This is a genomic window from Streptomyces sp. TN58, from assembly GCF_001941845.1.
Taxonomy (GTDB): domain Bacteria; phylum Actinomycetota; class Actinomycetes; order Streptomycetales; family Streptomycetaceae; genus Streptomyces.
The window spans coordinates 3442501-3900121 of sequence record NZ_CP018870.1; the positions used below are offsets into that span (position 1 = coordinate 3442501).

Below are 457621 nucleotides of genomic sequence, written 5' to 3' on the forward strand. Positions count from 1 at the left end.
CGTGGCCGCACCTGCGCCGTCCAGGCCCGGTGCACGGGGTGATCGTGCCCCGACCTGAGCAGTCGCATGCTGGGCCCGACCTCCCACATCGGGGAGACGGCGAACCGCATCCGCGCCAGATCGCCCACCGAAAACGCCAGTTCCGCCCGCACGGCCACCCCGAGGATTCACACATGCCTTAACCAATGGCCCGGCAGCCTACCCACCACCGAACATGCCCTGCATGACCTCACAGACGATCACGGCAGCAGGCACCTGGAAGCTCGGCGACCGCACGGTCAACCGGATCGGCTTCGGCGCGATGCGCCTGGCCCAGAACGGCGAGGCCCTCGTCAGTGGAGCCGTCCCACGCGACCGGGACCAGGCGGTCGACGTACTGCGCCGCGCCGTGGACCTCGGGGTGAACCACATCGACACCGCGGCGTTCTACTTCTCCCCGCTGCGCTCCGCCAACGAACTGATCAACCGCGCCCTGGCCCCGTACCCGGAGGACCTGGTGATCGCCACCAAGGTCGGCCCCGGCCGCGACCCCTCGGGGGAATGGATGCCCCACGCCCGGCCGGAACAGCTGCGCGGCCAGGTGGAGGAGAACCTCCGCCAGCTGGGCCGCGATCACCTCGACGTGGTGAACCTCCGGATCGTCGGCACCGACTCGATCGCCGAACGCTTCGGAGCGCTGGCCGAGCTCCGGCAGGCCGGCCTCGTACGCCACCTGGGGCTGTCGAACGTCCGGCCCCACCACCTGGACGAGGCCCTGGCCATCGCGCCGGTGGTGTGCGTGCAGAACATGTACGGCATCGGCGTACAGCCCGAGCAGGACGAGTTCCTGCGCACCTGCGGCGAACAGGGCATCGCGTTCGTGCCGTTCTACTCGATCGCCGGCACCGGACGGCAGGCCGGCGCCGTCGGAGAAGACAGCGCCGGGGTGCTGCAGGTCGCGCGTGCGCACGGGGCGAGCGCGGCCCAGGTCCGGCTGGCCTGGACGCTGCAGCGGGGACCGCACGTACTGGCGATCCCCGGCACGGGGGACCCAGAACACCTCGCGGCCAACGTGGCCGCCGGCGCCCTGCGTCTCACGCCGGCCGACCTGGCCGTTCTGGACTCCCTGCACCGAGGCCCGGGGGCGTCCTGAGTCCCGCGCCGGACGCGCCGCTCGCCCTCGCCGCCGGTGCCCACCCGGTCGGCCGGTCCGAGCCCTTCACCAACTGCTACATCGACTGCCTCCGGGCCGTCCAGCAGCAGCCCCCGCAGGTACGAGGCGCCCCTGCCCGCTGATCCCGGCCGCGGCCCTCATACAGCCAGCGAACCACCCACACCCACCGCGACAGAACACCTGAGGAAGCACTGCCAGAGGGCGTGTGTCGGAAGCGCCCTATGGTGGCGGACGTGAGTGGACTGGAACGGAGCTACCGATATGTCGGACCGGCCGAGCTGAAGGCCGCGGTCCGTCCAGATGACGGCGGGCGTCGGATCGGCTCGGCAGCCGACTTCGACGGCTGGATCGTGGAGCAGTCGGCGGCGGAACTGGCCGAACCGTTCACCTTCGTGGTCGATCCGGCGGGTGTGCTCCGCCTGGCGCCGCGGCGAAGCGAGCACGTGGCCTGTGCCGGCGGCGACATGGTTCTGAGCGCTGGTGAGATCGGCTTCGTGCGCGAGGCACACCAGTGGACCGTGAACGAGGTCAGCAACCTGTCCACCGGGTACTGCCCGGACATCGCCTCATGGGTAGCGGTCGCCCGCGCCCTGGACGCCGTACGGCTCCGGCGGCCCTGCGGGTTCACTCATGAGGTGGTGTTCCGGCGGTGCCCCGGCTGCCACGAGTGCAACATCGTCCGCGAGGATGAGTTCGTCTGCGTCTTCTGCGGTTGCGATCTGCCCGCGGCATGGAACGTGGATCCCGCCGCGTGTGGCGCATGGCGACAGCCCGGTGCCCCTAAAGGCGCTTGAATCGGCGCTCGGCCGCATGGCGCTTGCGGTAGTCGACCTGGGCAGAGCGTGGCCGTCGGCGCTACGGGAGCCGCGGGCGCCGGCAGCGTCGGCGTCGCGCTCCGTGCCTGGCAGCCGGTCTTGGGGCGGTAGCCGGAGCTGTCGTTGCCCGCCGGGCCGAGCAAGGCCCTGTGCCGGCAGCGCATCGGCAGTCACCGCAGGCGTTCCCCCTGCGCCTCGCCAGTATCCGAGCCCGAACCGAACGAGCTACAGCGGACTGATCCCCTGAAAGCGCTGGACTGCTGGTCAGAGCACCTGTCAGGCTCCGCCTCGTGGCGATCCTCGATGTCCTGACCGGCATGGCGAAGACAGGTCGGCTGGGCCCGGTGTACAGCGGAGCCGGCTGGAACGACGTGACCGCCGCACTCGGCGAGCCATGGGACATCGGAACCATGAGCCGGAGGAGAAGGTGGCCGCGGCTCTTCGCCTACGGAGACCTTGAGATGAGTGTCTGCCGCTGCCGGAAGGTTTCGCTCATCTGCGTCCAGACCTGGCGTGACGTCGTCGAGCTCCCTCCCTCGGTTGCCGGGGGGACCGGCATCTTTCCGACAGGGCTCAAGCACTCGGATGTCGTTTCCGCCTTGGACAGGGCCGGCTGTTCCTGGGAACCACGTGCTGCGCTGACCTTCGGGAACCAGTGCTCGCTCACGGCGATCGCATCAGGCGCGAACTTCGTCTTCGAGACCCACGAGGGCGAGGAACCCGTGCTGAGCGTCATGGGCCTGCCCGGCGACGGACACGACTGCTCCGCACAGACCACCGCCCAAGATCACTGACGTGGAGCGCGCCAAAACCCGTAAACGCCGACTTGGCCCTGGGAACCCCGGGGGCCTCCCCCTCGCCCAGGAGGTCCGGCCCGGCTGGGAACACACCAGGTTCTGGCCGCGGATTGCCGGCCGCGCCGGCTCCGGGCAGGATCTCGTGCATGGGTTCGGTGGTGCAGAACGTGGCGGTTGACTGTGTGGATGCCTATGAGCTGGCTCGGTTCTGGAGCGAGGCCCTCGGTGGTCCGCTGCATCCGGAGAGCAGGCCGGGTGACGCGGAGACTGCGGTGATCCTGCCGGAGGGCCCGCAGCTGTACTTCAACCAGGTGCCGGAGCCGAAGACGGTCAAAAACCGGATTCACCTGTGCCTGCGCCCCGAGACGTCGCGTGAGGAGGAGGTCCAGCGACTGCTGGGCCTCGGTGCCACCCTCGTCGCCGATCGCCGGGAACCCGATGGGGCCGGCTGGGCCGTCCTTGCCGACCCTGAAGGCAATGAATTCTGCGTTCTGCGCAGCGCGGCCGAGCGCGCGGCGATGTCTTCCTGAGCAGAGCAGGGGAGACTGAGCTCTTTCCACCATCGGCGACGGCCCTGCACGACCCGGGCCCGGATCGGGAGATCGGTTGACGGCCTTCTGAGCGTCGGAGAGCGTCTCCCAGGGACCCCAGTACGGAACGTGGACTGTGCCTCCGGCACCGCGGTATCCCTTGTCCGCCCAGCACGTGATGCCGGCGTCCGTGAGCATGTCGACGATGTCGTACGGGCAGCCTCCTCAAGGGTCAGGGGGAGTGCGGCCAGGAGGTCGACAGCCTCGGCGACGTATCGGTCGGCGGTGGTGGCGGCACCGAACCCGGCCGCGAGCTGGGCGTAGGGGTGGCCGTTGCGGCGGTGGGCGAGTGTGAGCAGAGCCTGCCGGAGCTTGGCGGACAGGAGGCGCAGGGCAGAGCTGGACGCGTCGACGCCGGAGGGGTACACCAGCACACGAAGCCTATGAAGGCCCAACTGGCCCACGAATCTGTCGGGTTGGAGTCAACTCAGTTCCTCAAGACCCGGGTCGGCGGCCTGATCGCCGGACTTTGTCCACCTCGACACCATCGGCCTGCACCGCTTGTACGCCCAGCTCGTCAAAGGCATCGTGGGAGCCATGCCGACGGCCGCCCTTCGGCAGCGGAGTCCGCCGATCATTCCGGGTGACAGTCCGGACCAGCGGGTGGCACCATGCGGCCATGTGCGAAGACTGCCTGGCCGGCTACTCACGCTGTGTCCACGTCACCGCTGACGCCGCCGACGCGTACCGCCAGGCCATGCGACTGTGCGCGCTGATGGAACACCACGGCGAGGAGGCGGAACTGCTGACGCACCTGGAGAGCGTCGACGAGGTCCGCCGAATGGCGGCGGCGCTGCCGAACTCCCGCTTTGTGCACCACCCTTGCCCTGGTGCCCGACCCTCTTGCGGCGCTGGCGGCTGCGAACCGGACGTGTCGGTCATGGACGACCGTGAACTGGAGGCACACCTGCCGCTCGCGATGTCGGCACGGTTCGCACCGGGGACGGCCGAGGACCGGGTTGTCGCGGCACTGGGCGACAACGGCAGCGCGGTCTTCCTCGTATGGCCGGGCCGGTGGCCGGACAGACCCGAGCACGGCCTGCACGGCTCGCGCCACGATGCGGTACAGGTCGCCTTCCGCGGCGACCACTCCGACCCTGCACTGCTGTCCGGCCGGCACGCGGTCCACGTCCACGTGTCCAAGGAGTCCGGCCACCGCGGCGTCGAGTATCTGGCTGCCCAGGCGGGCGTCCACCCGTGACCGACTCGGTGCTCGTGCACGCCGCTGTCAGGTCCGCATCACCGCACTCGCCCAAGCCGTCCTCGCCCTACACCTGACCAGCTCAGCGTGAGGTTGGAAAGAGCTCACTGGCAGACGTCACGCGGCCGGCGGGCGGGGTCAGAGGTTGACGCGCTTGAGGTAGACCCGGCTGCGGTGGGGGATGGTCTGGTACCAGACCATGAGGTGTTCGTCCTCGTACGTACGAAGCCGCATGGGGTGGGTGTCCTCGTAGAGGCTGCCGTCCTTGGGGTCGATGGCCATCGCGGCGAGGTCGACCAGGCCGTCCATGACAGCACCGACCAGCTCCTGCTGTCCGGCGGGCATGTCGCCGAGGACCCACAGCCGGCTCGGATCGCACTCCCACGCCCAGCCGCTGTCGTTCTCCACTCCTTCGCCCCGCGGCGCGGTCACTGGCCGATCTCGCGCTGGGCCTCGGCGAGGATGCGGCTGCTCGTTTCCATGGCAGCGCGGAACTGTTCCTCGGTGGCGTCCGGGTCGCCCGCGATGCGCTCCGCCTCGTGCAGTGCCGCGGCGCGGGCGGGCCAGCGGTGGATCGCCACGTGAGTGGCCCACTTGATCAGGAAGAACCGCAGCGGGTTGATGGCACCCGTCTCGGCGGCCCGGTCGAAGGCCTCGTTGCATTCCTTGTCGAGTACGGGCAGGTTGGCCATGTCGATCCGTCGCACGGCGTCCCGCAGGGCTTCCCGCGTCATCGCCGGCTGGGGGATGAGGGGCCCGCCGTCTTCCAGCTGCTGTGCTGTCATCGTGTCCTCCAGGGGAACGCCGGGCCAGGATACCCAGCCGAGCCCGCGAAACCACCGCTGAACGCAGAAAAGCCCCGCACCAGAAGGTGCGGGGCTTTCCCACAATGATTGTTCGGCGGCGTCCTACTCTCCCACAGGGTCCCCCCTGCAGTACCATCGGCGCTGAAAGGCTTAGCTTCCGGGTTCGGAATGTAACCGGGCGTTTCCCTAACGCTATGACCACCGAAACACTATGAAATTCTGAACATGCTGGTGTTCTCACAGCCGTTCGTTATTTCAGAACTAACACAGTGGACGCGAGCAACTGAGGACAAGCCCTCGGCCTATTAGTACCAGTCAGCTCCACCCGTTACCGGGCTTCCACATCTGGCCTATCAACCCAGTCGTCTACTGGGAGCCTTACCCTCTCAAGGAGGTGGGAATACTCATCTTGAAGCAGGCTTCCCGCTTAGATGCTTTCAGCGGTTATCCCTCCCGAACGTAGCCAACCAGCCATGCCCTTGGCAGGACAACTGGCACACCAGAGGTTCGTCCGTCCCGGTCCTCTCGTACTAGGGACAGCCCTTCTCAATATTCCTACGCGCACAGCGGATAGGGACCGAACTGTCTCACGACGTTCTAAACCCAGCTCGCGTACCGCTTTAATGGGCGAACAGCCCAACCCTTGGGACCGACTCCAGCCCCAGGATGCGACGAGCCGACATCGAGGTGCCAAACCATCCCGTCGATATGGACTCTTGGGGAAGATCAGCCTGTTATCCCCGGGGTACCTTTTATCCGTTGAGCGACGGCGCTTCCACAAGCCACCGCCGGATCACTAGTCCCGACTTTCGTCCCTGCTCGACCCGTCGGTCTCACAGTCAAGCTCCCTTGTGCACTTACACTCAACACCTGATTGCCAACCAGGCTGAGGGAACCTTTGGGCGCCTCCGTTACCCTTTGGGAGGCAACCGCCCCAGTTAAACTACCCATCAGACACTGTCCCTGATCCGGATCACGGACCGAGGTTAGACATCCAGCACGACCAGAGTGGTATTTCAACGTCGACTCCACCCCAACTGGCGTTGGGGCTTCAAAGTCTCCCACCTATCCTACACAAGCCGAACCGAACACCAATATCAAACTGTAGTAAAGGTCCCGGGGTCTTTCCGTCCTGCTGCGCGAAACGAGCATCTTTACTCGTAGTGCAATTTCACCGGGCCTATGGTTGAGACAGTCGAGAAGTCGTTACGCCATTCGTGCAGGTCGGAACTTACCCGACAAGGAATTTCGCTACCTTAGGATGGTTATAGTTACCACCGCCGTTTACTGGCGCTTAAGTTCTCAGCTTCGCAACCCCGAAAGGTCACTAACCGGTCCCCTTAACGTTCCAGCACCGGGCAGGCGTCAGTCCGTATACATCGCCTTACGGCTTCGCACGGACCTGTGTTTTTAGTAAACAGTCGCTTCTCGCTGGTCTCTGCGGCCACCCCCAGCTCACGGAGTAAATCCGATCACCAGGAATGGCCCCCCTTCTCCCGAAGTTACGGGGGCATTTTGCCGAGTTCCTTAACCATAGTTCACCCGAACGCCTCGGTATTCTCTACCTGACCACCTGAGTCGGTTTAGGGTACGGGCCGCCATGAAACTCGCTAGAGGCTTTTCTCGACAGCATAGGATCATCCACTTCACCACAATCGGCTCGGCATCAGGTCTCAGCCTTGTATGAGGGACGGATTTGCCTACCCCTCGGCCTACACCCTTACCCCGGGACAACCACCGCCCGGGCTGGACTACCTTCCTGCGTCACCCCATCGCTTACCTACTACAAGTCTGGTTCGTCGGCTCCACCACTTCCCTTCACCCGAAGGATCCAGGACGGCTTCACGGACTTAGCATCGCCTGATTCGATATTGGGCGTTTCAAAGCGGGTACCGGAATATCAACCGGTTGTCCATCGACTACGCCTGTCGGCCTCGCCTTAGGTCCCGACTTACCCTGGGCAGATCAGCTTGACCCAGGAACCCTTAGTCAATCGGCGCACACGTTTCTCACGTGTGTATCGCTACTCATGCCTGCATTCTCACTCGTGAACCGTCCACAACTAGCTTCCGCTGCTGCTTCACCCGGCACACGACGCTCCCCTACCCATCACAGCGGGCGTTGGCCCTCTAGCTGCAATGACACGACTTCGGCGGTACGCTTGAGCCCCGCTACATTGTCGGCGCGGAATCACTTGACCAGTGAGCTATTACGCACTCTTTCAAGGGTGGCTGCTTCTAAGCCAACCTCCTGGTTGTCTCTGCGACTCCACATCCTTTCCCACTTAGCGTACGCTTAGGGGCCTTAGTCGATGCTCTGGGCTGTTTCCCTCTCGACCATGGAGCTTATCCCCCACAGTCTCACTGCCGTGCTCTCACTTACCGGCATTCGGAGTTTGGCTAAGGTCAGTAACCCGGTAGGGCCCATCGCCTATCCAGTGCTCTACCTCCGGCAAGAAACACACGACGCTGCACCTAAATGCATTTCGGGGAGAACCAGCTATCACGGAGTTTGATTGGCCTTTCACCCCTAACCACAGGTCATCCCCCAGGTTTTCAACCCTGGTGGGTTCGGTCCTCCACGAAGTCTTACCTCCGCTTCAACCTGCCCATGGCTAGATCACTCCGCTTCGGGTCTAGAGCGTGCAACTCAATCGCCCTGTTCGGACTCGCTTTCGCTACGGCTTCCCCACACGGGTTAACCTCGCTACACACCGCTAACTCGCAGGCTCATTCTTCAAAAGGCACGCAGTCACGACTGCATGTGCAAGCACATACAGCGACGCTCCCACGGCTTGTAGGCACACGGTTTCAGGTACTATTTCACTCCGCTCCCGCGGTACTTTTCACCATTCCCTCACGGTACTATCCGCTATCGGTCACCAGGGAATATTTAGGCTTAGCGGGTGGTCCCGCCAGATTCACACGGGATTTCTCGGGCCCCGTGCTACTTGGGAGATGAGCAAGCAAGCCGCTAATGTTTCGTCTACGGGGGTCTTACCCTCTACGCCGGACCTTTCGCATGTCCTTCGACTACATCAACGGTTTCTGACTCGCCTCACAGCCGGCAGACTGTGAAAGCTCATTCCCACAACCCCGCATGCGCAACCCCTGCCGGGTATCACACGCATACGGTTTGGCCTCATCCGGTTTCGCTCGCCACTACTCCCGGAATCACGGTTGTTTTCTCTTCCTGAGGGTACTGAGATGTTTCACTTCCCCTCGTTCCCTCCACACTGCCTATGTGTTCAGCAGTGGGTGACAGCCCATGACGACTGCCGGGTTTCCCCATTCGGACACCCCCGGATCAAAGCTCAGTTGGCAGCTCCCCGGGGCCTATCGCGGCCTCTCACGTCCTTCATCGGTTCCTGGTGCCAAGGCATCCACCGTGCGCCCTTAAAAACTTGGCCACAGATGCTCGCGTCCACTGTGTAGTTCTCAAACAACGACCAGCCACCCATCACCCCACCAGACAAGCTGGCGAGTTCACTGGGGCCGGCACTGAAGACATCAACCTCACGGCCGTACCTTCAGGACCCAACAACGTGCCAAGCACGATTCCGTCGACTTTCACTGTGTTCCACGCCGAAGCAGTACTTACAGAAAGTGTCAGAAACCGTGCCAACTAATCAACGTTCCACCCATGAGCTGACCGTGCAGAACGTTTGTCTGCAATCGGTACTGTGCTCCTTAGAAAGGAGGTGATCCAGCCGCACCTTCCGGTACGGCTACCTTGTTACGACTTCGTCCCAATCGCCAGTCCCACCTTCGACAGCTCCCTCCACAAGGGTTGGGCCACCGGCTTCGGGTGTTACCGACTTTCGTGACGTGACGGGCGGTGTGTACAAGGCCCGGGAACGTATTCACCGCAGCAATGCTGATCTGCGATTACTAGCGACTCCGACTTCATGGGGTCGAGTTGCAGACCCCAATCCGAACTGAGACCGGCTTTTTGAGATTCGCTCCACCTCACGGTATCGCAGCTCATTGTACCGGCCATTGTAGCACGTGTGCAGCCCAAGACATAAGGGGCATGATGACTTGACGTCGTCCCCACCTTCCTCCGAGTTGACCCCGGCGGTCTCCTGTGAGTCCCCATCACCCCGAAGGGCATGCTGGCAACACAGGACAAGGGTTGCGCTCGTTGCGGGACTTAACCCAACATCTCACGACACGAGCTGACGACAGCCATGCACCACCTGTATACCGACCACAAGGGGGGCACTATCTCTAATGCTTTCCGGTATATGTCAAGCCTTGGTAAGGTTCTTCGCGTTGCGTCGAATTAAGCCACATGCTCCGCCGCTTGTGCGGGCCCCCGTCAATTCCTTTGAGTTTTAGCCTTGCGGCCGTACTCCCCAGGCGGGGAACTTAATGCGTTAGCTGCGGCACCGACGACGTGGAATGTCGCCAACACCTAGTTCCCAACGTTTACGGCGTGGACTACCAGGGTATCTAATCCTGTTCGCTCCCCACGCTTTCGCTCCTCAGCGTCAGTAATGGCCCAGAGATCCGCCTTCGCCACCGGTGTTCCTCCTGATATCTGCGCATTTCACCGCTACACCAGGAATTCCGATCTCCCCTACCACACTCTAGCTAGCCCGTATCGAATGCAGACCCGAGGTTAAGCCTCGGGCTTTCACATCCGACGTGACAAGCCGCCTACGAGCTCTTTACGCCCAATAATTCCGGACAACGCTTGCGCCCTACGTATTACCGCGGCTGCTGGCACGTAGTTAGCCGGCGCTTCTTCTGCAGGTACCGTCACTTTCGCTTCTTCCCTGCTGAAAGAGGTTTACAACCCGAAGGCCGTCATCCCTCACGCGGCGTCGCTGCATCAGGCTTTCGCCCATTGTGCAATATTCCCCACTGCTGCCTCCCGTAGGAGTCTGGGCCGTGTCTCAGTCCCAGTGTGGCCGGTCGCCCTCTCAGGCCGGCTACCCGTCGTCGCCTTGGTAGGCCATTACCCCACCAACAAGCTGATAGGCCGCGGGCTCATCCTTCACCGCCGGAGCTTTCCACCACGGAAGATGCCTTCCGCAGTCGTATCCGGTATTAGACCCCGTTTCCAGGGCTTGTCCCAGAGTGAAGGGCAGATTGCCCACGTGTTACTCACCCGTTCGCCACTAATCCACCCCGAAGGGCTTCATCGTTCGACTTGCATGTGTTAAGCACGCCGCCAGCGTTCGTCCTGAGCCAGGATCAAACTCTCCATGAATGTTTACCCGTGATCGGGGTGCACACGCACGAAAGAGCGGGCGCATCATGTCGGAATAAGACCGACGCGCCACAACGTCCTCGCTGTGTTTGTCGCCTGCCAGTGCCCGAAGGCCCGACAGGACTTTTTCAAAGGAACCTCATCCACCGAAGTGGACGGGGTATCAACTTCTGGCGTTGATTTTTGGCACGCTGTTGAGTTCTCAAGGAACGGACGCTTCCTTCGTACTCACCCTCGCGGGTTTTCCTCCGGGCTTTCGTTCTGCTGTCCTGCGTTTCCGACTCTATCAGACTCTTTCGGGCCCGATTTCCTCGGTGCTTTCCAGGTTTCCGCTTTCGCGTTTCCCTTTCCGGCGATTCCGACTCTATCAGAACCTTTCGGGCCTGACTCCCAGTCAGCGGGTGGTGCAGCTCGGGCTGTTGGGCCCTTGCGGCGAGTGAGACAGTAGCGGATTCCCCGCCTCCGAACCTAATCGGGGGCGGCGTCCTCGGACGCGGATTCCTCATTCGCAAATACGCATGAAAACGAGACGACAGAGTGCGTCGTTCGTTCGAATGAGTAGTGCGGAATGGTTGTCCGGGGACCGACCGGAGTCGGCGCTCACGTCGGACAACTCGAAGAACCTTACGGATCGGGCACACCCGTGTCAACCCCCGGCTGACCGCCGCCGCGCCCCGGCGCAAAACTCCCCCGCCCCGGCCCTCGCGGGTCTACCCTGGCTCCCATGACTACGCATGCGCTCACGCTCAGCCTTCGCTGGTGGGCCGCCTGACGGCGGCCGACCTTCCACGCGAGCACGCATGCGCTCACGGCCGCCGCCTCGGCGGCCGTTCTGTTTTCTCCCCTTCCGGGAGTGGCCCGGCCGCCGCCGACACGGAGGCCCGACACCACTCACGCACTCACAGGGAGAGCAGGACATGACGAGGATCTTCAGCGGGATCAAGCCGACCGGTCACATGACCCTGGGGAACTACCTGGGCGCGGTCCGACAGTGGGTCGCCGCCGACCAGGAGCCGGACGACGCCCTGTTCTGCGTCGTCGACCTGCACGCGCTGACCGTCGAGCACGAGCCCGCACGCGTACGGAGGCTGAGCCGGCAGGCCGCGACACTGCTGATGGCCGCCGGCCTGGAACCCGGGCGCTGCACCCTCTTCGTGCAGAGCCACGTCGACGAGCACACGCGGCTGGCCTACCTGCTGGAGTGCACGGCGACCGACGGCGAGCTGCGGCGGATGATCCAGTACCGGGAGAAGGCGGCCAAGGCGCAGGCATCGGGCGAGGGTGTCCGGCTCTCCCTGCTGACCTATCCGGTCCTGATGGCCGCGGACATCCTGGCGTACGGCGCCGCTGAGGTGCCGGTGGGTGAGGACCAGCGGCAGCACGTGGAGCTGACCCGGGACCTGGCGGTGCGCTTCAACCAGCGCTACGGACACACCTTCACCGTGCCGAGGGCCAGCCATCCGGCGGTGGCCGCGCGGGTCATGGACCTGCAGGATCCGACGTCGAAGATGGGGAAGTCCCACGAGAACGGGGCGGGGATCGTCTACCTGCTCGACGAGCCCGCGGTGATCCGCAGGAAGGTGATGCGGGCCGTCACCGACAGCGGGGACGGTGCGGTGGTCTACGACCGGGAGGCGCGGCCGGGCGTGGCGAACCTGCTGGACATCCTGGCGGCGTGCACCGGCGGTGACCCGGCCGCGCTCGCCGACGGGTACGCCGGCTACGGGGCGCTGAAGCGGGACGTGGCCGACGCGGTGGTCGAGCTGCTGCGGCCGTTGCAGGAACGGCACGCGGAGCTGGCGGCCGATCCGGCGCAGGTGGACAAGGCGCTGCGGGAGGGTGCCGGGCGGGCCAGGGAGCTGGCGCGGCCGGTGGTGGACCGGGCGTACGAGGCGATCGGGCTGCTCAGGCCGTAGCCGGGAGTACGGGCCCACGCGGGGGCGGGGGCCCGTACGCGTACGGGTGGGTCAGCTGTTGCCGGAGGCGAGCTCGCGGCTGCGGTCGCGGGCAGCTTCGAGGGCGGCGATCAGGGCGGCGCGTACGCCGTGCTTCTCCAGTTCGACGATCGCGTTGATGGTCGTGCCGGCGGGGGAAGTGACGGCCTCGCGGAGCTTGACGGGGTGCTCGCCGCTGTCGCGGAGCATCACCGCGGCGCCGATGGCGGCCTGGACGATGAGGTCGTGGGCCTGTGCGCGGGGCAGGCCGAGGAGGATGCCGGCGTCGGTCATCGCTTCGACGAGGAAGTAGAAGTAGGCGGGGCCGGAGCCGGAGAGGGCGGTGGCCGCGTCCTGCTGGGACTCGGGAACGCGCAGGGTCTTGCCGACGCCGCCGAAGATCTCCTCGGTGTGGGCGAGGTGCTCGGAGGTGGCGTGGCTGCCGGCGGAGATGACGGACATGGCCTCGTCGACGAGGGCGGGGGTGTTCGTCATGACGCGCACCACGGGGGTGCCGGGGCTGAGGCGCTCCTCGAAGAAGGAGGTGGGGATGCCGGCGGCGCCGCTGATGACGAGGCGGTCGGCGGGGACGTGCGGGGCGAGCTCGTCGAGGAGCTTGGCCATGTCCTGCGGTTTGACGGTGAGGATCAGGGTGTCGGCGCGCTTGGCGGCCTCGGCGTTGGACACGGCCTCGACCCCGTAGCGGGTGCGGAGCTCCTCGGCGCGGTCGCTGCGGCGCGCGGTGACGAGGAGCTTGGAGGCGGGTCGGCCGCCGCGGATCATTCCGCTGAGCAGGGCCTCGCCGATCTTGCCGGTACCGAGGACTGCGACTGTCTGGGTCATGCCCGATTCACCTCGCCGAACTGTTCTTCCGCCTGGGCTGCGTAGACGTGGGCGTACGCGTACGTGTCCTCATCCTTGCACCCGGGCGGGGCGCGGGGTCGCGGTGTCCGCAGTGCGGTCAGGGGGCGGTCAGGGGGTGCGGCGGCGGAGGGTGGCGGCGCCGAGGGTGAGGACGAGCAGGGCGCAGGCGGCGACGATCACGGTGTCGCGGACGAAGTCGGCGGTCATGTCGGTGTGGGTGAGGACCTGGGTCATGCCGTCGACGGCATAGGACATGGGCAGGGCGTCGGAGATGCCTTCGAGTACGGGGTGCATGGTGTCGCGGGCGGCGAAGAGGCCGCACAGGAGCAGCTGGGGGAAGATCACCGCCGGCATGAACTGGACGGCCTGGAACTCGGAGGCGGCGAAGGCGGAGACGAAGAGGCCGAGGGCGGTGCCGAGGAGGGCGTCGAGGAGGGCGACGAGCAGGAGCAGCCAGGGGGAGCCGACGACGTCGAGGCCGAGGGCCCAGAGGGCGAGGCCGGTGGCGAGGAGGGACTGGACGACGGCGACGGCGCCGAAGGCGAGGGCGTAGCCGGCGATGAGGTCGCCCTTGCCCAGGGGCATGGCGAGGAGGCGTTCGAGGGTTCCGGAGGTGCGTTCGCGCAGGGTGGCGATGGAGGTCACCAGGAACATGGTGATGAGGGGGAAGATCCCGAGCAGTGACGCGCCGATGCTGTCGAAGGTGCGGGGGCTGCCGTCGAAGACGAAGCGCAGCAGGGTGAGCATCAGGACGGGCACGAGGACCATCAGGGCGATGGAGCGCGGGTCGTGGCGGAGTTGGCGCAGGACGCGGGCGGCGGTGGCGGCGGTGCGGGCGGCGTTCATCGGGTCTGCTCCTGGGCGGGGAGGGCGCGGGCCTCGTCGACGAGGCGGAGGAAGCCCTCTTCGACGGTGGCGGAGTGGGTGCGGGTGCGCAGGGCGTCGGGGGTGTCCTGGGCGAGGATGCGGCCCTCGCGCATGAGGAGCAGGTCGTGGCAGCGCTCGGCTTCGTCCATGACGTGGGAGGAGACGAGGATCGTGGCGCCGCGGGTGGCGGCGATGTCGTGGAAGAGGTTCCACAGGTCGCGGCGCAGGACGGGGTCGAGTCCGACGGTCGGTTCGTCGAGGACCAGGAGCTCGGGGGTGCCGAGCAGGGCGACGGCGAGGGAGACGCGGCTGCGCTGGCCGCCGGAGAGGTTGCCGGCGAGGGCGCCGGCGCGGCTGGTGAGGTCGACGTCGGCGATGGCGCGGCTGACGGCGTCGGCGCGGCGGGTGGCGGCGGCTCGGCCGGGGTCGAGGATCGCGGCGAAGTAGTCGAGGTTCTGGCGGACGGTGAGGTCGTCGTAGACGGAGGGTGCCTGGGTGACGTAGCCGATGCGGGAGCGGAGGTCGGGGTGGCCGGCGGGGCGGCCGAGGACGTCGAGGGTGCCGGTGACGTGGGCCTGGGTGCCGACGATGGCGCGCAGGAGGGTGGATTTGCCGCAGCCGGAGGGGCCGAGGAGGCCGGTGATGCGGCCGCGGGGGACGTCGAAGGCGATGTCGTCGATGACGGTGCGCGGGGTGCGGCCGGTGCCGCGGCGGACGGTGAGGCCGTGGGCGTGCACGGCGGCGGCGTGCACGGCGGCGGTGGGCGCGGTGGCGGTAGGCGCGGTGGCGGGGTGCGCGGTGGCGGTGGGCGCGGTGGCAGGTTCCGCGTCGGCCGGTTCTGCACCGGCCCGGTTATTCATCATGTGATGAATAATGCTCCTGCCGGTGCCGGGGCGTCAATCACCGGGGAAGCTACTTCTTGCGCTTGGGGCGGCGGGCGGCCGGGTTCCCCGTACGGGTGCTGCGGCGGCGCTCGTAGTCGGCCAGGGCGCGCTCGTACTCGGCGCGGCGGAGCTTCTCGCCGGGGGCTTCGACCAGGCAGCGCAGGGAGTAGGCGATGAGGGAGCCGATGAAACCGATCGTCTTCAGGCCCTTGAGGGCGGCCTCGTCGGAGGACGGGGCCGGACGCCGGTTGTAGGAGTCCCAGGTCTTGATGAAGGCGATGGAGCTGGCGATCGCGAAGAGGACGACGACGGAGATGCTGAGGAAGGGGCCGACGTTGCCGATCTCCAGGCCCTCGTAGGACAGGCGCAGCAGGACGGCTGCCGCGGTGGCCGTGACGAGGGAGCCGACGGCGAGGGCGGCGCGGCGCAGGCCGTAGCCGCTCTCGCGCTTCACCCAGGTGGTGCCGAAGTAGCGGATCGGCTCGGGCTGCGGGCCGGTGGGGACCGTGGGCCCGGAGGCGGCGGACGCGGTCGAGGCCGCGCGGGCCGAGGCCGCCCGGGCCGGGACAGCCGCGTCGGCCGCCGGTCCGGCGGGGGTCTGGTCTCGCTGGTCGTCGCTCACAGCAGCGATTATCCCCCGCCGGGCCGGTCGCGCCGGGTGTGTCTCACGTGTCAGACGGGTCGTGTGCGAGGCACGTGGCGTGTGTGGCGCTCCGCCGCCGGCCGGTCAGCCGCAGCGCGTGACCACGAAGCCGTCGCTGCCGGTCCGCACGTACGCGTCGGAGACGAACCGGCCGTTGCCGACGCAGTCCCAGATGTCGCTCGTGCCGTACGGGCCGGAGACCGTGGTGCCCTCCGTCTGGCAGCGCAGCGTGACGGTCGCGCCGAGCGGCAGGACGTCGATCACCGAGTAGCTGGTGCCGGGACCGCTGCGGACGTTCAGCCGGTAGCCGGGGGCGACCGGATAGGACGGGTAGCCGGAGCCGGCGGCCAGGCTCTGGACTTGGCTCGAATCGTTCTCCACCGACATGCGAAATCTCCCCCCATGGGCGTTGCCGTGCGCAACTCGCGCAGGGTAGCAGGACCTTGGAGATGCCCGACCGTCATCGACTAGGCTCCGGCGGGGGTGGTGAGCGGTGCATTCGCTGCGCGCGGACTACGCGGGCTTTCCGGAGTACGCCGGGCAGTACCGGCTCGAATCGGTGCTCGGCTCCGGAGGGATGGGCGTCGTCCATCTCGCCACGTCCGGCTCGGGGCTGAAACTCGCCGTCAAGATCGTGCATGCCGAGCATGCGGTGGACCCGGAGTTCCGGGCGCGCTTCCGGCAGGAGGTCGCGGCCGCGCGCAGGGTGAGCGGGGCGTTCACCGCACCAGTCGTGGACGCCGACCCCGACGCCGAGCGGCCCTGGATGGCCACCCTGTTCATCGACGCGCCGACGCTCGCCGAGCGGGTACGGGAGCGGGTGCTGGACCGCACCGAGCTGGCCCGGCTCGCCGCCGGACTGGCGGAGGCGCTGCGGGACATCCACCGGGCGGGCGTGGTGCACCGGGACCTCAAGCCGAGCAACGTGCTCATGGCACCCGACGGCGTACGCGTCATCGACTTCGGGATCTCCCGGCCGGCCGACAGCGACCTGCGCACCGAGACCGGAAAGCTGATCGGGACGCCGCCGTTCATGGCGCCCGAGCAGTTCCAGCGGCCCCGCGACGTGGGAACGGCCGCGGACGTCTTCGCCCTCGGCGCGGTGCTCGTGCACGCGGCGACGGGCCGCGGGCCCTTCGACTCCGACAGCCACTACCTGGTGGCGTACCAGGTGGTGCACGCTGAGCCCGATCTGACCGGGCTGCCGCGGCAGCTCGTACCGATCGTCGAACGGTGCCTGGCCAAGGATCCGCAGGAGCGGCCGACCGCGGCGGAGCTGATCGCCGAGATGCGTGCGGTCGCGTACCCGACCGCGGAGGACACCCAGGCCTTCATCCCCCAGCCGCGCAGGCCCGACGGGGCCGAGCTGCTGACCCACCGCAGGGAGCGGGTCCCCGCCGGGCCGGAGCCCCGGGCCCCGCGCCGGCGGCGGGCGCGGGTCGCGGTCGCTGCGGGGGTCGGGCTGCTGCTCGGGGGCGGCGCGGTCGGCGGGTACCTGCACTTCGGTACGGCCGCCGGTTCGTCGTCCGCGCAGATCGCCGGGAAGGCGGATCCGGCTCACGCCCCGAAGGCCTTCGCCCCCTGGTCGGTCCCCCTGGGCAAGCCCGGCACGGGCAGCCGGATCGGCGCCTGCTCCTGGCACGCGGAGGCCCTGTACTGCGCCGGGCCCGGGCTCGCCGCGGCCCGGCTCGACCCGGCCGACGGTACGGCGGTGTGGGCGGTGGAGGCGGACGCGTCCGGCCTGGCGAAGGGGGCGGCCACACCGGGTGCGCCCCTGCACACCGGCGGGCTGGTCCTCGTCGTGGTGCCGGGCGGTGAAACGCTCCGGGCGCTGGACCCGGCCACGGGCGCCGAGCGGTGGCGGCACCGGCTCCCCGCGGGTGCGCAGGCGGTGGCCGCGGGCGCGCAGGTACTGCTGGCGGGCACGAACGGCAGCGTCACCGCACTGGACGCGGCCGCCGGGACGACGCGCTGGACCCGGCAGATCGCCGGGGTCGGCTCCGTGTGGTGGACCGGCGGCGGGACGGAGGGCGGCGGCGCGCCCGCACTGTACGTGGCGACGCCCGACGGCAGCGGTTCCACGCAGCTCGCGGCGGTCGACGCGGCGACCGGAAACGTCACCGGCCAGTTCCGTACGGCGGGGCGGCTGCGGCCGGTCGGGGCGGCGGCCGGCGGGCTGTACCTGGTGGACGTCGACGCGTCCGGCCGGACCGGCGCCGTCGTACGGGCCGACCTCTCGGCGCGGACGGCACAGCGGGTGCGCCTCACGGCGCCGCTGTTCGACGCGGAGGCGGCGGTGGACCGGGACGGGGTCACGTACCTGTTCGGGACCTCCGGCGCGCTGGTCGCGGTCGGGTCGGACAAGGAGCGGTGGCGGCGGGAGACGGGCGTGACGGTGGCCTCGCGCCCGGTGGTCGCCGACGGCCGGGTCCTCCTGACGGCGCCGGACGGCCGGCTGCTGGCCGTCGACGCCGCCGACGGCCGGCCGGCGGGCCAGACCAGGCCGCGGATGGCCGAGGGCCGGGACACCTACGCGTCGACGCTGCCCGCGCCGGTGGCCGGCGGCGGGCGGGTGTTCGCGGGCGCGCCCGACGGGTCGGTGTTCGCGGTGGACGCCGCCGACCCGGCCCGCTGGTGAGACGCGGGCGCCCCCGTACCGGACGGTGCGGGGCGTCGCTGCCGGTGGCCGGCCGGGTCAGCCCAGCCGGGTGACGTCGCGGACCGCGCCCTTGTCGGCGCTGGTGGCCATCGCGGCGTAGGCGCGCAGGGCCGCGGAGACCTTGCGCTCGCGGTTCTTCGGCGCGTAGACCCCGCCCAGGGCCTCATGGCGGGCGGCCAGGGTGGCCTCGTCGACGAGGATCTCGATGGACCGGTTCGGAATGTCGATGCGGATGCGGTCGCCGTCCTCGACCACGGCGATGTCACCGCCGGACGCCGCCTCCGGGGAGGCGTGGCCGATGGACAGGCCGGAGGTGCCGCCGGAGAAGCGGCCGTCCGTCACCAGCGCGCACACCTTGCCCAGACCGCGGCCCTTCAGGAAGGAGGTCGGGTAGAGCATCTCCTGCATGCCGGGGCCGCCGCGCGGGCCCTCGTAGCGGATGACGACGACGTCGCCCGCCTTGACCTCCTTGCGCAGGATCTTGTCGACGGCCTCGTCCTGCGACTCGCAGACGACCGCCGGGCCCTCGAAGGTCCAGATCGACTCGTCGACGCCGGCCGTCTTCACGACGCAGCCGTCGACGGCGATGTTGCCGCGCAGGACGGCCAGGCCGCCGTCCTTGGAGTACGCGTGCTGCACGGAGCGGATGCAGCCGCCCTCGGCGTCGAGGTCGAGGGCGTCCCAGCGCTCGGACTGGGAGAAGGCCGTCGCGGAGCGAACACAGCCGGGGGCCGCGTGCCACAGCTCCACCGCGGTGTCGGACGCCGTGCCCGAGCGGACGTCCCACGTGCCGAGCCAGTCCTCCAGGCCCTCGGAGTGGACCGTCGTCACGTCCTTGTTGAGGAGCCCGCCGCGGTGCAGCTCGCCGAGGATGGCGGGGATGCCGCCGGCGCGGTGCACGTCCTCCATGTAGTACGTGCCGCCGGGCGCGACGTTCGGTGCGACCTTGGCCAGGCAGGGGACCCGGCGCGAGACGGCGTCGATGTCCTTGAGGTCGTAGTCCAGACCCGCCTCCTGCGCGGCGGCGAGCAGGTGCAGGATCGTGTTGGTGGAGCCGCCCATGGCGATGTCGAGGGCCATGGCGTTCTCGAAGGCCTCGCGGGTGGCGATGCTGCGGGGCAGGACGGACTCGTCGCCGCCCTCGTAGTACCGCTTGGTGATTTCCACGACCGTGCGGCCGGCGTCCTCGTACAGGGCGCGGCGGGCCGTGTGCGTGGCGAGGACCGAGCCGTTGCCGGGGAGGGCCAGGCCGATGGCCTCGGCGAGGCAGTTCATCGAGTTGGCGGTGAACATGCCCGAACACGAACCGCAGGTGGGACAGGCGTTCTCCTCGATGCGGAGCACGTCCTCGTCGGAGACGTTCTCGTTGGAGGCGTCCACCATGGCGTCGATCAGGTCCAGCTTGCGGACGGTGCCGTCGACGAGGACGGCCTGTCCGGCCTCCATCGGGCCGCCGGAGACGAACACGGCCGGGATGTTGAGGCGCATGGCGGCCATCAGCATGCCGGGGGTGATCTTGTCGCAGTTGGAGATGCAGATCAGGGCGTCGGCGCAGTGCGCCTCGACCATGTACTCCACGCTGTCCGCGATGAGGTCGCGCGACGGCAGGGAGTACAGCATGCCGCCGTGGCCCATCGCGATGCCGTCGTCGACGGCGATCGTGTTGAACTCGCGGGGGATCGCGCCGGCCGCGCGGATGGCGTCGGAGACGATCCGGCCCACGGGCGCCAGGTGCGTGTGGCCGGGGACGAACTCGGTGAAGGAGTTGGCGACCGCGATGACCGGCTTCCCGATGTCCTCGCTCGCTACGCCCGACGCGCGCATCAGGGCGCGGGCACCCGCCATGTTGCGGCCGTGGGTGACGGTGCGGGACCTCAGCTCGGGCATGCGGTTCACTCCCCATGAGTGCGGCAGGCCGTGCGGTCGGCCGCGACTGCGGATATGGCTCAGATACGAGGCTACGCCCACCGCCCGCGATCCGGACGGACTGTCCGCATGGCGGGACGGGCGGCTCAGTCCTCGGTCAGGTACCGCTGAAGCGTAGGGGCCACGAGCCCCACGATGTCCTCCGGGTCCGCCGACGCGAGGGGCTCGACCTGGAGGACGTAGCGCAGGATCGCGATGCCGACCATGTGGGAGGCCGCCAGCTCGGCGCGGAACGTCGGGTCGGGCACGTCCAGGTCGGCGGCCACCCGCTCCAGGACCCTGCGCAGCACCAGCCCGCGCAGCACCTTCGCCGCCGCGTCGTGCGTGAGCGCGGACCGGATCACCGCGAGCAGCGGGGCCCGGGTGACCGGGTTCTCCCACACCCCGAGGAAGTAGCGGGCCAGGCGCTCGCCGATGCCGTCGGGCCCCTCGCCGAGGACCGCCGGCACCACCAGGGCCGGCTCCATGCTCATCTCGATGGCCGCGGCGAACAGATCGTCCTTGCTGCCGAAGTAGTGGTGCACCAGCGCCGGGTCCACGCCGGCGACCTTCGCGACGCCGCGCACGGACGTCTTGTCGTAGCCGCGCTCCGCGAACACCTCACGGGCGGCGAGCCGGATGCGCTCCTGGGTGCCCGGCCCCTCCTCGGCCTCGTCCTGGCGGGGCCGGCCCGGACCCCGCCGGCGCGGCGTACTCTCCCCGGTCACGGCCGGCGGGCCCGGTCGTGCCCGGCGGCGGCCAGGTGCAGGCGGGTGAAGGCCAGCGCCTCGGCGAGGTCGGCCTCCCGCTCCGCGGAGGACATCGCGCGCCGCGTGTTGACCTCGATCACCACATGGCCGTCGAAGGAGCTGCGGGCGAGGCGTTCCAGCAGCTCGGCGCAGGGCTGCGTACCGCGCCCCGGCACCAGGTGCTCGTCCTTGGCCGATCCGTTGCCGTCGGCGAGGTGCACGTGGGCGAGCCGGTCCCCCATCCGGTCGATCATCGCGGTGGCGTCGGTACGGGCGGTCGCGGTGTGCGACAGGTCGACGGTGTAGTGCCGGTAGTCGTCCTTCGTCACGTCCCACTCGGGGGCGTAGGCCAGCATCTCGCGGTCGCGGTACCGCCACGGGTACATGTTCTCCACGGCGAACCGGACGTCGGTCTCCTCGGCCATCCGCCAGATGCCGGACACGAACTCCCGCGCGTACTGGCGCTGCCACCGGAACGGCGGGTGCACGACGACGGTGGACGCGCCCAGCCTCTCGGCCGCCGACCGGGCGCGCTGGAGCTTGACCCACGGATCGGTGGACCACACGCGCTGGGTGATCAGCAGGCAGGGCGCGTGGACGGCGAGGACCGGCACCTGGTGCTGGTCCGACAGGCGGCGCAGCGCGTCGATGTCCTGGCTGACGGGATCCGTCCACACCATCACCTCGACGCCGTCGTATCCGAGGCGTGCGGCGATCTCGAAGGCGGTCGCCGTGGACTCCGGATAGACGGAGGCGGTGGACAGGGCGACCTTCGCGGTGGGAATGCGGACGGGTTCTGCCACCAGGACAGGGTACGGGGCCCGCGCCCGCCCGGTACGTGACGGCCGCCACGCCGCCTCCACTTCCGGCCGTCAGACGAGCCGGAAGAACAGCGTGTCCTGGGTGTACCAGTCGAGGTCCCTCGTCGCCCGCTGCCACTCCTTGTGCTCGGCTTCGAGTACGTCGAGGAGCTCCTGCACGTCGTAGCGGAAGTCGGGGTCCATCCGGTCCAGCACGGCCCGGTACGCGTCGGCGGCGGCCCCGGCCTTCGCGAGCGGCAGGTGCCCGATGGCCGGGTACCCGTCCACCGACCAGGGGATGAACGGGAACTCGTCGGGCGGCCCGCCGTAGAGGAACCCGTGGGGCAGCAGGTCGGCGGGCACGCCGAGGCGGCGCATCTCGTCGTCGACCAGTCCGAAGAAGGTGCTGGGCATGGAGTACGTGCCCAGGTGCGAGCCGTCGGAGGCGTTGCAGTCGATGACGAACTGCAGGGCGGTGGTGTAGGCGTTGCCCGCGCAGGCCGCGTCCGAGTCGGTGTGCCCGGCGATCAGGTGCTCCAGGGCGTCGGGAACGGACAACCCCCAGTCCAGGCCCTGCCGGTCGAGACGGTCCTGGTAGTCCCGTGCGCGCCCCCGCATGAGCTCCAGCCGCCGCAGCTGATCCGCCGTGAGCTCGCCCTTGCCGCCGAGGTAGGCCAGCACGTGGGCCTTGTCCGCCGTCGAGTACGAGATGTTGTGACTCATGCCCCCATCCTGCCGACGCCCACCGACAGTGCGGTGGCGCCCGGTGGCCCGGTCAGGACTCGGCGGCGGGCAGGAGGACGACGGGGCTGGCCGACGATGCCGACCGGGTTCACCGGCACTCAGTGGCGCACCGCCTTGCCGCCGACGGAGGCTCACTCGCCCAGGAAGGTCTTCCGCCATTCCAGCGGGGACATGGTCAGCGCGGCTTCGGCGAGAGCCTGCGCCGAGGCGGTCTTCAGACTGCTCAGCGAGGTGTCGATCCAGTCCTGCACCAGGCTGTAGCCCTGGGCCCGGTACTCGACGGCCTGCACGAGACACTCCAGCTTGTCGGCGTCCTTGGCGACGATCGCCTCGGGGGTCTCACCACTTTCGTACTCGCCCACCACCCGTTGCACGCCCTCCCGCACCGCCGGGTGTGCGGCAGCGACCTGGTCGGCGGTGACCGTCTCGTTCGTCGCCGCGTCGATGTATCGGCGCCCGATGTGCGGGATGTCGCCGATCCGGGTCTCCTGCGTGTCGTGGAACAGACACATCAATGCCACCTTGGCAGGGTCCACCCCCTCCATCATGGCCAGGACGGCACCGACGATGCCGACGCGGAAAGAGTGCTCTGCGATCGACTCCGGCTGGTTGTTCCCCGTGAACCACCAACCGGTCCGCTTGGCGTTCTTGAGCACACCCATCTCGAAGAGAAACCCGGCCGTACCCTGCGCGTCGGCCTTCTCGTCTGCCATCTGGTGACCCTCCAGTTTCAGATTCGATCACGTAGAACGTAGTTCACAGTGCTCAGTTCACGGCGGGATCTTTCGGATATGCGGCCCCCGTCCAGCAGCCGCTCGGTACGCTCTGCCAGGTCGCACACCAGCAGGGCCGACGCCTGCACCAGCCACGGATGGGTCGTCAGCAGAGCCCACAGCGTGTGCGCATACAAGTCCACATAGCCTGCCGCTTCGTGCAGGCCGTACGTCAACCCTCGCAACAGCGTGACCGGATGAGCCCGGCGCAAGCCCCGTCCTTCAGGGCGGGGTAAGCCGGAACGGTCCGCGGAGCGAAGCTACAGCGGCCGGCGCTGTTGCTCGATGTACTGCCGCACCACCGTGAGCGGGGCGCCGCCGCACGAGGCGGCGAAGTAGGACGGCGACCAGAAGTGCCCGTGCATGAGCGCCCGGTTCACGCGGCCGGTGAAGTCCCGGCGCAGGATGCGGGCGGACACGCCCTTGAGGCTGTTCACGAGGCCGGACACGGCGACCTTCGGCGGGTAGTGGACCAGCAGGTGCACGTGGTCGTCCTCGCCGTTGAACTCGATCAGCTCGGCCTCGAAGTCCTCGCACACCTTCCGCATGGTCGCCTCGCACACGGTCAGCATGTCGTCGTTGAACACACCACGCCGATACCTGGTCACGAAGACCAAATGCACGTGCATCGCCGAAACCACGTGCCTGCCACGCCTCAACTCGCCATCGGTAGCCATAGACCAAATGGTAGGGTCACGGCTGTGCAGCTCCGGTACAACTTCCGCGTGTACCCCGAGCCCGCCCAGCGCCACGCGCTGGCCAGGGCGTTCGGGTGCGCCCGGGTGGTCTTCAACGACGGCCTGCGGGCCCGTCAGGAAGCCCACGCGGCGGGACTGCCGTACATCAAGGACACCGACCTTCAAAAGCAGGTCATCACCGCCGCGAAGCGCACCGGTGAACGGGCGTGGCTGGGCGAGGTGTCCTCCGTCGTGCTGGTGCAGTCCCTGAGGGACCTGCACACCGCCTACCGCAACTTCTTCTCCTCCGTCACCGGCAAGCGCAAAGGGCCGAAGGCCGCGCCGCCCCGCTTCAAGTCCAAGCGGGACAACCGGCAGTCGATCCGCCTCACCGCCAACGGGTTCAGCCTGCGCGAGAACGGCCGCCTGTACGTGGCGAAGGTCGGGGACCTGCGGGTGCGCTGGTCGCGCCCGCTTCCGACCGCCCCGACCTCGGTCACCGTCACGATGGACGCGGCCGGCCGGTACCGGGCCTCGTTCGTCGTGGACACCGAACCCGAGTTCCTGCCCGAGACGACCGCCGAGGCCGGCATCGACCTAGGACTGTCGGCGTTCGCGGTCCTCTCCAACGGGCAGAAGATCGCGTCCCCGCGCTTCCTGCGCCGCGCCGAGCGCAAGCTCAAGCGGTTGCAGAAGGACCTCAGCCGCAAGGCCAAGGGGTCGAAGAACCGGACCAAGGCCCGCGTCAAGGTCGCACGCCAGCACGCCCGCGTCGCGGACCGGCGCCGGGACTGGCACCACAAGGAATCCACGCGCATCATCCGCGAGAACCAAGCGGTGTACGTGGAAGACCTCGCGGTGTCCGGCCTCGCCCGCACCCGCCTCGCCAAGTCCGTGCACGACGCCGGATGGTCGTGGTTCCTCGGCATGCTGGAGTACAAAGCCGCCAGGCACGGCCGGTACTTCGGCAGGATCGGCCGCTTCGAACCGACCTCCCAGGTCTGCTCGGCCTGCGGCATCAAGGACGGCCCCAAACCCCTGCACGTCCGCGCATGGACGTGCAAGGAGTGCGGGACCGTCCACGACCGCGACGTCAACGCCGCACGCAACATCCTGGCCGCCGGACGGGCGGACAGGCTAAACGCCTGTGGAGCGCCGGTAAGACGGGCATCCGTGCCCGCACAGCGCCGTGAAGCAGGAAGCCACCAGAAGGGCCAGACGGCCCAGGCTGGAATCCCCGTCCTTTAGGGCGGGGAGTACGTCAACGCTACGAGTACCTGCCGCACCCTCTGCTGCGACAGCGCGTGCGCGACGTGGCGAGTGGCGTCGAGGGCGAGCTGATGGCCGTGATCAACGAGGACGTGTCGACCTCGGTCCGCCCCTACTGGGTGGAGCTTGCCTATGTCCGGGGCCCGTCCGGCCGGGAGTTCTCCACCGCAGTGGGCAACATCGAGCCGGCCGGCCCAGCCCCGACGAGGGGCCGGACGCGGTCAGGCCGAAGCGCGTAGCGGTCGACGGCGGCCCATGCCCTACCCCACCCCAAAGGCCTGCTGACGCGGTCGGACCGAAGCGCGTGGCGATCGAGCGCGGCCTATGCCCAGCCCAAGAGGTTCGCAGACGCCGCATCACTGGAGCGCGTAGCGATCTGGGGCGCCTCCGGCTGTGCCCGGGCGGCGCCGACCGCCCCGGGGATTTCTCGATGGCCGGCCCGTTCCTTCGGGGGCTTCCCGGCAGTCTTTCGGGTTTCCGTGGCGGGACGGGCGGTCAATGGTGGAGCGCAGCGACATCGCGAAGCGACGCGACCGGAGGGAGCGCCGTTGAGGGGCCGGCCCGACACGGAGAGACGATGGGACTGCCGGGAAACCCCCGAGACCGTCCTGGCCGCCGACCCGCCGCAATCCCGACCCCCGCAGCCCCCGAGCCCCCCTACTCCGCGCCCGCGCCCGCCCCCTGCGTCGGGAGGTGGTCCAGGCGGCGGAGGATGACGCCCTCGCGCAGGGCCCACGGGCAGATCTCCAGCTCGTCCACCCCGAAGAGGTCCATCGCGGCCTCGGCTACCAGCGCGCCCGCCAGCAGCTGGCTCGCCCGGCCCTCCGAGACCCCCGGGAGGGTGCAGCGCTGGGCCGTCGTCATCTCGGCCAGCCGCGGCACCCACTCCTCCAGGGCCTTGCGGCTGAGGTCGCGCTGCACGTACAGCCCCTCGCCCGAGCGGGCCGCGCCCGCGATGCGGGCCAGCTGCTTGAACGTCTTCGACGTCGCCACCACATGATCCGGCGCACCGAACCGGTTGAACTCGCGGACCGTCCGGGCGATCTCCGTCCGCACGTGCCGCCGCAGCGCCCGCACGTCGACGGCGTCCGGCGGGTCGCCCGGCAGCCAGCCCGCGGTGAGGCGACCCGCACCCAACGGGAGCGAGACGGCCGCGTCCGGGTCCTCGTCGATGCCGTACGCGATCTCCAGCGAGCCGCCGCCGATGTCCAGGACCAGCAGCTTGCCGGCGGACCAGCCGAACCAGCGGCGGGCGGCGAGGAACGTCAGCCGCGCCTCGTCCTCACCGCTCAGCACCGGCAGGTCGACGCCGGTCTCGGCCTTCACCCGGGCCAGGACCTCGTCGACGTTCGGAGCCTCCCGCACCGCGCTGGTCGCGAAGGGCAGCACGTCCTCGCAACCCTTGTCCTCGGCGGCCCGCACCGCCCCTTCGACGACCGCGAGCAGCCGCTCGACACCCGCGGGGGTCACGGCGCCGGTGTCGTCGAGGAGCTCCGCCAGCCTTATCTCCACCTTGTGCGAGTGCGCGGGCTGTGGGCGCGCACCGGGGTGCGCGTCCACCACCAGCAGATGGACCGTGTTCGAACCCACATCAAGGACACCGAGTCTCATAGGGGGAAACGCTACTGCGAGGAACACTCAGGGGTTGTGTAAGGGGCGCTTAGGCTTGGGTTTGTGCCAAATACGAAGAAGGCCAACAAGACCCGGTCGCAGAAGGACACGGGCAAGAACCCGATCAAGAGCACGGGCGGCGCCAAGGGCCTCAAGGCCGGGAAGGTGAAGGCCGTGGCTGACGAGAAGGGGCTCGACTTTCCCCGGGCCTGGGTGGAGTTCCCCGACCCCGCCGACGACGAGCAGGTCTTCCGCTGTGACCTGACCTGGCTCACCTCCCGCTGGACCTGCATCTTCGGAAGCGGCTGCCAGGGCATCCAGGCCGGCCGGGCCTCGGACGGATGCTGCACGCTCGGCGCGCACTTCTCCGACGAGGACGACGAGAAGCGCGTCGCGGAGCACGTGGCCCGGCTGACGCCCGAGTTGTGGCAGTTCCACGACGTCGGCAGCGAGAGCGGCTGGACCCAGAACGACGACGACGGTGAGAAGCAGACCCGCCGCTGGGACGGCGCGTGCATCTTCCTGAACCGGCCCGGCTTCCCCGCGGGGGCCGGCTGCTCGCTGCACATCCTCGCGCTGCGGGAGGGCCGGGAGCCGCTGGAGACCAAGCCGGACGTGTGCTGGCAGCTGCCGATCCGCCGGACGTACGACTGGATCGACCGGCCCGACGACACCCGGGTGCTGCAGGTGTCGATCGGCGAGTACGACCGCCGCGGCTGGGGCCCCGGCGGCCACGACCTGCACTGGTGGTGCACGTCGGCGACGTCCGCGCACGGCGCCGGCGACCCGGTGTACGTGTCGTACCGCGCCGAGCTGACGGAGCTGATGGGCAAGGAGGGGTACGAAGCCCTCGTGGAGCTGTGCGAGGCCCGGCTGGCGTCCCTGCTGCCGATGGCTCCGCACCCCGCGGACCCGGCTCTGTAGCGTCCCAGGTATCTCCCCAGGTCAGCCGCCCCCGGGTCCCGTCGGGTCCGGGTCCGGCGCGGGCGGGGCCGTTCCGCCCGTGCCGTCCGTGGGGGACGGCGCGGGCGTCGGGGACGGCGGCGGGCTCGTCGGCTCCGTCGGGGACGGCGTCGGCGTGGGCTCCGGCGTCTGCTCCGGCGTCGGCGACGGGCTCGCCGGCTGCGTCGGCTCGGGCGGTGCGGTCGGTGTCGACGCGGGCCGGCCGCGGCCCCGGATGGACACCACCGCACCGCCCGGGTCGACCCCGACCCGGGCGGTCCAGGCGCCGACGGGCTGCGCCTCGGAGTCCACGGCGATGTGCAGGGTGACCGATTCTCCGGGCGCGAGCGTGCCCGCGGTGCGGCTCGCGCGCAGCCAGGGCGCGTCGGACCAGAGCCGCCAGTCCACCCGGGCGCCGCCCGAGGCCGTGAGGGTGAGCAGGGTGAGGGCGCCCCGCGAGGACGCGGCCACGGAGAGGCTGCCGGGCGTGCCGGCCTGGGCGGGGGTGGCCGGCGGGCCGGTGCTGATCACCTCGACGGATACGTCGGCGGAGTCGCCGCTCTCGGCGAAGCCGGGGATGGGGGTGGTCCCGGTGGCGTTCCCGGTGTTCTCGTACGCGGTGAGCGGGTGGCCGCCCACCCGGACGGTCGGCAGCTCGGTCTCGCTCGCGGAGATACGGGTGGAGCCGGTGCCGACGGACTCGCCGGTGCCCTGCTCGCCGCGGTACGAGGCCCACAGCGCCAGGACCGGGGCCGCGACGACGGTGGCCACGACGGTGGTGGTCACGGCGCGGGCCCGCAGCCGGTCGCGGCGGGCGGCGCGGTCCCTGGGGTCCATCGGGAAGCCGGTGCGGTCGAACCGCGGGCCGGGGCCGCGGCCCCGGCCGGAGCGGAGCATCGCCGCGTGGACCGCGGTGCGGGGTGCGGGTACGAGGGGCAGTGCGGCGGTGTTGACGCCGCCCGAGCCGGGCCAGGGGGCCGCGGCGCCCACCCGTTCGGCGACGCGGCGGCAGCGGGGGCAGTCGTCGACGTGTCGGACGAGTTCCGTGCGCAGGGTGCCGGACAGCAGCACGTCGCCGCCGTTGCCGTTGCCGTCCGCGTCGCCGCCGGTGAGCTGGGAGACGCTGGGGCAGCCGCCGGTCTCGACGACGGCGAGGGCGGCGCGGGTGCGCTCCACCTCGCAGGCGGCGCCGGTCAGCAGTTCCCGGGCGGCCGCGGGGGGCGTGCCGAGGACGGCGGCGAGTTCGGGGACGCCGAGGCGGTGGCGGACGGCGAGTTCGAGTGCCTCGCGCTGCGCGGGCGTGGTCCCCGCGGCCTCTGGCCAGGCAAGACGGGCCAGCTCGGTACGGCGGTAGGCGCTGACGTCAAGCCGGCGGCGGGCTTCTGCGGCCGTGCAGTCGTCCGCTGCGCCCCCCAGCGCACATTCACGCCCATTGTGCTCCGGCGCACGCTTGGCGGAATGCGCTCCCGGGCGTACGCGCCGCTGCTCGGCCAGGCGGCGCAGGCAGCCCCAGCGGGCGAGCGCGTACAGCCAGGCCCGCCGGTCACCCTCGTCGGGGCAGCGCCCGGGATGGCGCTCGGCCACGGCGAGGACGTCTCCCAGTACGTCGGTGGCGGTGTCGTGATCGCAGAGGACCGACAGGCAGTAGGTGAACAGGCCGTCGAGATACGGCTCGTGCCGGAAGGGGCGCGGCGCCTCCTCTTCCTGGTGCGTGCGCCCGTGCGCCCGGTGTGCGCCGGTGCGCGGTGAGGGTGGTGCCTGGTCGCTGCTGTTCACCTGGCGACCGTAGGCGGCGTGCCGGGGGCGCCTTGGAAGCCTTTCCCGGTTTTAGCCCTTATGGGTGAACAGATTGCGGGCACGCTGACGGCGGGCCTGACGGGCACGGCTGACGGACGCGGCTGACGGCCCGGCCCCGGCGGCGGAGCGCCCCCGACCCACACCGCGGCCCGGGCTGTCGGTGCGGGCGGCTACCGTGAACGGCATGGCTGCCCGCACCGCTCGTTCATCCGCCAAGGACCGTCCGTCCTACCGCTGCACCGAATGCGGCTGGACGACGGCCAAGTGGCTCGGCCGGTGCCCCGAGTGCCAGGCCTGGGGCACCGTCGAGGAGATGGGGGCACCCGCCGTACGGACCACCGCGGCCGGCCGGGTCTCGACCGCCGCGCTGCCGATCGCCCAGGTCGACGGGCGGACGGCGACCGCGCGCAGCACCGGGGTGGACGAGCTGGACCGCGTCCTCGGCGGCGGGCTCGTGCCCGGCGCCGTCGTCCTCCTGGCCGGCGAGCCCGGCGTGGGCAAGTCGACCCTGCTGCTGGACGTCGCGGCGAAGGCGTCCAGCGACGCGCACCGCACGCTGTACGTCACGGGTGAGGAGTCGGCGAGCCAGGTGCGGCTGCGGGCCGACCGCATCAAGGCGCTGAGCGACCACCTGTACCTCGCGGCGGAGACCGACCTGTCGGCGGTGCTCGGGCACCTCGACGCCGTGAAGCCGTCCCTGCTCATCCTGGACTCCGTACAGACCGTCGCCTCCCCCGAGATCGACGGCGCGCCCGGCGGCATGGCCCAGGTGCGCGAGGTGGCGGGCGCGCTGATCAAGGCCTCCAAGGAGCGGGGCATGTCCACCCTCCTGGTCGGCCACGTCACCAAGGACGGCAACATCGCCGGGCCCCGCCTGCTGGAGCACCTCGTCGACGTGGTGCTGAGCTTCGAGGGCGACCGGCACGCGCGGCTCCGGCTCGTACGCGGTGTGAAGAACCGGTACGGCGCGACCGACGAGGTCGGCTGCTTCGAGCTGCACGACGAGGGGATCACCGGGCTCGCCGACCCGAGCGGGCTGTTCCTGACCCGGCGCGCCGAGGCCGTTCCGGGGACCTGCCTGACCGTGACCCTGGAGGGGAAGCGGCCGCTGGTCGCCGAGGTGCAGGCGCTGACCGTGGACTCGCAGATCCCCTCCCCCCGGCGGACCACGTCCGGCCTGGAGACCTCGCGCGTGTCGATGATGCTGGCGGTGCTGGAGCAGCGCGGCCGGATCACGGCCCTCGGCAAGCGCGACATCTACAGCGCCACCGTGGGCGGGGTGAAGCTCACCGAGCCCGCCGCGGACCTGGCGATCGCGCTCGCTCTGGCCTCGGCCGCCAGTGACGTCCCGCTCCCGAAGAACCTGGTGGCCATCGGCGAGGTCGGCCTGGCCGGCGAGGTGCGCCGGGTGACGGGCGTACAGCGGCGGCTGGTGGAGGCGCACCGGCTGGGCTTCACGCACGCGCTGGTTCCGGCGGACCCGGGAAAGGTGCCGGCCGGGATGAAGGTCACCGAGGTCGCCGACATGGGCGACGCTCTGCGCGTGCTGCCGCGCGGGCGCTCCCGTACGCCGGCCAGGGAGCGTGCGGCGGCCGCCGAGTAGGCCCGCTCCGGGGCCGGGCCGCCGACCATGATCGAAGCACCCGGCCCGTCGTGATCGAACCGTCCGACCGGCCGGTCGCCGCGCTGGTCAGGGGGCCCGCACCGGCCCCCGCCGGGCCCTACCCGGCCAAGCCACGGCGGGGCCGCAGCGCGCGCCGGTAGACTTTGTGCTGGTCCGCCCGGCCGTACGCACGTCCTCGTGCCCCCGCGCTGGGCGGCGCAACCCGCGACCGGAGGAGTGCAGTGGCAGCCAAGGACGGGGCATCAGCACCCGGGAAGTCCGGCGCGAGCTCCAGGCACGACGCTCTCATGCGCGCCTCACTGAGCGCGGTCGCACCTGGTCAGCCACTGCGCGACGGCCTGGAGCGGATCGTCCGCGGCAACACCGGCGGCCTCATCGTCCTCGGCATGGACAAGGCCGTCGAGGCGATGTGCACGGGCGGCTTCGTCCTGGACGTGGAGTTCACCGCGACCCGGCTGCGCGAGCTGTGCAAGCTCGACGGCGCGCTCATCCTCGACAAGGACCTCACCAAGATCCTTCGGGCCGGAGTCCAGCTCGTGCCGGACGCCTCGATCCCCACGGAGGAGACCGGCACGCGCCACCGTACGGCCGACCGCGTCTCCAAGCAGTGCGGCTTCCCGGTGGTGTCGGTGTCGCAGTCGATGCGGCTGATCGCCCTGTACGTGGACGGGGAGCGGCGGGTCCTGGAGGAGTCCGGGGCGATCCTGTCGCGGGCGAACCAGGCGCTGGCCACGCTGGAGCGGTACAAGCTGCGCCTGGACGAGGTCGCGGGCACGCTGTCGGCGCTGGAGATCGAGGACCTGGTCACGGTGCGCGACGTGACGGCGGTCGCGCAGCGGCTGGAAATGGTCCGCCGGATCGCGACCGAGATCGCCGAGTACGTGGTCGAACTGGGCACGGACGGGCGACTGCTGTCCCTCCAGCTGGACGAGCTGACGGTGGGGATCGAGCAGGAACGGGAACTGGTCATCCGGGACTACGTGCCCGAGCCGACGGCGAAGCGTTCCCGCACGGTGGACGAGGCGCTGGCGGAGCTGGACGCCCTGACCCACCCGGAGCTGCTGGAACTGCCCATCGTGGCGCGGGCGTTGGGGTACACCGGCTCGCCCGAGACGCTGGACTCGGCGGTGTCGCCCCGCGGCTACCGGCTGCTGGCCAAGGTGCCGAGGCTGCCGGGCGCGATCATCGAACGGCTGGTGGAGCACTTCGGCGGCCTGCAGAAGCTGCTCGCCGCGAGCGTCGACGACCTGCAGACGGTGGACGGCGTGGGCGAGGCGCGGGCGCGGAGCGTGCGCGAGGGGCTGTCGCGGCTGGCGGAGTCGTCGATCCTGGAACGCTACGTCTAAGGGCTGTCCCGTAATCCCCGGCGGGCGCGCGGCGCCGGCTAAGGCGCCTCGCCACGTTGTCGGAAGCGCCCGCATACGCCCAGTATGAGGGCGCTCCTCCGCCTTGCGATGCACCGCATCCGACACCGCACGCTGATCCGCCAGGGATTACGGGACAGCCCTTAGCCTGCGGCTTTGCTCGGCGGACCGGGGTGGCTGGGCTGCCACTGCCGGGCTCCGCCCCGGACCCCGCGCCTCAAACGCCGACGGGGCTGAAAGTGCGCGGGGTCAGTCCTGCTTGAGGACGAACGAGGTGCGGGCGACCGGTAGGCCGGGGGCTTTGACTTCGACCACGTAGGTGTCCGGAGCGGCCGACCCCGCCGGAGGCGACTGGCACTGGTCGGCCGCGCTGAACCGGCGGTCCCACTCCAGTGCGTGCTTGGTCTCGCCCTGCGCCGGGAGGCGGAAGAAGGCGTTTCCCGCGCCCGTCGGGCAGTCCGCCGAGGACCACACCGCCTTGTTGCTGCTCGCCTGAAGGATGGTCAGGACGGCGTGCTTCGGGCCGAGATCGACCTTGCAGGTGGTTCCGGAGATGTTGCGGGCGATCAGTTCGAGGCGGGGCTTCTCGTTCGCCTCGTACTCGTTCTTGGCGCTCTTGACCTCCCACTGCAGCGCACTCGTCGCGCACGTGGGGAGCGGGGAGTCCGCGGGGACCGCCGCCGGGCCGGCCGCGCCGCCGGTGCCTGCGGAGCCCGAGCTGCCGCCCGCGCCCGCGCCGGTGCCCGGTTCGCCGTTCTTGCCCGAGCTGCCGCCGTCGGACCCGGCGGTCCCACCGCTTCCGGACTCGGGGCGCCCGCCGGGGGCGGCGCTGATGGCCGGTCCCGTGCCGGACGGGCCGGGGGTGATCGAGGTGACGGGGTCGGGGCGGCCCTCGCCCTTGCCGTTCGTACTCGTCTTCCCCCCGCCGGAACTGACGGTCCATACGGCGAGGAGCGCGAGGAGCGCGACGACGGACGCCAGCACAGCCCTCCGTCGCCAGTAGATGGAGGAGGGGAGCGGCCCGACCGGATTGCGCAGAGATCCCACGGAGGGAACTTTACGAGAGTTCGGGGCCCGATCAGCGCCCCACATGCCGCGCATCGGACTCGATTTGCCGATGATCATCCTGCGGGCCCCGGCGGAGGCGGAATGAACCGGCCAAAGGGCCGACGTGGACACCAATCCGCTTTTGTATACGTTCGGTGACCGGGACACCTCCGACGCCACGCCCGACCCCGAGGGCCGAAACGTGCCAGGATGCCGTATGCCATGACTGCATCCCCCTCCTCCTCCCGCGACCTGACCCCCGACGCACGTCCCGAGGCGTGTCCCGACCCCTCCCACGCGCTGCACTCCCCCGTCATCGCATGGTTCGAGCAGCACGCCCGCGACCTGCCCTGGCGCCGCCCCGAGGCCGGTCCGTGGGGCGTCATGGTCAGCGAGTTCATGCTCCAGCAGACCCCCGTCAGCCGGGTCCTGCCGGTCTACGAGCAGTGGATCGCCCGCTGGCCGCGCCCGGCCGACCTGGCCGCCGAGGCCCCCGGTGAGGCCGTACGGGCCTGGGGGCGGCTCGGCTACCCGCGGCGGGCCCTGCGGCTGCACGGCGCGGCCGCCGCGATAGCGGAGCGGCACGGGGGCGATGTCCCGCAGGAGCACGCGCAGCTCCTCGCACTGCCCGGGGTGGGCGAGTACACCGCCGCGGCGGTGGCGTCCTTCGCGTACGGGCAGCGGCACCCCGTCCTCGACACCAACGTCCGGCGGGTCTTCGCGCGCGCCGCCACCGGTGTCGAGTACCCGCCCAACGCGACGACGGCGGCCGAGCGGCGCCTGGCCCGCGAGCTGCTGCCGGCGGACGAGGCCACAGCGGCCCGCTGGGCGGCGGCCTCGATGGAACTCGGCGCGCTCGTGTGCACCGCGAAGAGTCCGGACTGCGTCCGCTGCCCGGTGGCCGGGCTGTGCGCGTGGCGGCTGGCGGGGAAGCCCGCGCACGAGGGGCCGCCGCGGCGCGGGCAGACGTACGCGGGGACCGACCGGCAGGTGCGGGGCAAGCTCCTGGCCGTCCTCCGGGAGGCGGTGGGGCCCGTCCCGCAGGCGGTTCTCGAAACGGTGTGGAACGAGCCGGTGCAGCGGGCGCGGGCGCTGGACGGGCTGGTCTCCGACGGGCTGGTGGAGCCTCTCGACGGCGGCCTCTACCGGCTCCCGCAGACCCGCCCGCAGTCCTGACCGCCGACGGACCGCCGACGGGCCGCCGAGGGGGGCAGGCGGTTCGGGCACGGTCCGTGCACCGGCCCGCCCCCGCCCGTAGCGGCGCCTGAGGCTGAGTCAGGCATTCCGCTTTTTGCCGTCAAATCCCAGCTCACAGGCGTTGTTACACAACCTATGGGTGTCCGTGCTCCCACCGAAGGCTGGCTCGCACAGGCCCGTGACAACCCCTCCGTAGCGTCGTCCCCGTAAGACAGCGGTGGAACGGTCGGACGGGAACGGAGGCGGTCTGAAATGGTGCAGGCGCATGGCGAGGTACTCGGGTTCGAGGAGTACGTACGCACCCGGCAGGACGCCCTCCTGCGCAGTGCCCGGCGCCTCGTCCCGGACCCCACCGACGCCCAGGACCTCCTCCAGACGGCCCTCGTGCGCACGTACGGCCGCTGGGACGGCATCGCCGACAAGTCCCTCGCCGACGCCTACCTCCGCCGGGTCATGATCAACACCCGTACCGAGTGGTGGCGCGCCCGCAAGCTCGAAGAGGTCCCCACCGAGCAGCTCCCCGACGCGTCCGTGGAGGACGGCTCCGACCAGCGCGCCGACCGCGCGCTGCTGATGGACATCCTCAAGGTGCTCGCGCCCAAGCAGCGCAGTGTGGTCGTCCTGCGACACTGGGAGCAGATGAGCACCGAGGAGACGGCCGCGGCGCTCGGGATGTCGGCGGGAACCGTGAAGAGCACTCTGCACCGCGCCCTGGCCCGCCTCCGGCAGGAGCTGGAGAGCCGGGACCTGGACATGCGTGCGCTGGAGCGCGGTGACCACACCATGCGGTACGAGGGGCGTGAGCGGTGCGCGGCCTGAACGGCCAAGATCTGAACGGCAGAAGTTCTCCCCCCGCCTTGCGCGGGCGGGGCAGTCTGGTGCTGGTGTCGGCGGGGACCATCGTCCTCGTCGGCATCGGCGTGTTCGCGGTCGGTTGCGCGACCGGCGGGACCGGCCTGCGCGACGGCGGCCCCGCCCGCAGCGACACGGTCGCCAGGACCGCTCCGTCCGGTTCCGCCCCCGACGGCTCCCCGGCGACGGCCTCGCCGTCCGGGACGCCCCTGAAGAAGGTCGACCCGGTCCGGCTGCTCATGGCCGACCCCAAGGTCGGGGCCGACGTCAAACGGGACCTCAAGCCCTGCACGGGCAAGGAGTACCCGGTGGACGTCAGCTACGGGAAGGTCACCGGGGGCCCGGTGGCCGACGTCGTCGTGAACGTCCTGTCCTGCGCGGACGCCCTGGGCCGCGGCACCTACGTGTACCGGGCGGACGGCGCCTCGTACGAGAATGTGTTCGCGGACGAACAGCCACCCGTCTACGCGGAGATCGACCGGGGCGACCTGGTGGTCACGAAGCAGGTCTACGGAAAGAGCGACGCGCTCGCCTATCCGTCGGGCGAGGACGTGATCACCTACCGCTGGGACGGGGAGCGGTTCACCGAGCAGGACCGGGTGCACTCGGAGTACAGCAACGTGGTCGACGGCGGCGTCCAGCCGGCCCCGGCCACGAGTCAGAAGAACTGAGCACTGAGCAAGAAGAACGAGGCGAGGCTTGCTGATGGCCGAGACCCATGTCCTGTTCGTGGAGGACGACGACGTCATCCGTGAGGCCACGACCCTGGCGCTGGAGCGCGACGGCTTCGCGGTCACGGCCATGCCCGACGGCCTGTCCGGCCTGGAGTCCTTCCGCGCGCGCCGGCCAGACATCGCCCTGCTGGACGTGATGGTCCCGGGCATGGACGGCGTGAGCCTGTGCCGGCGCATCCGCGACGAGTCCACCGTCCCCGTGATCATGCTGTCGGCGCGTGCCGACAGCATCGACGTGGTGCTGGGCCTGGAGGCGGGCGCCGACGACTACGTCACCAAGCCCTTCGACGGCTCCGTGCTCGTCGCCCGGATCCGCGCCGTGCTGCGCCGCTTCGACCACTCCGGCGGCGCGCAGAACGGCGCCGCGGGCGGCCACGACAATGGCACGGACGGCGAGCGCGGGGTGCTTTCCTTCGGTGACCTGGAGGTGGACACCGAGGGCATGGAGGTCCGCAGATCGGGCGCCAACGTGGCCCTGACGCCGACCGAGATGCGGCTGCTGCTGGAGTTCTCCTCCGCGCCCGGCACCGTCCTGTCCCGCGACCGGCTCCTGGAGCGGGTGTGGGACTACGACTGGGGCGGCGACACCCGCGTCGTGGACGTCCACGTCCAGCGCCTGCGCACCAAGATCGGACAGGACCGGATCGAAACGGTCCGAGGCTTCGGGTACAAGCTGAAACCATGAGACGGTTCACCCTCCGCACGGGGATCCGCTGGAAGATCACGCTCGCCATCGCCGCCGTGGGCGCCCTCGTCACGATCGCGCTGAGCCTGGTGGTGCACAGCGCCGCCCGCGTGTCGATGCTGGAGAGCGCGCGCGAAGTGCAGCTGGAGCGCGTGCAGTTCATCTCCCGCAACGCCGAAGCCGGGCGCAAGCCTCCCATGGGCGCCAAGCTCAACGACCCCGAACTGCCCTCCGAGCTGCGGCAGAAGGCGCAGTCGGGGCGGCGCGGCACCTACATCCAGGAGCGGCCCCACGGGCTGCCCGAGGTGTGGGCCGCCGTGCCCCTCGGCAACGGGCAGGTGCTGTCGCTGCACACGCCGTTCCGGGAGAGCGCCAACCTGCTTCCCGACCTCGACCGGGCCCTCGTCATCGGCGGGCTCGCCGCCGTCATCGCCGGATCGGCGCTCGGTGTCCTCATCGGCGGGCAGATCTCGCGCCGGCTGCGCAAGGCGGCCGCCGCCGCGCAGCGCGTCGCCCACGGGGATCCCGACGTACGGGTGCGGGACGCGGTCGGCGGTGTCGTCCGCGACGAGACGGACGATCTCGCGCGGGCCGTGGACGCCATGGCCGACGCCCTCCAGCAGCGGCTGGAGGCCGAGCAGCGGGTGACCGCGGACATCGCGCACGAGCTGCGGACCCCGGTGACCGGGCTGCTCACCGCCGCGGAACTGCTGCCCCCGGGCCGGCCGACGGAGCTGGTACGGGACCGGGCGCAGGCGCTGCGCGCCCTCGTCGAGGACGTGCTGGAGGTGGCGCGGCTGGACAGCGCCTCGGAGCGGGCGGAGCTCCAGGACGTGGCACTGGGCGAGTTCGTGAGCCGGCGCGTGAAGGTGCTGATGCCGGAGGCGACCGTGCGGATCGTCGCGGACGAGGTCGTCAGCACCGACCCGCGGCGGCTGGAGCGGATCCTGGGCAACCTGCTCGCCAACGCCGCCCGGTACGGCCGGCCGCCGGTCCAGGTCGACGTGGAGGGGCGGGTCGTACGGGTCCGCGACCACGGGCCCGGTTTCCCCGAGGCGCTGCTGCGCGAGGGGCCGAGCCGGTTCCGGACCGGGTCGACGGACCGTGCGGGTGTGGGGCACGGACTGGGTCTGACCATCGCGGAGGGTCAGGCGCGGGTGCTGGGCGCCCGGTTGACCTTCCGCAACGTGGCTGCTCCCGGCGTCCTGGACCGCTCGGCGACGGCCGAGGACACGCCCGTCGGGGCGGCGGCCGGGGCGGTCGCGGTGCTGTGGCTGCCGGAGCACGCGCCGACGGCGACGGGCAGCTTCCCGGTGCTGAAGCCGCCGCAGGGCTGACGGACGGGGACCGGGCCGTACCCGCCGGGGGGCGCGTGTCTTAGGCTCCCTGCCATGACCGACGGCACGAATCCCCCGAGCAGCCCGCAGCCCGAGCCCGCCCACGGCAGCGGCGGATACGGGTTCCCGCCGGGACCGCCCGCCCAGAGCGGTTACGGCTACCCGTCCGGAGGCGGCGGCTACGGCTACCCGCAGTCCGGGCAGCAGCCGAACCCCTACCAGCAGGACGCGCAGGGCCAGTCCTGGCAGCAGGACGCGGCACAGCCCTGGCAGCCGGCGCCCGCCCCCGGCCCGGCCCAGCCGGGCTTCACGCGCCTTGCCGGTCCGGAGATACCCGGTGCCTCGGAGCAGCCGGACTGGGAGGCCATGGCCGATCGCTCCGAGACCGCGCGGCGCAAGAAGAAGCGGTGGACGCTGATCGGCGGAGTGACCGCACTGGCGCTGCTGGCCGGCGGCGGAACGTTCTTCCTGCTGGCCGGCGACGGCGAGGGTCCCGACGGGGGGAACGCCCAGCCCTCACAGTCCGCCTCGCCCGAGCCGGGGGACTCCAAGTCGCCGGCCGCCTACACGGCCACCGTCGCGGGTGACGACACCCTGCTGCGCGACAGCTACGGCTCGATGGGCATCCGGCTGGGCCCCGACCTCAAGCTCGGCCCGCTGGGCAAGCGGTTCCAGGTGGTCGGCCGGGGCAACAGGAACTCGTGGGCACAGTCCGCCGAGCCGGTCGTGGACGTCACCAAGAGCTTCACGATCACGGCGCGCGCCTACAGCTCCGCGACCAAGGGCTCGCGGATCGTCATGAGCCAGGGAGACGGGGAGTCCTTCTCCTTCGAGCTCGGCGTGAACGAGGTGAACGGCAAGCAGGCGTGGATCTTCCGGGTGCAGACGGGCGACAAGGGCGCCGCGGCGACCACGAGGACCGTCACCGCCGAGGGGGTCCCCCTCTTCAAGAAGGCGACCCTGCTGATGGCGACGTACGACGCGGAGAAGAAGAACATCGCCCTCTACGTGGACGGCAAGAAGGCCGGTGAGACCGAGGTGCCGCCCATCTGGCAGGCTCCCGGCCCGCTCCAGCTCGGCCGGTCCAAGCACCACAACATCTGGACGGGTCCGTGGCAGGGCGCGCTGCACAACATCAAGGTGTACAACGCGGCGTTCTCGGCGGAGCAGGCCGCGGCGTACAAGGAGGGCAAGCTCGGCCCCGCGCCGAAGCCGACCCACGCCTGGCTGCTGACCTGACCCGCCGGTCCGCCGGAGACGGAACCGGGTTCGGAACACGACGACGCCGACCGGCCACAGGGCCGGTCGGCGTCGGTCAGGGTGCTGGTGGCGCAGATCAGATGCTGACGCCGTTGGTGCGCAGGAAGGCCACCGGGTTGAGAGCCGAGCCGTAGTTCGGGGTGGTGCGGATCTCGAAGTGCAGGTGCGGGCCGCTGGAGTTGCCGGTGTTGCCCGACAGCGCGATGCGCTGCTTGACGGAGACCTTCTGGCCCACCTTGACGTTGATCTTCGACAGGTGCGCGTACTGGGAGTACTTGTTGTTCGCGTGCTTGATCACGACGGCGTTGCCGTAGGCGGGGCCGTCGCCGCCGCCGTTGGGGCCGGCCTTGACGACCACGCCGGCGGCCACGGCCTTGACCGGGGTGCCGACCGGGACGGCGAAGTCCTGGCCGGAGTGCTTGCGGGCCCACATGCTGCCGCCCTTGCCAAAGGTCGCGGACAGCGTGTACTTCTCCAGCGGCTTGTCCCAGAGGCCGGCCTTCTTCGCCGCCGCGGCGACGTCGGCGGTGGCGGCCGCGGGAGCCGTCTGCGGGGCGTCGGCGAAGGCGGCGGTCGTCCCGGCCCCGAGAGCCAGCACAGCACCGAGGGTTGCGCCGACGGTGATACGGGTAGAACGGGTGATGACGCGCTTCGCGGACATAGAGCAGACCTCCGGGGCCGGGGACGTGGGCGATCACGCCCGTCTCGGGCATGAAGTGACCCGGCACGTTCAGCCATGTGCCGGGTTGGCTCATCTTTGGTAACCCGAATGCCCGGAGTTCCCCAAACGTCCCCGTTTACTACCGGGGCTCGTAGCGGCGCAGGGGTGACGTGGCCCGTTGACGGGGTTCACCAGGGCGGAAGCCCCCTCCGCAGCGCCCTTTCGATCTACGAAACCCCCTAGTATGTCCGATATATCCTGTGCCCCTTGTCACCGATCCCGGGCCGGCACGGCCGCGCCCAACTCCCCCCAACGTGACCGCCGCCACCACGGGCACGCACGCCCTCACGAGCCGGCGACAAGCGCCCCGGAGGCGAACCGAGGCCTCCACACAAAAAAAGGGGCGGCCCCGGGACCAAGTCCCGGGGCCGCCCCTTTTACCGCTCAGTCGCGCTTACGCGCCCTTCTGGAGGTCCGGGCCGGAGCCCGTGGCCTCGATCGGGGGGAGGTCGGGCAGGGCCGACTTCTCCTCGCCGCGGAAGGTGAACTTGGCTTCCTCGCCCTCACCCTCCTTGCCGACGACCACGATGTGGCCGGGGCGCAGCTCGCCGAAGAGGATCTTCTCCGACAGCACGTCCTCGATCTCGCGCTGGATGGTCCGGCGCAGCGGCCGGGCACCCAGGATCGGGTCGTAGCCGCGCTTGGCGAGCAGGAGCTTGGCGTCGCCGCTCAGCTCGATGCCCATGTCGCGGTCCTTCAGGCGCTCGTCGACCTTGGCGATCATCAGGTCGACGATCTGGATGATGTCTTCCTCGGTGAGCTGGTGGAAGACGACCGTGTCGTCGACACGGTTCAGGAACTCGGGCCGGAAGTGCTGCTTGAGCTCTTCGTTGACCTTCGCCTTCATCCGGTCGTAGCCGGTCTTGGTGTCGCCCTGCGCCGCGAAGCCCAGGTTGAAGCCCTTGGAGATGTCCCGGGTGCCCAGGTTGGTCGTCATGATGATGACCGTGTTCTTGAAGTCCACGACCCGGCCCTGGGAGTCGGTCAGGCGACCGTCCTCCAGGATCTGGAGAAGGGAATTGAAGATATCCGGGTGGGCCTTCTCGACCTCGTCGAAGAGGACGACGGAGAACGGCTTGCGGCGCACCTTCTCGGTGAGCTGGCCGCCCTCTTCGTAGCCCACGTATCCGGGGGGCGAACCGAAGAGGCGGGAAACCGTGTGCTTCTCGCTGAACTCCGACATGTCGAGGGAGATCAGCGCGTCCTCGTCACCGAAGAGGAATTCGGCGAGCGTCTTGGAGAGCTCGGTCTTACCGACGCCGGACGGGCCGGCGAAGATGAACGAGCCACCCGGGCGCTTCGGGTCCTTCAGACCCGCACGGGTACGGCGGATGGCCTGGGAGAGCGCCTTGATGGCGTCCTTCTGGCCGATGACGCGGCGGTGGAGTTCGTCCTCCATGCGGAGCAGTCGCGAGGACTCCTCCTCGGTGAGCTTGAAGACGGGAATGCCGGTCGCGGTCGCGAGGACCTCGGCGATGAGCTCGCCGTCGACCTCGGCGACGACGTCCATGTCGCCGGCCTTCCATTCCTTCTCGCGCTTGGTCTTCGACGCCAGCAGCTGCTTCTCCTTGTCGCGGAGAGACGCCGCCTTCTCGAAGTCCTGGGAGTCGATGGCCGACTCCTTGTCCCGGCGGACGGCCGCGATCTTCTCGTCGAACTCGCGGAGGTCCGGCGGCGCGGTCATCCGGCGGATGCGCATCCGGGAGCCGGCCTCGTCGATCAGGTCGATCGCCTTGTCCGGGAGGAAGCGGTCCGAGATGTACCGGTCGGCCAGCGTCGCCGCCTGGACGAGGGCCTCGTCCGTGATGGAGACGCGGTGGTGGGCCTCGTAGCGGTCGCGCAGGCCCTTGAGGATCTCGATCGTGTGGGGGAGGGAAGGCTCCGCCACCTGGATCGGCTGGAAGCGGCGCTCAAGGGCCGCGTCCTTCTCAAGGTGCTTGCGGTACTCGTCGAGCGTCGTGGCACCGATGGTCTGGAGTTCACCACGGGCCAGCATGGGCTTGAGGATGCTGGCGGCGTCGATCGCGCCCTCGGCGGCGCCCGCACCCACGAGGGTGTGGAGCTCGTCGATGAACAGGATGATGTCGCCGCGGGTGCGGATCTCCTTGAGCACCTTCTTCAGGCGCTCTTCGAAGTCACCGCGGTAGCGGGAGCCGGCGACCAGGGCACCGAGGTCAAGCGTGTAGAGGTGCTTGTCCTTGAGGGTCTCGGGGACCTCGCCCTTGACGATCGCCTGCGCCAGGCCCTCGACGACGGCGGTCTTGCCGACGCCGGGCTCGCCGATGAGGACCGGGTTGTTCTTGGTGCGGCGGGACAGCACCTGCATGACCCGCTCGATCTCCTTCTCGCGCCCGATGACCGGGTCGAGCTTGGATTCGCGGGCCGCCTGGGTTAGGTTGCGGCCGAACTGGTCCAGGACGAGCGAGGTCGAGGGCGTGCCCTCGGCCGGGCCGCCGGCCGTGGCCGACTCCTTGCCCCCGCCGGTGTAGCCGGAGAGCAGCTGGATGACCTGCTGCCGGACTCGGTTGAGATCGGCGCCCAGCTTCACGAGGACCTGGGCGGCGACGCCCTCGCCCTCGCGGATCAGGCCGAGCAGGATGTGCTCGGTGCCGATGTAGTTGTGGCCGAGCTGGAGGGCCTCTCGGAGCGAAAGCTCCAGGACCTTCTTCGCCCGCGGGGTGAAGGGGATGTGGCCGGACGGGGCCTGCTGGCCCTGGCCGATGATCTCCTCAACCTGCTGGCGAACAGCCTCGAGCGAAATCCCGAGGCTCTCCAGGGCCTTAGCGGCGACACCCTCACCCTCGTGGATCAAGCCCAGGAGGATGTGCTCGGTGCCGATGTAGTTGTGGTTGAGCATCCGGGCTTCTTCCTGAGCCAGGACGACAACCCGCCGCGCGCGGTCGGTGAACCTCTCGAACATCGTTTATCGCTCCTCAGAGCGGTCGGGCAGTTCGGGGTCGGTCCCCGCCCTGTCCTTCCGCATGCTAGTCCCGTGGGGCGGGACAGCTCATTCCAACTGCCGACATCCGTCCACGGCTCACCCCTGCGTCAGCGGGAAAACCGGCTTGAAGAGCCGACAACTGCTCCAACTCGATGGTGCGAGACGATGTTCCCGCAGGCCAGGCAGATACCCGTCATGCGTGTACGCCGACGGCGAACGGAAGCCGGTCAAATCAGCGTGTCGCCCCGATCCACTAGGAATGTCTTACCCGTAAGGGCTGACACTCCATGCCCGTGACGCCGGTTCCCTCCGCTGAGGGCGAACAGAGTTCCGTCTCGAATCCGGGACCCGGCCACCATGGAGGTTTACGTTCCGCACATCTGCGAGCGCGGAACGTGACGCCTACCGTAACCCCCGCGCGATTCCGCAGTTGCTCCGGGTATGGCCGCAACCGTCCTGCCGACCGTCCCGCCGCCCCGCGTCGCGCCGCCCGAGGAGGACGCGTACGCCGCCTGGTACGGGAGGGTGCTCGGCTGGACCGTCACGGGCGGGCCCCCGGTCCAGCTGGTGACCGGGATCGGCTTCGACGTGCTGGAGCTGCCGTCGGACGCCGGTACGGCGCTGTTGCGCCGGCCGGTCGCCACGGGTCCGGTGGCCGTGATGGGGCGCCGGATGCGCTTCCTGGTGGCCCCGGGGAGCGCGGACGAGCTCGACGGGCTGCTCGACTGGCTGGACTGGGGCGGGGTCGCCCTGGATCTGTCCGCCCTGGGTGCGGGCGGGCGGATCACCGCCCCGGCTCCCCCGGGGCTGCCTCCGGGAGGAAGCCCTCGGGGGGCCGCCGTGTGGCTGCGACCCCCCGAGCAGGGGTGTGAGGCACTGCTGCCGGCCCTGCCCGGCCCCGGGCGGGCCGCAGGGCCCGCTCTCGGGCCCGATCTCGTACGCCTGGTCGCGGCGGCGGCGACGGAATGCCACCGGGCGCGGCTGCGGCGGCGTACGGGCGGGGTCCGTCAGCCCTTGGCCTTCTCGTAGGCCTCACGGATCTCGGCCGGGACGCGGCCGCGGTCGTTCACGTTGTAGCCGTTCTCCTTCGCCCACGCGCGGATCTCGGCGGTGTCCGGGTTGCCGGTCGCCGCGGCGCGGCCCTTGGCACGGGCCGCGGTGGCACGGCCACCGGTGCGGCGGCCGCCCTTGGTGTACGGGTCGAGCAGACCGCGGAGCTTTTCAGCGTTGGCGGTGGTGAGGTCGATCTCGTAGGTCTTGCCATCCAGAGCGAACGTCACCGTCTCGTCCGCCTCGCCACCGTCGAGGTCGTCGACAAGAAGGACCTGAACCTTCTGTGCCACCGGGATTTCCTTTCATCGAAAAGCAGTACGCGGAAAGGAAACCGCTTTTGCCTGGAAAACACAAACCCCCCGGGAGAGGTTCGAGACGGCAACGAGGCGGGAAACGTGCGCGATTCGGACATAGGCCACAGGTGTGCGGAGGGCCGGAAAAGCTGGGGCCATCGATCAGAGGTGCAGAAGCATCCGGCTGTTGCCCAAGGTGTTCGGCTTCACTCGTTCGAGACCGAGGAACTCGGCGACACCCTCGTCATAGGAACGCAAGAGCTCCATGTAGACATCGGTGTCGACGGGGGTCTCACCGATCTCGACGAAGCCGTGCTTCGCGAAGAACTCGACTTCGAAGGTCAGGCAGAAAACCCGGCTCACCCCGAGGGCGCGGGCCGTGCTCAACAACTGCTGGAGCACCCGATGGCCGACGCCGGCGCCCTTCAGGTCGCGGTCGACGGCGAGAGTGCGCACTTCGGCGAGGTCTTCCCACATCACGTGGAGTGCGCCGCAGCCCACCACCTGTGCGTCGGAGTCGCGTTCCGCGACCCAGAACTCCTGGATGTCCTCGTAAAGGACGACCGGCGCTTTGTCGAGCAGGATCCGCTGCTGCACGTACTGGTCGAGGAGGCGGCGCAGCGCGGGAACATCGCGTGTGCGGGCACGGCGGATCGTCACTGTTTCTGCGTGTGCAGAGGAAAACTCTCCCATGGCTGCGGACGCTATCGCTCCGGCGGCCCCGGGTGCCCGGCGGACCGCCTGTCGGCCTGCGGTGGCGCCTGCGGTTCCGGGGAACGCTACGGGGAAGGCTCGCCGGAAGGCGGGGAGGGGGGTTCCGCGGGCGCTTCGGGGCGGGGTTCGACGCGGGGTTCCGCGGGGATGTCGGCGGCGGCCTCGTCGTCGTACTGGACGACCCGGACGGCGTCGCGGAGGGCTTCGCGCTGTTCCGCGGACATCATGCCGAAGAAGGCGACGAGAGCGGCGGCGGGGTTGTCGCTCGTCGACCAGGCTTCGTTCATCAGTGCGGCCGAGTAGGCGGCGCGGGTGGAGACCGCCGTATATCGATAGGCGCGGCCTTCGGCCTCCCGGCGGACCCAGCCCTTCTGATGGAGATTGTCCATAACGGTCATGACCGTGGTGTACGCGATGGACCGTTCCTGCTGGAGGTCTTCCAGGACTTCCCGAACGGTGACCGGGCGGTTCCACTGCCACACCCGCGTCATGACGGCGTCTTCGAGTTCTCCCAAGGGGCGAGGCACAACAGCACGATAGTGCGGCTTGTGCGGAATTGCCCGACTATTCACCCGGCCACGCGCAACAAAATCGGGCGCGCGGCCCCTACGGCCGCGCACCCGCGCGGAGAGTCCCGGCTTAGTTCTGCTGCTGGCGGGCGGCTTCGGCCCGGGCGATCACGGCGTCGACGGCCGCGTCCTCCTTGGACTTGTTGGAGCCGCCCTGGCTCTTCACGATCGTCACGACGAGGGCGATGAAGAACGCGGCCATCACGAAGGGGGGCACGAGCGCGGAGACGTAGTCCATGCCCCCAGCGTAGCCACTCGGGCCCGGGCCGGTCCGGGCGGCCCGGGCCCGTTCACACGACGGCGAACCCGGACGCCGGGGGCGGCGTGGGCTTGCGGCGGGGCGGGAAGACCTCGCCGGGGGTCGGCACCGGCCGCTCGGGGCGGGGGCGCTCCTTGGGTGCGGGCGCCGGCCGCGGCGGCTCCTCGCGGCCGCCCGCCAGGGTCAGGCGGCGGCTGCGCGGCGCGGGATTCGCGGTCAGGCGGCGCCGCACGGAGCGCTCCGCGACGGCCCGGGCCCGCTCCAGCAGCGCGGCGGCGGCCGGGTTGGCGCGGAGCGCGCGCAGGGCGGCGAGGTCGTCGGGGGCCGGCTCGTAGCCCGCGGCGAGGGCTTCTCGGAGCAGTTCCAGGTAGCCCGGGAGGCTGCCGGGCAGGGCGCCGCGGTAGCGGGCCAGGTCGTCGAGCAGGAAGGCTCTGAGCCGGCCCGCCTCCCGGACGGCTTCGTCCACCGACTGCGCGAGGCGCAGGCAGTCCTGGACCTCCTCGGCCCCCAGGGGCGCCGAGGAGGACTGGAGGGCGTGGGCGAGGGAACGCCTGAGCACGTGCAGCTCGGCGGCGCTGAACGCCATGCCGCCGCAGGATCCGTAGGGCGTGGGCATGGGCCGAAGATACGCGCTAATCGGACAAAATCCCCTCAGGAGGGGCGAGTGCGGCGCGGCGCGGATCCGCGCGCGCCTGGCCTCAGCCGGTCTCCTCAGCCGGTCTCCTTGACCGCCCGCAGGAAGTCCGCCCAGGCGGCCTGGGTCGTGGCCAGAACCAGGTGGGCGGGGTCGACCCGGTCGGCGACCTTGACGAGGGCTCCGGGGGTGACGGCGACGTAGACGCAGGCGTCGCCGGCGCCGCAGAACGAGGACTTCCGCCACGCGGGCTGAGTGGTCATGGTGTCTCCTCCGGGCACGGTGGCCGGTGATTGCGGTCAAGGGACGGTAACTCCCCAGCCGGTCCGTACCGGCGACTTTCACGCAATTCGGCGTTTCGCCGCCTCGTCCCGGGGGTGCGGGTGGTAAACGCCACAGCCGCCCCGGGCGGGTCGGCGGGGCCGGTCCGGGCCCCGCCGGGGCGGCGTCAGATGCGGGCCGCGAAGGCCGCGACGGCGTCGTGCACGTCGGCTTCGGTCCAGGACAGGCCCGGCTCCGTGACCTCCAGCTCGGTGACCGCGAGGCCCGGCGGCCCCCCGGCCGACCAGCGGCGGAAGAGGACCGTGCCCGTCTCCTCCGCCTGCCGCAGGCCCGCGTCCGTCAGCCGGTCCGGGTCGTGGGGCAGCCACACCTGGAACTGGTGGGTGTGCGGTTCCCCGGGGTGGACGCGCGACCACGGGACGCCGGACTTCGCCAGGGCCTCGCGCAGCGCCCCGGCCACCATCCGCGCCTGGGCCACGTACGACGGCAGCCGCGGCAGCTCCCGCTCCAGGCCGGCCAGCGCGGACAGGGCCTGCGGGAACTGCCGGAAGATCCGGCCGCCGTAGCGGTGGCGCCAGACCCTGGCCTCCTCCACGAACTCCCGCGTCCCGGCCAGGGCCGCCCCGCTCAGGCCGCCCAGCGACTTGTAGAACGAGACGTACACGGAGTCCGCGAGCCCGGCGATCTCCGGCAGCGGACGGCCGAAGTGCACGGTGGACTCCCACAGCCGGGCCCCGTCGAAGTGGATCGCCGCCTCCCGTTCGCGACCCGCCTCCACCAGCGCCTCCAGCTCCTCCCAGGAGGGCAGCATGAATCCCGCCTCGCGCAGCGGCAGCTCCAGCATCAGCGTGCCGAAGGGCTCCGCGACGGACGCGACCTCGTCCGCGGTCGGCTGGCGCGCCTCGGTCGTCGGGTGGACGACCCGCAGCCCGGAGACCGTCGACAGGGCGTCGCCCTCCCACATCTCCGGATGGCTCATCGGGTGCAGCGCCACCACCGGGTTCCCGGTCCGGCCCGCCCAGCAGCGCAGGGCGATCTGCTGCGCCATCGTGCCGCTGGGGAAGAACGCCGCGTCCTGTGTCCCGAGCAGCTCCGCGACCCGCCGCTCCAGCTCCTCCACGATCCCGTCGCCGTAGACGTCGGCGGGTGCGTCCATGTCGTACGGGGCTTCGGCGAGCCGCGCCAGTGCCGCGCCGAGCGTGGCCTCGCGCGGGCCGCGCGTCAGCGTCCGCCGCGCCGCCCGCCATGCCGCCACAAGCCGCTCGTCGCGGTCCGTCTCCTCGTTCACGTCGCTCATGACCGCTGATCCTCGCTCCTCGTCCCCGACCGGCCAAGGGGGTGTCGTCGAAGTGGCGTCGGCCGCCCGTGAGGGCGGGGGTGGCGGGGTCCGGTGCGTGCGCTCGCAAGGCGCAGGAGGGAGTCGACGCGGGCGTCGGCGACCGACGACGACGCGGCGAGCGTGCGTGCCGGACCCCGCCCCCCGGACGGGACTTCGACGACACCCCCTAGACCCCCACGGGCTAGCATGGCGGCGTATCGTCCGGTACCCCCGCGGACTGGAACGGAAGGCATTCCCCGCGTGAATCACTCACAGCAGCCACGCCCTGCCCGGCTCGCCGTCGGCGTCGTCGGGGCGGGCCGCGTCGGCCCGGCGCTGGCCCGTGCGCTCCAGCAGGCGGGCCACCGGCCCGTCGCCGTGTCGGGCGTGTCCGACGCGTCCGTGCGCCGCGCCGCGCGGATGCTGCCCGACGTGCCGCTGGTGCCGCCCGCGCAGGTGCTGGAGCTGGCCGACCTGGTCCTGCTGACCGTCCCCGACGACGCGCTGCCGTCGCTGGTGGAAGGGCTGGCGGAGACCGGCGCGGTCCGGCCCGGCCAGCTCCTCGTGCACACCTCCGGCCGGTACGGGACCGCCGTACTCGACCCGGCGCGCCGGGCGGGCGCCCTGCCACTGGCGCTGCACCCCGCGATGACCTTCACCGGTACCGAGGTCGACGTACAGCGGCTGGCCGGCTGCTCCTTCGGCGTCACCGCCCCCGACGAGCTGCGGCTGGCCGCCGAGGCCCTGGTCATCGAGATGGGCGGGGAGCCCGAGTGGATCGCGGAGGAGAACCGGGCGCTCTACCACGCGGCCCTGGCCCTCGGTGCGAACCACCTGGTCACGCTGGTCGCCCAGTCCCTGGAGCTGCTGCGCAAGGCCGGGGTCGGGCACCCCGACCGGATGCTCGGCCCGCTGCTCGGGGCGGCCCTCGACAACGCCCTGCGCTCCGGGGACGCGGCCCTGACCGGGCCGGTGGCCCGCGGTGACGCCGGGACGGTCGCCGCACACGTGTCGGAGCTGCGCCGGCACGCGCCGGGCACGGTCGCCGGATACCTGGCGATGGCCCGCACCACCGCCGACCGGGCCCTCGCGCACGGTCTGCTCAAGCCCGAACTCGCCGAGGACCTGCTCGGCGTACTCGCCGACACGGACCCTGACGGGGGCGATCAGTGACCGAGCTGCTGCTGCACACCGCCGACGAGCTGCACAAGCTGCCGCGCACCGGGCGGCGGGCCGTGGTGATGACCATGGGCGCCCTGCACGAGGGCCACGCGACCCTCGTCCGGACCGCCCGCGACCTGGTCGGAGCCGAGGGGCAGGTCGTCGTCACCGTCTTCGTCAACCCGCTGCAGTTCGGGGCGGGCGAGGACCTGGACCGCTACCCCCGCACCCTCGACGCGGACCTGGCGGTCGCCGAAGGCGCGGGCGCCGACGCCGTGTTCGCGCCCGCCGTCGAGGAGGTCTACCCGGGCGGGGACCCGCAGGTGCGGATCAGCGCCGGCCCGATGGGCGAGCGCCTCGAAGGGGCCACCCGGCCCGGCCACTTCGACGGGATGCTGACCGTCGTCGCCAAGCTGCTCCACCTGACCCGCCCCGACCTGGCGCTCTACGGCCAGAAGGACGCACAGCAACTGGCCCTGATCCGGCGGATGGTGACCGACCTGAACTTCCCCGTCGAGGTGGTCGGCGTACCGACCGTCCGCGAGGAGGACGGGCTGGCGCTGTCGTCCCGCAACCGCTACCTCTCCCCCGCGGACCGGCAGACCGCCCTGGCGCTGTCCCGGGCCCTGTTCGCCGGCCGCGACCGGCTCGCCGCGCAGGCCGCGCTGCGGGCCCGCGCCGAGGCCGCCCCGGCCAGCGACGAGCGGGCCACCGCCCTGGCCCGGCTCGGCGAGATCCGCGCCTCGGCCGACGCGCACGCCGTCTCGGCGGCCTGCACGGGCCTGCCGGACGCGGTACGGTCCGCGGCGGCCCACGTCCTGGCGGACGCGGCCCGTTCGGAGCCGCCGCTCGTGCTGGACTACCTGGCGCTGGTGGACCCGAAGGACTTCACCGAGGCCGGTCCCGACTTCACCGGGCAGGCCGTCCTGGCCGTCGCCGCGAAGGTGGGCACGACCCGGCTGATCGACAACATCCCATTGGAATTCGGAGCACACTCGTGAGCACCCCTGGCAGAGGCCCCGCCGGCAGCACGGGCATACGGCTGCACGCGCCGGCGCCCGGCTGGTCCCTGGACGCCGACGTCGTGGTCGTCGGCTCCGGCGTGGCCGGCCTGACCGCCGCGCTGCGCTGCGCGGCCGCGGGCCGCCGTACCGTCGTGGTCACCAAGGCCCGGCTCGACGACGGCTCCACCCGCTGGGCCCAGGGCGGCATCGCCGCGGCCCTCGGCGAGGGCGACAGCCCCGAGCAGCACCTCGACGACACCCTGGTCGCGGGCGCCGGCCTGTGCGACGAGGAGGCCGTACGGCTGCTCGTCACCGAAGGCCCCGACGCGGTACGGCGGTTGATCGACACCGGTGCGGTCTTCGACACCTCCTTGGAAACCGGCGAGATCGAACTGACCCGGGAGGGCGGCCACCACCGCCGGCGGATCGCGCACGCGGGCGGCGACGCCACCGGCGCCGAGATCTCCCGGGCGCTGGTCGAGGCCGTGCACGCCGCGGGCATAGAGACCGTGGAGAACGCGCTCGTACTGGACCTCCTCCAGGACGCGCAGGGCCGTACGGCGGGTGTCACGCTGCACGTCATGGGCGAGGGGCAGCACGACGGCGTCGGCGCCGTCCACGCCCCGGCCGTGATCCTGGCGACCGGCGGCATGGGCCAGGTCTTCTCCGCGACGACGAACCCGTCGGTGTCCACCGGTGACGGCGTGGCGCTGGCGCTGCGCGCCGGGGCGGAGGTCTCCGACCTGGAGTTCGTGCAGTTCCACCCGACGGTGCTGTTCCTCGGCCCGGACGCCGAGGGGCAGCAGCCGCTGGTGTCGGAGGCGGTGCGGGGCGAGGGCGCGTACCTCGTCGACGCCGACGGCGTCCGCTTCATGGTGGGCCAGCACGAGCTCGCCGAACTGGCCCCGCGCGACATCGTCGCCAAGGGCATCATGCGCCGCATGCAGGAGCAGGGCGCGCGGCACATGTACCTCGACGCCCGGCACTTCGGCGCCGAGATGTGGGAGCAGCGCTTCCCGACGATCCTGGCCGCCTGCCGCTCGCACGGCATCGACCCGGTGACCGAGCCGATCCCGGTGGCGCCCGCCGCGCACTACGCCTCCGGCGGCGTCCGCACCGACCTGCACGGGCGTACGACCGTCCCCGGCCTGTACGCCTGCGGCGAGGTCGCCTGCACGGGCGTGCACGGCGCGAACCGGCTCGCCTCCAACTCCCTGCTGGAGGGCCTGGTCTTCGCCGAGCGGATCGCCGAGGACATCTCCGCGCAGGAGTACGGCGGGGGCGGCCCGGGCGTGCCGGTTCCCTCGACCGGTCCGCTGCAGCCCGCGGGGGCCCGGTACGAGGTCCAGCGGATCATGACGGACGGCGCGGGCGTGCTGCGCTCCGCCGCGTCGCTGGCCGCGGCGGCGGAGGCCCTGGAGGGGCTGTACGCCACCGCCCTGAACGAACTCGAAGCGCACGGCAAGACCGCCGAGCCGGGCGTGGACACGTGGGAGGCCACGAACCTGCTGTGCGTGGCGCGGGTCCTGGTCGCCGCCGCGCAGCGGCGCGAGGAGACCCGCGGCTGCCACTGGCGCGAGGACCACCCCGACCGGGACGATGCGCGGTGGCGCCGCCACCTGGTGGTCCGGCTCTCGGCCACCGAGAAGCGGGCCCTGGTCGTCGTACCCACCGACTCCGCGGACTTCCCGTCCGTGCACCCCCTGAGCACCCCGAGCCTGGAGCAGTGACCGTGAGCACCCCCGAACTTCCCCTCATCGACCAGAACGACGGCGGCTGCGGCGACGACTGCGCCTGCGGCGACGGCGAGGAGAGCGGCCTCGACCCGGCGCTGGCCCAGCTGCTCGCGGACGCGGGCCTGGACCCGATCGAGGTCGAGGACATCGCCCACATGGCGCTCTCCGAGGACCTCGACGGCGGCGTGGACGTCACCACCGTGGCGACGGTCCCCGAGGACGCCGAGGCCGTCGCCGACTTCGTCGCCCGCGAGGACGGCGTCGTGGCGGGGCTGCGCATCGCCGAGGCGGTGTTCTCCGTGGTGTGCACGGAGGCCTTCGAGGTGGAGCGGCACGCGGAGGACGGCGACAGCGTCAAGGCCGGCGAGCTGCTGCTGTCGGTCCGCGCCCGTACCCGCGACCTGCTGACGGCCGAGCGCAGCGCGCTGAACATCCTGTGCCGCCTCTCGGGCATCGCGACGGCCACCCGCCGCTGGGCGGACGTGCTGGAGGGCACGAAGGCCAGGGTCCGCGACACCCGCAAGACCACGCCGGGCCTGCGCTCGCTGGAGAAGTACGCGGTCCGCTGCGGCGGCGGCGTCAACCACCGCATGTCGCTGTCGGACGCAGCGCTGGTGAAGGACAACCACGTGGTCGCCGCGGGCGGTGTCGCGCAGGCGTTCAACGCGGTGCGCGAGGCCTTCCCGGAGGTCCCGATCGAGGTCGAGGTCGACACGATGCACCAGGTCCGCGAGGTTCTTGACGCGGGCGCCGACCTGATCCTGCTGGACAACTTCACCGTCCCGGAGACCGAGGAGGCCGTCACGCTGGTGGCCGGCCGCGCGGTGCTGGAGTCCTCGGGCCGGCTGACCCTGGACACCGCCCGGGCGTACGCGGAGACCGGCGTGGACTACCTGGCGGTCGGCGGTCTGACGCACTCCTCGCCGATCCTGGACATCGGCCTCGATCTGCGCGAGGCGGTGTAACCGGTGCTCCTCACCATCGACGTAGGCAACACCCACACGGTCCTGGGCCTGTTCGACGGTGACGAGATCGTCGAGCACTGGCGGATCTCGACCGACCCGCGGCGCACGGCCGACGAGATGGCCGTGCTGATGCAGGGCCTGATGGGCATGCACCCGATGCTCGGCAGCGAGCTCGGGGACGGGATCCACGGCATCGCGATCTGCTCGACGGTGCCGTCGGTCCTGCACGAGCTGCGCGAGGTCACCCGCCGCTACTACGGCGACGTGCCGGCGGTGCTGGTGGAGCCCGGCATCAAGACGGGCGTGCCGATCCTGATGGACAACCCGAAGGAGGTCGGCGCGGACCGCATCATCAACGCGGTCGCGGCGGTCGAGCTCTACGGCGGCCCGGCGATCGTGGTCGACTTCGGTACGGCTACCACCTTCGACGCGGTGTCCGCGCGGGGCGAGTACGTGGGCGGGGTGATCTCGCCGGGCATAGAGATCTCGATGGAGGCGCTCGGCGTGCGCGGCGCGCAGCTGCGCAAGATCGAGCTGGCCCGGCCGCGCCACGTGATCGGCAAGTCGACGGTCGAGGCGATGCAGTCGGGCGTGATCTACGGTTTCGCGGGCCAGGTCGACGGGGTCGTGGCCCGGATGGCCAAGGAGCTGGCGGGCCCGCACGGCGACCCGGACGACGTCCGTGTCATCGCCACGGGCGGTCTGGCGCCGATGGTGCTGGGCGAGGCGTCGGTGATCGACGACCACGAGCCGTGGCTGACCCTGATCGGCCTGCGCCTGGTGTACCAGCGCAACGCGCCGAACTTCGAGTAGGCGGACCGGGCGGGCGGCGTCCCGCCGGCCGCGGTCCGGGTCCCTCCCGTCCGGAGCGGCCCGGGCCGCCCGGCCGTGGTCCCGGCCTCGGTGCCGTGCCTCAGCACGGGTGGGGGCGGGTCAGGAGGCGGCGGAGGGCGGCTCTCCAGGGGTGGCTGGCTTCGCCGCCGTCCAGGACGGCGCGGAACTGCTGGTAGGAGCGGGCGGCGCGGAGCACGGCCATGTCGTCCCGGCCGGGCGGCGGGGGCATCGGGGTGGCGTGCTGGGACGCGCGGTAGGTGTCGATGAGGTACTGCGATGTCGCTGTCATGCATCCACCCTCACCCCGTCGGCCCCGTCCCGCACGACGGTTGACGTACCCCGTCAAACGTCCCCGGCCGCAGGCCGCCCCCGGCGCCCGCGACCACCCGTACGGCCGCCGGGCCGGGGCCCGCGCGGCCACCCGTACGGCGGCGGCCGGAGGGCCGCGCGGACGTCCATGACGTGCGGGAACGGACAGAATGGCCCGATGAGCGTCACCATCGACATCGCCGGGCTCCCCAGCGAGCGGATCACCTTCGCGCCCTCCCCGCTCGCGGAGCTCTGCATGGCCCTGCACGCGCTCTCGCAGCCGGGGCACCATCCGCGGCTGGCCTCCTGGACCACCGCCACCTCGGCCTCGCTCGATCCGTGTCTCGCGGACCGGCTGCTGGAGGCCGAGTTCCTGTGGCGCAGCTCCTTCTCCGACATCTTCATGCCCTTCGCCGGGATCCCCGGCGGGAGCGGGCGGCCCGCGCCGACGCTGGCCGGGGAGCTGGACGTACTGGACCGGCTGGACGACGAGCGGTTCGTGGGGGCGGCCCTGGAGCACTGCCGGCCGGCGCTCTACAACGAGGGCGGCGGGGCCTCGCCACTGAAGGACCCCGCGGCCCGGGCCCGGGCGCTGGAGGCGGCGGCCGCGCGCGGCCCGCGCCGGCTGGACTTCTCCGTGCGGCTGCTGGACGAGCCGGCGGCCGTACGGGTGTGGCTGCGGCGGCTCCTGGAGGACTGCGACGAGGCGTTCTTCGCCGAGACGTGGAAGCGCCTGGAGCCCGGGCAGAGCGCCGACGCCCGGCACAAGTCCGAGCTGCTGCGCCGCAAGGGCCTGCCGGCCGCGCTGAAGGACGTGTCGGCGGCCCTGAGCGTCGACGAGGGGCTCACCACCGTCACCGCCGACAAGATGGTCCACGGGGCGACGACGGCCACCGATCCGCGAATAGGCAGCGGCCTCGTCTTCGTGCCGACCGACTTCGGCCGGCCGCATCTGATGGTGCTGCACGCACCGGACTGGCGGCCGGTGGTCCACTATCCGCTCGGCACCCCCGCACCGGCCCCCGGGCCGGGCTCGGTGGAGCTGCTCCAGCGGCGGATGGAGGCACTGGCGCACCCGATGCGGATGATGCTGTGCCGGAGTCTGGCCCGGGCCCCGTACACGACCAGCGAGCTGGCGAACGTGCACGGGATCACCGCGCCGGAGGTGTCGCGGCATCTGGCCGTCCTGAAAAGGGCCGGTCTGATGCATACACGCAGGCAAGGTCGTTATGCCCAGCACGAGTTGGATCTGGCTGCCGTCGCCCGTATCGGCACCGACTTCATCGAGGGCATCCTCCGCTAGGACCAACGGACGTGCGATTGGCTGGATTTGACCGGCCCAGAGTCACCGATATACGGAATTCATAAACCGAAATCAGCGAAAACTCTGGCCATGATGGCCGCTTGCTGTCTAACGTGCGCTCACTGTTCCCCCGTGTACCGCGCACCGCATCCAGGGGCTCGGCCCGTCGCGTCCGCCGCGCCGCGCCCTGCTCCGCCCCGTCGTGCCCAGTTCCGCCTGCCCTGCTCGCCTTTGTCGTGGAAGGACCTCCATGCCCTCACGCCGTATAGCCGCAGCAACCGCCGCCCTGGCAGCCGCGGCCCTCGTCTCGCCCCTGCTGCTCGCCGGACCGGCCGGCGCCACCAGCCCGCAGAGCGACGCCGCCCGCGGCGACGCGCTGGCCCGCAAACTGGTCAAGGACGCGACCGGCAAGGGAGCCTTCAACCACCTCAAGGTCCTGCAGTCGATCGCCGACTACAACAACGGCAACCGGGCGGCCGGCTCGAAGGGCCACGAGCAGTCGGCCAAGTACGTCGAGGCCGTGATGAAGGCGGCCGGCTACAAGGTCACCCGCAACGAGTTCGACTTCGTCTTCGTCGAGACCGTCGAAGAGAAGCTGACGGTGAACGGTGCGAGCGGGCGCGACGTCCCGATCCACCTGATGACCTACACGGCGAACTCCCCGGAGGGCGGTGTGACGGCCCCCGTCGCCGTCGCCCCGGTCGACGCGGACGGCACCAACGGCTGCGAGCCGGGCGACTTCGCCGCCGGCGCCTTCACCGGGAAGATCGCCCTGGTCAAGCGCGGCGGCTGCACCTTCGCGGTCAAGCAGGAGAACGCGGCCGCGGCCGGCGCGGTCGGCGCGGTGATCTACAACAACACCGCGGGCGCCCTCAACGGCACCATAGGGGACCCCGCCGCGGGCAAGGTCCCCACGGGCGGCATCAGCCAGGAGGACGGCGAGAAGCTCGCCGCCGAGGCGGCCGCCGGCCCGGTCGAGGTCACCCTCGACATCCGCGAGCTGCGCGAGAACCGCAAGACCTTCAACGTCATCGCCGAGACCAAGGGCGGCGACGAGGACAACACCGTCTTCCTCGGCGCGCACCTCGACTCGGTCGCGGCCGGCCCGGGCATCAACGACAACGGCTCCGGCTCGGCGGGCATCCTCCAGGTCGCCCAGCGCCTCGCGAGCGAGCAGAAGAAGGTCAAGAACAAGGTCAAGTTCGCCTGGTGGTCGGCGGAGGAGTTCGGCCTGCTCGGCTCCGAGGCGTACGTCGCCGGCCTGACGGACGCGCAGAAGAAGCAGATCAGGCTCTACCTGAACTTCGACATGATCGGCTCGCCGAACGCCGCGTACTTCGTCTACGACGGCGACGACTCCGACGGCGTCGGCGCGGGCCCCGGCCCGGAGGGCTCGGCCCAGCTGGAGAAGGGGATCACCGACTTCCTCGACTCGAAGAAGATCCCGCACGCGGGCACGGACTTCTCCGGCCGCTCGGACTACGGCCCGTTCATCGAGGTCGGCATCCCGTCCGGCGGTACCTTCACCGGCGCCGAGGGCATCAAGACGCCCGAGGAGGCCGCGAAGTTCGGCGGCCAGGCCGGTGTCGCCTACGACGTGAACTACCACGGCAAGGGTGACGACATCACCAACATCGACCACAAGGCGCTCGACATCAACGTCGACGTCATCGCGGACGCGGTCGGCCACTACGCCCACGACCTCGCCCCGCTGTCGAAGCCGGTCGTGTCGCAGCCGACCCCGGGCGGCAGCGGCGGTGGCGGCGGCCTCCACACGGGCCACGACGAGGTCACGCAGTAGTCGCACAGCCGGCACAGCGCACAGCCGCGCAGCCGCAGACAGACCGTCGGCCGAGGGGGCCGGGATCCCGTACACGGGGTCCCGGCCCCCTCGGCGCGTTGTCTGGATCGCCCGGGTACGACCGGTACGCGGACGAGCCTCCGCCTTGCGAGGCACCGCATCCGACACGCGCGCCGATCCGCCAGGGATCGCGGGACAGACCTTAGGGCCTGTATCGAGTTGCCCCGCGGCGTCGCGACGCCCGGCACGCACCCTCGGCGCACGCACCGAACGCCGCTCCTTGCTCCACGGGGCAACTCGATACAGACCTAGCGGGCGCTCCGCGACCACCTCGTGGTGACGTACGTGATCGCCTCGGCGGCGGTGTCCAGGCGGCGGGAGCCGGAGCGGGCGGTCCGGCTCAGTTCCACGTGCAGGAAGCGGGTCCCCTGCCGGGCGGCGAGCCGGCCCTGCTCGTTGGTGCGGCCCGCCAGCCTGCACGCGGCGGTCCATGCCCGGCACACCTCGACGTCCCGGGCGGCCAGCCGGTCGGCGAGCCGTTCCGCGTCCTCGACCGCCCGGCTCCCCGCTCCGGTGGAGACGACGGAGTCGCTGCCGGGGACGGAGTCGTCGGCGAAGCCGTGCAGCTGGATGCCCGGCAGGCCGCGCCTGGTGAGCTCGGCGACCACGGCGTGGAAGACCGAGTCGGTGCGGTGCGCCATGTCGGCCGGCTTCCCCTCGGCCCCGCCGTCCGCCTCGCCCCCGCCGTCCGCCTCGTCTTCCGCGCTTTCCTCGTCTCCCGTGTCGGCCGTGCCTGAGGCGGTCGCCGCCCCACCCGCCGTACGGTGGGCCCCCGCCATGACCATGACCCCGCCGGGGGCGCCGCGTAGGACCCTGGCCCCGAGCCGCTCGGTCCCCTGGTCGGCGACCGGGTGCGGGACCTGGACCGACCAGCGGGGAGGGGCGTCCAGGTCGACGTAGACGCGGCCCCAGCCCCGGTTGGCGGATCCGGGCCGGCCCGCCGCGTCGGAGACCTCCGCGAAGCGGCGTCCGCCGACGGTGTCGGTGAAGGTGTCGAGCCGGTAGTCGACCTCGGCCAGCCGACGGCGCGCCTCGTCGACATTCCCGTCGAAAAGGTCTGAAACACCCTCTACGACGATCGATTTCTCGGCCTGCGTGGGCGGCCGATAACCGCCGGTCACGCCGAACTGCCCGGCAAAGCGGGTGACGCGGCTCAGTAGATCTATGTCCTCCGCCACAGGGGAAGCGGAAGGAGAGGCTCCGTTTTCGACCGAATTGGTGGGACCAAAAGCGGCGTAAGCCATCAGCGACATGATCACGCCGCACATGATCACGCCGATGGCCGCACCCTGTGTGAATTTCACAGTTTTCACTGGCTGAAAATAGCCGAGTGAAAATCGCCCCTCCCCGTCCGGCCCCCGCCCTGACCCGCGCGGTGCTCCTCGCCCTCCCGCTGAGCCTCGCGCTCGCGGGGTGCGGCCTCCTCGGCATACCGCAGGAGAAGGAGCCGTCGGGCGACGGGGCGGGCGCAGGCGCCAAGGGTACGGGCCGCTCCTTCACCGTCGCCGCCGCGGGCGACATCCTCATCCACCCGCAGCTGACCGACCAGGCGGCCCGGGACGCCAAGGCCGCCGGGCACACCGGCTACGACTTCGACCGGATCATGGCCGGGGTCAAACCGGTCATCAGCAAGGCCGACCTCGGCATCTGTCACATGGAGCCGGTCCTGGGCAAGCCGAACGGCCCCTTCCAGACCTACCCCGACTTCCTCGTCCCGCCGCAGATCGCCAAGACGATCAAGAACACCGGGTACGACACCTGCTCGACGGCGTCGAACCACACCCTCGACCACGGACCGGACGGCGTCTTCCGCACCCTGGACACACTCGACCGCGAGGGCCTGAAGCACACCGGGTCCGCCCGCAGCCAGGAGGAGCGCGACACCCCGCTGATCCTGGACGTCAAGGGCGTCAAGGTCGGCCAGATCTCCTTCGCGTTCGGCTTCAACGGGCGCGAGGTCCCCAAGGACAAGCCCTGGCTGGCCAACCTCACCAGCTTCAAGGCCATCGCCGCGGCCGAGAAGAAGGCCCGCGCGGCCGGCGCCGAGGTCGTGATCCTCTCCATCCACTGGGGCCGCGAACACCAGCCGAACCCGAGCAACCCGCAGCTGGAACTGGCCCGCCGGATCGCCGAGAAGACCGGGATCAACCTGGTCATAGGCCACCACGCCCACGTCGTGCAGCCGATGGAGAAGGTCGGCGGCACCTGGGTCGCCTACGGGCTCGGCAACCAGCTCGCCCGCCACGACGTGCCCAGCGGTCTGACCGAGGAGGGCGCCATCGGCTGGTTCGAGTTCAGCGAGAAGAACGGCACGTGGGACGTCCAGGCCCGCTTCGTACCCACCTTCACCGACATCCCGCCCGACCCCGAGAGCACCCCGGGATCGGAGCTGCCCGGCGCGAACACCCAGCCGGTGCGCGACCACCGCCTGGTCGACGTCGTGGAAGCCCTCGGCAAGGACGGCGGCCTGCTGCCGGAACAGCGCGCCCGCTACCGACTGGCCTTCGAACGCACCCAGGGCACCATGCTCAACCGCGGCGCCGGCAAGGACGGGCTGCGCCCGCTGCGGGGGCTGCCCGGGTGACCCCGCGTACAGCAGCCCGCGAGGACACCGCCTCCCCGCTCCCCCAGCCGTCCCAGGAAGGACAACCAGCCGTGGCCGCACCCCGCAGCCGGCGGCGGCACAAAGCCGGCCGCAGGGCCGACATGTCGCTGCTCGGCGGCATCAGGCCGCCGATCACCGTGCTCGCGGTACTGCTGCTCGCCCTGGCGGGATTCACCGCGGTGACCCTGGGCAACGTCCGCGAGGGCCGGCTGCCCGCCGCCGTGCTCACCTCCCAGCAGCACTTCGCGGAGGACGGCGCGATCGCGCTGCGCGCCTCGCTGGACGAGAGCGTCACCGACCTCGACCGGGCAGCGGCCCTGTTCTCCGCCGGGAAACCGGTGGCCCCGGACGCCGTGCTCGACAAGATCGGCAGCGTCTACCAGAAGTGGCGCGGCACCGCCGTCGTCGAGATCGGCTCGGGCCGGCTGCTGGCCGCCCGCGGCGAGAACCTGCCCCTGACCGCGATCGACCGCACCCGGCTCGCCGACGAGGGCGGCCTGGCCCCCCGCATGGTCAAACTGTCCAACGGCGAGACCCGGCTGCTCACCCTCTCCCTGCTGTCGTGGAACGGCCAGCCCCAGCAGTTGCTGGTCGCCTCCAGCAGCCTGCGCTTCCCCGGTATCAGCCTCGGCAACTTCCGGGCCATCGCCGTCGTCGGCTCCGACGGCACGGTGCTCAGCAACGACGGCATCCCCGAGCCCGAGATGGTCCTCACCGACCTCCAGCGCGCCGACGTCAAACGCGACACCAAGCAGCTGCGCTCCTTCGCCAGGACCGCCGCCAAGCGGGCCAAAGCCAACCCGCTGACCACGAAGGAGCCCGGCTCCGGCGGCTTCCCCGGCGTCAGCGGCAGCCTCACGGGAGGCGAATGGGGCGGTGAACGCGCCGCCGCCGGCTACGCCCGCCTCGCCGGACCCGAGCCGGGCGTCGGCACCAGCGCCACCAGCCTGGAACTGACCGTCGTCGCCATGGTCAACGTCGCGCAGAACCCGGCCCGCACCTCCGACGCCGTCGCCGGGCTGGCCCTGGCCGGCGCCCTGCTGCTCGTCGGCGCCCTGGTCGTCGCCCTGCTCGTCACCACCGTGCAGCGGCCGCTGATCACCCTGTTCCTGGAGAGCCGGCGGCTTACCCGCGGCGACCTGACCCGCCCGGTGTCCGTCCCCCGCGGGAGCGAGGCGGCCCGGATCGGCACCGCACTGGAGCGGCTGCGCACCCAGCTGCTGGACCAGGACACCGCCCAGCCGCCCGCCCCCGCCGGCAAGCGGAAGCGCCGTACGGGCGCCCGTACCCTCCTCGCCCTGTGCGCGGTCCTGCTCCTGGCCTGGTGCGTGCCGCTGGGCCTGCTGGTCAACCGGGCCGGCGCGGACGTCGTCGTACCGCAACAGCTGGTCAACGACCAGCGCGAGCGCACCGACACCCTCAACGACCGCATCCGGCGCGCCCTCAACGAGGGCCAGGCCGACCTGCAGTCCGTCGCCTCGCTGATGGGCGACGACACCACCCCGCAGCACATGACCACCGTCCTGGAGCGCACCGCCCGGGAGCACGTCCGCTACGACTCCCTCTACGTGCTCGACGCCACCGGCACGGTCCTCGCCCAGGCCGGAGGCACACCGCAGGCCACCGGCGCCGACGGCCCCCGCAAGGAGCCGATCGCGCTCCACGACGGCGGCAAGAAGCCGGTCGTCGTCGCGACCGCCCAGCTCCCGGGCCAGAGCGGCTCGGCGGTCGTGGGCGAGCTGCGCATCGACTTCCTCAACTCGCTGCTCAAGCGGCCGGGCCTGGGGGAGATCCGGGTGGTCGACTCCGAGCACCGGGTCATCGCCTCCAACAGCGGCTACCGCGCCTTCCAGAAGCTCGGCGACGAACGACTCGACGCCCTGGTCGCGGGCTCCGCCCTCAAGGTCGGCATGGCCCCGCGCCCCGGCAGCGTCCTGTACCGCAGCGGCGGCGACCACGTCATCGCGGCAGCCGCGCCGTTCGTGGGCGGCGGCGCCGCCAAGCCCCTGGACTGGACCGTGGTCAGCTGGCAGTCCGCCAAGGGCCTGGCCATCCACGAGTACAGCCTGCAGAACCGCACCGTGCTCGCCGGCCTGCTCGGCCTCGCGGTCGGCGCGGCCTGCCTGGGCTGGCTCCGGATCATCGTGGTCACCCCGCTGCGCGAACTCGCCGGGCGCGCCGAGGCGCTCGCCGACGGCGACCGGCGCACGGTCCTGTACCCGCGCCACCACGACGAGGTGGGCGCCGTGACACGGAGCCTGGAGATCATCCGCCAGCAGCTCCAGCAGCAGCGCAAGCAGGCCGGCGGGCGAACGCCCGTACCGGCCGGAAGGAACTGATCCCCCGTGCTCTTCCTCTACTGCGTGCTGCTCGCCTGCTGCGCGATCATGCTCGTCGCGGGCATCGTGGAGCAGCGGCGGCACTTCGCCAGCCTGCACCGCATACCGAACCGGGTGCTGGTCAACGGCATCCGCGGCAAGAGCTCCATCACCCGGCTGTGCGCGGGGGCGCTGCGCGGCGGCGGCCTGACCACGGTCGCCAAGACCACCGGCACCGCGGCCCGGTTCATCCACCCGGACGCCACCGAGGAGCCCGTCTACCGCAAGTTCGGCATCGCCAACGTCGTGGAGCAGATCGGCATCGTGCGGCGCGCCTCCGCCTACCGTCCGGACGCGCTCGTCATGGAGTGCATGGCGGTCATGCCGGCACTCCAGGAGATCAACCAGTCCAAGCTGATCCAGTCGACCATCGGCGTCCTGTGCAACGTCCGCGAGGACCACGTCGCCGAGATGGGCCCGACCCTCGACGACATCGCGCGCTCCCTGTCCCGGTCGATGCCGTACGGCGGGATCTGCGTCACCGCCGAGAAGGAGCGCTTCGACGTCCTGAAGGAGGAGGCCGACGCCCGGGGCTGCCGGCTGCTGTACGCCGACCCCGACACGGTCAGCGACGAGGAGCTGCGCGGCTTCAGCTGGTTCACCTTCAAGGAGAACGTCGCCATCGCGCTCCTGGTCGCCGAACTCCTCGGCGTCGACCGGGAGACCGCCCTGCGCGGGATGTACGAGGCCCCGCCGGACCCGGGTGTGCTCTCGGTCGAGCGGTACCTGGCCCCTGGCGGGAAGCGGCTGCGGTTCGCCAACGTCTTCGCGGCGAACGACCCCGAGTCGACGCTGATGAACATCAACCAGCTGCTGGACCTCGGCGCGGTGGACCGCCCGCTGAGCGTGGTGATCAACTGCCGGCCGGACCGGGTCGAGCGCAACGGCCAGATGGGTGCGATCATCCCCGAGCTGCGGCCGGACAAGGTCTTCGTGATCGGCCACCCCGCCAAGAGCGCCATCGACGCGATCCCGGCGGAGTGGCGCGACCGCGCCGTCGACCTCGGCGGCGACCACCGCGACGGCGAGGAGTTCATGCGGGAGCTGCTGGGGCACCTCGGCCCCAGCTCCTCGCTCGTCGCCATCGGCAACATCCACGGGCAGGGCGAGGTGCTGCTGGAGCACCTCGCCGAGCTGCCGGCGGACGAGACGTCCGACTCCGATGACGCAGACCGTACGCCAGACGCCGCCCCGGCGGCCCGGACCGACCGGCCCGTCCCCCCGTACGCGGGGGCCGCGTACGGCCAGGACCCCTACACGCAGCGCCCGCACGGGCAGAGCCCGTCCCCACAGGTCCCGGACGCGCGGATCCCGCAGGCGCGGAGCCCGTACGGGCAGGACCCGTACGACCGGGCCCCGGGCGGGCAGGACCCGTACCCGAACAGCCCGTACCCGCGGGACGCGTACCCGCAGGGCCCCGCTCCCGACCCGCACGGCATCCGCGCCGCCACGCCCGTACCGGCCTGGCCGCAGCAACACCAGCCGCGGCCGCAGATCCACCCGAGCCCCCCACAGGGGCAACGGCACACCCCAGGAGAACCCCGTTGATCCCCGCCGTCCTCACCCCCGAGATCGCCGCGATCGGCATAGCCCTGGGTCTGCTGTTCTCCCTCGTCTGCTACCTGACGACCAACCTCTCCCCCGGCGGGATGATCACCCCGGGCTGGCTCGCGCTGACCCTCCTGGAGGACCTTCAGCGAGCCGCCCTCGTGGTCGGCGTGACCGTCGCGACGTACGCGCTGACGCTGGTCGTGCAGCGCTTCGTGATCCTCTACGGCAAGCGGCTGTTCGCGGCCGTCGTGCTGCTCGGCGTCCTGCTCCAGGCCACCGTGGTGATCGTGCTCCAGATGGAGTTCCCCCTCCTCTACGCCAACCAGACCCTCGGCTTCATCGTGCCCGGCCTGATCGGCTACCAGCTGGTCCGCCAGCCGAAGGGGGCCACCCTGCTCGCCACCGGCAGCACCACGCTCATGACCTACGTCGTCCTGACCGCCGGCATCCTGCTCGGCGTCATGCCGGCCGCCTAGCCCCCCCAACCGCCCCGGAGCCCCCCGCATGACCGCCAAGCCGAAGAGCCGCACCCGTTCCGCACTGCACGCGGCCACACTGATCGCCCTGCTCGCGGGCAGCGGCTACCTCACCTACACGCTCCGCGCGCAGGAGCAGGCCAAGGCACCCGCCGTCCAGGTCGTCGACGGACACGTCACGGCCGGCTCGGGCGAGGCGGGCGCCCAGAAGTGGGAACGCCTCTCCAGCCCCGACCGGTCGGTGGTCCGCGACGGCAGCGGACAGGTGCTGGCCACCTTCACCGACGGAGCCCGCACGGCCACGCTCACCGGGCCCAGCCGCACCTTCACCGAACCGGCCAACACCACCACACGGGTCGTGACCGAGAACTGGGTGCGCCTCATGCCGGAGCCGTGGAAGCAGGGCGCGGAGAACGAGGCCTGGTTCAAGGAGTGGTTCAAGAAGTACTTCGGCAGCCAGGAGGACGACATCTTCGCGATGGCCTTCCAGTACGGCGACCAGGCCCCGGTGAAGAAGGACGCCCAGGGCACCTCCTACGCGGGTGACGCCTCCTTCGGGCCGCTCAACCCCAACGGCTCGGCCGGCGACGACCTGCGTCTGGAGCAGTCGGACTTCTACGACTACCTCGGCACGCCGTACACCTTCCGCGACGGCACCAGGAAGCAGCCCCAGGCGGCGCGGTACCGGTCGATGGACTGCTCCGGCTTCGTCCGCACCGTCTTCGGATACCGCGCCCGCTACCCGCTCCTGTCCGGCGACAAGTCCGGCTCCGGTCTGCCGCGGACCGCGAACGGCATGGCCCGCTCCGGCCTGGGCGCCGACGTCCTCCCCCTCAAGGGCGTGGGCGGGCAGGACCGGCCCGTGAACATCGACGTCGTCCAGCCGGGCGACCTGCTGTTCTTCAAGCTCGACGCGCGCACCGGGGACCGCCTCGACCACACGGGCATCTACCTGGGCACGGACACCGACGGCCACAAGATCTTCATCTCCAGCCGGGAGGAGGCCAACGGCCCGACCATCGGCGACAAGGGCGGCACCTCGCGCCTCGACGGCAACGGCTACTACGCGACGACCCTGCGCAGCGCGAAACGGCTCTAGGGGGTGTCGTCGAAGTCCCGTCTGGGTGGCGGGGCCCCCTGGGGGGTGTCCGGCCAGGCCCGTACCGCCACCGGCTGCACCAGCCAGCCGAAGGCGCCCAGGCCGGACCGGGAGGTCAGCTCCGCCGCCTCGCCGGCCGAGGCCAGCGCCCGTACGTAGGCCGCCGGGTCGGAGGACGCCAGGGCCAGCGGGGGCCTGTTCCCGGAGACGCCGAGGGCGGTCAGGGCCTCGCGCTGGGTGAGCAGGACCGCGTCCGGCCCGGCGCAGGAGTCCAGCGCCACATGGGCGGTCACGTCACACGAGCCGTCCGGGACCGGCGCGACCTCCCGGCCGCCCCGGAATCCCGTCAGGGTGCCGTACGGGGGCCGGGCCTGCCGGGTGTGGGCGTAGTCCACCGCCACCGCCAGGCCCCGTTCCAGGGTCGCGGCGGCCGCCGCCCACGCCTCGTCGCGGGTCCGGCCGATCTCCGCGCGGCCGCCGCCCGGCCACCACCGCTCCAGCCAGGCCCGGTCCGCGTCCTCCAGCGGGCCGCCGCGGCTCTCCGTACCGTCCGGCGCGACCAGGACGTAGTGCCCGCCGTCGGCGATGTCCAGGGGGACGTTGTCCAGCCATTCGTTGGCGAACAGCAGCCCGGTCGTGCCCTCCGGCGGCTGCGCCGTCCAGCGGATCCGGGGGTCCAGCCCCGCGGGCCGCTCCGCCCGCTCCACGGCGTACGGGCGCACCCGCGCGGCCGTCTCCGCGTCGAGCGCGGCGAGTACCCCGGTCAGCAGCTCCGCCCGCCCGGCGCCCACGTCGACGAGGTCGAGCTCGCGCGGGTGCCCTAGCTCGGCGTCCACCCACAGCAGCAGCCGGGCCACGGCCCCCGCGTACAGGGCGGAGGCGTGCACGGAGGTACGGAAGTGGCCGGCCGGACCGGGACCGCCGGGGCGCACGTAGAAGCCGCCGGGCCCGTACAGCGCGGCTTCCATCGCGTTGCGCCACCGGATCGCGGCGGGGGGTCCACCAGGAGTGCTCATCACCGAAGGCTATGCTCACCCTCCACCTTGGGGAGTATGTCCCCGGTGCCAGGTTCGGACCTGTGGTTGACTCCAGCACCTATCTCCGTTCCCTACGCTGGGTTACGTGCAGCGCCTCTACGACTTCCTCCGCAGACACCCGACGGGCGTCGACAGCTTCTGGGCTGTGCTCTTCTTCGGGGTCTCGATGCTGAACGTCGTGGGCGAGCCCGACATCAGCCGGCCCCTCAAGATCGTCGCCGTTCCCGTCGTCCTCGCGCTGAGCACGGCCCTGGCCCTGCGCCGCAGGTGGACGCAGGGGATGTTCTGGCTCACCCTCGGGGCGGGCCTGCTCCAGCTGGGCGCCGGCATCATCGCCGGCTTCTGGGACATCGCGATGTTCGTGATCCTCTACACGGTGGCCGCGAGCGAGGTCCCCCGCTGGGTCTCGCGCACCGCCCTTGGCTGGGGGCTGGCGGCCGCGCCGCTCTACTTCCTGCGGCACGGCGTGGACAAGGGCAGCAACGACGTCGACAACGCCCTCTTCGCCGTCTTCATGATCGTCCCCTTCGTCCTGGCCTGGGTGCTGGGCGACTCCCTGCGCACCCGGCGGGCCTACTACGCCCAGCTGGTCGAGCGCAACCAGCGGCTGGAGAAGGAGCGCGAGGCCCAGTCCAAGGTGGCCGTGGCCGCCGAGCGCGCCCGGATCGCCCGCGAGCTGCACGACGTCGTCGCGCACAACGTCTCGGTGATGGTGGTCCAGGCGGACGGGGCCGCGTACGTCATGGACGTGGCCCCCGAGCAGGCGAAGGAGGCGCTGCAGACCATCTCCGGGACGGGCCGGCAGGCCCTCGCCGAGATGCGCCGGCTGCTCGGCGTGCTGCGCACCGGCGAGCCTCAGGAGTCCGAGGACTACGTTCCGCAGCCCGACGTGGAGCAGATCGAGGTCCTGGTCGAACAGGTGCGGGCGGCCGGGCTCACGGTGGACTTCGAGGTCGAGGGCGCCCCGCGGCAGCTGCCCAGCGGTGTCGAGCTGACGGCGTACCGGATCGTGCAGGAGGCCCTGACCAACACCCGCAAGCACGGCGGCCCCGACGCCAGGGCCAGTGTGCGGCTGGTGTACTTCGACGACGGGCTCGGCCTGCTGGTCGAGGACGACGGCCGGGGCGCGGCCCACGAGCTGTACGAGGACGGCGGCGCGGACGGTGCCGGACACGGGCTGATCGGCATGCGCGAGCGGATCGGTATGGTCGGCGGAACCCTGGACGCGGGGCCGCGGCCCGGTGGCGGCTTCCGGATCAGCGCACTGCTGCCCCTGAAGAAGAAGTGACAAGGACGAGGACGAGGTAACTGATGTCCATCCGAGTGATGCTGGTCGACGACCAGGTCCTGCTGCGCACCGGCTTCCGGATGGTGCTCGCCGCCCAGCCGGACATGGAGGTGGTCGCCGAGGCGGGTGACGGCCTGGAGGCGCTGGAGGTGCTGCGGGCCACGAAGGTGGACGTGGTGCTGATGGACGTCCGCATGCCCAGGCTCGACGGCGTGGAGGCGACGCGGCGGATCTGCGCGCCCGAGGAGCACCCGAAGGTGATCATCCTGACCACCTTCGACCTGGACGAGTACGCCTTCTCGGGCCTGAAGGCGGGGGCGAGCGGCTTCATGCTGAAGGACGTGCCGCCGGCCGAACTGCTGGGTGCCATCCGCTCGGTGCACAGCGGTGACGCGGTGGTGGCCCCGTCGACGACGCGGCGCCTGCTGGACCGCTTCGCGCCGATGCTGCCGACGACGACGCAGGAGCCGGAGAACAAGGAGATCGAGCGGCTGACGGAGCGCGAGCGCGAGGTCATGCTGCTGGTGGCGCAGGGGCTCTCGAACGGCGAGATCGCGGCGCGGCTGGTGCTGTCGGAGGCGACGGTGAAGACCCATGTGGGCCGCATCCTGACCAAGCTGGGGCTGCGCGACCGGGTGCAGGTGGTGGTCCTGGCGTACGAGACGGGCCTGGTACGGGCGGGCGGCGGGGCCGGATAGCCGGCCCACGCACGCCTCACCGCCCCGCCCTCCCGGTCCCGGCTGCCGCCCGGTCAGGTGCGCGCGTCGAGGGGGCGCTTGTAGTAGCGCCAGGGGAACCAGCCCGCACCGACCGGGATCCAGCCTTCCGCTTCCATGCGCCGGTGCCGGGCGGGGGAGGGCAGCGTGATCCGGCAGTGCTCCCATGGGTGGTCGGAGGCCTCCACCTCGTGGAAGAAGGGGCCGTAGCCGACCATGTGCCAGCCGTCGCGGCCGGCCTCCTCCAGGGCGGCCATCTCGTTGAACGCGGACAGGCCGCCGAGGATGCGGCGCTCGGGCCCGCCCGGCTCTCCGGAGGACGGCGCCGACGGGCTCGCGCCGGCCGCCGCCTTGCCCGCGAAGCGCTGCTGGGCGGCCTGGCGGCTCACGCCCAGGACGCGGCCCACCGCGTCCCAGCTGTGTCCGGCGGCCCTGGCGCCCTGAACGGCCTCGCGCAGCAGCCGGCTCGACTCCTCGGCGCCCACGCGTGAGGCGTCCACCAGGCGCAGGTAGCCGTGGGGGTCGTGTTCGAGGGATTCGGCAAGCCCTTCGGGGGCGCCGAGGACCGCGGCGGCGATCCCCTCCCGGATCCGGTCCGTCTCCACCGGGTGGAGCAGCGGTTCGTCGCTCATCGGCGGCGCAGCCCGGCGAGGGGTTCGAGGGCGTCGAGGACGGCCTCGTCGCGGCGCGCCTGCTCGGCGCGGACCGCCGCCCGGCCTGCCTGGGCGGCCGTGCAGGCGATGACCGCGAGACCCGCGAGGATCAGCGCGACCGTGGCGGGGGTGCCGAGCCGGTCGCCGAACACCACGCTCAGGGCGGGCAGGAGCACGGCGAACGGCAGCGCGGCGGCCATGGACGGGGTGGCAGGCGGGACATCGCGGCGGGTCTTCGATCGCAAGATCAGCATGCGTCAAGGAAACCTTGACATGATCACCTTGTCAAGATTTCGTTGACACACGCTCGGGGTCGCGCGAGCGAGCCGAAGGGGCGCGCCGGGGAGTGACGGTGAACGCGCGCAGGAATCGCGAGGCACGAGCGTTTCCGAGCACGTACGCCGGCACGAGCCGGCAACAGGCGCCCCGGAGGCGAGCCGAGCCGCGCAGTGCGGTCTCACGCCTCTTGTCCGGACCCGGTCATCCAGCGGTCCGGGCGGGCCGCCGCCCGGGAGGTGTGTGAGCGGGCGGCCTGCTCGTGCAGGAGCCGCGCCGCCTCGGAGGCCTCCCGCAGCCGGGCGGTGACCGTGCCGTTCGCGCCGGTGTCCACGTGCACGTCGGCGACCCCGCGGGCGCGGGCCCACGGCCCCTGGGTGAACCGGACGCTCTGCACCTTGGCGTGCGGGACGATCTCCGTACGGCGGCACAGGCGGCCGTGCCGGGCGGCGAACACCTCCGGGGAGACCGCCAGGGCGTAGCCCTTCCACCACACCGGGACCACCCAGCGCGAGCCGGTGCCCGGGGAGCCGGAGTAGGTCAGGCCCGCCAGGTCGACGCCGGGCAGGACCCGGGCGATCACGGCGTACGCGTCGGCCCGTGAGGCCACCGGCACCAGGACCTCGTTCTTCGATCCGGCCACGGCCAGTTCCACCCGGACCCGGTCGGTGCGCCGCCACAGCAGCGGTTCCACGATCCGTACGGTCTGTACCCGGCCCGGCGGCACGGTCTCGTGGGCCCGGTCCAGCATCCCGTGGTCCAGGCGCAGCCCGTCCGGGGACTCGGCGACCCGCCAGTCGTACTCGGTGAGGAAGCGGCCCACGGTGCCCGCCCAGACCGCGCCCAGCATCGGGAGCAGTGTGGCGAAGGCCGCCCACGGGCTGGAGCTGAACCACCACACGGCGAACGGCGCCACGATCCCGCCGGCCAGGGCCGCCCAGACGCCGAGGCTGAGCGCCAGCGAGACGGCGAGCTCGCGCGGGGTAACGCGCAGCAGTTCGCGCTGCGGGGCCTCGCCGAGGCGTACCGCCTCCTCGGGGGCGAAGCCGGCGGCGCGGGCCAGGAGCTCGGCGCGCAGGGCGACGGCCTCCTGTTCGCCGAGGAAGGCCAGCTGGTCCTTGTCCTCGGTGCCGATGACGTCGAGGCGCAGGCTGGCGACCCCGGTCAGCCGGGCGAGCAGCGGCCGGGTGACGTCCACGGCCTGGAGCCGGTCCAGCCGGATGTGTGCGGTGCGGCGGAAGAGCAGCCCGGTGCGGATGCGCAGCTCGGTGTCGGTGACCGCGTAGTGGGTGAACCACCAGCTCAGGAAGCCGTACACGCCGAACATCAGGATCACTGCGGCCAGCGTCAGCAGCCGCATGAGGGTGGACAGGTCAGCCATCCAGCGCGCCGCCCGGTCGCCCTGCTGGGCGAGGACGCCGACGGTCGCGGCGATCGGCACCCAGGCGCGGCGCAGCGGCGTGAAGGGATGCAGCCGCCGCTCGGTCACGGGCTGCCCGCCGGGCTCCTCCGCGGCGCCACCCGGCGAGCCGGTCGCCCCGGCCGGACCGGCGCTCACAGGCCCGCCGACCTTGCCTCGCCGAGGGCGGCGAGCCGGTCGCGCAGGCGCTCCGCCTCGGCCGGCACCAGCCCCGGGATCCGGGCGTCGGTGGCGGCCGCCGCCGTGTGCAGCTGGAGGGAGGCCAGGCCGAAGCGCCGCTCCACCGGGCCGGAGGTGACCTCGACCAGCTGCATCCGGCCGTACGGGACCACCGTCTGCTCCCGCCACAGGACCCCCCGGCTGATCAGCAGGTCGTCGGCGCGCTCGGCGTACCGCCAGGACCTCCAGTTCCGCCCGAGGAGCACCCAGCCCCACACTCCGACGGCCGGCCAGAACGCCGCGACCGCCGCCCATGCCGGGCCCACGAGCAGGCCGAGCAGCAGTGCGGTGGCCACCGCCAGCAGAGCGCACCAGACCACGAGCAGCGTCCGCCTCATGGTGAGCAGCCCGCCGGGCAGCCCCACCCAGCGCAGGCCGCCCGTCTCACCCTTCGTCCCCGTATCCATCCCCCCAGCGTAGGACTGAGACAATGCCCGCATGACGGAGACCACGGTCGGCATCGGCGGCGCGGCGGAGAGCACCGACATGGTGCTCAACATCGGCCCCCAGCACCCTTCCACGCACGGCGTGCTGCGCCTGCGCCTCGTCCTGGACGGCGAGCGGATCGCCAGTGCGGAGCCGGTGGTCGGCTACATGCACCGCGGCGCCGAGAAGCTCTTCGAGGCCCGCGACTACCGGCAGATCGTGATGCTCGCGAACCGCCACGACTGGCTGTCGGCGTTCTCCAACGAGCTGGGCGTGGTCATGGCCGTCGAGCGGATGCTCGGCATGGAGGTCCCCGAGCGGGCCGTGTGGATGCGGACGCTGCTCGCCGAGCTGAACCGGGTGCTGAACCACCTGATGTTCCTCGGCTCGTACCCGCTCGAACTGGGCGGTATCACCCCGATCTTCCACGCGTTCCGCGAGCGCGAGGAGCTGCAGGCCGTCATGGAGGAGATCTCCGGCGGCCGTATGCACTACATGTTCAACCGCGTCGGCGGCCTGAAGGAGGACCTTCCGGCCGGCTGGCTCGGCCGGGCCCGCGCCGCGATCGCCGACGTCCGCACGAGGATGGACGTCTACGACAAGCTGGTCCACGGCAACGAGATCTTCCGCGGCCGCACCCGCGGCGTCGGGGTCCTGTCCGCCGAGGCCGTGCACGCGTACGGGGTCTCCGGCCCGATCGCCCGCGCCTCCGGAGTCGACTTCGACCTGCGGCGCGACGAGCCGTACCTGGCCTACGGCGAGCTCCAGGACGTCCTGAAGGTGGTCACCCGCACCGAGGGCGACTGCCTGGCCCGCTTCGAGTGCCTGCTGGAGCAGACGCACAACTCCCTGGACCTCGCCGTGGCCTGCCTGGACCGGATGGACGGCCTCCCGCCGGGCCCGGTCAACCAGCGCCTGCCCAAGGTCCTCAAGGCGCCCGAGGGCCACACCTACGCCTGGACCGAGAACCCGCTGGGCATCAACGGCTACTACCTGGTGTCGAAGGGCGAGAAGACCCCGTACCGGCTGAAGCTGCGCAGTGCCTCCTACAACAACATCCAGGCGCTGGCCGTGCTGCTGCCGGGGCAGCTGGTGGCGGACATGGTGTCGATCCTGGGCTCGCTGTTCTTCGTGGTCGGCGACATCGACAAGTAGCCGCAATTCAAGGGGAGTCGAGGATTCCGCGCCTAGCCTGGCCGGATGACACGCACACCGGACTTCCTCGACGGCTACCTGCGCCGCCTCGGCGTCGCCGACCTCGGCGCCGACGTCTCCGTCCCCGGCGTCGACGCCCTGTTCGCGCTCCAGCGCGCGCACCTGGAGCGCATCGCCTACGAGAACATCGACATCCAGCTCGGCCGGCCGCCGGGCATCGATCCGGAGCTGTCGGTGCGGCGGTTCGCCGCGGGCCGGGGCGGCTACTGCTTCCACCTCAACGGCGCCTTCGCCCTGCTCCTGGAATCCCTGGGCTACGACGTGACCCGGCACGTCGGCGCCGTGAGCTCCGACGCCGCGTCGCGTGAGGTCCGGGGCGACCACCTTGTCCTGACCGTCCGAGTCGGCGGCGGGGAGTACTGGGTGGACGCCGGGCTCGGGGACATGGGCCCCCACGATCCGCTGCCGCTGCGCGCCGGCACGTACGAGCAGAATGGTTTCACCTACTCCCTGGAACGGCTGGACCCGCTGGAGGGCGAGGGCCCGGGCTGGTCCTTCTTCCCCTCCGCGGGAGGCGCGCGACGGATGAACTTCCGCGACGCCCCGGCGACGACGGCCGATTTCGAGGCCATGCACACCTGGCTGTCCACGGACGAGGAGTCGCCCTTCGTGCGGGTCTTCGCGGTGTTCCGCCGCGACGCGGGCGGCGCGGACTGCCTGCGCGGGCGGGTCCTGAGCCGCCTGGAGCACGGGAAGCAGGCGCACGAGCGCGTGCTGTCCGGACCGGAGGAACTGCTGACGGTGCTGGGCGGGCTCTTCGAGCTGGACCTCGACGACCTGACCCCGGCGGACCGGGCCGTCCTGTGGGCCCGGGTGGAGCGGGACCACGAGGAGTGGCTGGCCCAACGGCGGGCCGACGGGGAGCCCGCGCGGGACTGATGTCGGTGCGGCAGGGCAGACTTGGCGCATGTCCCACTCCCCCCGCCGGGCCTGTCCCGCCTGCGGCCGCGACTGCGCCGTCACCGCGGGCCGTATCGCCCGCCACGACCCTCCCGCCCCGCGGGACCGCGCGGACCTGGTCTCCTGCCCGGGATCCCGGGCGCGGGTGGTGCTCGGCGCCTCCGCGCCGACGCTGGACGGCTTCGCCCTGCCCGAGTTCCCCGGGCAGCTGCCGCTGTTCTAGGGTACGAGAGCTAAGAGATCGCGGTGCGCAGGCGGACCACGTCGATCGGCTCGGTCTCGTCGTGCTCCGTCAGGTCGATGACCTGGCCGACCGCGCGCGTCTCCTCGGTCGGCGGCTTGAACTCCGGCTCGGCCGTCTCCTGGGCGGACTCCGCCTTGTGCACGGCCAGGGCCTCGGCGCCCACCACGTCGGCCAGGTCCTCGTTCTGCACGGCCTCGATCGCCGCGCGCGCCTGGGCGGTGTTCTTGGTGCCGAAGAAGTCGAAGCCGCCCTCGACGCGGGAGGCCGTCCGCCGCTGGGCCGCGTACGGGGCCATGGCGGCCGCGGGGCGGCGGGCCGGGAAGGAGCCGGTGGCGGCAGCCGCGGCGGGGAGTTCGCCCACGGCCCGCGCCTTGGGCAGCGCCCGCTCCTGCGCCTTGCGGGCCAGTGCGGCCATGGCCGCGTGGGCCCGGGCGTAGCCCAGGGAGGTGGGGGCGCCCGCCGAGGTGCGCTCCTCGGAGACGGCCGGGAGCTGCTTGGGGTCCGTCGGCGCCGGGGCCGCGGAGGCCTCGATGGCCAGCAGCCGGCGCTTCTCCAGGGCGCTGGCGCGCTCGGTCTCGGCCGTCGCGTACCGGCGCAGCAGGGCGGCGTGCTCGCCCCGCAGGCCCGCCAGTTCGACGCGCTTGGCGCGCAGCTTGGCGTCGAGCCGGCCGCGCAGCATCCGGGCCTCTTCGAGGTCGGATTCGAGCTCGGCTATCCGCTCGTCGGTCCGCCACTCGTCCTTGACCCGCTCGCGGGCCAGTTCCGCGACCCGGCGGCCCGCAGCGCGGTCCCAGGACCGCATCACGACGGCACCGGCGACCCCGGCGGCCGCTGCGAGGGCCACGAGCAGCCGCAGCGCGGTCGCGTCTTCGGGGCCGGCCAGGAGCCAGGCCGATCCGGCGCTGGCGACGGAGACAGCGGCGACGGCCGTCGGGGCGAGCAGCCGGTGCAGCGGTTCGGGATTGCGGTGGCGTCCTCGGGGCATGGCCTGAAATTTACAGGGCGTAGAGGTCGTGCGGGATACCACCGGGCGATCTGTTCCCGGGCAGTTACCCCGCATTCCTCCACCAACCAGTCGCGCTACTTCTTCAGAAGGCCCTTCGACTCCAGGTAGCTCTTCGCGACGTCGGCGGGCTTGGCGCGCTCGGCGTCCACCTTCCGGTTCAGATCCACCAGATCGGCCGTCGTGAGGACCTTGGTGAGCTTGTCGAGGGCGGCCGCGATCTCGGGGGCGCCGGCGTCCTTGGCGTTCACCACCGGCAGGACGTTGTCCGCGTTCTGGAGCTTCTTGTCGTCCTCCAGCAGGACCAGGCCGAAGCTGTCGAGGGTGGCGTCCGTCGTCGTGGTGAGCACGAGCTGGTCGACGCCGTCCTTGACGGCCTGCTTGGCCTGGGGGGTGCCGACGCCCTTCGGGTCGACCCCGGAAACGTCGATTCCGTACGTCTTGGCGAGCCCCGGTCCGCAGAAGGGGCGGACGGCGCATTCGTCACCTGCCGCGATCTTCACCTTCAGCCCGGACCTGCCGAGGTCGGAAAGCGACTTCAGGTTGTTCTTCTCGGCGAATTCCCTGGTCACGGCGAACGCGTTCTGGTCCACCGCCGAGCCGGCCGGCAGCACCTTCAGGCCCAGCGGGGCCGCGAGCTTCTCCAGGCCCGCCACCGTGGCCGCGACGTCACTGGAGGCGACCGGCTTCTCCTCGGGCGCCTTCGGACCGTTCACCTTGGCGTTCAGGAACTCCGCCAGGGTGGCCGCGTACTCCGGGACGACGTCGATCTCGCCCTTCTCCAGCGAGGGCTCGTACAGCTCGCGGTTGTTGACCGTCTTGACGGACGTGCTGTAGCCCGCGTCCTTGAGGACCTGCGCGTACAGCTCCGCCAGCACGTTGGACTCGGTGAACCCGGCCGCGCCGATCACCAGGCTGCCCTTGCCTCCGTCGGCGGGGGCGGCGGCGCCGTCCTTGCTCTTCTCCAGGCTGTCGCCGCCGCACGCGGCCAGCGACACCGTCAGGGCCAGCGCGCCCAGGGACGCGCCGAGGACGCGCGTGGTCTTGGTCATGGACTTGCTCCGTTCGAAGAAGGACGAGGGGGACAGAAATGACGAGGGGCGGGGGCGGTGGTCAGCGGCGGGCGCCGGTCCGGGGCAGCAGCCGGTCCGCCGCCACCAGTGCGCCCTCCACCAGCAGGGCCAGTGCGGCGACCAGCAGGGCTCCGGCGACGACCTGCGGGGTGTTGTAGGTGTTGAAACCGGCGGTGATGATCCGGCCGAGGCCGCCCTGGCCGACCATGGCGGCGATCGTGGCCGTGGCGACGACCTGTACGGCGCCCGAGCGCAGCCCCGTCATCACCAGGCCGCGTGCGAGGGGCAGTTCCACCCGCCAGAAGAGCTGCCCGCCGGACATGCCCATCCCGCGGGCGGCCTCCACCACCGAGCGGTCCACCTCGCGCATGCCGACGTACGCGTTCGTCAGCAGGGGCGGGACGGCGAACAGCACGAGGGCGGCGACGGTCGGGAGATACCCGGCGTTGCGCAGCGGGGAGACCATGAAGAGCGCCAGCACCGCGAAGACCGGGACCGCCCGGCCGGCGTTGGAGACGTTGACGGCGAGGGTGCCGCCCCGGCCGAGGTGTCCGAGGTACAGGCCCAGCGGAAGCGCGACCGCACAGGCGATAGCCAGCGCGATCCCGCTGACGTAGACGTGCTCGCCGAGCCGGTGCCAGACGCCGTTCTCCCCCGCCCAGTTGGCGCCGTCCGCGAGCCAGTCCCAGGCCCCTCCCACCACACCGCCCACGCCGTCAGGCCCCCTTCACCCGGGCGGCCGGGCGGACGCCGGCCCGGGTCCACGGCGTGAGCAGCCGCTGCAGGCCGAGCAGCAGCAGGTCCGCGACGAGCGCCAGCAGCACGCACAGCACCGACGCGGTGAGCACCTGCGCCTTGAAGGAGCTGTTCACGGCGGGGGCGATGAGGTTCCCGAGGCCGCCCTTGCCGACGATGGAGCCGACAGTGGTCAGCGCGATCGTCGAGACCGTGGCGATCCGTACGCCGGCGAGCAGCGCGGGCAGCGCGAGCGGCAGTTCCACCTGCCACAGCAGCCGCCCGGGGCCGTAGCCCATGCCGCGCGCGGCCTCGCGTACCTCCTCGGGGACGGCCTCCAGGCCGGCCAGTGCGTTGCGGACCAGGATGGTCAGCGAGTACAGCACCAGGCCGGTCACGACCAGCGCCGCCGACAGCCCGAAGACGGGCAGCAGCAGGGAGAACATGGCGAGGGAGGGGACGGTGTAGAGCAGGGTGGTGAAGGTGAGCACGGGCGCCGACCAGCGCCGGCCGCGGCGGGCCAGCAGGGCCAGCGGTACGGACACGACCAGGCCGATCAGTACGGACACACCGGTGATCCACACGTGTTCGACGGTGGCGTCGGTGAGTTCCTGCGAGCGGGAGGTGACGTAGTCCCAGCACAGCCAGTCGTTGGCCACCAGGCAGTTCTGTGCCGGCATGCGCCTCACCCCCCGTCATGAAACGTACGTATGCTCGATCGTGCGGCCTCGGATCGACCCTAACCCCCACGGCTCCCGATGGCCGGAATCTTTCGCAGAGGGCAACACGCCCTTCACATTCGTACGCCGCCCGTGGGGAAGGATGGGCCCGTGATCCGATTCGAGCATGTGACCAAGCGCTACCCCGACGGGACGACGGCCGTCGAGGACCTGTCCTTCGAGGTGGCGGAGGGAGAACTGGTCACGCTCGTCGGACCGTCCGGCTGTGGCAAGACGACCACCATGAAGATGGTCAACCGCCTCATCGACCCGACGTCCGGCCGGATCCTGCTGGGCGGCGAGGACATCGCGGCCGCCGACCCGGTCGAGCTGCGCCGCCGGATCGGGTACGTCATCCAGCAGGTCGGGCTGTTCCCGCACAAGACCGTGCTGGAGAACACCGCGACCGTGCCGCAGCTCGTCGGCACCCCCAGGGCCGCGGCCCGCGCCCGGGCGGCCGAACTGCTCGAACTGGTCGGCCTGGACCCGTCCGTGTACGGCGGCCGGTACCCGGAGCAGCTGTCGGGCGGGCAGCGCCAGCGCGTCGGCGTGGCCCGCGCGCTCGCCGCCGATCCGCCGGTGCTGCTGATGGACGAGCCCTTCGGCGCGGTCGACCCGGTGGTCCGCGAGCGGCTCCAGAACGAGTTCCTGACCCTGCAGAAGACCGTGCGCAAGACGATCCTGCTGGTCACCCACGACCTGGAGGAGGCGATCCGGCTCGGCGACCGCATCGCCGTCTACGGGACGGGCACCATCGAGCAGTTCGCCCGCCCGGCGGAAGTGCTCGCGGCGCCCGCCACCGCGTACGTGGCCTCCTTCGTCGGCTCCGACCGGGGGCTCAAGCGGCTCGCCGTCACCACCGTCGGGGCCGCCGACCTGGCACCCGCGGACGGGGCGGTTCCGGCGGCTTCGGTCCGACTGGGCGCGACGCTGCGCGAAGCCCTCGCCGCGCTGCTCCAGGAGGACTCGGGGCGGATCGGCGTCACGGACCCCGGCACCGGCGAGCTGGCCGGCGTACTCACCCCGCAGGACGTCCACCGGGCACTGCGCCGGGCCGAGTTGCAGGAGGCATGAGCCGGCAGGCATGAGAAAGGGCCCGACCTCAGGCCGGGCCCCTGGCTCCGCTTCCGTACCGGCCTGCTGCCGGCCGCCCGGCCCTCAGGCCTGGATGCGGCCGCTCATCCACATCAGCATCGGCGGGATCTCACGGCGCCACGTGTTGAAGTTGTGGCCGCCGCTGTCGAGGATGATGGAGGAGACCCGGTCCGGGCCCTGCACCTTCTTGATGAACTTCCGGGTGTCCGCGAGGTTCGGCTCGCCCTTCTCGCTGCTGGTCACGAGGAAGGACGTACCGGCCGGCTTCTTGTTCTCCATGACGTGCAGGATGTCCGCGCGCTTCTTCAGCTTGTCGTCCCCGTGGAAGAGGTCACCGGTCGTCGGGTCGTCCGGAGCGTCGTAGTAGGCGGACAGGCCCGCGGCGGCACCGAAGGTCTGCGGGTAGTGCGCGGCGATCTTCAGGGCGCAGTAACCGCCCGTGGAATTGCCGATGAAGCCCATGTTCTCGGGCTTCTTGCCGACCCGGAAGGTGTCCTGGACGGCCTGCGGGAGGTCCACCCCGAAGAAGGTCTCGGTCTGCGGGCCGCCGGGTATGTCGACGCACTCGGTGTCCCGCGGCGGCGCCACGGTCGGGCGCAGCATGACCAGGATCATCGGCTTCATCTTGCCGGCCTTGGACAGGCTGAAGGCCTTCATCGGGTAGTCGAGGCCCTTGATGAGGTTCTCGGCGGTGCCCGGGTAGCCCGTCAGGACGATGGACGCCGGGAAGTTCTCGTCCTTGTACTGCGGCTGGAAGTACTCCGGCGGGAGCCACACGTAGCCGGGGCTGGTGATCTTCGACTTCTGCCCGGATATGGCAACCTTCAGGATCTGACCGCCCACCTGGGGCTTGGCGCCCCCGGGGACGTCCAGCTTCTGCTTGTCGACGACCTTGATGTCCCTGCTGCTCATCGAGTGGTCGACGACCTTGCCCATCGACGTCTCCTGACCGAACAGGTCGGCCCAGGAACCGTAGAACAGGAACGACTTGTTGGCCGCGAGACCGACCGCCGAGAACAGCGCGAGCTGGGTCGCCAGCAGGAGCCCGACACGGCCGGTGACCGCACGCCAGGTGCGGCCCGAGAGCTTCGGCCAGAACCAGATGGTGGCCGCGAACAGCAGCACACCGGCGAGGACGGCCAGCGCCAGGACCGTATTACTGGTGAGACCCATGAGCAGTCAGTCGACTTTCTGATGGCAGGACTGGAATTTTCCGACGGAAGAGTGAACCCGCTGTCCGTCGATGTCGTCCTAAGGGACGCACCACACACCGGAGGCTGTCGCGGCCTTCGGCCACTTGATCTCTCGCGGAGCAACGGGAAGCGATGTCTAGCAGGATAGATGGCGATAAGTCGGGACAGGTTCCGAGCAGGGTCCGCCGAATCCTCAGAGGCCCACAGCCGGAGGCGGTGCCCGGCCTGGTAGGTACGGCCGTCATGATCGTCGGCCTTCTGGACATCGCGGCGGGGGTCTTCCCGCGTTTCCGGCACAGCCGGATCCACGCGGTCACCGAGGTGCTGCCCGGCTCCCTCGGCCCGTTCGCGGCCGCCCTCTCCATCAGCGCGGGCGTCCTGCTCCTGCTGCTCGCCCACGGCCTCAAGCGGCACAAGCGGCGCGCCTGGCGGGCCGCCGTCGTCCTGCTGCCCGCGGGCGCGGCCGCGCAGTTCACCTACCGCCACTCGATCACCGGTGTGGTCATCGCGGCGCTGCTCCTCGCGCTGCTCCTGCGCCACCAGGGTGAGTTCAAGGCGCTCCCGGACCCGCGCAGCCGCTGGAAGGCCCTCGCGAACTTCGTCCTGATGAGCGCCGGGTCCATCGGCCTCGGACTGGTCATCGTCAACGTCCACCCGGGCAAGGTCGTCGGCAACCCGGGCCTGTACGAGCAGATCACCCACGTGGTCTACGGCCTGTTCGGCTTCGAGGGCCCCGTCGACTACGCCGGCCGGGTCTCCTGGACCGTCGGGTACTCCCTCGGCGCCCTCGGCATGCTGACCGCGCTGACCACCATCTACCTTGCCTTCCGCCCCGAGCACCCGGCCGCCCGGCTCACCGCCGACGACGAGGGCAAGCTGCGCGAGCTGCTCGCCCGGCACGGCGGCCGCGACTCCCTCGGCCACTTCGCGCTCCGCCGCGACAAGGCCGTCGTCTTCTCCCCCAGCGGCAAGGCCGCCGTCACCTACCGCGTCGTCTCCGGCGTGATGCTCGCCTCCGGCGACCCCATCGGCGACGTCGAGGCGTGGCCCGGCGCCATCGAGCGGTTCATGGAGGAGGCCAAGGCCCACTCCTGGACCCCGGCCGTGATGGGCTGCAGCGAGACCGGCGGCGAGGTCTGGACCCGCGAGACCGGCCTGGACGCCCTGGAGCTGGGTGACGAGGCGATTGTCGATGTCAAAGACTTCTCCCTTTCCGGCCGCGCCATGCGCAATGTCCGCCAGATGGTGAAGCGCATCGAGCGCAACGGCTACACCACCAAGGTCCGCCGGGTCAGCGAACTCACCGAGGAGGAGCTGGAGCAGGTCCGCGGCGCCGCCGAGGCCTGGCGCGGCACCGACACCGAGCGCGGCTTCTCCATGGCGCTCGGCCGGGTCGGCGACCCGGGCGACGGCGACTGCTTCATCGCCACCGCACACCGCGTGGAGGACGGCGACACCAGCCCCTTCGGCGACCTGAAGGCCATCCAGCACTTCGTGCCGTGGGGCAAGGACGGCATGTCGCTGGAGCTGATGCGCCGTGACCGCGGCGCCGACCCGGGCATGAACGAGCTGCTGATCGTCGCCTCCCTGGAGGCCGCCCCGGCCCTGGGCATCGAGCGCGTCTCGCTGAACTTCGCGATGTTCCGCTCGGCGCTGGCCCGCGGCGAGAAGATCGGCGCCGGCCCCGTCCTGCGGATGTGGCGCAACCTGCTGGTCTTCCTCTCCCGCTGGTTCCAGATCGAGTCGCTGTACAAGTTCAACGCGAAGTTCCGGCCGCGCTGGGAGCCGCGCTTCGTGGTCTTCCGCACCACCCGCGACCTGCCCCGCATCGGCTTCGCCGCGATGCAGGCCGAGGGCTTCGTCACGCTGGCCCTGCCGCGGCTCTTCGCGAGCCGCCGCCGTCCCAAGCCGGTCCGTACCTGCACGCACAACCTGATGGCGCCCGTCGCCAAGCAGCCGGAGCGCGAGGTCCAGGCCGCGTAGGGGCTGTCCGCCCCTGTCCGCCGCACACCCCCTCACCCCGCCCCGACACCGCTCCGCGACACCCGAAGGCCCGGCAGGCAACGCCCCTGTCCGGGCCTTCGCCGTGCCCGGCCCCGCCCCCGGTCAGGGGCCCCTCGGGGCGGCGGGCCCGGGCGGGCGGGCCGGGGCGGTGCCCGGGCAGGCTGGGACAGACCGGGCAGCCCTACCCTGGTGCCATGGACAACAAGCGCGGAGCCATCGGCAGGGGCCGGGTCGCAGGTCTGCCGGAATGGGACCGCTGCGCGGTCATGGGCGTCGTCAACGTGACCCCCGACTCCTTCTCCGACGGCGGCCGCTGGTTCGACACCACCGCCGCCGTCAAGCGCGGGCTCGACCTCGTCGCCCAGGGCGCCGACCTCGTCGACGTCGGCGGCGAGTCCACCCGCCCCGGCGCCTCCCGCGTCGACGAGGAGGAGGAGCTGCGCCGGGTCGTCCCCGTCGTACGCGGCCTGGCCTCCGAGGGCGTCACCGTCTCCGTCGACACCATGCGCGCGGCCGTCGCCGCCCGAGCCGTCGACGCCGGAGCCGCGCTGGTCAACGATGTCAGCGGCGGTCTCGCCGACCCCGGCATGATCCCCGCCGTCGCCGCGGCCGAGGTCCCCTTCGTGGTGATGCACTGGCGCGGCTTCAGCGCCGACATGAACAGCCTCGCCGTCTACGGCGACGTCGTGGCCGAGGTCACCGCGGAGCTGCGGGCCCGGATCGACGCGGTCGTCGCCGGCGGCATCGCCCCCGAGCGGCTCCTGGTCGACCCCGGCCTCGGCTTCGCCAAGAACGCCGAGCACGACCTGGCCCTCGTCGCACACATGGCGGACCTGCGCGCCCTCGGCTTCCCGCTGCTGGTCGCCGCCTCCCGCAAGCGCTTCCTCGGCCGGGTCCTGGCCGGCGGGACGGACGCCCCGCCGCCGCCGGCCCGCGAACGCGACGCCGCCACCGCCGCCGTCTCCGCGATCGCCGCCCACCAGGGCGCCTGGGCCGTACGGGTCCACGAGGTACGGGCGACCGCCGACGCGGTTCGGGTGGCCCGCGCCGTGGAAGGGGCACTCTGACCCTCATCGACCGACAAGGAGAACAGTGAGCAGAACCGACATCGAAGCGGTCGAAGAGGTCAACACGGCCTTCTACGAGGCAATGGAGCGGGGGGACTTCGACGCTCTGTCGGCGCTCTGGCTGGAGGACGAGATCTCCTGCGTCCACCCCGGCTGGCCGGTGCTCTCCGGCCGCGGCGAGGTACTGCGCTCGTACGCGCTGATCATGTCCCACACCGAGTACATCCAGTTCTTCCTCACCGACACCAAGGTGGCCGTCACAGGCGACACGGCACTGGTGACGTGCACGGAGAACATCCTCAGCGGCGGGCCCGCCGAGGCCGGCGGAGAGCTCGGCCCGCTCGTCGGCCAGCTCGTCGTCGCCACGAATGTGTTCCGACGCACATCCGAGGGCTGGCGCCTGTGGTCCCACCACGGTTCTCCCGTGCTCACGGAGTCCGACGAGGACGACGAGGACCCCGCCTCCTGACCCCTACGGCGGGGGCCGGACTGTTTCGCAGGTAAATTCGAAGTCGGACGACGCCGACCGCACTCGGCGCAGGCCCATGGCCGCGGGGCAGCCCCGAGGCCGGAAGCACCTACGAAAGCAGGAGTGATTCGCGTGGATCGTGTCGCGCTGCGCGGCCTCAAGGCCCGCGGGCACCACGGCGTCTTCCCCCGGGAACGCGAGGAAGGCCAGACCTTCATCGTCGACCTCGTGCTGCACCTCGACACCCGCCCCGCGGCGGCCGGAGACGACCTGGCGAAGACCGTGCACTACGGCGTGGTCGCCGAGGAGGTCGTCGCCGTGGTCCAGGGCGAGCCCGTCGACCTGATCGAGACCCTGGCCGAGCGGATCGCCCAGCAGTGCCTCAAGCACGAAGCGGTGGCGCAGGTGGAGGTCGTCGTCCACAAGCCGGACGCGCCCATCACCGTCCCCTTCGACGACGTGACCATCACGATCACCCGGAGCCGCGCATGAACAACGGACTGAACGCCCAGAGCGACCCCACCGTCCAGCCGGTACCCGCCTCCGTCGTCGAGACGGTCGACGCGGCGGACGTGACCCTGTCCAACCCGAAATGGGCCGTCATCGCGCTCGGCGCGAACCTCGGCAACCGCCTGGAAACCCTCCAGGGCGCCGTCGACGCCCTCGGCGACACCCCCGGCCTGCGGGTCAAGGCCGTCTCCCCCGTCTACGAGACCGAGCCGTGGGGCGTCGAGCCCGGCACGCAGCCCTCGTACCTCAACGCCGTCATCGCGGTGAAGACCACCCTGCCCCCGTCCTCGCTGCTGGAGCGCGGGCACGCCATCGAGGAGGCGTTCGACCGCGTCCGCGACGAGCGCTGGGGCCCGCGCACCATCGACGTCGACATCGTCGCGTACGCCGACCGCGTCTGCGACGACCCGGTCCTCACCCTCCCGCACCCGCGCGCCCACCAGCGCGCCTTCGTGCTGGCCCCCTGGCACGACATCGACCCGGAGGCCCAGCTCCCCGGCCGCGGCCCGGTGTCCGACCTCCTGGCCGGAATCGGCCTGAGCGGCGTCACGCCGCGCCCCGACCTGGAACTCCACCTCCCCGAGTAGTCGTTAGTAGCCTGTTCACGGCTGTCGGCGAAAGGTGGGGACGGGCAAGTGAAGCAACTGAGGCCGGGGATCCTGGCGGGCATCTTCGTGGTCGCCGGGGTCCTGTCCTGGGCCGGTGCCCGCCTGTGGAACACGTACGGCACCCTCCCGGGCGTTCCCCTGGCCGCGCCGATCGTCCTGGGGGTGATCGCGGTGGTGCTGCTGGCCACGGCGCTGTCGTTGAGGGCCCGGCTCAAGGCCCAGCGGGAGCGCCGGCCGGGCGCGAAGGGCGTGGAGCCGCTGATGGCGGCCCGAGCGGTGGTCTTCGGACAGGCCAGCGCGCTGGTGGCAGCGCTGGTGGCGGGCATGTACGGCGGTGTGGGCGTCTTCCTCCTGACGGACTCCCTCGACGTCCCCGCCCGCCGCGACCAGGCCTGGTACGCCGGTTTCTCGGTCCTCGCGGGCATCGCCGTCATCGCCGCCGCCCTCTTCCTGGAGCGCGTCCTCAAACTCCCCGACGACGAGGACCCCACCCCGGAGTCCCCCGCGCACGCCTGAGCGGACGCACACCGAAGACGACGGTCCCCTCCGTGTGTCACGGAGGGGACCGTCGTCTTCGGGGTCTTCAGCGCGGCACCGCGCTGCTACTAGGGCCTGTATCGAGTTGCCCCGTGGCGCAACTCGATACAGACCCTAACGGGCCATGATCAGGGACATCGCCTCGTTGCGGGTGGCGGGGTCGCGGAGCTGGCCGCGGACCGCCGAGGTGATGGTCTTCGCGCCGGGCTTGCGGACCCCGCGCATGGTCATGCACATGTGCTCGCACTCGACGACCACGATGACCCCGCGCGGTTCCAGGATCTCCATCAGCGAGTCCGCGATCTGCGTCGTCAGGCGCTCCTGCACCTGCGGGCGGCGGGCGAACACGTCCACGAGGCGGGCCAGCTTCGACAAGCCGGTGATCTTGCCGTCGGTGGAGGGGATGTAGCCGACATGGGCGACGCCGTGGAAGGGGACGAGATGGTGTTCACATGAACTCATGACCTCGATGTCCTTCACGAGGACCATCTCGTCGTGGCCGAGGTCGAACGTCGTCGTCAGGACCTCTTCCGGCTTCTGGTACAGGCCGGCGAATATCTCCCGGTACGAGCGCGCCACGCGGGCCGGGGTCTCCAGGAGGCCTTCACGGTCCGGGTCCTCGCCGACCGCGATCAGGAGCTCGCGGATCGCAGCCTCCGCGCGCTTCTCGTCGAACTCGCCGATCGTGCCCTCGTCACCGCTCAGGGTCACCGGGTCGGTCATGTCTTCCTCGTTCCTGTCCGCACACGCGGTCGTACAAATGTGCCGCGCCCCCCAGGCTAGAACCTGGGGGGCGCGGCTTCCATTCCGGGTGGGTCGGGCCCGCCGTTACTCGGGGCGGTCCTCCGGAGCGACCTCGATGCCCTTCTCCGTGGAGACCGGCGCGACCGAGGCCGAGCCGTTCGCCGCGTTCGTCAGCTGCAGCTCCTTGGGGGAGAGCACCGGCGGGCGGGTGGAGGGGGTGCGGCGGGAGGAGCCGGTCCACGCGGGGCGGGCCGGACGCTTGACGATGGTCGAGAAGATCTCGGCGATCTCCTCCTTGCCCAGCGTCTCCTTCTCCAGCAGCGCGAGGACCAGGTTGTCGAGGACGTCGCGGTTCTCGACGAGGATCTCCCAGGCCTCGTTGTGCGCGGTCTCGATGAGCTTCTTGACCTCTTCGTCGACCAGCGCCGCGACCTCTTCCGAGTAGTCCCGCGGGTGCGACATCTCGCGGCCCAGGAACGGCTCGGTGTTGTCGCCGCCGAACTTGATCGCACCGAGGCGCTCGGTCATGCCGTACTGCGTGACCATGGCCCGCGCCGTGGCGGTGGCCTTCTCGATGTCGTTCGCCGCGCCCGTGGTCGGGTCGTGGAAGACCAGCTCCTCGGCCGCGCGCCCGCCCAGCATGTACGCCAGCTGGTCGAGCATCTCGTTGCGCGTGGTCGAGTACTTGTCCTCGTCGGGCAGGACCATGGTGTAACCCAGGGCCCGGCCGCGGGACAGGATCGTGATCTTGTGGACCGGGTCGGAGTTCGGGGAGGCCGCCGCGACCAGGGCGTGTCCGCCCTCGTGGTACGCGGTGATCTTCTTCTCCCGGTCCGACATGATCCGGGTCCGCTTCTGCGGGCCCGCCACGACGCGGTCGATGGCCTCGTCCAGCATGTGGTTGTCGATCAGCTTCTTGTCCGAGCGGGCCGTGAGCAGCGCGGCCTCGTTGAGGACGTTGGAGAGATCGGCACCGGTGAAGCCGGGGGTGCGGCGGGCGACGGCGCCCAGGTCGACGTCCGGCGCGACCGGCTTGCCCTTCTGGTGGACCTTGAGGATCTCCAGACGGCCCTGCATGTCGGGTCGGTCGACCGCGATCTGCCGGTCGAAGCGGCCCGGGCGCAGCAGCGCCGGGTCGAGGATGTCGGGGCGGTTCGTGGCGGCGATCAGGATGACGCCGCCCTTCACGTCGAAGCCGTCCATCTCGACGAGCAGCTGGTTGAGGGTCTGCTCGCGCTCGTCGTGGCCGCCGCCGAGGCCCGCACCGCGGTGCCGGCCGACGGCGTCGATCTCGTCGACGAAGACGATCGCCGGCGCGTTGGCCTTGGCCTGTTCGAACAGGTCGCGGACACGCGAGGCACCGACACCGACGAACATCTCGACGAAGTCGGAACCGGAGATCGAGTAGAAGGGAACACCGGCCTCGCCCGCGACGGCGCGCGCGAGCAGGGTCTTTCCGGTGCCGGGCGGGCCGTAGAGCAGCACGCCCTTGGGGATCTTGGCGCCGACCGCCTGGAACTTCGCCGGCTCCTGGAGGAACTCCTTGATCTCGTGGAGTTCCTCGACGGCCTCGTCCGAGCCCGCGACGTCGGCGAACGTCGTCTTCGGGGTGTCCTTGGTGATGAGCTTGGCCTTGGACTTCCCGAAGTTCATGACCCGGGAGCCGCCGCCCTGCATCTGGTTCATCAGGAACAGGAAGACCACGACGATGAGGACGAAGGGCAGGAGCGAGAGCAGCACGCTCAGGAACGGGCTGGTCTTGTCCGGGGTGACGGAGTATCCGTCCGGGATCTGACCGGCGTCGTACTTGGTCTGGAGGTTCTGGGCGAGCTGGACGCCCTGATCCCCGATGTAGTTGGCCTGGAACTTGGTGCCGTCGTGCTTGCCGAGCTTCTGGCCTTGCTTGAGCTCAATCTTGATCATCTGGCTGTCGCCGGTGGTCAGCTTGGCTGTCTCCACCTGGCCAGTGTTGATCGCCTTGATGACCTCGCTGGTGTCCACCGACTTGTAGCCGCCGCCGGAGCCGACGACATTCATCAACACGACCACGGCGAGGACGGCCAGCACGATCCACATGACCGGCCCACGGAAGTATCGCTTCACGTCCATCCATACGGGACGCCAGGCGCCCCGTCCCTCCTGCCCGTAGGTAAATGCTGCTGTGTGAGTAAAGAGTGTTCTTCGGAATGTACCCCTGAATTGTCACCCGCGGCCCGTGGGACGGCTGACAGACCCGCCTTCCCCTGCTCCAACGGCGGGAACCGCCCCCAGGTTCCCCGGCGGCGCCGGGGATTCCCGGGGGCGGGGCGGGGTCAGCCGCCGTAGACGTGCGGGGCGAGCGTGCCGACGAACGGCAGGTTGCGGTACTTCTCCGCGTAGTCGAGGCCGTAGCCCACGACGAACTCGTTGGGGATGTCGAAGCCGACCCACTTCACGTCGATCGCGACCTTCGCGGCCTCCGGCTTGCGCAGCAGTGTGACGACCTCCAGGGAGGCCGGCTGGCGGGAGCCGAGGTTCGACAGCAGCCAGGACAGCGTCAGACCGGAGTCGATGATGTCCTCGACGATCAGGACGTGCTTGTCCTTGATGTCGGTGTCCAGGTCCTTGAGGATCCGCACCACGCCGGAGGACTGGGTCCCGGCGCCGTACGAGGACACCGCCATCCAGTCCATGGTGAGCGGGGTGGACAAGGCGCGCGCCAGGTCCGCCATCACCATGACCGCGCCCTTGAGGACGCCGACGATGAGCAGGTCCTTGCCCGCGTACTCCGCGTCGATCTTCGCGGCCAGCTCGGCCAGCTTCGCGTCGATCTCTTCCTTGGTGATGAGCACCGACTGGAGGTCGTTGCCCATGTCCTTCTCGTCCACCCGCATCACTTTCGTTGTCGGCCGGGGCTCCGGGGTGTCCCCCGGAGGACTCAGCCGTGTCTCAGCACCAATCAGCCCTGCCGGATGACAAGTCTGCCACCCTGCCGCTGGGCCTCCACCCGGCCGGGCAGGTTGATGGCGCCCTGGCCGCGCCATCCGGTGATGAGGCGGTCGACTTCCTCGATGTGGCGGGCGAAGAGCGAGCCCGCGGGGGAGCCGGCGGCGACGACGGCCCTGCGCAGCACACGGCGGCGGACGGCCGGGGGCAGGGCGTACAGCTTGGCGCACTCCAGGCGGCCGTCCTCGTCGCGTACGCCGCCCTCCGCCTCGGCGGCCCAGGCGTCCAGGGCGTCGGCGTCGTCGCGGGAGAGCTGGGCGGTGCGGGCGAGGGCCTCGACGACACCCTTCCCGAGCGCCTTCTCCAGAGCGGGCAGTCCCTCGTGGCGCAGGCGGGAGCGGGTGTAGGCCGGGTCCATGTTGTGCGGGTCGTCCCAGACGGCCAGGGACTGGACCATGCACGCCTTGCGGGCGGTCTGCCGGTCGACCTGGAGGAAGGGGCGGCGGTAGCGGTGGCTGCGGCCGGGGCGGCCGGGGCCGCCGGACACCTCGGGCATGCCGGACAGCGAGCGGATGCCGGATCCGCGGGCGAGGCCCAGCAGGACGGTTTCCGCTTGATCGTCCCGGGTGTGGCCGAGCAGCACGGCGGCGGCGCCGAGGCGGTCGGCGGCCTCGTCCAGGGCTCCGTAACGGGCGTCGCGGGCGGCGGCCTCGGGGCCGCCGTCACGGCCGACGCGCACGGCGACGGACTCCACCGGGTCGAGGCCGAGGGCGGTCATGCGGACGACGACCTCGGCGGCGCGCTGGTCGGAGCCGTCCTGCAGTCCGTGGTCGACGGTGATGCCGCCGGCCCGGATGCCGAGTTTGGGGGCCTCGAAGGCGAGGGCCGAGGCGAGGGCCATGGAGTCGGCGCCGCCGGAGCAGGCGACGAGCACGAGTGGCGGGGTGCCCGCGCCGGTGCGAGGGTCGGCGCAGGGGAACGCTCCGGACGGGGTCCGGGGGCGGTCGGTGAGCTCGGTGAGGACGTCGTGGAGTACGCGGCGGACCGCCAGGCGTATCGCCGCGACCGCAGGATGGGGACCCATGTCCGGTGCCCTTCGATGGAGTTCGGATGCCTCGGAGGCGTCGGGTGGTGTGCTGGGGGTGCTTGCCCGGCTGCCCCCGCGGAACGGAGGATGTCACTCAGAGTGCGTCGATGGTGACAGAGCCGAGCCGTTCCCCGAGCATCGCACGCCCTTATACGGCTCACGGTCCCTCGGACGGGTGATGCTGCTTCCCCCAGTGAGACATGTTTAGGCCTCTTCGTCACGTGTGGCGCGGGTGAACGCGTGGGAAGCGGCGGCGCGGGAGCGCCGGGCCCGCCCGGCGTGCGGGCGGGCCGGTGTTCCCGGGAGTTCCCGGAGGTCACCCCTGCGCGGTGTCCGCGCTCCCCTCGTTCCCCCTGCCGTGGACGCGGGCCACCCAGTCCGCGGGCCGGTCGATCTCCGCCTTGGTGGGCAGTGTGTTCGGAGAGGTCCAGACGCGGTTGAAGCCCTCCATGCCGACCTGGCCCACGACGGCGCGCACGAAGCGCTCGCCGTCGCGGTACTGGCGCAGCTTGGCGTCGAGGCCGAGCAGCTTGCGCAGGGCGGCGTCGAGGCGGCCCGCCCCGCTGGCGCGGCGCTGCTGGAACTTCTCGCGGATCTCGGCGACCGAGGGCACCACCTGGGGGCCGACGCCGTCCATGACGAAGTCGGCGTGTCCCTCCAGCAGGGACATGACGGCGGTGAGGCGGGCCAGGATCTCGCGCTGCTCGGGGGTCTGCACGAGCTCGACGAGGGAGCGCCCCTCGTCGGCCTGCTCGGCGTCCGGGCGGGCGCCGGCGAAGGACTGGGCGGCCTCCCGGATGCGTTCCAGGACGGTCATCGGGTCGACCTCGGTGGCGCCGAGGAACGTCTGGATCTCGCCTTCGAGGTGGGCGCGCAGCCACGGGACGGCCGTGAACTGGGTACGGTGCGTCTCCTCGTGCAGGCAGACCCACAGCCGGAAGTCGTGCGGGGCCACCTCCAGCTCGCGCTCGACGTGGACGATGTTCGGGGCGACGAGCAGCAGCCGGCCGCCCGAAGCGGAGGCCGGCAGGTCGCGGGAGACTGGCGCGAAGGTCTCGTACTGGCCCAGGACCCTGGAGGCCAGGAAGCTCAGCAGCATGCCCAGCTCCACGCCGGTGACCTTGCCGCCGACGGTGCCGAGGACCGCTCCGCCGGGCGCGCCGGCGCGGCGCTCCTGCATCTTGCCGAGGAGGGGCGTGAGCAGGGCCCGGAAGCCCGCGACGTTGGCCCTGACCCAGCCGGGCCGGTCGACGACCAGGACGGGGGTGTCGGGGACGGCGGCGCCGTCCGGGATCATCCGGGTGTACTCGCGTACGTGCCGTTCCGAGGTCCTGGCGTGTCCGCGCAGTTCGGCGACGACGGCCCGCGCCTCGTCCCGGGTGACCTCCGGGCCGGGTCGCACCAGCCGGGTCGCGGTCGCCACCGCGAGGTTCCAGTCGACCATCTCCGCACCACTGATGCTCGTCATGCGTCAACCGTACGTGGGCGAGGCCTTCGGCGGACCCCCTACGGAGCGGCCGCGACGGCGGCGGCCAGCTTGTCGAGGCCCTTCTCGGCGCCCTCGGGGCCGGGGCTGTGGGCCGTGAGGAAGGCGAAGGCGAGGAGCCTGCCCTGGGAGTCGACGACGGTGCCGGAGAGCGAGTTCACCCCGGTGAGGGTGCCGGTCTTGGCGCGGACCAGGCCGGCCGCCGGAGACGCACCGGCGTTGCGGGCGCGCAGGGTGCCGGTGAAGCCGGCGACGGGGAGCCCGGTGAGGACCGGCCGCAGCTCGGGGTGGGAGGGGTCGGCGGCCTTGGCGAGCAGGGCGGTCAGCAGGCCGGCGCTGACCTTGTCGGCGCGGTTGAGACCGCTGCCGTCGGCGAAGCGGGAGCCGGCCGTGTCGAGGCCGAGGCCGGCGAGCCGGGCGGTGACGGCCTTCTCGGCGCCCTCGAAGCCGGCGGGCTGTCCGGAGGCGAGGGCGGTCTGGCGGGCGAGGGCTTCGGCGATGTCGTTGTCGCTGTTGGTCAGCATCCGTTCGACGAGCCCGGCCACCGGGGTGGACTGGGTGACGGCGAGCGGCTGGGCGCCGGCGGCGGCCTTGGCCCGGACCGGTTGCGCGGTGACGGTGATGCCGCGCTCCGACAGCAGGGTGCGGAAGGCGCGGGCGGCGGCCCCGGCGGGGTCGTCGCTGCGGTCCACCGGTCCGGAGGTGGAGTCGTCGGGGCGGCCCTCGTCGGCCGCGAGGGCGGTCACGGGGGCGATGTTGGGATTGACGCCGATCGGGTGCCGGACGGGCCCGGTGTAGAGGCTGTCGTCGTATCCGAGGGTCACGGTGTCGGTGCCGGCGGCCTTGAGGGCCTGGGCGGTGTCGGCGGCCAGGGCGACGAGGCTGCCACCGGATCCGGCGGGGCTCTTCTTCTTCGCGGTGAGGGAGGGGTCGCCGCCGCCGACGAGGACGATCTGTCCTGGGGCGGTGCCCGGTACGACGGTGGTCCTGATCCGGTGCTCGGGCCCGAGGGCGGCGAGCACGGCCACGGCCGTGGCGATCTTGACGGTGGAGGCGGGGGTCATCGGCTCGCGCGCCCCGGACTCGAAGAGCACCTGCCCGGTGGCGGTGTCGACGACGGAGGCGGTACGGGCCGTGCCGAGCGCGGGATCGGCCAGCAGCGGCCGCAGCCGGGCGGCGAGCCCGTCGGCGGATCCGGCGGGGGCGGCCTGTGCCCGCGGGACGCCGGGGCCTACGGCGCCCAGTACTCCGGGGGCGCTGGGCGCCGCCTGCGGTAGGGGTCCGGCGGCGGCGGTGCCGTCGTGATCTGCGCCACCCGTACGGCCCCAGGAGGCCGCCCTGTCCCGCTCGGCCTTACGCTGGCCGGAGTCCCATGGGCCGGCGGCGGTCACCGCTGCCACCGACAGGGCGAGGCCGGCGACGGCCGCACCCGCGGTGAGCTGCCAGGTCTTGACCAATGGCACCTCGGACCAGCCCCTTTCGCGATCACACATATGCGTGAGGGACACTTAACCACTGCGTCTTGCCGCGAGCATGGCACCCCACCCGACAGGGCTGGGCCGGACGCGCACGCAGTTGAATCAATGCCGTCTCGAAGCATGAAGTTGATCATGGAGGAGCAGGACGTGGAGTTCGACGTCACCATCGAGATCCCCAAGGGTTCGCGGAACAAGTACGAGGTGGACCACGAGACCGGCCGGATCCGTCTGGACCGTCGCCTCTTCACCTCGACCAGCTACCCGGCCGACTACGGCTTCGTCGAGAACACCCTCGGCGAGGACGGCGACCCGCTGGACGCGCTGGTCATCCTTGACGAGCCGACCTTCCCGGGCTGCCTCATCAAGTGCCGCGCCATCGGCATGTTCCGCATGACGGACGAGGCGGGCGGCGACGACAAGCTGCTGTGCGTGCCGGCCTCCGACCCGCGTGTCGAGCACCTGCGCGACATCCACCACGTGTCCGAGTTCGACCGCCTGGAGATCCAGCACTTCTTCGAGGTCTACAAGGACCTGGAGCCGGGCAAGTCCGTCGAGGGCGCGAACTGGGTCGGCCGCGCCGAGGCCGAGGCCGAGATCGAGGCCTCGTACAAGCGCCTGGAGGCGCAGGGCGGCCACCACTGAGCTCCGGCTCGGCGGCGGTGACGGGCCGGGGGTCTCCCCCGGGCCCCGTACGGCTGTGACATGGCGGGCGGCATCCCCTGGGGGGTGCCGCCCGTCGCCGTGTTCGGCGGAGAAACGGGCGGCACCAGGTTTCGACGGGGAGGAAACGGTTCCGCATACTGATACTCCGGGTGATCACGAACGGGAGGACGCGTGGCGGAGGCCGACGGGGCCGAGGACAGGAAGCCCCAGTCCGACGAAGCGCACAGCGCCTTCACGCCGCCTCCCGGCACCGGGCCGGAGGTGTCCGCCGACGATCAGCCCACCTCGGAGTTCGTTCGCCCGCCGAACACCGAACCGGCCCCGCCCGAGCCCGAGGGGTCCGCCTTCGCCGCGCCCGCCACCTACAGCGCCGCGCAGTCCCCGCCCGCGTACACCCCGGGCCAGGGGTTCCCCGTCGCCCAGATGAAGGAGTCCCCCTGGCAGGACCGCATGCGCACGATGCTGCGCATGCCGGTCGACGTGCGCCCCGTACCGGACCTCGTGCAGCGGCCGAGCGAGACCGGGCCCGCCGTGGGCCGCGTACTCGACCTGACGCTGCGCATCGGGGAGCTGCTGCTGTCGGGCGGCGAGGGCTCCGAGGACGTGGAGGCCGCGATGTTCGCCGTGGCCCGCTCCTACGGGCTGGACCGCTGCGAGCCGACCGTCACCTTCACCATGCTGTCGATCACGCACCAGCCGTCGCTGGTCGACCACCCGGTCTCGGCGAGCCGGACCGTGCGCCGCCGGGGCACCGACTACACCCGGCTGGCGGCCGTGTTCCGGCTGGTGGCCGACATCAGCTCGGCGGAGACCGACGTCTCGCTGGAGGATGCCTACCGGCGCCTCGCCGAGATCCGGCGCAACCGGCACCCGTACCCCACGTGGGTGCTCACGGCGGCCGCGGGGCTGCTCGCCGGGGCCGCCTCGATCCTGGTCGGCGGCGGGGTGCTGGTCTTCTTCGCGGCGGCGCTCGGCGCGGTCCTCGGCGACCGGCTCGCGTGGCTGTGCGCCGGGCGAGGACTGCCGGAGTTCTACCAGTTCGTGGTCGCGGCGATGCCGCCGGCCGCCTTCGGCGTGGCGCTCAAGCTCGCCGAGATCGAGAACATCAAGGCCTCCGCCGTGATCACCGGCGGGCTGTTCGCGCTGCTGCCGGGACGGGCCCTGGTCGCGGCCGTGCAGGACGGCCTGACCGGCTTCTACATCACCGCCGCCGCCCGGCTCCTGGAGGTGATGTACCTCTTCATCGGCATCATCATGGGCGTGCTGGTCGTGCTCTACCTCGGGCTGCAGCTGGGCGCCTCGCCCAAGCCCGAGGAGGTCCTGCAGATCACCCAGCGGCCGCTGATCCAGATCGCGGCGTCGATGGTGCTCGTCTTCACCTTCGCGATCCTGCTCCAGCAGGAGCGCTCCACGGTGTGGATCGTGACCCTCAACGGCGGGGTGGCGTGGGTGACCTTCGGGGCCCTGCACTACGCGGGCGGGATCCCGCCCGTGCCGTCCACGTGCGTCGCGGCCGGTCTGGTGGGCCTCTTCGGGCAGCTCTTCTCCCGCTACCGCTTCGCGTCCGCCCTGCCGTACGTCACGGCCGCCATCGGGCCGCTGCTGCCCGGCTCGGCGACGTACTACGGGCTGCTGCTGATCGCCGAGGACCGGCTGAACGAGGGGCTGGGCTCCCTGGTGAACGCCGCGGCCATCGCCCTGGCCATCGCGATCGGGGTGAACCTGGGGTCGGAGGCCTCCCGGCTGTTCATGCGCATCCCCGGCGCGGCGAGCGCCGTCAAGGGCCGCGCGGCGGCGAAGCGGACCCGCGGCTACTGATGGCCGCCGGCGGCCCCCACAACGGCCCCGGCACCGGCCCGCACACACTGCGGGCCGCACCCCCTGCCCCGGCGGGGCGGGCGTGCGGCCCGTACGACGTGTCGTCCTGCGCGTGGTGTCAGCGCTTGGCGTGGCGCCCGCGCTGGCCCGGGGACTGCGGACCGGAGCCGTCGGCGACCGCGGCCGCCTCCGGGGCCTGGCCGGCGGCGGCCTTGTTCTCCTTGCGGGCCTTCAGCACCTCGAAGACCACCGGGATGACGGAGACGAGGACGATGCCGACGAGGATCGGCTCGACGTTCGTCTTGATGAACTCGATCTGGCCGAGCCAGTAGCCCGCGACGGTGACGCCCGCGCCCCACGCGATGCCGCCGATGACGTTGTAGGTCAGGAAGGTGCGGTACTTCATCGAGCCGGCGCCCGCGACCATCGGGGCGAAGGTGCGGATGATCGGCACGAAGCGGGCGAGCACGATGGCCTTGGGGCCGTGCTTGTCCATGAACTCGTGCGCCTTGTCCAGGTTCTCCCGCTTGAAGAGCTTGGAGTTGGGCCGGTTGAAGAGCTTCGGCCCGAAGAACTTGCCGATCATGTAGCCGACCTGGTCGCCGATGATGGCCGCGGCGACGATCAGGGTGCAGACCAGCCACAGCGGCTGCTTGATGTACTGCCCGTCCGCGACCAGCAGGCCCGCGGTGAAGAGCAGGGAGTCGCCGGGCAGGAAGGCGAAGAGGCCCGACTCGGCGAAGACGATGACCAGGATGCCGATCAGGCCGAAGTGCGAGATCAGGTAGTCCGGGGACAGCCACTCAGGGCCGAGCGCAAGCGTATACACGGGTTCCGGACTCTCCTGGATCGGGGGGAAGGCAGGGATGGGGGCGGTTTCAATTATCAACGCACACGACCCCCGCCCGGTTCCAGGTACCGGCGGGGGTCGCGCGCGTGATGTTCCGCTTACACTCCGCGCACGCCGTTCGCCAGGATCGCGTCCCTCAGGTGTGCGGCCATGCCCGGCTTCACCGCGTCGTAGAACGCCGTGAAGCGCTCGTCCGCCACGTACATCTCGCCGAGGCAGGTGTGCATCTCGTACGGGCAGTCGTAGAACCACTTGTGGATGTGCAGGCGGTGCTCCTCGGCCAGGTCCATCGCGGCCTCGCCCTCGGCGGGTTCACCGGCCTCCATGGCAGCGGCGTACCGGCGGCCCCAGTCGGCGGACTCGTCCTGCATCCGCTGCCAGTCGTCCTTCGTGTACGAGGCCGCGCGGCGCTGGGACTCGGCGTACGCCTCGGTGTCGCCCCACCGCTCCTGGACCTCCTCCGCGTACTGCTCGGGGTCCTGCTCCCCGAAGACCTCGAACTTCTCCTCGGGCGTGAGGTTGATGCCCATCTTCTTCGCCTCCATGGCGTGCTCAACGGCCTTGGCCATCTGCTGGAGCCGGGCGATCCGGTCGGTCAGCAGGGCATGCTGCCGGCGCAGATGCTCCTGTGGATCCGACTTCGGGTCGTCCAGCAGGACCGCGACCTCGTCGAGGGGGAAGCCGAGCTCCCGGTAGAACAGGATCCGCTGCAGCCGGTCCAGGTCGGCGTCGTCGTACCGCCGGTGTCCCGCGTGGCTGCGGCCGCCCGGGGAGAGCAGCCCGATCTCGTCGTAGTGGTGCAGGGTGCGCACCGTGACCCCGGCGAAACCCGCCACCTGGCCCACTGAGTAGCCCATCTCTTCCCTCCTCTGCTCGGGTACGCCCCCCACTGTGGTTCCTCACGCCGCGTGAGGTGCAAGTCCTTCCCCGAGCTACCTGCTCAGCCCCCGGTAACGGCCCACGGCCAGCGGGAAGAAGACCGCGAGCAGCAGCAGCGGCCAGGCGACCGCCAGCAGGGCCGCGTGGTCGGCGGCCCATGAGGGCGGGGCCGCGACCGGGTTGCCGAACAGGTCGCGGACGGCGGTGGCCGTCGCCGAGAGCGGGTTCCATTCCACCACCGCGCCCAGCCAGCCCGGCATCGACTCCGGCGTGGCGAACGCGTTGGACAGGAAGCCCACCGGCCAGACCAGGATCTGCACCGCCTGCACCAGCTCGGGCCGGCCCGCGACCATGCCGAGCCAGATCCCGATCCACAGCATCGCCAGGCGCAGCAGCAGGAGCAGTCCGAAGGCGAGCAGGGCGGCCGCCGCGCCGCCGTGCCATCGCCAGCCGAGCAGCAGCCCGACCGCGGCCAGGACCAGCAGGCCCACCGCCGACTGGAGCATGTCGGCGGCGCTGCGGCCCACCAGGACCGCGGAGGAGGACATGGGCATGGCGCGGAAGCGGTCGATCACCCCCTTGTTCAGGTCCTGGGTGACGGCCGTGAGGGTGGCCTCCAGGCCGAAGGCCATGGTCAGGGCGAGCATCCCGGGGACCAGGAACTCGACGTACTCGCCGTCGATCCCGCGCCCGCCGCCCACCAGGAAGCCGAACATCAGCAGCATCATCACGGGGAAGACCAGCCCGACGAGCATCTGCACCGGCTGCCGCGCCCAGTGCGCCAGCTCGCGCCGGGTCATCGTCCAGGAGTCCGAGACCACCCAGGCCGCGCTCATGCGGCCACCTCCTCGCGGTCGGTCAGGTGCAGGAAGACCTCGTCGAGCGTGGGGCGCCGGACGGCGAGGTCGGCCGCCTCGATGCCCGCCTCCTGCAGCGTCCGCAGGGTCCGGGCCAGTCCGGCCATGCGGTCCTGGACGGGGAAGCTCAGGGTCAGGGTGTCGGGGTCGACGGCGGGGTCGGGCAGCAGCCGCGCCGCGTGCGCCAGGCGCGCCGCGTCCCGCAGGACCACGACGATCCGGTCCCGGCCGACCAGGGCCTTCAGTTCGTCGGCCGTGCCCTCGGCCGCGACCCGGCCGCCGTCGATCAGGGAGAGCCGGTGGGCCAGCTGGTCGGCCTCCTCCAGGTACTGCGTGGTGAGCAGCACGGTGGTGCCGCCGCCGACCAGGGAGCGGACCGCGTTCCACACCTCGGCGCGGCCCCGCGGGTCGAGGCCGGTGGTCGGCTCGTCCAGGAACAGCACCTCCGGGTCGGTGATCAGGGAGGCGGCGAGGTCGAGCCGGCGCCGCATGCCGCCGCTGTACTGCTTCACGGGCTTGCGGCCGGTGTCCGCGAGGCCGAAGCGCTCCAGCAGCTCGTCGGCGCGCAGCCCGGCCCGGCGCGCGCCCAGGTGGTGGAGGCGTCCGAACATCTCCAGGTTCTGCCGTCCGGCCAGTTCCTCGTCGAGCGCGGCGTGCTGGCCGAGGAGGCCGATGCGGGAGCGTACGGCCGCCGGGTCGGCGGCCACGTCGTGGCCCGCCACGCGGACCGTCCCCTCGTCGTGCCGGAGCAGGGTGCTCATGATGCGCACGGCCGTGGTCTTGCCGGCGCCGTTGGGGCCGAGCACGGCGTGGACGGTGCCGCGCGCCACCTCCAGGTCGAGCCCGGCCAGGGCCTGCTTGTCGCCATACCGCTTGTGAACGCCTGCGACGGAGATCGCCAAAGCCACTCCTCACTAGTCAAACTTGATTACCGCGAGCCGCAAAGGTAATGCCCGCTCGCGAGCTAGTCAAACTTGATTACGCCCTCAGGCGTAGGGATTCTCCTGACCCTCCGCCAGCACCCCCACGAAGGGCTCTCCGCCCTCGCCCGCGAAGGAGTACGCGCCCCCCTCGATCCGGGCGATCAGCCCCCGCGTCCACTCCGCCTCCGCGTCCGCGGAGTGCACCCACCTGTGCATGATCTCGCCGATGTGGCCCAGCGGCTCCGGACCGCCCTCGGGCGTGTAGTAGTCGGTCACCGACGACCGCCAGCCCGCCAGCTTCGCCAACCGCTCCCGCAGCAGCGCGAGCACTTCCGCCCGCGGCAGGTCGACCATGAAGCCGATCGCCGCCGACAGCACGTCCGCCTTCTGGTCGAACGCCGCGAGCGCCTCGCGCAGCAGCCTGAAGTACTCCTCCCGGCCGGCGTCCGTCACCTCGTACTCGGTGCGCGGCGGTCCGCCCGCCGCGCTCGGCGCCACCTCGTGCGCGTGCAGGACGCCCTGCTTCGCCATCTGCTTCAGGGCGTGGTAGATCGATCCCGGCTTGGTGTTCGACCACTCGTGGGCGCCCCAGTACTCCAGGTCGTTGCGCACCTGGTACCCGTGGGCGCGCCCGTGCTGGCGGACGGCGCCGAGGACAAGAAGCCGGATCGCTGACATGGGGCCAGGCTATGTCCCCCCGGTTCAGCCCATCGCCTTGGTGCCGTCGACGGACTCGCGGATGACGTCCGCGTGGCCCGCGTGCCGGGCGAACTCCTCCACCAGGTGCAGCAGCATCCAGCGGACCGACACCTTGGTGTCCTTGGGGAACCACGGCGCCGGCGGCAGCGGGAAGGTCTCGTCCAGGCTCGCGACCGCGGCGGCGAAGGCCTCCGTCTCCGCCCGGACGCCGTCCCAGAAGGCCAGCACGGACGGGATGGTCTCGCCCTCGACGAGGCGGAAGCTGTCGCCGTAGCTCGACTCGTCGCGCAGCCGCTCGTTCGGCCGCTGCTGGGCCAGCCGCAGCCAGTTCAGCTCGACCTCCGCCACGTGCTTGAGCAGCCCGGACAGGGAGAGCTCGCTGGCGCTCGGCCGGCTCGCGGCCTGCTCCTCGTCGAGCCCTGCGAGGGACGCACGAATCGCCGCGCGCTGCGACTCGACGAAGGCGAGGAGCGTGCCGCGCTCGTCGCCCAGGACCTCGGTGGAAAGCTGAGCCATGACAGGACCGCCTCTGCGTGGGGTGGCCGGGGGGCTCTCCCCCGACACCCCATACGCTACGGAGGATGTAGGTCAGCTCCTGTCCTAATGGAGCCGGGATCGCGGGGTCAGTTCGGGGAGATCTCCCCGTCCGGCCGTATCGCGGGCAGCCCCGTGGCGGGCTTCGGGAGCAGGGCCTTGGAAAGGTCCTGCCTGCCGGTCGGGTCGAGCCCGTACATCGCCTCGTAGATCTTGCGGACGGCCGGTCCGGAGGCCCCGGAGCCGGTGCCGCCCTGGGAGATCGTCATGACGATCGTGTAGTCCTCGGTGTAGGAGGCGAACCACGAGGTGGTCTGCTTGCCCTGGACCTCGGCCGTGCCGGTCTTGGCGTGCATCGGGATCTGCTTCTGCGGCCAGCCGCCGAAGCGCCAGGCGGCACTGCCGTCGGTGGCGACGCCGGCGAGGGCCCGGTCGATGTTGTCGCGCGTCCGGGCGTCCATCGGGAGCTTCCCCCGCTCCTTGGGGGCGATCTCCTTCACCGACGTCCCGTCGGCGCTGACGACCGCCTTGCCGACGCTCGGCTGGTGCAGGGTGCCGCCGTTGGCGATGGCCGCGTAGACGGACGCCATCTGCAGCGGGGTGACGAGGGTGTCGCCCTGGCCGATCGAGTAGTTGATCGCGTCACCCTCGCGCAGCTGGTTGCCCTGGCGGCAGTTCTCGTAGGCGATCTTCTCGGCGAAGCTGCCGTTCTTCTTGCCGTCCCGGCACCAGGCGTCCTTGTTGGCGTCGAAGAAGTCCTGCTTCCACTTGCGGTCGGGGACCCGGCCCGGCACCTCGTTGGGCAGGTCGATGCCGGTGCGCTTGCCCAGGCCGAACTCGTGGGCGGTCTTGAAGAACCAGTCCTTCGGGTCCTTCTTCGGCTTGATGCCGCCGTCCTTCTTCCACTCCTGGTCCGCGATCAGGTAGTAGACCGTGTCGCAGGAGACCTCCAGGGCGCGGCCGATGGTGATGTCGCCGTGGCCCTGCGACTCGAAGTTCGTGAAGGTCTGGCTGCCCACCGAGTACGAACTGGGGCAGGGGTAGCGGTTGTTGAAGGGGTAGCCGGCGTTGACCGCGGCGGTCGAGGTGACCACCTTGAAGATGGAGCCCGGCGCGGCCTGCCCCTGGATGGCGCGGTTCAGCAGCGGGTAGTTGGACTCCTGGTCCGTGAGGGAGGCGTAGTCCTTCGCGGAGATGCCGCCCACCCAGGCGTTGGGGTCGTAGGTCGGGTTCGACGCCATCGCGACGATCCGGCCCGTCCTGGACTCCATCACCACGACCGCGCCCGAGTCGGCCTCGTAGTTGCGGCCGGTGTTCCGGTCGTGGACCTTGCGGGCGTCGATCATCGCGTTGTTCAGCTCGCGCTCGGCCACCGCCTGCACCCGTGAGTCGATCGAGGTCACGATGTTCGAGCCGGGCTGCGCGGGGTCCGTCTCGCCCTGCCCGATGACCCGGCCGAGGTTGTCCACCTCGTAGCGGGTGATGCCGGCCTTGCCGCGCAGCTCCTTGTCGTACGTGCGCTCCAGGCCGGAGCGGCCCACCTGGTCGGAGCGCAGGTAGGGGGAGTCGGACTTCTTCGCCTTGGCGATCTCCTCGTCGGTGACCGGCGAGAGGTAGCCCAGCACCTGGGACGTGTTGGCCCCGTCCGGGCCGGCGTAGCGGCGCAGCGCGGTCGCCTCTGCCGTGATGCCGGGGAAGTCCTCGGGGTGCTCACGGATCTGCAGGGCCTGCTCCGTGGTCGCCTCGTCACTGACCGGGATGGGCTGGTAGGGCGAGCCGTTCCAGCAGGGCTGCTTGGTCTTGGAGTCGCAGAGCCGGACCTTGTCGATGACCTCCTGCGGGTCCGTGCCCAGTACCTCGGCGAGCCGGGTCAGCACGGATTTGCCCTTGTCGGGCATCTTCAGCAGCTCGGTACGGCTCGCGGAGACCACCAGGTGGGTGGCGTTGTCGGCGAGCGGGACCCCGCGCGCGTCGAGGATCGAGCCGCGCACGGCCGGCTGGACCACCTGCTGGACGTGGTTGTTCTTCGCCTCGTCGGTGTACTCCTGGCCGTTGCGGATCTGGAGGTACCAGAGCCGTCCGCCCAGCGTGAGCAGCAGGGAGAAGACCACGACCTGGATGACGACGAGCCGGTTCTGGACCCGAGGGGTCCGGCCGGTCTCCGGTATGTTGCTCAACTCGATCTCCCCCGGGCGGCTGCCTACGCCCGGTCGAGTCTAAGGGCTGGCCCGTCATCCCCGGCGGGCGCGCGGCGCCGGCTACGGCGCCTCGCCGCGCGCAAAGCGCCCGCATACGCCCAGTACGAGGACGCTCCTCCGCCTTGCGATGCACCGCATCCGACACCGCGCGCTGATCCGCCAGGGATGACGGGCCAGCCCTTGGGGGTGCGCGGCCCCCTGATCAGAACGGGAAGGCCGTCCGCCCGTGCTGGACGGAGATCCACTTCTGGGTGGTGAACGCCTCGACCGTGGCCTCGCCGTTCAGCCTGCCCAGACCGGAGGCCTTCTCCCCGCCGAACGCGGCCAGCGGTTCGTCCCCGATCGTGGAGTCGTTGACGTGCATCATCCCCGTCTCGATCCGCTGGGCGAAGCGCACGCCCCGCTCCACGTCCCGGGTGTGCACGGCGCCGCTGAGCCCGTAGGGGGTCGCGTTGGCCAGCCGTACGCCCTCGTCCTCGCCGTCGAAGACGACCAGCAGCGCGACGGGGCCGAAGATCTCCTGGCCGAGCAGCGGGGAGTCCTCGGGGATGTCGGCGAGCACCGTCGGCTCGACCAGGTTGCCGCGCGTAGACCCCCGTACGAGCGCCCGGGCGCCGGATTCCACGGCCTGGTCGACGAGGGCGGTCAGGGCGTCGGCCTGGAAGGAGTTGATCAGGGGGCCGACGTGGGTGTCGGCCTCGCGCGGGTCGCCGGTCTTCAGGGCGCGCACGCGCGCGGTGAACTTCTCGGTGAACTCCTCGGCGACCGAGGCGTCGACGAGGATCCGGTTGGCGGCCATGCAGACCTGGCCCTGGTAGACGAAGCGGCTGAAGACGGCCGCGTCCACCGCGTAGTCGAGGTCGGCGTCGTCGAGGACGACGAGGGCGCTGTTGCCGCTGAGTTCCAGGACCGTGCGCTTGAAGTGGCGGGCGGCGATCGCGCCGACGTGCCGGCCGACCCGGTCCGAGCCCGCGAAGGAGATGACCTTGGGGACGGGGTGCGTCAGGAGGGCGTCGCCGATCTCGGCGATGTCGGTGACGAGGACGTTCAGCAGGCCGGCGGGCAGCCCGGCGTCCTCGAAGATCTTGGCGATCACGCCGCCGCCGACGACCGGGGCGTTCTGGTTGGGCTTGACGACCACCGCGTTGCCCAGGGCCAGGGCCGGGGCGACGGACTTGAGCGTGACCAGGAAGGGGAAGTTGAAGGGGCTGATCACGGTGACGACGCCGACGGGCAGCCGCTGGACCCGGTTCTCCTTGCCCTCGACCGGTGAGGGCAGGATCCTTCCTTCGGGGCGGACGGCCAGCTGCAGCGACTCGCGGATGAACTCCATCGCGAGGTGGACCTCGTACTCGGCCTTGGGACGGGTCCCGCCGAGCTCGTCGATCATCGCCTCGACGATCTCCTTCTCGCGCTCCTCGGTGATCCGCAGGGCGCGCTCCAGGACCGCGCGTCTGATGTACGGGCTGGTGGCGGCCCACTCGCGCTGGGCGCGTTCGGCGCCGCGGTAGGCCTGGTCCACCTGCTCGACGGTGGCCACGGTGATGGCCGCGAGCTTCTCCCCGTTGTACGGGTTGACGTCGATGATGTCCCATGAACCGTTGCCGGCCAGCCATTCGCCGTCGATGTACTGGTGAGCGAGGTCGCTGAATATGGACATGCCATCCCTTACTGCGAGCGCGCACCCGTGCGCTGCACCGGAGACCGATCGGTCGTCATGCACTGATCAGACGTCATACTACGTGCGGATCAAGACAGTTGGAGTAGGCCGCGAAGAAGATCCCTGGTCCGGTCGGGGTCGGGGCAGTCGGCCTGAAGGCGCTCCATCGCCCGCCCGTACTGCCCCACTTCCTCGTCCTTGTCCAGGTAGAGGGCGCTGGTGAGCTGTTCCAGATAGACGATGTCCTGCAGGTCGGACTCGGGGAAGCGCAGCAGGGTGAAGGCTCCGCTCTCGCCCGCGTGCCCGCCGAAGGAGAAGGGCATCACCTGGAGCTGCACGTTGGGCCGCTGGGAGACCTCGATGAGGTGCTCCAACTGGCCGCGCATGACGTTGCGGTCGCCGTACGGGCGGCGCAGCGCGGCCTCGTCCAGGACGGCGTGGAAGACGGGGGCGCTCTCGGACACGAGCACCTTCTGCCGCTCCAGGCGGAGCGCGACACGGCGGTCGATCTCGGCGGCGGTGGCGCCGGGCATGCCGCGGCTGACGACGGCGTGGGCGTAGGCCTCGGTCTGCAGCAGCCCGTGGACGAACTGCACCTCGTAGATGCGGATGAGCGAGGCGGCGCCCTCCAGCCCGATGTAGGTCTGGAACCAGCCGGGCAGCACGTCGCCGTAACTGTGCCACCAGCCGGTCGCGTTGGCCTCGCGGACCAGTCCCAGCAGGGACTCGCGCTCGGTGCTGTCCGTGACCCCGTAGAGCGTGAGGAGGTCCTCCACGTCCCGTGCCTTGAAGCTCACCCTTCCCAACTCCAAGCGGCTGATCTTCGATTCGGATGCGCGGATCGAGTAGCCGGCCGCCTCACGGGTGATGCCGCGGGATTCTCGGAGTCGCCTGAGCTGGGAGCCCAGGAGGATGCGGCGCACCACAGAACCGCTTGCTTCTGCGGTCACTAGTACTGCCCTCCCCATCGCATTGGCGTGCGCGTGGTGTGCGCGGCGTCTCGGGGCCCCCGTACCCCAGAGGCCGCAGTCTGCCACCAAAACGCATCGGGCCGTACTCGTTCTGTAACGGAATCCCGCCTCCGGGAGAAGAAGTCCGTAAGTCTGCGTAGGAAGAAATGAGCAAGAACCGTCACGTGAGCGGACAGGTCCGGCGCGTGCACGTGCATCTGCCCTTGCATCCGGCCCGGGCATTCGGAACCATGGTCCCCGCGCACCTGCGTGCTCTTCGCGCCGGCGCGGGACCCACCCCGCAGTTATTTCTGGTCGGAGTTGACCGCTCCGCCCGCGAATCCCGGGAGTGCCTCGCATGGGGACGAATGGATCGACCATGCTCGAGCCGTTACGGCAGGGGCTTCCCCCGGTCGACCCCACGGCTGTCTCCGGGTCCGCCTCGTGCGCCCTCCCGCCACGCTTCGACGCGGTACGCGGCGCCCGCACCTTCACCCGCTCGACGCTGTCCCAGTGGGGCCTCGACGACCGCTTCGACGATGTCGCCCTGGTCGTGTCCGAACTCGTCACCAACGCGCTGCGGCACGCCCTGCCGGAGGATGCGCGGGGGCCGGAGCCCGAGCCGGAGCCGCCGGTACGGCTGCACCTGATGCGGTGGAGCACCCGGCTGGTGTGCGCGGTGCGCGACCCCAGCGAGGACCGGCCCGGCGGGGCGTTCTCGCCGGAGCGGACCGAGGAGAACCTCGATCTGGAGTCCGGGCGGGGGCTGTTCCTGGTGGACTCCTACAGCGACAGCTGGGGCTGGCACCCGCTCGCGGGACGACTGACCGGCAAGGTGGTCTGGGCGCTGTTCCTGCTGCACGACTGAGCCGCCGGTACACGACGACTGGCCGGGACCGATCGCTGCGATCGGTCCCGGCCAGTGCACGTGCATGGCTTGATGAGTGCGCCGTTCCGTCAGCCGATCAAGTGATCGAACTCGCCGTCCTTGACGCCCAGGAGCAGGGCTTCTATCTCGGCCGGCGTGTAGACGAGCGCCGGTCCGTCCGGGAAGCGCGAGTTGCGCATGGCGACCTCGCCTCCGGGCAGTTTCGCGAACTCCACGCAGGAACCCTGCGAGTTGCTGTGTCTGCTCTTCTGCCACGTCAGCTCAAACAAGGAAGCGAGTTCTGCAGCTGCCATCCCGTTGTACGCGTGGTCCACAGGAAGCCCCCGATAGTGCAGATGTCAACTCCACCGGATCATAGCTGTGTTCAGGGGTGGCTGCACGCGCAGATGCACGTGCACGCGGGGTGTTCCGGTGATCACAGACAGGTCCGCCACCCTCAGGGGTGCCCGGTGGAGCCCGGGCCCGGCCCTGATCCGCCGGACACCCCTAGGGCGCGGGGAGCGGCGGGCGGCGGCCGCCCATGTGGGCCCGGTCGGCGGCCGCCGTGCCGTCCTCCCAGCCCGCGTGGTCGGTGGCGCCGCGCAGCCGGGTGGTGGTGGTCCGCGGGAACATCTCCTCGGCCCGGGAGGTGACCGCCACGTCGCGCGCCACCAGGGCGGGCAGGTTGTCCGCGGCCTCCGCAGCCGTGTGCTCCGCGGTCTCGGCGAGCCGGTGGCCGATCCGACTGGCGTAGGCCAGCAGGAACGACTGCCGGAAGGTCTTGGTCCGCTTGCGTCCGCCCGACCGCTGGGCGGCCTCCGCGCGGGTCATCGCGGCCGTCGCCTGGACGAGGAGCGAGGTGTGGAGCAGCTCCACCGCCTCCAGGTCGCTCTCGAAGCCGACCACCGTGGAGAACTCGTAGGCGCTGTTCCACACCGCCCGGCAGCGGTTTGCGGTGGCCACCGCGTCGAGCAGGACCGCCTTCGCCTCCTCGTACGGGGGCTCGACGCCGATCCGGCGGGCGGCCGGCACCTGCGCCGGGCCGCCGCCGCGCGCGGCCAGCAGGGCCTCGTCCACGGTGTGCCGGGCCATCAGCTCCTGGGCCTTGGCGCTCAGCGCCTCGGCCTCCTCCGGGTAGGTGGTCGCCTCGGCCTTGGCGAGCAGGGCCCGGATGCGCGCCAGCATGCGGGGCTCGATGTGGGCGTGCTCCGCGAGCGCGTCGACCGGATCGCCGGGCAGCGGGCCCACGGGCTCCACGGAGGGCAGCCGGATCAGCAGCCGCAACACCTCCAGGAAGGCGGTGGCCAGCGTGAACCGGTCCGACCGCTCCCGCCGCGCGAGTGCGTCGGCGTACTCCCCGTCGTTCCTCCACCACACCTCGGCGGTGGTCCAGCGCTCCGGGAGCCGGGCGTAGCGGCGCGCCTCGGCGGCGATCAGGTCCCCGGTGATCCGCAGGTGCCGCTCGTCGAGGTCGCGCCGGACCAGCCGCAGCACGTCGGCCGGCTGCCAGCCCCGCTCCCAGCCCTGCCGTACGTACGCCTCCCCGCGCGCCAGCAGCTCCCCGCCCACCGCGGACCAGTGCCCGGGATCGGCGGCGAGCAGCGAGGCCCCGGTGTCCAGCCCGGCGTCGTCCTGGGCGTACAGGGCCGCGGCGAAGGCTCGGTCGACGGTCTCGGCAAGGTCTCTCACACCTCTCAGCTTGGCACGCCCCCCCTACGCGCCCCCCTTCGCGCCCCGCTCCCGGCCGCGGGCCCCGGCGCCGCAGCCGCCGCGGTGCGCGAGGGGGCGGGCACGCCCGGGCGACGGCGGCCGCCCGGCCACTGTCGGACCCCGGTGGGACACTCGCACCCATGAGCGACCGCACTCCCCGGTGGGCCCTCGCCGAGGACGGCGACGGGTGGTGGCACGCCGCACCCGTACCCCTCGCCGGCGGCGGCCGGACGGACGCGGCCCCGCTCCGCGTCCGCGATCCCGCCGAGGCGATCCGCCGCGCCCCGCCCGGCACCCGGTGGGTCTGGCGGTCCACCGCCGCGGTGTACCCGCGCCTGCTCGCGGCCGGCGTCCGCGTCGAGCGGTGCCACGACATCGAGGACGCCGAGCTGCTGCTCCTCGGCCACGAGGGCCGTTCCGGCGAGCCCCGCTCGGCCGCCGCCGCCTGGGCACGGCTGAACAACGCCCCCGTGCCGCCCGACCCCCGGCAGCGCGCGGCCGATCCACGCGCCCAGGACTCCCTCTTCGACCCGCAGCCCGCCCCGCTCTCCCTGGAAGCCCTGCTGGCCGTCCACGCCGACCAGGCGGGGCGGCTCGGCGCGACCGCGCACCCCGACCGGATGCGGCTGCTCGTGGCCGCCGAGTCCGCGGCCTTCCTGGTCGCCGCCGAGATGAACCGGGCCGGCCTGCCCTGGCGGGCCGACGTGCACCGCGCCCTGCTGACCGAGCTGCTCGGCGAGCGGTACGCGGGCGGCGGGGAGCCCAGGCGCCTCGCCGAACTGGCCGACCGGGTCTCGGCCGCCTTCGGCCGGCGCGTACGCCCCGACCTGCCCGCGGAGGTGATCAGGGCCTTCGCCAAGGACGGGATCAAGCTGAAGTCCACCCGCCGCTGGGAGATCCAGGAGCTGGACCACCCGGCCGTCGAGCCGTTGATCGAGTACAAGAAGCTGTACCGGATCTACACGGCCCACGGCTGGAGCTGGCTCGGCGACTGGGTCCACGGGGGCCGTTTCCGCCCGGAGTTCATCCCCGGCGGCACCCTCACCGGCCGCTGGGTCACCAACGGCGGCGGGGCGCTGCAGATCCCGAAGGTGATCCGCAGGGCCGTCGTCGCCGACCCGGGCTGGCGGCTCGTCGTCGCCGACGCCGACCAGATGGAACCGCGCGTACTCGCCGCCATCTCCCGCGACCCCGCCTTCATGGAGGTGGCCGGCAGGCCCGAGGACCTCTACACCGCGGTCTCCCGCCAGGGCTTCTCCGGCGACCGCGACAAGGCCAAGATCGCCGTGCTCGGCGCCGTCTACGGGCAGACCTCCGGGGACGGCCTGAAGAACCTGGCCGCGCTGCGCCGCCGCTTCCCGCGGGCGGTGGCGTACGTGGACGACGCGGCGAAGGCCGGGGAGGAGGGCCGGCTCGTCCGCACCTGGCTCGGCCGCACCTGTCCGCCGCCCGCAGGCTCCGGCGAGCGGGACGAGGCCGGCGACGGGGGCGTCGACCCCGGCGGGGGTGAGCCCGAGGGTGAGGCCGGAGCCGGGACCGTCCAGGACAGGGAGGACGGCTGGACCCCGGGCTACGCCTCCACCAACTCCCGGGCCCGCGGCCGTTTCACCCGCAACTTCGTCGTCCAGGGCAGCGCCGCCGACTGGGCGCTGCTGATGCTCGCGGCGCTGCGGCAGGCCACCGCCGGGATGCGCGCGGAGCTGGTGTTCTTCCAGCACGACGAGGTGATGGTGCACTGCCCCGCCGAGGAGGCCGGAGCCGTCGTGGAGGCGATCCGCGCCGCCGGCGACCGGGCCGGCCGGATCGCCTTCGGCGACACCCCGGTCCGGTTCCCGTTCACGACGGCGGTCGTCGAGTGCTATGCCGATGCCAAGTAGGCGTTGCCTGACGTCAGTTGCGGTCACGGTTCCAGCCCGGGGCGAGGGCGATCTCCTTCAGCTGCTCCAGCGTCAGCCGGGGCTGCGGGCGCGAGGGGCCGCCGTTCTGGTTGGCGGTGTTGAAGGCGGAGACCGTCACGCGCAGGCCGTTCTCGCGCAGGGTGGCCACGGTCCACTGGACCACGCCCGGGGCCTTGCCCGCCGAGCCCTGCGTGATCTTCACCTTCGTCCCGTCGGACTCCGTGGTGACGTCGGCGCCCGTGAAGCCCGCGGTGGTCTCGGCCCTGGAGACATTGAGCTGGACCAGGGACGGGCCCTTGCCGTCGTCGAGCACGAGGTAGCCGTACGAGCCCTCCCCGCCCCGGGAGGCGATCGGGACCCCGAAGGGGGCCGCCAGCAGCTCCAGGGCGTCGGCGGCGCTCCGGTCCTTCAGCGGCGTCCCCGGCCCGGCGTCCCGCGACCCCGGCTCCGGCTCGGCGGCCGGCAGGTCGTTCAGTGCGGGGAGCCAGACCTGTGAGGTGACCAGGGACTTCAACTGCGCGCTGTTCAGGGGTGGGTCGGGGCGGGTGGTGGCCGCGTCCTTCTCCGCGGGGGCGTTCCACTCCGAAGCCTCGACCAGGAAGCCGGCCGGGGTCACGAGCACGGCCCGCCAGCACTTGGTGTCCACCCGGCGGTCGGCGTACTCGTACCCCTTGTAGACGAGCAGCTTCGAGCCGTCCGGCAGCTGCTCGGTCCGGCAGTCGTCGTACCCCTGGAGGCTCTTGTCCCCGCACTCGGTGAGCTGGCGGGCCTGACTGCCCTTGGGGTCCACGCGGGAGAGGCTGACGCTGACGGCCGCTTTCCCCTTCCCGTCGTCGTACACGCCGGAGACCGCCGCTCCGCCCTCGCTCTCGGTGCCGCGCGCCGCCGTGGCGGTCAGCTTCCCGCCCTGCGGGGCCAGAGCCTTCTCCAGGTTGGTCATCATCCGCTCCGCGCCGACCGCGCCGCTGCCCACCCGCGGGCTCGGGGCGCCGCCGTGCCCGCCGCCGTTCGCGCCGTCGGTGGCCGAGCCGGCGTCCGGCGTCGGCGCCGCGGCGACGGTGACGCCGTCCGAGCCGCCCGCGCCGTCCAGGAGCCCGCCCGCGTAGGCGCCGGCCGTCGCGACCAGCGCCAGGGCCAGCGCGGATCCGCCGACCACCGCGGCGCGGCGGCGGGCCACCAGGTGGCGGCCGCGTTCCTCGCCGGCGTCGACCAGGGCGTGCCGGTCGACCGTGAAGCCGTCCCCCGCCTGCCGGAGGGCCACACCGAGATCATCTTCAAAGGGCATGAGGAATTTGACCTTCCGTTCAATGGGTAGGGGTGGGCGGCCCGGGCAGTACGGGCCCGGGCGCGTCCGTGCCGTTCACAGCTCCGCGAAGGCGCCGAGGCTGCCGCCCAGCTCCTGCCGCAGCCGGGCCAGTGCCCGGGAGGTGCGCGTCCGCACCGCCGCCGAGCTGACGTTCATCGCGTCGGCGGTCTCCTCGACGCTGCGGTCCTCCCAGTAGCGCAGCACCAGCACCGCCCGGTCCTTGGGCGCCAGCCGCCCCAGCGCCTCCAGCAGGGTCATCCGCAGCACCGGATCGCCGCCGCCCGGCGCCACCGCCCCCGAGTCGGGAAGGGTCCCGACCGGGCGCTCCCCCGCCGACCGGCGGCGCCGGTGCGTCAGGTAGGCCCGTACCAGCACCGTCTGCGCGTACGCCGCCGGATTGTCCACGCGGGCGATCCGGCCCCAGTGCAGGTACATCCGGCCCAGCGTCTCCTGCACCAGGTCCTCCGCGAGATGGGTGTCCCCGCTCGCCAGCAGGCAGGCCGATCGGTACAGGTGCCCCGACCGGCCCGCCGCGAATTCACGGAACCCGTCCCTGCGACCGTGTCGCATCCGCTCCCCCTCGCGTCCGTCTCACTGCACTTGACGCGACGGCGTGCGGAAATGTTTCACCCCTCGGCCGAAGTCACCGCCGGCGTCACCGGACGGGCCGGGAAGGGGGACGCGGTCGGATGTGCTCGAACCGCACACATGCTCTATGTTGCAGAGGCAAAACACGGGGGCTCGGCGGTGCGCACACTCAGGAGCCGCGCCCTGGAGCGGTGGAAAGCGCTTCACGAACCGGGACTGGGGCGACGGACGACAGATGGCACGGGACTACGACAGCCAGCTTCTGGAGTCGGTGGCGGTACGCCGCCGCAGGATGAGGGACGCCCTGCTCTTCGGCGCCCAGCGGGCGCGGCGCACGGCGGACGAGCGGCTCGGCAAGCTGTTCGCCGGCATCGCCATCGCGGCCGTCCTGTGCGCGGGTTGCGTCGGCTGGTCCTTCGTCCAGCACACCCTCGCGAAGCAGAAGGCCGAGCAGCAGAAGCAGCAACAACAGCAGCAGGGCCGGCCGCAGCCGTACGGGCAGCCGGCGGCATCGCAGCCGCCGACCGCCGGGGCGAGCCCGTCCGCTTCGAAGTCCCCGAAACCGCCAAAGAAGACGTCACAGCCGACGCCCTCGCACTCGGCCCAGTCGCCCAAGCCTGCGCAGTCGTAGAGGAAGAAGCATCAGGCGTGCAGATCCGGGAGAGTTCACGCTCCGGCAGCAGCGCCAGGTCCCCCTTGGCCCCGAAAGGTCGCAAACCCGCGATGATAGGTTCCCGCAAGTGGTGAGCACAGCAACGACTTCCCGGGGGCAACTCAGCCGGGTGACCCTGATCGGCGAGCGGCGCCGCGCCGACATGGTCCTGCCGTCCGACACCCCCATCGGCCAACTGCTGCCGGACATACTCCAGCTGCTCGACGACCGGGCCGCGTCCAGGCCGCTGACCCGCCAGCTGATCGCGCCGGACGGCTCCGCGCTGCCGCACGACAGCACGCTCGCGACGGCCGGCATAGCCGACGGTGCCGTCCTACGCCTGGTCAGAAGCCATTCCGCGCCGCCCGCCCCGGTGGTCCACGACGTCACCGACCTGGTCTCGGACGACCTCGACCTCCAGGCCTGGCGCTGGCGTCCCGCCGCCCGGCGGGGCAGCGCGGGCGTGGCGACCGTCGCCTTCACGGTCACCGCGGCGCTGCTCGCCCGCCACGAGTTCACCCTCGGGGCACTGGCCGGCGGCCTGGCCGCCGTCACACTCCTGCTGATGGCGGCCGGCGCCCTCGTCTCGCGGATCGGCGGGGGCAACCGGGGCCTCGCGACGGCGCTCCTGCTCGCCTCCGGCGGCCTCGGCGTCCTCACCGCGTGGACCGCCGCCGACGCCCACGACTGGCCGGGCACCGCTCGGCTCGCCGCCGTCGCCGGGGCGCTCGTCCTGACGCTGGCGCTGCTCGGGTACTTCTCGCCGCTCGGCCGCGGCGGACTCTTCGGAGCCGCGGCCACCGCCGTGATCACCGCCCTGTGGCAGGCCGTGGCCGCGGTCCAGGACGACCCGGCCCGGCTCGGCGCGGTCATGGCCCTGGTCTCCGTGGTGCTGCTCGGCCTGCTGCCGCGGCTCGCCCTGATGGCCTCCGGGCTCACGGCCCTCGACGACCGCCGCTCCGGCGGCGCCTCCGTCAGCCGCCACGAGGTGGGCAACGCCCTCGCGGCCACGCACCGCGGGCTGGCCCTCGCCACGATCGTCACCGCGGTCTCCGCGGCGGCCGCCGGCTGGCTGCTGACGCTCGCCGAGAAGCCCTCAGTGTGGACGGTCGCACTGCCGTCGCTCGTCGCCGTCGTCCTGCTGTCGAGGGCGCGCGCGTTCCCGTTGGTGGCCGAGGTGGTGGCGCTGATCGCCGCCGCGGCGCTGCTCGTCGTACGCCTGGTGTTGCTGTGGACCGGGCACGGCGGGGGCGCAGGCCCGCTCGCCGTGCTGGTCGTGGCCGCGCTGCTGCCGCTGCTCGTCCTCGCGGTGCAGCCGCCGGACCACGTGCAGGTCCGGCTGCGGCGCACGGCCGACCTCGTCGAGTCGGTGGGCATGGTGGGGCTCTTCCCGCTCGCCGTCGGGGTGTTCGGCGTGTACGGGCAGCTGCTCAACAAGTTCTGAGGAAGAGGGGCAGGGGCAGACATGCCGAACGCAGAGAACTGGCAGGGAGACGTCCTGCGCGACCTCAGGGGCGCGGCGCAGCCTCCGGCCCAAAGCCAGCCGGGACCGCAGCAGCCCGCCGCGGGTGCCGCCGCACAGGCCCCCGCCCCAAGCGCCGCGGCCCCCGCGCCCGGGTATCGGCAGACGCCCGGCGCCGGGGCTCAGGGTGTCGGGGCGCAGCACACCGGCGCGCCGCAGCACACCGGCGCGCCGCGGCAGGCCCCGGCGGCCGGTCCCGGCGGGCCCGCTCCCGCTGCGGCTCCCGCCCAGGCCGCCGCGTACGGCTACCCGCAGCAGGCCCAGCCGTACCCGCAACCCCAGGTACAGCAGCAGCCCCCGCAGCCCCACCCGCAGCCCCAGCCGTCGCAGCCCCAGCCCCACCCGCAGGCCGCGTACGCCGCCGCGGGCCACGGGCAGGCGGCCCGTACCACCCCCGACTCCAAGCCCGCCGTGGACCGGCAGCTCTCGGGGACCGGCCGCAAGCCCCGGCACGGCGAGCCCTTCTCCGCCCGCGCCCTGCGCGCCGTCCGGAGAACCGTTTCCTCCTCGGCGGCCCGCGAGGTCGCCGAAGCCACCCGTGCCGCCGAGGTGCTCCAGCAGCCCGTCACCACCGGCCGCCAGATCGCCGTCACCTCCATCCGCGGCGGCGCCGGCAAGTCCACGGTCGCCGCCCTGCTCGGCACCACGTACGCCCACTACCGGCAGGACCCCGTCCTCTTCGTCGAGGCCGACCCGGCCCTCGGCTCCCTGCCGATCCGGCTCGGCGCCGAGAGCCTGCGCTGGACCACCGGCGACGTCGCCGACATCGTCGAGCCCCAGATGTCGCTGCTCGACATCACCGGCTACCTCGTCCAGCTCCGCGACAACGCCTGGCTGCTGCCCGGCAGCCAGGGCCAGATCGGCGCGATGCTCGACACCCGCGCCTACGAACGGGCCATGGTCGCGCTGCGCCGCTACTTCGGCGTCACCGTCGTCGACTGCGAAACCCTCCCCGCCGAGGTCGCCCGCGTCGCGCTCTCCGCCTCCCAGGCCCGCGTCCTGGCCACTCCCGCCACCCTGGACGGCGTCAGCAGCACCTTCGCCGTCCTCCAGTGGATGAAGGGCCTGCCCCCGCACATGCTGGCGAGCACCTGCGTCGTCATCACCGAGCAGGCACCGCACTCCGGGGTCGACCTCGCCGACGCGGTGCGCACCCTGGAGGCGGCCGGGCCGAGCGTCCACGTCCTGCCGTACGACCGCCACCTCGCCGACGGCGGCCACATCCGCACCGAACTGCTCGCCCACTCGACCCGGCAGACCGCCGCCCGGCTCGCCGCGGACGTCTTCCAGCTCTCCCAGAAGCGCCACTGACGATGAGTACCCGACTGATCCACCGCCCGGCACGGACCGTCAGGCCGCCGGCGCCCCCCGAGGCGCGCACCATCGAGGCCCCGCCCAACCTCCCCGAGGGGAAGGCGGGCAGCATCGCGATGTCGCTGCTGCCCGTCGCCGGCGTCATGTCGTCCGTCGTGATGATGACGGTCGTCCGCAACAGCCAGTTCGCCGCGCTCGGCGCGCTGATCCTCGTGGTCACCATCGTCGGCTCCGTAGCGCTCGTCTTCTCCCAGCGCGGCAAGGCCCAGCGCACCCGCCGCACCCAGCGCGAGGCCTACCTCGCCTACCTGGAGGACCTGCGCGAGGAGCTCTCCGCCGAGGAACGCGACCGCGCCGAGCACGCCGACGTGCTCAACCCGCCGCCGCACGCCCTGTACGACATCGTCCGCGACCCCGCCCGGCTGTGGGAGCGCCGCCGCACCGACGGGGACTTCCTGCGCGTGCGCGTCGGCACCGGCGAGATGCCCGTACGCGACCTGCAGATCGGCCAGCAGGGCTCCTCCGTCCTCACCCCGCCCGACCGCTTCATGCTCAACGAGGCCTCGGCGCTCACCGCCCGCTTCCGCAACGGCACCGAACTCCCGCTCACCGTGCCGCTCGACCGCGTCGGCAACGTCAGCGTCATCGGCCCCCGCGAGGACTGCCTGCGCGTCGCCCGCGCCCTGCTCGTCCAGGCCGCCGCCATGCACGCCCCCGACGACGTGGCGATAGCACTGGCCGTGCCCGGCGACCGGCTCCCCGACTGGGAGTGGGCCAAGTGGATGCCGCACCTCCTGGACACCGAGCAGCTCGACGGCCCCGTCGCCGCCCGCCGCATCGCGCCCTCCCCGGACCAGCTCGCCCGGCAGATCGGCCCCGAGCTGCGCCGCCGGGCCTCCTACGCCGCCGAGGTGCGCCGCGGACTGTCCGGCAAGGACGCCCTGTCCATGACGTCCCGGCTGCTCGTCGTGACCGACGGACACGGCGAGGACGCGGTCGAACTGCCCCGCCCCGACGACGCGGTCGGCCTGCGCGAGATGGGCGTCACCGTCCTGCACCTGCTCGACCAGCGCATCCAGGAGCCCGGCCACGTCGGCGTACGCATCACCGTCGACGGCGACCGGGTCCTCATCGAGGACCTGCGCCAGGACGAACCCGTCAGCGCCCACGGCACCGTCGACGAGGTCGGCATCCCCTTCGCCGAGGGCCTGGCCCGGATGATCGCCCCACTGCGCCTGTCCGCCGAGTCCCTGATCGACGCCCCGCTGTCCGGGCCCGTCGACTTCGCCGACCTGCTCGGCATCGACGACGTCGCCCGCCTGGACCTGGCGAGCCTGTGGGCACCGCGCGGCGAACGCGCCTTCCTGCGCGTGCCCATCGGCGTCAGCGACTCCCGCGAGCCCGTGCTGCTGGACCTCAAGGAGTCCTCCGAGCTGGGCATGGGCCCGCACGGCCTGTGCGTCGGCGCGACCGGCTCCGGCAAGTCCGAGCTGCTGCGCACCCTCGTCCTCGCCCTGGTGGCCACGCACCCGCCGGAGGACCTCGCCCTGGTCCTCGTCGACTACAAGGGCGGCGCGACCTTCGCTCCGTTCGCCGACCTCCCGCACGTCGCCGGCGTCATCACCAACCTGGAGAACCAGGCCGGGCTCGTGGAACGCGTCCACGCCTCGCTGGCCGGCGAGGTCAAGCGCCGCCAGCAGGTCCTCAAGGACGCCGGCAACGTCGCCGACATCGGCGACTACGCCGCGCTGCGCGCCGACCGCCGGCCTGACCTGGACCCGCTCCCGCACCTGTTCGTCGTCATCGACGAGTTCGGCGAACTCCTCACCGCCAAGCCCGACTTCATCGACCTGTTCCTGTCCATCGGCCGCATCGGCCGATCCATCGGCGTCCACCTGCTGCTGTCCAGCCAGCGCATCGAGGGCGGCAAGCTCAAGGGCCTGGACACCTACCTCTCGTACCGGCTGGGCCTGCGCACCTTCTCCGCCGACGAGTCCCGCACCGTCCTGGACACCACCGACGCCTTCCACCTGCCCCCGCTGCCCGGCTTCGGCTACCTCAAGGTCGACACCAGCCACTACGAGCGCTTCAAGGCCAGCTACGTCTCCGGCGCCTACCGGGGCCCCGTGCAGCGCGCCGACGAGGAGGACAGCGGCCCGCTCGCCCTGGAGTACGGGGCCTTCAACTCCCCCTCCGAGGAGAGCACCGGCGGTCAGGAGCCCTCGGCGCGCCGGCGCGAGACCGGCCCCACCGAGATGGGCGTCATCGTCGAGCAGCTGCAGCACGCCGCCGCACCGGTGCGCCGCATCTGGCTGCCCCCGCTGCCCGACGCGATCGCCCTGGACTCCGTCGCCGGCCCCCTCGACGTGGGCGTACGCGGCATGCAGCTCTCCAAGCGCCGCGACCGGCTCGTCGTACCGCTCGGCCTGCTCGACGACCCGACGAAGCAGTGGCAGGGACGCTGGTACCTCGACCTCACCGTCGCGGGCGGCCACGCGGCCGTCATCGGCGGCCCGCAGTCCGGCAAGACCACCCTGCTGCGGACCCTCGTGCTCTCGCTCGCCCTGACCCACACCCCGCAGGAGGTCGGCGTCTACGGCCTCGACCTGGTCGGCGGCGGCCTTCAGGCCCTGTCCGGCCTGCCACACGTGGGCGGGATCGCGGGCCGCGCCGACCGCGAGCGCGCGGCCCGCACCGTCGAAGAGGTGCGCACCATGCTCGCCCTGCGCGAGGACCTCTTCCGCGAGCACGGCATCGACTCCGTCGAGCAGCTGCGCGCCCTGCACGCGGCCGGGCGGCTGCCGCAGCTCGCCTCCGCCGAGATCGTCCTCGTCATCGACGGGTTCGGCGCGCTGCGCGACGACTTCGAGGAGCTCGACGACGCCGTCGTCGACATCCTCAAGCGAGGCGGCGGCTACGGCATCCACGTCGTCGCGGGCATGCTCCGCTGGAACGACGTCCGCATCGCCGTCCAGTCGAACTTCGGCACCCGTGTCGAGCTGCGCCTGAACGACCCCAGCGAGTCCAGCATCGAGCGCAAGCTCGCCGAGACCCTGGCGCCCGACGAGCCGGGCCGCGTCCTGACCGACGGCAAGCTGTTCGCGCAGGTGGCGCTGCCCCGCACGGACGGCCTCACCGACACCGCGGAGCTGGGCTCCGTCCTGGAGCGCACGGCCCGTACGATCCGCGCCACCTGGAGCGGCGACGCCGCCCAGCCGGTCCGGGTCCTGCCGCACCTGCTGGAGCCGCATCTGCTGCCGGGCCCGGTCGCCGAGCCGAAGCGGGTGCCGATCGGGCTCGACCAGAGCGCGCTGGCGCCCGTACTCCTCGACCTCTTCCACCACGACCAGCACCTGCTGGTCATGGGCGACAGCGAATGCGGCAAGACGAACCTGCTGAAGACCGTCGCCGGCGGCCTCATCGAGCGCTACGGCGAAGACGAGCTGGTATTCGCGATCATGGACCCGCGGCGCAGCCTGCGCGGCGTCGTCCCGGAGGAGTTCAACGGCGGCTACGCCTACAACGCCAAGATGTGCGCCGGGCTGGCCGCGGGCATCGCCACCGAGCTGGAGCGGCGGATGCCCGACGACAGCGCCCCGCTGGAGGACCTGGAGCCGGGCAGCTGGGGCGGCGGGCCGCGGATCGTGGTCCTCGTCGACGACTACGACGTGCTGACCACCGCGGGACAGTCGCCGCTGGCCCCGTTCGTCCCCTACGTCCCGTCGGCGGCGGACATCGGCCTGCACTTCGTCCTGACCCGCCGCGTCGCGGGCGCCTCGCGCGGCATGTACGAGCCGCTGGTGCAGGGCCTGCGCGAGTCGGGTGCCTCGGCGATCGTCATGGCGGGCGACCGGGGCGAGGGCCAGCTCTTCCCGGGGGTGTACGCCTCCCAGCAGCCGGCCGGGCGCGGTGTCCTCGTCCGCAGGGGCCAGTCCAACCGGCTGATCCAGACCGTGTACGCACCCGAGTGAAGGACCGCAGGACCACATGACCAAGGACGTCGTAGCCCTGACCCAGCAGATGCCGGCCCCCTGGACGGTGCTGGCGGGCCTGCTCTCCGGAGGCCCCGACAAGCTGGTGGAGTCGGCCGGCGAGGGGGCGGTCATCCAGCTCTGCGACGAGCAGGGCCGGCCGCTCGTCTCGGTCGAGGCACCGCTGCTCGTACAGGTCGAAGGTGAGGCGGAGCGGCTGCTCGGCGCCACCCCGCCGCGCGTCCCGTACTGGTGGACCGAGGCCCGCGCCACCACCGGTGTACCGGAGGCCGAACGCCTCGCGGGCACCTTCGCGGCGCGGCTGGCCTCGCTCGCCTCCGGGAGCGCCTGGCCGCCGGAGGCGGCGCGGTCGGTTGCGGTGGTCGAGAGCGACGGCATCAGTGTGGCGCCGACTCCGGCCGCGGCCCAGCCCGCCGTCGACGTGCTGACCCGCAACGTCGCCGTGGTCATCATGGACCGCCCGGTCGTCGCGATGACGGCCTGGCTCTCGGACGCGTTCCGGGCCGCGGCGGCGGCCGAGCGGGGCCTGCAGATCGTCACCCCGCCCGGGACGGTGCTGTCCCCGGCGGTCCTGGCGAACATGCCGGACTGGCCCTCGCGGTGGGTCGTACAGGATCAGCGGGACGGCTACTACGACGGCCTGTCGGGCGCGGTGCTGCGCTGGCAGGAGGGCATGTTCGCGACGCTCGTGTCGCCGGACGCCACCGAGGACGACCCGCGGACGCCGGTCGCCGCCTCGTACCAGGAGGTCGCGGAGACGGGGCAGCGCCAGCTCGCCCTCACCTTCCGCACCATCCACCCGGCGGACGACCGGCTGGTGCTGGGCGGGGCCCTGGAGACGGTGTGGCGGGAGCTGACGGGCGCCCCGCCGGCCGGGTGGGGCACGGCCGAGCCCGCCAACCTGCCCTGGTCGCCCGGCCGGCTGACGGACGTGGCGTTCGCGCGGGCGCCCGAGCCGACGTGGTTCGTCGTCGTCGGCGGCCCGGAGCGGCCCGGCCTGGCCACGGTGCGGATCAGCCGTACGAAGGCGGGCGTCGAGGAGACCGTGACGATGGCGCTCGGCTACGGCGAGGGCGAGGAGCCGCCGCTGGACGCCCTCCCGCGGGTCGCGGAGGCGCTGGTCACCCGCCACCGGCTCCAGTCGATGCTCGTACAGCTCCGCAAAGCCCGGCGCGACCTGCTGGTACCGCCGCGGTTCGAGGGGCCGGGGGTGCCGCTGGCCTTCGTACTGGGTGCGGAGGAGGTGCGCGCCATGCCGGACGACCGGGCGCGGCGCACCCCGCTGGCGCAGGCGCCGGTGCGGCTGGGGCCCAAGTCCCGTCCGGGCTACTACTACCCGCTGCCGGGCGACCCGTCGGACCTGACGGGGTGGGCGGACTTCGAGCGGCTGACACGGCATCTGAAGGGCTCGTGAAGGCGCCTGGCGGTTTGTCATGGGTGAGTCACAACTGGCTCGTTGACCGTTGCAGGTGCGATGTATGTTGATAGAACTGGTCACACTGATGGCCGAATGGTGATCGTTCGAGAGTGCGGGGGAGTGTGGGATGAAGTTCGACATGGGGACTCAGGTTCTGACGAACCTGATGTCGGGGTCGCGTACGTCGAATACCGACCTGGGATCGCTGATCAAGCAGCTGGTCGCCGCGGCGCAGCCGCTGGAGGGCAAGTTCCAGGGGCAGGGCAAGGTGGCGTTCGACTCGTTCAAGCTGCGTGCGGACGGTATCGCGAAGGAGCTGAACGCCTCGCTGGCGGCGATCCTGGGCGGCCAGTCGGGTATGGAGCAGGCGTTCGGGTCGGGTGACCAGGAGCAGGGCGAGAACGCCCGCCAGACGCAGGGTTCGGCGAACTTCGACGCCGCCCGCTTCCGCGGCCGCTAGGCCGGCCGGGTTCCGCTTCTTCTTCTTTCTTCGGTTTCAACGGGGAGTGTGGTTGTCATGGGTACGGGTGGGACGGACCGTCGTGCGTACGACGTGGGCGCCTCGACGGAGGTGCAGGGCGGCATCAAGGCGGTGATCGGCCAGCTGGAGCAGGTGATCGCCGCACGTGAGGCGCAGGTGGCGGCGGCGATGTCGGACTTCGCGGCGGACGGTGTGGCGGACGACTACCACGCCAAGGAACTGCGCTGGAAGAACGCCTCGCAGGAGGTCAAGAACATCATCCGGCTGCTGAACACGACGCTGGAGAAGAACGACGCGACGGCGCGCCAGACGCTGCAGCGCGCGAAGGCCGCGGTCGACAACATCGGCTGAGCAGGATCGTTTCAGCAGGCCGGTAAGCCGGATAGCCGGTAGGGAAGTCGGGTTCACGGGGGTGGATCGTCCATGACGTCATGGGACATCAAGCCGCAGGGCGTGCAGAGCCAGTTGAAGACCGTCGGCGGGAACGCCGGCGAGTTGGAGAAGGCCCTGAACGCGCTGCTCACAGCCATGTCTGAGGCGGCCCAGGCCGCGGGGACGGCCGTCCCGGGCTCGCAGGCGGAGACGAAGCTGCAGGGCCCCGTGCCCGCCGGCAAACCGCCCCTGTCCCAGAAGGCGATGGGCCCCGTCGCGGCCGCGCTGGGCGAGTACCTGACGGCCCGCAAGCCGGAGTTCAAGTCGATGGCCGAGCGGATCGAGGCGTGCATCCTCGGCGCGGTCAAGGCCACGAACGAGTACCTGGAAGGCGACCTGGACCAGGCCAAGGCGGCCCAGGACGCGGCCAAGTCCGTCAACCTCGACATCCTGCGTGAGAAGCCCGGGGGCAAGAAGTGAGCGGGAACGCACCGGTCGACCCGGCCGAGGTGCCGGTCTTCACCGGCAACCTGGCGGTACTGGACGAGAAGGTGAAGGCCATCTCCTCGGGCGGGGCCGCGGTCTCGACGAAGGCCTCGGACGTCCACACGAGCTTCGGCGGCCTCCAGGCCTTCTACCAGGCGCCGGAGGCCGACCAGCTCTTCGCGACGTCCAAGCCCGTCTCCGACCTCGGGCTGAAGCTCAGCTCCGACATGTGCACCATCGCCGGCGCGCTGGGCACGTACTCCCGCGACGCCGCCCCCGTCGTCAAGAAGCTGGAGAAGCTGAAGGCGGAGGCGCAGGCGTTCCGCGAGAAGACGGACAAGGACGACAAGTGGCGTGAAGACGGCGACCTGATCGACGAGAACCTCGATCGCCGCAACGAGATCGCCGAGGTGTGGGCCGAGTTCCAGGAAGTGGAACGGGCCGCCTACGCCAAGATCGTCGCGCTGGTCGGCGGCAAGCCGCTGCGCGTGAACGACGGCTCCAACGCCAAGGACATGTACGGCTACGACGCCGAGGCGATGAAGCAGTCCAAGTCCCTGCCGTGGGGCGACGCGGTCGAGGAGTCCATCCCGGCGTGGCAGGTGTGGGAACACGCCTGGGAGTTCGGCAAGGGCGTCATCGTCGACGGCGTCTGGGGGACCCTCAAGGGCCTCGGCGGCCTCGTCGGGCTCCAGGGCTGGGACGTCTTCAAACAGTCCTGGACGGGTCTGGCCAAGCTGGGCACCGGCCTGGCGATCATGTCGATCCCGGGTGCAGGGGCGTTGTTCCTGTCCGCGCCGGACGACAAGCTGCCGTCGTGGCTGCGCGACTCGCGCACCGCGATGAAGGAGACCGGCAAGGCCCTGCTGGCCTGGGACCAGTGGGGCTCCAACCCGTCCCGCGCGGCGGGCGCGGTCACCTTCAATGTCGTCACCACGATCTTCACCGGCGGCGCGGGCGGCGCCGCCGCCGGAGCCGGCAAGGCGGGCGCGGTCGCCAAGACCCTCTCCTTCGCGGGCAAGGCCGGCCACGCCATCGACCCGATGACGTACATCTTCAAGGGCGCGGGCGCGGGCTTCTCGAAGATCGGCGACGTGATGGCCGGCCTGAAGGGCATGGGCAAGTTCGAGGTCCCGAGCATCGACGTGGACGGCGTGGTCGCCCTGCCGGACGGGGCCGTCCACCTCCCCGACGGCGCGATCCACCTCCCGGCGGGCACGGCCGTCCCGGACGGCGCGATCAAACTCTCCGACGGCACCATCAAACTCCCCGAGGGCACCACGGCCCTCCCGCCGGGCACGGTCAAGCTCCCGGTGGACGGCCCGCCGAGGTTCATGGACCTCGAAGGCAACATCTACAAGGCCGACGGCACCCTCGACCAGAGCGGTACGGCGGCCCGTCAGGAGCCGTCCCCGGATGCGGACGCGGGCGTGCCGCGCACCGAGGCCCCGAAGACGGACACCCCGTCCACCGCCAGGGTCCCGGAGCGCGAGCTGGTCGGCGTCGGCGCCCGCGGCGGCGACGACGCGATCCGCCTCGGCTCCGACATCTCCGACCCGGTCCACGCGATCGACAACACCCCGCGCGGCGTCGACGCCACCCCGGTCAGGGTCCCGGAGCACGAACTCGCGGGCGTCGGCGGCCGCGGCGGCGACCACACCCCGGGCGGGACGGCCCCGGACAACATGCCGCGCAACGAACTCAACCAGCCCGGCGGTCCCCGCCCGGACTCCCCGACCCCGACGGGCGCCACCCACGGGGACACCCCCGGCGGCACGGCCGGCCACGGCGACGGCCCGGGCACCGGAGCCACCCACGGCGACGGCCCGGGCGGCACGGGCGGCACCCACCCGGACCCCGCGGGCACGGGCGGCAGCCACACGCCGACCCCGCCTCCGGCTCCCCTCGACGACGCCACCCGTGCGGCCAACCGTGCGGAGTACGAAGCTGCGCGTGAAGTCCCGGCGAAGGACCGGAGCGCGGCGGAGATCGCGGCCATTGAGCGGGAACACGTGCGGCTGGCCAACGAGGATCCGGTCTGGCGCGCAGAGCACTACGACAAGTGGGGACCCGGCAAGCGCAACAATGCCGAGGAACTGGTGGATGGCCAGCTCCTGCCGAAGCTGCTCAAGCAGGACGGAAGGTGGGTGGCGGCGGATTCGATACCGCATGCCCACCCTGGCGGCTTCCACCTGACGCCCCTGGAGCGGGGCGCGGATACGGTTCCCCCCGCGCACCTGACGCACCTCAACGAGGTCGCGGCCAAACGCTTCGCCGGCATGGAACTGAACAAGTGGGAGAAGGCCTTCGACGAAAATCCGACCTTTGAGAACGCGCGGGAGCTGGCTTACGCGCAGGAGCACTACAACCAAACGGTCGGCAAGGGCGTCTCGAACAACACCAAGCTGGGCGAGGACCTCGGCGAGGAGGCAGCCCGTCGGCACATGCTCCTTCAGAAGGAGTTCGAAGGGTCCCACGAGATCCTCGACCTGCCGGACACTCCCAACGGCTCGAAGCGGTTCGATCAGCTCTGGCGTGACAAGGACGGCAATCTGGTCATTGTGGAGGCCAAGAGCCCCAACGGAGTTCTGGAATGGCGTCAGAGCAACGGCCGCCCCGACATAGTGAAGGTGAAGCAAGGAAGTATCGATTACATCAAGACGATTGTGGCGGATATGAAGGAGCGAGCCTTCACGTCTCCAGACGACGCCAGGTACGCCAAGGAGATCGAAGACGCCCTCGACAACAAGACCTTGCGCTATGTACTCGTCCAGGCCAATGAGAACGCCGGCCAGTATGCTGGTGCAGTGCTCAAGTACTTCAAGCTCTTCTAAGGAGTAATGCGTTGGTCGCGATCATCCCCCGTCATCCCTTTCCCACGGGGAACGCGGAAGCCGGCCTCGCCTTCCTGGAGGAGAGTGCGCAGGCGTGGCTCGGCCGCCTGGAAGGGCGGTCCACAGCCCTCGGTGAAGCGCTGAGCAGCACCTTCATCGTGGCCCAGGCGCGTTGCCTGATGGACCCGCGAGGTGCGATCTACCCCACTTGGGACGCGTGGGTCACTGCGATGCAGGTCGGCTCCGCCGTGTTCGCCGCAGCGACCACGACCGAGACCCACGTCCGCTGCCGCATCGCTCACGAGGACCGCACGCTCGAAGCCACCGGGCCGCAGCCCTACGTGACTCCGGCGTCCTGGCTCACCGCTTTTTACCTGGCAGCCGTGTGCCGTGAGCGGGACCGGATCACCGCGCTCTGCCGGGTACCGCTGTCGCTGTTGCGCGAGAACGGAGCCGTCTCCCAGGAATTCGAGTACGCCTGGATCGACGCCCTCCAGACCTACTGGCTCGGCGGTCCCGACCTGGGTCAGAAGCTGGTGGCGGCAATCGACGGAACGGACCCGGAGACCGCTTCGGACCCGGAAACGGTCGGGAAGCTGTTCTACCCGCCGATGGAGATGCTCCACCGCATCATCCGCGGTGACCACGCCGGCTTCACCCGTGCCCTCACGGCCGCCCTGCAGTGGCACCAGGAGTACTGGACCCAGGAGGGGCGATCGGAGCTGATCCCCGGCCTCGTCGCACTCGCGCCACTCGCCATGACCTGCTTCGCCCACGACGCCGGCATCCCGATCGAAGTCGAATCCGACTACGTGCCCGCCGTCCTTGTCACGCGCAACTGGTGCGGTGAGTTCCCCACGTAGGAAACGCGGATGACGGGGCCGGTGTCCGGCCAGGAGTGTCCGAAGGACGAGATGGCGGCGGTGGTTCCCTCCATGGAGGGGGCGCTGTCCTATTCGCTGGAGGCGATCGAGACCTCGCACAACTCCAGGTCGGGCGCGGTCATGAGGTCGCTGAACGTCGCCTTCGTACGCTGTGTCGGCGATCCTGGTGCCGTCATGCTGGAGACGTGGGAGTCCTGGCTGCTGGCCATGCAGGTGCACTCCGCCGTCTTCGCCGCCGTCGACCCCGACCGGGAGACGGTCACCTGCAAGATCCGGCAGGAGGAGCGCCACCTCGCGACCACCGGACCGCAGCCCTACCTCAACGCGAACACCTGGCTCAACGCCTTCTACCTTGCGATCATCTGCCGCGAAGCAGCCCGCCTCGACATGCTGGCGCGGATCCCGGTTTCCGTGCTGCGCGACTTCGGCGGCGCCCTGGACGAGTACACCTATGCCTGGGTGGAGACCCTCCAGAGCTTCTGGCTCCGCCGCGACGACGTGGGTGCGCACCTGGTGCGCGCCGTGGACCTGAGCGCTCCCGAGCAGGCCCGCGTCATCGACGCCGAGACGATGAGCAAGCTCCGCTACCCGCCGATCATGATGCTGTACCGCTACCTGCGCAACGACGCCGCCGGCTTCAACGAGGCCTTGGCCGATGCCGTCCGCTGGCACAAGGAGTACTGGACTGCCGACGAGGACCGCCGACAGAACATCCTGGGCATCGTCGCCCTTGCTCCTCTGGCGATCGCCTGCCTGGCCAAGGCCAACGGCATCCCGGTCGAGGTCGAGACCGACTACCTACCGCAGGCCCTCCTCGACTTCGCCTGGCGCGGCGAGTTCGACGCGTAGCCGCCGGTCGGGGCTTGAGTAGGGTGGGCGGGATCAAGACACACGGGGGATTCGCATATGGAAGCGCTGGGGCATGACGACCCGGTGCGGGTCGGGGCGTACACCGTACTCGCGCGGCTCGGCGCCGAGCCGGAACTGAGGTCTGCCGAGCGGGCGTTCGTCGTCCGGAGCGGTGACGGCCGTACGCTGCTCGCACGCCTCCCCCGCCCCGGCACCGACCCGACCCGCTGGGCCATCGAGGCCGAGGGGGCGCGCAGGCTCTCCATACCCGGGTTCCTGACGGTCGGCGAGGTGGGAGGCGGCCCAGCGGAACTCCCCTGGTGCACCGCGCCGTACGTGCCCGCCCTCACGCTGCCCGCCGCCCTGCGGGCCCACGGCGGGCCGCTGCCCGACCCCGTCGTACGGGCGCTGGGCGCGGCTCTCGCCCGGACGCTGGCCGGCGCCCACGCGCAGGGCGTCGCGCACGCCGGCCTGTCCCCCGCCGCCGTGCTGCTCACCACCGACGGGCCCCGCCTGAGCTGCTTCGGCGCCGTACGGGTCGCCGGCCCCGACGGCGAACCGCGCAGCGGCCTGCCGGGGCTCGACTCCGGCAGTCTCGCCCCGGAGCAGGCGGCCGGCGGCCGGCCGCAGCCGCCGGGCGACGTGTACGCGCTGGGCGCGGTACTCGCGTACGCCGCGACCGGCCACACCGTCCCCGAACGCGACGAGCTCCCCGCCTTCCTGCGTGAGCCGGTCACGGCCTGCCTCTCCCGCGACCCGGCCCGCCGCCCCCAGGCTCACCAGGTCCTCCCCCCGTCGGGCCCGGACGCCGGCCCGATGCCCCTGCCGGCATCCGTCGTCACCGCGCTCGCACGCCAGTCGGCGGAGCTCCTCGCCGCCGAACTCCCCGTCCCCGCCTCCCGGACCGCCCTCTGATGATCGCCCCTCTCACCCACGACGACCCGCACTCCCTCGGCGGCTACCGCCTCCTCGCCCGCCTGGGCAGCGGCGGCATGGGCACCGTCTACCTCGCCCGCTCGGCCGGCGGCCGCACGGCGGCGCTCAAGACGATGCACGCGCACATCGCCGCCGATCCCGCCGCCCGCACCCGCTTCCGCCTCGAAACCGACGCGGCCCGCGTCATCGGCCCCGTCCACGGCGCCCGGGTCTTCGACGCCGACCCGCTTGCCGAAACCCCCTGGCTGGCCACCGAGTACGTCCTCGGTCCGCCCCTCGACGAGGCCGTCTCCACCGCCGGACCGCTCCCCGAGCCCGCGGTGCGCGCCCTGGGGGCCCTGCTGTGCGCGGCGCTGGCCCAGCTGCACGCCTCCGACGTCGTCCACCGCGACCTCAAGCCCTCCAACGTGATGATCACCGCCGAGGGTCCCAAGGTCATCGACTTCGGGATCGCCCGCGCCCTCGGCGACGACCGCCTCACCCGCACCGGCACCGCCGCCGGCACGCCCGCCTTCATGTCCCCCGAGCAGGCGACCGGCCTCGAACACACCTCCGCCGGCGACGTCTTCGCCCTCGCCGGCGTCCTCATCTACGCGGCCACCGGCCACGGCCCCTTCGGCAGCGGCGGCCACGCCGACCTCATGTACCGCGTGCGGCACGCCGAACCCGACCTCACCGGGCTCCCGCCGGCCCTGTTGCCGATCCTGGCCCGCTGCCTCGACAAGGACCCGGCCGGCCGGCCCACCACCGCCGGCCTCGCCGCCCTGCTCCAGCCCGGGCCGGACGACTTCGCCGGGCACCTCCCCGAGCCCCTCCTCCGGGAGATCGCCCGCCGCGTCGGCGGCGTCTGGAACGACGCGCCCCACCGCCTGCCCGCCCCACCCGAGCACGCCCTCGCCGCGACCCTCCCCGCCGACGGCCGGCCACCCTCGCCGTCCGGTCCCTCCCGCCGCCGCGCCCTCGCCCTCGGCGGGGGTGCCGTACTGGTGACGGCGGCGGCCGGCGCCGGCGCCTGGGCCTGGCTCGGCCGTCAGGAGAGCACCGGACCGAAGCCGCCCGGCCCCGTCTCCAAGGAGCCCGCCTGGGACCTCCTGTGGCAGGAGCCCGTCAGCTACGCCGACCCGCTCATCCCGCCCGCCCCGCTGACCCTGGACGGCCTCCTCCTCGTCGGCGAGTACGGCGTCAAGGGCTTGGACCCGGCCACCGGAGCGGCCAAGTGGGAGGACCCGTCGGTCTACTTCATGCGCCGCACCACCACCGACGGCACGAAGATCTACGCCGCCGACTACACCCTCGACGAGGCCGACCCGCTGCGCGTCTCCACGGTCGACCCGGCCACCGGCAAGCTCGACTCCCCCTTCAGCGAGCTCAGGGACCTGCGGGCGATCCTCTACGGAACCCAGCTGCTCTGCGCGACCGGCGACGCCGTCTACCTGGCGGGAGGCCGCGGCACCCACAACCGCGAGGGCTTCGGCAAGGACCAGAAGTGGTTCCTGCTGAAAGTCGACACCCGTTCCGGCGGCAAGCTCTGGGAGGTGCCGCTGCCCGCCCGCCCCGAAGGGTCCCCGCACCTGAACTACCTGTCCGCGCGGGCCGTGGGACGCCACCTCGTCCTCGTCCAGCAGCCCGCCGAGGGCGAGCCGCGCCTCGTCGTCCACGACGCCGCGACGGGCAGGGTCCTGTGGGACAGGCCGCTGCAGAGCCCGCAGCCCGTCCTGAACCGGGCCCACCTGGCCGTGGACGACCGGCACGTGTACCCGTCGGCGGGTGAACTCGTCGCGCTCGGCCTCGCCGACGGCAAACCGGCCTGGCGCTTCGCGGGACAGACCCCGACGGCACGCTTCGGCCCCCCGGCCGTCAAGGACGGCGTGGTGTACGCGGTCGAGGAGAACCGCGGCCTGGTCGCCCTCGACGCCGCGAACGGCACCCTGCGGTGGGCGGAGAAGACCCGCCCGGTCACCGCCGAGGACCTCGCCGTCCCGCCCGCGGTCGGCATCTCGTACGTGTACGCCTACGACGGGGCCTCCGCCGCGCTGGTCGCCGCCGACATCCGCACCGGCACCCTCAGCCGGCCCTTCAAGGCCGCCAGGGCGCGGTACTTCGCCGACCCGGCCGCCAAGCGGCTCATCGCCGTCGGCGGCGAATACGTCGCCGCGTACCCCCTCGCCTGAGCTCACAGAAAGCACCACACCCCATGAAGCCCCTGGAGTCCGGAGACCCGATCCGACTGGGTCCGTACCGCGTCCTCGCCGTCCTCGGCGAAGGAGGCATGGGCAAGGTCTACGCCGGCCAGGACGGCGAGGGGCAGACCGCCGCGGTGAAGGTGCTGCACCCCCACCTGGCGCACGACGAGAACCTCAGCCGGCGCTTCGTCCGCGAGGCCCGGATGGCCCAGGCGGTCGGCGGCGCGTCCGTGGCCCGCGTACTGGACGCCCAGACCGAGGGCGGGCGGCCGTGGATCGCCACCGAGTACCTGACCGGGCCGACCCTCGCGGACGCCGTACGCGCCCACGGGCCGCTCGACGAGCCGGCCGTACGGGCCCTGGCGGCGGCGCTCGCCGGGGCGCTGCGCGACATCCACGCCGCCGGCCTCGTCCACCGGGACCTCAAGCCCGCCAACATCGTGCTCACCGCGACGGGCCCCCGCGTCATCGACTTCGGCATCGCCCGCCCCGAGCACGGCCTCACCCTCACCACCACCGGCCAGGTCCCCGTCACCCCGGGGTACGGCGCGCCCGAGCAGGTCGTCGGGCAGCGCGTCGGACCGCCGGCCGACGTCTTCTCCCTGGGTGCCGTCCTGGTGTACGCGGCGAGCGGGGGCCACGCCTACGAGGGTTCGCACGTCGCCGCCGTGCAGTACGAGGTGGTGCACGGCGAGCCGCGCCTGGACCGCGTACCGCCCGCGCTGCGGCCGCTGATCGGCCCGTGCCTCGCCAAGGACCCGGCGTCGCGGCCGCTGCCCGACCAGATCGCCTGGTCGGCCGCCCCGCCCCGCGGAGCCGAACGCGCCTGGCGGCGCGGAGCGATCGCGCGGGACATCACCTCCCTGGAGCACGGCCTGTCCCGGCTGACGACCCTGCCCGGCGGGGCCGCACCGCGCCCGCTCTCCCGGCGCCGTCTGCTGACGGGTCTCGCGGCCGGCGGGTCCGTGCTCGCGGTCGGCGGGGGCGGCGCGGCCTGGTGGGCCCTGGCGAACCGTTCCGGCGGCGGCCCCTTCGACATTCCCCCGGCCGTGCCGACGCCGCAGGGCAAGGTCTTCGACACGAAGAAGGGCGACTACGTCCTGGGGGAGACTCCCGCACCGCTGTGGAGCGTCCCGGCGGCCGTCGCGGCCGACACGCCCGCGCCCCTGCCCGTACGGGACGTGGTCGTCGTCGCCGCGCCGGAAGGCGGGATCGCCGCGCGCAGCGTCGTCGACGGGTCACTGCGGTGGACGGCGGCGAAGGCGGTGGCGGCCAGCCGCTACCTGTCCCTCTCCGACCGGCTGGTGGCCGCCACCGACGGCGACGGCACCCTCGTGACGTTCGTCGCCTCGACCGGGAAGCCCAAGTGGACGGCTGCCGCCGATGCCGCGTGGCTCCTCGCCGCGGACGACGAGGCCGTCTACCTGGTGACCAAGGACCGGCGCGTGCGCAGTGTCGGCCGATCCGATGCCAGGATCCGCTGGACCGTCGGCGTCGGCGCGGACCTCGGCACGGGGGCCGCCTCGCGCGGCCTCGCGGCCCAGGGCCGGCTCGTCGTGACGGCGGCCGACGGAAGCGTGCTCGCCCTCGACACGGCCGACGGCCGCACGGTGTGGGACCGCCGCGGGCAGTCCGCCGACGGCCGGGCCAAGGTCGCCGTGTCGGGCCGCACTCTGTGCGTGACCGGAAAGAAACTCACCGCCGTCGACGTCGTCGACGGCAAGGAGCTCTGGTCGGCCGAGAACCCCCAGCCGAAGGACGGGACACCGGTCTTCTGGGGCCCGCCGACCATCCACGGCGAGCACGTGTACGCGAGCGTGCTGACCGTCCCCCTGCGCTTGGACCTGCGCACCGGCCGGGGAACGGACTGGTCCTTCCAGGGCCTGTTCGAGTGCGACCCGCCCAGCCCGCTGGTCGTACAGGGCAACGGGCTGTGGTCCGTCACCGTGAACAGGACGGAGGGCGGCATCAACGTTGTCGACCTCTCGCCCGAAGGCCGGACGACGTGGGTCTTCCGCGTCGTCAAGAACCCCGACCGGTACTGGATCACGGGCGACGCGAACCGTGTGTTCCTCCTCGACGGCACGACGCTCGCCGCCCTGCCCGTCTTCTGAGCCGCCAGGCGGCACCCGGTGGCGGGCAGTACCCCGTCGTCCCCCGTCAGACCCGGAAGGGCGGCTGCGGCCAGCGGTGCGGGCGGTGCGGCGCCCACCACCACAGCTCGCCGACGCCGACCAGGAGGGACTCCGCCGCCAGGTCGGCCCGCACACCGGGGTCGACCGCGCCGGCGGTCGGGTCCGCCCGGACCGCCTCCACCCCGGCGAGGTAGGCCGGTTCGTCGATCACGATCCGGTTCAGCACACCGGAGCGGTGGTCGCGGACCTCCAGGAAGCCGGGGCCGTTGCGGACGAGGCACTTGCCGAGGAAGAAGCCCTCCGCCCAGGCCGCGCGGAGCTCCGCCGCGTCGGCCGGCCCCTCGATCCCGGACGGCGGGTAGAGATGGCCGAGCGTGAACGCCGACGGGCCGGACCGGCACGACCCCGCGTCGGGCAGCCGCACGCGCCAGTCGACGACGACGCCCCAGGCGGTCAGCTCCCGGATCAGGTCCAGGAGCCGTACGGCGCAGACCGGCTCGGCCGCGGGAGACAGGTCCACCAGGGTGCTGAACTCGGCCCTGCGCACCCCCGTTCGGTACAGCTCGCGGGCGGTGTGCGCGGCGTCCGCGCAGGCGTCGGCGACGGCGACGCTGCCGAGGTGCATGCCCGGAAGCGTCCGCGCGTGGTCGCGGTAGTCCCGCCACAGGTCGATCACCGGCTTGCGGGCGGGGATCACGAGACGTCCTCGTACGCGGGGCCGGGGGCCCGGGTGAAGTCCCGGGTCAGGTCCGGGGCGCAGCCGCCGAGACGGGTCAGCTCCGCGTTGGTGCCCAGGGGCACGACGTGGACGTACCGGTCAGCGTCCTCGTAGAGCAGCCCGGCCTCACCCCACTCAGCGAGCAGTTCGGCGACGCGGGCCGGGGACACGCCGGTGTTGAACCTGGCGCGGAGCCTGTGGGTCAGCGACTGGGAGCTGCGCGGGTCCTCCAGCAGGCGGAACGCGGCCACCTCGACGGGGTCCGTGATGCTGCGCGTCGTCCAGTCGAAGTCTTCCCGCCGGTTGGTCAGCACGATTCTCGATCCGATGTCGTAACGGGTGAGGCTGCTGTGGAGGTGCAGGTCGCGCCACCGCTCGACGGCGCCCGCGAGCTGCTTGGCCACCGTCTCGCCGATGCCGGCGTGCGGGGCGTCGAAGAGGTAGGCCAGGTCGTACAGCTCCGCCTCCGGCAGGTCGTAGACGACCGCGTAGTGGGGCGCCGGCCGCAGCGGGGCGAAGCCCAGCTCCGGCCGGTCGAAGTAGGGGCTGAACCGCTCGATCTCGATGCGGGTGACGCCGTCCGGCGGGGTGAGGTGGGCGAGGGCGGGCAGCTGCCGGATCACCTGGGTGTAGTCGCGCTCCCGCTCGCCGGGGAAGCCGTAGAGGTAGTTCCACGTGGCCCAGAGCCCGGCGGACTGGGCGTCGCGCAGGTGGCGCACGTTCTGGCAGCCGGTGACGCCCTTGTCCATCAGGCGCAGGACCCTGCTGCTCAGGCTCTCGATGCCGGGCTGCACCTGGACGAGGCCGGCGTCGGCGAGCGTCTGGAGGTGGCGGTAGCGCAGGTTGGACTTGATCTCGTAGTGGAACCGCAGGTCGTGGCCCCGCTCGATCAGCGCGGGCACCACACTGCGCAGATAGCCCATGTCGAGGATGTTGTCGACGACGAGGACGTCGAGCACCTGGTGGCGCCGGGTCTGTTCCAGGATCTCGCCCAGGAACGTCTCGGGGGCCTTGCTGCGGAAGGCCATCGACGATCCGTTGAGCCCGCAGAAGGTGCAGTGGTGCTTCTCGCCCCACCAGCACCCGCGCGATCCTTCCAGCACCAGCTTCGGCTCGATCCTGGAGCGGGCCGCCGAGGTCTGCACGCGGGTGAAGTAGGGCCGGTAGTCCGGCTGCCGCAGCTCGCCCGGCGGGAGCGGGAGCCGGGTCATCGGGTTCGCCCGGTGGCCGCCGTCGGCCCCGCGCCAGCACAGGCCGGGGACCGTCGCGGCCTCCACCTCGCCGCGGACCACGCCGAGCAGGGCGGGGAAGGCGCGCTCGCCCTCGCCGCGGACCACGAAGTCGACGGCGGGGAAGTTGCGGTGCAGTGCCGCGCCCTGCGGGCCGTCGCAGTTGGCGCCGCCGAGCACCGTGACGGTGCCCGGCGACAGCCTCTTGAGGGCCGCGGCGGTGGCCAGGGCCGCGGTGTTCTGCTGGAACGTGGTGGTGAAGCCGACCACGTCCGGTCGGGTGTCGGCGATCCGCACGGCCAGTTCGTCGACGAACCGCGCGGACGCCTCGTGCAGGGCCAGGGTCACGGTCCGCAGGTGCGGGCTGAGGCCCTGCGCCATCCGCTCTTCGAATTCCGTCACCCGCCACGCCGGAACACCGTGGAGGGCGCTGGAGAACACCCAGTCCCCGTAGCCTTCGAAGTACGCGTGGCTGGCGAAGAACTCGTAGTCCTCGACACTCAGTCCGATCGCTTCCGCCGCCCAGTCGTAGAAGTCCAGGTTGGCGTTCACCGTCTCCACGTCCGCCCTGTGGGAGCGGCCGACGGAATGCAGGATCCCCAGCGCGAGGGACGGTGTGTCCAAGGAAGCCCACGGCATGTTCACCAGAGTCACACGCATGTGCGGAGCAGCCCTCCGGCCTTTCTCAGAGTCCTTCCGCCGCAAGGGTCCTGCGGACACCGATGACGTCCGTGCCGGATCTCTTGCCCGCAGCCATCGCGCGTGGGTCGCTGACGATGGTGGTCTTCTTCACGATGGATCGCCGTCCGTTTCCGTGGTCAGTGGAGCGGTTGCAGAACCGGAACTCTAGACAGAGTCACTACCGGATTCCTTCCGGTCACTCTGCGTGCAACCAGGGCGAGGATCGAGTCGATCCGGTGGGCCGGCGCGGGGGTGCCGATGCAGGCGGCCAGTTCGGTCAGCTCCAGGCGCAGCACCTGGCCCGCCGCCCGGTCCTCGGCGTCCAGCGCACGGCACAGCAGCTCGACGGCGGAGAGCAGTACGTGGTGGACGGGCTCCGCGCCGAGCAGCCGGATGGACTGGGCCAGCCGGTCGACGGCCCGGTCGAGGTGGCCGTCGGCGAGCTCCAGCGAGGCCAGCACGTAGAAGAGCTCGCCCATCCCGAACTCCAGGTTCATGTCCCGCAGTACGGCGTGCCCCTCCTCGATGAACCGCCGGGCGGCCGGGTCGCGCAGTTCCAGCAGGCACAGGCCGAGGGTGAGGCCGCTGAACGCCTCGTAGGGGCGGTCGCCCAGTTCGTGGAAGGCGGCGAGGGCTGTCTCCGCCTTCTCCCGCGCCTCCTGGAGCTCCCCGCGGTGGCGCAGTACGACGGCCCAGTGCCGCAGCGCCAGGGCTTCCTCGCGCCGGTTGCCGGCGAGGCGGCCGAGCCGGACCGCGTCCTCGAAGGCCGCCGACGCCGGCTCCCAGCGCCCCTGCTCGTAACGGATCGTGCCCAGTTCGCGGGCGGCGAGGGCCTGCGCGAGCCGGCTGGGGGACTCCTGTGCCAGCTCGGTGGCCCGCGTCGCCTCGGTGAGGGCGGGCCCCAGCCGGCCCAGCGCCCGCAGCGCCCCGGCGCGGATCACCAGACACTCGCTGCGCAGGGCGCCGATGCCCAGGTCCTCGAAGAGCGCGGCCGCCCGGTCGACGAGTTCCAGGCCGGCCTCGGGGTCCTTGCGGATGCACCGCAGGTTGGCCAGCCGCAGGGACATGACGCCGACACCGAGGGTGTCGCCGTCGGCGTCGGCCGCCGCGAGGGCGAGGCGGTGGCCGGCTTCCCAGTCGTCGTAGAGGTGGCGCAGCTCCAGGAAGCCGGTCGTGCTGTCGGCCAGCTCCCAGGCGATCCGGCCGAATCCGTTCGCGCAGGCCATCGCGACCGCGGACGCCAGGGCCGGGCGCTCGGCCTCGAACCACAGGTAGGGGTCCTCGACGATGTAGTCGACGTCGGATCGGTCGAAGGCGTCGTAGCGTTCCGTCGTGCCCCGCGGCGCGGCCGGCCATTCCTGGGAGCGCTCACCGGTGATGCGCTGCGCGGCCGTGGTGGACAGGGTGAGCCACCCGTCGAGCACCCTGGCGAGCGCCTCGCGGCACTGTGCCTGCGAGTACTCGGCGTCGGCCCGCTCCTTGGCGTACAGGCGGACCAGGTTGTGGTACCGGTACCGGGTCTGACCGGCGACGTCGCAGCCGACGACGTCGAGGAGCTGGGTGCTGACGAGTTCCTCGATCAGGTCCTCGGCCTCGTCGATGGTGATCCGCAGCAGCGGCGCGAGTAACCAGGACGCGAAGTCCGGCGCGTCGATCAGGCCCAGCAGGCAGAACGCCTCGCGCTCGCGCGGCCCCAGTTCCCGGTAGCCGGTGGCGAGGGTGGCCCGCACCTCCAGGTCGCCGGAGACCAGTACGTCCAGCCGCCGCCGCTCGTCGGCCAGGCGGCGGGCGAACCGGGTGATGCCGCCCTGGGAGTGCTGGGCGAGCCGGGCGGCCGCGATGCGTACGGCGAGGGGCAGGTAGCCGCAGAGCCGGGCGATCTCCGCCGTGGTCGCCTCGTCGCCGGCGACGCGGTGGCGCCCCGCGATCCGCTCGATGAGCGCCCCGGATTCCTCCGCGTTGAAGACGTCGAGGTCGAGGTGGGTGGCGGATTCCAGGCCGGTGAGCCGCGGCCGGCTGGTGATGAGGACGACGCAGCCGGGCGAGCCGGGGAGCAGCGGTCTGACCTGGGCCTCGCTGACGGCGTCGTCGAGCAGGATGAGCATGCGGGAGGAGGCGGTCCGGCTGCGGAAGAGCTCGCTGCACTCCTCCAGGTCGTCGGGTATGCCCTCCTCGCCTACACCGAGCGCGCGCAGGAAGCGTTTGAGCGCCACCAGGGGGTCGAGCGGCCGGGTGTCGGCCGTCCGCAGGCGTATGTACAGCTGCCCGTCGGGGAACTGCGCGGCGACGCGGCGCGCGGCCTGCACGGCGAGGGTGGACTTGCCGACCCCGCCCTTGCCGGAGAGGGCGACCAGGGCCAGCGACTCCTTGTCCCCCGTCGTCAGCGTCTCGCGGATGCGGCCGACGTGGTCGGTGCGTCCGGTGAAGTCGGCTATCGAGGGCGGGAGCTGGGCCGGTACGACCGGGACGATCGGCGACCAGACGCGCTCGGGCGCCTCGTCGGGCGCCTTGCGGGGCAGGTCCAGGCCGGGGCCGCCGACCAGGATCGCCTCGTGGAGGCGTTGCAGCTCGCCGCCTGGTTCGAGGCCGAGTTCCTCGGCGAGGAGGGTGCGCCCGGCCTGGTAGACGGCGAGTGCGTCGGCCACCCGGCCGCAGCGGTAGAGCGCCAGCATCAGCTGTCCGCGCAGCCGCTCGCGCAGCGGCTGCTCCCCGACGAGCGCCTTGAGTTCGCTGACGAGTTCGCCGTGCCGGCCCAGGGCCAGCTCCGTCTCGATGCGCTCCATGAGCACCCCGATCCGGCGCTCCTCCAGCGCCGGCGACTCCGTCCGTATCAGCTCGTCCGTGCCATCGGCCAGTGGCTCCCCCCGCCACTGGGCGAGCCCGGCGCAGTACGCCTCCAGGGCGTCGAGCCGGCGGTCCTCGGCGAGCGCGGCCCGCGCGTCGGCGACGGCCTGGTCGAAGGTCAGCAGATCGAAGCGGTGCTCGCCGAGCTGCAGGCGGTAGCCGTTGCCCGACCGGACGATCAGCTCCGGGCCGAACTCGCCGCGCAGTTGGGACACGCACTTCTGGATCTGGGCCACGGCTGTCGGCGGCGGCGACTCCCCCCACAGGATCGCGACGAGCCGTTCCACCGGAACGACGTGTTCTGAGCGGAGCAGCAACGCGGCGAGCACCGATCTGGTCTTGCGCCCGTTGAGCCTTACTGCGAGTCCGTCACGCCATGCCGTGATCGGCCCGAGAACACGGAACTGGAATGCCACTCAGATCCCTTCCGGCCCCGTCCGCCCCTGGGGCCGCAACGGGGCACCGCCCCCCCACCTGATGACCTGCGCTTGTGGACGATACCGCACGGTCGGAAGCCCGGCGGAAGCCAACCGGTAGCGGTGAGTGAAAAGCTCATTACATCTCGGACGCCGACGGAAGCTGCAGTTCAAATGAGTAGAAATGCGGACACCGAAAATGCGGCGGCGGACACCGCCGGCCCGGCGCCGGCAAGCGACCTCACCGGCCCGGAAGCCGCGGAGTGGGCGGCCCCGCACGCAGCGGGGGCCCTCAGCGACGGCGCGTTCTTCGCCGGCCGCCACTCGGCCGGGCCGTACTCCGACGGCGCTTGCACGGACGTTCAGGCGGTCTCCCGTCCGTGACCCAGCCGGCATGCCGTCGGCATGCCCGTTCCATTCAACTTTGGAGGATCAGCGTGCACGATGCCTATGACGTTCTCTGCGTCGGATACGGACCAGCGAACGTCGCCGTCGCCGTCGCGTTCGAGGAGCTGTGGCCGCAGGCCCGGGTGAAGTTCATCGAGCGGGAGCCCGGCCCCTACTGGCAGCGCGCCATGCTCCTGGACGGCTCCGACATCCAGAACAACCCGCTGCGCGACCTGGTGACCCCGCGCAACCCGCGCAGCCGCTACACCTTCACCAACTTCCTGCACGAGCAGGGCCGCCTCTTCAAACACCTCAACCTGCCCTCCCACTACCCGCTGCGCAAGGAGTACGCGCGCTACGTCCAGTGGGTCGCCCAGAACGTGCGGGCGGACGTGGACTACGGCCGCGAGGTCACCGGCATCGACGTGACCGCGACCGGTGACGGCCCGCTCGTCGAGGTCGCCACCGCCGACGGCACGACCTACCGCGGACGCTCCGTCGTGGTGGCCCCCGGCCGTACGCCCAACGTCCCCGAGGTCTTCTCCGGCGTGCCGGCCCCGCACCTGTTCCACACCTCCCAGTTCCTCCCCAACATCGCCGACCTGGACCGGGACTTCGACGGCACGCTCGCCGTCGTGGGCGCCAGCCAGAGCGCGGTCGAGGTGGTGCTCGACCTGATCGCGCGCTTCCCCGCCGCCCGGATCGTCAACGTGATGACCGGCTTCGGCTACCGGCTCAAGGACACCAGCCCCTTCTCCGAGGAGGTCTACTTCCCGGAGTTCGTCGAGTACTACTTCCACGCGTCGGAGGAGGGCAAGAAGCGGCTGCGCGACCAGCTGCGGCCCACCAACTACTCCGCCGCCGACGCGGACGTGGTCAGCGCCCTGTACATGCGCATGTACGAGGACGAGCTGGACGGCCGCGAGCGCATACGCCTGTGCACCAACCGCCGTGTCGAGGCCGTGGAGCGCACGCCCGAGGGCGTGGCGCTGGACCTCACCGAGCACATCACCGGTGAGCGCGAGCGCGTCCACGCCGACCGCGTCGTCCTCGCCACCGGCTACCTGGACCTGGGGATCACCGGCCGTACCGAGCAGCTTCCGCCGCTGCTGAAGGACCTGACGCAGGTGCTCGGCGTGACGGACGGCCGGCCGCTGTCCGTCGGCTACGACTACGGCGTGGTCCCGCACCCGGCCTTCGAGGGCGAGGTGCCGCCGATCTTCGTCAACGGGCTGTGCGAGTCCACGCACGGGCTCGGTGACGCGGGCTCGTTCAGCCTGCTGGCGCTGCGCTCCCAGGCCATCGTCGAAAGCCTTGAGCGGCGCCTGGTCGCCGAACAGGGCGCTGCCGACCTGGTCGCCGCCCAGGCGTCCGGTTCCGACCTCTGAGAGAGACGATCATGCAGACGCTCGAAGCGACTTCGCCGAGACCGGCGGTCGACCTCACCCAGCCCGGACCCAACGGACGCGTGCTGCTCGACAGCCAGGCGGCCACCGAGTCCAACGCCCGCACCTACCCGCGCCGGATACCCGTCGCGATAGCCGAGGCGTCCGGGTCCCACATCACCGACGTCGACGGCCGCCGCTACATCGACTTCCTCTCCGGCGCGGGCGTCCTCGCCCTGGGCCACAACCACCCCGAGCTGGTCGCGGCCGTCACCGCCCAGCTGCCGAAGCTGACGCACGGCCTGGACTTCCCGACCCCGGTGCGCGACGAGTTCAAACGCCGCCAGATCGGGATGCTCCCGGAGCACATCCGGGACGACTACAAGATGCACTTCTGCGGGCCCACCGGCTCGGACGCGGTCGAGGCCGCGATCAAACTGTGCAAAAAATCCACCGGCCGCGGCCAGGTCGTCGTCTTCCAGGGCGCCTACCACGGCTCCACCCAGGGGGCCATGTCCCTCACCTCGGAGCACGCGCCCAAGACCGGCCTGCACAACCTGCTGCCGGGCATCCACTTCACCCCGTACTCCTACTGCCACCGCTGCCCGGTCGGCCTCGCTCCGCAGAGCTGCAGCACCAACTGCGCCGACGTCCTGGTGAACACGCTCACCGACACCCACGGCGGGGTGCAGCTGCCGGCCGCGATCATCATGGAGCTGGTCCAGGGCGAGGGCGGCGCCATCCCGGCCCGCCGCGAGTTCGTCCACCGGGTCGCCGACACCGCCCGCGAGCTCGGCATCCCCCTGATCGTGGACGAGGTCCAGACCGGCTGCGGCCGTACCGGAACCTGGTTCGCCTTCGAGCAGTACGGCATCACCCCCGACGTCGTCGTCGCCTCCAAGGGCCTGTCCGGAATGGGGCTGCCCGTCGCGGCCATCCTCTACCGCCGGCACCTGGACACCTGGACGCCGGGCAGCCACATCGGCACCTTCCGCGGCAACAACCTCGCCTTCGCCAGCGCCAACGCCTTCCTCGACGTCGTCGAGCGCGAGGACCTGCTCGCCCACGTCCGCAAGATCGGCGACCACCTGCTCGGCGAGCTGAACGTGCTCGGCGACAGCCCGCTGGTCTCCGACGTACGCGGCCTGGGCCTGATGCTCGGCATGGAGATGGCCGCCGCACCGACGGCCGACGCCACCGAGGTCGCCGCCCGGTTCCAGCAGGAGGCGCTGCGCCGGGGCCTGATCGTCGAGCTCGGCGGCCGGGGCGACAGCGTGGTGCGGCTGCTGCCGCCGCTGAACATCACCGTGGAGGTCGCCGACGAGGCCGTGGCGATCCTGCGCGACGCCCTCACCACGCTGGAGGCGGAACTCGCCGCGGAGGCCGGCCGATGAGCACGATCGTGTCCGGACGCCCCGGCCGGCTGCCGCGCATCGGCATCGTCAACCTGATGCCGAACGCGGAGCAGTACGAGAACTGGCTGATGCCGCAGCTTTCCCTGGCCGGCCCCTTCGAACTCCAGTGGATCCGGATCTCCTCCCGCCGCTACCACCTGGACGACCCGGCCCGCATCGCCGCGACGTACCGCACCTACAAGGAAGCGACCGCCGACGCACCGCTGGACGGCCTGATCGTCAGCGGTGCCGCGGTGGAGCACCTCCCCTTCGAGGAGGTGCGGTTCATGGACGAGCTGAACGACATGGTGCAGGACGTCCACGCGCAGGGATCACCGCTGCTCGGCCTGTGCTGGGGCGCGATGGGCGTGGGCCACCTGGTCTACGGGCTGCCCAAGGACATCTACAGCGCCAAGATCTCCGGCATGTACGAGACCGAGCTGCTGGCGCAGGACGGTCCCATCGCCTCGTCCCTCGACGACCGCTTCTGGTCGACGCACAGCCGCTTCGCCGGCTTCGACGACAAGGCGCTGGACGCCAGCACCACCGTCCGCGCCCTGGCCCGGGCCGAGGGCGCCGGCACCGTCATCGCCGAGTCCTACGACCACTCCGTCCTCATGCACACCGGCCACCCCGAGTACTACGGGTCGCGGCTGGCGGAGGAGTACCGCCGGGACGTGGACCAGCAGGTGGCGGGCGTACGGGCACCGGTCGGCGTCGACCTCGACCAGCCGCTGCGGCTGTGGCGCAGCCACAGCCTGGCGTTCTTCGCCAGCTGGGTCCGGCTGGTCGGCGACCAGTCGGCCGCGCGCTAGGGACGGGGAGGACCAGTGTCAGCTGTGCCACCCGCGTCACCCCCACCCGCCTCACCCGCGTCCGTGCCCGCTTCCGCGGCCGCGCCCGCGGGGGGCCCGTCCGGCCGCCCGCTGCGCCCGGTGGTGTGGAAGTTCGGCGGCTCCTCGGTCGGCGACATGGACCGGCTGCGCCGGGTCGCCCAGCGGCTGGTGGACGCCAGGCGCGCCGGGGCGGACGTCGTCGCGGTCCTGTCCGCGATGTCGGACACCACCGACGACCTGCTGGAGATGGCGAACGGTCTCACGACACAGCCCGACGCCCGGGAGCTCGACGCGCTCCTGGCGACCGGCGAGTCCATGTCGTGCGCGCTCGCCGCGATCGCCGTACACGAACTCGGCGAGCGCGCCGTCTCCCTCAACGGCCGGCAGGCCGGAGTCCTGACCGACACCGCGCACGGCAACGCCCGTATGCGGTCGATCGACCCGGCCCGGATCGTGGCGGCCCTGGAGCAGGGCCTGATCGTCCTGGTCACCGGCTACCAGGGCGTCACCGACGACGGTGACGTCACCACCCTGGGCCGCGGCGGCTCGGACGCCTCGGCCATCGCCGTGGCGGCCGCGCTGGGACTGCCCGCATGCGACATCTGGACCGACGTCCCGGGGGTCTTCACCGCCGACCCCCGGGTCGTCCCCGACGCGCGGCGCCTGGACCGGCTCAGCCACGAGGCGATGCTCCAACTGGCCGAGGCCGGCGCGCAGGTCATGCAGCCCCGGGCCGTGGAGCTCGCCGCCGCGCACGGTGTCGCCATCCACGTCCGGTCCTCGTTCACCGGCGAACCCGGCACGTGGATCACAGAAGTCAGGGAGGAGCACGACATGTTCGAGACGGCCCGGATCACCGGTGTCGCCCACCGCCGGCACGACCCGCTCTACCAGGTCGACGGCCTGACACCCGCCCAGGTGTCGGCGGCCCTCGCGGGCCACGGCCTGCCGGTCGGTTCCATCATCGGCAGCCCGGGCGAACTCCGCTTCACCTCGCCGGGAGCCGAACCGCAGTCGGTCATCGCCGCCCTCGGCGACATCGGTGCCGCCGTCGCCGTCCACGACGAGGAGCTGGGCAGTGTGAGCGTCGCCGGGGACGCCTGCGGCAACCGCTCCGAGGTCACCCTGCGGATCCTGGAATCCCTGGAAAGCACCGGCATCAGGCCGGTGTTGGTCACCAGCACCCCCAGCCGGGTCTCCTGCCACGTCGCCTCCGGCGCCGTCGACGAGGCCGCCCGGGTCCTGCACAGCGCCTTCGGCCTGCACACCGACGCTGCCGCCCCGCAGCCCGTCGGCGCGGGACGAGCCAACTGAGGAGGCGAGAGCATGACCAGCACGCAGGGGCGTGAGGACACCGCGGGCCGACGCGGCGTCCTCGCCAACCGGGACTTCGTCAAACTCTGGAGCGGGCAGACGGTCTCCCTCGTCGGCTCGCAGGTGACCGACATCGCGCTGCCGCTGGCGGCGGTCATCACCCTGAACGCCAGCGCGTTCCAGATCGGCCTGCTCAACGTCGCCAGGTTCGCACCGTACGTCCTGGTGACCCTGCTGGCCGGAGTCTGGTTCGACCGGCGGCGCAGGAAGCCGACCCTGATCGCGGCCGACGCGGTCCGGGTGCTGCTGATCGGCGCGTTGCCGGTGGCCCACCTGCTCGGCGTGCTCTCGCTCCCGTGGCTCTACGCCGTCGGGTTCCTGGCCGGCGTGGCGACGGTCCTCTTCGACGTGGGGATCCTCTCCTACATCCCGGGACTCGTCGACAAGGACGACCTGGCGGACGCCAACAGCAAGATGACGGCCAGCTACTCGGTGGCCGGCATCGCCGGCCCCGGGCTGGCCGGCTTCCTGGTCGGCGCGCTGACCGCGCCCGTCGCGCTGACCGTGGGCGCCGCCACCTACCTGGCATCGGCCGTCGCCCTGTGGTGGATCCGCAGGGCGGAAGCCGAACCGGAACGGCCCGCCGAGGCGAAGTCGGTACGCGCCGACATCGTCGAGGGCCTGCGCACGGTCGTCGGCAGCCGCATCCTGCGGCACCTGGCGACCCAGTCCGCGGTGTTCAACCTGTTCGAGAACGTCATGACGACCGTCTTCCTGGTCTACGCGGTCAGGACCCTGGAACTGAGCCCCTTCCAGCTCGGCCTGGTCGTCGGCGCCGGCTCCGTCGGCGCGCTGCTCGGCGCGACGTTCTCCGGACGCATCAGCAAGCGCCTCGGCTTCGGCCCGGCGCTGCGCCTGGTCACGCTGCTGGCCTGCCTGTCGCCCGTACTGCTGCTCGTACCCGGCGGCACCGGCCTGTTCTCCCTGGTCGTCCTCGGCGCGACGCTCGCCGTCCACGGATTCAACCTGGCCGTCTTCAACGTCAACTCGCTCACCCTGCGCCAGACCGTCACACCGGCCCGCCTGCTGGGGCGGATGAACGCCAGCTACCGGCTCATCCTCTACGGCACGATCCCGCTCGGCGCACTGCTGGCAGGCTCGCTGGCCTCCGTCTTCGGCCTGCGCACCGCCCTCGCCGTCGGCGTCGCGGGCATCGCCCTGCCGGCCGTCTGGATCACCTTCTCGCCCGTCTACCGGCTGCGGGAGATGCCCGAGGGCCCCGTCGACACGGACCAGCCCGCAAGCGTCGCGCCGTCACGCGCGGCCGAGTCGTGACCGCGCCCCGCACGCCGCTCCAACCCACCGCCCGAAAGAAGGACCACCCAGTCATGTTGACCGATTCCCAGCGGGCCGCGCTGACCGCCAGGCTGCGTCGCACGGCCCCCCCGATCGCCTCGATCCCCCGCCGCTCGCCCGCGCTGCAGGACCTGCCGCTCTCCTACGGACAGGAGCAGCTGTGGTTCATCGACCAGCTGGCCCCCGGGGAATCCACCTACACCATCGCCGGCGCCGTACGCATGACCGGCGCCCTCGACCGCGCCGCCCTCGGTGCGGCGCTGGACGCCCTCGTCGCCCGCCACGAGGCCCTGCGCACCCGCCTGGTCACCGTGGACGGCGCACCCGTCCAGGTGATCGACCCGGCCGGGCCCGTCGAGCTGGCCTTCGTGGACCAGCGGCACGTCGCCGCGGACGAGGTAGAGGAAGCCTGGCGCGCGGCGGCGCAGAAGGAGACGGCCCGCCCGTTCGAGCTGGAGCGCGGCCCCCTGTTCCGCGTCCTGCTGCAGCAGCTCTCCGACGAGCACCACGTCCTGCTGATAACCGTCCACCACACCGTCTTCGACGGCTCCTCGTTCCCCGTCCTCCTGGCGGAGCTGTCCGAGTCGTACGCCGCCGCCGTCGCCGGGACGGCCGCGCAGCTCCCCGAGCTGCCCGTCCAGTTCGCCGACTTCGCCGTCTGGGAGCGCGACCGGCTCCAGGGCGAGACGCTGAAGGAGCTCACCGAGTACTGGAGCGAGAACCTCCAGGGCGCGCCCGTACTCCAGCTGCCGACCGACCGGCCCCGACCGCTGGTCCAGACGTACCAGGGCACGACCGAGTCCAAGGACCTCGGCGACAAGATCCTGACCCGGCTCACCGCGCTGGGACGCGACGAGGGCGCCACCCTCTTCATGACCCTGATGGCCGCCTACCACGTCCTGCTCCACCGCTACAGCGGCCAGGACGACATCGTCGTCGGCACCGTCAGCGCCAACCGCAGCCGCCCCGAGCTCCAGCCGGTGATCGGCTACCTGATCAACACCCTGCCGGTCCGCGTCGACCTGTCCGGCGACCCCACCTTCCGCGAGGTCCTGGAACGCACCAAGACCGCCACCCTGGGCGCCTTCGGCCACCAGGACCTGCCCTTCGCGAAGATCGTGGAGGCCGCCAAGGCACCCCGGGACCCCTCGCGCTCCCCCGTCTTCCAGGTCGGCTTCATGCTCTCCGACGACCAGAAGCGTGACCTGCGGCCCGGCGGCATGACCTGGGCCTCCGAAGAACTCCCGGCCGAGGCCGCCAAGTTCGACCTGCTGGTATCCGCCGTCGAGAGCGGCGGCCGGCTGGGGCTGAACCTCAGCTACGCCACCGCCCTGTACGACGCTGCCACCGCGCAGCGCCTGCTCGGCCACTTCGAGACGCTGCTCGACGGCCTCCTCGCCGACCCCGACGCCCGCATCTCGCAGCTCCCGATCATGACCGAGGCGGAGCTGCACCAGGAGCTCGTCGCCTGGAACAGCGACAAGGCCGACTTCCCCGACTGGAACCTCCACCAGGCCTTCGAGGCCAAGGTCGCGGCGCACCCCGACGTCATGGCCGTCGAGCTCGACGGCGAGGGCCTGACCTACGCCCAGCTCGACGCCCGCGCCAACCAGGTCGCGCGGCGGCTGCGCGAGCTCGGCGTCGGCCCGGAGGCGCTCGTCGGCGTCAGCATGCAGCGCACCGTGCGCCGCATCGTCGGCATCATGGGCATCCTCAAGGCCGGCGGCGGCTACGTGCCGCTGGACCCGGAATACCCCGCCGACCGCCTGGCCTTCATGGTCGAGGACGCCAAGATGACCGTCGTCCTCACCGACGAGGCCAGCGCCTCCGCCGTACCGACCGACGACGTCACGGTGCTGGACCTGGACCGCTCCTGGACCGAGCTCACCGCCCTGGACGACAGCCCCCTCGAAGCCCTCGCGAGCCCGTCGAACGTCGCCTACGTCATCTACACCTCGGGCTCCACCGGCCGCCCCAAGGGCGTGGTCGTCGAGCACCGCAACGCCGTCAACTTCTGCTACGCCGAGATCGAGTTCTGGCCGCTGGGCCCGGGCGACCGGATCCTGCAGTTCGCCTCACTCAACTTCGACGTGTCCGTCCTGGACATCTTCGGCGCGCTGCTGTCCGGTTCCACCCTCGTCCTCGGCAGCACGCAGACCCTGCTCTCCCCGCCGCGACTGGCCGACCTGATCCGCGGCGAGGGCATCACCTTCATGTGCCTGCCCCCGGCCGTGCTGAACCTGCTGGCCGAGGAGCAGTTCCCGAGCCTGCGCGTCGTCATCGCCGGCGGCGAGGCCTTCTCCTCCGAGCTGGTCCGCAACTGGGCGCGCCCCGGCATGCGCTTCATCAACGGCTACGGCCCCACCGAGACCACGGTCGGCTCGACCATGGCCCGGTGCCAGGACGACGGCATCGACCCGCCGCCGATCGGCCTGCCCCTGACGAACTACACGGCGTACGTGCTGGACAAGCACCTCAACCCGGTACCGGTCGGCGTCGCGGGCGAACTCCACATCGGCGGCGCCAGCGTCACCCGCGGCTACCTCGGCCGGCCCGAGCTGACCGCCGAGCGCTTCGTCACGGACCCGTTCAGCGACGCCCCGGACGCCCGCATGTACAAGACCGGCGACCTGGCCCGCCGCCTCCCGGACGGCAACCTGCAGTACCTCGGCCGGCTCGACCACCAGGTCAAGATCCGCGGCCTGCGCGTGGAGCTCGGCGAGATCGAGGCCGTGCTCGCCGCCCACCCGTCCGTCGCCCAGGCCATCATCATCGTCGGCGAGGACCAGGCCGGCCAGAAGAACCTCATCGGCTACGCCCGCACCAACCCGGACGCGCCCGCCGTCACCGTCGGCGACCTCCGTGCGCACCTGGGCGAGGCGCTTCCCGCCTTCATGGTCCCCGCGCACCTGATCATCCTCGACACCTTCCCGCTCAACGCGAACGGCAAGGTGGACCGCGCCGCCCTGCCCGAGCCGGACAGCGCCGGGGACGCGGGCGACTACGTCGCACCGCGCACCATCCTGGAGACGGTCCTGGCCGACATGGTCTCCGACGTGCTCAAGCTCCCGCGGGTGGGCATCGAGGACAACTTCTTCGAGATGGGCGGCAACTCCCTCCAGGCGATGCAGGTCATCACCCGCCTGCGCAAGGACCTCGGCGTCGACACGGACGTGACCGCGATCTTCCTCGCGCCCACGCCGGCCCGGCTCGCCGCGGCCCTCGTCGCCAAGCACGGGCTGGAGGACGCCCCGCTGGACGAGCTGGACGACCTCGAAGCCCTGGAGGAGACGGCCGGCCCGGCCGCCTCGAACACCGGCGCCGTCGCGGCCGGTTCGGACACCATCGTGCCCCTGTCGGAGCGCACCGACGGCGACCCGCTGTTCCTCGTCCACGCCGTCGGCGGCACCGTGTACCCGTACTTCGCTCTGATGCAGGAGCTCCAGGACCGCTACCGGGTGCTCGGCGTGCAGGCCGCGGGCCTGCGGGCCGGCAGCGAGCCGCTGCGCGACCTGGGGGAGATGGCCGACGCGTACACCGAGGCCATCCGCCAGGCCCAGCCCTCCGGCCCGTACCGTTTGGCCGGATGGTCGATGGGCGGCCTCCTGGCCCTCCAGATCGCCCGCCGCCTGGAGGCGTCGGGCGCCGAGGTGGCCCTGGTCGGCCTGCTGGACACCCCCTTCTCCGCGGAGGACGTCTCCGGGGTCGGCGAGCAGGCCTTCGCGGCCCAGTTCGTCCTGGACGGCGCCCGCGCCCTCGGCCCCGACGCGGGCGAGCTGCCCGACCCGCAGACCACTCCGGTGGCCGAGCAGCTGCGCTGGTTCGGCGAGAAGCTGACCGGCGGCACGGGCGACACCGAGGAGGTCCAGGAGGACATCAACCGCAGGTTCCAGGTGTTCAAGGCCCACATCACCCTGATCGGGGGCCACCGCCCGGAGCCCGTGGCGGCCCCGGTCGTCGTGGTCTCCGCCGAGCAGTCCCCGGACCTGTCGGCCCAGTGGACCGCCCTCCTCGGCACGGGCATCCGTACCGTCCGCGTCCCCGGCGACCACTACACCTTCCTGCGCGCCCCCGGCGTCCAGCAGGCGGCGCAGGCCCTCCGCACGGCGGACGAAGCCTGACCCCGTCCCGGGGCGCGGCCCGACCGCGCCCCGGACCCCACAGACCCCGGGCCGGCCACTGCCGCCCGGGGTTTCCCCTGTGCGAAACGAAAAGGCAGAAGCCCCGGGGCCCGGTTCGGATGGGCGGGACCGTGGCGTGAAAAGGCTGGCCGAAAGCCGAAAGCGTAGCCGTGGAACGATCACCGCACTATCATCCGATTTTGCTTGGGCTTGACCAGAAGCCCAGGTGAAAGCGATGCGGGGGGATCACGTGCATCACCATTTGGGTCGGCTCGGAGTAGAGGAAAAGCAAGAGCAGGCATACAGAGGCCTGTTGCGCTGTACACGCGCCACGCCCCACACCCTGGCGGTCCACCTCGGCTGTGACGACACCGAGGCCGTGGAATCCGTGTTGAACACCCTCGTGGCCATGGGCATGGCCACCGCCGACGGGACGGAGGCCTACCGGCCGGTCGCGCCGAGCACGGTCGTCGCCCGGCTCGTCGAGCGGCGGCTCAAGGCCCTCCACGAAGAAATGCGGCACGTCTCGGAGACCCGGGACCTGCTCGAATCCCTGCTGCGCGAACAGGAATTCGAGAACGGGGGACCGTACGGCGACTCCCAGTCCGACGCGCCACTCATCGAACGGCTCGAAGGCCTGGTCAAAGTCCGGGAGAAACTCGACGAGTTGTCGTTCTTCTGTCGGACCGAACTGCTCGCCACCCAGCCGGGCGGCCCGATGACGAAGGACAACATCGACGCCGCCCGGCCGCTCACCGAGCAGCTGCTGCGGCGCGGGGTCGCGATGCGCACCATCGTGGAGAGCGGCGCCGTCGCCGACCTGGCCACCGCCACCTACCTGCAGGAACTGACCACCAAGGGGGTACGGATCCGGGTCGTGGAGCGGACCGCCGAACGGCTGCTGATCTTCGACCGGCAGACCGCACTGGCGCCCATCGACCCGAACGACTCGACCCTGGGCGCGGTGGCCGTCCGCGAGCCGGGCCTCGTCGGCGGCATGATCGCGCTCTTCGACCGGATCTGGGCCGAGAGCCGCGAACTCCACGAGGTCGTCGGCAGCCCTGCGGAGGGCGAGGGCCCCGAGGGCGGACTGTCCGAGCTGGAAAGGCAGATCCTGGCCACCATGCAGATGGTCGACAAGGACGAGATCGGCGCGCGCGAGGTCGGCGTCTCCGTCCGCACCTACCGCAAGTACGTGGCCGCGCTCATGGGCCGCCTGGACGCGGCCAACCGCTTCCAGGCGGCGCTGCTGGCCCGCGACCGCGGCTGGATCTGACCAGCACCGGATCCCGGGCCCGGACCCCCGGCCGCGTCAGCGGGCCGGGGTGTCCTCGGGGTCGAGCAGCCACTCCCAGCCGGCCAGCCCCGGGTCCTGCCACAGCCTCCGCAGCTCCTCGGTGACGGCCTCGGCGGCCATCGCCTCCGGCAGGACGACCGCCAGCGAGAAGCCGACCTGGAAGAACTGCACCGTTCCGCGCCATCCCGACGGCAGGAGGGACGACACCCGCACCGCCGTCGTCTCCGGCGCACCGGGCCGCCCGTGGGCCGACACGGACGCCGCCGCCGGGGACGGCATCACAAGGACGCGCAGGAAGGTCAGCGCACCGGTGTCCCGCGGCGCGGGCTCGTGAGAGCCGTCTGTCATGCCGCCCGCCCGTCCGGCAGGACCCGCGCCGCCTCGTCCGTGTCCGTGCCCGCCGTGTCAGCCGTCTCCGTCAGGTCCACCGCGTCCGTCCGCACGGCCAGGGCCGTCAGCGGGCGCTCCGCGAACATCCGTACGGCGGCTCGGGAGACATCGGCGAACGGGGCCTCGCGCAACGCCCGGGGCAGGCGCATGAGCCAGGTCGCGTCGTGCCCGTAGGCGGCGGTCTGACAGAGCATGTCCGCAAGGGTCTCCTGTGCGTCGAACACGCTCAGCACCTGACCCGCGCAGAAGATCCGCGTGGCGTCCGTCTCGGCCGCCGTGAACGGCTCGCGCGCCAGCCGGCGCACCCGCTCGCGCAACTCCCCGACCGTATGCGGCCGGTACGGCCCTTCGTGCCAGGCCCGCAGGTAGGCGCGGTGGCCCGCCGCGACCATGTCGCGGCCGGTGATCACGGTCAGGCCGGGGGTGCGGTCGACGGCCAGCCGGGAGCCGAACCAGCCACCCAGCGCGGCCGTGGCCAGGTAGTCCGCCGCCTCGGTCGCGGTGCTCATCGCTGCCGGCGCACAGAGGGTCACGTGCGCCTCGGCGGCACCCGGCCGGTGCAGGGTCAGCACGGTGTCCTCCCCGTAGGCGTCTGCGGGCCCCGGCGCCGCCCCCTCGGGGGTGACGGCATCGGCGGCGCTCCACCCGGCGAGGGTACGGGTCACGAGGGCGGCCGTGGCGTCCGGGTCGCCGGGGCCCGTCACCACGACCACGGCGCCCGCGGGTCCGGGCAGTGCGGCGGCGTCGCCGGTCCCCGGGAGCAGCCGCAGGCGCAGTGCGGCGTCGGCGGCCCGCTGGAGCGCGGTCGCGGCCGGAGCGGCCGACACCGCGGCGTGCGCGGGCCCGTTCGCCGCGCCCGCCGCGGCCGTACCGCGGGCCAGGACCGTCCCGACGACCGTACGCAGCCAGTCCCCGGCCCGCTCGGCCGGCGCGTGACCGCTCACTTCCAGCCACTGGTCGTCCGTGGTCACCTGGACGGTGCCGAAGTGTCCCGTGGCCCGCCAGGCCGCGCCCGCCCGCAGCTGGGCCTCGTACGCCAGCCGCCGGATCCGACCCGGGGCCCGCCAGCCGTCCGGACCGAGCGGCGCCTTGATCCGCAGCTCGGCGAGCGGGGTCCGCTCGTCCCGGTAGCAGACCACGCGGGTGCCGGCCGGGGTGTGCGTCTCGGCCCACGCGGGCACCACCGGCTCGCCGGTGGTGCCCGCGCATCCGACCGGGGCGGCCGGGGCCTCGTACGGCGCCGGGCGGGTGCGCTCCGGGCCCGGCGCCAGCACCAGCACGGCCCGCGCCGACCCGCGCAACGCCCGCGCCGCCCCGGCCACTTCGGCGGGGCCGATGTCGGCCAGCAGGTCCGGCAGCTCGGCGAGGAGTCCGGGGCGGCCGAAGAGCAGCTCCAGCCGGCCCAGCGCGCGGGCCCGGGTCTGCAGGTCGTCGTGGCGGCGCACGTGGTCCAGGGCCAGGTCGCGGACGGCCGTGCGGACCGCCTCGCCGTGGCCCGGCGCGCCCGGCTCCGCCCAGTGCGCCAGCCCGGCGTCGACCCGTTCCACGAACCGTTCGGGCGCGGTGTCCGGCGGCAGCAGCCCGGTGACCACCAGGGTCTCGGGGGCCAGGGCGTCGAGCGGCCCGAAGAAGCCGCAGCTCGTCTCGACGGGACCGCCACCGCCCCGCGCGCCGGTGGCGCGCAGCAGCCGGGCCAGCACGGTGTGCGCGAGGTACCCGGCCAGGTCGCGGGCCGGGTCCGGCAGCCGGTAGCCGAGCGCCACGGCGGTCGCGGCCACGCCCGGTTCGGTGCCGTACGCCCACCGGTCCGCTTCCGGCGCCCGCTCGCGCAGGTCCGGGCGGGTGGGCACGGGCCGCCCCGGGATGTCCCCGAAGTACCGCTCGACCAGCGCGCGGGCCTCGGCCGCGTCGAACCCGCCGACGAGCGTCAGCACGGCGTTGCCGGGCGCGTAGTGCTCGGCGAAGAAGGCCCGGCAGTCGGCGACGGTCGCGCTGCGCAGCCGCTCCGGGTCCCCGTACCCGTCGTGCGCGTTGGCGTACGAGCGGTAGAGCACAGAGGGCAGCAGCGGCCAGGGGAAGCCGCCGTACGGGCGCTCCACGGTCGTCCCGCGGATCTCCAGGGCGACGCCCTCAAGCTGCTCCGCGAGGGCCTCCTCGGTGAACAGCGGCGCCCGCATCCGGTCGGCTTCGGCGAACAGCGCCCCGTCGAGGGCGGAGGCGGGCACGGCCTGGTAGTAGTCCGTGTAGTCCTGGTGCGTGGTGCCGTTCGCGGAACCGCCGAGCCGGTGGATCCGGTCGTAGAACTCGCCTCCGGCCAGCTGGGCGCTGCCCTGGAACATGAGGTGCTCGAAGAGGTGCGCGAAGCCCTCGCGGCCGGGGGGTTCGGACCGGAACCCGACCCCGTAGTGCACGGCCACCGCCACCCGGGGGTGGCCGTGGGAGGGGGCGAGCAGCACCCGGAGCCCGTTGGGCAGGGTGAACCGGTGCATCAGTGGTCTCCTGGTGCGGTGGGACCGCCGAAGCCGGTGAGGTAGCCGAGGAAGCCGGCGAAGCGTTCGACGGTCTCCGGCTGCCAGCCGACGTAGGCGGTGTAGTCGTGCAGGTGCAGGGCGATGCGCAGGGCCGCCAGCCGCGGCCGCAGCGGACCGAGGGAGCGCCCGTACCCCTCCTCGACGGCGTCGACGAGGGACTGCCAGGCCCGGCTGTCGCCGGAGAGCTGCCAGGCGAGCTCGGTGAGCTCGCCGACGGCCCAGCCCACGTCGGAGTACCAGGGGGCGAGGCACAGGTCCTCGCCGGCCAGCAGCTCCACGGGGCCGTCGGCGGCGGGGCCGGACACGGGGGCGGCGGCGACGAGCGAGCCGAGGCCGGGCGCGCCGTGGGAGACGACGAGGGCCGGGTCGGCGGCGAGTTCGGCGGTCCAGTCGCGCAGCCGGTGCCAGCGCTCGGCGCCGAGCCGCTCGCGCAGTACGGACGCGGCCTGCGCGGCCCAGACCTCCGGCGCGCGGCCGGCGAGCCACGCGTCGAGCCGGGCCCAGCCGCGCGAGGCGGTGGACGGGGCCGGCACGCCGGACGGGACGGGCACCGGGACCGGGGCGGTGTGCAGGGCGGCGAGGGCGCGGCCGAGGGCGTGCAGGGCCGGGCGCAGCCCGGGGTGCGGGCCGTGCCGCAGCAGGTGGCCGGCCACGGACTCGTCCCCGGACAGGCCGCGGTAGGCGCGCGCGCCGCCGGGCAGCTCCTCCCCGTGGACCAGGCGCACGCCCGGGGTCGGGGGGGTCTCGGGGAGCGGGGTCGGCAGCGGGTGGAAGCCGGCGGGGGCGAGCGGTCCGGGCTCGCGGATCCACAGGCCGCCGTGGACGGTCGTGCGCAGCAGCCCGGTCCCGAAGCGGACGGGACCGCCGCCGACGCCCTCGGCGGCCTCCTTGACGGCGGTGGCGGTGGGGGTGGCGGTCACAGCGTGCTCGCCGGCGGCGGGAGGGGCACGGACCCGGCGGCGGCCAGTTCGCGGCGGCGCTGCTCGACCATCGCGAGCGCGTCGGGCAGCGGCGCGGGCGCCCAGGCGTCCTCGCGGCCCGTGGTCATGGAGAGCCCGGGACGCGGCGGCAGCACGGCCACGTTGGGACGGGCGGCCAGCGCCGCGTGGTGGGCCCGGTAGGCGGCGCTGTGCAGCCCGCCCGGCGGCAGCGCGGGCAGCAGCACCACCGGGGCGGTGGTGCACTGCGCGGCCAGCAGCGCGGGGCTGTCGGCCAGCCCGAGGGCCAGGCGCGCCATGAAGTGCAGGGTGGCGGGGGCGACGACCACGGCTTCGGCCCACTCGGTCCACAGCACGTGCCGCGCGTGCACCTCGTCCTCGGCCCACCGGTCCGGCAGGACCTCGGCGCCGCTGTGCCCGGCGAGCGTGACCCGGCTGACGAACCGCTCGGCGCTCGCGGTCACCCCGATCCGCAGCTCCAGGGACGGGTACGTGCTGCGCAACCAGCCAAGCCAATACGGTAGTTCGGCGGCTGCCACGGCCCCGGTCACCACGAGCAGCAGCCGCGAGATCCCCAGCGCGGGCGCCGGTACGGCGGCCACGGAACCGGGGGCGGCCTGCGCGGCGACCGCCGCCGGAACGGTCTCCGGGGCCGGGGCCGCCGGGGTCGCGGGGGCCTGCGTACCGGCGCTCACCGCGTCAGCTCCGGCAGCATCGCCTGCAGGTCCGCCAGCGCGGAGGGCAGCCCCTCCACCTGGCACACACCGGTCAGGTTCAGCGCGATCTCGTCGACGCCCACCGCCGCGTACTCCACGAGCCGGTCACGCACCTCGCCGAGGTCGCCGTGGACGAACGCGCCGCCCTCGATCACGGCCTTCGCGACGGACAGCGGGTCGGGCTGGTCGACGTCGATGCCCGAGCGGCGCAGCATGTCCTGGTAGTGCGGCATCGAGAGGTGGCCGGTGTTGCCGGCCAGGACCAGCTTCGCCGGGTCCCGGTCGGGCGCGGTCAGCGCCACCGGGACCATCGCCACCAGGCGCGGCATCGGCCGGCCCGCGGCCTCGGCCCCGGCCCGGAGCTCGGGAACGATGACGTCCCGCAGGTACTTCGGCGGGGTCAGCCACGTGATGGCCACGTCCGCCACCTCGCCGGCCAGCCGGGCCATCTTCGGCCGCAGCACGCCGGCGCCGAGCTCGACGCGCGGTCCCGGCAGGGACGGCAGCCCGATGCGGCAGTCGAAGTACTCGCCGCGCAGCTCGACCTCGCGGCCGGCCAGCAGGCCGCCCATGATGGTGAAGTACTCGCGCACCGCGCCCAGCTGGCTGCGGTAGGGCGCGCCCAGCACGTTCTTCTGGAGGATCGCCGCGCCCGGTCCGATGCCCGCGACCACCGGGTGGCCGGTGGTCACCGCGAGGGACTTGGCCTGGAGCGCGGCCTCGATCGGGTGTCGGAAGGGCATCAGCGTGACCGCCGTGCCCACCGGGATCCGGAATCCGGAGGCCGCCGCGTACGTGAAGGTCTGGTACGGCTCGGACATCAGGGCCTGGCCCTGCCACAGCCGGTCCGCGGCGCCGGAGGCGACCAGCGCGGCCAGCGGGAGCGCCTGCTCGTGCCGGGTCGGCATGAACGGCATCATGATCGAGTACTTGGTCATGCCGTGACTTCCTTCGTGGACCGGGCCGCCGGGGCGGCGGCGCCGCTGAGCAACTGGGCACTGACCAGTTCGCTGTAGGCGGGGCTGGAGTCGAGCAGTTCGTCGTGCGTGCCCTCGGCGATGACCCGGCCGCGGTCCATGACGACGACCTTCGCGGCGTGCCGGACGGTGGACAGGCGGTGCGCGACCACCAGGACCGCCCGGTCCTCGGCGAGGGTGTCGACGATCTGCCGCAGCCGCTGCTCGTTGACGCTGTCGAGCTGCGAGGACGGCTCGTCGAGGAGGACCAGGCTCCCTTCCGCCAGTACCGCGCGGGCCAGGGCGACCCGCTGGCGCTGCCCGCCGGAGAGGTCGTGGGCGCCGCCGAGGACGGTGTCCAGGCCGTCGGGCAGCGCCCGGACGGAGGTGTCGAGGCCGACCGCGGCGAGCGCCGCGTACAGCTCCTCGTCGGTCGGTACGGCGGCCAGGCCCAGGCTCAGGTTGGCCCGTACGGTGTCGCCGAGCAGGGTGAACGCCTGGTCGACGAAGGCGATCCGGCCGCGCAGCTCGTTCAGCGGCAGGCGCGCGGCCTCCTCGCCGAACAGGTGCACACGGCCCGACTGCGGCTCCATGAACCGTTCGATGAGGGCCAGCGCGGTGGACTTGCCGGCGCCGGAGAGACCGACGACGGCCGTCAGACCCTGGGCGGGCACCTCGAAGTCCACGCCGCGCAGGACGGGTTCGTCGCCATAGCCGAAGGTCACGTCCTCGAAGCGGACGGCGGGGGCCGGACCGGGGGTGTTCCGGCCGCCCGCCGTCCGGGCCGGCTCCGCCGCGGCGGGCGCCAGGTCCTCCACCGGTAGGGCGAAGACGTCGTTGAACCGCTGCCGGGAGGTGAGCCCGGCCTGGATCTGCGCGGCACCGGAGGCCGCCATGATCAGGGGAGCGGTCAGCTGGAGCAGGTAGAGGAGGAAGGCGACGAAGTCGGGGAGGGCGAGGTCACCGGAGACGAGCCGGGCGCCGCCGCCGAGCAGCACGGTCAGCAGGGCGATCTGCTGGCCCAGGTTGATCACGGGGACGACCAGCGACTCCATGCGCGCCGCGTCCACGCCGAGCTTCTCCAGCCGCCGTGCGTGACCGTCCAGCGTGCGGCCGACCCGCTCCTCCGCCCGGTACGCCTTGATGACGACGAGGGCGTCGAGCGCGGTGATGAACTGGTGGGTCAGCGTGCCGATGTCGTCCTGCATGTTCTGGTACGTGCGCCGGAGCCCGCGGATCACGACGGCGACGAAGGCCAGGGCGCACACGAACCCGGCCAGGGTGATCAGCAGCAGCACCCAGTCCAGGACGCCCATGATGACGATGGTGCCGAGCAGGGTGATCGCGGCCATCGGGAGCTGGATCGGCCCGATGTTGATGGCGCCCTTGAGCTGCATGGCGTCGGCGGTCAGCCGGGTGGCGAGGTCGCCGCTGCCCACCGCCTTGGCGTCGGACAGCCGCATGGCCAGGCCGCGCCGCATCGTGGTGATGCGCAGCCGGCGGACCAGCTGCTCGCCGAGGCGGGACAGCAGGAACGCGGCGAGCGCGCCCGCCAGGGCGGAGCCCAGTCCGGTGCCGATCATCAGCAGGGCGGCCCGGGTGAGTCCCTGGCCCTGCTGGACCTGCTGGACCAGCTCGGCGACGACCAGCGGCAGTGCGAGGGTGGCGGCGGCGGAGACCGCCGCGAGCAGGGCGATCACGGCCATCTGGAGCCGGTTGCCGGGCCGGAACAGCTCGCGCAGGATGCGCAGCTCACCGTCCCAGGAGTCGGCGGCGCGTTCGGCGGACGCCTCGGTCTTGGTGGTGACGGTCATGACATTCCCCCCAGTCGGGCGTTGCGCAGGGCGGTCCGGGCCTTGACGATGCCGCCGTGCTGGAGCAGGCCACCGATGTAGATCCGGCCGCCGACGCGCAGCAGCGCGGCGATCGAACCGAGCAGCAGGACGGCGGCCAGGGCGACCTCCCACCACGGCACGTTCTCGCTCGCCATCCGGACCGGCATGACGGCCGAGGACAGGCCCGGCACCAGGGACAGCACCCGGGTGAGGGTGTCGCTGATCCCGGTGAAGGGCGCCAGCGCGGCCATCAGGCTCAAGGTCTGGAGCATGCTGACCGGGCCGGCCGCGTGCTGGAGGTCCTCGGCCCGGGAGGCCAGGGCCCCCGCGACGGCCCACAGGGCGGCGAATCCCAGGAAGCCGGGGATGAACCAGAGCACCACGGACACGCTGGTGCCGATCGCGTCGGCCGGCGCGTCCACCAGGTCGGCGGCGATGGCGACCGTGACGCCGCCCGCCGCCATGGCGCTGATCTGCACGAACGCCACGAGCCCGATGCCGAGCACCTTGCCCGCCAGCAGCTGCCAGGCGTGCACCTTGGCCAGCAGCACCTCCACGATGCGGCTGGACTTCTCCTCCAGGACGCCCTGGGCGATGCCCTGGCCGAACATGAAGGTCAGGAAGAACAGGGCCATCACGCCGATCGCGGCGGTCATGGTCCGCTCGGTCCTGCGGTCCGCGTCCGGGTCGAGCGCGGACACGGTCAGCGGCTGTACGGCCAGGGCCCGCGCGATCGCGGGGTCGGTCAGTCCGCCGTCCCGCAGCCGTTCGGTGGTCTGCGCCGTGCGGTGGGCCTCGTACAGCGGGCCGGCCAGCGGCTCGGGGAGCTTCTCGCGGACCAGGACCCGGCCCTCGCCGACCAGCGCGGCGTCGGCCTTCTCCGCCCGTACGGCGGCCTCCGCGGCCGCCTCGTTCTCGTAGGAGACGACCTCCACGCCGCGCGCGCCACCGTCGCCGGATGCCCCGGCGGTCTGCGCGCGCAGCGATTCGGTCAGGTCCCGGTGTTCGCCGACGACGGCGAGGACCGGACGGTCCGCGGCGCCGGTGAAGACCTTCTGCAGCCCGAGGGCACCGCAGAACACCAGGATCATCATGACGAGGGAGGCCCACAGCTCCTTGCGCTGGAACTGCGTGACGATCTCGCGCCAGGCGACGAGGCCGACGAGGGTGAGCGGCCCGTGCGGGGTGTTCCGGTTCATGCTGCCACCGCCTCGCGGAAGATTTCGGTCAGGGACGACTCGCGCCAGGCGAAGTGGACGATGTCGCCGTGGGTCTGGGCGGCCGAGAGGATCTCCCGTACGGAGACCTGCTCCTCGACCTCCAGCGTGTAGCGGTCGTGGCGCGCCTCGACGACGCGGGTGCCGGCAACGGCCGACGCCCACCCGGCCGGAGCGCCCTCCAGGGCGATCTCCAGGCGGCGGGTGGTCTTGCCGCGCAGTTCCTCCACCGTCCCCTCGGCGACCAGGGCGCCGTCGCGGACGATGCCCACCCGGTCGCACAGCCGCTCCACCAGGTCGAGCTGGTGGCTGGAGAAGACGACGGGCACGCCGTCGCGGGTGAACTCGGTCAGTGCCTGCGCCATCGCGTCGGAGGCGACCGGGTCAAGGCCGGAGAAGGGCTCGTCCAGGATCAGCACGCCCGGGCGGTGGATCAGGGCGGCGATCAGCTGGACCTTCTGCTGATTGCCCAGCGACAGCTTGTCCAGCACGTCCTTGGGGCCCATCTTGACCCCGAGGCGCTCGATCCACTCGTCGGCCCGGGCCTTGGCCTCGCGGGCCCCCATGCCGCTGAGCCGGGCGAAGTAGACGAGCTGGTCGCGGGGACGCATCTTGCCGTACAGGCCCCGCTCCTCGGGCATGTAGCCGATGAGGCGGCGGCCGGCGCTGTCGACGGGGCGGCCCTCGAAGCGGACCTCGCCGGTGTCGGCGGCCAGCATGCCGAGCGCGATGCGCATGGCGGTGGTCTTGCCGGCGCCGTTGGCCCCGCAGAACCCGTACAGCTCACCGGGGCGGACCTGGAAGGACAGTCCGCGCAGGACCTTCTTGTCGCCGAACGCCTTGGTGAGAGCGTCGAACTCAAGCACCGGCCACCTCCGGGACGCGGTCCCCGGCGACGGCCGGGGAGAACTCGACGACGGACCGCACCGGGGTGACCGGACCCTGCCAGGTCGGGGTGAGACCGGCCCGGTCGGCCAGGTCCTTGACGGCCTCGACGGTCCGGGCGGGGACCGGGACGGTGGCGGCGACGCGCAGCGCGGTGTCGGCGGCGGCCAGGCCCGTGCCCGTCTCGGGCAGGTTGATCTCGGCGAGGAGCACCCGCCCGTCGGGACCGGCGGCCTCGGCGACGCGGCGCAGGATGGCCACGGACTTCTCGTCGCTCCAGTCGGCGAGGATCCCCGACAGCAGGTAGACGTCGTGTCCCTTGGGCAGTTCCTCGAAGAAGCTGGCGGCGACGGCGCTGCCGCGGTCGGCCAGGCCGGCCTCCTCGATGCGGCGGGCGGCGATCCCCGCGACGTTGGGCAGGTCGATGACGGTGCCCCGCAGGTGCGGGTGGGCACGCAGCAGCTCGATGAGCAGGGTGCCGTTGTTGCCGCCGACGTCGGCGACGCTGCGGACCGTCGACCAGTCGTACGCGCGGATGACGGCGTCGGCGTCCCAGCCGGCCACGGTCGGCCCCTCCGCCTCCAGGGCTCTGACGTAGACCGGGTCGGTGTTGATCTCGTCCCAGTAGTCGCGGCCGAACACGGCGGCGTGGGAGGCCTCCCCGGTCCGCACGGTGTGCAGCAGGCCCACCAGTCCGAGGGAGACACGGCCGAACAGGCCCTCCATGCTGAGGTACTGGGCCAGGCTCGGCTCATGGGTGCGCAGCAGGGGGCGGGAGAGGTCGGTGAGGGCGTGGACGCCGTCGGCGTCGACCGTGAACAGCCCCAGTTCCACGAGGTAGCGCAGGAGCTTCGCGAACACCTCGGGGTGCGCGCCGGCCCGTTCGGCCAGCGTCGCGGCAGTGCCACCTCCTTCAGCCACCAGGTCGGCGATGCCGAGGGTGGCGGCCACGCGGACGGCGTTGGGCTTGAGGAGGTCGGACATGTCGAGGAGGGTCTGGGTGTGTGCGCTGTTGTCGGTCATTCGCCTGGGCTTCCCGTTGTGGAGTGAGGGGTTCGATGGGCACGGGGCCCGGAAGTGGGGCGGGCACGGTGCCCGGAAGTCAGGTGGGGGCGCGGGGGCCCGGGGGCGGGGCGCGGTGCCGTGACGCCCCGGGGGGCGGCGGGTGCCCGGAGTCGGGCACCCGCCGCGGGCGTTCTAGCCCGGCCCGTTGGTGGTGACGTAGCTGAGCGCGAAGCTCGCCACGGCGCCGCAGAACGGGGTGGTGGCCGGGGCGCCGGTCACCGCATCGACCTCGATCTCGTCGGCGTCGGCATAGGACTCGTAACCCGTCACCAGGTCTTCGAGCGTGCTCTGGTCGTTTCTCATGGCGGTCGTCTCCCTTCAAATCGTGTGTGTGGATGATGAGTTGGAGTGAGGCTCCGGCTTAACCGGGTCCGTTGGTGGTGACGTAGCTGAGCATGAAGCTCGCGGCGGCACCGCAGAACGGGGTGGTGGCCGGGGCGCCGGTCACCGCGTCGACCTCGATCTCGTCGGCGTCGGCATAGGACTCGTAACCCGTCACCAGCTCCTCAAGGGTGTTCTGGTCGTGGGACATGTGGTTCACCTCCCTTCGTCGGCTCGTTGCGTACGGGAGGACGGCGGCTGCGGGAATCCCGCGGGGATCAGCAGCCGAGCTTGTAGGTGGCGCCACCGGCGGCGGAGGCGGCGGCCGAGGCGCACCAGCCGGAGGACACCGCGGACGCGGCGACGGTCGCGGCGCAGACCGGGGTGGTGGCCGGGGCGTCGGCGACCGCCTGGATGCCCAGCTCCGAGGCCTCGGCGTAGGTGTTGTAGCCGGCGACCAGGTCCATCATCGAAGCGTTGTCCATGGTTCTTCTCCTTGTGGAAGGGTGCCCGGTGGGCACCTGAGAGGTGTGCCGTACGTGGTGCACGTGCGGTACGTACTGAGGTGGAAGCAGGGAGCGGGTGCGCGGGGCACTCACGCCCTGCAGCCCCCTCAGGCCGCGGCGGCCGTCGGGGCGGTGCCGGTCGCGCCCGGGGTCACCGGTGCGGGGAGTTCCGGCGAGGTGAGGTTGCGCGCCGGACGGTGCGGGTCGATGCCGGCCTGGGTGAAGCGGGCCGTGAGCGCCTCGGTCAGCGGGATTCCGTGCCGGGCCCGGTCGAGCAGGGCTTCGGCGGCGGCGCCGGCGCGGTGCTGTCCGAAGCTGAGGCCGCGCATGGCCGGCCGGTGGTCCGCGGGCTCGAAGGCCACGCCGACGCCGGGGGCGACGCGGTGGACGAAGTGCGATGTCTCGGCGCCCAGTCCGGGCAGGGACGGCGCCAGTTCGGCGAGGACCGGAACTGCGTGCCAGGCGTCGGGCTGGAGGTAGACGACGAGGGCGTCGCGCCTCGGGTAGAGCGGCAGGCAGGAGAGGACCTTGGCCTGGTAGGCGATCTCCAGCTCGTTGAGCCGGGTCAGGACGGCCCGCCAGGCGTCCGGGGCGGCCTGGGAGTCGCTCAGGTTCAGGTAGACGCGCAGCAGTTCCGTCGGCGCGCCCCGGTTGACCGGGCTGGTGACGACGAAGAAGCCGGGGGAGAGCGCGGGCCGCGCGGCGGGCACGCCGAGTTCGACGCGGGTGCCGGGTGCCGGGGCGGTGACGCTCATGGTCTGCCGGGGGACCCATGTCCGGATGCCGTCCCGCAGGACGAGCACGTCGGCGGCGTCGGCGGGGGTGCCGGCCGGCTGGGGAAGCACCACGGCCTCGGCGGTGACGGTGCGGTGCGGTACGGCGTCGCCGAGGCGCCGCTCGAAGTCGGTGTCGCGCAGGATCCGCGGCAGCTTGGAGGCCGACTCGTCCTGGCCGGAGTGCAGGGTCTCGTACAGGGCGGTGCCGAGGAGGGTCTTGAGCTCACCGGGGCTGTCCGCGGTCAGTTCGCGGCCCGCGACGGTCGCGGAGAGGCGGTCGTCGGCGATGCGTACGCGTTCCAGGGCCTGGAGCAGCGCGGCGGGCGGGGCTTCGGTACCGGTGCCGGGGCCGGTGCTCGTTCTTGTTCTCGTTCCCGTGCTCACGGGGTTACCTCCAATCCGAGTGCGGTGACGAACTTCTGGGGGTGGAGAAGGATGTTGCGGCCGATGCCGGCGGCCGCCCGCTCGATGCCGGACAGGCGCATCCGCTGCGCGCTGCCTGCGATCAGGCGGTCGAGCATGTGCCAGCCGGCGAAGGCGGCGGCCCGCTCGGGGAGTCCGGGGTCCATGTCGGGGCGTACGGCGGCGTACGCCCGCCAGAAGTGCCGGATCTTGGGCCGCAGGCGTTCGATCTTGGCCACGCCGCGGCTGAGGATCGCCTCGTGGGTGAGCTCGTACTCCTCGGGCCCGCTGCCCTCTTCGTCGCCACGGGTGGTGACCACGTCGAGGATGGAGCGGTAGAGCCACTCGCCGGCGAAGCTGCCCACGTCGCGGGCGGGGTCGGCGAGCCGGAACTCCTCCCAGTCCGCCACGTACAGGCCCTCGTCGGTGAGCAGGAGCTGGTCGACGCGGAAGTCGCAGTGGGAGGGGACCTTGGGCGCGGCGGCCTCGGCGGCGCGCAGCCGCGTCAGTGCCTCGACCAGCTGTGCGTCGCTCTGCATCAGGCGCCAGGCCTGGAGTTCGGCGAAGCCCAGGTTGTCGAACATGCCCGGAGGCAGGCCCTGGAGGAAGTCCAGGGAGGGCAGCGCCGGCGGGGTGGTGTCCAGCTCCTCGGGGCCGGGGTGCTCCGCGCCGTGCAGGAGGCCGATGGCGCGGCCGACCTGGCCGGCCAGCTCGTCGTCGAAGCTCTCGTCCACCATCAGCTCGGCCCCGCTGCGGGCGCCGTCGAGGTAGGTGAAGGCGACCAGCCGTTCGGCGGTGTCGTTGCCCAGGAAGACCGGGCCGCGCAGTGCGTGGGGCGGGAGGGTGACGGCGAACCGCTCGAAGGCGAGCAGGCGCCGCATCCGGTCGCGGACGTCATCGCCGGTTCCGACGAGCCGTTTGACGAAGACCTCGCGGCCGCTTTCCGTACTGCCGGCCCATATTTCGTTGCGGCCTATCGGCGCGGAGAGCGAATTCCTGTCGAAGTGGCCGAATCCCATACGGTCGAGAAAGGATTCCACCGCCGGAACTCCGTCGAGATCGACGGGAGCGAATGTGGTCGACATCGGGTGGCCGACCTCAGATGCTCTGCGTCGCGGGACCGGTGGTCACCGAGGGGCTCTGCCAGCCGGGAATCGACTGGTTCGGGCCCTGCCGGCTCGGGCCCTGCCAGCCCGGGATCTGCTGGCTGGGGCTCTGCCAGCCCGGGATCGAAGCCGCCGTGACCTGCGGTTCCGTCGGCTCGCCCGGCGTCTCGTCGGCCACCGTGACGGCGGTCGCGGTGACCTGGTGAATGCCGGCCGGCGCGGCGGAACGGTCCTCCGAGTCACCCGAACCGGTCAGGGTCGCGACGGCGATTCCGGCGACCAGTCCCAGTGCGGTGAATACGTAGACCGAGCGCTTCTTCGAACGTTCCCTGACGGTGGCAGACTTCGACATCTCGTTTCCCCTCGTGGTGTCGTTCACTTCTCGACGAGGACAACTCTGCCGCGCCGGAGAGCCCCTGAGAGGGAAAAGAGCGTTCAGCTTCCTGTATGCGCGGTTCAGCTTCCTGCACCCGCTTCCGGGCCTTGAAGAGACCGCGGAACAACCCAGGCCCAGGTCGCTGACCTGGGCCTTCCTGGAGGAACTGCATCGACCGCACGGAGGCCTCGGCTTCCCCCTGTACCGAAGACGTGCCGCCGCAACGCGTCGGGCGCGAGCGGGGTGAGGCTCAGGTGTGTGTGCCGGCCCGCACGGCCCCGCGTCTCACGCGTCTACGACGCAGGCTGGTTCATCACCTCACAGCGTGCCGAGGGCGAAAGCAGTTACCTGGAGCCCCTGGCAACGGCAACGTCGGACGTCCTTCGCGCAGCAATTGAGGGGCGTGTCAAGGTAGTCAAGGCGATGCTGAAGGAGTAGGACGTGGGCGGCCCCGGTGGGCACCCAGGCCTTGGTTGCCTGCGATGCTCACCGTGCCAGTTGCAACTAACCCGGGAAGCCCAGGTTCTTCAGGTAGGTAAGGCGCGCGTCTATGGCGGCCGAGAACCGAAGCCAGTTGAGCTTGTCGACAGGCTCGTTGGGCTTGGGGTTCGAGGATGACGACGTGACGTAGCACGCAGCGTTGTAGAGCCGCTCAGACATGAGCCTTTGGCAGAAGACGCCGAAGCGCTCCTGGTAGGACATCCCATGCCAGATCGGGTCTACAGGCAGTGCGCCTTTGGACGGCTTAACCGGCCGACGGGATCCTTCTTCGTCCTGCATGATGAAGAAATATCCGAGCCAGGGCTCCTCCCCCGGGTACAGCTCGGCCAGGGCCGCGTGCCGCAAGTCGATGGCGCTGCCCAGCGCTTCCTCGACCCGGTTGTTGTAGTTGTTCCCGAACGAGGGTCCGCCGAGCGCCTTCAGCTCGAAGGCAGCCACGAGGGTGTCCCTGTGGACGACGACCAGGTCCCACTGCTTCTGGGGCCGGTAGTAGCCAGGCAGTTCAAGGCCCTGCGACTTGGTGACGCGGATGCTCTCAGGGGGGTACCCGGCGTCGAGAAAGAACTTCGACAGCAGCACAGCGATGGGGTCGAAGTGCTTGCCGCCACGTACGGAGCCTGCCGTGCCGGCGCCCACAGCAGCCTTGATCGCCGACTGCTCGCGCTGCAGGTCCTTGGCTCCCCAGTAAGCGGCTACGGCGTCTTCGAAGTCTTGGCGGGTGACCGTCAAGATCCGCTCCTTCTAGTCAGGCAGCTCGGCGAGGCCGTAGACACGCAGAGCGGCGGTCGTTGCAGCCTCTGCGTCTCGCCTGTCGAAGGCATCGGCCAGGGCTACCCGATCGCTCTCGCTGATCGCCGCCGGATCGGGCACCCGGATCTTACGCAGGTACTGGGCCTGGAAGCGGAGGGTTCCCCCCCGCATCTTGACCGCGTACGCCTCCACGAAAGCCTCCGCGACCTTGGACAGCAGCAGGCCACCGAGTACGCGCATGTCCCAGACGTCCGAGACGATGAAGTACAAGTTGTGGTGAGGGTACAGGCCGCCTTCGTCGAGGACCGGATGGATCCTCAGCTTCATGTCCGGAAACAGGAGCTTCTGCCGACGCGTGAGACGGTGATCGACCTTGTCGATGGTCTTGTACCAGCGCTCCGGCTGCTTGACCGCGACGTACCGCTTACGCAGGGCTGCGCCGTGTTCCGCGAAGTATGCAGCGAGTCGCGGAAATGCACTGAGGTCGACCAGGTCGCCGCCAGCCGTCCACGGGTTGACCAGGAGCGTGCCATTCCAGTCGAGCGTGCCGCTTGTGGTGTCGCGGACCATGGCCATGGGCAGCAGCCGGTCCTCTTCGACCAGGTGCGCATCCTTGGTGAGGAAGACCTTGTCAGCTCCGGTGGCAATGCCGATGCCGACCTTCGTCCCCGTCTGGGTGTCCTCCAGCAGCTGGAAGCGCTCGGTGAGGTCTTCGAGGACAGCGAGCCTTGCGGGTGAGGCCGCCGGCCAGGAGTCCTCGTCAGGGAACCAATGGGGCATGCGGGCCGCCTGGAACGAGTCCCCAGTGATCGCCCCCGGCGCATCGCTCAGGAACCAGGCAGCAAAGTCTCGCGCCTGCTTGGCACCGAACGACCGCGTGGTGTCCGCAGCCACTGCTTCACCCTGGTCACCGTTCGAGATGAGAGTGATCGCGGGATAGGCCGAAACCTGCTCGTCGAATGCGTCGACGTCATGCATGACGAGCGCCAAGTCCATGCTGAATTGCTTGGTCACCAGCTCCCGGAGCCGGCGGCCGTACTGGTTTCGCATCCAGCGGTCAGCGCAGATGAAGCCCAGGCGTCCACCGGGCTTGAGGCTCCGGAGCGCGACCTCGTAGAACCCGACGTAGATGTCCGCCCGGCCGCCCATGGTGGAGCAAGCGCTGCGGTACGCCGCCATCCGCTCGTCCGGTACATCTTCGAGTCGGATGTACGGAGGGTTGCCCACAATGTAGTCAGCCCGATGGAACGTGTCCGTCTGCAGCAGGTAGTCACCTTGCCCGATCCAGGCTTCGGCTACCTTCCGGGCCTCTTCCGGGGCCGCTCCTGCATCGAGCAGCTCGTTTTCGACCAGCGCACGGCTGTCACGCACGTTGCGGGCCAGAAGATCAAAGGCATGGACGGCGTCGAGCGCGTCCGTGATCGGACGCTTGTGCGCGCGGCAGGAGGCGCTGATCCGCGAGGCGATCACACTGAGGAAGGCGCCTCCACCGCAAGCCGGCTCCACGATCTTCAGGCCGCAGAGGTCCTTGTCGGAGGTGTAGCCAATGAGATCGAGAATGAGATCGACCACCCAACGCCTCGTGAAGACCTCTCCATGCTCCACCGCCTCCGTCGGAACATCCGGGAGGTCATGCATGTCGTCGGGGAGCGAGAAGAGCGTGGCCACGGTGACGACAGTACAAGGGTCGGTTTTGCAGGTCGCATTTGTGCACGAGCGGGCGGACCAGGAGATCACTCATCCTCTAGCGGCTTCCCCGACCGCCTTGAGGTGCTCGGCCGCTCGGCGATGCGGATACCCAGGACTCCAGACCGCGTCCCCCGTTCGTCACCGTGGTGTGGGACGGGGAGGGGACATCGTCGCGAGCGGCTACGGTCGCTCTGCTGGCTTCGCCAGGCCATCCAAGTGCCGCGCGCAACTGATCCGCACTGCCTCGGCCACCCCACCCTGCGTGATCGTCACGGTGTCGGGAGTCGCCACCCGGCTGGTGCTCTGCACTGAGAGGGCATCCAGGGAGCGGTTCAGCGCCTCCCACCACGCTTCCGGCAAGAGCGGATCAGCCACCAACACGCTGTTGCCGACCGGAGTACCGGGCAGCAGATCGGTCTCGTCAGCACGCCACATCACCGGCGCATCCCGCTGCCGCCACGCCGCACCCCGCCGCCACCGCGGCATCGCGACGCCATCCAGCAGTGCGGCACACTCCGTGCCGTTCCAGCCCTGATTCCCGATCTTCTCGAAGCGGCGCCGCTCAACTCGCACCCAGGTGTCGCGATCCGTCCTGGCACCGAGCGAGCGGCGCTTGCGCACGAGCGTGGCTGGGTCCAGCTGCGTATCGAGCATCCGCTCTACCTCGTCGAGAACGACGTCAGTCGGCTCGACTCGCAAGTCGAAGGCGGCGGTGGCTGATGCGGAAGACGGCACTGGACCTCCTTGGCGACTGACCGACGTTAGCAAGTAGCCATCCCCTGGAGGCCAAGCACCACAAATCCGATCCAGCCGGTCAGCGCGACACAGCGTCGGCACTCAAGCGACCCTGATGTCCCCCGGACAACAGAAAAGGCCAGGTCAGCTGGTATCTGACCTGGCCTTTCTCTGAGCCGCCTTCGGGATTCGAACCCGAGACCTACGCATTACGAGGGCCCGCAAGATCATCCCAGCTGATGCCGGACGATGCCGCAGAATCCCGTTTCCCCAGGTCAGAGACATCCGACCGTGATCACCATGACGCTGGGTCCACCCTAGTGCCGTCCAGTCCGCTCACGCAGCGCTCACGCAAAACGGGTGGCGCGTACGAGGCATCCGCCGGGAGCGCACGCGTCCGCCCGCCGTCACACGCGCGCGAGTCGTAGGGTGATGTGGCGGAGATCGATAGTCGCCTCCTTGGCAAGGAGGCGATGCCGAAGCATCTCGCCTTCGCTGAGGCGTGTTCCCTGCGGGGAGGCAACGACGATGAGCGGCTCGGCTCCACCATCTACGCGGGTGTTTATCCCCGCCCAAACGAGATCTGCAAGGTCGGCCGCCGGCCCCCAGATCATCAAGACTTTGGACTCGGGCCCGTGAACAAGACAACGGTTGGGCTTGACTTCCACTGTTTCGGGGTCGGCCAGCCACTCAGGCCCGATGGCCTGGTGCGCGATCTGCTCCATCCCGGGGTAGCGGCTGACCGCGAACTGCGCATACGGGCCAAGGCCATAGCGGGCCCGAGGCAACTCCTTGATCGGTCCGTCCTTGACCCATACGCGGACCCGGTCGCGTGCAATGAAGCGCGTGAGCTTGCCACCGATGAGCGGATCATCGATGCAACGGGCGTACCAATCCGACCGTGCGCGGGTGGTCATACCGTCCCAGTCGAGGTCATCGACCTGCCGATAGACCTCGGCGATCACCTCGCGACGGATCCCCTCGTCGATGTTACTCATCGCTGCATCATCCCCCAAAGGCGGCCGGGTCCGGAAACTGGAGGCGGCTCTCCTCCAATGAAGTCTCCAGGCTGGCCGCATCCTTGATCCACTCGCGCATCAGGCTCTCCGCGCGCCGGTCAGAGAAGTCGAAGCTCGTACCGCGCTCTGCCAGGCGCAAGATCTCAACCTCGTCGTCGGCAATCTGTTGACGGATGTTCAAGATAGCGGCGACGCGCCGGATGTCGCTGACGAAGTCCAACACCTCCACGTGCGACTTACCAGGGCGCAGCCGGAGACCGCGGCCCAGTTGTTGGACGAAGATGCGACGGCTATGCGTGACCCGGGCGAAGCAAAGAATGTTCACGTCCGGGATGTCGACCCCCTCGTTGAGGATGTCGACGGCAGTCAGGATCGGCGTCTTACCGCTACGGAAGCTCATCAGTCGGGCTTGCCGCTCTCGCTTGTTCAGGCCCGCGTGCACAGCAAGCGCGCCGCGCCACTGTGGCACCTCCGTCAGTAGCGCCGCCATTCGTTCGGAGTGCTCGATGGTGCGGCAGAAGACGACCGCACGGGGTTGTTGTGTGCGCGCCCAGACTTCCATCAGCTGATCACGCACTCCTTCGTCCCTCTCGGGGAGGAAGAGACGGGCGTTCAGGTCCTTGATCGAGTAGCTGTGGTCGCTGACGCCACGGACGAAGTCCCAGTCGATGTTGTCCGCGTAGAGCCGGTATCGGACCTCGGATAGATAGCCCAGCCGCATGCCTTCCTCGATGCCGAGCGTGTAGCTGGGTTCGCCGAAGCGCGTGCGGATGTCGAAACGGTCACCACGCCAGGGGGTGGCTGTAACCCCAAACTGCCGACTGGCGTGGAGCATGTCGAGAAGCTCCGCCAGTTGCCCGTCCTCGGCAACGTGGTGGGCTTCGTCGACCATGACCAGTGCGGGCCGGTAGCCGGCGCGGGCATAGCTGAGAGCACTGGCTGTGGTCGCGCAGGTGACTCCGCGCAGGTCGTCAGGACGGTGATCTCCGGTCAGTAGCTGCGTGCGCACTGTTTTGGGAAGGTGGTGCCACAGTGCCCGTTCAAGTTGCTCCACGAGGTCCTTGGCCGGGGCGACGACCAGAACCTTGTCCTGAGGGCGTTCGCCCAGGTGGTAGTTGATGGCCTCGCCACCGACCACCGTCTTGCCCAGGCCGGTGGCCAGTACCAGCAGGGCCCGGTCGGCACCGCCCAGGTCGCTGATGATCGCCCCCAATGCCTCGTTCTGATAAGGGCGCAGTGATCGGGGCGGTAGTCGGTCTGCGGTGAACTGATCATCCGCGTACAGGTCGGCCAGTTCCTGGCCCGACCACAGCTCTACTCGCATTCCGACCGCCGCCAGGCTGTCGCGGCGCTTGCGGGTGAGGGGCCCGAACCGGCTGTTCGTGACTACAACGGCGTGATCGGCCCCGTAGTGGGCTTTGGCCTCCAGGACCTCGTCGATGGCGCTGGGCGGCACCGCCGCCCCCGCCTTCCATTTGGCCTGGAACACCCACAGACGCCCCTCGCGGGTTGCGAGGATGTCGCCTCCCTGATCGTTCGCACCATCGATGTTGGCGACGTCGGTGAAGCCCAGGTGGAGTGCTAGCCGCTCCACCTGACGCGTAAAGCCGAACGGTCCCACCTCGCGCAGGAAGTCCGGAGCCGTGAACGAGGTGGTCATCTCTCACACCGTCCCGGCGACGCTCTGGTCGAGCATGTCGAAGGTGATCCTCGCCAGGGACAGTTCCAGCCGAGTCTTCCCGCCCGGCTCGGTAAGGAACTCGCTGACGACCTCGAGGGGCCGCACGGTTTGCGCCACCTGCCGGTCTTTGACGGCATTGTCCGACCAGCCGTTCCAGGACGTCTTGAACACCGCTCCGTCAAGGAAGCTAGCCGGGCGCGCTCGGACGACCGCCGCGATGCCGGCGGCGTCCAAGTGAGTCACGAAAGCTCCGTCTTTGACCACGGTAGGCCAGTCCAAAGATGCGTCGGACCGCCCGGCGTCACGCTCCGCGCGCAGCCTGACGGCCTCCGGCAGGGCCTCCCAAAGCTCTTCGGCCATCGGCGCAACGATGGGGCCCATCAGTTCGCGCACCCGGCCAAGCAGTGAGTCAGCCCGGTCGCGCAGCGCTGATTCGGTGACCCTCTGGTCGGGGAATTGCCGGGTGACCTCGGCCGCGACCGCCGTGACCTTCTGTCCGTCCGGCTCAAAGGCGTGCAGAGTCTGGGCGATCTCCATCAGCGCGTAATCCCGGGGGTCCCGTCCGTACTCACGGAACACCGGGTGCTCGCCGTGCACGAACACCTCCAGGTTCACTCCCTTACCCATGCGCGCGAGTGAGGGGACCTGCCGCTCGCGGTCGTCCAACAGTGGTGTGCGTGTGTCGAAGACCCTCACGACTTTGCGGCCCAGTCGAGGCAGCGTCACCTCACCCGTCAGATCGAAGACCTGACGGGAGTCGGCCCGATAGCGGTCGAAGCGCTGCTCTTCGGTTTCCACCGGCTCGGGCTCGGGTGCGGGGGCGAGAGTGGGCGGCGTCGCTCCCAGGTCCGGGCCGTTGGTTGAGCCGCCGCCCAGGGGGGTAAGCCCAGTGCGCCCGGTAAGCGAGGGGCTACCGGCGCCGGTAGGCCGCAGGGCGGCTTCGCCACCGTTTCGGGCCTCGTCGTGGGCCAGGACCGCTTGGTACCAGATCTCGTCCGAAAGGAACTCGGGGTGCTGGCCCGAGTGGAACTTCGTGCCCCACTCCCTGGCCGTGTCGTGGATGGCCGTGCTTCCGTTGCCAGGAATCAGGCAGCCAGCACCTGGGCGGTTTTCCTGATAGCCCTTGAAGATCTCTCCGAGGGGCGAGGTGTTCGCTGGGTACCCCGCGAGCTTGGCCTTCTTCGGCCGCATCGGGCCCTCGCCGCGCAGAGCGACGACAGCGTGCCGCCAGTCGCGACTCTCCCGGTTGAAGTCCATCTTCTGATAGCCCACCGGAACGTGGTCGAGGTGGATCTCGCCCACGATGCGCCCCTGAGTGGCAGGGATGTCCACCGGGTACTCCGGGATCTGGGTCCCGTCGTTCGGGTTCTCCCAGGAAAACAGCGAGCGATCCCCGATTCGGATCTTCCTTCCGTTGCGCAGGAAGTCGATTCCGTAGTCGCTCTCGTCTAGGTAGCGCTGAACCCCGAACCAACCGTGGATACGGCGCTCACGCAACTGCATGTCGTCGCCGTCGCACTCTGCGCACCGGTCCAAGGCAAGATCAGGACTCTGCCAGTGGCCGCACTTCATACAGGCCAGCGCCGACGCGAGCGGAATGTCCACCGACCTGATGGCGGCAATCTCCCGCCCTTCCTTGGTCACCGTTCGCGAGGCAGACCAAACGCAGGGCAGTCGGGGCGAGACTGTCTTCCCGTTCACCTTCAGCCTAAAGCCGCGGCCAGCCATCGGGCCATCTGGAACGCCGGGCACCGGATTCTCGCCGCGCAGCAGGTAGGAGTAGACCCGACCGAGGTCGGCACGGACCGAGGCATGTCGGTTGGCCTTCTTCAGATCCTCAGCGATCTCGGTGCGCAACCGACGGACTATCACCTCGGTACCGTGCTCGGAGATGTCTTGCTTGGGCTCCCGCCGCAGAGGCGTCCTGAAGCTGTCGTTCCGTGCGAGGCGGCGCAGATCAATCTCTACGACCAACCAGTCCGGGTCGCCCGCCCGTGTGGTCCGGACCTCAGTGTGGTGCCCCAGGCGGGCCGTGGCGATGTTGAAGCCCATGCCGAACAGCCCCAGACTGCCGTACCGTCGCTTGCCGCTGTAGCCGGCCTTCAGCGCGCTCTGCAGCGTCTCCAGGCTCATGCCCCGCCCGTTGTCGAGAAGGCCCACGATCGGATCGTCATCGCTGGGCTTCGGCAAGGTGATCCAGACCTCCTGCGCCTCGCTGCGGTCCGGGTCTGTCAGGAAGTCATCGAAGGAGTTGTCGATCAGCTCTGCCAGACACTGCCATGGCTTGTAGGGGATGTCGCCCAGCGCCTCCAGTAGCTGTGGAGAAGGCGTGAGGTCGATCTCCTCGGACAGAACCTGTGCGGCGTCGGTCGACAAAGTGCTACTCCCATCTGAAGTGTTGCTGGAGGACACCAGTTCATCCAGCTCTACCAAGAGATACCGCATGGCGCTGACACCAGGGCCAAGTCCTGCTGAAGGCATCGGTTTAGGCGAGGTCTCTGACCGCGCGCTCTGGGATGAGTCAAGGAGAAAGGGCTGTCTGCCGGACACCAAGAGCGGCCCAGTCCACTCACGCGGCGCACGCGACGTCGGCCTCCCGAACCACGAACCCGCGTAGGTTCCCTGTGCTGTGTGGGCAACCACCCGTACGACTCATTGCACCTGGGTCGGCCCCGGGGTGAGCTGTTGCCATGCATCGCTGGTCTCCCCTGAACGAACGACAGCTCGCCCTGCTCGGCCGGCTCGCGAACGGCAATGAGTCCGAGGAGCCCTGGGACCCCGGCGAGTTCCGCACCGCCTACGCGCTGCCCGACAGAGGGCTGGTGACGATCAAGCGCAGCGGGAGTGAGGTGGATGCCAAGGTCACCGAGGCAGGCACCTTCTACATCCAGCATGGCCACCACCCGGACGACCCCGCGCACGCCGAGGAAAAGAAGACCGCAAGGGGGAAGGCGGCGGGTGGCACACGCTCCGCGTCCTACGCCGACAGGCCAGTGGCACTCGCCCGTCGGACCAAGGCGAAGGAGCTCATCGAGCGACTCGTTAGGGACAGGCGGGTCACCTTCACCGCGCCCGACGACGCCACGGTGACGGAGTGGCGACGCGTGATCGACTACGCGAAGCGCCACAGCCTCGTCCCTGAGAGCAAGCGCATCGAAAGTCTCCGCATGTGGAATCGCGACCTGCAGATCTCTCTGATTGAGGGACCACACCCCAACTCACTGCGCCAGAGGCCGGATGAGGCGCCACCGGTCCACGTACCCACTCAGTTGCGCTCTCCGCAGCCGGTCGTGGCCTCACTGAGAGACGACGAGGGCCGACTCGTCATGCCCGCCCCACTGCGCCGCCGATCGTTGCTGCTCCTCCAGGGCCTCGCGGCCGAGGCAGTACGTCGAGGGCACAAGGTGAAGGAACATGAAGTCCCCTCCCGCCGGCGCAGTCGCGCCTACACCACGTACGACGGGCGGCACCACCCCTCCAGCTACTCCCTCCGTGAGGGCGAACTGGACTTGGTCGTGGACGGCTTCACCTACACCGTCACGATCCAGCAGGAGTCTCCCCAGTCCACCGACCCGGAGCGCTCGAAGAGCCTTGTGATCGAACTCGGCTACAGCCGATCCAGCCGGCAGTCCCGCTGGGCCGATCGCAAGCGCTGGGTGCTGGAGGACATCCTGGGAGCAGTGCTCCGGGAGATCGAGACCCGCGCCGTAGAGGACGCCCAGCGGAAGGTGGACGAGGAGCGGGCGAAGGCCGAGCGCGAGGTCCGCTGGCGGGCGGCCATGGAGAAGGCGAAGGACCTGGCCGCGCAGGAACAGTATGCCGAGGTACTCCGCGCACAGGCCGGCCACTGGCAGGAAGCGACAAGCCTGAGCGCGTACTGCAACGCCCTGGAGCGTCGGCTGGAAGAGGCGGCCGGGGAAGACGAGGCGGCGGTGGCCTCAGCACGAGGGTGGCTAGCCTGGGCACGCCGTTACGTTCAGAGCCTCGACCCACTGACCCGTCTACCCGGCATGCCCTCCGCTCGCGAACCGAAGCCCGAGGAGCTGGCACCCTACCTGAACGGCTGGAGCCCACACGGCCCCGAAGCTCACCGCGGATGGGGCGCTCGCTGAGGAGAGAGCGTCATCCACGAGCAAGGGCTCGCGAGCCGGACGCGCGCTTCCTTCTGCGAGGTCGGCGCGGCAGGGGCCCAGTCGCTCTTACAGCAAGGCTGCTACGCCCCATAGAACTCGGGGGTGCTATCCCACACCCTCGTGCCGCAGTAGTACCGGGTTGCACTCGGGTACTCGACACCTCGCTCCCGATACATCACGACGTACCCCGATAGCGCACTGACCTGCCACTCCGCCCCCAGCGCTGCAGCCAACAGGCGGAACGCCTTATCTGCGGAAATGGCACCCTCGGGCACCTCCACCGAGACAGTTTCAATCTCACGGCCCTGATAAGCGAACCTGAAAAGATAGGGAAGCTTCCCCTTGACTAAGGTTGCGAACTCAAGCACCGCCATCCGCCCACTTGGGCCATCATTTCGAATCACCCAGTCGAGGTTGATCGGGTGCTGCGCGTCAAAGTGCTGAAACTTGAGCGCCGTACGGTCACGATTACGTCCAGGATCCGAGTTGCCGAACCCGTTCATATGCCAAGGGATTTCCTCCCCTTGGTCACGCAATCGATTAACGAGCAGGCGTGCAGGATTCACCACAGATAGGTCATCCTCTACATACAGCCGCGCGAAGGACATCTCGTTCACATCTATGTTGAGGCGTCCGCTGATTTTCACCATCTGCCCCTGAAGCCGCTGCCTCAATGAGCGGTCGGACTGCCCCACATAGACAATCGCGCCTTCATTTCGCGCCTGACGTCGATACAGCTGATAGATCCCGGGGGAGTCATCGAGGGTGGCCAGGTTCTCCAGCGTGAGATCAACTGGATCCTGCTTTTCCATGAGCCGAATCAACAACTCTTCGGCTTCCGGGGTGATCAGCCTGACCGTGAGATCGCCAGCGCGCTCCGCCGTGTGCCCAGGGGGACGAAACGCCGTGTTTCGGGTGAAGGTGTACAGGTCGACAGTGTCCGTACCACGTCGATTCGGCTCCGGAAGGCCCCGCGATTGAATCAGCAGTCGAAGTTCGCGGTAGATGTCGCCCAACGTAAGTGCCGAAGGGCCGTCGTGAATCCCCTCGCGCACAACGTCCAGGAACGCACGGGTGAACGAGGTTGGAACGGTGATCTGCTCAGCCAGCGGTACGACGTGCGCGGCAGCGTCTGCAGCAGTCAACGTGTAAGCGCCGCTCACGGCGGTGACATCCGCAAAGTGGCTGTCACCGCCGGCCGACAACCCCTGGATGACGCGACCGGAATAGCAGCAGTCCAGAATGACGATTTTTACTTGCGCTGGGCTCCCCATCACAATATGCCGGACTTTAGAATACTCCAGACCGGTCAGATCCGGATCACGCAAATCCGTACCCTGGACTGCAAGACAAACATCGCCTAGATCGGAGATTACGCCGTGCCCCACGAAGTAGACCAATAGCGTATCGCTGGTCTGCTCGGCGATCCGGCGAAGTTTCTGCGCAAGCATCGCAGCGTTCTCAGGGTTTTCAATGATGGTTACGCGATCCTCTGACCACCCGCAAAGTTCAGGGTCGGTCAGTACGTCAAACATGCCGCGCACACTATTGAGTGCGGCCGGGACCTCAGGAAAGGCGGTGTCTCGATAACTCGAGACACCTATGAGCACCGCATGCGATTCACCATGACTGATATCCTCAGTCTCCACGGGCGCCATCCATGAAACGCTTGATCAGCTCCTCCGCCTCGTCCGCACTACTGGCCTCAATCTCCAGCGTTCGGTCCGCCCGCGTAATCGTGATCCGCAGTTTCGGGTCACTGCGACGGCTCTGCAGCCAGGTCGCCACGGAGCTGGCAAGCACAGTGGCGATCCCGCCAGACCCCAGCGCCACGGAAACCACTTCGAACGCACCGCCCAGCTGTCCAGGCTCCGGATTGCTCCGCACCTGCTGAACTCGGCCCTGCAGGCGACGCTCACCCCGAAGCCATTCAGACAGCCCGATGAGGTCGTCGACGGTCTTTGACGACTGCAGCCTGAGTTCTACGTTCACGTCCACACAGCCCCCATCTGTCCCCTTGCCGCATGGCCACCGGCCATGCAGAGGATCCACCATACGATCACCCCAGGAGAAGGACGCATCCTCGGGTGACACCCGCAGGTCTCACAGCGTGCCGTTCTCCACAAGATCTCGAATCGCGTCAGCCTTGCGGCGGACGACGATTCGCCCATCTCCGTCGCTGTAGATGAGGACAGCGGCACCTGGAGACAGGCCAGCCTCCGCGAGCAGCCCCAAGGGGATCTCGACAGTGCCAACGTCCGTCACGACAGCCTCAGCAGGTTCCCTGATCACGCCGCTAGTGTGTCACCTCGCGCCACGCCGGTAGCGAGCTGCCACCTGAAGGCGGCGCGAGGTTCCTTGCCCGATCAGTCGCCGAAGATCGGCTGATCCACTTCGACGTCTCCAGCGGGCTCAGCCTCCGGCACGGCACCAATCTGCTGGCCGGCGCGGTAGTACCGCCATGCGCTCTTGTACTCGTTCCGGCTGTCGTCGTACATGATTACGTAGCCCATGAGGGCAGTGACCTGCCACTTGGTCGGTATTTCCGCGGAGATCAGTTGGAAGAGCTCGTCGGCGGTCATCCCCGCCGCCGGCACATGGATGCGTCGAGTCTTGAACTCTGCCGACTTTCCGTACCTGAAGTTGTACGGGAGGTCAGCCTTGATCGTTTCCAGGAGTGAATGCAGCGTCGTCTCGCCGGCCTGCAGGCCCTCGACGGGTCGGTCCAAGTCGATCGGGAACAAGACATCGAAGTGGTTCTGCTTCAGGACCGTGCTGTCCCGCTGACGGCCGGGGTCCTTGTTACCGAAGCCGTTGTTGTTCCAGGGGATGTCGCCCTGGCCCTTGTGGTGACTGATGAGCAGCCGTTCCGGGGCGAGGGCCGAGAAGTCTTCCGCCACGTACAGGCATGAGAAGGCCATCTCGGCCAGGGAGATGTTGCGGCGCCCCGAGATCTTGCGGAGGTGGTTGTGGAGGCGGGTCGGCAGGGACTTCTCGGCCTTGCCGACATAGACGAACTCGCCGTTCAGGTACAGCTGGTAGACCCCGGGCTTCTCCTTGAGCCGCGCGATGTTCTCCTCGGCGAGGGGAGCCCTGTCGAGTCCCTTGAGTGCAGCGGCCAGCTGGTCGCCGAGCGCCTTGGTGATGCTCAGGGTGAAGTCCTTGTGGTACTGCGTCCCGTCGTCGGAGCCCACCACCGGCGCCATCCGTCCCACTCCCTTGGTCGACATGATCTCGGAAACCCTATCTGCGACCTGTACACGTGGCCGAACCTTCACCTCGAAATGGCTTGGAGATCTACAACTCCGCGGTATGCTTTTGAAATGGCTGAACTGCAAGAAGGATCAAAGAAGGACCGCACGGGCGTCGAACTCTTCGCTGGCGCTGGCGGTCTGGCCATGGCCGTCCACCGTGCTGGATTCCGCCCCCTGCTCTTCAATGAGTTCGCCAAGCGGGCGTGCGAGACCCTGGAGACCAACGGGGCTCAGCGACTGCCCGACGGCCAGAAGCCGACCCATGTCCCCGGGCCCGACGAGAAGGTTCCCCTCGTCGCGGGCGATGTCCAAAAACTCGACATGGACTACCTGGCGGGCCAGGTAGACGTGCTCGCCGGCGGTCCTCCCTGCCAGCCGTTCAGCCTCGGCGGCGTCGCCAAGGGTGACGAGGACAAGCGGAACATGTTCCCGCAGATGTTCAAGGCCGTCCGGCAGATCCAGCCGAAGGCCGTGATCTGCGAGAACGTGCGCGGCCTGCTCAGGCCCTCGTTCCGCCGCTACTTCGACTACATCCAGCGCGAGCTGGAGCTGCCCTTCGAGGAACGAGCCGAAGGCACTGACTGGGAGCAGCACTACGAGTACCTGCTGGAGCGCCGCGAGAAGGAGTTGGACGACCCCAGGAAGCGGTACGACATCGTCATGATGCCGGTGAACGCGGCCGACTACGGGGTCCCGCAGATTCGCAATCGCGTGATCATCGTCGCCTTTCGTCGCGACCTGAACGTCGACCTCGAGCTCTTCAAGGACCTCGTGAGGCCGACACACTCCGAGACCGCCCTCTTCCGATCCATGGAGGACGGGAGCTACTGGGAGCGACACTCGAACGTCCCCAGTCACGTGCGCGAGTGGGTCATGGCCCGCCTCCCGAAGACCATGCCGATGGACGACGGCCTGCTCCCCTGGCACACCCTGCGTGACGCGATCGCCGGCATCGGCGACAACAAGCCACTGCCAGAGGTGCCGGACGAGTGGCTGGACCGCACCGAGCACTTCCTCGGCGGGTTCACGGAACACATCGGCTGGCCCGGTGCCCGCATCTATGACGGGCACACCCCCAACGAACTCGACCGCCCGGCGAAGACCGTCAAGGCCGGCGTGCACGGCGTGCCCGGCGGCGAGTCGGTCATGCTCCTGGACGAGCTGGTGGCCGACAAGGCTGCTCAGGGCGGCGTCCGTTACAAGTACCGGTACATGACGGTCCGCGAAACCGCTCGCGTCATGACCTTCCCCGACACGTGGGAGCTCAAGGGCCCACGGGGGGAGAAGATGCGCCAGCTCGGCAACGCCGTACCCGTTGCCCTTGGCGAGGTCTTCGCCAAGGCGGTCGCCGCCGTCCTGGACGAGGCGGAGGAGCGCCAGAAGTGATGGCGCCCGCCAACAGAGCGCAGAGCGGCTGGAAGCACGACCCGCCGCCGGACCGGGCATGGAAGGGGCGGCCCGGCAGGGCACGCTCCGCCATCGCCGCTGAGCAGGACCGGGCAGCCGGCGGCCGTCACAGACGATCCGTGGACCTCGGCGAAGGGCGGTTCGCCCGGGCCTCCGTGGAGCTGAAGGTACTGCCCGACACACGACGCATTCGCGCGTACCTGCGCTGGTCCGACGGCGGTAAGTCACCGGCCCGCTACCTCGGACAAGTCGAGCACGAGACCCGTGCCGCGAACCTCACCGAAGGCTGGAAGATGGCCTGGGAGAAGGGCCTTCTCACCGAGGAACCACCGGCTGAGGGCTCCTGGGCCTCCTCGCCGTCGGTACGCGCGGTGATGCGGGCCAATCGGAGCAAGGACACCCGTCCTGAGCTGAGGCTCCGGTCCCTGTTGCACAAGCAGGGGCTCCGCTATCGCGTGGCAGCACGCCCGCTGCCCGACCTGCGGCGAACCGCCGACCTGATCTTCCCCAAACCGAAGATCGCAGTCTTCGTCGACGGTTGCTACTGGCACGGGTGCCCGGAGCACCTTCGGGAGTCGCACAAGAACGCCGAGTTCTGGCGCAGCAAGATCGAGGGCAACCGCGCCCGCGACGCCGAGACCGACCGCCTGCTCGGTGAAGCGGGGTGGACCGTCGTCCGCGTCTGGGAACACGAAGATCCGGTGGATGCCTGCGCTCGGATCGAGGGCATTGTGCGACAGGCGTCAAGGGACACGACCGGTTAAAGCCAGCGCCCGGGAAGTACGTTCGCGGCTACGTGCTTGACGCCCCATTGAGGCATGAGGCATGGCATGAACGATTCGATTGTCGAGTGTGGTGTCGTGGAGCCGCACTTCGCAGCCAGCCTCGGGCAGCAGCAGGCCCTCAGCTCGTGGCTCTCGCCCAGAGCGTCGATGTGCTGGGAGAAGCTGTCGGTCAGGCTGGCCAGCAGGGCCGGCGCTGCGATGGTCAGGCACCTGTTGCCAGCGACTCCCCGTGCTCCAAGTAAGCAGTCAGGCCGTTCGCCCGGGCGTTGATGCCGGCGGAGATGCGGCGCGCGAGGCGGGGGATGGTGAGGTCCGGTACCTGGTCGGCGTCGTGGAAGTCGTAGCCGCGGAGCTCGTCTGCTTGCAGGGCGATCTGGCGGCGGTCTTCTGCGCTCAGGCGACCACCGTCGAAGAGGTAGAGGACCTTGTCTCCCTCTCCGGGGTTCGGTGCCCAGTCGACGACTAGCAGGCGGCCGATGTGCGGTGCGATGCCGAGTTCCTCCTGGACCTCACGTACGCAGGCTTGTCGGGGTGACTCCCCCTTCTCGACGTAGCCCCCTGGGATGTCGCGGTAGTCCTTGTAGGACGGCTCGACGAGGAGGACTCGATCGGATTCGTCGAAGAAGAGAGCGCCGGCTGCCATGCGGGGGCGGGCCATCTTCGCTTCGTGCTCGTTCTCGCTCACGGTTCGGACTTTAGCTGCCCGCGACGACGCCCAGTCTGCGGGCCAGATCTGCCACGGGATGAGAAGGCCGGCCCCTGGTGCCACGTATCCAGCCGATGACCAGTTCCCGGCTCAGGTAGTGGTGGCGCACCTGCTCAGGCGCGGCCTGTTCGGCTTCCAGCAAGACGGCCAGGGCTTCGTCGGTGCGGTTCCAGGAGCTCAGCGCCCTGGCGACTTCGAGGCTGTGTCGTACGCGCCGCTCCACCGGCAGGGCAGTCGTGTCGATTCGTAAGCCCAGATCTGCGGCGATCTGGATGTCGCCGAGTTCGCCGGCGGTGGCCACGCAGTGGATAGCCACGTTGGTCGGACCGAAGGCGGTCCACATGTGATTGGCGTCGGCGCCGATTCGTTGCGCGGCCTCGTCGGCTTCGCGGAGGAAGGTCTGCGTGGTCGCCCGGTCATCCGCCCGCGCGGCAGCCATCGCGCCGGCGAGGAACAGCGTGCCGTACACCGACAGGTACTCGTTATTGGCATCGCCCAACTCCGGCTGCATGACGGCTGCCGCGTCGTTCACCAGCTGGACCGCGGCTGTGAAGCGCCCAGTGGCCAGGAGGCAGTGCGTGACTGCTCGGAAGAGCGAACCCGTAACCTCGCTGCGGCCGCTGGACTGCGCTGCTGCCAGGCCCCGGTCCGCGGCGATCCATGCCAGCTCGGGCTCTCCCAGCTTGCCCAGCACCATGGCCGCCCCGTGGTAGGCGAGAGCGAGCAGCGCGCGGGCTTCCTCCGCCTCGTGCCCCGAGTAGGCGCGGGACGCGGCGAGGGCATCGGCCAGGACAAGGGGGAGACGTCGGGTGGCAAAGCCGTACCGGGATGCCTGGTAGGCATCGAGCACATCGCGCACGTTGCCTCGAAGGTCCTGCAGGGCAGGTGGCTCATCCTCGGCTGCGAGGCTCAGTAAAGGGGTGAGCTGCTTGTAGTCCATGAGTGTTTCGCGCAGCGCAGGGACGGTCCGGCGCCCGCTGTCGGCCGACCACTCCATGAGGGTCGGCTCGGCTAGCAGGTCTCCGAGGGAGATGTCGAGCGCGTCGGCGAGTGAGGTGATCACCGAAAGGCGATCAAGCTCGATCCTGTTGTTCTCCGCCTTGCTCAGCCAGTCCGTCGTCCGGCCGACAAGGCCGGCCAGGACCTCTTGGGAGAGGCCGCGCCGACGCCGGTACCAGGCGACGCGCTCCCCGATGGTCAGGTTCTGTGTCATCCCGCGCATGTCCTGATCATCACCTCGTGGCCGAAGTGGACCCCGGAAGGATTTTCCGGGGTGCCTTGGGGTGCCCTGGCTACTGTCGCAGCAGACCGAGAACGCCGCAGGGCGATGCGAGCAACTCAGCCCGCGGCAAACGGCTTTGACCAAGGACGTTCATCCGTCCCACCCGTCTTCCTCAGGCCGAGAGATCGGAGTTTGTCATGCGCGAAACCATCACGACCGAGGGTGGCTACCTGTCCATTGAGACGGGCGCCGCCAAGCCCGGTGCGACCACGATCGTCGAGCGGAAGGGGCTCGGTCACCCGGACACCCTGGCCGACCACCTCGCCGAGCGGCTGTCCCGCGCGTACAGCCGCTACACCGTCGAGCGCTTCGGCGCGGTGCTGCACCACAACTTCGACAAGCTCGCCCTCCTCGGCGGTGCCAGCGAGGTCCGCTACGGCGCCGGCCACATGACAGCCCCTGTGCGCGTCCTGGTCAACGGGCGGGCCGCGCCCATGTGCGGGGGCGAGAAGATCCCCGTCGAGGAGATCGTCGAGGCCGAGGTCAGGGCATTCTTCGCCGAGCGGCTCCCGGAGGTGTCGGAGCACCTCAACATCACCTTCAACATCACCAGCAACTCCAGCCCCGGAGCGGTCCTCACCGGTGACGCGGTGCCGGACCGCACCCGCTGGTTCAATCCCCGTTCCATCGACGACCTGCGTGAGCGCCGGGTCCGGCTGTCGAACGACACCTCCCTCGGAACCGGCTGGGCGCCGGAGAACCCCTTCGAGTCGTTCGTCCGCGAGCTGGTGGACCACTTCTCCGGGGAGAGCGACTTCACCCTCTCCCATGCCTGGTGCGGCTCGGACGTGAAGCTCATGGGCTACTGGGACGGCGAGCAGGCGGACGTCGTCCTCTGCGTCCCGCAGAAGTCGCGGCTGGTCGCCAGCCGCGCCGAGTACGTGCGGAACACCGAGAGCGTCCTCGCCGAGTGCCACCGGCTGGCCGGTCTCCGTCTGCCCGGAGCCGAGACGCGCTTCCGGCTCAACGCGCGCGACGTGCCGGAGAAGGACGAGCTGTACCTCACCTACACCGGCAGCTCGATCGAGTCCGGCGACGAGGGCGTCGTCGGCCGCGGCAACCGGGTCAACGGACTGATCACGCCACTGCGGCCGATGAACTTGGAGGGTGCCAACGGCAAGAACCCCGTCTACCACGTCGGCAAGCTCTACAACGTCGCCGCCCAGCGCCTGGCGCAGCGGCTGCACGAGGCCACTGACGGGCACGCGGAGGTGCACCTCGTCAGCACCACCGGCCAGCGCCTCGACCAGCCGTGGCGGATCCTGGTCCGGCTGTCCTCCCCGGAGGTCGAGACTGACAAGGTCCAGGCGCTCGTCGCCGAATCCTTGGAGGGCTTCCCCGCCCTCACGGACGAGCTGGTCTCCGACGGGATCGTGCTGAGCTGATGGAGAAGCGGACGCTCGGCGAGGTCTCCGAGGAATGCCGGCGGCGGCTGGTCACGCACTACGGCCCGGGAGTCTCCGGCTGGCTTGACGCCGTGCCCACCTTGATGGAGCGCGCGGCGGAGCGCTGGAAGCTCACGCTAGGGGCTTACCACGACGCCGGACATGCCTCGGTGGTCGTCACGGCCGGAACCTTCGACGGGCGTCCGCTGCTTCTCAAGGCGTGGGCCGATCCCACCCGGTTCCGCAACGAGGTCAATGCCTTACGCCTGTGGGCGGGCGGGCCAACGGCGGGCGTCGTCGAGGCGGCGGACGACCTGGCCGTGGCGGCCCTGGAAATGATCGGAGGGAGCCCCGGTGGCGGTGAGCGACCGCCCCGCGAGCTTCCGACCGTGGCCGCCGCCCTCCAGGGCCTCCACACCTTCGGCCGCCGTCGGCGCCGGCCGCGTCACCTTCCGCTCCTGACCACGTACCTCCACCAAGAGGTGCGCCACAGGGTGCGGCGCCGACTGGAATCGGTCGACGCCAGCCCGTGGCAGGAGCACGTCGACGCGGCCGTCCCGGCCCTCGTGGCCCTGGAGGAGGACTCCGCTCGGTCCACCGTCCTGCACGCGGATCTCTACCGAGAGAACGTCCTCTTCGACTGGCTGGGCCACCCCCGCCTGATCGATCCCCTGCCGATGGTGGGCGACGCAGCCTTCGACTGGGCCTTCTGGACCGTGTACTACGACCTCGGGCACGGCACGGACGCTCGCTTGGCCGCGGCAGCCCGGATCTCCCGCATCCCCGTGCCTGTCCTGGCGCCATGGTGCAGGGCCCTGGCCCTGGACGGCCTGCTCTTCTACCTCGACACCGGTGATCCGCGCGCGCCGAGGATGGCCGACGTCCTCGAGTGGCTGTCGGCGCCGACCCCAAGGAACCGATCATGACGACCTACGTCCTCCGTCACGGACAGACGAATTACAGCCGGCGCTACCTGGTCAACGGCGACCCGACGAAGCCCATCCGCTTGAGCGAGGACGGCCGTCGGTCGCTGAGCAAGGGCTGGAGCAGCGTTCCCCTCCACAGCGTGAAGACGTGGCTGGCCAGCGATTTTCCCCGTGCCCAGCAGACCGCCAACCTGCTGATGGGAGTTCCTGGACCGGAACTGATCACCGATCCGCGGCTCAACGAACTCGACTACGGGGAATTCGAGGGAAGCCCGTTCCTGGAATACGCAGTCTGGCTCGACGGGCACGGCGCCCACGAGCGGCCGCCCGGCGGCAGCGAGTCGCAGCGCGAGGGCATCAGCAGGATGCTCACCGGGGTGCTCGCGGCCCTGGAGCACCCCGGCCCCCGCGTCCTGGTGGCCCACGGCCTGCTGGTCTCCGTGCTTCTGTGGCATCGCGAACGGACTCCCGACGGGGCCATACCCCTCTTCTTCCCGGAAGCCCCGTACATCGAGCCCGTCGCCATCCCCGATGACGAGTTGCCGGAATTCGTCGGGGCCCTGATGGGCGATCTTGAAACTGGCGTTCTCGATCACGCGGTCGGCTCTGGTGACAGGGAGGTAATGCAGATCGGCGAAGGGGCCGCGGTTGCTACCGTCGATCCCGTATCCCACCACTCGCCGGATCAGAAGGATCTTCCTCATGCATGATGCCCGCGCCCTGATTGAAATGGGTGCCGAAGCGGTTCGTCGGCTCGCTCGTCGCGGTTACTCCCTGGACCTGTCCGAGCTGGAGTCCCTCCAGTCTCGTCGCAACCAGAACATCCGCTCGGCCGATGAGCTGCGGGCCGAGTCCAAGCGGGTGGCGAGTGAGGTTCAGCAGACGGCCAAGCAGGGCGGCGACATCAGCAAGCTGAAGGAGCGCGCCCGCGAGATCAAGGAGCAGGTCCGCGACATCGAAGCAGGGCAGGAAGAGATCGAGGCCCAGCTCCGTGATCTGCTTCTGAGCATCCCGAACTTGCCGGACGACTCCGCACCTGACGGCGACTCCGAGGAGTTCGCCATCGAGATCCGGCGCGTCGGCACGCCTCCCGCGTTTTCGTTCGAGCCGAAGGACCACGTCGATCTCGGAGAGGCCACGGGCATCCTCGACTTCGGCCGCGCGACGAAGCTGTCCGGTCCGCGCTTCGCGGTCTCCCGCGGCGCCGGCGCCGCTCTGGAGCGGGCCCTGGCCACGCTCTTCCTCGATATCCACACCCGCCGACACGGGTACATCGAGTACGCGGTCCCCTACCTGGTCACCCGCAAGACCATGACCGGCACCGGCCAGCTGCCGAAGTTCGAGGAGGACCTGTTCAAGACCGGTGTCGCCGACCGGGAGCTCTTCCTCATCCCGACGGCCGAGGTTCCGCTGACCAACCTCTACGCGGACGAGATCATCCCGCCCGCCGAGCTGCCGCTCGCGTTCACGGCGCACACTCCATGCTTCCGTTCCGAGGCCGGCTCGTACGGCCGCGACACCCGCGGTCTGATCCGCCAGCACCAGTTCGCCAAGGTCGAGATGGTCAAGATCGTCGATCCGGAGGCGGCGGACGCCGAGCTGGAGGAGATGGTCGGTCACGCCGAGGCGTGCCTCAAGGAGCTCGGCCTCGCCTACCGGGTCATCAAGCTGCCCGCTGGCGACACCGGCTTCTCCGCCCAGCTCACGTACGACCTCGAGGTCTGGATCCCGAGCCAGAACACGTACCGCGAGATCTCCTCGGTATCCAACTTCGGAACCTTCCAGGCCCGCCGGGCGAACATCCGGACCCGAGGCGAGGACGGCAAGCCCAAGCTCGTCGCCACCCTCAACGGCTCCGGTCTGCCTGTCGGCCGCACCCTGGCCGCGCTCCTTGAGCAGTGCCAGCAGCAGGACGGCTCGATCGTCCTGCCCGAATCACTCTTCCCGTATCTCGGCTTCCGCCGTATCTCGGCGGACGGAACACCGGAGGCATAACGTGCTCGTCGGCGTCTGCGACTTCCCTGGTAGCTACGCCTTTCCACCCGCCGGATACGGCGGGATCGAACGATGGCTGTGGGCGGTCGCCGTAGGGGCCCGTGCCGCAGGCGCCGACGTACACCTCCTCGGGCCGGGCTGGCTCACGGACCTGGAGCACGACTGGGTCCGCAAGCCGGTCCGCCTGGAGGACATCTCCACCGGATCGCTCGCCGAGCGCGAGCTGCACGACACGGGTTACGACCTCCTGGTCGTCGGCCACGAGTACCCGTCGCTTCCCGCGTGGACGCGCACCTGGAACGAGCTGGACTGCGACGTCGCCACCTTCCAGCACTCGCCCGTCTTCCAGCACACCGCCACCGCCTTCGACGGCCAGCGCTCGCGGCTCTACTGCTACTCGCCCGAGATGATCGAACGGTACGCGGATCACCGGCCGATCCCTGAGCTCGCTGTCCATCTCGGCCTCGACGAGGAGGAGCCGCCGGCCACCGCGGGCACCGATCTCGTCTGGCTCGGCCGGATCGACGAGGAGAAGGCACCGCACATCGCCGTGCGGGCGGCCCAGATTCTTGGGCGCCGCATTCGGATCGTCGGCCCCGTCTTCGACGAGGCGTACGTGCGACGCCACGAACGGCTCTTCAGCGCCGACCACGTGAAGTGGATCGGCGAACTCGGCGGTCCCGCCAAGACCGCAGCCATCGCCGACGCCTCGGTCTTCGTCTACACGTACGCCCGCACGTACGTGGAAGCCGGTGCCGCGGTCTTCGGCGAATCCCTGCGCGCGGGCACTCCCATGGCCGCCCTGACCTGGCGCGAAGGAACCTGCGCCGACGCCGCCCTGTGCGACGAGACGGGCGCGGTCGCGGTCGTCGACCCCCGGGAGGAGGACGAGACCGCGGCACGAAGGCTCGCCGACGCGATCGAACAGGCGGAAAGCCTCGACCACCAGCGCGTCCAGGCGATCGGAATGCAGCGCTTCGACCCGGCGCGCCACTTCCAGGCGATGTCGGCCCGATCGTGCTGACCCGCGCCGCCGGCACCGCCGGAGACGACCTGGCCCAGCGGATACCCGGCGTACTGAGCGCCACGTTAGGCCGCCACTGGGAGTTCACCGCCGACGGCCCCCACATCGAGATTCTTCACCCGCACCGGGGAAGCCCCTACCAGCCGCCCCGCAGATCACCCACGTGGAGGGACATCCTCGACTCCCTGGAAGCTGGCTTCGCGCGGGACGGCGCCCCACGTGACGCCTGCCTCCCACTCCGGTGGGGCAGGGAGACCGAACTGACGATCTCCGCTATCCAGGCCCTGGACCCGGTCCTCAAGGACGGCCAACCCCGCACGTATCGAAGCGGATTCATCCCGCAGCCGGTCGTCCGCTTCACCGGCCAACGGGACGCGGAAGGCCAGTTGATGGACGGCTTCCTGACCTCCTTCGTCAACGTCTCCCGAGTCCAACCCATAGGCGGCCTCGACGAGTACGGCGCCATCCTCGACAGCTGGCTGACCGTCCTCTCCCAACTCGGCTTCCACGCACGGCACCTGAGCATCTACGGCACGCTCACCCCGTGGCGCCGACGGCAGGTCGAAGGCATCACACTGCGCTTCCGCCACCTGGACCTCATCCTCGGCGACATCGTCCTCCTGTGGAACACGGATCACCCGGACCGGATGGCCGTTGACCTCGGCACTGGGCTGGAACGCCTGGCCTGGGCGCGCACCAGGGCGAGCTGGCACCCCCTGATCTTTGGGCGCTTCGCAAAGATGGCGACACCACCGACGCTGGATGCCATCCGTACCGCCACGCTCCTGCTCGGTCACGGGATCGCCCCAGGAGCTCGGGGTGCCGGCGGAATCACACGGCGCGTCATAGGCGCCATCGATCCCGAAGCCACCCGCCTCGGCGTCAGCGCCATGGTTCGAGCCGCCTACGACTACTGGTCTCTCTTCGGTGCCTTGCGTGCTCCATGGCCGGAGATCGCTCGCGTCATTGAGGGAGAGGGGGAGGCGACGCGCTCGGCCCTGGCGGCATAGCAGTTGCGTGCAGCGCTCGTTCTCGCCCCAAGCCTCGAAACGGCTGAAGCTGGTACGTCGAGCCGTAAACGCGCAGGTCGAACGACGAGCGACGGATGGGGTGCGGGGTTCTTCTGACCGAAAACCCGTCACTCCCGGTGATCGACTTCTTACATGCTGTCGGTGGTGCGTGCTGTCATACGACCGGGGCGGGGATGCACTAACGGCCTTGGACAGAGGGGGAATTCCTTCATGGCGGTTCAGCTTGCGGACCACGTTCGGGGTGACGTCCCGGTGTGGGCGCAGACACGGTGGCATGTGGGATCAGCCACGGCAGGCGGTGCCAAGTGCACGGTGCACCTGTCCGCTTCCTCCACCTCGGCGCAGCTGGGCGGGACTCGATGAGCCGCCGCCCGATACGGCGCTCTGCCCGACGCCGACCTGTTCGCCGATCCAAGAAGCAGGACGAGCAGGTCGCCCTGGTCGTGGGTGTGGTCGTGGCGGTCGGCCTGCTCGCCGCCGTCGTGCAGTGGCTGCTCACGCACTGGTGGGTCCTCGTCATCGTTGCCGTGGCCGCCTCGGCTGCGGGTGGCCTCTGGTACCAGAAGGCGCAGCAGCGGGCAGTTTGGGCTCGCGTACGCGCCCAAACCTTGCGGCTGCGGATTGCCGAGCTCGACGCACTGGATCACCGTGCATTCGAGTTCGCTGTACGGGACCTGATGCGCCGCGACGGCTGCAAGGCCGAGCAGCTCGGAGGTGCTGGCGACAACGCTTGCGACGTGCGTGCCGTCGACCCCGCCGGTCGCGTCTGGGCGATCCAGTGCAAGCACCGCCGGGATGGGGACCGTGGTGCCGCGGTCGGTGTCGGGGTGCTGCAGCAGGTCAACGGCACTGCACGCCAGATCCACGGGGCGGACGTCGCGGTCGTCCTCACCAACGGCCGCTTCTCCTCCAAAGCGATCCCCTGGGGTAAGCAGAACCGAATCCACCTCGTCGACCGCCGCGTGCTCGGCGAGTGGGCCGCAGGATCCCGCCCCTTGTGGGACCTGCTCGACCGCATCCCACCACCGCGCCGCCCTTCGGCGCTGTCCTGATGCGTCGGAACGTGATGCAGGAAAGCGGAGATGTCTGATGAATTGCTTGCCAAGAGGGCGTGCAGCGTGATCTTGACCATCAACATGGCGGTCCTGCTGGCCGTCATCATCGTCCTGCGCCTTCGTCGACGCACCCAGGCCCGAAGCCGATTAGATGAGAAGGCGACCGTGATCATTGTGCTCGTTTTCGGAGTGCTGGTTGCTCCGACAGCCTTCGGTCAGGGCGTCTTAGACATAGTGACCCAACTTGCGCGCGGCATCTCGCAGTCCGGCAGCCCCTGATGCTTCCCGGGCATGCCGTTGCCACAGTCGGCGTACGCGTCGGTTGCGTCGAGGTCGAACCTCCGCCTCGCCCATGCCACGTCCTGGAGTGGGGGATCGGGGCCGGCCGCCCGCGCCAGAGGTTTGCGGAGAGGGAGCGGTTGCTGTGCTGACGGAGGCGGTGGGGAAGTCGGCGGCATGAGCGATCGCTCTCGGGGCTGGCGGCGGCGCTCCAGCCCCGAGAGCGTGCAATGGCTCAGTCCAGGGTGATCAGGCGCTGGGCCAGGAAACGGACTTCGGGTGCAAGACGCCCGAGGATGTCGCGGGTGAGCTGAGTGCCGGGCCGGGCGGCGAGGTCCTGAACGGCGGTCCAGTTCTCGGCGATCAGATGGAGACTGTGCTGGGCCCGGTCGATGGTCTCCTGTCGGTGGGCGAGGAACTCTTCAGCGCGTTGGTGGGCCTGGCTCCAGGTGGTGTCGCCGCGTGCGACGAGTTGGGCGAGGGGCGGGGTGGTGTCGCCGTCCGCGAGGCGGATGGTGTCAGCGTGGGTGACCTGCCGACGGAGTCGTGCCTCTTCTTGCCGCTGGTCGAGCGCCGCCGTGGCGTCTTCAAGGGATATGAGGCCCTCTGCGGCCTGTGCGGCAAGGTCGGAGGCATGCTGGCGAAGTCGTTCGTGCTGTGCCAGGACGGCGGCGGCCCGGTCTTTCTGCTCGCGGGCGGCGGTGTAGGCGGCGTCGAGGCCGAGCGTGCCGACGCGAACTTGCTCGGCCAGGTGGAGGGCGTGCTTGAGGACGGTGGCCGCGTTCGAGAGGCGGGTGAGGCTGAGGCTGTGGGTCTTGGCCTGGTCTCGCAGGGAGTGTTCCGAAACGGAACAGGCCATGGCGGTGATCATGGCTTGCTGACCCTTGCTGATGTGCCGGCGGAACAGGTTGCCGGACATGATCAGTCTCATGTGATCGGTGCCGGTGTAGGTGGTGAAGCGGGGCTCGACGCCGGCGATCTTGCAGGCGGCGAGACGGTTGCGGCCGTCGAGGAGGACACCGTCGGTGTCGAGGACAATCGGCTTGTGCTGGCCCTCGGTCCTGATCGACTCGGCGAGGTCGAGCAGTTCGTCCCGGTCGAGCATCGGGAACAGGTTGGCGGCGGGATGGATCTTCAGGGTGTGCTCCTTGTTGTCGGCTGCTGTGGGGTCGGCGCCCTGCCGGTGGGCTGCGGTGGTGTGGGTGTGGGGTTGTTGGGTGGCTGTCATAGGGACGCTCTCTGTGGCTGTCAGCGCTGTCGGTGGCGCTGGTCGGTGGGGGTCGTGGGTGTCGTGATGGGCTGGGAGTTTCGGACCTGGTGTCCGCTGGGCGCGGGCGCCATGGTGGAGCGGCGGCGGGCGGCTTCGGCGCGGGGGTTGAGTGTGGGGTTGCGGCTGGTGTGCTGGATGCGGGTAATCAGGACGCGGGCGGGTTGGCGGGCGGTGGTGAGTTCGCGCTGGGCGGCGGCCTCCTTGAGAAGCTGGTGGGGTTTGTGGCCGCCGGCTTCGGCGTCGGCGAGGACGGTGGCGAGGGCCGGCCAGGCGGGGTCGGCAAGGATGCGGTCGGCGTGGTCGGGGACAGCGGCCCGGACGTCGTGGGCCAGGGTCTGGCGAGCCTGATCGTTCGGCCTGCGGGTGGCGAGGTGGTCGACGACAGGCGTGAGGGCTCGGTCGGCGGCGGCCTGGAGGTAGTGGAGGGTCTGGCGGGCGGCTTCGGCCTGGTGGGCGTGGTTCTCCGCCTCGTGCCAGCGGGCGGCGACGATCGTGGCCCAGACGAGGGCAGCAAGCAGGGTCGCCAGGGCGCTGCCGTCGGGGCCGGTGGCGGTGTGGGCGAGGTCGCGGGCCGCTCGGCGCAAGGCGTGGGCGGCCTGGTTCTCGGCGCGGATCTGGGAGCGCTGAGCACGGGCGAACGCCTGTGAGGCGGCTCGCAGTTCCGCCCGCATCTGGACGGGGGCTTTCTGGGCAGTGGCCTCGATGAGGTCACCGAGCGCGGTGATTCGGGCCTGGGCGTGGGTGTCGTCGACCATCCCCTGGTGGAGGGTGTCGACGGCGTCGATGGCCTGGTGCCAGGGGGTGCCAGGCTGGTCACGGCGGGCGGTCGGGTGCTCCTCCGGCGCGGTCGTCTCCAGGCGGGCCTTGAGCTTGGGGAGGGTGAGGTCGGGGGCGATCTTTCCGCCGGGGTGGAAGATCTGTTCGCCGTCCTTGTTGAGGTCTCCGGGGCGGCCGACGGCGTAGCCGAGCAGGTCTCCGGACGGTCCGCGGCGGGGTTTGACCTCAATGCCCATCGCTTCGAGGTAGGCGAGGAGTTCCTCCGTGTTGCCGGCGTGGGGGATGGCGGCGCGGATGCGGTCCTGGAGCCAGTCCCGGCTGGTCTGCTCCCAGCCGAGACGTTCGGCCTTGTGCATCTCGGCCTGGGTGGGCCGGCGGCCAGCGGTGCGGTCGCCCTTCTTCAGCTGCCGCAGGCCGTAGTCCTTCTCGATCTGGCGGCAGGCGTCGCCGACGCGGATGCCGCTGTCGTGGAGCCTGGGGCGGCGGCCGTCCTCGCGGACGGTGGTGGCGAGGATGTGAATGTGGTCGTCCGCGTGGCGTACGGCGATCCACCGGCAGCCGAGGTCATCTCCGGGCGGGGCGATGCCGGCGGCCTCGACGATCCGCTGGGCGATGTCAGCCCACTCCGTGTCGGAGAGGCGGCGGTCCTCGGGGGCGGTGCGGACGGGGCAGTGCCAGACGTGGTCGGTGACCTGTTTGCCGAACTCGCTGTTCCGAAGATGAACGGGCTCGTCGAGGTGGCGGGCGAGCTGGGTGAGGGTGGCGTGCTCGTCGCGGCCGGGGTCAGGCATGCCGAGCATGGCGAAGCCGGCGACGATGTGCGGGTCGGTGTGCTCGTCGTGGCGGCCGGGGCCATAGAGGTATGCGAGCAGGCCACGGGTGTTGGACCCGGCCGGTTTGATGGCGGCGATCACGCGGCCAGGTCCTTCCTGGCGTCTGCCTGTTCGCGCAGGGCCTCAGCGATCAGCTCCAGCAGGCGGTGGAGCTCGTCGAGACGGTGGCGGATGTCGGGCGGGGTGAGGTCGCTGTTCAGCGCGCGGGCGACCTGGTTGACGTTGACGCCGATGCGGTTGAGCTCGCGCAGTACCTGCGCGCGGAACATGTGGGTGCGGCGCCGGTCCTCGGACAGCGGCAGGTTCGCCGTGAACCGACCGGCGATGAAGGCGATGACGATGTCAGCGGCGAAGCCGGATTCCCCCTTGTAGCCGTGCTCGGCAGCGGCCTCCTGGAGGTCGGCGTGCTCGTCGCCGGTGAACCGCAGCGGTCCAACGCGAACGGTCCGCTTGGTGCCGGTGAAACGGCGGATCGCCGGCTGCACGCTCTGCACTGCACGCTCGCCGGCCGACGGCACGGTGGCGGGTGTAGGGCGGAGGATCTGCTGCTGGACTGCGTGGAGCTCGTCCGGGTCGGGGCCGCCCTCGGCCCCGACCTCCCGGTCCGGCGCCCCCTGGCGTCGGGCCGTCTCCGCCACCCCTGGGGCGGAGATCCCCGAAGACCGGCCTTGAGTCGGACTCGGGGTACTACTGGCTCCGCCAGGGGCTGTCCGTCCGAACGCCTGCCGCAAACGGTCCATGAACCTAGGCGACTTCGGCTGGAGGGACGCCGTGTCGGTACTAGTAGTGGCGTCGTCGTGAGAGTCACGGGGCACAGGCGTTCTCCGATGCGCGGGACGGGAGGCGGGTGCAGGGGGCACGGGGAGGGCATGTGTACGTATCCACAGGAGCGGCCCCCAGGGTGTGGACAAGGCCGCGGTCGGGGTGGTCGGAAGGTTCCGACCACCCCGCCCGGGCTCAGGGTTGGGCCGGTCAGGAGGTTTCGGAAGCGGCCTTCGCCTCGGCCCGGAGGATCTTCATGACCTCGGTCAGTCGCTCGCCGGCCATACCGAGCCCCTGGTCCCGAGCGGCCTTCTTCACGATGGCTCGCGACAGCTCCCCCTGCTCAGCGGCAGCGGCGCGGCCGATCTCGACCAGGTCCTCCAGCGAGGCATCCGGCGGTCGTCCGCCGCGCCGCTTGGCCTCCGAATCCCCGGCAGGCTGTTCCGGAGCCTCGGTGGTGGTCTCGCGGGTGATCAGGATGTGGAGGTGGACCGCGCCGGCCAGGGCGAGTGGCGCGATAGTGGAGAGGACGCCCACGGTGGCGTCGCCCAGGTACAGGCCGTCGGATGTGACCTGTTGGTTGAGGCGGAGGGCGTGCAGGGCGTTCGCCCAGATGCTCGCCGTGGTCGCTGTTCCGAACAGGGTCCATACGTAGAGGCGGGCTCGGAACGGGGCGGTGCGCAGGACGAGGAGGGCTCGTACCCCGTAGGCGATGAACCCGTCGATCACGAGCGGGAAGAGGTAGGTGAGGAATCCGCGGACGTGGATGGCGACGGCCATCTGCTGGAGTGCGTCGTACGAGAGGGCGCAGGCGGCGGCACCGAGGGCGAGGATCGCGGCGCGGTCCCAGCCGGTCGCCTGGTGGGCTGTGCGGTGGTGGGCGGGTATGGCAGGGGTGGTCAAGCGGGATGCTCCTGTGGTGGTGGCGTGATGTGTCTTGGGCGTCTTGGCCGTTGCAAGCGCAGGTCAGGGCCGGTACGGCAGGCCCGGTCGGCGTCCGTCCTGGCCGTGTCCCGGCGGGGACGGCACGGGTCTGACCTCCGTCTTGGCCTCGTAGCCGGTGACCTGCGGCGATACGGCGCGTACGAGTGGGACGGCACGAGACGGATGCGGGCGACGTCCCCGCGCTCCACGCAGTCGGTCGTGACCTTGTTGCCGTCTTGCCCCGTTGCAGTCTTGCGTGTATGCCCTCTGACCTGCGCGATCACGGCAGGGACGGCAAGGACGGCAACCTGGGTGTGGGGCTGGGTCAGCCCTGCGGGAGGGTGGGCGCGGCGTCGACCGGGTGGACGGTCGGGCAGTAGCGGCGCCAGGGGTCGAGGAACTTGTTGCGCATGTAGCCCTTGCGCTGGGTTCCGTCGGCCATGCGGACGTTGCCGGGCTTGATGCCGAACTGCCTGAGCATCGAGCTGAGGTCACGCGGGCTCAGCCCGTTCCGACCCCACTCGGCCCACGGGCTCTCCGGATCCTGGCGCAGATGGTGGATCAGCTCCTCCGTGGAGAGGCTGTCGACCTCGCGCTGGGCGACGAAGACGCGCCGGATGTCGGCCAGGATGCGGGCCCCGCTGGGGTGGTCCTCCTCGGCCGCCGTCTCGGCGGCGACCATCTGCTCGCACGCGGTGCGGGCACGGCGCGGCCAGGTGCCGGCGGCGAGGTCGGCGACGGTGACGAGGGGTTCCCAGGTGTCGGCGGCCCGGTCCTCCACCGGCATCGCCGGTTCCAGGTCGGCGGCCTCGTCCAGCAGGGGCCCCGCCCAGGCGGCGATACGGTCGCGCAGGCCGTGCAGGGCAGGGATGTCCCGCCGCGACCGGAAGGGCCGGACGCTCTCGCCTTCCGCTCGTCGGCGCATGCGGATGACCACCGACCGGTCCATGATCGTGTCAGGCAGGTCGCCGATCCCGGCGATGGCCGCCATGGCGAAGGTGGCGAACCGGTGGGGCGTGTGGTCGTTGCCGACCACACGGGTCACGTAGCGGTTGCGCTGGTGGCCGGCGTTCAGCAGGCCGCGCATCTCCTCGTTCTTCTCCGCCTGCTTCGGCGTGCCGAAGATCGTGTCCGCCTCGTCCACGAGGAGCGTGGGCGGCTCCTCGGTGATGGAGCGGAAGACTGCCGCCGGCGTGGTGTTGATGGTGAGCATCGGCTCGTGGACCGTCTCGGTGAGAACGTCCAGCAGCCGGGACTTGCCGCACCGCTTCGCCGGTCCTACCACCGCCAGGCGCGGGGCGTGCTGCCACGCCGGCTGGAGGTGCGTCGCCGCCACCCACAAGGTGACCGAGTCGAGCGCCTGCTCGGAGGGGAGGATGACGAACTTCGATATCTGCGCACGCAGTTCATCCAGCAGCTCCGATCCGTGCGTCGGCTCGGGGTCCGGCTCTGGCTCCGCCTCCGGCTCCTCGGCAGGCTCGTCTGCCAAGGTGCCCTCGACGCCGTCGGCGGCAGAAGCCTGACCGATGAACTCGCCAGGCTTGCCAGGGACGGGGACCAGCGGCCATGCGGGCTTCTCGGGGGCGGAATAGGGCTGGGATTCGTGGTGTTCCACAGGGCAGCTCCTCGTCTGACGGTGGCGGGCTCGCACGCCCTTGCCGCCGGGTTGGTTCTTCCAGGGCCGTTCGGGGTTGCTCGGGCCTCCGGCGTCGCACCGCCGGGGGCCCATTCCCTTCTCGCGGGCATCAGGCCACCGCGAGGGACCACGAACCGTACGTACATGCCTGGCCACAGTCCAGCGTTTCTGTGTCAGCTCAGCGCAGAACGGCCTGCTATGTTGCCTCACCCTCAAGCGGCCAGCCCCAGCAGATTCAGCAGATCCGCGGTCACCACGCGGTACGCCTTGCCCAGGCGCAGGACCTTGCACGGGTACTCGCCCCGCTTGGCCAGCTCGTAGCCCTTGCTCCGCCCGAGACCCAGTGCACGGTTCCCGGTGTCCAGGTCAACGGCCGCCGGCAGGGCCAACAGCTCCTCGCGACCCATGCCCGTCAGCTTGGTTCCTGTCGCGTTGTCGCGCACGCAGCGCTCCTCTCGTACAGCCGTCGGCGAACGTGGTCGTCACGTCCGGCTCTGGGCTACGAGAAACAAGTGTGATCGAGCTACTGTGTCGCCATGACACAACACGGATTCGATGATGAAGACGAGGACAACGTCCCCGAGTGGGTGGACCAGGTCATGGCGACCGTGGCCAAGGAGGTGAGACGACGCAGGAAGGAATTGGGGATGAGCGCACAGAACCTGGCTGATGCCTGCGAGGAGATCGGCCATCCGATCCCACGCAACGTGATCGCCAACATGGAGTCCGGTCGCCGAGCGAGCCTCCCCCTGGTCGACGTCATGGTGCTGGCCGAGGCGCTCCACACGAACCCGATCTGCCTGATCTACCCCGTCGGCTACGTCGAGCAGGTCCAGAAGCTCCCCCTGCGGCACAGCGAGCAGACCTGGGACGCCATGCGGTGGTTCACCGGAGCTGAACCCGGTGAACCGCTCGCCCTGGACCTCATGCTGCGCCTGTTCCACCAACACGAGAGCGAGCAGCGGGCCTTGCACGCGGCCGAGTCCAGCGAGCAGGACGAAGCCTGGAAGGCCAAGTCGGCCGGCGACGCTGCTCAACGCGAAGAGGCCCTCAGCGCCCAAGCCTTCTACGCCGAGAGGGCCGCGCTCGCCAAGGAGCGGCTGCGCCGCCTCCGCGCCTCCATCCGCGAGGAGGGCGGCACGCCCCCAATGCTGCTGCCATCCCGGTTCGCGAGCCCGTTCGACAACAACAACCACCTGGAGGAAGACTTTTGAAGGGTTCCACCTACCGCCGCTGTTCCTGCCGCGACCCCAAGACCAGCAAGGAACTCGGCACTTCCTGCCCCAAGCGCAACAGCAGGAATCACTGTACGTACTCCATACGCCAGGAGCTGCCACCCCGCGAGGACGGCAGCCGACGGTCCTTCGCGCGTGGCGGGTACGGCAGCCTCAAGGCCGCCCAGGCCGATCTCGACCACGTGCGGGCCCTCCTGGGGCTCGCTGAGGCCGACGACCCCGAGGGCATACAGCTGGTCGCCGCGATGCTGGCCGAGGTCAGCGGTGAGAAGCTGCCCCTGCCGGACGTGGAGGAGACCCGGCGCCGGCTCAGGGCCGGCCAGGATCTCATCGGCAGCCTGACCGTGGCCGAGTGGCTGGACCGGTGGCTCGCCGGCAAGCGCATCCGGAAGTCGGGCATCAGCCGGTACGAGACCGACGTCCGCGTGCACCTCAAGCCCCACATCGGCCACCGGCGTCTCGACCGGCTGCGCGTCAGTCACCTCAGCGACATGTTCACCGCCATCACCGACGCCAACGCCGAGATCCTGGAGCAGAACGCCCAGCGGCGAGCGGCGGTCGAGGAGTTGGCGACCGTCCCGTGGAAGGGCCTGGCGAACCGCGCCCGCCGCAAGGCGATGAAGGCCGCGATCGACGCGATGCCGCCCTTCCGCCGCGTCACCGGCCCCGCCACGCGCCAGCACATCAAGGCCACGCTCCGCGCGGCCCTGAACGACGCGATCGGGCAGCAGATCATCACCTTCAACCCGGCGGCCCACGTCGAGATCGACCCGGTACGCAAGCCGAAGGCGCTCGTGTGGACAGACGAGAGGGTCGCCAAGTGGGAGCAGAGCGGCGAGAAGCCGTCCCCTGTGATGGTCTGGACGCCGGAACAGACCGGCGGCTTCCTCGACTTCGTCGCCGAGGACCGGCTCTACGCGATGTGGCACCTGATCGCCTTCCGCGGCCTGCGGCGAGGCGAGGCGTGCGGGCAGCCGTGGTCGGAGACCAACCTCGACCGGCATTCCCTCACCGTGACCGGCCAGCTCGTTCAGGACGGCTGGGAGGTCGAGGCGTCCGAGCCCAAGACGGACAGCGGCTTCCGTGTCGTGGCCCTGGACGACGACACCGCCCACGTCCTGAAGCGGCACCGCGAGCGGCAGGAGGCCGACCGTGCGGAGTGGGGGTCGGCCTGGGTGAACACCGGGCTCGTCTTCACCCAGGAGGACGGCTCCTGGCTCCACCCGGGCAAGGTCACCGACCTCTTTGAGCGGCTCGTCGCCGCCTCCGGCCTGCCGCCGATCCGGCTGCACGACCTCCGGCACGGCGCGGCCACGCTCATGCTGGCCGCTGACATCGACATCAAAATCGTGTCGGACACACTCGGGCACAGCGACACCCGGATCACGCGCGACATCTACCAGAGCGTGCTCCCCCACGTCGGCAAGAGCGCCGCCGAGGCCACCGCCAAGCTGGTCCCCCTCCAACGCAAGGCCGACCAGGAGGAGCAGGCCCGCAAGGCCGCCAACAAGGCGAAGAAGGCCGAGAAGGCGAAGGGCAAGGGGAAGAAGAAGGGCAAGGCCAAGAAGGCCGCACGCAAGGGCTGACAGCCGCTCCGCTCACGCATCGCTCACGCAAGCACTTCCACGGCATCCCCGTCGTGCGGCTCGGCATGCCCCAGGCATGAAAAAGCCCCAGGTCACGGCGAGTGAGTCCTGGGGCTGATCCGAGCCGCCTTCGGGATTCGAACCCGAGACCTACGCATTACGAGTGCGTTGCTCTGGCCAACTGAGCTAAGGCGGCACCGCCGGGAGACAAGTGTTCCCTCGGAAGGGATCGCTCATCAGCAGCGGCGCCAAGTCTACAGGGTCCCGGCAGGTGCCCCGAACCACGTTTCGTGCGGGTGCGGCGCAGGTCACGGACCCGGTCGGCGACCGCGGTGCTACCGGGCCGGGCGCGGGTCCCGCAGGTGCTCCGGGGTGTGCTCGGGCAGACCGGTGTGCCCGGCGCTCGCGCCGCGGGTCAGCACTTCTTGCCGTCCGTCGGGGGCTTGCCCTCCAGCAGGTAGCGGTTGATCGCCGTGTCGATGCAGTCGCTGCCGCGCCCGTACGCCGTGTGGCCGTCGCCGTCGTAGGTGAGGAGGGTGCCCGAGTCGAGCTGGCCGGCCAGCGCCTGCGCCCACTTGTACGGGGTCGCCGGGTCGCGGGTGGTGCCCACCACCACGATCGGCGCGGCGCCCTTCGCGGTGAGCGGTCCCGCCTGGCCCGTGGGCTTCACCGGCCAGTACGCGCAGTTCAGCGCGGCCCAGGCCAGACCCGCGCCGAAGACCGGGGAGGCCTTCTCGAAGGAGGGCAGGGCCGCGTCGACGGCGTCGGGGCCGGTGAAGGCCGCGGGCTGGTCGAGGCAGTTGACGGCGGCGTTCGCGAACATCAGGTTGGCGTACTTTCCGTCCGGCCCGCGCTCGTAGTAGCTGTCGGCCAGACCCAGCAGGCCCGCGCCGTCGCCGTTCATCGCCGAGGTCAGAGCCTCGCGCAGCTGGGGCCAGGCGTTCTCGTCGTAGAGCGCCGCGATCACCCCGGTCGTCGCGAGGGCCTCCCCGAGGGGGCGCTTGTCGTCGCCGCTGGGCACGGGCTGGGCGTCGAGCTTGCGGAAGAAGTCCTTCAGGCGGGCGGCCACCTGCTCCGGGCTGCCCTTGCCCAGCGGGCAGTCGGGCTGCTGGGCGCAGTCCTCGGCGAAGGCGGTGAAGGCCGTCTCGAAGCCCGCGGTCTGGTCGCGGTTGAGGTCGAGCGAGGCGCGGGTGGGGTCCATCGCGCCGTCCAGGACCAGCCGGCCGACGCGGTCCGGGAAGAGGTTCGCGTACGTCGCCCCCAGGAGGGTGCCGTAGGAGGCCCCGACGTAGTTGAGCTTCTTGTCGCCGAGGACGGAGCGCAGCAGGTCCATGTCGCGGGCGGCGTCGACGGTGGAGACGTGCGGCAGGACCCGTGTGGAGCGGGCCTGGCAGCCGGCGGCGAACTCCTTGAAGGCGGTCACCAGCTTCGCCCGCTCGGCCGCGTCGTCCGGGGTCTGGTCCACCTGGGTGTACTTGTCCATCTCCGGGCCGGTCAGGCACTCGACGGGGCTGCTGCGCTGTACGCCGCGCGGGTCGAAGGAGACCATGTCGTACCGGGCCCGGACGGGGGCGGGGTAGCCGATGCCCGCGTACGCCTGGAGGTAGCCGATGCCGGAGCCGCCGGGGCCGCCGGGGTTGACCACGAGCGAGCCGAGCCGCTTGCCGGGGCCGGTCGCGGCGCGGCGGGACACCGCGATGTCCACGTCCTGGCCGGAGCCGGGGTTCGCGTAGTCCAGCGGGGCCTTCATCGTGGAGCACTGGAAGCCGGGGACACCGCAGTCACGCCAGGTCAGCTTCTGCTCGTAGTACGGGCGCATCGCGGCGGCGTCGGGGGACGGCTGCACCGACGCCGTGCCGCCGGGCTCCGCCCGTGCGGACGCGGCGGCCCGGAGCGTCTCCGGCCCGCCGGTGGTACATCCGGAGAGCAGCAGCCCGGCCGCCGCGATCGCGGTCCCGGTGGTACGCAGCACACGACTGGTGTCCATCCTCGGAGCCTACGTCCTGGCGGAAGGCGCGGGTGGCCCCGCTGCGCCGGACGGATCCGGGGCCTTCCCCTTGCGCCTGCCGGGCGGCGCACGGGCCGGGACCGCCGCGGCTCCCGCGGCTGGTTCGCCCGCAAGGGTGAGCCGGTCAACCGGGGGTGGACCCCGCCTCCCGCGAGACAACCCCCAGCCGGGACCAGCCCCCTCGGCGGGACCAGCCCCTTGGCGGGATCAGCCCGCGCGCAGCGACATCGTCATCGCCTCCACCGCGAGGAGCGGGGCGACATTGCGGTCGAGGGCGTCCCGGCAGGCGATGACCGCCTCGATCCGGCGCAGGGTCCGCTCCGGGCCGGAGGCTCTGGCGATGCGCTCCAGGTCCTGGCGTATGTCCTCGTTGGCGATGGCGAGGGCGGAGCCGAGCTGGAGGGCCAGGACGTCGCGGTAGAAGCCGGTCAGGTCGGTGAGGGCGAGGTCGAGGCTGTCGCGCTGGGTGCGGGTCCGGCGCCGCTTCTGCTTGTCCTCCAGCTCCTTCATCACGCCCGCCGTGCCGCGCGGCATCCGCCCGCCGGTCCCGGCGGCGGCGCCCAGGGCTGCCCGCAGTTCCTCGGTCTCCTTGGTGTCGACCTCCTCGGCCACCTGCTTGGCGTCCTCGGCGGCGGCGTCCACCAGATCCTGGGCGGCCTTGAGGCAGGCTCCGACGTCGTCCACCCGGAGCGGGAGCTTCAGGACGGTCGCCCTGCGCTCGCGGGCCGCCTCGTCCGTGGCCAGCCGGCGGGCGCGGTCGACATGCCCCTGGGTGGCCCGGGCGGCGGCCAGGGCGACCGACGGCTCGACGCCGTCGCGCCGCACCAGCATGTCGGCGACGGCGGCCACGGAGGGGGTGCTCAGGCTGAGGTGCCGGCAGCGGGAGCGGATGGTGGGCAGCACGTCCTCCAGGGAGGGCGAGCACAGCAGCCACACCGTGCGCGGCGCCGGCTCCTCCACCGCCTTGAGGACGGCGTTGGCGGACTTCTCGTTCAGCCGCTCGGCGTCCTCGACCAGGATGATCTGCCAGCGGCCCGTGGCGGGCGAGGTGTAGGACTTGCGGACGGTGTCCCGCATGTCGTCGACGAGGATCTGGCTGCCGACCGCGGCGATGGCGGAGACGTCCGCGTGCGTGCCGACCATCGTGGTGTGGCAGCCGTCGCAGAACCCACAGCCCGGCTCGCCGCCGAGGGCGCGGTCCGGGCTGGTGCACTGCAGGGCCGCCGCGAAGGCCCGGGCGGCGGTGACCCGCCCGGATCCCGGCGGTCCCGTGAAAAGCCAGGCGTGGGTCATCTTCGACGCGGCGGGCGGCGCGGTCCCGTCCGTGGCGGCCGTGACCAGCGCATCGGCATCACGGGCGGCGGCGACCAGCTGCGCCTGGATCCGCTCCTGGCCCACCAGGTCGTCCCACACGGACATCCCGCCCACCACCTCTCACTCTCCGTGCACCCATTGTCGCGGGCGCCACTGACAATCCCGTACGCCCGCCGTCAGCGGCGGCGGCGCGGCCCGCGTCCGCCTTCGCCGCGGCCCTCGTCGCCGAAACCGCCCCCGTCGCGCTCGTCGCCCTCGTCGTCGTCCCTGCGGCGGCCGAGCAGTTCGTCCGCCAGCGTCGGCAGGTCGTCGAGCGGGGTCTCCTCCGCCCAGTCGGGGCGGGGGCGGCGCGGCTGCCCGTCGTCGTCGACGACGGGCAGCTCCCGGGTCCGCTCGTTGCCGGAATCCCGGAAGATGCCCGACGGAACCCGGTCAGCCGGGTCCTCCTCGGGACGCCGGGCCGTCGGCCGCGTCGCGGAGTGGGCACGTGCGCCACTGCCGGAGGCGCCGGCCGAGCCACTGCCGGAGCCGGTTCCCCCCTGACCGTCCAGGCGGACCGGCGGGAGCACGGCCGTCTCCGCGGCGTCGGGCGCCGCGGCCGACGGGTCGACCTTCGGCACCGGCACGGTCTGCGTGACGTCGTCCGGCCTGACGACCCGCTTGACGGCGGGGGTCTCGATCGTCACCGCGTCGTCCGGGTGCGGCCCCTTCGTCATGTCGATCCTGGGCGCGGCCGCCGCGCCGGAACCCGCCGCGCCGGAACCCGCCGCAGGCCCGGAAGCCGCCGGCCCGGAAGCCTGAGCCGCAGCAGCCTCGGCGGCCGCAGCCGCCTGGGCCTCGGCCGCCGCAGCGGCAGCCGCCGCCTTCGCGGCCGCCTCCGCCGCCGAGGCCTCGACCAGCCGGCGCGCCTCCTCGGCCTTCAGCAGGGCCTCCTCCGCCCGCCGCTGCTTCTCCAGCCGCCGTTCCTCGGCCTCGGCACGCAGCCGGGCCTCCTCCTCCAGGCGGAGCCGTTCCTCCTCCGCCTTGCGGGCGGCCTCGGCCTCGGCCCTGATCCGCGCCTCCTCGGCCTCGCGGGCCAGGCGCGCTTCCTCCTCGGCGCGCAGCCGCGCCTCCTCGGCCTTGCGCGCCGCCTCTTCCTCGGCCTTGCGCCGCGCCTCCTCCTCGGCGAGGCGCCGGGCCTCCGCCTGCGCGGCCACCTCCGCCTCGGAGAGCGGGAGCATCCGGTCCAGGCGGTGCCGTACGACGGTGGTCACCGAGTCCGGGTCCTGCCCGGCGTCGACCACCAGGTAGCGGCCGGGGTCGGCCGCGGCGAGGGTCAGGAATCCCGCCCGTACCCGTTGGTGGAACTCCGCCGGCTCCGACTCCAGCCGGTCCGGTGCCTCCGTGAACCGCTCCCGCGCCGCTTCCGGCGACACGTCGAGCAGCACGGTCAGGTGCGGTACGAGCCCGTCGGTGGCCCAGCGCGAGATCCGGGCGATCTCCGTCGGGGAGAGGTCCCGGCCAGCGCCCTGGTAGGCCACCGAGGAGTCGATGTAGCGGTCGGAGATGACGACCGCGCCGCGCTCCAGTGCCGGGCGCACCACCGTGTCCACGTGTTCCGCCCGGTCGGCCGCGTACATCAGGGCCTCGGCGCGGTTCGACAGTCCGGCCGAGGACACGTCGAGCAGGATCGAGCGGAGCCGCTTGCCGACCGGGGTGGCTCCCGGCTCGCGGGTCACGACGACCTCGTGCCCCTTGCTCCGTATCCAGTCGGCGAGCGCCTTGACCTGGGTGGACTTGCCGGCCCCGTCGCCGCCTTCCAGGGCGATGAAGAATCCGGTGGCGGCCGGGGCCTGTACGGGCTCCCCGCCGCGCAGCGCGTCGCGCAGGTCTCGGCGCAGCGGCACGCCGCCCCGGTCGTCGGCCTTGGTCAGGACGATCACGGCGACCGGCAGGAGCAGCGCGCCGACGAGCATCAGGGTGAAGGCGGCACCGCCGTGTGAGAGGACGATCTCGGCGCCGGTCAGGTGGTGCGGGCCGATCAGGGCGGCGAGGACCGGCGCGGCGACGGCGCCGACGGCCGCGGCCACCCGTACGACGGCCTGGAGGTGCTCGGTGACCCGGGCCCGGCGGAACTCCTCGGTCTCCTGGTCCAGCAGCGTGTGGCCGGTGTTGGCGGCGACGCCCGCGGTGAGGCCCGCGAGCAGCGACAGGAACAGCACCGTCGCCATGTCCGGGACCAGGCCGCTCAGCAGCAGCGCGAGGCCGGTCACCGCTATGGCGAGGGCCAGCAGTCGGCGGCGGGACAGGCCGGGCAGCACCTTGCCGGCCTGGGTGGCGCGGATGCCGGCGGCGGTGCCGCCGACCAGCGCGAGGACGAACAGTGCGAAGGCGGCCGGGCCGCCGCCCAGGTCGAAGGCGTGCAGGACGGCCACGGCGACGGCGCAGGACACCGCTCCGGCGACCGCCGCGCAGCTCAGGACCAGCAGGGGGACGGCGCCGGTGCGGCCCTTGTCGGGCCGGTCGCCCGCCTTGGGGGCGCGCAGCCCCTCCAGCGGGGAGCGGGGCCGCGGGGTCGCCGCGGTCGGCAGCACCAGCGGCAGCAGCAGGGACACCGACGCGGCGAAGAGGCCGGCGGCGACGTACGAGCCGAGGGCGGCCTGGTTCGCGGCGAACCAGTCCACGCCGAGACCGAGCGCCTTGCCGACCAGGGTCGCGGCGAGCAGCGCGGCCGCCGCCGCGGGCAGCGCCGCGAAGGCCGTACGCAGGGTGAGTCGCCGCAGGGCGTCCATGTGGTCCGGGAGCGGCCGTACGGTGGCGCCCTCCGGCGGCGGCTCGGGCAGCAGGGCGGGCGCCGCGCTCTCCTTGGCCAGCGTCCACAGCCGTTCGGCGGCGCCGGACACGAAGACGGTGGCCAGCAGGGCGGTGAGCGCGTGGGCCGGGATCCAGTCGAGCCACAGCGGGGCGACGACGAAGAGGGCGATGCGGACCCCGTCGGCCCCGATCATCGTCCAGCGTCGGTCCAGCTTGCCGCTCGCGCCCAGCAGCCCGGACAGGGGGCCGAGCAGGACGGCGCCGAAGAGCAGGGTGGCGAGGATACGGACGCCGAAGACGGCGGCGACGGCGAGGGCCGCACCGCGGTATCCGCCGCCGAAGGCGCCCTCGGAGGCGGCTGCCTGAAGGGCCAGCAGAACCAGCACCAGCAGGGCCAGGGCATCGCCGATGCCGCTCACCAGCTGGGCGCTCCACAGCCGGCGCAGCCGGGGGGTGCGCAGCAGTGCGCGCACCGCACGCTCACGGGAATCCGCGGCTAGGGCTTCGTCGTAGGTGGGGTTCGCCGGGGCGGTCACGACCGCCGGCTGCTCGGCTCGCGTCATCCGCCCAGCCTATCCGCTGCGCTTGGCGGGTGCGGAGGCCTGTGGACAAGGTCGGGTGTGACCCCGGACCCACCTTTCGGGGCTCCGCCCCGGGCCCGGACCCCGGGGAACGCCCAGGGTCCGGTGCGGTGCCGGCGGGGCTGACGGCGCGAGCGACTACTCGTCAGCGGCCGGGGCCGCGGCCGTCTTCTTCGCCGCCGTCTTCTTCGCCGCCGTCTTCTTGGCGACCGTCTTCTTCGCGGTCGTCGTCTTCTTGGCCGCCGTCTTCTTCGCGGCCGCGGTCTTCGTCGCGGTCGCCTTCTTCGCCGGGGCCTTCTTGGCGGCCTTCTTCGCCGTCTTCTTGGCCGGGCCCTTCGCCCGCTTCTCCGCGAGCAGCTCGTAGCCCCGCTCCGGCGTGATCGTCTCGACGTCGTCGTCCCGCCGCAGCGTCGCGTTCGTCTCGCCGTCCGTCACATACGGTCCGAAGCGGCCGTCCTTGACCACCACCGGCTTCTCGCTGACCGGGTCCGTGCCCAGCTCCTTCAGCGGCGGCTTGGCCGCGGCCCGCCCGCGCTGCTTGGGCTGCGCGTAGATGGCGAGGGCCTCGTCCAGCGTGATCGTGAAGAGCTGGTCCTCGGTCTCCAGCGACCGCGAGTCCGTGCCCTTCTTCAGGTACGGGCCGTAGCGGCCGTTCTGCGCGGTGATCTCCACGCCCTCGGCGTCGGCGCCGACGACCCGCGGCAGCGACATCAGCTTCAGCGCGTCGTCGAGGGTGACGGTGTCCAGGCTCATCGTCTTGAAGAGCGAGGCCGTCCGCGCCTTGACGGCGTTCTTGCCGGTCTTCGGCGTGCCCTCGGGCAGGATCTCCGTCACGTACGGCCCGTAGCGGCCGTCCTTGGCGACGATCTCGTTGCCGCTGACGGGGTCCTTGCCGAGCTGGAACTCGCCGCTCGGCTTCGCGAACAGCTCCTCCGCGTACGCGACCGTCAGCTCGTCCGGGGCCATGTCGTCGGGGACGTCGGCGCGCTGGTGGCCCTCCGCGTCCTTCTCACCGCGCTCCACATACGGCCCGTAGCGGCCGACGCGCAGCACGATGCCCTCGCCGACCGGGAAGGAGGAGATCTCCCGGGCGTCGATCGCGCCCAGGTCCGTGACCAGCTCCTTCAGCCCGCCCAGGTGGTCGCCGTCGGCCGGTACGACCTCGGTGGCGTCCTCGGAGCCGAAGTAGAAGCGCTTCAGCCACGGCACGGACTGGGCCTCGCCCCGCGCGATGCGGTCGAGGTCGTCCTCCATCTTCGCGGTGAAGTCGTAGTCGACGAGCCGGCCGAAGTGCTTCTCCAGCAGGTTGACCACGGCGAACGACAGGAAGGACGGCACCAGGGCCGTGCCCTTCTTGAAGACGTAGCCGCGGTCGAGGATCGTGCCGATGATCGACGCGTACGTCGACGGCCGGCCGATCTCGCGCTCTTCGAGCTCCTTGACGAGCGAGGCCTCGGTGTAGCGGGCCGGCGGCTTGGTCGCGTGGCCGTCCGCCGTGATCTCCTCGGCGGCGAGCGCGTCGCCCTCCGCGACCTGCGGCAGGCGCCGCTCGCGGTCGTCGAGCTCGGCGTTCGGGTCGTCCGCGCCCTCGACGTACGCCTTCATGAAGCCGTGGAAGGTGATCGTCTTGCCGGACGCGCTGAACTCGGCGTCGCGGCCGTCCGAGGCCCGCCCGCCGATCTTCACGGTGACGCTGTTGCCGGTCGCGTCCTTCATCTGGGAGGCGACGGTGCGCTTCCAGATCAGCTCGTACAGGCGGAACTGGTCGCCGGTCAGGCCGGTCTCGGCCGGGGTGCGGAAACGATCACCCGAAGGGCGGATCGCCTCGTGCGCCTCCTGCGCGTTCTTGACCTTGCCCGCGTAGACGCGCGGCTTCTCCGGCAGGTAGTCGGCCCCGTAGAGCTGGGTGACCTGCGCACGGGCCGCCGACACCGCGGTGTCGGACAGCGTGGTGGAGTCCGTACGCATGTAGGTGATGAAGCCGTTCTCGTACAGCTTCTGCGCCACCTGCATGGTCGCCTTCGCACCGAAGCCCAGCTTGCGCGAGGCCTCCTGCTGGAGCGTCGTCGTACGGAACGGGGCGTACGGGGACCGGCGGTACGGCTTGGACTCGACGGACCGGACGGCGAACGAGGCGCCTTCCAGCGCGGCGGCGAGCGCCCGGGCGCCCGCCTCGTCGAGGTGCAGCACCTCGCTCTTGAGCTGCCCGTTCGCACCGAAGTCACGGCCCTGCGCCACGCGCTTGCCGTCCACCGTGTTCAGGCGGGCGACCAGCGACGACGGGTCGGACGGGTCCCCGGCGCGGCCGGTGGAGAAGGTTCCGGTCAGGTCCCAGTACTCGGCGGAGCGGAAGGCGATGCGCTCGCGCTCCCGCTCGACGACGAGGCGGGTGGCGACGGACTGGACGCGGCCGGCCGACAGGCGCGGCATGACCTTCTTCCACAGGACCGGCGAGACCTCGTAGCCGTAGAGGCGGTCGAGGATGCGGCGGGTCTCCTGGGCGTCGACCATGCGCTGGTTCAGCTCGCGCGGGTTGGCGACGGCGTCGCGGATCGCGTCCTTGGTGATCTCGTGGAAGACCATCCGGTGGACGGGGACCTTGGGCTTGAGGACTTCCTGCAGGTGCCACGCGATGGCTTCGCCCTCGCGGTCCTCATCGGTGGCGAGGAAGAGTTCGTCGGACTCGGCCAGCAGCTCCTTGAGCTTGCGGACCTGGGCCTTCTTGTCGGCGTTGACGACGTAGATCGGCTGGAAGTCGTGCTCGACGTCCACGCCGAGGCGGCGGACCTCGCCGGTGTACTTGTCGGGAACCTCGGCCGCGCCGTTCGGGAGGTCGCGGATGTGCCCGACGCTCGCCTCGACGACGTATCCCGGGCCGAGGTAGCCCTTGATCGTCTTCGCCTTGGCAGGGGACTCGACGATGACGAGTCGGCGGCCGCCCTTTGCGGTCTCGCTAGTCGGGGACAACTTGGCTCTTCTCTCCGGTCGGCACTCGGTCGCAGTACGGCGACGCTGCGGAGTGTGACGGTACAACCCGCCCCCGTGTCAAACGGCACAAGCCCGCAACGGCCACTCGAACGGTAACCCGACAAGTGCCGGTTCTGCCGCCCGGATGCCGCGCCCGCCCCTTCCCGATCACCGGGCAGAGTGGCCCGGGGGCCGTCTGGCCCCGGCCGAACCAGTCCCACGCACGTCCCACGCCGGGCCCGCGCCGGGGCCACGCCGGGCCGCGTCGCCCCGGCCGGCTACCGCCCGGGACGCTCCACCGGCTCCAGGAAACCCTGCTCGACCAGCAGCCGGATGGCCTCCGGGGTCCGGTCCCGCAGCATCACGGGGTCCTCCTGCATCAGCTGCGCGATCGCGTCCAGGATCCGCCCGGCGCTCAGTGAGCCGTCACACACCCCCGCGAAGCCCGCACCGACCGTGTCGACCTTGGTGGCGCGCCGCATTCCGCGGTTCTGCCGGAGCACGACGTGTTCCGGGTCCTCCGCGCCGGGCGGGCCGACCTGCTCCTGGACGACTTCCTCCACCAGCGTGAAGTGGGCCTCCAGCAGGGCGGCGTCGTCGTGTTCGCGCAGGTAGTCCTGGCGGGCGAAGTGGGCGAGGACGGCATCGCCGAGCGGCTGCTCCACCGTGTGCGGCCACTCCTCGACCACGATCGAGGGCTCGGCCGCGTCCGTCCGGCGCAAGGTGATCCATCCGAAGCCGACGGACTTCGTCTTGCGGGCCTCGAACTCGTCCAGCCAGTCCTCGTACCGCCGCGCGTACTCGGCGGGGTCGGTGCGGTGGTCCCCCGCGTCGCGCAGCCACAGCTCCGCGTACTGCGTCACGTCCTGCACGTCACGCTGCACGATCCACGCGTCGCAGCCGCGCGGCACCCAGGAGCGGAGCCGGTCGTGCCAGTCCTCGCCCTCCACGTGCTGCCAGTTGCCGAGGAACTGCGCGTACCCGCCGGGGTTGAGTCGCGCGCCCGCCTGCTGGACCAGGGTCCGGCACAGGTCGTCGCCGCCCATCCCGCCGTCGCGGTACGTCAGCCGGGCGCCGGGGGAGATCACGAACGGCGGGTTCGACACGATCAGGTCGTACGTGGCCTCCCCGACCGGCTCGAAGAGCGAGCCGGTGAGCAGCTCGGCCTCGGGCGCGCCGGAGAGCGCGAGCGTCAGACGGGTGAATCCGAGAGCCCTCGGGTTGACGTCGGTGGCGGTGACCCTCGTCGCGTGCCGGGTGGCGTGCAGCGCCTGGATGCCCGATCCGGTGCCGAGGTCGAGGGCGGAGCCGACCGGGGTGCGTACGGTGATCCCGGCCAGGGTGGTGGAGGCGCCGCCGACGCCGAGGACGACTCCCTCCTCCCGGCTGCCGATCCCGCCGGCCCCGCCCACGGCGCAGCCGAGGTCCGAGACGATGAACCAGTCCTCGCCGTCCGGACCGCCGTACGGGCGGACGTCGACGGTGGCGTGCACGGTGTCCCCGCCGTCGCCGCCGGCCGCGCGCCGCAGCCAGCCGTCGGCCAGGGCGGCCTCGACCGGCATGGCCGACGCGGCGTGCGCGTACGGCACGGGCTGCTGGAGCAGGAACAGCCGGACCAGGGTCGCGAGCGGGCCGTCGCCGCCGCCCCGGGTGGCGCGCAGGGCGGGCACGGTCTCACTGCGGGCCAGCGCGGCGTAGGCGGGGGCGCCGAGCAGGTCGAGCAGCCCGTCGGCGGTGAAGCCGGCGGCCAGCATCGCACCGCGGAGCTCGGCGGCGTGGTCGGGGGTGGGGAGGCTGGTGGTACTCACCCGTCCATTGTGTCCGCTGGGACCCGTCCAGCCGGTCACGGCGGGGCCCTCCGCACGAAAGGGCGGCCGCGGCCCCCTCGCGGGGCCCGGCCGCCCGGTCGTCGTACGGCACTGCGCGGCCTGCACGGCCGGGCCGCCCCGGGGCGGGCCGCTCGGGCCGGGCCGCTCGGGCCGGGCTACTCGGGCCGGGCTACTCGGGCGAGGCCGACTCCACCCCCACCTGGCAGCCCTTCTGCTTGTCGATGGCCTTGTCCAGGCCGCCCGCCTTGAGCGTGGTGAGCGCGTCCTGGCCGCCCTTGGTCGCCGTCTGCAGACCGCCCGCGACCTCCTTGAGGCCGTCGGCGAACTTCGTCTTGTCCGCGGGGTCGAGGGAGTCCATCTTGGCCTTCAGGTCGGCGTAGCCCTTCGAGGTCGACTCGAAGCCCTGGACCGCCGCCGCCTGGGTCTTGGCGCCGTCCTTGACCGGCGGGACGCCCGCCTTCTGCAGGGCGCTGCCCATCGTCTTGTACGACTCGGACATGGTCCCGAAGGCCGCCGAGTCGGTCTGCTTGACCTCGTCGGGGTTGCTGCTCTCCGTCGTCGCGACGCGCTTGACGTCGTTGTTGGCGGTCTCGATCTTCTTGAGTTCGGGCTGCCACTGGTCGCAGACCTTCTTGGCCCAGGCGTTGGCCTTCTCGTCGCCGTCGTCTCCGCCGCAGCCGGACAGGACGAGCATCAGCACCGCACTGCCCGACAACGCGGCCGCAAGCTTCTTGTTCACCGGATTGGTCCCTTCGAAGGCTCTCAGGGCTGTCCCGTGACCCCGGCGGGCACGCGACGCCGGGTACGGGGCCTCGCGCTTGATCCACCCGGGATTACGGGACAGCCCTTCGGCCCGGAAGATACACGCCCGCCCTCCGGGGACGCAGAACGGCGGACGGACGGCGCGTCAGTCCGCGCCGCCTGTCCGCCGTTCGGGCGCACGGCCGGTCCTGCCGGTCCGGCACCCGTCCGCTCGGTACCTCGGTCAGGAGACCGTCGCCGGATCCGCTGACTGGGCCACCCGCTCGGCCGTCCCGTCGCTCTCGTCGCCGACGGCGATGCCGCGGCGCTTGGAGACGTACACGGCGCCGATGATGACGCCGATCGCGAGGACCGCGACGATCGCCCGTACGGTCGGGCTGGTGTCCGAGCCGTAGCTGAACTGCACGACGGCGGGTGCGATCAGCAGCGCCACCAGGTTCATGACCTTGAGCAGCGGGTTGATCGCGGGACCGGCGGTGTCCTTGAACGGGTCGCCGACCGTGTCGCCGATGACGACCGCCTCGTGGGCCTCGCTGCCCTTGCCGCCGTGGTGGCCGTCCTCGACCAGCTTCTTGGCGTTGTCCCACGCGCCGCCGGAGTTCGCGAGGAAGACCGCCATCAGCGTGCCCGTGCCGATGGCGCCGGCGAGGAACGCACCGAGCGCGCCAACGCCGAGGCTGAAGCCCACCGCGATCGGCGTCAGGACGGCGAGCAGGCCGGGCGTGGCGAGCTCGCGCAGCGCGTCCTTGGTGCAGATGTCGACGACGCGCCCGTACTCGGGCTTCTCGCTGTAGTCCATGATCCCGGGGTGCTCGCGGAACTGGCGGCGCACCTCGTAGACCACCGAGCCCGCGGAGCGGGACACGGCGTTGATGGCGAGGCCGGAGAACAGGAAGACCACGGCCGCGCCGAGGATCAGCCCGACGAGGTTGTTGGGCTGTGCGATGTCCAGGCTGAGGTTCATCTCCCCGGCCTTGGCCCCGACTTCCTTCACCGCGGTGGCGATCGCGTCGTTGTACGAGCCGAAGAGCGCGGCGGCGGCGAGCACGGCCGTGGCGATGGCGATGCCCTTGGTGATGGCCTTGGTGGTGTTGCCCACGGCGTCCAGGTCGGTCAGGACCTGGGCACCCGCTCCCTCGACGTCGCCGGACATCTCGGCGATGCCCTGGGCGTTGTCGGAGACGGGTCCGAAGGTGTCCATGGCGACGATGACGCCGACGGTGGTGAGCAGACCGGTGCCGGCCAGCGCCACCGCGAAGAGGGCCAGCAGGATGGACGTGCCGCCGAGCAGGAACGCCCCGTAGACGCCGAGGCCGATGAGCAGCGCCGTGTAGACGGCGGACTCCAGGCCGACGGAGATGCCGGCGAGGACGACGGTGGCCGCGCCGGTCAGGGAGGACTTGCCGATGTCCCGGACGGGACGGCGGTTGGTCTCGGTGAAGTAGCCGGTGAGCTGCTGGATCAGGGCCGCCAGCACGATGCCGATGGCGACGGCTACGACGGCCAGGACGCGCGGGTCGCCGGAGTGGTTGGTGATGGCCGCGTTCTCGACGCCGACGAGCTCCTGGTAGGTGGCCGGGAGGTAGGCGTAGACGGCGATCGCGACCAGCACCAGGGAGATCACGGCCGAGATGAAGAAGCCGCGGTTGATGGCGGTCATGCCGCTGCGGTCGCTGCGCCGCGGGGAGACGGCGAAGATGCCGATCATCGCGGTGATGACGCCGATGGCGGGGACGATCAGCGGGAAGGCGAGGCCCAGGTCGCCGAAGGCGGCCTTGCCGAGGATGAGCGCGGCCACGAGGGTGACGGCGTAGGACTCGAAGAGGTCGGCGGCCATTCCGGCGCAGTCTCCGACGTTGTCGCCCACGTTGTCGGCGATGGTCGCGGCATTGCGCGGGTCGTCCTCCGGAATGCCCTGTTCGACCTTGCCGACCAGGTCGGCGCCGACGTCGGCGGCCTTGGTGAAGATTCCGCCGCCCACGCGCATGAACATCGCGATCAGAGCGGCGCCGAGGCCGAAGCCCTCCAGGACCTTGGGGGCGTCGGCGGCGTAGACCAGGACGACGCAGGAGGCGCCGAGGAGGCCGAGGCCGACGGTGAACATGCCGACCACGCCACCCGTACGGAAGGCGATCTTCATCGCCTGGTGGGAGACCTCGGTCAGGTCCTTGGCGGGCTCCCCCTCGGCCGGGGTGGCCTGGCGGGCGGCGGCCGCGACGCGCACGTTGGCGCGGACCGCCAGGCGCATGCCGATGTAGCCGGTGGCCGCCGAGAAGATGGCGCCGACGAGGAAGAAGGCGGAGCGTCCCGCCCGCTGGTTCCAGTCGTCGGCGGGAAGCAGGAAGAGCAGGAAGAACACCACGACGGCGAAGATGCCGAGGGTGCGCAGCTGCCGGCCGAGGTAGGCGTTGGCGCCTTCCTGCACGGCGGCGGCGATCTTCTTCATGCTGTCGGTTCCCTCGTCGGCGGCGAGGACCTGGCGGACCAGGAACTGCGCGACGACGAGTGCGGCGAGTGCCACGGCCGCAATGACCATCACGATGAGCCGATTGTCATCGGTGAGTACTGCGGAAGCCAGATCAGCGGTGCCATCCGGCGCGAGTGGGGTGAAGAGCCCCGTCATTCGTCCTCCTTGACGTGATGAGCTCAAGATGTGGACGGATTGTAGGGAGCGCGCCCCGATCAAAACAGTGCGCAGGAAACGCAATTGGCGTGCTCCTGCTCCTCAGCAATAGATCGCGTCACTCCATTACCCTCGAAAGCGGTAATGGGACAAAGGCATTGACGGATGCTCATTGATCTAGAGGAATGAAAAAGGCCCTGCTCAGCAGGGCCTTGATAAAGATCAGAAGATAGGACGGCTCGTGCGCGCCGTTGATCTCAGGGAAGGTCTGGGGATGTTGATACGGGCCAGCTCATCCGGATGCTCCCGCCCGATTCACCACTGGTCACCTCGACGTCGTCGACGAGACCGCTGATCACCGCGAGACCCATCTCGTCCTCGGTGTCCCCGTCGGAGTCCTGGACCGCGGCGATGCCGGACACGGTCTCGGCCGGGCTGCCGCCCGGGCCGGGCACCTCGTCGCCGACCTCGATGGAGAAGGTCTTGTCCTCTTCGGTGAGCACCACCCGGACGGGCGCGGTCAGCCCGTTGGTCCGGTGGAGTCCGACGGCACGCGAGCAGGCCTCACCCACGGCGAGGCGGACCTCGTCGAGGACGGCCTCCTCCACCCCGGCCCGGCGCGCCACGGCGGCCGCGACCAGGCGGGCCGTCCGGACGTGTTCGGGCTGGGCGCTGAAGCGCAGTTCAACGGTGGCCATGCGCATCCCCCTCGGACTACGGGCGTGCCTTGACAGGGGCCCGGACCATCCGTGGTCCGGCACCCCCGCTCTCCTTGCCGGCCCCCAGCTGTCCGGAAGACTGCCGGGGGCCGCCTGGAGACGTCAGTCGGTGGCGTTGACGGCGTCGTCCACCGTGGTGTGGATCGGGAAGACCTTGGTCAGACCGGTGATACGGAAGATCTTCAGAATGCGCTCCTGGTTGCAGACCAGGCGGAGCGAACCCTCGTGCGCGCGGACGCGCTTGAGGCCTCCCACGAGCACGCCGAGTCCGGTGGAGTCGAGGAAGTCCACTCGCTCCATGTCGACGACCAGGTGGTAGCTGCCGTCGTTCACCAACTCGACCAACTGCTCGCGCAGCTTGGGCGCGGTATACACATCAATCTCGCCACCGACCTCCACGACCGTACGGTCGCCGACAGTGCGAGTCGACAGGGACAGGTCCACGGATCCTCCAGCACCTTGCTATCGAGCGGCGCCCCCCAGGGGCCTCCCCACCCGAAGGTAGGTGAGGGATTGGCTGCCGCAATGGCATTCAATCACTTACCGGCAGGCGCGCACGACGCCTTCCGACCATTGTCCCGCACGCCGGTGACACACTCGGTTCCGATGGCCAACACTCACGGTCCCGGACGGCCCACGGCAGACGCGGACTCCCGACCCACCCCCGGCACGGTCCTGGACCGCCTGTCACGGGGGCCTTTCCGCTCTGCGCGCATCACCCATACGGAGCACTTGCCCCCTCGGGAGGGGCGTCATGCAGTCTGGCCCGACCGCATCCGAACGGATGTCGTAGCCGCCATCGAGTCGGCCGGGATCGGCCATCCGTGGGAACACCAGGCCGCGGCCGCCGAACACGCCCTGGACGGCGAATCCGTCGTCGTGGCCACCGGGACCGCCTCGGGCAAGTCCCTGGCCTATCTCGCACCGGTGCTCTCGGCCCTCGTGGACGGCGCGCAGGCACCCAACGGCAGGGGCGCCACCACCCTGTACCTGGCCCCCACCAAGGCCCTGGCGGCCGACCAGCGGCGCGCCGTACGGGACCTGGCCGCTCCCCTGGGCAACGCCGTCCGCCCCGCGGTCTACGACGGGGACACGCCCTTCGAGGAGCGCGAATGGGTGCGCCAGTACGCCAACCACGTCCTGACCAACCCCGACATGCTGCACCGGGGGATCCTGCCCGCCCACCCCCGCTGGTCCTCCTTCCTGCGCGCCCTGCGCTACGTGGTGGTCGACGAGTGCCACACCTACCGCGGGGTCTTCGGCTCCCACGTGGCGCAGGTCCTACGACGGCTGCGGCGGCTCTGCGCCCGCTACGGCTCCCGGCCGGTCTTCCTGCTGGCCTCCGCCACCGCCGGCGACCCGGCGGCCGCCGCCTCCCGGCTGACCGGTGTTCCGGTGATCGAGATCACCGACGACGCCTCACCGCGCGGCGAGGTGGTGTTCGCCCTCTGGGAGCCGCCGCTGCTCACCGAGCTGCGCGGCGAAAGGGGCGCTCCCGTGCGCCGCACGGCCACCGCGGAGACCGCCGACCTGCTGACCGACCTGGTGGTCCAGGGCGTGCGTACGGTCGCCTTCGTGCGCTCCCGGCGCGGCGCGGAGCTGATCTCCGTGATCACGCAGGAGCGCCTGGCGGAAGTGGACCGGACCCTGCCGCGGCGGGTCGCGGCCTACCGGGGCGGATACCTGCCCGAGGAGCGGCGGGCCCTGGAGCGGGCCCTGCATTCCGGCGAACTGCTGGGGCTGGCCGCCACGACGGCCCTGGAGCTGGGCGTGGACGTCTCCGGCCTCGACGCCGTACTGATCACCGGCTACCCGGGCACCCGGGCCTCCCTGTGGCAGCAGGCGGGACGGGCCGGACGATCGGGCCAGGGCGCCCTGGCCGTGCTGGTCGCCCGCGACGACCCGCTCGACACCTACCTCGTCCACCATCCGGAGGCGCTGTTCCGCCAACCGGTGGAGGCCACCGTCCTGGACCCCGACAACCCCTACGTCCTCGCGCCGCACCTGTGCGCCGCGGCGGAGGAGCTTCCGCTGACGGAGGCGGACGTGGACCTCTTCGGCCCGACCACCAAGGAACTCCTCCCCCAGCTCGAAGCGGCGAAGCTGCTGCGCCGCCGGGCGTCGGGCTGGCACTGGACCCGCCGGGAGCGGGCCTCGGACCTGACCGACATCCGGGGCGGCGGCGGCCGCCCGGTGCAGATCGTGGAGGCCTCCACCGGCCGGCTGCTGGGCACGGTCGACGAGTCGGCGGCCCACACCACCGTCCACGAGGGGGCCGTCCACCTCCACCAGGGCCGCACGTATCTCGTGCGGCAGCTGGACCTGGAGGGCTCGGCGGCCCTCGTGGAGGCGGCGGACCCGCCCTTCTCCACCACCGCCCGCGACACCACCTCGATCTCCATCCTGGAGACCGAGACCGAGATCCCCTGGGGCTCGGCCCGGCTCTGCTTCGGCTCCGTGGAGGTGACCAACCAGGTCGTCTCCTACCTGCGCCGCAAACTGATCACCGGCGAGGTCCTCGGCGAGGCCAAGCTGGACCTGCCGCCGCGCACCCTGCGCACCAGGGCCGTCTGGTGGACGGTGACCGAGGACCAGCTCGACGAGGCCCGGATCAGCCCGGAAATCCTCGGCGGCGCCCTGCACGCCGCGGAACACGCCTCCATCGGCATGCTGCCGCTGTTCGCCACCTGCGACCGCTGGGACATCGGCGGCGTTTCCGTGCCGCTGCATCCCGACACCCTCCTCCCCACGGTCTTCGTCTACGACGGCCACCCCGGCGGCGCCGGCTTCGCCGAGCGGGCCTTCCACACGGCCCGCGCCTGGCTGTCGGCCACCCGCGACGCCATCGCCGCCTGCGAGTGCGAGGCCGGCTGCCCCTCCTGCATCCAGTCCCCCAAGTGCGGCAACGGCAACGACCCCCTCCACAAGCGCGGCGCCATGCGCCTGCTCACCCGCCTCCTCTCCGAAAGCCCCTAGGACCCCCGACCTGCCCTGATTCGACCAGCCACGGAGGTTGATCGGATTGCGAGTGGTGTTGCGGATCTCCACCCCCTCCGCGCCCGGCCCGACCCGCCTCGCCACTGTCTCGGCCCCGCCCGGTCCTCGCCCGGCCCGGTCCGCCACTCTCTCGACCCCTCCGGAAGCCCGGGGGTGTGCCCGGGGCGCACCCTGGGCGCCTCCCTCGCGGCGCGCCCGGGAGCCCCCGGTGCCGGTGCCCTGCGGACTCCCGGACGGCCCTCACGGCACTCGCCGAGCGCTCCGCCCGACGTCCCACCCGCCCGTACGCGAGCCCGGCCGACCCGAGCCCGGGCCGCCCCGGCCGGCTGTCGCCCCGCCCGCCCGGCCGGGGCACGCCTTCAGCCGCGGCCCGGCCGACACGCCGGCCACGGACCAGCGGCCCGTACGACGTACCTCGCCCTGCCCGGTGCAGGCCCTCGGCGGGCCCGCAGGCCCCGAGCCACGGATTGCCCCAGCGCCGCCCGGCCTGCCCGCCGGCCGGCCGGTCCACCCGCCCGTGCGGATGACACGCCCGCCCCACCTCGGGGCCCGGCCGACGGCGCTCGGCCGGGCCTGTCCAGCGCGAGCGCCGCGGCTCGCCTGGCTCGGCGGACCGGCTCACGGCCTGTCCCGGACGGGGCCTGGCGGTTCCCGGGGCGGGCCCGCTCGGGCCCGTATCCGGGGCGTGAAGGAGCCCGCCGCTACCCGGGCCTCCACCTCGGCGACCTCGCCCCCGAGGCGGCAGCCCGAGACCTCCGCCCCCTGCGCCCGGGCGACCCGGTGCGCCGCCGCGCAGGCGTCGTCCGGGCCGTGCGCCCAGGTGGCCGCCGCCGCGAGCGCCGCCAGGTCCGCGGCCGCCGCCGCCCGGTGGCGGGCCACCACGGCCTGGCCGAGCAGCAGCACCCCGGCGAACACCGCCCCCAGCACCGTCGCGGTGAGTGCCGCCCAGACCGTGGCCGAGCCCCGGTCCCGGCTCACGGCGGCGGCCCCACGCTGTCCTCGGCGAGGGCCACCGCCTGTGCGCCCAGCCGCAGCGGGATCCCCGCCGGCCCCGGAACGGGAGCCTCCACCCGGACCCGCCAGAGGTCGCCGACCCGCTCCAGATCCACCTGTGCGTGCGGCGGCGCGGCCTCGCGTGCCGCCGCCACCGCCACCTCCACGGGCTCGGACCTGGACGCCGCCCGGGCACCGGCCCGGGCCGCGTCCACGCACCGGATCTGTCCGGCGGCCGCCATCAGGGCCCACACCAGCATGGCCGCGAAGAGCACCAGGGCCGGAATCACCAGGGCGGCCTCCGCGGTCACATATCCGCGGTCCCGCATTCCGCGGCCTGGTCCGGACTTCCCGTCAGAACGGCACATCGAGCGCCTTCCCGATGGTGGACTGAAGGGCCGTGGCCACGACCTCACTCGTCACCACCTTGTAGAGAACAGCGGCGAATGCGCAGGCCGCGATCGTTCCCATGGCGTATTCCGACGTGGACATCCCCGCGTCACCGCTGCGACCGCCGAACGCCGTCCGCACGCGCGACCAGATGATCCTCATAACAACCTCCTGTGTATTTCCGTTGTCGATGTGGGGCCAATGCGCCGTCAGGTGCTTGAGAGAAGTCCCGAGGCCATTCCGATCACGACCGGAGCGACCCCGATGGAGAGGAATGCGGGGAGGAAACACAGCCCGACCGGGGCGGTGACGAGGACGGCCGCCCGCTGGGCCCTGGCTCCCGCCCGGCGGGCCCGCTCCTCCCGGAGTCCGGAAGCGAGCCGGGACATCGGCTCCGCCGCGGGCGCCCCGGTCCGCGCGGCACGCTCCAGGCAGTCGGCGAGCGCCCGGGCACCCGGTATCTCCGCCAGCCTCCCCCACCCGGAGCCCGGTTCGCCGCCGAGCCGCAGCTCCGCACCGGCGGTCGCGAGCCGCTCGCCCACCGGTCCCCCCAGCGACTCCCCCACCACCTCGGCGGCCTCCACGGGCCCGGCGCCGGCCGCCAGGCACGCAGCCAACAGGTCTGCGGCGAACGGCAGCTGGCGCTCCACCTCCCGCGGGTCCACCTCTGCCGGCGGCCGCGGCCGTGCCTGCCGGCGCCGCACCGCGAACGCGGTCAGACAGCCCAGGGCCACTCCGGCCAACCCGCCGACCAGCACCCAGCCGGCCAGCAGCGCCCCGACCGGACCGGCCCACACCACCGCCGCACCCCGCAGGCCGGCACCGAACGCCGGTCCACGGGCACGCGGCGGCGCTCCCAACAGCACGGCGGCTCTGCGCCGGACCGTGTGCGCCCCGAGCCGCGCCACCACCGCCGACACCATCCACAGCGCCACCGCCAGGCCCAGGACGATCCCCAGCCTGTGGACAAAGAAGCCGGCCATCACCGCTCGCCCGCCCGGACGATCCGCCGGCACCACAGCAGCCCCAGCGCCTCCAGCACGCCGCCCGCCAGCAGGCAGCCCCACCCCATCGGCGTGTGCAGCAGGACCCGCAGCGGATCCGCGCCCAGTCCCGTACCGATCAACAGACCCACCAGCGGCAGCAGGGCGAGCACCAGCACCGTCGACCGCGCCCCCGCCAGCTGGGCCCGCAGCGACTCCTGACGGTCCCGTTCGGCCCGCAGGGCCCCCTCCAGCCGGTCCAGCCCGGCGGCCAGTCCCGCACCGCCGTCCACCGACACCCGCCAGCAGGCGGCCATCCCGGCCAGCCCCTCCGCACCGGGCTCCCGCGCCGCCTGCCGCAGCGCCCCGGGGACATCCCCGCCGAACGCCGCGGCGGCCAGCACGCCCGCCTCCGCCGCGCCCGGCCCACCCGGACCCGCGGCCGTCCGCCTCAGCGCCGCCATCAACGCCTGCCCTGGCTGGGCCCCGGCTCTCAGCTCGCCCACCGCCGCCCCGCACAGGGCCACCACCTCGGCGGCCCGCGCGGACCGGGCCCGCTCGCGCGCCCGCAGCCGCAGCCACCGCCGCACCAGTGGCACCGCGGCTCCTCCCGCCAGCAGGGGGAACACCGATCCGCCCAGAAGCGCGACCACCAGCCCGGCCCCGAGGCAGGCCCACTCCCGCCACCGGACGGCCCGCACCCGGACGGCGCCCAGCAGCAGCGCCCGGCGCGGCGGCCCGCACACGAGCGGCCTCCCCGCGCCGGCGAACACCACCCGGGACCGCCGTGACACCACGTCCCGCCCGGCGATGCCCCAGACGGCCGCACCCGCGCACAACAGCCCTGCGAACTGCGGCAGCGACAGCCCCGCCGCGGCACTCACCGGACACCTCGCAGCAGCGGACGCAGCCGGTCCCAGCCCTGCTCCCGCACGAAACCCCGGGCAGCCCACCTCAGCGCCGGTACGGTCACCACCAGTCCGGCGGTGTCCCGCTCCAGCACATGGACCTCGGCCACCCTGCGCCGCCCCTCCCGGTCCCGGACCAGGTGCAGTACCAGGGTCAGCGCCGCGGCCAACTGGCTGTGCAGAGCCCCACGGTCGAGCCCGGCGGCCGTCCCCAGCGCCTCCAACCGGGCCGGGACATGCGCGGCGGCATTGGCGTGCACCGTGCCGCACCCGCCTTCGTGGCCGGTGTTGAGCGCGGCGAGCAGGTCCGCGACCTCGGCGCCCCGCACCTCGCCGACCACCAGCCGGTCGGGGCGCATCCGCAGTGCCTGGCGGACCAGGTCCGCCAGGGTGACCAGTCCGGCCCCCTCCTGGTTCGCCGGGCGGGTCTCCAGCCGCACCACGTGCGGATGGTCGGGGCGCAGCTCAGCCGAGTCCTCCGCCAGCACGATCCGCTCGCCGGGTCCCACCAGCCCCAACAGGGCGCTGAGCAGGGTGGTCTTGCCTGTTCCCGTCCCACCGGAGACGAGGAACGACAGCCGGGCCTCGACCATGTCCCGGAGCAGCCGCTGACCGCCGGGGGGCAGCGTGCCCGCCTCGACGAGCTCATCCAGCGTGAACGCCCGCGGCCGCACCACCCGCAGCGACAGACAGGCCGAGCCGACCGAGACCGGCGGCAGCACGGCGTGCAGCCGTGTGCCGTCGGGCATCCGGGCGTCCACCCACGGGCGGGCGTCGTCCAGACGCCGGCCGGCCACGGCGGCCAGCCGCTGGGCGAGCCTGCGCACGGCCCCCGCGTCCGTGAAGGTCACCCCGGTCAGCTCCAGCCCGCCGCCGCGGTCCACCCACACCCGGTCGGGGGCCGCCACCAGCACGTCGGTCACCTCCGGATCGGCCAGCAGCGGCTCCAGCGGACCCGCGCCGACCAGTTCGGAGCGCAACTCCGCTGCCGCACCCAGCACTTCCTCGTCGCCCAGCAGTCGGCCCTGGGCGCGCAGGGCCGCGGCCACCCGCGCCGGGGTCGGCTCAGCCCCGCTTTCGGCGAGCCGCCTGCGCACCGCGTCCAGCAGTACCGCGCTCATGCCGGCACCCCCTGGGCGGCGCCGAGGGCCCGCTGCCAGAAGCCGTCGCAGAAGCGGGCCAGGGCGCCGCGCGCCTGCGATCCCGGCGGTTCCCCTTCGGCCACCCGTCCCGGCAGTCCCACCTCGACGGGCACCTCACCGGCCAGCGGCGCGCCCAGCAGCCCGGCCACGTCCTCCGGTTCGAGCCCGCCCGGGCAGCGGCCGCGTACGACGACGCGGACGTCCCGGGCCGCCATCCGCACTCCGGCGGCCACCCGGCCCGCCGCGGCGACCGACCGCAACTCGCCGGGGACGACCATCAGCACCAGGTCGAGTTGGGACAGCACCTCGGCCACGGCTTCGTTCACCCGGCGCGGGAGGTCCACCACGACGACACCTCCCCGGCGGCGTGCCGCGGCCACCACCGAGCGGACGGCGGCGGGCGGCACGACCACCCGGTCCCCGCGGTCCCAGCTGAGCACCCGCAGCGCGTGCAGTTCGGGCAGGGACTCCTCCAGCGCTCCGGCGCCCACGCGTCCCCGGGAGGCCGCGAAGTCCGGCCAGCGCAGTCCTTCCGCACCCTCGCCCCCGAGCAGCACGTCCATGCCCCCGCCGAGGGGGTCGCCGTCGATGAGCATGGTCCGCTCGCCGGCGCGGGCGGCCCGGACGGCGAGGGCGCAGGCGAGGGTGGAGGCGCCCGCGCCGCCGCTGCCTCCGATCACGCCGACGGCGAGCGCGGGCCGTCCGGCCCCTTCGACGACATCGGCGATCCGGTCCACGAGCCGGCTCTCGGCATCGGGGAGGCGCAGCACCTCCTCGGCGCCGATCTCCACGGCCCGCTGCCACACGAGGGGGTCGTCGAGGTCCCGCCCGACGAGGAAGACCCCGGCCCTGCGCGGCGCACCCCGTACGTGCCGCGCGGCATCGTCACCGACCAGCACCAGCGGCGCCGAATCCCAGCCAACTGCCCCACGATTGAAGCCAGTTGCGGAATCGGACCCATCGCCCTCCCCGCCGAGGGCCGCGGCCTCCGCTTCCCCGGCCCGGCCGCCGCGCCCCGGCGCCGCGTGGAGCACGTGCGGATCGGCCCCCGCCGCCGCGCACAGCCTCAGCAAGTCGTCGAGCAGCAGCGGATCTTCGGTGATGATCAGCGGCCGGCGTGCGGCGGGCGCGGTCGCGCCGGCCGCTGCGGCCGCTCCCCCCGCCCCCGCCGCCCTTCCGGTCATCGCGGTCTTCGGCGTTTCGCACGACTTCGATCGAGCCACGATCTCCGCCCCCTTCTCACTGCAAATCCCAGCACCGCGGACTTCGCGGCTGGAATCACCGTGCAGCGATCGGGAAAAAGAAGTGGATCTTGCCCAATAACTGTGGACAACCCCTCGATTGTGAATAACCCGGTCACCCTCGCAGGTGAGTTCCGGAGCGCGGCGGAACCACTACGCAGCGTCACGAGTTCGACGTGGTGAGGGCCTGCGGCAGACAGGCCGCACAGAAGAGGAGGGCCGGAGCGATGGTCGATCGGGGCCGAAGCCGGGGACGCGAACCGCGTCCGGACATGCGACGACCCCCGCCGGGGGGGAGAGCGGGGGTCGTCCCCACGGTCCGACTCGGGGGGGGAGGAGCCAGACCGGGTTAGCACGGTCGCGAACGATCCGTGACTTCCATGGTGTACCCGAGAGCCCTCTCAGGCAAACCCACGCGCCACACCTTACGCCGAATGGTGGGCGCATATGCTCGGGGCGTGGAAAATCAGCCCTTGCCGCACTCCTCGCCTCGCACCGCAGCCTTCTTCGACCTGGACAAGACGGTCATTGCCAAGTCGAGCACCTTGACGTTCAGCAAGTCCTTCTACCAAGGCGGCCTGATCAACCGGCGGGCCGTGTTGCGCACCGCCTACATCCAGTTCATCTTCCTGGCCGGAGGCGCCGACCACGACCAGATGGAGCGGATGCGGGAGTACCTGTCCGCCCTCTGCAAGGGGTGGAACGTGCAGCAGGTGCGGGAGATCGTCGCCGAGACCCTGCACGACCTCATCGACCCGATCATCTACGACGAGGCCGCATCCCTGATCGAGGCCCACCACACCGCCGGCCGCGACGTGGTGATCGTGTCGACCTCCGGAGCGGAGGTGGTCGAGCCGATCGGCGAGATGCTCGGCGCGGACCGGGTCGTCGCCACGCGCATGGTCGTGGGCGAGGACGGCTGCTTCACCGGCGAGATCGACTACTACGCATACGGGCCCACCAAGGCGGAAGCCGTACGGGAGCTCGCCGAGTCCGAGGGCTACGACCTGGCCCGCTGCTACGCCTACAGCGACTCGGCGACCGACATCCCGATGCTGGAAGCGGTCGGCCACCCGCACGCCGTCAATCCGGACCGTGCGCTGCGCCGCGAGGCGGCGGCGCGGGAGTGGCCGGTCCTGGTCTTCAACCGGCCCGTGCGGCTCAAGCAGCGCCTCCCGGGGCTGTCGATGCCCGCCCGGCCGGCACTGATCGCGGCGGCCGCGGTGGGCGCTGCCGCCGCCACTGCCGGGCTGGTCTGGTACGCGAGCCGGCGCCGGGCGGCGCTGTCGGCCGCCTCCGCCTGATTGCCGCCTCCCGCACCGATTCGCACTGTCCGGTTCGCCCCCGCTCGTCCCGGAAAGTAAAAAGTGGAGCCAGGGGTTTCGCATAGGAGCAAAGCGGAGTACAAATAAAGCAACGGCCCGCGAGACCAAAGAACATCCGAGAGGATCATCTTTAAAACGCAGTAAGGCCCACGGACCGAAGCATGAACGCCGAGCACCCACGCGACGTCGACCCGTCGATTACGGGCCAGCCGCACCAGGTGACGGGCAAAGTACCCGACCTGATGGGCAACCTTCGAGGACGCTTGGTACCTGGGCGTGAATGCCAGCGGCGACACCAGAGCAAGACGGTGTCGCCGCAACCCGTGTCCAGGCACCACACGATCGGCCCCGGACCGGGTTCCCCAGCCGCCGAGGGCTCAGGCCGCGCCCCGCTGCAGGGCCTCGCAGACCGCCGTCGACTCCCGCACCCCGAGTTCGATCGCACGGCCGCAGTGGCCGATCCACGCGGCCATCCCCTCCGCCGTACCGGAGAGATAGCCGTCGAAGGCCGCGAGGTAGGCCTCGGCCCCCTGCTCGGCATGACCCACCTCTGCCGGGCAGATCGCCTTCGGGTCCAGCCCGCTGTTGATCAGGACGATGCGCTCGGCCGCCCGCGCAACCAGCCCGTTGTACGAGCCGAACGGCCGCAGGGCCAGCAGTTCGCCGTGCACCACCGCCGCCGTGACCAGGGCCGGGGCCGAACCGCCCGCGATGATGAGCCGGGACAGGCCGTCCAGCCGGCCCGCCACCTCGTCGGCGTCCGGCAGCGGTGCCTCCACCAGGGGCTCGGCCACCGGCTCGCCAGCGAGGCGCGGGCGGCCCACCACGTCCCCCACGGCCGTCGATCCGACCGCCACCAGGTGCAGGCGTGCCAGGACCCGCAGCGGCGACTGGCGCCAGATGCTCAGCAACTGGCCGGCCTCCGCCGTGAGGCGCAGGGCCGCGCCCACGGTCAGCGCCTCCGGCTCGGCGCCGAAGTCGGTCCTGCGCCGCACCTCCTCCAGCGCCCAGTCCGCTCCGGACAGCGCAGCACTGCCGCGGGCGCCCCGCAGGGCGGCTTCCGAGGTGATCTCACCGCTGCGGCGGCGCATCACCCGGTGCCCGTAGACCCGGTCCACGGCCTTGCGTACGGAATCCACGGAATCGGCGACACCCGGCAGCCCGGCGAGGGCGGCCAACGGGTCAGAAGCGCTACTCATAAGTAGGGAGCCTACGCACTGCGCGGGCATGACACCGACCCCTCCTTGGAGTGGTCTTCTTCACTCACCTTGACAACACAGTGCTACTTACCCACTACGCTTGGTGAACATGAAGATCGCTTTCGTGGGAAAGGGCGGCAGCGGCAAGACGACGCTGTCCTCCCTCTTCATCCGCCACCTCGCCTCCAATGAAGCCTCCGTCGTCGCGGTGGACGCCGACATCAACCAGCACCTGGGCGCGGCGCTCGGGCTCGCCGAGGACGAGGCGGCCGCACTGCCCGCCCTGGGCGCGCACCTGCCGCTGATCAAGGAGTACCTGCGCGGATCCAATCCGCGCATCGCGTCCGCCGACAAGATGATCAAGACCACGCCGCCCGGTCGCGGCTCACGCCTGCTGCGCGTCACCGAGGACAACCCGGTCTACGAGGCCTGCGCGCGCACGGTCCTGCTCGACGGGGAGCCCGTACGCCTCATGGCCACCGGGCCGTTCACCGAGGCCGACCTGGGTGTGGCCTGCTACCACTCCAAGGTCGGTGCGGTCGAGCTGTGCCTCAACCACCTCGTCGACGGGCCGGACGAGTACGTGGTCGTCGACATGACGGCGGGCTCCGACTCCTTCGCCTCGGGCATGTTCACCCGCTTCGACATGACCTTCCTCGTCGCCGAGCCGACCCGCAAGGGCGTCTCCGTCTACCGCCAGTACAAGGAGTACGCGCGGGACTTCGGGGTCGCGCTCAAGGTCGTCGGCAACAAGGTGCAGGGCCCCGAGGACATCGAGTTCCTCCAGGACGAGGCGGGCGAGGACCTGCTGGTCACCGTCGGGCACTCCGACTGGGTGCGGGCGCTGGAGAAGGGCCGCCCGGCCCCCTTCGAGCTGCTGGAGGCGACCAACCGGTTCGCCCTCCAGGCGCTCCAGGACGCCGCCGACGACTCGTACGCGCACCGCGACTGGGACCGCTACACCGAGCAGATGGTGAGCTTCCACCTCAAGAACGCGCAGAGCTGGGGCAACGCCAAGACCGGGGCCGACCTGGCGGACCAGGTCGACCCCGATTTCGTCCTGCGCGAGGGCATCGACACCCTCGGCGCGTTCGACGGCGGCGCAGGCGAGGAGATCGTCAGCCCTCGTCCCCAGACCCATCGGCCGGCTCCTCAGCCGGCTTGACGCCGGCGGGGGCGGCCGGCGGCGCCGGCGGCCCCGCGGTCAGGAACTTCGTCCAGCCCTCCTTCGGCGCCTCGCCGACGTCGAGGGTGCGCATCCACTCCAGGACCTTCGGATCCTGGGCGTCCAGCCAGTCCACCAGCTCACGGAAGGGCACGCAGCGGACCTCCTTCTGGGTGCACATGCCCTTGATCGACTCCTCGACGGCACGCATGTAGGTGCCGCCGTTCCAGGACTCGAAGTGGTTGCCGATGATCAGCGGGGCGCGGTTGCCCTGGTAGACGCGGTCGAAGGCCTGCCGCAGTCCGTCGCGCATCTGGTCGCCCCAGTAGGCGTGCTGCGAGGGGTCGCCCTGCGAGGTCGTACCGGACTGGTTGACCATGTAGTTGTAGTCCATGCTCAGCGTGTCGAAGGCACGGCCCGGCATGGGCACCAGCTGGAGCGGGATGTCCCAGAGGCCGTCCGTCTTCTTGGGCCAGATCTGCTTGCTGATCCCGCTGGAGTCGTAGCGGAAGCCCATGTCCTTCGCCGCCAGCATGAAGTTCTTCTGGCCTTCGAGGCAGGGGGTGCGGGCGCCGATGAGCTCCTTGTCGTAGTCGAAGGGGAGCGCCGCCTCCTGCTTCAGGCCCGCGTTGGTCTTCCAGTTCTTGACGAAGGACTTCGCCTGGTCGATCTCGCTCTTCCACTCGTCCACGGACCAGGTGCCGACACCGCCGTCGGGCCCGCAGAAGTGCCCGTTGAAGTGGGTGCCGATCTCGTTGCCCTCCAGCCAGGCCGCACGGACCTGGGCGGCCGTGTCCTTGATGCCCTGGAGGTCGCCGAAACCGATGTCGGAACGGCCGGGCGAGTGCTGCGGAGCGGTGTAGAGGAAACGCTTCTCCTCCGGAAGCATGTACACACCGCTGAGGAAGTACGTCATGCGGGCGTTGTACTTCCTGCCCACCTCGCGGAAGTGCGAGAAGAGCTTCTGGCTGTCCTCGCCGGCTCCGTCCCACGAGAACACCACGAACTGCGGCGGCTTCTCGCCCGGCTTCAGCTTCTGCGGCTTGACCACGTTGGGCTGCGGACCGGTGTACGCCGTCGAGCCGTCGCCGATGGGCCGGTTGACGCTTCCCGGCGCCTCCGCGGCGCCCTTGCGCGCGTTCGGACCGCCGGCGGGCGGGGACTTCGCCGGTTCCGAGGCAGTGCACCCGGCGACGCCCAGGACCAGCGCCGTGGCGACCAGGCCGCCGGCGATCTTCTTCGTGGCGGCGCTCATCCGCCCCACCTCTCCCTCGCAGTTGCATCGCAGGACTTCCGCGCCGCAACGTCCCATGCGGTCCACCGGGAGGAAGGTATGACAAGCCGGACAAAATGCTTAATCACCCTTGAGTGCTAATTCGTAAGCCATTTGCCCGAATTTTTCACCACCGCTCTTTACTCTCCATTACCGTCCATTTACCGAGTGTTGCCATTCCCGCCGCTTCGACCCTCACTCCAGAGGAGACGGGACCCGATGACAGCCACCTCCCTCACCCCCACCCCCGCAGGGCTCCGCAAGGACTTCCCGGCGGACCTGTCCGCCTCCGTAGCCGTGTTCCTGATCGCCATGCCGCTCTCCCTCGGCATCGCCCTGGCCACCGGAGCCCCGCTCCAGGCGGGCCTGGTCGCCGCCGCGGTGGGCGGGATCGTCGCCGGACGCCTGGGCGGCGCTCCGCTCCAGGTGAGCGGCCCCGCAGCCGGACTGACCGTGGTCACCGCCGAGTTGATCCAGCGGTACGGATGGCGCACCACCTGCGCCATCACCGTGCTCGCCGGCGCCTGCCAGCTCGGCCTGGCCGCCCTGCGCACCGCCCGGTCCGCGCTCATGGTCAGCCCGGCCATCGTGCACGGCATGCTCGCCGGCATCGGTGTGACCATCGCACTGGCCCAGCTGCACATCGTGCTCGGCGGCACACCGCAGAGCTCCGCCGTGGCGAACGTCGCGGGCCTCCCGGCCCAGTTGGCGGAGCTGCACCCCGCGGCGCTCGGAGTCAGCGCACTGACCCTGGTCGTGCTGCTCGGCTGGCCACGGCTGCCCGGGCGGGCCGGTCGCGCCCTGCGCAAGGTTCCGGCGCCCCTCGCGGCCGTGGCGACCGCCACCGCGTTCGCCGCACTGGCCGGACTGAGCCTGCCCCGGGTGGACCTGCCGTCCTGGCGCAGCCACGCCCTTCCCGAGATGCCCGAAGGCCCGGTTCTCGGGCTCGTCGCCGCCGTCCTGACCATCACCCTGGTCGGCAGCGTGGAGTCCCTGCTCTCCGCGGTCGCCACCGACAAGCTGATCGCCTCCGAGCGGGGTACGGACAAGCGCCCGCCGCGCGCCGACCTCGACCGGGAACTGCGCGGGCAGGGCGCGGCGAACATCGTCTCCGGAGCCCTGGGCGGTCTGCCCATCACCGGGGTTGCCGTGCGCAGCGTCGCGAACGTCAAGGCGGGGGCGGCCAGCCGGAATTCGTCGATGATGCACGGCTTCTGGGTCCTGCTCGCCTCCTTCCTGCTGGTCCCCCTGCTCGATCTGATCCCGCTGGCCGCGCTGGCCGCGCTGGTGATGGCGGTGGGCGTGCAGATGGTCAACGTCACGCACATGCGCAATGTCACCCGGCACCGGGAGGCCCTGGTCTACGGCACGACCATCGTGGGTGTGGTGCTCGGCGGGGTGCTGGAGGGCGTGGCCGTGGGTATCGCGGTGGCCGTCGCACTGGCGCTGCACCGGCTCGCCCGGACCCGGATCACCCTGGAGCGGCTGGACAGCGGTGTCCACCGGGTGCGGGTGCGCGGGCAGTTGACCTTCCTCGCGGTGCCGCGGCTGAGCCGGGTGCTCAATCAGGTCCCGCACGACGTGCATGCCGTGGTCGAGCTCGACGGCTCCTTCATGGACCATGCGGCCTACGAGACCATCCAGGACTGGCAGCAGTCCCATCTGGCGCACGGCGGAACCCTGGAGGTCACCGGCCGCTCGGGGCAGGCCGCCCAGATCAACGGGGCGGACCCGGCCGACGGGACCGGGACCCCCGACGGGCCGGACGCGGCAGACGGAGCGGGCGGGGTCCACGGGGGTGATCGCGGCGACGACACCCGCCATGCCGAGGCCGGCCACCACGCGGACCGGTCCCGGCGCGGCCAGCACCGCGGGACGCACCAGTGCTGCCGCCCCTGGACCCCCTGGCAGAACCACTGCGACCACCGCGCCACGAGTACCCGTACGGCCCCGGCCACGGCGGCGACCATGGCGGCATCGGCCGAGGCGGCCTCGAACCGGGCGAACGGTGCCGCGGACGGCGCGGACGGGGCGAACGGCGCGGACGGCGCGAACGGTGCCGGGGACGGCGGGGCGCCGGACTCCGCGCCGACGCGCCGACGGCGCGGCGCGGGCCAACTGGCCAGCGGGATCAGCGCCTTCCAGCGGGACACCGCACCCCACGTACGGGACGAGCTGGCCCGGCTGGCCCGCGAGGGACAGCGGCCTTCGCAGCTCTTCATCACCTGCGCGGACTCGCGGCTGGTGACCAGCATGATCACGGCGAGCGGCCCGGGAGACCTGTTCACCGTCCGCAACGTCGGCAATCTCGTGCCGCTGCCCGGTACGGAGTCCACGGACGACTCCGTCGCCGCTGCCATCGAGTACGCGGTCGACGTGCTGAAGGTCGACAGCATCACCGTCTGCGGGCACTCGGGCTGCGGGGCCATGCAGGCCCTGCTCAGCTCCGCACCCGGTGTCGAGGCGACCCCGTTGCGACGCTGGCTGCGGCACGGAGTGCCCAGCCTGGAGCGGATGGCCAGTCGCCACCACGCCTGGGCCCGGATCTCGGGCCGGCTCCCCGCCGACGCCGTGGAGCAGCTGTGCCTGACCAACGTGGTCCAGCAGCTGGAGCACCTGAGGGCGCATGAATCGGTGGCCAGGCGCCTCGCCGAGGGCACCCTGGAGCTGCACGGCATGTACTTCCACGTGGGCGAGGCCCAGGCGTACCTGCTGTCGGAGGGTGAGGACTTCTTCGACTGCCGTGTCTTCGACACCGTCGGCCAGCGCGCCTGAACCGATACCCTCCGGTATCCGTGCCACCGATCGGCCCCTTCCCGCACCCCGCAGCGGGAAGGGGCCCTTCGCACGTCGTTCTCGTGCGGGCCGCTGGCGTGATATAGGTCTAAACCAATTCCAGGTTACCCCTTGTCACCCGGGCCGCCGACTGATGAGCTATGCCCGGGGACACAACGGACACCCTGGGAAAGGGAGATGTCGTGAGCAATGAGAGCCTGGCCAATCTGCTCAAGGAGGAGCGGCGGTTCGCACCGCCCGCCGATCTGGCCGCCGCCGCCAATGTGAAAGAGGCTGCGTACGCACAGGCCGACGCGGACCGGCTGGGCTTCTGGGCCGAGCAGGCCCGGCGGCTGACCTGGGCCACCGAGCCGACCGAGACGCTCGACTGGACGAACCCGCCTTTCGCGAAGTGGTTCGCCGACGGCCGGCTGAACGTCGCGTACAACTGCGTGGACCGCCACGTCGAGGCCGGGAACGGCGACCGCGTCGCCATCCACTTCGAGGGCGAGCCCGGCGACAGCCGCGCGATCACCTACGCCGAACTCAAGGACGAAGTTTCCAGGGCCGCCAACGCCCTCACCGAGCTGGGCGTCGAGGCCGGCGACCGCGTCGCCGTCTACCTCCCGATGATCCCCGAGGCGGTCGTCGCCATGCTCGCGTGCGCCCGCATCGGCGCCGCGCACTCCGTGGTCTTCGGCGGCTTCTCCGCCGACGCCGTCGCCTCCCGCATCCAGGACGCCGACGCCAAGCTGGTCATCACCGCCGACGGCGGGTACCGCCGCGGCAAGCCCAGCGCCCTGAAGCCCGCCATCGACGAGGCCGTCGCCAAGTGCCCGCAGGTCGAGCACGTGCTCGTCGTACGCCGCACCGGCCAGGACACCGCCTTCACCGAGGGCCGCGACGTCTGGTGGCACGAGGTGGTCGCCCGCCAGTCCGCCGAGCACACCCCGCAGGCCTTCGACGCCGAGCACCCGCTGTTCATCCTCTACACCTCCGGTACGACCGGAAAGCCCAAGGGCATCCTGCACACCTCCGGCGGCTACCTCACCCAGGCGGCCTACACCCACCACGCGGTCTTCGACCTGAAGCCGGAGAGCGACGTCTACTGGTGCACGGCCGACATCGGCTGGGTGACCGGGCACTCCTACATCGTCTACGGGCCGCTCGCGAACGGCGCCACCCAGGTGATGTACGAGGGCACGCCCGACACGCCGCACCAGGGCCGCTTCTGGGAGGTCGTGCAGAAGTACGGCGTCACGATCCTCTACACGGCGCCCACGGCCATCCGCACGTTCATGAAGTGGGGCGACGACATCCCCGCGAAGTTCGACCTGTCGAGCCTGCGCGTCCTGGGCTCGGTCGGCGAACCGATCAACCCCGAGGCCTGGGTCTGGTACCGCAAGCACATCGGCGGCGACCGCTGCCCGATCGTGGACACCTGGTGGCAGACCGAGACCGGCGCGATGATGATCTCGCCGCTGCCGGGCGTCACCCACACCAAGCCGGGCTCCGCCCAGCGCGCCCTGCCCGGGATCGCCGCCACCGTCGTGGACGACGAGGCGCACGAGGTCCCGGACGGCGGGGGCGGCTACCTGGTCCTCACCGAGCCGTGGCCGTCGATGCTGCGCACCATCTGGGGCGACGACCAGCGCTTCATCGACACCTACTGGTCGCGCTTCGAGGGCAGGTACTTCGCCGGCGACGGCGCCAAGAAGGACGACGACGGCGACATCTGGCTGCTGGGCCGGGTGGACGACGTGATGCTGGTGTCCGGCCACAACATCTCGACCACCGAGGTCGAGTCGGCGCTCGTCTCGCACCCGTCGGTCGCCGAGGCGGCCGTGGTCGGCGCCGCCGACGAGACCACCGGCCAGGCCATCGTGGCGTTCGTCATCCTGCGCGGCAGCGCCTCCGAGACCGACAGCCTGGTCGCGGAACTGCGCAACCACGTGGGCAGCACCCTCGGCCCGATCGCCAAGCCCAAGCGGATCCTGCCGGTGCAGGAGCTGCCGAAGACCCGCTCGGGCAAGATCATGCGCCGGCTGCTGCGCGACGTCGCGGAGAACCGCGCGGTCGGCGACGTCACCACGCTGGCCGACTCCTCGGTCATGGACCTGATCCAGAGCAAGCTCCCGGCGGCCGGCAGCGAGGACTGACAGACCGCACCGGCCCACACACGGCTGGTGCGACCTGGACACGGGAAGGGGCATGCGGCGCGACGCGCCGGGTGCCCCTTCCGCGCATAAAGTGATGGTCGCCGGATACGCCCTCGCGCACACCCTGTAAAATCTTGAAAGCGTAAAGAAAACGACCCAGGGTGCGCCGGGAAGTCTGGTCGGCAACGCGTTCCGCCATGCCGTCCAACAGCCCCGGAGGTGCCCCTCGTGGCCGCGCCCGACCCCACCGCCCGCAAGAGCCGCACGCTGCTCGGCCGCCTCTCACTGCCCGAGAGCCGCTACATCGCCGATGCCCTGCGCGCCGAGACGGTCGGCGGCGTCCTGCTGCTCGTGGCCGCGATCGCCGCCCTGCTGTGGGCGAACATCCCCGCCGTCTCCGACAGCTACGCCGCCGTGCGCTCCTTCCACATCGGCCCCGCCTCCCTCGGCCTGGACCTCTCACTGCAGCACTGGGCGGCCGACGGGCTCCTCGCCGTCTTCTTCTTCGTCGCCGGCATCGAGCTCAAGCGCGAGCTCGTCGCGGGCGACCTGCGCGACCCCAAGGCCGCCGCACTCCCGGTGATCGCCGCCCTGTGCGGCATGGCCGCGCCCGCGCTCGTCTACGCGCTGGTCAACCTCACGGGCAACGGATCGATGGACGGCTGGGCCGTCCCCACGGCCACCGACATCGCCTTCGCGCTGGCCGTCCTCGCCGTCATCGGCACCTCCCTGCCCTCGGCCCTGCGCGCCTTCCTGCTGACCCTCGCCGTCGTCGACGACCTCTTCGCCATCCTGATCATCGCGGTGTTCTTCACCGGCGACATCGACTTCCTGGCCCTGGGCGGCGCGCTCGTGGGGCTGGCCCTCTTCTGGTTCCTGCTGCACCGCGGTGTCCGCGGCTGGTACGTCTACGTCCCGCTCGCCCTCGTCGTCTGGGGCCTGATGTACAACAGCGGCATCCACGCCACCATCGCCGGCGTCGCCATGGGCCTGATGCTGCGGTGCACCCGGGCGGAAGGCGAGCGGACCTCCCCCGGCGAGCACATCGAGCACCTCGTCCGGCCCCTCTCGGCGGGTCTCGCCGTACCGCTCTTCGCGCTCCTCTCCGCCGGTGTCTCCCTCTCCGACGAGGCCATCGCCCAGGTCTTCACCCGCCCCGAGACCCTCGGCGTGGTCCTCGGCCTCGTCGTCGGCAAGGCCGTCGGCATCTTCGGCGGGACCTGGCTCGCCGCCCGCTTCACCAGGGCCGAGCTGAACGAGGACCTGGCCTGGCCCGACGTGTTCGCGGTGGCCACGCTCGCCGGCATCGGCTTCACCGTCTCCCTCCTCATCGGCGAACTCGCCTTCGAGGGCGACGACACCCTCACCTCCGAGGTCAAGGCCGCCGTCCTGATCGGCTCCCTCATCGCCGCGACGCTCGCGTGCGTCCTGCTCAAGCTCCGCAACCGCCGCTACCGGGAGCTCACCGAGGCCGAGGAGCGCGACGAGGACCACGACGGCATCCCGGACATCTACGAGGAGGACCGGCCCGAGTACCACCTGCGGATGGCGAGGATCTACGAGGAGCGGGCAGCGGAACACCGCCGCAAGGCGCAGAAGGCGGCCGCCGCCGCGCAGGGAACCGCATCCGGGTCCACCACCGAGGCCGACCGTCCGGCATGATCTGAGTGAAGACGCAGGACCGACGCGCGACAGCCGCACGCCGGCCGGGCGACGGCCGCGGGGACAGCCGCCCGGCAGCAGACGACAGAGGGAGAGAGCGATGAGCGCAGTGGACCAAGAGGCGCAGGGAGCCGAGCGCACACTCGGCCAACTGGTCGCCTCGGCCACCGCCGAGATGTCCGCCCTGGTTCACGACGAGATCGCCCTGGCCAAGGCGGAACTCCGCGAGGACGCCAAGCGCGTGGGCGCCGGCTCCGCCTCCATCGCCGCCGCGGGCGTGTTCGCGGTCTTCTCCCTCCCGGTGCTGACCTTTGCCGCGGCCTACGGCATCCACAACCTCGGGCTCGGCCTCGCCTGGTCCTTCCTGATCGTCGGCGGCGCGTTCCTGCTGATCGCGGGCATCCTCGCGCTGATCTCCGTACGGAAGTTCAAGAAGGTCAAGCCGCCGGAGAAGTCCATCGCCTCGGTCAAGCAGACCGCCGCGCTGGTCGGGACCGTCAAGCCGCACCCGCGGCCGGTGAGTGACAAGGCTGTGGGTGTGGCACGCTCGTCCTCATGACAGCGCCCACGCCGGACCCCAGCATTCCGCCCACCGCAGCCACGGCGGTGCGGCTCGACCTCCCCGGCGGGCGAGCGGTGACACACCGGGACGTGGCCGCCAACGGCGCGCGCTTCCACGTCGCCGAGGTCGGTGACGGACCGCTGGTGCTGCTGCTGCACGGCTTCCCGCAGTTCTGGTGGACCTGGCGGCACCAGCTGACCGCGCTCGCCGACGCCGGGTACCGGGCCGTCGCCATGGACCTGCGCGGGGTGGGCGGCAGCGACCGCACCCCGCGCGGCTACGACCCCGCCAACCTGGCGCTCGACATCACCGGGGTCGTACGGTCCCTCGGCGAGCCGGACGCCGCGCTCGTCGGGCACGACCTGGGCGGGTACCTCGCGTGGACGGCGGCAGTGATGCGGCCCAAGCTGGTGCGCCGCCTCGTCGTCTCCTCGATGCCGCACCCCCGGCGGTGGCGGTCGGCGATGCTGTCGGACTTCGGTCAGACCCGGGCGAGTTCGCACATCTGGGGCTTCCAGCGGCCGTTCGTGCCCGAGCGGCAGCTCGTCGCGGACGGCGGGGCCCTCGTGGGCGACCTGATCCGCGACTGGTCGGGACCGCGGCCGCCGGAGGAGGAGGACCTCGCCGTCTACCGCCGGGCCATGTGCATCCCCTCCACGGCGCACTGCTCGATCGAGCCGTACCGCTGGATGATGCGGTCGATGGCGCGGCCCGACGGGCTCCAGTTCAACCGGCGCATGAAGCGGCCGGTACGGGTGCCCACGCTGCACCTGCACGGTTCGCTCGACCCGGTGATGCGCACCCGCAGCGCCGCCGGATCCGGCGAGTACGTCGAAGCGCCGTACCGGTGGCGGCTGTTCGACGGGCTCGGGCACTTCCCGCACGAGGAGGACCCCGTCGCCTTCTCGACCGAGCTGGTGAACTGGCTGAAGGACCCCGAGCCGGACCGCTGACATCCCCTCCCGCGAGGGGCAGTTCGCGTGCCGGTTCGTCTTACGAGCTTTCAAATGCCCGGCGCATAGGCCAATTGGCCGCCCCGGGAGGGGTTACGGACCTTGGGGCCCGGGCACAGCACGGAGTATGAGCTGGACGCACGACTACGGTGACACCGCGCACGAACGCCGCCCGGCCGCTACGCCGGGCACGCACGAGAGGGCCGGCCGGCACGGCCACGACCCACACCTGGGCATCCCCCGCATCCTGCGCCGCCGGGCCCGATGGGTCTCCGCACGCCTGCGGCATCCACGGACCTAGGGGGTGTCGTCAAAGTCCCGTCTGGGTGGCGGGGCCCGGCACCCCCGCCCTCACGGGCGGCCGACGCCACCTTGACGGCACCCCCCCAGGGGGCGCCGCGTCAGAGGGCGCAGCCCTGGCTCTCGACCCGGCGCTGGGCGGTCCGGCCGATCTCGATGTCGTCGCGGATCTCGTCCACGGTCAGCGCGTAGCCGGTGTTCGGGTCGTCGAGGGACTTTGCGAACACCACCCCGTACACCTTGCCGTCGGGCGTCAGCAGCGGACCGCCGGAGTTGCCCTGGCGGACCGTCGCGAACAGCGAGTAGACGTCCCGTCGGACCGTGCCGCGGTGGTAGATGTCCGGCCCGTTGGCGTTGATCCGGCCGCGGACGCGGGCCGAGCGGACGTCGTACGCGCCGTTCTCCGGGAAGCCGGCGACGATCGCGTCACTGCCGCTCGCCGCGTCCTTCTCGGTGAACTCCAGCGGCGGCGCCTTCAGCTTGGGCACGTCCAGGACGGCGATGTCGCGCTCCCAGTCGTAGAGCACGACCTTGCCGTCGTACAGCTTGCCCTCGCCGCCGATCTGCACGGTCGGCTCGCCGACGCCGCCGACGACGTGCGCGTTGGTCATGACCTTGCCGGGCGCGAAGACGAAGCCCGTGCCCTCCAGCACCTTGCTGCAGCTGGGCGCCGTACCGACGACCTTCACGATCGAGCGCTTGGCCACGTCGGCGACGGGGCTGGTGGCGAGCGCCGGGTCGGGTGCCCTCACCTCGGTGATGGGCTCGTTGGAGAACGGGCTGAACACCTGCGGGAAGCCGTTGCGCTCCAGGGTGGAGGAGAACTCCGAGAACCAGCCCTCGGCTTGGCGGGGAAGGACCTGCGACACCCCGAGGAGCACCTTGGAGTTGCGGACCTCCTTGGCCACCGAGGGCAGCGAGGTCTGGGCGAGCAGGAGTCCGATCATCCAGGCCACGAGCAGCATCGCGACGACGTTGACCAGCGCGCCGCCGGTGGCGTCGAGCGCCCGCGCCGGCGACCAGGTGATCTGGCGCCGGAGTCTGCTCCCGAGGTGGGTGGTCAGGGCCTGGCCGATCGAGGCGCAGACGATGATCGCGACCACGGTGATGACGACGACCGTCGTGGACACCTTGGTGCCGTCGTCGGTCATCCGGTCCCAGACCAGTGGGAGCAGGGACACGGCGACGAGGCCACCGCCCAGGAAGCCGATCACCGACAGGATGCCGACGACGAAGCCCTGGCGGTAACCGACGATCGCGAACCATACGGCGGCGAGCAGCAACAGGATGTCCAGCACGTTCACGTGGGCCACCGTCTCACGCGTGCCAGTCGAGCGGGACCTGGCGTGATCGGTCCCACGGACGTTCCCAGCCGGCGAAGTGCAGGATCCGGTCGATCACGCCGGCCGTGAAACCCCAGACGAGGGCCGATTCGACGGCGAAACCGGGCCCCAGGTGGCCCCGCGGGTGGACGGTCGTGACCCGGTGCTCGGGGTCCGTGAGATCGGACACGGGGACCGTGAACACCCGGGCCGTCTCGGCCGGGTCCACGGCGCCGACGGGGGTCGGGGTGTGCCACCAGCCCAGGACCGGCGTCACGACGAACTCGCTGACCGGGATGTAGAGCCGGGGCAGCACCCCGAAGAGCTGGACGCCGGAGGGGTCGAGGCCGGTTTCCTCCTCGGCCTCGCGCAGCGCGGCCCGAAGCGGGCCGGTGGTCTGCGGATCCCCGTCCTGCGGGTCCAGGGCACCGCCCGGGAAGGAGGGCTGGCCCGCGTGTGAGCGGAGGGTGCCGGCGCGCTCCATCAGCAGCAGCTCCGGGCCCCGGGCCCCCTCGCCGAAGAGGATCAGGACGGCGGACTGCCGCCCCCGTCCGTCCTCGGGCGGCAGGAACCGGCTCAGCTGCCGAGGCTCCACGGTCCGGGCGGCCTTGACGACGGGATCGAGCCAGTCGGGCAGCCCGGCGGTGGTGACGGCCGGTCCGCCCCCCTCGCGCACTCCCGCAGTGACCCCGGCCTCGTCCCGTGTACCGCGCGTCATAGGCACCTCTGTCCGCGTTCTACTGTCAACAGCGTCTCCCACACCGCAAACGCGGTCCGGGTACCGAATCGTTCCTGGGGCTCCCGCCCCGGATTCCCGCTACGGCTCCTGCGCCTCCGGCGCGGCGCCCGTGCCGAGCGGCGGCGCCGGCAGGCCCGGGTAGTCGGGGGGCGGGCTCAGCCGCTGGCCCGGCCGGCCGCCCTTCTCGTACTTGAGCAGCTTCACCGCCTTCTCCGGGTCCGTCTCGCCCTCCCCGTACGCCGGGCAGAGCGGCGCGATCGGGCAGGCCCCGCAGGCGGGCCTGCGGGCGTGGCAGATACGGCGGCCGTGGAAGACGACCCGGTGCGAGAGCATCGTCCACTCGCTCTTCGGGAAGATCGCGCAGATCTCCGCCTCGACCTTCTCCGGATCCTCCTGCTCGGTCCACTTCCAGCGGCGCACCAGCCGGCCGAAGTGGGTGTCCACGGTGATCCCGGGAACGCCGAACGCGTTGCCTAGGACCACGTTGGCGGTCTTGCGGCCTACACCCGGCAGCTTGACCAGGTCCTCCAGCCGGCCCGGTACCTTCCCGCCGTGCTCGTCCCGCAGCGCCTGCGACAGGCCCAGCAGCGACCGCGCCTTCATCCGGAAGAACCCGGTCGGGCGAATGAGCTCCTCCAGCTCCTCCGGGACGGCCGCGGCCATGTCCTCGGGGGTCGGATAGGCCGCGAAGAGGGCCGGGGTCGTCTGGTTCACCCGCAGGTCGGTGGTCTGCGCGGACAGCACCGTCGCCACGAGGAGCTCGAAGGGATTGCGGAAGTCGAGCTCCGGATGGGCGTACGGGTAGGTCTCGGCCAGCTCACGGTTGATGCGGCGCGCCCGGCGCACCATGGCCAGCCGGGATTCCGGCTTGGCCGGCTTCGGTTTCTTGGCCGAAACTTTGCCCTGAGGGGCCGTCACGGCCTTCGGGGGCGCCTTCGCGGGTGTTTGTTCGCCCACGGCTGAATTTTGGGCGTCCGTCACTCCTGCGGACCCCTTGGCCTGTGCTCTCACCGGCTTATTGGACACCCGGCCAGCCTAAGGCCGGGCGCTGACACCCGCCCGGACCTCAGGTAACACCACCCCGATTGGCCTCCCGCCGCACAGCACGCCCGTCCGTCCGGCATCCTTGTGATTGATCGCACTGTTTGAGCCGTCCGGCAAAATGGGGAGCGGTCCCCTGAGCAGGTCGACATAGGAGAGAGACTCGTGGACGACGTTCTGCGGCGCGCCCCGCTCTTCGCGGCGCTCGATGACGAGCAGGCCGCGGAGCTCCGCGCCTCCATGGGCGAGGTGACCCTCGCACGCGGCGACGCCCTGTTCCACGAGGGCGACCCCGGCGACCGGCTGTATGTCGTGACCGACGGCAAGGTGAAGCTGCACCGCACCTCCCCGGACGGCCGCGAGAACATGCTGGCCGTCCTCGGCCCCGGCGAGCTGATCGGCGAGCTGTCGCTCTTCGACCCGGGCCCGCGCACCGCCACCGCCACCGCGCTGACCGAGGTCAAGCTGCTCGGCCTCGGCCACGGCGACCTCCAGCCCTGGCTCAACGCACGGCCCGAGGTCGCGACCGCGCTGCTGCGCGCCGTCGCCCGGCGCCTGCGCAAGACCAACGACCAGATGTCCGACCTGGTGTTCTCCGACGTTCCCGGCCGCGTGGCCCGGGCGCTCCTGGACCTGTCGCGCCGCTTCGGCGTGCAGTCGGAGGAGGGCATCCACGTGGTGCACGACCTCACGCAGGAAGAGCTCGCACAGCTCGTCGGCGCCTCCCGCGAAACCGTGAACAAGGCCCTGGCCGACTTCGCGGGCCGCGGCTGGCTGCGCCTGGAGGCCCGCGCCGTGATCCTGCTGGACGTGGAGCGCCTCGCGAAGCGCTCCCGCTGACCTCTCCGGCATCCCGTCACAAGGGTCCTGTCCGCACCGGGCAGGGCCCTTCTGCGTGCCCGCCACAGCCCGCCACATCACGTCGCAGCACGTCGCCGGGCCGAGCCGCGGGGCCGCGTCCCCGAGCCCTGTGCCTCCTCGTACGCCGACCGGGCCGGCCCGTGCACAGTGGAAGCATGGAGCGCAGCGGTCTGGACGCCTACGGGTACGTCGAGCGGGAGGGCTCACTCGGACAGGTGCAGGGCGACTTCCGCGAGGTCGTGGCCGCCGCGCGCGAGCGCACGGCCGAGGCGTACGGGCGCCGGCTGCACAGCGCGTACCTGTACGGCTCCGTGCCGCGCGGGACGGCCCGGCCGGGGCGCTCCGGCCTCGGCCTGCTGCTCGTCCTGCAGCACGCGCCGTCGGACGACGACCGCGACACGGCCGAGGTCCTGTCGCGCGGCATCGACGAGGACTTCGAGCAGATCGGCGGGGTCCGCCTCCTGCTCCACGGCAAGGACGCCGTGTTGAGCGAGGAGGAACGATTCGACCTGGGCTGGTTCCTCGCCTGCCGGTGCACCCCGCTGCTCGGCGCCGACCTGGCCGAGCACCTGCCGCGCTACCGCCTGACCGCCCCGTCTAGCCCTGCTTCTCGGTGACGGCGAGCGCCTCGACGGCCGACTTGGCCTCCGCCAGACCCGCGCCGGTGGTGCTGCGGTAGGCCTTGATCGCCGCGATCGTCCGGTCCTCCCGGACCAGCGCCCGCACCTCGTCCATGCCCGCCGGCTCCGGCTCCTCGATGCCCAGGTGGTCCAGCAGCAGCGCCAGCCGGCGCTCCGCCCGGTCCGCCTGCGTCTGGAGGCTCTTCACGCGCAGCGACAGCGTCGAGGTGATCCACCCCGCGATGCCTATGAGCATGACGAGCAAGAACACAGTGTTCATTCGGGCCCTCCAGGGATCAGTCCGTGATCTTGAAGGTACTCAAGCTGGGCCTGTACGGACCACTGCGCCGCGGGCCACAGGGAGCGGTCCACGTCCGCGTACACCTGGGCGACGACCGCCTCGGGGGTGGTGAAGCCGTTCTCGACGGCCGTCTCGACCTGCGCCAGCCGGTGCGCCCGGTGGGCGAGGTAGTACTCGACGGCGCCCTGGGCGTCCTCCAGGACCGGCCCGTGCCCCGGCAGGACGGTGTGCACCCCGTCGTCCACGGTGAGCGAGCGCAGGCGGCGCAGGGAGTCCAGGTAGTCGCCGAGGCGGCCGTCGGGGTGCGCGACCACGGTGGTGCCGCGGCCGAGGATGGTGTCGCCCGTCAGCACCGCCCGGTCGGCAGGCAGGTGGAAGCAGAGCGAGTCGCTGGTGTGCCCCGGCGTCGGGACCACCCGCAGCTCCAGGCCGCCGGTCCGGATCACGTCACCGGCGGCCAGGCCCTCGTCGCCGAGGCGCAGGGCCGGGTCCAGCGCGCGGACCTTGCTGCCGGTGAGCTCGGCGAAGCGGCCGGCGCCCTCCGCGTGGTCGGGGTGGCCGTGGGTGAGCAGGGTGAGCGCGACCCGCTTGCCCGCCTCCTCGGCGGTGGCGATGACCGCCCGCAGGTGGGCCTCGTCCAGCGGGCCCGGGTCGATGACGACGGCGAGGTCCGAGCCGGGCTCGGACACCAGCCAGGTGTTGGTGCCGTCCAGGGTCATGGCGGAGGCGTTGGGGGCCAGGACGTTCACCGCGCGGGCGGTCGCCGGCCCGGAGGCGACGAATCCGCGGGGCTGTCCCGGCAGGGCGGCGGCGTCGCTCATGCGGGGCCTCCGGGGCGGTCGAGGCCCACGCGCTTGGTGAACTCGTCGTGGCCCGGCCAGCTGAGCACCACCTCCCCGCCCTCCAGCGCGGCCTGGGCCAGCACCGGGGCGAGGTCCTGGGCGGCGGCCGCGGCCAGCGCGTCCGCGGCGCTCCCGTACGGCTCCAGGGAGCGCAGGGTGGAGATGGTGGGCGGCATCATCAGCAGCTCGCCCTTGTCGTAGCCGTCGGCCGCGTCGGCCGGGCGGATCCAGACGGTCCGGTCGGCCTCGGTGGAGGCGTTGCGGGTGCGCTGGCCCTCGGGGAGGGCGGCGACGAAGAACCAGGTGTCGTAACGGCGCGGCTCGAACTCGGGGGTGATCCAGCGCGCCCACGCCCCGAGCAGGTCGGAGCGCAGCCACAGGCCGCGGCGGTCGAGGAAGTCCGCGAAGGACAGCTCCCGCGCCACGAGGGCCTGCCGGTCGGCCTCCCAGTCGTCGCCGGTGGTGTCGCCGACGACCGTGTCCGGGGCGGGGCCGGCGAGCAGGACGCCCGCCTCCTCGAAGGTCTCCCGTACGGCGCCGCACACGATGGCCTGGGCGGTGCGCGGATCGGTCCCGAGCCGGGCGGCCCAGTCAGCCTGGGAGGGCCCCGCCCAGCCGACGTGGTGCTCCTCGTCGCGCGGGTCGACGCCGCCGCCCGGGTAGGCGTACGCGCCGCCGGCGAAGGCCATGGAGGCCCGCCTGCGCAGCATGTGGACGACGGGTCCGCCGCCCGGGGTGTCGCGCAGGAGCATCACGGTGGCGGCGAGCCGCGGTTGCACCGGGGTGAGCGAGCCGTCCGCGAGCGCGCGGATGCGGTCGGGCCATTCGGGCGGGTACCACTGGCCCCCGGCGGGGTGCTGCTGCTGACCATTCGGCATGGCCGGATGCTACGGCCATCCGGCCCGATGTTCGAGGGCTCACCCGGCGCCCGGCGCGCGGCGGGCGTGTCCGTACGGCCCCGCACGGGGCCGGAAGCGCGCCGAAGCGGCCCCGGGGAGCCGGGGCTGCCGCAAGGGGAGCAGGACGGGACGGCGGGCGGCGCAGCCCCGGTGGGGGCAGCGCCCGCGTCCGTACCGCTCCCCCGCGGGAGTCAGGCCCCGGGGACCAGCTCGACCTGGATCTCGACCTCGACGGGCGCGTCGAGCGGCAGGACCGCCACGCCGACCGCGCTGCGGGCGTGGACGCCCTTGTCACCGAGGACGGCGCCCAGGAGCTCGCTCGCGCCGTTCAGCACGCCCGGCTGGCCCGTGAAGTCGGGGGCCGAGGCGACGAAGCCGACGACCTTCACGACGCGCGCGATCGTGTCGAGGTCGCCCACGACCGACTTGACTGCGGCCAGGGCGTTCAGCGCGCAGGTGGCGGCCAGTTCCTTGGCCTGCTCCGGCGAGACCTCGGCACCGACCTTGCCGGTGACCGGCATGCTGCCCTTGACCATCGGGAGCTGGCCCGCGGTGTAGACGTAGGCACCCGACCGCACGGCCGGCTGGTACGTGGCCAGCGGCGGGACGACCTCGGGCAGGGTCAGGCCGAGCTCGGCCAGCTTCGCGTCGACGACACCGCTCATGCCTTCTCCCGCTTGAGGTAGGCCACGAGCTGCTCGGGGTTGTTCGGGCCGGGCACGACCTGGACGAGCTCCCAGCCGTCCTCGCCCCAGGTGTCCAGGATCTGCTTGGTGGCGTGGACCAGCAGGGGGACCGTCGCGTATTCGAACTTCTTGGTCATGGGAGCGAGGGTAGTGCCTGAGATGCGGGGGTCATGCGCGCCCCGGGAGCCGAGTGGTTAGGCTCGGGCGATGTGAGCAGGCTCCAGGTGGTCAGCGGCAAGGGCGGCACCGGCAAGACCACGGTCGCCGCGGCACTCGCGCTTGCCCTCGCGCGCGAGGGCAGACGGACTCTTCTCGTGGAGGTCGAGGGCAGGCAGGGGCTCGCGCAGCTCTTCGGCGCCGAGGCGCTCCCCTACGAGGAGCGGAAGATCGCGGTGGCACCCGGCGGAGGCGAGGTGTTCGCGCTCGCCATCGACGCCGAACGGGCGCTGCTGGACTACCTCCAGATGTTCTACAAGCTCGGCTCGGCCGGACGCGCGCTCAAGAAGCTCGGCGCCATCGACTTCGCGACGACGATCGCCCCCGGGCTGCGCGACGTCCTGCTGACCGGCAAGGCGTGCGAGGCGGTGCGCCGCAAGGACAAGGCCGGCCGGTACGTCTACGACCACGTGATCATGGACGCGCCGCCGACCGGGCGCATCACCCGGTTCCTGAACGTCAACGACGAGGTGGCGGGCCTGGCCCGGTTCGGCCCGATCCACAACCAGGCGCAGGCCGTCATGAAGGTGCTCAAGTCCCCCGAGACAGCGGTGCACCTGGTCACCCTCCTGGAGGAGATGCCCGTCCAGGAGACCGCGGACGGCATCGCGGAACTGCGCGAGGCGGGGCTGCCGGTCGGCCGCGTCGTCGTCAACATGGTCCGCCCCCACCATCTCGACGAGGACACCCTGCGCACCGCGGCCGAGGAGCACCGGGCCGGGGTCGCGAAGGCGCTGTCCCGGGCCGGCCTGGGCGGCGCGCGCCGCGGCGGACTGGCCGAGCGGCTGGTCGAGCCGCTGCTCGCGCAGGCCGCCGAGCACGCCGGCCGGGTGGAGCTGGAGCGCGCGCAGCGCGCCGTACTGGCGGGCCTGGACATGCCGACGTACGAACTGCCCCTGCTCGGGGCGGGTATGGACCTGGCGGGGCTGTACGAGCTGGCCAAGGATCTCCGGAAGCAGTCGGTGGCCGAATGAGCCAGACGCACGAGGGACACAAGGGACACGAGGGACGCGAGGGAGTGGGCACCGTGGGTCTGGACACGCCGCCGCGGCTGGCGGTCGACCACCTGCTGGACGACCGGGAGACCCGCATCATCGTGTGCTGCGGTGCGGGCGGCGTCGGCAAGACCACCACGGCCGCGGCCCTGGGCGTACGGGCGGCGGCGCGCGGGCGGAAGGCGGTCGTGCTGACCATCGACCCGGCGCGGCGGCTCGCGCAGTCGATGGGCATCGACTCGCTGGACAACACCCCGCGCAAGGTCGCGACCGCCGGCGGGCCCCCAGGCGGGGGCGGCGGCGAGGGCGGGGACGGCGGCGGCGAACTGCACGCCATGATGCTGGACATGAAGCGCACCTTCGACGAGATCGTCGAAGCGCACGCGGACGCCGAGCGCGCCCGGGCCATCCTCGCGAACCCCTTCTACCAGTCGCTGTCGGCCGGCTTCGCGGGCACGCAGGAGTACATGGCGATGGAGAAGCTGGGGCAGTTGCGGGCCCAGGACGACTGGGACCTGATCATCGTGGACACCCCGCCGAGCCGGTCGGCGCTGGACTTCCTGGACGCGCCGAAGCGCCTCGGGTCCTTCCTGGACGGGAAGTTCATCCGGGTGCTGATGGCTCCGGCGAAGGTCGGCGGCCGAGCCGGGATGAAGTTCCTGAACGTCGGCATGTCGATGATGACCGGCACCCTCAGCAAGCTGATGGGCGCGTCGCTGCTGAAGGACGTGCAGACCTTCGTGGCGGCGATGGACACGATGTTCGGCGGTTTCCGCACGCGCGCCGACGCGACCTTCAGGCTGCTCCAGGCGCCCGGTACCGCCTTCCTCGTGGTCGCCGCGCCCGAACCGGACGCGCTGCGCGAGGCGGCGTACTTCGTGGAGCGGCTGGCCGCGGAGCGCATGCCGCTGGCCGGCCTGGTGCTGAACCGGGTGCACGGCAGCGGTGCCGACCAGCTGTCCGCCGAACGGGCGTTGGCCGCCGCAGAGAATCTTGAAGAAGGCGGCATTGTGGATCAGGAGTCCGGGAAAGCTGGACTTCGTGACACGGCCGCCGAACCCCCCGGCGCCGATGACGACACCACGGCCGTCGACCGGATCACGGCAGGACTGCTGCGCCTGCACGCCGAACGGATGCAGGTGATCGCGCGTGAGCAGCGCACGCGTGATCGCTTCACCTCGCTTCACCCCGAAGTGGCGGTGGCCGAAGTGGCCGCCCTGCCCGGCGATGTGCACGACCTCGCCGGGCTGCGGGCCATCGGAGAACGACTCGCGGCCGGGGTGCCGGCCGGAGCGTAGGCGTCGTACGGGTGACGGCCGCGTGCTCTACCCGGCTGCCGCGTACGTCTCGTACGCCACGTCCATCTCCGCGTCCGCATCCATGGTGAGGATGCCCGTGCTGCGCTCGTACTCCGTACGGGCGGTTTCGAGCAGCCGTCGCCACGAGGTGACGGTGGGACGTCGGCGCAGCAGCGCACGTCGTTCCCGCTCGGTCATTCCGCCCCACACGCCGAACTCGACGCGATTGTCGAGGGCGTCGGCCAGGCATTCGGTCCGCACCGGACATCCGGTGCACACCGCCTTGGCCCTGTTCTGTGCCGCTCCTTGAACGAACAGTTCATCCGGATCGGTAGTGCGGCAGGCTGCCTGCGCACTCCAGTCGGTAACCCAGCCCATCCCGGCGCCGTCCTCTCCCGAATCGAGGCTCCCCCACGGCGGTAGCGGCATATTCACCGCTGCCAGTTGAGGACGTTACGGAAGGCGGGCACAGTGCAACACCCCCGACGGGCCCAATCTTGAATGGTCCGAACGGACTATGGGTAAGCGGCAGATCACCCGACGGAGTGATCCAGCGACATGCCCGACCATTCCGACAATTCGGGTGCAATCGGCGGATCGAGTTCACAGGGGCGGCGAGATTCGGACATCAGTCCACCCCATTCGGGAAGGGTGAAAATCAAGCCGAGGGGTTGATGTAGCACCGGACTGCTGTGACAGTTGGGGACAGCTTAGGCCAAGGCATTCGCGCGTGTCCGGCGAATCAGAACGTAGGCTGCCCCCCATGGGAAAGAAGCGCTCGGGCGGCGGGCTCACCGGGAGCCAGCAGGCCGCCAAGTTCCTCGGGGTGTCCGTTCTCTCCGGCGTCGTGCTGGCGGGCATGGCGATTCCGGCTGCAGGCGCCCTGGGACTGGCCGCCAAGGGCACCGTCGAGGGATTCGACGAGATCCCGGCCAATCTCAAGACGCCGCCGCTGAGCCAGCGGACCACGATTCTGGACTCCGAGGGTGGCTTGATCGCCACCGTCTATTCACGCGACCGGCAGGTGGTCCCGCTCACGGCGATCTCCCCGTACATGCAGAAGGCGATCGTCGCGATCGAGGACTCGCGTTTCTACGAGCACGGCGCGGTCGACCTCAAGGGCATCCTGCGCGCGGTCAACCGCAACGCGCAGGAGGGCGGCGCGGCGCAGGGCGCGTCCACGCTCACCCAGCAGTACGTGAAGAACGTGTTCGTCGAAGAGGCCGGCGACGACGAGACCAAGGTCCGCGAGGCCCAGCAGAAGAGCCTCGGACGCAAGATCCGCGAGCTGAAGTACTCGATCCAGGTCGAGGAGGAGCTCGGGAAGAAGAAGATCCTGGAGAACTACCTCAACATCACGTACTTCGGCCAGCAGGCCTACGGCATCGAGTCGGCGGCCCAGCGCTACTTCAGCAAACCCGCCAAGGACCTCACGCTGGAGGAGTCCGCGCTGCTGGCGGGCGTCGTGCAGTCGCCGAGCCGCTACGACCCGGTGAACGACAACCAGGAGGCGACCAAGCGCCGCAACATCGTCCTCCAGCGGATGGCCGACACCAAGGACGTCTCCCAGGCGGAGGCCGACGCGGCGAAGGCCAAGCCGGTCACGCTGAAGGTCACCAGACCCAAGAACGGCTGCATCACCGCGGTCAAGGGCGCGGGCTTCTTCTGCGACTACGTGCGCAACACCTTCCTGACCGACCCGGTCTTCGGCAAGACGCGCGAGGAGCGGGCGAAGGTCTGGAACAAGGGCGGCCTGACCGTACGCACCACCCTGGACCCGCAGTCGCAGGACGCGGCCAACGAGTCGATCAAGGACCACGTCTACAAGGAGGACTCCATCGCGACGGCTGTGACCATGGTCCAGCCGGGCACCGGACGAGTGCTGGCGATGGGCCAGTCCAAGCCGTACGGCTTCGAGAAGAACGAGACCACGATCAACTACTCCGTGGACAAGCGGATGGGCGGATCGAACTTCGGCTTCCAGGTCGGCTCCACCTTCAAGCCGTTCATCGCCGCCGCCGCCCTGGAGCGGGGCATGCCGCCGACGAAGGTCTACGCCGCCCCGAACAAGATGGACTACCCGAGCCCGATCCCCCGCTGCGACGGCTCACAGTACGTCAACACCCGCAAGGAGGAAGCGGAGAACGAGACCGAGGACGAGATCGGCCCCTACGCGCTGCGCACGGCGATGGAGAAGTCCATCAACACCTACTTCGTCGAGATGATCGGCGAGATCGGGCTGTGCCCGGTGTCTGAGATGGCGCAGAAGCTCGGCGTGGTCCCGGCGAGCGGCGCCAAGCTGGCCGACGGCCCCGCCATCGCGCTCGGCTCGGAGGAGATGTCCCCGCTGACGATGGCCAACGCGTACGCGGCCTTCGCCAACCGCGGCGTCTACTGCACCCCGGTCGCCATCGAGTCGATCACCGACGCGCACGGCAAGGCGCTCGCCGTGCCCAAGAGCAGGTGCGAGCGGGCGATGTCGCAGAACACCGCCGACACCATCAACACCCTGCTGAGCGGTGTGGTCGACTCCGGCACCGGTGAGCGGGCCGGCCTGACCGACCGCGACAGCGCGGGCAAGACCGGTACGACGGACTCCCGGTACAACGCCTGGTTCGTGGGCTACACCCCGAACATCTCCGGCGCGGTGTGGGTCGGCTCGGGCGGCGCGAAGAAGATCACGATGGAGAACATCGAGATCGGCGGCAGGTCCTACGCCAAGGTCTTCGGCGGTGGCCTGCCCGGCCCCATCTGGAAGGACGCGGTCACCGGGGCGCTGTCCGGCCGCGAGGCCCTGCGCTTCGCCACGGTCCACATCGCCGAACCGAGCGTCCCCTCCGGCGGCTCCCGCGGCAACAAGCCGTCCACCAACCCGAACCGGCCCGGGAAGCCCGGCGACGGCAAGCCCGGCGGACGGCCGGGCGGCGAGACCGCGGGTCAGACAGGCGGCCCGGGCGGCGGCGCCACGGGCGGCGGTACCGGCGGACCGGACACCCCGTTCCCCGGCATCACGATCGACCCGGGCACCGTGATCGGCGGCCGCGACGGCCAGGGCCCGTAACCCGTAACGGACCCACGCGGCGACAGCATGAGGGAGGGGCCCCAGCCACATCCGGCTGGGGCCCCTCCCTCATGACGGTCCGCGACCGACTGTCCGCGTCCTACGAGAGCGCCTTCTTCACGGCGGCGGCGACACGCCCGCCCTCCGCCAGCCCGGCGACCTTCGGGGTCACGATCTTCATGACGGCGCCCATGGCCCGCGGACCCTCGGCACCCGCCGACCGGGCCTCCTCCACGGCCTCCGCCACGATCCCCGCCAGCTCCTCGTCGGTGAGCTGCTTGGGCAGGTAGGTGTCCAGGAACTCGCCCTCGGCGGTCTCGCGCGCGGCCTGCTCGGGACGACCGCCCTGGGCGAAGGCGTCCGCGGCCTCGCGGCGCTTCTTCGCCTCCTTGGCGATCACCTTGAGGACTTCCTCGTCGGAGAGCACACGGGCCTCCTTGCCCGCGACCTCCTCCTTGGTGATGGCGGCGAGGGTCAGGCGGAGCGTGGACGAGTGCAGCTCGTCGCGCGCCCTGATGGCGGTCGTGAGGTCTTCCTGGAGCTTGGCCTTGAGCGTGGTCATGCAGGTGAGTGTGCCAGGTACGGGGACGATGGTGCCCACCTGTTTTCGGGTCTGCGACGATGGGTCCATGCGTGCGCGTTACGGAGTACCCCTGAAAGCGGCTGCCGGAATCGCTGCGGTGGGGGCCGCGGGTGTGGCCTATGCCGCCGGTTTCGAGGCGCGGTCCTTCCGACTGCGCCGGGTCTCGGTGCCGGTGCTGCCCCGGGGGATGCGCCCGCTGCGCGTACTCCAGGTCTCGGACATCCACATGGTGGGCGGGCAGCGCAAGAAGCGCGCCTGGCTGCAGTCGCTGGCCGGCCTGCGCCCCGACTTCGTCGTCAACACCGGTGACAACCTCTCCGACACCGAGGGCGTCCCCGAGGTCCTCGACGCGCTGGGCCCGCTCATGTCGTTCCCCGGCGTGTACGTCTTCGGGTCGAACGACTACTACGGGCCGCGGCTGCGCAACCCCGGGCGCTACCTGGTCGAGAAGGTCCAGGGCCGGCACGGCCTGAACGGGAACAAGCCGGTCGTCGGCGCCGTGCACAACCCGTGGGAGGAGATGCGGGACGCCTTCGACGCGGCGGGCTGGCTGAACCTCACCAACACCCGGGCCCGGATGAAGCTGGAAGGCCTTGAGCTGGCCTTCACCGGGCTCGACGACCCGCACATCAAGCGGGACCGCTACGAGAGCGTCGCCGGCGGCCCGGAAGCGGACGCCGACTTCTCGCTGGCCGTGGTGCACGCACCGTACCTGCGCGTCCTGGAGTCCTTCACCGCCGACCGGTACCCGCTGATCCTGGCGGGCCACACCCACGGCGGGCAGCTGTGCATCCCCTTCTACGGCGCGCTGGTCACCAACTGCGACCTGGACACGAAGCGGGTGAAGGGCCTGTCCACGCACGAGGCGGCGGGCCACCGCTCCTACCTGCACGTCTCGGCCGGCTGCGGCACCAACCGCTTCACCCCGGTCCGCTTCGCGTGCCCGCCCGAGGCGACGCTCCTGACGCTGACCCCGAAGGAGTAGCCACCGCGCGCCCGCCCCGCGAAAACCGGATTTCGTCTCCGGCGAGAGGTCCGCTAAAGTAATCGATGTCGCCAGGACAGCAACACTTCAGGGCGACGATCGGGGTGTAGCGCAGCTTGGCAGCGCGCTTCGTTCGGGACGAAGAGGTCGTGGGTTCAAATCCCGCCACCCCGACAGAGTAAGACCAGGTCAAGGGCCTGATCCGTGGAAGCGGATCAGGCCCTTCCTGCGTTTGCGGCGCTCGTCAGTAGGGGCGGGGCGACATGATGTGGGGCTCGATGGCCGGGGCCTCGAAGACGCAGCGGGGGACGCCCGGGCCGGGGGTGGCGCGGACGGAGACCTTCGTCGGCGGGTCCGTCGGGAGCTCGACGCTCACGGTCACGGGGTGGTCGTGGTGCGTCGTCGCGTGGCCCGTCTCCTTGCCGTCGACGAGGACCTCGACGAGCGGGTCGGGGCCGGTCTGGACCGTGGCACTGACCGAGTGCCCGGCGTGGTCGATGTGGAAGTGATGCCGCCGTCGCATGAGGCCGCCTCCCGCCGCTGCCCCCACATGTCCAGGGTAGCCAACAGCTTCTACGAGCTCCCGTGGAGCGCGGCCAGCTCCGTACGGACCAGGTCCGGGAGGTCTGCCGGGGAGGGGTTCGCCGCGGCCAGGGCGGCGTCGAGGTGGTCGAGGACCGCCGCGACGGAGGTGAAGGGGCCGACCGGGCGGAGCAGCCAGATGCGGCCCCGGGGCCGGGGCGGGACGCCGAGGGCGGCGAGGGCTTCGTCGGCCTCCCGGTCGAGGTCGCGCAGGTCCCGCTCGGGCAGCGGGGCGCACTCCACACCGGTGATGTGGCCGTGCCCGTCGAGTGCGGTGTCCACCGCCCAGTGGGTGGAGCGGTCGGGGATCCAGGTGCGGGAACCCGGCGGCCACACGTACGGGAGGAAGGTCCAGCGCAGGTCCTCGGGGGCCGGCTCCCAGCCGAGCACCTCCAGCTCCCGCAGCTCGGGCAGCCGGTCCGGCTCCAGTTCGCTGCGGCCGGTGCGGCGCTGTGCGAGCGGGTGCGGTGTTCCGTCCTCGTCCCACGACATGCGGGCACGCTATCCGAAGCGGTGGCGGATCCGCGCGACCTGCGCCCGGCGCCGCAAGCGGCCGCGGCCCGTCAGGCGTCCAGGGGGTTGGCCGAGATCCGGCCGGCCGCGCCGCCCGCGACGTAGGCCGCGGCCGCGCAGTCGGGCTTGCGCCTGGCCTGGTCCTCGACGAGGGCGGTGAAGAGGGGACCGAAGCCGGCCCGCGGGTGGGCGTCGAGCAGGCGGGCCGTGAAGGAGGGGTCGAACTCGGCGACGCGCAGGCCGGAGACGTCGGCGCTCGTGCCCACCTGGAGGAGGTGGCTCTCCACGTCCTCGGCCGCGTCCACGTCGTCCCGCATGTGCAGGACGATGATCTCATCGGCGCGGGCGCGCCGGTCCGCCGGCCAGCCCAGGCCCGCGGTCAGGACGCGCGCCACGTGGCCGCCCGCCTCCTCGAAGGGCAGGGTGTGGCTGTCGAACGGCGCGGTCAGGCCGAGGTCGTGCAGGAGGGCCGCGACGTAGAAGAGCTCCTGGTCGTACTCCAGGCCGTGGTCGGCGGCGTAGCGTGCCCCGAAGGCGTAGGAGCGTACGGAGTGGTTCAGCAGCGCCGTGTCCGCGTACTCCGTCGCGATCTCCAGGGCGGCCCGGGCTGAAGGGGTGTCACATGTCCACGTCATGGCACGTCAGCGTAGGCGGCGGGTGAAGTCGACGTCCGACGGGGGCTCCCCAGGCCAGTTGAGCCGCGTCGGGGCGGGCGGGGTCTCGGCGAGGACGGAGCCGCGTGAGACCACGTACCGGGGGCGCACCTGCCGGCGGATCGCCTCCTCGGGCGAGGGCGCGGGCAGGAGCACGAAGGAGGCGGGGGCGCCCTCGGTGACGCCGTACTCGCCGGCGTCGAGGCCGAGGACGCGGGCCGCACGGTCCGTCACCATCGAGAAGGCGAGCGGGATGTCGTCGGCGCCGGTGAGCTGGGCGGCGTACAGGCCGACGAGGGCGGTCTGGAGCGGGTTGGCGGTGCCGAGGGCGTTCCACGGGTCCATCACGTCGTCGTGCCCGAAGGCCACGTTGACCCCGGCCCCCAGCATCTCCCGGACCTGGGTCAGCCCGCGCCGCTTGGGGTAGGCGTCGAAGCGCCCCTGGAGGTTGAGGTTGGCGAAGGGGTTGGCGACCAGGTTGATCCCCGAACGGGACAGCAGTCGCTGGAGTTTGAAGCTGTAGGCGCCGTTGTAGGAGCCCATGGCCGTGGTGTGGGAGGCGGTGGCGCGTTCGCGCAGGCCCGAGCGCAGCGCGAGGGAGGCCAGTACCTCCACGAAGCGGGACTGCTCGTCGTCGATCTCGTCGCAGTGGGCGTCCACGCGCAGCCCGTGCTCCTCGGCCACGGCGAAGGCGGTGTGCAGGGAGGCGACGCCGTCCTCTCGGGTGTCCTCGAAGTGCGGGATCGCCCCGACGACGTCCGCCCCGCGCGCGACGGCCTCGCGCAGCAGTGCCTCGCCGTCGGGGAAGGAGGCGATGCCCTCCTGGGGGAAGGCGACGATCTGCAGGGTCATCACGTCCCGCACCCGGTCGCGGACCTCCAGCAGCGCGTCGAGCGCGGTGAGGGACGGGTCGGTGACGTCGCAGTGGGTCCGGACGTGCAGCACGCCGTGGGCCGCCTGCCAGCGCAGCACCTCGGTGGCCCGTGCGACGACGTCCTCGCGGGTGAGGGTGCGCTTGCGCTCGCTCCAGCAGGCGATGCCCTCCCACAGGGTGCCGGAGGTGTTGGGCCGCGGCTCGCCGGCGGTCAGCGCCGTGTCGAGGTGGATGTGCGGTTCGACGAAGGGCGGGCTGAGCAGGGCGCCGTGCGCCTCGATGAGGACGCCGGTGGCCGGCGGTTCCTTCTGGTCGTCGTGAGGGACCACCCGCGCGATGCGGCCGTCCTCCCCGACCTCTACGTCGGACAGGCCTGGTGTGTGGAGCAGCCGGGCACCCCGGACGATCATCCGCATGGCGCCAGCGTACGGACGGCGGCGTACGGACGGCAGCGCCCAACCCCGCTCGGCGCGGCGCCCAGCCGCCCTCGGCGCAGCGCCCAACCCCGCTCGGCGCGGCGCTCAGCCGCGCTTGGCCTGGGCCTTCTGCTGCATGCCGCGCGTCTTCGCCGCCGTGGAGTGCGCGTCCCTGAACGCGGCCTTCGCACGGGCCTCGGCCGCCGTGTTCTTCGCCAGCGCGCGCTCGGAGTCCTGGTGGGCGTGGTGGCCGGTGCGAGCCTTCTTGGCCATGATCGTTCCTCCTTGGAGTACGGGTCCACTGTGCGCCCGTTCGGAGCAGTCGGCATCCCGGCGGGCGCTGCGGCAACAATGGGCGCATGACCAGCGACAGCGAGATCACCCCCGAGACGCCCGACTGGGAGAAGCGGTTCCGGGCGCCGCGCGTCGGGCTGCCCGACTGGGCGGAGGACGCCCCACACCGTTCGCTCTTCGTCTCCAACGCGACCGGCACCTTCGAGCTCTACGCCTGGGACCGGGCCACGGGTGTGCAGCGGCAGGCGACCGACCGCCCCAACGGCACGACGGACGGCGCCCTCTCCCCCGACGGCGAGTGGATCTGGTGGTTCTCCGACACCGACGGCGACGAGTTCGGCACGTGGGTGCGCCAGCCCTTCGCGGGCGGCCCGGACGAGCCGGCCACCCCCGGCCTGGAGCCCTCGTACCCGGCGGGTCTGGCCATCGGGCGCGACGGCACCACGGTCGTCGGGCGCTGCACCGACGAGGACGGCTCGACCGTCCACGTGGTCCGCCCGGACGGGTCCGCGCCCACGGTGATCTACCGGCACCGGGAGTCCGCCGGGGTCGGCGACCTGTCGCACGACGGGACGCTCGTGGCCGTCGAGCACACCGAGCACGGCGACGCCATGCACTCCGCCCTGCGCGTCCTCACCCTCGACGGGGCCACCGTCGCCGAGCTGGACGACTCCCGGGGCGGGACGCGGGAGCTCGGCCTGGAAGTGCTCGGCTTCGCCCCCGTGGCCGGTGACACCCGGCTGCTCATCGGCCACCAGCGGCGCGGCCGCTGGGAGCCGCTGGTGTGGGACGTGGCCACGGGCGCCGAGCAGGAGCTCGCGATCGACCTGCCGGGCGACGTCAGCGCCGAGTGGTACCCGGACGGCTCCGCCCTGCTGATCGCGCACAGTTTCGAGGCGCGCAGCGAGCTGTGGCGCTACGACCTGGCCGCCGGGGAGCTCGTACGGGTGGACACGCCGCCGGGGTCGGTGACGGCCGCCACGGCGCGGCCCGACGGGACGGTGGAGTACCTGTGGTCATCGGCCGCCGAGCCCTCGGCGGTACGGTCCACCGCGGGCGGCGTCGTCCTGGACCCGCCGGGCTTCCGGCCGCCCGGCTCGGTGCCGGTGGAGGACGCCTGGGTGGAGGGTCCGGGCGGCCGGATCCACGCGCTGGTGCAGCGTCCGACGGGCAGCGGCGACGGCCCCTTCCCGACCGTCTTCGAGATCCACGGCGGGCCGGCCTGGCACGACAGCGACGCCTTCGCCGCCGCCCCGGCGGCCTGGCTGGACCACGGCTTCGCGGTGGTCCGGGTCAACTACCGGGGGTCGACGGGCTACGGCCGCGCGTGGACGGACGCCCTCAAGCACCGGGTCGGGCTGATCGAACTGGAGGACATCGAGGCGGTCCGCGCGTGGGCGGTCTCCAGCGGCCTCGCGGACCCGGCGCGCCTGGTCCTCTCGGGCGGCTCCTGGGGCGGATACCTGACGCTGCTGGGCCTGGGCACGCAGCCCGGGGCGTGGGCCGTGGGCCTGGCCGCCGTACCGGTCGCGGACTACGTGACGGCCTACCACGACGAGATGGAAGCGTTGAAGGCGCTGGACCGCACGCTCTTCGGCGGGGCGCCGGAGGAGGTCCCGGACCGGTTCGAGGCGTCCTCGCCGCTGACGTACGTGGACCGGGTGACGGCCCCCGTGTACATCGCGGCCGGCGTCAACGATCCGCGCTGCCCGATCCGGCAGATCGACAACTACGTGGACCGGCTCGCGGCGCGCGGGGCGGTGCACGAGGTGTACCGGTACGACGCTGGGCACGGTTCCCTGGTCGTGGAGGAGCGGATCAAGCAGGTCCGGATGGAGCTTGAGTTCGCGCTGAAGCACCTGCCCGCCCGACCCTGAGGCCCGGTGGCCGGTGCACCCCCCGTACCGTGGTGGGGTGCACCGGTTTCTCCTGACCCCGCGCTGGTGGGGGATCAACGTCTTCGTCGCGCTCGCGGTCCCCTTCTGCCTGTTCATGGGGTCCTGGCAGCTCGGCCGGTTCGAGGCGCGCGTCGACAGCCACCGGGAGGCGAACGCCGAACGGCCCGCCGACCAGGTGGCCGCCCCCCTGGAGTCGCTGCTCCCGGTCGACACGCAGACGTCCGGGCGGCTGGCTTCCGCGTCCGGTGAGTACGGCGAGCAGATGCTGGTGCCCGAGCGGCGGCTGGACGGCGCGTCCGGTTTCTACGTCCTGACGCTGCTGAAGACCGATTCCGGCAAGGCCGTCCCGGTGGTCCGGGGCTGGCTGCCGGGTGTGGCGGACCCCGCGAAGGCGCCGGCGGCGCCGACGGGCCGGGTCGAGGTGACGGGGGCCCTCCAGGCCTCGGAGAACGCGGGCACGAAGGGCGTCCACGCCCAGGGCGGTCTGCCGTCCGGGCAGCTCGGCGTGATCGCGGCGGCCACGCTGGTCAACCTCGTCCCGCACGACCTGTACGACGCGTGGCTGACCGTGCAGGCCCCGGTGGACGGGATGCTCCCGGTGCCCGCGCAGGCTCCGACGAACACCGGCCTCGACCTGAAGGCCTTCCAGAACCTCGGCTACACCGGCGAGTGGTTCGTCTTCGTCGCCTTCGTGCTCTTCATGTGGTTCCGGCTCTACCGCCGCGAGGTGGAGACGCTGCGCGACGCGGAGGCGGGCCTGCTCGACCCGTCCTCCCCCGCCGCTGCCGGCTCTGCCGCTGCCGCCGACTCTGCCGCTGCCGCGGCCTCTGCCGCTGCCGCCCCGGAGGATCAGTCGTCGACCGGGATCGCACCCGTCCGGTAGACCGTGCCTCCGCAGGCGTCGGGGATCGACGTCCGCGTCGTCGCCGCACCGCCGGTCTGCGGGGTGTGGGACACCTCTACCACGCTCGGTGCCTGGGGCGCGGCCGTCTGGGACTCCGACGCCGCACCGCTGCCCAGGGTGCCCGACGCGCCTCCCGGGCCGGTCTGCGGCGGCGTGCCGCCCCCGGTCGAGCCTCCGGCCGTACAGGGCTCGCCCGGCGGCACCCACGCGAAGCGGACCTCGTAGGACTTGTTCGGCGGGAGCACGACCACCGGCGCCTCCGCCGACGGGTCGGGCAGCAGCCCGCTGCCCGGTCCGCCCGCCGTGTGGCCGACCACGGCGACCCCGGCGCCCGGGCCGAGTGTCGCGACGGGCGTGGAGGCGGCGGTCACGTTGTCCCGCCCGGTGACCGCGCAGCCCTGGGACGAGACGTTGGTGACCCGGAAGCCGCCCGCCACCCGGCCGTCGGCCTCCGGGTTGCGTACGTAGCCCACGACTCCGAGCTGCTCCGCTCCGCAGCCGGGCACGCCCGGCGCGGCGACGGGCGGCAGCGCGCCCGCCGTCGAGCCGGCCGCGGTGCCGGCCGGTCCGCCCGAGGTGCCGGTGCCCGACGGGCCGGACGTCGTGCCCTCGGACGGGGCGCCGCCCTGGGAGGGGTCCGGCTGCCCGGTGGCACCGCCCGCGTCGGGGGAGCCGCCGCGGGAGCCGCCGGCCTTCGGGTAGGAGCCGTAGCCGTTCTGGTGCGGGTCGGACGCGCCTCGCCGCTCCTCGCCGGAGTGTGCCTCATGGCCGGCCATGGCCTGGCGGTCCGTGGAGGTGCCGCCGTCGCCGCTGAGGTGCAGGGCGGTCGGGATCGCGGTCCCGGCGAGCAGCGCGGCCGCGGCCGCGCCGACGACGGCCCGGCGTCTGCGGGCCCGGCGGGCGGGGACGGCGTGGCGCAGCCGCTCCAGGGCGTCCTCCGAGGGCTGGAGGCCCTCGACGGCGCCGCGCAGGAGGATGCGCAGCTCCTCTTCGCCGCTCGCGCCGCCCGGCGCCGTGTTGTCGTCCATCATGACTGCGCAGCCTCCATCGCCACCCGCAGCGCGGCAATGCCCCGCGATCCGTACGCCTTGACCGAGCCGAGCGATATCCCGAGGGTCTCGGCGACCTGGGATTCCGTCATGTCCGCGAAATAGCGCAGCACCAGCACCTCGCGCTGGCGGCGCTGCAGCCCCCGCATCGCCTTGATCAGGTCGTCGCGTTCGAGCTGGTCGTAGGCGCCCTCTTCGGCGCTCGCCATGTCCGGCATGGGCTTCGAGAGCAGCTTGAGCCCGAGGATGCGCCGGCGCAGCGCGGAACGCGAGAGGTTCACGACGGTCTGGCGCAGGTACGCCAGGGTCTTCTCGCGGTCGCGGACCCGGTTGCGGGCCGAGTGCACCCGGATGAACGCCTCCTGCACCACGTCTTCGCAGGAGGCGGTGTCGTCGAGGAGGAGCGCGGCAAGGCCGAGGAGGGAGCGGTAGTGCGCCTGGTAGGTGGCCGTGAGGTGGTCGACGGTGGTGCCGGCCACCACGTCGGCCGCCGCGTCGGTCACGGCCGGCTCGGTCACGGCCGCGTCGGCCACGGCGGGCTGCGCCAGGGCCTCGGCCGTCGCGGCCGTGCCGGTCCCGTCCGCCTCGGAGCTGTCGCGCTGCGTGGGCACGAGGCCGCCCGTGGGTGGTGCGTCGGCCCGGGCGGGAGCCTCGGAGGTCCCCGCCGGCGGGACGGGAACGATCACGGGGAGACCGCCGCCGGGCGCGTCGAATTCACGGCGCGGCGGGAGGATCCCCGTGCGTGCCGGTAGGACGGCCAGTTCGAGCAGTGCCTCTGCCACGCCTGTAGGACACGCGTCCCCCCGTCAGGGTTGTACGCGCGTGGAAGCCCCACCGGAGAAATCCGTATTGCGCTCATGCGTACCCGCTCTTCCCGATTGCCCCGTCCAGCGAAACGGCAGTCGGGCCATCACCTTGATCAAGGGATCGGCACCGATCCTACAAAGCGAATTACGCAAATTCACCTGCGATCAGTTCCGCGATCCGTGTGGCATTCAGCGCCGCCCCCTGGCGGAGATTGTCCGCGCACACGAAGAACTCCAGGGCACAGGGGTCGTCGAGCGAGGCCCGCACCCGCCCCACCCAGGCAGGATCCGTCCCGGCAGCGTCGACGGGAGTGGGGAACTCCCCCGCCGCGGGGTCGTCCACGAGCACCACCCCGGGCGCGGCCTCCAGGATCTCCCGGGCGCGCGCCGCCTTCACCTCGTTGCGGAAGCCGGCCCGCACCGTCAGCGAGTCCCCGGTCAGCACCGGCACCCGCACGCACGTCACCGACACCGGGAGCGCCTCCAGCTGGAGGATCCGGCGGGTCTGCGTCCGTACGGCCAGCTCGTGCGAGGACCAGCCGTCCTCGTCCAGCTCGCCGCACCACGGTACGACGTTGAGCGCCAGGGGGGCCGCGAAGGGCCCCGTGTCCTCGCCCACGGCACGGCGCACGTCGCCCGGCTGCTCGCCCAGGACGGTCCCGGCGACCAGCGACAGCTGGCGGCGCAGTGCCTCGGAGCCGGCCCGGCCGGCGGCGCTGGCCGCCTGGTACGTGGAAACGGCCAGCTCGATCAGGCCGTACTCGGCGTGCAGCGCACCCAGGGAGGCGGCCATCGCCGCGGTGACGGTGTCCGGGGCGGCGACGATCCCGCGCGGCCGGATCCGTGCCGCGTGCGCGTTGATCTCGGGCACCACGAGCGGCACCTCGGGATCGTCCCGGAAGGCGGCGGACTGGTCGACGACGACCGCGCCGCGCGCGGTGACGACGGGGGCCCACCGGGCCGAGACCTCGGCCGGGGTCAGCAGGACCGCGACGTCGCCCGGCCCGAGGCCGTCGAAGGCGTCCTCGGTGAGGGCGAGCACCTCGCACTCCTGCCCTCGGACCGACAGCATGCGGCCGGCCGAGCGCGCGGAGGCGATCAGGCGTATGTCGCCCCAGACGTCCGCCCGCTGGGACAGCATCCGGAGCAGGACCGCACCGACCGCTCCGGTCGCCCCGACGACGGCGAGTGCCGGAGCCGGGGTCGACCGGGGCGCCGTCATCGTCCGGTGCCTCCGTAGACGACGGCCTCGTCGCTGTCGGAGTCGAGGCCGAAGGCCGTGTGCACCGCGCGGACGGCCTCGTTGACGTCGTCCTGGCGGGTCACGACCGAGATGCGGATCTCCGAGGTGGAGATCAGCTCGATGTTGACGCCCGCATCGGACAGCGCCTGGAAGAACGAGGCGGTGACGCCCGGGTTCGTCTTCATGCCGGCGCCGACCAGGGAGATCTTGCCGATCTGGTCGTCGTAGCGCAGGGAGTCGAAGCCGATCGCGGCCTTCGCCTTCTCCAGGGCGTCGATGGCCTTGTGGCCCTCGGCCTTGGGGAGGGTGAAGGAGATGTCGGTGAGGCCCGTCGAGGCCGCGGAGACGTTCTGCACGATCATGTCGATGTTGATCTCGGCGTCCGCGATGGCGCGGAAGATCGCCGCGGCCTCACCCGGCTTGTCCGGGACGCCGACGACCGTGATCTTGGCTTCGGAGACGTCGTGAGCGACTCCGGAGATGATGGCGTGCTCCACCTGCGCGTCCCCTTGCGGATTCTCGTTGCTGACCCAGGTGCCCGGCAGTCCGGAGAAGGACGAGCGGACGTGGATCGGGATGTTGTAGCGGCGCGCGTACTCGACGCAGCGGTGCAGCAGCACCTTGGACCCGGAGGCCGCCAGCTCCAGCATGTCCTCGGAGGAGATCCAGTCGATCTTCTTCGCCTTCTTCACGACGCGGGGGTCCGCGGTGAAGACGCCGTCGACGTCGGTGTAGATCTCGCAGACCTCGGCGTCCAGCGCCGCGGCGAGCGCCACGGCGGTGGTGTCCGAACCGCCTCGGCCCAGGGTGGTGATGTCCTTGGAGTCCGCGGACACGCCCTGGAAACCGGCGACGATGGCGATGTTGCCCTCGTCCAGCGCGGTGCGGATACGGCCCGGCGTCACATCGATGATGCGCGCCTTGTTGTGGACCGAGTCGGTGATGACGCCTGCCTGGCTGCCGGTGAACGACTGGGCCTCATGGCCAAGGTTTTTGATCGCCATGGCCAGCAGGGCCATGGAGATCCGCTCTCCGGCGGTCAGCAGCATGTCGAATTCGCGTCCGGCAGGCATCGGTGAAACCTGCTCGGCGAGATCGATCAGCTCGTCCGTCGTGTCGCCCATCGCGGAGACCACCACGACCACTTGGTGGCCGTTCTTCTTGGCGTCCACGATCCGCTTGGCGACGCGCTTGATGCCCTCGGCATCGGCTACGGAGGAGCCTCCGTACTTCTGCACGACAAGGCCCACGTGCGCTCCTCGCTCAGTCCGTCTCATTGCTGGTGCAGTCTAACGAGCGCCCGCGATCCGACCGCCCCGTACCGCATCATGAGACGAAAAGATCAAAGTCCGGGTTCCCGCGGCGGACGCTCACTTGCGGCCGAGGCCGCCGAGCTCCTGCGCCATCACCTGTCCCGCCTGCTCCGCGAGGTCGTCCTCGGTCAGGTCCTCGTCCGTGTCCAGGCCGTCCAGCGCCGCCAGCGGCTGGTCCAGGCGTACGTGCGAGATCAGGGACTGCAGGGCGCGCAGAGTGGCCGAGGCCGTCGGGCCCCAGTTGGTGAAGTACGAGAACTGCCACCACCACAGGGCCTCCGTGACGCGCCCCGCCTGGTGGTGGATGAGGCCGTGCCGCAGGTCCGCGACCACGTCGGCCAGGTCGTCGGAGATCCGGTGGGCGACCGGGGCCTTGCGCGGCTCGTAGGGGTCGAAGACCTCGGAGTACACGTCGACCGGCTCCAGCATGATCGCGAACCGCTCGCGCAGGTCGTCGACGTCCGGCTCGGGCCCGAGGTCCGGCTCGTAGCGCTCGTCCGGCAGTACGTCCTGGTACGCACCCAGCCGGCCGCCCGCCAGCAGCAGCTGCGACACCTCCAGCAGGAGGAAGGGCACCGCGCTGTCGGGGTCCTCGCCCTTGGCGACCTCGGTGACGGCGACGATGAACGACTCGATCTGGTCCGCGATCGAGGCGGCGAAGTCGTCCGGATCCTGGCCGATGGCGTGCAGCGTTGCGTCAGACATCGAGAAGTCGCCTTCCTTCAAAGGCCCGCCCCAGCGTGACCTCGTCCGCGTACTCCAGATCTCCCCCGACGGGGAGCCCGCTGGCCAGGCGGGTGACCTTCAGGCCCATGGGCTTGATCATGCGGGCGAGGTAGGTGGCGGTGGCCTCGCCCTCCAGGTTCGGGTCGGTGGCGAGGATCAGCTCGGTCACCTCGCCGTCCGCCAGGCGCGCCAGCAGCTCGCGGATGCGCAGGTCGTCCGGACCGACGCCCTCGATCGGGCTGATCGCGCCGCCGAGGACGTGGTACTTGCCCCGGAACTCGCGGGTCCGCTCGATCGCGACGACGTCCTTGGGCTCCTCGACGACACAGATGACCGACGCGTCCCGGCGCGGGTCGCGGCAGATGCCGCACCGCTCCTCCTGCGCCACGTTCCCGCACACGGCGCAGAAGCGGACCTTGTCCTTGACCTCCAGCAGCGCGTGCGCGAGGCGGCGGACGTCGGTGGGCTCGGCCTGCAGGATGTGGAAGGCGATCCGCTGCGCGCTCTTGGGCCCGACGCCGGGCAGCCTGCCCAGTTCGTCGATCAGGTCCTGGACCACGCCTTCGTACAACGGACTGCCTTCTTTCGTCTTGTGGGAGAGGAGCGGGGGACGCAGGAGGGTACAGCTAGAACGGCAGGCCCGGAATGCCGCTGCCGCCGCCCAGCCCCTGCGCGAGGGGGCCCAGCTTCTGCTGCTGGAGCGCCTGGGCGTTCTCGCCCGCGGCCTGGACCGCCGCGACGACGAGGTCGGCGAGGGTCTCGGTGTCCTGCGGGTCCACGGCCTTCGGGTCGATCACCAGCGCGCGCAGCTCGCCGGAGCCCGTGACGGTCGCCTTGACCAGGCCGCCGCCGGCCTGGCCCTCGACCTCGGTCCGCGCCAGCTCCTCCTGGGCCGCGGCGAGGTCCTGCTGCATCTTCTGGGCCTGCTGGAGCAGCTGCTGCATGTTGGGCTGGCCACCACCGGGAATCACGGGGCACTCACTTCCGTACGTCGGTACCGTCGGGTCCTTCGGGGCCCCGAGACCTGCGGAACGCTTGGTCAATCCGAGCCTACGTGCTCCCCGCGCGCCGCGCCCTACGCCGAGAGGACCAACTCTTTCGAGTGAGAGTCGGGGCATGCACGTACCTGATGGAGACCTCCTTGCGAGCGGAAAACGCGGGAATCGTCGCCCACCGCCCGCCATTCGAAGGTAGGAAGAGCATGCGCATCATTGCGCACACGCGCACCACCACACGTCAGCGCAGGCAGAGGGAGTGCCGGGTGAGCCAGCCGGAGATGCAGCCCGAGGGGCCACCCCGGGATCCCCGGGAGGAAGGCGGCGGACCGATGCAGGCGGGCGACCTGACCGGTCGGCCCTTCCCCCTCGGGGACTGGGGGGAGCCCGCCGAGCGGCTCGACGAGCTCTACCGGCGGGTCGAGGCCGACGCACTGCGCACCGCCGAGTGGTATCTGTCCGACCGGGCGTGGAAGCGCCGCGGGGCGCGCGTGCTGCGCGTCGGCGCTGCCCTGGGGGCCGTCACCGGCGCGGCGATGCCGGTCCTGGAGCTGACGGGCTCGGCGCCGGGCGGGTCGACGTACGGATACCTGGCGCTGCTGCTGGGCGCGGCCGCGCTGGCCTGCGACCGGTTCTTCGGACTGACGTCGGGGTGGATGCGGGACGTGGCCACCGCCCAGGCGGTGCAGCGCAGGCTCCAGACCCTCCAGTTCGACTGGGCGTCGGAGAACGTCCGCGAGGTGCTCGGCCCCACCGAGGGCACCGCCAGCGAGGCCGCCGAGCGGTGCCTGACCGTGCTGCGCCGCTTCTCCGAGGACATCACGGAGCTGGTGCGGTCCGAGACGGCGGACTGGATGGTGGAGTTCCGGTCCGGCCCGGCACCGCTGGTGATGCAGTCGCTGGGGGCCTCCGGGGGCCGCGCGGACCCGTACGTGCCGCCGGCCCGCTTCCCGCTGCCGCCGGGCACCCGCCCGAACATGCCGCGCCAGCGGCCGCCGGAGCAGCCGCGCTGATCCGGCCGCGGGGGCGGGACGCTGTCGCCCCGCCCGCCGGTCAGCTGAAGATGATCATCGAGCCCTGTCCGAGACTGCGCGTCGCCGCCGCGTGCAGTCCCAGCCAGACGTGCCGCTCACGGGCGAAGGGGCTGCCGTCGTACGGGATCGGTCCCGCGGGCTCCTCCAGCGCTGTCGGCCGCCCCGGCGGCGCCGGCGCCGCGGGCGGGTTCCCGGGGTCTATCCCGATGGCGGGGGCGACGAACAGCAGCTCCCGCAGCAGGCCCTGCGCGGACCCCAGCGGCCCGCCTCCGGCCAGCAGCTCCTCGTTCGCCAGCGGCACCGCGAAGTCGACCGGCACGTAGGCGCCCGCGTGGTCGTAGTGCCACACCAGGTGCGACTGCTGCGCGGTGGGCTCGAACATCTCCAGCAGCTGCTCGTAGTCCCCGCCCAGCTCGTCCACCGGGGTCACCGGCAGGCCGCAGAGCTGGAGCAGGTAGGCCCGTCTCAGGAAATGCAGGGCGTCGTAGTCGAAACCGGCGACCGGGGCGACGTCCCCGCTCAGACCCGGCATGTACGCGAACACGGGCACGGACGGGAGTCCGGCCTCACCCAGCGCCTTGTCGTACGAGGCGATCTCTTCCGCGAAGGGGTTGTCGGGGCTGTGGCACAGCACGTCGACAAGGGGGACCAGCCACAGGTCACAGGCCACTCGGCCTCCGATCAGTCGTTGTCGCCGATGCGGCCAGCGTAGTGCGCCGAACACCCTCCGCGAAGGGGTGCGCAGAACTACGGGACGCGGCGCACCCCCGGTCAGAGGCGGGCGGCCCAGGCCAGCGCGTGCTCGTTGTACCCCTGCACGATGCGGCGTACCGCGTCGGCGTCCGCCAGCGTCACGGCGTCCACCAGGGCGCTGTGCCCGTCCCAGAGCGCGTCGCGCAGCTGCTCCTCGCGCTGGAGGTGGGGGACGGCGAAGACCCAGCACTGCACGCGGATGCGGTGCAGGAACTCGGTGATGTAGGGGTTGGCCACCAGCCCGCTCAGCTCCCGCCAGAAGCGCAGGTCGTAGCCGATCAGCACTTCCAGGGAGCCGCTCTCGGCCGCCCTGCGCGCCTCCTCGCCCCGGCGGCGCACCGACACCAGCATCTCGCCGGAGCCGGGGGCGGTGCCCCGCTCGGCGAGGCGGCGGAAGATTCCGTCCACGACCAGCGCACGGGCTTCGATCATTCCGCGGAAGTCGTCGACCGTGAGGATCCGCACGCGGAAGCCGCGGTGCTGGACCAGTTCGAGGAGCCCCTGCGCCGAGAGGTCCACGAGCGCCTCGCGGACCGGAGTCGCGGAGACCTCGTACTGCTCGGCTATCTGCTTGACGGTGAACTCGGTCCCCGGAGGCAGGCGTCCCGCGAGCACCTCGTCACGCAGCGCGTCCGCGATCTGCTGGCGAAGTGTGTTGCGGGTGACAGCGCCGCTGCCTGGCATAGGGGTCCGTCTCCTGTCGTAGAGCTCTGGACACCATAGGCCAGACAGCGAGGCCGAAACCGGACGGTTGGTGGTGGTTATGTGTGGATCCGACCTGCTGTGAAGACGAGAATCACACCGGCGTGAACCGGCCACCGCCACCCGACCGCGACTGACCGCCGTCGGGCCGCCGTGTCAGGCGGTTCAGGCAGTTCAGGCGGTTCAGTCGGATCAGGCGGTTCAGGCGGTGGTGTGGCGGTCGGCGATGGTCAGCGCCTCGTCCAGCAGGGCCAGGCCCTCCTTCGCCTCCGCCTCCGTGACAGTGCACGGGGGGACCACGTGGGTGCGGTTCATGTTCACGAACGGCCACAGCCCGGACGCCTTGCAGGCCGCCGCGAACTCGGCCATCGGGGCGTTGTCCGCACCGGCCGCGTTGTACGGGACGAGCGGCTCGCGCGTCCCCTTGTCCCGTACGAGCTCCAGGGCCCAGAAGGCGCCCAGGCCGCGGACCTCGCCGACCGACGGGTGGCGCTCGGCGAGCTCGGCGAGCGCCGGGCCGAGCACGTTCTCACCGAGGTGGGCGGCGTGCTCGACGACTCCCTCCTCCTCCATCGCGTTGATCGTCGCGACAGCGGCGGCGCAGGCCAGGGGGTGGCCGGAGTACGTCAGACCGCCCGGGTACGGGCGTGTGGCGAAGGTCTCGGCGATGGCGCCCGAGATGGCCACGCCGCCGAGCGGCACGTAGCCGCTGTTGACGCCCTTGGCGAAGGTGATCAGGTCGGGGGTGACGCCCCAGTGCTCGGCGGCGAACCACGTGCCGGTCCGGCCGAAGCCGGCCATGACCTCGTCGAGGATGAAGACGATGCCGTGGCGGTCGCAGAGCTCGCGGACGCCCGCGAGGTAGCCGGCGGGCGGGACCATGATGCCGGCGGTGCCGGGGACGGTCTCCAGGATGATCGCCGCGATGGACTGCGGGCCCTCGAAGGCGATGGTGTCGGCGAGGTGCGCGAGGGCGCGCTCGCACTCCTCGGCCTCGGTGGTCGCGTGGAAGGCGGAGCGGTAGAGGTAGGGGCCCCAGAAGTGCACGACGCCGGCGGCGGCCGTGTCGGACGGCCAGCGGCGCGGGTCGCCGGTGAGGTTGATCGCCGCGGCGGTGGCGCCGTGGTAGGAGCGGTAGGTGGAGAGCACCTTTGCGCGACCCGTGTGCAGACGGGCCATGCGGACGGCGTTCTCGACGGCCTCGGCACCGCCGTTGGTGAAGAAGATCTTGTCCAGGTCGCCGGGGGTCCGCTCGGCGATGAGGCGTGCGGCCTCGGAGCGCACGTCGACGGCGAAGCCGGGCGCGAGGGTGCAGAGCCGGGCGGCCTGCTCCTGGATCGCGGCGACGACCTTGGGGTGCTGGTGGCCGATGTTGGTGTTCACCAGCTGGGAGGAGAAGTCGAGGTAGCGCTTGCCCTCGTAGTCCCAGAAGTAGGAGCCCTCGGCCCCCGCGACGGCGAGCGGGTCGATCAGGGCCTGGGCGGACCAGGAGTGGAAGACGTGCTTGCGGTCCGCGTCCTTCACGGCGGCAAGGGTGTGCGAGGCACGCGGGGCGTGCTGGGGCTGCGGGGCGTGCTGGGGCTGCGAGGCGTGCGGCGCGACATGAGGGGTCATGGCGACACGCTAGAAGTGCGCAGGTGGGGAGGGATATCGGCGGACTGTCTGGGGGTGGCGGTCCGGTCTCGGCAGTCTGTCCGCGCCCCTGAAGGGCCCGCTCCACATCTTGACAGCATTCTGTCGATATGACAGTCTCTTGTCATAGGCGCTTTTCTCGGCAGAGCCGCCCGACCACCGGACCGTCCCTACAGACCCGTCCTGGCCTGCTCGGACCCCACCGCGAGCGCCGCAGGCACCTGGCACCACCGACGCTGGAGGCGACACACCATGAGCGAGACCGCCGCACACAAGCCCGTCCACCTCGCGGTCTACGACACCTACGCGGACTGGGAGACCGGCCACACCACCGCGCACCTCACCCAGCGCGGCCACGTCGTGCGGACGGTCGGCCCCGCCGCAGACGCGCCCGTCACCACCATGGGCGGCATCCGCATCCAGCCTGACCTGGGTCTCGCCGATCTGCGACCGGAGGACTCCTCGCTGCTGATCCTCACCGGCGCCTCCCTGTGGGACACCGGCGACGAGCTGGCGCCCTTCGCGGCGAAGGCCCGGGAGTTCCTGGCCGCCGGGGTGCCGGTGGCGGCGATCTGCGGGGCCACCGCCGGCCTCGCCCGCGAGGGCCTGCTGGACGACCGCGCCCACACCAGCGGGGTCTCCTTCTATCTGGCGGAGCAGCCGGGCTACGGCGGCGCCGAGCGCTACGTCGAGGCGGACGCGGTGACCGACGGGGACCTGATCACGGCGGGCCCGACGGAGCCGGTCGCCTTCGCCCGCGAGGTCTTCGCCCGCCTGGGCGTCTACAAGCCGGACGTACTGGACGCCTGGTACGGCCTCTTCCACGACTCGGACGAGAGTGCGTACCCGGTCCTGATGGCGGCATCGGCGGCGGGCGATGCCTGAGCCGCTGACGGCCGCCGGGGCGGCCCGCACCACCCGGCAGGACCTGCTGAGCCGCACCGCGCTCGGGGTGTTCCGGCTGAACGGCCAGTTCCTCTCCCTCTCCGAGGAGCTGGCACGGCCGGCCGGGCTCACCGCCGCCTGGTGGCAGGTGCTGGGAGCGGTGCTGCGGGAGCCGCTGCCCGTCGCGGGGATCGCCCGGAGCATGGGAATCACCCGGCAGAGCGTCCAGCGCATCGCGGACCTGCTCGTCGCCAAGGGCCTCGCGGAGTACGCGCCGAACCCCGCCCACCGGCGGGCGAAGCTGCTGCGGCCGACGGAGGAGGGCCGCGCGGCTGTGGACCGGATCGGCCCGGGGCACGCGGCGATGGCCGCCCGCCTCGCGGCGGAACTGGGCGACACGGCCTTCGCGGAGACGGTCCGGGCGCTGGAGCGCCTCGCCGCGGCGCTGGACACCCTGCCCGCGCCGCGCGACCCGGCGGACATGGACGACCCGGGGGACGCCGCCGCTCAAGGGGATGTCGCCGCTCAAGGGGTTGCTGCCGCACCGGGTGAGCCGGCTTAGGGGGTGGCCGGCGGGTCAGGGGCGGACAGCCCGAGGCCCGGCCCTGATCCGCCGCACACCCCCTGAAGGGCCGGCTCGGGGTTGTCCGGCGCGTGCCGGGTTCGGCCCCGTCCGGCCTTTCCGGCGTTCGGGCTTGCCCGGCCCGGCCTTTCCGGCTGGCCCGGCTTGGCCTTCCTTCCGGTTTCGGACCGCGGGGGCGCCCGCCGGCGGGCAACCGGCGGGCGCCCCCCGCCGTCCTTCCCAGCGGAGCTGTTCGGCCAGCAGGGGGAGGACCACCCGGCCATGGAACAACTGCATCCGCACGACCCGCACCGCATCGGCCCCTACCGCCTGCTCTCACGGCTCGGCGCCGGAGGCATGGGCCAGGCCTACCTCGCCCGCTCCGACCGCGGCCGCACCGTCGCGGTCAAGCTCGTCCACCTCGGGCTCGCCGCCCGCGAGGAGTTCCGCATCCGGTTCCGCCAGGAGGTCGACGCGGCCCGGCGGGTCGGCGGCGAGTGGACCGCCCCGGTCCTCGACGCCGACACCGAGGCGCCGACCCCCTGGTTCGCCACCGGCTACGTCGCCGGCCCGAGCCTGCGCCGGGTCGTGGCCCACGACTTCGGCCCGCTGCCGGACCGATCCGTACGGGTCCTGGCCGCGGGCCTCGCGCACGCCCTCCAGGACATCCACCGCGCCGGCATCGTCCACCGCGATCTGAAGCCCTCGAACGTGCTGATCACCCTCGACGGGCCCCGCGTCATCGACTTCGGCATCGCCCGCGCCCCGGCAGGGTACGGCGCCGGCCTGACCCGGATCGGCGAAGTCATCGGCTCCCCCGGCTTCATGGCCCCCGAGCAGATCCGCGGCGAACCGGCGACCACCGCCTGCGACGTCTTCTGCCTCGGCGCGGTCCTGGCCTACGCGGCCACCGCCCGGCTGCCCTTCGGGGACGCGACGCAGCCGGGCGGCCTTCCCGCCCTTCTGCTGCGCAGCACCGAAGCGGAGCCCGACCTGGCCGGCGTACCGGCCGAGCTGCTGGACCTCGTACGGGACTGTCTGCACCCGGATCCGGCGGCGCGGCCGGGGCCCGCCGAGGTACTGGCCCGGGTCGGCGCCGACGGCACCGTGGCCGACGGGAGGGCCCTGGAGCCCTGGCTGCCGACCCCGCTGGTGGCGGGGCTCGGGCGGCACGCCGTACGGCTGCTGGACCGTGAGGACGCCGGGCCGGACCGTGCGGTGCCGGCGCCGCCGATGCTGCCGCCCTCCTACTCCGCGTGCCCGCCGCCGGAACCGGAACCTCTGCCCCGGCCCCGGACGGCGCCCACTGCCCTGCTCCTCGCCGTCGCCGCTGTCGTCGGGGGCCTGTCGGCCGGCACCGTCTACGCGGTCATGAGCGGGGCGGAGGATCCGCGACCGCCCGTCACGAGTTCCCGTACACCGGCGGCGGGCGCATCGGGCCCGCCGGCCGCTGCAGCTTCCGCTTCGGCTTCCGATTCCGCTTCCGTCGTGGGGTCCGCGCCGGCCTCGCCGCCGGGGGCCGGCAGGCTGCCCGAGGAGTACGTCGGCAGCTGGCAGGCCGTCCGTGGCAGCCAGATCTGGCGGCTCACCCTCGCCCCCGGCGGCATCGGCGAGCAGGTGATGTCCCTGGCCGTGCAGGACCCCGGTTTCGCCTGTGCATGGACCGCCGCACTGCGCAGCGCCACCGACCCCGTGGAGCTGGACGCCTCCACCGTCACCTCGGGCGCCCCGCCGACCTGTACGGCGGGCAGCCGGAGCAGGCTCCGGCTGCTGCCCGACGGCGCCCTGCGCAGGGAGCTCGCGGGCGGTGGAAGTCCCCCGCTCGACTACCGCAGGCGGTGACCGGCACGGCTCGTGTCGAGGTCGGCAAGCGGGGAACCGACCCCGTCAGGACCCCGCTCCGAGCGCGGCGGGGCGGGGCGGGGTGCCTCCGAAGTATCCCCCGTCATACCTGAGAGCTACGCGCGAACACGGCTCTGCGGCGGGACGCCGATGAAAGGTCCGGATTCCTAACTTCTGTGGTGGAGAGGGGCACTGACGACCCTTCCGGACCACGGGGGACACACCATGAAGACGGCGACGGCCACGGCCACGGCAGCTGCGAGTGCGCGTGCGGCTGCGACGACACGGGCGGCGGGTACGGCCCGCGCTGCGGGGGCGGCCCGGGCTGCGGGGGCGGCCGGCGGAGTCGGCGCGAGCGGAGTGCTGTGCGGGTCCGGGATGGCGGGAGCTCGGGCGCGGGGTGGGCGGCTGCGCCGGGCGCTGCTGGCGTCGCTGGTCGCGGCGGCCGTGGTCGTCCCGGTGTCCGCCGCCGCCTCCGCAGAGGCTCCCGCGCCGGCGCCCGCCGCGTTCGCCGAGGCCGCCCCGCCCGAGGAGCGGTATGCCGCCAACCGCGACAACCTCGCCGAGGCGGTCCGGATGGCGCAGGCCGCCGGCCGCCCCGGCCGGGCCGGCCGGCTGCGGGACATGGCGGCGGGCGGCACGGCGCAGTTCCTCGCCTTCGACGGACGCGGCCGGGGCCGGGCCGTCGAGGTGTTCGGCGAGCTGGAGACCGCCGAGCGGATCGCCGTCCTGGTGCCCGGCTCCGACACCACCCTCGATACGTACGAGAGGTTCCGGTCCGGGGCGATAGCCCTCCAGCAGCGTCTCCAGGCGGGGAATCCGCGTTCCGCCGTGGTCGCCTGGCTCGGGTACGACACTCCCGGAACGGTCAGCACGACCGTGCTGACCGCCGGCAGGGCCGACGAGGCAGCCGCCGAACTGGCGCCCTTCCTGGAGCGGTTGCGGGACATGGCAGCGCCCGGATCCCGGCTGTCGCTGCTCTGCCACTCCTACGGCTCCGTCGTCTGCGCCCGGACGCGGACGGGCCCCGCCGTCGGCGACATGGCCTTGTACGGCAGTCCGGGCACGGGGGCCGGGTCCGTCCGGGAGCTGTCGACCGGCGCCCGGGTATGGGCGGGGCGCGGCGACGCCGACTGGATATCCGGCGTGCCACATGTCCGGCTCGGCGGGGTCGGCTTCGGCACCGACCCGGTCGATCCCGCCTTCGGGGCCCGGAGCTTCGCCGCCGGAGGCGGCGGCCACAGCGACTACCTGAAGGCGGGAAGCGGTTCCCTGGACGCCCTGGCCGCGATCGTCCTCGGTACTGCTCCCTCCCAGGGGGCCTCCCATGCCTGAGCTCCGCGCCCGCTGGGCCGCGCTGGCGGCGGGCATCGACGCGGCCACGCCGGCCGGCCGGGACCGGGCCGTGGACGCGCTCCGGGCCCTCGCGATCCTCGGGGTGGTGCTGGGCCACTGGCTCGTCACCTCCCTGACGGCCGCCGACGGCGGTCTGCGCGTCACCAGCCCACTGGTGCAGCTGCCCTGGCTGGCGCCGGTGTCCTGGGTGTTCCAGACACTGGCCGTCTTCTTCCTGGTCGGCGGCCGTGTCGCCGTCGTCGGGTACGCCTCGGCGCGTGAGCGGGGTGTCTCGTACGGGGCCTGGGTCGGGCAGCGGCTGGGCCGGCTGTTCCGGCCGGTCGCCGCGGTGCTCGTCCTGTGGACCGTCGTCGCGGGCGGGATGCTCCTCGGCGGGGCGGGAGTCGACACGGTGCGGACGCTGGTCAAGCTGGTCCTGTCGCCGCTGTGGTTCCTGGTGGTGTTCGCCGTACTCACCGCCGCGACCCCGGTCGTGGCCCGGCTGAGTCCGCTGTGGCCGGCCGCCGTGGTGGCGGGGATCGACCTGTGGCGCTTCGGAGCGGGCGGGCCCGAGTGGATCGGCTGGGTCAACGTGGCCGCGGGCTGGCTCGTGCCCTTCACTCTGGGCGCCGCGTGGGCGCGCGGATCCCTCGCCGGGCGCGGCCGGCTCTGGCTTCTGGTCGGCGCCGGCGCCGCGGCCACCGCATCGCTGGTCCTGTGGGGCGGCTATCCGGCGTCCATGGTGGGCGTGCCGGGAGCGGCCGTGTCGAACCTGAACCCGCCGACCCTCGCCGCGGTCGCGTTCGGACTGGCCCAGTGCGGGCTGGCCCTGCTGGTCCGCGACCGGCTGGCCCGGCTCATGGCGCGGCCGTCGGCCTGGGCGAAGGTGGCCTTGCTGAACCTGTCCGCCATGACGGTCTTCCTCTGGCACCAGACCGCCATGATGGCCGTGACCGCCTCGGGGCTGCTGGTCTCGGCCGACCTTCCCGGACTGCACACCGTGCCCGACTCCGTGGGCTGGGTGGCGGCCCGGATGGTGTGGCTTCCGGTGTTCGCGGCCGCGCTGGGGCTCTGCTGGGCGGCGTTCCGCGTCCACGAACAGACCCGGCGCCCCCGGCCGGTCCCGGTCACCACCGCCCGCCGTGTGCCGGGCGGTCCCACCAGGGAGATCACCCATGCCTAGGCTGGCCGACGTGAACGATCAGCGTGTGCACCCGGCCGAGCCGCAGGCCTCCGAAGCCGCGGCGGGAGCCGGACCGCGTCTGGCGTTGGCTCTGGAGCTGACCACGATGCGGCGCGATCCGCTCCCCAGGATGGCCAGACCCCGGTGGCTGGCCCGGCTGCCGCACGTATTCGTCGCCTATGCCGCCGTGTTCTTCGGGTTCCTCACCACCGAGCAGCTCATGGACCACTACCACGTCAAGGGCGGCCCCCCGCTGGCCGTGGCGCTGTTGACCGGGCTGTCCATCTGGCTGGCCATGTTCCGCCCGATCGCCGCCTGGTGGCTCGCCCTGTTCACCGCGGGCTGGATCGCCTGGATGATCCACGGCCACGTCGGGCAGGGCCAGACCTGGCCCTGGACACCCGGCGGGATGTTCGCGTTCGCGCCCGTGCTGCTGCTGGTCGCCCTCCGGGTGCCGCCGCGGGTGACCATATGGGTCGTCGGCATCTCCGTCGCCCTCACCGGGGCGGCCGAGCTGACCCTCCATCCGGACGGAAGCCAGATCTCCTCCATGGCGGTCACCGTCCTCTTCGGCTTCGTCGGGCTCCTCGGGTACGCGCTGCGCGCCCTGCGGCTGGCCCGCGGCGAACTGGTCGAGCAGGAGACCCTCACCGCCGAGGAGCGCGCCCGGCGCACCGTGCTGGAGGAGCGCAGCCGCATCGCCCGCGAGCTGCACGACGTCGTCGCACACCACATGTCGGTGATCTCCATCCAGGCGCAGGTCGCCCCGCACCTCGTGGAGAACCCTTCGGAGGAACTCAAGGAGAACCTGGCGGGCATCCGGGAGAACGCCTTGGATGCCCTCACGGAGTTGCGGCGGGTACTGGGCGTGCTGCGCTCCGAGCAGCCCGGAGATCCCGCGGCGCCTCAGCATCCGCAGCCCACCCTGGCCGAGTTGGACGCCCTCGTGGACAACGTGCGCGGCGCGGGGCTCGACGTCACCACCGCGGTCGCGGGCATCCGGCGGACCTTGGCGCCCGGCGTGGAGCTCACCGCGTACCGGATCGTGCAGGAGGCGTTGAGCAACTGCCTGCGCCACGCGCCCGGTTCGCAGGTGGAGGTCGGGGTCGCGTACGGGCCGCGCGAACTGCACCTGTGCGTCGCCAACAGCGCGCCGTCCCGGCCGGCCCCGCCCTCACAGGGGGCGGGGCACGGGCTGCTGGGGATGCGGGAGCGGGCGGGCATGCTGGGCGGTGAACTGGCCGCCGGACCCCGCCCCGACGGCGGGTACGAGGTCAGCGCAGTGCTTCCGACAGATCCCCAGAACCGGCAGGCCGGCCACGCCCCGGCCGCGGGTCACGAGACGAAGAAGGCCCCATGAGGACCCCGATCAAGGTGATGATCGCCGACGACCAGATGATGGTGCGGCAGGGCTTCACCGTGCTTCTCGACGCCCAGCCCGACATAGAGGTCGTGGGGCAGGCCGTGGACGGGGCGGACGCCGTCGCGAAGGTCGCCGAGCTGGCCCCGGACGTGGTGCTGATGGACATCCGCATGCCCGGCATGGGCGGCATCGAGGCCACGTCCGTGATCACCCGCGTTCCCGGCGCCGCGGTGAAGGTGCTCGTGCTGACCACCTTCGACCTCGACGAGTACGTGTACGAGGCGCTGCGGGCCGGTGCCTCCGGCTTCCTGCTGAAGGACGCCTCGGCCGATCAGCTCGCGGAAGCGGTGCGGGTGGTGGCGGCCGGCGAGGCGCTGCTCTCGCCGAACATCACGAAGCGGCTGATCACGGAGTTCTCCCGGCTCGGGGCGCCGCGCGCGCCGTCCGTGGCCCGGATCGACGTGCTGACCGAGCGGGAGACCGAGGTGCTGTCGCTGATCGCCCAGGGCCTGTCGAACGCTGAGATCTCCGAGCATCTGGTCCTGGCCGAGCAGACGGTGAAGACGCATGTGAGCCGGATCCTGGTGAAGCTGGGCCTGCGGGACCGCACGCAGGCCGCGGTGTTCGCGTACGAGAGCGGTCTGATCCGTCCGGCGGGCTACTGACGGACCCGTGTAGTACCTGAGAGGGACCCGGAGAAATCCCCTTCAGCGGCGACGCGGACGAAGGCGGCGCGGACCTAGGTTGTGCGTATGACCGAGACGACCACCGGGGGGACAGCCCGGACGCCTGAATTCCGACTGGCATCGGAGGTGATCGCGACCCTGCGTCAGGACCTCGTCACCGATGCCTTCGCCTACCGGCCGCTGCCCTTGGCGGAGGGTCCCGGGCGCTTCTCGCGGCGGCTGCCCAAGGGGATAGGCCGGTATGCGCCGTGGCGGCGGCATGCGGCGGTGGGCGCGCTGGCCTTCGTGGCGGTGCTGTTCACGACGGAGGGGCAGTCGAGCTACCTGGGCGATCTGGGCCGGTTCGTCATGGGGCTGATCGCCGCGGCCCCGGTCCTGATGACGCTGGTGCGGCCGGTGGGTGCCTGGTGGGCGGCCGTCGCGATGACGGTGGTGCTGGCCGCTCTCGGCGGCGACAGCTTGCCGTGGACGCCGGGCGCCTTCTTCTCCTATATCGCGGTGCTGGTGCTCGTCACGCTGCGGACCGGTCCCCGGGTGGCCGCCTGGATGTGGGCGCTGACCCTCGCGCTGGGCACCGCCCTGTCCGTGGTGTTCACCGGCGAGTGGGGCTCGAACATGCCGGTGATGGCGGTGACCTCGGCGTTCGCCCTGGTGATCGCGAGCAGTATCCAGATACGCCGGCACGCCAAGGCCGAGGTCACCGCTCAGCAGGAGGTCACGGCCGTCGAGCGGGACAAGCGGACGCTGCTGGAGGAGCGGACCACCATCGCACGGGAGTTGCACGACGTGGTGGCGCACCACATGTCGGTGGTGGCGATCCAGGCGGAGGCCGCCCCGTACCGGGTGAAGAATCCGCCGCCGGAGCTGGAGGCGGCGTTCGCCACCATCCGGGAGAACGCGGTGGCCGCTCTGACGGAGCTGCGGCGGGTGCTCGGTGTGGTGCGCTCCGCGGACTACGAGGCTCCGGAGGCGCCGCAGCCGACGCTGGCCTCGCTGGACGGGCTGCTGGCGAATGTGCGCGAGGCGGGGCTCAGTGTGGAGAAGACGGTGACGGGTGCGGTGCGGGAGCTGCCGCAGGGCGTGGAACTGTCGGCGTACCGGATCATCCAGGAGGCCCTGAGCAACGCCCTGCGGCACGCGCCGGGCGCGGCGGCCGGGGTGGAGGTGTCGTATGTGCTGGGCGGGCTGGGGATACGGGTCGTCAACGAGGCGCCGACCGGGGATGTGCGGCCCTCGCCGGGGGCCGGCCACGGGATCACCGGGATGCGGGAGCGGGTGGCGATGCTGGAGGGGGAGATGACGGCCGGGCGGACGGAGTCCGGCGGGTACGAGGTCGCGGTGTTCATACCGGTGCGCGGCCGGTCCGAGCCGGAGCCGGAGCCGGAGCCGCGGGAAGGCATGGCATGACGATCAAGGTGCTGATCGTCGACGACCAGATGATGGTCCGTGAGGGGTTCTCCGTACTGCTGAACGCCATGGACGGCATCGAGGTGGTGGGCGAGGCGGTCGACGGCCGGGAGGCCATCGCCCAGGTGGCGGCGCTGCGGCCGGACGTGGTGCTGATGGACATCCGGATGCCGCAGATGAACGGCCTGGAGGCGACGCGGGAGATCGTGGCCGCGGACACGGACGCGAAGGTGCTGGTCCTGACGACCTTCGACCTCGACGAGTACGTGTACCAGGCGCTGCGGGCGGGTGCTTCCGGATTCCTGTTGAAGGACGCTTCGGCCCGTCAACTGGCGGACGGGGTGAGGGTGGTGGCTGCCGGTGAGGCGCTGCTGGCGCCTTCGGTGACGAAGCGTCTGATCGCGGAGTTCTCGAAGATCTCAGAGGCGCGCAAGCTGGCGGATCCGGCGGGGGTGGGTGAGCTGACGGAGCGGGAGACGGAGGTGCTGATCCTGATCGCGCAGGGGTTGTCCAACGTGGAGATAGCCGGCCGGCTGATCGTGGCGGAGTCGACCATCAAGACCCATGTGAGCCGGATCCTGGTGAAGCTGGGCCTGCGGGACCGGACGCAGGCGGCGGTGTTCGCCTATGAGACCCGGCTGGTGACACCGGCCTGATCCGTCGGACACCCCTTAGTCTGCGGGGATGGGCTTTGATCCGTGGGATGCCGCGTTCGTCGCCGATCCGTACCCGGCTTACCGGGAGTTGCGGGAGCAGGGGCGGGCCATCTGGTGTGAGGCCACCGGGCAGTGGCTGGTGCCGCACTACGCCGACGTGAGTGCGCTGCTGCGCGACCGGCGGCTGGGGCGGACCTACCTGCACCGGTTCTCGCACGAGGAGTTCGGGCGGGAGGCGCCGCCGCCGGAGCACGAGCCGTTCCATGTGCTCAACGGCAACGGCCTGCTGGACCTGGAGGATCCCGCGCACGCGCGGGTGCGCAGGCTGGTGGCGAAGGCCTTCACTCCGCGGACGGTGGAGCGGCTGGTGCCCTCCGTACGGCGGATGGCCGGGGAGTTGGTGGGCCGGCTGCTCGCGGACGGGGGCGGGGACCTGCTCGCCACCGTCGCGGAGCCGCTGCCGGTGGCCGTGATCGCGGAGCTGCTGGGTGTGCCGGAGGCGGACCGCGGGCTGCTGCGGCCCTGGTCGGCGGACATCTGCGGGATGTTCGAGCTTCGGCCGGACGAGGAGACGGCGAGGCGCGCGGTGCGGGCTTCCGTCGACTTCAGCGCCTACCTGCGGGAGCTGATCGCCGAGCGGCGTACGCGCCCCGGGGAGGATTTGATCTCCGGGTTGATCGCCGCCCACGATGACGAGGGGCGGCTCAGCGAGCAGGAGATGGTCTCCACGTGCGTCCTCCTGTTGAACGCCGGGCACGAGGCCACCGTGAACACCACGGCCAACGGGTGGTGGGCGCTGTTCCGCAACCCCGATCAGCTCGCCGCGCTCCGCGCCGGCGGCCGCGATCCCGAGAAGTTGTCCACAGCTGTGGATGAACTCATGCGGTACGACACTCCGCTGCAGATGTTCGAGCGGTGGGTGCTGGACGACATCAGCGTGGGCGGCACCGAGATCCCCCGCGGAGCTGAAGTCGCACTGCTGTTCGGTTCCGCGAACCGGGATCCCGCGCGTTTCGAGGACCCCGACGCGCTGGACCTCGCCCGGGCCGACAACCCCCACCTGGCCTTCGGCGCCGGGATCCACTACTGCCTGGGGGCACCGCTGGCGCGGCGGGAGCTGGAGGCGTCGTTCGGCGCGCTGCTCGCGGACGGGGTCCCGCCGCTACGGCTGGCCGAGGAGCCGCAGTGGCGGGACGGATACGTCATCCGCGGGCTGGAACGCCTGCTCGTGGAGTTCTGACCTCGGCAGTGCGGGGCGGGGGACGCCGTCAGCGGGGCAGGGTCAGCGTCCAGGCTCCGGGGCGGAGCGTCCACGTACGGCGGCGGACCGGGCCGGTCATCTCGCCGTCGGCGCGGTAGCGGAAGTCCGCCCCCGACACCGTCACCGTCTTCGCCCGGGCCGTCACCGTCGAGCCGCCGAAGCCGCCGCCCGTGCGCACCGCGACCTCCACCGGCTCCCCGTCGCCCCGGGTGCGCACCGAGACGTCCGCCACGGGCTGGTCCACATCGGCCAGCAGCACCCCGTCCGCCTCCACCCGCAGCCGGTGGTGGCCGCCGCCCGCACCGCCCGCCGCCGCCACCGGGCGGGCCAGCGTCCGTACCAGCGAGCGGTACGCGCTCCACACCGACGGCCCGGCCGGCCGGGGAACCGCACGCTCAGGACCCCGCAGCGGCGGAATCCGCAGCCCGCCGAGCACCACCCCGTCACTGTCGTCGACCAGGAGGTCACACATGCGCACCGAGCCGTCGAGCACGGCGCGGGCCGCCGCGACGGCCGAATCGGGCAGGCCAAGGGACCTCGCCAGCGCCAGGGAGCCCGCCGGCCCCACCGGGACCAGCGCCAGCGCGCCCTCGCCCAGCCCCCGCTCCCGGTGCAGCAGCCCCACGGCCCGCACCAGGGCCCGGTCGTCGCCCACGATCACCGGCTGCCGATTACCCCGGCGGGCGAGCGCCCGCGCGAATTCCTCCTGGGAATCCGGGAGGCAGATCTTCGCCGCCGCGCCCGCTGACAACACATCTTTCGCGATCCGCACGGACTCGCCGTCAAGACGGCGGGCGACCGGGTCGACGAGCACCAGCAGACCGCCTACCGGCGCGCCCGCTTCGCTCATGGTGGGCTCTGGAGCCGACACCTCGGTCCTTCCTCGGGTAGCATCTTTGTGCAAGAGGCCCTTGCGCTATTGCGCCAGGGCCTTCGTCTATTCCGGGGCAACCCGTCCGACGGCTCAGCCCGCGTACATCGTCGTACGTCCCCCTGACCTTGGACATGCCCCATCCGGAAGAGGTGTACGCCTGTGCCCGCTCTTGTGCTGCTCGGAGCTCAGTGGGGTGACGAGGGCAAGGGAAAGGCCACCGACCTGCTCGGTGGATCCGTTGACTATGTAGTGCGCTACCAGGGCGGCAACAACGCCGGCCACACGGTCGTCGTCGGCGACCAGAAGTACGCGCTGCACCTTCTCCCTTCCGGCATCCTCTCCCCCGGATGCACCCCGGTCATCGGTAACGGCGTCGTCGTCGACCCGGCCGTCCTGCTCTCCGAGCTCCGCGGTCTCAACGAGCGCGGCATCGACACCTCCAAGCTGCTCATCAGCGGCAACGCGCACCTGATCACGCCGTACAACGTCACCCTCGACAAGGTCGGCGAGCGCTTCCTCGGCAAGCGCAAGATCGGCACCACCGGTCGCGGCATCGGCCCGACGTACGCGGACAAGATCAACCGCGTCGGCATCCGGGTCCAGGACCTCTACGACGAGTCGATCCTCACCCAGAAGGTCGAGGCGGCGCTGGAGGGCAAGAACCAGCTCCTGGCGAAGCTCTACAACCGCCGCGCCATCGAGGCCGGCCAGATCGTCGAGGAGATGCTCCAGTACGCGGAGCAGATCAAGCCGTACGTCGCCGACACCACCCTGATCCTCAACAACGCGCTGGACGAGGACAAGGTCGTGCTGTTCGAGGGCGGCCAGGGCACCCTGCTCGACGTCGACCACGGCACCTACCCCTTCGTCACCTCGTCGAACCCGACCGCGGGCGGCGCCTGCACCGGTACCGGCGTGGGCCCGACGAAGATCAGCCGGGTCATCGGCATCCTCAAGGCGTACACCACCCGCGTCGGCGCGGGCCCGTTCCCGACCGAGCTGTTCGACCAGGACGGCGAGGACCTGCGCCGCATCGGCGGCGAGCGCGGTGTGACCACTGGCCGCGACCGCCGCTGTGGCTGGTTCGACGCGCCGATCGCACGTTACGCCACCCGCGTGAACGGTCTCACCGACTTCTTCCTCACCAAGCTCGACGTGCTGACCGGCTGGGAGCAGATCCCGGTCTGCGTCGCGTACGAGATCGACGGAAAGCGAGTCGAGGAGCTCCCCTACTCGCAGACCGACTTCCACCACGCGAAGCCGATCTACGAATACCTCCCCGGCTGGTCCGAGGACATCACCAAGGCCAAGACCTTCGAGGACCTGCCGGCGAACGCCCAGGCCTACGTCAAGGCCCTGGAGGAGATGTCGGGCGCCCCGATCTCCGCGATCGGCGTCGGCCCCGGCCGCACCGAGACGATCGAGATCAACTCGTTCCTCTAGGCAGCAGCGGCACGAAGGGGCGGTGCGCCGTACGGCGCACCGCCCCTTCTGCGTGTCCGCCGCCGGGCTCGGCGGGCGGGGTGCGGGTCGGCGGAAATATGATGGGCTCGTCCTTTCGGGCGGCGGAAGCAGGGATGGATGCACCATCGTCGGAGCCTTCCATGAGCCGGCGCCGTCCCCCTCGGGTGGCCAGCGCCGACCTGCTGAGCATGCTCGGCCGACTGACCGCGCAGGCGCGGCAGGGCGTGGAGCTCCAGCAGGCCCGCGTGGAGCTGGCCGAGGCCCTGCAGCGCGAGATGCTGCCCACCACGCTGCCCTGCCTGCCGGGGCTGCGTACGGCGGCCCGGTACTCGCCCGCCCGGCACGGCCTGGACATCGGCGGCGACTGGTACGACGGGTTCCGGCTGCCGGAGGGCGCGCTAGCCTTCTGCATCGGCGACGTGCAGGGGCACGACGTCGACGCGGCCGCCTTCATGGGGCAGGTCAGGATCTGCCTGCGCGCCGTGGCGGCCGTGGTCGTCGATCCCGGCGAGGTGCTGAGCCGCGCCAACGAGGTGCTGCTCTCGATGAACCGCGACCTCTTCGCCACGTGCAGCCTGCTCCGCTTCGACCCGGACACGTGGGAGCTGGAGAGCGCCCGGGCCGGCCACGTCCCCGCGGTGTGGGCCACGGTCGACGGCCAGTACGGGATAGCCGAGGACAACGGCGGACTGCCGCTGAACCTCGTGCCGGGGTCGGCGTACGCGGTGACCCGGCGGCGGCTCACGGAGGCCGGATCGATCGTGCTGCTCACCGACGGCGTGGTCGAGGGCCCGAGGTTTCCACTGGAGGTGGGGCTGGAGCGGGTGCTGCGGGTCGTCCGGGAGGCGGCGGGCACCGACCCCGCCGAGCTCGCCGCCGAGGTGATGAAGGTGGCCGATTCGACGGGCCACGCCGACGACGCCGCGGTGCTCGTCCTCAGCCACGACGCCGCCGGACCCGCTCAGGCGGCCGGCCCGGAGCCGGAGGCGGGGCGCGAGCCCGGGAACGGGACGGCAACGGGACCGGGACCGGCGACCGGCACCGGCACCGGCACCGGCACCCCATGACCCCGCATAGCGCGTGTCACGCCCCACCCCGGCCCGCAGGCTGTTGTCTGATGCTGTAGTGCGCACCGAGCGATGGCGACGATGGCGGCGGCCTGCCGAAGTACTCGTGCTGATCCTCGTCGTCGCCGTCGCCTACTACCTCGGCGGCCGGATCGGCCTGCGCCAGAGCGTGACCGTGGACGACGCCCAGGTCACCCCCCTGTGGCCGCCCACCGGTATCGCGCTGACCGCCCTGCTCTGGCTGGGCCCGCGGGTCTGGCCGGGGATCTCCCTCGGCACCTACCTCGCCATCGAACGCATCAGCGACTTCGATCTCAGCGACGTCGGCATCATCGCGGGGAACACCCTCGCGCCGGTGTGCGCCTACCTGATGCTGCGCCGGGTGGACTTCCGGCTGGAGATGGACCGGCTGCGCGACGCGCTGGCGCTGGTCTTCCTGGGCGGCCTGCTGCCGATGCTGATCAGTTCGACGGCCGGTACCTGCAGCCTCGTACTCACCGGCGACCTGCCGTGGAGCGGCTTCTGGCCGGTGTGGTCGGCCTGGTGGGCCGGGGACGCCATGGGGGTGCTCGTACTGACCCCGCTGCTGCTCGTACTGCGCCGGGCCCGGCTGCCCCGGGACGACTACCGGCTGGTCGAGGCGTCGGCCCTGACGGTCACATCCGTGATCGTCTCCCTCGTGGCCACCCGCAGCCACCTGTCGGTCCTCTTCCTCGTCTTCCCGCTGCTGATCTGGGCGGCCGTACGCTTCCAGCTCGCCGGGAGCGCGCCGTGCGCGCTGCTGATCTCGGTCCTGGCGATCTCGGCGGCGAACGACCACGTCGGACCGTTCGTCGACTACGGCCTGCTGGAACTCATGGTCAACCTTCAGGCGCTCAACGGCGCGGCCGCCCTCACCGGACTGCTGCTGTCCGCGCTGGTCACCGAGCAGAACAACGTACGGCTGAGGATCGAGCAGGTCTGTGAGGACCTGGCCGAGCTGGTGGAGCACCTGGCGCCCGGCGGCAGGCCGAGACCGCCCGAGCACTGAGCGCCCCGGGGCAGGCCGTCCTGGGGCGCTCGGCGGTGGACCGGTTGCGGTCGGTTGCTCTCGTACGGTCAGTTGCTCTCGTAGTAGCCGAAGATGTCGACGACGAGGTCGGCGTTGTCCCAGCCCTGGTTCCAGAAGTCGACGATGCCGTTGTTCCCGGCGCCCGCCTGGACCAGGTTCGGGACGGTCTTGCCGGCCGTCCAGTTCAGGGTCGAGGCGGTGGGGCGCGCGGGGAAGACCTGCTGGCCGTTGCGGTACTGGTCCCGCGTGTTCGGGTCCGGGGCGACCGACAGGAAGCCGGTGCCGGCGGTGTTGGTGACGGTGGTGTTCAGCACGTACCCGGCGATTCCGGGCTCGTCCGCGGAGAGCGCCTGCCAGACGTAGCCGCGGCCCTGCATCGGGCCGTGGGGCCAGCGGGGGTCGCGGGTGTCGAGGAGCCGGACCGACGTGATCGGCATGTAGGAGGCCTTGCTGTCGCGGCTGTAGTAGCCGACGACGTCGACGATCACGTCCGTGCCGGCCCAGGCGCCGTTGCGGACGCTGATGCTGCCGTCCTTTCCGACGGGCACGATCACCGCGTTGGCGACGGTCTGGCCCGCGGTGAAGTTCACGTTCGACGTGATCGGGACGGTGCCGCCGCCGGGGAAGACGGACAGGTGGCCGGCCTCCCTCGGGTTGGTCACCGTCACGTTCAGCGCCACGGCCGTGACGCCCTCCGGAACACCGCGCAGGCCGCCGATCCGGGTGCCGAAGGTCTGCTGTCCGGGCACCTGGCCGCGGGCGGTGCCCAGGCCCTCGCGGGTGTCGACGAACCGGACCGGGGTGACCGGGGTGTAGCCGCCGGCCTCGGTCCGGGTGAAGTAGCCGGTGACGTCCGCGATGAGGTCGACCGACTGCGAGCCGCGGTTGGCCAGCTCGACGTAGCCGTTCTTGCCGACGGGCACGATCACCAGGTTCGGGACGGTCTGGCCCGCCTCGAAGTTGACGTTCGAGGTGGTCGGCTGCTCGGTGCCCTCCGCGAACGCCGTGATGTGCCCGGCGCTGGTGGTGTTGGTGACGGTCACGTTGAGGGCGACGGCGGTGACCCCCTCCGGTATCCCGCCGTTGCCTCCGACCTTCACCCGGGTCGAGCCGTACGGGGCGACCTTGCCCTGGACCGCGCCGGTGCCGTTGCGGGTGTCCAGCAGGCGGGTCGGGGCGTACGCGACGAAGTCCGAGCCGGCGGTCTGGAGCTGGAAGGTGTTGGCGACCTCGGCCTGGTTGGCCGCGTCCGTGACGGTGACCTTGACGGTGTACTCGCCGAGTTCCGCGTAGGTGTGGCTGCTCTTCAGGACGGTCGATCCGTACGCGTCCAGGCCGTCGGTGCTGCCGTCGCCCCAGTCGACGGTGACCTTCAGCGTGGAGTCGGCGCTGATGACGGTGGTCTCCAGGTCGAACGCGTGGGCCGTGGTGGCCGCGGCGTTCAGGACGAGGGCCAGGTCCGGGTTGCCGGCCGCCTGCTGGGCGGCGACGCCGCCTTTGGCGCCCGGCAGGGCCGTGCGTACGGATCGTTCCGCGGGGCTCTTGAAGGTCTTCAGGCTCGGTGCCGCGGCTTTGGCCAGGTCCACGGCGGGTGCGCTCACCCCCGGCGCGACCGGCTCCGCGGCCTGGGCGATGCCCGGCGCGAGACCAAGGGTTGCCGCGATGACGGCGACGGATATCACGAGACGGCGACTGCGCACCGGTCCCCCCATTTTGTTCTGTTTTCCGACACCAACTGGTCAAGTGATCAAGTGATCAAGTGATCAGATTACCGAGAGGGCCGGCCGACTCGGCCAGGTGTCTCATGCCTGGTCAACGCCGGCGCCAGGACGGCAGCTTCCGCTACCAGGCCAGCTGGGAGATCTCCTCCGCCACGACCGCGCAGGCGTCCGCCGCCGGGTCGATCAGCGGGAAGTGGCCCACGCCGTCGAGCAGGGTCAGCCCCACCATCTCGCCCGCCTTGGCCGCCGCCGCCACGTACGCCTCGGACACCTGCTGCGGCACCACGATGTCGTCCCGCCCCTGGACTACGGCTGTGGCGATGCCCGTCGGCAGCAGGGACGCCGGGTCGGCGGACGGCAGCCGCTCCTCCCAGTGGTCCGCGCCGCCCAGCAGCTGCGCGCTCGCGCCGCCGCACACGCCCAGCTCCTCCGCCACCGCGAAGTCGGCGATCGGCGCCAGCGCCACCACCCCGCGCAGCATCGGCGGGGCGGTCAGCCGCCACGGGGAGCCGTACGGGAGGACGTGCCGGGCCGCGGCCCACAGCGCGAGGTGGCCGCCCGCCGAGTGGCCGGTGACGACCACGCGGCGGACGTCGGCCTGCGGCAGGGCGGTCGCGGCGAGGCCCGGAAGCGCGTCCATCGCGGCGGCGACGTCGTCGAAGGTCTCCGGCCAGCGCCCGGCCACCGGCGCCTCGGCGTTCTGGTGCGGCAGGGAACTGCCACGCCGGTACTCCACGTTGGCTACGGCGAAACCGCGCCGGGCCAGGAAGTCCGCGAAGGGGGTGATGTGCTGCCGGTCGTAGGGCGCCCGCCACGCTCCGCCGTGCAGGACCACCACCAGCGGCACCGGGTCCGCGCTCTCGCCGCGCGGGGCGTAGAAGTCGACGACGTGGTCGGGGTGTTGCCCGTACGCGGCCGTGGCGTCCGGGGCCACCGCCGGATGCGCGAAGGCCGAGGCGGCCTCGGCGGCGTCCCGTTCCACGGCGGCGGGGTCCGTCATCGGCTCAACCTTTCGGTAACGCGTGGGACAGCGGGGACAGATGTTCCGGTGTTCCGGCAGAGCGGGACCGTATCAGTCTGGAACGGGCGGTTCTGTGCAGGGCCCGGAATACGACAGGGCGGACGGAGCCGTGGCCCCGCCCGCCCTGCGATGTGACGTTTCGCTACCGCGTCACCCGAAAATGTGACCCAGCGTGCGCGCAGCGCGCTCCACGTCGGCGAATCCGACGTAGAGCGGGGTGAAGCCGAAGCGAAGGACGTCCGGTGCGCGGAAGTCGCCGATGACGCCCCGGGAGATGAGCTCACCCATGACCTCGCGGGCGTTCCCGGTGCGCAGCGAGACCTGGCTGCCGCGGTGCTCGTGCTCGGCCGGGGTGACCGGTTCGACCAGGCCCTGCGGGACGTACGCCGCCACACATTCGAGGAAGAAGTCGGTCAGGGCGAGGGACTTGGCGCGCACCGCCTCGACACAGACGCCGTCCCAGGCGTCGAGTGCCGCCTCCAGCGCCAGCATGGACAGGATGTCCGGTGTGCCGACGCGAGCGCGGCTCGCGCCCGGCGCCGCCTCGTAGGCCGGGGTCATCGCGAAGGGATCCGCGTGGCCGTTCCAGCCGGGCAGGGGCGAGTCGAAGGCGTCCTGGTGACGGGTGGCTATGTAGAGGTACGCGGGGGCGCCGGGGCCTCCGTTGAGGTACTTGTACGTGCAGCCGACCGCCAGGTCGACGCCGTGCGCGTCCAGGCCCACGGGCAGGGCGCCCGCGGAGTGGCAGAGGTCCCACACGGTGACCGCGCCGGCGGCGCGGGCCGCCGCCGTGAGGGCCGGCAGGTCGTGGAGGCGGCCGGTGCGGTAGTCGACGTGGTTGAGGAGGACCACGGCGGTGTCCGCGTCCATCGCCTCCGCCGCGTGCGACGGATCGACGGGGACGACGGTCAGCCCGGTCAGCCGGGCCGCCGACTGGGCGATGTAGCCGTCGGTGGGGAAGGTGGCGGCGTCGACCAGCATCCTGGTCCGGCCGGGTGCCGCGAGGCGGGCGGCGCCGACGAGGGCCTTGAAGAGGTTGACGCTGGTGGAGTCGCCGACGACCACCTGGCCGGCGGCGGCGCCGACCAGAGGGGCGATCTTGTCGCCTGTCCGCTCGGGCGCGGTCCACCAGCCGCTCTCCTCCCACGAGCGGATCAGGAGTTCGCCCCACTGGCGGGCGACGACGTCCGCGGTGGTGGCGGCGACACCGGCCGGGAGTGCGCCGAGCGAGTTGCCGTCGAGGTAGACGACTCCGTCGGGCAGGACGAAGCGCTCGCGCAGCTTCGCGAGCTCGTCGGCGGCGTCCAGGGCGGCGGCGCGGTCACGCAGGTCGGCGGCGCCACCCGGCAGGTCGGCGGCGCCACCCGGCGGCTCCGTGGCACGGCCGGACAGCTCGGGGGCGCGGTCCGTGGACGTGTCAGACATGGCTGCGCGCCGTCCAGAGCTCCGGGAAGACGTTCTTCGTCGCGCGCTTCTCCAGCCAGGCCACGCCGGCGGAGCCTCCGGTGCCGGTCTTCGCGCCCATCGCGCGGCGGGTGGCGACCAGGTGGTCGTTGCGCCAGCGCCAGACGAGCTCGGCGACGTCGGTGAGGACCTCGCCGAGGCGGTGGAGGTCCAGGTTCTCGTCCGGGGAGGCGTACAGGGCGGTCCAGACGGCTTCGACCTCGGGAGAGGCCTCGTAGCGCAGCGACAGGTCGCGGTTCAGTACGGACTCCGGGACGGGAAGGCCGCGGCGGGCCAGCAGGCGCAGCACCTCGTCGTAGAGGCTGGGCTCCTGGAGGGCCTTCTCCAGCTCCGCGTGGACGCGCGGCGCGCCCCGGTGCGGGACGAGCATGGACGCCGACTTGTCGCCGAGCAGGAACTCCATCCGGCGGTACATCGCCGACTGGAAACCGGAACCCTCACCGAGGGCGCCGCGGTAGGAGTTGAACTGCGCCGGGGTGAGCTGGGCGAGCGGGCGCCAGGAGGCGTTGAGGGCCTCCAGCTCACGAAGGGAACGTTTCAGCGCGTCCATCGCGACCGGGATGCGGTCCTCGCGCAGAGCCTTCGCGGCGGTTTCCCACTCGTGGACGATGACCGTGAACCACAGCTCCATGACCTGGGTGGTGACCAGGAAGACCATCTCGCCCGGGTCGTCCGAGCGGAGCTGCTGGAGGTGGGTGAGAACGTCCGCCTGGACGTAGTCCTCGTACGGGGTCGTGCCGTCGAAGTCGAGGTTCGGGGTGTCCCCGCCGACTCCGGAGGCATCAAGGGTGTTCGACATCGCTGTCTCCTCGACACGTGCTTCCGGGTAGCGGTCCGCTCCTTCCGTGAGGTGAGTGGAGCCCCGGTCCCCTGCCCGCATCATAGGACGCCGCCACGCCGACGCTCCAGCGGGGAGTGACGCAGACCACACGACAAGCCCGCGCGCCACTCCCCGCTGTACGGCCTCAGGCGCTCAGCGTGTCCGCGGCCGTCTGCGACGAGTCGCGCAGGAAGGTCGTGCAGCGCTCGTACTCCTCCTTCTCGCCGATCGCCTCGGCGGCGCGGGCCAGGGCGTGCAGGGCGCGCAGGAAGCCACGGTTCGGCTCGTGCTCCCACGGGACCGGGCCGTGGCCCTTCCACCCGGCGCGGCGCAGCGCGTCGAGACCGCGGTGGTAACCCGTACGGGCGTAGGCGTACGACTCCACCGTGCTGCCGGCGGCGAAGGCCTCGTCGGCGAGGACCGCCCAGGCGAGGGAGGAGGTGGGGTGCGCGGCGGCGACCTCGACGGCCGGGGTGCCGGCGGCGATGGCCTCCCGGCCGGGCTCGTCGGGGAGGTGGGTGGGGGCGGGGCCCCCGAGGAGGTTCTGGTGAATGGACATGCCCCCAGTCTGCCGGGTGCGGTGATCCGCAAAACCCGCGCTGTCCCCTGGCTCCGCCCGGCCCGGCGGGTGCAGGACCTCGGGGGCGTAGGGCCGGGCCCTCGGGGGCGGCGCGCCGGGGCGGTATCCGCGGAACCCGCCGTCCTCTGGTCAGCCCCGGCCCGGGGGCGGAGGCCACGCGGGACCTCGGCTGCGCCGGACTGCGGGGCGCGGTGATCCGCAAAACGCGCGCTGTCCCCTGGCTCCGCCCGGCCCGCCGGGGGCGGAGGCCCCCAGGGCAGTGGCGCTGCGGGCGTGGAGGGCGCGGCCCTCGGGCGGTACGCCCAGTGCGTGGCCACGCGAACCCGGGCGTTAGCGGCACGCCAGGGCTCCGCGGAACCCGCCGTCCTCTGGTCAGCCCCGGCCCGGGGCGGAGGCCACGGCGCGGCCGGGGGAGGGCGCGGCCCTCCCGCGGCCGGGGGAGGGCGCGGCCCTCGGGTGCCCCGCCGGGGGCGGAGGCCACGCGGGACCTCGGCTGCGCCGGACAGCGGGGCGCGGTGATCCGCAAAACCCGCGCTGTCCCCTGGCTCCGCCCGGCCCGCCGGGGGCGGAAGCCCCCAGGGCAGTGGCGCTGCGGGCGTGGAGGGCGCGGCCCCTCGGGCGGTACGCCCAGTGCGTGGCCACGCGGGACCCGGGCGTCAGCGGCACGCCAGGGCGATGATCCGCACAACCCGCCATCCCCTGGCCCGGCCCGCCGTGGGTGGAGGACTCGGGGGCGGCGGCGCGCCGGGGTGGTATCCGCGGAACCCGCCATCCTCTGGTCAGCCCCGGCCCGGGGGCGGAGGCCCTGGGAGCGGCGGGGTGGAGGGCGCAGCCCTCGGGAGCCGCGCCGGGGCGGCGGCCACGGGCCGGCGGGGGCAGGCGGAAGGCCCGGCCTCGTCCTGCGAGAGGACGGGCCGGGCCTTGGGGGCCGACTGCTGCCGCGGCGGCAGCCGTCGGCTACTTCAAGCGGCAGCCGTCGGCTACTTCAGCTTGGTGCCGCTGGAGCGCAGGTTCGCGCACGCCTCGGCGACACGCGCGGCCATGCCCGCCTCGGCGGCCTTGCCCCAGGTGCGCGGGTCGTACTTCGACTTGGTGCCGACCTCGCCGTCGACCTTCAGGACACCGGCGTAGTTGGTGAACATGTGGTCCACGACCGGGCGGGTGAAGGCGTACTGGGTGTCGGTGTCCAGGTTCATCTTCACGACGCCGTTCTCCAGCGCGGTGGCGATCTCCTCGGCCGTGGAGCCCGAACCGCCGTGGAAGACGAAGTCGAACGGCGAGGCCTTACCGAACTTCTCGGCGACACCGGCCTGGAGGTCCTTGAGGAGCTCGGGGCGCAGGACGACGTTGCCCGGCTTGTAGACGCCGTGGACGTTGCCGAAGGAGGCGGCCAGCAGGTAGCGGCCCTTCTCGCCCAGGCCCAGGGCCTCGGCGGTACGGATCGCGTCCTCGACGGTGGTGTAGAGCTCGTCGTTGATCTCGTGGCTGACGCCGTCCTCCTCGCCGCCGGTCGGGGTGATCTCGACCTCAAGGATGATCTTCGCCGCGACGGCCTTGGCGAGCAGCTCCTGGCCGATGGCCAGGTTGTCGGCCAGGGTCTCGGCGGAGCCGTCCCACATGTGCGACTGGAAGAGCGGGTTCAGACCGCGGGCGACGCGCTCGGCGGAGATGTCCAGCAGCGGACGTACGTACCCGTCGAGCTTGTCCTTGGGGCAGTGGTCCGTGTGCAGGGCGACGGTGATGTCGTACTTGGCGGCGACGATGTGCGCGAACTCGGCCAGGGCGACGGCGCCGGTGACCATGTCCTTGTTGTGCTGGCCACCCAGGAACTCCGCACCACCGGTGGAGATCTGGATGATGCCGTCGCTCTCGGCCTCCGCGAAGCCCCGCAGCGCGGCGTGCAGGGTCTGGGACGACGTCACGTTGATGGCCGGGTAGGCGAACTTGCCTGCCTTCGCCCGGTCGAGCATCTCGTTGTAGACCTCGGGGGTTGCGATGGGCATCTGTCCGCTCCTTGGATGTGCGGGGAGTGTGCTTATTGCGGGCCCTGACCTGGGGGCGACGTCATCGTCGCGCCTATCTTTCCAGACTCCGCGCAAGGGTCCAGCCCGCCTGTCTCACGTGGTGGGCGAACGGCCCGGGATGTTTCACGTGAAACATCCCGGGCCGTTGGGAAAGGCCAGGTCAGACCGGCCTCAAGGGCGGCCGAGGGCCTTTGCGGCCCGTTGTCGCGGTGGCCGGTCAGGACAGCCCGAGGTCATCGAGGCGGTAACCGGTGAGGTAGCGCAGACCCGCCTCGGCGATCGCGTCGGCCGCACCGCGGTCGACGATCGTGGCCACGGCGACGACCTCGCCGCCGGCCTCGCGGACGGCCTCGACGGCGGTCAGCGGGGACCCGCCGGTGGTCGAGGTGTCCTCGACCACCAGGCAGCGCTTGCCCTTCACGTCGGTGCCCTCGATGCGCCGCTGCATGCCGTGGGCCTTCTGCGCCTTGCGGACGACGAAGGCGTCCAGGCGCTGACCGCGCGCGGCGGAGGCGTGCAGCATCGAGGTGGCGACCGGGTCGGCGCCGAGGGTCAGGCCGCCGACGCAGTCGAAGTCGAGCTCGGCGGTGAGGTCGAGCATGACCTGGCCGACCAGCGGGGCCGCCTCGCCGTCGAGGGTGATCCGGCGGAGGTCGATGTAGTAGTCGGCCTCCTTGCCGGAGGAGAGGGTCACCCTGCCGTGCACAACGGCCTTGTCCTTGATCTGCTGGAGAAGCGCATCCCGTGTGCCTGCCGGCCTTGCTTCGTTGACGTCACTCATGCCGACGAGCTTAATTGCGGGCTAGCCGAGCCTGCGCCATGTCCAGGTCGTGGAGACCTCCAGCGGGTCAACGGGGGTGACCAGGCGCGGAGCGGTGTTGATCCCGTTCGGCGGGCCGGACTGCGGCTCGACGCAGACGGCTTCGGCCTGCTCGTCGTAGACGACCACCCATTCGCACCGGCTGGTGATACGCAGCTCCAGCGCGCCGGGCCAGGTGAGGGTGACGTCGACGCCGTCGGGCATGCCGAAGCAGTCGTCCCAGGGGCCGGGCCGCGGGTCGATGCGCTTGCCGGTGGGGAGGTGGTCGGCGCCGCGCTCCTCCTGCCAGGCGGGGTCGAAGGACAGCTCCACGTCCTGGCCGCCGAGGTCGCGCAGGAACCAGGGATGCCAGCCGACCTGGGCCGGGAAGGAGTCCCCGTACGTCTCCACGCCCATGGTGAGGGTCAGCGAGTCCTCGGCGAGCGTGACGACCTGGGTGACCCGGCCGGGCGTCGGCCACGGGTCAGTGAGGTCGTAGGTGAAGGCGGCCTCGGTGGCGGTGGCGCCGGCCGGCCGCCAGCGAGCGTCACGGCCCAGGCCGTGGAGGGCGTGCGGCGGATGGTCGAGGGGCATCTGGTGCACGGTCGCGCCGTCGTGGAACCGGCCGTCCTTCATCCGGCCGCACCACGGGACCATCGGGAAGGCCCCGTACCGCGGCCCCTGGCGCAGCAGCTCGGTCCCGTCGATGCGCAGACTGCCGATCCGGCAGCCGTTCTCCTGGTCAACAGTCACCTCGGTGCCGCCGACGCTCAGTTGCGTACTCATGCGCCCGACCCTAGGGGGTGTCGTCGAAGTAGCGTCGGCCGCCCGTGAGGGCGGGGGTGGCGGGGTCCGGTGCGTGCGCTCGCAAGATTCGGAGGAGGGAGTCGACGCGGGCGTCGGCGACCGACGACAACGCGGCGAGCGTGCACACCGGACCCCGCCACCCAGACGGGACTTCGACGACACCCCTAAGGGCTGTCCGGCCGCACATACCGGGCTCGTCCCAGCCGCCGGTCAGCGGCGGCGGCGCAGGGCCCGGCCGATGACGACGGCCGAGGCGAGTGCGAGCGCCGCGGCGGGGGCGATCCAGCGCAGGCTGTCGCCGGGGGCGGCGGCGGCCGGTGCGGGAACGGGGGCGTACCGGCCGCGCGGGGGTGCGTGGTCCACCTCCTCGGCGCTGCGGCCGATCATGGTGCGGCGGGCGTGGGCGGCCTCGGCCGGCGGCCGCGGGGCTCCGTTGGCGTCGAGGTCCTCGAAGTCGCCGGCCAGGAACGGGTCCAAGGCGGGATCCAGGGACGGGGGCGGCACCTCGGTCTCGAAGACCGAGGCGCTGACCTCGGTGATGTCGTCACCGGGCTCGGCCTCGCCCTCGGCCTCCACGTCGTCGGCCTCCACGTCGTCGGCCTCCGCGGCCCCGGCGGCCTCCGCGGCTTCGGCCTCGGCGACGGGGTCGCTGGTAACGGATCCGGCGACCAGTTGGCGGGCGGCCCGGTCGAGGATCCTGCGCAGGGCGGTCGCCGCGGCGTCGGGGGCGAAGGAGGCGGCGCGTCCGTCGGCGGTGGCCAGCGCGGTGAAGTCCAGCCGGGTGCCGTCGGCGGCCGGGGTCAGCCGCAGGCCGAGGGAGAACTTCACGGTGCCGCTGCCCCGCACCTCCGTGCCCTCACCCTCGAAGGCGAAGTGGCCGGGGTCCTGTTCGGTGACGGCCGCGGATCCCCGGTAGGTGACGGTGCTGCCGCCGACCCGCACCTTCAGCCGGCCGGAGAGCGGTCCGACGCCCGTGTCGGCGTCCTGCTGGAGTCCCGGTACGCATCGGGCCACCCGGGCGGGGTCGCGCAGCACGGCGCGGAGGTCGTCTGCCGGTACCGGCACGAACACCTGATGCTCCATGCGGTCGAGCCTACGGCCTGGACCGCACCGGGTCACGAATACCGCGGATGCGGCAGCGTCGAGGGCGGAAGTCCGTCCACCCGGGTGCGCTCGGCGTCACGTGCCGCGTCCTGGAGGGATCCGCTCGACAGGGACCGCAGCGCGGGCGTTTCGCGGTCCACGCGCAGCAGGGGCTCCTGGTCGCGGGCGGCCAGGACGAACCCCCAGTCCCGCGGCGGCGCGCCGGTCCCCCCGCGGTGCGTGCGGTCGGGTCCGGCGGCGAATCCGGTCAGGCGGCCGCCCGCGCTGTAGGGGGTGGTGCGCAGGCCGGCGGCGCGGAGGGTGGAGTCGACGGTCCAGTACGTACGGGGCCGCGTCGCCAGGGGCCCGGCGTGCACGGCCATCCGGCCGCCGGGGGCCAGGGCCCGCACCGCCAGTCCGTAGAACTCCTGCGAGTACAGCTTCGTGCTGGGGGTGATGCCCGGGTCGGGGAGGTCGGAGACGATCACGTCGAAGCGCTCGTGCGCGGCGGGTCCGCGCAGCCAGTGGAAGGCGTCCTGGTGGACGACGGCCAGGCGCGGGTCGGCGAACACCCCGGCGTTGAGCGCGGAGAGCATGGGATCGGTGCGGGCGAGGTGGACCACGCCGGGATCGAGCTCGACGACGGTGACGGAGGCGACGTCGCGGTAGCGGAGCACCTCGCGGGCGGCGAGGCCGTCGCCGCCGCCGAGGACGAGGACCCGGGCGTGCGGGCCGGTCATCGCCGGGTGGACCAGGGACTCGTGGTAGCGGTACTCGTCGTAGCCGCTGACCCGCAGCCGTCCGTCGAGGTAGAGGTCGAGGGAGCGCGGCGAGCCGGTCGCGGGGCCGGTGAGCACCAGCTCCTGCACCCCGGTCTGGACGGCGACCCGCACCTCGGCTCCGTAGACCGCGCGTCGGGCGAGGCGCTCGAAGTCGTCGGCGAGGACGGTCGCGGAGGCCAGCACGACGAGGACGGTCAGGTTCGCGGCGATGAGCAGCCAGCGGCAGCGCCGGCTCAGGTCGTGGCGGAAGAGCCACAGGACCAGGCCGCCGCCGACGACGGCGTTGACCGTGCCGGTGAGCATGGCGCCGGTGAGCTGGCCGAGCATCGGCAGCAGCAGGAACGGGAAGGCGAGGCCGCCGACGAGGGCGCCCACGTAGTCGGCGGCGAACAGGTCGGCGACGGCGCCGCCCGCGTCCTGTCTGCGGATGCGCTGGATGAGGACCATCAGCAGCGGGATCTCGGCGCCGATGAGCATGCCGATGGCGAAGGAGAAGGCGACGAGCGCCGGCCGGGACTCCCCCAGCCAGGCGAAGCTCGCGTACAGCGCCATGGCGGAGAGGCCGCCGAGGAGGGCGAGCCCGGCCTCGATGACGCCGAAGCCGAGGGCGGGCCGGTGCCGGAAGCTTTTGGCGAGCAGGGAGCCGACACCCATGGCGAAGACCATGACGGACAGCACGACCGACGCCTGGGTGACGGAGTCGCCGATGAGGTACGTGCCCAGGGCGAGCAGCTCCAGCTCGTACACGAGCCCGCAGGCGGCGCAGACGAACACGGTGGCCAGGACCAGGAGTCGGCCGGTCCGGGGCCGTACGGGCAGGCCGGCCGTGACGGTCTCGGCGCCTCCCGGCTCCGGAGCCGGGAGGACCCGGCGCGGGACGGAACGGTCGATCATGCAGCGAACCGTACGTCACCGCCCACTCGCATCCGGTCACCCACATGGGTGCAAGTGGCGCACCGATTGGGCCAGTTGGCGTAACCAACCCGCATCCGGCCCCGCGGCGCGCCCGGACGGCCGCACTCCGGCGGCAGGCGCCTCTCGCCCGTACGGCCTACAGCAGGGCGGGCGATTCCAGGGCCGGCGCCGGGGCGCCCATCCGCACCCCGACCCGTGTCCGCGTGGCCACCAACTGCCCTTCCTGCGGGTACGCGTGCCACGTACGCCACCGCACCTGGCCCTCGTAGCGCTGGGCGAGCATGGCGGTGAAGGCGTGCGGGCTTCCGGGGAACGTCCCCGCTAGCCCGTTCGGGTGGTCCGCCACCAGTGCGAGGAGCTCCTGGGCCCGCCCGGCGAAGGATCCCCGCGACAGCGTCTCGACCCGCGCGGCGAACTCGTACTCCCAGTCGCCGACCCGCTTCGCCACACCGAGCGGCAGCGGCGTACTGCTGCCCGGCATGCAGGCGACCGTCTCCGAACAGAGCACGTCCTTCTCCTCCAGCAGAACCTGATGGGAGGCCCCGAGCAGGCGCAACTCGACCTTCGCGCCGGAAAGTTCGAGGTTCAGCACGGCCAGGGCGGGCAGCCGGTCCCGACCCAGGGCCCAGGCGAGATCGGCGGCACGCGTGTCGGTGTATGAGGTCTGGAGGGTCGTGAGCATGAGTCGGCTCCGCAAACGCGCGAGGGAGATGGGCCGGGGCCCGCCAGCGGTGGCAAACACGGGTGGGGGGAAACCGGCACGGGTCCACAGGAAGTCCAGGGAGGTCCGAGGACTGGTCTACTCAACCGAGGGAATCATGAAAGGCACGGCACTCACAGCGTTTTTACCCAACTTGACGGGGTTTACATCCCCCCGGGGGCTCGGCAGTTCACGTGTTCATAAGGTTGCGTTCCGCGCGTCGGGATGCATCGGCAACGCGCGGGACGCCCGACGGAAAACGGGCCGTCGGACGCCCGCGCCGAGGCGGCGCCGGCTGCCCCGTGTCAGCTGCCGCCGCCACACCCCCCGCCCCCGCACGACGAGGACGAACCACAGGAGGAGGACGACCCGCACGAGGACGACGAGCCGCTGCCCGACGAACCCCCCTCGCCCGCCCACCAGCTGCGCCTTCCGCGGCGCCGGCGGACCGGACGCGGACCGTACACGGTCCTGGGCCGTACGAGCCTCCACAGGAGGGCGACCCCCGCACACAGCACGAGCACTACGAAGACAAACTCCATGTCCGCCCCCTCTCTCACGCCCCGGTCCTCCCGGGGAGCGGGATCCCCGCGTCCCGCGTGCAGGGGGGATTCCCAAGGCCCGCACGGCCCAAAGCACACTTGAGCAAGTCCAGAGGTTGCCCGCAGGATGACGCCCATGAGCGCACCCGTGAGCAGCGACCGCCCCTTCCTCAACCGCCGCCTGGCACCCTTCGGCACCACGATCTTCGCGGAGATGTCGGCGCTGGCCGCGCGCACCGGGGCGATCAACCTCGGCCAGGGCTTCCCCGACACCGACGGCCCGGCGCAGATCGCCGAGGCGGCCTCCCGCGCGGTCCTCACCGGGCTCGGCAACCAGTACCCGCCCGGCCCCGGCGTCCCGGAGCTGCGCCGCGCGATCGCCGCGCACCAGCAGCGCTTCTACGGGCTCGGCTACGACCCCGACGCCGAGGTCCTGGTCACCGCCGGCGCCACGGAGGCCATCGCCGCCTCCCTCCTCGCCCTCCTGGAGCCCGGTGACGAGGTCATCGCCCTCGAACCGTTCTACGACTCCTACGCGGCCTGTATCGCGATGGCCGGCGCCACCCGTGTCCCGGTCACCCTGCGCCCGCACGGCGCGGCCTTCGTCCTCGACCTGGACGAGCTGCGCGCCGCCGTCACCCCGCGCACCCGGCTGCTCCTGCTGAACACCCCGCACAACCCGACGGGCACCGTCCTCACCCCGGACGAGCTCACGGCGATCGCCGCGCTCGCCGTCGAGCGTGATCTGCTGGTCGTCACCGACGAGGTGTACGAGCACCTGGTCTTCGAGGGCTCCCACACGCCGCTGGCGGGGTTCCCGGGGATGCGCGAGCGCACGGTCACGATCAGCAGCGCCGGCAAGACGTTCTCGTTCACCGGCTGGAAGGTCGGCTGGCTGACGGCTCCGCCCGAGCTCGTCTCCGCCGTCCGCACGGCGAAGCAGTTCCTCACCTACGTCTCCTCGGGCCCCTTCCAGTACGCCGTCGCGGAGGCCCTGGACCTGCCGGACGCCTACTACGAGTCCTTCCGTGCCGACCTCGCCGCCAAGCGAGACATCCTCGCCGACGGCCTCGCGTCGGCGGGCTTCGAGGTCTTCCGCCCCCAGGGCACCTACTTCATCACCACCGACATCACCCCCCTCGGCGAGAAGGACGGCCTCGCCTTCTGCCGCGCCCTGCCCGAGCGCTGCGGGGTCGTCGCCATCCCGAACCAGGTCTTCTACGACGACAAGACCGCCGGTGCCACGCAGGTGCGCTGGGCGTTCTGCAAGCGCACGACCGTGCTGCGGGAGGCGGCGGACCGCCTCGGCCGCCTGGGGCGCTGACAGCGGACGGCCGACTCCGGCGGTACCACCGGGCAGCGCCGAGGGCTCGCGTTCGGCGCGGCGGCTACGTGCCATCCCCGGCGGGCGGCGGCCGCCGTTAACGGCATGAGCCCGGCCGGGCTCCGCGGTCGGGGTGACCGCGGGGCCGGACGGGCTCAGGTACGCCTGCGGGGTCTACCTCCTGCTCTTCGCCGAGGTGCCCCGTGAGGGAGGGCCGGGGTCAGTTGCCCCCGCCGTCCTCCTCCTCGCCGTCGGCGGAGTCGATGTCCTTCTCCAGTCCGAGCTGCTCCGTGAGCCACTTGTCGAACTCGATGGAGGCGCGGACCCAGCTGACCGTGGAGGACACGAAGTGCTCCAGGTTGACGCCGGTGCCGATCAGCATCTGCGCCTCGCCGATCAGGCGGACCGAGCCGTCGTCGTGGGTGTGGCTGTAGACCTTCGGCCACAGGGTGCGACGGTTCCAGTCGTCGATCGACTCAAGGAGCTGCGGCTTCTCGTCGATCTTGTGCGGACGGTCGTAGAAGGTCCGCACCGAGAAGACCTGCTGCTCCGCTTCGCCGCGGAACATGAAGTACGTACGGAACTCCTCCCACGGCGCCGCGAGGTCACCCTCGTCGTCGACGACGTACTTGAGCTCCATCTGCTCCAGCAGCTGCTTGACCAGATCCTGGTCGGGGACGACGGGGCCCGCCGGTCCTGTGGCCTGCGGATCGGGCTGCTGCCCTCCGAAGTTCGGAATCGAGGCCGGGTCGATGCTCACCGTGTACTTCCCTTCGTGCGGATACTTGCATCCTCCCCCATCCCGCCCACCCCATGTCCAGCCCGACGGTCGCGTATCCGCTGCGGGCGGACAGGAGTGCACCCCGCGCACGTGCCTGTACGCGGGGTGCAGGGGCGGAGAGCCCCCGCGGATCCGGCGGATCCGTCAGAGCGCCTTGCCCACCAGCAGGTCCTCGCCCGCCGCGTCGACGCGCACGGTGTCGCCGTCGCGGACCTCTCCGGAGAGGATCTCCTTCGCCAGGCGGTCGCCGATCGCCGTCTGGATCAGGCGGCGCAGCGGCCTGGCACCGTACGCCGGGTCGTTGCCCTTGTCCGCCAGCCAGGCCAGGGCCCCGGGGGTGACGTCCAGGGTCAGCCGCCGGTCGGCCAGCCGCTTGGCGAGGCGGCCGATCTGCAGCTCGGCGATGTGCGCCAGCTCGTCGCGGCTCAGCGCGGAGAAGACCACCAGGTCGTCCAGGCGGTTGAGGAACTCCGGCTTGAAGCTCGCCCGGACCACGTCCAGGACCTGCTGCTTCTTCTGGTCGGCCGGGGTTACCGGGTCCATCAGAAACTGGCTGCCCAGGTTCGAGGTCAGGATCAGGATGGTGTTGCGGAAGTCCACCGTCCGGCCCTGGCCGTCCGTGAGCCGGCCGTCGTCGAGGACCTGGAGCAGGATGTCGAAGACCTCCGGGTGCGCCTTCTCCACCTCGTCGAGGAGCACCACGCTGTACGGGCGCCGCCGGACCGCCTCGGTGAGCTGGCCGCCCTCCTCGTAGCCGACGTAGCCGGGCGGGGCGCCGACGAGGCGGGCCACGCTGTGCTTCTCGGAGTACTCCGACATGTCGATGCGGACCATGGCCCGCTCGTCGTCGAAGAGGAAGTCGGCGAGCGCCTTGGCCAACTCCGTCTTGCCCACGCCCGTCGGGCCGAGGAAGAGGAACGAGCCGGTCGGCCGGTCCGGGTCGGCGATGCCGGCGCGGGTGCGGCGTACGGCGTCGGAGACGGCCCGTACGGCCTCGGTCTGACCGATCAGGCGGCGGCCCAGCTCGTCCTCCATGCGGAGCAGCTTCTGGGTCTCCCCCTCCAGCAGCCGGCCGGCGGGGATGCCGGTCCAGGCGCCCACCACGTCCGCGATGTCGTCGGGGCCGACCTCGTCCTTGACCATGGAGTCCTTGGCGCTCTCGGCGGCGGCCTCCTCCTCGGTGGCCTCGGCCAGCTCGCGCTCCAGCTGCGGGATCTCCCCGTACAGGAGCTTGGAGGCAGAGTCGAAGTCGCCGTCGCGCTGGGCGCGCTCGGCCTGGCCGCGCAGGTCGTCCAGGCGCTCCTTGAGCTCGCCGACCCGGTTGAGGGACTGCTTCTCCTTCTCCCAGCGGGCGGTCAGGCCGCGCAGCTCCTCCTCCCGGTCGGCGAGGTCCTTGCGGATCTTGTCGAGGCGCTCGCGCGAGGCCGGGTCGGACTCGTTGTTCAGCGCCAGCTCCTCCATCCGCAGGCGGTCCACCGAGCGCTGGAGCTCGTCGATCTCGACGGGCGAGGAGTCGATCTCCATGCGCAGCCGGGACGCGGCCTCGTCGACGAGGTCGATGGCCTTGTCGGGCAGGAAGCGGGAGGTGATGTACCGGTCGGAGAGGGTCGCGGCGGCGACCAGCGCGCTGTCGTTGATGACCACCTTGTGGTGGGCCTCGTAGCGGCCCTTGAGCCCGCGCAGGATCGCGATCGTGTCCTCGACGGACGGCTCGGCGACCAGCACCTGCTGGAAGCGCCGCTCCAGGGCCGGGTCCTTCTCGATGCGCTCGCGGTACTCGTCGAGGGTGGTCGCGCCGACCATGCGGAGCTCGCCGCGGGCCAGCATGGGCTTGAGCATGTTGCCGGCGTCCATCGCGGAGTCGCCGCCGGCGCCCGCGCCGACGACCGTGTGCAGCTCGTCGATGAAGGTGATGATCTGGCCCTCGCTGGACTTGATCTCCGCGAGGACGGTCTTGAGCCGCTCCTCGAACTCGCCGCGGTACTTCGCGCCGGCGACCATGGCGCCGAGGTCGAGGGCGACGAGCCGCTTGTTCTTCAGGGATTCGGGCACGTCACCCTTGACGATGCGCTGGGCCAGGCCCTCGACGACGGCCGTCTTGCCGACGCCGGGCTCGCCGATGAGCACCGGGTTGTTCTTCGTACGGCGTGACAGGACCTGCACGACGCGGCGGATCTCGTGGTCGCGGCCGATGACCGGGTCGAGCTTGCCGTCGCGGGCGGCCGCCGTGAAGTCGGTGCCGAACTTCTCCAGGGCCTTGTACTGGCCCTCGGGGTCGGGGGTGGTCACCCGCCGTGCTCCTCGTGTGTTCTGGAAGGCGTCCAGCAGCTTGCGCGCCGTCGCCCCCTGGGTGGAAAGGACCTCGCCGGCCGCGCCGCCCTTGGCGGCGATGGCGATGAGCAGGTGCTCGGTGGAGAGGTACTCGTCGCCGAGCTTGCCGGCCTCGCTGTCGGCCTCGGCGAGCACGGCGAGCAGCTCGCGGGTGGGCTGCGGGGGCGCGACCGTGGAGCCGGTGACGCTGGGCAGGGCGGCGAGGAGGCGTTCGGCGCCGCTGCGCACGGCGGCCTGGTCCGCGTCCGTGGCGATCAGCAGGTCGATCAGGTTCTCGTTGTCCTCGCCGGCGAGCAGGGCCAGCAGCAGGTGTGCGGGGGTGAGGTCCGCGTGGCCGTCCTTGACGGCCCTGCCGGTGGCCGCGTTCAGCGCGTCGCGGCTCTTGTTGGTCAGCTCGGCGTCCACTGCGCCTTCTCCTCTCCGAGGGATGCACCGCTGGGTGGGTCTGACAGAGTCAGCGTATGCAAAGTTGAGTCTATTCCACTCAAGGCAGTTGAGGGGAACCCTTCCCCGTACCCTTCGGCCCATGTCCCATGACGTACTCAACCCGACGCCCGAGTACCTCGCCTTCTGGCGGGAGCGCCACGTCTGCACCCTGACCACCCCGCGCCCCGACGGGACCCCGCACGTGGTGCCGGTGGGCGTGACCTACGACCCGGAGGCCGGCCTGGCCCGGGTGATCAGCAACAAGAACAGCAAAAAGGTCCGCAACGTCCTGGCGGCGCAGACCGCGCAGACCGCGCAGGACGGCGGCGCTGCGGGCGGCGGGGCGCGGGTGGCGGTCTGCCAGATGGAGGGGCGCCGCTGGGCCACGCTGGAGGGCCGTGCGGTGATCCGCACGGACGAGGCGTCGGTCGCCGACGCGGTGGCGCGCTACGCGGAGCGGTACGGGCGGACCCCGTCGCCCAATCCCGACCGTGTGGTCATGGAGATCACCCTGGACCGGGCCATGGGTCGCGCATGAGCCGTTGACGTTTCATCTTTGTCCGGTTCACGCACTGGACGCGGGCATCACAACGGCGCCATCGTGGTCAGGTCCACGACGGCGCCGTTGTGTGGGGGTAGCGCCTGAGCGATCTGGAACGACGGGGGAATCGCTTCAGGCACTGCGGGGGGTGGCGGTGGTGATGTCGGGCTCGAAGAGCTGGTGGTCCCGCTGATCGAGATTGACGAAGACCATCCCGTAGCGCACCTCGCAGCGGACGGGCTGCGGCGCGCCGCGCGGGCGGCGCAGGCACCGGTAGGCACGGACGTCCTCGTCCTCCTCGCGCACGATGACGATGGGCTGGCCGAAGAGGGTGACCATCAGCGAGTCGCCGGGGTGGGGGATGGCCGTGGCGAGGTCGATGAACTGCCAGCCCGAGCGGTATGCCGACGCCATCTCGCGGCGGAAGCCGCGGTCGTCGGGGGTCATGCGGACACCGTCGCAGGAGCCTCGGTCCAGCCCGTGTCGTCCTTACCGCCCAGCTCGGCGGCGGTCCAGCCGGTGTCCGCGTACTTGCCCACGGGCGCCGTGGTCCAGCCGGTGTCGAACTCCGTGCTCGTCAGGCTCGTACCCTGACCGTCCCTAGCGCTCCCCGCGTCACTTTCGACGGCGCTGACTGCCCCAAAAACCGCAACGGCGGAGAAACCTATGGCAAGCACCGAGCGAAGCATTCTCTTGTACATGGTCGGCTTCGTCCTCACTTGATGGAATCCTCTCCCCCGCGTGACAGACGATGGCTCATTCAGGCACGTCAATGCCACAGGGACGATGCATCATGTTCTTGCATGTTCAGGACCCTGGGGGGTGGAGATTTGACGCAAAAACCGACAAAGGCGACACATCCCCACCCCGTCACGTCCATGTGCGCCGAGGGGACCCGGCTGTACGCCGCCGCCCTGAGCACCGGCCGGATAGCCCGGGGAGAGATCCAGAACGCCCCCTGCCTGCTGGAACTCGCCCTTCTGCAGCCCGACCCGGATGACGCCAACCAGCTCCGCCCGGTTCCCCCGTCCGTGGCTTTGGCTCAACGGCTCCATCCGATTGAACGCGAGATCCAGGACCGCCGACGCAGCGCTGTAGATCTCACCGACACTTTCGAGCCTTTCCTCGCCATCAGCGCACAGAGCCCGGCCGACACCCATGCCATCACGGTGCTGGAGGGTTTCGAACGGATCAACGCCGCGCTGAACCTCGCCACGGCCGAATGCCACACCGAGGTGCTGACGGTCCAGCCGGGCGGAGCGCGGCCTTCCGAGGCCCTCACACAGGCCCTGGAGCGCGACCAGCCGCTGATCGACCGCGGGGTCAGCATACGGACCCTCTACCAGCACACCGCCCGGCACAGCCAGGGCACCCTCGCCTACGTGGACCGGATCTCCACCGGCAAGGTCGAGATCCGCACCCTCGAAGAGCTGATAGAGCGCCTGATCATCTTCGACCGCACCGTCGCCTTCATCCCGGTGAGCGACGACCGCCGGGTCGCGCTGGAACTGCGCCACCCCGGCCTCGTCGACTACCTCATCAAGGTCTTCGAGCAGCTCTGGCACCGCGCCGTCCCGCTCACCGAGGAGGTGACGTACCGCAGCACCCCGGGCGGCGTCACCGGCGTGCAGCGCACCATCGCCCAGCTCCTCATCGAGGGGCACGTGGACGAGGCCATAGCCCGCCGCCTCGGCATGAACGTCCGCACCTGCCGCGCCCACATCGCCAAGCTCGCCACCACCCTCGGCAGCGGCAGCCGCGCCCAGCTCGGCTACCTGATAGCCCGCTCGGGCATCCTGGGCCGCCCCTCGGCCCCCGAGGAGGGCGAGGACGCCGGGCCTGACCACGAAGGCCTCTAGAACGCGCCGCAGGCCCCGCCCGGGGAAGGGCGGGGCCTGCGGGTGTACTTCCGGGGCCGGGGCGGCTTGCCGCTCAGTCCAGCGGGCGCTTGGGGCTCGGGCGCCAGACGACCAGGGCGCTGCCCGGCTGCGGGGGCTGGTACGGGACCAGGTCCCGGCGGTACGAGGCGTGTACCTGGGCCTCGCGGGCCCGCAGCGTGGCTGCCGCGCCGTCCACCGCGGCGGAGAGCTCGGCGACGCGCTGCTGGAGCGCGGCCACCTGGTTCTCCAGTTCGATGATCCGCTTGATGCCCGCCAGGTTGATGCCCTCGTCCTGGGACAGCGTCTGCACCGTGCGCAGCAGCTCGATGTCCCGGGCCGAGTAGCGCCGGCCGCGGCCGGCCGTACGGTCCGGGGAGACCAGGCCGAGGCGGTCGTACTGGCGGAGGGTCTGCGGGTGCAGGCCCGAGAGCTGGGCGGCCACCGAGATCACGTAGACCGGGGTCTCGTCGGTGAGTGGGTAGGCACCGCCCCCCAGACGGGAAGACTGTCGTCGGCGGCCGTCCATGTCATGCTCCCTTCGCGGACTCGAACAGCGCGGAGCGCGGGTCCTGCGACTCCGTCGCCTCGCGGTACATCTCCAGCGCCTCGCGTGCCTTGTCGGACAGCTCGGTCGGAACCGCGACCTCCACGGTGACGAGGAGGTCCCCGCGGGTGCCGTCCTTGCGGACCGCGCCCTTGCCGCGGGCCCGCATCGTACGCCCGTTCGGGGTGCCCGGGGGAAGTTTCAGCGTCACCGCGGGGCCGTTCAGGGTCGGGACCCTGATGTCGGCGCCCAGCGCGGCCTCGGCGAACGTCACGGGGACGGTCACCGTCAGGTTGTCGTCCTTGCGGCCGAAGACCGGGTGGGTTCCGACGTGGACCACCACGTACAGGTCGCCGGCCGGACCGCCCCGCTCGCCCGGTGCGCCCTTGCCGCGCAGCCGGATCCGCTGGCCGTCGGAGACGCCCGCCGGGATCCGGACCTGCATGGTGCGGGAGCTGCGGGCCCGGCCGCTGCCCTTGCAGACGTCGCAGGGGGTCTCCGCGATCAGGCCGCGGCCCTTGCAGTCCGCGCAGGGGTCCGTCAGCGAGAAGCCGCCGCCGCTGCCGCGCGAGACCTGGCCGGTGCCGACGCAGGTCGGGCACACCCTGGGCGTGCCGTTCTTGTCGCCGGTGCCCGAACAGGCCTTGCAGGGCGCCTGCGAGGACATCCGCAGCGGGACCGTGGCCCCGTCCACCGCCTCGGTGAAGGAGAGGGTGACCTCCGACTCGATGTCCTGGCCGCGGCGCGGCTGGGTACGGGTGCCCGCACCCGGGCCGGCGCCGCGGTTGAAGAGGCCGCCGAAGACGTCGCCCAGGCCGCCGCCGAAGCCGCCGGCCTGACCGCCCTGCTGGGTGCCCCCGAAGAGGTCGCCCAGGTCGAAGTTGAACGAGCCGCCGCCGCCCGGCCCGGGGCGGAAGCCGCCGTTGCCGAACAGCGCGCGCGCCTCGTCGTACTCCTTGCGCTTCTTGGCGTCCCCGAGGACGTCGTTCGCCTCGGAGATCTCCTTGAAGCGCGCCTCGGCGGAGGCGTCGCCCTTGTTGGCGTCCGGGTGGTACTCGCGAGCGAGCTTCCGGTACGCCTTCTTGATCTCGGCCTCGGTGGCGTCCTTCGGGACACCGAGGACCTTGTAGTAGTCCTTCTCCACGAAGTCCTTCGTGCTCATCCCCGGTGTCCCTCCTCCCGTGCCGCTACGTGTACTGCGTCAGCCCTGGTCGGCTGCATCCGCGTCCTCGCCGGACGGCTTGTCGCCCTCCGCGGACTCGGACTTGGGGGCCGCGCCCGGCTGGGGCTCGGCCACCGCGACCCGCGCGGGACGGATCGTACGCTCGCCGATCCGGTACCCCGGCTGCAGGATCGCCACGCAGGTCGTCTCGGTGACGTCCGGCGCGTACGAGTGCATCAGGGCCTCGTGGACCGTCGGGTCGAAGGGCTCACCCTCCTTGCCGAACTGCTGCAGGCCCATCTTGGCGGCGACCGTCTCCAGCGACTCGGCCACCGACTTGAAGCCGCCGACCAGCTCGCCGTGCTCCCGCGCCCGGCCGATGTCGTCGAGCGTCGGCAGGAGCTCCGTCAGGAGGGACGCGACCGCGATCTCCTTGACGGTGATCCGGTCCCGCTCCACCCGGCGGCGGTAGTTCTGGTACTCCGCCTGGAGCCGCTGGAGGTCCGCGGTGCGCTCACCGAGCGCGGTACGGGCCTGGTCCAGCTGCGCCAGCAGGGCCACATCCTGTGCGCTGTCCCCGGCCGGGGCCGCCCCCTCCGCCGTGTCGGCGGAGTCGGCGGCCTTCGGCTCGGCGTCGTCCTGAGCGGCGTCGGCGGGGACTTCGGGCTTCTCCTCGAAGCCCGGGGTCTCCTCCGACATCAGGCAGCGCCACCCTTCGGCTTCTCGTCGTCGACGATCTCGGCGTCGACGACGTCGTCGTCGGCCTTGGCCTGGCCCGCGTCACCGGCGGCGCCGGCGGCACCCTGGGCGGCCTGCGCGTCGGCGTAGAGCGCCTGGCCGAGCTTCTGGCTGACCGCCGCGAGCTTCTCGGTCGCGGTGCGGATCTCGCCGGTGTCCTCGCCCTTGAGCTTCTCCTTCAGCTCGGCGACAGCCGCCTCGACCTCGGTCTTGACCTCGGCCGGGACCTTGTCCTCGTTGTCCTTGACGAACTTCTCCGTCTGGTAGACGAGCTGCTCGCCCTGGTTGCGGGACTCGGCGGCCTCCTTGCGGCGCAGGTCCTCCTCCGCGTACTGCTCCGCCTCCTGGCGCATGCGGTCGACCTCGTCCTTGCCGAGCGAAGAGCCGCCGGTGACGGTCATCTTCTGCTCCTTGCCCGTGCCGAGGTCCTTGGCCGTGACGTGCATGATGCCGTTCGCGTCGATGTCGAAGGAGACCTCGATCTGCGGGACGCCGCGCGGTGCCGGGGGCAGGCCGGTCAGCTCGAACATGCCGAGCTTCTTGTTGTACGCCGCGATCTCGCGCTCGCCCTGGTAGACCTGGATCTGCACGGACGGCTGGTTGTCCTCGGCCGTCGTGAAGATCTCGGACCGCTTGGTCGGGATCGTGGTGTTGCGCTCGATGAGCTTGGTCATGATGCCGCCCTTGGTCTCGATGCCGAGGGACAGCGGGGTCACGTCGAGGAGCAGGACGTCCTTGACCTCACCCTTGAGGACACCGGCCTGGAGGGTGGCGCCGATGGCGACGACCTCGTCCGGGTTGACGCCCTTGTTGGCGTCCTGGCCGCCGGTCAGCTCCTTGACGAGCTCGGCGACGGCCGGCATGCGGGTGGAGCCGCCGACGAGGACCACGTGGTCGATCTCGGACAGCTGGATGCCGGCGTCCTTGATGACGTTGTGGAACGGGGTCTTGCAGCGGTCGAGCAGGTCCGCGGTGAGCTGCTGGAACTGCGAGCGCGTGAGCTTCTCGTCCAGGTGCAGCGGGCCCTCGGCGGAGGCCGTGATGTAGGGGAGGTTGATCGAGGTCTCCGTGGAGGAGGACAGCTCGATCTTCGCCTTCTCGGCGGCCTCGCGCAGACGCTGGAGCGCCATCTTGTCCTTGGACAGGTCGACGCCGTGGCCGTTGGCGAACTGCTTCACCAGGTAGTCGACGACGCGCTGGTCCCAGTCGTCACCACCGAGGTGGTTGTCACCGTTGGTGGCCTTGACCTCGACGACGCCGTCGCCGATCTCCAGGAGCGACACGTCGAAGGTGCCGCCACCGAGGTCGAAGACGAGAATGGTCTGGTCGTCCTTGTCGAGGCCGTAGGCCAGGGCGGCGGCCGTCGGCTCGTTGACGATGCGCAGGACGTTCAGACCCGCGATCTCGCCGGCCTCCTTCGTCGCCTGGCGCTCGGAGTCGTTGAAGTAGGCCGGGACGGTGATGACCGCGTCCGTGACCTTCTCACCCAGGTAGGCCTCGGCGTCGCGCTTCAGCTTCTGCAGGATGAAGGCGCTCATCTGCTGCGGGTTGAAGTCCTTGCCATCCAGGTTGATCTTCCAGTCAGTGCCCATGTGGCGCTTGACGGAGCGGATGGTCCGGTCCACGTTCGTGACCGCCTGGCGCTTGGCCACCTCGCCGACGAGGACCTCGCCGTTCTTGGCGAAGGCGACGACGGACGGCGTGGTCCTGGCGCCCTCGGCGTTGGTGATGACGGTGGGCTCGCCGCCTTCCAGAACGCTGACGACGGAGTTAGTGGTGCCCAGGTCGATGCCGACCGCACGTGCCATTTCGATTCCTCCAGCTGACTTGAGTGGAACAGACTCAACCATGCCGTACCGCCGCGCGCGCGTCAACAGAACTGAGTCGGGTCGGCTCAACCTTTAGCCGCTCCTTACGCGCAACCTTGGGTTCACCGGGTGGTACGGCCGGACGGGCCCGCGCTGCGCGGCCGGGCCGGACGGCGGCCCGCGCCGCGCGGCCGGACGGGGGACCCGCGCCGCGCGGCACGCCCGGGTCGCGATGCCCGTACGGCAGCGTGCTGGCATGCCGCCCACACTCACCGCCCCCCGGTTCCGGGTACGGGTACCCGCGGCCCCGCCGGCGAAGCGGGTGCTCGACCTCGCCGGGGCGGCGATCCTGCTGACCCTGCTCGCGCCGGTGCTGGCAGCGGCCACCGCACTGATGTACGCGGCCACCGGCGGGCACCCCTTCGCGCGGGAGGCCGCCGTCGGGCTCGCCGGGCGGCCGCTGCGGACCTGGCGCTTCGCCACGGCCGCGGCAGGCCGGCCGGGTGCGCTCCTGGAGCGGTTCGCCCTCGACGGGCTCCCCCAGCTGCTCAACGTGGTCCGCGGCGAGATGTCGCTGGTCGGCCCGCGCCCGCAGGCGCGTACGGACCACCCGTACCGGCTCCTGGTACGCCCCGGAATGACCGGCTTGTGGCAGGTGAGCGAACGCTCCGACCTACCCTGGGAGGAGATGGCTCTCCTCGACCTGCATTATGTGGAGAACCACTGGCTCGGGATGGACCTGGCGATCCTGGCGCGGACCCCGCGGGCGGCCTACCGACAAAGGCTCGCCTGAGCGACACAGATCACCGCACGCTCAGCTACATTGCGGCGTCGGGAATGGGTAACCTCAAGCCTTGACTTCATAAGTTACCGCTTAGTAAGTGCCGCCCGAGGAGCCCTCCCATGCAACTCGCCGCGATCATCGTGTCGCTGGTCCTGACCGTGGTCGGCGTCGCGCTGCTCGCACGAGCCGTGGCGCAGATCTACCGCTTCGTGAAGATCGGCCAGCCCGTACCGGCCGGCAGCCGCACGGACGACCCGAAGGCCCGAACGCTCACCCTCGTCCGGGAGTTCCTCGGCCACAGCCGGATGAACCGCTGGGGCATCGTCGGCTTCGCCCACTGGTTCGTCGCGATCGGCTTCCTGACGCTCCCGCCGACCCTGGCGCAGGCCTACGGCCAGCTCTTCCAGGCCGACTGGACCCTTCCGGTCCTGGGCGGCTTCCTGCCGTTCGAGCTCTACATCGAGTTCATCGGCCTGATGACCGTCGTCGGCATCCTGGTCCTGATCGCGATCCGCCTGCTCAGCCTGCCCTCGCGGGCCGGCCGCAAGTCGCGCTTCGCCGGCTCTAAGGCCTGGCAGGCGTACTTCGTCGAGTACATCATCCTCACCATCGGCCTCGCGATCCTGTGCCTGCGCGGCCTTGAGGGCGCGATCCACCACGTGGACAGCTGGGAGCCGGCGTACGCCATCTCCTACCCGCTGGTCATGGCCTTCGACGGGCTGTCGGCGAGCGCGCTGCAGAACGCCATCTACTTCACCGCGATGATCAAGATCGGCACCTCGCTGATCTGGATGATCGTCGTCTCGCTCAACACCAACATGGGTGTCGCCTGGCACCGCTTCCTCGGCTTCCCGAACATCTGGTTCAAGCGGAACGCCGACGGCGCCACCGCGCTGGGCGCGCTCCAGCCGATGACCAGCGGCGGCAAGGAGATCGACTTCGAGGACCCGGGCGAGGACGACAACTTCGGCGTCTCGCAGGTCGAGCAGTTCTCCTGGAAGGGCATCCTCGACTTCTCCACGTGCACCGAGTGCGGCCGCTGCCAGTCGCAGTGCCCCGCCTGGAACACGGGCAAGCCGCTCTCCCCGAAGCTCCTGATCATGTCGCTGCGCGACCACGCGCACGCCAAGGCCCCGTACCTGCTGGCAGGCGGCGGCAAGGACATGGAGGGCAACGAGAAGGCCACGGCCGAGCAGCTCGCCGGCGTCCCCGCCGCGGCGCTGGCGGAGGCCGAGCGCCCGCTGATCGGCACGGCCCTGGAGAACGGCGTCATCGACCCGGACGTGCTGTGGTCCTGCACGACCTGCGGTGCGTGCGTGGAGCAGTGCCCGGTCGACATCGAGCACATCGACCACATCGTCGACATGCGCCGCTACCAGGTGATGATCGAGTCCGCGTTCCCGTCGGAGGCGGGCACGATGCTCAAGAACCTGGAGAAGAAGGGCAACCCCTGGGGCCTGGCGAAGAAGCAGCGCGTCGAGTGGACGAAGGAGGTCGACTTCGAGGTCCCGATCATCGGCAAGGACGCGGAGGACCTCTCGGAGTTCGACTACCTCTACTGGGTCGGCTGCGCCGGCGCCCTGGAGGACCGGGCCAAGAAGACCACGAAGGCCTTCGCGGAGCTGCTGAACATCGCGGGCGTCAAGTTCGCGATCATGGGCGGCGACGAGAAGTGCACCGGTGACTCGCCGCGCCGCCTGGGCAACGAGCCGCTGTTCCAGCAGCTGGGCCAGGAGAACGTGGCCATGCTGAACATGGCGTTCGGCGAGGACGACGACGACCCGGAGACGAAGAAGCCGAAGTCGGCGAAGCGGATCGTCTCGACCTGCCCGCACTGCTTCAACACCATCGCGAACGAGTACCCGCAGCTCGGCGGCGAGTACGAGGTCATCCACCACACGCAGCTGCTCCAGCACCTGATCGACGAGGGCCGGCTGACGCCGGTGACGCCGGTCGACGGTCTGATCACGTACCACGACCCGTGCTACCTGGGCCGGCACAACAAGGTCTACACGCCGCCGCGCGAGATCATGTCGGCCGTGCCGGGACTGCGCCAGCAGGAGATGCACCGCCACAAGGAGCGGGGCTTCTGCTGCGGCGCCGGTGGCGCGCGGATGTGGATGGAGGAGCGGATCGGCAAGCGCATCAACAACGAGCGCGTCGACGAGGCCCTGTCCCTCAACCCCGACATCGTCTCGACCGCCTGCCCGTTCTGCCTGGTCATGCTGACCGACTCGGTCAACGGCAAGAAGAACGAGGGTCAGGCGAAGGAGTCCGTGCAGGTCGTGGACGTGGCCCAGCTGCTGCTGGAGTCGGTCAAGGCCCCGGGCCCGACGGAGGAGGAACTGGCCGCGCTGGCGGCCGAGGCGGAGGCGGAAGCCGCGGCGGCCGCTGCGGCGGAGGCGGAGGCCAAGGCGGAAGCGGAAGCGGAAGCGGCTGCCAAGGCGAAAGCTGAAGCCGAGGCGAAGGCCAAGGCGGATGCGGAGGCCGAGGCGGACGCGAAGGCCAAGGCCGAGGCCGAGGCGGAGGCCGCAGCTGAGGCCGAGACCAAGGCGGAGGCCGAGGCGAAGGTTGAGCCGGAGGCCGAGTCCGAGACCGTGGCCGCGGCTGCGCCGGAGGCGGAAGCCGAGGCTCCGGCCGAGAACGTCGTCGCCGAGGCCACCGCGGCGGACGCCGAGGCGGCGCCGCAGGCCGAGGCCGCGGGCGAGGCCGAGCAGGAGAGCCCGGCCGAGCCGAAGGCGAAGGCCGAGGACGCCAAGTAGGAACCCGGGCCGTCGGCCGCCAGGCGAACGGCCCACACACCGGAAGCGGCCGGTCCCCCCTCGGGGACCGGCCGCTTCCGGCTTTCCGGGGCCAGCCCCGCCCACCACCCGCAGGGTCGGTCGGCGGCTCGGCGGGGCCGATCCCCGGGCACACGCCTGGATCGGAGGCGTCCGGCGCCGCACCGCAGCCGAGTGAACCGGACAGTCGACCCAGGCCCGCCGGGGGTGGGGACAGCCACCCGGGGATCCCCTAAGGGATGTCACAGGTCAGCCGCAAAGGGCGCCGGTTCCGGCTGCCCGGCCACCGGAGCCCGCCGGACCAGGTACGTTCGATCACGTGGCTGGATTCAGGATCGGACGCGGCCGGGACAACAACCGCGCTCCCCAACAACCCCCGCAGCAGCAGCAGTCGTACGGTCAGCAGCAACCGCCGCCGTACGGCCAGCCGCCCTACCCTCCCGTCGGCGGCCCGCCACCGCAGCAGCAGTGGCCGCAGCCGACCGCCGGAGGCCACGGCGAGCCGGAGTACTTCGACCCGTACGGGCAGCCGCACCCGCATGCGCAGCAGCCCCCGTACGGCCCCGGAGGCGGCGGGAACTACAGCAACGACAACCCCGGGCACACCCAGGTCTTCGCCGTCGGCGAGGACCCGTACAGCCAGGGCGCGACCTACCACGCGGGCGCTGCCGCGGCGGCGCCGTCCGGGCCGCGGCTGCCGTGGAAGGACCTGCTGCGCGGCATCGTGACGCGGCCGGGGCAGACCTTCCTCCAGATGCGCGACTACGCCGTCTGGGGTCCCGCGCTGATCGTGACCTTCCTCTACGGCCTCCTCGCGGTCTTCGGCCTGGACGACGCCCGCGAGGACGTGATCAACGCGACCCTGTCGAAGGCCGTCCCGATCGTGCTGTCCGCCGGCGTGGCGTTCGTCATCTGCGGACTGCTCCTGGGCGCGGTCACCCACACCCTGGCCCGCCAGATGGGCGGCGACGGCACCTGGCAGCCCACCGTGGGCCTGTCGATGCTGGTCATGTCCATCACGGACGCCCCGCGTCTGCTCTTCGCCGTGTTCCTCGGCGGCGACAACATGGTCGTCCAGGTGCTCGGCTGGGCCACGTGGGTCGCCGCGGGCGCGCTCTTCACCTCGCTGGTCAGCAAGTCGCACGACCTGCCGTGGCCGAAGGCGCTCGGCGCCTCCGCGATCCAGCTGATCGCCCTGCTGTCGATCATCAAGCTGGGCACGATCTAGCTGCACGCACATACATGCGCGAGGGGCCCCCGGCACCAGCCGGGGGCCCCTCGCGCATCGTGCGGTGAACCGGTGAACGCGACGGTCAGGCGTCCCTACCTTGTTGACCGGGATGAGCGAGCCATTCGTAGGGTTGGCTCACCCAGGGGTGCCGGGTGTGGCTTTCAGGCGTCTGCCGTTGGTGGCTTACTTCGATTCGCCGCCCGGCACCCCACGACGACTCGGCTGCTCATTAGGAATTGCGGCACTGATCGCTCAGTAGGGACTCGACAGCGAAGTCGTCCGTGGCACCTGTACACACACGACCCGCGGAGAAGTACGTGACAGCAATCTGGGCCGGTATCGACGCCGGGAAGACCCATCACCACTGTGTGGTGATCGACGACACCGGCAAGCGCCTTCTGTCCCGGCGCGTCGCCAACAACGAGAGTGAACTGCTCAAGCTCTGTGCGGACGTTCTCGCACTCGGCGACGAAGCGGTCTGGGGCATCGACCTGGCTGACGGCGGGGCCGCCCTGGCCATCACGGTGCTGTTCAACCACGGCCAGCAGCTGCTCTACATCCCCGGGCGGGCGGTCAACCGGGCCTCCGAGGGCTACCGTGGAGACGGCAAAACCGACGCCAAGGATGCGGCGGTGATCGCCGACCAGACCCGCATTCGGCGTGATCTCGCCGCGTTGCGGCCTGGCGACAAGCTGGTGTCCGAGTTGAGGGTCCTCGTCCGTCACCGCCGCGACCTCAGCGACGACCGCACCCGGACAATCAACCGGCTCCGCGGCCACCTCACCGAGATCTTCCCCGGCCTGGAGCGTGAACTCGATCTGGGCAATGTCGGTCTGCGAGGAATCCCGCCGCTTCTACGACCGCAAGCGCGCCGAGGGCAAGCGGCACAGCCAAGCCGTCATGGCCCTCGCACGCCGACGAGTCAATGTCCTCTGGGCTCTATTGCGTGACGGACGGTGCTACCAACCCATACCGCCCGTCACGTCAGCTGCTTGACATCCCGATTAGGAATCGAGGACCTGGCCCTCGCGCTTGACGACCGGCGGCTCGACCGACCAGGGGAAGTTGATCCACTCGTCGGTCTTCTTCCACACGTACTCGCACTGCACGAGCGAGTGGGACTTCTCGTAGATGACGGCGGAGCGCACCTCGGCGACGTGGCCGAGGCAGAAGTCGTGCACCAGCTTGAGCGTCTTGCCGGTGTCGGCGACGTCGTCGGCGATGAGGACCTTCTTGTCGGTGAAGTCGATCGCCTCGGGCACGGGCGCCAGCATGACCGGCATCTCCAGCGTGGTGCCGACGCCGGTGTAGAACTCCACGTTCACCAGGTGGATGTTCTTGCAGTCCAGGGCGTACGCCAGGCCGCCGGCGACGAACACGCCGCCGCGGGCGATGCTCAGGATGATGTCGGGCTCGTAGCCGTCGTCGGCGATGGTCTGCGCCAGCTCGCGCACGGCGGTGCCGAAGCCCTCGTAGGTCAGGTTCTCGCGTACTGCGTCGCTCATGCCTCGTGCCTGACCTGGGTGCGGTGGAAGTTCTGGAAGGAGCGCGAGGCGGTCGGCCCGCGCTGCCCCTGGTACCTGGAGCCGTACCGTTCGCTGCCGTACGGGAACTCCGCGGGCGAGCTGAGCCGGAACATGCACAGCTGCCCGATCTTCATGCCGGGCCAGAGCTTGATCGGCAGCGTGGCCAGGTTCGACAGCTCAAGGGTCACGTGGCCCGAGAACCCGGGGTCGATGAACCCGGCGGTCGAGTGCGTCACGAGGCCGAGACGGCCCAGGCTGGACTTGCCCTCCAGCCGGGAGGCGATGTCGTCGGGCAGCGAGATGACCTCGTAGGTCGACGCCAGGACGAACTCGCCGGGGTGCAGGATGAACGCCTCGTCCCCTTCGGGCTCGACCATCCGCGTCAGGTCCGGCTGCTCGACCGCGGGATCGATGTGGGCGTAGCGGTGATTCTCGAACACCCGGAAGAACCGGTCGAGACGCACATCGATGCTGGAGGGCTGCACCATCGCCTCGTCGAACGGGTCGATGCGAACCCGTCCGCTGTCGATCTCGGCCCGGATGTCTTTGTCAGAGAGAAGCACGTCCCGAGGATACGCAGAGCGCGCGGGCCTCCCCCAATCGAGAGGGACCGCCCGCGCGCCCGGCCGTACGTCTCACACCCGCGCTCAGCGCTTGGGCGCACCGCCGACGGGCACGGCCTGCCGCAGGCGCGCGCACCGCGGACACCGCAGCAGCCGCCCGGGCCCGATCCGGCCGGCACCGAGCTGCTGCAGCGGGAAGGAGGCGGTACTGAAAACATGCCCTTCGGCACAACGGACGACGGTGTGCTCCATCGAGTCCCTTTCCCCAACGAGCCATTCTGCGACGAATCGCCACATTAGGGGATGATCCCGCACCGGCTCCAGCCGCCGCGCTCCGCACGACACGGTACGCCCCAACTCCCGCGCCCACACGCCTGGATGCACACGACAGGCAACGGCGGCACCGCGGCAAATACACCGGGAGGCGATCATGGGGTAGAGTGTGGAACGGTAGGGATCCAGGCAACTGGCCCGCTGCGCGGATGTAGTTTAATGGTAGAACATGAGCTTCCCAAGCTTATAGCGCGGGTTCGATTCCCGTCATCCGCTCTTGAACGAAGGCCCAGGCCAGAGACCTGGGCCTTCTTTGTTGTCTAGACCTATTGGGGGCTGTCGTGCCCTCCGCGTGCCCCAACTCGGCTTTACGCCCTGCCCATGGCGCTGCCCCCGCACCATTTAGGTGGTGCGGGGGCAGCGCCGTCTCAATATGCGGGCGGGTAGCTCTGTGATCCGCACCACTTCCGACCGAGGGAACGTTCCTCCGTAGGCGCAAATGCGAGTGTCAACGCACGACGGAGAGTTGCGGCCTGTGGGAGGCGGCCGCACCACGGGCACCACCGCGCCCGCCCTCCTGGGCCATGACCACCAGGCCGAAGATCAAGTCACTGAGGTCGGCTGCTCGCAGGTCGAGGTCCCGGGCGACTTGGGCCAGCGGCATGCTCTCCGCTCGAAGGGCGGCGAAGACCTTGCCCAACACCTGGGAGGTCTCCCGCGTGAGCGTGCTTTGGGGTTCCGACTTCCGGTAGCCCATGCGACTGAGCTCGACGCAATGCGTGCGGTACTGCCATTCGGTGGTGAGGTTGAGCTCGTGCAGGCGGTGGGCGAGTGCCATGGCGGCGACCTTCCAGCGACGCTTCGCCTGCAGGATCCAGGCGGTGCTCGGGTTGCGAGGGGCGTGCGCCAAGACGTCCGCAGCCGGCATGAGCAGAGCTGCCGCGAAGCGGTGCGCTTCCCCTTCGGCCTGGGGGCCATGGGGGACCTGCTCCTCGCCATGCAGAACCAGGTGGCCGAGCTCATGTGCGGCGTCGAAGCGTCCGCGCTCGGCTGTCTTCTCGGTGTTCAGCAGCACGAACGGGATGCCTCGGTCCCAGAAGGAGAAGGCGTCCACTTCCGGGCAGTCCCTGGACAGCGAGAACACGCGAACACCGTGCGCTTCAAGTAGATGAACCATGTTGGGGATCGGGGTGACCCCCAACCCCCATCGAGTGCGAACCAGTTCGGCTGCGCGCTCGGCGGGACAGTTCTCGGCACCGGCCTCGCCCGGAAACACTGGTTCGTCGTCGCTGCCGAGACGGCTGAACGAGGTCAAGGTCGGAAGGTCCGGCGCCGGCAGCTTGAAGCGAGCCCGGATCCAGTCCTGCAAGATCCGGGCGAGGCGACCACTGCTCAGGGCGATGTCCCGTTGTGAGGCCGTCATCTTGCTCAGCGCCCTGAAGCTGACCGACTCGACGGGCAGGTCGGCGACCTCTTCGGCGACGAAGAAGGACTCCGGGAACTCCAGAGCCTCAGCAAGGCTGGCCAGGGAGGCCGGGGGAGGGTAGGCCCGGCCGTTCTCGTAGTCGGACAACCGGCGGGCGGTGAGTCCGACCATCTGGGCGAGACGGGTGACGGTGAGCCCGCGGCGCTTGCGCGCCAGGACGAGCCGGGATGCGGTGGTCATGGGAGTGCCAATGGGTTGTGGGGTGGACGATCAGCCCAGACGCTCGATCGGGATGTCGATGCCGCCTTCGCCGTCGTCGTCGTTCGGGAACGGGTTGAAGCCCTCGAAGTCGATGTAGGGGAAGATGATCCGCTCGTGCCAGCTGTCGATCTTGCCGCGGCTCCCCGGGTTGGTCGGCAGTGACAGCTCGTAGTAGAGCCGCGTGCCCGTCAGGGTGTTCACGTGCTGGTACAGGAGGAACCAGGTCGGGATCCCCTCCCCGACTCCCTGAGGCTCGGGATCGGCCTCGTAGCCAGGGAACACCAGCTGTCGGTTGGTCTCAACCCGGCGGATGACCGCCGTGCCCTTCGCGTAGCGAGTGGCAGGGGTGAGCGCGGCGTAGCCGGTGGCCTTGTTGCCGCTGGAGGCGGTGATGGCGAAGTCCTCCACCGGCGACAGTAGGAGCGAGACGTTCTGAGGGCTCACACTGCGCCACCCGTCAGGGATGTACGCCTCGCGCAGGAAGCGGATGGTCCTGCCCCAGAAGATGTTGCCCGGGAGCGAGACCGGGTCGAGGGGCGTGCAAAAGTTGCGCTCCGCCTCGGCGCGTCGCAGCACGTTCTCGATGGTTTCGGCCGAGAGCCCCAGGTCTGCGAGACGGCTCTGGCCGCGTGAGTCCTCAACGTGCATGACTGCCATATTCAGCCCCTGCCCACGGAGTGCGATTTCCGGAAATCCTCCCTCATTCGAGGGAGGAAATCAAGAAGCACTACTGGTCAGTCGGCTGTCAGGGCACGACGAACCCGACCAGAGCTGATCGTAAATCGCTCTGACCGGGGACGTCACGGATCTCAGTCGGGCTCGGAGCCAGTCGCACGTCCGCGCAACTCACGGACCTTGGTGTCGATGCCTCCGGCGACCTCCTGCTGGCGGGCGTCGTCGGAGTGCTGGTAGATCATCGCGGCCTTCTCCGAGGACTGGCCGGCGCGGACCATCGTGTCCTTGAGCGTGGCGCCGGACTGGGTGGAGAGGGTGTGGCCCGTGTGCCGGAGGTCGTAGAAGCGGAAGTCCTTCGGCAGGCCGACCTTGGCGCGGGCCTTCGCCCACTTCCGGCCGAAGTTCGTCCGCCGGAAGGCCGCCCCCTTCTCGCCCACGAACAGCAGCCCGTCGGGCTCCTTCTCCGCGAACCAGTCCAGGTGCCGCTTGACCTCGATGTGGAGGAAGGACGGCAGGTGGATGGTGCGCACACCGGCCGCGGACTTGGTGTCGCCTTCGACGCGGCGGCCGGTGTTCAGCTCCGGGGCGGCCTCCGTGACCCGTACGGCGAGCGGGTCGAGGGTGACGGAGGTGCGGCGCAGGGCAGCCAGCTCCTCCGGGCGCATCGGGCCGTAGGCCCCGAGGTAGACCATCAGGCGCCAGCGGATGCCGATGGCCTCGGCGAGGGCGTCGACCTGCTCGACGGTGGCCGTCGTGCGTTCCTTCGCCTTCTCGCTGCCGGCGCCCCTGATCCGGCACGGGTTGCGCCGGATCAGCTCGTCGTCCGTCGCCGTCTCCATGATCGCCTTGAGCAGGCGGTAGGACTTGGCGACGGTCGTGGCCCCGGTGGCGGCCAGGCGCTCGGTCCGCCAGGTCCGAACGTTCGGAGGGGTGATCTCATCGAGGTCCACCTCGCCAAAGAAGGGGAGGAGGTGCAGGCGCAGGAGGCGGCGGTACAGCTCCTCCGTGGTGGCGGACAGGCCGCGCTCCTCCACCCACTTCAAGGCGTACTCCTTGAAGTTGACCGCCCCGACCTCCGGGTCCACCCAGACATTGCGCTGGATGTCCGCTTTGGTGAGGGTCAGCCAGTCCTGGGCGTCTGTCTTCGTCTCGAACGTCTCCGGCGCGGTGCGACGGGAGCCATCCGGTGCCCAGTAGCGCGCCTGCCAGCGTCCGGAAGGAAGCCGGCGTACGGTGCCGAACTCACGCCGCCGCTGCGGCTTGCGGCCCGCCATCAGGCCGCCTTCCCGAAGCGGGAGCGCACGTCGCGAAGCGTGGGGACCGTGCGCTCCTCCACGTACGCGGTCAGCACGCTGTCGGCGATGCGGACGTGCTTGCCGAGCTTCACGTAGCGGATCCGGCGTTCCTGGATGAGCCGGCGGATGAAGCGCACGCCGGTGCCGAGGCGTTCGGCGGCCTCGTCGACGGTGAGCAGGCGGTCGTTGTTGTTCACCTCCTTCGCCGTGCGGGGCTGAGCGGAGGCGTGGGGTATCGCCGTGTGGCGCAAGCGGGGTCCTCTCGTGGCCTCGGCTGATGGGGCGGCAACCCCGGCCGGGCCGGTGTCGTTCCGGGATGGGATGGGCGTGTGGTGCGGCCGTGGCCTGGGGTTTGCGGTCCAGGGCGGCCGGAGAAGCGGGCTACGGCTGGGGCGGGGCCCCGAACTCCTCCTGGTTGATCTTCATGGTGTTCTCGGCGATGGCGTTGCTGACCATCACGTCGGCCTCCTCGCGGATGTCCGGGTGCTCGTCGAGGTAGGCAGCGAGTTCGGCGGTGGCCCGGCGGTACACGTGCTGGGCTCTTTGGGCGGCCGCGTTGGCGGCCACGACGGTGTCGATCAGCTCCATGGCGCGGCCGGCGGCTGCCAGGGCCGGCGGGCCGACGAGGTTGGACAGCGACACCCCGAAGACCTCGGCGAAGCCGATGGCCTCGTCGAGGTTGATGCGGCGCTTGCCGTTCTCGATCCGCCACACCGCCGACGGGTTCATCTCGTAGCCGGCCTCGTTGAGCCGGTCGGAGAGCGTGGTGGTGCTCCAGCCCCGCCGCTCTCGCTCGGCCTTGATCCGCTTGGCGGCGTTGTCCTCGCCCTTGAGCAGGACGCCCTCGGATGCGTCCTCGCCGTCGTCGTCGGGCATTAACCCGTCCTTCCTCTCGCATCATGTCCCTGCAATTCGCAGCAGCCTAAACAGTACACCATGCTCTGCTGTTTGCATAGTCTCTCTGCGTGTGGCATGGTTGATGTACTGGACCGCTGCTGTCCACAGGAGACCGCCAGCACCTAGCCCGACATGCAAAAAGCCCCCCGGTGCTTGCGACACCGAGGGGCTCAAAGCGCAAACCTCACGCCGCCCATCCCTGAACGACTAGCTGCAGTGCCGGGATTGCCGTCCCATATGGCCGCAGATTGAGGAGCTCGATGTCCAGTATGGACGAAGCCACCCCGAACACGCCATCGCTTCCCGTCGAGTGGCCGCCGACCGCCGTCCCCGGCCAGCCGACTATTCCCGCGCCCACCCCGGACCCCGAGGGCGTGGAGGTCCTGGACCTACTCCGGGACACGATCCGGCGCTACGTCGTGATGCCGAGCGACGAAGCCCTGACCGCGACCACGCTGTGGGCGGCGGCGACCCACCTGCAGACGGTGTGGCAGCACGCGCCGCGCCTCGCGGTGGTCGGACCGGCCAAGCGCTGCGGCAAGTCACGGCTCCTCGAAGTCCTGATCGAGGCCGTCCACGAGCCGCTGATCACGGTCAACGCCTCCGCCGCCGCGATCTTCCGGTCGATCGGCGAGGGCAACCCGCCCACGCTCCTCGTGGACGAGGTCGACACGATCTTCGGCAGCGCGAAGGTCGCGGAGAAGAACGAGGAGATGCGCGGCCTGCTCAACGCCGGCCACCAGCGCAACCGGCCCACCCTGCGGGTCTCCGGCCCCAACCACGAGGTGGTCAAGTTCGACACCTTCGCCATGGCCGCCCTCGCCGGAATCGGCGACCTGCCCGACACGATCATGGACCGGTCGGTTGTCATCCGCATGCGCCGCCGAGCCGAGACCGAGAAGGTCAGTTTCTGGCGCTACGGCCGCGACGACCTGGCCGTACGCGAGCTCCGCACACGGCTGGCGGCCTGGCTGGCCTCCGTACGCGAGAAGGCACTCGCCCTGGAGCCGAAGATGCCGGTCGAGGACCGCGCCGCCGACACCTGGGCGCCGCTGATCAGCGTCGCCGACCTCGCGGGCGGAGACTGGCCCGTCCTGGCCCGCACCGCGTGCACGGCCATGACCGACTACGAGGCCGGGCGCGACGAGGACGGCGGACTGAAGATCCGCATCCTCGCCGACATCCGCCGCGCCTTCGCCTCCGAGGGCGACCAGCCGGCGATCCGCACCGGCCGCCTCCTGGAGATACTCAACGCCGACCCCGAGGCGCCCTGGGCCGAGCACAGTCCCAGCGGGCTCACCCCGCGCGGCCTGCAGATCCTGCTCCAGGACTACGGCATCAAGTCGGCCAACCGCCGCTTCCCCGGCGGCCACCAGGCCAAGGGCTTCACCCGCGCCCAGTTCACCGACGCCTGGACCCGCTACTGCCCGCCCGAGGCAGCCACCACCCTCCCGGTCGAGCCCGGCGCCTGACCCTCCCCGACTCGTCCCACTCGTACCCGCGCAGGTCAGCGCGGGGACGAGTCACCGACCCGCAACGAGTCGACTCGACATCACCGCCCCACCCGTACCTGCCATGACCAGCGGCGGGACGGGTGGGACGAGTCCCCACCGCCCACGGCCGCCCACGCCGGCGGCCACACCCAGCCCTGGAGCCCTCCACCTTGCATCTCCCTGCTCCAAGCGCCCCGGCGGCCATGCGCAGCATCCGTGCCGGCATGGCGCGGTTCGCCTCCGGCGCCAAGAACGACGACCTCAAGCAGCGTGCCGATCCTGGCGACGCTCGCCGAGCACCCGCTCCCGCCGGGAGTCGTCGTGTGAACCGCACGGGACGCATCGCCCTCGTGATCGGCCTGGTGGCCGTCGTCCTCATGGCCTTCCGGGTCTCGTGGAACGCGCTGTCCGACGTGGCCCGCGCCATCGGCGCCGACTCCACCGCCGCCTTTCTCTACCCGATCGTGGTCGACGGGCTCATGGCCCTCGCGCTGATCGCCACGCTCGTGCTGACCGACGCCGACCGGAAGTTCGCGCTGCGGGTCCTGGCGACCTACACGATCGCCAGCCTCCTGCTGAACTACGTGCACGGCCTCGTACCGGCCCTGCACACCGACTCGATCCAGTGGGGCCGACTGACCGACTTGGACTACGCGAACTGGGCCCTCGTCCTGCTGGCGACCTCACTCCCGGTCGGGTCGATCTACTTCGGATCGGACCTCGTGGCGAAGGTGCTGCACCACAAACCCGAGTCGGCCGACTCCCCCGAAACGGCCTCCGGCCAGTCGGTCGGCGAGCAGGCCCCGCAGTCGACGCCTGACCGGCCCGGATCGATCCCCGAGCAGCTGACCGAGTCGACCCCCAGGAAGGTCACCGAAGGGCCCGTGACGGGGTCGGCCGAGGGAGTCGACGCAGCCCCCGGCGCCCGACCGCCCCGGTCGGTCACAGCGGCGGCGTCGAGCGGTGCCGCCCCGCGTCGGGCGACCGGTCGGGTCCCCGCCGCAGCCAAGCCGACCGCCGACCGCACCCGCACCGACGCCGACCTCCTCGACAAGGCCCGGCTCCTGACCGCCGACTGGACCGGTGACCAACTGACCGCCGAGCGCTTGCGGACCGAACTACGGATCGGCCAGAACCGCGCCCGCATCCTGCGCGACCGACTGCAGGCCGAGCGGACCGGCCAGGACCAGCCCGCCCTGCACGACGGCTCCGCGATCGGGTCACTCGACGGACTCGACGGCGCCACCGCCACCGTCGGCATCGCCTGACCCTCACACCGACCTCGCCCTTCCGTCGCATCCCGGGTCCTGTGCAGCCGAGCGCACAGGGACCCGGAGACCGCGCACAACCAAACGCCCATCGGAGAACCGACCCATGCACGACCTGAACTACGAACTCCCCACCACCCAGCAGCAGATGATCACCGGCCTCAACGACGCAGCAAGTTGTCGGGTAAGGAGTCCTTACCCGACCTCCGCCCCAGGGGAGGTGGAGGCGTCCGGCGCCGAGGGGGCGCCGGTGTCGGCCGGCCCGGGGGAGCCGACTCAGGGAGAAGCCACACAGCCGTGCGCGCCGCGCCGCCGTCTTCGCGAACCCACGCTGCGCGAGAAGCGCGTCCACCCCCGCTACAGCGACACCGAGTTCACCCTCCTCACGACAGCCGCTCACCTCAGCCGCATGTCGGTCGGCGGCTACGTCGCCGAGACCTCGCTCGCCGCCGCCCGTGCGGATGATCCCACCGCCGCGGTCGCTGACTACCGAGCCATGCTCCAGGCGCTGATGGCCGCCAACCGTGAGCTCGCCGCAGTCGGCCGCAACCTCAACCAGCTCACCTGGCACCTTCACAAGGACGGCGCCTGGCCCGCGCAGGACAGCGTGGCGCGACTGCTGAACCGGGTCGAGGCATCGGTCGACGATGTGGACCTGGCCGTCGCCCAGGTGATCTCGGGGCGGTGACCACGTGATTCCGAAGATCATCCTTGGCAAGGGTGCCCGCGCCACCCGTCGCCTCATCGGCTACCTGTACGGACCGGGCAGCGCCAACGAGCACACCGACCCGCACCTGGTCGCCTCCTGGAACGGCTTCGCCCCCGACCCCGGCCGCAGCCCCCACCGCAACCCGAAGCAGGTCGAGGACCAGCTCGCCGCGCAACTCGACCAGCCCGTGAAGATGCTCGGCGACAAGGCCCCGACGACCACGGTGTGGCACTGCCCGGTCCGCGCCGCTCCTGAGGACCCGATCCTGACCGACGCCCAGTGGGCGGATATCGCCCGCCGGATCGTGGCCGCCGCCGGCATCGCCCCTGAAGGCGACGAGGAAGCCTGCCGCTGGGTGGCGGTACGCCACGCCGACGACCACATCCACATCGCCGCCACCCTCGTACGCCAGGACGGCCGCCGCCCCCGCCGCGACCACGACATCCGCGCCGTCCAGCGCGAAGCCCGCAAGATCGAAGCCGACCTCGGCCTGCGCCGCCTCAACCCCGGCGACGGCACCGCCGCCAAGCGCCCCACCAGCAAGGAACACTTCAAGGCCAAGCGCCAGGGCCAGGACACCACGACCCGCGAGATCTTGCGCATGCGGGTACGGCGAGCGGTGGCCGCCGCGTCCAGCGAGACGGAGTTCTTCGCCGTGCTGGAGGCGACCGGCGTGGACGTGCGCCCCAAGACCGGCCCGTCCGGCGACGTCCTCGGCTACAGCGTCGCCCTGCCCGGCGACCTCAACAAGCACGGCGAGCCCGTGTGGTTCTCCGGCTCCACCCTCGCCGGTGACCTCTCCCTGCCCAAGATCCGCCACCGCCTCGCCGACACCGCGCCAGAACCGGTCACCGTCCGGCCGGCCGACCCCTGGCACCAGGCCACCGCCGCCACCGAACGCATCCCTGACCACCTCATTCGCGACGACAACCCCATCGCCCAAGGCCAGCTCGTCGCCCTCGGCGGAGCCCTCGACCTGTTGCCCCTCACCGCACCGGCTGCCGCGAGGACCGAGCTCGAACGGGCCGCCGCCCTCTTCGAGCGCGCCACCCGCTCCCGTATCACCGCCGACCTCGACAGCGCCCGCGTCCTGCGCCGCAGCGTCCAGACGATCCTGCGCACCCCCACCGCAACAGGCGACGGGGCCGGGCTGGCCATGCTGCTGGACGCTGCCCTCATCGCCGTGGCCTTCGCGAAGCACTGGCACCGCACCCACCAGCACGCCCAGCAGGAGGCGGCAGCCCAGCAGGCTCTCGTCCACCTCCAGACCGCCTACGCCCAGGTCGCCGTCCCGATCCTGGACAACCTCGCCCGCCGCACCCCCGGCATCCAAACCAAACAGCGCTACGCCCATCACCTCCAGCAGACCGTCCCCGAGCACGCCGACCGCATCCTGAAGGACCCCGCCTGGGACGCCCTCACCACGACCCTCGCCGACGCGGAAACAGCCGGCCACAACCCGGCCACCCTCCTCGACCAGGCCCTCGGCCAACGCACCCTCGACGACGCCCACAACCCCGCCCGCGCCCTGACCTGGCGCATCCACCGCCTCGGCCAACGCCACACACCCGGGCCTCGCGCCCAGGCAGCCATGGCCCGCAGCACCACACGCCGCCCCACCACCAACCCGACGCACCCGTCGGCCACTGTGCCAGCCACCGTGCAGCAGCCGTCACACATGCGCCGGCGTTGACCGGCCGACCTGTTCCGCGACGGGACAGCGAAGATGATCCGTCGCGGAACACCTACTCCGTTCCGAGAGGGAACAGGCCGCAGCTTGTTCATTTTCGGAACGGCGGTCACGTTCATTTTCGGAACGGCCGCCCGTTCATTCTGTGAACAGGGTGGCCGTCGCCAGGAGGCACGGCGCCGAGCCGGCAGTACATGGGAACGCCATCAGGGCCTGCTCATCTCGGAGTCGGACTTGATGGCGCGTTGACGGACTCGAAAGTTCAAAGTGATGCCTCGGCTCCGAGAGTTCCGGCGCTGATGACTCCGCGCAGAACGTGCGCGATCACCTTCCGGAAGAGCCTGCGATCTTGCCACCCAGCAGCTCCAGCGCCTCCTCCCATCGGAAGCGGTCCGCTCCACCACCTGCCTTGGGGCGGTGAGGCTCGTACGCCCCAACCAGAACGCCCATGTCGCGCAGTTGGTCCAGGCTCCGGCCGTACGCCGGGTGTGCGGCCATGGCGGCGTTCACGTACGGCAGGACGGCGGTCGGGATGCCCATGCCGTATGCCTCGCACAGGATGCCGAGGGCGAGGGTGTCGGCGATGCCGGCTGCCCACTTGTTGATCGTGTTGAACGTGGCCGGCGCCACGGCGATGGCGTCGGCGGGCGGGAGCGGGCGCGGGTCGCCCGGGCTGCGCCAGGCTGAGCGGATGGGGTAGCCGGTCTGGGCCTCGATCGTCTCGGTGTCGAGGAAGCCGAGGCCCTGGGGTGTGGCTATGACGCCGACGCCCCATCCCTGCTCCTGCGCGGCGGTGATCAGCTTGTGGGCGTCGCCCGCGATGCCAGCGGCGCAGACGACGACGTACAGGAACGGCTGTGCGGTCACGCGGGGACTCCCAGTCGGCGGCTGAAGTGGTGGAGCTCGGGCAGCGTATGTCGCCGGTCGCGGGCGGCCATGTCGGCGACCAGGTCGCGGACGGCGGGGCGGCGTACGTCCTGGGCGGCGCAGGTCTCAGCGATGCGAAGGGCCTGGTAGCCCTCAGCGAGGCGGCCCTGCTGGTTGTAAGCGCGGGCGGCTTCGACCCATAGCGCCGCCCGGCGTTCGGGGACGGGGATGTGGCGGCGCATGAGGGGCGCGGCAGTGTTCAGGGCGATGCCGGCGTCACCGAAGGCGACCGCGGCGCTCACCGCATGCAGGGCGACGTTGGTGGGGCTGAAGTTCGCCCAGGCGTCGGGCCGGTCGAGCGCGACGTAGCGGGCGACGTCCCGGGCTTCGTCCAGGAATTCGCGGGTGGCGGCGCGGTCGCCGGCGGTGCTGGCGGCCGTGACCCCGCGCAACAGGAGCAGGCCCACGGCGGCGAGGTAGCGCGGTGAGCGCTGGTCGTAGGCGCCAGCGAGCTGCCCCGCTGTGTGACGGACGAGAGTGACGGCCTGGGTCGTGTGCTTCTCGCGGGTCAGGACGTGGGCGTGCACACGGACGCTGGAAGCGAGGACGACGGGGTCGCCGGAGCGCTCGGCCTCGGCCAGGGCACGGCCCACCGCGAGCCAGGCGTTGCCGTGGTCCCCCTGCTTGAGCAGCAGGCTGGTCGAGGTCTGGTACGCGGTGGCGAGGAGGCCGGCCATCTCGGCCTCGTTGCGGTGGTCGCCTGCGGCTTCCCGCAAGTCGGCGAGGAGGCCGGGCAGGGTGGTCTCCAGCTCCGCGTAGTCGCAGGTGCAGAACAGACGCCGGGCAGTGGCGACCCGGATTTCCAGGGAGCCCTTATCTGAAGCGCCTCCCTGACCGGAGACCGTCCGCGGGCTGGGGAGGAGGGCGCGGACGAGGTCGTCGTGGGCAGCCGTGGCAGGGGTGGTGGGGGCCGTGAGGGACGCGATGCTCGCGGCAAGGAAGGTGCGGCGGCGCATGTCTTCTGTCTCAGGATCGTTGTTCGGTTCAACGGACGGGCCGGGGCCGCTCAGGCCGAGGTGATGAAGCGGGATGCCGAGTTCGGCGGCGACTGCGCGTAAGACCCGGGTGTCTTCCGTGCCCCGTCCGCTCTCCAGGCGGCTGAGCTTCGACTGGTGGTAGCCCAGCGCGGTGGCGACGTCCGTCTGCGAGCGGCCGGTGCGCTGTCGGGCGCGCTTGATCGTCTCGCCGATCTTCTCAGCCTCGGTCTTCACGTCTGCCATCCATGCCCTTCCGTCCGCGTCGAGCATGCCCCTGCGGACGAGCGTAGGCGAGCGGTACAGGGGCGTCATGCAGCTTCTGCATAGACGATGCGGTACGGGCACAGAGCATCGCGAACGGCAAGCCCTGCGCGGTTCCTTGGGGTGGTCGATCCGACTCCTGGAGGCCGCTCGTGGAAGCGCACCAGCTCACCTTCACTCTCTCACCGACACCGATCGCCGTGCCCACGGCACGACGCCAGATGCGGGATGCCATAGCCGCCTGGCCGACGGTGCCCGCGACGTCGGAAGCCGTCCACACGGCCGAGCTGGTCGTCAGCGAGCTCGTCACGAACGCGGTCCGCTACGCCGGTCACCAGCCGATCAGCGTCGTGGCCCAGCTCTCCGACGCGGTTCTGCGGGTGGAGGTCAGCGACGCGAGCCGCGCTCTGCCGAAACCGGCGCTGCCGGACGAGGACAGCGAGGGCGGACGCGGTCTCTTCCTCGTCGGCGTCCTCGCAGACCGCTTCGGTACGGCGCCGACGGAGTCCGGTAAGTGCTGCTGGGCCGAGATCGACATGGCTGCCCCGCCTCCGGCCGGGGCTGCTGCCACCTTGTTGCTTCCTACGCAGAGGAGTTGTACGTGAGTATCCGCGTCCCCGCCGTCACGTCTCAGGTCATCGCGATCCGGCCCGGCCGGCCCCTCGCCGGTGCCGTGACGGTCGACGGTTCGAAGAACGCCGCGCTCCCGCTCGTCGCGGCTGCGGCCGCTCTCCTTCGCCCCGTGCGTCTCGACAACGTGCCCGCCAGCTCCGACGTCCAGACGCTGCTTGACCTGCTGCGGCAGGCGGGCTGGAACACCGCCCACCCGGTCGGTGACAGCCACACCGTCCTCGTCCTCCCCGGCGAGGCGACCCCGACGTCCGACGGCCTGGGCGAGGCCGCTTCCAGCATCCGTGCCTCGTACTACCTCGTCCCCGCTCTGATCGCCCGGTGCGGCCGGGCTCGGCTGCCCTGGCCGGGCGGATGCCGGATCGGCGACCGCGGCATGGAGCAGCACTTCAAGGTGTACGAAGCCTTCGGCGACCGCGTCCGCGTAGATGACAACGGGTACGTCGTCGAAGCCGGCAAGGCGGTCCGTGGCACGGTGTCCATGGTGCTGCCGTTCCGATCACGCGGGGCGACAATCGCCGCAGTCCTGCGCGCCGTGGTCGCCGGTACGCCGCTGCGACTCGGGCAGCCGAACCTCTCCCCGGAGGTCCTCGGCGTCCTGAACGCGCTGACGGCCGTGGGGTACGAGTGCCGAGCCGGCGAGCGCGTCCTCACCCTCGCCCCGCCGTCTTCCGTTCCGGAGGACGTGCCCGTGTGGAAGGTGCCGGGAGACAAGATCGAGGCCGGGACCCTGGCCTGTGCCGTGGCCGCCACCGGCGGCACCGCGTGGATCAAGGGCGTCCACGGACCTGACGTCGCACCGCTGGTCACCGCCCTGCGCCGAATGGGCATCGCGACGACCGACGAACCGGAGACCCTGGTCGTTCACGGTCGGGACATTCAGCCGACTGGCCGACCGTTGCGGGCCATGGCCTCCCTGGCCCCTGGTGGCCTCGACGCCGACTTTGAGCCGCCGCTCCTCGGCCTGGCTCTGGGCTTCCCCGGCACCCACGTGTTCTCGGACCCGATCAACCCCGGGCGCCACAGCAACCTCATCCCGCAGCTCGTTCGCATGGGTGGGCAGATCACCGAACTGTCTTCCACCGAGTGCAGGTTCACCGGACCCCAGCGGCTGACGGGTGCCGGAGTGGAGGCGACCGACATCCGCACGGGTTCGGCGCTGATGGTCGCCGGGCTCACCGCCCGCGGCGTCACGACACTCGGCGGGGTCGACCAGATCCGTCGCGGCCACGCCGACCTGCCGGGCAAGCTCCTCGCCCTCGGCGCCGACATCTGTGAGGTCACCCCATGACCGCAGCCAGGCGCTTCCAACGGATCATCGCCACCACCGACTTCCACTCGGCCTTCGACGACGCCGTGCCGATGCTCGCGCACCTGCACGCCATAAGGCACGACAGCCTCGTCGTGGACTGCGGCGACTTCTTCGAGGGCACCGGCTACTACCGGCTGGGCAAGGGAGCCGTCGAGCGGGAGATCCTCACGACGCTGTACGACGTGCTGGCGCCCGGAAACCACGGCTGGCCCCACTACTCCGAGCCCGGCCTGCGCGAGATGACGGTCTCCGCCAACGCCGTCGACGACGCCGGGCAACCGCTCTTCGACCGCCTCCGCGTCGTCGAGGTACACGACCGCCGGGTCGCCGTCACCGCGGTCATCGGCGTGAGCGCGTTCCACACCATCCCCGCCGGCCAGCGGGCCGGACACCACGTCACTGACCCCGTCATCGCGCTGCGCGAACTGATGCTGGAACATCACCACCACGTGGACTCGTGGATCGTGCTGTCCCACTCCGGCTTCGACGAGGACATCAGGCTCGCCGGCGCCTGCCCGTTCGTGGACGTCATCTTCGCCGGCCACTGCCACAGCGACACCTACGGGCCCGTGCACGTAGGCGACACCCTCGTGGTCAAGGGCCGTGAGCTGGCCGCCGGGTACGCCGCCGCCGAACCTGTCGGCTCCGGCTGGGCCGCCCGTACCGCCGTCTTCCCCGCCCCTACGACGGTCCCAGACGAACTCGCCGCCGTGGACGAGGAGATCGACTCCATCGGCCGGATGCTCGCCACTCCCCTCGGCACCGTCGACGAGCCCTACCGGGACGCCATCCTCGACCGACGCCGGCTCCTCCAGGACGTCGCCTCCCGGCTTCACACCGGCCTTGGCGCCGACGCCGTCATCCTCAACGACACCGCCCTACGGCCCACCCGCCTCGGCGACGTCCTCACGCTCGGAGACCTGCTGGCCATCGAGCCGTTCGACAACCAGCTCGTCCACGCACTCCTCCCCGACAGGTACGCGGATTCCCCGGACAGCCTGCTCAGCGCCTGACCGAGCAGACCGGCCCCTTGGCCGTCGCTCCCTGGCCGCTGCCGCAAGGCATCCGGTCCGTCCTGACGACCGGCTACCTCGCCGACACCTACCTCGGCGGACGCACTCACCAAGCCGGCCTCCGCCTCGGCGAGGCCGTCCGCCGCACCCTCGCCACCCCGCTGCCCGACCAGGAGGAAGGCGCACGATGATCCTCACCGGCCCCGAGATCACCTCCGCCGCCCACGACGGCCGCCTGACGATCAGCCCGTTCGAACCCGGGCAGGTCAACCCCAACAGCTACAACGTCCGCCTCGGTCCCACCCTGCTGACCTACACGACCGCCGTCATCGACGCCCACCAGCCGAACCCGACCACCACGGTCGAGATCGGCGAGGACGGGTACGTCCTCCAGCCCGGCGAGCTCTATCTCGGCCACACCCTCGAACAGGTCGGCTCCAATACCTTCGTCCCGCTGCTGTTCGGCCGCTCCTCGGTCGGACGGCTCGGCCTGTTCGTTGAGATCACCGCCCCCATCGGCGACATCGGATTCCACGGCCAGTGGACCCTGATGCTCTCCCCGATCCGGCCCCTGCGCGTGTACGCGGGCATGAAGATCGGGCAGATCATGTTCTTCGTCTCCACCGGCGACATCGACCTGTACGCGGGCAAGTACCAGGCTGCCGACGGCCCCCAGCCCTCCCGCTACTGGCGGGACATCGCCCGCGTCGGGGCGGTCGCCTCGTGATCCTCACCGGCCCCGCGATCACCGCCGCAGTCCGCGCGGGCGAGATCACCATCGACCCGTACGACCCCACCCGCGTCTCCCCGAACGCCTACGACTGGTGCCTCGGCGACACCCTCCGCGTCTGCGCCGGCGACCTCGACGCCGCCGTCCCCACCACCTACATCGAGCAGACGATCCCCACCACCGGCGTGGTCCTCCGGCCCGGCCTGCTCTATCTCGGCGTCACCCACGAGCGCACCGGCTCGGAGAGTTACGCGCAGATGCTCAACGGCGACCGCACCATCGGAGCTCTCGGCATCTGGGTCCACGTCTCCGCCCCACTGGGGCACCAGGGCCACGCGATCCGCTGGACCCTGGAGATCCGGGCCGCGCGGCCCGTCCGTGTCTACCCGGGCATGACGTTCGGCAAGCTGGTCTTCCTCACGACCCAGGGCACACCAGCCAGCTACCAGCAGCAGCTCGCGAAGTACGCCGCCACCGAGGGCATCGACATCTCCCGCCTCTACGAGGAGATCGAAGGAGGCCGCCAGTGAGTCTCCATGTCAGCCCTACCCCGGGACCGATGCCCGCTACGTTCCTGGACCTGCCCGCCGGCTGCCCCGGCGGCAGCGTCGAGCTGTTCCTCGATCTCTACACCGGCGAGAAGCCCCTCATCCCGGCAAGGGCCTTCATGCTCGCCCCGGCCGGACCCCGCCCCCTGACGCCGGCCGGTCTCGACCTGCTGAGCGCGGGCGGCAAGTGCTTGGAGGGACCGGCCTTCGGCCGCTACGTCTCCGCGCTGCGCAGAGCCCTGATGGCGGCGATCAACCCCTCCCGGATCGACGTCCTGCACCTGCAGCACCTCGCCTTTGGCGCCACACCCGCCCTGATGAGGGCCCTACCCGCACACCCCCGCATCGCTCTGGTTCACGGCACCGACCTGCTCTTCGCCGAAGCCCACCGTGACCAGCTCCAGGTTCTGCGGGCGACCGCCCGGGCCGCCGACGCCATCGTCGTCCCCACCGGCGCCATGGCCGATCACCTCCTCAAGCTTGCCCCGCAGACCGACCGCCGCAAGATCACCCACATCCCCTGGGGTATCCCCGACGGCCTCCTCAGCCGCCCGCCCGTCCGCAACACCCATCCGTCGAGGAGCCACCTGCGGTTGCTGTACGCGGGCCGGCTGACTGCCGAGAAGGGCGTCGAGGCCCTGATCCGGAGCGTGGCCCCGCTCCAGGGCGTCGAGCTGTCGATCGCCGCTCCAAGCGCCCAGTTCCGCGCGCTGGCCCCGCGGCTGCAACGGGCCCGGGTGAGGGCCCGCTACCTCGGCTGGCTCCGCCGTCCCCAGCTGTGGAAAACGTTCGCCGAGCACGACGTGCTCGTCATGCCCTCCACGACCCTGGAAGCCATGGGCCTGGTCGCCCTGGAAGCCCAAGCCTGCGGCCTCCCCGTCGTCTACCAGCCCGTGCCCGGCCTTAGTGAAGCCCTCGCCCGCTCCGGCATGGCCACCGATTTCACCCACCCCTCCGCGCTCACCCGGGATCTGGACCGCCTGAGAACCGAACCCAATCTCCTCCCCGCCCTCCGGCAAGCCGGGTACGCCAACGCCGCCCGGTACCCCCTGTCGAAGACCGCCCGAGAACTGGCCGCCCTCGGCCGCCAGCTCACGTGAGAACCCGCCGGGCAGGGCAGCGCCCCGCGACCATCGGCACGCCGATGCCCGACCCGCCCCACCCACGTCACTACGCTGGCCGCTGGGATGCCCACATGAAGAGGGAGACCATGCCGTACCGCACCGACCGCATCGAGAACCTGCTGAGCGAAGGCGTCCGCGACAAGGTCTACCCGGGCGCGGCGTGGGCCGTCGGCGACTCCGGCGGAGTCCGGGCAACGGGCGCCACCGGCGTCCTCGACCCCGACGAACCGAACGTAAGGATGCAGCCGGACACCGTCTTCGATGCCGCCAGCCTCACCAAGATCCTCGCTGTCTGGGCCTCCGTGGGAGCCCTGTGGGAGGACGGCGTCCTCGACCTGGACGCCCCGCTCGGCACCTTCTGGGACGAGGTCACCGGCCACCCCCTCGGCGCTGTGACCGCCCGGCAGCTCCTGACCCACACCGCCGGCCTCCCCCTCCGGGCCCAGCTGAAGAACCTCTACGGCACCGACCCCGCCGGCATCCGCCGCGGAGTCCTGCAGGAAGCCCTCAACCGGCCGCCCGGCGAGGCCGTCGAGTACACCGACCGGGCCGCCCTCATCCTCGGCTACCTCGCCGAACACCTCTCCGGCCAGCCCCTCGACCAGCTATGCGAGACAAGGACCTGGCGCCCTCTGGGCATGGACTCCACCCGCTTCGGCCCGCTGCCCACCGACATCGCGTCCCGCTGCGCCCCCACCGAACTCGACCAGGACACCGGCACCCACCTCAAGGGCACCGCACACGACTTCTCCGCCCGGCTCCACGGCGGAGTCTGCGGCATCGCCGGCGCCTTCACCGTCCTCGACGACCTGGCAGTCTTCCTGCGCTACATGCTCGACCCCACCACGGCCCCCGCCGAGACCGGCTTCGGCGCCGAGTGGAGTGCCCACTCCCTCACCGTGCAGACCGGCGGCCTCCAGCCCGAGCGCGGCCTGTTCTGGCACCCGGCCCCCGGCACCACCGACGAGCAGGACGTCTGGGTCCACTACGGCTTCACCGGCACCGGCATGTGGATCTCCCCCACCCAGAACCGCTGGGCGGTGCTGCTGACCAACAAGCTCTACTACACCCGCGACCGCCAGCCGCTGACCGACGTCCGCAATGCCTTCCGCGAGCTGGCGTTCGCCTGAGGCAGCCCTGGCATGTTCCCTAAGGGAACAGCAGCCTGTTTCCTCAGGAAATAGGCTGCTGTTCACTGAGGGAACGGCGGATCCTTTCCGTCTCGGAACACCGAGCCCCTTCCGTCTTGGAACACTCCTGCCGTTCCGAAGCGGAACGGGAGGAACAGCCGGCCTCGCCCGTCTCCCAACAGGGAGCCTTTGTCGGTTCCCTCGTACACAGTCAACTCATGCCCTTGGACGAAGGTCCAGGTCAGCAACTTGGACCGTCTTCGTTGTCCAAAGCGGTGCCGACCGACGGGGCTGCGGCGTGGGGGAGTTCGGCGAGGAGGATCGCGGCGGCCTGGGTGACGTTGTCGGCGTGGACGGCGCGGGCCATGGCCGTGCGAGCGGCCTCGGGCGTGGTGGCGGGCGGGACGACCATGAGGGAGAAGTGGTCGTTGTCGCCGCGGGTGATCAGGACGGTGTCGTCGCCGACGGGGAAGGAGTCGAGGTGCACGACCTGGTCGTCGACGACCAGGCGGGTCGGGATGTCGTTCCAGGCGGAGGCGTCCAGACCTACCCGGGTGATGGGTCCGAGGTGTTCGGTCAGGGCGGTGATCAGCGGGGGGATCTCTCGCTCCACGTCACGTGAGCGCGGCCACCAGGCCCCGTCGAGCAGGCTCTTCCGGGACCCCGTCGTCTCCAGTCGGAGCAGCGCGGTACCCGGTCCGACGGCCCGGTGGATCTCGTCCGGCAGGAGGCGCGGGGGCGTGTGGGGAATGCCTGTGTCGGTCATGGTCGGTCCGTCCGTCCACGGGTGGTGCCGCTGCCGCCCGGACCGGTGCTACGGCGGACGCCGGGCCGGTGAGCGGGGCGGCGGCCCCGTTCTTTCACCGTACTCCGGGAGGACTCGCGGACGCGCCGTTCCCCGCCGCAGAACCGATCGGTGCCGGACCTTCGGACGTACCGTGGACGTACAGAGACCCGACCAGCCCGGCCTTCGATGGGAAAGGACGATGCCGCCTTGGACCGCAACGAGCCAGAACCCGACGTTCTGCCGCCGCCGGGGTACGCCGAAGTCCGCATCGTCGCCGCCACCCCGGACGCCGCCCGGATGGTGGCCGAGGTCCTCCGCCACTGCTTCGCCGGCGGCGAGCAGCGCAGCTATCCCACCCCGGGCGGGGGCACCCGCCTCCATCTCGCCGTCGACACCGCACACACCGCCGAACCGGCCCGGTCCTGGCTGGCCACCAGCAGGCCCCCGAGCGGCACGGGGCCCCACTCCCAGGAACCCTGACCAGGCGGCCGGAGCCGTCGGGCGCGCGTGGCGGCCCAGGTTGCCGCGGAGCATCCTGGAAGCCGCATCGCGATGCCGACGGATCGGCCCGTCGGCACCGGACCAGGGTGTTGCCCCGCCGCCCGCCTGGAGGCCCCCGGATGACCGTCGGACCGCACGAGGACGGGGGCCCCGACCGCTCGGAGAGCTTCGGGGAGATGCTGCTGGGCGGGCTGCTGGACCACGCCCACGCGCTGCCGCCCGACCGGGTGGGGCCGGCCCTCGCCGACGTCCTCGCCCGGATCGGCGGCCGGAATCCGCAGATCCTGCTCCAGGACTACGGGCAGCAGAGCCTGGTCCCCCTCGCCGGGGACGGACTGGCGGACGGCGATCCCGTGCCCATCGACGGTTCGGCGGCCGGTCGCTGCTTCCTCACCTCGCGTCCGGTCGAGGTGCCGGTGGTCGAGGGGGTACGGGTTCACGTCCCGCTGCTCGACGGCGGCGACCAGGCCGGTGTCCTGGCCGTCACCCTCGACGCGGTCGACGACGACGCCCGCCGCCTCCTGCGCAGGCTCGCCGCCCTGGCCGCCGACACCATCCGGACCAAGAACGGCTACACCGACCTCTTCTTCCGCACCCGCCGGGGCGAAGCGATGAGCGTCGCCGCCGAGATCCAGTGGTCGCTCCTGCCGCCGCTCGCCATGACGATGCCCCGCGTCGCCGTCGCCGGAGTCCTGGAACCCGCCTACGACGTGGCCGGCGACAGCTTCGACTACGCCCTGAACGGCGACGTCCTCCACCTCGCCATGATCGACGCCATGGGCCACGGCCTGGACGCCGCGACCATGGCGACCGTCGCCATCGGCGCGTACCGGCACGCCCGCCGCACCAGCGTCGAACTCTCCGAGATCTACCTCTTCATGGACCGGGCCGTCGCCGAGCAGTTCGCCCTCGACCACTTCGTCACCGCGCAGATGCTGCGGCTCGACACCGGCACCGGCCGCCTCCAGTGGGTCAACGCCGGACACCCCGCCCCCATGCTGATCCGCCACCACCGCGTCGTACGCCGCCTCGACAGCCCCACCACCCTCCCCGTCGGCTTCGGCGGAGACCAGCCGCAGGTCAGCGAAGTGGCGCTCGAACCCGGGGACCGGATCCTCTGCTTCACCGACGGTCTGATCGAGGAACACGAGAGCGGGCAGGAGGAGTTCGGTGAGGACCAGCTGATCGACTGGGTCCACCGGCTGGACCGGGCCGACCGCGGCGTACGGGCCGTGGCACGCGACCTGTCCCACACGCTCAGACGGGCCCGCGGCGAGACCACCACCGACGACGCGACCCTCGTCCTCGTCGAGTGGCGCGGACGAGGGTGACGGACCCGGCGCGTCCGGCTCCGGCGCGGAGTACGTTGGAGGTACCGGGAGCACCTCGTACACCCGCTCTCACGCGGACGTCGTTCCCGGCGCTCACTAGGCCGGGGCGCCCCGGGCGCCCCGGGGACGGGTCCCGGTCTCATGACCAGCACCACCGCTCCCACCCGCCAGGCCCGCATGGCCCTGACCCCGAACACCTCCGTGACCGGCCTGCTGGACGGCGCCTGGTGGCCGTACTCACGCGATCTCGCCACCGAACTGCTTCCCCTGGTGGAGGCGCTGCGGGACCGCTTCGGGCGCGTCACGCGCATCACCGCGAACCCGGCCCCCTGGCCGGTCGCTTTGCGCAAGGTCCCCGTCGGCGGCTACGCCGTGCACGTGGGCTGGTTCGCCGGCCAGGCCCCCGACACGATGATCCTGCTCTCGTACAACCTCGGCCGCTGCGACCTGCTCGTGATCCCCCCGGAGACCGAACCCGCCTCCGCCGCGCGCCTGATGGCCGCCGCGTCCGCCCCGGGCAACGTCCACACCACCGGCACCCTGATGTCCGAGGAGCACGAGACCGGTCGTCTCCTGCGGGAGGCAGGGGCCCGTGAGGACGCCTGGGAGACGGAGGGCGGCGCCTCCCCGCAGCCCCGGCTCCGCCCCCGCCCCGTCGTCGGGGCACGCATGATCTACCTGCCCCACGGCGTGCGGAGATGACACCTGCTGCGACCCGCCCTCCGATCCCGTGCCCCATCCGTGCCCTTGGTGGCGGTGAACAGCGGTCGAAACGGGTGCCCACCGAGCCGGTGGAAAGCCGACACGAGGGCGCGTTTCCCCAGGTCAGGCGCTAGATGATCGAGACGGGCGTCGGTGATTCCCAAGCTTATAGCGCGGGTTCGATTCCCGTCATCCGCTCCACGACAAAGCCCCAGGTCAGCGACCTGGGGCTTGTTTGTTGTCTAGACCCATCGCAGGAGTCGCCGTCGGGCAGTTGGCGCCACGCGCCATGATGCGGATCGTGCAGAGCTTTCGCGAGCGCGAGCTTCTTACGGTCACCCTTTTCGAGTTGATCTCTGAGCTGAAGCCGATTGGCAGGCAGCGAGAAGCGGTCTGATGAGCACCCGGCAGCCTGCGCCACGATCACCCCCAGCGAGCTGGGGCGACGGATCCGGCCTGTCCGCAGCCCCAGTTGCATACCCACAGCCGCAGTTCTCGACCCGTGGCACGGGCCGTCGACCGCCGAAGTGCCGTAAACGCCCCCGGGCGGCACGCAGCGCCAAGTCCCGTCGTGCGCGGCGGACGGGATACACCTGGGCGAAGGCTCGCTCCCGATCGTCGGCAGACACCCGCGCGTCGCCTGTGACCCGGGGCTTTGCCATGGAGCCGATGACGGGGGTCGAAGCCGCGCCACAAGCCTGGGAATCACTCGGCGCTTGGGCGGGCGTCCGGCTTCTGACCCGCGCCCGGGTGATCTCGTCCATGGGAGCGCTACATGCCCCACCCCAGGGCGCGCCCCAGCCTCGCCCCCCAGGCCAAGCAGCAGGGGTCAGCACAGGGCCGCAGAGACAGCTCCGGCATTGCCGGTGTGTCAGACAGCCCCGTGGCGCGCGGCAATGCCACGGATCTCCAGTACTGCGTGCGGCTGCTCCAGCAGCATTGTCCCGGCCTCGCGCCCCTGATGGTAGATGCGCAGCCGCGGGCCCTCGGCGATCACCTGCAACTCTGGCCACGGGTGCCGCCACAGGAGGGCGGAGCGCTCCCACATCTGCAGGCCGCTGGTCGTCGCCTGGAGTTGGTACTGCGGACCCTCATGTGCCTCGGGCGGGGTGTGCTCGGTGTACGGGGGGCGGACCGTGTAGGTGCCGACCACTGTCTCCCCGGGCTCCAGGACTTCTTTGCGGATGCCGCGCTGACGACCCATCTGCGCCCCGGTCCAGCCGGCGAGCCCCGCCGTGAGCGAGGCCACGGCCACGACCGCCCACAAAGGCAGATCGGCCATTACCCCACCGCAGGCGACCGCCAGCGCCGCGGGCAGTGCCGTCCCGGCCGCGCCTGACAGCCGCGCACGCAGAATGCGCCGTTCTCGGCCTTCACTCATGTCGTTGTCCCCCTCCTTACCCCCTGCCCGGCAGCCCCGAAGCGCGGTCCTCTGACGTGGTTGGTCACCTGCCGCACACTGGCCCCCGGTCACGGCCAACCATGCCAGCCACTTTCCCTGCAGCGCATTGCCGGGATCCGGCAGAGTTGGAGGAGGAAGACCGACAGTGCCGGACGGCGGAGCTGCACATGGCGCGGGCGGATTTCCGTCATCCGCTCTTCGATGAAGGCCCAGGTCAGCGGCGTGGGCCTGCGTCGCTGTCCAGACCGACCTGCCCGGCGCGGAGGTGGACGAGGTTCATCGTGGTGCGCGGCACCGAGTGGTTGCCCTTGCCCGAAAGAGGACGGCGCTGATGTCGTTCAGCTCGGAGCCCACGTACTCGCAGACGCCGCCGTACGGTTGCGGCACCACCACCTCGGCCCCTTGCTGACGTACCACCGCTGAATCGACAGCCACAGCCAACGTCAGCACATCGTCATGCGCGTGAGTGAAGGCTCGCCGACCCGCAACCCCCGTAACTGACAGGCGAGTTCGCGATGCCGGTTCAGCATCTCCTCCCGGCAGTCGTGAAGATCCGGTCCAGGTGGTGGTGGAGCACCGCGATCGCCGACTCCGGGCTCCGCTGGCCCACGAGGATGCTGGTGCCCATCGTCGCCGCCATCGCGAGCAGGCTGATCGCCTCCGTGCGCGCGTCGGCGCCCGGGTCGGCCAGGCCGGCCTCCTGGGCCTGTTCCAGCAGGCCGGTCAGGGCGTTCTCCGCGGCGTCGGGGTTGTCGATGAAGGGCTGGGCGGCCAGCGCCTCGTCGGTCACGGACAGGATCGCGTAGGAGCTGTACAGCAGGTGGAACGTACGGCTCTCCGGGTCCGTCGGCAACGAGGCCAGCAGCAGCGCCTCCACCGTGGCACGCGGGCCGGGGTCCGGGCCGGCCGCGGCCAGGCGGGCGCCCACCCTCGCCGTGAAGCGGTCGGTCAGGTGCCGGAGGCCGTAGAAGAGCAGCTTCTCCTTGGTCTCGAAGTAGTACTGCACGAGCCGGAGCGAAACCCCGGCCTCCGCGGCCACGTCGCGCATGCCGACCGCATGCAGTCCGCGCCGCCCCGCGACCTGGATGAGTGCCTCGGCGATCTGGGCGCGCCGCTCCTGGTGATCCACACGCTTCGGCATGTTCCCGTGTCTCCGCCTGTCGATGGTGGGTCCGTTCCGGTACCGGACCGCTTGATGGTACCGCCGTACCACATCAATGGTACGGTCGTATCACGAAGACCGGATCTTCCCAGGAGGTGCCGCCGTGCCCGAGAACACCGCCCGCGTACGCCGCGATGTCGGCCGCTACGTCAACGACACTCTGCGCGACCGCTACTTCGCCGCCGAGGACGTGCTCCACGCGATGGGGGCACCCATCCGCTCCGAGACGGACGTCAAGACCAGCTTCGGCACCACCCACGTCTACCGGTACGGGCCCTCGGACCCCGCGGCCGAGTCCCGGACCCCGGTCGTCCTGATCCACGGCGCGGGCTTCTCCTCCGCCATGTGGTACCCCAACACCCCCGGGCTCAGCCTCGACCGGCCCGTCTACGCCCTCGACACCCCCGGCGACGCGAACCGCAGCATCCACCGCGAGCCCATGTGGCAGCCCGAGCGCGCCGCGCAGTGGATGGACGAGGCCCTTGACGCGCTCGGCCTCGACCGGGTCCACCTCGTCGGCTCCTCCTACGGCGGCTGGCTCGTCCTCAACCAGGCCCACCGGCGGCCCGGGCGGCTCGCCTCGGTCACCGCCCTCGACCCCGGCGGCCTGGAGAAGGTCGGCCTGCGCTTCTTCGTCTGGATCTTCATCAGCCTGTTCGCCACCTTCGCCCCGAAGGCGCTGCGGCCCCGGCTCGCCAGATGGCTGGACCAGCCCGTCCTCGCCATCCCCGAGATGCGCACGTGGATCCAGCTCGGCGCCCGCGCCTACCGGATCCGCCGCCCGGCCCCCCTGCCGCTGACCGAGGGCGAGCTGCGGACGATCCGGACCCCGCTCTACGTCATCCTGGGCAAGCACAGCCTGCTCGTGCACCCGAAGCGGCAGCTGGAACGCGTCCCCCGGCTGATCCCCGGAGCCCGCGCCGAGATCGTCGCCGCGACCGGCCACGGCCCCCAGATCGACCACCCCGACGTGGTCAACGCCCGGATGCTGTCCTTCATGGAGGACGTCGACTCCCTCGACCCCGCTGCGGCCGGCGCATAGGGACACGGCAGGGGAGAACGGCGCCGACGGGTCGGTGGTCGGCGCAGCCGGCGCTAGCGGAAGGCCGGCAGGTTGCGCGCGACCCAGTCGGCGAAGGGCCTGGCGGGACGGCCGAGGACGCTGTTCACGTCCCGGCTGATCTTCTGTTCCGCCGGCAGCGGGGCGCCGAGGATGTCCAGGGTTCCCCCGATCACCTCCTCGGGCATGAACTGCGCCATGTGGAGGTGGGCCTCCTCTCGGGACAGCTCCACGAAGGTCACCTCCTCACCGAGGGCTGCCGAGATCACCTCGGCCTGCCGGCGCGGGCTGATCACCTCGGGGCCCGTCAACTCGTACGTACGGCCCGCATGGCCGTCCTCACGCAACGCGGCCGCAGCGACCTCGGCGATGTCCGCCGGATCGACGACAGGCAGCGCCACATCACCGAACGGGGCGAAGACCGTGCGCTTCTCACGGACCGACTCGGCCCAGGCGAAGGCGTTGGAGGCGAAACCACCCGGGCGCAGGATGGTGAAGTCCGGTCCGGACGCGCGCACGGCGCGTTCGAACTCGCGCAGCCGGGCGTGGGAAGGAGCCTCGGGGCGGGTGGCATTGATCTGGGAGGAGAGGAGAACGACCCGCTCGACCCCCTCGCCCCGCGCAACGTCCAGCAGAACGCTCGGACTTTCGCCGTGACTGTTGAGCTCGCCGCCCAGCAGGATGAAAAGGGCGTCGGCGCCTTCGAGGACCGGCCGCATGCCGGCGGCGTTCCCGATGTCGGCCTGGGCGTACCGGACAGCGGACGGTGCCGCCGCCTCGGCCTGCGGGCGGCGCGATACGGCGGTGACCTCCTCGCCCGCCTCGGCAAGCACCCGTACCAGCGTCCGCCCGATGTTGCCGGTCGCACCCGTCACCACGATCATCCGATCCCCCGTGCATGTTGTTAGTTAGTTGACTGACTTGATTGGACGGTAACAGCCATCTGGGCAGGCTGTCTATAGTTGGTTGGGTGACTGACTCAGGTACGCCGCGGGCGCGCGCAGCCGACAAACGCCGGCGGCTGACGACTGCGGCAGCCCGGGTACTCCACGAGCAGGGCGTCGAACGCACCACCCTCGCCGACATCGCGCGCGTGGCCGACGTCCCCGTGGGAAACGTCTACTACTACTTCAAGACCAAGGACGATCTGGTACGGGCCGCGCTGTCCGAGCACAGCGAGCACCTGGGCGAACTCACCCGACAGCTCGACGAGTTGCCCGATCCCGTGGACCGCCTCAAGGCCCTGATCGAAGCCTGGGTGGGTCAGCGCGACATCGCCGCCCGCTACGGCTGCCCCACCGGAACCCTGGCCGTCGAACTGGACAAGCGCGCGGACGGCGCCCTCGACATGGAGGCCGGAGCGGTGATCCGGCAACTGTTGGACTGGGCCGGACACCAGTTCCGTGCCCTCGGCCTCCCCGACTCGGCCGACCTCGCCGTCACCCTCGTCTCCGCATATCAGGGCATGTCGCTTCTCGCCAACGCCCTGCGCGACCCGGACATCATGACCCGCGAGGGAACGCGCCTCCTCCGCTGGCTCGACTCCCTCGACACCGGGCCCCGACCCGGTCGGCCGGGCACCCCCTAAGCGCCTCCGCCCCGCGCCCCGGGGGCCGGCAGCCCCAGGGCGGGTACGCAGCCGTGTCACGTATGCCTGGATCGGGTGTTCGTCGACCGGCCGGGCGGGTCAGCCCAGTCGCTTGAGTTCGCGCACGGTGGCCGGCACAGCGAGCAGCAGACCGAACGTGGTCGCGAAGGCGCCTCCTCCGGCCAGAACGGCCTCGGTGGTGTCGGCGCCCGATCGAAGCACGAGTAGCACCACGACCAGGCCGGCCACCACGGACCAGGTCACGTACAGGGCAAGCCACAGTCGCCACGTGCGTCCGGGAGCGGCTGTCGTTTCGGACATGGAATCGATCCTTTCGGGGTTCACGAATGGAGGAAGGGCAGGACGGGTCGTGTGGAGATCGGCGGACGGCGGGCCGTCACCGCGGTGCGGCCGAGCCGTGCAGCAGGTGCTCGGCGAGTTCGGCCCGCAGCCGGCCGAGTGCCGAGGCGTAGGCCTCGTACGCCTCGGTGCGTCGGCCGAGGTCGCCGAGGAGTTCCACGCACCGGCGCTGCTGTGCGATGGGGGGAAAGCGCACCGGAAGATGCCCCAGGGCCTCGGACCTCAGCGACGGGGCTGCCGTGGCCGCGGCCCGGTTCGCCATCCACTCCCGTGCGTACCTGAGGCTGAGGTAGGCGTGGAGGTACAGGGGATCGATGTCGCCCCTCGGAAGTACCCGCAGGCGTGTGACGTTCGCGCTGAGCAGCCATCCCTCCTGTCGGGCGCCGACCAGAGCGGGTTGCTGCTGCGCACCCGTGCGCACGCAGACGATGTCGTTCACGTGCACCTCGAACTTCTTGAAGCGCTCGGCCGTCTGCCAGGACACCCGACGGCGAGGCTCGTCCACGATCCTTCCCCCGACGAGATCCTGCGGAAAGACGAGCGGAACGCCGGCGTCGCCCGTGCGCGCCGCTGCGGGAAGGCGGGTGTACGAAGGTCCGGGCTGGATTTCGCACAGATACCCGAGAGTCCGCTCTTCCCAGTGGTCAGGACCGGGACCGGGGCCGTAGCCGTACTCCGCTCCTGGAACCCGCTGCTCCAGCAGACGCACCCTGCCCCCGTGCGCCGCCGCGTCATCCTCCGCGTCGCGCAGGCGTACCGCGACGGGAGCGGCACCGTAGTGTCCGCCGCCGAGGTAGTCGCCGGGGTGCAGCGAATACTCCTCGGCGGCGATGTCCGTACGCAGCACGGCGGTGGCCGGGAGGTTTCGGTCGGCAGCGCGCAGCGCGTCCTCCCCCGCGTCCGGGTGGCCCGACCCGTCGAGCCAGGCACGAACCACCTTCGTGATCGCCGCACGATCCGTGGCACGAAGTACGCGCCGACGCCGGCTTTTCTCCCCCAGCTCCTGCGCATCGACGAACAGGACGTCTTCCCGTCTCGGATGTCCGACCCGCCGTAGCAGCCACAGGGAAACCGGCACGGGCGTCGCGGAGAACAGGTGTGGCGGCAGCGCGATGACACACTCGACGGCTCCCGTGCGGACGAGCGCACCGCGGATCTCGCGCTCGGCGGCGTTCACCGAGTTGCCCGCCTTCACCGGCATGACGACGGCTGCCCGACCGCCGGGTACCAGCGCTTGGAGGACGTACTGCACCCAGGCGAAGTTGTCGTTGCCCCGGGGCGGGGCGCCGTACGGCCAGTTCCCCGTTCGCCGGCCGGGACCGGGTACGTCGCTCATGTTGAACGGCGGATTCGTCAGCACGACGTCGGCATGGTGTTCCCGCAGCGGCGGCCACCGGTCGGACCGGTTGCTGCTCACCATCGGCCGTACCCCGAGGTGGAGGAGGTACAGGCTCGCGACCGACTGCAGACGCCCGTCCAGGGTCTCGCCGTACACGGTGCCGCCCACGTCCCCGACGTGCCGGTACGCGGCGGCCAGCATCTCCCCGCCCCGGGTGTATGGGTCGAAGACGGTGGCCTTCTTGCCCGGAGCCAGTGTCAGATCCGCCGCCAGTGCGGCCAGGCCCGCCGGGCTGCAGAACTCCGAGCTCTGCAGCCCTTCCCGTACGCTGAACGCCTCCCACACGAGCCGGAACGCGCCCTCGCCCGCACCGGCTGCCGTGTTCACAGCGGTGACGAGGTCCTCCCAACCACGCGGTTGGAGGTTCAGCAGACTGCCCCGCATGTCGGTACGGTCGCCGTACCGGCGCAGGGTGTTGCGGGCCATGTGGCCAAGGGTGCCGAGCAGACCCTTGACGTCCTGCGTTCTTTCGCCTGCCGCCATGACGTGCTCGATCCGCCGCCACTGTTCCGGCTCCGCGTGGCGCACGTACATCACGAAGAGGCAGAGGTTCACGAAGTCCGCCATCGGGGCCGGCCCCCGCACTCGATCTGCGAGACGGTCCATGAGCTGATCGACGGCTTTCCCGTCCTCGGCCTCGATCCGTGGGGAGAGGTTCCTCGCCGACTTCGTTGCCGTGCCCCGTCTTCCGTCGGCGCGTCCGAAGCGGTCGGCGTAGGTCGTGCCCGCCCGCTCCCCCTTCAGCAGGTGTCGAGGCCGAAGGCGGCGCATCCCCAGCCATCGGGCGACCTCGGCCTCCCGGAAGAGCTCCGTGTCGCCGGAGCGCACCGGGGCGGGGAAGTCCTCGTACCTCCGCGCCCAGTTCGACACGGCCGGACGGCTCACTTGTAGGCGCTGTGCGATCTGCGCACGGGTAAGCAGACCTGTCTGTGCGTCATGTACGGGCTCCACAGGGCTCCTTGACGTCGGGTCGGTTTCTTGTGCCGACGTGAGGACCGTATGGCGAAGGCCGCATGTGCGCCAAGTGCGCATTCACAGTGCTCATAGAGGCGCTTCGGGGCGAGCGGCAGTAGCCAGAGGCGCCTCAGGCTGGCATGCGAGGCGGGCAAATAGGGGAAATCCCTGATCAATCCCGGTGCATCCAACCGCCCGCTCGGACAGCCCTCTGTTTATCCGGGTTAACAGGATCGCAGGGGTGCACCAGTGCGCGCGATCACCCGACGTACACCAGTCGTGACGAATCGGTGACCTGTCGTCAGTGGCGGGTGCTTATATGGGGCGTTGCGCGGGGAGGCGCGACGCGACTGGTGAGGGGGAGGCAGCTGTGCCCTGGATCAAGGACTACGTGCGCTCGGACGGCACCCCGGTAAAGGGATACTTCCGGCTCCCGGCCGGTGCACGCCGCGAGACCACGCTGCTGGGTCTGTTCGTGGCAGGAGCATTCGTCCTCGGCAACGGCGGCACCACGGCAGGGGCAGGCCCCGGGACCGGGACGGGGACCGGCGAGGAGTTACCCCGACCGCGATCGACGGTGGTCTACCCGATCAAGTGGCCGGCTTGGGAGAAGCAGGCACAGCCGCATCCGACGCCCGCTGTCTCCTACCCCATCGTCTTCCCCAGCCCGGGCAGCGGACGGTGACCCGGCGGCCGCCCGTGAGGCGACGCAGGCGCAGCGGCACCCCGCGCCGCCGCAGGAACTCCGACTCCGAAGCGCTGGTCTTCCTCGGACTCGTCGGCCTGGTGGCCGTCAGCCTCGTCGCGGCGATCGTGAACTGGCTGGCCGCCCACCCCTGGGTCGTCGTCCTCCTGCTCCTGGCCGCAGTCGGCACAGGCGGCTTCTGGATACGGCGACGTCAGGAGGCAGCCCGCTGGGAACGGGTGCGCGCCCAGGGCCTGCGCTACGCCGTCGAGCACCTCGACAGCCTCCACCACAACGACTTCGAGTTCGCCGTACGGGACCTCATGCACCGCGACGGTTGCACCGACGCCCAGAAGGTAGGCGGACGCGGCGACAACGGCGCCGACGTGAAGGCCACCGATCCCTACGGCCGGCGCTGGGTGATCCAGTGCAAGCACCGCAGGGCCGGTTGGTCCGGATCCGCGGTAGGCACCCCCGACCTCCAGGTACTCAACGGCACCGGCCGCCAGATCCACGGCGGCGACGTCCTGGTCATGCTCACCAACGGCCGCTTCTCCGGCCCCGCCCTCGACTTCGCGAGGTCCCAGCACCTCCACCTCGTCGACCGCCACCTCCTCGCCCAATGGGCCAGCGGCTCGCGCCCCCTCTGGGAACTTCTTCGCGCCGTCCCGCCACCGCGAAAGCCCATGTGACCGCGCGTACGGAGATGTCCCGCGCCGTCGCCGAGTTGGCCGGGCTCTACGGCGCCGCCTGAAGCACGGCGGGACGGTCAGCCGCGGACGGCGCCTCGGCGGCGGCCGAAGGCGAAGTGCAGGCCGAGCAGGGCGCCGACGGCGGCCGCGACGCCGGCCACCGCCGCACCCGACCCGACGGCGGCGGCGGCGGCGGCGGCGGCGGCGGTGACACGATCGCCGCCGCCGGGTAGGCCGCCGGGCCCGCCCTTCACCCGCCTCGCCGCCGGGTCAGGCTGTGGCGTAGTCGGCGAGTGAGGGTTCCAGCAGGCCGAAGGCGGTGTCCGCCTCCGCGGCGACGGTGGCGGAGATCCGGGCGTTGTCCTGGCCGGCGAGGGTGAGTTCCTGGATGCGCTGGAACAGGGTGCGGTGCACGGCGCCGAGCAGGGCGGCGGCGGCGCGGGGGGTGATGTCGCCGCGCGGGGTGCCGGTGGCGTCGGCCAGGGCGTCTGCCAGTGCCGTCTCCCGCAGGTCGTGCAGATCGCGCAGGCGGGCGGAGAGGGTGGGGCTGTCGTCGATCATGCGGGCGAAGTCGGGGCCTGAGAACCCGGCGACCGGGTCGGCGTCCGCGGCCGCGTCGGCGAAGGCGCGGCGCAGGGCCGCGAGGGCCGATTCGCCGGACCCGCGGCCGGTCACCGTGGCGGCGAGCGAGCCGGTGAAGGCGTCCTGGTGGTCCAGGGCCAGGTCCTCCTTGTGTGGGAAGTAGTTGGTGACCGTCTTCTTCGCGACCCGCGCGGCGGCGGCGATCTCGGCGATGGTGGTCCGCTCGAACCCCTGGGTGAGGAACAGGCCGGTGGCGACGTCGGAGATGAGCTGCCGGGTCTCCTGCTTCTTCGATTCCCGCAGGCCAGGAGCGGGCACGGGCGCGGTGGCGTGAGTAGTCATGGAGCAATCTTACATCCGTAGCATTTTTATGTTGACACCTTCGCCATGCTCGAACTAACTTTACGTCCGTCGCAAGTTTTCTCCGGACCGAAGAACGGATGCCTCCATGCCCGGTCGTCACCCCTTCGCCCTTCCGCTCACGCCCCTCAAGGCCGACACGGCCCTCACCTCGCCGGCCAACCGGGCCCCGGTTCCGCCCGCCAGCCACCGCCGCGCGGGCCACCCGGTCCCGCAGCCCGCACGGCGGGTCCCCCCGCAGAGCAACCGCAATCTGCCACGCCGCTCCGGCTACTGACGCGCCCCCGCGGCCGGACCACCCGCCGCGGCACCGGACCACCGGACCACCGGACCGCCCCAGCACCGCGGCCCCCGTACCTCCGTCGCCCGAAGACCCACGAGGAGAAGCACCTTGCAGATCACCGCGTCCACCGTCTCGCTCACCGTCGACGACGTCGCCGCCTCCCAGCGGTTCTTCACCGCCCACCTCGGCTACACCGAGCAGGCCGCGGCCGAGGGCTTCGCCTCCCTGTCGCGCGACGACGCGGCCATCGACGTCGTCCTGCTCGCGCGGGGCACCGAGGTGCTGCCGGCCGACCAGCGCGACCGGCGCGCCTCCGGGCTGATCCTCGCCTTCACCGCCACCGGCATCGAGGGCGAGGAGGCGCGCCTGCGCGCCGAGGGCGTCGAGATCACCATGCCGCTGCGCGAGGAGCCTTGGGGCGAGCGCCTCTTCCAGGTCACCGACCCCAACGGCGTGATCGTCCAGTTCGTCGAATGGGTCACCCCGCCCGCCTCCGAGAACGCCTGACACCGAATGAATACCTGTGTTCGCGGCCTGAGGATTTGACCGCTGCGGCGGCGAGGCTTTTTGTCGGCACCACGCAGGGGAAAATACTGGGCGCCCACATTGCGTGAATGCGTGCTACTGTCGAAGTCAGTTGCAGTTTTGGTACCCGTAAAACTTCAAGCGCCTCCGGTCGGTACACGCCGCACGGAAGCGCTTTATTTCCGGTCATTTTCCGGGCAGGGCATCATCGCGGCGACACGGCGTCCGTACGGTACGGACGCCGGCGTACTGCCCCAAAGGAGACATGACATGGCTACTGGCACTGTGAAGTGGTTCAACGCGGAAAAGGGCTTCGGCTTCATCGAGCAGGACGGTGGCGGCGCCGATGTGTTCGCCCACTTCTCGAACATCGCCGCCCAGGGCTTCCGCGAGCTGCAGGAAGGCCAGAAGGTCAGCTTCGACATCGCGCAGGGTCAGAAGGGCCCGACGGCCGAGAACATCGTCACCGCCTGACGCTGACGCACGACTCGTAGCTGGGGCCCGCATCCCTCGGGGTGCGGGCCCCAGCTGCGCGCATTTCACACCTTCTCATCTGCGCCTGAGCGGCCGATGACTTTTCCTTCCGCCCACTCGCGCACAGGCGGTTCTCCGTCCGAGCACATCCGCTCGCTTTCGCATTTCATTCGGCCCGTGCCTGCGATTCCCCGTGACGTCCATCCGCTGCGGGAATTCCTTGATACGCGTCGTATCAAGGAAGGTTCTGCATGAACCCCGCACGCACGAACGATCGCTCCCCCCGTGCCCGCCGCAGCGGCGGCAGCCGCGGGTACGGCGCCCCCGCCGCCTCGGGTCGCTCCGCACGCTCCGGACGCGCCGGGTCGTCCGCCCCTGACCGCTCGGGCGGCTACGGCTCGCGTTCCGCAGGGCCGCGCGGAGAGTTCGCCCTGCCGAAGACGATCACCCCGGCACTGCCCCCCGCCGAGGCGTTCGCCGACCTCGACATGCCCGGCGAGCTCCTGGCCGCGCTCACCGCGCAGGGCGTGTCCGTGCCGTTCCCGATCCAGGGAGCGACCCTGCCCAACTCCCTCGCGGGCCGTGACGTCCTCGGCCGCGGCCGGACCGGCTCCGGCAAGACCCTCGCCTTCGGCCTGGCCCTGCTGGCCAGGACGGCCGGTCGGCGTGCCGAGCCGCGGGGCCCGCTGGCCCTGGTCCTGGTCCCCACCCGGGAACTCGCCCAGCAGGTCACCGACGCCCTTACCCCCTACGCCCGCGCCGTGCGGCTGCGTCTGGCCACCGTCGTAGGCGGGATGCCGATCGGCAGGCAGGCGGCCGCGCTGCGCGGCGGTGCGGAAGTCGTCGTGGCCACGCCCGGCCGCCTCAAGGACCTCATCGACCGCGGTGACTGCCGACTGGACCAGGTCGCCACCACCGTCCTCGACGAGGCCGACCAGATGGCCGACATGGGCTTCATGCCGCAGGTCACCGCGCTCCTGAGCCAGGTCCGCCCCGAGGGTCAGCGGATGTTGTTCTCCGCGACCCTGGACCGCAACGTCGACCTCCTGGTCCGCCGCTACCTCACCGACCCCGTCGTCCACTCCGTCGACCCGTCCAAGGGCGCGGTCACCACGATGGAGCACCACGTCCTGCATGTGCACGGCGCCGACAAGCAGCGGCTGACGACGGAGATCGCGGCGCGCGACGGCCGAGTGATCATGTTCCTGGACACCAAGCACGCCGTGGACCGCCTCACCGAGGAACTCCTCAACAGCGGTGTCCGGGCCGCCGCCCTCCACGGCGGCAAGTCGCAGCCGCAGCGCACCCGCACCCTCGCCCGCTTCAAGACCGGGCACGTCACCGCGCTCGTCGCCACGAACGTCGCCGCGCGCGGCATCCACGTCGACAACCTCGACCTCGTCGTCAACGTGGACCCGCCGACCGACCACAAGGACTACCTCCACCGCGGCGGCCGTACGGCGCGAGCCGGCGAGTCCGGCAGTGTCGTCACCCTGGTCACCGGCAACCAGCGCCGTGGGATGACCCGGCTCATGCAGGACGCCGGCATCGTGCCGCAGACCACTCAGGTCCGCTCGGGCGAGGAAGCACTGCGCAGGATCACCGGTGCCCAGGCCCCGTCGGGCGTCCCCGTGACGATCACCGCCCCGCCGGCGGAGCAGCGCAGGGGAGGCACGGCATCCCGCGGTCGACGCGGTTCCGGCTCCGGTTCCGCTTCCGCTGCCCGGCGTGCGGGCGGGCGACGGTCCACGGTCGGGAGGGCGGCCTGAGCGCCGCATGATCCGGAAGCTGACCCATCTCCTCAGGAGGCACGTTGTGACGTTGGTCCAGATGCAGCCCCGCTCGGCCCAGGCCGCCCCCGCGCTCAGGCCGGTGGAGGACGGGGACGCCATGGAGCCGGCAGAACTCCAGGTCTGCGACGACATGACCGTCGAGGTGGCGCTGGCCGTCATGGCGGGCGCCCGCAGCGCCCATCTCCTCGTCTGCGACGGCGACGGCGAGGGCCACGACGGCGAGGGCCTTGCCGCCTGCCGCGTCACCCTGGCCCGGCTCACCGCCGTCCGCCAGAGCCCGGCCTACACGGACCGGCTCCGGCTGCGCGACCTCTCCGGCGAGGGCGAGCCGCCCACCCCGGTCACCGCTCTCGCGGCCGGAAGGGCCATCCGCCTGCGTCGGCTCGGCGTTCCGGCGACTGTCTGACCCCCGACCCGCGAGCGAACGTGAGCTGACCGCGGTCAGCCGAGAGGGCCCGACCGGCACACGCCGGTCGGGCCCTCTCGCGTACCCGTGGGAGGGCGGGCGAGGGGGCTCCCGGAGAGGCGTTCGCCGAGGCCGATTACCTTTCCATCCGACACTCGAAAATCTATGTCGGCCGGAGTAGACATTGGGCGGTGGCCTGGGTATGGTTTCTCACGTACCCCAGAGAGACAGCAGGGCCTGGCAGAGACGAACTGCCGGCAAGCAGTACCAGCAGTGAAGAGAAATCGCAGTACGCAGGACGGTACGGCGGTGGAGTTCCGGAGCCGGGTTTTCGCAGCAGGATGGCGACGGGACTGACGGCCGGACCGGGTGGCCCGCAGTGATCAGGGGCCACCGAGAGCGGGACCGCGGGCATGACGGATGCGGACCCGCGACGGCAGTACGCAGTACACGGCAGTACCAGCAGTGAAGTCAGTGAGCAGTACCCCATGGTAGGGAAATCACGAGGATAGAACGGAGGAACGCGGCGCCATCAGGATCGCCCGGTCGGAAGCTTCGCGACCGGGTACCGCAGGACATCGATAGCGAGGTGGTCTCCGGTCAGGCAACCGCGATCCCCGCGCATCCGACAGCCACTGGGTCGGGTCCGCGGACACAGAAAGCCGGCGCAGTATCAGGGCCGGCAGGTGGTGTAGTAGTTCCTTCGGGGCCCTGGTGCCGTACGGCGCCAGGGCCCCTCGACGCGTTTCACAGAGAGGTGCAAATGACAGCAGACGACTCGTACGGGCGACTCGACGACGACGACTACCCCGCCTACACCATGGGCAGGGCCGCCGAGATGATCGGCAGCACCCAGGGCTTCCTGCGCGCCATCGGCGAAGCGCGCCTCATCACCCCGCTCCGCTCCGCGGGCGGCCACCGCCGCTACTCCCGCTACCAGCTGCGCATCGCCGCACGCGCCCGGGAACTCGTCGACCAGGGCACTCCCATCGAAGCCGCCTGCCGCATCATCATCCTTGAGGACCAGCTCGAAGAGGCCCAGCGCCTCAACGCCGAATACCGCCGCGCCGCGGAATCCGGCACGCCGCCCGCCCCGGACCGTCTGTGACGAAAGTCTGACGTCGCCCGGATCCCCCTGGCGGTCCGCACCCCCGCGGTGGTCGACTCAAGGGGTGACGACAGACGACCCCGACGACACCGAGGGCGCCCCCGTAGGGCGCCGTCTGGTGCTCGGCATGATCGCGCTCGGCGGCGGAGGCCTCGTCGCCGCACCGTACGTGCAGCGCGCGACGGAGACCTTCCTCGGCGCCGCCTCGGACAAGGACCCGACCGGACTCACGGGACTGCTGCCCAACGGCGGCGGCTTCCGCTACTACTCCGTCGTCTCCTCCGTCCCGCGGAAGACCGAGCAGACCTACCGGCTCACCGTGGACGGCCTGGTCGACCACCCCACCACCTACACCCTCGACGCGCTACGGCAACTGCCGCAGACGCGTGTCGTACGGGACGTGCAGTGCGTCACCGGCTGGCGGGTCCCCCAGACGCCCTTCTCCGGCGTCACGCTGTCCCACCTGCTCGACGCGGCCGGCGTACGGCCGGAAGCGACGGCGATCCGCTTCACCTGCTTCGACGGCACCTACAGCGAGAGCCTCACCCTCCCGCAGGCCCGGCGCGACGACGTACTGGTCGCTCTGCAGATGCAGGACAAGCCGGTCAGCCACACCCACGGCGGCCCGGTCCGGCTCTACGTCGCGCCGATGTACTTCTACAAGTCGGCGAAATGGCTCTCCGGGATCACGCTCACGTCCGACGTGCGGCCCGGCTACTGGGAGGAGCGGGGCTATGACGTCGACGCCTGGGTCGGCGGATCCAACGGGCGCAGTGACGCACCCACCGTCTGAACCGGCCCGGCGGGTACGCAGGTTCACCCGCGCCGAGCGCTGGGTCCACCGCACGACGGCCGGCCTGCTGCTGCTCTGCGTCGCGACCGCCGCCGCGCTCTACGTCCCCCAGATCGCCGAACTCGTCGGCCGCCGCGCTCTCGTCGTCACCGTCCACGAATGGGCCGGGATCCTGCTGCCCGCACCCTTCCTGCTGGGCCTCGCCTCTCCCGCCTTCCGGACCGACCTGCGCAGGCTGAACCGGTTCGGGCCGCACGACAGGAAGTGGCTGCGCGCGGTACGGCGACGCGACCGCCGCTCCGGTTCCCGGCCGGCGGGCAAGTTCAACGCCGGGCAGAAGATCTACGCGTCGTGGATCGCCGGCGCCGTCCTCGTCATGCTGGCGACCGGGCTGCTGATGTGGTTCACGCACCTGACACCCCTGGTGTGGCGTACGAGCGCCACCTTCGTGCACGACTGGCTGGCTTTGGCCGTCGGCATCGTGGTGGCCGGCCACATCGGCATGGCGCTCGCCGACCCGGAGGCGCGCAGGGGCATGCGTACCGGGTCGGTCGAGCGCGTCTGGGCACGGCGGGAGCACCCGCTGTGGCTGAGGGACGACCCGCAGGACGCGCCGCAGGACGCGTCGGACGGCGGGCCGGAGGACCAGGGCGGCTGACGGAGCCGGCACCCGGCCGCGCCGGATGCGTTCCGCCGGGTGGGCGGCCGGGGCCGGCCGCCGTGTCGGCGCGGGCGCGGGCGGCGGCGCAAGGAGGATGTGGCGGACGTTTCCCGGGAGCTCCCGCGAGTACCGTGGGAGGGGCATCCGGGGCCGCACCGGCGGATGGGGATGACAGGCGTGTCGACATCGAGTCACGAAACATACGGCGCACCCTGCTGGGTCAGCCTCATGGCGCGCGACGTCGGCGCGGCGCAGGCCTTCTACAGCGCGGTCCTCGGCTGGCGGTTCGGCGGCGACCGCCTCGGCGGGGGATTCGCCGTCGGCTTCAGCGACGGCGTCCCGGTCGCCGGCCTCGGATCCATGCCCGCCGGGGTCACGGTCCCGGTCGCCTGGACCCCGTACTTCGCCGTGGACGACGCCGACGGCACGGCCGCACGCATCCTGGAGCGCAGCGGGACCGTGGCCGTCGGCCCCCTCGCCTTCGGTACGGGACGGGCGGCGCTCGCCGCCGACCTCGACGGCGCGGTCTTCGGGATCTGGCAGGGCGACGCCATCCCCGACTGGGGTATGGGCGGCGAGGCCGCGCCGGCCTGGCTGGAACTGCGCACCAGGAACGCCTTCGACGCCGCCATCTTCTACGGCGAGGTCCTGGAATGGGCGTGCTCCCAGGAGGGCTGCTGCGAGGTCGCCTACGTGGAGGAGGACCACCGCATCCTGCTGCGCCACGCGGGCCGTACGGTGGCCCGCCTGCACGGCGGGACGCTCGCGCAGGCCCCCGACCCGAACGTGCGGCCGCGCTGGCACGTCCACTTCCGGGTGCCCGACCTGGAAACCGCGGTGAAGGCCGCGACCGGCCTGGGCGGCAGCACCGTCTCCGTGGCGCAGGCCGTTTCGCGCCCGCAGGAGATCACCCTGCGCGATCCCGAGGGAGCGCTGTTCGGGATCGTCGGACCAGCCGATTCCGTGCCCTTCTGACCCCTGCCCCCTGCCCCCGGCCCGCCGCCCTCTGCCTTTGGGCAGAGGCGCAGATCGGCCGCAGGGTCCATGCCGGCGCGCGGCCCGGCGTCGATACTGGTCAGCGTGGTGCCCATCAGCTCTCCCCGTCGTCCCGCACGCCTCCGCCCGGTCGCGGAGACGGCCGGCGCGGGCCTGGCCGGCCTGTGCGTGTACGCGGCGATCGGCCACCTCGGGTACCTGCCGCACCCACCCCTCCAGCTCCTCGTCCTCGCCCTGGCCACCGGGCTCTTCGCGCTGCGCCGCCGCCGGCCCGGGCCCGTGCTCCTGCTCCTCGCCGCGCTGACCGGCCCGGTGCCGGCCGTCGGGCCGGTCACGGCGGCGGCCGCCTACTCCGTGGCCCGCCGGATGGCCCGGCCGCGCCCGCGCGCCCGGCTGCTCACCGCCGCCGGCGCCCTCCTCGTGGTGTGCGCGACGGCGGCCGGACCGCGGCTCGGGCCCGGTTCGGCGGCGTACGGGCTGGCCCTGGGCCTGGTCCTCGCACCGGCCGCCGTGATCGTCCCCGGCCTGATCGGCACGGCGCGGGGGCAGCAGGGCCGCCTGGTGCGGGCGCTGCGCGAGCGCGGTGACGCGGCCGAGCGGGCCCGCCGGCTGGCCGACAGCGAGGCCCGGATCCACGAGCGCTCCCGAATCGCCGCCGAGATGCACGACCTGGTGGGCCACCGGCTCAGCCTGGTCTCCCTGCACGCCGGCGGGCTGGAGCTGGCCCTGGAGGGAGCCGCCCCGCAGCTGCGCGAGGAGGCCGTCCTGGTGCGGAGCACCACCCGCGACGCCATGCGCGAGCTGCGCCAGGTCCTCGGCGTGCTCGGGCCGCTCGCCCGGGACACCGGATCCGACGCCCTCACCGACGCGACCGGCACCCGCGCCGACATCGAGGCGCTGGTCGCGCAGTCCCGCGACGGAGGGATCGCGGTACGGCTCGACTGGACGGGGCCCGACCTCGACGCCCGTCCCGCGCCGGTCCGGCGGGCGGTGCACCGTGTCGTACGGGAGGCCCTGACCAACGTGCACCGGTACGCGGCCGACGCGCACGTCACCGTGACGGTCGAGCACGACACCGCCGCGGCGGCCACCGCCGAGGCCGCCGGAGCCCGGGTCCGGGTCACCGTACGGAACGGGGCCCGGCCCGGGCCGCCGACGCGGACCCCGGCGGAGGAACCGGGCACCGGACGCGGCCTCGCCGGACTGCGCGAGCGCGTGGAACTGCTCGGCGGGTCCTTCGAGGCCGCCGCCCTGCCGTCCGGCGGGTTCCGGGTGGCCGCGACCGTGCCCGCCGAGCCGGCCGCGCCGGGTACCGCGGCGGGGACGGCCCCGCCGGCCGGCCCCCACCCGACCGGCACCGACGCCGACCCAGCCGACCCCGGCGCCACCGCCACCGCCACCGCCCCCGCCCCTGACGGGCGGCGGACCGCCGAGGCCCTGACGCTCGCCTCCGGGCTGGCGGCACTGTCCGCGCTCATGGTCGTCGGGGTCGCCTTCGTGTACGCCGCCCAGCCGACGGGGCGTTCCGGGCCGGCGCCGCTGCCGCGCATCGGCATGACGTACGCGGAGGTGGCCGGGCACGGCGTGCTGGACAACGCGGCGGTACGGGCCGCCGCCACCGGCCACGAGCCGCCGCGTCCGGCCGGTGCGGCCGGCTGCGTCTACCCGTTCAACGGCGCCACCGAGCGGCACCCCGGCGGGCTGCTCATCGCCCGCTACTGCTTCGACGCCGCCCAGCGGCTGATCGCCATCGACCGGTTCGGCGTACCGTCGGTCCGGGACACCACGCCCTGGGAGACACCGTGACGACGCCCGCCCGGCCCATCCGTGTCCTGCTCGCCGACGACGAGACGATGATCCGGCACGGGGTCCGCCTGATCCTGCGGCACGCCGGCGACATCGACGTCGTCGCCGAGGCCTGCGACGGACGGCAGGCCGTCGAACTGGCCGCCGCCCACCGGCCCGACGTGGCGCTGGTGGACATCCGGATGCCGGTCTGCGACGGCCTCGCCGCGATCGCACCGCTGCTCGCCCTCGATCCGGCGCCGCGCGTGGTGATGCTGACGACCTTCGGCGACGAGGACAACGTCATCCGGGCGCTGCGGGAGGGCGCCGCGGGCTTCCTCCTGAAGGACGAGGGCCCGCAGGAGCTCATCGGGGCGGTACGCGCCGCAGCCGCCGGCGACGCCGTGCTGTCCCCGGGCGTGACCGGGTCGGTGATCGCCCGGATGCTCCGCGGCGGCGACCGGGACGGCCCCGGCGCCGGGCCCGTCGACGAGCGGATCGCGCGGCTCACCGTACGGGAGCGGGAGGTCCTGTCGATGCTGGGCGAGGGGCTGTCGAACCAGGACATCGCCGGCCGGCTCGGCATCGGGGTCGGCACGGTGAAGACGCACGTGGGCGCGATCCTGGAGAAGACCGGTTCGGCAAGCCGGGTTCAGGCGGCCCTCCTCGCCCACCGGACCGGCCTGGCCTCCTGAGGCCGGGCGGCCCGCCGGCCTCTGCCCGAAGGCGGAGGCGGCGTGCCCGCGGCTGGGTCCGAAGGCAGAGGCCGGCGGCCCCGCCCCCTCCCTCCGACAGAGCTCGACTCCAGCCTCCAGCACGATGTCTGCGCAGGTCAGAGCGGTGAGCATGGAATGCGTCCCCGGTCCGGCCACCCCTTCGGGTGGAGACCGACGCATCTCGCACCCGAGGCGGAGTCCCCCATGTCGCAGTCCCCATCGCCCTCCCGGCCGGCCGCCCGCGCCACCGCTCTGACCAAGGTGTACGGGAAGGGGGAGACCCGGGTGACCGCCCTGGACGCGGTGACGGTCGACATCGCCCCGGGCCGGTTCACCGCCGTGATGGGCCCCTCGGGCTCCGGCAAGTCCACGCTGATGCACTGCCTGGCCGGGCTCGACACGGTGACCTCCGGTTCCGCGTGCGTCGGCGGCACCGAGCTGTCCTCGCTGAGCGAGAAGCAGCTGACGGCCCTGCGGCGGGAGAAGGTCGGCTTCGTGTTCCAGGGCTTCAACCTGATGCCCACCCTGACCGCGCTGGAGAACATCACGCTGCCGCTGCGGCTCGCCGGCCGCCGGCCGGACCCCGCCTGGCTGGAGGCCGTGGTGGCCACGGTCGGGCTGGCGGGCCGGCTGCACCACCGCCCGGCCGAGCTGTCCGGCGGTCAGCAGCAACGGGTCGCGGTGGCACGGGCGTTGATCACCCGGCCCGAGATCGTCTTCGCCGACGAGCCGACCGGGAACCTCGATTCACGCTCCGGCGCGGAAATCCTCCGCTTCCTGCGCGACTGCGTACGGGAGTTGGGGCAGACGGTGGTCATGGTCACCCACGACCCGGCGGCCGCCGCGTACGCCGACCGGGTCCTGTTCCTGGCCGACGGCCGCGTGGTCGACGAACTGCACGAGCCGTCCGCCGCGGCCGTACTCGACCGGATGCCCGGCCTCGAAAGCTGAGCCGCCTGCTCCGGCTCCTGCTGCTCCTGCGGCTCCCCTCTCCTCACCTCCCCCGAAAGCTGCCCATGCTGCGTACAGCCCTGCGCAACCTCCTCGCGCACAAGGCCCGTCTGGCCATGACCGTCCTGGCGGTCTGCCTCGGCGTCGCGTTCGTCTCCGGCACCCTCGTCTTCGCCGACTCCTCCGCCGCCGCCTACCGCGCCGCCGCGTCGAAGAGCTTCGCCGGCGTCGACGTCACCGTGACCCCGAAGGACCCCCCGGACGCTTCCCCCGGCGAAGAACGCGCGAGCGTCCTGGACGACGCGCTGGTACGCCAGCTGGCCGCCGTATCCGGTGTGGCCGCCGTACGGCCCGCCGCCGACGGGTCCGCCGTCCTCTCCGCCGCCGACGGCACCCCGCTGCGCGCGGGCAGGGCGTGGGCGAACCTCGGCGCCGCCCACGTACCGGACGGGAACGGCGAGGACGGCCGGTACCCGCTGGTCGAGGGCCGGGCTCCGCGCAGCGGCGACGAGATCGCCGTGGACACGGGCACCGCCGCCGCCGGCCGGTACCGGCTCGGGGACACGGTCACACTGGCCACCGACGGCCCGGTCATGACGAAGCGGCTCGTGGGCCTCGTCGCCGTGAAGGACACCCGGGTGACCGCGGGCGGCACCCTCGTGCTGTTCGACAAGGCCACCGCCCAGCGGCTGTTCGCCTCCCCGGGCCGGTACACCGGGATCGACCTCACCGCCGCGCCCGGCACCGGCCAGGCCGAACTCTCCGGCCGGGTGGCCTCCGTACTGCCCGCCGGGCGGGCCGAGGCCACGACCGGCGCCGCCCAGGCGGCCCAGCAGGCCTCCTACGTCGCCACCCTGACCCGAGGTCACACCAAAATGCCGCTGGTCTTCGCCGGCGTCTCGCTGTTCATCGGCTCCTTCCTCATCGTCAACACCTTCACGATGCTTGTGACGCGGCGCACCCGCGAGATCGCGCTGCTGCGGGCGATCGGCGCCACACGCCGCCAGGTCGCCGGCTCCGTGCTCGCCGAGGCCGCCCTGCTCGGCCTCGTCGCCTCCGCCGCCGGCTTCCTGCTCGGCCTCGGCGTCGCCGCCGTACTGCCCGGCCTGCTCGGCGCCTCCCAGGACGCCCTGCCCGACGGGCCGCTGGTGATCGGCCCGCTGCCCGTCGCGGCCGCGCTCTGCGTCGGCGTGGGCGTGACAGTGCCGGCCGCCTGGCTGCCGTCCCGCCGGGCGGCGAAGGTCGCACCGGTCGAGGCGATGCGTTCGGCGCAGCAGCCCCCCTCCGCCACGCAGTCGCGGGTCCGCGCCGGTGCGGGGCTGGTCCTGCTCGTCCTCGGCGCCGGGCTGCTGGTGTCGCTGAGCGGGGCGGAGGACGCCTCGGCCCGCAACCTCCAGGACGCGATGCTCGCCTGCGGCGTCCTCGCAGCCGGCCTGATCCTGCTGGCGCCGCTGCTCGCCGCACCGGTGATCCGGCAGGCGGGACGGCTGACCGGCCGCTTCGGCGCCGTCGGCCACCTCGCCCGGGAGAACGCGCTGCGCGACCCGCGGCGCACCGCCGCCACCGCCTCCTCCCTGATGATCAGTACGGCGCTGGTCGCCGGGCTGGCCGTCGTCGGGAACTCCACCGCGCAGGCCCTGGACCGCCAGGCCGCCGCCGGACTCGGCGCGGACTACGTGATCGGCACCCGCACCCCCACCACCGGCATCGACCCGGCCGCCGTCGAGCGGGTCGCCGCCACGGCCGGCGTGCGGACCGCGGCGGCCGTCGCCGACGTGCCGGTGTTCACCGGCGGCGGCGTCAGGCGGATCGCCGGTGTGGACCCGGCCGCCGTGGACGCGGTCATGCGCCTGGACTTCACCGCAGGCTCCGCCGAGGACCTCGGGCCCGGCCGGATCGCCGTCTCCGCCACGCTCGCCCGGGAACAGGGGCTGGCCGCGGGCGATCGGATCGAGGCCCGCATCGGGCACGGACACCAGCCGCGCCCGTACACGGTCGTCGGCGTCTACCGGGACAACCCCGTCGCCGGCGACGCGCTCGGCGACCTCGGCGAGGTACGGCAGAACGGCTTCCTGCCCGGGTCCGTCCAGCGGATCCTCGTCCGTACCGACGACGGCGCCTCCTCCGACGCCGTGGGCAAGGGGCTGCGCACCGCGGTGGGCGCCAACCCGCTGCTGAAGGTCCAGGACCGGGCTGCCCTCGTCCGCGAGGCCGCGGGCAGCCTGGGCGAGCTGCTGACCCTGATGTACGGGCTGCTGGCGATCGGCGTCGTGATCAGCGCGCTCGGCATCGTGAACACCCTCGCGATGTCGGTGTCGGAGCGGACCCGGGAGATCGGCGTGCTGCGCGCCATCGGCATGGAGCGGGCCGGCGTACGGCGGATGATCCGGCTGGAAGCCGTGGTCGTGGCCGCGTTCGGCACGCTGCTGGGGCTGGCGGGCGGCGTGTTCAGCGCCTGGGCGGTCGGCTCGCTGGCGAACGGCGCGATGGAGCAGTACGCGTTCGCACCGCCGTGGGGGAGGCTGCTGCTGGTCTGCCTGCTGTCCCTCGCGGTCGGCGCGGCCGCCGCGGTCGTACCCGCCCGCCGGGCGGCGGCGCTGAGCCCGCTGCGCGCCGTCGCCGAGGCCTGAGGGCGCGAGCGCTCCTCTGGCGACGCAGGCGACCCAGGCGACCCAGGCGACCGGGGCCGCGTCACCTGTAGGGCGCAGCTGAACAGGCGCGTCCGGTGGCGGTCCGGTTCCAATGGCAGGGCGCGGCCTCCGCCGCACCCTGCCGTGCCCCGCCGTCCCCGGGAGTGCCATGAGCGAGCCGTCCCCGTCCCCCGGCGACCCGCCCGGCCCGGCGCCGGCCGCCCGGCCGGCCGCCGCGCAGGGCGGCGGATCCCGTGGCGGGCGGATCGCGAAGAGCGCCGTGTCGGCGGTACTGATCACGCTGACGTGCATCCTCGTGCCGCTCTCCCTGCTCACCGTCTGGGTGCACGACATCGTGCTGGACACCGACCGGTACGTCTCGACGGTCAGGCCGCTCGCCTCGAACCCGGCGATCGAGCAGGCCGCGGTGGGCCGCATCACGAAGGCCGCCGACTCGCACGTGGACGGCTCCCAGATCACGGCCGACCTGGCGAAGTGGCTGGAGTCGCAGGGGCTCCCGCCGCGCGTGGGCGCCGCGGTCAAGGCACTGGGCCCGCAGCTGGACTCGGCCGCCGACCAGGTCGTCTCCAAGGTGGCGACGCGGTTCGTGGAGAGCGACCGGTTCGAGAAGGTGTGGACCACGGCCAATCGCGCCGCCCACAACGCGGTGGTGCACGCGCTCACCGGCAAGGGCCGCGGCGCGGTCGGCGTCGACGGGGGCACCGTCACCCTCGACGTCGGCGAGGCGGTGGACAAGGTCAAGGAAGAGCTCGTGGCCGCCGGGGTCTCCCCGGCGGAGAAGATCCCCGAGGTCGACAAGCAGATGGTGCTCTTCCGGAACGACAAGCTGGGGCAGATCAGGGGCGCGGTGCGGCTGCTCGACGCCCTCGGCAACTGGCTGCCCGTACTCACGGTCCTCCTCGGCGCGGCCGGCGTCATGCTGGCCCGGCGCCGTCGGCGGGCTCTGGTGACCACCGCCCTGTGCGCGGCGTTCGCCTGCCTGCTGGTCGCCCTCGCCCTGGTCGTCGGCCGCCGCTACTACCTCGACCACCTGCCCCCGGAGGTCCAGTCCCCGGCCGCGGCGGCGGCCGTCTTCGACACGCTGGTGCGGTTCCTGCGGGTCAGCCTGCGGACCGCGATCGTCCTCGGCATCGTCGTGGCGCTCGGCGCCTACCTCTCCGGCGCCGGCCGGCTGCCGCGCGGGGTGCGCGGCCGGGCCGACCGTACGGCCGACTCCGCCGCCCGCTGGGGCGCCGGACACGGGGTGCGCACGGGGGCGGCGGGCCGGTGGGTGGCGGCCCACCGGCACGCGCTCACCGTGGGCGTGCTGCTCGTCGTCGCGCTCGTGTTCGCGCTGTGGAACCACCCGACGGTGCTGACGGTGCTGCTGCTGGTGCTGATCCTGCTCGCGGTGCTCGCCGTCCTGGCCCTGCTCGCGGCCGGCGGGCGGGTCGCCGACGGCGCGAGCGGGACCGGAACCGGCGGCCCGGCCGGCCGTCAGGGGCCGCCCCCCGGCCCGCGAGTGGAGTAGAAGCACCGCGCGCGGCGCGTGCGTTTGCGGGCGCATGCGGCGCGTGCGGCGCATCTTTTGCGGGCGCATGCGGGGCGGGTCGACCATGGACGCATGAGCGTCCCCCTCCCGAGCTGCGGAGGGGGCAATCGACCGACGGGGAAGAGCCGATGGTGCTTGACCTGATCGTCATCGGGCTGATCATCACGCTCTATCCGCTGCCCGTCATGGCCTTCGTGCTGGTGGTGTCCGCCCCGGGCGGCCTGTGGAAGGGGCTGGCCTTCATCCTGGCCTGGTTCGGCTGCCTGGTCGCCGTGATCGCTGTCGTCCTGCTCCTCACCGGCGGTCAGCCCCCGCCGCCGCGCTCCCCGCCGTCCACCGCCGGCCTCGCGGTCCGGCTGGCCATCGGCATCGGGCTGATCGCCTACGCCGAGTACCGGCGCCGGCGGCGGGTCCGGGCCGGGGCCGGCGGGGCACCGGACCGCGAGGCGGCCCGGCCCGGCCCCGCCGACGACGGGCACCCCGTCACGTCCCGCATGGACCAGGCGTCCGCGTGGTCCGCCGCCGGGATCGCGGTGCTGATCCAGCCGTGGGGCATGGTCGGCGCGGCCGCCGCCACCGTCGTCGGGGCGAACCTCTCCGACAGCGCCACCTTCCTGGCCCTGTTCGGCTTCTGCCTGCTGGCCTCCTCCACCCTCCTGGCGATGGAGCTGTACATGGTGTTCGCCCCGGAGCGGGCGGCGCGGGCGCTGACGGGCATGCGGAGATGGCTCTCGGACCACAAGGACCCGGCGATCGTCCTGGCCTGTCTGGGCCTCGGCCTGTGGCTGGTCGGCAGGAGCCTCTACGACCTCACGCGCTGACCGGAGCACGGCGGTACAGCGCCACGCGGTACGGCGGTACGGCGGTACCCCCGCGGCTCCGGTCGCCGGATACCGCCGGGGCCGTTCTCCTGAAGGCATGGGACGCAACGCAGACCGCCGCCGCCGGCGCATCCTGCTGGGCCACTGCCTGCGCGCGACGGCCGTTGCGAGCCTGCTCACGACGCTCTACTACCTGGCGCCCCTGGAAGGCGGCCTGGGTGTCCTGACCGTCCTGACGCTCGTCCTGGGCCTGCTGGCCTTCGGTCTGCTGACGGTCTGGCAGGTCTCCACCATCGCCCGTTCGGAGTATCCGCGGCTGGCCGCTCTGGAAGCGATGGCCACCGCCGTACCGCTGTTCCTCATCGTCTTCTCGGCGACCTACTTCATGCTCTCCGAGACCGTGCCGGCCACCTTCTCCGAGAGGCTGGACCGCACGGACGCCCTCTACTTCACGGTCACGGTGTTCGCGACGGTTGGCTTCGGCGACATCGTCCCCGTCACCGGGGCCGGGCGCGTGCTGACCACCGTGCAGATGATCGCCGACCTGATCGTGGTGGGCGTCATCGCCAAGGCGCTCTTCGGCGCGATCAAGATCGCCATGCGCAGGAGGCAGGGCCGGCGGCTCCCGTACGACGACGCGGAGGACCCGGACGAAGAGCCCTGACACGCGGAAGACCCCGCCCGGGGAACCTGACGGGGTCTTCACGCCACCGGCCGCGCGCGGGCCGGAAGGCCCTCACGCGGCGGGCTGGATGTTCTGGTTCAGGTGGAAGAGGTTGTCCGGGTCGTACGTCCGCTTGACCTCGGCGAGACGGTCGTAGTTCCCCTTGTAGTTGGCCCTGATCCTGCTCTGGTCGTCCTCGGCCATGAAGTTGATGTAGCCGCCCTCCTCCGAGTGCGGTGCGGTGGCCTCGTAGTAGTCGCGGACCCAGGCGGTGTTCGCCTCGTTCTCCGCGGGGTCCGGCCACATGCCGGCGATGACGGTGGCGAACGAGGCGTCGCGGTAGGCGAAGGCCGTCTCCTGCGGTCCCACACGGTGGCAGGCGCCGTTGATCGGGTAGATGTGGACCGTCGAGTTGACGGCGGGCAGCTTCGGGCCGTGCACCAGGTGCGCCTCGATCGCCGAATCGGTCAGCTCGGTCACGAAGTTGGCCTTCCAGTAGTGCTGGAGGCCGGGCGGCACCAGAGCGTCGAAGGCACTGTTGAGCGCCGGGTACGGCATCGGGCCGACGTGCTCCGCGACCACCGGGGCGAAGTCGTGGAAGGCCCGGAGGGCCTTCTCGCCCTCGTCGAGCGGCCCGGCCCAGCAGCCCACGATCAGGGCGAACGGATCGCCGTGCCGGTCGGCGGGGATGAACGGCAGCGGCGGGGCCAGCTGGAAGGCCGGGAACCCGCCGAGCTGCTCCGGGGCGTCGGCGATGTACTCGGCGAAGGACCGCAGCACGGTGGCCGCGTCGTCGAGCTCGAAGAGCATCGGCCCGCCGTAGATGTCCTTGACCGGGCTGAGCCGGTACTCGAAGGAGGTCACGGCGCCGAAGTTGCCGCCGCCGCCGCGGATCGCCCAGAAGAGGTCCGGGTTCTCCTCCTCGCTCGCCACCAGGATCCGGCCGTCCGCCGTCACCACGTCCGCCGAGATCAGGTTGTCGCAGCTCAGACCCAGGCCACGGCACAGGTAGCCGATGCCGCCGCCGAGGGTGAGACCGCCGATGCCGGTGGTGGAGATGATTCCGCCGGTGGTGGCCAGCCCGTAGGCGTACGCCGCCGCGTTGAGGTCGCCCCAGGTGGCGCCGCCCTCCGCGCGCGCCGTGCGGCGCGCGGCGTCGACGCGTACCCCGTGCATCCCCGACAGGTCGGCGACGACGCCGCCGTCGCAGGTGCCGAAGCCGGGCACGCTGTGGCCACCGCCGCGGACCGCGAGGTCCAGCGCGTTCTCCCGCGCGAAGTCGACCGCGGCCACGACGTCCCCGGCGTTGGCGCAGCGCACGACGACGGCCGGCCTCCGGTCGATCATGGCGTTGTGGACCGCGCGCGCCTCCTCGTAGGCGGCGTCGCCGGGGGCGACGACCGCCCCGCGTACCCGTTCTCGCAGCTGGTCGATCGCGAGCTTGCCCATGACCATCGCTCCTCGTTCTTCGTGCCTCGCTCCCACGCCGCGCCGAGACGCGTACGCCGGGTGCTGCCCCTACGGCCCCAGATGGCTGAAGCCGACCTCGAAGTGCTCGACGGTGACGACCTGCTGGCCCTCCCGCCGGGCGGTCTCCTCGCGGATCCGGTGGGCGAGATCCTCGCTGTCACGCATGCTCTGCTCGTCCTCCCACAGGGTCAGCGACTTCGCCTCTCCGGTGGCCCGGTCGACCAGGTAGTAGACGCCCCGGAAACCGGGCACGTCCCGTACCTGCCGGACGATCTCCTCCGAATGCGCGCCCAGGTCTCCCTCCGCGGGAACGGGTGATCCCTGGTAGGTGCTCAGCCTCGCGAACATCAACGGCAGTCCTTCCTGACCTGGCCGCCGTCGGGGGACGGGCAGCTCCACGACCAGCGTGCTCCGGCAGACCGCGCCGCGCATGCCGGAGGGGCGCGACAATGGTGGCGGGTACGCGTCTGCCGGAGCCGTTGCGGAGAGGCGGGACGTCGAGGTGACGTACATAGCTGTGACCGCCCTGAGCCATGTCGGGCTGGTCCGCGACCAGAACGAGGACAGCCTGGCGATCGGGCCGTGGACCCTGTGCGGGACCGTGACCCAGAACCCACAGACGCTGGTCTTCCCCTTCGGCAGACCGCTCGTCGTCGCGGTCGCCGACGGGCTCGGCGGGCAGCCCGCCGGGGAGGTGGCCAGTGAGCTCGTGGTGCGCCAGCTGTCCGCGCTCGGCCCCTCCCTGGACTGCGCGGAAGCCGTGGCCGGCGCCCTGGACCTCTGCAACGAAGCGGTGTACTCGGCCGCCGACGGCCGGCCGGACCTGACCGCCATGGGGACTACGGTCGCGGGCGCGCTCGTCCTGGCCGAGTCGCTGCTGTCCTTCAACGTCGGCGACAGCAAGGTGTTCCACGCGGGGCGCGACGGCCTGCGCCAGGTGAGTGTGGACGACAGCCCGCCCCCGGCGCCCGGGCGCCGCACCACATCCGCCGTCACCCAGGTGCTCGGCGGCAGCCGCGGGCGCAGTGCCGTGACCCCGCACATCGGGACCTTCCCGCTGGTCGAGGGCGACCGGTACCTGGTGTGCAGTGACGGGCTGACCGATCCGGTGCCGGACGACGCGATCGAGGAACTGCTGCGGGTGCACGACGACGGCAGGGCGGCGTTCGAGCTGTGGAAGGCCGCGATCGACGCGGGAGGCCCCGACAACATCACGCTCGCGCTGATCCGCATCGGCGCCTGAGGGGCGCCCGAAAACAACGGCGCATTCATAGGATTTAATGCCCGGATTTCCGGTGGCGCGACGCCGCGATATCAGAACGGAAAGGCATTCCCGGTCCGCCCGTTTCCCCTGTGCTACGGTGACGCCAGTTGCGGTTGTGGTCCCCAAAAAGCTTACAAGTGCCCTCACCTGATTTTCCGGTGGGTGCACTTTTCATTTCCGGTTCTGATTTCCGGTCGGGGCAATCATCTCGTCGACGCCGGGTCCGCACAGTGCGGCCCGGGCACTGCCCCAAAGGAGAACTTGCATGGCATCCGGCACCGTGAAGTGGTTCAACGCGGAAAAGGGTTTCGGCTTCATCGAGCAGGAGGGTGGCGGCGCGGACGTCTTCGCCCACTACTCCAACATCGCCACGTCGGGCTTCCGTGAGCTCCAGGAAGGCCAGAAGGTCACCTTCGACGTCACGCAGGGCCAGAAGGGCCCGCAGGCCGAGAACATCGTTCCCGCCTGACACCGGGACGGCCGCCGGCACCGGCCTGAGACCGGTGCCGGCGCGCGAGCGCACGGGCCCGCAGCCCGCACCCTCCGCGTGCGGACCGCGGGCCCGTTCGCCTTGGGGCTGTCCCGTGGCCGCCGGGAATCGGCCGCCGCGGCGCCGGAAGCACTGCCCCGGGCCGGGCCCGCTTGCTAGAGTCCCTGCCCATGTCGATCCCTGACGACCTGCTCCGCGACCTCGCCGCCATGGTCGAGTCGGAACAGACCAATCAGATGTCCCTGACGGTCGTCGTGAACGGCGCCGTCATCACCGGCCGCCTCGCCCCCGAAAGCGTCTGGCGACAGCGGGTGGCGGAGGTCCTGCGGGACTCCGACCGGCTCGGTCCGTTCGCCGAGGTGTTCAGCTCGCCCGAGAGCACGGCCAGACAGCCCGCCGGCCCGCCCTCCCACCTGCACTTCCACGTGGCGCGCATCCTCCAGGGCCCGGTGGGCATCCCCGAGACCGGCGGGATGTACCGGATCGCCCTCGACGACGTCAGCGCCTGGACCGTCGGGGACTTCAGCTACTCCGACAAGTAACCGCCCTCCCCGCCCGCACGGCCCTGCCCGCCCGGGCTCTCCCGGCACGCCCCGCCCGCCACCGCGGACGGGCCCGCGCGCCCGCGCGGAGCGCCCGGGGAGGGCCCGGGCGGCCCCCGCCCTGTCCACATCCCGGACGACTACTCTCGTTTCATGAACGCAGAAGCCGACGCCCTCGCGACCGTGAAAGACGCTGACCGGAAGCACGTCTTCCACTCCTGGTCGGCACAGGAGCTCATCGACCCGCTCGCCGTGGCCGGCGCCGAGGGCTCGTACTTCTGGGACTACCAGGGCAACCGCTACCTCGACTTCTCCAGCGCCCTGGTCTACACCAACATCGGCTATCAGCACCCCAAGGTCACCGCGGCCATCCAGGAGCAGGCGGCCAGGCTCTGCACCGTCGCGCCCGGCTTCGCCGTCGACGCGCGTTCCGAGGCGGCCCGGCTGATCGCCGAACGCACCCCCGGCGACCTCGACAAGATCTTCTTCACCAACGCCGGCGCCGAGGCCGTGGAGAACGCCGTCCGCATGGCGCGGCTGCACACCGGCCGCCCCAAGGTGCTGTCCGCGTACCGCTCCTACCACGGCGCCACCTCCACCGCGATCAACCTGACCGGCGACGCCCGCCGCTTCGGCAACGACTCCGCGACCGCCGGCGTCGTGCACTTCTGGGGGCCCTTCGCCTATCGCTCGCCCTTCTACGCGACGACCGAGGCCGAGGAGTGCGAGCGGGCCCTGCGCCACCTGGAGGACACCATCGTCTTCGAGGGCCCGCAGTCCATCGCCGCGATCATCCTGGAGACCGTCGGCGGCGCCCCCGGCGTGCTCGTGCACCCCGACGGCTACCTGGCCGGCGTGCGCGCGCTCTGCGACCGCTACGGCATCGTCTTCGTCCTCGACGAGATCATGGTCGGCTTCGGGCGCACCGGTAAGTGGTTCGCCTGCGAGCACTGGGACGTCACCCCCGACCTGATCTGCTTCGCCAAGGGCGTGACCAGCGGCTACGTGCCGCTCGGCGGTGTGGCGATCTCGGCGGCCATCGCCGAGACCTTCGCCCGCCGGCCCTACCCGGGCGGGCTGACGTACTCCGGGCACGTGCTGGCCTGCGCGGCCGCCGTCGCCACGATCAACGTCATGGAGGAGGAGGGCGTCGTCGAGCAGTCCGCGCGGACCGGCGCGGAACTCCTCGGCCCCGGCCTGCGGGCGCTCGCCGAACGCCACCCCTCGGTCGGGGAGGTCCGAGGCCTCGGCACGTTCTGGGCGCTCGAACTCGTCCGCAGCAAGGAGACGCGCGAGCCGCTGGTCCCCTACAACGCCGCCGGGGCGGACAACGCGCCGATGGCGGAGTTCGGGGCCGCCTGCAAGAAGGGCGGGCTCTGGCCGCTCGTCGCGGGCAACCGGATCCACATCGCCCCGCCCTGCAACATCTCGCCCCAGGACGTGGAGAGGGGCCTGCGGATCCTCGACGAGGCCCTCACGGTGGCCGACGCGCACACCGCCTGACCTGCGCGTCTGTGGGGTCGCCCAATCCGCTGGTGCCGGTCTTCGGAGGATCCGTGCGGTGGTCATCGCGCCGTACGCATGCTGCAATCCGTGCAGGCCACAAAACGCCAAATCAGGCCAAGCACCTACGGACCGGGATGCACGTCAGTCCCGGGGCGGCCCCCTCGGGGCCGAACGGCGGGGAGCGGGAAGACCGCTGGACGCCGGGCGTACGGGATCCAGAAGTACGGACTCCGTGTTCCCGAGTACCCGAAGGAAGACAGCATGAGCAAGCACGTCCTGGCACAGAACCAGTACGGCAAGGCCGAGAACCGCATCGTGAAGGTCACCCGCAAGGGAAACGACGGCTCCTGGCACGAGATCCGCGACCTCAATGTCTCCGTCGCGCTCCGCGGTGAGTTCCGCGACGTCCACCTCACCGGCGACAACGCCAACTGCCTGCCGACCGACACCACCAAGAACACGGTGTACGCCTTCGGCAAGGAGCACGGCATCGAGTCCCCGGAGGCCTTCGGCATCCTGCTCGCCAAGCACTTCGTCTCCTCACAGGCGCCGATCCGCGAGGCCCAGATCCGCATCGAGGAATTCGCCTGGGAGCGCATTCCGGTCCCGACGCGCAAGGAGCAGCACTCCTTCGTCCTCAAGGGCCAGGAGGTGCGCACCGCGCAGGTCACCTACAGCGAGACCACGGGCCTGCAGGTCATCTCGGGCCTGAAGGACCTCACGGTGATGAACTCGACGAACTCCGAGTTCCACGGGTACGTCAAGGACCGGTACACCACGCTCAAGGAGGCGTACGACCGCATTCTGGCGACCAAGGTCACCGCGCGGTGGGCCCACTCGGCGCTGGCCGCGGACGACCCCGGGTACGACTGGGACCAGGCGTACAAGAAGGTCCGCAAGAACATGCTGGAGGCCTTCGCGGAGACGTACTCGTACTCGCTCCAGCAGACCCTGAACCAGATGGCCGAGCGCGTGCTCGACAACTGCCCCAAGGTCAACGAGGTACGGCTCAACCTGCCGAACAAGCACCACTTCCTCGTCGACCTGGAGCCCTTCGGCCTGAAGAACGACAACGAGGTCTACTTCGCGGCGGACCGCATGTACGGCCTGATCGAGGGCACCGTCCACCGCGACGGCGTACAGCCCGTGATCGCGACGTCCGACTGGATCGTGGCGTAGGCCGCCTCCGGCGGCCCGCGCCGGCCAGGGGCGGGGCCCGGACCGCGTCGCGGGGTCCGGGCCCGGCCCCTTGGCGGCCGCGCCACTACGTCCCGGGCAGCTCCTCCTGCGGGCGGCCCACGAGGAGGTTCCAGCGCCCGGCCCGCCCGGTCAGCGTGGTCACCGAGTCCGGCCGTACGTCGAGCCGCCAGAAGGCCGCCGCCGGGAGCTCCAGGGCGTGCACCACGGCCGCCCGTACGACGGCCTGCTCGACCTCGGCCCGGTGCGTACCCGGGGGCAGGGCGGCCAGTTCCGCCCCGACACGGGCGACCAGCGCGTCCACGGACTCGCCGCCCGGCGGGGCGTAGCCGGGGTCGGTCAGCCAGGCGTGCAGGGCCTCGGGAGTCTCGGCCGCCACCTCGTCCAGGGTGAGCCCGGCCCACTCCCCCGTGTCCAGGCCCCGCAGACCCGCGTATGCGGGGCACGGCCGCGCGTGGCCGAAGCGGCCCTGGCGGGCGGCGGTGTCCAGTGGGGGGCGCACGAGGTGGACGCGCACCGACCGACTCTTCATACCGGGAGCCTAAGGGTTGTCCCGTGATCCCCGGCGGCCGCTGCACGAGTGCCGCCACCTGCTCGGATTCCCCTGCCGCCGCACCGTCTTCCGCCCGGTGCGTCCGGCCGCGGCGACCACGCCCGACCATGCGGAGGACTACTTTCGGCCTGGCCTCCGGTTTTCTAGCCGACCGGGCCCTTGTGCCCGTCCGCCCCGCCCAAGGAGGCTTTGCTGCCGACCAGTTGATGATGAAAGGGCCGATAGTCCATGGCGACGGCGATCAGGGAATGGCGGGGCTGGACGGGTGCCGCACCCTTCTGGCTGAATTCCTTCCTGCTGCTCCTGGCTCCCTGCTGCGCCGTCACGCTGTTCGGCCAGATCGGCATCATCGCCGCCCTGGCCGCACTGGGCGGCCTGGCCCGCCACCTCTGGTACGGCGACTACGGCCATCCGGCCGTGCATCTGGCCGCCGTGGCGATGGGCGCGGGCACGGCGGCCGTCGTCATGTGAGCCCGTGGGGCCGGGGCCGCCCGGCCCTTCTTGGTGCTGCCCGGGCCTTTCCCGGTGCCGCCGGGCCTTTCCCGGTGCCGCCGGGCCCTCACCCGTTCGGGCGTATCCGCGCCGAACCCGGCGGCCGCGGCCGCGGACCGGCGCAAGCTGCGAACACTGCCCGATCGTGCGGCGACACGCCCGTGACTCCATGTCAGTCTCCCGTGTTTCACGGTGTGCCGATGGGCAGAGGAAGTGTCCACTGCTCACATGACCCCGGCCGCACGAGCCGGACAGGAGGGAATCCCATGCCCCGCGCCCAGTGGGTCGTCGCGTCCCTGACGGTGGCTCTGCTGACCAGCACCGTCGTGGTGTTGCAGCGGACCGAGGGTGCCGCGCCGCCGCCCGGGGCCGCGACCACCGACGACGCGCTGCCCTCCCGGGCGCTGGGGCTGTCCGGCCACCGCCGCCTGGTACGTGAGCTGGAGCGGTCCGGCGGGAACGACCCCGTCGAGGTGACGCGGCCGCGCAGGATCGCCGCGGGGCCGTTGAGGACGGTCTCGGGACCGCTGCGGGCCGCCCGGCCGCTGAGGCTGCGCATCCCGAGCCTGGGCGTCGACGTGCCGTTCGGCGGCGAGGACGAGGAGGCCGCCTGGGACTCCGGAGGTCCGGCCCCCGGTGCGGCCGGCACCGCCGTGGTCACCGGAAGCGGGCTGCGGCTGGGGGAGTTGCGGCGGGGCCGGACCATCGAGATCCCGCGCGCGGACCGCCGTACGGCCGTGTTCACCGTCGTGGGGGTCTCACCCGGCGCGGCGCCACGGCAGGAGGAGCCCTCCGGGCGGGCCCAACTGCGGGTGATCGGCGGGGAGGCCGCGGTACTGGCCCGGCTGACGGGGCACCGCAGCAGCGGTTGACACCTGGCGCTCTGTCAGCCGTGGGGGGTGTCTTCGTCCCCCGGTCGGCGGCTTCTGAGGGTCCGTCCGGGAGCCTTCCGGCGTGGCGGGGCAGACCCCTCGCATGAACTGGAGGCGACGCGCACGCGCGGCACTGACGAGGGCGCTCACGGCGACCTGCGTCGTGCTGCTGTGCGTGTTCGGTGCCGGACCGACCGGCGCGGCCGCCGCGGAGCACCGCCCGGCCTGCCCGGCCCCTGCGCCCCCCTCGGGCCCCGCGGAGCCCATGGCTCCCGCCGAGCCCGGCGAGCCCGTGGAGGGCTCCACCGATCCGGCCGCCGACGCCGAGGCGCGCGCGGCCGTACGGGGGCCGGCGCGCGGGCTCGCCGGCGTACAGCGGACCCCGTACGCGGTGTTTCACGTGAAACAGGGCGGCGCCCCGGCGTGCGGGCCCCGCGCGGGAGCGGCGGCCGAACCGGCCCTGTGCCTGCGGACGGTGCGGAGTGTGGTCCTGCGCTGCTGAGCGGACCGAGGGCGAAAAGCGCCCTGGTCCCCAGCGCACCCCCACACCCCCCTGAGCACCGTGAGGTTCCGCCATGCCCATCGACCCGTACGCCGCACTGAACGCCATGCTGCGCGCCGAGGTGTCCCGCTTCGCGCCGCCCGTACGCCAGGCCGAGCCGATCGCCCCGCCGAAGACCCCGGCCCCGGCAGCCGAGGACGAGGCTGATCCGCAGCAGACCCCGGCCGCGTAGGACCGTCGGCAGACATGGAGCGGCGCCGGCTCCTCCGACCCGGTCTCGGGAGGGGGAGTCGGCGCCGCTGTGCGCCCGGCCGTGCGGGCCTGCTCAGTCCTCGTGCGTGTAGTAGCGGTAGAAGGCGACGATGCCGACGCCCGCGGCGACCGCCAGCCCGATCACGGCGGAGGTGAGGACCGACTCGTCGGTGAGGCTGTGCAGGTAGCCCACCGCGATGCCGCCGAAGGCTCCGTAGGCGGCGGCGTGGACCTCGCGCATCATCCGGGGGCCGATCCTGGCCAGCGCGAACATGATCGCGGCGAAGATCACGCCGCACAGGATGCCGTAGAAGACGTTGGCGACGGTGACGGGGCCTTCCTGGCGCTCGATGAAGGCGCACCAGACGCCGTAGACGAGTCCGAGGAGCAGTGGCCTGACGTAGGCGCCCTTGCTCAGGTGGGTCATGTCCGCCATCTGCCGGTGCTGCCGGTGGGCAGCGGGTGCCGCATGTGCCATGACGGGCTCCTCTCTCCCATCATCCAGGGCACACCCGCCGCCACCGACCGGCAAGTGGATCAGCGGTCAGGGGGTGCGCACCGCCACGGCGTCGATCTCGAAGAGCATCCCGGGCAGGGCGAGTGAGGCCACGCCGATGAGGGTCTGCGCGGGAAGCTCGGTGCCCCAGGTGGCGTGCAGGTGCCTCACCAGCACCTCCAGCTTCCGCTGGTCGTGGCCGACGACGTAGGTGCCGATCCGGACCACGTCGGCGGGGCCGAGGCCGACGGCGGCGAGGGCGGTGCGGAGGTTGGCGAAGGCCTGCTCCACCTGGTCGGCGAAGTCGTCGGAGACGACGTGGCCGCTCTCGTCGGAGCCGTACTGGCCGGCTATGAAGACCTGTTCGCCGGGGGCGGAGACGAGGTGGCTGTAGCCGTAGTCGGTCGGGGTGTGGAGTCCTGCGGGGTTGGTGATGCTGCGCGTCATGCCGAGCTCCCTGCTTCCGTTTCCGTTGTCGTGCCGTGGCGTGCCCTGGCGTGCGGTGCCCTGGCGTGCGGTGCCCTGCGTGTCCCTGCCCGCCCGGGCCCCTCCCGTCGCGTGCGCTATTGCGCGGCGAGCCAGGCGCGGAGCCGCTGTGGGGCCTCGGGCGCCTGCCGTTCGGCCTGCTCCCGGATCTCGTCGAGGTTCTGGGCGGCGAGCGCCTTGCGCCAGGCCAGTTCGGCCCGGCTCATGGCGTGCGCGATGGCGCATTCGGCAGCGTCCGAGCCCGCGGCCGCCGGGTGGCCCGCGCCCGGTCCCTGCTTGCGGATCTCCGCGCAGCGGAAGGCCTCCTCGGGTCCCTCGACGGCGGCGACCACGTCCATGAGCGAGACGGCGGCGAGCGGGCGCGCCAGCCGGAAGCCGCCGCGCGGGCCGGGACTGGAGGTGAGGATGCCCGCCCGGGCCAGGGCCTGGAGCTGCTTGTTCAGGTAGGCCGCGGGCAGGTCGTGCCACGCGGCGAGCCGCGCCGCCGACACCGCCCGGTCCGGTCCGCTCCAGGCCAGGTTGACGCAGCTGTGAAGCGCCCACTCGACGCCCTCGCCCATCCTCATAATCTGGATACTAGATATCCAGAATAAGAAGGGCAAGGGTCCCACTCCGACGCCGAGCCCACCACCCGCCCGCAGCAACACCGCTCGCGCCCCGGGACCTCCCCGCTTTCCCTGGTGACGTGCGCACCATCCTGTCGGCGGTCCTCATCCTGCTCGTGGCACTCCTCATGCCCGCGAGCGCCGTCGCGCACTGGGCCGACCGCGATCTGGGCGAGGCCGACCGCTACACCGCCGCCATGGCACCCCTCGCCGAGAACACGGCGGTGCGGGAGGTCGTCGTCACCCACACCGCCCGCGCCCTCACCGGGCAGATCGACGCGGGCCCGTTCCAGGCGGGAGTGGACGCCCTGCTCGGCGAGGCACTGCACTCCTTCGCCGACACCCCCGCCTACCGGACGGCCTGGGACGCGGCCAACCGGGCCGCCCACGCCGCCTTCCTCGACGCCCTCACCACCGGCCACGGCAACGCCGTCACCATCGACCTCGCACCCGTCGTCGCCAAGATCAAGAGCGAACTCCTCGCCGACCAGGTGCCCTTCGCGGACCGCATCCCCGTGACCCGGCTGTCCGTGGAGGTCATGGAGTACGACAACCTCGGCGCACTCCGGAAAGGGTTCCGCATGCTCCAGATCGCCGGCGTCTGGCTCCCCGTGCTGACACTGCTCCTGGCCGTGTCGGCCGTCGCGGTCGCCGTCCGCAGGCGGCGCGCCGTGATCGCCACCGGCCTGGGCCTGGCGGTCGGGGCCGTCCTGCTCTGGCTCACGGTGGAGGTGTGCCGCCGCCTCACCCTCGACGACCTGCCCGCCGACATCGACCGCGCCGCCGCCGGCGCGGTGTACGACGCCCTCACCGCGTTCCTGCGCACCACCGCAGGGGTCGTGCTCCTGCTCGGGCTCGCGGCGGCTCTCGCGGCATGGGTGACGGGACGACTACGCCGAACCCCATAAGCTCGGAAGGTACAACACGCGCAGAACGACGCAGAAGAACCCAGAAGAACCGATTCGCGAGCGGCGGCACGGAAGCGGGATGAGCACCGAACGCACCGAACACATATCGTCGCGGCGCCCCCGGCACCACTCGCTGGCTCCGCCCGCCTGGCTGCTCGAAGGGCTGAAGCCGACCACCGCTCCCGTCCCCTGGGCCGCCGCGGCACGGGCGGCGGTCGCCCTGTCCGTGCCGCTCGTCGTCGGCTTCGCCGTGAACGAGCCCGAGTACGGCGCGCTCGCCTCCATGGGAGCCCTGTCCGGGGTCATCGGCGACACCGCCGACGCCTACCGGATGCGCGTCCTCAACATCGCCGTACCGCAGTTCTTCGGCGCCGTCGGCGTGTCCCTGGGAACCCTCGTCTACGGCCACGGCTGGGTGGCCGTCGGCGTACTCACCCTGATCGCCCTGGTCTCCGGGATGATCTCCTCCATCGGCACGGTCGCCTCCGTGTCCGGACTGCTGCTCCTGCTCAACGCCGTGGTCGGCGCCGGGCTCCCGCTCCCGCAGCCCTGGTGGACGGCCCCGCTGCTGATGGCCGCGGGCGGGCTCCTCGTCCTCGCCCTGACGCTGCTGGGCTGGCCCCTACGGGGACGGCAGCCCGAACGGGCCGCGGTCGCCGCCGCCTACCAGGCTCTGGCCGACACCCTGGAAGCCGCCGGCGGCCCGAGCGACCTCTACGACGAACGGCGCCGCCGGGTCACCCGGGAACTCGACCAGGCCTACGACCTGATCCTGGGCCGCCGGGCCCGTGTGCACGGCCGCAGCCGGTCGCTCGTCCGCATGCTCGCCCAGCTCAACGTGGTGATCCCGCTGGTGGAGGCCGCGCCCGCCGCCCACCTGCGCGGCCGGCCGCTGCCCCCCGAGATCCCCGCCGCCGTACGCGAGCTCGCGGCGGTCGTCGAGGAGGGCCGCACCGAGGCGCCCGTACTGGACCTGCCGCCCGCCCGCACCCCCGCCGAACGCGCCCTCGACGCGGCGCTGCGGCACGCCGCGACCGTCGTGCACCTCTCCGAGCCGGACCCGCACAACGTGGACGACCGCCTCGGCCGCCCCGCCGCGCTGCGCGTGCGCGCCCGCCGCGCGGTGCGCGACATGATGATGTCCGAGACCTCCTGGCGCTACGGGCTGCGGCTCGCGCTGTGCGTGGGCCTGGCCCAGTCCCTCGTGTCGGTGGTCGAGATCGAACGGTCCTACTGGGTCGCCCTGACCGTCACCTTCGTCCTCAAACCGGACTTCGGCTCGGTGTTCTCCCGTGCCCTGCTGCGCGCGCTCGGCACCGCGATCGGGCTGGTCACCGCCGCGGCCGTGCTCGCCGAGGTACCGCGCGGCTGGTGGGACGTGCCGGTGATGATGGTGCTCGGCGCGCTGATCCCGGTCTTCTCCGCCAAGGGGTACGCCTTCCAGACCGCCGCGATCACCCCGGTGATCCTGCTGCTCTCGGACCTGCTCAACCACCAGGGCTTCGACCTGATCCGCCCGCGTCTGCTGGACAGCCTCATCGGCTGCGCCATCACCCTGATCGCCGGATACCTGCTGTGGCCCGAGAGCTGGCACACCCGGATCGGGGACCGGCTCGCCGACACCGTGGACGACGCCGCCCGCTACGTGGAACGGGCCTTCGCGCCGACCTCCGACGACGCGGCCCGGGCGGCGGCGCGGACCGGCCGCCTCCAGGCCCGGCGGCGCCTCTACCGCGACCTGTCGGGCGTACGCAGCGAGTTCCAGCGGGCGCTGACCGAGCCGCCGCCGACCGGGACCCGGGCCGCCGCCTGGTGGCCGCTGGTCGTCGCCGTCGAACGGATCGTGGACGCGGTCACCGCCGCCCGGGTCCGCGTCAACCACGGCGCCCCGCCCCCGGCCGCCGAGGAGGTGGCGGGGATCGCCCGGCAGCTGCGGCAACTCGCCGACCGCGTACGCAGCAGCACCATCCCGGTGCGGGGCCAGGACGAACCGGCCGGCGAGGAGTCGGGCGTCCTGGCACCGGTCCACCAGGAACTCGCGGCGGCGCGCGCCATCACCCAGCCGGAGCGCTGACCGGGCCGGGCCGGGCCGGACGGGGGAGCATCGGAGCATGTACCGCGCCCCGGCCCTGCTGGTCCTCGTCCTGGCCCTGGCGGGGTGCGCCGACGTGGAAGGGCTCCACAACGAGGGCGACCTGGGCACGGTGCACGCCCCGCAGAGCCTGTGGAAGGACATCCGCCCCGACCCGCCCGACGAGGCCCAGAAGCCGGGCACGGCCGCCGTGGTCCCCGGACTGCCCAAGGTGCCCGACGGGCGGCTGCGCGGCGTGGACGCGGTCGGCGTCGTACGCGCCGACGTCACCTCCGCCGCGAAGCAGGACGGCGGTACGGGCCGGCTCGTCGACCCCCGGGCCGTCCGGCGGCTCGCGCTGTGCACACAGGCTGTGGACAAGGGCCCCGACTGCCCGGTGCGCCCTGCGGTCTTCCACGACCTGACGGGCAACGGCCGGGAGGAGCTGATCACCGCCCTGGACCTGGACGGCCGGCTCAGCGAACTGCGCGTCTACACCGTCCAGGACGACGGGCGGATCGCCCGGATCCTGTCCCGCCGGGCGGTCCTGGAAGGCGTGGAGGTGGCCGCGGAACATCTGGCCGTCCGCGAGCCCACCTCGAACCCCGCCTACTTCGCCGTCTCCGACTACGTGTGGGACCCGAAGGCCGGGATCATGAACCTCGACCAGCTCACGCTCGACGACTGCGGGTCCCTGACCGGCGTCCCCCTCGGCCCGGACGCCCGGCGATGCACGCGCTGAGCAGCCTGCGCTGGAAGATCGCGCTGACCACCACGGCGGTGTGCTGCATGGTGGCCGCCGCACTCGGGATCCTGGTGCACAACGTGGTCGCCCGGCAGATCGTCGGCGAGGTCCGCAAGGACGCCGACACGGCCCTGGAGCACGCCCTCAGCCACTACGAGTACGGCACCACGCACGGCGACGTGAACATCGTCCTCGGCCCGGCCCAGCTGCCCCGCCCACTGCGCGACCTGGTCGCCCGCGGGGACACCGGCAGCATGGTCGGCTCGCTCGACGGCAAGCCCGTGATGTGGGCCGCGGCCCCGGCCGACCGGCAGGCCCTCGCCGTCTGGATCCCGTTCGAGGGCACCCGCACCCGGCTGCGGCACATCGACACCGCGATCCTCGCGTCCGCCGCGCTGGCCGCCGGGGTGGTGGCGCTCGCCGGCCTCTTCCTCGCCGACCGGATCAGCCGGCGCCTCGCGACCACCGCCGCCGTGGCCCGCCGGATCAGCGCCGGGGACCTGGACGCCCGGGTGGACTTCCCCTCCCGCGCGGCCGACCGGCGGCACGACCGCGGGCACGGCCGCCGCTCCCGGGACCGGGACGAGGTGCGGGACGTGGCGCAGGCACTGGACCTGATGGCCGGCTCGCTCCAGGAACGGCTGGAGGCCGAGAAGCGCTTCACGGCGGACGTGGCCCACGAGCTGCGCACCCCGCTCACCGGCTCGCTGGCCGCGGCGGCGCTGCTGCCGGAGGGCCGCCCCAAGGAGATGATCAACGACCGGCTGAAGGCCCTGCACCTGCTGACCGAGGACCTGTTGGAGATCTCCCGGCTGGAATCGGGCGTGGAGCGGGCCGACCTCGCCCTGGTGGAACTGGGCCGGGCGGTGGAACGGGCCGCCGCCGGAGCCGCGCCCGGCGTCTCGGTACGGGTGGTCCGCGACGCGGCGGTGCTCACCGACCGGCGGCGACTCGACCGGATCCTGACGAACCTGCTGGTCAACGCCCACCGGCATGGCAGGCCGCCGGTCGAGGTGACCGTGGAGGGGCCGGTGGTGACGGTGCGCGACCACGGGCCCGGCTATCCGCCCGAACTGATCGAGCAGGGCCCCAAGCGGTTCCGCACCGGAGACCCCGGGCGCGGGCGCGGCCACGGACTGGGGCTGACGATCGTGGCGGGACAGGCAGCGGTCCTGGAGATCACGCTGGCCTTCGCCAACGCCCCGGGCGGGGGTGCGGTCACGACGCTCAGGCTTCCTGTCGGACGCCTCCCGGAGGAAGGCTGACGCGCCGGGCAGGCGTTTCACACGCGTTGTGATGGTGTTTCACGTGAAACATCTGCCCGGCGCAGGGGATCAGACGCCGATGTTCTTGCCGTCCTCGCGCCAGACCGAGACGACTGCCGGGCGGACGATCTTGCCGGGCCCGTCGGGCCACACCGACTGCGGCTTCTCCACGGACGCGCCGTCGATCTCACCCGGGTGCTGGACCGCCACCAGGACGCGCTTGTCCTGAATGATCGGGCCGCAGGTCTCGGCGCCACGCGGCACGGTCAGGAACTGCTTCAGCTCACCGCGGCGCTCACCGCTGGTCGCGACGCCGAACAGGCCGTCGTGGGAGCCGAGCTGGTTGCCGTCGGTGGAGATCCACAGGTTGCCGTGCGGGTCGAAGGCCACGTTGTCCGGGCAGGAGATCGGGCTGACCTTGTCCTTCGGGAAGCCCGCGAAGTAGGTGGCCGGGTCGTTCGGGTCGCCGGCGACCAGGAAGAGCCGCCAGGCGAAGCCGTCGCCGGCCGGATCGTCGAAGTTCTCGGCGAGCTCCAGGACCTGTCCGTGCTTGTTCAGGTTGCGCGGGTTGGCCTCGGTTGCCCCCTCCGCCTTGCCGGGCTTGCCGCGGTCCGTGTTGTTGGTCAGCGCGACGTAGACGCGACCGGTGCGCGGGGAGGGCTCGACGTCCTCGGGGCGGTCCATCTTGGTGGCGCCCACCTTGTCGGCGGCCTGCCGCGTGAAGACGTACACCTCCTCGGCGGTCATGCCCTCGACGTGCGAGACGTTGCCGGTGGCCAGCTTGATCCAGACGCCTGAGCCGTCGAACTCGCCGTCGGAGGGGAGCTTGCCGGTGCCGTCGAGCTCGGAGGCCGGGGAGTCGCCGGTGAGCTTGGCGACGTAGAGGGTGCCCTCGTCGAGCAGCGTGAGGTTGTGCTCCTTCGCAGCACGGGAATTGCCCTTTTTCATCCGCTTCGACGAGACGAACTTGTAGAAGTAGTCGAAGCGCTCGTCGTCGCCCATGTAGACGACCGGACGTCCGTCCTCGGTCAGGCGGGGCTGCGCTGCCTCGTGCTTGAAGCGGCCCAGCGCGGTGCGCTTGCGCGGGACGGAGTTCGGGTCGTACGGGTCCAGCTCGACGACCCAGCCGAAGCGGTGCGACTCGTGGGGCTCCTGGGCCACGTCGAAGCGCTTGTCAAAGCGCTCCCACTTGCGCTCGGTGGCGCCGGCGGTCACGCCGTAGCGCTTCAGGCGGGCGGCGGCGGTGGGGTCGGTGACCTGGCCGGCGTTGCCGAAGTACTGGTTGAAGTTCTCCTCGCCGTGGAGGGTGGTGCCCCACGGGGTGGTACCGCCCGCGCAGTTGTTGAGGGTGCCGAGCACCTTGGTGCCGGTGGGGTCGGCGGAGGTCTTCAGCAAGGCTCCGCCCGCGGCCGGACCGGCCATCCGGAACTCGCTGGTGGCCGTCAGGCGGCGGTTGAGGTGGTGGCGGGAGACCGCGGTCAGCTTGCCGCTGCGGTGGTCCTCCTGGACGACGACCACAGACAGGCCGTGCGCGGCCCAGGCGATCTCGACCTGCTCGCGGGTCGGGTTGGCCGGGTCGTACGCCTTGAACATGAGGACTTCGTCGGTGTACTCGTGGTTGGCCACGAGCAACTGCCGACGCTCGTAGTCTCCGCCGAGCGGGAGGAGGCTCAGGAAGTCGTTGTTGTAGCCGAACTGGCCGGCCTGCGCGGCGGCGGTCTGCTTGTCGGCGTTGAAGCCGGGAGCGCCCTTGATGATCGGGTCGCCCCAGCGGATGACCACGTTCTGCGCGTGGCCCTCGGGGATGGTGACCTTGTCGTCGGTGTTGGGCGCGACGGCCTTGAAGCGCAGGCCCCGGGCGGCCTCGCCGCCCTTGCCGCCCTGTCCGGCACCGGAGGCGTCGGCGGCGGGGGCCGCGTTGGCGGCCTGCCCCGGACCGCTGAGCGCGACGGCGGATCCGGCGGCGGTGGCGACCGTCACGACGGCGGCGGAGCGCAGCATCGAGCGGCGGGAGTAGGCGCGGGCCATGACATCGCCCGCGTACTCGTTGTCACTTGTGTTCGGCACCTCGTGGAAGCAGGCGTCGCCACAGCGGTAGCGACAGGTGAGAGCGGAACGGCCGCTCCCATGCGGGTTGCCGATGAACGGCAGGAGCTTGCGCACGAGTGTCCTCCGAGTAGCTGCGTGGCCGCCGACAACGTGTCGGAACAATCCAGCCGCGACGCTAGGTCCGGGTTGCGCCGTTGCGGCGGCGCTCGGATGAACGCCGGGTGAACCCGGCACGTCGGGGCGGCAGTTCGGGAAAGGCGTGATCATCTCTGGGAGCCGGGCGCCACGAAGGGCGCCCCTGCCGAAGATCCAGCCGGGCGGCCGATAACCTTACGTGTCCACTCTGGGCAGGGATCAACCGCGCAGCACGGACAAATGACGCACGCACTCATGCGAAAGGCCTGGCCCATGGGTATTCGGAGCTTGTTGCGCAAGGTGTTCGGACGGTCTGCGGAACCGGTTCCGGAAACTTCGGACGCCACCTCGGCGGGTGTCCCCAACCAGGCGGAACGCCACCCCCTGGATGCCGCCGCCGAACTCGTGGCGGCGTCCTTCGACAACCCGACGGTTCCTCCGCAGACCACGCGGGACCGCGAGGCGGGCACGGTCCTGACGGCCCCCGCCCCGGCCGCCGACCCCACGGTCCCGGAAGCCCGCCGCCCCTCGCCTGCGGCGAAGCCCGACCCGGCGCTCCCCGCCCCCGCGGAGCCCGACGCCACCGAGCCGCAGGCTCAGGACGAGCCCCCCGCCCCCGCGGAGCAGGCCGACACCGCCGCCGCGGCGGAGGCGCAGCCCGCCGAGGCCACCCCGGAGGCGAACGCCGCCGAGCCGCAGGCGCAGGACGACGCCCCGGCCCCCGCCGACGCGGAGGTCACCGCCGCCGCACCGCAGACGGACGCCACCGAGCCGCAGGCTGCCGCTCCCGCGAAGCCCGAGGCCACCGAGCCGCAGGCTCAGGACGACGCCCCGGCCCCCGCCGACGCGGAGGTGACCGCCGACGCACCACAGGCGGAAGCCACCGAGCCGGAGGCTCAGGACGAGACCCCCGCCCCCGCGGAGCAGGCCGACACCGCCGACGCGGCGGAGGCGCAGCCCGCCGAGGCCACCCTGGAGGCGGAAGCCACCGAGCCGCAGGCTCAGGACGACGCCCCCGCTCCTGCGGAGCAGGCCGAAGCCGCCGCCGCGCAGGCGGAAGCCGGGGCGGAGCCCACCGCTCCCGCGGAGCCCGAGTCCGCCGAGCCGCAGGCTCAGGACGAAACCCCCGCCGCCACCACCGACCCGGAGGCCACCGCCGACGCGCCGCAGGCAGAGGTCACCGCCGACGCGCCGCAGGCAGAGGCAGAGGCGGCGGAAGGGCCCGCCCACACGGCCGCCGCCGTACGGCGGCGGGCGCCTGAGGTCGCCGCCGCGTACAAGGCCGCCGGGCAGGTGCTGCGGAGCAAGGGGAAGGCCGGCGCCCGCGCCAAGGTCTACCTGGTCCTGGACCGCTCCGGGTCGATGCGCGGGTTCTACAAGGACGGCAGCGCCCAGTACCTCGCCGACCACGCCCTCGCCCTCGCCGCGCACCTCGACGAGGCGGCGACCGTGCACACCGTGTTCTTCTCCACGGAGGTGGACGGCACCGCCGACCTGACCCTCGACAGCCACTACGGCTCCTGGGTCGAGGGCCGCCACGCCGAGCTCGGCCGGATGGGCCGCACCAGCTACCACGTGGCCGTCGAGGCCGTCCTCGCCCGCTACCGCGAGGACGGCGGCGAGGGCCCGGCCCTGGTCGTCTTCCAGACGGACGGCGCCCCCGACAACCGCCAGCCCGCCCGCCAGGCGCTGACGGACGCCGCCACCGCCGCCCCCGGCGTCCACTGGCAGTTCGTCGCCTTCGGAGACCACGACTCCAAGGCCTTCGACTTCCTGCGCAAGCTGGACGCCGAGAACGCCGGCTTCTTCCACGCCGGGCCCGCCCCCGCCGAACTGACCTCCGCGGCCCTCCTCAAGGGCGTCCTGGAGAACTTCTGAACGAAGCAACGACAAACAGGAGGGGCCCGGGGTCGTAGACCCCGGGCCCCTTCCGTACGGCTGCCGCCTAGCGCGCGGCGTCCGGGTGCACGGACTCGGTGACCGGCTTGGTGTCGGCCGACTTCGTCTCGACCGGCTTGCGCAGCGCGATGTTCAGCTCGCGCAGGCGGGCCTCCTCCAGCACCGTCGGCGCGCCCATCATCAGGTCCTGCGCGTTGCCGTTGAGCGGGAAGGCGATGGTCTCGCGGATGTTCGGCTCGTCGGCCAGCAGCATCACGATGCGGTCCACGCCCGGGGCGATGCCGCCGTGCGGCGGGGCGCCGAGGCGGAACGCGCGCAGCATGCCCGCGAACTCCCGCTCGACGGTCTCGGCCTCGTAACCGGCGATCTCGAAGGCCTTCAGCATGACCTCGGGCTCGTGGTTGCGGATGGCGCCGGAGGACAGCTCGATGCCGTTGCAGACGATGTCGTACTGCCAGGCCAGGATGTCCAGCGGGTCCTTCTCCTCCAGGTCCCTCATGCCGCCCTGTGGCATGGAGAACGGGTTGTGGGAGAAGTCGATCCGGCCGGTCTCCTCGTCCTTCTCGTACATCGGGAAGTCGACGATCCAGCAGAAGCGGAAGACGTTCTCCTCGAAGTGGCCGGCGCGCTTGGCGGCCTCGACCCGGACCGGGCCCATGATCTTGGAGACCTCGTCGAACTCGCCCGCGCCGAAGAACACGGCGTGGCCGGGGACCAGGCCCAGGCGCTCGGTGAGGACCTTGACGTTCTCCTCGGTGAGGAACTTCGCGATCGGGCCGGTCAGGGTGCCGTCCTCGCCGACGCGCACCCAGGCCAGGCCCTTCGCGCCCAGCGAGACGGCGTAGTCGCCGAGGCCGTCGAAGAACTTGCGCGGCTGGGCGGCGGTGTCGGGGACGGCCAGGGCGCGCACGTGCTTGCCGGCGAACGCCTTGAACTCCGAGGCCTCGAACACGTCGGTGATGTCGACGAGCTCCAGCTTGGCGCGCAGGTCGGGCTTGTCGTTGCCGTACTTCAGCATCGACTCGCGGAACGGGATCCGCGGGAACGGCGAGGTGACCTCGCGGCCGTTGCCGAACTCGGTGAAGAGCTCGGTCATCAGCTTCTCGATCGGCTGGAAGACGTCCTCCTGCTCGACGAAGGACATCTCCACGTCGAGCTGGTAGAACTCGCCCGGCGAGCGGTCGGCGCGGGCGTCCTCGTCGCGGAAGCAGGGCGCGATCTGGAAGTACCGGTCGAAGCCGGAGATCATCAGCAGCTGCTTGAACTGCTGGGGGGCCTGCGGCAGGGCGTAGAACTTGCCCGGGTTCAGGCGGGACGGCACGACGAAGTCACGGGCGCCCTCGGGGGAGGTCGCGGTGAGGATCGGGGTCGCCATCTCGTTGAAGCCGAGCGCGACCATCTTCGAGCGGATCGAGGCGATGACGGCCGACCGCAGCATGATGTTGCGGTGCATGCGCTCGCGGCGCAGGTCGAGGAAGCGGTACTCCAGGCGGCGCTCCTCGTTCACACCGTCGTCGGTGTTGATCGTGAAGGGCAGCGGGGCGGCGGCGCCGAGCACCTCGACCTCGGAGACCTCGATCTCGATCTCGCCGGTCGGCAGGTCGGGGTTGACGTTGTCCGCGCCGCGGGAGACGACCTTGCCGTCGATGCGGACGACGGTCTCCTTGGAGACGCTGCTGAGGGCCTCGTTGGCGGCGGTGCCGGGGCGGGCGACCAGCTGCGTGATGCCGTAGTGGTCGCGCAGATCGATGAAGAGGATGCCGCCCAGGTCTCGACGGTTGTGCAGCCAGCCGCTCAGTCGGACGTCGGCGGCGACGTCAGAGGCGCGGAGCTCGCCGCAGGTGTGGGACCTGTACCGATGCATCAGTCATCCAGTTCTACGCGATACCAGGGTGGATTCAACCGTCCCAAGGTTACCGTCCGGGACGGTGGCGGGTCGGGCACTGCCGTCCGCCTGCGCAAATGCGGCCGACTTCGCGCGAACAGGCACGTACCGGATGCGACCTGTAAAGATGACCGGGTGCGTACCGAGGATGTCCTGGCCGCCGTCGCGACGGGTCTGTGGAAGTGGGACAACGCCTCCGGCACGGTCTCGCTCGACGCGGAGGCCGCCCGGCTCCTCGGGCTGCCCGCCGAACCGGTGGTCCTGCCGGAGGTCGCCGTACGCTCCCGCTTCCACCCCGTGGACTGGAACGAGATCAACGGAATCGTGAACCTGGCCGTCGCCGAGGGCACCCTCGCCGAGGCCCGGCTGCGGATCATGGACGTGGACGGCCGGGTCATGCGGACGGTACGCAGCCGCTCCAGGCCGCTGGAGCGCTGGACGGCCGACGGGAACCTGGACTACGAGCTGATCGGCACCATCCAGGAGATCGCCGAACCCCAGCCGGGCACCACCGCCGCCCACACGCCCATCACGGGCGACTGGCGGCGCTCCCGCGAGGCGTTCCTGCTGGACGCGGGCCGGGCGCTGGCGGAGGCCCGGTCCACGGCGGAGGTGCTGCGGGTCGCGGCCTCGCTGTCCATGCCCGGCTTCAGCCCCGACGGGCTCGCCGTCTTCGGCGTGGCCGGGGACCGGCTGTCCGTCATCGGCCACCACGGGCACGACGCCGGGGACGAGGGGCCCTTCACGGACATGCCGCTGGAGACGGACTACCCGGCCGCCGAGGTCGTGCGTACCGGCCGGGCGATCTACCTGTCCTCCCCCGAGGACTACAAACGGCGCTTCCCGGCCACCTGGCCGCTCGCCCAGCGCTTCGACCGGGTGTCCTGGGCCTTCCTGCCGCTGATCGTGGCCGGACGGACCATGGGCGCCTGGATGGCCGCCTTCAGGCAGCCGGCGTCCTTCTCGCCCGACGAGCGGTCCGTCCTGACGACCGTGGCCCGGATGCTGGCCCAGGCCCTCCAGCGGGCCGGGGTGGCCGAATCCGAGCGGGAACTCACCACGGGCCTGCAACGGTCGATGATGCCGCAGCTCGGCCCGGAGATCCCCGGCATGCGGATCGCCGCCCGCTACGTCCCCACGGGCGGCGGGCTCCAGGTCGGCGGCGACTGGTACGACATGATCCCGCTGCCGTCGGGCCGGTTCGCGCTGGTCATCGGCGACGTGCAGGGCCACGACGTCCGGGCGGCCGGCCTGATGGGCCAGCTGCGGATCGCCGTACGGGCGTACGCGTCCGAGGGGCACCGGCCGGACGCGGTGCTCTCGCGCGCCTCCCGCTTCCTCGCCGGGCTGTGCACCTCCCAGGAGACCGCCGCGGAGGAGGACCCTGACGCGCGCAGTGCCCGCTTCGCGACCTGCCTGTACGTGGAGTGCGATCCGCGGACCGGAACGCTGGAGGTGGCCCGCGCCGGCCATCCCGACCCCGCGGTGCGGATGACCGACGGCACGGTGCTGATGCGGCCCACCGCCGGCGGGCTCCCCCTCGGGATCGTCCCCGACACCGACTATCCGACGACCCGGTTCACGCTGGAGCCCGGCGAGACGATGATGCTCTGCACCGACGGGCTCATCGAGACCGGCGGGCACGACCTGGACACCGGCTGGGCCCGGCTGCGCGCCGTCCTGGAGGCCGACCCGCACGAGGCGGGGGCCCATGAGCCGGGGCACCTGGAAACACTGGCGGACCTGCTGGTCCAGGCCGTGCACGGGCCGTCCTCGCACCACACGACCGGCCCGCTGGCCGACCGGCGTGAGGACGACATAGCCGTCGTGCTGCTGTGCCGCGAGGGCGCGGGCTGCGGCTGCGGCGCCCCGCCGGCGCACCCGGTCCGCCCGACCCGCCGCACGATGCTGACCGTGGCGCAGGCGGAACCCGAACGCATCGCGGGGGCCCGCCGGCAGGTCCGGGAGCTGCTGCACGACTGGGCCGACGAGGAGCAGGTCGACTCGGCGGTGCTGATGGTCTCCGAGATGGTCACCAACGTCCTCATGCACACGGACGGGGACGCCCTGCTGGTCGCGGAGGCGGTCGGCGACCTGGGCGGGCGCCGGCTGCGCGTGGAGGTCGCGGACTCCAGCGACGAGCTCCCGCACAAGCGGCACCCGGGCGAGATGGCCTCCAGCGGGCGCGGGGTGCTGCTGACGGAGATGCTGGCCGACGCGTGGGGCGTGGACCCGCGCGGTGAGGGCAAGTCGATCTGGTTCGAGCTGTACGAGCAGTCCAAGCGGCCCGACGCGTGAAGGCGGCACGGGCCCCGGCCCTCACGGGTAGGGGCGGCACCGGCCGGTACGGATGAAGGCGGCAGCGGCCGGGGCCCCTCGCGGCGGCCCGTGGTTGGATGACGCCGTGCCGAACTCCCTGCTCCCCGAACCGGTCCGGCGGCTCGCCGCCTGGTGCGCCGTCGTCCTGCTGGTCACCGCGGTCCTCGCCGTCGGCGTGTGGCTGTGCATCGTCCTCCAGACCGCCGTCACGCCCGTACTGCTGGCCGTACTGGGTACGGCCCTGCTCGGGCCGATGCACCGGCGGCTGGTGGCCATGGGCGTGAACCGCTCGTCGGCCGCGGCACTGACCTGCCTGGCCGTGGTCGCCGTCGTCGGCGGGGCCTGGTACATCGTCGTCCTCGCGCTCATCGAGACCGGTGACCAGATCATCGACGCCCTGCGCCGGGCCGGCCAGACGCTCGCCGAGCACTTCGGGGCGGTGGGCACCTCGCTGGAGGACATCACCGCGAACTCCAAGGAGCTGCTGACGAAGTTCGGCGGCACGGCCGCGTCCGGCGTGGTCGCCGGGCTCAGCGTGGTGGGCTCGGTGCTGGCGATGGCCCTGCTCGCGATGGTGCTGATCTTCTTCTTCCTGCGCGACTCCGACCGGGCCGTGGGCGCGCTGCGCTCGGTCGTGCCGAGCCGTTCCGGGGACCTGATGGAGGCGATGGGGCGGCGCGCCTTCGAGGCCGTCGAGGGCTTCATGCGCGGCACCACCTTCGTGGCGCTGATCGACGGCGTGCTGATCGGAGCGGGCCTGCTGATCCTCGACGTCCCGGGCGCGCTGGGCCTGGCCGCCCTGGTCTTCGTGACCGCGTACATCCCCTACCTCGGCGCCATCCTCTCCGGCGCCGTCGCGGTCCTCGTCGCCTTCGCCGACCGCGGCTGGGCCATCGGCCTGTGGGCGCTGGGCCTGGTGCTGCTGGTCCAGATGATCGAGGGGTACGTGCTGCAGCCCGTGGTGCAGAGCCGCACGGTGCAGATGCATCCGGCCGTGGTGATGCTGGCCATCACCGCCGGGGCGAGCGTCGCGGGCATCCTCGGCATGCTCCTCGCGGTACCGCTGACGGCGGCGCTCTTCGGCGTGATCTCGGAGCTCCGCGACCGGTACGCCGAGACGGAGGCGGGGGCGAAGCCGGGAGCGGCGGAGGCGCCGCCGCCCGCGGACCCCGCCTGACGGCTCGCCGACATGACGCCACGGGCCGCGCCCCCCTCCCCGGGGGCGCGGCCCGTGGCGTCGCATTGTCGACGTCAGTCCTCGTCGGCCTGGCCCGCGCCACGGTGGCCGAGGCCCGTGCGGGCGGTGGTGGGGATGCGGCCGAGCCGGCCCGCCTGGAAGTCGTCGAAGGCCTGCTGGAGCTCGTGCTTGCTGTTCATGACGAACGGCCCGTAGTGCGCCATCGGCTCCCGGATCGGACGCCCGCCGAGGAGGACGATCTCCAGGTCGGGGGCGTTGGAGTCCTGCGACTCGTCCGCCCGCACCGTGAGCGATCCGCCCTCGCCGAAGACGGCCGTCTGCCCGGTGTGCAGGGGGCGGCGGTCCTCGCCGACCGTGCCGCGCCCGGCCATCACGTACGCCAGGGCGTTGAAGTCCTCGCGCCACGGCAGGGTGATCTGCGCTCCCGGCGCGACGGTCGCGTGGATCATCGTGATGGGCGTGTGGGTGATGCCGGGGCCCTCGTGGCCGTCGAGCTCACCCGCGATGACGCGGAGCAGGGAGCCGCCGTCCGGGGTGGACAGCAGGGTGACCTTGCCGCCGCCGATGTCCTGGTAGCGCGGGGGCATCATCTTGTCGGAGGCCGGCAGGTTCACCCACAGCTGGAGGCCGTGGAAGAGCCCGCCGCTGACGACGAGGGACTCCGGCGGGGCCTCGATGTGCAGCAGGCCCGAACCGGCGGTCATCCACTGGGTGTCGCCGCCGTTGATGACCCCGCCGCCGCCGTTGCTGTCCTGGTGGACGAAGGTTCCGTCGATCAGGTACGTGACGGTCTCGAAGCCGCGGTGCGGATGCCAGGGGGTGCCCTTCGGCTCACCCGGCGCGTACTCCACCTCGCCCATCTGGTCCATCATGATGAACGGGTCGAGGTACTGGTAGTTGATCCCGGCGAACGCGCGACGCACCGGGAATCCCTCACCCTCGAACCCACTCGGAGCGGAGACGACGGCCAGCACCTTGCGCGGGACGACCGCCTGCGGCTCGGCCACACGCGGAAGCGTCAACGGATTCTCAACAGTCACTGCGGGCATGGTCAGGACCTCCTTCTGCTCCGAGTTTAGTTGAAACTCGAACTTTCTGCCACACCCCCAGAACAGGATGGCCCCCACGGGCATTCCCCCCATGCCCGCCGCGCCCCGAGGGGCGGTCCCGCCGTGATCCACACCACGGTCAACTTGATAGAACTGATGTCCAAGACGGCACCGCCATCTCGATGCACACCGCGGGGGAGACGATGGGTTTTGACGAGGAATGGGCCCAACTGCGCAGCGATGCCGCAGCACGTCAGGGCCCCGACATGCGCCTGAACCAGCTCGCCCCGGCAGCCGGCGGAGGGGGTGCGCCCGACTTCGGCACCGACGCGGCCCAGAAGAAGCTGGCGTCCGGAAAGCTGTCCGGCGAGGTCAGGACGCAGACCGACAACGCGGGGAAGAAGGCGGACGAGGAGACCACCGCCGCGATCACCGCCTTCTCGGGCTGGGACACGGCGGCGGGGCTGAAGACGGTCGAAACGACCTGGGACAACCAGGTCAAGAACCTGCTGGGCCGCCTGGCCACGGAGTCCCGGAACCTGAGCCGGACGCGGAGCATGTTCCTCACCCAGGACTTCGAGATGTACAGCGACTTCCGAATGCTGAAGCCGTCCGGTTCCAACGACACGAACGGCTGAGGGAAGCGATAGCACGTGGGACTCACGTACAAGAAGGTCATGGCGACCAGCTACGACAAGCTCACCGCCTCCGCCAAGGCGTGGGACGACATGGCCGCCGAATTCAAGAAGGCCGAATCGGCCTACGCGAGTGCCACCCGGGGGCTCTCTTCCCAGACGAACTGGACCGGCATAGCCCAGGGCAACGCCTCCTTGAACTTCGCGGGCACCCAGTACGAGTACGCGGCCGCCCAGGCTCAGGCGAAGGCCGTCGCGAACCTGCTGCGGGATGCCCACGGACAGTTCACGGAGCTGAAGCAGAGGCTTGAGTCGCTGGTCGCGGACGCCCGCAAGGACCATATGACGGTCGACGACGAGGGCAACGTCCGCCCCGACATGACTCAGAAGGAACGCTACGCCTACGTCCACGACCCCGACGGCCAGGCTCTGCTCGCGCAGTACAACAAGGCCGCGAACAGCTGGGCCGACCAGATCAAGAAGTACGTCAAGGCGTTCGAGGACGCCGACGCCGGTGTGAAGATGGCCCTTGAGGCCGCCGTGAAGGACAGCAACAAGGACGCCTTCACAGGCAAGGACGCCACATTCAACGGCTTCAACGCGGGCGCCAAGAGCGACATCGAGAAATACGAGCTGGAGTACGCCAAGGACGTGGCCACCCGGCTCAACAGCGGCGAGAAGGTCTCGAACGCCGATGTCGAAGGACTCAACCGCGTTCTTCGGGACAACGGCAACACGGCCTTCAAGCACCACACGGAATTCGGCCGGGACTTCGTCTCGGTCCTGGGCGCCGAGGGGACGATCAAGCTCTCGAACACGCTCAACAACGTGGCACACTCCGGCGACTCCGGCCGCAAGGGCCTCTACGGCGACACCAACAAGGCGCTGGCGAACACGCTGTCCAACGCGACACAGATGGTCTTCGTCGAAGGGCAGAAGAACCCCGCCTACGGCACCAAGGAGTACCAGCAGGCGTTCGAGAAGTGGTCGAAGACCCCCGACGCGAAGTTCTACAACGACTTCATGTCCGACCTGAAGAAGGCGGGCCTGGACAAGTTCGACCTCGACGTCGCGGCCGACAAGGCGCCCATGACCCGGGGTCAGGGCCAGGAGATCCGCGGCTACCAGGGACTGGTCACCCTCATGCAGCAGGGCGGCGGCTACTCGCCGCAGTTCCTCGGCGACCTCACCGACCAGATGATCGACGCCGAGAAGAAGGACAAGGACGTCTGGGACCTGTACGGCCAGTTCGAGGGCAAGAAGGACGGCTGGTTCGCCAACGACCCCGTCGACGGAACACTGGGGATCATCAGCCGCGACCCCGCGACGGCGACCGGATATCTCGACCCGGCGGCCGACGGCGACAAGAACCGCCTGGAGTACCTGCTGACGAAACGCGACTGGAACACCGTCAACACCGTGGACTACAACGTCCACGAGGTCGCCGGCACGGACAACGTCGACAAGGACGCCCGGGCCGGCCTGGGCCTCGCCCTCGAAGCCGCCACCACGGGACGTCCACCGGGATCGCCGGGCGAGGAACTCGGCCGCCACAGCGAGGCCGAGGCCCGCATCATGCACGACACGATCAACCTGCTCGACTACGGCAGCGCCACCGGCAGGGGCGGCGACGACTCGAAGGCGAACGGCGACAACCTGCTCAAGGAGCCGGGCTACGCGAGCATGCGCGGCTCGCTCGGGAGAGCACTGGCCTCGTACACGCCGGACATGGTGGACACGATCGTCGGCGACGGCACCATGAGCGGCCGGCCCGGTTCCGATTCTGACGGAAGCGACTCCCGGATCCAGAACAGCCGGAGCAGCATGCTCCGCATCATGCGCGGCGTCTCCGAGGACCCCGAGAACTTCTTCCTCCTGCACGAGGCCGAGCGCCGCTACACGGCACATCAGCTCACCACACAGGACCTGTCCGATCCCGAGGCCGTCAAGAACCTCGCCGCGAAGATCGGCGAGGCCAACGGCGCGTACAACGCGCTTGGCGGGGACGTGCAGTTGGGCGAGCGGGATTCCGACCTGAGTAGTGCCGCCGACCAGCGCGTCTACGGCTACCACGTCATCGGCGGTGCCGTCACCGGCATCCCGGTCGTCGGCGACATGGCCCAGCGAGTCGTCGACGGTTACTGGAACGAGTGGCTCAAGGGCGTCACCGCAGAACAGGGCCTGTTGGCCCGGGACCGCATCAGCTCCGGCAACGACGCCGCCCGGGACGACCTCAACCAGATCTTCGCCAGCTGGGGCACGCAGACGCGGCAGTCGGACGCCCTGATCGAAGCTGCCCAGCGAGAAGCACTCCAGAGCTACACGAGCGGGCGCGAGAGCGCCTACGACGCACTGCGGGAACGGAAGTAGTCCATGGCCATACGCACACGAGGTACCCGCCCCGGGCAGGCGGTCGCCGTACTGGCTGCGGCGGTCGCCCTGGCCGGCTGCGCCGGGCTGCTCACCTGGTGGAACACCGATGCCCTGGGTCCGGACCGCTTCTGCGCCGGCGCCCTCACCTCGTCCGAGGCGGGCTCCGTGCTCTCCGGCCCCGGCCGGATCGTCCAGCAGAACCTGCAGGACTGGTCGGACCCGTACTACGCGTTCTCGTGCAAGGTACAGCGCACGAACAAGTTCCTGAGCGACGACCAGCCCAGTCTGGAAGCCGAGCTGTCCTTCGACGGCGCAGACTTCGCCTGGGCCGGCTCCGCGCTGTGGAAGGACGCCTCCGCCTTCTCCTACTTCGTCGGTGGGGCGACCGGTGCGGCCTCCGAGACGCAGGCATGGGTCCTGCTTCCGGTCGGCTGCCCCGGCGCGGTGCGGCCCAACTCCAAGGAATCCGAGGTCCCGGTCCTCAAGGTGAACCTCACACAGGGCCGCACCACGCCCGAGGCGCTCGCCCGTGTGGCGATGTCCGGGGCCCGGCACGTGGCCGACGGCCTGGGCTGCAAGGACACGGGCGCCTTGAAGGACCCCGCCCGCCTGCAGGGGCCGGCCGGTGCGCCGAAGCCCACCGACCCGGCCAACGCATGCGGCATTCCGGGGTTCCGGCTGCCGGAAGCGGCTCTGGTCCAGGGCAAGGCGGAGCAGGGCACGGAGCGCGTCACCGGCAAGGAGTCCCGAACCCGGGTGTGCAGTCTCGACCTGAAGGGGCCCACAGCACCGCGGATCGACTTCGCGGTCAGCGACGACCCCGTGGTGACTCAGGGGGTACGCCAGGACAAGGCTGCCACCCGCGAGCGCAGCCGGACCGTCATCACCTGCAAAGACGGCGACCTGTACCTGGGAATGAGCCGCAACGACGCCTACAGGGACCTGCTCCTCGACGAGGGAATGGACAGGGCGTCGCAGGCCCGCACGGCACTGTTCGAAGCGTTCGCCAACGCCGTGACCACGGAGCGCGGCTGCGGGACGCCGAAGAGCTGATGATCGACACGCGGCCTGGCCGGCTTCCCGCTGTCTCCGTCTGCGCTCTCCAAAGGGGCGGTTCCGTGCCGGTCCGCGACGTGTGATCGACTGCCGCCCGTCCACCGTTGCCCATGAGAGGGATACATGACCGCCGACGCGCAGCGCCCTGACTCGCCCGACACCGCGACCGCCGTACCGGAGCGCTCCGAGGAGCAGCGGCAGGCAGGCCGTATGGAGGGGTGGTCGATCGCGTGGATGCTCCTGGCCCTGGTGATCTGGGGCTGGTTCGGCTTCCTGATGCTCGCCGACTACGGACCCGAGTACGGGGGCAGGCCCGAGTGCCGGGGCCCGCTGGTCGGCCCGCTCTCCGAGGACAGGGCGTGCCGCGACGCGCTGCGCGAGTGGCCCGCCCTGCTCGGCATCCTCGCGCTGGCGGTCCTCGCGACCGTCGTCGCGGCGGCGACGACGGTGTACGCCAAGGTCCTCACCCGCCTGTCAGGCCGCGAGTGGCCCGGCGCGCGGCCGCAGGACTGAGTCCGCGGCCGCGCCCGGGACCGTCAGCCGGTCACGGCCCGACGATGCGCAGCGAGTTGTAGGGCGTGAGGTCCACGTCGCGGTACGACCACGGCGCGATGGTGATGTCGCAGTTGGTGCCGTTGGCGTTGCGGCAGAGGTGGACGTACCAGCCGGGCGTCTGGTTGTTGAACACGCGCTTCACCCCGTACTGGTTGTAGAAGGGGTGGTTGCCCCGCGTGAAGTACTCCGCGGGCCAGCCGTTCCAGTTCGCACCCCCGTAGATGCACCCGGCGCCGTAGGAGCAGTTCGCGTAGGTGTCGCCCGCGGCCGCCGCGCCGGCCGGTGACGCCGTCAGGACCCCCGTGCCCAGCGCCATCACCCCCGTGGCCACGACCGCCGCGAGCTTCGTGCGTAAGGACGTACGTGACATCGCACTCTCCCCTTCGATAGGAGCGGGTTCTCCCGCACCACCGATACTGCGGATCCCGCGGGCCGGCCGCGATGCTTTCGGGCGTCGCCGAAAGCTTCACCCTCCGCTGTGCAGGAGGTCCGCGCCGAGGCCCGTCACCGAGTGCAGGACCGCCTTGCCGTCGCGCTCGGTGGTGATCAGGCCCGCCGCGCGCAGGGTGCGGGTGTGCTCCGAGACCGAGGGGAGGCTGATGTCGAGGTCCCGGGCCAGCTCGCTGGTCGTGCGCCGCTGCACCAGCCGCTGGAGCACCGCCGCCCGGGTCCGGCCCAGCAGCGCGTCCAGCGCGCCGTCGGCCCAGCCGGGGGAGGTCAGCGGCAGCGGGGTCATCGCCGGGTAGAGCAGGACGTGCGGGCCGTCGGGGTGCTCGGCTACCAGCGGGCGGCCCGTCCAGAACGGCGAGGGCATCAGGATCAGGCCGCGCCCGCCGAGGCGGACCTCGTAGTGCGGCGGCCGGGCCACCTCGAAGACGGTCCCCGACCAGCCGGCCGCGGGGTGCGTGCCGGCCAGGCACGCCCTGATGCCGTGGGTGGCCAGCAGCCGGGTGCGCCAGGCGACGTCCGCCTGGAAGGACTGCCGGATCCGGGACCAGTACGGGGCCACCACGCTGTCGTGGGCCGCGGTGAGCGCGCCGCCGAGCTGGTTCCACGCCTCGCGGTCGCGGCCCCACAGCGCGCGCAGCCAGGAATCGGGCCCGGGCGCCCTGGCGACGGCGCGGGCGAGCTGTTCGCCGGTCAGCAGCGGCGCGGCATCCCGAACGGCGGCCAGGCCCTCCTCCAGGGTCCGGGCGTACGGCTCGACGAACTGCGGGTTGTCACCGTCCGGGCGCAGCAGGTCCAGCAGGGGACGCACCTGTGGGGGGAGCTCCTGGCCGACGCCTGCCCGCCAGCGGCCGAAGACGGCCGCCTCGTCGGTGCGCTGCCAGGCCACCAGTGCCATCGCCAGCTCCACCATGGGGAGCGGCGCGTCGGCGAAGGTGACGTTGAACAGGTCCTCGGCCGTGAAGTGCACTCTCAGCATCGCGCCCCCCGGTGCCACGCCGTACGGCGTTGGGATCAGCCGTACATGCGGCGCATGGCGAAGTCGACCATCTGCTCGACGGCCTTCGCGTCGAAGACCATGCGGTGGTCGCCCTCCATGTCGAGGACGAAGCCGTAGCCGGTCGGCAGCAGGTCGATCACCTCGGCGCCGGTGATCACGAAGTACTTGGACTCCTTGCCGGCGTAGCGGCGCAGCTCCTTGAGCGTGGTGAACATGGGGATGACCGGCTGCTGCGTGTTGTGCAGCGCCAGGAACCCGGGGGTGTCGCCGCGGGGGCAGTACACCTTCGAGGTCGCGAAGACCTGCTGGAAGTCCTCGGCGGACATGGACCCCGTGGTGAAGGCCCGTACGGCGTCCGCGAGGGAGGGCGGGGACGGCTCGGGGTACAGCGGCGGTGCCTGCCCGTAGCCCTGCTGGGGCTGCTGAGGGGCGTACTGCTGCTGGGCGCCCGGATTCTGGTCGTAGCCGTACATGCGGCCCACCCTACCGAGCGGCCGCGCACATACCGGCCGGTACCGGCCAGTCCCCTCCCGGGGGGTGCGGTCAGGAGGCCCTGAGGGCCGCTACGAAGGACCCCCAGGCCGCGGCGCCGATCATGAGCAACCCTGCGGGTCAGAGGAAGGGCAGCCGTACGCGGGTCGAGCTCACCGATCCCGACCCGCACCCGTGGCCCGTACCGCGGCCGGCGGGCGAGGGCGACGAAGCGGGGCGCGCCCTCGCCCTGCTCGACGCGCCGGCGCTGCGCCGAGGCGTCACGCAGGGGCGCGGCACCAGGCCGGTGTGGTGCGAGCTTGACCCTGGTCACAGTCGTCACGGAAGGGTTGCCGTTATTACCGGCGGGTAGCATCATGTTGTTACCGATTGGTATGTACGAGGAACCTGTCTCCCCGAGCCTTAACGGAGCCGTAGCCATGGGGCACTACAAGTCGAATCTCCGCGACATCGAGTTCAACCTCTTCGAGGTGCTCGGCCGCGACCAGCACTACGGCACCGGTCCGTTCGAGGAGATGGACACCGAGACCGCCAAGAGCGTCCTGTCCGAGATAGCCCGCCTCGCCGAGAACGAGCTGGCCGAGTCCTTCGCGGACGCCGACCGCAACCCGCCCGTCTTCGACCCGGAGACGAACACGGCGCCGGTCCCGGCCTCGTTCAAGAAGAGCTACAAGGCCTTCATGGACTCCGAGTACTGGCGTCTGGGCATCCCGGAGGAGATCGGCGGCACCGTCTCCCCGCGCTCCCTCGTCTGGGCCTACGCGGAGCTGCTGCTCGGCTCGAACCCGGCCGTGTGGATGTACTCCTCCGGCCCGGCCTTCGCCGGCGTCCTCCACGAGGAGGGCAACGAGGCGCAGAAGAAGATCGCGCAGATCGCCGTCGAGAAGCGCTGGGGCTCCACCATGGTCCTCACCGAGCCGGACGCCGGCTCGGACGTGGGCGCCGGCCGCACCAAGGCCATCCAGCAGGAGGACGGCTCCTGGCACATCGAGGGCGTGAAGCGCTTCATCACCTCCGGTGAGCACGACATGGAGGAGAACATCCTCCACTACGTCCTCGCCCGCCCCGAGGGCCACGGCCCGGGCACCAAGGGCCTGTCCCTCTTCCTCGTCCCGAAGTTCCACTTCGACTGGGAGACCGGCGAGCTGGGCGAGCGCAACGGCGTCTACGCCACGAACGTCGAGCACAAGATGGGCCTCAAGGCCTCCAACACCTGCGAGATGACCTTCGGCGACCAGCACCCCGCCAAGGGCTGGCTGATCGGCGACAAGCACGACGGCATCCGCCAGATGTTCATGATCATCGAGTTCGCGCGCATGATGGTCGGCACGAAGGCCATCGCCACCCTCTCCACCGGCTACCTCAACGCGCTGGAGTACGCCAAGGAGCGCGTGCAGGGCCCGGACCTGGCCAACTTCATGGACAAGACCGCGCCCAAGGTCACCATCACGCACCACCCCGACGTGCGCCGCTCCCTGATGACGCAGAAGGCGTACGCCGAGGGCATGCGCGCCCTCGTCCTCTACACCGCGACCGTCCAGGACGAGATCCAGGTCAAGCAGGCCGCCGGCGAGGACGCCTCCTCCCTCATCGGCCTGAACGACCTGCTCCTGCCGATCGTGAAGGGCTACGGCTCGGAGAAGTCCTACGAGCAGCTCGCGCAGTCCCTGCAGACCTTCGGCGGCTCCGGCTACCTGCAGGAGTACCCGATCGAGCAGTACATCCGCGACGCCAAGATCGACACCCTCTACGAGGGCACCACGGCCATCCAGGGCCAGGACTTCTTCTTCCGGAAGATCGTCCGCGACCAGGGCGCCTCGCTGAACATCCTCTCCGAGACGATCAAGAAGTTCCTGGCCGAGGCCGTCGGCGGCGAGGAGCTGGCCGGCGCCCGCGACGCGCTCGCCAAGGCAGCCGTGGACCTGGAGGCCATCGTCGGCCAGATGATCGTCGACCTCACCGCCACCGGCGAGGACGTCAAGAACATCTACAAGGTCGGCCAGAACACCACCCGCCTGCTGATGGCCTCCGGCGACGTCGTCGTCGGATACCTCCTGCTCAAGGGTGCCGCCGTGGCCGCCGAGAAGCTGGCGACGGCCTCCGCGAAGGACGTCCCCTTCTACACCGGCAAGATCGCCGCCGCGAAGTTCTTCGCCGCCGAGGTCCTCCCGGGCGTCTCGGTCCAGCGCCAGCTGGCCGAGGCCGTCGACAACTCCATCATGGAGCTCGACGAGGCCGCCTTCTAAGGACGCGCCACCCGCGCAGCACTCCTGCGCCGCAACCGCACAGCGGCCGGGTCCCCCGCACAGGGACCCGGCCGCTGCCGCGTACCCGGACCCCTTCCAGGGCCCTGTACTGCGGCTTTCCCCGATGTCAGTCGTTCATGGGACGCTCGTAGGCATGAGTCCACAGGATCAGCACGGCAGCAGGGGGTACTCCGTCCCCACCGGGCGGCCGTACGCCCTCAAGGAGCTGCAGGCGAGCCTGGGCAGCCTCGGCGACCACCTGCGCGAGCTGTACGACGGCGCCCACCCCGCCGAGTACGACACCATCGCCGACGCGCTGTACGTGGCCTTCCAGACGGCCGCCGGACTGGCCCCCGCCAAGAGCTACACCGGCTGCCCCGAGCACCCCAACGGCGCCCTCGACCCCGAGGCCCCCGAAGGCTGGGGCCGCTGCCTCATCTGCAACGACCGCCGCCGCCTCGGACAGCGCCACCGCGGCGGCCCCGGCCCCGCCCCCGCCGGCGAGCAGCGCCGCCTGGGCTACCCCGTACCGGACCCCCCGTACACCCTCCACGCGCTGCGCGCCTACCTGCGCACCGTCGAGGACCAGCGGTTCCACCTGGGACTGTCCTCCCCCGCCGAGGACTTCGTCCGCATCGCCGACGACCTCCACCGCGCCTTCATCGTGGCCCGCGAACTGTCCCGCCCGCGCAACGCCTCGGGCTGCTCCGAGCACCCCGGCGCCCCCATCGACCCGGACGCACCCCCCGGCGAGGCCTGTATCTTCTGCGCCGGACGCCGACGACGTGCGCAGCGCTCCCCGCAGACCCCGGAGATGCTGCCGCGCATCCGCCGGGGCGAGCGCCGGCAGCTCCAGCGCAGGTTCGACCGGCCGCCGGGCTGAGCCGCCCGCGCAACGCGCCGGTCCGGCCATGGCGAACACCGACCCGCCCCTCGTTAAGGTGAACCACTCGGCTTCCACCCCTCCCGAGCGGGAGGGATTCCCACACTCACGCGTGAGGGTCCCTCTTGCGCCACGGACCGCCCCGACCGAGAGGAGGACTCCCCATGAGGTCTCGCCCCCGCTCCACCCTCAGCAGCACCCGGCCCGGCGGCCGGCGAACCGACCGCGGCGTTCCCCTCCCGGCCGTCGGCGGCCCCGCGGGCCGAGCGCACCGCCCGCACCGCCTGCGGCTGTCCGAACGCCCGCGACCGTTCCACGGCCCGCGGATCCGTCGGATAGAAACGGCATGTGAACGACCGCTGCGCGGCAGGAACACCCAGACCGCCGCCGCCGCGACCGATCACGATCCGCACACCAGCACAGGTCACAGCCTCACGCCGCGGCACACCGCCGCGGCGAGGCTCCGAGCCGGAAATGCGTTTCCTCACCCGGCTGAAGCCGGGGGCTTCCACACAAGGGAAATACGATGAGCTCTCCCGCCCGCTTCGATCGCGGCCACACCGACGATCTGATGACCTTCCTGACGGCCAGTCCGTCGCCGTACCACGCCGTGGCCAACGCCGCCGAACGGCTGGAGAAGGCAGGCTTCAGGCAGTTGTCGGAGACGGACGCCTGGGACTCGGGCACCGGGGGCAAGTTCGTGCTCCGCGGCGGCGCGCTCATCGCCTGGTACGTCCCCGAAGGCGCCGCGGCACACACCCCGTTCCGCATCATCGGCGCCCACACCGACTCCCCCAACCTGCGGGTCAAGCCGCTCCCCGACACGGGCTCGCAGGGCTGGCGGCAGATCGCGGTCGAGATCTACGGCGGCACCCTCCTCAACACCTGGCTGGACCGGGACCTGGGCCTGGCCGGCCGGCTGACCCTCCGCGACGGCACCGAACGCCTCGTGAACATCGACCGTGCGCTGCTGCGCGTGCCCCAACTGGCCGTGCACCTGGACCGGTCGGTGAACACCGACGGCCTCAAGCTCGACAAGCAGCGCCACATGCAGCCGATCTGGGGCCTCGGCGAGGCCCACGAGGGCGACCTCATCGCCTTCCTGGAAGAGGAAGAGGGCCTGGAACACGGCTCGGTGGCCGGCTGGGACCTGATGGTCCACTCGATCGAGCCGCCCGCCTACCTCGGCCGCGACCGCGAACTCGTGGCCGGCCCCCGCATGGACAACCTGCTGTCCGTGCACGCGGGTGTCGCCGCGCTGGCCGCCGTCACCGGCGCCGGGAAGCTCGACCACATCCCTGTGCTGGCCGCCTTCGACCACGAGGAGAACGGCTCGCAGTCGGACACCGGCGCCGACGGCCCGCTGCTGGGCAACGTGCTGGAACGTTCAGTCTTCGCACGCGGAGGCAGCTACGAGGACCGCGCACGGGCCTTCGCCGGCACCATCTGCCTGTCCTCCGACACCGGGCACGCCGTGCACCCCAACTACGGGGAGCGGCACGACCCCACGCACCACCCGAGGGCCAACGCCGGCCCGATCCTGAAGGTCAACGTCAACCAGCGCTACGCCACCGACGGCAGCGGGCGCGCGGTGTTCGCCGCCGCGTGCGAGCGGGCCGGCGTCCCCTGGCAGACGTTCGTCTCCAACAACTCGATGCCGTGCGGCACGACGATCGGCCCGATCACGGCCGCCCGCCACGGCATCCAGACCGTGGACATCGGCGTGGCGATCCTCTCCATGCACAGCGCCCGCGAACTGTGCGGCGCGGACGACCCGTACCTCCTCGCCAACGCCCTGGTGGCCTTCCTGGAGGGCTGACCCCGCAGCTCCTCCAGGAAGGCGCGTCAGGCCTCAGCCCTGGTCGTCGTCCATCCCGGCCAGGACCAGGGGCAGCCGGGCGGCGCCGTCGGCGGTGACCCGGACCGGCACGCCCCAGTCCTGCTGGTGGACGTGGCAGGCCGGGTACTCGTTGGCCGGGTCGTCGTCGCAGGACGCGGCCATCGCCGAGACGTGCAGCACGCCCTCGGTGACGGCCGGGTTCAGCTCCAGCTCCCGGAACAGGTCGGTCCCGGCGCCCTCGCCGCCCGCCAGCAGCTCCGGCGGGGTCGAGGAGACGAGAAGGCGGGTGGAGGGCCCGTAGCGGGTGTCGAGCTTCTGCCCGCTCGGGGCCTGGAAGACCACGTCCAGGCGCAGCATGCCGGGCGTTACCTCGGTGGCGGCCCGCTGGGTGCGGTGGGCGACCGCGTCCACCCGTACCGCCTCCTCCGGGAGCCGCAGCCGCGTCAGGCGGTGCCGGGCGGACTCGACGACCACGATCTCGTCGCCGACGAGCACGGCGTCGCTGGGCTCGCGCAGGTCCGTCGCCAGAGTCGAGACCTGGCCGGTGGCGGGGTCGTAGCGGCGCAGCGCGTGGTTGTAGGTGTCGCACACCGCGACCGAGCCGTCGGGCAGGGCCGTCACGCCGAGCGGGTGCTGGAGCAGGGCCTGGGCGGCGTCCCCGTCGCGGTGCCCGAAGTCGAACAGGCCGGTGCCGACGGCGGTGCTGACGGCGTACCCGGTGTCGGTGGGGTGGACGTAGCGCAGGGCGCTGGTCTCGGAGTCGGCGATCCACAGCCGGTCCCCGGCGGCGGCGAGCCCGGACGGCTGCGCGAACCAGGCCTCGGCGGCCGGGCCGTCGTGCAGCCCCTCGTTGGTGGTGCCGGCCGCGACCTCGACGGTGCCCACCTCCGGGTCCCACGTCCACAGCTGGTGGACGCCGGCCATGGCGATCCACACCCTGCCCTGCCACCATGCCACGTCCCACGGCGAGGACAGGTCCACTTCGAGGGCCGGCCCGGAGGTCGGCGAGCCCTGCCACCACTGCCGCCCGGTCCCGGCGACCGTCTCGACGGCCCCCGTCTCCAGGTCGAGGACGCGCAGCGCGTGGTTGACGGTGTCGGCGACCACCACCCGGCCGTCGGGCAGCAGGGCCAGCCCCTGCGGCTCGCTGAAGCTGTCACCGCCGAATCCGCGCTCACCGCTGCCGATGCGGCGTACGACGCTCTCCCCGTCGGCGGCCAGCTCCACCAGCTGGTGGCGGGTGGAGTCCGAGACGAGGAAGTTCCCGCTGGGCAGGAGCAGCGCCTTGCCGGGGAAGCGCAGGTCGCTCGCGACGGGCTCGGGCGCCACGTACGGCCCGTCGCCGCGCCGCAGGGTGCCCTTGGCCTCGTGCTCGGCCTCCAGCTCCTCGACCAGTTTCGCGATGGCGTGGGCGTGCCCCTCCCCGGCGTGCTGGGCGACGACGTACCCCTCGGGGTCGATCACGACGAGCGTGGGCCACGCGCGGACGGCGTACTGCTTCCAGGTGGCGAGCTCGGGGTCGTCGAGGACGGGGTGGTGCACCTCGTAGCGCTCGACGGCGTCCACGACGGCCGCATGGTCGGCCTCGTGCACGAACTTCGGCGAGTGCACACCGATGATCACGACGGTGTCGCGGTGCTTCTCCTCCAGCTCGCGCAGCTCGTCGAGGACGTGCAGGCAGTTGATGCAGCAAAATGTCCAAAAATCAACAACAACGCACTTACCTCGCAGGTCGGCGAGGGTGAGCTCTTTGCCGCCGGTGTTCAGCCAGCCGCCCTTGCCGATCAGCTCGGGGGCACGGACACGGGCACGCTTTCGGGGTGCGGGCGCGGGGGTGGGCGCCGGGGCAGCATCGTTCATCCTTCAAGCTTGCCATTCCTTCCCCACCAGCCCCACGGGTGACCGCCCCCCGCCACACGGCCGCAACGAACGGGTGTGTGGGAGCCTGGCGACGGGCGGCGAAGGAGGCTTCCGGCATGACCACCGCGCACGACTACAGCGAGGGCATCGATCCCGAACGCGCGCTGAAGTACGCCATCCAGCACCACAGCGGAGACCGCACTGAGATCGTCGAAGGGGTCATCACCAATGTGACGCCGAGCTGGGACCACGAGCGAGCGGCGAAACTCGTACGCCGCCAGATTGAAGCGAGGGTGGACGATCTCGGCTGTGTCGAAGGCTCTGGAAATCTGGATCTGCCTGGATCGGCCAACTGGTACGTTCCGGATATCGCCGTCGTACCGGAAGAACTCGCCCACCGCGGAGGTGCGCTCCTGCCCGATCAGGCCCTGCTGATCGTGGAGATCACTTCCAAGTCCAGCGCCGACACCGACCGCGTCGTGAAGCGGAGGCGGTACGCCGAGTACGGGGCGCCGCTCCATCTGCTGGTCGACCGGCTGGAGCGGTCCGTCGCCCTGTTCGCCGAGCCCGGGGGCCTGGGGTACACCAAGGTGGACGGGCCGCATCCGTTCGGGACGGTCGTCCGGCTGCCGGAGCCGTTCGGCGTCGACCTCGACACCGGTGGGCTCTAGGACCGCAGGGGCAGGCGGGCCAGGTGGCCCGTTTCCTGGGCGACGTACAGGGTTCCGTCCGGGGTGAAGGTGAGGCCGTGGGGTTCCCTGCCGGGGGTCGGGAGGGGGTGCTCCTCGATGTGGCCGTCGGGGGTGATCGCGCCGACCCGGTTCGCGCCCCACTCGGTGAACCAGCAGCGGCCGTCCGGGCCCGCCGTGATGGCGTGCGGCCGACAGGCGGGGTCGGGCAGCGGGTGTTCGGTGACCTCGCCGGCGGTGGTGATCCGGGCGATCCGTCCGACGCCGATCTCCGCGCACCACAGCGCGCCGTCGCCGCCCGCCGTGATGCCGACGGGGCCGGCGCCCGGGGTGGGCAGCGGGTGGACGGTGATCCGGCCGCCGGTGGTGATGCGGCCGACGGCGTTCGCCCGGTTGAGGGTGAACCACAGCGCACCGTCCGGGCCGGCGGTGATGAAGGAGGCGAAGGCGTCCCGCACCGACAGCGGGTGTTCGGTGACCTGGCCGGCCGGGGTGATGCGGCCGATGCGGTCGGCGCGCATGGCGGTGTACCAGAGCGCGAGCTGGTCCTGCTGGGCACGCCGCCGGACCCGCGCCTCCCGGCCGCCGCGGCGCGCACCGCCGCCCTGGCGGCCCGGGCCGGCGCCTTCTCCGGGCCCTGACCAGGCTCTGACCAGGCTCTGACCGGCTCTGCGCCGACCCTCGTCGGGCCCCCCGATCGATCCTTGCCCGGACGCCGCCGGACGCGGCCGGTAGCGTGCGGAGCATGACGGACAGCACGCCGCCGAATGGGCGGATATTCGACGCCTTGAACGCCGAAGCGGTGGGCACTGCCGCGCAGTTGAGGGAGCTGTACGAGGAGCCGGGGGAGATGGCGCGGCGCAAGGCCGTGGACAGGATCCACGAGGCCGCCCGCGCGGTCATCGGACGGTCGTCGCTGGTGTTCGTCGCGAGCGCCGGGGCGGGCGGGCACTGCGACGTGACACCGCGGGGCGGACCGCCCGGATTCGTCGCCGTGCTCGACGAGTTCACCCTCGCGATCCCCGACGCCACCGGCAACAAGCGGCTCGACACCGCCCACAACATCGTGGAGACGGGCCGGGCCGGGCTGATCTTCGTCATCCCGGGCCGGGCCACCACACTGCGCGTGAACGGGCGGGCCTGCGTCAGTGCCGACCCGCGGCTGCTGGAGCAGCTGACCGCCGTCGGCAAGCCGCCGCGCAGCGCGATCGTCGTGGAGGTGGAGGAGGCCTACCAGCACTGCCCGAAGGCGTTCCTGCGCAGCGGCGCGTGGAAGCCCGAGCAGTGGCTCGCCGAGGACGCCGCCCCCAGCTCCGCCGAGATCACCCTCGCCCACCTGGACATGCCGCATCTGACGATCGAGGACATCCGCCGCCAGGAGCGCGAGTCCCTGCTGTACCGCTACGAGTAGGCGAAGAGGGCGCTCAGGCGCGGCAGCCGGCCCGCCAGTTCGGCCGTGTCGTCGAAGTCGAAGTCCCAGGCCGGGTCCAGGGGCGGGTAGCTGATCGTGAAGGAGTCGGAGGGGAGCTCTCGGCCGGTGGCGCTCTCGTAGGCGGTCCACGCGATCGAGAGGGCGCTCTCGTCCCACAGGTCCCGGCCCCGCGCAGCCGCCTCGCGGACCGCCGGGTGGTCCGCGAGGGAGTCCGGGTCGGCCAGGGCCGCCTCGAAGACCGCCCGGCCCTGCGTGAGCAGCCAGCCGCGGAAGTAGTCGAAGCCGTCGTCCGAGCAGCCGCCGTTGATCAGGTAGGCCGCGGCCCAGAGCGGGCTGCGGTAGGACTCCGCGAGCAGGTCCCACAGCACCTGCTGGGCTGCGGCTATCTCCGCCTGGGGGCGGGCCGCGAGCAGCTGCCCCGACCGCCGCGCCACCTCGCCCTCCGTCGCGTCCGCCCCCGCGCCGGTGTCCGCCGCCGTCTCCGCCGCCGTGTCCGCGCGGGCTGTTTCGATCAGCTGCCAGAACGTCGTCTTGTCCATGGGAAGAGCCTGGCACCCGGCACTGACATCAGCCGAGGAAGGAGCGCAGGGACCGGGTGAGCGCGGCGGTGAAGGCGTCCTGGACGGGCGCGGGCAGCAGGTCGAGGGACAGGTACGGGTTGAGGTCCTCCAGCTCGACGAGGAGCAGTTCCCCGGAGGGCGCCCGGCAGGCGTCCACGCGCTGGATGCCGTGGGAGAGGGTGTTCCACTCGACGAAGGAGCGGGCGAAGGCCAGGTCCTCGCCGGTCGGCTCGTACGGGCGCAGCTCCCAGCGGCGGGCCGGGTCGGGGGCGTGGAGCGCGTACTGGAAGGCGTCGTCGACGAAGTAGAAGGACACCTCGTACGTGAAGTCGATGCGCGGCTGGATCAGCACCTCGCCGGCCGGGCCGCCGGGCGTGGCGGTGAAGGTGAGGCCGATGGAGTCGGCGCCCTGCTTCGGCTTGACGACGTACTCGGGCACCTGCGGGAGTTCGGCGAGCCGGGCCGGGTCGTCGACGGTCGGGATGACCGGGTAGCCGGCGGCCGTCAGGTCGAGGAGGTACTGCTTGCCGGCCATGTCGGCGCGGCCGGTGAGGGGGTTGTATACGGGCGTGCCGGCGGCGAGGGCGGCGGCGCGGAAGGCGTCGTACTCCTCCTGGTAGTGCAGGACCGGGCCGCTGTTGCGGACGATCACGGCGTCGAAGCCGGGCATGAGGGCGCGCGCGTCGGCGGGGTGGCACAGGGCCAGCGCGAAGTGCTCGCGCAGGCGCGAGGTGAGGAGTATGTCCTCGTCGCAGTACCGGCGGCCGCGTGCGGGGTACGCCAGGTCGGTCACGTAGAGCAGGGGCATGGGGGCAACCTATCGCGGGCACTGATGACCGCATGAAATACCTCGTACGGGACAAAATGCTGGCCATCGGGGACGACTACTGGATCGAGGACGAGGACGGGCGGCACGCCTTCCTCGTCGACGGGAAGGCGCTGCGCTTCCGGGACACGCTGGAGCTGAAGGATCCGGACGGCCGGATCCTGATCACCCTGCGGGAGAGGCTTTTCGGCTTCCGCGACGCCATGACCCTGGAGCGGGACGAGCGGCGGCTCGCGGTGATCCGCCGCAAGCGCCTCTCGCTGCTGCGCAACCACTTCCGCGTGACGCTGGTCGAGGGCACGGAGCTCGACGTCAGCGGGCGGATCCTGGACCGCGAGTTCAAGGTGGAGTACGAGGGGGAGCTGCTCGCGCTGGTCTCCCGGCAGTGGTACCGGGTGCGGGAGACGTACGCGGTGGACGTGGTCCGGGAGGACGCGGACGCGGCGCTGCTGGTCGCGGTGGCGGTGTGCGTGATCCGGATGGCCGAGAAGGAGCGGGAGGACGACGCGCCGGGCGGCTGAGTACGCGCCCGGCGGAGATGAGCATCCGCGCTCATGCCGGGGCGGCGGGCCGGCGGCGAGGATCGTGGACGTCCGGCAGAGCACGGCACGGACGTCCGGCAGAGCACGGCACGACGGAAGGAACCCACGGTGAACCCCAGCACCCATGCGGCCCTGTACGGTCCGTGGCGGCCCGCCAGGCCCGCACGCCGGGAACGGCCCGCCGTCGTCGCGCTCGCCGGCCTGCTGTGGGCGGTCACCGCCCTCTCGGTCGCCTGGACCGGCGGCCTCGCCTGCGTCGCGCTGCTCTGGACCGCCGCGGCCGGGGAGCCCGCCGTCGGCCTGGTCGCACCGCTCCTCCTGATCCCGGCGGGCGCCGCCGGGATCACCGCCCTGGCCCGCGCGCCCCGGGTCCGCGACCTGGCCGCGTCCACGCGGATGCTCCTCCTCGGCGCGGTGGCGTGCCCCGTTCCGACCGCCCTCGCGGTCTGGCTCTGGGCCGTGACCGGCTGACCGGCCGCCGGGCTCCCGCAGGGCCCCGGGCGGGCGGGCGTCAGCGGCCCAGGCGGCGGTCCTTGAGGGCCGGGAACTGCGCGCGGGTCTCGGCGACCCTGGCCGGGTCCAGTTCCACGGTCAGGACCTCCTCGCCCGGGCCGGCCTCCGCCAGGACCTCGCCCCACGGGTCCGCGACCAGGCTGTGGCCCGCCTGTTCGACCCCGGCGTGGGTGCCGGCCAGCCCGCACGCCAGGACGTAGGACTGGTCCTCCACGGCACGCGCCCGGCTCAGCAGCGTCCAGTGCGCGCGGCGGCGCGCGGGCCAGCCGGCGGCGACGACCATCGTGGTCGCGCCGGCGTCGACCAGGCCCCGGAACAGCTCGGGAAAGCGCAGGTCGTAGCAGGTGGCGATGCCGAGGGTCTGCTCCGGCAGCTGCACCGTGGTGAGGGAGTCGCCCGCGGACATGAGGACGGCCTCGCCCTGGTCGAAGCCGAAGCGGTGGATCTTGCGGTAGGTGGCGGCCAGCTCGCCGGCCGGGGAGAGGACCAGGGCGGTGTTGTAGAGGGATCCGTCACCCGCGCGCTCCACTACCGAGCCTGCGTGCAGCCAGACGCCGGCGTCGCGCGCCGCCTTGGACATGGCCTCGTAGGTCGGTCCGTCCAGCGGCTCGGCCTCGGTCTCGAACTGCTCGTAGGCGAACGCGCCGACCGTCCACAGCTCGGGCAGCACGACGAGATCGGACTCGTCCTGATCCCGTACGAGATCGGCCGCGCGGGCGCGCCGGGAAGACACCGACTCGCCCTCGTTCACTGCGATTTGGATCAGCGAGGCGCGCACACTACCACCGTCCTGGCGTTCAAGCCGTCAACTCGGGCCTACGAATCGTCACACGAAAGCACTGCCGGGGTGCTCACAGGCAGCGTAGTTTTGGAAACTGAGTCCACCGCTTCCGAAACGCGCCACTGAACGACGCCACTGAACAGCACCGCGAGGGGTCCCGTTGACCGTCCATCCGCATCCCAGCCTTCAGCCCTATGCCGACGCGTGGACGCACTCGATCGAGGCGATATCCGAGCTGGTCCTCCCCCTGGCGGAGGGCGAGTGGAACCGGGCGACGCCGTGCCCCGGCTGGTCGGTACGCGACGTCGTCTCCCACATCATCGGCATCGAGTGCGAGCAGCTGGGGGACCCCCGGCCGATCCACACGGTGGCGCGGGACCTGCGGCACGTGGTGGACGAGTTCAGCCGGTACATGGAGGTACAGGTCGACGTACGGCGCCACCACACCGCGCCGGAGATGACCTCGGAGCTGGAGTACACCGTCATCCGCCGCGCGCGGCAGCTGCGCAACGAGAAGCGGGATCCGGCCACGATGGTGCGCGGTCCGCTGGGCGACCAGGTGACCCTGGAACACGCGCTGCGGCTGCGGGCGTTCGACGTGTGGATCCACGAGCAGGACCTGCGGTGGGCGCTGGGCGCGCCGGGGAACTGGGACTCGCCGGGTGCGTACGTGGCGCGGGACATCCTGCTGGCCGGGCTGCCGAAGGTGGTGGCGAAGCGGGCGGGCGCCCCGGTGAACTCGGCGGTGGTGATCGACGTGCACGGGCAGCTGGAGTTCATGCGGACGGTACGGGTCGACGCGGACGGCCGGGGCACCGTGGACAAGTCCCCGTCGCTGGGCCCGGCGGTGACGCTGGCCATGGACTGGGAGACGTACGTCCGCCTCGCGGCGGGCCGGGTGCGGGCGCACACGGTCGCCGACCGGGTGAAGGTGGAGGGGGACGCGCAGCTGGCGGAGGCCATCCTGACGCAGTTCGCCGTGACCCCCTGACCCCGCGGCCCGGCGGCCCGGCGGGCGGTGCGGCGGTCCCGCTCAGGCGGTGGAGCGCGGCCGCGGTCCGGCCTCCGGGCGGCCGGGCGCCGGTACGGGTGCCGGTACGGGCGCCTGCGCCGGGATGGTGACGCGGCCGCGGGCCGCCTCACGGGCCAGTGCCCGGCGGCGCAGGCGCAGGATCTGGCTGGTGCCGAGCACCTGGAGCACGAAGACCGTCGAGAAGGCGATGCGGTAGTCGTCGCCGGTGGCGTCGAGGAGGACTCCCACCGTCAGCAGGGTCGTCATCGAGGCGATGAAACCGCCCATGTTGGTGATCCCGGAGGCGGTGCCCTGGCGTTCGGCCGGGTTGGCGGGGCGGGCGAAGTCGAAGCCGATCATCGATGCCGGGCCGCAGCCGCCCAGCACCAGGCACAGAGTGGTCAGCAGCCACATCGGCGCGTGCCCTCCCGGGTGGGCGAGGACCGCGCCCCAGAGCAGGGCCGTCAGGCCGACCGTCCCCAGGGCGAGGGGTATCCGGGTGGACTGGCGGCGGCCGATGATCTGGCCGTAGACCAGCCCGAGCGCCATGTTCGAGGCGACGACGAGGGTGAGCAGTCCGCCCGCGGTGGTCCGCGTCAGCCCCTGCGCCTCGATCAGGAAGGGCATGCCCCACAGCAGCAGGAACACCATCGCGGGGAACTGCGTGGTGAAGTGCACCCACAGGCCGAGCCGGGTGCCGGGCTCGCTCCAGGACTCCCTGATCTGGCGCCGTACGAAGCCCGCCCCGCCCGCCCCGCCGGTCCCGCCGGTCCCGCCGGTCCCGCCCGCCCCTCCCGGCCGCGCCGCCGGCGCCGGCTCGTGGCCCTCCGGATGGTCGCGCAGGAACAGCACCAGCGGGACCAGCACCACCAGCCCGGCCGCCGCGCTCCCGGCGAAGGCCGCGGTCCAGCCGACCCCGTGCAGGACGGGCGCGAGGACGAGGGTGGAGACGAGGTTGCCCGCCATGCCGACCAGCCCGGCCAGCTGCGCCGTCAGCGGCCCGCGCCGGGCGGGGAACCAGCGGGTGCCGAGCCGCAGCACGGAGATGAAGGTCATCGCGTCGCCGCAGCCGAGCAGCGCGCGGGCGGCCAGGGCCACCTCGTAGGAGGGGGAGAGCGCGAAGCCGAGCTGCCCGGCGGTGAAGAGCACCGCGCCGAGCGTCAGCACCTTCTTCGTGCCGAGCCGGTCCACCATCAGGCCGACGGGGACCTGCATGCCCGCGTAGACGAGGAGCTGGAGCAGGGAGAAGGCGGACAGGGCGGAGGCGTTGACACCGAAGCGGTCCGCCGCTTCGAGACCGGCCACGCCCAGGCTGGTACGGAAGATCACCGCGACGAAGTAGACGGCGACGCCGATGCACCAGACGGCGACGGCCTTCCCGCCTCCCGGCGGATCCTGCGCCTGCCCGGCGGCCGCGGGCGCGGCAACCCCTGCCCCGGCGCCCGCAGGCCCGGCGCCCACAGACCCCCCGCCCCCAGGCCCCGCGTCCCCCGCCCCGGTGCTCACAGGCCCGGTCCGCGCACGAGCGACTCGACCCGGCCGATGTGCCCGCGCACCGCTGCGGCGGCCGCCACGGCGTCCCCGGCCCGCAGCGCGGCCAGGATCTCGGCGTGCTCGGCCAGCGTCCGCTCCAGCCGGTCGGGGTGCGCGTGCAGCAGGGCCACGCCCATCCGCAGCTGCCGGTCGCGGAGTTGGTCGTAGAGCCGGCACAGGATCTGGTTGCCCGCGCTGCGCACGATCTCGGCGTGGAAGCCCCGGTCCGCCGCCGTCATCGCGTCGAGGTCCCCCGCCGCGGCGTGCCGGCGCTGTTCGCCGAGCAGCGCTTCGAGCCGGTCCAGCAGTCCGGGCGGGGCAGGCACGGCCCTGCGCACGGTGAACTCCTCGACCAGCAGCCGGGTTTCCAGGACGTCGTTGATCTCCTGGGCCGAGACCGGCAGGACCAGGGCCCCCTTCTTCGGATACAGCTTCAGCAGCCCCTCGGTCTCCAGGCGCAGCAGCGCCTCCCGGACCGGGGTGCGGGACACCCCCACCGCCTCGGCGAGCTCGCCCTCGGTGAGGAGCGTGCCGCCTTCGTAGCGCCGTTCGAGCACAGCGTGCTTGACGTGGCGGTAGACGCGGTCGGCGGCGGTCGCGGTGCTGGTGGCGGCGGGCATGGGCACAGCTTAGATACAACAGGCATGCAAGGCCTGGTCCCGTCCGGAGTGTGGACCGCGGCAGGACATCGGTCCGTGGCAGGGCATCGGCCCCCGGCAGGACATCGGTCCGTGGCAGGAGGCGGAACCGGTCATTCTCCGACCCCGTCCGCCGGCGCCTGCACCGAAGGATGTACCGGGCCTTCGTCCGCCCGCAGGACGTATCCGGCCGCACGCGCCGGGAGCCTGGAGACATGGCCGACACCCTCGCCCCGGTGGCCCGCACGACCACCCGGCTCCCCCTTCTCGACGTCCTGCGCGGCGCCGCGATCCTCGGCACGCTCATGACCAACGTCTGGATCTTCGCCTCCCCCGGCTCGGAGTGGAGCGTGCTCCAGGCGGGGTTGAAGGCGCCCGACGCACTCACCGACCCGTCCGCCGCCAACATCGCCGAAGCCGTCTTCCGCTTCCTCGCGGACGGCAAGTTCCTGGCCCTGCTCACGGTCCTGTTCGGGGTCGGTCTGGCCATCCAGTACGACTCGGCCGCACGGCGCGGCGAGCCGTGGCCCGGCCGCTACCCGAAGCGCGCCGCCTTCCTCTTCGCCGAGGGCACCGTCCACTTCGTCCTCGTCTTCGCCTGGGACGTGCTGATGGGGTACGCCGTGACCGCCCTGCTCGTCGCCTGGCTGCTGGCCCGCTCCGAGAAGGTGCGGCGTGCGGCCATGTGGACGGCCGGCGGGGTGCACCTGGCCCTGATGGGCCTGCTGACCCTCGACGCGGCGGCCCGGCCGGACGGCGCACCGAAGGCCCCGGACCAGGCCGCCGTCGACCTCTACGCCCACGGGAGCTGGCCGGCGCAGGTCGCCTTCCGCCTGGAGCACTTCCTCCCCCTGCGCATCGAGCCCGTCATCTCCTTCGGGCTGCTGGTCTTCCTCTTCCTCCTCGGCGTACGCCTGCACCGGGCCGGCGCCTTCGCCGCCACCGACGGCGGCCGGCGCATCCGGGCCCGGCTGGCCGCCTGGGGCCTGGGCCTCGGATTTCCGCTGAACGCCGCGACCACCCTCGGCGGCGGCGACTTCTACCTCCTCGGCCGCTACGGGGCGGCGCCGCTGCTCGCCCTCGGCTACATCGGCCTGATCGGCGTCGCCCTGGACCGGCTCTGGATCCGCGGACCGGCGACCCGCGCCCTCGGCTCCATCGGCCGCACCGCACTGTCCTGCTACGTCGCCCAGAACCTGCTGTGCATGCTGCTCTGCTACGGCGTCGGGCTGGGCCTGGCCGGCCGGCAGGCCGGCAGCGGCCCCTGGTGGGTGATGGGCCTGTGGGCGGGCGTGAGCCTGACCCTGGCGGCCGGATCGTGGCTGTGGCTGCGCCGCTTCGACCGCGGCCCGCTGGAGGCCCTGCAGCACGCCGTCCTCAGCCCGCGCCGCCGCTCGCCGGCGTGACCCGCACGTCCAGCACGAACTCGTCGTACGGGGCCTCGTCCGGATAGGGCGGCCGGACCTGCGCGAAGCGGATCCTGGCCCGGCCCCCGCCCGGGGGCCGGGCCCGTACGACGTAGCACAGCTCCACCGCCGCCCCGGGCGGGCCGCCGCCCGCCGCCGCGGCCTGGGCCACCGAGACCGCGTCCGGGTCCCCCGTGACCTGCCAGGTCCACACGTAGCCGCGCGCCCCGCGACCGGTGAGCCGCAGCTCGTACGGCTCACCGGGGCTGAGCACGACACTGCGTACCTCCACGCCCGCCCGGTCCTCTCAGACGGGGCCGATCACCGGCCCTTCGTGCCAGCCCGCGCCGTCGCGCCAGTAGTGCTGGAGGCGGCGGTCGGTGCGCAGGACGACGACTTCCAGATTGAACCCGAAGCTGCCCTGGAGCATCCCGGTGACCGAGGCGACGTCGTGGCCGAAGACCGCACCGCGCCGCCACGGCGAGCCGCCCGCGTTGCCGCGCCACCAGTGCTCGACCTGCCCGCCGGCCACGGCCACGCACAGCTCGTAGTTCCCGGCGGTGTCCTCGTCGGCGGCTCCGTACTGGCCCTCGATCAGGCAGGGCGCGGAGGTGGCGGGCGTGCCACTGCCGAAGACCTCCCCGGGGCGCCAGGCGAAGCCGTCGGGGTCGTCGCGCCACCACAGCTGCATGAGGCCGTCGGTGCGGGCGGCGACCAGGTCGAGGTGGCGCGAGCGGGTCTGGACGAGGGCGGGGCCGTAGTGGGCGATGCCGGAGGCGAAGCGGCCCCCGTCGTTCCAGGTCCAGGGGGCGCCGTTGATCCGCCACCAGTGGTTCAGCCGGCCGTCGGCGGTGCGTACGACGACCTCGAAGTTGCCGGGCTTGCCGTAGTCGCTCTGGATGAACGCCGGGGTGGAGCCGACGGCCGCGTCCCCCGGGCCGAAGGCGCCGCCGTCGCGCCACACGCCGGCGGACTGCTCGTAGTACCAGTGGCGCAGCCGGCCACCCGGGGTGACGTGCAGGGACTCCATGTTGCGGTTGTAGGTGGTCCCGGTGAAGGCGGGCTGGCCGGAGGCGTCACCGGCGAAGGTGCCCGCGCGGGCCCATGCGAAGGGCGCGTCGCCCTCGCGCCACCAGTGCTGGAGCCGGCCGCCCCCGGTGGTGGCGAGGAGTTCGAAGTTGCGGTGGGCGCGGCCGTTGCCGCTCTCGTAGACGTTGCCCGTGTGCAGACGGCGCTTGGTCCACGGGTCCGGGTTGGTGCCGCGCAGCCCGCACTTGGCCCAGTGGTCGATGCCGACCTCGCCGTAGGCGATCCGGCCGTAGCCGCCGACGTGGTAGCCCGTGCCCCAGGAGTTCTTGAACAGCCAGCAGCCCGCCGCGTCGTCGTAGCCCACGACCAGCACGCAGTGCCCGCCGGCGAGCCGGTCGCTCGTGCGGTGGTAGACCCCCGAGCCGAGGGCGAAGAAGTCGTCGTAGACGTCGAAGCAGGCGGTCAGCGGGCCGACCGTGTCCAGCCACACCTTCTGCTGCTCGACGTCGCCGAGCCGGACGTAGTCGGTGACCCGCACGGTCCGGCCGGACCGGTCCCAGCTCGGCGTGTACTCGGCGCGCCAGGCGTCGCGGCGGGCGGCCGGCAGCCCGGCGGGCGGGATGCTGTACGGCCAGCAGTCCGGGTCGGCGAGACCGCCGTTCGCCGTGATCCAGTCGAGGGCGGTCTCGGGGTTGCTGCCCTGCCCGCAGCTGAAGCGCAGGCCGTCGTGGACGTCGCCCTCGGAGCGCTCCGCCCACACGTCGTGCTCGATGCGGGCCATGGACTCCACCAGGCCGGCGGCGCCGAACGCCCAGCAGGAACCGCACGGGTTCTGGTCCTTCACCTTGGTGATCCAGGGCCAGCCCCAGCGGTTGCGCCAGTCCACGGCGGCGGGCCGGGCGCCGGGGAGCGGATCCCCCGCCCCGGCGAGCAGCCCGTGGGCGGCGCGTCGGCGGGTCAGGTGCGGATTGCCGCTCGGGTGCCCGACGAGTCCCCGCAGATCGATCGTGCCCGCCTCCGCGGCGGTCGTCAGGTTCGCCCCGGGCTCCAGACCGAGCGAGGGCCGTGGCACCGGCTCGTCGTCGGCCAGGTGCTCCAGGACCGACCACCGCGCCCCCCGCGCGCGCAGCCGCGCGCGCAGCTCCCCCACCGACTGAACAGACTCCTGCGGCATGGCGGCCCCCCAGCTGCAACCGTTCGGATCCGAGATCCGGGGAGCGTCCCCTGCCCGCCGGGGGTCGTCAAGGGGGTCCGCACGGTCGCGCGGTGGCACGCGGGGGGCATGCGCTCCGCCGCTGCCGCCGACGGCTCAGCCGACGGCTCAGCGGGCGGATCAGCGGGCGGATCAGCGGGCGTCGACGGCCCGTCGGATCCGGGCCGGAGAGGACCCGAACCGCCCCATGCCCCAACCTCTTTGGCCTGCGTTCCCGCGTCCCCGCTGCCCTGACGACGGTACCCGCGGCAAGGCGGAACGGGCCGGCCGGCGCCGGTGGAGGTCCGTATAAGGTCCCCGTATGGGCACCTGGATCGCTCCGAGCGTCATCGAGAGAGAGCTGTACGAGGCCAAGACCGCGGGCGACTGGGCCGCCTACTTCGACGTGCTCGCACGCGCCCAGCTCTACCTGGCACAGCCCCGCGTGCAGGCCGACGCGCACCCCGACTCGGTCTTCTTCCACCCCACCCCGGACCGGATGCTCGTCGTCCGCACCGCCGGGATGCTGCCCGCGCCCACTCCCGAGACGGTCTTCGAGTCCCGCAGCCTGGGCTGGTTCTCCAAGGTGTGGGCCGCCGGCGACCCCGCCTTCCTCGCCGTGAACCCGGGCTCACCCGCCGAGGCGTACCTCACCACCACGCCCGCCGACCTGGCCCGTTGGCGGGCGCACGCGGACGCCGCGCCCCACTACGGGCTGCCGGCGGGCAAGGTCCACGCCCTCTTCACCGGCGGACCCCTGCACGGGGACATCGCGCACGGCCTCGCCGTCGGGGCGCATCTCGCCGTCACCAACGGCGAGTTCTGGAACGCCCTCGCCTACCACGGCAGCGGCTACCGGCACGAGCGCCGCCGCGTCGCGAAGAGCTGGGGCATCACCGACCGGGCCGACTGGCTCGCCACCCTCGAAGAACTCCTGAACACCTCGGTGGTCAGCCCGGTCTGGGAGTTCGCGCTGCGCGTGCGCCGCGTCCTCGCCTCCGACTTCGCGGGACCCGTGGACGTCGAGCACTGGCGGCACGCCGCCGAGGCGAGCATGCGCCGCAACGCCGAGCGGGCCGCCGAGCCGCAGCTCACCCCCGACGGGGTCACCGTCGCCCGGCCGCGGCCCACCGCCGAGGTCGAGGGCGAGATAGCGGGCGTCAAGCGCCTCATCGGCCGGATAGCCCGCTACGAACAGCGCTTCCGCGCCGACGGGCTGCTCCCCGAGGACGGCTGGGTCCGCTCCGTCGAGGCCTGGGACCTCGGCCGCGCCTCACAGATGGCCCGCTGGGGCATCGGCTGCCGCTACGGCACCCTCCACGAGGCGGAGAAGGCCGTACTGCGCGCCGGTGAGTCCGCCCGCCAGACGTACCGCTCGTGGGAGGAGTTCTCCGCCGGGTACGTGCTGGGCCGGTGCCTGCACTTCGACGAGGAGGAGTTCGGCACCTGGTACACGGGCGCCCTCGCCGCCCACGTCACGCTGACCACCGACCCCGCCAGCCCGTGGCGCAACATCCCCTGGGCGTGACCGACCTCGGGTAGTCGCCGCCGCGGCCGCCGTCCGGCCGCATCCCGCGGCCCATCGCAACTAGCCTGCCGTCCATGACTGTTGAGTTGAACGAAACCGTGCGCGGGCTGCTCGACGCGCCGCACCCCGCCGTCCTGTCGACCATCAACCCCGACGGGAGCCCGCAGAGTTCCGTGGTCTGGGTGACCCGTGACGGGGACGAGCTGCTGGTCTCCACCGAGCGGGGCCGCCGCAAGGAGCGCAACATCGTGCGCGACGGCCGCGTCGGCCTGACCGTCTTCGACCTGGCCGACCCCTTCCGCTACGCCGAGATCCGCGGCACGGCCACCGTCACCGAGGACGTCGGCCGGGCGGTGGCCGTCCGCATCGCCGAGGAGTACATGGGCCCGGGCGCCGGCAAGGAGTACCAGGACGCCCCGCCGGAGGACGTCCGCGTAATCCTGCGCATCACCCCGGCCAAGGTCCTCGGCAACGCCGCACGCTAGGAGGTCTCGTCAAAGTAGCCCCACCCGGACGGGACTTTGACGACACCCCTGGGCCGCGAAGGTTCAGCGGGCCGGGTCCTCCAGGACGAGGCGGATCTCGCTGACCTCGTAGCCGGCGCGGTCGAAGGCGGCGGCCATCGGCAGGTTCACGGTGTCCGTGGTCGCGGTGATGCGCTCTGCCCCCGCCGCCGCGTGGAAGCGGGTGATCTCGGCGAGGATCTCGTCGATCAGGCCCCGGCCGCGCTGCTCGGGTACGACGCCCAGGTAGCCGACGTTGCGGTGGTACGGGGTGGCGGAGGGCACGGCCAGACCCGCGAGGCGGCCGTCGGGCAGGTGGGCCAGGCGCCACCAGGAGCGCTCGCCGGGGCAGTCGCGGTAGAAGTCGAAGTCCTCGCGGGCCAGCTGCTCGGCGTCCATCAGCTCCAGTTCGTGCCGCGTGGCCAGGTCGAGGCTGCCCTGGGAGAGCCGGACGAAGGCGTCCAGCATCTCCTCGTCGGTGCCCTCACGGAAGACGAGCCGGCCGGTGGGCCGCGCCGTCCCGGCCGCCGGGGTCCACTCGTAGCGCAGGCGCTCGATCTCCCGGGTCAGGCCGGTCCGGTGCGCGGCCTCCCGGTGCCAGGCCACCGCAGCGGCCAGCTCCGGGTCGTCGCGCCAGCCTCGGGGCAGGGAGATGTTGTAGCCGGGCCGCTTGCCGAAGGCGGCGTGCCCGGCGTCCAGCAGCCCGGCGGCGACCGCGGCCGGGTCGGCGACCGACGCACCCACCTGGAGGCAGTCGAGCGCGATCGGCTGCCCGCTGTCGGCCCGGCCCCACCACAGGGCCCGGGCCAGGATCCTGCCGTCCTCGTCCTCGGCGGTCCAGATCCACTCGGGGCGGATCCGGTTCCCGGCGAGTTCCTCGCGGATCTTCTCGGCGGTCAGGGCGGGGACGGGGCCGTCGGCCGGGTGGGCGACGGCTCGGTCCAGGTCTGCGGGGTCTGCGGTGGCAGCGCGGAAGAGCATCCGCAGATGATCACACGCGGCCCGTGGGCCGGCCAGGGGATTTCAGGGGCGCGAGCGGCCGGCGGCCGGCCTCCTCGGGGAGACCGGCCGCCGCCTTCGTGCCCTGGGCCTGGGCCCTGGATCCGCTACGACCAGGTGATCAGCCGGCGCGGGTGTTCCAGGACCGCCGCGATGTCGGCGAGGAACTTCGAGCCGAGCTCGCCGTCGATGAGGCGGTGGTCGAAGGACAGGGCCAGGGTGGTGACCTGGCGCGGCTTGACCTTGCCCTTGTGGACCCACGGCTGGAGCTTGATCGCACCGACCGCGAGGATCGCGGACTCGCCGGGGTTCAGGATGGGCGTACCGGTGTCGACGCCGAAGACGCCGACGTTGGTGATGGTGATCGTGCCGTTCTGCATGTCGGCCGGGGAGGTCTTGCCTTCGCGGGCCGTGGCGACCAGCGAGGACAGCGACTCCGACAGCTCGCCCAGGGTCTTGGCGTGGGCGTCCTTGATGTTCGGGACGATCAGCCCGCGGGGCGTGGCCGCCGCGATGCCCAGGTTGACGTAGTGCTTGAGCACGATCTCCTGGGCCGCCTCGTCCCAGGACGCGTTGACGTCCGGGTTGCGGCGGATGGCCACCAGGACGGCCTTCGCGATCAGGAGCAGCGGGTTGATCCGCAAGCCCGCGAGGTCCGGGTCGTCCTTGAGCTCCTGGACCAGCTTCATCGTGCGGGTCACGTCGAGGGTGACGAACTCGGTGACGTGCGGCGCGGTGAAGGCGGAGCCGACCATGGCCTGGGCGGTGACCTTGCGGACGCCCTTGACCGGGATACGGGTCTCCCGCGCCGACGGCTCGGCCACCGGAGCGGCCACGGCCGCCTCGGCCGCCGGAGCCTGGGCCTGCGCCGCGACGGGGGCCGCCGCGGCGGGAGCGGCCTGCGGGGCGAGCGCCGCGGCGGCCGCCGCGTGGACGTCCTCACGGGTCACGACGCCGCCGTCACCGGTCGGCACCACCGTGGCCAGGTCGATGCCGAGGTCCTTGGCGAGCTTGCGGACCGGAGGCTTGGCCAGCGGGCGCTCACCGCCGGGCTGCGCCGGGACCGCGGGGAGGACCGGCGCGGCGGCCGGGGCCGCGGGAGCCGCCACCGGGGCGGCCGTGCCGTTCTGCGCGGCCGTGGCCGCCGTCGCCTTGCGCGGGCGGCGCTTGGTGGAGGCGGTGGAGACGCCGTAGCCGACCAGGACGGGCTGGCGGGCCTCGGCGGCGGGCTCCTCGGCGGCCGGAGCCGCCGGGGCGGCCTCGGCGACGGGCGCGGCCTCCGTCTGGACGGGCGCCTCGGCGCCGGCGCCACCGGTCTGCACCGAGATGATCACCTGGCCGACGTCGACCGTGGTGCCCTCCTCGAAGAGGAGCGCGTGCACGGTGCCGTCGAACGGGATCGGCAGCTCGACGGCCGCCTTGGCCGTCTCGACCTCGCAGACGACCTGGCCGTCGGTGACGGTGTCACCGGGCTGGACGTACCACTTGAGGATCTCGGCCTCGGTGAGGCCCTCGCCCACGTCGGGCATCTTGAATTCGCGGATGGTCATGGAACGTGGCTCCTCAGTACGCCAGCGAGCGGTCGACGGCGTCGAGCACCCGGTCCAGGCCCGGCAGGTACTCGTCCTCCAGGCGGGCCGGCGGGTACGGGGCGTGGAAGCCGCCCACGCGCAGCACCGGCGCCTCCAGGTGGTAGAAGCACCGCTCCGTGATGCGGGCGGCGATCTCCGAGCCCACACCGAGGAAGACCGGCGCCTCGTGGACGACCACGAGCCGGCGGGTCCGCTCCACCGACGCCTGGATCCCGTCGAAGTCGACCGGGGACATCGAGCGCAGGTCCAGGACCTCCACCGACTTGCCCTCCTCGGCGGCCGCGGCCGCCGCCTCCAGGCAGACCTTCACCATCGGGCCGTAGGCGGCCAGGGTCAGGTCGGATCCCTCGCGCACCACGCGCGACTTGTGCAGCTCGCCCGGGATGGCCTCGGTGTCGACCTCGCCCTTGTCCCAGTAGCGGCGCTTCGGCTCGAAGAAGATCACCGGGTCGTCGCTGAGGATCGCCTGCTGGAGCATCCAGTAGGCGTCGCTCGCGTTCGACGGGGAGACCACCTTCAGGCCCGCGACGTGCGCGAACAGCGTCTCGGGGGATTCGGAGTGGTGCTCGACCGCGCCGATCGCGCCGCCGTACGGGATGCGCACGACGACCGGCAGCTTGATCTTGCCCAGGGCGCGGGCGTGCATCTTCGCGAGCTGCGTGACGATCTGGTCGTACGCGGGGAAGACGAAACCGTCGAACTGGATCTCCACGACCGGCCGGTAGCCGCGCAGGGCCAGGCCGATGGCGGTGCCGACGATGCCCGACTCTGCGAGCGGGGTGTCGATGACCCGCTCCTCGCCGAAGTCCTTCTGCAGCCCGTCGGTGATCCGGAAGACACCGCCCAGCTTGCCGACGTCCTCACCCATGATCAGGACCTTGGGGTCCTGCTCCAGGGCCTTGCGCAGCGACTCGTTGAGCGCCTTCGCGATCGACATCTTCTCGATGGCCATGGTGGTCACTCCCCACCCTCGAAGGACGCCAGGTAGGCGGCGAACTGGGCGCGCTCCTCGTCGACGAGCGCGTGCCCGTCCGCGTAGACGTTCTCGAAGATCGCCATCGTGTCGGGGTCGGGCATGGCGCGCACGGCCTCGCGCACGCGCTTGCCCATGGCCTCGCTCTCGGCCTCCAGCTCCTCGAAGAACGCCTCGTCGGCGCCGCCGGTGGCGAGCAGGTGGGCCTTCAGGCGCTGGATGGGGTCCTTGGACTCCCAGGCCGCCCGCTCCTCGTCCCGCCGGTACTTCGTCGGGTCGTCGGAGGTGGTGTGCGCGCCCATGCGGTACGTGAACGCCTCGACCAGGGTCGGGCCCTCGCCTCGGCGCGCCCGGTCCAGGGCCCAGCGGGTCACGGCCAGGCAGGCCAGGACGTCGTTGCCGTCGACGCGGACGCCGGGGAAGCCGAAGCCCTGCGCGCGCTGGTACAGCGGCACGCGCATCTGGCGCTCGGTCGGCTCGGAGATCGCCCACTGGTTGTTCTGGCAGAAGAACACCACGGGGGAGTTGTAGACCGCGGAGAAGTTGAAGGCCTCCATGACGTCGCCCTGGCTGGAGGCGCCGTCACCGAAGTAGGCGATAACGGCGGCGTCCGCGCCGTCCTTGGCCACGCCCATCGCGTAACCGGTCGCGTGGAGCGTCTGCGAGCCGATGACGATCGTGTAGAGGTGGAAGTTGTTGAGGTTCGGGTCCCAGCCGCCGTGGTTCACGCCGCGGAACATCCCGAGCAGGTTGGTCGGGTCGACCCCGCGGCACCAGGCCACGCCGTGCTCGCGGTAGGTCGGGAAGACGTAGTCCGCGTCGTTCAGCGCCCGGCCGGAGCCGATCTGCGCGGCCTCCTGGCCGAGGAGCGAGGCCCACAGGCCCAGCTCTCCCTGGCGCTGCAGGGCGGTGGCCTCGCCGTCGAAGCGCCGGGTCATGACCATGTCGCGGTACAGGCCGCGCAGGTCCTCGGTGGTGATGTCTGCGACGAAGGATGCGAACTCCGCGTTCTCCGCGTTGTCGACCCGGTCCCCTTGGGGCGTCAGCAGCTGTACGAGCTGAGGTTCAGCGTCCTGCGTCTGCGCGGTGGCAGCGGCGGGCTTGGCGGCGTTCGCCGCACCTGCCGCCCGCTTGGTGCCGCTGCTGCGTCGCGGCTTGCGCGCGGCAGTGCTCTCCACGGTCACTTGTGCTCCTCCGTCGGTCCGGCACCCGGGTTCTCCGGGGTCCAGTGCGGCTCACCTGCATCCGTAACGAGCGCACGGGGTGGGTGCGCGTCGCGTACGGGATTCAGGCGTGACAGGCGTCCCGGCGAGTGCCCTGCGCAATGCACGTTACCCAGTGCGCCGCATAACTGCGAAACCCCGTTTGACCTGCGTTTTTGCTTGGATTTCCAAGTAAATGCGCAGCGACGGGAACAACCACTGGTCACAGCCTTGCAGGGGCCGGGAACAACGGCACGTTATCCCGGGTAACTCCGGCAGGGAAGGGGTGAGTGTGTGAAACTGACTTCGTGCGCGAAGACGGAAAAATCAAGGTATTCCTCCTGGACGACCACGAAGTGGTCCGTCGGGGCGTCCACGAGCTGCTGTCCGTCGAACAGGACATCGAGATCGTCGGCGAGGCCGGCACCGCCGCCGACGCGCTGGTCCGCATCCCCGCCACCCGTCCCGACGTGGCCGTCCTCGACGTACGGCTGCCGGACGGCAGCGGAGTGGAGGTCTGCCGCGAGGTGCGCTCCCTGGACGAGGACGTCAAGTGCCTGATGCTGACCTCGTTCGCCGACGACGAGGCCCTCTTCGACGCGATCATGGCCGGCGCCTCGGGCTACGTGCTCAAGGCGATCCGCGGGAACGAGCTGCTCACCGCCGTGCGTGACGTCGCCGCCGGGAAGTCCCTGCTGGACCCGGTGGCCACCGCCCGCGTACTGGAGCGGCTGCGCGACGGCAAGGGCGGCAGGGGCGACGACCGGCTCGCCCACCTCACCGAGCAGGAGCGGAAGATCCTCGACCTGATCGGCGAGGGCCTGACCAACCGCGCCATCGGCGAGCGCCTGCACCTGGCCGAGAAGACCATCAAGAACTACGTCTCCAGCCTGCTGTCCAAGCTGGGCATGGAGCGCCGCTCCCAGGCCGCGGCCTATGTGGCCCGGCTCCAGGTGCAGAACCGGTAGCAGCGGAACTCTTTGTTCCGGCTCTGCAATTCGGGCGGCGACGTGTTCGACCCGTCCTCCGAGCGGGTGTTGTAAGCGGACGGGCCCGGCGGAATCAATTCCGCCGGGCCCGTCGCCTTACCCTGCCGTACTCACTCCGCGCTGTCCGGTCCCGGCGGCGGCTGGGACTTGGTGGGGGGCCCGGTCACCGGGGCGCTCTTGGTCGGGCTGGCCGACGACGACGCCGTCGCGGACTTCGTCGCCGACGCGCTCGGCGACTGCGACGCCGACGGCGTGGCCGAGGGGCTCGCGGTCTGCGTCCGGGGCCGGGTGGTCTGCGGCGGGGTGTCGTTGTTCGACGGCGTGTTGTCCGTCGTCTGACGCGACTGCGTGGCGTCGGGCGAGTCGGACGCGCTCGGCTTGGCGCTGGGGGAGGTCTGGCTGGTCCCCGGGTCCTGCTTCTCGCCGCCCTTGCCGCCGCCGCCCACGTTGTTGACGGCGTAGGCCGCGCCGCCCGCGATCGCGACGATCGCCAGCAGCGCGAACAGCCACATCTTCCAGCGGCCGCCGCTGCCGCCCCGGTCGTCGTAGACCTCGTAGCCGCCGCTGTGGCCGCCGTGGCCGCCGCCCGGGCCGCCGGGGAAGGCCGTGCCGTCGTCCGGGTTCAACGGCGGCACCATCGGCTGCTGGAACTGCGAGGTCGAGGCGTGCGAGGCGTACCCGGCTCCCCCGCCCACGGGCATGGCCGTGGTGGGGGCCGCTCCGCCGCGGCCGTGCGGCAGCGCCATGGTGACCGGGCCGGTGTTCCAGGTACCGGTGTTCGGCCCCTGGTCGTGCAGCATCTGGAGCGCGTACTGGACCAGCCCGCGCATCTCCTCGGCGCTCTGGAACCGGTCGTCCGGGTCCTTGGCGAGGGAGCGCATGACGAGGCCGTCGAGCTCCTGCGGGATGTGGTGGCCCTCCGGCAGCTGCGAGGGGGGCACGGGCGCGTCCTGGACGTGCTGGTAGACCACCGACAGCGGGGTCTCGCCGGTGAACGGCGGCCGCAGCGCGAGGAGTTCGTACAGCAGGCAGCCGGTCGCGTACAGGTCGGAGCGGTGGTCCACGGCCTTGCCGAGGGCCTGTTCGGGCGAGAGGTACTGCGGGGTGCCCATGACCATGCCGGTCTGGGTCATCGTCGCCTGCCCGCCGTGCAGGGCGCGGGCGATGCCGAAGTCCATCACCTTGACGGCGCCGGCGTCGGTGATGATGACGTTCGCCGGCTTGATGTCGCGGTGCACGATGCCGTGCTGGTGGGAGTACGCGAGGGCTTCGAGCACGCCGGAGACGATGATGAGCGCCTGCTCGGGGCCCGGAGCCTCGGCGCTGATGAGCAGGTCGCGGATGGTGCGGCCCTCGACCAGCTCCATCACGATGTACGGGACGGTGTTCGGGCCGACCCGGTCCTCGCCCGAGTCGTACACGGCGACGACGGCGTGGTGGTTCAGCCCGGCGACCGACTGTGCCTCGCGGGTGAAGCGGGCCTTGGACACCGGGTCCTCGGCCAGGTCGGCGCGGAGGAGCTTCACGGCGACGGTGCGCCCGAGGCGTACGTCCTCGGCCGCGAACACCTCCGCCATCCCGCCGCGGCCCAGTCGGTGCGTCAGCCGGTAACGGCCGTCGCCCACCAGGCCGCCGTCGCCCCAGTGCTCAGGACCGTCGGTCATCCCGGCGCCGTTTCCCTCGGGTTCGGGTGCCATCAGTCCTCGCCGTCGTATCTCTCGGCCGCCGCTCAGCGGTAGTCCTCTTTATTGGTGCTCCGGTGAACGCTACAGCCTCCGAACCGGTCACCGTTCGGACAAGGCCACCGTGTGCACGTGTGGTCACGGAACGGGCACCTGGCTTGACGTGTGCTTGCCCTGGGGCAGACTGGGCGCCACGTGCGCCACGCCAGGTGCGCGGGGACATACGCCGAGGGGAAGCAACAGTCATGAGCCAGGACGGCACTCAGGGCCAGTACGCGGGCGGCTCTCTGGCCGGTGGCCGTTACCAGCTAAGGGACTTGCTGGGGGCCGGCGGCATGGCCTCCGTGTACCTGGCGTACGACTCGGCGCTCGACCGGCAGGTCGCCATCAAGACGCTGCACAGCGACCTCGGCCGGGAGCAGTCCTTCCGCGAGCGGTTCCGCCGCGAGGCCCAGGCTGTAGCGAAACTGTCGCACACGAACATCGTCTCGGTCTTCGACACCGGTGAGGGCGAAGTGACGTTCGGCGGGGGCCGCTCCGGCGACGGCGCGGTGATGCCGTACATCGTCATGGAGTACGTGGAGGGCAAGCCGCTCGGCTCGGTGCTCGAAGCGGACATCCGGCAGTACGGGGCCATGCCGGCGGACAAGGCGCTGAAGGTGACGGCCGACGTGCTGGCCGCCCTGGAGACCAGCCACGAGATGGGGCTCGTCCACCGCGACATCAAGCCCGGCAACGTGATGGTCAACAAGCGCGGCGTGGTCAAGGTGATGGACTTCGGCATCGCCCGCGCCATGCAGTCGGGCGTCACCTCGATGACGCAGACCGGCATGGTCGTCGGCACCCCGCAGTACCTCTCGCCCGAACAGGCCCTGGGGCGCGGCGTCGACGCCCGCTCCGACCTGTACTCCGTCGGCATCATGCTGTTCCAGCTGCTGACGGGGCGGATCCCCTTCGACGCGGACTCGCCGCTGGCCATCGCCTACGCCCACGTGCAGGAGGAGCCGGTCGCCCCGTCCTCCATCAACCGGTCGGTGACGCCCGCGATGGACGCGCTGGTGGCGCGTGCGCTGAAGAAGAACCCGAACGAGCGTTTCCCGACGGCGGCGGCCATGGGCGACGAGGTCGCCCGGGTGCTGGGCACCGGCCAGACCGGGGCACCGGTCATCGTGCAGGGCCAGGGGCCCCTGAGCAGCGGCGCGGGCGTGTCCTCGGCGGTGTTCCCGCCGGTGGACTCCGGCGTCCAGGCGCCGCCGCAGTCGCTCCAGCAGCCGTACCAGGCGCCGCACAGCCCGACGCCGGCCCCGTACGCGCCGACGCCCGCTCCGCAGCCGCACGCGGCGCAGGGCGGCGGCTACGCCTACCCGCACACGCCCCCGCCGCAGCAGCAGTACGCGCCGCCGACCCCGCCGCCGTACACGATCTCCCCGGCGGGCGGGGCGAGCCCGTCCGGCTCCGGCGGCGGCAAGCGGAACACGCCGGTGGTCGTGGGCGCGGTCGTGGTGGCGCTGCTGGCCGTCGGCGGCCTGATCGCCGCGATCTCGATGAACGGGAACGACAAGGAGGGCGGCACCACGGCCGATCCGGGGGCCTCCACGTCCGCGTCCGCGAAGGCCGGCTTCAAGGGCCCCGACGTCACGCGCACGATCGACCCGAAGAAGTGCTCGGAGCCCACGAAGCACTACAGCGAGGCGGGCAAGTACATCGCGCCGGACCTCAAGTACAAGAACCTGCTGTCGGTGAAGGCCTGCATCCAGGCCTCCGGCGGCAAGTACAACATCGTCGAGAAGGACGAGGCCGTGTACGGCAAGGACACGGTGCTGAGCCAGTCCCCGGCCGCCGGAGACAAGATCAACAAGGAGGGCACGGAGTACACGCTCACCGTGTCCACCGGCAATCCGGAGTAGCCGACCGGCGCGGCCACACGACACACCGGCATCCCGGACCCCCGACAGGGCGTCCGGGATGCCGCTTTTGCCCCACCATGTAAGTCTGAGCGCATCGCTGACTCCAGCGAGCACGCCGGCCGCTCGGGACGGGAGGGGCTCCCCGTGATCCAAGGCTTCCGCCCGTCACACTGGCTGGCCTGCGCGGCGCTGGCCGCCGCCGCCCTGGCGCCCGCGGCCTCCGTGTACGCCGGCCCCCTCGGCCCGGGGGCCGCGCACCGCACCTCCGCCGAGCAGGCGGGCCGGCAAGCCCACGCGGCCCAGGCGGCCCGAATGGCGCAGGCACCCCGGAAGGAGCGCACCGCGGCCTTCGAGAGGGACGAGAGCGACGACGGCGACGCCCGCGAGGAGCTGGCGGGCAGCCCCGCCGGGGTCGGCCGCGAACGGCCCGGGCGACCGGCCGCCGAGCCCGCCAACCCGGAGCTGCTCATCGCCTCCCGGCCGCTGCCGGTGCGCCCGCGCACGGAGCCCGCACCGCCGTCCCCGCCATCCCCGCCGGTCCCGCCGGTTCCGCCGCCCCCTCGGTCCCAGTGGCCGCCTGAGGCGCAGGCGCGGCCCACGGCGGCCGCCCCGACGGTGCGTGACACGGTCACCGCACTCGGCACCGAGCCGAACGACCGCGCGGCGGACCTGGCCGCGCACATACTGCCGCTGGGCACCGGATTCGCCCTGATGGGACTGGGTCTGGGCTATCTGGGCGTACGGCTGCGCCGGGGCGCGTGACACCTGCCCACCCCCTCGCCCCGGCCCGAAGCCCACCCCTGAATGGTTGCCCTGCGTGAACATACTCGGTATACATACCGAGTATGTCGATCCGTCACGGGCTTCTGGCCCTACTGGAACGGGGTCCTCGGTACGGCTCCCAGCTGCGCACCGAGTTCGAATCCCGGACCGGCTCCACCTGGCCGCTCAACGTCGGGCAGGTCTACACGACCCTCGCCCGCCTCGAACGCGACGGCCTCGTCGCACCCGACGGCGAGGACGCCGCGGGCCACACGCTGTACGCCATCACCGACACCGGCCGCACCGAGCTGCACGAGTGGTACGAACGCCCCGTCGACCGGGCCAACCCGCCCCGCGACGAGCTGTCCATCAAGCTCGCCATGGCCGTGGGCGCCCCGGGCGTGGACATCCGCGCCGTCATCCAGTCCCAGCGGCACGCCACGATCCGCGCGATGCAGGACTACACCCGGCTCAAGGCCACCGCCCTCGCGGCTGTCGAGAGCGCGCAGTCCCGCGAACGCGACGACGTCGCCTGGCTGCTCGTCCTGGAGCAGCTGATCTTCCAGACCGAGGCCGAGGCCCGCTGGCTCGACCACTGCGAAGCCCGGCTCGTCCGGCTCTCCCAGACGGCCGACCGGAGAGCCGCCGCACCCCAACCGCCCCAGGCCGCCGCCGAGACCACGGCCCCGACCTCAACCGACCGGCCCCGCACCGCCCGTACGCGGCGCGCCTGAACCACCGTTCCAGGGGGGAACCCTCATGTCCGACCAGCGCCAGTCCCGGCAACCCGTACTGCGGTTGGAGCGGCTCGTCCGCACCCACGGCAGCGGCGCCACCGAAGTGCACGCCCTGCGCGGGATCGACCTCGCCGTCCACCCCGGCGAACTCGTCGCCGTCATGGGCCCTTCGGGCTCCGGCAAGTCCACGCTGCTGACCCTCGCCGGCGGCCTCGACACCCCCAGCAGCGGCCGGGTGCTGGTCGAGGGCACCGACCTCACCACCGCGAGCCGCAAGCAGATGGCCGCACTGCGCCGCCGCAGCATCGGCTACGTCTTCCAGGACTACAACCTCATCCCGGCCCTCACCGCCGCCGAGAACGTGGCCCTCCCGCTCGAACTGGACGGCACCTCGGCCCGCAAGGCCCGCGCCGCCGCCCTCGCGGCGCTGGCCGAGATGAACCTGGGCATCCTCGCCGACCGCTTCCCCGACGAGATGTCCGGCGGGCAGCAGCAGCGCGTGGCCATCGCCCGCGCCCTCGTCGGCGACCGCCGCCTCGTCCTCGCCGACGAGCCCACCGGCGCCCTCGACTCCGAGACCGGCGAGTCCGTCCTGGGCCTGCTGCGCTCCCGCTGCGACGCGGGCGCCGCCGGGGTCCTCGTCACCCACGAGCCTCGCTTCGCCGCGTGGGCCGACCGCGTGGTGTTCCTGCGCGACGGCAGCGTCGTCGACGAGACCCTGCGCAGCCACGCCGACTCCCTCCTCTCGGGGCAGGCGGGCGGCCAGTGAACTCCTCGCTCCGAGGCTGGTACCACTCCTGGGTGGCGGCCCTGCGCATCGCCCGCCGCGACGCCTGGCGCGCCAAGGGCCGCAGCTCCCTGGTCCTCGCCATGATCGCCCTGCCGGTCGTCGGCATGAGCGCCGCCGACCTCACCCTGCGCAGCGCCGAACTCTCCCCCGACCAGTCCGTCAGCCGTGTGGTCGGAGCCTCCGACGCCCGGGTCCGCGTTTCGCTGGCGGGCGGACCCGTCTACCAGGTGCCCGACGGATCGCGCTACGTGCCCGTCGGCGGCTACGACGACGTCTACGTCCCGTCGCAGCCGGAGGAGGTGACCCCGGAGCAGGTGGCCGCCGCGCTCCCGCCCGGCACCCGGCTCCTGAAGGACTCCTCCGGCTACGGCAAGGTCCGCACCAAGCACGGCCTGCTCGACACCGACCTGCGCGAGATCGACCTGCACGACCCGCTGACGCAGGGCCTGGTCACGCTCGACCGCGGCCGACTGCCCGAACGGGCGGGCGAGGTCGTCGCGACCAACGCCTTCCTGGAGAACTCCGGCCTGTTCGTCGGCTCCTCGGTCACCCCGCGCGGCGCCACCTCCGCGTACAAGATCGTCGGCGCGTACGAGCTGCCGAAGGAACTCAAGACGGAGCAGGTCACCGCCCCGCCCGGGAGCCTGATCGCCCCGCTCGACAAGGCGCTCAAGGCCTCCGGAGGCACCGGGCTGAACCCGGACGACTCCTACCTGGTCAAGGTCGGCGGTGACGGTTTCACGTGGAACATGGTCCAGGCGGCCAACGCCAAGTCCCTGCTCGTCATCTCCCGCGCCGTCGCCAACGACCCGCCCGCGGACGCCGACGTCCCCCTCTACCGGCAGGAGCCCAAGGAGCAGTTCCAGCGGGACGCCGGCGGCGCCGCCAAGATGGCCATCGCGGCCACCATCGTGGGCCTCGCCATGCTGGAGATCTGCCTGCTCGCCGGACCGGCCTTCGCGGTCGGCGCCCGCCGCTCGCGCCGCCAGCTCGGCCTGGTCGGCGCCAACGGCGGCAACCGCCGCCACATCCGCTCCATCGTGCTCTCCGGCGGCCTGGTCATCGGAGCCGCGGCCGCCGTCTGCGGCACCGCGATCGGCATCATCCTTACCATCGTGCTCCAGCCGGTCCTTGAGGAGCAGCTCGGCAACCGCTTCGGCGGCCTCGACTTCCGCCCGCTGGAACTGGCCGGCATCGCCGTGCTCGCCGTGGTGACCGGACTGCTGTCCGCGATCGTCCCCGCGGTCACCGCCTCCCGGCAGACGGTGCTGGCCTCGCTCACCGGCCGCCGCGGTGTGCGCCGCTCCAACCGGGTGCTGCCCATCGTCGGCCTGGTCGCCGTCGCCGCCGGCGCCGCCATCGCCCTCTACGGCGGCGCGGCGGACATGGGCACCACCGTCGTGGCGGGCGGCAGCGCCCTCGCCGAACTGGGCGTCGTCGCCCTCACCCCGGCCCTGGTCGGCCTCTTCGGCCGGCTCGGACGCCTGCTGCCGCTCTCCCCGCGGCTCGCGCTGCGCGACGCCGTGCGCAACCGGGGCCGTACGGCGCCCGCCGTGGCCGCGGTGCTGGCCGCCGTCGCCGGCACGGTGGCGGTGGCCACGTACCAGCACAGCAGCGTCATCCAGAGCCGGCACGAGTACGTCGCCGACCTGCCGCACGGCACCGGCCGACTGCTGACCTCCGAGAACAGCGCCTACAAGGAGGTCCCCGCCCTGCGCGAGTCCCTCACCAAACAGCTCCCGGTGGCCCGGCGCGCTGACGTGGAGAGGCTGGTGGTCGGCATGCCGGGCTGCGACACCTACTCCACGGACCCGGCCTGCGGGCGCGCCGAGATCATCACGCCCAAGGACCAGCGGTGCCCGCTCTGGGAAGACCCCGCGGGCCCCGACGCCTTCACCGAACAGGAGGCCCGCCGGCTGCGCCAGGACTGGCGCTGCCAGGAGCCCCGGCGACACGTGCAGCACCCCACGGTCGTCGCCGACGAGAAGCTGCTGGGCGTGCTCGCGATCACCGATCCGGGCACCGTGGCCGCGCTCAAGGAAGGCCGGGCCGTCGCCTTCGACAAGCGCCAGGTCAAGGACGGCAGGATCACTCTGCGGATCATCTCCGGACCGGACTCCGAGGGCCCCTTCACCGGCCCGGACAGGGACCCGGTCGGCGTGGACAAGGCCATCCCCGTCCACGTGGCCCCGGAGGGCACCGAGAGCTGGGGCGTCGAACTGGTCCTGCCGCCCGCGGCCGTCCAGGCCACGGGGTTGGCCACGGCCCCGATCGGCTCGTACTTCGCCCTCGACGGCACGGCCTCCTCCGAGCAGCGGCAGAGGATCGCCGGCGACATCGACCGGATGGGCGTGGAGGCCTCCCTGAGCATCGAAGAGGGCTACCAGGGCGACGACAACCTGATCCTGCTCGCCCTGACCGTCTTCGCCGGCCTGATCACCATCGGCGCGGCCGGCATCGCCACCGGCCTCTCCCAGGCCGACGCCGAGGCCGACCTGAAGACCCTGGCCGCGGTGGGCGCCCCGCCGCGGGTGCGGCGGACCCTGAGCGGTTTCCAGTGCGGGGTGGTGGCCCTGATGGGCGTCGTCCTGGGCTCGGCGGCCGGGATCCTGCCCGCGGTCGGCCTGCGCCTGACGCAGCGCAGGGAGCTGGAGGCGCTCGCCCAGCGCGCCGTCGACGAGGGCTACGCCCTGGCCGGCGAGTCCGTGCCGTTCGTTCCGATCGCCGTGCCGTGGGAGACCCTCGCCCAACTGGTCGTCGTGGTCCCGCTGGGCGCGGCCCTCCTCGCGGCGCTGGTCACCCGCTCCAGCGGCGCCCTGGCCCGCCGGGCCGCGGGCTGAGTCCCGTGCCCCCGTACAGGGTGGATCACGCCTGTACGGGGGCACACCGAGTGAGAGCGAAGGTGTGCGAGAGAATGACGGCATGGAGATGCCGAGGAGTGAACGGTCGCAGGACAGTCCCCCGCACGTCCTGATCGTGGGACAGGACGGGTCGGCGGTCGGCGACGCCGATGACGAGTCGCGCGAGGTCCCGGTGACGGAAATGGTCGAACAGCCCGCCAAGGTCATGCGGATCGGCAGCATGATCAAGCAACTCCTGGAAGAGGTACGCGCCGCGCCCCTCGACGAGGCGAGCCGGGTCAGGCTCAAGGACATCCACGCCGCCTCCGTGAAGGAGCTGGAGGACGGCCTGGCGCCCGAGCTCGTGGAGGAACTGGAGCGCCTGTCCCTGCCGTTCACCGAGGAGGCCATCCCCTCGGAGGCCGAACTGCGGATCGCGCAGGCACAGTTGGTCGGCTGGCTGGAAGGCCTCTTCCACGGCATCCAGACCGCTCTGTTCGCGCAGCAGATGGCCGCGCGGGCCCAGTTGGAGCAGATGCGCCGCGCCCTGCCGCCGGGCGGCCACCACGACGACGAGGAAGACGGCAACCACGGCGCGATCCGCTCGGGCCCCTACCTCTAGCGCGTGTTGCGCGAACCCCCGGGCCCGGCCCGCGCCTTCGGACGCGGCCGGGCTCCGCTCTTCTGGCCCGCGGGCGTTCGAGGCGCGGGGGTCAGGGGGCGGTCTTCGAGCCCCGCCGGCGTTCGAGGCGCGGGGCCGGGGGCGGAGCCCCGGCAGTGGCGGCGGCCGCCGGGCAGGCGACAGGCGGCATCCGGCTCACGGCCGGGAACACGGGCCGCGCATACTCATGGGCATGAGTTACGACGCGATCGTGCTGGCCGGCGGTGCCGCTCGGCGACTCGGCGGGGCGGACAAGCCCGCGCTGAGCGTCGGCGGACGGGCGCTCCTCGACCGCGTCCTCGACGCCTGCCCGGACGCCTTGCGCACCGTCGTGGTCGGCGGCCGCCGGCCCACGGCACGCCCCGTGCGGTGGACCCGGGAGGACCCGCCCGGGGGCGGCCCCGTCGCCGCGCTGGACGCCGGGCTGCGCGACACCACCGCCGGGCTGGTCCTCGTACTCTCCGCGGACCTGCCGTTCCTGGACCGGGAGACCGTACGGGCCCTGCTGGCCGCCGCCAACGCGCCCGGCACGGACGGAGCGGTGCTGCGGGATCCCGAGGGCCGTGACCAGCCGCTGGTCGCCGCCTACCGGGCCGAGCCCCTGCGCCGTGAGGTCGCGCTGCTCGCCACCGAGCACGGCGCTCTCGCCGGGCTCCCGCTGCGCGCGCTCACCGCCGAACTGGAGCTGGCTCAAGTCGAGGCGCAGCCCCTCGCCGCGTTCGACTGCGACACCTGGGACGATCTCTCCGCCGCCCGCGCCCGGATCAGGGAGCATGGAACCGTGCTGGACCAATGGATCACCGCCGTCAAGAGCGAGCTGGGCATCGACCTCGCCGTCGACACCAAGACCCTGCTCGACCTCGCCCGGGACGCCGCCCACGGCGTCGCCCGGCCCGCCGCCCCGCTGACCACCTTCCTGGTCGGCTACGCGGCCGCCCATGCCGCAGCCACCGGCGCCGACCCCGCCCAGGCCGTCGCCGAGGCCTCCCGCAAGGCCGCCGACCTGGCGCTGCGCTGGGCCGCCGAAGCGGAGGCCGACACCGCCACCGGAGGGAACGGCTCGGGATGATCCCCACGAACTCCGCCGAACAGGCCCTCGACGAAGCCCTGGCCCTGGTCAGCCGTACCCCGGAAGGCGGCGGCGGGGGCACCCACCGGGCCGCCTCCTGGCCGCAGGCCCGGGACGCCGCCGCGCAGGCCGGCGCCGGGGTGCGGGCCCGTACCCATGACGTGCCCCTCGGGGATGCCATCGGCGAGGTCCTGGCCGCCGCCCTGGACGCGCTGACCGACCTGCCGTCCTTCGACACCTCCGCCATGGACGGCTGGGCCGTGGCCGGTCCCGGCCCGTGGCACGTCCGCCCCGGCGACGGCATCCTGGCCGGCTCCGGCCGACCGGATCCGCTCGCCGACGGCGAGGCCGTCCGGATCGCCACCGGCGCCCGGATCCCCGCCGACACCACCGCGGTCGTCCGCAGCGAGCACTGCACCGAGGCGGGCGGGCAGCTCTTCGCCGACCGGCCCGTCGGCACCGGCCAGGACATCCGCCCGCGCGGCCAGGAATGCCGCTCGGGGGACCTGCTGCTGCCCGCCGGCTCGCTGGTCACCCCCGCCGTGCTCGGCCTCGCCGCGGCCGCGGGGTACGACCGGGTGACCACCCGGCCCCGCCCCCGCGTGGAGATCCTGGTGCTCGGCGACGAACTCCTCACCGAGGGCCGCCCACACGACGGGCTGATCCGCGACGCCCTCAGCCCCATGCTGGGGCCGTGGCTCACCCGTCTGGGCGCCGAGGTCACCGGCACCCGGACGCTCGGCGACGACCCCGACGGGGCCGCGGCCCTGCTGGAGGCCGTCACCACGTCCACCGCCGATGTCGTGGTCACCACCGGCGGCACCGCCTCCGGCCCCGTCGACCACGTCCACCCCGTCCTGGAGAAGGCCGGCGCCCGGCTGCTCGTCGACGGAGTGGCGGTCCGTCCGGGCCACCCGATGCTGCTCGCGCGGATCGGCGACCGGGCGGACGGGCGCCACGTGGTCGGGCTTCCGGGCAACCCCCTCGCCGCCGTCTCCGGGCTGCTGACCCTCGCCGAGCCGCTGCTGCGCGCCCTGGCGGGCCGCCGCCCGCGCCCGCGCTACACGGCGCCGGTGCACGGCGACGTCCCGGGCCACCCGCACGACACCCGGCTGGTCCCCGTCCGGCTCGACGACGAGCACGCCGTGCCCCTGCGCTACCACGGCCCCGCGATGCTGCGCGGCGTGGCGGCCGCGGACGCGCTGGCCGTCGTACCGCCCAGGGGCGCCCGATCGGGCCAGGAGCTGGAAGTCCTCGACCTGCCGTGGGCTTCGGGAGGATGTTTCACGTGAAACTGCCCGGACATGACGCCATGGCCCGCGGGGCGGACGAAAAGCTCGTCTCCCGCCGCATCAAGCTGCCCAAGCGCATCGTCGAGCATCCGCTGCGGCAGGTAGCCAAGCGCCTGTTGATGGCCCTGTTCGTCCTCTTCCTCACGGTCTTCATCGTGTGGCTGGACCGCGACGGCTACCACGACAACGCCAACGAGACGGTCGATCTCCTCGACTGCTTCTACTACGCCACGGTGACGCTGTCCACGACCGGCTACGGCGACATCGTGCCCTACAGCGACAGCGCACGGCTGATCAACATCCTGCTGATCACGCCGCTGCGCGTGCTGTTCCTGATCATCCTCGTCGGTACCACCCTCGAAGTCCTGACGGAGCGCACGAGGGAAGAGTGGCGGCTGAAGCGCTGGAGGAAGAACTTGCGCGAGCACACGGTCGTCGTCGGCTTCGGCACGAAGGGCCGCTCGGCCCTTCTGACCCTGCTGGCCACCGGCCTCTCACGGGAACAGGTGGTCGTCGTCGACCCCAGCGCCAAGGTCATCGACATGGCCAACGCCGAGGGGTTCACGGGTGTGGTGGGCGACGCCACCCGCTCGGACGTCCTGCTCCGCGCCGAGCTCCAGAAGGCCCGTCAGGTCGTCATCGCCACCCAGCGCGACGACACCGCGGTCCTGGTCACGCTGACCGCCCGGCAGCTCAACCGCGGAGCGAAGATCGTCGCCGCGGTGCGCGAGGAGGAGAACGCCCCCCTGCTGCGCCAGTCCGGGGCCGACGCGGTCATCACGAGCGCGAGCGCCGCCGGCCGGCTGCTGGGCCTGTCGGTGCTCAGCCCCAGCGCGGGCACCGTGATGGAGGACCTGATCCAGCAGGGCAGCGGCCTGGACCTCATCGAACGGCCCGTCCGCAAGGCCGAGGTCGGCAAGTCGGTGCGCGACACCGACGACCTGGTCGTGAACGTCCTCCGCGGCCATCGGCTGCTCCCGTACGACGACCCGCACGCCAGCCCCCTCCAGCTGACGGACCGTCTCATCACCATCGTGCGGGCGGTTCCGTCCACCGCCGCGAGGACGATACTGGGTCCTGCCGAGTAGCCGCGCCGTGGCGTAGCCTCCGGGCCATGCATGCGATCACCATCGAGCAGCCCGGCGGCCCCGAAGCCCTCGTCTGGGCCGACGTTCCCGATCCGGTACCGGGCGAGGGCGAGGTCCTCGTCGAGGTCGCGGCAAGCGCCGTGAACCGCGCCGACGTCCTCCAGCGGCAGGGCTTCTACGATCCGCCGCCGGGCGCCTCGCGCCTTCCGGGGCTGGAGTGCTCCGGGCGGATCGCCGCCGTCGGGGCGGGGGTCTCGGGCTGGGCGGTGGGCGACGAGGTCTGCGCCCTGCTGGCCGGCGGCGGCTACGCGCAGCGGGTAGCGGTGCCGGCCGGGCAGCTGCTGCCGGTCCCTCCGGGGGTGGACCTGGTGACGGCCGCGGCGCTGCCCGAGGTCGTCACGACGGTGTGGTCCAACGTGTTCATGGTGGCCGGGCTGCGCCCCGGCGAAACCCTGCTGGTGCACGGCGGGGCCAGCGGCATCGGGACGATGGCGATCCAGCTGGGCAAGGCGGTGGGCGCGACGGTCGCCGTCACGGCCGGCGGCCCGGACAAGCTGGCCCGCTGCAAGGAGTTGGGCGCGGACGTCCTCGTCGACTACCGCGAGCAGGACTTCGTCGCCGCGGTACGGGACGCTACGGGTGGGGCCGGGGCGGACGTGATCCTGGACATCATGGGCGCCAAGTACCTTTCGCGGAACGTGGACGCCCTCGCCGTGAACGGCCGGCTCGCGGTGATCGGGCTCCAGGGCGGGGTGAAGGGCGAGCTGAACCTGGGCGCGCTGCTGGCGAAGCGGGCGGCGATCACGGCCACGTCGCTGCGGGCGCGGCCGCTGGAGGAGAAGGCGGCGATCGTGGCCGCCGTGCGCGAGCACGTGTGGCCGCTCGTGGCCGCCGGCCGGGTGCGGCCGGTGGTCCACGCGGCGTTCCCGATGCGGGACGCCGCCGAGGCCCACCGGGTCATGGAGGCGGGCACGCACGTGGGCAAACTGCTGCTCACGGTGTGAGCGCGAGCGGCGGGCGGCACCGCTGCGGGCCCCGGGGCACTTGGCCCCGGGGCCGCCACGGCTACAGCGTGCGCAGCAGTACCGCCGGGGACTCCACGCAGTCCGCGACGTAGCGGAGGAAGCCGCCCGCCGTGCCGCCGTCGCAGACCCGGTGGTCGAAGGTCAGCGACAGCTGGACGACCTTGCGCACCGCCAGCTGCCCCTCGTGGACCCACGGCTTGTCGATGATCCGGCCGACGCCGAGCATCGCCGCTTCCGGGTGGTTGATGATCGGCGTGGAGCCGTCGACCCCGAAGACCCCGTAGTTGTTCAGGGTGAAAGTGCCGCCCGTCAGGTCCGCCGGGGCCAGCTTGCCCGCGCGGGCGAGCTCGGTCAGCCGTGCGAACTCCGCCGACAGCGACTCCGGATTGCGGCCCTGGGCGTCCCGGACGACCGGGACCACCAGACCCCGCTCGGTCTGCGCGGCGAAGCCGAGGTGCACCGAGGGGAGCCGGACGATCTCCTTGGCCGCCAGGTCCACGGTGGAGTTCAGCTCCGGGTACTTGGCCAGCGCGGCCGTGCAGATCCGGGCCAGCAGCGCGAGGACCGAGATCTTGGGGCCATCCACGGCGTTCATCGCGGCCCGGGCCGCCATCAGCTCGGTGGCGTCCGCGTCGACCCAGCAGGTGGCGTCCGGGATCTCGCGGCGGCTGCGCGACAGCTTCTCGGCGACCGCGCCGCGCAGCCCCTTGAGCGGGATCCGCTCACCCTGCGCCGCCACCGCGACCGCCGCGGGGGCGGGAGCGGCGGCCGGGGCGGGCTCGCGCAGTGCGGCCAGGGCCGCCTCGACGTCGGCGCGCAGGATCAGGCCCTCCGGGCCCGAGCCGTGCAGCGCGCGCAGGTCCACCCCGTGGTCCTTGGCGAGCTTGCGCACCAGCGGCGAGATGACGGGCACCGGCCCGGCGTGAACGGCCGGAGCGGCAGGAACGACCGGAGCGGCCGGAGCGGCAGCGGCGGCCGGAGCCGCCGCTGCGGGCGCGGGGGCCGCGACCGGCGCCGACACCGCGGCGGTGACGGGTCGCACCCGTCGCCGGCGCGCCGGGCGCGAGTGGTCCGAGCCGTAGCCGATCAGCGGCCGGGGAGCCTCGCCGGAGCCTTCGGACTCGGCGGCCTCGGCCGCCTCCGCGGCCCCGGCGGGCATCGACTGCGCACCCACCGCCACAGTGATCAGCGGGGCGCCGACCGGCAGTTCCTCGCCCTCCTCCCCGAAGCGGGCGGTGACCACTCCGCCGTACGGGCAGGGCACCTCCACCATCGCCTTGGCCGTCTCGACCTCGACGACCGGCTGGTCGATGGCGACGACATCGCCCACCGCCACCAGCCAGCGCACGATCTCGGCCTCGGTCAGACCCTCACCGAGGTCGGGCAGCTTGAATTCCATGACCTGCGGCATCAGTTCTCCCACTGCAGGCGGGCCACGGCGTCGAGGATCCGTTCGACACCGGGCAGGTGGTGCTTCTCCAGCATCGGCGGCGGGTAGGGGATGTCGAAGCCCGTCACCCGCAGCACCGGGGCCTCCAGGTGGTGGAAGCACCGCTCGGTGACCCGGGCGGCGATCTCCGCGCCCGGCCCGCCGAAGCCGCCGGCCTCGTGGACGACGACCGCGCGCCCGGTGCGGCGTACGGATGCCACGACCGTCTCCTCGTCGAAGGGGACCAGGGAGCGCAGGTCCACGACCTCCAGGTCCCAGCCCTCCTCCCGGGCCGCCTCGGCCGCCTCCAGGCAGACCGGCAGCGACGGGCCGTAGGTGATCAGGGTGGCGCTCGTACCCGTCCGGCGGACGAGGGCCTTGCCGATGCCCGGGACGGCCGCCGGCGCCTGCGGCGACCAGTCGGCCTTCGACCAGTACAGCCGCTTCGGCTCCAGGAAGACCACCGGGTCGTCGCTCGCGATCGACGCGCGCAGCAGCCCGTAGGCGTCCTCGACGGTCGCCGGGGTGACCACCGTCAGGCCGGGCGTCGCCACGTAGTACGCCTCGGAGGAGTCGCAGTGGTGCTCCACGCCGCCGATGCCGCCGCCGTACGGCACGCGGATGGTGATCGGCAGCGGCATGGCGCCGCGGGTGCGGTTGCGCATCTTCGCCACGTGCGAGATCAGCTGCTCGAAAGCCGGATAGGCGAAGGCGTCGAACTGCATCTCCACCACAGGCCGCAGCCCGTACATGGCCATGCCGACCGCCGTACCCAGGATCCCGGCCTCGGCGAGGGGGGTGTCCGTGCAGCGGTCCTCGCCGAACTCCTTGGCCAGGCCGTCCGTGATGCGGAAGACGCCGCCGAGTGTGCCGACGTCCTCGCCCATGACGTGGACCGTCGGGTCCTCGGCCATCGCGTCGCGCATCGCCCGCGTCAGGGCCTGCGCCATCGTCGCGGGCTTGGCCCCCGTCTTCGCGGACTTCGCCGCCACCGTCGTCACGCCTGGTCCTCGGCTTCCAGCTCGGCACGGAGCATGGCCGCCTGCTCGCGCAGGCGGTCCGTCTGCTCCGCGTAGACATGCGCGAACAGGTCCATCGGATCCACCACCGGATCGGCGTTCATCCCGTCGCGCAGGGACGCCGCCATCGCCTCGGCCTCGTCGCGCGCGGCCGTGATGCCCGCCTCGTCGAGGATTCCGCGCGCGGTCAGCTCGCGCTCCAGCAGGACGATCGGGTCGTGTGCCTTCCACGCCTCGACCTCCGCGTCACCGCGGTAGCGCGTCGCGTCGTCGGCGTTGGTGTGCGCCTCCATGCGGTACGTGACGGCCTCGATCAGCGTCGGGCCGCCGCCGGAGCGGGCCCGCCGGACGGCCTCGGACAGCACCTCGTGCATCGCGGCGATGTCGTTGCCGTCGACCAGCCGGCCCGGCATGCCGTATCCGACGGCCTTGTGGGCCAGCGTCGGGGCGGCGGTCTGCTTGGCGAGCGGGACGGAGATCGCGAAGCCGTTGTTCTGCACGAGGAAGACCACGGGGGCCTTCCACACGGCGGCGAAGTTCAGCGCCTCGTGGAAGTCGCCCTCACTGGTGCCGCCGTCGCCGACCATGGCGAGGGCGACGACGTCGTCGCCGCGCAGCCGCGCCGCGTGCGCCAGGCCCACCGCGTGCGGCAGCTGGGTGGCGAGCGGGGTCGAGAGGGGGGCTATGCGGTGCTCGCGCGGGTCGTAGCCGGTGTGCCAGTCGCCGCGCAGCAGGGTCAGCGCCTGTACGGGGTCCAGTCCGCGCGCCACGGCCGCCAGGGTGTCGCGGTAGCTCGGGAAGAGCCAGTCCTGCTCTTCCAGGACCATCGCGGCGGCGATCTCGCAGGCCTCCTGGCCGACGGTGGAGGGGTACACGGCGAGCCGGCCCTGCTTGGTGAGCGCCGTGGCCTGGGCGTTGTAGCGACGGCCGCGGACCAGCTCGGCGTAGCACCGGCGCATCAGCGCGGGGTCGAGGCGGTCGGCCGCCTCGGTGCCCAGCACGCGGTAGGGCTCGGCGTCCGGAAGCAGCGGGGCGGCGTCCGTACGGGGCCTCCAGGCGGGCGGCGGGGTGGGACGGTGGGACGCACCGGCACCGGGCAGCTCTTGGACCGTCATGGCGGCGTACACCTCCTCGTGGGAAGCGGGCAGGGGTGGCCCCGGATGTGAGGCCCCTCACCTACCGATTGTTCGGTTGCCTGCGCATTTTGGCTACAGGCGGCTCCAGGCTGTGGACAAACTGGCGCCGGGGCCCTGGGATGGATGCAGGACGTCCAGGAGAGGGAGGCATCGGGCAATGCCGGATGAACAAATGGCCGCGGCCGGTTCCGCACCGGTTCCACCTGGGGGCGCACCGGGAGCCTCCGCGGCCCCTCCCGTCGCACCACGGCCCCTGGACCCGATCGACCGGTCGATCATGCGGCTGCTGCAGGCGGACGGCCGGGCCTCCATACGCTCCGTGGCCGAGCAGGTCCACGTCTCGCGGGCGAACGCGTACGCGCGGATCAACCGGCTCATCGACGACGGGGTGATCCGCGGCTTCACTGCACGCGTCAACCACGAGCGCGCGGGCCAGGGCGCCTCCGCCTACATCACCCTGAAGATCGTCCAGAACTCCTGGCGAACGGTCCGCGAACAGCTGCGCGAGCTCCCCGGCGCCGCGCACATCGCCCTGGTCAGCGGCGACTTCGACGTCCTGCTCCTCGTGCACACCCCGGACAACCGGACCCTGCGCGAGCTGGTCCTGACCCGCCTCCAGGCCATCCCGGAGGTCCTGTCGACGCGCACCCTGCTGGTCTTCGAGGAAACCGACCTCCTCGCCCCCGGCCCGGGCCCCTCGGGCGGCCCGGCGGCAATCGCCGAGGAGTAGGGGGCGTCCGGGTGACAGGGCGGCGCGGTGCGACCGTTTGCGCCGGTCCGGGAGCGGGCCGACACGGCCGGCACCCGGACCGCCGGTGTGGCTGTCGGGCGGCCGGCGGGTGGTCAGCGGGTGGTGCGCAGGCCGTCGAAGGCCATGTGGACGACCGCGTCCGCCAGCTGTTCGGGGCCGGTGCCCGGGTGTGGGCGGTACCACTCGACCAGCGAGTTCACCATGCCGAAGAGGAGGCGGGTGGCGAGGCGGATGTCCACGTCCGCCCGCAGGTCGCCGTCCGCGGCGGCGGCCTTCAGCAGCTCCGCCACCTGGTGGTCGAACTCCCGGCGGCGCTCAAGCGCCCACCTCTCGGTGCGGGTGTTGCCCCGGACCCGCAGCAGCAGCGTCACGTACGGCAGCTCGCCGACCAGCACCTCGACCGTGCGGCGCGTGACGTACTCGACGCGCTCGACGGCCCGGCCGCGGACCGCCCCCGGCTCCTCCAGCACCGCGAAGAGCCCGTCGAGGGCCCGGCTGACGGCTCGCCGCAGCAGCTCCTCCTTGCCCGTGACGTGGTGGTAGATCGAGGACTTCGAGATGCCCGCGGCCTTGGACAGGTGCTCCATCGAGGTGCCGTCGTAGCCGCGCTCGTTGAAGACCTGCACGGCCACGGACAGCAGCGTCTCGGGGGTGTAGGTGTCGCGCTTGACCGTGGTCACAGCGTGCCCTCCTCGTCGCCCGCCGCGTAGCCCAGCTTGAACAGCGCCAGCGAGGGCGCGTACCGGCCGCCGGGGCAGCGCTCGTCGAGGTGGTGCAGCAGGTCGTAGGCCCAGTCCCGGCCGAGCCGGTCGTGCCATTCGGAGGGGCCCAGCGGGTAGTTGACGCCGAGCCGCATCGCGGTGTCGATGTCCTCGGCGGAGGCCACGCCCCGGGCCACGGCGTCGGCGGTGAGGTCGATCAGCATCGCCACGGTCCGGGCGACGATCATGCCGGGGACGTCGCCGATGACGGAGACCTGCTTGCCGAGCTTCTGGAAGAGGCCGATCGCCTCGGCGAGGGTGCGCTCGCTGGTGTCCTCGCTCGCGGAGAGGGCGATCCGGGTGGCGCCCCGGTAGTCGAGCGCGAGGTCGAAGTAGACGACGTCGGCGAACTCGACGGAGGTCTTGCCGTCCGCGAGGACGAGCTGGCCCTCGCCGGGCAGCTGGATGTACGGGCCGCCCTGCTCGGCGGCCGTGACCGCGATCCCGGCCTCCTGGAGCAGGTCGGCCAGTTCGGCGGCGGGGCCGAGGTCGCCGACGACGGTCACCTTGTCGGGGGCCTCCTCGGGCCCGGCGGTGTGCGGCTGCGCGGCGACCGCGTCGGGGCCGTACGGGAACCAGCCGTGCCCCGACTTGCGGCCCAGGCGGCCCGACTGGACCAGCCGGCGCTGCGCGAGCGACGGGGTGAACTTGGGGCTGCGGAAGAAGGACTCCCACACGGAGCGGGTCACGGCCTCGTTGACGTCCTGGCCGATCAGGTCGGTCAGGGCGAAGGGCCCCATCTTGAAGCCGCCGCTCTCGCGGAGCACGGCGTCGATGGTGGCCGGGTCGGCGCCCTGCTCCTCGTACACCGCGAAGGCCTCGGCGTAGAAGGGGCGGGCGATCCGGTTGACGATGAAGCCGGGGGTGTCGGCGCAGCGCACCGGCGTCTTGCCCCAGCCGAGGACCGTGCGGTAGGCGCGCTCGGCGGCGTCCGGGTCGGTCGCGGAGCCGCTGACCACCTCGACGAGCGGGAGCAGCGGGGCCGGGTTGAAGAAGTGCAGGCCGAGGAAGCGGCCGGGGTGTGCGAGACCGGCGGCGAGCTCGGTGACGGAGAGGGAGGAGGTGTTCGTGGCGAGCAGCGCGTCCGGCTCCAGCACGTCTTCGAGCGCGGCGAAGAGGGTCTGCTTGATCCCGACGTTCTCGACGACGGCCTCGATGACGAGGGCGGCCCCGGCGAGGTCGGCGAGGGCCCCGGCGGGGGCGATCCGGCCGACCGCCTCCGCGGCCTCGGCCCGGTCCAGACGGCCCTTCGCGGCCATCCGCTCGACACGGTCCTGCACGATGGCGACGCCGCCGGAGGCGAGCGCGGCATCGATGTCGTAGATCAGCACACGGTGGCCGGCGAGAAGGGCCACCTGGGCGATGCCCTGGCCCATCGTGCCCGCTCCGACGACCGCCACAGTGCGGGACCGCTCGATTGCTGTCATGTCCTGATCCTCCCGCACCGACTTTTCCACAGGCCCGCCGGGCCCTCTTGTCCCGACCGATCGTTCGGTTACTCTAACTCCAGTCTGCTCTCCTTCGCCCGGCTCAACGAGGAGTTGGTCCCTGATGGCCGCCGAGCTCACCGTCCCCCAGCTGTCCGCCAAGCACCGGCCCACCCTGGACCAGGCCCTGTCGGCGATCCGCAGCCGCGCCTACTGGTCCCCGCATCCCGAACACCCCAAGGCGTACGGCGAGACCGCCCCGGCCGACGGGCTGGCCGCCTTCGAAGCGCTCCGCGGCACCCGGCTGGACCTCGGCCAGCCCGGCACCGACGGCTTCACGGGCGCGGAGAAGTCCCCGTACGGCCTGGACCTCGGCGTCGAGTACCCGCACGTGGACGTGGACATGCTGCTGCCCGCGATGAAGGCCGGCATGGCCGCCTGGCGCGACGCGGGTCCGGAGGCACGCGCCCTGGTCTGCATCGAGATCCTGGCCCGCATCTCGGCCCGCACCCACGAGTTCGCGCACGCGGTCATGCACACCAGCGGCCAGGCCTTCATGATGGCGTTCCAGGCGGGCGGCCCCCACGCGCAGGACCGCGGCCTGGAGGCCGTGGCGTACGCGTACGAGGAGCAGACCCGGGTCCCGGGGCAGGCCGACTGGTCGAAGCCGCAGGGCAAGAAGGACCCGCTGGAGCTCGGAAAGACCTTCACCGCGGTCCCCCGCGGCATCGCCCTCATGATCGGCTGCAACACCTTCCCGACCTGGAACGGCTACCCGGGCCTGTTCGCCTCGCTGGCCACCGGCAACCCGGTGCTGGTCAAGCCGCACCCGCGGGCCGTGCTGCCGCTCGCGCTGACCGTGCAGGTGGCGCGCGAGGTCCTGGCGGAGACGGGCTTCGACCCGAACCTGGTCGCGCTCGCGGTCGAGCGCCCGGGCGAGGGCATCGCCAAGGACCTCGCCGTCCGCCCCGAGATCAAGCTGATCGACTACACGGGCTCCACGGAGTTCGGCGACTGGCTGGAGGCCAACGCCCGCCAGGCGCAGGTCTACACGGAGAAGGCGGGCGTCAACACCGTCGTCCTGGACTCCACCGACAACTACAAGGGGATGCTGGCCAACCTGGCCTTCTCCCTGTCGCTCTACAGCGGCCAGATGTGCACCACCCCGCAGAACCTGCTCATCCCGCGCGACGGCATCGCCACGGACGCCGGCCACAAGTCCTACGACGAGGTCGTGGCCGACCTGGCGGCCTCGGTGGGCGGCCTGCTCGGCGACGACGCCCGGGCCAACGCGCTGCTCGGCGCCCTGGTCAACCCGGACGTCAAGGCCCGCCTGGAGGCGGCGGCCGAGCTCGGCGAGGTCGCGCTGGCCTCCCGCGAGGTCGCCAACCCCGAGTTCCCGGACGCGGTGGTCCGTACGCCGGTGATGGTCAAGCTGGACGCCGGCAAGCCGGACGCGGACGCGCCCTTCCTGTCCGAGTGCTTCGGCCCGGTCTCCTTCGCGGTGGCCGTCGACTCCACGGCGGACGCGCTGGAGCTGCTGCGCCGCACCGTGCGGGAGAAGGGCGCCATGACGGTGGGCGCCTACACCACCTCCGCGGACACCGAGCGGGCGGTCGAGGAGGTCTGCCTGGAGGAGTCCGCGCAGCTCTCCCTGAACCTGACGGGCGGGGTCTACGTCAACCAGACGGCGGCCTTCTCGGACTTCCATGGCTCCGGCGGCAACCCCGCGGCCAACGCCGCGCTGTGCGACGGCGCCTTCGTCGCGAACCGCTTCCGCGTGGTGGAGGTCCGCCGCCAGGCGTAGCCGGTGCGCCCCCGCTCAGGCGTCGGAGGCGCCGGGCGGGGGTCCGCCCCAGTGGAAGAGGGCCATGGCCACGCTGGTGGCGAGGTTGTAGCTGGAGACCTGGGGCCGCATCGGCAGCGACACCAGGTGGTCGGCCCGCGCGCGCAGCTCGGGGGAGATCCCGTGCCGCTCCGAGCCGAAGGCCAGCAGCGCGTCGTCCGGGAGGGTGAGGCCGCGGATGTCCCCGCCCTCCGGGTCGAGCGCGTACAGCGGCCCCGGCGGCAGCTCGTCGAGGGCGAGGCGCTCGACGGTGGTGGCGTAGTGCAGTCCGGCGCCGGCCCGGACGACGTTCGGGTGCCAGGGGTCGAGATCGCCCCGGGTCACCACCCCGGTGGCGCCGAAACCGGCGGCGAGGCGGACGACGGCTCCGACGTTGCCGAGGTTGCGCGGGTTGTCGAGGACGACGACGGGCGCGGGCCTGGGCGTCCGCCGCAGGCCCGCGAGGCCCGCGGCGCGGTCGGGCCGTACGGCGAGGGCCGCGACGCCGGTGGGGTGGACGCGGGGCAGCAGTTCCCTGAGCACGGCCGGCCGTACCAGGCGGACCACGTCGGCCTCCACGTCGGGCGCCAGCTCCCGGGCCAGTGCCCGTACGGCGCCGGGATCGTCGGCGACGGCCATGCGCACGTCCGCTCCGAAGCGCAGGGCGTGCTTGAGCGCGTGGAACCCGTCGAGGAGCACGAGGTCCCCGCGCCCGACGCCCTCCCGCCACTGCCGCACCGTCTCGTCCCCACCCACCCGCTCAGTCACCCCCCGACCCTACGCCCGGTCCCAGCCCCGTCGGCGTTCGAGTCGCGGGAGCCCGCCCATCAGCCCCCACCGGCGCCCGAAGCGCGGCAGCCCGCACACCAGCCCCCACCGGCGCCCGAAGCGCGGAAGTCCGCACACCAGCCCCCGCCGGCGCCCGACGCACCGAAGCCCGCACACCAGCCCCACCGGCACCCATCGCACGGAAGCCCGCACATCAGCCCCACCGGCACCCATCGCACGCAAGCCCGCACATCAGCCCCCACCGGCACCCATCGCACGGAAGCCCGCACACCAGCCCCGCCGGCACCCATCGCACGGAAGCCCGCACACCAGCCCCGCCGGCACCCATCGCACGGAAGCCCGCACATCAGCCCCCACCGGCACCCGCCGCAAGGGGACCGCACATCAGCCCCCGCCGGCGCCCGAAGCGCGGGAGCCCGCACATGCAGCCTCGCCGGCGTTTGAGGCGCGGGGGTACGGGGGCGGAGCCCCCGGTCTTTCAGCCCGTCCGGGGCGCGAGGGCCGGATCCGGGTCCGGATCGGGGTCCGGGTCCGGGCGGGGCCCGGTTGCGGGAAGGCGCGGGGCGGGGGAAGGCACCGCAGGGCCCCGCCGGAACCGCCGCCCGACCACCCTCGCCCCGAGCCACACCAGGAACCCGGTCGGCAGGAACACCGCATCGGCGGCGATCATCGCCAGCGAGAAGAACGGCAGCCCCAGCAGCACCGCGATCCCCGCGTGCTCCAGCATCATCAGGACCAGCAGCACGTTCTTGATCCGCCGGTTGAAGAGCGTGAACGGGAAGGCCACCTGCACCGCCACCGTTCCGTACGACAGCAGCATCACCAGGGTCCCGCTGCCCGCCAGCAGCGCCGACAGCGCCGGCCACGGGCTGAAGTAGTCCAGCGCCAGGGGGTAGTACAGCGCCGTGCCGTCCTGCCACCGCGAGCCCTGGATCTTGTACCAGCCGGCCGTCGCGTAGATCAGGCAGACCTCCGCCATGATCACCAGCATGCCCGCGTTGTGCAGCAGGTTGGCCAGGACGTCCAGGACCGCCCGGCCCTCGCCCTCCGGCTCGTAGCGGTCGACCAGCCACCACAGCCCGCAGAGCACCCACACCGCGGCGAATCCCGCGAGCCAGCCGTCGCTGAACCGCCCGGTGGCCGCTCCGTAGGCGAAGACCGCCGCCAGCACACACCACAGCACCGGTCCGGCCCGCCCCGCCGACGCGGAGCCCCGCGTACGCGCCCTGCGCGCGTCCAGCGACCACACCTGCGCGCACCGGGTCAGCACCAGGTAGATCGCCATCAGGTGGATGACGTTGTCGCCGCCGTCGCCCATGAACACGCTGCGGTTCTGCAGGGAGAGCACGCCCACCATGAACACCGTGGACGTGGCGCGCGTCCGCCAGCCCAGCAGCAGGGCGGCGCTCGCCAGCACGGCCACCGCGTAGACGGTCTCGAACCACAGGGTCGAGCCGGACCAGGTCGCGACGGTGAAGGCGCCGTTGGAGTCGAGCAGCCGCTTCGCCAGGCCCTGGCTCCACGGCCCGTCCGGGCCGTACAGCTCGGCGCGGTGGGGGAACTCCCGCAGCAGGAAGAAGAGCCAGGTGCCGGCGAAGCCGATGCGTACGACGGCGCTCTGGTACGGCCCGAGCGCCTGCCCGCTGACCTTGGCGACGGCCCGGGCCAGTGCGGCGCGGGTCCGTCTCACACCTTCCACCACGGCAGCTCCCGGTAGTAGGTCTGGGTGTCGGTGGTCTCGGTGCTCCACTTCGGGGCGGGTACGGCCGTCGTCGCCGAGCGCAACTGGATCCGCAGGACGTGCCCGCCGCGGTGGTCGGGGGCGATCCGGTTCGTCGCGATGCGCCGCAGGTACTCCTCGGACAGCTCGCCGCGCTCGCCGACGGGCTTGTCGTCCTCGTCGTGCGAGCCGGTGTAGAAGTCCCAGGCCCGGCGCAGCTCGTTCTGCTCCGTGTGGCTCGGCAGGAGGCTGTGCCGGATCGCCGCCGCGTCCTCGGCGCTCAGGTCCCGCCAGCCCGTGGTGATCAGCTCGCCACCGGCGGTCCGCACCTCGGCGCGCACCTCCACGGCGATGTTCTGCTGGAGCGGGTTGGGCGCGAACAGCTTCCAGTTCTGTTCGAACTCGGGGTAGACCCAGGCGTCGATCGCCCCGGCGTGCTGCTTGCTCAGCGTGTTGGACGGGGCCACGTGCAGGAAGACCAGGCCGAGGTGCGCGCACACGGCCAGGCCGACGACGCCCAGGGCCAGGGCCGCCACGATCCGGTACGGGGTGGAGAGACCGACGATTCCGGGCGCCCTGGGGGAGGGCGGAGCGGCCGCTTCGGCGAGCTTGAGCCCGTTCGAATCCATCCCGCCCCGATCGTCCGGCGTCCACAGGGTTGACCACAGAGGTTGACACCCTACGGGCCGCCGTCTCACCATTGAAGCGAAGGAACCGAACGATCGGTCGGTCGGGTGGACGGACGACCGGCAAACACTGACAAGGGGCCGGAATGGTGGCAGTGACCCCGGAAACGGGCCCGGACGCGGCCCTGGGGACAGACGAGACGGACGGGACGGGCATGACGGCTGACCTGGGCGCCCAGCTCGCGGCGGCGTTCGACGCCGCCGTGGCGGCGGACGAGCGCGTGGAACCGCGCGACTGGATGCCGGAGCAGTACCGCGCCTCCCTGGTCCGGCAGATGGCGCAGCACGCCCACTCCGAGATCATCGGCATGCAGCCCGAGGCCAACTGGATCACCCGCGCGCCCTCGCTGCGCCGCAAGGCCATCCTGATGGCCAAGGTCCAGGACGAGGCGGGCCACGGCCTGTATCTCTACAGCGCCGCCGAAACCCTCGGCACCAGCCGCGACGAGCTCCTCGACAAGCTCCACTCGGGGAAGCAGAAGTACTCCTCGATCTTCAACTACCCGACCCTGACCTGGGCGGACGTCGGCGCCATCGGCTGGCTCGTGGACGGCGCGGCGATCACCAACCAGGTGCCGATCTGCCGCTGCTCCTACGGTCCCTACGCCCGTGCCATGGTCCGCATCTGCAAGGAGGAGTCCTTCCACCAGCGCCAGGGCTTCGAGCTCCTCATGGCCCTGTCCAAGGGCACCGAGGAGCAGCACGCCATGGCGCAGGACGCGGTGAACCGCTGGTGGTGGCCCTCGCTGATGATGTTCGGCCCGCCGGACGACGAGTCCGCGCACTCGGCGCAGTCGATGGCCTGGCGCATCAAGCGCCACTCGAACGACGAGCTGCGCCAGCGGTTCGTGGACATCGCCGTCCCCCAGGCCGAAGCCCTCGGCCTGACCCTGCCCGACCCGGACCTGAAGTGGAACGAGGAGCGCGGGCACCACGACTTCGGCGCCATCGACTGGGCCGAGTTCTGGGACGTGCTCAAGGGCAACGGCCCCTGCAACGAGCAGCGGATCGGCCAGCGCCGCAGGGCTCACGAGGAAGGCGCCTGGGTGCGCGACGCGGCCGCCGCGTACGCACAGAAGCAGGCGGCACAGCAGCCGGCGAAGCCCGCCGGACAGAACGAGGAGGCACGGGTATGACGCAGAACTGGCCCCTGTGGGAGGTGTTCGTGCGCTCGCGCCGCGGCCTCTCGCACACGCACGCGGGAAGCCTGCACGCCCCCGACGCGGAGATGGCCCTGCGCAACGCCCGCGACCTCTACACCCGGCGCAACGAGGGCATCTCGATCTGGGTGGTCCCCTCCACCGCGATCACCGCATCCTCGCCGGACGAGCGGGACCCCTTCTTCGCCCCGTCCGCCGACAAGCCCTACCGGCACCCCACCTTCTACGACATCCCGGAGGGGGTGAGCCACCTGTGACCGGCATCGACACCACCGCCACCACCGCCGACGCCACCACCGCGGCGGCCCTCGCCCTCGGCGACGACGCGCTGATCCTCTCCCACCGCCTCGGCGAGTGGGCGGGGCACGCCCCCGTCCTGGAGGAGGAGGTCGCCCTCGCCAACATCGCGCTCGACCTGCTCGGCCAGGCCCGCATCCTGCTGTCCATGGTCGGCGACGAGGACGAGCTGGCGTTCCTGCGCGAGGAGCGGTCCTTCCGCAACCTGCAGCTGGTCGAGCAGCCGAACGGCGACTTCGCCCACACCATCGCCCGCCAGCTCTACTTCTCCGTCCACCAGCACGAGCTGTACGCGGAACTCGCCCGCGGGGAAGGCCCGTTCGCGCCGCTCGCGGCCAAGGCCGTCAAGGAGACGGCGTACCACCGCGACCACGCCGAGCAGTGGACCCTGCGGCTCGGCGACGGCACCGAGGAGAGCCACGCCCGCATGCAGGCGGCGCTGCAGGCGCTGTGGAAGTTCACCGGGGAGCTCTTCCAGCCGGTCGAGGGCCTCGACGGCGTGGACTGGGCCGCGCTCGAAGAGCGCTGGCTGGCCGCGCTGACCGATGTCGTGGAGCGGGCCGGGCTCACCCTGCCCGAAGGACCGCGCACCGGCGCCTGGGCGGCCGGAGCCGGCCGCCAGGGCCTGCACACCGAGTCCTTCGGCCGGATGCTGGCCGAGATGCAGCATCTGCACCGCAGCCACCCGGGGGCGTCATGGTGACCGGCGCCGACGTCGCGACGACCCGCCTGGAGGCCGAGCTGGCCGAGCTGGCCGGCTCCGTCCCCGACCCCGAGCTGCCCGTGCTCACCCTCGGCGAGCTGGGCGTGGTGCGCGGCGTGCGGATGCACGACGACGGCCACGCCGAGGTCACCCTGACCCCCACCTACACCGGCTGCCCGGCCATCGAGGCCATGTCGGCCGACATCGAGCGGGTCCTGACCGGCCACGGCATCCCCGACGTCCGGGTGACCACCGTGCTGGCACCGGCCTGGTCGACGGACGACATCAGCGCCGAGGGCCGCCGCAAGCTGGCCGAGTTCGGCATCGCCCCGCCCCGGCCGCACGCGGCCGGCGGGCCGGTCCCGGTGTCCCTGTCCGTCCGCTGCCCGAACTGCGGATCGACCGACACCGAGCTGCTCAGCCGCTTCTCCTCCACCGCGTGCAAGGCGCTGCGCCGCTGCACCTCCTGCCGCGAACCGTTCGACCACTTCAAGGAGCTGTAGATGGCCGCCCCCCGCCACGGCGCGTTCCACCCGCTGACGGTGGCGGAAGTCGACCGGCTCACCGACGACTCGGTGGCGCTGACCCTCCGGGTCCCCGAGGACCTGCGCGAGGACTACCGGCACGCCCCCGGCCAGCACCTGACGCTGCGCCGCACCGCCCCGGAGGGCGGCACCGAGGTCCGCCGCACCTACTCGATCTGCTCGCCCGCCCCCACGGCGGACGGCCCGGGCCCCGCCCACCTGCGCGTCGGGGTGCGGCTGGTGGAGGGCGGGGAGTTCTCCACCTTCGCGCACAAGGAGATCGCGGCCGGCGACGTGCTGGACGTGATGGTCCCGGCCGGGCGCTTCGTGCTGGATCCCGCCGCGGCCCCCGCCGCCGGGCACTACGCCGCGATCGTCGGCGGCAGCGGCATCACGCCCGTGCTGTCGATCGCCGCGAGCCTCCTGGCCGCGCGGGCCGACGCCCGTTTCTGCCTGGTGCGCAGCGACCGTACGGCCGCCTCGACGATGTTCCTGGAGGAGGTCGCCGACCTCAAGGACCGCTATCCCTCGCGGTTCCAGCTGGTCACGGTCCTCTCCCGGGAGGAGCAGGAGTCCGGGCTGCCCTCCGGCCGGCTGGACGAGGCGCGGCTGACGTCGCTGCTGCCCGCGCTGCTGCCGGTGGCCGAGGTGACCGGCTGGTTCCTGTGCGGGCCCTACGGCCTGGTGCAGGGCGCCGAGCGGGCCCTGCACGGCCTCGGCATCGCCCGGACCCGGGTGCACGAGGAGATCTTCCACGTCGAGGACACCATCCCCGCGCCGGTCCGCTCGGCGGCCTCCGCCGCGGCTGCGGCCGGCCGGGTCACCGCACGGCTCGACGGGCGCTCCGGTACCTGGCCCGTCCAGGAGGGCGAGTCCCTGCTGGACGCGGTGCTCCGCAACCGCGCGGACGCCCCGTACGCCTGCAAGGGCGGCGTCTGCGGCACGTGCCGGGCGTTCGTGGTGTCCGGCGAGGTCCGGATGGACCGGAACTTCGCCCTGGAGGCGGAGGAGACGGACGCGGGCTTCGTCCTGGCCTGCCAGTCGCACCCCGTCACCGAGGAAGTGGAGATCGACTTCGACCGCTAGGCCCTGCCGGCCGCTGTCCTCCCCTGTCCATTTTCAGGAACGTGTTCTATCTTGACGCCCCGTCAGGTCGGAACGGGAGGACAGGCAGTGGACTTCACCTTCACCGAGGAACAGCGGGCCGCCGTCGAGGCGGCCAAGGCCGTGTTCGCGGATGTCGTACCCGACGGCGTGCCCAGCCCCGCTCTCACCCCGGGTGCCGTCGCCGAGGACTTCGACCGCCCCCTGTGGGCCAAGCTCGCCGCGTCCGACCTCCTCGGCCTCGTCCTCGCCGAGGAGTACGGCGGCGCGGGCCTGGACACCATCGCCCTGTGCCTCGTCCTGCGCGAGGCCGGCCGGGTGCTGGCCCGTGTCCCGCTGCTGGAACACTGCGCGACCGCCATGGCCGTACAGGCGTACGGCAGCCCCGAACTGGCCGCCGCCCTGCTGCCCGGCGCCGGGCACGGCACGCTCGTCCTGACCGCCGCCGCGCACGGCCGCTCCGGCCACGACCCGGCCGAACTCGCCGTCACCGCACGCCTCGACGGCGAGGCGTGGATCCTGGAGGGCACCCAGACCGCCGTCCCCTGGGCACACACCGCCGACTGGATCGCCGTACCCGCCCACACCGGCGAGGGCGACGCCGTCCTCGCGCTGGTCCCGCGCACCGCCGCGGGCCTCGCCCTCGCCGAGCAGGTCTCCACCACCGGGGAGCGCCTCGCCGAACTCGCCCTGGACGGCGTACGGGTGGAGCGGACCCACCTGATCGACACCCGGGCAGCCTGGGAACGGCTCCACCAGGTGCTCACCACCGGCACCTGCGCCCTGGCCCTCGGGCTGGGCGAGGCCGTCCTCGGCATGACGAGCGGGTACACAGGCAAGCGCGAGCAGTTCGGCTTCCCGGTGGCCACCTTCCAGGCGGTCGCCGTCCAGACCGCCGACCGCTACATCGACCTGCGCGCCATGGAGGTCACGCTCTGGCAGGCCGCCTGGCGGCTCGACGCCGCGACGGGCGGCGCCGGCGGTCCGCTGCCGGTCGCCGGTGACGTGGCGGTCGCCAAGATCTGGGCCTCGGAGGGCGTACGCAGGGTCGTACAGACCGCCCAGCACCTGCACGGCGGCTTCGGCGCCGACACGGACTACCCGCTGCACCGCTACCACGCCTGGGCCAAGCAGCTGGAGCTCCAGCTGGGTCCGGCGGCCGCGCACGAGGAGGCCCTGGGCGACCTGCTGGCCGCCCACCCCCTCGGCTGAGCCCGCAGGCTCGGCGCAGGGCTCAGAGGACGAAGGCCGGGCTTCCGTTGTCCGTCACCATCGGCCGGCCGGCACCGTCCCAGGCCTGCATCCCGCCGTCGACGTTCACGGCGTCGATGTCCTGGCGCACCAGGTACTGGGTGACCTGCGCGGAACGCCCGCCGACCCGGCACATCACGTACACGCGGCGGCCGTCCTCGACGGCCTCCGTCAGCTCGCCGAAGCGGGCCACGAAGTCGCTCATCGGGATGTGCAGAGCGCCCTCGACGTGCCCGGCCGCCCATTCGTCGTCCTCACGGACGTCGAGGACGAAGCCTTCGGAGGGCACCGCGGCGGCGTCCACCGAAGGAAGCGGTCCGAAGTTCATAACTGTCGCCTTCTCTCTTCACAGGTCTGCGGCCAACCTATCCGACCCGCGGCCCCGGCCACGTCCGTGCGCAGGCCCCGCCCTCACTCGGCGGCGAGCTCGGCCGCCAGCTGCGCCTCGCGCTCGGAGACCTGCGCCAGCAGCTGCTCCGCGATCTCCTCCAGCAGCCGGTCCGGGTCGTCGGGAGCCATCCGCAGCATCGACCCGATCGCGCTCTCCTCCAGCTCCTTCGCCACGAGCGCCAGCAGCTCCTTGCGGCGCGCCAGCCACTCCAGCCGGGCGTACAGCTCGTCGCTCTCGCCGGGCGCGGAGGCCTCGGGCGCCGGCCCGGCCGCCCACTCCTCGGCCAACTCTCGCAGCAGCCCCTCGTCACCCCGCCCGTACGCGGCGTTGACCCGGGCGATGAACGCGTCGCGGCGCTCCCGCTCGCCCTCCTCCTGGGCCAGGTCGGGGTGGGCCTGGCGGACCAGCTCGCGGTAGAGGCGGCGGACCTCCTCCGAGGGCCTGACCCGCTCCGGCGGCCGCACGGGCCGGTCGGTGAGCATCGCCGCGGCGTCGTCGGAGATGCCGTCCGAGTCCAGCCAGTCGTGGAACAGCTCGTCCACGCCGGGCATCGGCATGACCAGCGAGCGCGCGTCCTGGGCCCGCCGCAGGTCCTCGGCATCACCGGTGCGCGCCGCCTTCGCCTCGGCGATCAGCGCGTCCAGCTCGTCCAGCCGCGTGTACATGGGGCCGAGCTTCTGGTGGTGCAGGCGGGAGAAGTTCTCCACCTCCACACGGAAGGTCTCCACCGCGATCTCGAACTCGATCAGCGCCTGCTCGGCGGCTCGTACGGCCCGCTCCAGGCGCGCCTCGGGGCGCTCCTCGCCGGCGGCGGAGGAGTCGCCGGGCGCACCGGGGACTGTCTGCTCAGGGTGCTCGGTCTGCTCGCTCACCCGGCCAGGGTACGGGCCCGCCCGCGCGGGCGATGTTTCACGTGAAACACCGCTCACGCAAAACACCGCCCGTCGCGCGGCGGCCGCGCGACCGCGCGTCCTACACCCCGGTCTCGGCGGCGATCCGGCCGGACCGCACCGCGGCCACGAGGTCGGCGTGGTCGGCCTCGGTGCGGTCCGCGTAGGCCACCGCGAAGGCCGCCATCGCCTCCTCCAGCTCCTCGTTCTTGCCGCAGTAGCCGGCCAGCAGCCGGGGATCGACGCTGTGCGCGTGCGCCCGGGCCAGCAGGGCCCCGGTCATGCGCCCGTAGTCGTCGATCTGGTCGGGAGCCAGCGCCCCCGGGTCCACGCTGCCCTTGCGGTTGCGGAACTGGCGGACCTGGTACGGGCGCCCCTCCACCGTGGTCCAGCCCAGCATGATGTCGGAGACCACCTGCATCCGCTTCTGCCCGGCCACCACCCGGCGGCCCTCGTGCTCCTCCGGCTCGGAGGTGAAGCCCACCCCCGGCAGGTGCGGCAGCAGCACCGACGGCCGGGCCTCCTTCACCTGGAGCACCAGCGGTTCGCCCCGGTGGTCGAGCAGCAGGACCACGTACGAGCGGGTGCCGACACTCCCGGTGCCCACCACGCGGAAGGCCACGTCGTGGATCGCGTACCGGGCCAGCAGCGGCAGCCGGTCGCCCTGCAGGGTCTGCAGGTACGGCCCGAGCGAGGCCGCCACGGCCGCCGCCTCGGCGTCCGTGACGCGCCGCAGTACGGGCAGCGCGTCGACGAAGCGGCGGCCGCCGTCCGGTCCGACCTCGGTCGACCTGGTGGCGAACCGGGCCGAGGTGTTGTTGCGGGCCTTCTCCGAGACCCGCTCCAGGGTGCCCAGCAGATCGTGGGCGTCGGCGTGCGAGACCAGTTCCTCGTCGGCGATGGCGTTCCACGCGTCGAGCGCGGGAAGCCTGGCCAGCAGCCGCATGGTCCGCCGGTAGGCGCCCACGGCGTCGAAAGCGGCCGCCCGGCAGGTGACCTCGTCCGCGCCGACCACCCGGCCGGCCAGGACCAGTGAGGCGGCCAGCCGCTTCACGTCCCACTCCCACGGACCGAACACGGTCTCGTCGAAGTCGTTCAGGTCGATGACGAGCCGGCCCCGCGCATCCCCGTAGAGGCCGAAGTTCGCCGCGTGCGCGTCGCCGCAGATCTGCGCGCCGACGCCCGTCACCGGTCCGCCGGACAGGTCGTGTGCCATCAGCCCGGCCGCCCCGCGCAGGAACGCGAAGGGGTTGGCGGCCATCCGGCCGACCCGTATCGGCGTCAGTTCCGCCACCCGCCCGGCGTTGGACTCCTCCACCGCCCGCACCGCGTCCGGCCGTCCGGCCGGCACCTCGAAGCCGGCGTGCGCCGCCCTCGGCAGGCGGGCGCGCAGCGCCTTGCCCGCCTCCTTCGGAGAGTCCGCCGCCACGCGCGGCGCGAACCCCGCCACGTCCGGAATCCGCTGTCCCGCCACCACCGCCATCGGCGCCGCCCCCACCCGTTCATCTGATCGCTTCGAGAACGCGCTGACCGTACCTAGTGCTGCGACCGTAAGGGTTCACCGGGTCGCGGCGCCCGGTACGGCACCTCGCCGCGTTGTCGGACCACGCACGTACGTCCGGTACGAGCCGTGGCCCTCCGCCTTGCGATGCACCGCACCGGACGCGGCGCCCCGGCCAGCCTTCCCGGCCACAGCACTACAGTCCGGCGTCCCTGGCCAGCAGTGCCGCCTGGACCCGGTTCTCGCAGCCCAGCTTCGCCAGGATCCGGCTCACGTACGTCTTCACGGTGGCCTCGCTCATGTGCAGGCGCCGGCCCGCGTCCGCGTTGGACAGTCCCTCGCCGAGCAGCGCCAGGACCCCCCGCTCCCGCTCGCTCAACTCGGCGACCTGGCGGCGGGCCTCCTCACCGCGCGCGGCCGCCCTCCCGGACGCCAGCTGGTCCACCACGTGCCGGGTGGCCCCCGGCGAGAGGTAGGCGTCCCCCGCCGCGGCGGCGCGGACCGCCCCGATCAGCTCGCCCGGCGCCGAGTCCTTGAGCAGGAACCCCGCCCCGCCCTGGCCCAGCGCCCGCAGCACGTTCTCCTTCTCGCCGAAGGTTGTCAGGATCAGCGCCCGCACCTCCGGCGCGGCCCGACGCAGCTCGCCCAGCGCGCTCAGGCCGTCCAGCACCGGCATCTGGATGTCGAGCAGCATCACCGCGGGGGTGTGGGCGAGGGCCAGATCCACCGCTTCCCGGCCGTTCGCCGCCTCCGCGACGACCTCGATGTCCGGCGCCGAGGTCAGGATCATCCTGATCCCGGCCCGGATCAGCGGCTCGTCGTCTGCGATCACCACTCTGATCACTTCGGCTGTCACCCGTGCTCCTACTGCTTGACCTCGTACGCCTGCTTGTCCACGAGCTTGCCGTCCTGGAAGCAGAACCGGAACACCAGGTCCGTGGTCAGTGAGTCGGTGGGCTGGTCGTCGGCCAGCAGCGCCAGGCACTCCGAACCCTGCGGCCGGGGCGGCCCCTTCCGGTCGGCTCCCGCGGTCAGGAAGCTCTCGCCGCTCGGCAGCCGGTCCCGGACCGCCTGCTCGGCCTCGCCGACCTGCACGGCGTCGTACTCGTCCCGGCTGATCATCGCGTCGCCCACGGAGTCCAGCAGCAGCAGCACCGCGGCGATCACGACGATCACCAGCACCACCACCGCCGCGAAGGCGATTCCGCAGCCCACGGCGATGCCTCCGCTGCGGCTGGGCACCCGTACGGCCAGCTCCCGGTCGACCGCCGCCCAGTCCATCGGCTGCTGCTCGCCGCGCCGCCCCCGCGTGAGCTTCTGGGCCTGCGCCTGCTGCCCGAAGTCGTCCGCCACGTCCTGGGCGCCGGCCGGCTCCGCGCCGTACGGCAGCACGCCCGCCACCCGGAACCCGCCGCCCGCGGCGGGACCCGCGTGCACCATGCCGCCGACCAGCCGGGCCCGCTCCCGCAGCCCCGTCAGACCCTGCCCGCCCGACACCACACCCTCGCCCGGACCGGCCGAGGGCCCGTTCGCTATCTCCACCACCAGCGAGTCGTCCTCGTAGCGCAGCTCGACGGTGATCGCCGCCCCCGGAGCGTGCTTGTAGGCGTTCGTCAGGGCCTCCTGCACGATCCTGTACGCGGCGTGGTCGCACGCCGCGACCAGCGGCCTCGGCCGCCCGGAGGTGGTCATCCGCACCTCGGTCCCGGCTCCCCGGGCCGCCTCCACCACCCCCGCGATCCCGGCCACGCCGCGCGCCGCGGGCTGGGCCTCCTCCACCGGGGGCGGCGCCTCCACGCCGTCGCGCAGGATGCCGACGACCTCGCGCAGTTCGTGCATCGCGGACACCGAGGCCTGGCGCAGCACGCCGACGGCCTCCTTCTGACGGTCGGTGAGCACGGGATCCACCTCCAGCGCACCCGTGTGCACGGAGATCAACGCCAGCTGGTGGCCGAGGCTGTCGTGCATGTCCTGGGCTATGCGCTGCCGCTCGCGCAGCCGCGCCTGCCCGGCGACCATGGCCCGCTCGCGCAGCAGCTGGCCGTTGCGCTCGTGCAGCGCGGCCAGCAGCGTGCGGCGCTGCGACCAGTACCGGCTGGCCAGACCCGGCATCACGGTGACCGCGAGGAACATCAGGGTGGAGAACACGATCACCAGGAGCGGTCGCATCTGCGACCACTGCGCCACCACGCTCAGGCCGATCGACGCGACGAAGGCCAGCGTGAAGGCACCGAGCGCCCGGCCCACGCCGACGATCCGCCGCCCGGACGACCAGCCCAGCAGCGGCAGGACGAAGAACAGCCCCGGGAGGACGGCGCTCAGCGCCGAGCCCGACACGAGCGCCGCCGCCGGCAGCCGCCTGCGCAGCAGGGTCAGCGCCACCACGACCACGGCGCCCAGCAGCATCCGCCGCCCGGACCCACCGTCGAGTTCCTCCACCCCCAGTCCGAGGATGGCCAGCACACCGGCGAGAGCGAGGTCCCCCGCCAGCATCCGCCGCGTCCACGGGTCGGGCCCCCTGAGCCAGTCCCAGCCCGCACGTGTCTTCGCCATCACATCCACGCGGCCGACCCTAGACAGCCGCCCCC

410 protein-coding genes, 3 tRNA genes, 3 rRNA genes and 6 pseudogenes (1 of these 422 cut by a window edge) are annotated in these 457621 nt (G+C 71.7%); 204 read left to right on the plus strand and 218 right to left on the minus strand.

Annotated features, from left to right (window positions below; translation table 11 throughout):
* On the minus strand, positions 1 to 152 hold the start of the coding sequence (locus tag BSL84_RS15570) for an ArsR/SmtB family transcription factor (protein WP_234363625.1). It extends 862 nt beyond the left edge of the window; the window shows 152 of its 1014 coding nt (coding positions 1-152); the start codon lies at positions 150 to 152; the stop codon falls past the left edge of the window.
* A 71-nt stretch (positions 153 to 223) separates the two neighbouring features.
* On the opposite strand from BSL84_RS15570, the gene BSL84_RS15575 reads away from it, so the two are divergent.
* The 4 genes from BSL84_RS15575 (at position 224) to BSL84_RS36090 (ending at position 3295) form a co-directional block, all read left to right on the plus strand.
* Positions 224 to 1132, plus strand: coding sequence for an oxidoreductase (locus BSL84_RS15575; RefSeq protein WP_030029152.1), 909 nt, complete (start codon positions 224 to 226; stop codon positions 1130 to 1132).
* Positions 1133 to 1374: 242 nt separating this feature from the next.
* The gene (locus BSL84_RS15580) at positions 1375 to 1947 is read left to right on the plus strand and encodes a hypothetical protein (protein ID WP_234308608.1); all 573 of its coding nucleotides are present in this window, start codon (positions 1375 to 1377) and stop codon (positions 1945 to 1947) included.
* 311 nt (positions 1948 to 2258) lie between these two features.
* Positions 2259 to 2762: a hypothetical protein gene (locus BSL84_RS15585; RefSeq protein WP_075970561.1), complete on the plus strand. Its 504-nt coding sequence runs from the start codon at positions 2259 to 2261 to the stop codon at positions 2760 to 2762.
* 149 nt (positions 2763 to 2911) lie between these two features.
* On the plus strand, positions 2912 to 3295 hold the full coding sequence (locus BSL84_RS36090) for a VOC family protein (protein ID WP_075970562.1): 384 nt from the start codon (positions 2912 to 2914) through the stop codon (positions 3293 to 3295).
* A gap of 69 nt (positions 3296 to 3364) precedes the next feature.
* Here the strand turns inward: BSL84_RS36090 and BSL84_RS34765 are convergent.
* Positions 3365 to 3729: pseudogene (locus tag BSL84_RS34765) on the minus strand (transposase family protein); the annotation flags it as partial.
* 245 nt (positions 3730 to 3974) lie between these two features.
* Here BSL84_RS34765 and BSL84_RS15595 point away from each other — a divergent pair.
* Positions 3975 to 4556 carry a hypothetical protein gene (locus tag BSL84_RS15595; protein ID WP_075970563.1) on the plus strand — a complete coding sequence of 194 codons (582 nt, stop codon included), beginning with the start codon at positions 3975 to 3977 and terminating at the stop codon, positions 4554 to 4556.
* Between the two features lie 138 nt (positions 4557 to 4694).
* Here the strand turns inward: BSL84_RS15595 and BSL84_RS15600 are convergent, their stop codons facing one another.
* From BSL84_RS15600 to BSL84_RS15620, 5 genes are all read right to left on the minus strand, one after another.
* Positions 4695 to 4964 carry a hypothetical protein gene (locus BSL84_RS15600; protein ID WP_159393521.1) on the minus strand — a complete coding sequence of 90 codons (270 nt, stop codon included), beginning with the start codon at positions 4962 to 4964 and terminating at the stop codon, positions 4695 to 4697.
* Between the two features lie 20 nt (positions 4965 to 4984).
* Positions 4985 to 5341, minus strand: coding sequence for a hypothetical protein (locus tag BSL84_RS15605; protein WP_075970565.1), 357 nt, complete (start codon positions 5339 to 5341; stop codon positions 4985 to 4987).
* A gap of 110 nt (positions 5342 to 5451) precedes the next feature.
* Positions 5452 to 5568, minus strand: a 5S ribosomal RNA gene (gene rrf / locus BSL84_RS15610).
* A 79-nt stretch (positions 5569 to 5647) separates the two neighbouring features.
* Positions 5648 to 8771, minus strand: a 23S ribosomal RNA gene (locus BSL84_RS15615).
* A gap of 284 nt (positions 8772 to 9055) precedes the next feature.
* A 16S ribosomal RNA gene (locus tag BSL84_RS15620) occupies positions 9056 to 10579 on the minus strand.
* The 16S, 23S and 5S rRNA genes sit together here, the layout of an rRNA operon.
* A 917-nt stretch (positions 10580 to 11496) precedes the next feature.
* Between BSL84_RS15620 and trpS the strand changes: the two genes are divergently transcribed.
* Positions 11497 to 12495 (plus strand): tryptophan--tRNA ligase, encoded by a 999-nt coding sequence (gene trpS, locus BSL84_RS15630; protein WP_030030588.1) that lies wholly within the window; start codon positions 11497 to 11499, stop codon positions 12493 to 12495.
* A gap of 51 nt (positions 12496 to 12546) precedes the next feature.
* On the opposite strand, the gene proC is transcribed toward trpS, so the two are convergent.
* The 5 genes from proC to BSL84_RS15655 all read right to left on the minus strand — a co-directional run bounded on the left by proC (position 12547) and on the right by BSL84_RS15655 (position 16158).
* Positions 12547 to 13356 carry a pyrroline-5-carboxylate reductase gene (gene proC / locus BSL84_RS15635; protein WP_030030587.1) on the minus strand — a complete coding sequence of 270 codons (810 nt, stop codon included), beginning with the start codon at positions 13354 to 13356 and terminating at the stop codon, positions 12547 to 12549.
* A gap of 129 nt (positions 13357 to 13485) precedes the next feature.
* On the minus strand, positions 13486 to 14223 hold the full coding sequence (locus BSL84_RS15640) for an ABC transporter permease (RefSeq protein WP_030030586.1): 738 nt from the start codon (positions 14221 to 14223) through the stop codon (positions 13486 to 13488).
* Positions 14220 to 15107, minus strand: coding sequence for an ABC transporter ATP-binding protein (locus tag BSL84_RS15645; RefSeq protein ID WP_078849260.1), 888 nt, complete (start codon positions 15105 to 15107; stop codon positions 14220 to 14222). Before BSL84_RS15645 ends, BSL84_RS15640 begins: the two co-directional genes overlap by 4 nt.
* Positions 15108 to 15156: 49 nt before the next feature.
* The gene (locus tag BSL84_RS15650; RefSeq protein ID WP_045323951.1) at positions 15157 to 15750 is read right to left on the minus strand and encodes a hypothetical protein; all 594 of its coding nucleotides are present in this window, start codon (positions 15748 to 15750) and stop codon (positions 15157 to 15159) included.
* A 105-nt stretch (positions 15751 to 15855) separates the two neighbouring features.
* Positions 15856 to 16158: an SH3 domain-containing protein gene (locus tag BSL84_RS15655; protein WP_030033237.1), complete on the minus strand. Its 303-nt coding sequence runs from the start codon at positions 16156 to 16158 to the stop codon at positions 15856 to 15858.
* Positions 16159 to 16264: 106 nt separating this feature from the next.
* Here BSL84_RS15655 and BSL84_RS15660 point away from each other — a divergent pair, with 106 nt between their 5' ends.
* Positions 16265 to 18409 carry a protein kinase domain-containing protein gene (locus BSL84_RS15660; protein ID WP_075970566.1) on the plus strand — a complete coding sequence of 715 codons (2145 nt, stop codon included), beginning with the start codon at positions 16265 to 16267 and terminating at the stop codon, positions 18407 to 18409.
* Between the two features lie 57 nt (positions 18410 to 18466).
* On the opposite strand, the gene ilvD is transcribed toward BSL84_RS15660, so the two are convergent.
* From ilvD to tnpA, 7 genes are all read right to left on the minus strand, one after another.
* Positions 18467 to 20317, minus strand: a complete 1851-nt coding sequence (ilvD, locus tag BSL84_RS15665; RefSeq protein ID WP_030029201.1) for a dihydroxy-acid dehydratase — start codon at positions 20315 to 20317, stop codon at positions 18467 to 18469.
* A 125-nt stretch (positions 20318 to 20442) separates the two neighbouring features.
* On the minus strand, positions 20443 to 21063 hold the full coding sequence (locus BSL84_RS15670) for a TetR family transcriptional regulator (RefSeq protein ID WP_030029200.1): 621 nt from the start codon (positions 21061 to 21063) through the stop codon (positions 20443 to 20445).
* The gene (locus BSL84_RS15675; protein ID WP_030029199.1) at positions 21060 to 21887 is read right to left on the minus strand and encodes a sugar phosphate isomerase/epimerase family protein; all 828 of its coding nucleotides are present in this window, start codon (positions 21885 to 21887) and stop codon (positions 21060 to 21062) included. The genes BSL84_RS15670 and BSL84_RS15675 overlap by 4 nt, the downstream gene beginning before the upstream one ends.
* Positions 21888 to 21956: 69 nt before the next feature.
* On the minus strand, positions 21957 to 22607 hold the full coding sequence (locus tag BSL84_RS15680; RefSeq protein ID WP_030029198.1) for a DUF7691 family protein: 651 nt from the start codon (positions 22605 to 22607) through the stop codon (positions 21957 to 21959).
* 152 nt (positions 22608 to 22759) lie between these two features.
* Entirely contained in the window at positions 22760 to 23341 is a 582-nt protein-coding gene (locus BSL84_RS15685; protein ID WP_075970567.1) for an HD domain-containing protein, read from the minus strand.
* A 17-nt stretch (positions 23342 to 23358) separates the two neighbouring features.
* The gene (locus BSL84_RS15690) at positions 23359 to 23613 is read right to left on the minus strand and encodes a hypothetical protein (RefSeq protein WP_075970568.1); all 255 of its coding nucleotides are present in this window, start codon (positions 23611 to 23613) and stop codon (positions 23359 to 23361) included.
* A 48-nt stretch (positions 23614 to 23661) separates the two neighbouring features.
* Positions 23662 to 24078: an IS200/IS605 family transposase gene (tnpA, locus tag BSL84_RS15695; RefSeq protein ID WP_075970569.1), complete on the minus strand. Its 417-nt coding sequence runs from the start codon at positions 24076 to 24078 to the stop codon at positions 23662 to 23664.
* A 24-nt stretch (positions 24079 to 24102) separates the two neighbouring features.
* Here tnpA and BSL84_RS15700 point away from each other — a divergent pair, with 24 nt between their 5' ends.
* A complete protein-coding gene (locus BSL84_RS15700) occupies positions 24103 to 25326 on the plus strand; it encodes an RNA-guided endonuclease InsQ/TnpB family protein (protein ID WP_075970570.1) in 1224 nt (407 codons plus the stop codon).
* A gap of 678 nt (positions 25327 to 26004) precedes the next feature.
* Here BSL84_RS15700 and BSL84_RS15710 read toward each other — a convergent pair.
* A complete protein-coding gene (locus BSL84_RS15710) occupies positions 26005 to 26958 on the minus strand; it encodes a Ppx/GppA phosphatase family protein (RefSeq protein WP_030032732.1) in 954 nt (317 codons plus the stop codon).
* A 123-nt stretch (positions 26959 to 27081) separates the two neighbouring features.
* On the opposite strand from BSL84_RS15710, the gene BSL84_RS15715 reads away from it, so the two are divergent.
* Positions 27082 to 27882: a hypothetical protein gene (locus tag BSL84_RS15715; protein WP_045323960.1), complete on the plus strand. Its 801-nt coding sequence runs from the start codon at positions 27082 to 27084 to the stop codon at positions 27880 to 27882.
* 21 nt (positions 27883 to 27903) lie between these two features.
* Here the strand turns inward: BSL84_RS15715 and BSL84_RS15720 are convergent, their stop codons facing one another.
* The gene (locus tag BSL84_RS15720) at positions 27904 to 29676 is read right to left on the minus strand and encodes a BACON domain-containing protein (RefSeq protein WP_045323959.1); all 1773 of its coding nucleotides are present in this window, start codon (positions 29674 to 29676) and stop codon (positions 27904 to 27906) included.
* A gap of 205 nt (positions 29677 to 29881) precedes the next feature.
* On the opposite strand from BSL84_RS15720, the gene radA reads away from it, so the two are divergent.
* Both radA and disA read left to right on the plus strand, forming a co-directional pair.
* Positions 29882 to 31300 carry a DNA repair protein RadA gene (gene radA / locus BSL84_RS15725; RefSeq protein ID WP_030030051.1) on the plus strand — a complete coding sequence of 473 codons (1419 nt, stop codon included), beginning with the start codon at positions 29882 to 29884 and terminating at the stop codon, positions 31298 to 31300.
* Positions 31301 to 31542: 242 nt separating this feature from the next.
* Positions 31543 to 32667 carry a DNA integrity scanning diadenylate cyclase DisA gene (gene disA, locus BSL84_RS15730; RefSeq protein WP_030030049.1) on the plus strand — a complete coding sequence of 375 codons (1125 nt, stop codon included), beginning with the start codon at positions 31543 to 31545 and terminating at the stop codon, positions 32665 to 32667.
* A 267-nt stretch (positions 32668 to 32934) separates the two neighbouring features.
* Here disA and BSL84_RS15735 read toward each other — a convergent pair whose 3' ends face one another.
* Positions 32935 to 33732 (minus strand): hypothetical protein, encoded by a 798-nt coding sequence (locus BSL84_RS15735; RefSeq protein ID WP_075970573.1) that lies wholly within the window; start codon positions 33730 to 33732, stop codon positions 32935 to 32937.
* Between the two features lie 222 nt (positions 33733 to 33954).
* On the opposite strand from BSL84_RS15735, the gene BSL84_RS15740 reads away from it, so the two are divergent.
* From BSL84_RS15740 to BSL84_RS37480, 6 genes are all read left to right on the plus strand, one after another.
* Entirely contained in the window at positions 33955 to 34908 is a 954-nt protein-coding gene (locus BSL84_RS15740) for an A/G-specific adenine glycosylase (protein ID WP_075970574.1), read from the plus strand.
* Between the two features lie 273 nt (positions 34909 to 35181).
* Entirely contained in the window at positions 35182 to 35748 is a 567-nt protein-coding gene (locus BSL84_RS15745) for a SigE family RNA polymerase sigma factor (RefSeq protein ID WP_030027405.1), read from the plus strand.
* A 62-nt stretch (positions 35749 to 35810) separates the two neighbouring features.
* The gene (locus tag BSL84_RS15750) at positions 35811 to 36452 is read left to right on the plus strand and encodes a hypothetical protein (RefSeq protein ID WP_234363626.1); all 642 of its coding nucleotides are present in this window, start codon (positions 35811 to 35813) and stop codon (positions 36450 to 36452) included.
* A gap of 31 nt (positions 36453 to 36483) precedes the next feature.
* Complete coding sequence (gene cseB, locus BSL84_RS15755) at positions 36484 to 37200, plus strand: two-component system response regulator CseB (RefSeq protein WP_199838790.1); 717 nt, start codon at positions 36484 to 36486, stop codon at positions 37198 to 37200.
* On the plus strand, positions 37197 to 38537 hold the full coding sequence (cseC, locus tag BSL84_RS15760) for a two-component system sensor histidine kinase CseC (RefSeq protein ID WP_075970575.1): 1341 nt from the start codon (positions 37197 to 37199) through the stop codon (positions 38535 to 38537). Before cseB ends, cseC begins: the two co-directional genes overlap by 4 nt.
* 54 nt (positions 38538 to 38591) lie before the next feature.
* On the plus strand, positions 38592 to 39776 hold the full coding sequence (locus BSL84_RS37480) for a LamG-like jellyroll fold domain-containing protein (protein WP_075970576.1): 1185 nt from the start codon (positions 38592 to 38594) through the stop codon (positions 39774 to 39776).
* Between the two features lie 97 nt (positions 39777 to 39873).
* Here BSL84_RS37480 and BSL84_RS15770 read toward each other — a convergent pair whose 3' ends face one another.
* The gene (locus BSL84_RS15770; RefSeq protein ID WP_030027399.1) at positions 39874 to 40458 is read right to left on the minus strand and encodes a M23 family metallopeptidase; all 585 of its coding nucleotides are present in this window, start codon (positions 40456 to 40458) and stop codon (positions 39874 to 39876) included.
* 454 nt (positions 40459 to 40912) lie between these two features.
* A complete protein-coding gene (locus BSL84_RS15775) occupies positions 40913 to 43438 on the minus strand; it encodes an ATP-dependent Clp protease ATP-binding subunit (RefSeq protein ID WP_030027398.1) in 2526 nt (841 codons plus the stop codon).
* A 462-nt stretch (positions 43439 to 43900) separates the two neighbouring features.
* Between BSL84_RS15775 and BSL84_RS15780 the strand changes: the two genes are divergently transcribed.
* On the plus strand, positions 43901 to 44488 hold the full coding sequence (locus BSL84_RS15780; protein WP_075970577.1) for an SCO3374 family protein: 588 nt from the start codon (positions 43901 to 43903) through the stop codon (positions 44486 to 44488).
* On the opposite strand, the gene BSL84_RS15785 is transcribed toward BSL84_RS15780, so the two are convergent.
* From BSL84_RS15785 to BSL84_RS15810, 7 genes are all read right to left on the minus strand, one after another.
* Positions 44467 to 44802 (minus strand): histone-like nucleoid-structuring protein Lsr2, encoded by a 336-nt coding sequence (locus BSL84_RS15785; protein WP_030027396.1) that lies wholly within the window; start codon positions 44800 to 44802, stop codon positions 44467 to 44469. The two genes, BSL84_RS15780 and BSL84_RS15785, sit on opposite strands and share 22 nt — an antisense overlap.
* A 165-nt stretch (positions 44803 to 44967) precedes the next feature.
* Complete coding sequence (locus BSL84_RS15790; protein ID WP_030027395.1) at positions 44968 to 45498, minus strand: amino-acid N-acetyltransferase; 531 nt, start codon at positions 45496 to 45498, stop codon at positions 44968 to 44970.
* An 86-nt stretch (positions 45499 to 45584) separates the two neighbouring features.
* Positions 45585 to 46046, minus strand: coding sequence for a BlaI/MecI/CopY family transcriptional regulator (locus tag BSL84_RS15795; protein ID WP_234308579.1), 462 nt, complete (start codon positions 46044 to 46046; stop codon positions 45585 to 45587).
* A gap of 112 nt (positions 46047 to 46158) precedes the next feature.
* The gene (locus tag BSL84_RS36530; RefSeq protein WP_030027391.1) at positions 46159 to 46326 is read right to left on the minus strand and encodes a hypothetical protein; all 168 of its coding nucleotides are present in this window, start codon (positions 46324 to 46326) and stop codon (positions 46159 to 46161) included.
* A gap of 52 nt (positions 46327 to 46378) precedes the next feature.
* Positions 46379 to 46963: a hypothetical protein gene (locus tag BSL84_RS15800; RefSeq protein ID WP_075970579.1), complete on the minus strand. Its 585-nt coding sequence runs from the start codon at positions 46961 to 46963 to the stop codon at positions 46379 to 46381.
* 95 nt (positions 46964 to 47058) lie between these two features.
* A complete protein-coding gene (locus BSL84_RS15805; protein ID WP_030032753.1) occupies positions 47059 to 47244 on the minus strand; it encodes a DUF397 domain-containing protein in 186 nt (61 codons plus the stop codon).
* A gap of 185 nt (positions 47245 to 47429) precedes the next feature.
* Positions 47430 to 48560 carry a threonine aldolase family protein gene (locus BSL84_RS15810; protein ID WP_075970580.1) on the minus strand — a complete coding sequence of 377 codons (1131 nt, stop codon included), beginning with the start codon at positions 48558 to 48560 and terminating at the stop codon, positions 47430 to 47432.
* 282 nt (positions 48561 to 48842) lie between these two features.
* Between BSL84_RS15810 and BSL84_RS15815 the strand changes: the two genes are divergently transcribed.
* The 5 genes from BSL84_RS15815 to BSL84_RS15835 are packed head-to-tail and all read left to right on the plus strand — an operon-like array spanning position 48843 to position 54260.
* Positions 48843 to 49754: a Rossmann-like and DUF2520 domain-containing protein gene (locus tag BSL84_RS15815; protein WP_030032873.1), complete on the plus strand. Its 912-nt coding sequence runs from the start codon at positions 48843 to 48845 to the stop codon at positions 49752 to 49754.
* Positions 49751 to 50743 (plus strand): pantoate--beta-alanine ligase, encoded by a 993-nt coding sequence (panC, locus tag BSL84_RS15820; RefSeq protein ID WP_045324178.1) that lies wholly within the window; start codon positions 49751 to 49753, stop codon positions 50741 to 50743. The genes BSL84_RS15815 and panC overlap by 4 nt, the downstream gene beginning before the upstream one ends.
* Positions 50740 to 52476: an L-aspartate oxidase gene (locus BSL84_RS15825; protein WP_030030564.1), complete on the plus strand. Its 1737-nt coding sequence runs from the start codon at positions 50740 to 50742 to the stop codon at positions 52474 to 52476. The genes panC and BSL84_RS15825 overlap by 4 nt, the downstream gene beginning before the upstream one ends.
* Before the next feature lie 2 nt (positions 52477 to 52478).
* Positions 52479 to 53447, plus strand: coding sequence for a carboxylating nicotinate-nucleotide diphosphorylase (nadC, locus tag BSL84_RS15830; protein ID WP_030030563.1), 969 nt, complete (start codon positions 52479 to 52481; stop codon positions 53445 to 53447).
* A 3-nt stretch (positions 53448 to 53450) separates the two neighbouring features.
* A complete protein-coding gene (locus BSL84_RS15835; RefSeq protein WP_030030562.1) occupies positions 53451 to 54260 on the plus strand; it encodes a type III pantothenate kinase in 810 nt (269 codons plus the stop codon).
* 100 nt (positions 54261 to 54360) lie between these two features.
* Here BSL84_RS15835 and BSL84_RS15840 read toward each other — a convergent pair whose 3' ends face one another.
* Positions 54361 to 54570, minus strand: coding sequence for a hypothetical protein (locus BSL84_RS15840; RefSeq protein WP_030030561.1), 210 nt, complete (start codon positions 54568 to 54570; stop codon positions 54361 to 54363).
* 198 nt (positions 54571 to 54768) lie between these two features.
* Here BSL84_RS15840 and BSL84_RS15845 point away from each other — a divergent pair, with 198 nt between their 5' ends.
* A complete protein-coding gene (locus BSL84_RS15845) occupies positions 54769 to 55893 on the plus strand; it encodes a DUF5937 family protein (protein ID WP_075970581.1) in 1125 nt (374 codons plus the stop codon).
* A gap of 250 nt (positions 55894 to 56143) precedes the next feature.
* Positions 56144 to 57694: a M28 family metallopeptidase gene (locus BSL84_RS15850; protein ID WP_075970582.1), complete on the plus strand. Its 1551-nt coding sequence runs from the start codon at positions 56144 to 56146 to the stop codon at positions 57692 to 57694.
* A 308-nt stretch (positions 57695 to 58002) separates the two neighbouring features.
* Here the strand turns inward: BSL84_RS15850 and BSL84_RS15855 are convergent, their stop codons facing one another.
* Positions 58003 to 58932: a hypothetical protein gene (locus BSL84_RS15855; RefSeq protein ID WP_158880213.1), complete on the minus strand. Its 930-nt coding sequence runs from the start codon at positions 58930 to 58932 to the stop codon at positions 58003 to 58005.
* A 158-nt stretch (positions 58933 to 59090) separates the two neighbouring features.
* On the opposite strand from BSL84_RS15855, the gene BSL84_RS15860 reads away from it, so the two are divergent.
* From BSL84_RS15860 to BSL84_RS15880, 5 genes are all read left to right on the plus strand, one after another.
* Positions 59091 to 60338 (plus strand): CapA family protein, encoded by a 1248-nt coding sequence (locus tag BSL84_RS15860; RefSeq protein ID WP_234308590.1) that lies wholly within the window; start codon positions 59091 to 59093, stop codon positions 60336 to 60338.
* 122 nt (positions 60339 to 60460) lie between these two features.
* Positions 60461 to 62698, plus strand: a complete 2238-nt coding sequence (locus BSL84_RS15865; RefSeq protein WP_075972113.1) for a HAMP domain-containing protein — start codon at positions 60461 to 60463, stop codon at positions 62696 to 62698.
* A 6-nt stretch (positions 62699 to 62704) separates the two neighbouring features.
* Positions 62705 to 64285 (plus strand): poly-gamma-glutamate synthase PgsB, encoded by a 1581-nt coding sequence (gene pgsB, locus BSL84_RS15870; protein ID WP_075970583.1) that lies wholly within the window; start codon positions 62705 to 62707, stop codon positions 64283 to 64285.
* Complete coding sequence (locus BSL84_RS15875) at positions 64282 to 64764, plus strand: poly-gamma-glutamate biosynthesis protein PgsC/CapC (protein WP_030028214.1); 483 nt, start codon at positions 64282 to 64284, stop codon at positions 64762 to 64764. Before pgsB ends, BSL84_RS15875 begins: the two co-directional genes overlap by 4 nt.
* 28 nt (positions 64765 to 64792) lie before the next feature.
* Positions 64793 to 65863, plus strand: a complete 1071-nt coding sequence (locus BSL84_RS15880; protein ID WP_030028213.1) for a C40 family peptidase — start codon at positions 64793 to 64795, stop codon at positions 65861 to 65863.
* On the opposite strand, the gene BSL84_RS15885 is transcribed toward BSL84_RS15880, so the two are convergent.
* On the minus strand, positions 65860 to 66879 hold the full coding sequence (locus BSL84_RS15885) for an SAM-dependent methyltransferase (protein WP_045324163.1): 1020 nt from the start codon (positions 66877 to 66879) through the stop codon (positions 65860 to 65862). The two genes, BSL84_RS15880 and BSL84_RS15885, sit on opposite strands and share 4 nt — an antisense overlap.
* 106 nt (positions 66880 to 66985) lie before the next feature.
* Between BSL84_RS15885 and BSL84_RS15890 the strand changes: the two genes are divergently transcribed.
* Together BSL84_RS15890 and BSL84_RS15895 are read left to right on the plus strand one after the other, a co-directional pair.
* Complete coding sequence (locus BSL84_RS15890) at positions 66986 to 68188, plus strand: sensor histidine kinase (protein ID WP_045324162.1); 1203 nt, start codon at positions 66986 to 66988, stop codon at positions 68186 to 68188.
* A gap of 23 nt (positions 68189 to 68211) precedes the next feature.
* Positions 68212 to 68886 carry a response regulator transcription factor gene (locus tag BSL84_RS15895; protein ID WP_030037481.1) on the plus strand — a complete coding sequence of 225 codons (675 nt, stop codon included), beginning with the start codon at positions 68212 to 68214 and terminating at the stop codon, positions 68884 to 68886.
* 53 nt (positions 68887 to 68939) lie between these two features.
* Here the strand turns inward: BSL84_RS15895 and BSL84_RS15900 are convergent, their stop codons facing one another.
* The 4 genes from BSL84_RS15900 to BSL84_RS15915 all read right to left on the minus strand — a co-directional run bounded on the left by BSL84_RS15900 (position 68940) and on the right by BSL84_RS15915 (position 71879).
* Positions 68940 to 69536: a hypothetical protein gene (locus BSL84_RS15900; protein WP_030037482.1), complete on the minus strand. Its 597-nt coding sequence runs from the start codon at positions 69534 to 69536 to the stop codon at positions 68940 to 68942.
* Positions 69533 to 69811 (minus strand): hypothetical protein, encoded by a 279-nt coding sequence (locus tag BSL84_RS15905; RefSeq protein ID WP_045324160.1) that lies wholly within the window; start codon positions 69809 to 69811, stop codon positions 69533 to 69535. Before BSL84_RS15905 ends, BSL84_RS15900 begins: the two co-directional genes overlap by 4 nt.
* A gap of 203 nt (positions 69812 to 70014) precedes the next feature.
* Entirely contained in the window at positions 70015 to 71391 is a 1377-nt protein-coding gene (locus BSL84_RS15910; protein ID WP_075970584.1) for a PH domain-containing protein, read from the minus strand.
* Positions 71388 to 71879 (minus strand): PH domain-containing protein, encoded by a 492-nt coding sequence (locus tag BSL84_RS15915; protein ID WP_045324158.1) that lies wholly within the window; start codon positions 71877 to 71879, stop codon positions 71388 to 71390. Before BSL84_RS15915 ends, BSL84_RS15910 begins: the two co-directional genes overlap by 4 nt.
* A 31-nt stretch (positions 71880 to 71910) precedes the next feature.
* Between BSL84_RS15915 and BSL84_RS15920 the strand changes: the two genes are divergently transcribed.
* The 3 genes from BSL84_RS15920 to BSL84_RS15930 are packed head-to-tail and all read left to right on the plus strand — an operon-like array spanning position 71911 to position 74236.
* Complete coding sequence (locus BSL84_RS15920; protein ID WP_030037418.1) at positions 71911 to 73053, plus strand: NADH-quinone oxidoreductase subunit D; 1143 nt, start codon at positions 71911 to 71913, stop codon at positions 73051 to 73053.
* A 45-nt stretch (positions 73054 to 73098) separates the two neighbouring features.
* On the plus strand, positions 73099 to 73992 hold the full coding sequence (locus BSL84_RS15925; RefSeq protein WP_045324157.1) for an arylamine N-acetyltransferase family protein: 894 nt from the start codon (positions 73099 to 73101) through the stop codon (positions 73990 to 73992).
* 28 nt (positions 73993 to 74020) lie between these two features.
* Positions 74021 to 74236 (plus strand): hypothetical protein, encoded by a 216-nt coding sequence (locus BSL84_RS15930; protein ID WP_030037416.1) that lies wholly within the window; start codon positions 74021 to 74023, stop codon positions 74234 to 74236.
* 10 nt (positions 74237 to 74246) lie between these two features.
* On the opposite strand, the gene BSL84_RS15935 is transcribed toward BSL84_RS15930, so the two are convergent.
* The 4 genes from BSL84_RS15935 to BSL84_RS15950 all read right to left on the minus strand — a co-directional run bounded on the left by BSL84_RS15935 (position 74247) and on the right by BSL84_RS15950 (position 77748).
* Positions 74247 to 75242 (minus strand): hypothetical protein, encoded by a 996-nt coding sequence (locus tag BSL84_RS15935; RefSeq protein ID WP_045324136.1) that lies wholly within the window; start codon positions 75240 to 75242, stop codon positions 74247 to 74249.
* A 95-nt stretch (positions 75243 to 75337) separates the two neighbouring features.
* Positions 75338 to 76312, minus strand: coding sequence for an ABC transporter substrate-binding protein (locus BSL84_RS15940; RefSeq protein ID WP_045324135.1), 975 nt, complete (start codon positions 76310 to 76312; stop codon positions 75338 to 75340).
* A 61-nt stretch (positions 76313 to 76373) separates the two neighbouring features.
* Positions 76374 to 77045, minus strand: a complete 672-nt coding sequence (locus BSL84_RS15945; protein ID WP_030028366.1) for an ABC transporter permease — start codon at positions 77043 to 77045, stop codon at positions 76374 to 76376.
* 4 nt (positions 77046 to 77049) lie between these two features.
* On the minus strand, positions 77050 to 77748 hold the full coding sequence (locus BSL84_RS15950; RefSeq protein ID WP_030028365.1) for an ABC transporter permease: 699 nt from the start codon (positions 77746 to 77748) through the stop codon (positions 77050 to 77052).
* Between the two features lie 150 nt (positions 77749 to 77898).
* Here BSL84_RS15950 and BSL84_RS15955 point away from each other — a divergent pair, with 150 nt between their 5' ends.
* A complete protein-coding gene (locus tag BSL84_RS15955; RefSeq protein WP_075970585.1) occupies positions 77899 to 78861 on the plus strand; it encodes an ABC transporter ATP-binding protein in 963 nt (320 codons plus the stop codon).
* A gap of 84 nt (positions 78862 to 78945) precedes the next feature.
* Here the strand turns inward: BSL84_RS15955 and BSL84_RS15960 are convergent, their stop codons facing one another.
* Positions 78946 to 80055, minus strand: coding sequence for an alpha/beta hydrolase (locus BSL84_RS15960; protein ID WP_075970586.1), 1110 nt, complete (start codon positions 80053 to 80055; stop codon positions 78946 to 78948).
* Between the two features lie 152 nt (positions 80056 to 80207).
* Between BSL84_RS15960 and BSL84_RS15965 the strand changes: the two genes are divergently transcribed.
* The 6 genes from BSL84_RS15965 to BSL84_RS15990 all read left to right on the plus strand — a co-directional run bounded on the left by BSL84_RS15965 (position 80208) and on the right by BSL84_RS15990 (position 85249).
* Positions 80208 to 82058: a phosphatidylglycerol lysyltransferase domain-containing protein gene (locus BSL84_RS15965; protein WP_030028359.1), complete on the plus strand. Its 1851-nt coding sequence runs from the start codon at positions 80208 to 80210 to the stop codon at positions 82056 to 82058.
* Positions 82059 to 82345: 287 nt separating this feature from the next.
* On the plus strand, positions 82346 to 83146 hold the full coding sequence (folP, locus tag BSL84_RS15970) for a dihydropteroate synthase (RefSeq protein WP_045324138.1): 801 nt from the start codon (positions 82346 to 82348) through the stop codon (positions 83144 to 83146).
* 25 nt (positions 83147 to 83171) lie between these two features.
* A complete protein-coding gene (locus tag BSL84_RS15975; protein ID WP_030032392.1) occupies positions 83172 to 83615 on the plus strand; it encodes a nuclear transport factor 2 family protein in 444 nt (147 codons plus the stop codon).
* A 132-nt stretch (positions 83616 to 83747) separates the two neighbouring features.
* Positions 83748 to 84107, plus strand: coding sequence for a dihydroneopterin aldolase (folB, locus tag BSL84_RS15980; protein WP_030032394.1), 360 nt, complete (start codon positions 83748 to 83750; stop codon positions 84105 to 84107).
* Positions 84104 to 84712, plus strand: coding sequence for a 2-amino-4-hydroxy-6-hydroxymethyldihydropteridine diphosphokinase (gene folK / locus BSL84_RS15985; protein ID WP_030032395.1), 609 nt, complete (start codon positions 84104 to 84106; stop codon positions 84710 to 84712). Before folB ends, folK begins: the two co-directional genes overlap by 4 nt.
* 48 nt (positions 84713 to 84760) lie before the next feature.
* Positions 84761 to 85249, plus strand: coding sequence for a DUF3180 domain-containing protein (locus tag BSL84_RS15990; RefSeq protein WP_030032397.1), 489 nt, complete (start codon positions 84761 to 84763; stop codon positions 85247 to 85249).
* Between the two features lie 135 nt (positions 85250 to 85384).
* Here the strand turns inward: BSL84_RS15990 and folE are convergent, their stop codons facing one another.
* From folE to dacB, 6 genes are all read right to left on the minus strand, one after another.
* The gene (gene folE, locus BSL84_RS15995) at positions 85385 to 85993 is read right to left on the minus strand and encodes a GTP cyclohydrolase I FolE (RefSeq protein ID WP_030037055.1); all 609 of its coding nucleotides are present in this window, start codon (positions 85991 to 85993) and stop codon (positions 85385 to 85387) included.
* A 105-nt stretch (positions 85994 to 86098) separates the two neighbouring features.
* Complete coding sequence (ftsH, locus tag BSL84_RS16000) at positions 86099 to 88123, minus strand: ATP-dependent zinc metalloprotease FtsH (RefSeq protein ID WP_030037053.1); 2025 nt, start codon at positions 88121 to 88123, stop codon at positions 86099 to 86101.
* A gap of 203 nt (positions 88124 to 88326) precedes the next feature.
* Positions 88327 to 88887 (minus strand): hypoxanthine phosphoribosyltransferase, encoded by a 561-nt coding sequence (gene hpt / locus BSL84_RS16005; protein WP_030010907.1) that lies wholly within the window; start codon positions 88885 to 88887, stop codon positions 88327 to 88329.
* A gap of 65 nt (positions 88888 to 88952) precedes the next feature.
* A complete protein-coding gene (gene tilS, locus BSL84_RS16010) occupies positions 88953 to 90023 on the minus strand; it encodes a tRNA lysidine(34) synthetase TilS (protein WP_075970587.1) in 1071 nt (356 codons plus the stop codon).
* A 319-nt stretch (positions 90024 to 90342) separates the two neighbouring features.
* Positions 90343 to 91494 (minus strand): zinc-dependent metalloprotease, encoded by a 1152-nt coding sequence (locus tag BSL84_RS16015; protein WP_030037049.1) that lies wholly within the window; start codon positions 91492 to 91494, stop codon positions 90343 to 90345.
* Between the two features lie 38 nt (positions 91495 to 91532).
* A complete protein-coding gene (gene dacB / locus BSL84_RS16020; RefSeq protein WP_075970588.1) occupies positions 91533 to 92975 on the minus strand; it encodes a D-alanyl-D-alanine carboxypeptidase/D-alanyl-D-alanine-endopeptidase in 1443 nt (480 codons plus the stop codon).
* A gap of 162 nt (positions 92976 to 93137) precedes the next feature.
* Here dacB and BSL84_RS16025 point away from each other — a divergent pair, with 162 nt between their 5' ends.
* Both BSL84_RS16025 and BSL84_RS16030 read left to right on the plus strand, forming a co-directional pair.
* Positions 93138 to 93632, plus strand: a complete 495-nt coding sequence (locus BSL84_RS16025) for an inorganic diphosphatase (RefSeq protein WP_030031597.1) — start codon at positions 93138 to 93140, stop codon at positions 93630 to 93632.
* A 192-nt stretch (positions 93633 to 93824) separates the two neighbouring features.
* Positions 93825 to 95471, plus strand: coding sequence for a threonine/serine ThrE exporter family protein (locus BSL84_RS16030; protein ID WP_075970589.1), 1647 nt, complete (start codon positions 93825 to 93827; stop codon positions 95469 to 95471).
* 118 nt (positions 95472 to 95589) lie between these two features.
* Here the strand turns inward: BSL84_RS16030 and BSL84_RS16035 are convergent, their stop codons facing one another.
* From BSL84_RS16035 to BSL84_RS16075, 9 genes are all read right to left on the minus strand, one after another.
* The gene (locus BSL84_RS16035) at positions 95590 to 96300 is read right to left on the minus strand and encodes a DedA family protein (protein ID WP_045320789.1); all 711 of its coding nucleotides are present in this window, start codon (positions 96298 to 96300) and stop codon (positions 95590 to 95592) included.
* Between the two features lie 119 nt (positions 96301 to 96419).
* Positions 96420 to 97178 (minus strand): MerR family transcriptional regulator, encoded by a 759-nt coding sequence (locus BSL84_RS16040; protein WP_030029051.1) that lies wholly within the window; start codon positions 97176 to 97178, stop codon positions 96420 to 96422.
* A 75-nt stretch (positions 97179 to 97253) separates the two neighbouring features.
* Positions 97254 to 98036, minus strand: coding sequence for an ABC transporter permease (locus BSL84_RS16045; RefSeq protein WP_030029050.1), 783 nt, complete (start codon positions 98034 to 98036; stop codon positions 97254 to 97256).
* Entirely contained in the window at positions 98033 to 98965 is a 933-nt protein-coding gene (locus BSL84_RS16050) for a daunorubicin resistance protein DrrA family ABC transporter ATP-binding protein (protein WP_030029049.1), read from the minus strand. The genes BSL84_RS16045 and BSL84_RS16050 overlap by 4 nt, the downstream gene beginning before the upstream one ends.
* A gap of 78 nt (positions 98966 to 99043) precedes the next feature.
* Positions 99044 to 99658, minus strand: coding sequence for a PadR family transcriptional regulator (locus tag BSL84_RS16055; RefSeq protein ID WP_030029047.1), 615 nt, complete (start codon positions 99656 to 99658; stop codon positions 99044 to 99046).
* A gap of 24 nt (positions 99659 to 99682) precedes the next feature.
* Complete coding sequence (locus BSL84_RS16060) at positions 99683 to 100195, minus strand: DinB family protein (protein WP_030029046.1); 513 nt, start codon at positions 100193 to 100195, stop codon at positions 99683 to 99685.
* A gap of 107 nt (positions 100196 to 100302) precedes the next feature.
* Positions 100303 to 102390, minus strand: a complete 2088-nt coding sequence (gene mrdA, locus BSL84_RS16065; RefSeq protein WP_030029045.1) for a penicillin-binding protein 2 — start codon at positions 102388 to 102390, stop codon at positions 100303 to 100305.
* A 223-nt stretch (positions 102391 to 102613) separates the two neighbouring features.
* Complete coding sequence (locus tag BSL84_RS16070) at positions 102614 to 104071, minus strand: aldehyde dehydrogenase family protein (RefSeq protein WP_030029830.1); 1458 nt, start codon at positions 104069 to 104071, stop codon at positions 102614 to 102616.
* An 89-nt stretch (positions 104072 to 104160) separates the two neighbouring features.
* Complete coding sequence (locus tag BSL84_RS16075; protein ID WP_045320791.1) at positions 104161 to 105039, minus strand: helix-turn-helix domain-containing protein; 879 nt, start codon at positions 105037 to 105039, stop codon at positions 104161 to 104163.
* Positions 105040 to 105379: 340 nt separating this feature from the next.
* On the opposite strand from BSL84_RS16075, the gene BSL84_RS16080 reads away from it, so the two are divergent.
* Positions 105380 to 105889 carry an ATP-binding protein gene (locus tag BSL84_RS16080; protein ID WP_075970590.1) on the plus strand — a complete coding sequence of 170 codons (510 nt, stop codon included), beginning with the start codon at positions 105380 to 105382 and terminating at the stop codon, positions 105887 to 105889.
* Positions 105890 to 105978: 89 nt separating this feature from the next.
* On the opposite strand, the gene BSL84_RS16085 is transcribed toward BSL84_RS16080, so the two are convergent.
* The gene (locus BSL84_RS16085; RefSeq protein ID WP_030029825.1) at positions 105979 to 106224 is read right to left on the minus strand and encodes a DUF397 domain-containing protein; all 246 of its coding nucleotides are present in this window, start codon (positions 106222 to 106224) and stop codon (positions 105979 to 105981) included.
* Positions 106225 to 106396: 172 nt separating this feature from the next.
* Positions 106397 to 107578: a DUF2786 domain-containing protein gene (locus BSL84_RS16090; protein ID WP_075970591.1), complete on the minus strand. Its 1182-nt coding sequence runs from the start codon at positions 107576 to 107578 to the stop codon at positions 106397 to 106399.
* Positions 107579 to 107739: 161 nt separating this feature from the next.
* Here BSL84_RS16090 and BSL84_RS16095 point away from each other — a divergent pair, with 161 nt between their 5' ends.
* Entirely contained in the window at positions 107740 to 109476 is a 1737-nt protein-coding gene (locus BSL84_RS16095; RefSeq protein WP_075970592.1) for a bifunctional 3'-5' exonuclease/DNA polymerase, read from the plus strand.
* 13 nt (positions 109477 to 109489) lie between these two features.
* On the opposite strand, the gene BSL84_RS16100 is transcribed toward BSL84_RS16095, so the two are convergent.
* The gene (locus BSL84_RS16100) at positions 109490 to 110758 is read right to left on the minus strand and encodes a hypothetical protein (RefSeq protein ID WP_052680414.1); all 1269 of its coding nucleotides are present in this window, start codon (positions 110756 to 110758) and stop codon (positions 109490 to 109492) included.
* Between the two features lie 99 nt (positions 110759 to 110857).
* A complete protein-coding gene (locus BSL84_RS16105) occupies positions 110858 to 111373 on the minus strand; it encodes a SigE family RNA polymerase sigma factor (protein WP_030031491.1) in 516 nt (171 codons plus the stop codon).
* Between the two features lie 253 nt (positions 111374 to 111626).
* Here BSL84_RS16105 and BSL84_RS37775 point away from each other — a divergent pair, with 253 nt between their 5' ends.
* The 14 genes from BSL84_RS37775 (at position 111627) to BSL84_RS16175 (ending at position 131427) form a co-directional block, all read left to right on the plus strand.
* Positions 111627 to 112022: a hypothetical protein gene (locus BSL84_RS37775; protein ID WP_376499147.1), complete on the plus strand. Its 396-nt coding sequence runs from the start codon at positions 111627 to 111629 to the stop codon at positions 112020 to 112022.
* 109 nt (positions 112023 to 112131) lie between these two features.
* On the plus strand, positions 112132 to 113487 hold the full coding sequence (eccD, locus tag BSL84_RS16115) for a type VII secretion integral membrane protein EccD (protein ID WP_045320795.1): 1356 nt from the start codon (positions 112132 to 112134) through the stop codon (positions 113485 to 113487).
* Positions 113488 to 113976: 489 nt separating this feature from the next.
* On the plus strand, positions 113977 to 114876 hold the full coding sequence (locus BSL84_RS16120) for a MinD/ParA family ATP-binding protein (RefSeq protein WP_030029298.1): 900 nt from the start codon (positions 113977 to 113979) through the stop codon (positions 114874 to 114876).
* 2 nt (positions 114877 to 114878) lie between these two features.
* A complete protein-coding gene (gene eccCa / locus BSL84_RS16125) occupies positions 114879 to 118850 on the plus strand; it encodes a type VII secretion protein EccCa (RefSeq protein WP_075970594.1) in 3972 nt (1323 codons plus the stop codon).
* Positions 118851 to 118866: 16 nt separating this feature from the next.
* On the plus strand, positions 118867 to 120285 hold the full coding sequence (locus tag BSL84_RS16130; protein WP_030029301.1) for a DUF6177 family protein: 1419 nt from the start codon (positions 118867 to 118869) through the stop codon (positions 120283 to 120285).
* A gap of 130 nt (positions 120286 to 120415) precedes the next feature.
* Positions 120416 to 120748, plus strand: a complete 333-nt coding sequence (locus BSL84_RS16135; RefSeq protein WP_030966572.1) for a hypothetical protein — start codon at positions 120416 to 120418, stop codon at positions 120746 to 120748.
* 57 nt (positions 120749 to 120805) lie between these two features.
* Complete coding sequence (locus tag BSL84_RS16140) at positions 120806 to 121120, plus strand: pore-forming ESAT-6 family protein (RefSeq protein ID WP_075970595.1); 315 nt, start codon at positions 120806 to 120808, stop codon at positions 121118 to 121120.
* Between the two features lie 72 nt (positions 121121 to 121192).
* Positions 121193 to 121621 carry a DUF6507 family protein gene (locus BSL84_RS16145; protein WP_030036458.1) on the plus strand — a complete coding sequence of 143 codons (429 nt, stop codon included), beginning with the start codon at positions 121193 to 121195 and terminating at the stop codon, positions 121619 to 121621.
* Positions 121618 to 124461 carry a hypothetical protein gene (locus BSL84_RS16150; RefSeq protein WP_075970596.1) on the plus strand — a complete coding sequence of 948 codons (2844 nt, stop codon included), beginning with the start codon at positions 121618 to 121620 and terminating at the stop codon, positions 124459 to 124461. The genes BSL84_RS16145 and BSL84_RS16150 overlap by 4 nt, the downstream gene beginning before the upstream one ends.
* Before the next feature lie 11 nt (positions 124462 to 124472).
* Positions 124473 to 125324: an immunity 49 family protein gene (locus BSL84_RS16155; RefSeq protein ID WP_030031366.1), complete on the plus strand. Its 852-nt coding sequence runs from the start codon at positions 124473 to 124475 to the stop codon at positions 125322 to 125324.
* A 9-nt stretch (positions 125325 to 125333) separates the two neighbouring features.
* Positions 125334 to 126194, plus strand: a complete 861-nt coding sequence (locus BSL84_RS16160) for an immunity 49 family protein (RefSeq protein WP_199838727.1) — start codon at positions 125334 to 125336, stop codon at positions 126192 to 126194.
* A 57-nt stretch (positions 126195 to 126251) separates the two neighbouring features.
* A complete protein-coding gene (locus BSL84_RS16165) occupies positions 126252 to 127109 on the plus strand; it encodes a serine/threonine protein kinase (protein ID WP_107484806.1) in 858 nt (285 codons plus the stop codon).
* The gene (locus BSL84_RS16170) at positions 127109 to 129301 is read left to right on the plus strand and encodes a protein kinase domain-containing protein (RefSeq protein WP_075970597.1); all 2193 of its coding nucleotides are present in this window, start codon (positions 127109 to 127111) and stop codon (positions 129299 to 129301) included. The genes BSL84_RS16165 and BSL84_RS16170 overlap by 1 nt, the downstream gene beginning before the upstream one ends.
* A 23-nt stretch (positions 129302 to 129324) precedes the next feature.
* Positions 129325 to 131427: a protein kinase domain-containing protein gene (locus BSL84_RS16175; RefSeq protein ID WP_075970598.1), complete on the plus strand. Its 2103-nt coding sequence runs from the start codon at positions 129325 to 129327 to the stop codon at positions 131425 to 131427.
* A 46-nt stretch (positions 131428 to 131473) separates the two neighbouring features.
* Here the strand turns inward: BSL84_RS16175 and BSL84_RS16180 are convergent, their stop codons facing one another.
* From BSL84_RS16180 to BSL84_RS16190, 3 genes are all read right to left on the minus strand, one after another.
* Positions 131474 to 132145 carry a DUF5825 family protein gene (locus BSL84_RS16180; protein WP_030027666.1) on the minus strand — a complete coding sequence of 224 codons (672 nt, stop codon included), beginning with the start codon at positions 132143 to 132145 and terminating at the stop codon, positions 131474 to 131476.
* Positions 132142 to 134055, minus strand: coding sequence for a RiPP maturation radical SAM C-methyltransferase (locus BSL84_RS16185; protein WP_075970599.1), 1914 nt, complete (start codon positions 134053 to 134055; stop codon positions 132142 to 132144). Before BSL84_RS16185 ends, BSL84_RS16180 begins: the two co-directional genes overlap by 4 nt.
* 158 nt (positions 134056 to 134213) lie before the next feature.
* On the minus strand, positions 134214 to 137336 hold the full coding sequence (locus BSL84_RS16190; protein ID WP_107484808.1) for an AfsR/SARP family transcriptional regulator: 3123 nt from the start codon (positions 137334 to 137336) through the stop codon (positions 134214 to 134216).
* A gap of 437 nt (positions 137337 to 137773) precedes the next feature.
* Between BSL84_RS16190 and BSL84_RS16200 the strand changes: the two genes are divergently transcribed.
* From BSL84_RS16200 to BSL84_RS16230, 7 genes are all read left to right on the plus strand, one after another.
* The gene (locus BSL84_RS16200; protein ID WP_045320801.1) at positions 137774 to 139111 is read left to right on the plus strand and encodes a lysine N(6)-hydroxylase/L-ornithine N(5)-oxygenase family protein; all 1338 of its coding nucleotides are present in this window, start codon (positions 137774 to 137776) and stop codon (positions 139109 to 139111) included.
* Positions 139112 to 139122: 11 nt separating this feature from the next.
* Positions 139123 to 140502 carry an aspartate aminotransferase family protein gene (locus BSL84_RS16205; protein WP_037661377.1) on the plus strand — a complete coding sequence of 460 codons (1380 nt, stop codon included), beginning with the start codon at positions 139123 to 139125 and terminating at the stop codon, positions 140500 to 140502.
* Complete coding sequence (locus BSL84_RS16210; RefSeq protein ID WP_051873126.1) at positions 140499 to 141317, plus strand: homoserine O-acetyltransferase/O-succinyltransferase family protein; 819 nt, start codon at positions 140499 to 140501, stop codon at positions 141315 to 141317. The genes BSL84_RS16205 and BSL84_RS16210 overlap by 4 nt, the downstream gene beginning before the upstream one ends.
* 63 nt (positions 141318 to 141380) lie before the next feature.
* Positions 141381 to 142652, plus strand: a complete 1272-nt coding sequence (locus tag BSL84_RS16215) for an aspartate kinase (protein ID WP_075970602.1) — start codon at positions 141381 to 141383, stop codon at positions 142650 to 142652.
* Between the two features lie 12 nt (positions 142653 to 142664).
* Positions 142665 to 143987, plus strand: a complete 1323-nt coding sequence (locus tag BSL84_RS16220) for an MFS transporter (RefSeq protein WP_030028054.1) — start codon at positions 142665 to 142667, stop codon at positions 143985 to 143987.
* Positions 143988 to 144040: 53 nt separating this feature from the next.
* Positions 144041 to 148129, plus strand: coding sequence for a non-ribosomal peptide synthetase (locus tag BSL84_RS16225; protein WP_075970603.1), 4089 nt, complete (start codon positions 144041 to 144043; stop codon positions 148127 to 148129).
* 313 nt (positions 148130 to 148442) lie between these two features.
* Complete coding sequence (locus BSL84_RS16230; RefSeq protein ID WP_052680418.1) at positions 148443 to 149405, plus strand: response regulator transcription factor; 963 nt, start codon at positions 148443 to 148445, stop codon at positions 149403 to 149405.
* A 36-nt stretch (positions 149406 to 149441) separates the two neighbouring features.
* Here BSL84_RS16230 and BSL84_RS16235 read toward each other — a convergent pair whose 3' ends face one another.
* From BSL84_RS16235 to BSL84_RS16325, 21 genes and pseudogenes are all read right to left on the minus strand, one after another.
* Entirely contained in the window at positions 149442 to 149774 is a 333-nt protein-coding gene (locus BSL84_RS16235) for a hypothetical protein (RefSeq protein ID WP_030028050.1), read from the minus strand.
* Positions 149771 to 152305: a M16 family metallopeptidase gene (locus BSL84_RS36100; protein ID WP_075970604.1), complete on the minus strand. Its 2535-nt coding sequence runs from the start codon at positions 152303 to 152305 to the stop codon at positions 149771 to 149773. Before BSL84_RS36100 ends, BSL84_RS16235 begins: the two co-directional genes overlap by 4 nt.
* A complete protein-coding gene (locus BSL84_RS16245) occupies positions 152305 to 153267 on the minus strand; it encodes a hypothetical protein (protein WP_075970605.1) in 963 nt (320 codons plus the stop codon). Before BSL84_RS16245 ends, BSL84_RS36100 begins: the two co-directional genes overlap by 1 nt.
* Entirely contained in the window at positions 153264 to 153980 is a 717-nt protein-coding gene (locus BSL84_RS16250; protein WP_234308289.1) for a flavoprotein, read from the minus strand. Before BSL84_RS16250 ends, BSL84_RS16245 begins: the two co-directional genes overlap by 4 nt.
* Complete coding sequence (locus tag BSL84_RS16255) at positions 153977 to 154939, minus strand: LLM class flavin-dependent oxidoreductase (RefSeq protein WP_030025853.1); 963 nt, start codon at positions 154937 to 154939, stop codon at positions 153977 to 153979. Before BSL84_RS16255 ends, BSL84_RS16250 begins: the two co-directional genes overlap by 4 nt.
* Positions 154936 to 156771, minus strand: coding sequence for an ABC transporter ATP-binding protein (locus BSL84_RS16260; RefSeq protein ID WP_075970606.1), 1836 nt, complete (start codon positions 156769 to 156771; stop codon positions 154936 to 154938). Before BSL84_RS16260 ends, BSL84_RS16255 begins: the two co-directional genes overlap by 4 nt.
* Entirely contained in the window at positions 156768 to 157991 is a 1224-nt protein-coding gene (locus tag BSL84_RS16265; RefSeq protein WP_030025848.1) for an ABC transporter permease, read from the minus strand. The genes BSL84_RS16260 and BSL84_RS16265 overlap by 4 nt, the downstream gene beginning before the upstream one ends.
* Positions 157988 to 158875, minus strand: coding sequence for an ABC transporter ATP-binding protein (locus BSL84_RS16270; RefSeq protein ID WP_075970607.1), 888 nt, complete (start codon positions 158873 to 158875; stop codon positions 157988 to 157990). The genes BSL84_RS16265 and BSL84_RS16270 overlap by 4 nt, the downstream gene beginning before the upstream one ends.
* Positions 158868 to 159917 (minus strand): methyltransferase, encoded by a 1050-nt coding sequence (locus BSL84_RS16275; RefSeq protein ID WP_030025845.1) that lies wholly within the window; start codon positions 159915 to 159917, stop codon positions 158868 to 158870. Before BSL84_RS16275 ends, BSL84_RS16270 begins: the two co-directional genes overlap by 8 nt.
* A 174-nt stretch (positions 159918 to 160091) precedes the next feature.
* A complete protein-coding gene (locus BSL84_RS36105; RefSeq protein WP_158879745.1) occupies positions 160092 to 160262 on the minus strand; it encodes an LxmA leader domain family RiPP in 171 nt (56 codons plus the stop codon).
* A 58-nt stretch (positions 160263 to 160320) separates the two neighbouring features.
* On the minus strand, positions 160321 to 160491 hold the full coding sequence (locus BSL84_RS36110) for an LxmA leader domain family RiPP (RefSeq protein ID WP_158717266.1): 171 nt from the start codon (positions 160489 to 160491) through the stop codon (positions 160321 to 160323).
* A 67-nt stretch (positions 160492 to 160558) separates the two neighbouring features.
* Positions 160559 to 160765: an LxmA leader domain family RiPP gene (locus tag BSL84_RS16280; RefSeq protein WP_030025843.1), complete on the minus strand. Its 207-nt coding sequence runs from the start codon at positions 160763 to 160765 to the stop codon at positions 160559 to 160561.
* Between the two features lie 128 nt (positions 160766 to 160893).
* Positions 160894 to 161946: a T3SS effector HopA1 family protein gene (locus tag BSL84_RS16285; RefSeq protein ID WP_079273209.1), complete on the minus strand. Its 1053-nt coding sequence runs from the start codon at positions 161944 to 161946 to the stop codon at positions 160894 to 160896.
* On the minus strand, positions 161943 to 163049 hold the full coding sequence (lxmK, locus tag BSL84_RS16290; protein ID WP_030025841.1) for a class V lanthionine synthetase subunit LxmK: 1107 nt from the start codon (positions 163047 to 163049) through the stop codon (positions 161943 to 161945). The genes BSL84_RS16285 and lxmK overlap by 4 nt, the downstream gene beginning before the upstream one ends.
* Before the next feature lie 13 nt (positions 163050 to 163062).
* Positions 163063 to 163422 (minus strand): hypothetical protein, encoded by a 360-nt coding sequence (locus BSL84_RS16295; RefSeq protein WP_075970608.1) that lies wholly within the window; start codon positions 163420 to 163422, stop codon positions 163063 to 163065.
* Positions 163423 to 163950: 528 nt separating this feature from the next.
* Positions 163951 to 164676 carry a PaeR7I family type II restriction endonuclease gene (locus BSL84_RS16300; RefSeq protein ID WP_075970609.1) on the minus strand — a complete coding sequence of 242 codons (726 nt, stop codon included), beginning with the start codon at positions 164674 to 164676 and terminating at the stop codon, positions 163951 to 163953.
* 12 nt (positions 164677 to 164688) lie between these two features.
* Positions 164689 to 166365 (minus strand): Eco57I restriction-modification methylase domain-containing protein, encoded by a 1677-nt coding sequence (locus BSL84_RS16305; RefSeq protein ID WP_234363469.1) that lies wholly within the window; start codon positions 166363 to 166365, stop codon positions 164689 to 164691.
* Between the two features lie 255 nt (positions 166366 to 166620).
* Positions 166621 to 167121, minus strand: a pseudogene (locus tag BSL84_RS16310) (hypothetical protein); the annotation flags it as partial.
* A gap of 407 nt (positions 167122 to 167528) precedes the next feature.
* Positions 167529 to 168119, minus strand: coding sequence for a hypothetical protein (locus BSL84_RS16315; protein WP_075970610.1), 591 nt, complete (start codon positions 168117 to 168119; stop codon positions 167529 to 167531).
* A 7-nt stretch (positions 168120 to 168126) separates the two neighbouring features.
* Positions 168127 to 169800 carry a DEAD/DEAH box helicase family protein gene (locus BSL84_RS16320; RefSeq protein ID WP_075970611.1) on the minus strand — a complete coding sequence of 558 codons (1674 nt, stop codon included), beginning with the start codon at positions 169798 to 169800 and terminating at the stop codon, positions 168127 to 168129.
* Between the two features lie 3 nt (positions 169801 to 169803).
* The gene (locus tag BSL84_RS16325) at positions 169804 to 172197 is read right to left on the minus strand and encodes an ATP-binding protein (RefSeq protein ID WP_159393523.1); all 2394 of its coding nucleotides are present in this window, start codon (positions 172195 to 172197) and stop codon (positions 169804 to 169806) included.
* Positions 172198 to 172511: 314 nt separating this feature from the next.
* Here BSL84_RS16325 and BSL84_RS16330 point away from each other — a divergent pair, with 314 nt between their 5' ends.
* Positions 172512 to 173933 carry a hypothetical protein gene (locus BSL84_RS16330; RefSeq protein ID WP_075970613.1) on the plus strand — a complete coding sequence of 474 codons (1422 nt, stop codon included), beginning with the start codon at positions 172512 to 172514 and terminating at the stop codon, positions 173931 to 173933.
* A 101-nt stretch (positions 173934 to 174034) separates the two neighbouring features.
* Here the strand turns inward: BSL84_RS16330 and BSL84_RS16335 are convergent, their stop codons facing one another.
* The 4 genes from BSL84_RS16335 to BSL84_RS16350 all read right to left on the minus strand — a co-directional run bounded on the left by BSL84_RS16335 (position 174035) and on the right by BSL84_RS16350 (position 177184).
* Entirely contained in the window at positions 174035 to 175603 is a 1569-nt protein-coding gene (locus tag BSL84_RS16335; protein ID WP_159393524.1) for a caspase family protein, read from the minus strand.
* Complete coding sequence (locus BSL84_RS16340) at positions 175593 to 175946, minus strand: effector-associated constant component EACC1 (RefSeq protein ID WP_075972118.1); 354 nt, start codon at positions 175944 to 175946, stop codon at positions 175593 to 175595. The genes BSL84_RS16335 and BSL84_RS16340 overlap by 11 nt, the downstream gene beginning before the upstream one ends.
* A gap of 111 nt (positions 175947 to 176057) precedes the next feature.
* Entirely contained in the window at positions 176058 to 176246 is a 189-nt protein-coding gene (locus tag BSL84_RS16345; RefSeq protein ID WP_075970615.1) for a hypothetical protein, read from the minus strand.
* A 74-nt stretch (positions 176247 to 176320) separates the two neighbouring features.
* A complete protein-coding gene (locus BSL84_RS16350; RefSeq protein ID WP_234363470.1) occupies positions 176321 to 177184 on the minus strand; it encodes a GIY-YIG nuclease family protein in 864 nt (287 codons plus the stop codon).
* A 93-nt stretch (positions 177185 to 177277) separates the two neighbouring features.
* Between BSL84_RS16350 and BSL84_RS16355 the strand changes: the two genes are divergently transcribed.
* Positions 177278 to 178594, plus strand: a complete 1317-nt coding sequence (locus BSL84_RS16355; RefSeq protein ID WP_075970617.1) for a DNA cytosine methyltransferase — start codon at positions 177278 to 177280, stop codon at positions 178592 to 178594.
* Between the two features lie 140 nt (positions 178595 to 178734).
* Positions 178735 to 179379, plus strand: coding sequence for a very short patch repair endonuclease (locus tag BSL84_RS37010; RefSeq protein WP_234363471.1), 645 nt, complete (start codon positions 178735 to 178737; stop codon positions 179377 to 179379).
* 223 nt (positions 179380 to 179602) lie between these two features.
* Here BSL84_RS37010 and BSL84_RS16365 read toward each other — a convergent pair whose 3' ends face one another.
* A complete protein-coding gene (locus tag BSL84_RS16365; protein ID WP_075970619.1) occupies positions 179603 to 180085 on the minus strand; it encodes an NUDIX domain-containing protein in 483 nt (160 codons plus the stop codon).
* A 10-nt stretch (positions 180086 to 180095) separates the two neighbouring features.
* On the minus strand, positions 180096 to 181319 hold the full coding sequence (locus tag BSL84_RS16370) for a helix-turn-helix domain-containing protein (RefSeq protein ID WP_075972119.1): 1224 nt from the start codon (positions 181317 to 181319) through the stop codon (positions 180096 to 180098).
* 206 nt (positions 181320 to 181525) lie between these two features.
* Here BSL84_RS16370 and BSL84_RS16375 point away from each other — a divergent pair, with 206 nt between their 5' ends.
* From BSL84_RS16375 to BSL84_RS16410, 8 genes are all read left to right on the plus strand, one after another.
* Positions 181526 to 182773, plus strand: coding sequence for a methionine adenosyltransferase (locus BSL84_RS16375; RefSeq protein WP_075970620.1), 1248 nt, complete (start codon positions 181526 to 181528; stop codon positions 182771 to 182773).
* Complete coding sequence (locus BSL84_RS16380; protein ID WP_075970621.1) at positions 182773 to 183699, plus strand: aminoglycoside phosphotransferase family protein; 927 nt, start codon at positions 182773 to 182775, stop codon at positions 183697 to 183699. Before BSL84_RS16375 ends, BSL84_RS16380 begins: the two co-directional genes overlap by 1 nt.
* On the plus strand, positions 183696 to 184409 hold the full coding sequence (locus BSL84_RS16385) for a histidine phosphatase family protein (protein ID WP_075970622.1): 714 nt from the start codon (positions 183696 to 183698) through the stop codon (positions 184407 to 184409). The genes BSL84_RS16380 and BSL84_RS16385 overlap by 4 nt, the downstream gene beginning before the upstream one ends.
* Positions 184402 to 185694 (plus strand): serine--tRNA ligase, encoded by a 1293-nt coding sequence (gene serS, locus BSL84_RS16390; RefSeq protein WP_075970623.1) that lies wholly within the window; start codon positions 184402 to 184404, stop codon positions 185692 to 185694. Before BSL84_RS16385 ends, serS begins: the two co-directional genes overlap by 8 nt.
* Before the next feature lies 1 nt (position 185695).
* Positions 185696 to 186718, plus strand: a complete 1023-nt coding sequence (locus BSL84_RS16395) for a glycosyltransferase (protein WP_075970624.1) — start codon at positions 185696 to 185698, stop codon at positions 186716 to 186718.
* The gene (locus tag BSL84_RS16400) at positions 186712 to 187728 is read left to right on the plus strand and encodes a hypothetical protein (RefSeq protein ID WP_199838728.1); all 1017 of its coding nucleotides are present in this window, start codon (positions 186712 to 186714) and stop codon (positions 187726 to 187728) included. The genes BSL84_RS16395 and BSL84_RS16400 overlap by 7 nt, the downstream gene beginning before the upstream one ends.
* A gap of 476 nt (positions 187729 to 188204) precedes the next feature.
* Entirely contained in the window at positions 188205 to 188801 is a 597-nt protein-coding gene (locus tag BSL84_RS16405; protein ID WP_420718783.1) for a restriction endonuclease, read from the plus strand.
* Between the two features lie 30 nt (positions 188802 to 188831).
* A complete protein-coding gene (locus BSL84_RS16410) occupies positions 188832 to 189083 on the plus strand; it encodes a hypothetical protein (RefSeq protein WP_079273213.1) in 252 nt (83 codons plus the stop codon).
* 235 nt (positions 189084 to 189318) lie between these two features.
* Here BSL84_RS16410 and BSL84_RS16415 read toward each other — a convergent pair whose 3' ends face one another.
* The 6 genes from BSL84_RS16415 to BSL84_RS16440 form a co-directional block, all read right to left on the minus strand.
* Positions 189319 to 190311: a ParB N-terminal domain-containing protein gene (locus tag BSL84_RS16415; RefSeq protein ID WP_075970625.1), complete on the minus strand. Its 993-nt coding sequence runs from the start codon at positions 190309 to 190311 to the stop codon at positions 189319 to 189321.
* Between the two features lie 20 nt (positions 190312 to 190331).
* On the minus strand, positions 190332 to 192044 hold the full coding sequence (locus tag BSL84_RS16420; protein WP_075970626.1) for a relaxase/mobilization nuclease domain-containing protein: 1713 nt from the start codon (positions 192042 to 192044) through the stop codon (positions 190332 to 190334).
* Positions 192041 to 192601 (minus strand): MobC family plasmid mobilization relaxosome protein, encoded by a 561-nt coding sequence (locus BSL84_RS16425; RefSeq protein ID WP_075970627.1) that lies wholly within the window; start codon positions 192599 to 192601, stop codon positions 192041 to 192043. Before BSL84_RS16425 ends, BSL84_RS16420 begins: the two co-directional genes overlap by 4 nt.
* A gap of 334 nt (positions 192602 to 192935) precedes the next feature.
* Positions 192936 to 193628, minus strand: a complete 693-nt coding sequence (locus BSL84_RS36535; RefSeq protein ID WP_075970628.1) for a DUF2637 domain-containing protein — start codon at positions 193626 to 193628, stop codon at positions 192936 to 192938.
* 346 nt (positions 193629 to 193974) lie between these two features.
* Positions 193975 to 195264 (minus strand): DUF3631 domain-containing protein, encoded by a 1290-nt coding sequence (locus tag BSL84_RS16435; protein ID WP_075970629.1) that lies wholly within the window; start codon positions 195262 to 195264, stop codon positions 193975 to 193977.
* Positions 195265 to 195497: 233 nt separating this feature from the next.
* A complete protein-coding gene (locus BSL84_RS16440) occupies positions 195498 to 195692 on the minus strand; it encodes a hypothetical protein (RefSeq protein ID WP_107484910.1) in 195 nt (64 codons plus the stop codon).
* Between the two features lie 129 nt (positions 195693 to 195821).
* On the opposite strand from BSL84_RS16440, the gene BSL84_RS16445 reads away from it, so the two are divergent.
* Positions 195822 to 196499: a helix-turn-helix domain-containing protein gene (locus tag BSL84_RS16445; protein WP_075970631.1), complete on the plus strand. Its 678-nt coding sequence runs from the start codon at positions 195822 to 195824 to the stop codon at positions 196497 to 196499.
* A complete protein-coding gene (locus BSL84_RS16450; RefSeq protein ID WP_075970632.1) occupies positions 196496 to 198106 on the plus strand; it encodes a tyrosine-type recombinase/integrase in 1611 nt (536 codons plus the stop codon). The genes BSL84_RS16445 and BSL84_RS16450 overlap by 4 nt, the downstream gene beginning before the upstream one ends.
* Before the next feature lie 122 nt (positions 198107 to 198228).
* Here the strand turns inward: BSL84_RS16450 and BSL84_RS16455 are convergent.
* From BSL84_RS16455 to bldG, 10 genes are all read right to left on the minus strand, one after another.
* Positions 198229 to 198302 (minus strand) — tRNA-Thr (locus tag BSL84_RS16455).
* 219 nt (positions 198303 to 198521) lie between these two features.
* Entirely contained in the window at positions 198522 to 200093 is a 1572-nt protein-coding gene (locus BSL84_RS16460) for an alpha/beta hydrolase (RefSeq protein ID WP_045320818.1), read from the minus strand.
* Between the two features lie 228 nt (positions 200094 to 200321).
* The gene (locus tag BSL84_RS16465) at positions 200322 to 201533 is read right to left on the minus strand and encodes a DNA polymerase III subunit delta' (RefSeq protein ID WP_075972123.1); all 1212 of its coding nucleotides are present in this window, start codon (positions 201531 to 201533) and stop codon (positions 200322 to 200324) included.
* A 71-nt stretch (positions 201534 to 201604) separates the two neighbouring features.
* Positions 201605 to 204784, minus strand: a complete 3180-nt coding sequence (tmk, locus tag BSL84_RS16470; RefSeq protein ID WP_075970633.1) for a dTMP kinase — start codon at positions 204782 to 204784, stop codon at positions 201605 to 201607.
* 156 nt (positions 204785 to 204940) lie between these two features.
* Positions 204941 to 207769 carry a type I DNA topoisomerase gene (topA, locus tag BSL84_RS16475; protein WP_030029965.1) on the minus strand — a complete coding sequence of 943 codons (2829 nt, stop codon included), beginning with the start codon at positions 207767 to 207769 and terminating at the stop codon, positions 204941 to 204943.
* A 278-nt stretch (positions 207770 to 208047) separates the two neighbouring features.
* Positions 208048 to 209577, minus strand: a complete 1530-nt coding sequence (locus BSL84_RS16480) for a DUF7059 domain-containing protein (protein ID WP_045320821.1) — start codon at positions 209575 to 209577, stop codon at positions 208048 to 208050.
* 190 nt (positions 209578 to 209767) lie between these two features.
* Positions 209768 to 210337 (minus strand): hypothetical protein, encoded by a 570-nt coding sequence (locus BSL84_RS16485; protein ID WP_037662121.1) that lies wholly within the window; start codon positions 210335 to 210337, stop codon positions 209768 to 209770.
* Positions 210338 to 210583: 246 nt separating this feature from the next.
* Positions 210584 to 212983 (minus strand): sodium-translocating pyrophosphatase, encoded by a 2400-nt coding sequence (locus BSL84_RS16490; RefSeq protein WP_030028784.1) that lies wholly within the window; start codon positions 212981 to 212983, stop codon positions 210584 to 210586.
* Between the two features lie 257 nt (positions 212984 to 213240).
* On the minus strand, positions 213241 to 213681 hold the full coding sequence (locus BSL84_RS16495) for an ATP-binding protein (RefSeq protein WP_030028782.1): 441 nt from the start codon (positions 213679 to 213681) through the stop codon (positions 213241 to 213243).
* A gap of 123 nt (positions 213682 to 213804) precedes the next feature.
* A complete protein-coding gene (bldG, locus tag BSL84_RS16500; RefSeq protein WP_030028781.1) occupies positions 213805 to 214146 on the minus strand; it encodes an anti-sigma factor antagonist BldG in 342 nt (113 codons plus the stop codon).
* Between the two features lie 81 nt (positions 214147 to 214227).
* Here bldG and BSL84_RS16505 point away from each other — a divergent pair, with 81 nt between their 5' ends.
* Complete coding sequence (locus BSL84_RS16505; protein WP_075970634.1) at positions 214228 to 216678, plus strand: DEAD/DEAH box helicase; 2451 nt, start codon at positions 214228 to 214230, stop codon at positions 216676 to 216678.
* Between the two features lie 639 nt (positions 216679 to 217317).
* On the opposite strand, the gene BSL84_RS16510 is transcribed toward BSL84_RS16505, so the two are convergent.
* From BSL84_RS16510 to ssd, 7 genes are read right to left on the minus strand one after another with little or no spacing between them, the layout of a single operon-like run.
* The gene (locus BSL84_RS16510; protein ID WP_075970635.1) at positions 217318 to 217677 is read right to left on the minus strand and encodes an Rv3654c family TadE-like protein; all 360 of its coding nucleotides are present in this window, start codon (positions 217675 to 217677) and stop codon (positions 217318 to 217320) included.
* Positions 217674 to 218060 (minus strand): TadE family type IV pilus minor pilin, encoded by a 387-nt coding sequence (locus BSL84_RS16515; RefSeq protein WP_030034324.1) that lies wholly within the window; start codon positions 218058 to 218060, stop codon positions 217674 to 217676. Before BSL84_RS16515 ends, BSL84_RS16510 begins: the two co-directional genes overlap by 4 nt.
* Positions 218047 to 218244 carry a DUF4244 domain-containing protein gene (locus BSL84_RS16520; RefSeq protein WP_075970636.1) on the minus strand — a complete coding sequence of 66 codons (198 nt, stop codon included), beginning with the start codon at positions 218242 to 218244 and terminating at the stop codon, positions 218047 to 218049. Before BSL84_RS16520 ends, BSL84_RS16515 begins: the two co-directional genes overlap by 14 nt.
* A gap of 47 nt (positions 218245 to 218291) precedes the next feature.
* A complete protein-coding gene (locus tag BSL84_RS16525; RefSeq protein WP_075972125.1) occupies positions 218292 to 219065 on the minus strand; it encodes a type II secretion system F family protein in 774 nt (257 codons plus the stop codon).
* Positions 219065 to 219949: a type II secretion system F family protein gene (locus BSL84_RS16530; protein ID WP_079273214.1), complete on the minus strand. Its 885-nt coding sequence runs from the start codon at positions 219947 to 219949 to the stop codon at positions 219065 to 219067. The genes BSL84_RS16525 and BSL84_RS16530 overlap by 1 nt, the downstream gene beginning before the upstream one ends.
* On the minus strand, positions 219946 to 221094 hold the full coding sequence (locus BSL84_RS16535; RefSeq protein ID WP_075970637.1) for a TadA family conjugal transfer-associated ATPase: 1149 nt from the start codon (positions 221092 to 221094) through the stop codon (positions 219946 to 219948). The genes BSL84_RS16530 and BSL84_RS16535 overlap by 4 nt, the downstream gene beginning before the upstream one ends.
* Positions 221091 to 222299: a septum site-determining protein Ssd gene (gene ssd / locus BSL84_RS16540; protein WP_075970638.1), complete on the minus strand. Its 1209-nt coding sequence runs from the start codon at positions 222297 to 222299 to the stop codon at positions 221091 to 221093. Before ssd ends, BSL84_RS16535 begins: the two co-directional genes overlap by 4 nt.
* Before the next feature lie 491 nt (positions 222300 to 222790).
* Between ssd and BSL84_RS16545 the strand changes: the two genes are divergently transcribed.
* Positions 222791 to 223660 (plus strand): HAD-IB family hydrolase, encoded by an 870-nt coding sequence (locus BSL84_RS16545; protein WP_045320829.1) that lies wholly within the window; start codon positions 222791 to 222793, stop codon positions 223658 to 223660.
* A 398-nt stretch (positions 223661 to 224058) separates the two neighbouring features.
* Here BSL84_RS16545 and BSL84_RS16550 read toward each other — a convergent pair whose 3' ends face one another.
* Complete coding sequence (locus tag BSL84_RS16550) at positions 224059 to 224880, minus strand: oxidoreductase (RefSeq protein WP_075970639.1); 822 nt, start codon at positions 224878 to 224880, stop codon at positions 224059 to 224061.
* Between the two features lie 109 nt (positions 224881 to 224989).
* Here BSL84_RS16550 and BSL84_RS16555 point away from each other — a divergent pair, with 109 nt between their 5' ends.
* On the plus strand, positions 224990 to 226045 hold the full coding sequence (locus tag BSL84_RS16555; RefSeq protein ID WP_079273215.1) for an ATP-binding protein: 1056 nt from the start codon (positions 224990 to 224992) through the stop codon (positions 226043 to 226045).
* Here the strand turns inward: BSL84_RS16555 and BSL84_RS16560 are convergent.
* Positions 225999 to 227300, minus strand: a complete 1302-nt coding sequence (locus tag BSL84_RS16560) for a lipoprotein (RefSeq protein ID WP_037662204.1) — start codon at positions 227298 to 227300, stop codon at positions 225999 to 226001. The genes BSL84_RS16555 and BSL84_RS16560 overlap by 47 nt on opposite strands.
* A 237-nt stretch (positions 227301 to 227537) precedes the next feature.
* Between BSL84_RS16560 and BSL84_RS16565 the strand changes: the two genes are divergently transcribed.
* The 5 genes from BSL84_RS16565 to BSL84_RS16585 all read left to right on the plus strand — a co-directional run bounded on the left by BSL84_RS16565 (position 227538) and on the right by BSL84_RS16585 (position 235429).
* Positions 227538 to 230093 (plus strand): SulP family inorganic anion transporter, encoded by a 2556-nt coding sequence (locus BSL84_RS16565; RefSeq protein ID WP_075970640.1) that lies wholly within the window; start codon positions 227538 to 227540, stop codon positions 230091 to 230093.
* Positions 230094 to 230254: 161 nt separating this feature from the next.
* Positions 230255 to 232252, plus strand: a complete 1998-nt coding sequence (gene acs / locus BSL84_RS16570; RefSeq protein ID WP_199816099.1) for an acetate--CoA ligase — start codon at positions 230255 to 230257, stop codon at positions 232250 to 232252.
* A gap of 228 nt (positions 232253 to 232480) precedes the next feature.
* Complete coding sequence (nhaA, locus tag BSL84_RS16575) at positions 232481 to 233914, plus strand: Na+/H+ antiporter NhaA (protein WP_045320831.1); 1434 nt, start codon at positions 232481 to 232483, stop codon at positions 233912 to 233914.
* A gap of 100 nt (positions 233915 to 234014) precedes the next feature.
* Positions 234015 to 234473, plus strand: coding sequence for a phage holin family protein (locus BSL84_RS16580; protein WP_030027148.1), 459 nt, complete (start codon positions 234015 to 234017; stop codon positions 234471 to 234473).
* On the plus strand, positions 234470 to 235429 hold the full coding sequence (locus BSL84_RS16585; RefSeq protein WP_045320832.1) for an alpha/beta fold hydrolase: 960 nt from the start codon (positions 234470 to 234472) through the stop codon (positions 235427 to 235429). Before BSL84_RS16580 ends, BSL84_RS16585 begins: the two co-directional genes overlap by 4 nt.
* A 401-nt stretch (positions 235430 to 235830) precedes the next feature.
* Here the strand turns inward: BSL84_RS16585 and BSL84_RS16590 are convergent, their stop codons facing one another.
* From BSL84_RS16590 to nth, 3 genes are all read right to left on the minus strand, one after another.
* Complete coding sequence (locus BSL84_RS16590; RefSeq protein ID WP_030027152.1) at positions 235831 to 237033, minus strand: MarP family serine protease; 1203 nt, start codon at positions 237031 to 237033, stop codon at positions 235831 to 235833.
* 13 nt (positions 237034 to 237046) lie between these two features.
* The gene (locus tag BSL84_RS16595) at positions 237047 to 237769 is read right to left on the minus strand and encodes an NUDIX hydrolase (RefSeq protein WP_079273216.1); all 723 of its coding nucleotides are present in this window, start codon (positions 237767 to 237769) and stop codon (positions 237047 to 237049) included.
* A gap of 99 nt (positions 237770 to 237868) precedes the next feature.
* Positions 237869 to 238708 carry an endonuclease III gene (gene nth, locus BSL84_RS16600; protein ID WP_420711105.1) on the minus strand — a complete coding sequence of 280 codons (840 nt, stop codon included), beginning with the start codon at positions 238706 to 238708 and terminating at the stop codon, positions 237869 to 237871.
* A 288-nt stretch (positions 238709 to 238996) separates the two neighbouring features.
* On the opposite strand from nth, the gene BSL84_RS16605 reads away from it, so the two are divergent.
* Entirely contained in the window at positions 238997 to 239671 is a 675-nt protein-coding gene (locus BSL84_RS16605; RefSeq protein ID WP_030027155.1) for a Crp/Fnr family transcriptional regulator, read from the plus strand.
* A 176-nt stretch (positions 239672 to 239847) separates the two neighbouring features.
* Entirely contained in the window at positions 239848 to 240309 is a 462-nt protein-coding gene (locus BSL84_RS16610; RefSeq protein ID WP_324609995.1) for a hypothetical protein, read from the plus strand.
* Here BSL84_RS16610 and BSL84_RS16615 read toward each other — a convergent pair.
* The 5 genes from BSL84_RS16615 to BSL84_RS35505 form a co-directional block, all read right to left on the minus strand.
* The gene (locus BSL84_RS16615) at positions 240290 to 240592 is read right to left on the minus strand and encodes a hypothetical protein (RefSeq protein WP_199838729.1); all 303 of its coding nucleotides are present in this window, start codon (positions 240590 to 240592) and stop codon (positions 240290 to 240292) included. The two genes, BSL84_RS16610 and BSL84_RS16615, sit on opposite strands and share 20 nt — an antisense overlap.
* Positions 240589 to 241434, minus strand: a complete 846-nt coding sequence (locus tag BSL84_RS16620) for an MBL fold metallo-hydrolase (RefSeq protein ID WP_030027159.1) — start codon at positions 241432 to 241434, stop codon at positions 240589 to 240591. The genes BSL84_RS16615 and BSL84_RS16620 overlap by 4 nt, the downstream gene beginning before the upstream one ends.
* Positions 241431 to 242333, minus strand: a complete 903-nt coding sequence (locus BSL84_RS16625; RefSeq protein WP_045320852.1) for an NUDIX hydrolase — start codon at positions 242331 to 242333, stop codon at positions 241431 to 241433. Before BSL84_RS16625 ends, BSL84_RS16620 begins: the two co-directional genes overlap by 4 nt.
* Positions 242334 to 242545: 212 nt before the next feature.
* Complete coding sequence (locus BSL84_RS16630; protein WP_030033188.1) at positions 242546 to 243019, minus strand: RidA family protein; 474 nt, start codon at positions 243017 to 243019, stop codon at positions 242546 to 242548.
* Positions 243016 to 243177 (minus strand): DUF4177 domain-containing protein, encoded by a 162-nt coding sequence (locus tag BSL84_RS35505; RefSeq protein WP_007264966.1) that lies wholly within the window; start codon positions 243175 to 243177, stop codon positions 243016 to 243018. The genes BSL84_RS16630 and BSL84_RS35505 overlap by 4 nt, the downstream gene beginning before the upstream one ends.
* Positions 243178 to 243249: 72 nt before the next feature.
* On the opposite strand from BSL84_RS35505, the gene BSL84_RS16640 reads away from it, so the two are divergent.
* Together BSL84_RS16640 and BSL84_RS16645 are read left to right on the plus strand one after the other, a co-directional pair.
* Entirely contained in the window at positions 243250 to 244230 is a 981-nt protein-coding gene (locus BSL84_RS16640) for an ArsA family ATPase (protein ID WP_075970642.1), read from the plus strand.
* Positions 244227 to 245549: an ArsA family ATPase gene (locus BSL84_RS16645; RefSeq protein ID WP_075970643.1), complete on the plus strand. Its 1323-nt coding sequence runs from the start codon at positions 244227 to 244229 to the stop codon at positions 245547 to 245549. The genes BSL84_RS16640 and BSL84_RS16645 overlap by 4 nt, the downstream gene beginning before the upstream one ends.
* A 27-nt stretch (positions 245550 to 245576) precedes the next feature.
* Here BSL84_RS16645 and BSL84_RS16650 read toward each other — a convergent pair whose 3' ends face one another.
* The gene (locus tag BSL84_RS16650) at positions 245577 to 245927 is read right to left on the minus strand and encodes a WhiB family transcriptional regulator (protein ID WP_030027220.1); all 351 of its coding nucleotides are present in this window, start codon (positions 245925 to 245927) and stop codon (positions 245577 to 245579) included.
* 385 nt (positions 245928 to 246312) lie between these two features.
* Here BSL84_RS16650 and BSL84_RS16660 point away from each other — a divergent pair, with 385 nt between their 5' ends.
* The gene (locus BSL84_RS16660) at positions 246313 to 248610 is read left to right on the plus strand and encodes a transglycosylase domain-containing protein (protein WP_045320856.1); all 2298 of its coding nucleotides are present in this window, start codon (positions 246313 to 246315) and stop codon (positions 248608 to 248610) included.
* A gap of 100 nt (positions 248611 to 248710) precedes the next feature.
* Here BSL84_RS16660 and BSL84_RS16665 read toward each other — a convergent pair whose 3' ends face one another.
* Positions 248711 to 249172, minus strand: coding sequence for a GatB/YqeY domain-containing protein (locus BSL84_RS16665; protein ID WP_030027218.1), 462 nt, complete (start codon positions 249170 to 249172; stop codon positions 248711 to 248713).
* Between the two features lie 67 nt (positions 249173 to 249239).
* Between BSL84_RS16665 and BSL84_RS16670 the strand changes: the two genes are divergently transcribed.
* Both BSL84_RS16670 and BSL84_RS16675 read left to right on the plus strand, forming a co-directional pair.
* Positions 249240 to 250178: a metallophosphoesterase gene (locus BSL84_RS16670; RefSeq protein WP_030027217.1), complete on the plus strand. Its 939-nt coding sequence runs from the start codon at positions 249240 to 249242 to the stop codon at positions 250176 to 250178.
* Between the two features lie 100 nt (positions 250179 to 250278).
* Positions 250279 to 250352 (plus strand) — tRNA-Pro (locus BSL84_RS16675).
* Positions 250353 to 250422: 70 nt separating this feature from the next.
* Here BSL84_RS16675 and BSL84_RS16680 read toward each other — a convergent pair.
* The 5 genes from BSL84_RS16680 to BSL84_RS36120 form a co-directional block, all read right to left on the minus strand.
* Complete coding sequence (locus BSL84_RS16680; protein ID WP_030027214.1) at positions 250423 to 250701, minus strand: hypothetical protein; 279 nt, start codon at positions 250699 to 250701, stop codon at positions 250423 to 250425.
* A gap of 50 nt (positions 250702 to 250751) precedes the next feature.
* Positions 250752 to 251252, minus strand: a complete 501-nt coding sequence (locus tag BSL84_RS16685; RefSeq protein WP_045320857.1) for a DUF5956 family protein — start codon at positions 251250 to 251252, stop codon at positions 250752 to 250754.
* Between the two features lie 71 nt (positions 251253 to 251323).
* Positions 251324 to 251908, minus strand: a complete 585-nt coding sequence (locus BSL84_RS16690; RefSeq protein ID WP_075970644.1) for an HD domain-containing protein — start codon at positions 251906 to 251908, stop codon at positions 251324 to 251326.
* A gap of 6 nt (positions 251909 to 251914) precedes the next feature.
* Positions 251915 to 253216 (minus strand): cytosine deaminase, encoded by a 1302-nt coding sequence (gene codA / locus BSL84_RS16695; protein ID WP_234363472.1) that lies wholly within the window; start codon positions 253214 to 253216, stop codon positions 251915 to 251917.
* A gap of 105 nt (positions 253217 to 253321) precedes the next feature.
* Positions 253322 to 253489, minus strand: coding sequence for a hypothetical protein (locus BSL84_RS36120; RefSeq protein ID WP_158879751.1), 168 nt, complete (start codon positions 253487 to 253489; stop codon positions 253322 to 253324).
* An 86-nt stretch (positions 253490 to 253575) separates the two neighbouring features.
* Here BSL84_RS36120 and BSL84_RS16700 point away from each other — a divergent pair, with 86 nt between their 5' ends.
* Together BSL84_RS16700 and BSL84_RS16705 are read left to right on the plus strand one after the other, a co-directional pair.
* Positions 253576 to 255387 carry a S9 family peptidase gene (locus BSL84_RS16700; protein WP_075970646.1) on the plus strand — a complete coding sequence of 604 codons (1812 nt, stop codon included), beginning with the start codon at positions 253576 to 253578 and terminating at the stop codon, positions 255385 to 255387.
* A gap of 37 nt (positions 255388 to 255424) precedes the next feature.
* Positions 255425 to 256291: an SURF1 family protein gene (locus BSL84_RS16705; RefSeq protein ID WP_045320860.1), complete on the plus strand. Its 867-nt coding sequence runs from the start codon at positions 255425 to 255427 to the stop codon at positions 256289 to 256291.
* On the opposite strand, the gene BSL84_RS36125 is transcribed toward BSL84_RS16705, so the two are convergent.
* The 7 genes from BSL84_RS36125 to BSL84_RS16740 all read right to left on the minus strand — a co-directional run bounded on the left by BSL84_RS36125 (position 256258) and on the right by BSL84_RS16740 (position 262420).
* Positions 256258 to 257343: a hypothetical protein gene (locus tag BSL84_RS36125; protein WP_075970647.1), complete on the minus strand. Its 1086-nt coding sequence runs from the start codon at positions 257341 to 257343 to the stop codon at positions 256258 to 256260. The two genes, BSL84_RS16705 and BSL84_RS36125, sit on opposite strands and share 34 nt — an antisense overlap.
* The gene (locus BSL84_RS36540) at positions 257340 to 258143 is read right to left on the minus strand and encodes a SigE family RNA polymerase sigma factor (protein WP_075970648.1); all 804 of its coding nucleotides are present in this window, start codon (positions 258141 to 258143) and stop codon (positions 257340 to 257342) included. Before BSL84_RS36540 ends, BSL84_RS36125 begins: the two co-directional genes overlap by 4 nt.
* 169 nt (positions 258144 to 258312) lie before the next feature.
* Positions 258313 to 259389 carry an aspartate-semialdehyde dehydrogenase gene (locus tag BSL84_RS16720; RefSeq protein WP_030036536.1) on the minus strand — a complete coding sequence of 359 codons (1077 nt, stop codon included), beginning with the start codon at positions 259387 to 259389 and terminating at the stop codon, positions 258313 to 258315.
* Positions 259386 to 260660, minus strand: coding sequence for an aspartate kinase (locus BSL84_RS16725; protein ID WP_030036534.1), 1275 nt, complete (start codon positions 260658 to 260660; stop codon positions 259386 to 259388). Before BSL84_RS16725 ends, BSL84_RS16720 begins: the two co-directional genes overlap by 4 nt.
* A gap of 120 nt (positions 260661 to 260780) precedes the next feature.
* The gene (locus tag BSL84_RS16730; protein ID WP_030036530.1) at positions 260781 to 261428 is read right to left on the minus strand and encodes a DUF5063 domain-containing protein; all 648 of its coding nucleotides are present in this window, start codon (positions 261426 to 261428) and stop codon (positions 260781 to 260783) included.
* Positions 261421 to 262020 (minus strand): recombination mediator RecR, encoded by a 600-nt coding sequence (gene recR, locus BSL84_RS16735; RefSeq protein ID WP_045320862.1) that lies wholly within the window; start codon positions 262018 to 262020, stop codon positions 261421 to 261423. Before recR ends, BSL84_RS16730 begins: the two co-directional genes overlap by 8 nt.
* Positions 262021 to 262075: 55 nt before the next feature.
* A complete protein-coding gene (locus BSL84_RS16740; RefSeq protein WP_075970649.1) occupies positions 262076 to 262420 on the minus strand; it encodes a YbaB/EbfC family nucleoid-associated protein in 345 nt (114 codons plus the stop codon).
* Positions 262421 to 262710: 290 nt separating this feature from the next.
* On the opposite strand from BSL84_RS16740, the gene BSL84_RS16745 reads away from it, so the two are divergent.
* A complete protein-coding gene (locus tag BSL84_RS16745) occupies positions 262711 to 263457 on the plus strand; it encodes an SLATT domain-containing protein (protein WP_030036523.1) in 747 nt (248 codons plus the stop codon).
* Positions 263458 to 263497: 40 nt separating this feature from the next.
* Here the strand turns inward: BSL84_RS16745 and BSL84_RS16750 are convergent, their stop codons facing one another.
* The 3 genes from BSL84_RS16750 to BSL84_RS16760 all read right to left on the minus strand — a co-directional run bounded on the left by BSL84_RS16750 (position 263498) and on the right by BSL84_RS16760 (position 266547).
* On the minus strand, positions 263498 to 264148 hold the full coding sequence (locus BSL84_RS16750; protein WP_030036520.1) for a hypothetical protein: 651 nt from the start codon (positions 264146 to 264148) through the stop codon (positions 263498 to 263500).
* Between the two features lie 101 nt (positions 264149 to 264249).
* Positions 264250 to 264915, minus strand: a complete 666-nt coding sequence (locus BSL84_RS16755) for a GntR family transcriptional regulator (protein WP_030036518.1) — start codon at positions 264913 to 264915, stop codon at positions 264250 to 264252.
* 219 nt (positions 264916 to 265134) lie between these two features.
* Entirely contained in the window at positions 265135 to 266547 is a 1413-nt protein-coding gene (locus tag BSL84_RS16760) for an aspartate aminotransferase family protein (RefSeq protein WP_079273217.1), read from the minus strand.
* Between the two features lie 270 nt (positions 266548 to 266817).
* On the opposite strand from BSL84_RS16760, the gene BSL84_RS16765 reads away from it, so the two are divergent.
* The 10 genes from BSL84_RS16765 (at position 266818) to BSL84_RS16810 (ending at position 277724) form a co-directional block, all read left to right on the plus strand.
* Positions 266818 to 267450 carry a DJ-1/PfpI family protein gene (locus tag BSL84_RS16765; protein WP_045320863.1) on the plus strand — a complete coding sequence of 211 codons (633 nt, stop codon included), beginning with the start codon at positions 266818 to 266820 and terminating at the stop codon, positions 267448 to 267450.
* A complete protein-coding gene (locus tag BSL84_RS16770) occupies positions 267443 to 268012 on the plus strand; it encodes a MarR family winged helix-turn-helix transcriptional regulator (RefSeq protein WP_079273218.1) in 570 nt (189 codons plus the stop codon). The genes BSL84_RS16765 and BSL84_RS16770 overlap by 8 nt, the downstream gene beginning before the upstream one ends.
* Positions 268013 to 268294: 282 nt before the next feature.
* The gene (locus BSL84_RS16775) at positions 268295 to 269854 is read left to right on the plus strand and encodes a serine/threonine-protein kinase (RefSeq protein WP_075970650.1); all 1560 of its coding nucleotides are present in this window, start codon (positions 268295 to 268297) and stop codon (positions 269852 to 269854) included.
* 378 nt (positions 269855 to 270232) lie between these two features.
* Positions 270233 to 271189 (plus strand): alpha/beta hydrolase, encoded by a 957-nt coding sequence (locus BSL84_RS16780; RefSeq protein WP_075970651.1) that lies wholly within the window; start codon positions 270233 to 270235, stop codon positions 271187 to 271189.
* Positions 271182 to 272372 carry an acyltransferase family protein gene (locus tag BSL84_RS16785; RefSeq protein ID WP_075970652.1) on the plus strand — a complete coding sequence of 397 codons (1191 nt, stop codon included), beginning with the start codon at positions 271182 to 271184 and terminating at the stop codon, positions 272370 to 272372. The genes BSL84_RS16780 and BSL84_RS16785 overlap by 8 nt, the downstream gene beginning before the upstream one ends.
* A gap of 10 nt (positions 272373 to 272382) precedes the next feature.
* Positions 272383 to 273732 carry a sensor histidine kinase gene (locus BSL84_RS16790; protein WP_234308292.1) on the plus strand — a complete coding sequence of 450 codons (1350 nt, stop codon included), beginning with the start codon at positions 272383 to 272385 and terminating at the stop codon, positions 273730 to 273732.
* Entirely contained in the window at positions 273729 to 274400 is a 672-nt protein-coding gene (locus BSL84_RS16795; protein WP_030027637.1) for a response regulator, read from the plus strand. The genes BSL84_RS16790 and BSL84_RS16795 overlap by 4 nt, the downstream gene beginning before the upstream one ends.
* A gap of 87 nt (positions 274401 to 274487) precedes the next feature.
* The gene (locus BSL84_RS16800; protein WP_075970653.1) at positions 274488 to 275828 is read left to right on the plus strand and encodes a sensor histidine kinase; all 1341 of its coding nucleotides are present in this window, start codon (positions 274488 to 274490) and stop codon (positions 275826 to 275828) included.
* On the plus strand, positions 275825 to 276484 hold the full coding sequence (locus tag BSL84_RS16805) for a response regulator (protein ID WP_030027640.1): 660 nt from the start codon (positions 275825 to 275827) through the stop codon (positions 276482 to 276484). The genes BSL84_RS16800 and BSL84_RS16805 overlap by 4 nt, the downstream gene beginning before the upstream one ends.
* 28 nt (positions 276485 to 276512) lie before the next feature.
* Positions 276513 to 277724: a cytochrome P450 gene (locus tag BSL84_RS16810; RefSeq protein WP_030027641.1), complete on the plus strand. Its 1212-nt coding sequence runs from the start codon at positions 276513 to 276515 to the stop codon at positions 277722 to 277724.
* Between the two features lie 28 nt (positions 277725 to 277752).
* Here the strand turns inward: BSL84_RS16810 and BSL84_RS16815 are convergent, their stop codons facing one another.
* Positions 277753 to 278595 (minus strand): hypothetical protein, encoded by an 843-nt coding sequence (locus BSL84_RS16815; protein ID WP_030027642.1) that lies wholly within the window; start codon positions 278593 to 278595, stop codon positions 277753 to 277755.
* A gap of 183 nt (positions 278596 to 278778) precedes the next feature.
* Between BSL84_RS16815 and BSL84_RS16820 the strand changes: the two genes are divergently transcribed.
* The 3 genes from BSL84_RS16820 (at position 278779) to BSL84_RS16830 (ending at position 282180) form a co-directional block, all read left to right on the plus strand.
* Entirely contained in the window at positions 278779 to 280062 is a 1284-nt protein-coding gene (locus BSL84_RS16820) for an adenylosuccinate synthase (protein ID WP_030027643.1), read from the plus strand.
* A 161-nt stretch (positions 280063 to 280223) separates the two neighbouring features.
* Positions 280224 to 281150: a PP2C family protein-serine/threonine phosphatase gene (locus BSL84_RS16825; protein WP_079273219.1), complete on the plus strand. Its 927-nt coding sequence runs from the start codon at positions 280224 to 280226 to the stop codon at positions 281148 to 281150.
* Between the two features lie 58 nt (positions 281151 to 281208).
* Complete coding sequence (locus BSL84_RS16830) at positions 281209 to 282180, plus strand: MASE1 domain-containing protein (protein ID WP_234308293.1); 972 nt, start codon at positions 281209 to 281211, stop codon at positions 282178 to 282180.
* 68 nt (positions 282181 to 282248) lie between these two features.
* Here BSL84_RS16830 and BSL84_RS16835 read toward each other — a convergent pair whose 3' ends face one another.
* The 11 genes from BSL84_RS16835 to BSL84_RS16885 form a co-directional block, all read right to left on the minus strand.
* A complete protein-coding gene (locus BSL84_RS16835) occupies positions 282249 to 283901 on the minus strand; it encodes a PKD domain-containing protein (RefSeq protein WP_159393525.1) in 1653 nt (550 codons plus the stop codon).
* A 142-nt stretch (positions 283902 to 284043) separates the two neighbouring features.
* A complete protein-coding gene (locus BSL84_RS16840; RefSeq protein ID WP_045320874.1) occupies positions 284044 to 284922 on the minus strand; it encodes an alpha/beta hydrolase family protein in 879 nt (292 codons plus the stop codon).
* Positions 284923 to 285093: 171 nt separating this feature from the next.
* Complete coding sequence (gene kynU, locus BSL84_RS16845) at positions 285094 to 286368, minus strand: kynureninase (protein ID WP_079273220.1); 1275 nt, start codon at positions 286366 to 286368, stop codon at positions 285094 to 285096.
* Positions 286361 to 287206 carry a tryptophan 2,3-dioxygenase family protein gene (locus BSL84_RS16850; protein WP_030032954.1) on the minus strand — a complete coding sequence of 282 codons (846 nt, stop codon included), beginning with the start codon at positions 287204 to 287206 and terminating at the stop codon, positions 286361 to 286363. The genes kynU and BSL84_RS16850 overlap by 8 nt, the downstream gene beginning before the upstream one ends.
* Positions 287207 to 287372: 166 nt before the next feature.
* The gene (locus BSL84_RS16855; protein ID WP_030032952.1) at positions 287373 to 287786 is read right to left on the minus strand and encodes a DUF3151 domain-containing protein; all 414 of its coding nucleotides are present in this window, start codon (positions 287784 to 287786) and stop codon (positions 287373 to 287375) included.
* 1001 nt (positions 287787 to 288787) lie between these two features.
* Positions 288788 to 289810 (minus strand): class II fructose-bisphosphate aldolase, encoded by a 1023-nt coding sequence (gene fbaA, locus BSL84_RS16860; protein ID WP_030031672.1) that lies wholly within the window; start codon positions 289808 to 289810, stop codon positions 288788 to 288790.
* 238 nt (positions 289811 to 290048) lie between these two features.
* Positions 290049 to 290612 carry an orotate phosphoribosyltransferase gene (gene pyrE / locus BSL84_RS16865; RefSeq protein WP_030031671.1) on the minus strand — a complete coding sequence of 188 codons (564 nt, stop codon included), beginning with the start codon at positions 290610 to 290612 and terminating at the stop codon, positions 290049 to 290051.
* A gap of 21 nt (positions 290613 to 290633) precedes the next feature.
* Positions 290634 to 291416: an aldose epimerase gene (locus tag BSL84_RS16870; RefSeq protein WP_075970655.1), complete on the minus strand. Its 783-nt coding sequence runs from the start codon at positions 291414 to 291416 to the stop codon at positions 290634 to 290636.
* A gap of 231 nt (positions 291417 to 291647) precedes the next feature.
* Complete coding sequence (locus BSL84_RS16875) at positions 291648 to 292520, minus strand: SRPBCC family protein (RefSeq protein ID WP_075970656.1); 873 nt, start codon at positions 292518 to 292520, stop codon at positions 291648 to 291650.
* Between the two features lie 32 nt (positions 292521 to 292552).
* Positions 292553 to 294196, minus strand: coding sequence for a polyamine aminopropyltransferase (locus BSL84_RS16880; RefSeq protein WP_030026706.1), 1644 nt, complete (start codon positions 294194 to 294196; stop codon positions 292553 to 292555).
* 157 nt (positions 294197 to 294353) lie between these two features.
* Complete coding sequence (locus BSL84_RS16885; protein WP_075970657.1) at positions 294354 to 294899, minus strand: DUF2617 family protein; 546 nt, start codon at positions 294897 to 294899, stop codon at positions 294354 to 294356.
* A 687-nt stretch (positions 294900 to 295586) separates the two neighbouring features.
* On the opposite strand from BSL84_RS16885, the gene BSL84_RS16895 reads away from it, so the two are divergent.
* On the plus strand, positions 295587 to 296783 hold the full coding sequence (locus BSL84_RS16895) for a pyridoxal phosphate-dependent aminotransferase (RefSeq protein WP_075970658.1): 1197 nt from the start codon (positions 295587 to 295589) through the stop codon (positions 296781 to 296783).
* Between the two features lie 220 nt (positions 296784 to 297003).
* Here BSL84_RS16895 and BSL84_RS16900 read toward each other — a convergent pair whose 3' ends face one another.
* Both BSL84_RS16900 and clpB read right to left on the minus strand, forming a co-directional pair.
* Positions 297004 to 297543, minus strand: a complete 540-nt coding sequence (locus BSL84_RS16900) for a YbjN domain-containing protein (RefSeq protein ID WP_075970659.1) — start codon at positions 297541 to 297543, stop codon at positions 297004 to 297006.
* 165 nt (positions 297544 to 297708) lie between these two features.
* Positions 297709 to 300300: an ATP-dependent chaperone ClpB gene (gene clpB / locus BSL84_RS16905; protein ID WP_030026715.1), complete on the minus strand. Its 2592-nt coding sequence runs from the start codon at positions 300298 to 300300 to the stop codon at positions 297709 to 297711.
* Positions 300301 to 300421: 121 nt separating this feature from the next.
* On the opposite strand from clpB, the gene BSL84_RS16910 reads away from it, so the two are divergent.
* Entirely contained in the window at positions 300422 to 300859 is a 438-nt protein-coding gene (locus BSL84_RS16910) for a pyridoxamine 5'-phosphate oxidase family protein (protein WP_030026717.1), read from the plus strand.
* A 135-nt stretch (positions 300860 to 300994) separates the two neighbouring features.
* Here BSL84_RS16910 and BSL84_RS16915 read toward each other — a convergent pair whose 3' ends face one another.
* Together BSL84_RS16915 and BSL84_RS16920 are read right to left on the minus strand one after the other, a co-directional pair.
* A complete protein-coding gene (locus BSL84_RS16915; RefSeq protein ID WP_030026718.1) occupies positions 300995 to 301309 on the minus strand; it encodes a hypothetical protein in 315 nt (104 codons plus the stop codon).
* Positions 301306 to 301581 carry a hypothetical protein gene (locus BSL84_RS16920; protein ID WP_030026719.1) on the minus strand — a complete coding sequence of 92 codons (276 nt, stop codon included), beginning with the start codon at positions 301579 to 301581 and terminating at the stop codon, positions 301306 to 301308. The genes BSL84_RS16915 and BSL84_RS16920 overlap by 4 nt, the downstream gene beginning before the upstream one ends.
* An 84-nt stretch (positions 301582 to 301665) precedes the next feature.
* Between BSL84_RS16920 and BSL84_RS16925 the strand changes: the two genes are divergently transcribed.
* Positions 301666 to 302721: a hypothetical protein gene (locus BSL84_RS16925; protein WP_051873063.1), complete on the plus strand. Its 1056-nt coding sequence runs from the start codon at positions 301666 to 301668 to the stop codon at positions 302719 to 302721.
* 73 nt (positions 302722 to 302794) lie between these two features.
* Here the strand turns inward: BSL84_RS16925 and BSL84_RS16930 are convergent, their stop codons facing one another.
* From BSL84_RS16930 to dnaK, 4 genes are read right to left on the minus strand one after another with little or no spacing between them, the layout of a single operon-like run.
* Complete coding sequence (locus tag BSL84_RS16930) at positions 302795 to 303268, minus strand: heat shock protein transcriptional repressor HspR (protein ID WP_030026723.1); 474 nt, start codon at positions 303266 to 303268, stop codon at positions 302795 to 302797.
* Position 303269: 1 nt separating this feature from the next.
* On the minus strand, positions 303270 to 304448 hold the full coding sequence (dnaJ, locus tag BSL84_RS16935; protein WP_030026726.1) for a molecular chaperone DnaJ: 1179 nt from the start codon (positions 304446 to 304448) through the stop codon (positions 303270 to 303272).
* A gap of 39 nt (positions 304449 to 304487) precedes the next feature.
* Positions 304488 to 305147, minus strand: a complete 660-nt coding sequence (grpE, locus tag BSL84_RS16940; RefSeq protein WP_030026728.1) for a nucleotide exchange factor GrpE — start codon at positions 305145 to 305147, stop codon at positions 304488 to 304490.
* On the minus strand, positions 305147 to 306994 hold the full coding sequence (gene dnaK, locus BSL84_RS16945) for a molecular chaperone DnaK (RefSeq protein WP_030026729.1): 1848 nt from the start codon (positions 306992 to 306994) through the stop codon (positions 305147 to 305149). Before dnaK ends, grpE begins: the two co-directional genes overlap by 1 nt.
* A 256-nt stretch (positions 306995 to 307250) precedes the next feature.
* On the opposite strand from dnaK, the gene BSL84_RS16950 reads away from it, so the two are divergent.
* The 5 genes and pseudogenes from BSL84_RS16950 to BSL84_RS37785 all read left to right on the plus strand — a co-directional run.
* Positions 307251 to 307787, plus strand: coding sequence for a sugar transferase (locus BSL84_RS16950; RefSeq protein WP_045321617.1), 537 nt, complete (start codon positions 307251 to 307253; stop codon positions 307785 to 307787).
* Positions 307788 to 307897: 110 nt separating this feature from the next.
* A pseudogene (locus tag BSL84_RS16955) lies at positions 307898 to 310120 on the plus strand ((Fe-S)-binding protein); the annotation flags it as partial.
* Between the two features lie 757 nt (positions 310121 to 310877).
* Complete coding sequence (locus BSL84_RS16960; protein WP_030036061.1) at positions 310878 to 311786, plus strand: Yip1 family protein; 909 nt, start codon at positions 310878 to 310880, stop codon at positions 311784 to 311786.
* A 374-nt stretch (positions 311787 to 312160) separates the two neighbouring features.
* Positions 312161 to 312526 (plus strand): annotated as a pseudogene (locus BSL84_RS37780) (IS110 family transposase); the annotation flags it as partial.
* 106 nt (positions 312527 to 312632) lie between these two features.
* Positions 312633 to 312785: pseudogene (locus BSL84_RS37785) on the plus strand (IS110 family transposase); the annotation flags it as partial.
* An 8-nt stretch (positions 312786 to 312793) separates the two neighbouring features.
* On the opposite strand, the gene BSL84_RS16970 reads toward BSL84_RS37785, so the two are convergent.
* A complete protein-coding gene (locus BSL84_RS16970; RefSeq protein WP_045321619.1) occupies positions 312794 to 313294 on the minus strand; it encodes a phosphoribosyltransferase in 501 nt (166 codons plus the stop codon).
* Entirely contained in the window at positions 313291 to 313878 is a 588-nt protein-coding gene (dcd, locus tag BSL84_RS16975; protein WP_045321620.1) for a dCTP deaminase, read from the minus strand. The genes BSL84_RS16970 and dcd (BSL84_RS16975) overlap by 4 nt, the downstream gene beginning before the upstream one ends.
* A gap of 478 nt (positions 313879 to 314356) precedes the next feature.
* On the opposite strand from dcd (BSL84_RS16975), the gene BSL84_RS16980 reads away from it, so the two are divergent.
* Positions 314357 to 314427, plus strand: a tRNA-Gly gene (locus BSL84_RS16980).
* Between the two features lie 232 nt (positions 314428 to 314659).
* Here BSL84_RS16980 and BSL84_RS16985 read toward each other — a convergent pair.
* The 5 genes from BSL84_RS16985 to BSL84_RS17005 form a co-directional block, all read right to left on the minus strand.
* Positions 314660 to 315817: a helix-turn-helix domain-containing protein gene (locus tag BSL84_RS16985; RefSeq protein WP_045321621.1), complete on the minus strand. Its 1158-nt coding sequence runs from the start codon at positions 315815 to 315817 to the stop codon at positions 314660 to 314662.
* Between the two features lie 30 nt (positions 315818 to 315847).
* Positions 315848 to 316486, minus strand: coding sequence for a hypothetical protein (locus BSL84_RS16990; protein ID WP_159393526.1), 639 nt, complete (start codon positions 316484 to 316486; stop codon positions 315848 to 315850).
* A gap of 161 nt (positions 316487 to 316647) precedes the next feature.
* Complete coding sequence (locus tag BSL84_RS16995) at positions 316648 to 317787, minus strand: tyrosine-type recombinase/integrase (RefSeq protein WP_075970661.1); 1140 nt, start codon at positions 317785 to 317787, stop codon at positions 316648 to 316650.
* The gene (locus BSL84_RS17000) at positions 317787 to 318005 is read right to left on the minus strand and encodes an excisionase family DNA-binding protein (RefSeq protein ID WP_075972130.1); all 219 of its coding nucleotides are present in this window, start codon (positions 318003 to 318005) and stop codon (positions 317787 to 317789) included. Before BSL84_RS17000 ends, BSL84_RS16995 begins: the two co-directional genes overlap by 1 nt.
* A gap of 184 nt (positions 318006 to 318189) precedes the next feature.
* Positions 318190 to 318684, minus strand: coding sequence for a helix-turn-helix domain-containing protein (locus tag BSL84_RS17005; RefSeq protein WP_075970662.1), 495 nt, complete (start codon positions 318682 to 318684; stop codon positions 318190 to 318192).
* Between the two features lie 290 nt (positions 318685 to 318974).
* Between BSL84_RS17005 and BSL84_RS17010 the strand changes: the two genes are divergently transcribed.
* The 4 genes from BSL84_RS17010 (at position 318975) to BSL84_RS17025 (ending at position 323868) form a co-directional block, all read left to right on the plus strand.
* The gene (locus tag BSL84_RS17010) at positions 318975 to 320177 is read left to right on the plus strand and encodes a DUF3631 domain-containing protein (protein WP_075970663.1); all 1203 of its coding nucleotides are present in this window, start codon (positions 318975 to 318977) and stop codon (positions 320175 to 320177) included.
* A 224-nt stretch (positions 320178 to 320401) separates the two neighbouring features.
* The gene (locus BSL84_RS17015; RefSeq protein WP_324616532.1) at positions 320402 to 321466 is read left to right on the plus strand and encodes a DUF2637 domain-containing protein; all 1065 of its coding nucleotides are present in this window, start codon (positions 320402 to 320404) and stop codon (positions 321464 to 321466) included.
* A gap of 106 nt (positions 321467 to 321572) precedes the next feature.
* Complete coding sequence (locus BSL84_RS17020; protein WP_324616533.1) at positions 321573 to 322154, plus strand: plasmid mobilization protein; 582 nt, start codon at positions 321573 to 321575, stop codon at positions 322152 to 322154.
* A gap of 4 nt (positions 322155 to 322158) precedes the next feature.
* Positions 322159 to 323868, plus strand: coding sequence for a relaxase/mobilization nuclease domain-containing protein (locus tag BSL84_RS17025; protein WP_075970666.1), 1710 nt, complete (start codon positions 322159 to 322161; stop codon positions 323866 to 323868).
* A 321-nt stretch (positions 323869 to 324189) separates the two neighbouring features.
* Here the strand turns inward: BSL84_RS17025 and BSL84_RS17030 are convergent, their stop codons facing one another.
* A complete protein-coding gene (locus tag BSL84_RS17030) occupies positions 324190 to 324732 on the minus strand; it encodes a flavoprotein (RefSeq protein WP_030036085.1) in 543 nt (180 codons plus the stop codon).
* Positions 324729 to 326012, minus strand: coding sequence for a helix-turn-helix domain-containing protein (locus BSL84_RS17035; RefSeq protein ID WP_030036086.1), 1284 nt, complete (start codon positions 326010 to 326012; stop codon positions 324729 to 324731). The genes BSL84_RS17030 and BSL84_RS17035 overlap by 4 nt, the downstream gene beginning before the upstream one ends.
* A gap of 170 nt (positions 326013 to 326182) precedes the next feature.
* On the opposite strand from BSL84_RS17035, the gene BSL84_RS17040 reads away from it, so the two are divergent.
* The 7 genes and pseudogenes from BSL84_RS17040 (at position 326183) to BSL84_RS17070 (ending at position 332517) form a co-directional block, all read left to right on the plus strand.
* Complete coding sequence (locus BSL84_RS17040; protein ID WP_030036088.1) at positions 326183 to 326635, plus strand: ATP-binding protein; 453 nt, start codon at positions 326183 to 326185, stop codon at positions 326633 to 326635.
* Entirely contained in the window at positions 326632 to 327951 is a 1320-nt protein-coding gene (locus BSL84_RS17045) for a UDP-N-acetylglucosamine 1-carboxyvinyltransferase (RefSeq protein ID WP_030036091.1), read from the plus strand. Before BSL84_RS17040 ends, BSL84_RS17045 begins: the two co-directional genes overlap by 4 nt.
* Positions 327948 to 329176, plus strand: a pseudogene (locus BSL84_RS17050) (metallophosphoesterase). The gene BSL84_RS17045 and the pseudogene BSL84_RS17050 overlap by 4 nt, the downstream one beginning before the upstream one ends.
* Positions 329173 to 329712: a dCTP deaminase gene (gene dcd / locus BSL84_RS17055; protein WP_030036095.1), complete on the plus strand. Its 540-nt coding sequence runs from the start codon at positions 329173 to 329175 to the stop codon at positions 329710 to 329712. Before BSL84_RS17050 ends, dcd (BSL84_RS17055) begins: the two are co-directional and overlap by 4 nt.
* Positions 329709 to 330245, plus strand: a complete 537-nt coding sequence (locus tag BSL84_RS17060) for a dCTP deaminase (RefSeq protein ID WP_030036097.1) — start codon at positions 329709 to 329711, stop codon at positions 330243 to 330245. Before dcd (BSL84_RS17055) ends, BSL84_RS17060 begins: the two co-directional genes overlap by 4 nt.
* A gap of 29 nt (positions 330246 to 330274) precedes the next feature.
* Positions 330275 to 331363: a glycosyltransferase family 4 protein gene (locus BSL84_RS17065; protein ID WP_030036099.1), complete on the plus strand. Its 1089-nt coding sequence runs from the start codon at positions 330275 to 330277 to the stop codon at positions 331361 to 331363.
* A 110-nt stretch (positions 331364 to 331473) separates the two neighbouring features.
* Complete coding sequence (locus BSL84_RS17070) at positions 331474 to 332517, plus strand: serine hydrolase domain-containing protein (RefSeq protein WP_030036101.1); 1044 nt, start codon at positions 331474 to 331476, stop codon at positions 332515 to 332517.
* A gap of 241 nt (positions 332518 to 332758) precedes the next feature.
* Here BSL84_RS17070 and BSL84_RS17075 read toward each other — a convergent pair whose 3' ends face one another.
* Positions 332759 to 333283 (minus strand): DUF5994 family protein, encoded by a 525-nt coding sequence (locus BSL84_RS17075; RefSeq protein WP_234308368.1) that lies wholly within the window; start codon positions 333281 to 333283, stop codon positions 332759 to 332761.
* Between the two features lie 228 nt (positions 333284 to 333511).
* Here BSL84_RS17075 and BSL84_RS17080 point away from each other — a divergent pair, with 228 nt between their 5' ends.
* From BSL84_RS17080 to BSL84_RS17090, 3 genes are all read left to right on the plus strand, one after another.
* Entirely contained in the window at positions 333512 to 333784 is a 273-nt protein-coding gene (locus BSL84_RS17080; RefSeq protein ID WP_037666059.1) for a hypothetical protein, read from the plus strand.
* A gap of 140 nt (positions 333785 to 333924) precedes the next feature.
* Complete coding sequence (locus BSL84_RS17085; protein ID WP_075970668.1) at positions 333925 to 335136, plus strand: PP2C family protein-serine/threonine phosphatase; 1212 nt, start codon at positions 333925 to 333927, stop codon at positions 335134 to 335136.
* Positions 335137 to 335277: 141 nt separating this feature from the next.
* A complete protein-coding gene (locus tag BSL84_RS17090) occupies positions 335278 to 335838 on the plus strand; it encodes a DUF5994 family protein (RefSeq protein WP_075970669.1) in 561 nt (186 codons plus the stop codon).
* Positions 335839 to 336709: 871 nt separating this feature from the next.
* Here BSL84_RS17090 and BSL84_RS17095 read toward each other — a convergent pair.
* A complete protein-coding gene (locus tag BSL84_RS17095) occupies positions 336710 to 337219 on the minus strand; it encodes a hypothetical protein (RefSeq protein WP_234363474.1) in 510 nt (169 codons plus the stop codon).
* Between the two features lie 544 nt (positions 337220 to 337763).
* A complete protein-coding gene (locus tag BSL84_RS17100) occupies positions 337764 to 338381 on the minus strand; it encodes a TetR/AcrR family transcriptional regulator (RefSeq protein ID WP_075970670.1) in 618 nt (205 codons plus the stop codon).
* Between the two features lie 124 nt (positions 338382 to 338505).
* Between BSL84_RS17100 and BSL84_RS17105 the strand changes: the two genes are divergently transcribed.
* Positions 338506 to 339444, plus strand: a complete 939-nt coding sequence (locus BSL84_RS17105; RefSeq protein ID WP_075970671.1) for an alpha/beta fold hydrolase — start codon at positions 338506 to 338508, stop codon at positions 339442 to 339444.
* Positions 339445 to 339497: 53 nt separating this feature from the next.
* Here the strand turns inward: BSL84_RS17105 and BSL84_RS17110 are convergent, their stop codons facing one another.
* Positions 339498 to 340346, minus strand: a complete 849-nt coding sequence (locus BSL84_RS17110; RefSeq protein WP_075970672.1) for an SDR family oxidoreductase — start codon at positions 340344 to 340346, stop codon at positions 339498 to 339500.
* A gap of 86 nt (positions 340347 to 340432) precedes the next feature.
* On the opposite strand from BSL84_RS17110, the gene BSL84_RS17115 reads away from it, so the two are divergent.
* Positions 340433 to 341050 carry a TetR/AcrR family transcriptional regulator gene (locus tag BSL84_RS17115; protein WP_075970673.1) on the plus strand — a complete coding sequence of 206 codons (618 nt, stop codon included), beginning with the start codon at positions 340433 to 340435 and terminating at the stop codon, positions 341048 to 341050.
* 99 nt (positions 341051 to 341149) lie between these two features.
* Here the strand turns inward: BSL84_RS17115 and BSL84_RS17120 are convergent, their stop codons facing one another.
* Together BSL84_RS17120 and BSL84_RS17125 are read right to left on the minus strand one after the other, a co-directional pair.
* Positions 341150 to 341371, minus strand: a complete 222-nt coding sequence (locus BSL84_RS17120; RefSeq protein WP_045321631.1) for a hypothetical protein — start codon at positions 341369 to 341371, stop codon at positions 341150 to 341152.
* Positions 341372 to 341447: 76 nt separating this feature from the next.
* Positions 341448 to 343694, minus strand: a complete 2247-nt coding sequence (locus BSL84_RS17125) for an N-6 DNA methylase (RefSeq protein WP_159393528.1) — start codon at positions 343692 to 343694, stop codon at positions 341448 to 341450.
* Positions 343695 to 344133: 439 nt separating this feature from the next.
* Here BSL84_RS17125 and BSL84_RS17130 point away from each other — a divergent pair, with 439 nt between their 5' ends.
* Both BSL84_RS17130 and BSL84_RS17135 read left to right on the plus strand, forming a co-directional pair.
* Positions 344134 to 344448: a hypothetical protein gene (locus BSL84_RS17130; protein ID WP_052680516.1), complete on the plus strand. Its 315-nt coding sequence runs from the start codon at positions 344134 to 344136 to the stop codon at positions 344446 to 344448.
* Positions 344449 to 344462: 14 nt separating this feature from the next.
* A complete protein-coding gene (locus BSL84_RS17135; protein ID WP_234308369.1) occupies positions 344463 to 345140 on the plus strand; it encodes a restriction endonuclease in 678 nt (225 codons plus the stop codon).
* Between the two features lie 77 nt (positions 345141 to 345217).
* Here the strand turns inward: BSL84_RS17135 and BSL84_RS36135 are convergent, their stop codons facing one another.
* A complete protein-coding gene (locus BSL84_RS36135; protein ID WP_159393529.1) occupies positions 345218 to 345394 on the minus strand; it encodes a hypothetical protein in 177 nt (58 codons plus the stop codon).
* 16 nt (positions 345395 to 345410) lie between these two features.
* Positions 345411 to 346064, minus strand: coding sequence for a TetR/AcrR family transcriptional regulator (locus tag BSL84_RS17140; protein ID WP_045321635.1), 654 nt, complete (start codon positions 346062 to 346064; stop codon positions 345411 to 345413).
* A gap of 106 nt (positions 346065 to 346170) precedes the next feature.
* Here BSL84_RS17140 and BSL84_RS17145 point away from each other — a divergent pair, with 106 nt between their 5' ends.
* The 16 genes from BSL84_RS17145 to BSL84_RS17220 all read left to right on the plus strand — a co-directional run bounded on the left by BSL84_RS17145 (position 346171) and on the right by BSL84_RS17220 (position 362240).
* Complete coding sequence (locus BSL84_RS17145) at positions 346171 to 346359, plus strand: hypothetical protein (RefSeq protein ID WP_075970675.1); 189 nt, start codon at positions 346171 to 346173, stop codon at positions 346357 to 346359.
* 114 nt (positions 346360 to 346473) lie between these two features.
* Positions 346474 to 346872 carry a VOC family protein gene (locus BSL84_RS17150; protein ID WP_075970676.1) on the plus strand — a complete coding sequence of 133 codons (399 nt, stop codon included), beginning with the start codon at positions 346474 to 346476 and terminating at the stop codon, positions 346870 to 346872.
* 288 nt (positions 346873 to 347160) lie between these two features.
* Complete coding sequence (locus tag BSL84_RS17155; RefSeq protein WP_030036716.1) at positions 347161 to 347364, plus strand: cold-shock protein; 204 nt, start codon at positions 347161 to 347163, stop codon at positions 347362 to 347364.
* 251 nt (positions 347365 to 347615) lie between these two features.
* The gene (locus tag BSL84_RS17160; protein WP_075970677.1) at positions 347616 to 349133 is read left to right on the plus strand and encodes a DEAD/DEAH box helicase; all 1518 of its coding nucleotides are present in this window, start codon (positions 347616 to 347618) and stop codon (positions 349131 to 349133) included.
* Positions 349134 to 349179: 46 nt separating this feature from the next.
* Complete coding sequence (locus tag BSL84_RS17165) at positions 349180 to 349563, plus strand: hypothetical protein (RefSeq protein ID WP_075972132.1); 384 nt, start codon at positions 349180 to 349182, stop codon at positions 349561 to 349563.
* 763 nt (positions 349564 to 350326) lie between these two features.
* The gene (locus BSL84_RS17170; protein ID WP_030036722.1) at positions 350327 to 350671 is read left to right on the plus strand and encodes a MerR family transcriptional regulator; all 345 of its coding nucleotides are present in this window, start codon (positions 350327 to 350329) and stop codon (positions 350669 to 350671) included.
* A gap of 127 nt (positions 350672 to 350798) precedes the next feature.
* A complete protein-coding gene (locus BSL84_RS17175) occupies positions 350799 to 351464 on the plus strand; it encodes a molybdopterin-dependent oxidoreductase (RefSeq protein WP_094744316.1) in 666 nt (221 codons plus the stop codon).
* A complete protein-coding gene (locus BSL84_RS17180; protein ID WP_075970678.1) occupies positions 351406 to 352122 on the plus strand; it encodes a cytochrome b/b6 domain-containing protein in 717 nt (238 codons plus the stop codon). Before BSL84_RS17175 ends, BSL84_RS17180 begins: the two co-directional genes overlap by 59 nt.
* 231 nt (positions 352123 to 352353) lie before the next feature.
* Positions 352354 to 353100, plus strand: a complete 747-nt coding sequence (locus tag BSL84_RS17185) for a VOC family protein (protein WP_075970679.1) — start codon at positions 352354 to 352356, stop codon at positions 353098 to 353100.
* A gap of 105 nt (positions 353101 to 353205) precedes the next feature.
* The gene (locus BSL84_RS17190) at positions 353206 to 354927 is read left to right on the plus strand and encodes a sensor histidine kinase (protein ID WP_234363475.1); all 1722 of its coding nucleotides are present in this window, start codon (positions 353206 to 353208) and stop codon (positions 354925 to 354927) included.
* The gene (locus BSL84_RS17195) at positions 354924 to 355601 is read left to right on the plus strand and encodes a response regulator (RefSeq protein WP_030032209.1); all 678 of its coding nucleotides are present in this window, start codon (positions 354924 to 354926) and stop codon (positions 355599 to 355601) included. Before BSL84_RS17190 ends, BSL84_RS17195 begins: the two co-directional genes overlap by 4 nt.
* A 225-nt stretch (positions 355602 to 355826) precedes the next feature.
* A complete protein-coding gene (locus tag BSL84_RS17200) occupies positions 355827 to 356573 on the plus strand; it encodes an ABC transporter ATP-binding protein (RefSeq protein WP_030032207.1) in 747 nt (248 codons plus the stop codon).
* A 65-nt stretch (positions 356574 to 356638) separates the two neighbouring features.
* Positions 356639 to 359203, plus strand: coding sequence for an ABC transporter permease (locus tag BSL84_RS17205; protein ID WP_045321648.1), 2565 nt, complete (start codon positions 356639 to 356641; stop codon positions 359201 to 359203).
* Between the two features lie 169 nt (positions 359204 to 359372).
* Positions 359373 to 360734 (plus strand): hypothetical protein, encoded by a 1362-nt coding sequence (locus BSL84_RS17210; protein WP_107484815.1) that lies wholly within the window; start codon positions 359373 to 359375, stop codon positions 360732 to 360734.
* Between the two features lie 149 nt (positions 360735 to 360883).
* On the plus strand, positions 360884 to 361576 hold the full coding sequence (locus BSL84_RS17215; RefSeq protein ID WP_075970681.1) for a GAP family protein: 693 nt from the start codon (positions 360884 to 360886) through the stop codon (positions 361574 to 361576).
* Positions 361577 to 361673: 97 nt separating this feature from the next.
* Positions 361674 to 362240, plus strand: coding sequence for a potassium channel family protein (locus BSL84_RS17220; RefSeq protein WP_075970682.1), 567 nt, complete (start codon positions 361674 to 361676; stop codon positions 362238 to 362240).
* A gap of 72 nt (positions 362241 to 362312) precedes the next feature.
* Here the strand turns inward: BSL84_RS17220 and BSL84_RS17225 are convergent, their stop codons facing one another.
* Both BSL84_RS17225 and BSL84_RS17230 read right to left on the minus strand, forming a co-directional pair.
* Entirely contained in the window at positions 362313 to 363689 is a 1377-nt protein-coding gene (locus BSL84_RS17225; protein ID WP_030030415.1) for an FAD-binding oxidoreductase, read from the minus strand.
* Positions 363690 to 363758: 69 nt separating this feature from the next.
* On the minus strand, positions 363759 to 364058 hold the full coding sequence (locus BSL84_RS17230; RefSeq protein ID WP_030030414.1) for an antibiotic biosynthesis monooxygenase: 300 nt from the start codon (positions 364056 to 364058) through the stop codon (positions 363759 to 363761).
* 154 nt (positions 364059 to 364212) lie between these two features.
* Between BSL84_RS17230 and BSL84_RS17235 the strand changes: the two genes are divergently transcribed.
* The 5 genes from BSL84_RS17235 to pucL all read left to right on the plus strand — a co-directional run bounded on the left by BSL84_RS17235 (position 364213) and on the right by pucL (position 368691).
* Entirely contained in the window at positions 364213 to 364953 is a 741-nt protein-coding gene (locus BSL84_RS17235) for a PP2C family protein-serine/threonine phosphatase (protein ID WP_075970683.1), read from the plus strand.
* Positions 364954 to 365239: 286 nt separating this feature from the next.
* The gene (locus BSL84_RS17240) at positions 365240 to 365443 is read left to right on the plus strand and encodes a cold-shock protein (protein ID WP_030030412.1); all 204 of its coding nucleotides are present in this window, start codon (positions 365240 to 365242) and stop codon (positions 365441 to 365443) included.
* Between the two features lie 191 nt (positions 365444 to 365634).
* On the plus strand, positions 365635 to 366006 hold the full coding sequence (locus BSL84_RS17245; RefSeq protein WP_045321654.1) for a hypothetical protein: 372 nt from the start codon (positions 365635 to 365637) through the stop codon (positions 366004 to 366006).
* Positions 366007 to 366159: 153 nt separating this feature from the next.
* Positions 366160 to 367509, plus strand: coding sequence for an aspartate aminotransferase family protein (locus BSL84_RS17250; RefSeq protein WP_075970684.1), 1350 nt, complete (start codon positions 366160 to 366162; stop codon positions 367507 to 367509).
* Between the two features lie 264 nt (positions 367510 to 367773).
* Entirely contained in the window at positions 367774 to 368691 is a 918-nt protein-coding gene (pucL, locus tag BSL84_RS17255) for a factor-independent urate hydroxylase (protein WP_030030484.1), read from the plus strand.
* Positions 368692 to 368776: 85 nt separating this feature from the next.
* On the opposite strand, the gene BSL84_RS17260 is transcribed toward pucL, so the two are convergent.
* Positions 368777 to 369241: a histidine phosphatase family protein gene (locus tag BSL84_RS17260; protein WP_075970685.1), complete on the minus strand. Its 465-nt coding sequence runs from the start codon at positions 369239 to 369241 to the stop codon at positions 368777 to 368779.
* Between the two features lie 249 nt (positions 369242 to 369490).
* Here BSL84_RS17260 and BSL84_RS17265 point away from each other — a divergent pair, with 249 nt between their 5' ends.
* From BSL84_RS17265 to BSL84_RS36545, 4 genes are all read left to right on the plus strand, one after another.
* Positions 369491 to 369733: a hypothetical protein gene (locus BSL84_RS17265; protein WP_030030486.1), complete on the plus strand. Its 243-nt coding sequence runs from the start codon at positions 369491 to 369493 to the stop codon at positions 369731 to 369733.
* A gap of 287 nt (positions 369734 to 370020) precedes the next feature.
* Positions 370021 to 370626 carry a class F sortase gene (locus BSL84_RS17270; RefSeq protein WP_075970686.1) on the plus strand — a complete coding sequence of 202 codons (606 nt, stop codon included), beginning with the start codon at positions 370021 to 370023 and terminating at the stop codon, positions 370624 to 370626.
* Positions 370627 to 370729: 103 nt separating this feature from the next.
* Complete coding sequence (locus BSL84_RS17275; RefSeq protein ID WP_158879894.1) at positions 370730 to 371128, plus strand: hypothetical protein; 399 nt, start codon at positions 370730 to 370732, stop codon at positions 371126 to 371128.
* 73 nt (positions 371129 to 371201) lie between these two features.
* The gene (locus tag BSL84_RS36545; RefSeq protein ID WP_199816131.1) at positions 371202 to 371360 is read left to right on the plus strand and encodes a hypothetical protein; all 159 of its coding nucleotides are present in this window, start codon (positions 371202 to 371204) and stop codon (positions 371358 to 371360) included.
* A gap of 93 nt (positions 371361 to 371453) precedes the next feature.
* Here BSL84_RS36545 and BSL84_RS17280 read toward each other — a convergent pair whose 3' ends face one another.
* The 3 genes from BSL84_RS17280 to BSL84_RS17290 all read right to left on the minus strand — a co-directional run bounded on the left by BSL84_RS17280 (position 371454) and on the right by BSL84_RS17290 (position 372922).
* Entirely contained in the window at positions 371454 to 371858 is a 405-nt protein-coding gene (locus BSL84_RS17280) for a hypothetical protein (protein WP_030030972.1), read from the minus strand.
* Positions 371859 to 371924: 66 nt separating this feature from the next.
* Complete coding sequence (locus BSL84_RS17285) at positions 371925 to 372323, minus strand: RidA family protein (RefSeq protein WP_075970687.1); 399 nt, start codon at positions 372321 to 372323, stop codon at positions 371925 to 371927.
* A gap of 116 nt (positions 372324 to 372439) precedes the next feature.
* Complete coding sequence (locus tag BSL84_RS17290) at positions 372440 to 372922, minus strand: RrF2 family transcriptional regulator (RefSeq protein ID WP_030030974.1); 483 nt, start codon at positions 372920 to 372922, stop codon at positions 372440 to 372442.
* A gap of 125 nt (positions 372923 to 373047) precedes the next feature.
* Here BSL84_RS17290 and BSL84_RS17295 point away from each other — a divergent pair, with 125 nt between their 5' ends.
* The 4 genes from BSL84_RS17295 to BSL84_RS17310 all read left to right on the plus strand — a co-directional run bounded on the left by BSL84_RS17295 (position 373048) and on the right by BSL84_RS17310 (position 377956).
* Positions 373048 to 373875 (plus strand): hypothetical protein, encoded by an 828-nt coding sequence (locus tag BSL84_RS17295; protein ID WP_045321659.1) that lies wholly within the window; start codon positions 373048 to 373050, stop codon positions 373873 to 373875.
* A gap of 79 nt (positions 373876 to 373954) precedes the next feature.
* Positions 373955 to 375949, plus strand: coding sequence for an FUSC family protein (locus BSL84_RS17300; RefSeq protein ID WP_078848909.1), 1995 nt, complete (start codon positions 373955 to 373957; stop codon positions 375947 to 375949).
* Between the two features lie 37 nt (positions 375950 to 375986).
* Positions 375987 to 376688 (plus strand): hypothetical protein, encoded by a 702-nt coding sequence (locus tag BSL84_RS17305; protein WP_030032430.1) that lies wholly within the window; start codon positions 375987 to 375989, stop codon positions 376686 to 376688.
* Positions 376676 to 377956, plus strand: a complete 1281-nt coding sequence (locus tag BSL84_RS17310) for a sensor histidine kinase (protein WP_075970688.1) — start codon at positions 376676 to 376678, stop codon at positions 377954 to 377956. The genes BSL84_RS17305 and BSL84_RS17310 overlap by 13 nt, the downstream gene beginning before the upstream one ends.
* Positions 377957 to 378025: 69 nt before the next feature.
* Here BSL84_RS17310 and BSL84_RS17315 read toward each other — a convergent pair whose 3' ends face one another.
* Positions 378026 to 380119 carry a PhoX family protein gene (locus BSL84_RS17315; RefSeq protein WP_075970689.1) on the minus strand — a complete coding sequence of 698 codons (2094 nt, stop codon included), beginning with the start codon at positions 380117 to 380119 and terminating at the stop codon, positions 378026 to 378028.
* Between the two features lie 294 nt (positions 380120 to 380413).
* On the opposite strand from BSL84_RS17315, the gene BSL84_RS17320 reads away from it, so the two are divergent.
* Complete coding sequence (locus tag BSL84_RS17320; RefSeq protein WP_079273224.1) at positions 380414 to 382018, plus strand: VWA domain-containing protein; 1605 nt, start codon at positions 380414 to 380416, stop codon at positions 382016 to 382018.
* A 67-nt stretch (positions 382019 to 382085) separates the two neighbouring features.
* On the opposite strand, the gene aspS is transcribed toward BSL84_RS17320, so the two are convergent.
* Positions 382086 to 383903: an aspartate--tRNA ligase gene (gene aspS, locus BSL84_RS17325; protein WP_030030645.1), complete on the minus strand. Its 1818-nt coding sequence runs from the start codon at positions 383901 to 383903 to the stop codon at positions 382086 to 382088.
* Between the two features lie 156 nt (positions 383904 to 384059).
* On the opposite strand from aspS, the gene BSL84_RS17330 reads away from it, so the two are divergent.
* Together BSL84_RS17330 and BSL84_RS17335 are read left to right on the plus strand one after the other, a co-directional pair.
* Entirely contained in the window at positions 384060 to 386222 is a 2163-nt protein-coding gene (locus BSL84_RS17330) for a SpoIIE family protein phosphatase (RefSeq protein ID WP_075970690.1), read from the plus strand.
* Positions 386223 to 386274: 52 nt separating this feature from the next.
* On the plus strand, positions 386275 to 387420 hold the full coding sequence (locus tag BSL84_RS17335; protein WP_075970691.1) for an AI-2E family transporter: 1146 nt from the start codon (positions 386275 to 386277) through the stop codon (positions 387418 to 387420).
* 74 nt (positions 387421 to 387494) lie between these two features.
* Here BSL84_RS17335 and BSL84_RS17340 read toward each other — a convergent pair whose 3' ends face one another.
* Positions 387495 to 388490 (minus strand): pirin family protein, encoded by a 996-nt coding sequence (locus BSL84_RS17340; protein WP_030026352.1) that lies wholly within the window; start codon positions 388488 to 388490, stop codon positions 387495 to 387497.
* Between the two features lie 203 nt (positions 388491 to 388693).
* Here BSL84_RS17340 and BSL84_RS17345 point away from each other — a divergent pair, with 203 nt between their 5' ends.
* From BSL84_RS17345 to BSL84_RS17360, 4 genes are all read left to right on the plus strand, one after another.
* On the plus strand, positions 388694 to 389128 hold the full coding sequence (locus BSL84_RS17345) for a hypothetical protein (protein WP_030026353.1): 435 nt from the start codon (positions 388694 to 388696) through the stop codon (positions 389126 to 389128).
* A 15-nt stretch (positions 389129 to 389143) separates the two neighbouring features.
* Positions 389144 to 391495, plus strand: coding sequence for a hypothetical protein (locus tag BSL84_RS17350; protein ID WP_234363477.1), 2352 nt, complete (start codon positions 389144 to 389146; stop codon positions 391493 to 391495).
* A gap of 3 nt (positions 391496 to 391498) precedes the next feature.
* Positions 391499 to 392551, plus strand: coding sequence for a hypothetical protein (locus BSL84_RS17355; protein ID WP_075970692.1), 1053 nt, complete (start codon positions 391499 to 391501; stop codon positions 392549 to 392551).
* Positions 392552 to 392677: 126 nt separating this feature from the next.
* Positions 392678 to 393067 carry a hypothetical protein gene (locus BSL84_RS17360; protein ID WP_075970693.1) on the plus strand — a complete coding sequence of 130 codons (390 nt, stop codon included), beginning with the start codon at positions 392678 to 392680 and terminating at the stop codon, positions 393065 to 393067.
* A 31-nt stretch (positions 393068 to 393098) separates the two neighbouring features.
* Here the strand turns inward: BSL84_RS17360 and BSL84_RS17365 are convergent, their stop codons facing one another.
* The 3 genes from BSL84_RS17365 to BSL84_RS17375 form a co-directional block, all read right to left on the minus strand.
* Entirely contained in the window at positions 393099 to 393479 is a 381-nt protein-coding gene (locus BSL84_RS17365; RefSeq protein ID WP_030026357.1) for a hypothetical protein, read from the minus strand.
* 96 nt (positions 393480 to 393575) lie between these two features.
* Positions 393576 to 394535 carry an ArsR/SmtB family transcription factor gene (locus BSL84_RS17370; protein ID WP_075970694.1) on the minus strand — a complete coding sequence of 320 codons (960 nt, stop codon included), beginning with the start codon at positions 394533 to 394535 and terminating at the stop codon, positions 393576 to 393578.
* A gap of 35 nt (positions 394536 to 394570) precedes the next feature.
* Positions 394571 to 395029 (minus strand): SseB family protein, encoded by a 459-nt coding sequence (locus BSL84_RS17375; protein WP_030026359.1) that lies wholly within the window; start codon positions 395027 to 395029, stop codon positions 394571 to 394573.
* A 438-nt stretch (positions 395030 to 395467) separates the two neighbouring features.
* On the opposite strand from BSL84_RS17375, the gene BSL84_RS17380 reads away from it, so the two are divergent.
* The 3 genes from BSL84_RS17380 (at position 395468) to BSL84_RS17390 (ending at position 399996) form a co-directional block, all read left to right on the plus strand.
* Positions 395468 to 397294: an acyl-CoA dehydrogenase gene (locus tag BSL84_RS17380; protein WP_030026360.1), complete on the plus strand. Its 1827-nt coding sequence runs from the start codon at positions 395468 to 395470 to the stop codon at positions 397292 to 397294.
* Positions 397295 to 397448: 154 nt separating this feature from the next.
* The gene (locus BSL84_RS17385; protein ID WP_030026361.1) at positions 397449 to 398177 is read left to right on the plus strand and encodes a hypothetical protein; all 729 of its coding nucleotides are present in this window, start codon (positions 397449 to 397451) and stop codon (positions 398175 to 398177) included.
* A gap of 526 nt (positions 398178 to 398703) precedes the next feature.
* Positions 398704 to 399996, plus strand: coding sequence for a M18 family aminopeptidase (locus BSL84_RS17390; protein WP_075970695.1), 1293 nt, complete (start codon positions 398704 to 398706; stop codon positions 399994 to 399996).
* A gap of 33 nt (positions 399997 to 400029) precedes the next feature.
* On the opposite strand, the gene BSL84_RS17395 is transcribed toward BSL84_RS17390, so the two are convergent.
* Positions 400030 to 401877, minus strand: a complete 1848-nt coding sequence (locus BSL84_RS17395; RefSeq protein WP_075970696.1) for an NHL domain-containing thioredoxin family protein — start codon at positions 401875 to 401877, stop codon at positions 400030 to 400032.
* Between the two features lie 116 nt (positions 401878 to 401993).
* Between BSL84_RS17395 and BSL84_RS17400 the strand changes: the two genes are divergently transcribed.
* Positions 401994 to 402548 carry a Uma2 family endonuclease gene (locus tag BSL84_RS17400; RefSeq protein WP_075970697.1) on the plus strand — a complete coding sequence of 185 codons (555 nt, stop codon included), beginning with the start codon at positions 401994 to 401996 and terminating at the stop codon, positions 402546 to 402548.
* Here BSL84_RS17400 and BSL84_RS17405 read toward each other — a convergent pair.
* Positions 402545 to 403087, minus strand: coding sequence for a hypothetical protein (locus BSL84_RS17405; protein ID WP_199838730.1), 543 nt, complete (start codon positions 403085 to 403087; stop codon positions 402545 to 402547). The genes BSL84_RS17400 and BSL84_RS17405 overlap by 4 nt on opposite strands.
* A gap of 224 nt (positions 403088 to 403311) precedes the next feature.
* On the opposite strand from BSL84_RS17405, the gene BSL84_RS17410 reads away from it, so the two are divergent.
* Positions 403312 to 403977, plus strand: a complete 666-nt coding sequence (locus BSL84_RS17410; RefSeq protein ID WP_075970698.1) for an MSMEG_1061 family FMN-dependent PPOX-type flavoprotein — start codon at positions 403312 to 403314, stop codon at positions 403975 to 403977.
* On the opposite strand, the gene BSL84_RS17415 is transcribed toward BSL84_RS17410, so the two are convergent.
* Both BSL84_RS17415 and BSL84_RS17420 read right to left on the minus strand, forming a co-directional pair.
* Positions 403968 to 404537 (minus strand): DUF4240 domain-containing protein, encoded by a 570-nt coding sequence (locus BSL84_RS17415; RefSeq protein ID WP_075970699.1) that lies wholly within the window; start codon positions 404535 to 404537, stop codon positions 403968 to 403970. The genes BSL84_RS17410 and BSL84_RS17415 overlap by 10 nt on opposite strands.
* Positions 404538 to 404565: 28 nt before the next feature.
* Entirely contained in the window at positions 404566 to 405366 is an 801-nt protein-coding gene (locus BSL84_RS17420) for a hypothetical protein (RefSeq protein WP_030031510.1), read from the minus strand.
* A 32-nt stretch (positions 405367 to 405398) separates the two neighbouring features.
* Here BSL84_RS17420 and BSL84_RS17425 point away from each other — a divergent pair, with 32 nt between their 5' ends.
* Entirely contained in the window at positions 405399 to 405905 is a 507-nt protein-coding gene (locus BSL84_RS17425; protein ID WP_030031511.1) for an LURP-one-related/scramblase family protein, read from the plus strand.
* 129 nt (positions 405906 to 406034) lie between these two features.
* Positions 406035 to 406397, plus strand: coding sequence for a hypothetical protein (locus BSL84_RS17430; protein WP_045324428.1), 363 nt, complete (start codon positions 406035 to 406037; stop codon positions 406395 to 406397).
* Between the two features lie 40 nt (positions 406398 to 406437).
* Here the strand turns inward: BSL84_RS17430 and BSL84_RS17435 are convergent, their stop codons facing one another.
* Positions 406438 to 407217, minus strand: coding sequence for a carbon-nitrogen family hydrolase (locus BSL84_RS17435; RefSeq protein ID WP_030031735.1), 780 nt, complete (start codon positions 407215 to 407217; stop codon positions 406438 to 406440).
* Positions 407218 to 407380: 163 nt separating this feature from the next.
* On the opposite strand from BSL84_RS17435, the gene BSL84_RS17440 reads away from it, so the two are divergent.
* Positions 407381 to 408211, plus strand: coding sequence for a maleylpyruvate isomerase family mycothiol-dependent enzyme (locus BSL84_RS17440; protein ID WP_030031736.1), 831 nt, complete (start codon positions 407381 to 407383; stop codon positions 408209 to 408211).
* A gap of 42 nt (positions 408212 to 408253) precedes the next feature.
* Here BSL84_RS17440 and BSL84_RS17445 read toward each other — a convergent pair whose 3' ends face one another.
* Together BSL84_RS17445 and BSL84_RS17450 are read right to left on the minus strand one after the other, a co-directional pair.
* Positions 408254 to 409693 carry an MFS transporter gene (locus tag BSL84_RS17445; protein WP_079273226.1) on the minus strand — a complete coding sequence of 480 codons (1440 nt, stop codon included), beginning with the start codon at positions 409691 to 409693 and terminating at the stop codon, positions 408254 to 408256.
* A 41-nt stretch (positions 409694 to 409734) separates the two neighbouring features.
* Positions 409735 to 410385 carry a GntR family transcriptional regulator gene (locus BSL84_RS17450; protein ID WP_075972137.1) on the minus strand — a complete coding sequence of 217 codons (651 nt, stop codon included), beginning with the start codon at positions 410383 to 410385 and terminating at the stop codon, positions 409735 to 409737.
* A gap of 233 nt (positions 410386 to 410618) precedes the next feature.
* Here BSL84_RS17450 and BSL84_RS17455 point away from each other — a divergent pair, with 233 nt between their 5' ends.
* Entirely contained in the window at positions 410619 to 411809 is a 1191-nt protein-coding gene (locus BSL84_RS17455) for a DUF418 domain-containing protein (RefSeq protein ID WP_107484816.1), read from the plus strand.
* Here the strand turns inward: BSL84_RS17455 and BSL84_RS17460 are convergent.
* Both BSL84_RS17460 and BSL84_RS17465 read right to left on the minus strand, forming a co-directional pair.
* Positions 411781 to 412101, minus strand: a complete 321-nt coding sequence (locus tag BSL84_RS17460; protein ID WP_030029008.1) for a hypothetical protein — start codon at positions 412099 to 412101, stop codon at positions 411781 to 411783. The two genes, BSL84_RS17455 and BSL84_RS17460, sit on opposite strands and share 29 nt — an antisense overlap.
* A 15-nt stretch (positions 412102 to 412116) precedes the next feature.
* Positions 412117 to 414012: a C1 family peptidase gene (locus BSL84_RS17465; protein WP_030029007.1), complete on the minus strand. Its 1896-nt coding sequence runs from the start codon at positions 414010 to 414012 to the stop codon at positions 412117 to 412119.
* Between the two features lie 340 nt (positions 414013 to 414352).
* Here BSL84_RS17465 and BSL84_RS17470 point away from each other — a divergent pair, with 340 nt between their 5' ends.
* Positions 414353 to 415558, plus strand: a complete 1206-nt coding sequence (locus BSL84_RS17470; protein ID WP_075970701.1) for a DUF1266 domain-containing protein — start codon at positions 414353 to 414355, stop codon at positions 415556 to 415558.
* A gap of 74 nt (positions 415559 to 415632) precedes the next feature.
* Positions 415633 to 416043 (plus strand): PPOX class F420-dependent oxidoreductase, encoded by a 411-nt coding sequence (locus BSL84_RS17475; RefSeq protein ID WP_045320593.1) that lies wholly within the window; start codon positions 415633 to 415635, stop codon positions 416041 to 416043.
* Between the two features lie 63 nt (positions 416044 to 416106).
* Here BSL84_RS17475 and BSL84_RS17480 read toward each other — a convergent pair whose 3' ends face one another.
* From BSL84_RS17480 to pdhA (BSL84_RS17495), 4 genes are all read right to left on the minus strand, one after another.
* Positions 416107 to 417042 (minus strand): GNAT family N-acetyltransferase, encoded by a 936-nt coding sequence (locus BSL84_RS17480; protein ID WP_079273227.1) that lies wholly within the window; start codon positions 417040 to 417042, stop codon positions 416107 to 416109.
* A gap of 125 nt (positions 417043 to 417167) precedes the next feature.
* Positions 417168 to 418610, minus strand: coding sequence for a dihydrolipoamide acetyltransferase family protein (locus BSL84_RS17485; protein ID WP_075970702.1), 1443 nt, complete (start codon positions 418608 to 418610; stop codon positions 417168 to 417170).
* 13 nt (positions 418611 to 418623) lie between these two features.
* Complete coding sequence (locus BSL84_RS17490; RefSeq protein WP_030029279.1) at positions 418624 to 419604, minus strand: alpha-ketoacid dehydrogenase subunit beta; 981 nt, start codon at positions 419602 to 419604, stop codon at positions 418624 to 418626.
* 5 nt (positions 419605 to 419609) lie between these two features.
* On the minus strand, positions 419610 to 420809 hold the full coding sequence (pdhA, locus tag BSL84_RS17495) for a pyruvate dehydrogenase (acetyl-transferring) E1 component subunit alpha (RefSeq protein ID WP_030029278.1): 1200 nt from the start codon (positions 420807 to 420809) through the stop codon (positions 419610 to 419612).
* A gap of 326 nt (positions 420810 to 421135) precedes the next feature.
* Here pdhA (BSL84_RS17495) and BSL84_RS17500 point away from each other — a divergent pair, with 326 nt between their 5' ends.
* Positions 421136 to 421795, plus strand: coding sequence for a response regulator (locus BSL84_RS17500; RefSeq protein ID WP_030029277.1), 660 nt, complete (start codon positions 421136 to 421138; stop codon positions 421793 to 421795).
* A 131-nt stretch (positions 421796 to 421926) separates the two neighbouring features.
* Here the strand turns inward: BSL84_RS17500 and BSL84_RS17505 are convergent, their stop codons facing one another.
* Positions 421927 to 423513: a protein kinase domain-containing protein gene (locus tag BSL84_RS17505; protein ID WP_075970703.1), complete on the minus strand. Its 1587-nt coding sequence runs from the start codon at positions 423511 to 423513 to the stop codon at positions 421927 to 421929.
* A gap of 230 nt (positions 423514 to 423743) precedes the next feature.
* On the opposite strand from BSL84_RS17505, the gene BSL84_RS17510 reads away from it, so the two are divergent.
* The 10 genes from BSL84_RS17510 (at position 423744) to BSL84_RS17555 (ending at position 435648) form a co-directional block, all read left to right on the plus strand.
* Entirely contained in the window at positions 423744 to 425405 is a 1662-nt protein-coding gene (locus BSL84_RS17510; protein ID WP_075970704.1) for a protein kinase domain-containing protein, read from the plus strand.
* Between the two features lie 144 nt (positions 425406 to 425549).
* Positions 425550 to 426167, plus strand: a complete 618-nt coding sequence (locus BSL84_RS35515) for a hypothetical protein (protein WP_075970705.1) — start codon at positions 425550 to 425552, stop codon at positions 426165 to 426167.
* An 83-nt stretch (positions 426168 to 426250) separates the two neighbouring features.
* A complete protein-coding gene (locus tag BSL84_RS17520) occupies positions 426251 to 426901 on the plus strand; it encodes a PadR family transcriptional regulator (protein ID WP_030037457.1) in 651 nt (216 codons plus the stop codon).
* Positions 426902 to 426926: 25 nt separating this feature from the next.
* Entirely contained in the window at positions 426927 to 427673 is a 747-nt protein-coding gene (locus BSL84_RS17525) for an ABC transporter ATP-binding protein (RefSeq protein ID WP_030037458.1), read from the plus strand.
* Positions 427674 to 427774: 101 nt separating this feature from the next.
* Entirely contained in the window at positions 427775 to 430534 is a 2760-nt protein-coding gene (locus BSL84_RS17530; RefSeq protein ID WP_079273459.1) for an ABC transporter permease, read from the plus strand.
* A gap of 82 nt (positions 430535 to 430616) precedes the next feature.
* The gene (locus BSL84_RS17535) at positions 430617 to 431156 is read left to right on the plus strand and encodes a bacterial proteasome activator family protein (protein WP_030031928.1); all 540 of its coding nucleotides are present in this window, start codon (positions 430617 to 430619) and stop codon (positions 431154 to 431156) included.
* Between the two features lie 232 nt (positions 431157 to 431388).
* Complete coding sequence (locus tag BSL84_RS17540; protein ID WP_075972139.1) at positions 431389 to 432264, plus strand: NTP transferase domain-containing protein; 876 nt, start codon at positions 431389 to 431391, stop codon at positions 432262 to 432264.
* A complete protein-coding gene (locus tag BSL84_RS17545) occupies positions 432261 to 433556 on the plus strand; it encodes a molybdopterin molybdotransferase MoeA (protein WP_079273228.1) in 1296 nt (431 codons plus the stop codon). The genes BSL84_RS17540 and BSL84_RS17545 overlap by 4 nt, the downstream gene beginning before the upstream one ends.
* On the plus strand, positions 433544 to 434644 hold the full coding sequence (locus tag BSL84_RS17550) for a potassium channel family protein (protein ID WP_075970707.1): 1101 nt from the start codon (positions 433544 to 433546) through the stop codon (positions 434642 to 434644). The genes BSL84_RS17545 and BSL84_RS17550 overlap by 13 nt, the downstream gene beginning before the upstream one ends.
* A 26-nt stretch (positions 434645 to 434670) precedes the next feature.
* Positions 434671 to 435648 (plus strand): NAD(P)H-quinone oxidoreductase, encoded by a 978-nt coding sequence (locus tag BSL84_RS17555; RefSeq protein ID WP_030031463.1) that lies wholly within the window; start codon positions 434671 to 434673, stop codon positions 435646 to 435648.
* 61 nt (positions 435649 to 435709) lie between these two features.
* Here BSL84_RS17555 and BSL84_RS17560 read toward each other — a convergent pair whose 3' ends face one another.
* The 3 genes from BSL84_RS17560 to pdhA (BSL84_RS17570) are packed head-to-tail and all read right to left on the minus strand — an operon-like array spanning position 435710 to position 439232.
* Entirely contained in the window at positions 435710 to 437080 is a 1371-nt protein-coding gene (locus tag BSL84_RS17560; RefSeq protein ID WP_075970708.1) for a dihydrolipoamide acetyltransferase family protein, read from the minus strand.
* Positions 437080 to 438048 carry an alpha-ketoacid dehydrogenase subunit beta gene (locus tag BSL84_RS17565; protein WP_199816086.1) on the minus strand — a complete coding sequence of 323 codons (969 nt, stop codon included), beginning with the start codon at positions 438046 to 438048 and terminating at the stop codon, positions 437080 to 437082. Before BSL84_RS17565 ends, BSL84_RS17560 begins: the two co-directional genes overlap by 1 nt.
* 47 nt (positions 438049 to 438095) lie before the next feature.
* A complete protein-coding gene (pdhA, locus tag BSL84_RS17570; protein WP_030031255.1) occupies positions 438096 to 439232 on the minus strand; it encodes a pyruvate dehydrogenase (acetyl-transferring) E1 component subunit alpha in 1137 nt (378 codons plus the stop codon).
* 178 nt (positions 439233 to 439410) lie between these two features.
* On the opposite strand from pdhA (BSL84_RS17570), the gene BSL84_RS17575 reads away from it, so the two are divergent.
* On the plus strand, positions 439411 to 439983 hold the full coding sequence (locus BSL84_RS17575; protein ID WP_075970709.1) for an Lrp/AsnC family transcriptional regulator: 573 nt from the start codon (positions 439411 to 439413) through the stop codon (positions 439981 to 439983).
* Positions 439984 to 440096: 113 nt separating this feature from the next.
* Here the strand turns inward: BSL84_RS17575 and BSL84_RS17580 are convergent, their stop codons facing one another.
* Both BSL84_RS17580 and BSL84_RS17585 read right to left on the minus strand, forming a co-directional pair.
* The gene (locus BSL84_RS17580; protein WP_030026926.1) at positions 440097 to 440684 is read right to left on the minus strand and encodes a TetR/AcrR family transcriptional regulator; all 588 of its coding nucleotides are present in this window, start codon (positions 440682 to 440684) and stop codon (positions 440097 to 440099) included.
* The gene (locus tag BSL84_RS17585) at positions 440681 to 442192 is read right to left on the minus strand and encodes a 3-hydroxyacyl-CoA dehydrogenase (RefSeq protein WP_075970710.1); all 1512 of its coding nucleotides are present in this window, start codon (positions 442190 to 442192) and stop codon (positions 440681 to 440683) included. Before BSL84_RS17585 ends, BSL84_RS17580 begins: the two co-directional genes overlap by 4 nt.
* Positions 442193 to 442316: 124 nt before the next feature.
* On the opposite strand from BSL84_RS17585, the gene paaN reads away from it, so the two are divergent.
* Positions 442317 to 443999, plus strand: coding sequence for a phenylacetic acid degradation protein PaaN (gene paaN, locus BSL84_RS17590; RefSeq protein ID WP_075970711.1), 1683 nt, complete (start codon positions 442317 to 442319; stop codon positions 443997 to 443999).
* 15 nt (positions 444000 to 444014) lie between these two features.
* Here the strand turns inward: paaN and BSL84_RS17595 are convergent, their stop codons facing one another.
* The 3 genes from BSL84_RS17595 to BSL84_RS17605 all read right to left on the minus strand — a co-directional run bounded on the left by BSL84_RS17595 (position 444015) and on the right by BSL84_RS17605 (position 447155).
* Complete coding sequence (locus BSL84_RS17595; RefSeq protein ID WP_376499062.1) at positions 444015 to 444785, minus strand: TrmH family RNA methyltransferase; 771 nt, start codon at positions 444783 to 444785, stop codon at positions 444015 to 444017.
* Positions 444786 to 445284: 499 nt separating this feature from the next.
* Positions 445285 to 446496 carry an HTTM domain-containing protein gene (locus BSL84_RS17600; protein WP_079273229.1) on the minus strand — a complete coding sequence of 404 codons (1212 nt, stop codon included), beginning with the start codon at positions 446494 to 446496 and terminating at the stop codon, positions 445285 to 445287.
* Positions 446493 to 447155: a DUF5819 family protein gene (locus tag BSL84_RS17605; protein ID WP_075970713.1), complete on the minus strand. Its 663-nt coding sequence runs from the start codon at positions 447153 to 447155 to the stop codon at positions 446493 to 446495. The genes BSL84_RS17600 and BSL84_RS17605 overlap by 4 nt, the downstream gene beginning before the upstream one ends.
* A gap of 143 nt (positions 447156 to 447298) precedes the next feature.
* On the opposite strand from BSL84_RS17605, the gene paaA reads away from it, so the two are divergent.
* The 6 genes from paaA to BSL84_RS17635 all read left to right on the plus strand — a co-directional run bounded on the left by paaA (position 447299) and on the right by BSL84_RS17635 (position 452212).
* Complete coding sequence (gene paaA, locus BSL84_RS17610) at positions 447299 to 448348, plus strand: 1,2-phenylacetyl-CoA epoxidase subunit PaaA (protein WP_030026916.1); 1050 nt, start codon at positions 447299 to 447301, stop codon at positions 448346 to 448348.
* Positions 448345 to 448629, plus strand: a complete 285-nt coding sequence (paaB, locus tag BSL84_RS17615) for a 1,2-phenylacetyl-CoA epoxidase subunit PaaB (RefSeq protein ID WP_030026914.1) — start codon at positions 448345 to 448347, stop codon at positions 448627 to 448629. Before paaA ends, paaB begins: the two co-directional genes overlap by 4 nt.
* Entirely contained in the window at positions 448626 to 449372 is a 747-nt protein-coding gene (gene paaC / locus BSL84_RS17620) for a 1,2-phenylacetyl-CoA epoxidase subunit PaaC (RefSeq protein ID WP_420711093.1), read from the plus strand. The genes paaB and paaC overlap by 4 nt, the downstream gene beginning before the upstream one ends.
* Complete coding sequence (paaD, locus tag BSL84_RS17625) at positions 449366 to 449875, plus strand: 1,2-phenylacetyl-CoA epoxidase subunit PaaD (RefSeq protein WP_075970714.1); 510 nt, start codon at positions 449366 to 449368, stop codon at positions 449873 to 449875. Before paaC ends, paaD begins: the two co-directional genes overlap by 7 nt.
* Entirely contained in the window at positions 449876 to 450982 is a 1107-nt protein-coding gene (locus tag BSL84_RS17630) for a 2Fe-2S iron-sulfur cluster-binding protein (protein WP_030026911.1), read from the plus strand.
* Positions 450983 to 451069: 87 nt separating this feature from the next.
* On the plus strand, positions 451070 to 452212 hold the full coding sequence (locus BSL84_RS17635; protein WP_075970715.1) for an acyl-CoA dehydrogenase family protein: 1143 nt from the start codon (positions 451070 to 451072) through the stop codon (positions 452210 to 452212).
* Positions 452213 to 452234: 22 nt separating this feature from the next.
* On the opposite strand, the gene BSL84_RS17640 is transcribed toward BSL84_RS17635, so the two are convergent.
* The 5 genes from BSL84_RS17640 to BSL84_RS17660 all read right to left on the minus strand — a co-directional run bounded on the left by BSL84_RS17640 (position 452235) and on the right by BSL84_RS17660 (position 457586).
* Entirely contained in the window at positions 452235 to 452579 is a 345-nt protein-coding gene (locus BSL84_RS17640; RefSeq protein WP_030026908.1) for a rhodanese-like domain-containing protein, read from the minus strand.
* Positions 452580 to 452662: 83 nt separating this feature from the next.
* Entirely contained in the window at positions 452663 to 453514 is an 852-nt protein-coding gene (locus BSL84_RS17645) for a hypothetical protein (protein ID WP_037660947.1), read from the minus strand.
* Positions 453515 to 453614: 100 nt separating this feature from the next.
* Positions 453615 to 455015, minus strand: coding sequence for a DUF2252 domain-containing protein (locus tag BSL84_RS17650; protein WP_045320611.1), 1401 nt, complete (start codon positions 455013 to 455015; stop codon positions 453615 to 453617).
* A gap of 214 nt (positions 455016 to 455229) precedes the next feature.
* Complete coding sequence (locus BSL84_RS17655) at positions 455230 to 455889, minus strand: response regulator (RefSeq protein ID WP_037664010.1); 660 nt, start codon at positions 455887 to 455889, stop codon at positions 455230 to 455232.
* An 8-nt stretch (positions 455890 to 455897) separates the two neighbouring features.
* The gene (locus BSL84_RS17660; protein ID WP_079273231.1) at positions 455898 to 457586 is read right to left on the minus strand and encodes a sensor histidine kinase; all 1689 of its coding nucleotides are present in this window, start codon (positions 457584 to 457586) and stop codon (positions 455898 to 455900) included.
* Positions 457587 to 457621: the final 35 nt, after the last annotated feature.

Coding starts and splice junctions, on each gene's coding strand:
- BSL84_RS15805 (WP_030032753.1), bottom strand. CDS start 47,244: ATGACCACTCAGCCCGCGTGGCGGAAGTCCTCGTTCTGCGGCGCCGGC.
- BSL84_RS17410 (WP_075970698.1), top strand. CDS start 403,312: ATGACGGACAGCACGCCGCCGAATGGGCGGATATTCGACGCCTTGAAC.
- dnaK (WP_030026729.1), bottom strand. CDS start 306,994: ATGGCACGTGCGGTCGGCATCGACCTGGGCACCACTAACTCCGTCGTC.
- BSL84_RS16770 (WP_079273218.1), top strand. CDS start 267,443: ATGCCTGAGCCGCTGACGGCCGCCGGGGCGGCCCGCACCACCCGGCAG.
- BSL84_RS17380 (WP_030026360.1), top strand. CDS start 395,468: ATGGGGCACTACAAGTCGAATCTCCGCGACATCGAGTTCAACCTCTTC.
- BSL84_RS16755 (WP_030036518.1), bottom strand. CDS start 264,915: ATGCCAGGCAGCGGCGCTGTCACCCGCAACACACTTCGCCAGCAGATC.
- BSL84_RS15950 (WP_030028365.1), bottom strand. CDS start 77,748: ATGCCGGCACAGAACTGCCTGGTGGCCAACGACTGGCTGTGCTGGGAC.
- BSL84_RS16615 (WP_199838729.1), bottom strand. CDS start 240,592: ATGAACACTGTGTTCTTGCTCGTCATGCTCATAGGCATCGCGGGGTGG.
- BSL84_RS16565 (WP_075970640.1), top strand. CDS start 227,538: ATGACAGCCACCTCCCTCACCCCCACCCCCGCAGGGCTCCGCAAGGAC.
- BSL84_RS16765 (WP_045320863.1), top strand. CDS start 266,818: ATGAGCGAGACCGCCGCACACAAGCCCGTCCACCTCGCGGTCTACGAC.
- BSL84_RS36545 (WP_199816131.1), top strand. CDS start 371,202: ATGCCCATCGACCCGTACGCCGCACTGAACGCCATGCTGCGCGCCGAG.
- BSL84_RS16330 (WP_075970613.1), top strand. CDS start 172,512: ATGCATCGCTGGTCTCCCCTGAACGAACGACAGCTCGCCCTGCTCGGC.
- ftsH (WP_030037053.1), bottom strand. CDS start 88,123: ATGGACGTGAAGCGATACTTCCGTGGGCCGGTCATGTGGATCGTGCTG.
- codA (WP_234363472.1), bottom strand. CDS start 253,216: ATGCGGATGATCGTCCGGGGTGCCCGGCTGCTCCACACACCAGGCCTG.
- eccCa (WP_075970594.1), top strand. CDS start 114,879: ATGAGTACCCGACTGATCCACCGCCCGGCACGGACCGTCAGGCCGCCG.
- BSL84_RS16380 (WP_075970621.1), top strand. CDS start 182,773: ATGGAGAAGCGGACGCTCGGCGAGGTCTCCGAGGAATGCCGGCGGCGG.
- BSL84_RS17225 (WP_030030415.1), bottom strand. CDS start 363,689: ATGGGCAAGCTCGCGATCGACCAGCTGCGAGAACGGGTACGCGGGGCG.
- BSL84_RS16015 (WP_030037049.1), bottom strand. CDS start 91,494: ATGACGAGCATCAGTGGTGCGGAGATGGTCGACTGGAACCTCGCGGTG.
- BSL84_RS17385 (WP_030026361.1), top strand. CDS start 397,449: ATGAGTCCACAGGATCAGCACGGCAGCAGGGGGTACTCCGTCCCCACC.
- BSL84_RS17215 (WP_075970681.1), top strand. CDS start 360,884: ATGGTGCTTGACCTGATCGTCATCGGGCTGATCATCACGCTCTATCCG.
- BSL84_RS17640 (WP_030026908.1), bottom strand. CDS start 452,579: ATGAACTTCGGACCGCTTCCTTCGGTGGACGCCGCCGCGGTGCCCTCC.
- BSL84_RS15845 (WP_075970581.1), top strand. CDS start 54,769: ATGAGCGTCACCATCGACATCGCCGGGCTCCCCAGCGAGCGGATCACC.
- BSL84_RS17545 (WP_079273228.1), top strand. CDS start 432,261: ATGATCCCCACGAACTCCGCCGAACAGGCCCTCGACGAAGCCCTGGCC.
- BSL84_RS16780 (WP_075970651.1), top strand. CDS start 270,233: ATGGCGGGAGCTCGGGCGCGGGGTGGGCGGCTGCGCCGGGCGCTGCTG.
- BSL84_RS16260 (WP_075970606.1), bottom strand. CDS start 156,771: ATGACCGTCACCACCAAGACCGAGGCGTCCGCCGAACGCGCCGCCGAC.
- BSL84_RS15920 (WP_030037418.1), top strand. CDS start 71,911: ATGACGGAGACCACGGTCGGCATCGGCGGCGCGGCGGAGAGCACCGAC.
- BSL84_RS15790 (WP_030027395.1), bottom strand. CDS start 45,498: ATGGGAGAGTTTTCCTCTGCACACGCAGAAACAGTGACGATCCGCCGT.
- BSL84_RS17585 (WP_075970710.1), bottom strand. CDS start 442,192: ATGACAGCAATCGAGCGGTCCCGCACTGTGGCGGTCGTCGGAGCGGGC.
- proC (WP_030030587.1), bottom strand. CDS start 13,356: ATGACCCAGACAGTCGCAGTCCTCGGTACCGGCAAGATCGGCGAGGCC.
- BSL84_RS16930 (WP_030026723.1), bottom strand. CDS start 303,268: ATGGACGGCCGCCGACGACAGTCTTCCCGTCTGGGGGGCGGTGCCTAC.
- radA (WP_030030051.1), top strand. CDS start 29,882: ATGGCTGCCCGCACCGCTCGTTCATCCGCCAAGGACCGTCCGTCCTAC.
- BSL84_RS15685 (WP_075970567.1), bottom strand. CDS start 23,341: ATGGCAGACGAGAAGGCCGACGCGCAGGGTACGGCCGGGTTTCTCTTC.
- BSL84_RS17005 (WP_075970662.1), bottom strand. CDS start 318,684: ATGCCCGACGACGACGGCGAGGACGCATCCGAGGGCGTCCTGCTCAAG.
- BSL84_RS17240 (WP_030030412.1), top strand. CDS start 365,240: ATGGCATCCGGCACCGTGAAGTGGTTCAACGCGGAAAAGGGTTTCGGC.
- BSL84_RS15640 (WP_030030586.1), bottom strand. CDS start 14,223: ATGAACGCCGCCCGCACCGCCGCCACCGCCGCCCGCGTCCTGCGCCAA.
- BSL84_RS16840 (WP_045320874.1), bottom strand. CDS start 284,922: ATGACGGACCCCGCCGCCGTGGAACGGGACGCCGCCGAGGCCGCCTCG.
- BSL84_RS16140 (WP_075970595.1), top strand. CDS start 120,806: ATGGGTACGGGTGGGACGGACCGTCGTGCGTACGACGTGGGCGCCTCG.
- BSL84_RS16280 (WP_030025843.1), bottom strand. CDS start 160,765: ATGGACAACGCTTCGATGATGGACCTGGTCGCCGGCTACAACACCTAC.
- BSL84_RS16165 (WP_107484806.1), top strand. CDS start 126,252: ATGGAAGCGCTGGGGCATGACGACCCGGTGCGGGTCGGGGCGTACACC.
- BSL84_RS16950 (WP_045321617.1), top strand. CDS start 307,251: ATGCCGCCCACACTCACCGCCCCCCGGTTCCGGGTACGGGTACCCGCG.
- ilvD (WP_030029201.1), bottom strand. CDS start 20,317: ATGCCCGAGCTGAGGTCCCGCACCGTCACCCACGGCCGCAACATGGCG.
- tnpA (WP_075970569.1), bottom strand. CDS start 24,078: ATGGCTACCGATGGCGAGTTGAGGCGTGGCAGGCACGTGGTTTCGGCG.
- BSL84_RS16135 (WP_030966572.1), top strand. CDS start 120,416: ATGAAGTTCGACATGGGGACTCAGGTTCTGACGAACCTGATGTCGGGG.
- BSL84_RS16545 (WP_045320829.1), top strand. CDS start 222,791: ATGGTGGGCGCATATGCTCGGGGCGTGGAAAATCAGCCCTTGCCGCAC.
- BSL84_RS17070 (WP_030036101.1), top strand. CDS start 331,474: ATGCCGTACCGCACCGACCGCATCGAGAACCTGCTGAGCGAAGGCGTC.
- BSL84_RS17120 (WP_045321631.1), bottom strand. CDS start 341,371: ATGTCCGAAACGACAGCCGCTCCCGGACGCACGTGGCGACTGTGGCTT.
- BSL84_RS17470 (WP_075970701.1), top strand. CDS start 414,353: ATGGGCACCTGGATCGCTCCGAGCGTCATCGAGAGAGAGCTGTACGAG.
- BSL84_RS36110 (WP_158717266.1), bottom strand. CDS start 160,491: ATGTCCCACGACCAGAACACCCTTGAGGAGCTGGTGACGGGTTACGAG.
- BSL84_RS17540 (WP_075972139.1), top strand. CDS start 431,389: ATGAGTTACGACGCGATCGTGCTGGCCGGCGGTGCCGCTCGGCGACTC.
- BSL84_RS16795 (WP_030027637.1), top strand. CDS start 273,729: ATGAGGACCCCGATCAAGGTGATGATCGCCGACGACCAGATGATGGTG.
- BSL84_RS17015 (WP_324616532.1), top strand. CDS start 320,402: ATGCGCAGCATCCGTGCCGGCATGGCGCGGTTCGCCTCCGGCGCCAAG.
- BSL84_RS17555 (WP_030031463.1), top strand. CDS start 434,671: ATGCATGCGATCACCATCGAGCAGCCCGGCGGCCCCGAAGCCCTCGTC.
- folK (WP_030032395.1), top strand. CDS start 84,104: ATGAACAACGGACTGAACGCCCAGAGCGACCCCACCGTCCAGCCGGTA.
- BSL84_RS17075 (WP_234308368.1), bottom strand. CDS start 333,283: ATGACCGACACAGGCATTCCCCACACGCCCCCGCGCCTCCTGCCGGAC.
- BSL84_RS16075 (WP_045320791.1), bottom strand. CDS start 105,039: ATGGGGAGGGCAGTACTAGTGACCGCAGAAGCAAGCGGTTCTGTGGTG.
- BSL84_RS17320 (WP_079273224.1), top strand. CDS start 380,414: ATGGGTATTCGGAGCTTGTTGCGCAAGGTGTTCGGACGGTCTGCGGAA.
- BSL84_RS16910 (WP_030026717.1), top strand. CDS start 300,422: ATGTCCCATGACGTACTCAACCCGACGCCCGAGTACCTCGCCTTCTGG.
- BSL84_RS17205 (WP_045321648.1), top strand. CDS start 356,639: ATGCTGCGTACAGCCCTGCGCAACCTCCTCGCGCACAAGGCCCGTCTG.
- BSL84_RS16815 (WP_030027642.1), bottom strand. CDS start 278,595: ATGAGCGAAGCGGGCGCGCCGGTAGGCGGTCTGCTGGTGCTCGTCGAC.
- BSL84_RS17305 (WP_030032430.1), top strand. CDS start 375,987: ATGTACCGCGCCCCGGCCCTGCTGGTCCTCGTCCTGGCCCTGGCGGGG.
- BSL84_RS16690 (WP_075970644.1), bottom strand. CDS start 251,908: ATGACGTGGACATGTGACACCCCTTCAGCCCGGGCCGCCCTGGAGATC.
- lxmK (WP_030025841.1), bottom strand. CDS start 163,049: ATGTCGACCACATTCGCTCCCGTCGATCTCGACGGAGTTCCGGCGGTG.
- BSL84_RS36090 (WP_075970562.1), top strand. CDS start 2,912: ATGGGTTCGGTGGTGCAGAACGTGGCGGTTGACTGTGTGGATGCCTAT.
- BSL84_RS17340 (WP_030026352.1), bottom strand. CDS start 388,490: ATGCCCGCAGTGACTGTTGAGAATCCGTTGACGCTTCCGCGTGTGGCC.
- BSL84_RS16445 (WP_075970631.1), top strand. CDS start 195,822: ATGACACAACACGGATTCGATGATGAAGACGAGGACAACGTCCCCGAG.
- BSL84_RS16320 (WP_075970611.1), bottom strand. CDS start 169,800: ATGACCACCTCGTTCACGGCTCCGGACTTCCTGCGCGAGGTGGGACCG.
- BSL84_RS17170 (WP_030036722.1), top strand. CDS start 350,327: ATGACAGCAGACGACTCGTACGGGCGACTCGACGACGACGACTACCCC.
- BSL84_RS16525 (WP_075972125.1), bottom strand. CDS start 219,065: ATGGCCGGCTTCTTTGTCCACAGGCTGGGGATCGTCCTGGGCCTGGCG.
- BSL84_RS17220 (WP_075970682.1), top strand. CDS start 361,674: ATGGGACGCAACGCAGACCGCCGCCGCCGGCGCATCCTGCTGGGCCAC.
- BSL84_RS15840 (WP_030030561.1), bottom strand. CDS start 54,570: ATGACAGCGACATCGCAGTACCTCATCGACACCTACCGCGCGTCCCAG.
- BSL84_RS16220 (WP_030028054.1), top strand. CDS start 142,665: ATGACCAGCACGCAGGGGCGTGAGGACACCGCGGGCCGACGCGGCGTC.
- BSL84_RS16915 (WP_030026718.1), bottom strand. CDS start 301,309: ATGACCCCCGACGACCGCGGCTTCCGCCGCGAGATGGCGTCGGCATAC.
- paaN (WP_075970711.1), top strand. CDS start 442,317: ATGGCCGCCGAGCTCACCGTCCCCCAGCTGTCCGCCAAGCACCGGCCC.
- BSL84_RS16805 (WP_030027640.1), top strand. CDS start 275,825: ATGACGATCAAGGTGCTGATCGTCGACGACCAGATGATGGTCCGTGAG.
- BSL84_RS17085 (WP_075970668.1), top strand. CDS start 333,925: ATGACCGTCGGACCGCACGAGGACGGGGGCCCCGACCGCTCGGAGAGC.
- BSL84_RS16630 (WP_030033188.1), bottom strand. CDS start 243,019: ATGAGCGGTGTCGTCGACGCGAAGCTGGCCGAGCTCGGCCTGACCCTG.
- BSL84_RS16660 (WP_045320856.1), top strand. CDS start 246,313: ATGGGAAAGAAGCGCTCGGGCGGCGGGCTCACCGGGAGCCAGCAGGCC.
- BSL84_RS16275 (WP_030025845.1), bottom strand. CDS start 159,917: ATGACCGACAACAGCGCACACACCCAGACCCTCCTCGACATGTCCGAC.
- BSL84_RS17605 (WP_075970713.1), bottom strand. CDS start 447,155: ATGGATTCGAACGGGCTCAAGCTCGCCGAAGCGGCCGCTCCGCCCTCC.
- BSL84_RS17280 (WP_030030972.1), bottom strand. CDS start 371,858: ATGGCACATGCGGCACCCGCTGCCCACCGGCAGCACCGGCAGATGGCG.
- BSL84_RS15770 (WP_030027399.1), bottom strand. CDS start 40,458: ATGTCCGCGAAGCGCGTCATCACCCGTTCTACCCGTATCACCGTCGGC.
- paaB (WP_030026914.1), top strand. CDS start 448,345: ATGACGCAGAACTGGCCCCTGTGGGAGGTGTTCGTGCGCTCGCGCCGC.
- ssd (WP_075970638.1), bottom strand. CDS start 222,299: ATGACCGGAAGGGCGGCGGGGGCGGGGGGAGCGGCCGCAGCGGCCGGC.
- BSL84_RS15780 (WP_075970577.1), top strand. CDS start 43,901: ATGGCCGCAACCGTCCTGCCGACCGTCCCGCCGCCCCGCGTCGCGCCG.
- BSL84_RS17400 (WP_075970697.1), top strand. CDS start 401,994: ATGACCACCGCGCACGACTACAGCGAGGGCATCGATCCCGAACGCGCG.
- BSL84_RS16080 (WP_075970590.1), top strand. CDS start 105,380: ATGGGGACGAATGGATCGACCATGCTCGAGCCGTTACGGCAGGGGCTT.
- BSL84_RS16670 (WP_030027217.1), top strand. CDS start 249,240: ATGCGTGCGCGTTACGGAGTACCCCTGAAAGCGGCTGCCGGAATCGCT.
- cseC (WP_075970575.1), top strand. CDS start 37,197: ATGAGACGGTTCACCCTCCGCACGGGGATCCGCTGGAAGATCACGCTC.
- BSL84_RS17270 (WP_075970686.1), top strand. CDS start 370,021: ATGCCCCGCGCCCAGTGGGTCGTCGCGTCCCTGACGGTGGCTCTGCTG.
- BSL84_RS17110 (WP_075970672.1), bottom strand. CDS start 340,346: ATGATCGTGGTGACGGGTGCGACCGGCAACATCGGGCGGACGCTGGTA.
- BSL84_RS16610 (WP_324609995.1), top strand. CDS start 239,848: ATGGAGCGCAGCGGTCTGGACGCCTACGGGTACGTCGAGCGGGAGGGC.
- paaA (WP_030026916.1), top strand. CDS start 447,299: ATGGTGGCAGTGACCCCGGAAACGGGCCCGGACGCGGCCCTGGGGACA.
- BSL84_RS15605 (WP_075970565.1), bottom strand. CDS start 5,341: ATGACAGCACAGCAGCTGGAAGACGGCGGGCCCCTCATCCCCCAGCCG.
- BSL84_RS15740 (WP_075970574.1), top strand. CDS start 33,955: ATGACTGCATCCCCCTCCTCCTCCCGCGACCTGACCCCCGACGCACGT.
- BSL84_RS16775 (WP_075970650.1), top strand. CDS start 268,295: ATGGAACAACTGCATCCGCACGACCCGCACCGCATCGGCCCCTACCGC.
- BSL84_RS17480 (WP_079273227.1), bottom strand. CDS start 417,042: ATGCTCTTCCGCGCTGCCACCGCAGACCCCGCAGACCTGGACCGAGCC.
- BSL84_RS16355 (WP_075970617.1), top strand. CDS start 177,278: ATGGCTGAACTGCAAGAAGGATCAAAGAAGGACCGCACGGGCGTCGAA.
- BSL84_RS17155 (WP_030036716.1), top strand. CDS start 347,161: ATGGCTACTGGCACTGTGAAGTGGTTCAACGCGGAAAAGGGCTTCGGC.
- BSL84_RS16060 (WP_030029046.1), bottom strand. CDS start 100,195: ATGGCTCAGCTTTCCACCGAGGTCCTGGGCGACGAGCGCGGCACGCTC.
- BSL84_RS15900 (WP_030037482.1), bottom strand. CDS start 69,536: ATGAGCGACGAACCGCTGCTCCACCCGGTGGAGACGGACCGGATCCGG.
- BSL84_RS17335 (WP_075970691.1), top strand. CDS start 386,275: ATGAAGGCGGCAGCGGCCGGGGCCCCTCGCGGCGGCCCGTGGTTGGAT.
- BSL84_RS16650 (WP_030027220.1), bottom strand. CDS start 245,927: ATGGGCTGGGTTACCGACTGGAGTGCGCAGGCAGCCTGCCGCACTACC.
- BSL84_RS17560 (WP_075970708.1), bottom strand. CDS start 437,080: ATGCCGCAGGTCATGGAATTCAAGCTGCCCGACCTCGGTGAGGGTCTG.
- BSL84_RS17520 (WP_030037457.1), top strand. CDS start 426,251: ATGTCGATCCGTCACGGGCTTCTGGCCCTACTGGAACGGGGTCCTCGG.
- pucL (WP_030030484.1), top strand. CDS start 367,774: ATGAGCAAGCACGTCCTGGCACAGAACCAGTACGGCAAGGCCGAGAAC.
- BSL84_RS17415 (WP_075970699.1), bottom strand. CDS start 404,537: ATGGACAAGACGACGTTCTGGCAGCTGATCGAAACAGCCCGCGCGGAC.
- folE (WP_030037055.1), bottom strand. CDS start 85,993: ATGACCGACCCGGTGACCCTGAGCGGTGACGAGGGCACGATCGGCGAG.
- dcd (WP_030036095.1), top strand. CDS start 329,173: ATGATCCTCACCGGCCCCGAGATCACCTCCGCCGCCCACGACGGCCGC.
- BSL84_RS16505 (WP_075970634.1), top strand. CDS start 214,228: ATGGCATTCAATCACTTACCGGCAGGCGCGCACGACGCCTTCCGACCA.
- BSL84_RS17575 (WP_075970709.1), top strand. CDS start 439,411: ATGCCGGATGAACAAATGGCCGCGGCCGGTTCCGCACCGGTTCCACCT.
- BSL84_RS16130 (WP_030029301.1), top strand. CDS start 118,867: ATGACCAAGGACGTCGTAGCCCTGACCCAGCAGATGCCGGCCCCCTGG.
- BSL84_RS16185 (WP_075970599.1), bottom strand. CDS start 134,055: ATGCGTGTGACTCTGGTGAACATGCCGTGGGCTTCCTTGGACACACCG.
- BSL84_RS16895 (WP_075970658.1), top strand. CDS start 295,587: ATGACGCCCATGAGCGCACCCGTGAGCAGCGACCGCCCCTTCCTCAAC.
- trpS (WP_030030588.1), top strand. CDS start 11,497: ATGACGAGGATCTTCAGCGGGATCAAGCCGACCGGTCACATGACCCTG.
- BSL84_RS17355 (WP_075970692.1), top strand. CDS start 391,499: ATGGCCATACGCACACGAGGTACCCGCCCCGGGCAGGCGGTCGCCGTA.
- BSL84_RS16205 (WP_037661377.1), top strand. CDS start 139,123: ATGCAGACGCTCGAAGCGACTTCGCCGAGACCGGCGGTCGACCTCACC.
- BSL84_RS17175 (WP_094744316.1), top strand. CDS start 350,799: ATGATCGCGCTCGGCGGCGGAGGCCTCGTCGCCGCACCGTACGTGCAG.
- BSL84_RS17450 (WP_075972137.1), bottom strand. CDS start 410,385: ATGCCCGCCGCCACCAGCACCGCGACCGCCGCCGACCGCGTCTACCGC.
- BSL84_RS16535 (WP_075970637.1), bottom strand. CDS start 221,094: ATGAGCGCGGTACTGCTGGACGCGGTGCGCAGGCGGCTCGCCGAAAGC.
- grpE (WP_030026728.1), bottom strand. CDS start 305,147: ATGTCGGAGGAGACCCCGGGCTTCGAGGAGAAGCCCGAAGTCCCCGCC.
- BSL84_RS16995 (WP_075970661.1), bottom strand. CDS start 317,787: ATGGCGGGCCGCAAGCCGCAGCGGCGGCGTGAGTTCGGCACCGTACGC.
- BSL84_RS16970 (WP_045321619.1), bottom strand. CDS start 313,294: ATGAGCGACGCAGTACGCGAGAACCTGACCTACGAGGGCTTCGGCACC.
- BSL84_RS15960 (WP_075970586.1), bottom strand. CDS start 80,055: ATGGGTCTCACCAGTAATACGGTCCTGGCGCTGGCCGTCCTCGCCGGT.
- BSL84_RS16440 (WP_107484910.1), bottom strand. CDS start 195,692: ATGGGTCGCGAGGAGCTGTTGGCCCTGCCGGCGGCCGTTGACCTGGAC.
- BSL84_RS16580 (WP_030027148.1), top strand. CDS start 234,015: ATGAGCGCAGTGGACCAAGAGGCGCAGGGAGCCGAGCGCACACTCGGC.
- BSL84_RS16105 (WP_030031491.1), bottom strand. CDS start 111,373: ATGCGACACGGTCGCAGGGACGGGTTCCGTGAATTCGCGGCGGGCCGG.
- BSL84_RS17090 (WP_075970669.1), top strand. CDS start 335,278: ATGACCAGCACCACCGCTCCCACCCGCCAGGCCCGCATGGCCCTGACC.
- BSL84_RS15905 (WP_045324160.1), bottom strand. CDS start 69,811: ATGCTGATCTTGCGATCGAAGACCCGCCGCGATGTCCCGCCTGCCACC.
- BSL84_RS16045 (WP_030029050.1), bottom strand. CDS start 98,036: ATGAGCGCGGCCTGGGTGGTCTCGGACTCCTGGACGATGACCCGGCGC.
- BSL84_RS17245 (WP_045321654.1), top strand. CDS start 365,635: ATGTCGATCCCTGACGACCTGCTCCGCGACCTCGCCGCCATGGTCGAG.
- BSL84_RS15930 (WP_030037416.1), top strand. CDS start 74,021: ATGTCCCACTCCCCCCGCCGGGCCTGTCCCGCCTGCGGCCGCGACTGC.
- BSL84_RS16665 (WP_030027218.1), bottom strand. CDS start 249,172: ATGACCACGCTCAAGGCCAAGCTCCAGGAAGACCTCACGACCGCCATC.
- BSL84_RS16720 (WP_030036536.1), bottom strand. CDS start 259,389: ATGACGGCGCCCCGGTCGACCCCGGCTCCGGCACTCGCCGTCGTCGGG.
- tmk (WP_075970633.1), bottom strand. CDS start 204,784: ATGACGCGAGCCGAGCAGCCGGCGGTCGTGACCGCCCCGGCGAACCCC.
- BSL84_RS16555 (WP_079273215.1), top strand. CDS start 224,990: ATGAAGATCGCTTTCGTGGGAAAGGGCGGCAGCGGCAAGACGACGCTG.
- BSL84_RS16210 (WP_051873126.1), top strand. CDS start 140,499: ATGAGCACGATCGTGTCCGGACGCCCCGGCCGGCTGCCGCGCATCGGC.
- BSL84_RS17265 (WP_030030486.1), top strand. CDS start 369,491: ATGGCGACGGCGATCAGGGAATGGCGGGGCTGGACGGGTGCCGCACCC.
- pyrE (WP_030031671.1), bottom strand. CDS start 290,612: ATGAGTGACGTCAACGAAGCAAGGCCGGCAGGCACACGGGATGCGCTT.
- BSL84_RS17525 (WP_030037458.1), top strand. CDS start 426,927: ATGTCCGACCAGCGCCAGTCCCGGCAACCCGTACTGCGGTTGGAGCGG.
- BSL84_RS17200 (WP_030032207.1), top strand. CDS start 355,827: ATGTCGCAGTCCCCATCGCCCTCCCGGCCGGCCGCCCGCGCCACCGCT.
- BSL84_RS17405 (WP_199838730.1), bottom strand. CDS start 403,087: ATGCGCGCCGACCGCATCGGCCGCATCACCCCGGCCGGCCAGGTCACC.
- BSL84_RS15850 (WP_075970582.1), top strand. CDS start 56,144: ATGCCCTCACGCCGTATAGCCGCAGCAACCGCCGCCCTGGCAGCCGCG.
- BSL84_RS15710 (WP_030032732.1), bottom strand. CDS start 26,958: ATGAGACTCGGTGTCCTTGATGTGGGTTCGAACACGGTCCATCTGCTG.
- BSL84_RS36120 (WP_158879751.1), bottom strand. CDS start 253,489: ATGGCCAAGAAGGCTCGCACCGGCCACCACGCCCACCAGGACTCCGAG.
- BSL84_RS15940 (WP_045324135.1), bottom strand. CDS start 76,312: ATGACCAAGACCACGCGCGTCCTCGGCGCGTCCCTGGGCGCGCTGGCC.
- BSL84_RS15865 (WP_075972113.1), top strand. CDS start 60,461: ATGTCGCTGCTCGGCGGCATCAGGCCGCCGATCACCGTGCTCGCGGTA.
- BSL84_RS16625 (WP_045320852.1), bottom strand. CDS start 242,333: ATGCCGAATGGTCAGCAGCAGCACCCCGCCGGGGGCCAGTGGTACCCG.
- BSL84_RS16680 (WP_030027214.1), bottom strand. CDS start 250,701: ATGCGACGGCGGCATCACTTCCACATCGACCACGCCGGGCACTCGGTC.
- BSL84_RS16265 (WP_030025848.1), bottom strand. CDS start 157,991: ATGAACCGGAACACCCCGCACGGGCCGCTCACCCTCGTCGGCCTCGTC.
- BSL84_RS16370 (WP_075972119.1), bottom strand. CDS start 181,319: ATGACACAGAACCTGACCATCGGGGAGCGCGTCGCCTGGTACCGGCGT.
- BSL84_RS16315 (WP_075970610.1), bottom strand. CDS start 168,119: ATGAGTAACATCGACGAGGGGATCCGTCGCGAGGTGATCGCCGAGGTC.
- BSL84_RS16620 (WP_030027159.1), bottom strand. CDS start 241,434: ATGAGCGACGCCGCCGCCCTGCCGGGACAGCCCCGCGGATTCGTCGCC.
- BSL84_RS17020 (WP_324616533.1), top strand. CDS start 321,573: ATGCACGACCTGAACTACGAACTCCCCACCACCCAGCAGCAGATGATC.
- BSL84_RS16385 (WP_075970622.1), top strand. CDS start 183,696: ATGACGACCTACGTCCTCCGTCACGGACAGACGAATTACAGCCGGCGC.
- BSL84_RS17395 (WP_075970696.1), bottom strand. CDS start 401,877: ATGAACGATGCTGCCCCGGCGCCCACCCCCGCGCCCGCACCCCGAAAG.
- BSL84_RS17530 (WP_079273459.1), top strand. CDS start 427,775: ATGATCGCCCTGCCGGTCGTCGGCATGAGCGCCGCCGACCTCACCCTG.
- BSL84_RS17140 (WP_045321635.1), bottom strand. CDS start 346,064: ATGACTACTCACGCCACCGCGCCCGTGCCCGCTCCTGGCCTGCGGGAA.
- BSL84_RS17565 (WP_199816086.1), bottom strand. CDS start 438,048: ATGGCGCAGGCCCTGACGCGGGCGATGCGCGACGCGATGGCCGAGGAC.
- BSL84_RS17345 (WP_030026353.1), top strand. CDS start 388,694: ATGGGTTTTGACGAGGAATGGGCCCAACTGCGCAGCGATGCCGCAGCA.
- BSL84_RS16295 (WP_075970608.1), bottom strand. CDS start 163,422: ATGTCGAAGTCTGCCACCGTCAGGGAACGTTCGAAGAAGCGCTCGGTC.
- BSL84_RS16850 (WP_030032954.1), bottom strand. CDS start 287,206: ATGTCGAACACCCTTGATGCCTCCGGAGTCGGCGGGGACACCCCGAAC.
- BSL84_RS16985 (WP_045321621.1), bottom strand. CDS start 315,817: ATGACCACCGCATCCCGGCTCGTCCTGGCGCGCAAGCGCCGCGGGCTC.
- BSL84_RS16145 (WP_030036458.1), top strand. CDS start 121,193: ATGACGTCATGGGACATCAAGCCGCAGGGCGTGCAGAGCCAGTTGAAG.
- BSL84_RS17370 (WP_075970694.1), bottom strand. CDS start 394,535: ATGCTGAGAGTGCACTTCACGGCCGAGGACCTGTTCAACGTCACCTTC.
- BSL84_RS16550 (WP_075970639.1), bottom strand. CDS start 224,880: ATGAGTAGCGCTTCTGACCCGTTGGCCGCCCTCGCCGGGCTGCCGGGT.
- acs (WP_199816099.1), top strand. CDS start 230,255: ATGCCCGGGGACACAACGGACACCCTGGGAAAGGGAGATGTCGTGAGC.
- BSL84_RS16730 (WP_030036530.1), bottom strand. CDS start 261,428: ATGTCTGACGCAACGCTGCACGCCATCGGCCAGGATCCGGACGACTTC.
- BSL84_RS15745 (WP_030027405.1), top strand. CDS start 35,182: ATGGTGCAGGCGCATGGCGAGGTACTCGGGTTCGAGGAGTACGTACGC.
- BSL84_RS16225 (WP_075970603.1), top strand. CDS start 144,041: ATGTTGACCGATTCCCAGCGGGCCGCGCTGACCGCCAGGCTGCGTCGC.
- BSL84_RS17455 (WP_107484816.1), top strand. CDS start 410,619: ATGGCCGACACCCTCGCCCCGGTGGCCCGCACGACCACCCGGCTCCCC.
- BSL84_RS16070 (WP_030029830.1), bottom strand. CDS start 104,071: ATGTCCATATTCAGCGACCTCGCTCACCAGTACATCGACGGCGAATGG.
- BSL84_RS37480 (WP_075970576.1), top strand. CDS start 38,592: ATGACCGACGGCACGAATCCCCCGAGCAGCCCGCAGCCCGAGCCCGCC.
- BSL84_RS16700 (WP_075970646.1), top strand. CDS start 253,576: ATGACCAGCGACAGCGAGATCACCCCCGAGACGCCCGACTGGGAGAAG.
- BSL84_RS16870 (WP_075970655.1), bottom strand. CDS start 291,416: ATGAGTACGCAACTGAGCGTCGGCGGCACCGAGGTGACTGTTGACCAG.
- BSL84_RS15965 (WP_030028359.1), top strand. CDS start 80,208: ATGTCTAGCAGGATAGATGGCGATAAGTCGGGACAGGTTCCGAGCAGG.
- BSL84_RS16685 (WP_045320857.1), bottom strand. CDS start 251,252: ATGTCGTGGGACGAGGACGGAACACCGCACCCGCTCGCACAGCGCCGC.
- BSL84_RS17275 (WP_158879894.1), top strand. CDS start 370,730: ATGAACTGGAGGCGACGCGCACGCGCGGCACTGACGAGGGCGCTCACG.
- BSL84_RS17160 (WP_075970677.1), top strand. CDS start 347,616: ATGAACCCCGCACGCACGAACGATCGCTCCCCCCGTGCCCGCCGCAGC.
- BSL84_RS15575 (WP_030029152.1), top strand. CDS start 224: ATGACCTCACAGACGATCACGGCAGCAGGCACCTGGAAGCTCGGCGAC.
- BSL84_RS15655 (WP_030033237.1), bottom strand. CDS start 16,158: ATGTCGGTGGAGAACGATTCGAGCCAAGTCCAGAGCCTGGCCGCCGGC.
- BSL84_RS17095 (WP_234363474.1), bottom strand. CDS start 337,219: ATGAGTGAAGGCCGAGAACGGCGCATTCTGCGTGCGCGGCTGTCAGGC.
- aspS (WP_030030645.1), bottom strand. CDS start 383,903: ATGCATCGGTACAGGTCCCACACCTGCGGCGAGCTCCGCGCCTCTGAC.
- BSL84_RS17260 (WP_075970685.1), bottom strand. CDS start 369,241: ATGAAGAGTCGGTCGGTGCGCGTCCACCTCGTGCGCCCCCCACTGGAC.
- pdhA (WP_030031255.1), bottom strand. CDS start 439,232: ATGACGGTCCAAGAGCTGCCCGGTGCCGGTGCGTCCCACCGTCCCACC.
- BSL84_RS36105 (WP_158879745.1), bottom strand. CDS start 160,262: ATGAGAAACGACCAGAGCACGCTCGAAGACCTGGTGACGGGTTACGAG.
- BSL84_RS15810 (WP_075970580.1), bottom strand. CDS start 48,560: ATGAGCGACGTGAACGAGGAGACGGACCGCGACGAGCGGCTTGTGGCG.
- BSL84_RS16875 (WP_075970656.1), bottom strand. CDS start 292,520: ATGGAGCATCAGGTGTTCGTGCCGGTACCGGCAGACGACCTCCGCGCC.
- BSL84_RS37775 (WP_376499147.1), top strand. CDS start 111,627: ATGGCACGGGACTACGACAGCCAGCTTCTGGAGTCGGTGGCGGTACGC.
- BSL84_RS17285 (WP_075970687.1), bottom strand. CDS start 372,323: ATGACGCGCAGCATCACCAACCCCGCAGGACTCCACACCCCGACCGAC.
- BSL84_RS17505 (WP_075970703.1), bottom strand. CDS start 423,513: ATGGCACCCGAACCCGAGGGAAACGGCGCCGGGATGACCGACGGTCCT.
- BSL84_RS15925 (WP_045324157.1), top strand. CDS start 73,099: ATGACACGCACACCGGACTTCCTCGACGGCTACCTGCGCCGCCTCGGC.
- BSL84_RS16095 (WP_075970592.1), top strand. CDS start 107,740: ATGAGCGACCGCACTCCCCGGTGGGCCCTCGCCGAGGACGGCGACGGG.
- BSL84_RS17365 (WP_030026357.1), bottom strand. CDS start 393,479: ATGTCACGTACGTCCTTACGCACGAAGCTCGCGGCGGTCGTGGCCACG.
- BSL84_RS16235 (WP_030028050.1), bottom strand. CDS start 149,774: ATGACAGACGGCTCTCACGAGCCCGCGCCGCGGGACACCGGTGCGCTG.
- BSL84_RS16465 (WP_075972123.1), bottom strand. CDS start 201,533: ATGTCCGTGTGGGACGACCTGGTGGGCCAGGAGCGGATCCAGGCGCAG.
- BSL84_RS17290 (WP_030030974.1), bottom strand. CDS start 372,922: ATGGGCGAGGGCGTCGAGTGGGCGCTTCACAGCTGCGTCAACCTGGCC.
- BSL84_RS15915 (WP_045324158.1), bottom strand. CDS start 71,879: ATGGATACGGGGACGAAGGGTGAGACGGGCGGCCTGCGCTGGGTGGGG.
- BSL84_RS15580 (WP_234308608.1), top strand. CDS start 1,375: ATGGTGGCGGACGTGAGTGGACTGGAACGGAGCTACCGATATGTCGGA.
- BSL84_RS36125 (WP_075970647.1), bottom strand. CDS start 257,343: ATGATGGACGACAACACGGCGCCGGGCGGCGCGAGCGGCGAAGAGGAG.
- BSL84_RS36100 (WP_075970604.1), bottom strand. CDS start 152,305: ATGCACCGGTTCACCCTGCCCAACGGGCTCCGGGTGCTGCTCGCCCCC.
- BSL84_RS15880 (WP_030028213.1), top strand. CDS start 64,793: ATGACCGCCAAGCCGAAGAGCCGCACCCGTTCCGCACTGCACGCGGCC.
- BSL84_RS15885 (WP_045324163.1), bottom strand. CDS start 66,879: ATGAGCACTCCTGGTGGACCCCCCGCCGCGATCCGGTGGCGCAACGCG.
- paaD (WP_075970714.1), top strand. CDS start 449,366: ATGGTGACCGGCGCCGACGTCGCGACGACCCGCCTGGAGGCCGAGCTG.
- BSL84_RS16880 (WP_030026706.1), bottom strand. CDS start 294,196: ATGATCGACCGTTCCGTCCCGCGCCGGGTCCTCCCGGCTCCGGAGCCG.
- BSL84_RS16825 (WP_079273219.1), top strand. CDS start 280,224: ATGAGCCGGCGCCGTCCCCCTCGGGTGGCCAGCGCCGACCTGCTGAGC.
- BSL84_RS17550 (WP_075970707.1), top strand. CDS start 433,544: ATGTTTCACGTGAAACTGCCCGGACATGACGCCATGGCCCGCGGGGCG.
- BSL84_RS17180 (WP_075970678.1), top strand. CDS start 351,406: ATGACGTCGACGCCTGGGTCGGCGGATCCAACGGGCGCAGTGACGCAC.
- BSL84_RS16495 (WP_030028782.1), bottom strand. CDS start 213,681: ATGGCCACCGTTGAACTGCGCTTCAGCGCCCAGCCCGAACACGTCCGG.
- BSL84_RS16595 (WP_079273216.1), bottom strand. CDS start 237,769: ATGACGCGCGGTACACGGGACGAGGCCGGGGTCACTGCGGGAGTGCGC.
- BSL84_RS17650 (WP_045320611.1), bottom strand. CDS start 455,015: ATGGCGGTGGTGGCGGGACAGCGGATTCCGGACGTGGCGGGGTTCGCG.
- BSL84_RS16760 (WP_079273217.1), bottom strand. CDS start 266,547: ATGACCCCTCATGTCGCGCCGCACGCCTCGCAGCCCCAGCACGCCCCG.
- BSL84_RS17360 (WP_075970693.1), top strand. CDS start 392,678: ATGACCGCCGACGCGCAGCGCCCTGACTCGCCCGACACCGCGACCGCC.
- BSL84_RS16255 (WP_030025853.1), bottom strand. CDS start 154,939: ATGACCAAGTACTCGATCATGATGCCGTTCATGCCGACCCGGCACGAG.
- BSL84_RS17145 (WP_075970675.1), top strand. CDS start 346,171: ATGCCCGGTCGTCACCCCTTCGCCCTTCCGCTCACGCCCCTCAAGGCC.
- BSL84_RS15775 (WP_030027398.1), bottom strand. CDS start 43,438: ATGTTCGAGAGGTTCACCGACCGCGCGCGGCGGGTTGTCGTCCTGGCT.
- BSL84_RS16170 (WP_075970597.1), top strand. CDS start 127,109: ATGATCGCCCCTCTCACCCACGACGACCCGCACTCCCTCGGCGGCTAC.
- kynU (WP_079273220.1), bottom strand. CDS start 286,368: ATGTCTGACACGTCCACGGACCGCGCCCCCGAGCTGTCCGGCCGTGCC.
- BSL84_RS16350 (WP_234363470.1), bottom strand. CDS start 177,184: ATGTCGACCAAGGGAGTGGGACGGATGGCGCCGGTGGTGGGCTCCGAC.
- BSL84_RS16175 (WP_075970598.1), top strand. CDS start 129,325: ATGAAGCCCCTGGAGTCCGGAGACCCGATCCGACTGGGTCCGTACCGC.
- BSL84_RS16800 (WP_075970653.1), top strand. CDS start 274,488: ATGACCGAGACGACCACCGGGGGGACAGCCCGGACGCCTGAATTCCGA.
- BSL84_RS17490 (WP_030029279.1), bottom strand. CDS start 419,604: ATGGCCATCGAGAAGATGTCGATCGCGAAGGCGCTCAACGAGTCGCTG.
- BSL84_RS15800 (WP_075970579.1), bottom strand. CDS start 46,963: ATGCCCACGCCCTACGGATCCTGCGGCGGCATGGCGTTCAGCGCCGCC.
- BSL84_RS16415 (WP_075970625.1), bottom strand. CDS start 190,311: ATGACAGCCACCCAACAACCCCACACCCACACCACCGCAGCCCACCGG.
- BSL84_RS17485 (WP_075970702.1), bottom strand. CDS start 418,610: ATGACCATCCGCGAATTCAAGATGCCCGACGTGGGCGAGGGCCTCACC.
- BSL84_RS17660 (WP_079273231.1), bottom strand. CDS start 457,586: ATGGCGAAGACACGTGCGGGCTGGGACTGGCTCAGGGGGCCCGACCCG.
- BSL84_RS17100 (WP_075970670.1), bottom strand. CDS start 338,381: ATGCCGAAGCGTGTGGATCACCAGGAGCGGCGCGCCCAGATCGCCGAG.
- folP (WP_045324138.1), top strand. CDS start 82,346: ATGGGCGTCGTCAACGTGACCCCCGACTCCTTCTCCGACGGCGGCCGC.
- BSL84_RS17420 (WP_030031510.1), bottom strand. CDS start 405,366: ATGCCCCTGCTCTACGTGACCGACCTGGCGTACCCCGCACGCGGCCGC.
- BSL84_RS17185 (WP_075970679.1), top strand. CDS start 352,354: ATGGCGCGCGACGTCGGCGCGGCGCAGGCCTTCTACAGCGCGGTCCTC.
- BSL84_RS16855 (WP_030032952.1), bottom strand. CDS start 287,786: ATGTCCATTCACCAGAACCTCCTCGGGGGCCCCGCCCCCACCCACCTC.
- BSL84_RS16810 (WP_030027641.1), top strand. CDS start 276,513: ATGGGCTTTGATCCGTGGGATGCCGCGTTCGTCGCCGATCCGTACCCG.
- BSL84_RS17425 (WP_030031511.1), top strand. CDS start 405,399: ATGAAATACCTCGTACGGGACAAAATGCTGGCCATCGGGGACGACTAC.
- BSL84_RS17475 (WP_045320593.1), top strand. CDS start 415,633: ATGACTGTTGAGTTGAACGAAACCGTGCGCGGGCTGCTCGACGCGCCG.
- BSL84_RS17375 (WP_030026359.1), bottom strand. CDS start 395,029: ATGTACGGCTACGACCAGAATCCGGGCGCCCAGCAGCAGTACGCCCCT.
- BSL84_RS16055 (WP_030029047.1), bottom strand. CDS start 99,658: ATGTCAGCGATCCGGCTTCTTGTCCTCGGCGCCGTCCGCCAGCACGGG.
- BSL84_RS15935 (WP_045324136.1), bottom strand. CDS start 75,242: ATGCCCCGAGGACGCCACCGCAATCCCGAACCGCTGCACCGGCTGCTC.
- BSL84_RS16885 (WP_075970657.1), bottom strand. CDS start 294,899: ATGCTCACGACCCTCCAGACCTCATACACCGACACGCGTGCCGCCGAT.
- BSL84_RS17535 (WP_030031928.1), top strand. CDS start 430,617: ATGGAGATGCCGAGGAGTGAACGGTCGCAGGACAGTCCCCCGCACGTC.
- hpt (WP_030010907.1), bottom strand. CDS start 88,887: ATGCGGGTGGACGAGAAGGACATGGGCAACGACCTCCAGTCGGTGCTC.
- BSL84_RS16160 (WP_199838727.1), top strand. CDS start 125,334: ATGACGGGGCCGGTGTCCGGCCAGGAGTGTCCGAAGGACGAGATGGCG.
- BSL84_RS36530 (WP_030027391.1), bottom strand. CDS start 46,326: ATGGACTACGTCTCCGCGCTCGTGCCCCCCTTCGTGATGGCCGCGTTC.
- BSL84_RS15680 (WP_030029198.1), bottom strand. CDS start 22,607: ATGAGTCACAACATCTCGTACTCGACGGCGGACAAGGCCCACGTGCTG.
- BSL84_RS16990 (WP_159393526.1), bottom strand. CDS start 316,486: ATGCACGTTGAGGACTCACGCGGCCAGAGCCGTCTCGCAGACCTGGGG.
- BSL84_RS16520 (WP_075970636.1), bottom strand. CDS start 218,244: ATGAGGATCATCTGGTCGCGCGTGCGGACGGCGTTCGGCGGTCGCAGC.
- BSL84_RS15645 (WP_078849260.1), bottom strand. CDS start 15,107: ATGATGAATAACCGGGCCGGTGCAGAACCGGCCGACGCGGAACCTGCC.
- BSL84_RS16560 (WP_037662204.1), bottom strand. CDS start 227,300: ATGAGCGCCGCCACGAAGAAGATCGCCGGCGGCCTGGTCGCCACGGCG.
- BSL84_RS16515 (WP_030034324.1), bottom strand. CDS start 218,060: ATGTGCCGTTCTGACGGGAAGTCCGGACCAGGCCGCGGAATGCGGGAC.
- BSL84_RS16645 (WP_075970643.1), top strand. CDS start 244,227: ATGAGCCAGACGCACGAGGGACACAAGGGACACGAGGGACGCGAGGGA.
- BSL84_RS17510 (WP_075970704.1), top strand. CDS start 423,744: ATGAGCCAGGACGGCACTCAGGGCCAGTACGCGGGCGGCTCTCTGGCC.
- BSL84_RS15595 (WP_075970563.1), top strand. CDS start 3,975: ATGTGCGAAGACTGCCTGGCCGGCTACTCACGCTGTGTCCACGTCACC.
- BSL84_RS17065 (WP_030036099.1), top strand. CDS start 330,275: ATGCCCGCTACGTTCCTGGACCTGCCCGCCGGCTGCCCCGGCGGCAGC.
- BSL84_RS17210 (WP_107484815.1), top strand. CDS start 359,373: ATGAGCGAGCCGTCCCCGTCCCCCGGCGACCCGCCCGGCCCGGCGCCG.
- BSL84_RS17630 (WP_030026911.1), top strand. CDS start 449,876: ATGGCCGCCCCCCGCCACGGCGCGTTCCACCCGCTGACGGTGGCGGAA.
- tilS (WP_075970587.1), bottom strand. CDS start 90,023: ATGGGTCCCCATCCTGCGGTCGCGGCGATACGCCTGGCGGTCCGCCGC.
- BSL84_RS17390 (WP_075970695.1), top strand. CDS start 398,704: ATGAGCTCTCCCGCCCGCTTCGATCGCGGCCACACCGACGATCTGATG.
- BSL84_RS17035 (WP_030036086.1), bottom strand. CDS start 326,012: ATGGCAGACGTGAAGACCGAGGCTGAGAAGATCGGCGAGACGATCAAG.
- BSL84_RS17465 (WP_030029007.1), bottom strand. CDS start 414,012: ATGCCGCAGGAGTCTGTTCAGTCGGTGGGGGAGCTGCGCGCGCGGCTG.
- BSL84_RS17250 (WP_075970684.1), top strand. CDS start 366,160: ATGAACGCAGAAGCCGACGCCCTCGCGACCGTGAAAGACGCTGACCGG.
- dnaJ (WP_030026726.1), bottom strand. CDS start 304,448: ATGAGCACGAAGGACTTCGTGGAGAAGGACTACTACAAGGTCCTCGGT.
- BSL84_RS16375 (WP_075970620.1), top strand. CDS start 181,526: ATGCGCGAAACCATCACGACCGAGGGTGGCTACCTGTCCATTGAGACG.
- BSL84_RS17010 (WP_075970663.1), top strand. CDS start 318,975: ATGGACGAAGCCACCCCGAACACGCCATCGCTTCCCGTCGAGTGGCCG.
- BSL84_RS17230 (WP_030030414.1), bottom strand. CDS start 364,058: ATGTTCGCGAGGCTGAGCACCTACCAGGGATCACCCGTTCCCGCGGAG.
- fbaA (WP_030031672.1), bottom strand. CDS start 289,810: ATGCCCATCGCAACCCCCGAGGTCTACAACGAGATGCTCGACCGGGCG.
- BSL84_RS15895 (WP_030037481.1), top strand. CDS start 68,212: ATGTCCATCCGAGTGATGCTGGTCGACGACCAGGTCCTGCTGCGCACC.
- serS (WP_075970623.1), top strand. CDS start 184,402: ATGCATGATGCCCGCGCCCTGATTGAAATGGGTGCCGAAGCGGTTCGT.
- BSL84_RS16925 (WP_051873063.1), top strand. CDS start 301,666: ATGTTCAGGACCCTGGGGGGTGGAGATTTGACGCAAAAACCGACAAAG.
- BSL84_RS16585 (WP_045320832.1), top strand. CDS start 234,470: ATGACAGCGCCCACGCCGGACCCCAGCATTCCGCCCACCGCAGCCACG.
- BSL84_RS35505 (WP_007264966.1), bottom strand. CDS start 243,177: ATGACCAAGAAGTTCGAATACGCGACGGTCCCCCTGCTGGTCCACGCC.
- BSL84_RS17300 (WP_078848909.1), top strand. CDS start 373,955: ATGAGCACCGAACGCACCGAACACATATCGTCGCGGCGCCCCCGGCAC.
- BSL84_RS16785 (WP_075970652.1), top strand. CDS start 271,182: ATGCCTGAGCTCCGCGCCCGCTGGGCCGCGCTGGCGGCGGGCATCGAC.
- BSL84_RS17310 (WP_075970688.1), top strand. CDS start 376,676: ATGCACGCGCTGAGCAGCCTGCGCTGGAAGATCGCGCTGACCACCACG.
- BSL84_RS16410 (WP_079273213.1), top strand. CDS start 188,832: ATGTCTGATGAATTGCTTGCCAAGAGGGCGTGCAGCGTGATCTTGACC.
- BSL84_RS16490 (WP_030028784.1), bottom strand. CDS start 212,983: ATGACGGGGCTCTTCACCCCACTCGCGCCGGATGGCACCGCTGATCTG.
- BSL84_RS16460 (WP_045320818.1), bottom strand. CDS start 200,093: ATGGACACCAGTCGTGTGCTGCGTACCACCGGGACCGCGATCGCGGCG.
- BSL84_RS16040 (WP_030029051.1), bottom strand. CDS start 97,178: ATGGGCTACTCAGTGGGCCAGGTGGCGGGTTTCGCCGGGGTCACGGTG.